The sequence below is a fragment of the Sodalis sp. RH22 genome (assembly GCF_047324165.1).
GTDB lineage: Bacteria > Pseudomonadota > Gammaproteobacteria > Enterobacterales > Enterobacteriaceae > Acerihabitans.
This window is the reverse complement of the sequence record NZ_CP178731.1, coordinates 5,005,053-5,464,810: the sequence shown is the minus strand read 5'-3', so window position 1 is coordinate 5,464,810 and position 459,758 is coordinate 5,005,053. Positions and strand designations below refer to the sequence as shown.

The 459,758-nt window shown below is 58.3% G+C and carries 419 protein-coding genes, 1 tRNA gene, 3 rRNA genes, 1 other RNA gene, 6 pseudogenes and 1 riboswitch (1 of these 431 only partly in view); of the genes and pseudogenes, 218 read left to right on the top strand and 212 right to left on the bottom strand.

The window, feature by feature from the left end; translation table 11 throughout:
- From ACL2XN_RS24890 to dapA, 5 genes are all read right to left on the bottom strand, one after another.
- Positions 1-113 carry the start of a DUF441 domain-containing protein gene (locus tag ACL2XN_RS24890; protein ID WP_331117787.1) on the bottom strand. 340 nt of this gene lie to the left of the window's left edge, so only the first 113 of its 453 coding nucleotides appear in the window; its start codon is at positions 111-113; the stop codon falls past the left edge of the window.
- A gap of 22 nt (positions 114-135) precedes the next feature.
- Positions 136-993, bottom strand: a complete 858-nt coding sequence (locus ACL2XN_RS24885) for a neutral zinc metallopeptidase (RefSeq protein WP_410014091.1) — start codon at positions 991-993, stop codon at positions 136-138.
- Between the two features lie 159 nt (positions 994-1,152).
- On the bottom strand, positions 1,153-1,866 hold the full coding sequence (gene purC / locus ACL2XN_RS24880) for a phosphoribosylaminoimidazolesuccinocarboxamide synthase (protein ID WP_410014090.1): 714 nt from the start codon (positions 1,864-1,866) through the stop codon (positions 1,153-1,155).
- Positions 1,867-2,111: 245 nt separating this feature from the next.
- Entirely contained in the window at positions 2,112-3,161 is a 1,050-nt protein-coding gene (gene bamC / locus ACL2XN_RS24875; RefSeq protein ID WP_413729680.1) for an outer membrane protein assembly factor BamC, read from the bottom strand.
- A gap of 18 nt (positions 3,162-3,179) precedes the next feature.
- Positions 3,180-4,070 carry a 4-hydroxy-tetrahydrodipicolinate synthase gene (dapA, locus tag ACL2XN_RS24870; RefSeq protein WP_410014088.1) on the bottom strand — a complete coding sequence of 297 codons (891 nt, stop codon included), beginning with the start codon at positions 4,068-4,070 and terminating at the stop codon, positions 3,180-3,182.
- A 128-nt stretch (positions 4,071-4,198) separates the two neighbouring features.
- On the opposite strand from dapA, the gene ACL2XN_RS24865 reads away from it, so the two are divergent.
- From ACL2XN_RS24865 to ACL2XN_RS24855, 3 genes are all read left to right on the top strand, one after another.
- The gene (locus ACL2XN_RS24865) at positions 4,199-4,789 is read left to right on the top strand and encodes a glycine cleavage system transcriptional repressor (protein ID WP_413723395.1); all 591 of its coding nucleotides are present in this window, start codon (positions 4,199-4,201) and stop codon (positions 4,787-4,789) included.
- Positions 4,789-5,256, top strand: a complete 468-nt coding sequence (gene bcp / locus ACL2XN_RS24860; protein WP_410014086.1) for a thioredoxin-dependent thiol peroxidase — start codon at positions 4,789-4,791, stop codon at positions 5,254-5,256. The genes ACL2XN_RS24865 and bcp overlap by 1 nt, the downstream gene beginning before the upstream one ends.
- Before the next feature lie 105 nt (positions 5,257-5,361).
- Positions 5,362-6,834, top strand: a complete 1,473-nt coding sequence (locus ACL2XN_RS24855; RefSeq protein ID WP_413729679.1) for a M48 family metalloprotease — start codon at positions 5,362-5,364, stop codon at positions 6,832-6,834.
- A gap of 49 nt (positions 6,835-6,883) precedes the next feature.
- Here the strand turns inward: ACL2XN_RS24855 and hda are convergent, their stop codons facing one another.
- The 3 genes from hda to upp form a co-directional block, all read right to left on the bottom strand.
- On the bottom strand, positions 6,884-7,597 hold the full coding sequence (hda, locus tag ACL2XN_RS24850) for a DnaA inactivator Hda (protein WP_410016754.1): 714 nt from the start codon (positions 7,595-7,597) through the stop codon (positions 6,884-6,886).
- A gap of 107 nt (positions 7,598-7,704) precedes the next feature.
- The gene (gene uraA / locus ACL2XN_RS24845) at positions 7,705-9,003 is read right to left on the bottom strand and encodes a uracil permease (RefSeq protein WP_410014084.1); all 1,299 of its coding nucleotides are present in this window, start codon (positions 9,001-9,003) and stop codon (positions 7,705-7,707) included.
- 57 nt (positions 9,004-9,060) lie between these two features.
- Positions 9,061-9,687, bottom strand: a complete 627-nt coding sequence (gene upp, locus ACL2XN_RS24840; RefSeq protein WP_162368174.1) for a uracil phosphoribosyltransferase — start codon at positions 9,685-9,687, stop codon at positions 9,061-9,063.
- A gap of 235 nt (positions 9,688-9,922) precedes the next feature.
- On the opposite strand from upp, the gene purM reads away from it, so the two are divergent.
- Together purM and purN are read left to right on the top strand one after the other, a co-directional pair.
- Positions 9,923-10,960 (top strand): phosphoribosylformylglycinamidine cyclo-ligase, encoded by a 1,038-nt coding sequence (gene purM, locus ACL2XN_RS24835; protein WP_413727894.1) that lies wholly within the window; start codon positions 9,923-9,925, stop codon positions 10,958-10,960.
- Complete coding sequence (purN, locus tag ACL2XN_RS24830) at positions 10,960-11,598, top strand: phosphoribosylglycinamide formyltransferase (RefSeq protein ID WP_410014082.1); 639 nt, start codon at positions 10,960-10,962, stop codon at positions 11,596-11,598. The genes purM and purN overlap by 1 nt, the downstream gene beginning before the upstream one ends.
- 104 nt (positions 11,599-11,702) lie before the next feature.
- On the opposite strand, the gene pstB is transcribed toward purN, so the two are convergent.
- From pstB to ACL2XN_RS24815, 3 genes are read right to left on the bottom strand one after another with little or no spacing between them, the layout of a single operon-like run.
- A complete protein-coding gene (gene pstB / locus ACL2XN_RS24825) occupies positions 11,703-12,518 on the bottom strand; it encodes a phosphate ABC transporter ATP-binding protein PstB (protein WP_413727893.1) in 816 nt (271 codons plus the stop codon).
- A 13-nt stretch (positions 12,519-12,531) separates the two neighbouring features.
- Positions 12,532-14,145, bottom strand: a complete 1,614-nt coding sequence (pstA, locus tag ACL2XN_RS24820; RefSeq protein ID WP_413727892.1) for a phosphate ABC transporter permease PstA — start codon at positions 14,143-14,145, stop codon at positions 12,532-12,534.
- Entirely contained in the window at positions 14,142-16,376 is a 2,235-nt protein-coding gene (locus ACL2XN_RS24815) for a phosphate ABC transporter permease (RefSeq protein ID WP_413729678.1), read from the bottom strand. The genes pstA and ACL2XN_RS24815 overlap by 4 nt, the downstream gene beginning before the upstream one ends.
- Positions 16,377-16,554: 178 nt before the next feature.
- Between ACL2XN_RS24815 and ppk1 the strand changes: the two genes are divergently transcribed.
- The 6 genes and pseudogenes from ppk1 (at position 16,555) to yegD (ending at position 27,146) form a co-directional block, all read left to right on the top strand.
- Positions 16,555-18,624, top strand: a complete 2,070-nt coding sequence (ppk1, locus tag ACL2XN_RS24810; protein WP_410014078.1) for a polyphosphate kinase 1 — start codon at positions 16,555-16,557, stop codon at positions 18,622-18,624.
- A 3-nt stretch (positions 18,625-18,627) separates the two neighbouring features.
- Positions 18,628-20,163 (top strand): exopolyphosphatase, encoded by a 1,536-nt coding sequence (ppx, locus tag ACL2XN_RS24805; RefSeq protein ID WP_413729677.1) that lies wholly within the window; start codon positions 18,628-18,630, stop codon positions 20,161-20,163.
- 260 nt (positions 20,164-20,423) lie between these two features.
- Positions 20,424-20,570 carry a YfgG family protein gene (locus ACL2XN_RS24800; protein WP_410014076.1) on the top strand — a complete coding sequence of 49 codons (147 nt, stop codon included), beginning with the start codon at positions 20,424-20,426 and terminating at the stop codon, positions 20,568-20,570.
- A 380-nt stretch (positions 20,571-20,950) separates the two neighbouring features.
- Positions 20,951-22,210: pseudogene (locus tag ACL2XN_RS24795) on the top strand (magnesium transporter); the annotation flags it as partial.
- Between the two features lie 142 nt (positions 22,211-22,352).
- Complete coding sequence (locus tag ACL2XN_RS24790; protein WP_413729676.1) at positions 22,353-25,715, top strand: diguanylate cyclase; 3,363 nt, start codon at positions 22,353-22,355, stop codon at positions 25,713-25,715.
- 72 nt (positions 25,716-25,787) lie between these two features.
- Positions 25,788-27,146: a molecular chaperone gene (gene yegD / locus ACL2XN_RS24785; RefSeq protein WP_413729674.1), complete on the top strand. Its 1,359-nt coding sequence runs from the start codon at positions 25,788-25,790 to the stop codon at positions 27,144-27,146.
- A 34-nt stretch (positions 27,147-27,180) separates the two neighbouring features.
- On the opposite strand, the gene ureG is transcribed toward yegD, so the two are convergent.
- The 8 genes from ureG to ACL2XN_RS24745 form a co-directional block, all read right to left on the bottom strand.
- Positions 27,181-27,816, bottom strand: coding sequence for an urease accessory protein UreG (ureG, locus tag ACL2XN_RS24780; RefSeq protein WP_413723401.1), 636 nt, complete (start codon positions 27,814-27,816; stop codon positions 27,181-27,183).
- 105 nt (positions 27,817-27,921) lie between these two features.
- Entirely contained in the window at positions 27,922-28,599 is a 678-nt protein-coding gene (locus ACL2XN_RS24775; protein WP_413723478.1) for an urease accessory protein UreF, read from the bottom strand.
- A 1-nt stretch (position 28,600) separates the two neighbouring features.
- Complete coding sequence (gene ureE, locus ACL2XN_RS24770) at positions 28,601-29,053, bottom strand: urease accessory protein UreE (RefSeq protein ID WP_413723402.1); 453 nt, start codon at positions 29,051-29,053, stop codon at positions 28,601-28,603.
- 17 nt (positions 29,054-29,070) lie between these two features.
- Positions 29,071-30,774, bottom strand: coding sequence for an urease subunit alpha (gene ureC / locus ACL2XN_RS24765; RefSeq protein ID WP_413729673.1), 1,704 nt, complete (start codon positions 30,772-30,774; stop codon positions 29,071-29,073).
- Positions 30,771-31,088, bottom strand: a complete 318-nt coding sequence (locus ACL2XN_RS24760; RefSeq protein ID WP_410014070.1) for an urease subunit beta — start codon at positions 31,086-31,088, stop codon at positions 30,771-30,773. Before ACL2XN_RS24760 ends, ureC begins: the two co-directional genes overlap by 4 nt.
- Positions 31,089-31,104: 16 nt before the next feature.
- Positions 31,105-31,407: an urease subunit gamma gene (locus ACL2XN_RS24755; RefSeq protein WP_323476240.1), complete on the bottom strand. Its 303-nt coding sequence runs from the start codon at positions 31,405-31,407 to the stop codon at positions 31,105-31,107.
- Positions 31,408-31,418: 11 nt separating this feature from the next.
- Complete coding sequence (locus tag ACL2XN_RS24750) at positions 31,419-32,252, bottom strand: urease accessory protein UreD (protein ID WP_410014069.1); 834 nt, start codon at positions 32,250-32,252, stop codon at positions 31,419-31,421.
- Between the two features lie 341 nt (positions 32,253-32,593).
- Positions 32,594-33,106, bottom strand: a complete 513-nt coding sequence (locus ACL2XN_RS24745; RefSeq protein ID WP_413723403.1) for a GNAT family N-acetyltransferase — start codon at positions 33,104-33,106, stop codon at positions 32,594-32,596.
- A gap of 147 nt (positions 33,107-33,253) precedes the next feature.
- On the opposite strand from ACL2XN_RS24745, the gene ACL2XN_RS24740 reads away from it, so the two are divergent.
- Both ACL2XN_RS24740 and ACL2XN_RS24735 read left to right on the top strand, forming a co-directional pair.
- Entirely contained in the window at positions 33,254-33,484 is a 231-nt protein-coding gene (locus ACL2XN_RS24740) for a DUF1272 domain-containing protein (protein ID WP_410014067.1), read from the top strand.
- A 177-nt stretch (positions 33,485-33,661) separates the two neighbouring features.
- Positions 33,662-33,844 carry a hypothetical protein gene (locus tag ACL2XN_RS24735; protein ID WP_410014066.1) on the top strand — a complete coding sequence of 61 codons (183 nt, stop codon included), beginning with the start codon at positions 33,662-33,664 and terminating at the stop codon, positions 33,842-33,844.
- Positions 33,845-33,940: 96 nt separating this feature from the next.
- On the opposite strand, the gene ACL2XN_RS24730 is transcribed toward ACL2XN_RS24735, so the two are convergent.
- Both ACL2XN_RS24730 and ACL2XN_RS24725 read right to left on the bottom strand, forming a co-directional pair.
- Positions 33,941-34,897 carry an aldo/keto reductase gene (locus ACL2XN_RS24730; RefSeq protein WP_413729671.1) on the bottom strand — a complete coding sequence of 319 codons (957 nt, stop codon included), beginning with the start codon at positions 34,895-34,897 and terminating at the stop codon, positions 33,941-33,943.
- 31 nt (positions 34,898-34,928) lie between these two features.
- Complete coding sequence (locus tag ACL2XN_RS24725; RefSeq protein WP_410014064.1) at positions 34,929-35,858, bottom strand: LysR substrate-binding domain-containing protein; 930 nt, start codon at positions 35,856-35,858, stop codon at positions 34,929-34,931.
- A 248-nt stretch (positions 35,859-36,106) separates the two neighbouring features.
- Here ACL2XN_RS24725 and ACL2XN_RS24720 point away from each other — a divergent pair, with 248 nt between their 5' ends.
- The 12 genes from ACL2XN_RS24720 to ACL2XN_RS24665 all read left to right on the top strand — a co-directional run bounded on the left by ACL2XN_RS24720 (position 36,107) and on the right by ACL2XN_RS24665 (position 53,493).
- The gene (locus tag ACL2XN_RS24720) at positions 36,107-37,270 is read left to right on the top strand and encodes a methionine aminotransferase (RefSeq protein WP_410014063.1); all 1,164 of its coding nucleotides are present in this window, start codon (positions 36,107-36,109) and stop codon (positions 37,268-37,270) included.
- Between the two features lie 59 nt (positions 37,271-37,329).
- Positions 37,330-38,112 (top strand): ABC transporter substrate-binding protein, encoded by a 783-nt coding sequence (locus ACL2XN_RS24715; RefSeq protein ID WP_413721144.1) that lies wholly within the window; start codon positions 37,330-37,332, stop codon positions 38,110-38,112.
- A 190-nt stretch (positions 38,113-38,302) separates the two neighbouring features.
- Complete coding sequence (locus tag ACL2XN_RS24710; RefSeq protein ID WP_410014061.1) at positions 38,303-39,559, top strand: MdtA/MuxA family multidrug efflux RND transporter periplasmic adaptor subunit; 1,257 nt, start codon at positions 38,303-38,305, stop codon at positions 39,557-39,559.
- On the top strand, positions 39,559-42,678 hold the full coding sequence (locus tag ACL2XN_RS24705) for an MdtB/MuxB family multidrug efflux RND transporter permease subunit (protein ID WP_413727886.1): 3,120 nt from the start codon (positions 39,559-39,561) through the stop codon (positions 42,676-42,678). The genes ACL2XN_RS24710 and ACL2XN_RS24705 overlap by 1 nt, the downstream gene beginning before the upstream one ends.
- On the top strand, positions 42,675-45,761 hold the full coding sequence (mdtC, locus tag ACL2XN_RS24700) for a multidrug efflux RND transporter permease subunit MdtC (protein WP_413721145.1): 3,087 nt from the start codon (positions 42,675-42,677) through the stop codon (positions 45,759-45,761). Before ACL2XN_RS24705 ends, mdtC begins: the two co-directional genes overlap by 4 nt.
- 106 nt (positions 45,762-45,867) lie before the next feature.
- A complete protein-coding gene (mdtD, locus tag ACL2XN_RS24695; RefSeq protein WP_413731023.1) occupies positions 45,868-47,223 on the top strand; it encodes a multidrug transporter subunit MdtD in 1,356 nt (451 codons plus the stop codon).
- An 11-nt stretch (positions 47,224-47,234) separates the two neighbouring features.
- On the top strand, positions 47,235-48,620 hold the full coding sequence (gene baeS / locus ACL2XN_RS24690; protein ID WP_410014057.1) for a two-component system sensor histidine kinase BaeS: 1,386 nt from the start codon (positions 47,235-47,237) through the stop codon (positions 48,618-48,620).
- Positions 48,617-49,327 (top strand): two-component system response regulator BaeR, encoded by a 711-nt coding sequence (gene baeR / locus ACL2XN_RS24685; protein ID WP_410014056.1) that lies wholly within the window; start codon positions 48,617-48,619, stop codon positions 49,325-49,327. Before baeS ends, baeR begins: the two co-directional genes overlap by 4 nt.
- Positions 49,328-49,412: 85 nt before the next feature.
- Positions 49,413-49,751 (top strand): YegP family protein, encoded by a 339-nt coding sequence (locus tag ACL2XN_RS24680; RefSeq protein WP_410014055.1) that lies wholly within the window; start codon positions 49,413-49,415, stop codon positions 49,749-49,751.
- A gap of 155 nt (positions 49,752-49,906) precedes the next feature.
- Complete coding sequence (gene yegQ / locus ACL2XN_RS24675) at positions 49,907-51,295, top strand: tRNA 5-hydroxyuridine modification protein YegQ (RefSeq protein WP_410014054.1); 1,389 nt, start codon at positions 49,907-49,909, stop codon at positions 51,293-51,295.
- A 252-nt stretch (positions 51,296-51,547) separates the two neighbouring features.
- Positions 51,548-52,447, top strand: coding sequence for a lipid kinase YegS (yegS, locus tag ACL2XN_RS24670; protein ID WP_410016752.1), 900 nt, complete (start codon positions 51,548-51,550; stop codon positions 52,445-52,447).
- Between the two features lie 131 nt (positions 52,448-52,578).
- Positions 52,579-53,493, top strand: coding sequence for a hypothetical protein (locus ACL2XN_RS24665; protein WP_410014053.1), 915 nt, complete (start codon positions 52,579-52,581; stop codon positions 53,491-53,493).
- Here the strand turns inward: ACL2XN_RS24665 and thiD are convergent.
- The 3 genes from thiD to ACL2XN_RS24650 all read right to left on the bottom strand — a co-directional run bounded on the left by thiD (position 53,440) and on the right by ACL2XN_RS24650 (position 56,551).
- Entirely contained in the window at positions 53,440-54,243 is an 804-nt protein-coding gene (gene thiD, locus ACL2XN_RS24660) for a bifunctional hydroxymethylpyrimidine kinase/phosphomethylpyrimidine kinase (protein ID WP_410014052.1), read from the bottom strand. The genes ACL2XN_RS24665 and thiD overlap by 54 nt on opposite strands.
- Entirely contained in the window at positions 54,240-55,034 is a 795-nt protein-coding gene (gene thiM, locus ACL2XN_RS24655) for a hydroxyethylthiazole kinase (protein ID WP_413729670.1), read from the bottom strand. Before thiM ends, thiD begins: the two co-directional genes overlap by 4 nt.
- 39 nt (positions 55,035-55,073) lie before the next feature.
- Positions 55,074-55,174, bottom strand: a riboswitch (TPP riboswitch).
- Positions 55,175-55,819: 645 nt separating this feature from the next.
- The gene (locus ACL2XN_RS24650) at positions 55,820-56,551 is read right to left on the bottom strand and encodes a helix-turn-helix transcriptional regulator (RefSeq protein ID WP_410014049.1); all 732 of its coding nucleotides are present in this window, start codon (positions 56,549-56,551) and stop codon (positions 55,820-55,822) included.
- Between the two features lie 424 nt (positions 56,552-56,975).
- On the opposite strand from ACL2XN_RS24650, the gene ACL2XN_RS24645 reads away from it, so the two are divergent.
- The 3 genes from ACL2XN_RS24645 (at position 56,976) to ACL2XN_RS24635 (ending at position 59,591) form a co-directional block, all read left to right on the top strand.
- Complete coding sequence (locus tag ACL2XN_RS24645; RefSeq protein ID WP_410014048.1) at positions 56,976-57,422, top strand: N-acetyltransferase family protein; 447 nt, start codon at positions 56,976-56,978, stop codon at positions 57,420-57,422.
- Positions 57,423-57,624: 202 nt separating this feature from the next.
- The gene (locus tag ACL2XN_RS24640) at positions 57,625-58,578 is read left to right on the top strand and encodes a zinc-binding alcohol dehydrogenase family protein (protein WP_410014047.1); all 954 of its coding nucleotides are present in this window, start codon (positions 57,625-57,627) and stop codon (positions 58,576-58,578) included.
- Positions 58,579-58,697: 119 nt separating this feature from the next.
- Positions 58,698-59,591, top strand: coding sequence for an SDR family oxidoreductase (locus ACL2XN_RS24635; protein WP_410014046.1), 894 nt, complete (start codon positions 58,698-58,700; stop codon positions 59,589-59,591).
- A 26-nt stretch (positions 59,592-59,617) separates the two neighbouring features.
- Here the strand turns inward: ACL2XN_RS24635 and ACL2XN_RS24630 are convergent, their stop codons facing one another.
- A complete protein-coding gene (locus ACL2XN_RS24630) occupies positions 59,618-60,226 on the bottom strand; it encodes a TetR/AcrR family transcriptional regulator (RefSeq protein ID WP_410014045.1) in 609 nt (202 codons plus the stop codon).
- 115 nt (positions 60,227-60,341) lie between these two features.
- Between ACL2XN_RS24630 and ACL2XN_RS24625 the strand changes: the two genes are divergently transcribed.
- Positions 60,342-60,737, top strand: a complete 396-nt coding sequence (locus ACL2XN_RS24625; protein WP_410014044.1) for a tautomerase family protein — start codon at positions 60,342-60,344, stop codon at positions 60,735-60,737.
- A 111-nt stretch (positions 60,738-60,848) separates the two neighbouring features.
- On the opposite strand, the gene ACL2XN_RS24620 is transcribed toward ACL2XN_RS24625, so the two are convergent.
- Positions 60,849-61,868, bottom strand: a complete 1,020-nt coding sequence (locus ACL2XN_RS24620; protein ID WP_410014043.1) for a zinc-dependent alcohol dehydrogenase family protein — start codon at positions 61,866-61,868, stop codon at positions 60,849-60,851.
- A 154-nt stretch (positions 61,869-62,022) separates the two neighbouring features.
- On the opposite strand from ACL2XN_RS24620, the gene ACL2XN_RS24615 reads away from it, so the two are divergent.
- Positions 62,023-62,937 (top strand): LysR family transcriptional regulator, encoded by a 915-nt coding sequence (locus ACL2XN_RS24615; protein ID WP_410014042.1) that lies wholly within the window; start codon positions 62,023-62,025, stop codon positions 62,935-62,937.
- Here the strand turns inward: ACL2XN_RS24615 and ampC are convergent.
- Both ampC and ACL2XN_RS24605 read right to left on the bottom strand, forming a co-directional pair.
- Positions 62,934-64,109 (bottom strand): class C beta-lactamase, encoded by a 1,176-nt coding sequence (gene ampC / locus ACL2XN_RS24610; RefSeq protein WP_413729667.1) that lies wholly within the window; start codon positions 64,107-64,109, stop codon positions 62,934-62,936. The genes ACL2XN_RS24615 and ampC overlap by 4 nt on opposite strands.
- Positions 64,110-64,394: 285 nt before the next feature.
- A complete protein-coding gene (locus ACL2XN_RS24605) occupies positions 64,395-64,892 on the bottom strand; it encodes a MarR family winged helix-turn-helix transcriptional regulator (protein WP_413728751.1) in 498 nt (165 codons plus the stop codon).
- Between the two features lie 156 nt (positions 64,893-65,048).
- Between ACL2XN_RS24605 and ACL2XN_RS24600 the strand changes: the two genes are divergently transcribed.
- Complete coding sequence (locus tag ACL2XN_RS24600; protein ID WP_410014040.1) at positions 65,049-65,987, top strand: AraC family transcriptional regulator N-terminal domain-containing protein; 939 nt, start codon at positions 65,049-65,051, stop codon at positions 65,985-65,987.
- Positions 65,988-66,033: 46 nt separating this feature from the next.
- On the opposite strand, the gene ACL2XN_RS24595 is transcribed toward ACL2XN_RS24600, so the two are convergent.
- Entirely contained in the window at positions 66,034-66,465 is a 432-nt protein-coding gene (locus tag ACL2XN_RS24595; protein WP_413729665.1) for a helix-turn-helix domain-containing protein, read from the bottom strand.
- A gap of 488 nt (positions 66,466-66,953) precedes the next feature.
- On the opposite strand from ACL2XN_RS24595, the gene ACL2XN_RS24590 reads away from it, so the two are divergent.
- The gene (locus ACL2XN_RS24590; RefSeq protein ID WP_413729663.1) at positions 66,954-67,565 is read left to right on the top strand and encodes a glutathione S-transferase family protein; all 612 of its coding nucleotides are present in this window, start codon (positions 66,954-66,956) and stop codon (positions 67,563-67,565) included.
- On the opposite strand, the gene ACL2XN_RS24585 is transcribed toward ACL2XN_RS24590, so the two are convergent.
- On the bottom strand, positions 67,562-68,470 hold the full coding sequence (locus tag ACL2XN_RS24585; RefSeq protein WP_413729662.1) for a LysR family transcriptional regulator: 909 nt from the start codon (positions 68,468-68,470) through the stop codon (positions 67,562-67,564). The genes ACL2XN_RS24590 and ACL2XN_RS24585 overlap by 4 nt on opposite strands.
- Before the next feature lie 107 nt (positions 68,471-68,577).
- Here ACL2XN_RS24585 and ACL2XN_RS24580 point away from each other — a divergent pair, with 107 nt between their 5' ends.
- From ACL2XN_RS24580 to ACL2XN_RS24560, 5 genes and pseudogenes are all read left to right on the top strand, one after another.
- Positions 68,578-69,510 carry an NADP-dependent oxidoreductase gene (locus ACL2XN_RS24580; protein ID WP_413729661.1) on the top strand — a complete coding sequence of 311 codons (933 nt, stop codon included), beginning with the start codon at positions 68,578-68,580 and terminating at the stop codon, positions 69,508-69,510.
- Between the two features lie 55 nt (positions 69,511-69,565).
- Positions 69,566-70,435, top strand: a complete 870-nt coding sequence (locus ACL2XN_RS24575; protein WP_413729660.1) for an SDR family oxidoreductase — start codon at positions 69,566-69,568, stop codon at positions 70,433-70,435.
- Positions 70,344-70,694 (top strand): annotated as a pseudogene (locus ACL2XN_RS24570) (hypothetical protein); the annotation flags it as partial. The gene ACL2XN_RS24575 and the pseudogene ACL2XN_RS24570, both read left to right, overlap by 92 nt.
- Before the next feature lie 195 nt (positions 70,695-70,889).
- Positions 70,890-71,090 (top strand): hypothetical protein, encoded by a 201-nt coding sequence (locus tag ACL2XN_RS24565; protein ID WP_410014028.1) that lies wholly within the window; start codon positions 70,890-70,892, stop codon positions 71,088-71,090.
- Between the two features lie 211 nt (positions 71,091-71,301).
- Entirely contained in the window at positions 71,302-71,547 is a 246-nt protein-coding gene (locus ACL2XN_RS24560) for a hypothetical protein (RefSeq protein WP_413729659.1), read from the top strand.
- A gap of 481 nt (positions 71,548-72,028) precedes the next feature.
- Here ACL2XN_RS24560 and ACL2XN_RS24555 read toward each other — a convergent pair whose 3' ends face one another.
- Positions 72,029-72,163 (bottom strand): hypothetical protein, encoded by a 135-nt coding sequence (locus tag ACL2XN_RS24555; protein ID WP_410014026.1) that lies wholly within the window; start codon positions 72,161-72,163, stop codon positions 72,029-72,031.
- A 347-nt stretch (positions 72,164-72,510) separates the two neighbouring features.
- Positions 72,511-73,065 (bottom strand): TetR/AcrR family transcriptional regulator, encoded by a 555-nt coding sequence (locus tag ACL2XN_RS24550; RefSeq protein ID WP_413729658.1) that lies wholly within the window; start codon positions 73,063-73,065, stop codon positions 72,511-72,513.
- A 92-nt stretch (positions 73,066-73,157) separates the two neighbouring features.
- On the opposite strand from ACL2XN_RS24550, the gene ACL2XN_RS24545 reads away from it, so the two are divergent.
- Positions 73,158-73,901 (top strand): SDR family NAD(P)-dependent oxidoreductase, encoded by a 744-nt coding sequence (locus ACL2XN_RS24545; protein ID WP_413729657.1) that lies wholly within the window; start codon positions 73,158-73,160, stop codon positions 73,899-73,901.
- Between the two features lie 448 nt (positions 73,902-74,349).
- Here ACL2XN_RS24545 and ACL2XN_RS24540 read toward each other — a convergent pair whose 3' ends face one another.
- From ACL2XN_RS24540 to guaB, 3 genes are all read right to left on the bottom strand, one after another.
- Positions 74,350-75,174, bottom strand: a complete 825-nt coding sequence (locus ACL2XN_RS24540; protein WP_413727867.1) for an isocitrate lyase/PEP mutase family protein — start codon at positions 75,172-75,174, stop codon at positions 74,350-74,352.
- Positions 75,175-75,450: 276 nt separating this feature from the next.
- Positions 75,451-77,028, bottom strand: a complete 1,578-nt coding sequence (gene guaA / locus ACL2XN_RS24535; RefSeq protein WP_413729656.1) for a glutamine-hydrolyzing GMP synthase — start codon at positions 77,026-77,028, stop codon at positions 75,451-75,453.
- Positions 77,029-77,178: 150 nt separating this feature from the next.
- Positions 77,179-78,642 (bottom strand): IMP dehydrogenase, encoded by a 1,464-nt coding sequence (gene guaB, locus ACL2XN_RS24530; RefSeq protein ID WP_410014021.1) that lies wholly within the window; start codon positions 78,640-78,642, stop codon positions 77,179-77,181.
- 161 nt (positions 78,643-78,803) lie between these two features.
- Here guaB and xseA point away from each other — a divergent pair, with 161 nt between their 5' ends.
- Positions 78,804-80,249: an exodeoxyribonuclease VII large subunit gene (gene xseA, locus ACL2XN_RS24525; protein WP_413729655.1), complete on the top strand. Its 1,446-nt coding sequence runs from the start codon at positions 78,804-78,806 to the stop codon at positions 80,247-80,249.
- Between the two features lie 28 nt (positions 80,250-80,277).
- Here xseA and ACL2XN_RS24520 read toward each other — a convergent pair whose 3' ends face one another.
- Complete coding sequence (locus ACL2XN_RS24520) at positions 80,278-81,501, bottom strand: MFS transporter (RefSeq protein WP_413729654.1); 1,224 nt, start codon at positions 81,499-81,501, stop codon at positions 80,278-80,280.
- 487 nt (positions 81,502-81,988) lie between these two features.
- Between ACL2XN_RS24520 and mqo the strand changes: the two genes are divergently transcribed.
- From mqo to ACL2XN_RS24495, 5 genes are all read left to right on the top strand, one after another.
- A complete protein-coding gene (gene mqo / locus ACL2XN_RS24515) occupies positions 81,989-83,608 on the top strand; it encodes a malate dehydrogenase (quinone) (protein WP_410014018.1) in 1,620 nt (539 codons plus the stop codon).
- 263 nt (positions 83,609-83,871) lie between these two features.
- Positions 83,872-87,087, top strand: coding sequence for a beta-galactosidase (locus ACL2XN_RS24510; RefSeq protein ID WP_413729653.1), 3,216 nt, complete (start codon positions 83,872-83,874; stop codon positions 87,085-87,087).
- The gene (locus ACL2XN_RS24505) at positions 87,080-87,532 is read left to right on the top strand and encodes an N-acetyltransferase family protein (RefSeq protein ID WP_413721171.1); all 453 of its coding nucleotides are present in this window, start codon (positions 87,080-87,082) and stop codon (positions 87,530-87,532) included. Before ACL2XN_RS24510 ends, ACL2XN_RS24505 begins: the two co-directional genes overlap by 8 nt.
- A 145-nt stretch (positions 87,533-87,677) precedes the next feature.
- Positions 87,678-88,712 carry a M4 family metallopeptidase gene (locus tag ACL2XN_RS24500; protein ID WP_413729652.1) on the top strand — a complete coding sequence of 345 codons (1,035 nt, stop codon included), beginning with the start codon at positions 87,678-87,680 and terminating at the stop codon, positions 88,710-88,712.
- Positions 88,713-88,792: 80 nt separating this feature from the next.
- Entirely contained in the window at positions 88,793-89,134 is a 342-nt protein-coding gene (locus ACL2XN_RS24495) for a protealysin inhibitor emfourin (RefSeq protein WP_410014014.1), read from the top strand.
- On the opposite strand, the gene ACL2XN_RS24490 is transcribed toward ACL2XN_RS24495, so the two are convergent.
- The 10 genes from ACL2XN_RS24490 to ndk all read right to left on the bottom strand — a co-directional run bounded on the left by ACL2XN_RS24490 (position 89,131) and on the right by ndk (position 98,956).
- Positions 89,131-89,352 (bottom strand): zinc ribbon domain-containing protein, encoded by a 222-nt coding sequence (locus tag ACL2XN_RS24490; protein ID WP_410014013.1) that lies wholly within the window; start codon positions 89,350-89,352, stop codon positions 89,131-89,133. The genes ACL2XN_RS24495 and ACL2XN_RS24490 overlap by 4 nt on opposite strands.
- A gap of 81 nt (positions 89,353-89,433) precedes the next feature.
- Positions 89,434-90,915, bottom strand: coding sequence for a ribosome biogenesis GTPase Der (gene der, locus ACL2XN_RS24485; protein WP_410014012.1), 1,482 nt, complete (start codon positions 90,913-90,915; stop codon positions 89,434-89,436).
- A gap of 137 nt (positions 90,916-91,052) precedes the next feature.
- Positions 91,053-92,234: an outer membrane protein assembly factor BamB gene (gene bamB, locus ACL2XN_RS24480; protein ID WP_410014011.1), complete on the bottom strand. Its 1,182-nt coding sequence runs from the start codon at positions 92,232-92,234 to the stop codon at positions 91,053-91,055.
- Positions 92,235-92,244: 10 nt separating this feature from the next.
- Positions 92,245-92,868, bottom strand: a complete 624-nt coding sequence (locus ACL2XN_RS24475) for a YfgM family protein (RefSeq protein WP_410014010.1) — start codon at positions 92,866-92,868, stop codon at positions 92,245-92,247.
- A 13-nt stretch (positions 92,869-92,881) separates the two neighbouring features.
- On the bottom strand, positions 92,882-94,156 hold the full coding sequence (gene hisS, locus ACL2XN_RS24470) for a histidine--tRNA ligase (RefSeq protein WP_410014009.1): 1,275 nt from the start codon (positions 94,154-94,156) through the stop codon (positions 92,882-92,884).
- Between the two features lie 23 nt (positions 94,157-94,179).
- A complete protein-coding gene (ispG, locus tag ACL2XN_RS24465) occupies positions 94,180-95,301 on the bottom strand; it encodes a flavodoxin-dependent (E)-4-hydroxy-3-methylbut-2-enyl-diphosphate synthase (RefSeq protein ID WP_413721174.1) in 1,122 nt (373 codons plus the stop codon).
- A 31-nt stretch (positions 95,302-95,332) separates the two neighbouring features.
- Positions 95,333-96,319 carry a cytoskeleton protein RodZ gene (gene rodZ / locus ACL2XN_RS24460; protein ID WP_413721175.1) on the bottom strand — a complete coding sequence of 329 codons (987 nt, stop codon included), beginning with the start codon at positions 96,317-96,319 and terminating at the stop codon, positions 95,333-95,335.
- A complete protein-coding gene (gene pilW, locus ACL2XN_RS24455) occupies positions 96,309-97,064 on the bottom strand; it encodes a type IV pilus biogenesis/stability protein PilW (RefSeq protein WP_410014006.1) in 756 nt (251 codons plus the stop codon). The genes rodZ and pilW overlap by 11 nt, the downstream gene beginning before the upstream one ends.
- Positions 97,065-97,147: 83 nt before the next feature.
- Positions 97,148-98,344 carry a bifunctional tRNA (adenosine(37)-C2)-methyltransferase TrmG/ribosomal RNA large subunit methyltransferase RlmN gene (locus ACL2XN_RS24450; protein ID WP_410014005.1) on the bottom strand — a complete coding sequence of 399 codons (1,197 nt, stop codon included), beginning with the start codon at positions 98,342-98,344 and terminating at the stop codon, positions 97,148-97,150.
- A gap of 180 nt (positions 98,345-98,524) precedes the next feature.
- Positions 98,525-98,956, bottom strand: a complete 432-nt coding sequence (gene ndk, locus ACL2XN_RS24445) for a nucleoside-diphosphate kinase (RefSeq protein WP_331122459.1) — start codon at positions 98,954-98,956, stop codon at positions 98,525-98,527.
- A 498-nt stretch (positions 98,957-99,454) separates the two neighbouring features.
- Here ndk and sseA point away from each other — a divergent pair, with 498 nt between their 5' ends.
- Complete coding sequence (gene sseA / locus ACL2XN_RS24440; RefSeq protein ID WP_413721176.1) at positions 99,455-100,297, top strand: 3-mercaptopyruvate sulfurtransferase; 843 nt, start codon at positions 99,455-99,457, stop codon at positions 100,295-100,297.
- A gap of 112 nt (positions 100,298-100,409) precedes the next feature.
- Here sseA and sseB read toward each other — a convergent pair whose 3' ends face one another.
- The 5 genes from sseB to trmJ form a co-directional block, all read right to left on the bottom strand.
- Complete coding sequence (gene sseB, locus ACL2XN_RS24435; protein ID WP_413721177.1) at positions 100,410-101,204, bottom strand: enhanced serine sensitivity protein SseB; 795 nt, start codon at positions 101,202-101,204, stop codon at positions 100,410-100,412.
- Between the two features lie 118 nt (positions 101,205-101,322).
- Positions 101,323-102,621: an aminopeptidase PepB gene (gene pepB / locus ACL2XN_RS24430; protein ID WP_413721178.1), complete on the bottom strand. Its 1,299-nt coding sequence runs from the start codon at positions 102,619-102,621 to the stop codon at positions 101,323-101,325.
- 155 nt (positions 102,622-102,776) lie between these two features.
- Positions 102,777-103,991 (bottom strand): IscS subfamily cysteine desulfurase, encoded by a 1,215-nt coding sequence (locus ACL2XN_RS24425; RefSeq protein WP_413721179.1) that lies wholly within the window; start codon positions 103,989-103,991, stop codon positions 102,777-102,779.
- Between the two features lie 51 nt (positions 103,992-104,042).
- Entirely contained in the window at positions 104,043-104,543 is a 501-nt protein-coding gene (gene iscR, locus ACL2XN_RS24420) for a Fe-S cluster assembly transcriptional regulator IscR (protein ID WP_413721180.1), read from the bottom strand.
- Positions 104,544-104,645: 102 nt separating this feature from the next.
- Positions 104,646-105,389 carry a tRNA (cytosine(32)/uridine(32)-2'-O)-methyltransferase TrmJ gene (trmJ, locus tag ACL2XN_RS24415; protein ID WP_410013999.1) on the bottom strand — a complete coding sequence of 248 codons (744 nt, stop codon included), beginning with the start codon at positions 105,387-105,389 and terminating at the stop codon, positions 104,646-104,648.
- Positions 105,390-105,506: 117 nt separating this feature from the next.
- Between trmJ and suhB the strand changes: the two genes are divergently transcribed.
- The gene (gene suhB / locus ACL2XN_RS24410) at positions 105,507-106,310 is read left to right on the top strand and encodes an inositol-1-monophosphatase (protein ID WP_331122451.1); all 804 of its coding nucleotides are present in this window, start codon (positions 105,507-105,509) and stop codon (positions 106,308-106,310) included.
- 12 nt (positions 106,311-106,322) lie between these two features.
- On the opposite strand, the gene ACL2XN_RS24405 is transcribed toward suhB, so the two are convergent.
- A complete protein-coding gene (locus tag ACL2XN_RS24405; RefSeq protein ID WP_413729651.1) occupies positions 106,323-107,378 on the bottom strand; it encodes a nickel/cobalt transporter in 1,056 nt (351 codons plus the stop codon).
- Positions 107,369-108,034 carry a DUF1007 family protein gene (locus tag ACL2XN_RS24400; protein ID WP_413723481.1) on the bottom strand — a complete coding sequence of 222 codons (666 nt, stop codon included), beginning with the start codon at positions 108,032-108,034 and terminating at the stop codon, positions 107,369-107,371. Before ACL2XN_RS24400 ends, ACL2XN_RS24405 begins: the two co-directional genes overlap by 10 nt.
- A gap of 228 nt (positions 108,035-108,262) precedes the next feature.
- On the opposite strand from ACL2XN_RS24400, the gene csiE reads away from it, so the two are divergent.
- Positions 108,263-109,540: a stationary phase inducible protein CsiE gene (gene csiE, locus ACL2XN_RS24395; protein WP_410013995.1), complete on the top strand. Its 1,278-nt coding sequence runs from the start codon at positions 108,263-108,265 to the stop codon at positions 109,538-109,540.
- Between the two features lie 169 nt (positions 109,541-109,709).
- On the opposite strand, the gene glyA is transcribed toward csiE, so the two are convergent.
- From glyA to purL, 6 genes are all read right to left on the bottom strand, one after another.
- The gene (glyA, locus tag ACL2XN_RS24390; protein ID WP_413729650.1) at positions 109,710-110,963 is read right to left on the bottom strand and encodes a serine hydroxymethyltransferase; all 1,254 of its coding nucleotides are present in this window, start codon (positions 110,961-110,963) and stop codon (positions 109,710-109,712) included.
- Between the two features lie 280 nt (positions 110,964-111,243).
- Positions 111,244-111,582: a nitrogen regulatory protein P-II gene (glnB, locus tag ACL2XN_RS24385; RefSeq protein ID WP_331122444.1), complete on the bottom strand. Its 339-nt coding sequence runs from the start codon at positions 111,580-111,582 to the stop codon at positions 111,244-111,246.
- A 65-nt stretch (positions 111,583-111,647) separates the two neighbouring features.
- Entirely contained in the window at positions 111,648-112,985 is a 1,338-nt protein-coding gene (gene glrR, locus ACL2XN_RS24380) for a two-component system response regulator GlrR (protein WP_410013993.1), read from the bottom strand.
- Positions 112,985-113,770, bottom strand: a complete 786-nt coding sequence (locus tag ACL2XN_RS24375; protein ID WP_413727853.1) for a two-component system QseEF-associated lipoprotein QseG — start codon at positions 113,768-113,770, stop codon at positions 112,985-112,987. Before ACL2XN_RS24375 ends, glrR begins: the two co-directional genes overlap by 1 nt.
- A gap of 2 nt (positions 113,771-113,772) precedes the next feature.
- Positions 113,773-115,209 carry a sensor histidine kinase gene (locus ACL2XN_RS24370; RefSeq protein ID WP_410013991.1) on the bottom strand — a complete coding sequence of 479 codons (1,437 nt, stop codon included), beginning with the start codon at positions 115,207-115,209 and terminating at the stop codon, positions 113,773-113,775.
- A 648-nt stretch (positions 115,210-115,857) separates the two neighbouring features.
- Entirely contained in the window at positions 115,858-119,745 is a 3,888-nt protein-coding gene (purL, locus tag ACL2XN_RS24365; protein ID WP_413729649.1) for a phosphoribosylformylglycinamidine synthase, read from the bottom strand.
- A 223-nt stretch (positions 119,746-119,968) separates the two neighbouring features.
- Between purL and mltF the strand changes: the two genes are divergently transcribed.
- Positions 119,969-121,600, top strand: a complete 1,632-nt coding sequence (gene mltF / locus ACL2XN_RS24360) for a membrane-bound lytic murein transglycosylase MltF (protein ID WP_413729648.1) — start codon at positions 119,969-119,971, stop codon at positions 121,598-121,600.
- Here the strand turns inward: mltF and tadA are convergent.
- The 3 genes from tadA to murQ form a co-directional block, all read right to left on the bottom strand.
- Positions 121,590-122,105 (bottom strand): tRNA adenosine(34) deaminase TadA, encoded by a 516-nt coding sequence (tadA, locus tag ACL2XN_RS24355; protein ID WP_413721184.1) that lies wholly within the window; start codon positions 122,103-122,105, stop codon positions 121,590-121,592. The genes mltF and tadA overlap by 11 nt on opposite strands.
- A gap of 55 nt (positions 122,106-122,160) precedes the next feature.
- The gene (yfhb, locus tag ACL2XN_RS24350) at positions 122,161-122,799 is read right to left on the bottom strand and encodes a phosphatidylglycerophosphatase C (RefSeq protein WP_410013987.1); all 639 of its coding nucleotides are present in this window, start codon (positions 122,797-122,799) and stop codon (positions 122,161-122,163) included.
- A gap of 192 nt (positions 122,800-122,991) precedes the next feature.
- Complete coding sequence (murQ, locus tag ACL2XN_RS24345) at positions 122,992-123,933, bottom strand: N-acetylmuramic acid 6-phosphate etherase (RefSeq protein ID WP_413729647.1); 942 nt, start codon at positions 123,931-123,933, stop codon at positions 122,992-122,994.
- A gap of 180 nt (positions 123,934-124,113) precedes the next feature.
- Here murQ and ACL2XN_RS24340 point away from each other — a divergent pair, with 180 nt between their 5' ends.
- Positions 124,114-124,962, top strand: coding sequence for a MurR/RpiR family transcriptional regulator (locus ACL2XN_RS24340; RefSeq protein ID WP_410013985.1), 849 nt, complete (start codon positions 124,114-124,116; stop codon positions 124,960-124,962).
- Positions 124,963-125,062: 100 nt separating this feature from the next.
- Here the strand turns inward: ACL2XN_RS24340 and ACL2XN_RS24335 are convergent, their stop codons facing one another.
- The gene (locus tag ACL2XN_RS24335) at positions 125,063-125,497 is read right to left on the bottom strand and encodes a GtrA family protein (protein ID WP_410013984.1); all 435 of its coding nucleotides are present in this window, start codon (positions 125,495-125,497) and stop codon (positions 125,063-125,065) included.
- 605 nt (positions 125,498-126,102) lie between these two features.
- Between ACL2XN_RS24335 and ACL2XN_RS24330 the strand changes: the two genes are divergently transcribed.
- The gene (locus tag ACL2XN_RS24330) at positions 126,103-126,411 is read left to right on the top strand and encodes a hypothetical protein (protein ID WP_410013983.1); all 309 of its coding nucleotides are present in this window, start codon (positions 126,103-126,105) and stop codon (positions 126,409-126,411) included.
- 423 nt (positions 126,412-126,834) lie between these two features.
- Positions 126,835-127,095 carry a YfhL family 4Fe-4S dicluster ferredoxin gene (locus tag ACL2XN_RS24325; RefSeq protein WP_410013982.1) on the top strand — a complete coding sequence of 87 codons (261 nt, stop codon included), beginning with the start codon at positions 126,835-126,837 and terminating at the stop codon, positions 127,093-127,095.
- Positions 127,096-127,234: 139 nt separating this feature from the next.
- Here ACL2XN_RS24325 and acpS read toward each other — a convergent pair whose 3' ends face one another.
- From acpS to rpoE, 11 genes are all read right to left on the bottom strand, one after another.
- Positions 127,235-127,621: a holo-ACP synthase gene (gene acpS / locus ACL2XN_RS24320; RefSeq protein WP_410013981.1), complete on the bottom strand. Its 387-nt coding sequence runs from the start codon at positions 127,619-127,621 to the stop codon at positions 127,235-127,237.
- Positions 127,621-128,352 carry a pyridoxine 5'-phosphate synthase gene (gene pdxJ / locus ACL2XN_RS24315; RefSeq protein WP_413729646.1) on the bottom strand — a complete coding sequence of 244 codons (732 nt, stop codon included), beginning with the start codon at positions 128,350-128,352 and terminating at the stop codon, positions 127,621-127,623. Before pdxJ ends, acpS begins: the two co-directional genes overlap by 1 nt.
- Positions 128,353-128,395: 43 nt before the next feature.
- Complete coding sequence (recO, locus tag ACL2XN_RS24310) at positions 128,396-129,142, bottom strand: DNA repair protein RecO (RefSeq protein ID WP_410013979.1); 747 nt, start codon at positions 129,140-129,142, stop codon at positions 128,396-128,398.
- Between the two features lie 11 nt (positions 129,143-129,153).
- Complete coding sequence (gene era, locus ACL2XN_RS24305; RefSeq protein ID WP_410013978.1) at positions 129,154-130,059, bottom strand: GTPase Era; 906 nt, start codon at positions 130,057-130,059, stop codon at positions 129,154-129,156.
- Positions 130,056-130,736: a ribonuclease III gene (gene rnc / locus ACL2XN_RS24300; protein WP_162368421.1), complete on the bottom strand. Its 681-nt coding sequence runs from the start codon at positions 130,734-130,736 to the stop codon at positions 130,056-130,058. Before rnc ends, era begins: the two co-directional genes overlap by 4 nt.
- Before the next feature lie 185 nt (positions 130,737-130,921).
- Positions 130,922-131,899 carry a signal peptidase I gene (lepB, locus tag ACL2XN_RS24295; RefSeq protein ID WP_410013977.1) on the bottom strand — a complete coding sequence of 326 codons (978 nt, stop codon included), beginning with the start codon at positions 131,897-131,899 and terminating at the stop codon, positions 130,922-130,924.
- Positions 131,900-131,914: 15 nt separating this feature from the next.
- A complete protein-coding gene (gene lepA, locus ACL2XN_RS24290; protein WP_413727848.1) occupies positions 131,915-133,714 on the bottom strand; it encodes a translation elongation factor 4 in 1,800 nt (599 codons plus the stop codon).
- Positions 133,715-134,012: 298 nt separating this feature from the next.
- Positions 134,013-134,489, bottom strand: coding sequence for a SoxR-reducing system protein RseC (gene rseC, locus ACL2XN_RS24285; protein WP_413729645.1), 477 nt, complete (start codon positions 134,487-134,489; stop codon positions 134,013-134,015).
- Positions 134,486-135,451, bottom strand: a complete 966-nt coding sequence (rseB, locus tag ACL2XN_RS24280; RefSeq protein ID WP_410013974.1) for a sigma-E factor regulatory protein RseB — start codon at positions 135,449-135,451, stop codon at positions 134,486-134,488. The genes rseC and rseB overlap by 4 nt, the downstream gene beginning before the upstream one ends.
- On the bottom strand, positions 135,451-136,104 hold the full coding sequence (rseA, locus tag ACL2XN_RS24275) for an anti-sigma-E factor RseA (protein ID WP_410013973.1): 654 nt from the start codon (positions 136,102-136,104) through the stop codon (positions 135,451-135,453). Before rseA ends, rseB begins: the two co-directional genes overlap by 1 nt.
- A gap of 28 nt (positions 136,105-136,132) precedes the next feature.
- Positions 136,133-136,708, bottom strand: a complete 576-nt coding sequence (rpoE, locus tag ACL2XN_RS24270) for an RNA polymerase sigma factor RpoE (protein ID WP_162368415.1) — start codon at positions 136,706-136,708, stop codon at positions 136,133-136,135.
- Between the two features lie 422 nt (positions 136,709-137,130).
- On the opposite strand from rpoE, the gene nadB reads away from it, so the two are divergent.
- A complete protein-coding gene (nadB, locus tag ACL2XN_RS24265) occupies positions 137,131-138,771 on the top strand; it encodes an L-aspartate oxidase (RefSeq protein WP_410013972.1) in 1,641 nt (546 codons plus the stop codon).
- 32 nt (positions 138,772-138,803) lie between these two features.
- Here nadB and ACL2XN_RS24260 read toward each other — a convergent pair whose 3' ends face one another.
- On the bottom strand, positions 138,804-139,601 hold the full coding sequence (locus tag ACL2XN_RS24260) for a tRNA1(Val) (adenine(37)-N6)-methyltransferase (RefSeq protein WP_413729644.1): 798 nt from the start codon (positions 139,599-139,601) through the stop codon (positions 138,804-138,806).
- A gap of 132 nt (positions 139,602-139,733) precedes the next feature.
- Here ACL2XN_RS24260 and srmB point away from each other — a divergent pair, with 132 nt between their 5' ends.
- Positions 139,734-141,089, top strand: coding sequence for an ATP-dependent RNA helicase SrmB (srmB, locus tag ACL2XN_RS24255; protein WP_413721190.1), 1,356 nt, complete (start codon positions 139,734-139,736; stop codon positions 141,087-141,089).
- Between the two features lie 366 nt (positions 141,090-141,455).
- Here srmB and grcA read toward each other — a convergent pair whose 3' ends face one another.
- Positions 141,456-141,839 (bottom strand): autonomous glycyl radical cofactor GrcA, encoded by a 384-nt coding sequence (gene grcA, locus ACL2XN_RS24250; protein WP_410013969.1) that lies wholly within the window; start codon positions 141,837-141,839, stop codon positions 141,456-141,458.
- 339 nt (positions 141,840-142,178) lie between these two features.
- Here grcA and ung point away from each other — a divergent pair, with 339 nt between their 5' ends.
- Positions 142,179-142,862 carry a uracil-DNA glycosylase gene (ung, locus tag ACL2XN_RS24245; RefSeq protein ID WP_410013968.1) on the top strand — a complete coding sequence of 228 codons (684 nt, stop codon included), beginning with the start codon at positions 142,179-142,181 and terminating at the stop codon, positions 142,860-142,862.
- A 62-nt stretch (positions 142,863-142,924) separates the two neighbouring features.
- Here the strand turns inward: ung and grpE are convergent, their stop codons facing one another.
- Positions 142,925-143,521, bottom strand: coding sequence for a nucleotide exchange factor GrpE (grpE, locus tag ACL2XN_RS24240; RefSeq protein ID WP_410016750.1), 597 nt, complete (start codon positions 143,519-143,521; stop codon positions 142,925-142,927).
- Positions 143,522-143,644: 123 nt separating this feature from the next.
- Between grpE and nadK the strand changes: the two genes are divergently transcribed.
- From nadK to bamE, 3 genes are all read left to right on the top strand, one after another.
- Entirely contained in the window at positions 143,645-144,523 is an 879-nt protein-coding gene (nadK, locus tag ACL2XN_RS24235) for an NAD(+) kinase (protein WP_413721191.1), read from the top strand.
- A gap of 87 nt (positions 144,524-144,610) precedes the next feature.
- A complete protein-coding gene (gene recN / locus ACL2XN_RS24230; RefSeq protein ID WP_410013966.1) occupies positions 144,611-146,272 on the top strand; it encodes a DNA repair protein RecN in 1,662 nt (553 codons plus the stop codon).
- Positions 146,273-146,385: 113 nt separating this feature from the next.
- Positions 146,386-146,733 carry an outer membrane protein assembly factor BamE gene (bamE, locus tag ACL2XN_RS24225; RefSeq protein WP_410013965.1) on the top strand — a complete coding sequence of 116 codons (348 nt, stop codon included), beginning with the start codon at positions 146,386-146,388 and terminating at the stop codon, positions 146,731-146,733.
- 177 nt (positions 146,734-146,910) lie between these two features.
- Here bamE and ACL2XN_RS24220 read toward each other — a convergent pair whose 3' ends face one another.
- Together ACL2XN_RS24220 and ACL2XN_RS24215 are read right to left on the bottom strand one after the other, a co-directional pair.
- Complete coding sequence (locus ACL2XN_RS24220; protein WP_413729642.1) at positions 146,911-147,207, bottom strand: RnfH family protein; 297 nt, start codon at positions 147,205-147,207, stop codon at positions 146,911-146,913.
- The gene (locus tag ACL2XN_RS24215; RefSeq protein ID WP_413721195.1) at positions 147,197-147,634 is read right to left on the bottom strand and encodes an SRPBCC family protein; all 438 of its coding nucleotides are present in this window, start codon (positions 147,632-147,634) and stop codon (positions 147,197-147,199) included. Before ACL2XN_RS24215 ends, ACL2XN_RS24220 begins: the two co-directional genes overlap by 11 nt.
- A gap of 159 nt (positions 147,635-147,793) precedes the next feature.
- Between ACL2XN_RS24215 and smpB the strand changes: the two genes are divergently transcribed.
- From smpB to ACL2XN_RS24190, 5 genes are all read left to right on the top strand, one after another.
- A complete protein-coding gene (gene smpB / locus ACL2XN_RS24210; protein ID WP_410013963.1) occupies positions 147,794-148,276 on the top strand; it encodes an SsrA-binding protein SmpB in 483 nt (160 codons plus the stop codon).
- Positions 148,277-148,322: 46 nt separating this feature from the next.
- Positions 148,323-148,705, top strand: a transfer-messenger RNA (tmRNA) gene (gene ssrA / locus ACL2XN_RS24205).
- 542 nt (positions 148,706-149,247) lie between these two features.
- Complete coding sequence (locus ACL2XN_RS24200; protein WP_410013962.1) at positions 149,248-149,499, top strand: prevent-host-death protein; 252 nt, start codon at positions 149,248-149,250, stop codon at positions 149,497-149,499.
- The gene (locus tag ACL2XN_RS24195; protein ID WP_413729641.1) at positions 149,489-149,773 is read left to right on the top strand and encodes a type II toxin-antitoxin system RelE family toxin; all 285 of its coding nucleotides are present in this window, start codon (positions 149,489-149,491) and stop codon (positions 149,771-149,773) included. The genes ACL2XN_RS24200 and ACL2XN_RS24195 overlap by 11 nt, the downstream gene beginning before the upstream one ends.
- 184 nt (positions 149,774-149,957) lie before the next feature.
- Complete coding sequence (locus ACL2XN_RS24190; protein WP_410016824.1) at positions 149,958-150,140, top strand: hypothetical protein; 183 nt, start codon at positions 149,958-149,960, stop codon at positions 150,138-150,140.
- Between the two features lie 47 nt (positions 150,141-150,187).
- On the opposite strand, the pseudogene tnpB reads toward ACL2XN_RS24190, so the two are convergent.
- Positions 150,188-150,295 (bottom strand): annotated as a pseudogene (gene tnpB / locus ACL2XN_RS24185) (IS66 family insertion sequence element accessory protein TnpB); the annotation flags it as partial.
- A gap of 108 nt (positions 150,296-150,403) precedes the next feature.
- Here tnpB and ACL2XN_RS24180 point away from each other — a divergent pair.
- From ACL2XN_RS24180 to ACL2XN_RS24165, 4 genes and pseudogenes are all read left to right on the top strand, one after another.
- Positions 150,404-150,662, top strand: a pseudogene (locus ACL2XN_RS24180) (transposase); the annotation flags it as partial.
- Between the two features lie 109 nt (positions 150,663-150,771).
- Positions 150,772-151,146: pseudogene (locus tag ACL2XN_RS24175) on the top strand (integrase core domain-containing protein); the annotation flags it as partial.
- 294 nt (positions 151,147-151,440) lie between these two features.
- Positions 151,441-151,632 carry a type II toxin-antitoxin system HicA family toxin gene (locus ACL2XN_RS24170; RefSeq protein WP_413729639.1) on the top strand — a complete coding sequence of 64 codons (192 nt, stop codon included), beginning with the start codon at positions 151,441-151,443 and terminating at the stop codon, positions 151,630-151,632.
- Positions 151,633-151,703: 71 nt separating this feature from the next.
- The gene (locus ACL2XN_RS24165) at positions 151,704-152,114 is read left to right on the top strand and encodes a type II toxin-antitoxin system HicB family antitoxin (protein WP_410013959.1); all 411 of its coding nucleotides are present in this window, start codon (positions 151,704-151,706) and stop codon (positions 152,112-152,114) included.
- 288 nt (positions 152,115-152,402) lie between these two features.
- Here the strand turns inward: ACL2XN_RS24165 and ACL2XN_RS24160 are convergent, their stop codons facing one another.
- Entirely contained in the window at positions 152,403-153,419 is a 1,017-nt protein-coding gene (locus ACL2XN_RS24160; protein ID WP_413729638.1) for an NADP-dependent oxidoreductase, read from the bottom strand.
- Positions 153,420-153,510: 91 nt separating this feature from the next.
- Between ACL2XN_RS24160 and ACL2XN_RS24155 the strand changes: the two genes are divergently transcribed.
- The gene (locus tag ACL2XN_RS24155) at positions 153,511-154,413 is read left to right on the top strand and encodes a LysR family transcriptional regulator (protein ID WP_413731022.1); all 903 of its coding nucleotides are present in this window, start codon (positions 153,511-153,513) and stop codon (positions 154,411-154,413) included.
- 279 nt (positions 154,414-154,692) lie between these two features.
- Positions 154,693-155,499 carry an SDR family NAD(P)-dependent oxidoreductase gene (locus tag ACL2XN_RS24150; RefSeq protein ID WP_413721208.1) on the top strand — a complete coding sequence of 269 codons (807 nt, stop codon included), beginning with the start codon at positions 154,693-154,695 and terminating at the stop codon, positions 155,497-155,499.
- A 352-nt stretch (positions 155,500-155,851) separates the two neighbouring features.
- Here ACL2XN_RS24150 and ACL2XN_RS24145 read toward each other — a convergent pair whose 3' ends face one another.
- The 7 genes from ACL2XN_RS24145 to ACL2XN_RS24115 form a co-directional block, all read right to left on the bottom strand.
- Positions 155,852-156,328, bottom strand: a complete 477-nt coding sequence (locus tag ACL2XN_RS24145; RefSeq protein ID WP_413729637.1) for a cold-shock protein — start codon at positions 156,326-156,328, stop codon at positions 155,852-155,854.
- A gap of 218 nt (positions 156,329-156,546) precedes the next feature.
- Positions 156,547-156,816: a hypothetical protein gene (locus ACL2XN_RS24140; protein WP_413729636.1), complete on the bottom strand. Its 270-nt coding sequence runs from the start codon at positions 156,814-156,816 to the stop codon at positions 156,547-156,549.
- 145 nt (positions 156,817-156,961) lie between these two features.
- Positions 156,962-157,555: a TetR/AcrR family transcriptional regulator gene (locus ACL2XN_RS24135; protein ID WP_410013954.1), complete on the bottom strand. Its 594-nt coding sequence runs from the start codon at positions 157,553-157,555 to the stop codon at positions 156,962-156,964.
- Positions 157,555-157,896 carry a DMT family transporter gene (locus ACL2XN_RS24130; protein WP_410013953.1) on the bottom strand — a complete coding sequence of 114 codons (342 nt, stop codon included), beginning with the start codon at positions 157,894-157,896 and terminating at the stop codon, positions 157,555-157,557. The genes ACL2XN_RS24135 and ACL2XN_RS24130 overlap by 1 nt, the downstream gene beginning before the upstream one ends.
- A 377-nt stretch (positions 157,897-158,273) precedes the next feature.
- Positions 158,274-158,813, bottom strand: coding sequence for a DUF2058 domain-containing protein (locus ACL2XN_RS24125; RefSeq protein ID WP_413727840.1), 540 nt, complete (start codon positions 158,811-158,813; stop codon positions 158,274-158,276).
- Positions 158,814-158,951: 138 nt separating this feature from the next.
- Positions 158,952-159,842, bottom strand: a complete 891-nt coding sequence (locus ACL2XN_RS24120; protein WP_413729635.1) for an oxidoreductase — start codon at positions 159,840-159,842, stop codon at positions 158,952-158,954.
- A 324-nt stretch (positions 159,843-160,166) separates the two neighbouring features.
- Positions 160,167-161,057 (bottom strand): LysR substrate-binding domain-containing protein, encoded by an 891-nt coding sequence (locus tag ACL2XN_RS24115; RefSeq protein ID WP_413729633.1) that lies wholly within the window; start codon positions 161,055-161,057, stop codon positions 160,167-160,169.
- Positions 161,058-161,221: 164 nt separating this feature from the next.
- On the opposite strand from ACL2XN_RS24115, the gene ACL2XN_RS24110 reads away from it, so the two are divergent.
- From ACL2XN_RS24110 to ACL2XN_RS24100, 3 genes are read left to right on the top strand one after another with little or no spacing between them, the layout of a single operon-like run.
- Entirely contained in the window at positions 161,222-161,767 is a 546-nt protein-coding gene (locus ACL2XN_RS24110; RefSeq protein ID WP_413729632.1) for a sugar ABC transporter, read from the top strand.
- A 4-nt stretch (positions 161,768-161,771) separates the two neighbouring features.
- The gene (locus ACL2XN_RS24105) at positions 161,772-162,098 is read left to right on the top strand and encodes a hypothetical protein (protein ID WP_410013948.1); all 327 of its coding nucleotides are present in this window, start codon (positions 161,772-161,774) and stop codon (positions 162,096-162,098) included.
- 13 nt (positions 162,099-162,111) lie between these two features.
- The gene (locus tag ACL2XN_RS24100) at positions 162,112-162,954 is read left to right on the top strand and encodes an MBL fold metallo-hydrolase (protein WP_413729631.1); all 843 of its coding nucleotides are present in this window, start codon (positions 162,112-162,114) and stop codon (positions 162,952-162,954) included.
- A gap of 239 nt (positions 162,955-163,193) precedes the next feature.
- Here ACL2XN_RS24100 and ACL2XN_RS24095 read toward each other — a convergent pair whose 3' ends face one another.
- Entirely contained in the window at positions 163,194-163,799 is a 606-nt protein-coding gene (locus ACL2XN_RS24095; protein WP_413729630.1) for a TetR/AcrR family transcriptional regulator, read from the bottom strand.
- A 144-nt stretch (positions 163,800-163,943) separates the two neighbouring features.
- On the opposite strand from ACL2XN_RS24095, the gene ACL2XN_RS24090 reads away from it, so the two are divergent.
- Positions 163,944-164,351 (top strand): RidA family protein, encoded by a 408-nt coding sequence (locus ACL2XN_RS24090; protein WP_261106733.1) that lies wholly within the window; start codon positions 163,944-163,946, stop codon positions 164,349-164,351.
- A 197-nt stretch (positions 164,352-164,548) separates the two neighbouring features.
- Here the strand turns inward: ACL2XN_RS24090 and ACL2XN_RS24085 are convergent, their stop codons facing one another.
- Both ACL2XN_RS24085 and ACL2XN_RS24080 read right to left on the bottom strand, forming a co-directional pair.
- Positions 164,549-165,508, bottom strand: a complete 960-nt coding sequence (locus ACL2XN_RS24085) for a quinone oxidoreductase family protein (RefSeq protein WP_413729629.1) — start codon at positions 165,506-165,508, stop codon at positions 164,549-164,551.
- A gap of 149 nt (positions 165,509-165,657) precedes the next feature.
- Complete coding sequence (locus ACL2XN_RS24080; protein ID WP_413721223.1) at positions 165,658-166,047, bottom strand: RidA family protein; 390 nt, start codon at positions 166,045-166,047, stop codon at positions 165,658-165,660.
- Between the two features lie 141 nt (positions 166,048-166,188).
- Here ACL2XN_RS24080 and ACL2XN_RS24075 point away from each other — a divergent pair, with 141 nt between their 5' ends.
- Positions 166,189-167,109 (top strand): LysR substrate-binding domain-containing protein, encoded by a 921-nt coding sequence (locus tag ACL2XN_RS24075; protein WP_413721224.1) that lies wholly within the window; start codon positions 166,189-166,191, stop codon positions 167,107-167,109.
- 224 nt (positions 167,110-167,333) lie between these two features.
- On the opposite strand, the gene ACL2XN_RS24070 is transcribed toward ACL2XN_RS24075, so the two are convergent.
- The 4 genes from ACL2XN_RS24070 to ACL2XN_RS24055 all read right to left on the bottom strand — a co-directional run bounded on the left by ACL2XN_RS24070 (position 167,334) and on the right by ACL2XN_RS24055 (position 170,910).
- Positions 167,334-167,816, bottom strand: coding sequence for a glutathione peroxidase (locus ACL2XN_RS24070; protein ID WP_410013943.1), 483 nt, complete (start codon positions 167,814-167,816; stop codon positions 167,334-167,336).
- Positions 167,817-168,069: 253 nt separating this feature from the next.
- The gene (locus ACL2XN_RS24065) at positions 168,070-168,732 is read right to left on the bottom strand and encodes a dTMP kinase (protein ID WP_413731021.1); all 663 of its coding nucleotides are present in this window, start codon (positions 168,730-168,732) and stop codon (positions 168,070-168,072) included.
- A 200-nt stretch (positions 168,733-168,932) separates the two neighbouring features.
- Positions 168,933-169,673, bottom strand: a complete 741-nt coding sequence (locus tag ACL2XN_RS24060) for an SDR family oxidoreductase (RefSeq protein WP_413731020.1) — start codon at positions 169,671-169,673, stop codon at positions 168,933-168,935.
- A 295-nt stretch (positions 169,674-169,968) separates the two neighbouring features.
- Positions 169,969-170,910 carry an alpha/beta fold hydrolase gene (locus ACL2XN_RS24055; protein WP_413729628.1) on the bottom strand — a complete coding sequence of 314 codons (942 nt, stop codon included), beginning with the start codon at positions 170,908-170,910 and terminating at the stop codon, positions 169,969-169,971.
- A gap of 93 nt (positions 170,911-171,003) precedes the next feature.
- Here ACL2XN_RS24055 and ACL2XN_RS24050 point away from each other — a divergent pair, with 93 nt between their 5' ends.
- Positions 171,004-171,618, top strand: a complete 615-nt coding sequence (locus tag ACL2XN_RS24050) for a CGNR zinc finger domain-containing protein (RefSeq protein WP_413729627.1) — start codon at positions 171,004-171,006, stop codon at positions 171,616-171,618.
- A gap of 145 nt (positions 171,619-171,763) precedes the next feature.
- Here ACL2XN_RS24050 and ACL2XN_RS24045 read toward each other — a convergent pair whose 3' ends face one another.
- Together ACL2XN_RS24045 and ACL2XN_RS24040 are read right to left on the bottom strand one after the other, a co-directional pair.
- Positions 171,764-173,722 carry a glycoside hydrolase family 127 protein gene (locus ACL2XN_RS24045; protein ID WP_413729626.1) on the bottom strand — a complete coding sequence of 653 codons (1,959 nt, stop codon included), beginning with the start codon at positions 173,720-173,722 and terminating at the stop codon, positions 171,764-171,766.
- Between the two features lie 32 nt (positions 173,723-173,754).
- Positions 173,755-175,152: an MFS transporter gene (locus tag ACL2XN_RS24040; protein ID WP_413729625.1), complete on the bottom strand. Its 1,398-nt coding sequence runs from the start codon at positions 175,150-175,152 to the stop codon at positions 173,755-173,757.
- 264 nt (positions 175,153-175,416) lie between these two features.
- Between ACL2XN_RS24040 and ACL2XN_RS24035 the strand changes: the two genes are divergently transcribed.
- The 14 genes from ACL2XN_RS24035 to ACL2XN_RS23970 all read left to right on the top strand — a co-directional run bounded on the left by ACL2XN_RS24035 (position 175,417) and on the right by ACL2XN_RS23970 (position 188,241).
- The gene (locus ACL2XN_RS24035; protein ID WP_410013938.1) at positions 175,417-176,238 is read left to right on the top strand and encodes an AraC family transcriptional regulator; all 822 of its coding nucleotides are present in this window, start codon (positions 175,417-175,419) and stop codon (positions 176,236-176,238) included.
- 879 nt (positions 176,239-177,117) lie between these two features.
- Positions 177,118-177,468, top strand: coding sequence for a flagellar transcriptional regulator FlhD (gene flhD, locus ACL2XN_RS24030; RefSeq protein WP_413729624.1), 351 nt, complete (start codon positions 177,118-177,120; stop codon positions 177,466-177,468).
- A gap of 2 nt (positions 177,469-177,470) precedes the next feature.
- The gene (gene flhC / locus ACL2XN_RS24025) at positions 177,471-178,037 is read left to right on the top strand and encodes a flagellar transcriptional regulator FlhC (RefSeq protein WP_413721230.1); all 567 of its coding nucleotides are present in this window, start codon (positions 177,471-177,473) and stop codon (positions 178,035-178,037) included.
- Between the two features lie 324 nt (positions 178,038-178,361).
- The gene (locus ACL2XN_RS24020; protein ID WP_410013935.1) at positions 178,362-178,508 is read left to right on the top strand and encodes a hypothetical protein; all 147 of its coding nucleotides are present in this window, start codon (positions 178,362-178,364) and stop codon (positions 178,506-178,508) included.
- Between the two features lie 397 nt (positions 178,509-178,905).
- Entirely contained in the window at positions 178,906-179,748 is an 843-nt protein-coding gene (locus tag ACL2XN_RS24015; protein WP_413729623.1) for an alpha/beta hydrolase, read from the top strand.
- Between the two features lie 115 nt (positions 179,749-179,863).
- Positions 179,864-180,010, top strand: a complete 147-nt coding sequence (locus tag ACL2XN_RS24010) for a hypothetical protein (RefSeq protein ID WP_410013933.1) — start codon at positions 179,864-179,866, stop codon at positions 180,008-180,010.
- Between the two features lie 380 nt (positions 180,011-180,390).
- Positions 180,391-181,500, top strand: coding sequence for an ABC transporter ATP-binding protein (locus ACL2XN_RS24005; protein ID WP_410013932.1), 1,110 nt, complete (start codon positions 180,391-180,393; stop codon positions 181,498-181,500).
- On the top strand, positions 181,490-182,140 hold the full coding sequence (locus tag ACL2XN_RS24000; RefSeq protein ID WP_410013931.1) for an ABC transporter permease: 651 nt from the start codon (positions 181,490-181,492) through the stop codon (positions 182,138-182,140). The genes ACL2XN_RS24005 and ACL2XN_RS24000 overlap by 11 nt, the downstream gene beginning before the upstream one ends.
- Positions 182,137-182,862: an ABC transporter permease gene (locus ACL2XN_RS23995; RefSeq protein ID WP_410013930.1), complete on the top strand. Its 726-nt coding sequence runs from the start codon at positions 182,137-182,139 to the stop codon at positions 182,860-182,862. Before ACL2XN_RS24000 ends, ACL2XN_RS23995 begins: the two co-directional genes overlap by 4 nt.
- Positions 182,863-182,877: 15 nt before the next feature.
- Positions 182,878-183,780 carry an ABC transporter substrate-binding protein gene (locus ACL2XN_RS23990; protein ID WP_410013929.1) on the top strand — a complete coding sequence of 301 codons (903 nt, stop codon included), beginning with the start codon at positions 182,878-182,880 and terminating at the stop codon, positions 183,778-183,780.
- Positions 183,781-183,817: 37 nt separating this feature from the next.
- The gene (locus ACL2XN_RS23985) at positions 183,818-185,365 is read left to right on the top strand and encodes a histidine ammonia-lyase (protein ID WP_410013928.1); all 1,548 of its coding nucleotides are present in this window, start codon (positions 183,818-183,820) and stop codon (positions 185,363-185,365) included.
- Entirely contained in the window at positions 185,362-186,564 is a 1,203-nt protein-coding gene (locus ACL2XN_RS23980; protein ID WP_413729622.1) for a CaiB/BaiF CoA transferase family protein, read from the top strand. The genes ACL2XN_RS23985 and ACL2XN_RS23980 overlap by 4 nt, the downstream gene beginning before the upstream one ends.
- A 22-nt stretch (positions 186,565-186,586) precedes the next feature.
- Entirely contained in the window at positions 186,587-187,477 is an 891-nt protein-coding gene (locus tag ACL2XN_RS23975; protein ID WP_413729621.1) for a 3-hydroxyacyl-CoA dehydrogenase family protein, read from the top strand.
- Positions 187,474-188,241: an enoyl-CoA hydratase-related protein gene (locus ACL2XN_RS23970; RefSeq protein ID WP_410013925.1), complete on the top strand. Its 768-nt coding sequence runs from the start codon at positions 187,474-187,476 to the stop codon at positions 188,239-188,241. Before ACL2XN_RS23975 ends, ACL2XN_RS23970 begins: the two co-directional genes overlap by 4 nt.
- A 116-nt stretch (positions 188,242-188,357) precedes the next feature.
- Here ACL2XN_RS23970 and ACL2XN_RS23965 read toward each other — a convergent pair whose 3' ends face one another.
- Positions 188,358-188,519, bottom strand: a complete 162-nt coding sequence (locus ACL2XN_RS23965; RefSeq protein ID WP_413721233.1) for a hypothetical protein — start codon at positions 188,517-188,519, stop codon at positions 188,358-188,360.
- 1,312 nt (positions 188,520-189,831) lie between these two features.
- Here ACL2XN_RS23965 and ACL2XN_RS23960 point away from each other — a divergent pair.
- Positions 189,832-190,743, top strand: a complete 912-nt coding sequence (locus ACL2XN_RS23960; RefSeq protein WP_413729620.1) for a GlxA family transcriptional regulator — start codon at positions 189,832-189,834, stop codon at positions 190,741-190,743.
- Between the two features lie 8 nt (positions 190,744-190,751).
- Here the strand turns inward: ACL2XN_RS23960 and ACL2XN_RS23955 are convergent, their stop codons facing one another.
- Together ACL2XN_RS23955 and ACL2XN_RS23950 are read right to left on the bottom strand one after the other, a co-directional pair.
- Positions 190,752-191,429, bottom strand: coding sequence for a trypsin-like peptidase domain-containing protein (locus tag ACL2XN_RS23955; protein WP_410013922.1), 678 nt, complete (start codon positions 191,427-191,429; stop codon positions 190,752-190,754).
- A 773-nt stretch (positions 191,430-192,202) separates the two neighbouring features.
- Positions 192,203-192,424 (bottom strand): hypothetical protein, encoded by a 222-nt coding sequence (locus ACL2XN_RS23950; RefSeq protein ID WP_410013921.1) that lies wholly within the window; start codon positions 192,422-192,424, stop codon positions 192,203-192,205.
- Between the two features lie 140 nt (positions 192,425-192,564).
- Between ACL2XN_RS23950 and ACL2XN_RS23945 the strand changes: the two genes are divergently transcribed.
- Together ACL2XN_RS23945 and ACL2XN_RS23940 are read left to right on the top strand one after the other, a co-directional pair.
- Positions 192,565-193,437, top strand: coding sequence for a LysR family transcriptional regulator (locus ACL2XN_RS23945; protein WP_410013920.1), 873 nt, complete (start codon positions 192,565-192,567; stop codon positions 193,435-193,437).
- A 17-nt stretch (positions 193,438-193,454) separates the two neighbouring features.
- Positions 193,455-194,009, top strand: a complete 555-nt coding sequence (locus tag ACL2XN_RS23940) for a sugar O-acetyltransferase (protein ID WP_413729619.1) — start codon at positions 193,455-193,457, stop codon at positions 194,007-194,009.
- A gap of 5 nt (positions 194,010-194,014) precedes the next feature.
- Here the strand turns inward: ACL2XN_RS23940 and ACL2XN_RS23935 are convergent, their stop codons facing one another.
- From ACL2XN_RS23935 to ACL2XN_RS23920, 4 genes are all read right to left on the bottom strand, one after another.
- A complete protein-coding gene (locus tag ACL2XN_RS23935; protein WP_410013918.1) occupies positions 194,015-194,506 on the bottom strand; it encodes a CinA family protein in 492 nt (163 codons plus the stop codon).
- 190 nt (positions 194,507-194,696) lie between these two features.
- On the bottom strand, positions 194,697-194,861 hold the full coding sequence (locus ACL2XN_RS23930) for a hypothetical protein (protein WP_410013917.1): 165 nt from the start codon (positions 194,859-194,861) through the stop codon (positions 194,697-194,699).
- A 338-nt stretch (positions 194,862-195,199) separates the two neighbouring features.
- The gene (locus tag ACL2XN_RS23925) at positions 195,200-196,492 is read right to left on the bottom strand and encodes an MFS transporter (RefSeq protein WP_410016744.1); all 1,293 of its coding nucleotides are present in this window, start codon (positions 196,490-196,492) and stop codon (positions 195,200-195,202) included.
- A gap of 96 nt (positions 196,493-196,588) precedes the next feature.
- Positions 196,589-198,049 (bottom strand): diguanylate cyclase, encoded by a 1,461-nt coding sequence (locus tag ACL2XN_RS23920; protein ID WP_413729618.1) that lies wholly within the window; start codon positions 198,047-198,049, stop codon positions 196,589-196,591.
- Between the two features lie 155 nt (positions 198,050-198,204).
- Here ACL2XN_RS23920 and ACL2XN_RS23915 point away from each other — a divergent pair, with 155 nt between their 5' ends.
- The 3 genes from ACL2XN_RS23915 to ACL2XN_RS23905 all read left to right on the top strand — a co-directional run bounded on the left by ACL2XN_RS23915 (position 198,205) and on the right by ACL2XN_RS23905 (position 201,400).
- Complete coding sequence (locus tag ACL2XN_RS23915) at positions 198,205-198,489, top strand: YciI family protein (RefSeq protein WP_410013915.1); 285 nt, start codon at positions 198,205-198,207, stop codon at positions 198,487-198,489.
- 327 nt (positions 198,490-198,816) lie between these two features.
- Complete coding sequence (gene aldA / locus ACL2XN_RS23910; protein WP_410013914.1) at positions 198,817-200,259, top strand: aldehyde dehydrogenase; 1,443 nt, start codon at positions 198,817-198,819, stop codon at positions 200,257-200,259.
- Positions 200,260-200,434: 175 nt separating this feature from the next.
- Positions 200,435-201,400 (top strand): 2-hydroxyacid dehydrogenase, encoded by a 966-nt coding sequence (locus ACL2XN_RS23905; RefSeq protein ID WP_410013913.1) that lies wholly within the window; start codon positions 200,435-200,437, stop codon positions 201,398-201,400.
- Between the two features lie 33 nt (positions 201,401-201,433).
- On the opposite strand, the gene ACL2XN_RS23900 is transcribed toward ACL2XN_RS23905, so the two are convergent.
- From ACL2XN_RS23900 to ACL2XN_RS23890, 3 genes are all read right to left on the bottom strand, one after another.
- The gene (locus ACL2XN_RS23900; RefSeq protein WP_410013912.1) at positions 201,434-201,994 is read right to left on the bottom strand and encodes a DUF1003 domain-containing protein; all 561 of its coding nucleotides are present in this window, start codon (positions 201,992-201,994) and stop codon (positions 201,434-201,436) included.
- 166 nt (positions 201,995-202,160) lie between these two features.
- Positions 202,161-202,913, bottom strand: a complete 753-nt coding sequence (locus ACL2XN_RS23895) for a hypothetical protein (RefSeq protein ID WP_410013911.1) — start codon at positions 202,911-202,913, stop codon at positions 202,161-202,163.
- Positions 202,914-203,252: 339 nt separating this feature from the next.
- Positions 203,253-203,597: an ArsR/SmtB family transcription factor gene (locus ACL2XN_RS23890; protein ID WP_410013910.1), complete on the bottom strand. Its 345-nt coding sequence runs from the start codon at positions 203,595-203,597 to the stop codon at positions 203,253-203,255.
- 129 nt (positions 203,598-203,726) lie between these two features.
- Here ACL2XN_RS23890 and ACL2XN_RS23885 point away from each other — a divergent pair, with 129 nt between their 5' ends.
- From ACL2XN_RS23885 to ACL2XN_RS23860, 6 genes are all read left to right on the top strand, one after another.
- Positions 203,727-204,476 carry an SDR family NAD(P)-dependent oxidoreductase gene (locus ACL2XN_RS23885; protein WP_410013909.1) on the top strand — a complete coding sequence of 250 codons (750 nt, stop codon included), beginning with the start codon at positions 203,727-203,729 and terminating at the stop codon, positions 204,474-204,476.
- Positions 204,477-204,588: 112 nt separating this feature from the next.
- Positions 204,589-204,885 (top strand): DUF1330 domain-containing protein, encoded by a 297-nt coding sequence (locus tag ACL2XN_RS23880; protein ID WP_410013908.1) that lies wholly within the window; start codon positions 204,589-204,591, stop codon positions 204,883-204,885.
- A 26-nt stretch (positions 204,886-204,911) separates the two neighbouring features.
- Positions 204,912-205,070 carry a hypothetical protein gene (locus ACL2XN_RS23875; RefSeq protein WP_413729617.1) on the top strand — a complete coding sequence of 53 codons (159 nt, stop codon included), beginning with the start codon at positions 204,912-204,914 and terminating at the stop codon, positions 205,068-205,070.
- Positions 205,043-205,609, top strand: a complete 567-nt coding sequence (locus ACL2XN_RS23870; RefSeq protein ID WP_413729616.1) for an epimerase — start codon at positions 205,043-205,045, stop codon at positions 205,607-205,609. The genes ACL2XN_RS23875 and ACL2XN_RS23870 overlap by 28 nt, the downstream gene beginning before the upstream one ends.
- 42 nt (positions 205,610-205,651) lie before the next feature.
- Positions 205,652-206,593, top strand: coding sequence for an AEC family transporter (locus ACL2XN_RS23865; RefSeq protein ID WP_410013906.1), 942 nt, complete (start codon positions 205,652-205,654; stop codon positions 206,591-206,593).
- A 17-nt stretch (positions 206,594-206,610) separates the two neighbouring features.
- A complete protein-coding gene (locus tag ACL2XN_RS23860) occupies positions 206,611-207,339 on the top strand; it encodes an SDR family oxidoreductase (RefSeq protein WP_413729613.1) in 729 nt (242 codons plus the stop codon).
- Here the strand turns inward: ACL2XN_RS23860 and ACL2XN_RS23855 are convergent.
- The gene (locus tag ACL2XN_RS23855) at positions 207,334-208,347 is read right to left on the bottom strand and encodes an AMP-binding protein (RefSeq protein ID WP_413729612.1); all 1,014 of its coding nucleotides are present in this window, start codon (positions 208,345-208,347) and stop codon (positions 207,334-207,336) included. The two genes, ACL2XN_RS23860 and ACL2XN_RS23855, sit on opposite strands and share 6 nt — an antisense overlap.
- Positions 208,348-208,689: 342 nt before the next feature.
- On the opposite strand from ACL2XN_RS23855, the gene metQ reads away from it, so the two are divergent.
- On the top strand, positions 208,690-209,505 hold the full coding sequence (gene metQ / locus ACL2XN_RS23850) for a methionine ABC transporter substrate-binding lipoprotein MetQ (RefSeq protein ID WP_410013903.1): 816 nt from the start codon (positions 208,690-208,692) through the stop codon (positions 209,503-209,505).
- Between the two features lie 38 nt (positions 209,506-209,543).
- Here the strand turns inward: metQ and ACL2XN_RS23845 are convergent, their stop codons facing one another.
- Genes ACL2XN_RS23845 through ACL2XN_RS23835 form a run of 3 tightly spaced genes read right to left on the bottom strand, consistent with a single transcriptional unit; the run spans position 209,544 to position 212,069 of the window.
- Positions 209,544-210,362 carry a MetQ/NlpA family ABC transporter substrate-binding protein gene (locus ACL2XN_RS23845; protein ID WP_410013902.1) on the bottom strand — a complete coding sequence of 273 codons (819 nt, stop codon included), beginning with the start codon at positions 210,360-210,362 and terminating at the stop codon, positions 209,544-209,546.
- Between the two features lie 20 nt (positions 210,363-210,382).
- Entirely contained in the window at positions 210,383-211,051 is a 669-nt protein-coding gene (locus tag ACL2XN_RS23840) for a methionine ABC transporter permease (RefSeq protein ID WP_413721242.1), read from the bottom strand.
- Positions 211,044-212,069, bottom strand: coding sequence for a methionine ABC transporter ATP-binding protein (locus tag ACL2XN_RS23835; RefSeq protein WP_413729610.1), 1,026 nt, complete (start codon positions 212,067-212,069; stop codon positions 211,044-211,046). Before ACL2XN_RS23835 ends, ACL2XN_RS23840 begins: the two co-directional genes overlap by 8 nt.
- 357 nt (positions 212,070-212,426) lie before the next feature.
- Here ACL2XN_RS23835 and ACL2XN_RS23830 point away from each other — a divergent pair, with 357 nt between their 5' ends.
- From ACL2XN_RS23830 to ACL2XN_RS23805, 6 genes are read left to right on the top strand one after another with little or no spacing between them, the layout of a single operon-like run.
- Positions 212,427-214,106, top strand: a complete 1,680-nt coding sequence (locus ACL2XN_RS23830) for a TIGR04028 family ABC transporter substrate-binding protein (RefSeq protein WP_413729608.1) — start codon at positions 212,427-212,429, stop codon at positions 214,104-214,106.
- Positions 214,107-214,141: 35 nt separating this feature from the next.
- The gene (locus tag ACL2XN_RS23825; RefSeq protein WP_410013898.1) at positions 214,142-215,086 is read left to right on the top strand and encodes an ABC transporter permease; all 945 of its coding nucleotides are present in this window, start codon (positions 214,142-214,144) and stop codon (positions 215,084-215,086) included.
- Positions 215,083-215,973: an ABC transporter permease gene (locus ACL2XN_RS23820; protein ID WP_413729606.1), complete on the top strand. Its 891-nt coding sequence runs from the start codon at positions 215,083-215,085 to the stop codon at positions 215,971-215,973. Before ACL2XN_RS23825 ends, ACL2XN_RS23820 begins: the two co-directional genes overlap by 4 nt.
- On the top strand, positions 215,973-217,673 hold the full coding sequence (locus tag ACL2XN_RS23815) for a dipeptide ABC transporter ATP-binding protein (protein WP_413729605.1): 1,701 nt from the start codon (positions 215,973-215,975) through the stop codon (positions 217,671-217,673). Before ACL2XN_RS23820 ends, ACL2XN_RS23815 begins: the two co-directional genes overlap by 1 nt.
- 11 nt (positions 217,674-217,684) lie before the next feature.
- Positions 217,685-218,749: a putative FMN-dependent luciferase-like monooxygenase gene (locus ACL2XN_RS23810; protein WP_413731019.1), complete on the top strand. Its 1,065-nt coding sequence runs from the start codon at positions 217,685-217,687 to the stop codon at positions 218,747-218,749.
- Entirely contained in the window at positions 218,746-219,855 is a 1,110-nt protein-coding gene (locus ACL2XN_RS23805) for an alkylhydroperoxidase domain protein (protein ID WP_410013895.1), read from the top strand. The genes ACL2XN_RS23810 and ACL2XN_RS23805 overlap by 4 nt, the downstream gene beginning before the upstream one ends.
- A 57-nt stretch (positions 219,856-219,912) precedes the next feature.
- On the opposite strand, the gene choX is transcribed toward ACL2XN_RS23805, so the two are convergent.
- Complete coding sequence (choX, locus tag ACL2XN_RS23800) at positions 219,913-220,860, bottom strand: choline ABC transporter substrate-binding protein (RefSeq protein WP_410013894.1); 948 nt, start codon at positions 220,858-220,860, stop codon at positions 219,913-219,915.
- A gap of 23 nt (positions 220,861-220,883) precedes the next feature.
- Entirely contained in the window at positions 220,884-222,419 is a 1,536-nt protein-coding gene (gene betC, locus ACL2XN_RS23795; RefSeq protein WP_413729604.1) for a choline-sulfatase, read from the bottom strand.
- Positions 222,420-222,525: 106 nt separating this feature from the next.
- On the opposite strand from betC, the gene ACL2XN_RS23790 reads away from it, so the two are divergent.
- The 4 genes from ACL2XN_RS23790 (at position 222,526) to ACL2XN_RS23775 (ending at position 227,244) form a co-directional block, all read left to right on the top strand.
- Positions 222,526-223,473 carry a choline sulfate utilization transcriptional regulator gene (locus ACL2XN_RS23790; protein WP_410013892.1) on the top strand — a complete coding sequence of 316 codons (948 nt, stop codon included), beginning with the start codon at positions 222,526-222,528 and terminating at the stop codon, positions 223,471-223,473.
- A 100-nt stretch (positions 223,474-223,573) separates the two neighbouring features.
- On the top strand, positions 223,574-224,464 hold the full coding sequence (locus ACL2XN_RS23785; protein WP_413729603.1) for a quaternary amine ABC transporter ATP-binding protein: 891 nt from the start codon (positions 223,574-223,576) through the stop codon (positions 224,462-224,464).
- Positions 224,461-225,294, top strand: a complete 834-nt coding sequence (locus ACL2XN_RS23780) for an ABC transporter permease (RefSeq protein ID WP_413729601.1) — start codon at positions 224,461-224,463, stop codon at positions 225,292-225,294. Before ACL2XN_RS23785 ends, ACL2XN_RS23780 begins: the two co-directional genes overlap by 4 nt.
- A gap of 879 nt (positions 225,295-226,173) precedes the next feature.
- Entirely contained in the window at positions 226,174-227,244 is a 1,071-nt protein-coding gene (locus tag ACL2XN_RS23775; RefSeq protein ID WP_410013889.1) for a porin, read from the top strand.
- A gap of 68 nt (positions 227,245-227,312) precedes the next feature.
- Here ACL2XN_RS23775 and bhsA read toward each other — a convergent pair whose 3' ends face one another.
- Positions 227,313-227,570 carry a multiple stress resistance protein BhsA gene (gene bhsA, locus ACL2XN_RS23770; RefSeq protein WP_410013888.1) on the bottom strand — a complete coding sequence of 86 codons (258 nt, stop codon included), beginning with the start codon at positions 227,568-227,570 and terminating at the stop codon, positions 227,313-227,315.
- A gap of 304 nt (positions 227,571-227,874) precedes the next feature.
- On the opposite strand from bhsA, the gene cecR reads away from it, so the two are divergent.
- The 5 genes from cecR to ACL2XN_RS23745 are packed head-to-tail and all read left to right on the top strand — an operon-like array spanning position 227,875 to position 233,581.
- The gene (gene cecR / locus ACL2XN_RS23765) at positions 227,875-228,573 is read left to right on the top strand and encodes a transcriptional regulator CecR (RefSeq protein ID WP_410013887.1); all 699 of its coding nucleotides are present in this window, start codon (positions 227,875-227,877) and stop codon (positions 228,571-228,573) included.
- A complete protein-coding gene (gene hlyD, locus ACL2XN_RS23760; RefSeq protein ID WP_413729600.1) occupies positions 228,570-229,604 on the top strand; it encodes a secretion protein HlyD in 1,035 nt (344 codons plus the stop codon). Before cecR ends, hlyD begins: the two co-directional genes overlap by 4 nt.
- Entirely contained in the window at positions 229,594-231,336 is a 1,743-nt protein-coding gene (locus tag ACL2XN_RS23755; protein WP_413729599.1) for an ATP-binding cassette domain-containing protein, read from the top strand. Before hlyD ends, ACL2XN_RS23755 begins: the two co-directional genes overlap by 11 nt.
- The gene (locus ACL2XN_RS23750) at positions 231,323-232,465 is read left to right on the top strand and encodes an ABC transporter permease (protein WP_413721249.1); all 1,143 of its coding nucleotides are present in this window, start codon (positions 231,323-231,325) and stop codon (positions 232,463-232,465) included. The genes ACL2XN_RS23755 and ACL2XN_RS23750 overlap by 14 nt, the downstream gene beginning before the upstream one ends.
- Positions 232,466-232,474: 9 nt before the next feature.
- Positions 232,475-233,581, top strand: a complete 1,107-nt coding sequence (locus ACL2XN_RS23745) for an ABC transporter permease (protein WP_410013883.1) — start codon at positions 232,475-232,477, stop codon at positions 233,579-233,581.
- 140 nt (positions 233,582-233,721) lie between these two features.
- On the opposite strand, the gene ACL2XN_RS23740 is transcribed toward ACL2XN_RS23745, so the two are convergent.
- Positions 233,722-234,975, bottom strand: a complete 1,254-nt coding sequence (locus tag ACL2XN_RS23740) for an MFS transporter (protein WP_413729598.1) — start codon at positions 234,973-234,975, stop codon at positions 233,722-233,724.
- A 372-nt stretch (positions 234,976-235,347) separates the two neighbouring features.
- Between ACL2XN_RS23740 and ACL2XN_RS23735 the strand changes: the two genes are divergently transcribed.
- Entirely contained in the window at positions 235,348-236,355 is a 1,008-nt protein-coding gene (locus ACL2XN_RS23735; protein ID WP_413729597.1) for a LysR family transcriptional regulator, read from the top strand.
- Here the strand turns inward: ACL2XN_RS23735 and ACL2XN_RS23730 are convergent.
- The 6 genes from ACL2XN_RS23730 to hypA are packed head-to-tail and all read right to left on the bottom strand — an operon-like array spanning position 236,347 to position 242,806.
- Positions 236,347-238,854 (bottom strand): carbamoyltransferase HypF, encoded by a 2,508-nt coding sequence (locus tag ACL2XN_RS23730; protein ID WP_413729596.1) that lies wholly within the window; start codon positions 238,852-238,854, stop codon positions 236,347-236,349. The two genes, ACL2XN_RS23735 and ACL2XN_RS23730, sit on opposite strands and share 9 nt — an antisense overlap.
- Positions 238,855-238,865: 11 nt before the next feature.
- Positions 238,866-239,879 (bottom strand): hydrogenase expression/formation protein HypE, encoded by a 1,014-nt coding sequence (gene hypE, locus ACL2XN_RS23725; protein WP_410013877.1) that lies wholly within the window; start codon positions 239,877-239,879, stop codon positions 238,866-238,868.
- Positions 239,876-240,991 (bottom strand): hydrogenase formation protein HypD, encoded by a 1,116-nt coding sequence (hypD, locus tag ACL2XN_RS23720; protein WP_413721255.1) that lies wholly within the window; start codon positions 240,989-240,991, stop codon positions 239,876-239,878. The genes hypE and hypD overlap by 4 nt, the downstream gene beginning before the upstream one ends.
- A complete protein-coding gene (gene hypC, locus ACL2XN_RS23715) occupies positions 240,978-241,271 on the bottom strand; it encodes a HypC/HybG/HupF family hydrogenase formation chaperone (RefSeq protein ID WP_413721256.1) in 294 nt (97 codons plus the stop codon). Before hypC ends, hypD begins: the two co-directional genes overlap by 14 nt.
- Complete coding sequence (hypB, locus tag ACL2XN_RS23710) at positions 241,262-242,422, bottom strand: hydrogenase nickel incorporation protein HypB (RefSeq protein ID WP_413729594.1); 1,161 nt, start codon at positions 242,420-242,422, stop codon at positions 241,262-241,264. Before hypB ends, hypC begins: the two co-directional genes overlap by 10 nt.
- A gap of 39 nt (positions 242,423-242,461) precedes the next feature.
- Positions 242,462-242,806: a hydrogenase maturation nickel metallochaperone HypA gene (gene hypA, locus ACL2XN_RS23705; RefSeq protein ID WP_410013873.1), complete on the bottom strand. Its 345-nt coding sequence runs from the start codon at positions 242,804-242,806 to the stop codon at positions 242,462-242,464.
- Between the two features lie 292 nt (positions 242,807-243,098).
- Between hypA and ACL2XN_RS23700 the strand changes: the two genes are divergently transcribed.
- The 15 genes from ACL2XN_RS23700 to ACL2XN_RS23630 all read left to right on the top strand — a co-directional run bounded on the left by ACL2XN_RS23700 (position 243,099) and on the right by ACL2XN_RS23630 (position 259,674).
- Positions 243,099-243,227 (top strand): hypothetical protein, encoded by a 129-nt coding sequence (locus ACL2XN_RS23700; protein ID WP_410013872.1) that lies wholly within the window; start codon positions 243,099-243,101, stop codon positions 243,225-243,227.
- 44 nt (positions 243,228-243,271) lie between these two features.
- Complete coding sequence (locus ACL2XN_RS23695; protein ID WP_413729593.1) at positions 243,272-243,892, top strand: 4Fe-4S dicluster domain-containing protein; 621 nt, start codon at positions 243,272-243,274, stop codon at positions 243,890-243,892.
- A 2-nt stretch (positions 243,893-243,894) separates the two neighbouring features.
- Positions 243,895-245,910: a hydrogenase 4 subunit B gene (gene hyfB / locus ACL2XN_RS23690; protein WP_413729591.1), complete on the top strand. Its 2,016-nt coding sequence runs from the start codon at positions 243,895-243,897 to the stop codon at positions 245,908-245,910.
- An 11-nt stretch (positions 245,911-245,921) separates the two neighbouring features.
- The gene (locus tag ACL2XN_RS23685) at positions 245,922-246,872 is read left to right on the top strand and encodes a respiratory chain complex I subunit 1 family protein (protein ID WP_410013869.1); all 951 of its coding nucleotides are present in this window, start codon (positions 245,922-245,924) and stop codon (positions 246,870-246,872) included.
- An 18-nt stretch (positions 246,873-246,890) separates the two neighbouring features.
- Entirely contained in the window at positions 246,891-248,330 is a 1,440-nt protein-coding gene (locus ACL2XN_RS23680) for a hydrogenase 4 subunit D (protein ID WP_413721259.1), read from the top strand.
- 11 nt (positions 248,331-248,341) lie between these two features.
- Entirely contained in the window at positions 248,342-248,992 is a 651-nt protein-coding gene (gene hyfE / locus ACL2XN_RS23675; RefSeq protein ID WP_413721260.1) for a hydrogenase 4 membrane subunit, read from the top strand.
- Positions 248,993-248,996: 4 nt separating this feature from the next.
- Entirely contained in the window at positions 248,997-250,574 is a 1,578-nt protein-coding gene (locus ACL2XN_RS23670) for a hydrogenase 4 subunit F (RefSeq protein WP_410013866.1), read from the top strand.
- Positions 250,571-252,286, top strand: coding sequence for an NADH-quinone oxidoreductase subunit C (locus tag ACL2XN_RS23665; RefSeq protein ID WP_410013865.1), 1,716 nt, complete (start codon positions 250,571-250,573; stop codon positions 252,284-252,286). Before ACL2XN_RS23670 ends, ACL2XN_RS23665 begins: the two co-directional genes overlap by 4 nt.
- An 11-nt stretch (positions 252,287-252,297) precedes the next feature.
- On the top strand, positions 252,298-252,849 hold the full coding sequence (gene hyfH, locus ACL2XN_RS23660) for a hydrogenase 4 subunit H (protein WP_413721261.1): 552 nt from the start codon (positions 252,298-252,300) through the stop codon (positions 252,847-252,849).
- The gene (locus tag ACL2XN_RS23655; RefSeq protein WP_410013863.1) at positions 252,846-253,628 is read left to right on the top strand and encodes an NADH-quinone oxidoreductase subunit B family protein; all 783 of its coding nucleotides are present in this window, start codon (positions 252,846-252,848) and stop codon (positions 253,626-253,628) included. The genes hyfH and ACL2XN_RS23655 overlap by 4 nt, the downstream gene beginning before the upstream one ends.
- On the top strand, positions 253,621-254,022 hold the full coding sequence (locus ACL2XN_RS23650; RefSeq protein ID WP_413729589.1) for a formate hydrogenlyase maturation HycH family protein: 402 nt from the start codon (positions 253,621-253,623) through the stop codon (positions 254,020-254,022). The genes ACL2XN_RS23655 and ACL2XN_RS23650 overlap by 8 nt, the downstream gene beginning before the upstream one ends.
- A gap of 98 nt (positions 254,023-254,120) precedes the next feature.
- On the top strand, positions 254,121-254,564 hold the full coding sequence (hycI, locus tag ACL2XN_RS23645; protein WP_410016742.1) for a hydrogenase maturation peptidase HycI: 444 nt from the start codon (positions 254,121-254,123) through the stop codon (positions 254,562-254,564).
- A gap of 276 nt (positions 254,565-254,840) precedes the next feature.
- Positions 254,841-255,380 carry a 4Fe-4S dicluster domain-containing protein gene (locus ACL2XN_RS23640; RefSeq protein ID WP_410013861.1) on the top strand — a complete coding sequence of 180 codons (540 nt, stop codon included), beginning with the start codon at positions 254,841-254,843 and terminating at the stop codon, positions 255,378-255,380.
- Between the two features lie 61 nt (positions 255,381-255,441).
- Positions 255,442-257,601 (top strand): formate dehydrogenase subunit alpha, encoded by a 2,160-nt coding sequence (fdhF, locus tag ACL2XN_RS23635; RefSeq protein WP_410013860.1) that lies wholly within the window; start codon positions 255,442-255,444, stop codon positions 257,599-257,601.
- An 864-nt stretch (positions 257,602-258,465) separates the two neighbouring features.
- Positions 258,466-259,674, top strand: a complete 1,209-nt coding sequence (locus tag ACL2XN_RS23630) for an IS256 family transposase (protein ID WP_413729587.1) — start codon at positions 258,466-258,468, stop codon at positions 259,672-259,674.
- A gap of 866 nt (positions 259,675-260,540) precedes the next feature.
- Here the strand turns inward: ACL2XN_RS23630 and ACL2XN_RS23625 are convergent.
- Positions 260,541-262,544 (bottom strand): sigma 54-interacting transcriptional regulator, encoded by a 2,004-nt coding sequence (locus tag ACL2XN_RS23625; RefSeq protein ID WP_413727803.1) that lies wholly within the window; start codon positions 262,542-262,544, stop codon positions 260,541-260,543.
- 408 nt (positions 262,545-262,952) lie between these two features.
- Between ACL2XN_RS23625 and focA the strand changes: the two genes are divergently transcribed.
- On the top strand, positions 262,953-263,810 hold the full coding sequence (focA, locus tag ACL2XN_RS23620; protein WP_413727802.1) for a formate transporter FocA: 858 nt from the start codon (positions 262,953-262,955) through the stop codon (positions 263,808-263,810).
- A gap of 156 nt (positions 263,811-263,966) precedes the next feature.
- Here the strand turns inward: focA and ACL2XN_RS23615 are convergent, their stop codons facing one another.
- The 11 genes from ACL2XN_RS23615 to ACL2XN_RS23565 form a co-directional block, all read right to left on the bottom strand.
- Positions 263,967-265,241: a type II restriction endonuclease gene (locus ACL2XN_RS23615; RefSeq protein ID WP_413727801.1), complete on the bottom strand. Its 1,275-nt coding sequence runs from the start codon at positions 265,239-265,241 to the stop codon at positions 263,967-263,969.
- Between the two features lie 307 nt (positions 265,242-265,548).
- Positions 265,549-266,835: an MFS transporter gene (locus ACL2XN_RS23610; protein ID WP_413729586.1), complete on the bottom strand. Its 1,287-nt coding sequence runs from the start codon at positions 266,833-266,835 to the stop codon at positions 265,549-265,551.
- Positions 266,835-267,989, bottom strand: a complete 1,155-nt coding sequence (locus tag ACL2XN_RS23605) for a mandelate racemase/muconate lactonizing enzyme family protein (protein WP_413721265.1) — start codon at positions 267,987-267,989, stop codon at positions 266,835-266,837. The genes ACL2XN_RS23610 and ACL2XN_RS23605 overlap by 1 nt, the downstream gene beginning before the upstream one ends.
- Before the next feature lie 242 nt (positions 267,990-268,231).
- Positions 268,232-268,465 (bottom strand): hypothetical protein, encoded by a 234-nt coding sequence (locus ACL2XN_RS23600; RefSeq protein ID WP_410013852.1) that lies wholly within the window; start codon positions 268,463-268,465, stop codon positions 268,232-268,234.
- Positions 268,466-268,570: 105 nt separating this feature from the next.
- Entirely contained in the window at positions 268,571-269,479 is a 909-nt protein-coding gene (gene mak, locus ACL2XN_RS23595) for a fructokinase (RefSeq protein ID WP_413729585.1), read from the bottom strand.
- 28 nt (positions 269,480-269,507) lie between these two features.
- Positions 269,508-270,542, bottom strand: a complete 1,035-nt coding sequence (locus tag ACL2XN_RS23590) for an ABC transporter permease (protein ID WP_413721266.1) — start codon at positions 270,540-270,542, stop codon at positions 269,508-269,510.
- Entirely contained in the window at positions 270,539-271,558 is a 1,020-nt protein-coding gene (locus ACL2XN_RS23585) for an ABC transporter permease (protein WP_413729584.1), read from the bottom strand. The genes ACL2XN_RS23590 and ACL2XN_RS23585 overlap by 4 nt, the downstream gene beginning before the upstream one ends.
- A 20-nt stretch (positions 271,559-271,578) precedes the next feature.
- A complete protein-coding gene (locus tag ACL2XN_RS23580; RefSeq protein WP_413729583.1) occupies positions 271,579-273,060 on the bottom strand; it encodes a sugar ABC transporter ATP-binding protein in 1,482 nt (493 codons plus the stop codon).
- A 65-nt stretch (positions 273,061-273,125) separates the two neighbouring features.
- Positions 273,126-274,115, bottom strand: coding sequence for an autoinducer 2 ABC transporter substrate-binding protein (locus ACL2XN_RS23575; RefSeq protein ID WP_410013847.1), 990 nt, complete (start codon positions 274,113-274,115; stop codon positions 273,126-273,128).
- Between the two features lie 29 nt (positions 274,116-274,144).
- Entirely contained in the window at positions 274,145-274,618 is a 474-nt protein-coding gene (locus tag ACL2XN_RS23570) for a VOC family protein (RefSeq protein WP_410013846.1), read from the bottom strand.
- 31 nt (positions 274,619-274,649) lie between these two features.
- A complete protein-coding gene (locus ACL2XN_RS23565) occupies positions 274,650-275,222 on the bottom strand; it encodes a sugar isomerase (RefSeq protein WP_410013845.1) in 573 nt (190 codons plus the stop codon).
- A 627-nt stretch (positions 275,223-275,849) separates the two neighbouring features.
- Here ACL2XN_RS23565 and ACL2XN_RS23560 point away from each other — a divergent pair.
- On the top strand, positions 275,850-276,974 hold the full coding sequence (locus tag ACL2XN_RS23560) for a GntR family transcriptional regulator (RefSeq protein WP_410013844.1): 1,125 nt from the start codon (positions 275,850-275,852) through the stop codon (positions 276,972-276,974).
- Between the two features lie 108 nt (positions 276,975-277,082).
- A complete protein-coding gene (locus ACL2XN_RS23555) occupies positions 277,083-279,482 on the top strand; it encodes a phosphoketolase (RefSeq protein WP_413729582.1) in 2,400 nt (799 codons plus the stop codon).
- Between the two features lie 649 nt (positions 279,483-280,131).
- On the opposite strand, the gene ACL2XN_RS23550 is transcribed toward ACL2XN_RS23555, so the two are convergent.
- From ACL2XN_RS23550 to ACL2XN_RS23530, 5 genes are all read right to left on the bottom strand, one after another.
- Positions 280,132-280,308 carry a general stress protein gene (locus ACL2XN_RS23550; protein WP_410013842.1) on the bottom strand — a complete coding sequence of 59 codons (177 nt, stop codon included), beginning with the start codon at positions 280,306-280,308 and terminating at the stop codon, positions 280,132-280,134.
- 537 nt (positions 280,309-280,845) lie between these two features.
- On the bottom strand, positions 280,846-281,898 hold the full coding sequence (locus ACL2XN_RS23545; RefSeq protein WP_413721269.1) for a LacI family DNA-binding transcriptional regulator: 1,053 nt from the start codon (positions 281,896-281,898) through the stop codon (positions 280,846-280,848).
- Between the two features lie 23 nt (positions 281,899-281,921).
- Positions 281,922-282,725: an ABC transporter permease gene (locus ACL2XN_RS23540; protein ID WP_410013840.1), complete on the bottom strand. Its 804-nt coding sequence runs from the start codon at positions 282,723-282,725 to the stop codon at positions 281,922-281,924.
- A complete protein-coding gene (locus ACL2XN_RS23535; RefSeq protein ID WP_413729581.1) occupies positions 282,709-283,497 on the bottom strand; it encodes an ABC transporter ATP-binding protein in 789 nt (262 codons plus the stop codon). Before ACL2XN_RS23535 ends, ACL2XN_RS23540 begins: the two co-directional genes overlap by 17 nt.
- Positions 283,498-283,557: 60 nt before the next feature.
- Entirely contained in the window at positions 283,558-284,268 is a 711-nt protein-coding gene (locus ACL2XN_RS23530) for a M24 family metallopeptidase (RefSeq protein WP_410013838.1), read from the bottom strand.
- 339 nt (positions 284,269-284,607) lie between these two features.
- Here ACL2XN_RS23530 and ACL2XN_RS23525 point away from each other — a divergent pair, with 339 nt between their 5' ends.
- The 7 genes from ACL2XN_RS23525 (at position 284,608) to ACL2XN_RS23495 (ending at position 293,270) form a co-directional block, all read left to right on the top strand.
- A complete protein-coding gene (locus tag ACL2XN_RS23525) occupies positions 284,608-285,378 on the top strand; it encodes a glutamine amidotransferase (protein ID WP_410013837.1) in 771 nt (256 codons plus the stop codon).
- 52 nt (positions 285,379-285,430) lie between these two features.
- Positions 285,431-286,309, top strand: a complete 879-nt coding sequence (locus ACL2XN_RS23520; protein WP_413729580.1) for a nitrilase family protein — start codon at positions 285,431-285,433, stop codon at positions 286,307-286,309.
- Positions 286,310-286,558: 249 nt separating this feature from the next.
- On the top strand, positions 286,559-288,088 hold the full coding sequence (locus tag ACL2XN_RS23515; RefSeq protein WP_410013835.1) for a sodium:solute symporter family protein: 1,530 nt from the start codon (positions 286,559-286,561) through the stop codon (positions 288,086-288,088).
- Between the two features lie 10 nt (positions 288,089-288,098).
- A complete protein-coding gene (locus ACL2XN_RS23510) occupies positions 288,099-288,872 on the top strand; it encodes a glucosamine-6-phosphate deaminase (protein ID WP_413729579.1) in 774 nt (257 codons plus the stop codon).
- Positions 288,865-290,022 carry an N-acetylglucosamine-6-phosphate deacetylase gene (locus tag ACL2XN_RS23505; protein ID WP_410013833.1) on the top strand — a complete coding sequence of 386 codons (1,158 nt, stop codon included), beginning with the start codon at positions 288,865-288,867 and terminating at the stop codon, positions 290,020-290,022. Before ACL2XN_RS23510 ends, ACL2XN_RS23505 begins: the two co-directional genes overlap by 8 nt.
- Positions 290,023-290,094: 72 nt before the next feature.
- Complete coding sequence (locus tag ACL2XN_RS23500) at positions 290,095-291,231, top strand: ROK family protein (RefSeq protein ID WP_413729578.1); 1,137 nt, start codon at positions 290,095-290,097, stop codon at positions 291,229-291,231.
- Positions 291,232-291,473: 242 nt separating this feature from the next.
- The gene (locus ACL2XN_RS23495; protein ID WP_413729577.1) at positions 291,474-293,270 is read left to right on the top strand and encodes a hypothetical protein; all 1,797 of its coding nucleotides are present in this window, start codon (positions 291,474-291,476) and stop codon (positions 293,268-293,270) included.
- A gap of 47 nt (positions 293,271-293,317) precedes the next feature.
- Here ACL2XN_RS23495 and ACL2XN_RS23490 read toward each other — a convergent pair whose 3' ends face one another.
- On the bottom strand, positions 293,318-295,474 hold the full coding sequence (locus ACL2XN_RS23490) for a putative bifunctional diguanylate cyclase/phosphodiesterase (protein WP_413729576.1): 2,157 nt from the start codon (positions 295,472-295,474) through the stop codon (positions 293,318-293,320).
- A gap of 374 nt (positions 295,475-295,848) precedes the next feature.
- Here ACL2XN_RS23490 and ACL2XN_RS23485 point away from each other — a divergent pair, with 374 nt between their 5' ends.
- From ACL2XN_RS23485 to ACL2XN_RS23475, 3 genes are read left to right on the top strand one after another with little or no spacing between them, the layout of a single operon-like run.
- A complete protein-coding gene (locus ACL2XN_RS23485; protein WP_413729575.1) occupies positions 295,849-297,480 on the top strand; it encodes an MFS transporter in 1,632 nt (543 codons plus the stop codon).
- A gap of 10 nt (positions 297,481-297,490) precedes the next feature.
- Positions 297,491-298,600, top strand: a complete 1,110-nt coding sequence (locus tag ACL2XN_RS23480) for an HlyD family secretion protein (RefSeq protein ID WP_410013828.1) — start codon at positions 297,491-297,493, stop codon at positions 298,598-298,600.
- A complete protein-coding gene (locus ACL2XN_RS23475) occupies positions 298,600-300,012 on the top strand; it encodes an efflux transporter outer membrane subunit (RefSeq protein WP_410013827.1) in 1,413 nt (470 codons plus the stop codon). Before ACL2XN_RS23480 ends, ACL2XN_RS23475 begins: the two co-directional genes overlap by 1 nt.
- A gap of 91 nt (positions 300,013-300,103) precedes the next feature.
- Here ACL2XN_RS23475 and ompC read toward each other — a convergent pair whose 3' ends face one another.
- From ompC to ACL2XN_RS23460, 3 genes are all read right to left on the bottom strand, one after another.
- Positions 300,104-301,192: a porin OmpC gene (ompC, locus tag ACL2XN_RS23470; RefSeq protein ID WP_410013826.1), complete on the bottom strand. Its 1,089-nt coding sequence runs from the start codon at positions 301,190-301,192 to the stop codon at positions 300,104-300,106.
- Between the two features lie 124 nt (positions 301,193-301,316).
- Positions 301,317-302,882 (bottom strand): MFS transporter, encoded by a 1,566-nt coding sequence (locus tag ACL2XN_RS23465; protein ID WP_410013825.1) that lies wholly within the window; start codon positions 302,880-302,882, stop codon positions 301,317-301,319.
- 326 nt (positions 302,883-303,208) lie between these two features.
- The gene (locus tag ACL2XN_RS23460) at positions 303,209-303,859 is read right to left on the bottom strand and encodes a TetR/AcrR family transcriptional regulator (RefSeq protein ID WP_413721275.1); all 651 of its coding nucleotides are present in this window, start codon (positions 303,857-303,859) and stop codon (positions 303,209-303,211) included.
- A gap of 127 nt (positions 303,860-303,986) precedes the next feature.
- Between ACL2XN_RS23460 and ACL2XN_RS23455 the strand changes: the two genes are divergently transcribed.
- Together ACL2XN_RS23455 and ACL2XN_RS23450 are read left to right on the top strand one after the other, a co-directional pair.
- On the top strand, positions 303,987-304,808 hold the full coding sequence (locus ACL2XN_RS23455) for an alpha/beta fold hydrolase (RefSeq protein WP_413729574.1): 822 nt from the start codon (positions 303,987-303,989) through the stop codon (positions 304,806-304,808).
- Between the two features lie 27 nt (positions 304,809-304,835).
- Positions 304,836-305,639, top strand: a complete 804-nt coding sequence (locus ACL2XN_RS23450) for an SDR family oxidoreductase (protein WP_413721277.1) — start codon at positions 304,836-304,838, stop codon at positions 305,637-305,639.
- 66 nt (positions 305,640-305,705) lie between these two features.
- Here the strand turns inward: ACL2XN_RS23450 and treA are convergent, their stop codons facing one another.
- The gene (treA, locus tag ACL2XN_RS23445) at positions 305,706-307,358 is read right to left on the bottom strand and encodes an alpha,alpha-trehalase TreA (protein WP_410013824.1); all 1,653 of its coding nucleotides are present in this window, start codon (positions 307,356-307,358) and stop codon (positions 305,706-305,708) included.
- Between the two features lie 187 nt (positions 307,359-307,545).
- On the bottom strand, positions 307,546-307,785 hold the full coding sequence (locus ACL2XN_RS23440) for a hypothetical protein (RefSeq protein WP_413729572.1): 240 nt from the start codon (positions 307,783-307,785) through the stop codon (positions 307,546-307,548).
- 64 nt (positions 307,786-307,849) lie between these two features.
- Between ACL2XN_RS23440 and fucO the strand changes: the two genes are divergently transcribed.
- Positions 307,850-309,001 carry a lactaldehyde reductase gene (fucO, locus tag ACL2XN_RS23435; RefSeq protein WP_413721278.1) on the top strand — a complete coding sequence of 384 codons (1,152 nt, stop codon included), beginning with the start codon at positions 307,850-307,852 and terminating at the stop codon, positions 308,999-309,001.
- 1,027 nt (positions 309,002-310,028) lie between these two features.
- On the opposite strand, the gene ACL2XN_RS23430 is transcribed toward fucO, so the two are convergent.
- Complete coding sequence (locus tag ACL2XN_RS23430; RefSeq protein ID WP_410013822.1) at positions 310,029-310,229, bottom strand: hypothetical protein; 201 nt, start codon at positions 310,227-310,229, stop codon at positions 310,029-310,031.
- Positions 310,230-310,729: 500 nt separating this feature from the next.
- Here ACL2XN_RS23430 and ACL2XN_RS23425 point away from each other — a divergent pair, with 500 nt between their 5' ends.
- Positions 310,730-311,305: a S1 family peptidase gene (locus ACL2XN_RS23425; RefSeq protein ID WP_413729571.1), complete on the top strand. Its 576-nt coding sequence runs from the start codon at positions 310,730-310,732 to the stop codon at positions 311,303-311,305.
- An 81-nt stretch (positions 311,306-311,386) separates the two neighbouring features.
- The gene (locus tag ACL2XN_RS23420) at positions 311,387-312,481 is read left to right on the top strand and encodes a LacI family DNA-binding transcriptional regulator (protein WP_410013820.1); all 1,095 of its coding nucleotides are present in this window, start codon (positions 311,387-311,389) and stop codon (positions 312,479-312,481) included.
- 14 nt (positions 312,482-312,495) lie between these two features.
- Here ACL2XN_RS23420 and ACL2XN_RS23415 read toward each other — a convergent pair whose 3' ends face one another.
- Both ACL2XN_RS23415 and ACL2XN_RS23410 read right to left on the bottom strand, forming a co-directional pair.
- Entirely contained in the window at positions 312,496-312,825 is a 330-nt protein-coding gene (locus ACL2XN_RS23415; RefSeq protein ID WP_410013819.1) for a DHCW motif cupin fold protein, read from the bottom strand.
- Between the two features lie 77 nt (positions 312,826-312,902).
- The gene (locus ACL2XN_RS23410) at positions 312,903-313,541 is read right to left on the bottom strand and encodes an RpiB/LacA/LacB family sugar-phosphate isomerase (protein WP_410013818.1); all 639 of its coding nucleotides are present in this window, start codon (positions 313,539-313,541) and stop codon (positions 312,903-312,905) included.
- A gap of 613 nt (positions 313,542-314,154) precedes the next feature.
- Here ACL2XN_RS23410 and ACL2XN_RS23405 point away from each other — a divergent pair.
- Entirely contained in the window at positions 314,155-314,502 is a 348-nt protein-coding gene (locus ACL2XN_RS23405; protein WP_413727788.1) for a helix-turn-helix domain-containing protein, read from the top strand.
- 306 nt (positions 314,503-314,808) lie between these two features.
- On the opposite strand, the gene ACL2XN_RS23400 is transcribed toward ACL2XN_RS23405, so the two are convergent.
- Complete coding sequence (locus tag ACL2XN_RS23400; RefSeq protein ID WP_410013816.1) at positions 314,809-316,377, bottom strand: hypothetical protein; 1,569 nt, start codon at positions 316,375-316,377, stop codon at positions 314,809-314,811.
- Positions 316,378-316,535: 158 nt separating this feature from the next.
- Here ACL2XN_RS23400 and ACL2XN_RS23395 point away from each other — a divergent pair, with 158 nt between their 5' ends.
- From ACL2XN_RS23395 to ACL2XN_RS23380, 4 genes are all read left to right on the top strand, one after another.
- Positions 316,536-317,816 (top strand): Gfo/Idh/MocA family protein, encoded by a 1,281-nt coding sequence (locus ACL2XN_RS23395; protein WP_413729569.1) that lies wholly within the window; start codon positions 316,536-316,538, stop codon positions 317,814-317,816.
- Between the two features lie 297 nt (positions 317,817-318,113).
- Entirely contained in the window at positions 318,114-318,806 is a 693-nt protein-coding gene (locus tag ACL2XN_RS23390; RefSeq protein WP_413729568.1) for an ABC transporter ATP-binding protein, read from the top strand.
- Positions 318,807-318,877: 71 nt separating this feature from the next.
- Entirely contained in the window at positions 318,878-319,810 is a 933-nt protein-coding gene (locus ACL2XN_RS23385; protein WP_410016741.1) for an ABC transporter substrate-binding protein, read from the top strand.
- Positions 319,811-319,818: 8 nt separating this feature from the next.
- Positions 319,819-321,471: an ABC transporter permease gene (locus ACL2XN_RS23380; protein WP_413729567.1), complete on the top strand. Its 1,653-nt coding sequence runs from the start codon at positions 319,819-319,821 to the stop codon at positions 321,469-321,471.
- A 62-nt stretch (positions 321,472-321,533) separates the two neighbouring features.
- Here the strand turns inward: ACL2XN_RS23380 and ACL2XN_RS23375 are convergent, their stop codons facing one another.
- Entirely contained in the window at positions 321,534-321,860 is a 327-nt protein-coding gene (locus ACL2XN_RS23375) for a glucose PTS transporter subunit EIIB (protein ID WP_413721287.1), read from the bottom strand.
- 355 nt (positions 321,861-322,215) lie between these two features.
- Between ACL2XN_RS23375 and ACL2XN_RS23370 the strand changes: the two genes are divergently transcribed.
- From ACL2XN_RS23370 to epmB, 4 genes are all read left to right on the top strand, one after another.
- Positions 322,216-322,737 (top strand): hypothetical protein, encoded by a 522-nt coding sequence (locus ACL2XN_RS23370; protein ID WP_410013811.1) that lies wholly within the window; start codon positions 322,216-322,218, stop codon positions 322,735-322,737.
- A gap of 10 nt (positions 322,738-322,747) precedes the next feature.
- Entirely contained in the window at positions 322,748-323,197 is a 450-nt protein-coding gene (locus ACL2XN_RS23365; protein WP_410013810.1) for a DUF421 domain-containing protein, read from the top strand.
- Positions 323,198-323,642: 445 nt separating this feature from the next.
- Positions 323,643-324,431 (top strand): fatty acid desaturase family protein, encoded by a 789-nt coding sequence (locus ACL2XN_RS23360; protein WP_410013809.1) that lies wholly within the window; start codon positions 323,643-323,645, stop codon positions 324,429-324,431.
- Between the two features lie 366 nt (positions 324,432-324,797).
- Positions 324,798-325,820 carry an EF-P beta-lysylation protein EpmB gene (gene epmB, locus ACL2XN_RS23355; RefSeq protein WP_410013808.1) on the top strand — a complete coding sequence of 341 codons (1,023 nt, stop codon included), beginning with the start codon at positions 324,798-324,800 and terminating at the stop codon, positions 325,818-325,820.
- Between the two features lie 49 nt (positions 325,821-325,869).
- Here the strand turns inward: epmB and ACL2XN_RS23350 are convergent, their stop codons facing one another.
- On the bottom strand, positions 325,870-326,286 hold the full coding sequence (locus ACL2XN_RS23350; RefSeq protein ID WP_413729566.1) for a winged helix-turn-helix transcriptional regulator: 417 nt from the start codon (positions 326,284-326,286) through the stop codon (positions 325,870-325,872).
- 102 nt (positions 326,287-326,388) lie between these two features.
- On the opposite strand from ACL2XN_RS23350, the gene ACL2XN_RS23345 reads away from it, so the two are divergent.
- Entirely contained in the window at positions 326,389-327,510 is a 1,122-nt protein-coding gene (locus tag ACL2XN_RS23345) for an NADH:flavin oxidoreductase (protein WP_410013806.1), read from the top strand.
- Between the two features lie 393 nt (positions 327,511-327,903).
- Positions 327,904-328,401, top strand: a complete 498-nt coding sequence (locus ACL2XN_RS23340) for a ferritin-like domain-containing protein (protein ID WP_410013805.1) — start codon at positions 327,904-327,906, stop codon at positions 328,399-328,401.
- A gap of 318 nt (positions 328,402-328,719) precedes the next feature.
- Here ACL2XN_RS23340 and ACL2XN_RS23335 read toward each other — a convergent pair whose 3' ends face one another.
- Entirely contained in the window at positions 328,720-329,229 is a 510-nt protein-coding gene (locus tag ACL2XN_RS23335; RefSeq protein ID WP_410013804.1) for a ferritin-like domain-containing protein, read from the bottom strand.
- 437 nt (positions 329,230-329,666) lie between these two features.
- Here ACL2XN_RS23335 and urtA point away from each other — a divergent pair, with 437 nt between their 5' ends.
- The 10 genes and pseudogenes from urtA to cho all read left to right on the top strand — a co-directional run bounded on the left by urtA (position 329,667) and on the right by cho (position 339,854).
- The gene (urtA, locus tag ACL2XN_RS23330; RefSeq protein ID WP_413729564.1) at positions 329,667-330,935 is read left to right on the top strand and encodes an urea ABC transporter substrate-binding protein; all 1,269 of its coding nucleotides are present in this window, start codon (positions 329,667-329,669) and stop codon (positions 330,933-330,935) included.
- Positions 330,936-331,080: 145 nt separating this feature from the next.
- On the top strand, positions 331,081-332,667 hold the full coding sequence (gene urtB, locus ACL2XN_RS23325) for an urea ABC transporter permease subunit UrtB (RefSeq protein WP_413729562.1): 1,587 nt from the start codon (positions 331,081-331,083) through the stop codon (positions 332,665-332,667).
- Positions 332,667-333,743, top strand: a complete 1,077-nt coding sequence (gene urtC, locus ACL2XN_RS23320) for an urea ABC transporter permease subunit UrtC (RefSeq protein WP_410013801.1) — start codon at positions 332,667-332,669, stop codon at positions 333,741-333,743. Before urtB ends, urtC begins: the two co-directional genes overlap by 1 nt.
- The gene (urtD, locus tag ACL2XN_RS23315; RefSeq protein WP_413729560.1) at positions 333,740-334,537 is read left to right on the top strand and encodes an urea ABC transporter ATP-binding protein UrtD; all 798 of its coding nucleotides are present in this window, start codon (positions 333,740-333,742) and stop codon (positions 334,535-334,537) included. The genes urtC and urtD overlap by 4 nt, the downstream gene beginning before the upstream one ends.
- Before the next feature lie 85 nt (positions 334,538-334,622).
- Positions 334,623-335,321, top strand: a complete 699-nt coding sequence (urtE, locus tag ACL2XN_RS23310; RefSeq protein ID WP_413731018.1) for an urea ABC transporter ATP-binding subunit UrtE — start codon at positions 334,623-334,625, stop codon at positions 335,319-335,321.
- Positions 335,322-335,399: 78 nt separating this feature from the next.
- A pseudogene (gene nikR / locus ACL2XN_RS23305) lies at positions 335,400-335,798 on the top strand (nickel-responsive transcriptional regulator NikR); the annotation flags it as partial.
- 325 nt (positions 335,799-336,123) lie between these two features.
- On the top strand, positions 336,124-337,203 hold the full coding sequence (gene cbiM / locus ACL2XN_RS23300) for a cobalt transporter CbiM (RefSeq protein ID WP_413721291.1): 1,080 nt from the start codon (positions 336,124-336,126) through the stop codon (positions 337,201-337,203).
- Between the two features lie 3 nt (positions 337,204-337,206).
- Positions 337,207-338,070 (top strand): cobalt ECF transporter T component CbiQ, encoded by an 864-nt coding sequence (gene cbiQ, locus ACL2XN_RS23295; protein ID WP_413721292.1) that lies wholly within the window; start codon positions 337,207-337,209, stop codon positions 338,068-338,070.
- A 29-nt stretch (positions 338,071-338,099) separates the two neighbouring features.
- On the top strand, positions 338,100-338,885 hold the full coding sequence (locus ACL2XN_RS23290; RefSeq protein ID WP_413727782.1) for an energy-coupling factor ABC transporter ATP-binding protein: 786 nt from the start codon (positions 338,100-338,102) through the stop codon (positions 338,883-338,885).
- Between the two features lie 105 nt (positions 338,886-338,990).
- The gene (gene cho, locus ACL2XN_RS23285; RefSeq protein WP_413729559.1) at positions 338,991-339,854 is read left to right on the top strand and encodes an excinuclease Cho; all 864 of its coding nucleotides are present in this window, start codon (positions 338,991-338,993) and stop codon (positions 339,852-339,854) included.
- On the opposite strand, the gene ACL2XN_RS23280 is transcribed toward cho, so the two are convergent.
- Together ACL2XN_RS23280 and ACL2XN_RS23275 are read right to left on the bottom strand one after the other, a co-directional pair.
- Positions 339,851-340,366: a DUF1097 domain-containing protein gene (locus ACL2XN_RS23280; RefSeq protein ID WP_410013795.1), complete on the bottom strand. Its 516-nt coding sequence runs from the start codon at positions 340,364-340,366 to the stop codon at positions 339,851-339,853. The two genes, cho and ACL2XN_RS23280, sit on opposite strands and share 4 nt — an antisense overlap.
- A gap of 433 nt (positions 340,367-340,799) precedes the next feature.
- The gene (locus tag ACL2XN_RS23275; protein ID WP_410013794.1) at positions 340,800-341,261 is read right to left on the bottom strand and encodes an Lrp/AsnC family transcriptional regulator; all 462 of its coding nucleotides are present in this window, start codon (positions 341,259-341,261) and stop codon (positions 340,800-340,802) included.
- A 150-nt stretch (positions 341,262-341,411) separates the two neighbouring features.
- On the opposite strand from ACL2XN_RS23275, the gene yedA reads away from it, so the two are divergent.
- The gene (gene yedA, locus ACL2XN_RS23270; RefSeq protein ID WP_410013793.1) at positions 341,412-342,359 is read left to right on the top strand and encodes a drug/metabolite exporter YedA; all 948 of its coding nucleotides are present in this window, start codon (positions 341,412-341,414) and stop codon (positions 342,357-342,359) included.
- A 143-nt stretch (positions 342,360-342,502) separates the two neighbouring features.
- Here the strand turns inward: yedA and ACL2XN_RS23265 are convergent, their stop codons facing one another.
- On the bottom strand, positions 342,503-344,059 hold the full coding sequence (locus ACL2XN_RS23265) for a methyl-accepting chemotaxis protein (protein ID WP_410013792.1): 1,557 nt from the start codon (positions 344,057-344,059) through the stop codon (positions 342,503-342,505).
- Between the two features lie 256 nt (positions 344,060-344,315).
- On the opposite strand from ACL2XN_RS23265, the gene ACL2XN_RS23260 reads away from it, so the two are divergent.
- Positions 344,316-345,077, top strand: coding sequence for a GntR family transcriptional regulator (locus ACL2XN_RS23260; RefSeq protein WP_410013791.1), 762 nt, complete (start codon positions 344,316-344,318; stop codon positions 345,075-345,077).
- A 33-nt stretch (positions 345,078-345,110) separates the two neighbouring features.
- On the opposite strand, the gene ACL2XN_RS23255 is transcribed toward ACL2XN_RS23260, so the two are convergent.
- Together ACL2XN_RS23255 and ACL2XN_RS23250 are read right to left on the bottom strand one after the other, a co-directional pair.
- A complete protein-coding gene (locus ACL2XN_RS23255; protein ID WP_413729557.1) occupies positions 345,111-345,998 on the bottom strand; it encodes an ROK family protein in 888 nt (295 codons plus the stop codon).
- A 2-nt stretch (positions 345,999-346,000) separates the two neighbouring features.
- Positions 346,001-346,684 (bottom strand): N-acetylmannosamine-6-phosphate 2-epimerase, encoded by a 684-nt coding sequence (locus tag ACL2XN_RS23250; RefSeq protein ID WP_413721298.1) that lies wholly within the window; start codon positions 346,682-346,684, stop codon positions 346,001-346,003.
- A 372-nt stretch (positions 346,685-347,056) separates the two neighbouring features.
- Here ACL2XN_RS23250 and ACL2XN_RS23245 point away from each other — a divergent pair, with 372 nt between their 5' ends.
- The 7 genes from ACL2XN_RS23245 (at position 347,057) to speG (ending at position 353,351) form a co-directional block, all read left to right on the top strand.
- Complete coding sequence (locus ACL2XN_RS23245; RefSeq protein WP_410013788.1) at positions 347,057-348,070, top strand: Gfo/Idh/MocA family protein; 1,014 nt, start codon at positions 347,057-347,059, stop codon at positions 348,068-348,070.
- 34 nt (positions 348,071-348,104) lie between these two features.
- Positions 348,105-349,370: an ABC transporter substrate-binding protein gene (locus tag ACL2XN_RS23240; RefSeq protein ID WP_413721299.1), complete on the top strand. Its 1,266-nt coding sequence runs from the start codon at positions 348,105-348,107 to the stop codon at positions 349,368-349,370.
- 19 nt (positions 349,371-349,389) lie between these two features.
- On the top strand, positions 349,390-350,250 hold the full coding sequence (locus tag ACL2XN_RS23235; RefSeq protein ID WP_410013786.1) for a carbohydrate ABC transporter permease: 861 nt from the start codon (positions 349,390-349,392) through the stop codon (positions 350,248-350,250).
- Positions 350,243-351,070: a carbohydrate ABC transporter permease gene (locus tag ACL2XN_RS23230; RefSeq protein ID WP_413721300.1), complete on the top strand. Its 828-nt coding sequence runs from the start codon at positions 350,243-350,245 to the stop codon at positions 351,068-351,070. The genes ACL2XN_RS23235 and ACL2XN_RS23230 overlap by 8 nt, the downstream gene beginning before the upstream one ends.
- Positions 351,071-351,103: 33 nt before the next feature.
- Entirely contained in the window at positions 351,104-352,219 is a 1,116-nt protein-coding gene (locus tag ACL2XN_RS23225) for an ABC transporter ATP-binding protein (RefSeq protein ID WP_410013784.1), read from the top strand.
- Positions 352,220-352,413: 194 nt separating this feature from the next.
- Complete coding sequence (locus ACL2XN_RS23220) at positions 352,414-352,743, top strand: DMT family transporter (RefSeq protein ID WP_410013783.1); 330 nt, start codon at positions 352,414-352,416, stop codon at positions 352,741-352,743.
- 62 nt (positions 352,744-352,805) lie between these two features.
- Complete coding sequence (speG, locus tag ACL2XN_RS23215; protein ID WP_410013782.1) at positions 352,806-353,351, top strand: spermidine N1-acetyltransferase; 546 nt, start codon at positions 352,806-352,808, stop codon at positions 353,349-353,351.
- 92 nt (positions 353,352-353,443) lie between these two features.
- On the opposite strand, the gene ACL2XN_RS23210 is transcribed toward speG, so the two are convergent.
- From ACL2XN_RS23210 to glgX, 3 genes are all read right to left on the bottom strand, one after another.
- Entirely contained in the window at positions 353,444-353,914 is a 471-nt protein-coding gene (locus tag ACL2XN_RS23210) for a GNAT family N-acetyltransferase (protein ID WP_413721301.1), read from the bottom strand.
- A 20-nt stretch (positions 353,915-353,934) separates the two neighbouring features.
- Positions 353,935-354,768 (bottom strand): hypothetical protein, encoded by an 834-nt coding sequence (locus ACL2XN_RS23205; protein ID WP_413721302.1) that lies wholly within the window; start codon positions 354,766-354,768, stop codon positions 353,935-353,937.
- 274 nt (positions 354,769-355,042) lie between these two features.
- Positions 355,043-357,340 (bottom strand): glycogen debranching protein GlgX, encoded by a 2,298-nt coding sequence (glgX, locus tag ACL2XN_RS23200; protein WP_413729556.1) that lies wholly within the window; start codon positions 357,338-357,340, stop codon positions 355,043-355,045.
- Positions 357,341-357,672: 332 nt separating this feature from the next.
- Between glgX and ACL2XN_RS23195 the strand changes: the two genes are divergently transcribed.
- The 3 genes from ACL2XN_RS23195 (at position 357,673) to ACL2XN_RS23185 (ending at position 359,628) form a co-directional block, all read left to right on the top strand.
- A complete protein-coding gene (locus ACL2XN_RS23195) occupies positions 357,673-358,488 on the top strand; it encodes a shikimate 5-dehydrogenase (RefSeq protein ID WP_410013778.1) in 816 nt (271 codons plus the stop codon).
- 193 nt (positions 358,489-358,681) lie between these two features.
- Positions 358,682-359,158 (top strand): hypothetical protein, encoded by a 477-nt coding sequence (locus ACL2XN_RS23190; RefSeq protein ID WP_410013777.1) that lies wholly within the window; start codon positions 358,682-358,684, stop codon positions 359,156-359,158.
- A gap of 44 nt (positions 359,159-359,202) precedes the next feature.
- Entirely contained in the window at positions 359,203-359,628 is a 426-nt protein-coding gene (locus tag ACL2XN_RS23185; RefSeq protein WP_162366696.1) for a hypothetical protein, read from the top strand.
- Here the strand turns inward: ACL2XN_RS23185 and ACL2XN_RS23180 are convergent.
- Positions 359,618-360,625 (bottom strand): alpha/beta fold hydrolase, encoded by a 1,008-nt coding sequence (locus ACL2XN_RS23180; protein WP_410013776.1) that lies wholly within the window; start codon positions 360,623-360,625, stop codon positions 359,618-359,620. The two genes, ACL2XN_RS23185 and ACL2XN_RS23180, sit on opposite strands and share 11 nt — an antisense overlap.
- A 159-nt stretch (positions 360,626-360,784) precedes the next feature.
- Between ACL2XN_RS23180 and ACL2XN_RS23175 the strand changes: the two genes are divergently transcribed.
- A complete protein-coding gene (locus tag ACL2XN_RS23175; RefSeq protein WP_410013775.1) occupies positions 360,785-361,420 on the top strand; it encodes a TetR/AcrR family transcriptional regulator in 636 nt (211 codons plus the stop codon).
- 73 nt (positions 361,421-361,493) lie between these two features.
- Here ACL2XN_RS23175 and ACL2XN_RS23170 read toward each other — a convergent pair whose 3' ends face one another.
- From ACL2XN_RS23170 to ACL2XN_RS23115, 12 genes are all read right to left on the bottom strand, one after another.
- Positions 361,494-361,919: a VOC family protein gene (locus ACL2XN_RS23170; protein ID WP_413721306.1), complete on the bottom strand. Its 426-nt coding sequence runs from the start codon at positions 361,917-361,919 to the stop codon at positions 361,494-361,496.
- A gap of 21 nt (positions 361,920-361,940) precedes the next feature.
- Complete coding sequence (locus ACL2XN_RS23165; RefSeq protein ID WP_413721307.1) at positions 361,941-362,927, bottom strand: PDR/VanB family oxidoreductase; 987 nt, start codon at positions 362,925-362,927, stop codon at positions 361,941-361,943.
- 91 nt (positions 362,928-363,018) lie between these two features.
- Positions 363,019-364,377: a type III glutamate--ammonia ligase gene (glnT, locus tag ACL2XN_RS23160; RefSeq protein ID WP_410013772.1), complete on the bottom strand. Its 1,359-nt coding sequence runs from the start codon at positions 364,375-364,377 to the stop codon at positions 363,019-363,021.
- Between the two features lie 38 nt (positions 364,378-364,415).
- Positions 364,416-365,402 carry an aldo/keto reductase gene (locus ACL2XN_RS23155; protein ID WP_413727774.1) on the bottom strand — a complete coding sequence of 329 codons (987 nt, stop codon included), beginning with the start codon at positions 365,400-365,402 and terminating at the stop codon, positions 364,416-364,418.
- A 43-nt stretch (positions 365,403-365,445) separates the two neighbouring features.
- On the bottom strand, positions 365,446-366,609 hold the full coding sequence (locus tag ACL2XN_RS23150; RefSeq protein ID WP_410013770.1) for an aromatic ring-hydroxylating oxygenase subunit alpha: 1,164 nt from the start codon (positions 366,607-366,609) through the stop codon (positions 365,446-365,448).
- 55 nt (positions 366,610-366,664) lie between these two features.
- A complete protein-coding gene (locus ACL2XN_RS23145) occupies positions 366,665-367,723 on the bottom strand; it encodes an LLM class flavin-dependent oxidoreductase (protein WP_413729553.1) in 1,059 nt (352 codons plus the stop codon).
- A gap of 47 nt (positions 367,724-367,770) precedes the next feature.
- On the bottom strand, positions 367,771-368,679 hold the full coding sequence (locus ACL2XN_RS23140; protein ID WP_410013768.1) for an amino acid ABC transporter permease: 909 nt from the start codon (positions 368,677-368,679) through the stop codon (positions 367,771-367,773).
- A 184-nt stretch (positions 368,680-368,863) separates the two neighbouring features.
- Positions 368,864-369,646 (bottom strand): amino acid ABC transporter ATP-binding protein, encoded by a 783-nt coding sequence (locus tag ACL2XN_RS23135; RefSeq protein WP_410013767.1) that lies wholly within the window; start codon positions 369,644-369,646, stop codon positions 368,864-368,866.
- Positions 369,647-369,659: 13 nt separating this feature from the next.
- On the bottom strand, positions 369,660-370,433 hold the full coding sequence (locus tag ACL2XN_RS23130; protein WP_413729552.1) for an SDR family NAD(P)-dependent oxidoreductase: 774 nt from the start codon (positions 370,431-370,433) through the stop codon (positions 369,660-369,662).
- Positions 370,430-372,160 (bottom strand): FAD-dependent oxidoreductase, encoded by a 1,731-nt coding sequence (locus tag ACL2XN_RS23125; RefSeq protein ID WP_413729550.1) that lies wholly within the window; start codon positions 372,158-372,160, stop codon positions 370,430-370,432. The genes ACL2XN_RS23130 and ACL2XN_RS23125 overlap by 4 nt, the downstream gene beginning before the upstream one ends.
- Before the next feature lie 11 nt (positions 372,161-372,171).
- A complete protein-coding gene (locus ACL2XN_RS23120; protein ID WP_410013764.1) occupies positions 372,172-373,068 on the bottom strand; it encodes an ABC transporter substrate-binding protein in 897 nt (298 codons plus the stop codon).
- 344 nt (positions 373,069-373,412) lie between these two features.
- Positions 373,413-373,748 (bottom strand): DUF2002 family protein, encoded by a 336-nt coding sequence (locus ACL2XN_RS23115; RefSeq protein ID WP_410013763.1) that lies wholly within the window; start codon positions 373,746-373,748, stop codon positions 373,413-373,415.
- A 272-nt stretch (positions 373,749-374,020) separates the two neighbouring features.
- On the opposite strand from ACL2XN_RS23115, the gene ACL2XN_RS23110 reads away from it, so the two are divergent.
- From ACL2XN_RS23110 to mprA, 12 genes are all read left to right on the top strand, one after another.
- Positions 374,021-374,335, top strand: a complete 315-nt coding sequence (locus tag ACL2XN_RS23110; protein WP_410013762.1) for a YqjD family protein — start codon at positions 374,021-374,023, stop codon at positions 374,333-374,335.
- Between the two features lie 325 nt (positions 374,336-374,660).
- Positions 374,661-374,900, top strand: a complete 240-nt coding sequence (nrdH, locus tag ACL2XN_RS23105; protein ID WP_410013761.1) for a glutaredoxin-like protein NrdH — start codon at positions 374,661-374,663, stop codon at positions 374,898-374,900.
- Positions 374,901-374,907: 7 nt separating this feature from the next.
- A complete protein-coding gene (nrdI, locus tag ACL2XN_RS23100; RefSeq protein ID WP_413729549.1) occupies positions 374,908-375,321 on the top strand; it encodes a class Ib ribonucleoside-diphosphate reductase assembly flavoprotein NrdI in 414 nt (137 codons plus the stop codon).
- Positions 375,303-377,453: a class 1b ribonucleoside-diphosphate reductase subunit alpha gene (gene nrdE, locus ACL2XN_RS23095; protein ID WP_413729548.1), complete on the top strand. Its 2,151-nt coding sequence runs from the start codon at positions 375,303-375,305 to the stop codon at positions 377,451-377,453. The genes nrdI and nrdE overlap by 19 nt, the downstream gene beginning before the upstream one ends.
- Before the next feature lie 20 nt (positions 377,454-377,473).
- The gene (nrdF, locus tag ACL2XN_RS23090) at positions 377,474-378,445 is read left to right on the top strand and encodes a class 1b ribonucleoside-diphosphate reductase subunit beta (protein WP_413729546.1); all 972 of its coding nucleotides are present in this window, start codon (positions 377,474-377,476) and stop codon (positions 378,443-378,445) included.
- 477 nt (positions 378,446-378,922) lie between these two features.
- A complete protein-coding gene (proV, locus tag ACL2XN_RS23085) occupies positions 378,923-380,125 on the top strand; it encodes a glycine betaine/L-proline ABC transporter ATP-binding protein ProV (protein ID WP_410013757.1) in 1,203 nt (400 codons plus the stop codon).
- Positions 380,118-381,320, top strand: coding sequence for a glycine betaine/L-proline ABC transporter permease ProW (proW, locus tag ACL2XN_RS23080; protein WP_413729545.1), 1,203 nt, complete (start codon positions 380,118-380,120; stop codon positions 381,318-381,320). Before proV ends, proW begins: the two co-directional genes overlap by 8 nt.
- An 80-nt stretch (positions 381,321-381,400) precedes the next feature.
- A complete protein-coding gene (proX, locus tag ACL2XN_RS23075) occupies positions 381,401-382,402 on the top strand; it encodes a glycine betaine/L-proline ABC transporter substrate-binding protein ProX (RefSeq protein ID WP_413729544.1) in 1,002 nt (333 codons plus the stop codon).
- A gap of 126 nt (positions 382,403-382,528) precedes the next feature.
- The gene (locus ACL2XN_RS23070) at positions 382,529-383,728 is read left to right on the top strand and encodes an MFS transporter (RefSeq protein WP_410013754.1); all 1,200 of its coding nucleotides are present in this window, start codon (positions 382,529-382,531) and stop codon (positions 383,726-383,728) included.
- 80 nt (positions 383,729-383,808) lie between these two features.
- Complete coding sequence (locus tag ACL2XN_RS23065; protein WP_413731017.1) at positions 383,809-384,549, top strand: AzlC family ABC transporter permease; 741 nt, start codon at positions 383,809-383,811, stop codon at positions 384,547-384,549.
- Between the two features lie 3 nt (positions 384,550-384,552).
- Entirely contained in the window at positions 384,553-384,888 is a 336-nt protein-coding gene (gene ygaH / locus ACL2XN_RS23060) for an L-valine transporter subunit YgaH (RefSeq protein WP_410013753.1), read from the top strand.
- 94 nt (positions 384,889-384,982) lie between these two features.
- Positions 384,983-385,501, top strand: a complete 519-nt coding sequence (gene mprA, locus ACL2XN_RS23055) for a transcriptional repressor MprA (RefSeq protein WP_413727767.1) — start codon at positions 384,983-384,985, stop codon at positions 385,499-385,501.
- A 118-nt stretch (positions 385,502-385,619) separates the two neighbouring features.
- Here the strand turns inward: mprA and ACL2XN_RS23050 are convergent, their stop codons facing one another.
- Entirely contained in the window at positions 385,620-386,780 is a 1,161-nt protein-coding gene (locus ACL2XN_RS23050; protein ID WP_413729543.1) for a tRNA/rRNA methyltransferase, read from the bottom strand.
- Positions 386,781-387,002: 222 nt separating this feature from the next.
- On the opposite strand from ACL2XN_RS23050, the gene trxC reads away from it, so the two are divergent.
- From trxC to ACL2XN_RS23020, 6 genes are all read left to right on the top strand, one after another.
- A complete protein-coding gene (gene trxC, locus ACL2XN_RS23045; protein ID WP_410013750.1) occupies positions 387,003-387,440 on the top strand; it encodes a thioredoxin TrxC in 438 nt (145 codons plus the stop codon).
- A gap of 148 nt (positions 387,441-387,588) precedes the next feature.
- Positions 387,589-388,296, top strand: coding sequence for a tRNA-uridine aminocarboxypropyltransferase (locus tag ACL2XN_RS23040; protein WP_410013749.1), 708 nt, complete (start codon positions 387,589-387,591; stop codon positions 388,294-388,296).
- A gap of 42 nt (positions 388,297-388,338) precedes the next feature.
- Positions 388,339-391,011, top strand: a complete 2,673-nt coding sequence (locus ACL2XN_RS23035) for a bifunctional acetate--CoA ligase family protein/GNAT family N-acetyltransferase (protein ID WP_410013748.1) — start codon at positions 388,339-388,341, stop codon at positions 391,009-391,011.
- Positions 391,012-391,147: 136 nt separating this feature from the next.
- Positions 391,148-392,503 carry a CDP-diacylglycerol--serine O-phosphatidyltransferase gene (gene pssA / locus ACL2XN_RS23030; protein ID WP_413727764.1) on the top strand — a complete coding sequence of 452 codons (1,356 nt, stop codon included), beginning with the start codon at positions 391,148-391,150 and terminating at the stop codon, positions 392,501-392,503.
- A gap of 158 nt (positions 392,504-392,661) precedes the next feature.
- Positions 392,662-393,030 (top strand): YfiM family lipoprotein, encoded by a 369-nt coding sequence (locus ACL2XN_RS23025; RefSeq protein WP_410013746.1) that lies wholly within the window; start codon positions 392,662-392,664, stop codon positions 393,028-393,030.
- Between the two features lie 166 nt (positions 393,031-393,196).
- The gene (locus tag ACL2XN_RS23020) at positions 393,197-393,676 is read left to right on the top strand and encodes an N-acetyltransferase family protein (protein WP_413721319.1); all 480 of its coding nucleotides are present in this window, start codon (positions 393,197-393,199) and stop codon (positions 393,674-393,676) included.
- 353 nt (positions 393,677-394,029) lie between these two features.
- On the opposite strand, the gene rrf is transcribed toward ACL2XN_RS23020, so the two are convergent.
- From rrf to gmhB, 5 genes are all read right to left on the bottom strand, one after another.
- Positions 394,030-394,145: ribosomal RNA gene (gene rrf / locus ACL2XN_RS23015) — 5S ribosomal RNA — on the bottom strand.
- Positions 394,146-394,272: 127 nt separating this feature from the next.
- Positions 394,273-397,186, bottom strand: a 23S ribosomal RNA gene (locus tag ACL2XN_RS23010).
- Positions 397,187-397,585: 399 nt separating this feature from the next.
- Positions 397,586-397,661 (bottom strand) — tRNA-Glu (locus tag ACL2XN_RS23005).
- A 179-nt stretch (positions 397,662-397,840) separates the two neighbouring features.
- Positions 397,841-399,383 (bottom strand): 16S ribosomal RNA (locus tag ACL2XN_RS23000).
- The 16S, 23S and 5S rRNA genes sit together here with 1 tRNA gene alongside, the layout of an rRNA operon.
- Positions 399,384-399,732: 349 nt before the next feature.
- On the bottom strand, positions 399,733-400,305 hold the full coding sequence (gmhB, locus tag ACL2XN_RS22995; protein WP_413729542.1) for a D-glycero-beta-D-manno-heptose 1,7-bisphosphate 7-phosphatase: 573 nt from the start codon (positions 400,303-400,305) through the stop codon (positions 399,733-399,735).
- A 188-nt stretch (positions 400,306-400,493) separates the two neighbouring features.
- On the opposite strand from gmhB, the gene metN reads away from it, so the two are divergent.
- The 6 genes from metN to proS all read left to right on the top strand — a co-directional run bounded on the left by metN (position 400,494) and on the right by proS (position 406,206).
- Positions 400,494-401,525 carry a methionine ABC transporter ATP-binding protein MetN gene (gene metN / locus ACL2XN_RS22990; protein ID WP_410013743.1) on the top strand — a complete coding sequence of 344 codons (1,032 nt, stop codon included), beginning with the start codon at positions 400,494-400,496 and terminating at the stop codon, positions 401,523-401,525.
- Positions 401,518-402,171 carry a methionine ABC transporter permease MetI gene (locus ACL2XN_RS22985; protein ID WP_410013742.1) on the top strand — a complete coding sequence of 218 codons (654 nt, stop codon included), beginning with the start codon at positions 401,518-401,520 and terminating at the stop codon, positions 402,169-402,171. The genes metN and ACL2XN_RS22985 overlap by 8 nt, the downstream gene beginning before the upstream one ends.
- A 64-nt stretch (positions 402,172-402,235) precedes the next feature.
- Positions 402,236-403,051, top strand: coding sequence for a MetQ/NlpA family lipoprotein (locus ACL2XN_RS22980; RefSeq protein ID WP_410013741.1), 816 nt, complete (start codon positions 402,236-402,238; stop codon positions 403,049-403,051).
- A gap of 116 nt (positions 403,052-403,167) precedes the next feature.
- The gene (gene rcsF / locus ACL2XN_RS22975; RefSeq protein ID WP_410013740.1) at positions 403,168-403,578 is read left to right on the top strand and encodes an Rcs stress response system protein RcsF; all 411 of its coding nucleotides are present in this window, start codon (positions 403,168-403,170) and stop codon (positions 403,576-403,578) included.
- Positions 403,575-404,309 (top strand): tRNA (N6-threonylcarbamoyladenosine(37)-N6)-methyltransferase TrmO, encoded by a 735-nt coding sequence (gene tsaA, locus ACL2XN_RS22970; protein WP_413721320.1) that lies wholly within the window; start codon positions 403,575-403,577, stop codon positions 404,307-404,309. Before rcsF ends, tsaA begins: the two co-directional genes overlap by 4 nt.
- 169 nt (positions 404,310-404,478) lie before the next feature.
- Entirely contained in the window at positions 404,479-406,206 is a 1,728-nt protein-coding gene (proS, locus tag ACL2XN_RS22965; RefSeq protein WP_413727761.1) for a proline--tRNA ligase, read from the top strand.
- A gap of 76 nt (positions 406,207-406,282) precedes the next feature.
- On the opposite strand, the gene ACL2XN_RS22960 is transcribed toward proS, so the two are convergent.
- From ACL2XN_RS22960 to ACL2XN_RS22950, 3 genes are all read right to left on the bottom strand, one after another.
- Positions 406,283-411,325: a hypothetical protein gene (locus tag ACL2XN_RS22960; RefSeq protein WP_413729540.1), complete on the bottom strand. Its 5,043-nt coding sequence runs from the start codon at positions 411,323-411,325 to the stop codon at positions 406,283-406,285.
- A 77-nt stretch (positions 411,326-411,402) separates the two neighbouring features.
- Positions 411,403-412,011 carry a hypothetical protein gene (locus tag ACL2XN_RS22955; protein ID WP_413727758.1) on the bottom strand — a complete coding sequence of 203 codons (609 nt, stop codon included), beginning with the start codon at positions 412,009-412,011 and terminating at the stop codon, positions 411,403-411,405.
- A 265-nt stretch (positions 412,012-412,276) separates the two neighbouring features.
- On the bottom strand, positions 412,277-412,825 hold the full coding sequence (locus tag ACL2XN_RS22950; protein ID WP_413721324.1) for a YaeQ family protein: 549 nt from the start codon (positions 412,823-412,825) through the stop codon (positions 412,277-412,279).
- A gap of 258 nt (positions 412,826-413,083) precedes the next feature.
- Here ACL2XN_RS22950 and rof point away from each other — a divergent pair, with 258 nt between their 5' ends.
- Positions 413,084-413,341 carry a Rho-binding antiterminator gene (gene rof, locus ACL2XN_RS22945; protein WP_410013735.1) on the top strand — a complete coding sequence of 86 codons (258 nt, stop codon included), beginning with the start codon at positions 413,084-413,086 and terminating at the stop codon, positions 413,339-413,341.
- Between the two features lie 56 nt (positions 413,342-413,397).
- Here rof and tilS read toward each other — a convergent pair whose 3' ends face one another.
- Both tilS and ACL2XN_RS22935 read right to left on the bottom strand, forming a co-directional pair.
- A complete protein-coding gene (gene tilS, locus ACL2XN_RS22940; protein WP_413727757.1) occupies positions 413,398-414,720 on the bottom strand; it encodes a tRNA lysidine(34) synthetase TilS in 1,323 nt (440 codons plus the stop codon).
- Entirely contained in the window at positions 414,710-415,099 is a 390-nt protein-coding gene (locus ACL2XN_RS22935) for a VOC family protein (protein WP_413727756.1), read from the bottom strand. Before ACL2XN_RS22935 ends, tilS begins: the two co-directional genes overlap by 11 nt.
- Positions 415,100-415,329: 230 nt before the next feature.
- On the opposite strand from ACL2XN_RS22935, the gene ACL2XN_RS22930 reads away from it, so the two are divergent.
- Both ACL2XN_RS22930 and ACL2XN_RS22925 read left to right on the top strand, forming a co-directional pair.
- Positions 415,330-416,985 (top strand): inositol phosphate phosphatase SopB, encoded by a 1,656-nt coding sequence (locus ACL2XN_RS22930; protein ID WP_413729538.1) that lies wholly within the window; start codon positions 415,330-415,332, stop codon positions 416,983-416,985.
- Positions 416,986-416,993: 8 nt separating this feature from the next.
- A complete protein-coding gene (locus tag ACL2XN_RS22925) occupies positions 416,994-417,362 on the top strand; it encodes a hypothetical protein (RefSeq protein ID WP_413729536.1) in 369 nt (122 codons plus the stop codon).
- Positions 417,363-417,460: 98 nt separating this feature from the next.
- Here ACL2XN_RS22925 and ACL2XN_RS22920 read toward each other — a convergent pair whose 3' ends face one another.
- From ACL2XN_RS22920 to rpsB, 18 genes are all read right to left on the bottom strand, one after another.
- Positions 417,461-419,608, bottom strand: a complete 2,148-nt coding sequence (locus tag ACL2XN_RS22920; protein WP_410013730.1) for a lysine decarboxylase LdcC — start codon at positions 419,606-419,608, stop codon at positions 417,461-417,463.
- Positions 419,609-419,855: 247 nt separating this feature from the next.
- Positions 419,856-420,815, bottom strand: a complete 960-nt coding sequence (gene accA / locus ACL2XN_RS22915; protein WP_410013729.1) for an acetyl-CoA carboxylase carboxyl transferase subunit alpha — start codon at positions 420,813-420,815, stop codon at positions 419,856-419,858.
- A gap of 12 nt (positions 420,816-420,827) precedes the next feature.
- The gene (dnaE, locus tag ACL2XN_RS22910) at positions 420,828-424,310 is read right to left on the bottom strand and encodes a DNA polymerase III subunit alpha (protein ID WP_413727753.1); all 3,483 of its coding nucleotides are present in this window, start codon (positions 424,308-424,310) and stop codon (positions 420,828-420,830) included.
- Positions 424,311-424,374: 64 nt separating this feature from the next.
- A complete protein-coding gene (gene rnhB / locus ACL2XN_RS22905) occupies positions 424,375-424,971 on the bottom strand; it encodes a ribonuclease HII (RefSeq protein ID WP_410013727.1) in 597 nt (198 codons plus the stop codon).
- A 5-nt stretch (positions 424,972-424,976) separates the two neighbouring features.
- Complete coding sequence (gene lpxB, locus ACL2XN_RS22900; RefSeq protein ID WP_413729534.1) at positions 424,977-426,140, bottom strand: lipid-A-disaccharide synthase; 1,164 nt, start codon at positions 426,138-426,140, stop codon at positions 424,977-424,979.
- Positions 426,141-426,142: 2 nt separating this feature from the next.
- Entirely contained in the window at positions 426,143-426,931 is a 789-nt protein-coding gene (gene lpxA, locus ACL2XN_RS22895) for an acyl-ACP--UDP-N-acetylglucosamine O-acyltransferase (RefSeq protein ID WP_410013725.1), read from the bottom strand.
- A gap of 4 nt (positions 426,932-426,935) precedes the next feature.
- The gene (fabZ, locus tag ACL2XN_RS22890; protein ID WP_331119968.1) at positions 426,936-427,397 is read right to left on the bottom strand and encodes a 3-hydroxyacyl-ACP dehydratase FabZ; all 462 of its coding nucleotides are present in this window, start codon (positions 427,395-427,397) and stop codon (positions 426,936-426,938) included.
- Positions 427,398-427,547: 150 nt separating this feature from the next.
- Positions 427,548-428,570 (bottom strand): UDP-3-O-(3-hydroxymyristoyl)glucosamine N-acyltransferase, encoded by a 1,023-nt coding sequence (lpxD, locus tag ACL2XN_RS22885; protein ID WP_410013724.1) that lies wholly within the window; start codon positions 428,568-428,570, stop codon positions 427,548-427,550.
- Between the two features lie 3 nt (positions 428,571-428,573).
- Entirely contained in the window at positions 428,574-429,071 is a 498-nt protein-coding gene (gene skp, locus ACL2XN_RS22880; protein ID WP_410013723.1) for a molecular chaperone Skp, read from the bottom strand.
- Between the two features lie 147 nt (positions 429,072-429,218).
- On the bottom strand, positions 429,219-431,645 hold the full coding sequence (gene bamA, locus ACL2XN_RS22875) for an outer membrane protein assembly factor BamA (RefSeq protein WP_410013722.1): 2,427 nt from the start codon (positions 431,643-431,645) through the stop codon (positions 429,219-429,221).
- 36 nt (positions 431,646-431,681) lie between these two features.
- Positions 431,682-433,037, bottom strand: coding sequence for a sigma E protease regulator RseP (rseP, locus tag ACL2XN_RS22870; RefSeq protein ID WP_410013721.1), 1,356 nt, complete (start codon positions 433,035-433,037; stop codon positions 431,682-431,684).
- A 20-nt stretch (positions 433,038-433,057) separates the two neighbouring features.
- Positions 433,058-433,915: a phosphatidate cytidylyltransferase gene (gene cdsA / locus ACL2XN_RS22865; RefSeq protein ID WP_410013720.1), complete on the bottom strand. Its 858-nt coding sequence runs from the start codon at positions 433,913-433,915 to the stop codon at positions 433,058-433,060.
- Positions 433,916-433,924: 9 nt separating this feature from the next.
- Entirely contained in the window at positions 433,925-434,686 is a 762-nt protein-coding gene (gene ispU, locus ACL2XN_RS22860) for a (2E,6E)-farnesyl-diphosphate-specific ditrans,polycis-undecaprenyl-diphosphate synthase (protein ID WP_410013719.1), read from the bottom strand.
- Positions 434,687-434,895: 209 nt separating this feature from the next.
- The gene (gene ispC, locus ACL2XN_RS22855) at positions 434,896-436,092 is read right to left on the bottom strand and encodes a 1-deoxy-D-xylulose-5-phosphate reductoisomerase (RefSeq protein ID WP_410013718.1); all 1,197 of its coding nucleotides are present in this window, start codon (positions 436,090-436,092) and stop codon (positions 434,896-434,898) included.
- A 202-nt stretch (positions 436,093-436,294) separates the two neighbouring features.
- Positions 436,295-436,852: a ribosome recycling factor gene (gene frr, locus ACL2XN_RS22850; protein ID WP_410013717.1), complete on the bottom strand. Its 558-nt coding sequence runs from the start codon at positions 436,850-436,852 to the stop codon at positions 436,295-436,297.
- 136 nt (positions 436,853-436,988) lie between these two features.
- The gene (pyrH, locus tag ACL2XN_RS22845; protein WP_410013716.1) at positions 436,989-437,714 is read right to left on the bottom strand and encodes a UMP kinase; all 726 of its coding nucleotides are present in this window, start codon (positions 437,712-437,714) and stop codon (positions 436,989-436,991) included.
- Positions 437,715-437,857: 143 nt separating this feature from the next.
- Positions 437,858-438,715, bottom strand: a complete 858-nt coding sequence (gene tsf / locus ACL2XN_RS22840) for a translation elongation factor Ts (RefSeq protein WP_410013715.1) — start codon at positions 438,713-438,715, stop codon at positions 437,858-437,860.
- Positions 438,716-438,832: 117 nt separating this feature from the next.
- On the bottom strand, positions 438,833-439,558 hold the full coding sequence (gene rpsB, locus ACL2XN_RS22835; RefSeq protein ID WP_410013714.1) for a 30S ribosomal protein S2: 726 nt from the start codon (positions 439,556-439,558) through the stop codon (positions 438,833-438,835).
- A gap of 337 nt (positions 439,559-439,895) precedes the next feature.
- On the opposite strand from rpsB, the gene map reads away from it, so the two are divergent.
- The 4 genes from map (at position 439,896) to ACL2XN_RS22815 (ending at position 444,914) form a co-directional block, all read left to right on the top strand.
- Positions 439,896-440,690, top strand: coding sequence for a type I methionyl aminopeptidase (map, locus tag ACL2XN_RS22830; RefSeq protein WP_410013713.1), 795 nt, complete (start codon positions 439,896-439,898; stop codon positions 440,688-440,690).
- A 121-nt stretch (positions 440,691-440,811) separates the two neighbouring features.
- Complete coding sequence (gene glnD, locus ACL2XN_RS22825) at positions 440,812-443,490, top strand: bifunctional uridylyltransferase/uridylyl-removing protein GlnD (protein ID WP_410013712.1); 2,679 nt, start codon at positions 440,812-440,814, stop codon at positions 443,488-443,490.
- Between the two features lie 76 nt (positions 443,491-443,566).
- Positions 443,567-444,391 carry a 2,3,4,5-tetrahydropyridine-2,6-dicarboxylate N-succinyltransferase gene (gene dapD, locus ACL2XN_RS22820; protein WP_410013711.1) on the top strand — a complete coding sequence of 275 codons (825 nt, stop codon included), beginning with the start codon at positions 443,567-443,569 and terminating at the stop codon, positions 444,389-444,391.
- A 130-nt stretch (positions 444,392-444,521) separates the two neighbouring features.
- On the top strand, positions 444,522-444,914 hold the full coding sequence (locus ACL2XN_RS22815) for a DUF3461 family protein (protein WP_410013710.1): 393 nt from the start codon (positions 444,522-444,524) through the stop codon (positions 444,912-444,914).
- An 822-nt stretch (positions 444,915-445,736) separates the two neighbouring features.
- On the opposite strand, the gene ACL2XN_RS22810 is transcribed toward ACL2XN_RS22815, so the two are convergent.
- From ACL2XN_RS22810 to syd, 8 genes are all read right to left on the bottom strand, one after another.
- Entirely contained in the window at positions 445,737-446,189 is a 453-nt protein-coding gene (locus tag ACL2XN_RS22810; protein WP_410013709.1) for a flavodoxin, read from the bottom strand.
- Positions 446,190-446,203: 14 nt separating this feature from the next.
- Entirely contained in the window at positions 446,204-446,995 is a 792-nt protein-coding gene (truC, locus tag ACL2XN_RS22805) for a tRNA pseudouridine(65) synthase TruC (RefSeq protein WP_413729533.1), read from the bottom strand.
- Positions 446,988-447,344, bottom strand: a complete 357-nt coding sequence (locus tag ACL2XN_RS22800; RefSeq protein WP_410013707.1) for a YqcC family protein — start codon at positions 447,342-447,344, stop codon at positions 446,988-446,990. Before ACL2XN_RS22800 ends, truC begins: the two co-directional genes overlap by 8 nt.
- Positions 447,345-447,702: 358 nt before the next feature.
- The gene (locus tag ACL2XN_RS22795) at positions 447,703-450,363 is read right to left on the bottom strand and encodes an ankyrin repeat domain-containing protein (protein ID WP_413729532.1); all 2,661 of its coding nucleotides are present in this window, start codon (positions 450,361-450,363) and stop codon (positions 447,703-447,705) included.
- Positions 450,364-450,885: 522 nt separating this feature from the next.
- The gene (locus ACL2XN_RS22790) at positions 450,886-451,083 is read right to left on the bottom strand and encodes a group II intron maturase-specific domain-containing protein (protein WP_410013705.1); all 198 of its coding nucleotides are present in this window, start codon (positions 451,081-451,083) and stop codon (positions 450,886-450,888) included.
- A 123-nt stretch (positions 451,084-451,206) separates the two neighbouring features.
- Positions 451,207-451,566 carry a hypothetical protein gene (locus ACL2XN_RS22785; RefSeq protein WP_413729531.1) on the bottom strand — a complete coding sequence of 120 codons (360 nt, stop codon included), beginning with the start codon at positions 451,564-451,566 and terminating at the stop codon, positions 451,207-451,209.
- Between the two features lie 99 nt (positions 451,567-451,665).
- Entirely contained in the window at positions 451,666-452,010 is a 345-nt protein-coding gene (locus ACL2XN_RS22780) for a hypothetical protein (protein ID WP_410013704.1), read from the bottom strand.
- Positions 452,011-453,107: 1,097 nt separating this feature from the next.
- The gene (syd, locus tag ACL2XN_RS22775; protein ID WP_410013703.1) at positions 453,108-453,656 is read right to left on the bottom strand and encodes a SecY-interacting protein; all 549 of its coding nucleotides are present in this window, start codon (positions 453,654-453,656) and stop codon (positions 453,108-453,110) included.
- Positions 453,657-453,729: 73 nt separating this feature from the next.
- Between syd and queF the strand changes: the two genes are divergently transcribed.
- The 3 genes from queF to xni all read left to right on the top strand — a co-directional run bounded on the left by queF (position 453,730) and on the right by xni (position 456,969).
- Positions 453,730-454,578, top strand: a complete 849-nt coding sequence (gene queF / locus ACL2XN_RS22770; RefSeq protein ID WP_410013702.1) for an NADPH-dependent 7-cyano-7-deazaguanine reductase QueF — start codon at positions 453,730-453,732, stop codon at positions 454,576-454,578.
- Positions 454,579-454,752: 174 nt separating this feature from the next.
- Complete coding sequence (gene ppnN, locus ACL2XN_RS22765) at positions 454,753-456,117, top strand: nucleotide 5'-monophosphate nucleosidase PpnN (protein ID WP_410013701.1); 1,365 nt, start codon at positions 454,753-454,755, stop codon at positions 456,115-456,117.
- Between the two features lie 87 nt (positions 456,118-456,204).
- The gene (xni, locus tag ACL2XN_RS22760; protein WP_410013700.1) at positions 456,205-456,969 is read left to right on the top strand and encodes a flap endonuclease Xni; all 765 of its coding nucleotides are present in this window, start codon (positions 456,205-456,207) and stop codon (positions 456,967-456,969) included.
- Positions 456,970-457,077: 108 nt separating this feature from the next.
- Here the strand turns inward: xni and rlmM are convergent, their stop codons facing one another.
- Genes rlmM through ACL2XN_RS22745 form a run of 3 tightly spaced genes read right to left on the bottom strand, consistent with a single transcriptional unit; the run spans position 457,078 to position 459,542 of the window.
- Positions 457,078-458,178: a 23S rRNA (cytidine(2498)-2'-O)-methyltransferase RlmM gene (rlmM, locus tag ACL2XN_RS22755; RefSeq protein WP_410013699.1), complete on the bottom strand. Its 1,101-nt coding sequence runs from the start codon at positions 458,176-458,178 to the stop codon at positions 457,078-457,080.
- Positions 458,171-458,566 carry a DUF423 domain-containing protein gene (locus ACL2XN_RS22750; protein ID WP_410013698.1) on the bottom strand — a complete coding sequence of 132 codons (396 nt, stop codon included), beginning with the start codon at positions 458,564-458,566 and terminating at the stop codon, positions 458,171-458,173. The genes rlmM and ACL2XN_RS22750 overlap by 8 nt, the downstream gene beginning before the upstream one ends.
- 37 nt (positions 458,567-458,603) lie before the next feature.
- Positions 458,604-459,542 carry a transcriptional regulator GcvA gene (locus ACL2XN_RS22745; RefSeq protein WP_410013697.1) on the bottom strand — a complete coding sequence of 313 codons (939 nt, stop codon included), beginning with the start codon at positions 459,540-459,542 and terminating at the stop codon, positions 458,604-458,606.
- Between the last annotated feature and the right edge of the window lie 216 nt (positions 459,543-459,758).

Genomic DNA, 459,758 nt, shown 5'->3' with positions numbered 1-459,758 from the left:
ATGCGGATAATCAGTAATACCAGGATCGCCACCGTAACGGTGTTGTTGTGGCTGATAATGCCCAGCGCCGCCAGCGCCAGCAAAATCAGCAGCGTAGGATCCAGAAATGTCATGGTGTAGTCCCTGCTGAGTCCTTTAGCGACCGGCAAAGGTATCGCATTGATTCATATCGCCGGTGTCAAAACCGCGTTTAAACCAGGTATAACGCTGCTGCGACGTGCCGTGGGTAAAGCTGTCCGGCACCACCCTGCCCTGTCCGCGCTGCTGCAGGCGGTCGTCGCCGATCGCCGTGGCCGCGTTCAGCGCCTCCTGCAGATCGCCGGTCTCGAGGATCTGCTGTTTTTGCATGGCGTTGCCCCACACGCCGGCATAGCAGTCCGCCTGCAGCTCCATTTTTACCGAAAGCTGGTTGATCTGTTGCTGCGTGGCGCCCTGCTGCATTTGCCTGACCTTTTGCTCGGTGCCCAGCAGATGCTGGACATGATGCCCCACTTCATGGGCAATCACATATCCTTGGGCAAAATCGCCGCCGGCCCCGAGTTTATTTTTCATTTCATCATAAAACGACAGATCGATATAGACCGTGCTGTCGGCGGGACAATAAAAGGGCCCCATCACCGACTGGCCGGTGCCGCAACCGGTTTGCGTGGCGCCGCGGTACATGACGAGCTTAGGCGGCGCATAGGTGTTGCCGGTGCGCTGGAAAATCTCTTTCCAGGTATCTTCGGTGGTGGCCAGCATCACCGAGGTAAATTTGGCCGCCTCGTCGTCATTGGGACTGGCGCGCTGCGGTGACGACTGCTGCACGGACTGGCCGCCGCCGGTAAGCAAAGGCGTCAAATCGATGCCGTAATAACCGGCCACCACCACCACGATCAGCACCACCACGCCCGTCTTGCCGCGCAGCGGGATGCGCATGCCGCCACCGCCGCCGGAAGATGAATTACGCCTGTCTTCAACATTATCGCTTTCGCGACGTCCTTGCCAACGCATACGCTTACCTACGGCTGTTTAGTTATACCGTGGAGGATAGCACAAAATGCCGTTTTGGACGGCGCCGTCCGCAGGCGCGCGCGGGAAAAACGGCATGACGCGGCATGCCTGTCGCCTCGGTCGGCAGGCCGCGACGACGGCAGGGAAACGATTGCGTCGTTAGTCCAGCGTTACGCCAATACGGTGGGCAACTTCCTCGTAGGCTTCGATAACCCCGCCCAGGCTCTGGCGAAAACGGTCTTTATCCATCTTATTGAGGGTGGCTTTGTCCCACAGGCGGCTGCCGTCCGGCGAAAATTCATCCCCCAGCACCACCTCGCCATTAAACAGGCCGAACTCAAGTTTGAAATCCACCAGGATCAGGCCGGCATCGTCAAATATTTTACTCAGCACGTCATTGGCCCGGTAGGTCAGTTCTTTCATGCGCGCCAGATGCGGTGCGCTGGCCCAGCCGAAGGTCTCGCAGTAGGACTCGTTGATCATCGGGTCGTGTTTGGCGTCGTTCTTCAAAAACATATCGAACAACGGCGGATTGAGCACCAGCCCTTCCTCTATCCCCAAGCGTTTCACCAGGGAGCCCGCCGCACGGTTGCGCACGACGCACTCGACCGGCACCATGGCGAGTTTTTTCACCAGCACTTCGGTATCCGAAAGCAGACGCACGATTTGCGTCGGGATCCCGGCCTCGGCGAGTTTGGTCATGATAAAATAGTTGAATTTATTGTTAACCATGCCTTTGCGCTCGAACTGCTCAATGCGCTGACCGTCTAACGCTGACGTATCGTTGCGGAATTCCAGAATCAGCAAATCCGGATCGGCGGTGGTATAGACCGTTTTCGCCTTTCCGCGATACAACTCAGCTAACTTTTGCATCTTTTTTACTCCAGTGGCAGATAACGCAGACTAAAAATAAAAAAGGGCGTAGGCCCTCTGTTTGCTAACGAACCGCTGCCCGCGGGTAGAAGTTCATCAAGCCGCCGTCAATACGTCCATGCCGGCTCGGGCGCGCCATCCCTGGCGCGCCACCTTTATTTACCTTTATACACCTTGCCCATCCTGGCGGTACAAACGCCTACGAAGGCTGGTCAGCAAATACAGCGGGGCGTTAGCCCCTGATATTACTTACTCGATGTCTTACTGAACGCCGCCTGGAACACCGCCACCAGCGCGTCATTTTTCGCCTGGGCGAGGGTATGGCCCTTCGGATCGGTAAACTGCAAGGTGCTGCGGTTGCCGAGATCGCCGACCTGCAGCTTGTAGTCGCCGTTAAGAAGATCCGGATCCTTGACGCCCAGATCGTCCCAGGTGCCGCTGCCCGGCGCATCATAGGTCACGGAAATAGTGCCCAGCGGACGGCTGGTATCCTTGACCTTCATCCCGATTTTTTCAAGCGCCGCCGGCAGGTGTTGCCATACCACGGCATAAGGGGAACGCACCACCAGCAACGGCAGGCCGGAATCGTCGGCGCCGCTGATAACGCTCAGATCCGCCGTCTGGCCCGAGGCGATTTTACTTGCCTGGTCGCTGTCGAGCTGTTCAATCCCCTGCGCCACGCTGTTCAGCATGGCGACGGTATAGCGCTGTACGATAGCCGGGGCGCTGACCGGATTGCCCTGCTGCTCAAGCCCTAAGGATTTAACCATCAGCGAGGTTTGGTAGCCCTCGGTGCGCAGGCTGACCTGGTAACGGCCGCGGTATTGCACGTCCTCGTCGGCCCGCGTCCACTGCACCCAATCGGTATTGAGCGTCTGGCTGCCGTCCTGGCGGGAGGCGATGGTGTAACCTTTGCTTTGCACCACAGCGACCACCTTGGACCAGAGGTCGCGGGTTTGCGCGCTGTTTTCAAGCTGGATGACCGCGGTATCGCCCGTATATTGCGAGCGGGAACCATCAAGCAAAGCCAAAGGCTGCGCCGGAGGACGAATATCCAGTCCCTTGCCCACGTTCCCGCGGGCGTTCGCGACGGGCACTTCGTAATCCCCGGTCTGCACCGGCAGGATCATCCCTGATGGACTGTTGAGCGGGCGCAGCGCCGGCGCTTTCAGGTATTCTTCGTTGCCGTTGACCTGCCGTTTGTAACGTTGATCGCTGGAACAGGCCGCAAGCAGCATGAACAACGACGCGCCCACCACTTTTGCCACCATCGACTTTTGCAATAAATAAGCCATCAATTCTCCCTAACAGAGTTATAGCAAACCGGCATCCGTTAAAGCTTGCTCAACAACACGGCTATCATTCTCGGTCAGCGGCGTCATCGGCAAACGTAACGTATCGGTTGCCATTAATCCCAATGCTTTACAGGCCCATTTAACGGGAATTGGGTTGGATTCAATAAATAATTTCTGATGTAGCGGCATCAGGCGTTGGTTCAGGCGGCGCGCTTCGGCAAAATTGCCCTGCAGCGCCAGAGCGCAAAGCTCCGCCATTTCCCGCGCGGCGATATTGGCCGTGACGGAAATCACGCCTTTGCCGCCCAGTTGCATGAAGTCCAGACCCGTGGAATCGTCGCCGCTCAACAGGATAAAGTCCTCATCAACCAGCTCTTGGATCTGGCTGACGCGGTTTAAGTTCCCCGTCGCTTCCTTAACAGCCACGATATTCTTGATTTTCGATAAACGCCCGATGGTCGGCGGCAGCATATCGCACCCGGTACGCGCCGGCACATTATACAGGATTTGCGGCAGATCGGTGTGTTCGGCAATCGCCTTGAAGTGCTGGAACAACCCTTCCTGGGTCGGTTTATTGTAATAAGGCGTCACCGTCAGGCATCCGACCACGCCGCTATCGTTAAAGCGCTGTGTCAGGCTGACCGCCTCGGCGGTGGAATTGGCGCCGGTGCCGGCGATAACCGGAATGCGCCCGTCGCTTAACTCCAGGGTGCGCATCACCACTTCGCCGTGTTCGTCATGGCTCAGCGTCGCCGATTCCCCTGTCGTCCCGACGGAGACGATAGCCGACGTCCCGCTGGCCACATGATAATCGATTAATTTTTTTAGACTTACCCAATCGACGGCACCCTTGTCATCCATTGGTGTAACCAGCGCAACTATGCTGCCAATAAAGCTTCCCGTAAACATTGACCATCCCCTCCACAAACAGGTTATTCATGGTACTTTTGTCACCTATCCAAAAGCAAGCAAACATCGGCCATGTAAGCCCTTGGCAGCAGGTTTTTTTTAGGGTTACCATGTAAATCACATCAGCCATGACAGGAAGCACCATTTTGCCACAGTCACAACAACACTATCTGGTCATTACTGCGCTTGGCACCGACCGTCCCGGTATCGTCAATACCATTACCCGTCACGTCAGCAGCTGTGGATGCAATATTGAAGATAGCCGTCTTGCCATGCTGGGTGAAGAGTTTACGCTTATCATGCTGTTGTCGGGCAGTTGGAATGCGATTACCCTGATCGAATCCACCCTGCCGCTCAAGGGCGCCGAGCTGGACCTGCTGATTGTCATGAAACGCACCAACGCCGGCGAGCAGCAGGCGACGCCGAATACCGTCTGGGTCAAGGTCGATGTGCAGGACTCGCCGCATTTAATCGAGCGTTTTACCGATCTGTTCGACAGCCAGCACATGAATATCGCGGAGCTGGCCTCCAAGACCCAGCCGGCGCGGGGCGACGCGCCGCCGCGCCTGAATATCCAGATTACCGCGCACGGTCCCTCCGGCTGGCCGGTGGAACAGATCGAAGATAGGTTTCATCAGCTCTGTACAGAACTGAATGCGCAAGGCAGTATTAGCATTGTGAATCATCCACAGAATCAAGAGAAAGATGGAGTATGTTAATGATGCCACTGAAAGCCGGAGATACCGCACCGAAATTTAGTTTGCCCGATCAGGACGGCGAACAGGTCAGTCTGACCGACTTCCAGGGACAAAAAGTGTTGGTCTACTTTTATCCCAAGGCCATGACGCCCGGTTGTACCGTCCAGGCATGCGGACTGCGCGACAATATGGACCAGCTGAAAAAAGCGGGTGTGGAAGTGCTGGGCATCAGCACCGACAAACCGGAGAAACTCTCGCGCTTCGCCGAAAAAGAGCTGCTGAATTTCACCTTATTGTCCGATGCGGATCATCAGGTGGCCGAGGAATTCGGCGTCTGGGGCGAAAAATCGTTTATGGGCAAAACCTACGACGGCATCCATCGCATCAGTTTCCTGGTGGGACTGGACGGCAGGATTGAAAAAGTCTTCGACGACTTCAAGACCAGCAACCACCATGACATCGTGCTGGCTTATCTGCAGGAGGCGTAGCCCCGCCGGGTCCGCTGTGCCCGTACACCGGGCGCGCCAGCGGTGAGAACACTTTCCGGCCCTGGCTGTCCAAGTGATATCACCCAGGTTAAGGTTGGATAGTTTATGTACACATGGATGAAAAAAAGTCTTGTCGCCGGCCTGTTGACCGCCATGGTCGCGGGCGGGCAGCCCGTGCTGGCCGACGAATTGCAGGACCAGCTGCCGGATATGGGCACCACCGCCGGCAGCACGCTCAGCATCGACCAGGAAATGCAGATGGGGGATTTTTATGTCCGCCAGATGCGGGGCGGCGCGCCGCTGATTAACGATCCCCTCCTCAACGCCTACATCAATCATCTGGGCGGCGTGCTGGTGGCGCATGCCAATTCGGTGCGTACGCCGTTCCATTTTTTCCTGATCCACAGCGATGAGCTGAACGCCTTCGCCTTTTTCGGCGGCAATGTGGTGATGCATTCCGCCCTGTTCTACTATACCGCCAATGAAAGCGAGCTGGCCTCGGTGCTGGCCCATGAACTTTCCCATGTCACCCAGCGCCATCTGGCGCGGGCGATGGAAGACCAGAAGCGCAACGCTCCCCTGACCTGGGCCGGCGCCCTGGGGTCGATATTACTGACCATGGCCAATCCGCAAATGGGCATGGCGGCCCTGAGCGGCACCATCGCCGGCACCCAGCAGGGCATGATCAGCTTCACCCAGGCGAACGAACAGGAAGCGGATCGTATCGGCATCCAGGTGCTGCAACGATCCGGGTTTGATCCCCAGGCCATGCCGGACTTTCTGCAAAAGCTTTCCGATCGGGTGCGCTACTCCACCGCGCCGCCTGAAATGCTGCTCACCCATCCCCTGCCGATGAGCCGCCTGTCGGACATCCGCAACCGGGCGAACCAGATGAAGCATCTGGTCATCGATTCGTCGCAGGATTTTTATCTGGCCAAGGCGCGTATCCTCGGCATGTACGGCTCGGGCGGCATCGTGCTGGACGACGATCTGATCGCCGCCTGGAAAAAAGGCAACGCGCGCCAGCAGCTTGCCGCCGAGTACGGCCAGGCCATCCTGTTCTACCAGGCGAAAAAATACGACGACGCCCGCAGGGCGCTGCAACCCCTGCTGGCCAAACAGCCGGCCAATGTCTGGTTCGTGGATTTGATGACCGATATCGATCTGGCGCAACAGCAGGCTCCCCGGGCCATTACCCGCCTGGAGGCGCTGGTGAAGGTCCAGGACAACAACGCGAATCCGGTGCTGCTGCTTAACCTGGCGAACGCCTATGTGGAGGGGAAACGTTTTGCCGATGCCAGCCGTTTGCTTAACCGCTACACCTTTAATCATCCCGACGACACCAACGGCTGGGACCTGCTGGCGCAGGCCAACGCCGGCCAGGGACTGCGCGATCAGGAACTGGCGGCGCGCGCCGAAAGCCTGGCGCTGAACGGCGAGCTGGATCAGGCGGTACGGGCGTTAAGCAGCGCCAGCTCGCAGGTTAAGCTCGGCAGCCTGCAGCAGGCGCGCTATGACGCGCGCATCGACCAGCTGCGCCAGATGCAAAAACGCTTTAAACCCTTCCAGAAGTCATAAGCATTGCGCCGGGCCGGGCACGGTGCATTGCTTATCCGGCGCGCGGCCGTTACAGATTAAGGATATCTTTGACGAAGGGAATGGTCAGCTTGCGCTGTGCGCGAATGGAGGCGTGATCGAGCTGATCGAGCGTATGCGACAGCGTGCGCATATCCCGCTCCAGCCGTTTGAGCAAAAAACGGCTGACATCTTCCGGCAGCTCAAAACCGCGCAGCCGGGCCCGCAGCTGCAGCGCGGCCCCTTTTTCCTCATCGGAGAGGGCCTGCAGGCGGTAAATCTGCCCCCAGTCCAGGCGCGAGGCCAGATCGGGCAAATTCAGGTTCAGCTGGCGCGGCGGACAGTTGCCGCTGATGATAAGCCGGGTGCGGCCCGTTTCCTGGATGCGGTTGTACAGGTTGAAAATGGCCATTTCCCAGGGTTCGTCGCCGACGATGCATTCGATGTTGTCGATGGTGACCAGCGCCAGTTGCTCCATGCCGTCCATCACCTCCGGCACAAACCAGGTGCGCTTATCCAGCGGCACATACCCCACCGCCTCCCCCCGTTGGGAAAGTTCGGCGCAGGCGGCGTGCATCAGATGGCTGCGGCCTCCCCCCTTGCGTGACCAAAAGTAAAGGTAGCTGCCGTGTTCCTGCGCCAGCATGCTGTGCAGCGCCGCCAGCAACGACCTGTTTTCGCCCGGATAAAAGCTGGCGAAAGTTTCATCGTCGGGGAGATAAAGCGGTAAGGAAAGCTGTGCCGGCGTGTTCAGAAAGACCTCTATGCATACGGGCGGGAACCGATCTAGTTTATCATAGAATGGCCGCGGCGGCGTATTGCTTCACCGCCGGGCACCGGCCGCGGGTTATCCGTACACCCGTGGGCGCGAGGTTATTTTTCGGCGGATTCGGGAGCCGGGAGTTCGGTCGCCTCGATAATCACTTCTTCGCCGCGCACCAGGGTAATGACCCGGAACAGCAGGCTCAGGCCGATGCCCACCACGGTGGCCAGCGCCATGCCTTTCAGTTCGGCGGCGCCCAGATGGATTTTGGCGCCGCTGACGCCGATGATAAGGATAACCGAGGTCAGGATCAGATTTTGCGGTTTATTATAATCCACCTTCGATTCGATCAGCACCCGGATGCCCGAGGCGGCAATCACCCCGTAGAGCAGCAGGGAAACGCCGCCCATTACCGGCACCGGCACCGCCTGGATGGCCGCCGCCAGCTTGCCGACGCAGGAAAGCAGGATGGCGAGGATAGCCGCGCCGCCGATAACCCAGGTACTGTAGACCTTGGTAATGGCCATCACGCCGATATTCTCGCCGTAGGTGGTATTGGGCGTCGATCCAAAAAATCCGGACAGCATGGTGGAAAAACCGTTGGCGAACAGCGAGCGATGCAGGCCGGGATCGCGCAACAGATCTTTTTTGACGATATTGGCCGTCACCACCAGGTGGCCGACGTGTTCGGCTATCACCACCAGCGCCGCCGGCAGGATGGTCAGGATGCCGATCCACTCAAAGCGCGGCGTATAAAAGGTCGGCAGCGCGAACCAATGGGCGGCGGCGACCGGGGATAAATCCACCACGCCCATCGCCCAGGCCAGCGCGTAGCCCACCAGCACCCCGATCAGGATCGGGATAATGGCCAGGAAGCCGCGAAACAGCACCGATCCCAGCACGGTAACACCCAGGGTCACCAGGGAAATAATAATGGTGGAACTCGCCACCGGCGCGCCTTCCGTCGGCAGCAGCCCCGCCATATTGGCCGCGACGCCGGCCAGTTCCAGGCCGATTACCGAGACGATGGCGCCCATGGCGGCCGGCGGAAACACCACGTCAATCCAGCCGATACCGGCGACCTTGACGATCAGCGCCACCACGCAAAACAGCGCGCCGCAGGCGATAAAACCGCCCAGCGCCGCTTCATAGCCCAGCGGCAGCAACAACAGCACCGGCGATATAAAGGCAAAACTGGAACCCAGGTACGCCGGGATCTTGCCCTTGCAGATAAACAGGTACAGCAAGGTGCCGATACCGTTAAACAGCAGGACGGTGGCCGGATTGATTTTAAATAAAATCGGCACCAGCACCGTGGCGCCGAACATGGCGAACAGATGCTGAAAGCTGAGCGGGATGGTTTGCAGTAGCGGCGGGCGTTCATCAACACCGATGGCGCGACGGGTCATGTTGAGTTTCCTTAAAGTGAGAAGCAAAAAAAAGCCGGCCTGCCGGCCGGCTTGATTTTATTTGGTGCCAAAGAGTTTATCGCCCGCATCGCCGAGGCCCGGCATAATGTAGCCGTGCTCGTTAAGCCCCTTGTCGATGGCCGCGGTATACAGCTCGACATCGGGATGGGCTTTTTCCAGCGCCGCGATACCTTCGGGCGCCGCCACCAGGACCAATATCTTGATACTCTTGCAGCCGGCCTTCTTCAGTAGGTCGATGGTGGCGATCATCGAGCCGCCGGTGGCCAGCATCGGGTCGACCACCAGCGCCATGCGCTCGTCGATGCTCGAGGCCAGCTTCTGGAAATAAGGCACCGGCTCCAGGGTGGTTTCATCGCGATACATGCCGACCACGCTGATACGCGCGCTGGGCACGTTCTCCAGCACGCCGTCCATCATGCCCAGGCCCGCGCGCAGGATAGGCACCACGGTAATTTTCTTACCCTTGATTTGTTCAATTTCCACCGGACCGCACCATCCCTCGATGGTGACCTTTTCAGTTTCCAGATCGGCGGTTGCTACGTAGGTCAGTAAACTTCCCACTTCAGAGGCCAATTCACGAAAACGCTTGGTGCTGATATCATTTTCACGCATCAAACCTAATTTATGTTTCACAAGCGGGTGCTTTACCTCAACGATCTTCATCATTATTCTCCCCAAGTAGCATTAATTGCGCAAAAAAATCGCGAGATTATAACCCCTTTTATTTACTGCGCCATACGAAAATAGCTGATCCTGATCAACCGTTAAGCGAAATAAAGGCTGGACAACAAAAGCCGGGAGGGCGTTTGACATCACCACTCGCAAACGATTGCCCACGCTGTTAGAATTGCCTGCGCCAGAATACAAGCCAACATACCATCTCCGTGGGGATCTTGCAGTGACCGATAAAACCTCTCTCAGCTATAAAGACGCAGGCGTGGATATTGATGCCGGCAACGCCTTGGTAGACCGCATCAAAGGTGTGGTGAAACAGACAAAACGTCCGGAAGTCATGGGCGGGCTGGGTGGGTTCGGCGCGCTATGCGCCCTGCCGCAGAAATACCGCGAACCCATCCTGGTATCCGGCACCGACGGCGTCGGCACCAAGCTGCGTCTGGCGATGGATTTAAAACGTCACGATACCATCGGCATCGATCTGGTGGCGATGTGTGTCAACGATCTGGTGGTGCAGGGCGCCGAGCCGCTGTTCTTCCTGGACTATTTCGCCACCGGCAAACTGGATGTGGATACCGCGGCGGCGGTGATTACCGGCATTGCCGAAGGCTGTAAACAGTCCGGCTGCGCCCTGGTCGGCGGCGAAACGGCGGAAATGCCCGGCATGTATCATGGCGAGGATTATGACGTGGCGGGTTTTTGCGTCGGCGTGGTGGAAAAATCGGAAATCATCGACGGCAGCAAGGTACAGGCCGGTGATACTCTGCTGGCCCTGGCCTCAAGCGGCCCGCACTCCAACGGGTATTCCCTGGTGCGTAAGATCCTTGAGTTCAGCCAAACCGACCCGCTCACCACCCAACTGGACGGCAAGCCCCTGGCCGATCACCTGCTTGAGCCGACGCGCATTTATGTTAAGGCGCTGCTGGAGCTTATCGCGCAAACCGAGATCCACGCCATCGCCCACCTCACCGGCGGCGGTTTTTGGGAAAACATCCCCCGGGTATTGCCGGCGGACACGCAGGCGGTCATCGACGAGGGCAGTTGGCAATGGCCGGCGGTATTCGGCTGGCTGCAGCAGGCCGGCAACGTCAGCCGCCATGAAATGTACCGCACCTTTAACTGCGGCGTCGGCATGATTGTCGTGGTGCCTGCGCACAGCGCCGATCGGGCGCTGTCGTTGCTGGCCGGCCTGGGCGAGACCGCCTGGAAGCTGGGCGAGATCCAGGCGCTGGCCGGCGGCGAACGGGTCATTATCCGTTAATGAAAAAGCTGGTGGTGCTGATCTCGGGCGAGGGCAGCAATCTGCAGGCGGTGATCGACGCCTGCCGGCAGGAAAGAATGCCGGCACGGGTCGCGGCGGTCTTCAGCAACCGGGCCGACGCGTTAGGACTCAGGCGCGCCGCCCGCGCCGATGTGCCCGCCCGCGCGCTGCTGCCCGGCGACTATCCCGACCGCGCGTCCTTCGACCGCGCCCTATGCGAGGCCATCGACCGCTATCAGCCGGACGCGGTGATCCTGGCCGGTTATATGCGCATCCTGTCGCCGGACTTTGTCAGCCATTACGCGGGACGGATGCTGAATATCCACCCTTCCCTGCTTCCCTTGTATCCGGGCCTGCATACCCATCGCCAGGCGTTGGCCAACGGCGATCGCGAACACGGCACCTCGGTGCATTTCGTGACGGAACAGCTGGACGGCGGCCCGGTCATCCTGCAGGCGAAAGTGCCGGTCTTCCCCGGCGACACCGAGGCCGACCTGATCGCCCGGATTAAAACCCAGGAGCATGACATCTACCCACTGGTGATAAGCTGGCTGCTGGATGGCCGGCTTACGCTGCGGGAAGGCGCCGCCTGGCTGGACGGCGCGCCCCTGCCGCCGGCGGGATACGCGGCGGAATAAACGCCGCCGCGCCGCGCCATAACGCCGGCGGCAGCCACGGCGCCCGGCCGGTAAGGACGTTCACTGGGCGCCGACGCCCTTCGCCGGTAACATCGCCAGGCGAATTAGCGCAGGCGGCCGGTAATATATTCTTCGGTCTTACGCTGCGCGGGCGAGGTGAACAGCCGATCGGTGCCGGCGTATTCCACCAGCCTGCCCTGATGGATAAAGGCGGTATAATCCGATACCCGCGCGGCCTGCTGCATATTGTGGGTCACCAGCACCAGGGTGAAATGCGCTTTCAGCGAAATCATCAGTTCCTCGATGGTCAGCGTGGTGATGGGATCAAGCGCCGAGGTCGGTTCATCCAGCAGCAATACTTCCGGTTCAATGGCTATCGCCCTGGCGATGACCAGCCGCTGCTGCTGGCCGTTGGACAAGCGGAACGCATTCTCCTTCAGCCGATCTTTTACTTCATGCCATAGCGCCGCCGCGCGCAGCGCCTGCTCGGCCGCGTCGTCCAGCACCCGCCGGTCGCGAATGCCCAGCAGGCGCAGGCCGTATACCACGTTATCGTAGATGGATTTCGGAAAGGGATTGGGCCGCTGGAACACCATTCCCACCCGCCGCCGGAGCGCCACCACATCCTGCCGCGCGTCGTTGACATCCCGCCCCGACAGGCGCACCGCGCCTTCGACGCGGCAATCATCGTTCAAATCGTTCATGCGGTTAAAACAGCGCAGCAAGGTCGATTTGCCGCAGCCGGAGGGACCGATCAGCGCGGTAATACGCTGCCGCGGGATGCGCAGGGTGATATCCTCAAGCACCGTGCGTCCGCCGTAGGAGACGCTAAGATGCTCGGTCTCCAGGACAGTCTGCTGCGGGGTAAAGCGCTGGACATCCGGCATCTGCGCAAAGAGATCGGGGGTTAGCAGGGACATAAATCACACTCCATTAAAGCGCCAGCGCGCGGTATTTTTCCCGCAGGCGGTGACGCAGGCCGATGGCCGCCAGGTTCAGCCCCACCACGATCACCACCAGCAACAGCGCCGTGGCGAAGACCAAAGGACCCGCCGCGTCGCTATCGGGACTTTGCAGCGCCATATCGTAAATCTGGAAGCCCAGATGCATAAATTTCCGCTCGGCGTGCAGATAGGGAAACACCCCGTCCAGCGGCAGCAGCGGCGCGGATTTAATGACCCCGACCAGCATCAACGGCGCGGTCTCGCCCGCCGCCCGCGCCACCGCCAGGATAAGCCCGGTGATCATCGCCGGGGCCGCGCCCGGCAGCACGACGCGCCACAGCGTTTCCGCCCGGGTGGCCCCCAGCGCCAGCGACCCATGGCGCAGCGACGGCGGAATGCGCGCCAGGCCTTCCTCGGTGGCGACGATCACCACCGGCAACGTCAGCAGGGCCAGCGTCAGCGCGGCCCACAGCAGCCCGGGGGTGCCGAAGGTCGGATTGGGCAACGCATCGGCATAAAACAGTTGGTCCAGCGTACCGCCAAGCACATAGACAAAAAAGCCCAGGCCGAACACGCCATACACAATAGAGGGCACCCCCGCCAGGTTGCCCACCGCAATACGGATTAGCCGGGTCAGCCAGCCGGACTTGGCATATTCATGCAGATACACCGCCGCCATCACCCCGAGCGGCATCACCATCACCGACATCAGCATCACCAGCAGCAGCGTGCCGACAATGGCCGGGAAAACCCCGGCCTGCGCCGGATAGTCATTGGCGTCGCGGGCGACAAAATGACCGATTTGCGTGGCCCAAAGCCTGACTTTTGCCATAAATCCCATTGCGTTGGGATACCAGGCGCGCTCGATTTCCCGCAGCGGTATCTCGCGGGTGGCGCCCCGGGCGTCACGCAGCAGCACCCGATCGCGGTCCATCTCTTTATCAATATCCGCCGCCTGGCGGGAGAGACTCTGCGCCTGGTGTTCGAGCTCACCCTGGCCGGCGCGGTACAGCGCCTGGTTGAGCGGCGTCCATAGCCCGTCTTTTTCCCATTGCTGCCGCCGGGCGGCTAACCGTTCGGCGCGCTGGCCAAGGTCGGCCTGCATCCTGGCGCGCAGTCCCGCGGCCAGCCGGCGCTGCGTGGCCATTGACGCCAGCCGCTGTTGCAGCGCCCGCGGCATATCGTCGGCGGTCAGGGGTTGCCCGTCCTCGGTCATGCCCTGCAGGAAACCATACTCCCTGCCATAGCCGCTGCGTTCCAGCACCACCAGATCCGGCGGGCGGGAGCGCGCCACCACCCGATCCGCCCGCACCCGATAAAAATCCCGGGCGGCTGAGGCGCCGCCGGTGCGGATAATATAAAATTTATCCCCCTCGCCGCCGGGCGGCGCGGCGCGTTTTTCGGCGTAGATTTCGCCGATCCACGTGTCCGGCTGGCCGGACGCCGTCTCCAATTGCAATTGATATACCGGCTGCGGCCAGAACAGGCGCATGCCCTGCAGGCTGAGCAACGCCACCAGCATCAGCATGGCCAGCAGGCTGACGCTGACCGAACCGGCCGTCAGCCAGACCCATGGGCGGCCGGATTGGAACCAGTGCTTCATCCCGTCTCCCCGTCCTGTTGGCGGTAATGGGCGCGCAGGCGCAGGCGCAGCGCTTCGGCCAGGGTGTTTATCAGGAACGTAAAGATAAACAGCACCAGGGCTGTCAGCAGCAATAACCGATAGTGCCCGCTGTTAAGCGACGCCTCGGGTATCTCGATGGCGATATTGGCCGCCAGCGCGCGCAGCCCCTGGAACAGGTTGCCGTCCACGCGCGCCATGTTGCCGCTGGCCATCAGCACGATCATCGTCTCGCCGGTGGCGCGTCCGAGTCCCAGGATAAACGCCGAAAACAGGCCGGCGCCGGCGGACGGCAGGGTGACCCCCAGCAGCGTTTGCCAGGGGGTTGCGCCCAGCGCCAGCGATCCCTGGATCAACCGCGCCGGCACGTTGAACAGCGCGTCCTCCGCCAGAGAAAACATCACCGGCACCAGGGCGAAACCCATGGCGGTGCCGACCACCAGCGCGTTCAGCGGGTTAAAATCGTCTCCCAGCCAACCCGACAGGGGCTGGCCGAACAACGCCGCATCGATCCAGGGCGAAAGGCGGCACGCCAGCCAAACCACCAGCGCCACCACGGGCAGCAGCAGCAGACAGTCCCAGCCCGCGGAAAACCGGGCGCCGAGGCGGGCGGGCAACCGGCTGCCCCCCCAGCCGGTCGCCAGTATCGCCAGCGGCAGCAAGAGCGGCAGCAGCAAAATGCCGCTCAGCACCCGGCTATAGTAGGGCGCCAGCCACAGAGCGGCGATCAGGCCGATAACGACGCTTGGCACCGCCCCCATGATTTCCATGGCCGGCTTGATCCACCGCCGCAGCGCCGGCGCCATAAACCAGGCGGTATACATTGCCGCCGCCAGCGCCAGCGGGGTGGCGAACAGCATGGCGTAACCGGCGGCCTTCAGGGTGCCGGCCAGCAGCGGCACCAGGCTGAATTTGCCGCCGTCCAGGCCGCCGGCGGCGGTGGATTGCCAAACCCAGGCCGGCGCGGGATAGTGGTGATAGGCTATTTTTTGCGTCAGCGTGCGCCAGCTGATATCAGGGAAGGCGGTATCGAGCCGCCAGATGCGCCAGCCGCCGGCATCCAGGGTGACGATGGCCTCATCCGCCCCGCCGCCGGGGCCGGGGCCGGGCTCACCGATTATCGGACTGAATACCGCGCGCAGGGCGGGCGCCAAACGGGTCTGCAGCAGGGGGGCCTCCTGGCGGGCGCTGAACAGGGAGAACGTACCGTCCGGGGCCAGCACGCCGAACACCGCGCGCTGCGCCGACGCCAGGATCTGCGCGCCGGGCGGCAGCGGGGCGGCAAATTCCCGAATGCGTGCCAAATGATGTCCGTTATCATCGCTAACATCGAACCAAAGGGCGAGCCGCTGGCCGGCGGCGCGCACCAGCAGGGAGCCGTCCGCGGGCAGCAGGGTCACCTGCGCCGGGCCCGCTGGCGCCAGCGCCTGCCGCTGGCGCAGCTGGATTTGACCGTCATCGCTGAGCCGGTAGATGCTCAGCAGGTTTCCGGCCCGCAGATACAGCAGGCGGCCGTCCGGCGACAGCAGTACCTCATCGACGTCGCCGTCATCCGGGGTCAGTTCGCTACGCGTCAAGCCGTCTGGCCCCAGGCGGGCGACCAGAATCCGGCCGGATGCCAGCTGCGCCGCCATGACCGCCTGCTTTTCCGCCGGCTGCGCCAGCGCCGCATGACGCAGCGGCTGGCCGTCGCCGCTTAACGGCAGCGGGTTTTCCCCGAACGGAAATACCCAGGAGAGCGCGGCGGCGCGGCCGTGCGGCTGCGCCAGACGGGCGTTTCCGCGGCGGTCAAGCAGCAGGTACAGCGGCTGGCCGCCGCTGGCGGCCGCCAGTCCGGCAAAATCCGCCATCAGGCCGGCCGCGGACGGCGCCGCGCCGCGCCGCGGCAGCAGATGTCCCTGCCCGCGCCCATCAATAACATAAGCGCTGGACAGGGAGGCGTCGATACCCATGGCCTGAATGGCGGCCACGCCAGCGCCGTCCGGCGGCGCGGCCGCCTGATCCCTTACCGCCTGACTCCAGGGGACGGCGCCAAGCGGCGTGACCGAGGGGGAACGAAACAGCGGCAATACCGCGTACAGCAGATAAAAAAACATGACCAACAGCGTTAACAGCACCAATGCCCCGCCGCCGCTGACGAGGCCGCGCGTCACGCGGTCGCTCCATCGACGGTAGGCGGCGGTTTTCGTATTGGATAGCCGTTTTATTGTCATATTCCTCTGTTATATAGAGTCAACCCTATGGTCGGTACTGATTAAGGAAGCCTATGTTGCCTGTAAGATATTAAGATGACAATCTTAAGAAGGTTGTTCTGATGGACTTTGCTCCCGTGGGGGCGATAATACTCTTAATACAGGATCCCCCCTTCCTGAACAAATTAACGGAGTGGCAATGGGTCAGGAAAAGCTTTACAGCGAAAAAGAACTGAGTTGGTTATCGTTTAATGAACGTGTTTTGCAGGAAGCCGCGGACAAATCCAATCCTCTCATTGAGCGTATGCGGTTTTTAGGCATTTATTCCAACAACCTGGACGAGTTTTATAAAGTCAGGTTCGCGGAATTAAAACGGCGCATCCTGATAAGCGAAGAACAAGGATCCAAGGTAACATCGCGCCATCTGCTCAATAAAATCCAGGCCAAGGTGCTCAATGCCGAGCAGGAGTTCGATAATCTCTATAACGATCTGCTGCTGGAAATGGCGCGCAACCAGATATTCCTGATTAACGAACGGCAATTATCCCCCAATCAGCAGGAGTGGCTGCGCGTATATTTCAAACAGCAGCTGCGCCAGCATATTACGCCGATCCTCATCCAGCATGACACGAATCTGGTGCAATTCCTGAAGGATGACTATACCTATCTGGCGGTGGAGATTATCCGCGGCCAGGAGACCAACTACGCCCTGCTGGAAATTCCGGCCGATAAAGTGCCGCGTTTTATCAATCTGCCCGCCGAGCCGCCACGCCGTCGTAAGCCTATGATTTTGCTTGATAATATCCTGCGCTATTGCCTTGACGATATTTTTATCGGCTTTTTTGACTACGATACCCTGAACGCCTACTCCATGAAAATGACCCGTGACGCGGAGTATGACCTGGTCACGGAAATGGAGTCGAGCCTGCTGGAGCTGATGTCGTCAAGCCTTAAGCAGCGCCTGACCGCGGAGCCGGTACGGTTTGTCTACCAGCGCGATATGCCCAACAGCATGGTGGAAATGCTCAAGGATAAGCTGGGTATTTCATCCTATGACTCGGTCATCCCGGGCGGCCGTTACCATAATTTCAAGGATTTTATTACCTTCCCCAACGTCGGCAAGGCCAACCTGGTGAATAAACCGTTGCCGCGCCTGCGCCATACGTGGTTCGAACACTTCCGCAACGGATTCGACGCCATCCGGGAACGGGATATATTGCTGTATTACCCTTATCATACCTTCGAGCACGTCCTGGAATTATTGCGCCAGGCGTCCTTCGACCCCAACGTGCTGTCGATTAAAATCAATATTTACCGGGTGGCGAAAGATTCGCGCATTATCGACGCCATGATCCATGCCGCCCATAACGGCAAAAAAGTCACCGTGGTGGTGGAGTTGCAGGCGCGCTTTGATGAAGAAGCCAATATCCACTGGGCAAAACGGCTGACCGAGGCCGGCGTCCATGTGATTTTCTCCGCCCCGGGGCTTAAGATCCACGCCAAGCTGTTCCTGATATCGCGCATGGAAGGCGAGGAGATCATGCGCTATGCGCATATCGGCACCGGCAACTTCAATGAAAAAACCGCTCGCCTCTACACCGATTATTCTCTGATTACCGCCGACCCGCGCATTACCAACGAAGTGCGGCGGGTGTTTAATTTTATCGAAAATCCTTATCGTCCGGTCAGCTTCGATTATCTGATGGTATCGCCCCAGAATTCGCGCCATATGCTGTACCAGATGATCGATCAGGAAATCGCCAATGCCCAGGCCGGGCTTGCCTCGGGCATTACGCTTAAGATTAACAACCTGGTGGATCAGGGGCTTATCGACCGGCTGTACGCGGCCTCCGGCGTGGGGGTGCGCATCCGTATCCTGGTGCGCAGCATGTGCTCGCTGATCCCCAACCTGCCGGGCATCAGCGACAATATCCAGGTAACCAGCATCGTCGACCGGTACCTGGAGCACGATCGGGTCTATGTCTTTGAAAACGGCGGTGATAAAAAGGTATTCCTCTCCTCCGCCGACTGGATGACCCGCAATATCGATTACCGTATCGAAGTGGCGGTGGCGCTGCTGGACCCGCGCCTCAAGCAGCAGGTTCTGGATATTCTGGCATTACTGTTCAGCGATACGGTAAAAGCGCGCTATATTGATGCCGCCCTCAGTAATCGCTATGTCCCGCGCGGCAATCGTCGTAAGGTACGTGCGCAGATAGCCATCTATGATTATATTAAGCGACTTGAGCAATCCGGAGATCAGGCCTGACGTATGCCATTAAATAACTTAACCACGCCCAAACCCGAAGAATTCGCGGCCATCGATCTGGGATCGAACAGCTTCCATATGGTGGTCGCCCGGGTCGTCAACGGCGCGTTGCAAGTGCTGAGCCGGCTAAAGCAGCGGGTGCACCTGGCCGACGGGCTGGATGCCAATAATGTGTTAAGCGACGAGGCCATAGAGCGCGGGATAAACTGCCTGGCGCTGTTTGCCGAGCGCCTGCAGGGGTTTTCCCCGCTGCGGGTGACCATTGTCGGCACCCATGCCCTGCGCGAGGCGGTGAATGCCGAAAAGTTTCTCACCCTGGCGGCGCAGGTGATCCCCTACCCGATTGAAATTATTTCCGGCCATGAGGAAGCGCGGCTGATTTTTATGGGCGTGGAGCATACTCAATCCGAAAAAGGCCGCAAGCTGGTGATTGATATCGGCGGCGGCTCGACGGAGCTGGTGATTGGCGAAAATTTCGAGCCTATCCTGGTGGAAAGCCGCAGGATGGGGTGCGTGAGTTTCGGCAATTTGTTTTTCCCCGGCGGCGTCATCAGCCCGGCGCATTTCCGACGGGCCCGCCTCGCGGCGGCGCAAAAAGTGGAAACCCTGGCCTGGCAATACCGTATTCTCGGCTGGCAGGTGGCCCTGGGCGCGTCCGGCACCATCAAGGCGGCCTGTGAAGTGCTGCTGGCGCTGGGCGAAAAAGACGGCGCCATTACGCCTGAGCGTTTGCAACTGCTGCATGACAAAATCATGAAGTTTAAAAATTTCAGCGCCCTGAACCTGCCGGGACTGTCCGAGGAGCGAAAGAGCGTGTTCGTGCCCGGCCTGGCGATTCTGTGCGGCGTGGTGGATGCCCTGGCCATCAGTGAATTACAGCTTTCCGACTGCGCCCTGCGCGAAGGGGTGCTGTATGAGATGGAAGGCCGCTTCCGGCATCAGGATATTCGCTCGCGCACCGCCAGAAGCCTGGCGGAACACTACAATATCGACAGCGATCAGGCCAAACGCGTCTGCGACACCACCGACCATCTGTATCAGCAATGGTGCCGGCAGAACGAGGATTTGCAAAACCCGCAGCTGGAAGCGCTGTTGGTCTGGGCCGCGCAGTTGCATGAAGTGGGCCTGGGTATTAACCATAGCGGTTTGCAGCGTCATTCGGCCTATATATTGCAGCAGACCAATATGCCGGGATTTAACCAGGAACAGCAGCTGTTGCTGGCGACATTGGTGCGTTTTCACCGCAAGGGCATCAAGCTCGACGACATGCCGCGCCTGACGCTGTTCAAGAAAAAGCATTTTCTGCCCTGCCTGCAGTTACTGCGGCTGGCCGTATTGCTGAATAACCAGCGCCAGGCCACCTCGCCGACGCAGCTGCGGCTGCTGACCCACGAGCATCATTGGACGCTGGTGTTCCCGGCCGGTTTTTTCGCCCAGAACAATCTGGTGCAGCTGGATTTGGAACGGGAGCAAGCATACTGGGCGGAAGTTCCCGGCTGGCGCCTTGATATCACCGAGGAAGCCGAGGCGGTGAGTTAACCGCGGCGCGCAGAGGCTCCCGGCGTAGGGGGCCATGGCGCGCTATGGCTTACGCCCCCAGGCCATTGTTACCGCCCCAGGCTTGTGTGCGGTTTGACATGGATGTATAACATTCTTATGACTGAAAAGCGTCCGGAGATCATACAATCGCTTCCCCAATGCGGTTATACTGACAACCGATGCCGTTATCCCATAACCTTGAAAGGACCCCTTTAGTGAAGTTGGCCTATCCTATGCGCAGACGACGAACCTCGGTGCGAATGACTCGCTGGATCCTGTTTATCAGCTTTATTTTTTTATTCGCCCGTCTGATCTTCGCCACACTTGGCGCCTGGGACCATCACCAGGATACCCTGTCGGAACCGGCCGGCCAGATTATCAATGTCGACAATAGCCACGACGATTAATCCCGCCCACGCCGCCGCCCGCGTGTAGCCGGCTGTAACCTGTTCCGGCACAGGCCCGCGCAATCCGCTGCGCCGCGACCGTTTTCCCCGTCGCTTTTATCGCGTCCGATCCTTCCCGCGCCCCGTTGTGCTATCTATACTGCTTGCGACGGTAACCGATTTATCCGCCCGCAGCCCATAGTCAAACACGGGGAACGCACGCTATGCCCGCCATCAAACAACACTCCCTGGAACTGACCGGCCTGCGCCGTCAGGTGCTGGGTTTACTGCTGTCCAACCGGGCGCTGGTCGACAGCATCCTGGGAAGGCCGGCGCGCGATACCTCGGTCGCTCCCCAGCTCATTTCCGACCAGACCGGCCGGCTGGTGGCGATTCAACGGCACCTGCACGCGGCGGATCTGGCGGATTTGCTGGAAAGCCTGCCCCATGATGAGCGGCTGGCGCTCTGGCGGCTGGTGGGCAACGATAAGCGCGGCAAAACGCTGGTGGAAGCCTCCGAAAGCGTCTGGGAAAGCCTGATCGCCGGAATGAGCAACCGCGATATCCTCAATGCCATCAGGCCGCTGGATGTCGACGAGCAGGCCTACCTGGCCCGCTATCTGCCGCGGGATCTGGTCGGCCGCATGCTGACGTCCCTGGAACCGCACCAGCGCGCCCAGGTACGGGCAATGATGAATTTTGACCGGGATAGCGTTGGCCATCATATGGATTTCGAACTGGCGGCGATACGTCCCGACGTGACGCTCGCCACGGTGCAACGCTACCTGCGCTTACGCAAAACGCTGCCGGCCAATACCGATAAACTCTTTGTCGTCGATCGCCACAATCTGCTGGTGGGGGAACTGGCCCTGTCCACGCTGCTGCTTAAGCCGCTGCATAAAAAGGTCCTTGAGGTCATGGATCCCAATCCCACCACCTTCCATCCGGAAGATCGGGCGGAGGACGCGGCCGGCGCGTTTGAACGTTACGATTTGATTACCGCGCCGGTGGTCGATGTCAAAGGCAAGCTGATGGGCAGGCTGAGCATCGAACATATGGTCGATCTGTTTTTTGAGGAAAACGACAGCAACCTGCGTAACCTGGGCGGTTTAAGCCCCGCCGAGGATATTTTCGCCCCGGTGCGCAAAACGGTGCGCACCCGCTGGGCGTGGCTGGCGGTCAACCTGTGCACCGCGTTTATCGCCTCCAGGGTGATCGGACTGTTTGAAGGCACGATATCGCAACTGGTGTCGCTGGCGGCCCTGATGCCCATCGTCGCCGGCATCGGCGGCAATACCGGTAATCAAACCATCACCATGATTGTCCGCGCGCTGGCGCTGCATCAGCTGGAAAAAGGCAACGCGGTGTTTTTACTGCTGCGGGAATTGGGCGTGGCGTTGATCAACGGCCTGGTCTGGGGCGGCATCATGGGCATCGTCACCTGGCTGCTCTATCGCGACGCGGGCCTTGGCGGCGTCATGATGCTGGCCATGCTGCTTAACCTGGTGCTGGCGTCATTGATGGGAGTGCTGATTCCGCTCACCATGGTACGCTTCGGCCAGGATCCGGCGGTGGGATCAAGCGTGATGATTACCGCCGTGACCGATACCGGCGGTTTTTTTATTTTTCTCGGGCTGGCGACGCTGTTTTTAATGCATTAATACGCCCTTTTTCTGACCTCGGCGCGGCGCAAGGCGCAGACCACCAGACCTATTATGTCCTTTGCTTATGTATAAACGGCCAAAACACACTTTTATGCGGTTTCTGGACTATTCTAACTATAAGAAAGCCTAGGATTCTATTATGCATGCCAACGACGCAGCTTCCGCTTATAAGGTTAAAAAAACAGGGATATTTATTGCGGCGGTAGCGTTGCTGGTTTTCATCTTGTCCATGGCTTGCCTGCGCCTCAATCATTACGCCGAACCCTTGTCCCCCTTATGGCTTGTCACCGCCGTTATGCTGTCGGTGCTGTTTTCCTGTCCGTGGCGCCGCTGGCCGGCGATGATACTGTGCTGCGCACTGGCGGTCATTGCCGCCCATAGGCTGATGGCGGAGGATATGCCGGCCGCATTGCCCCTGATCGGCATTTCCTTTGCCGAGGCCGCCTGCGGCGCCTGGCTGCTGAAATGGACGTTAGATCCCCTCGATCCGCTGGACGGCATCGTGCCCTGGATGAAGTTTTTCCTGATTGCGGTGCTCCTGATCCCCTTTCTCGGCGCGCTGGCCGCGGGTTTCCTGGCCGCGCCCGCCCATATCGGTTTCATGGCGTTCGCGCCGCAGTGGTTTACCGCCGAGGCCACCGGCGTCCTGGCGCTGACGCCGGTGGGCATGCTCTGCCGGCACCTGACGCTGCCGCTGATGCTAAAACAGCGATCCTGGCTGGAACTGCTGCTGATGATCCTGCTGACGCTGGTTATCAGCTATTTTGCCCTGCGGTTTTTCCCCTTCCCCTTTACCATTATTATTCTGCCGCTGCTGATGGGCGCCATACGCTTGCCGCGCTTTGAAGCCTTCGGCCTGTTTTTAGTCGCCACCCTGGCATTATTCATTACGCTGAGTACCGGGTTTATCAAGGTGGGTTCACCCACCAGCAATCACCTCGCCATTTTATTGCATATACCGCTGTTGATGATCCTGATCCCCGCCAATGCGATGGCCATGGTCATGTACGCCTTTCGCCTGGAACGCGGCCATATCATGCAAAGCGAGACCCGTTTTCGCAACGCCATGGAGTATTCCGCCATCGGCATGGCCTTGGTCTCGCTGGAAGGCACCTGGATGCAGGTGAATAAAGCGCTGTGCCGGTTCCTCGGCTATGAGGCCGCCGAACTGAAGAAGCTCAGTTTCCAGGAGATCACCTATCCGGCCGATCTCAGCTCCGATCTTATCCAACTCAACGATCTGGTTAACGGCCATATTGATAGCTATACGCTGGAAAAACGCTATATCCGCGGCGATGGGGAAATTGTCTGGGCGCTGCTGGCGGTATCCGTGGTGCGCGACCAGAAGAGCAAGCCGCTCTATTTTATTTCCCAAATAGAAGATATCAGCGAAATCAAACACAACAATATTATCAACCAGCGCCTGATGGAGCGGATTACCCTGGCCAACGAGGCGGGCGGCGTCGGTATCTGGGAGTGGGATGTCGAGGCGAAAATCATGAGCTGGGATAAGCGCATGATGGAAATTTACGCCATGCAATCCGGCGAAACCGTCAGCTATGACTATTGGCTGGCGCGCATTATCGATGAAGACCGGCCTTTGGCCCTGCAAACCCTGAACGAATCCCTGGAGGAAAATAAGCCGTTCCTGCTGGCATTCCGCATTCGCCATCCCGGCGGGGAAATCCGCCATATCCGCGCCTACGCCAATATGCTGATGGATGAGAACGACCGGGTGGTGCGCATGCTGGGCGTCAATCTGGATATGACCAGCGAGGTCCGCCTCCGGGAGGCCCTGCACGAGGAAAAGGAACGGCTGCATATTACCCTTGATTCCATCGGCGACGCGGTGATTTCCGTGGATCAGGCGATGCGCGTCAATTTCATGAACCCGGTGGCGGAAAAGATGACCGGCTGGCGCCAGGAGAACGCCCATGGCCGGCATATCGACAGCATTATGCATATCAGCCTCGGCGTCGATGGCCCGCGGGTGGGCATGTCGATGGACGATGTCAATGCCGGGCCCCAGGAGGCGTTGACCCTGCGCCAGGATCTGGTGCTCAACAACCGCAAAGGCACGCTGTTCGATATTCATTACAGCGCCACGCCGCTTAAGAACCTGAAGGGGGAAATCCTGGGCGCGGTGCTGGTTATCAAGGATGTCAGCGAGTCGCGCCAGTTGCTGTTGCAGCTCAGTTACAATGCGTCCCATGATGTCTTGACCGGCCTGCCGAACCGGGCCAGTTTCAAACAGCATCTTGACGCCGCGCTCCTGACGGCAACGCGCGAAAAACGCCGTCACGCCCTGGTCTGTATCGATCTGGACCGGTTCAAGCAGATTAACGACACGGCCGGACACGCGGCGGGCGACGCCTTGCTGCTGGAGCTCGGCCTGCTGATGCAGGACAATATCCGGCAGTATGATTGCCTGGCGCGGCTCGGCGGCGACGAGTTTGGCCTGCTCCTCACCGATTGTCCCTTACCCGAGGCACAGGGTCTGGCCCAGCGCGTCATCGATGCGGTTAACGCCTACCGCTTTTATTGGCAGGAGCATTTATTCCGTATCGGCGGCAGCGCCGGCGTCACGCTGATATCGGCGGATAATTGCGATGCCAAGGAAGTCATGGCCCAGGCCGACAGCGCCTGCTATGCGGCAAAACATAGCGGCCGCGGCCAGGTATTGTTATACGAGGCGCGGCAGGATCCCGCCGGCCCCGCGTCGGTAACACAGGATATCCTGAGCCGCGAGCGGCTGCTTGATATGATGGATAACGAGGGTCTCCACGTGCAGATCGAGGCGGTCGCGCCGCCCGATGCCAGGCTTGAAGTGGGTTTCTACCTGATAAGTTTCGTCATCCAGGGCCGGGACGCATTACTGGTCAGCCAGGAAGATTTTATGCGCGCGGCGCGGGCGCGTCATTTGTCGCTGGCGGTGGATCGCTGGCTGCTAGGTCAGATCTTCACCGTCCATGGCGCCGCCATCGCCGCCCAGGGGATTTGCCTGGTACTCCCCCTTTCCATGGCAGGGCTGGCCGACGCAGACGTGATGGATGAGCTGCTGTCTCTCGGCGAGCGCCATCCTTTACTGAACGCGCGCCGGCTGATTATCAGTCTCGACGGCGAGGATTTCATGGCCGCTTATCCCGCCGCCGGGCTGGCCGCGGACCGGTTGCGCCAGTACGGCTACCACATCATGCTTAATCAGTTCGGCGCCGATTTAGGCGCGTTTAACAAGCTGAAAGCGGGGCATATCGATTATATCAGGCTGCCTGACCCGTTTATCGCCAATGTTCATTGCAGCCAGATGGACGATATTATGGTCAGGGTGATCCACGGCCATATCCATCGCCTGCGGGCGCGCTCCCTGGCCGGTCCCGCCGACCTGCCCGCCACGCTCGCCGCCCTTGCCGCCATCGGCGTCGATTTCGCCGCCGGCGAAACCGTAGGCCAGAGCCTGCCGCTGTCCACCCTATTGAATAAAGGCTATTTCACTGTTCAATAATCGTCGCGCGCCGTTGCCTGCTCCCCGACATTGCTGTAAAGTTCCCCGCCTCATCGGCATGGGGAGGCAGCGATGTTTATTGGTTTTGACTACGGTACCGCGAACTGCTCGGTCGCGGTGATGGACGGCGACCGGCCGCGCTTATTGCCGCTGGACGGCGCATCGCCCTATATGGCCTCTATGCTTTGCGCGCCGACGCGCGAGGCTGTCAGCGAATACCTGCATCAGTTCTGGCAGGTGCCCACCGGCAGTGATGAAAATCAACGGCTGCTGCGCCGGGCGATTAACGCCAACAGGGAAGAAGATATCGTCCTGACGGAGCAAAGCCTGCAGTTCGGCGGGCAGGCGCTGGCAAATTATATTGCCGATCCCGAAGAGGTTTATTTCGTTAAATCGCCTAAATCCTTCCTGGGCGCCAACGGTCTCAAGCCGCAGCAGATTGCGCTGTTCGAGGATCTGGTCTGCGCCATGATGCGTTATATCAAACGCCAGGCCGAGGCGGCCTTGTCCACGCCCATTACCCAGGCCATGATTGGCCGGCCGGTCAATTTCCAGGGCACCGGCGGCGAGGAAGCCAACCGTCAGGCCCAGGCTATTTTGCAGCGGGCCGCCTCACGCGCCGGGTTTACCGATATCGACTTCCAGTTCGAGCCGGTGGCCGCGGGGCTGGATTTCGAAGCCACCCTCGATCGGGAAAAAATTGTCCTGGTGGTGGATATCGGCGGCGGCACCACCGACTGCTCGCTGCTGCTGATGGGGCCGGAATGGCTGAAGCAGCGGGATCGCCGGCAAAGCCTGCTGGGGCACAGCGGCTGCCGCGTCGGCGGCAACGATCTGGATATCATGCTCGCGTTTAAATCGCTGATGCCGGAGCTGGGCCTGGGCGGCATGACGGAAAAAGGCCTGGCGCTGCCCGCCCTGCCGTTCTGGCAGGCGGTGGCGATTAACGATATCCCGGCGCAGGGTGATTTTTACAGCAGCAATAACGGCCGGTTCCTGCGTGAACTGATCCGCGACGCCGCCGATCCCGAACGCGTCGGCGCCTTACTGCAGGTCTACCGGCAGCGGTTAAGCTATCGCCTGGTGAAGAGCGCGGAAGAGAGCAAAATCGCCCTGTCCAGCGAACCGGCGACCCGGGCGGGCCTGGAGTTTATCCGCCCCGGCATGCAGGTGCCCATCTGCCAGGCGGAACTGGAGGAGGCCATCAGGGCGCCGCTGGGCCGGATCCGGCAACAGGTGGACGACGTGCTGGCGCAGGGCGCCGCGCCGCGGCCGGATGTGGTCTATCTCACCGGCGGCAGCGCCCGCTCGCCGCTGTTGCGCCAGGCGCTTGAGCGCAGCCTGCCGGACATTCCGATCGCCGGCGGCGATGATTTCGGTTCGGTCACCGCCGGACTGGCGCGCTGGGCGCAGCGCCAGTTCATCGCCTGAAGCCGGGCGGCGGCCGTAGCGCTTGGCCGGCGGCTTAGCGCGGCAACCCGCCGTCGGTTTCCAGCAGGCCCTGGCGGATGATAAAGGCGATCAGCGTATCCAGGCCGTCGCCGGTTTTCAGGTTGGTGAACGCCCAGGGGCGCGCTGGCCGCATCCGGTTGGTATCGCGCTCCATCACCTCCAGCGATGCGCCGACGTAGGGCGCCAGATCGATTTTATTGATCACCAGGAAATCGGATTTGGTAATGCCCGGCCCGCCTTTGCGCGGGATCTTCTCCCCTTCCGCCACGTCAATCACGTAAACGGTCAGATCGGCCAGCTCCGGACTGAAGGTCGCGCTCAGGTTATCGCCGCCGCTTTCGATGAAAATAATGTCCAGATTGCCGAATTTGCGCGCCAGATCCTCCACCGCCGCCAGGTTCATGGACGCGTCCTCGCGAATGGCGGTATGCGGGCAGCCGCCGGTTTCCACACCGACGATGCGATCGGCCGCCAGCGCGCCCGCCTCGGTGAGGATGCGCTGATCCTCCCTGGTATAAATATCGTTGGTCACCACCGCCAGCTGGTAGCGATCGCGCAGCGATTTACACAGCACCTCCAGCAGCGCGGTCTTGCCGGAACCCACCGGACCGCCGACGCCGACGCGTAAGGGTTGTTTATATTCTTGCATCTTGACTCCCGAATAACATCGCAAAATAGCGCATCGTCCCATGGCCCGTCCCGTGCCCAGGCCAGGGGGCGAAGCGTCCGCCGCTTGCGCCCGATAATGACATCATCAGGAACGAAACAGGCGTGAATACTGGGTTTCATGGCGGGACGACGCAATGGCCTGCAGCGGAAAACTGCCGCCCAGCGCATCGTCATCCAGCCGCCCGGCGCGGGCGAATGCCGCCGGCAGCAGCGCGGACAGCTCACGCAACAGGCTTTGCGCCTTCTGCTGGCCGAACGGCACCAGCTTCAGCCCCGCCATGACGCCGCTTTCCAGCACGCTGTAGCCGTAGCCCATGGCCAGCGCCTCCAGAGGAATCGCCCATTGCCAGCCCAGCCAGGCCATACCCGCCAATTGGCTCTGGCGCAGCGCCGGCAGCCATGCGCCGTCCAGCGGCAGGTCCGGCCATTCCAGGATCAGCCGGCTTAACGCCTGGCCCCGCTGCTGTTCTTCGCGCCTGAGCTCGCAGGTCTCGCGCGCGGCCAGCAGAAAATCGCTCCAGCGGGCAAACTGCCCGCTGTCATCCGCCGCGCAGGCCCGGTACAGGCGGATCAATACCGGCCAGTCCAGGCCGCCTAAGGTGTCGGCGATAATCTGCCGCTGCCAGTCGGCAAAGGCGTCGCCTGACATAACCCAGCCCGCCTCCACCGCCCATTCCAGCCCCTGCGAATAGGTAAAGCCGCCCACCGGCAGGCTGGGGCTGATAAGCTGCATCAGGCGCAGCAGCGCGGTTTGCTCCAGCATATCAGTGCGGATGATGATGGCCATGGGGCGCGCTCTGGTACGCCCCGGCCTCGGGTTCGAACGCCGCCTGCTCGGTCCTGACCGCCGCGCCCAATCCCATCACCATGGCGTCCAGCACATGATCGTGCTGATAGCGCACCCAATCGCGCTCGATCTGCAACGGCACATGGCGGTTGCCCAGGTGATAGCAGACCCGCGCCAGCAGCAGCGTATCGCGCGCATACACCGTGGAGACGGTTTCAGGCGCGGCAATCACCCGCACGACTTCGCCGCCGTCTTCGGTGGCAAGCACGTCCCCGCCGCGGATCACCTGCCCGCGCGGCAACAGCAGGCCGGCCTCGCGGCCGTCGTCCAGCCGCACCTGGGCCCGGCTCTTGATGCGTGTATCCAGATCCAGCGTCACGGTGGCGGTAGCCGCCAAAGCCTTATCAAGGTGTTTCGTTAAAACAATCATCCTGATTCCCGACTCGGTTAAAAAAGAAAATAGCGCTGCGCCATCGGTAAGATATCGGCGGGCTCGCAGGTCAGGAGTTCGCCGTCGGCCCGGACCTGATAGGTCTGCGCGTCCACCTCGATGGTGGGCTGCCAATGATTATGGATCATATCGGCCTTCCTGACGTGGCGGCAGTGCCTGACCTCGCCCAGCAGGCTTTGCAGGCCCAGCCGGCCGGCCAGGCCGTTGCCGTACGCCGCCTGGGACAAAAACGTCATGCGCGTGGCGTGGCGCGCGCCGCCGAGCGCGCCGAACATCGGGCGGTAGTGGACCGGCTGCGGCGTGGGAATCGACGCGTTGGCATCGCCCATCGGCGCCATGGCGATCATGCCGCCCTTAATGATAAGCGCCGGCTTGACGCCGAAAAACGCCGGCGACCACAGTACCAGATCCGCCAGCTTGCCGCGCTCGATGGAGCCGACCTCATGGGATATGCCGTGGGTGATGGCCGGGTTGATGGTGTATTTGGCGATATAGCGCTTTACCCGGAAATTGTCGTTGCGCTCACCGTCCGGCGCCAGCGGGCCGCGCTGCACCTTCATTTTATGCGCCGCCTGCCAGGTGCGCAGGATCACCTCGCCCACCCGGCCCATCGCCTGCGAGTCGGACGACAGCATGGAAAACGCGCCCAAATCGTGCAGGATATCCTCGGCGGCGATGGTTTCACGCCGGATGCGCGATTCGGCGAACGCCACGTCCTCGGCGATGCCGGCGTCAAGATGGTGGCAAACCATCAGCATATCCAGATGCTCGTCGATGGTGTTCACCGTATAAGGCATGGTGGGGTTGGTGGATGAGGGCAGGATGTTCGCGTGGCCGCACACCTTGATGATATCCGGCGCATGGCCGCCCCCCGCGCCCTCGGTATGATAGGTATGGATGGTGCGATCGCCGATGGCGGCCAGCGTATCCTCGACAAATCCCGCTTCGTTCAGGGTGTCGGTATGGATAGCCACCTGCACATCATAATTATCCGCCACGCCCAGGCAGCAATCGATGGCCGCCGGCGTGGTTCCCCAGTCCTCATGCAGCTTCAGGCCGATGGCCCCGGCTTCCACCTGTTCGGCCAGCGCTGCCGGCTGCGACGCGTTGCCCTTACCGGTAAAACCGATATTGACCGGCAGGGTTTCCGCCGCCTGCAGCATGCGCGCCAGATACCAGGGACCGGGGGTGCAGGTGGTGGCGTTGGTGCCCGCCGCGGGCCCGGTGCCGCCGCCGATCATGGTCGTTACGCCGGCGCAGATGGCTTCTTCCACCTGCTGCGGGCAGATAAAATGAATATGCGCGTCGATACCGCCGGCGGTGACGATTTTGCCCTCTGCCGCCACCACTTCAGTGCCGGGACCGATGGGGATGGTCACCCCGGGCTGGATGTCCGGGTTGCCTGCCTTGCCGATGCCGACGATCCGTCCGTCCTTGACGCCGATATCCGCTTTAACGATACCCCAGTGATCGATAATCAGGGCGTTGGTCAGCACCAGATCGACACAAAACGCCGACGTCATCTGCCCCTGCCCCATGCCGTCGCGGATCACTTTGCCGCCGCCGAACTTTACCTCTTCGCCATACAGGGTAAAGTCCTTTTCCACTTCGATCCACAGCTCGGTATCCGCCAGCCGCAGCCGGTCGCCCACCGTGGGGCCGAACATTTCCGCATAGGCGCGGCGGGAAATTCTGCTCATGACGATGACTCCAGCTTACCCATGATTTCCCCGCGAAAGCCGTAGACTTCGCGTTTGCCCGCATAGGCCACCAGGGTAACGTCCCGGGATTGTCCCGGCTCGAAGCGCACCGCCGTGCCGGCGGCGATATCCAGCCTGAACCCGCGCGCCGCCGCGCGATCGAACTTCAGCGCCGGATTAACTTCGAAAAAATGGTAATGCGATCCCACCTGTACCGGCCGGTCGCCATGGTTGGCGACGGTAACCGTCACGCGATCGCGGTCGGTGTTAAGCTCGATATCGCCCTCGGCGATACACATTTCACCAGGTATCATAACGCCTCGCTGCTTGTCAGATTATCGGATCGTGGACCGTCACCAGTTTGGTGCCGTCGGGGAAGGTCGCTTCCACCTGCACGTCGGGGATCATTTCCGGCACCCCTTCCATCACGTCATCGCGGGTTAATACCTCGCGGCCCAGGCTCATCAGTTCGGCCACCGTCAGCCCGTCGCGCGCGCCCTCCAGGATCGCGGCGCTTATCAGCGCCACCGCCTCCGGATAATTCAGCTTCAGCCCACGGGCCTGCCGCCGTTCCGCCAGAAGGGCGGCGGTAAACAGCAACAGCTTGTCTTTTTCTCTTGGCGACAATTCCATTCTTCAACTCCTCAGGTTGCCCAGATACGCGGGGGCGACGCTTCCAGCCCCAGCATCCCGGGCCGTAAACAGGCCCAGATCCGGTGCAGCAGATGCTGCAGCCGCTGGTTATCATTATCCAGCACCCGTACGACCAGCAATGAATCCAGCAGGCTGGCGCCGGCCGCCGGCGCATGGGCGGCGTCGAGCAGCAGACGCACCTCGGCCAGCATCTTCTCGGTGACGGGGGTGGCATAAAAGGTCGCGCTTAGCGGATGGCCGCCCAGTTTTTCCAGCCGGCCCGCGCTGATGCGCAACCGCTCGAACAGGCCCGGCGATCCCGGCAGGATAATGCGCAGGGACGCATCCAGGCTACCGGAGGTAAAGGCTTCGCCGGCCGCCGGCCGGCCAAGGCACAGGGTTTCAAAGCCCAGCAGGCGCGCGCCTGGGGCCAGCCGGAACTCGGTATCGATAGCCACCCTGGCGGCCGGGAACAGGATATTATCCTGCGGCAGCCATTCAAGTATGCTGTCCTCGCCGAGCGAAAATCGCTGCGACACCCGGGCCAGCTGGCCCGCGCTGCGGTAAAATTTGGTGGCGCCCGGCATGGTCAGCAGCGCATGACTCTGCGCCGCCATGGCGACCGATAATTCAAGCCGGTCACCGCCGACCACGCCGCCCGGCGGATGCAGCAAATAGACGTGGGGGTGATCGGCCTGGGGATAAAACGCCCGCTGCACCCGGTAGGGTCCGCTATGCCGCCGGGTCGTCAGCAACGTCCGGCCGTGGCGCCGCTCGAATCCCAGCGCGAGCTTACCCAGCCAGCCCGCGGGCGGCGGCACGGGTAGAACAGTGTCGTTTGTCATAGCACCCTACTGCACGGCATACCATGGCCTTGTAGTGACAGGCCATGAGATAACAAGTCCAAAGCCTTTCCGTAGCAATATTTAAGCCAATTCTCAACCGGGGATCACCTGTGCTCACGCCCTCATGGCGCACCATATTAGTGCCATGCCTGCACCCCAAGCGGTAACAGCGATAAAAATGCGCCATGCCGGTGCGCAAGGGTGAACGCGCTATAACGCCAACACCGCCTTCCCCGGCGGGAAAAACAGGGTTACCCGCCGACCCGGGTTCAGCTATAGGGCGAGATAAAATTAACCGTTGGGCGCGTTAAGGCACCGGGGATTAGGGGGCTAAAATGGCGTTAAGCCAAGGCGCCAGAACCGCGCAACATGGCGTACAGGGCGGTATCCCAGCGCTCCCGGCCCACTTTGGCCGAGCTGCGGCGCACGCCTTCGCGGATAAAACCCAGTTTTTCATAGGTGTGGATTGCCGCCTGGTTAAAGGTGTAGACATTCAGTTCCAGACGCTCAATCAGCGGCTCGGCAAACACCCGCTGCACAATGGCGCTCAGGAAGGGGATGGCGATGCCCTGCCCCCGGTTGGCGGGGTTCACGGCCACCCGCCCCAGCAGGGCGACGCCGTTGCGCCAGTCAAAAGTCACCTGGGCGGTAGCGGTGGCCGCGCCGGGCTCCCCGGCGCAAAACAGCCATCTCCGGGGAGGCGTGCCGGCCGATTCGCCGAGCATTTCAGCTAATTGCGGCGGATCCAGGGGAAAACGCGGCAGGGGACCGCCCCATTGCGCCAGCTCTTTTTCGGTGTTAAACCAGCGGCAGATGCCGGGAAAATCAGCTTCCGCCATATGACGTATATTCATTCTACCCCGCCGTGTAAGGACATTAACCCGACCCTGGGATATCTGTCCCGAAATGGACCTCATCCCGGCCGCTTTTGGCCTGTACTATATCAATATATTTTGTTAAAAATCACAAGTTGCCGTCAAACTTTATCACGTGGGGACAAGATGCTTGAATTACGCCCGAACTGCGAACGCTGTGATTGCGATTTACCCCCCGCAAGCCATCAGGCGCGCATCTGTTCTTATGAATGCACCTTCTGCGCCGACTGTGCCGCCAATGAACTTAATAATACCTGCCCCAACTGCGGCGGAGAATTAACTGCCAGGCCCATCCGTCCACCCCACCGGCTTAAACTGCATCCGGCCTCGACACGGCGTATTATTGCAAAACGTTAACTTTCAGCTATCGAATCCATCTATGAAAGCAGCTATCAAAGATAAGGCATTAACGTAATATGCTTTCATCGGCGACAAAGGAATGATGACCATTCGGTGCTGGCCGATAGATAAAGGATTAATACCCTTATCCGGCCCACTTTTTGTGCATAAAATTAACGTTATCCGAGGCAAAAAATGTATAATTTTTCACGTTTTCAGGCAAAAGAATTGGCATTGGCCTATATGAGCGGCAAGGCCACCGGCCTGACGCCGGAAGAATTTTTTCAACAGGTGATGAAAGCGGAAAAATCCTTTGATTCCCTGATCAGAACAGGAACCGCGCAGCCCGCCAAGGGTGTGCTGGTCAAATCCTTTTAACGCCCGCGGGCGGGAAAGTGAAGCCGCCCGCCCGGTATGATGCCCTACCCGGCGCGTGGCTCCTCCCGGCATGGCTGCGCGCCGCGGCCGCGAGGTTTATTTCCAGGCGCTGGCTTCATCCAGCACGCGGACATCCTCGGCGCTGAGCCGCAGTTCAAGCGCTTGCGCCAGTTCGTCAAGCTGTTCCACCGACGTTGCGCTGGCAATAGGCGCCGTGATGCCGGGCTGCTTGAGATTCCAGGCCAGCGCCACCTGGGTCGGCGTGACCTGGTGCTGCTCGCTGACGGCATCCAGCGCCTTCAGGATGCGCAGGCCGCGCGGGTTTAAGTATCCCTCGACCACGCTTTGCCCGCGCGGGCTTTTGGCGGCATCTTCGGCGGCGCGGTATTTACCGGTCAGGAAGCCGCTTGCCAGCGCGTAAAAGTTGATTACGCCAACGCCATGCGCGGTCACCACCGGCGCCAGGTTTTGCTCGTATTCCTGGCGATCGTAGAGATTAAACTTGGGCTGCAGCGTTTCATAACGCGCCAGGCCATTCTGTTCGCTGATGCGCAGCGCCTGCGCCAGGCGTGGACCTTCATAATTCGACGCCCCGATGGCCCGCACCTTGCCTGCTTTAATCAAGGCGTCGAACGCGGCCAGGGTCTCCTCCAGCGGTACGGACTTGTCGTCGTCGTGGGATTGATACAGATCGATATAATCGGTTTGCAGGCGCTTAAGCGACTCTTCCACCGCGCGTTTGATATACCCCGCCGACAGCCCCTTTTTATCGCCGCCCATGGGCTTGCCCACCTTGGTGGCGATAATCATCCCGTCCCGCCTGCCGCTTTTTTTCAGCCACTCGCCGATAATGGTTTCGGATTCGCCGCCCTGGTTGCCGTCAACCCAGGCCGAGTAGACGTCGGCCGTATCGATGAAATTCAGCCCGCGCTCCGCCAGGGCGTCAAGCAGGCGAAAAGACATCTGCCGGTCGATGGTCCAGCCAAATACATTGCCGCCGAATGCCAGCGGCGGCACGGTAATCCCGGAACGGCCCAGTGTTCTTGTTTCCATGGTGATACCCCCTTATTGCTGTTGAGCGTTACTATTTTGCCATGCTGACTACCTTAGCACTCCCCAGGTTACGCGCCAGCCTTTGCCGGCTCTCCCGCGCCTCCCGCTCCAGCCAGTGCTTGAACAGCGTAAGCGAAGGCGACAGGACCTTTTGCTCAGGATGAATCAGATAATAAGAGGCGCCGCTTTGTATGCACAGCGGAAACGGCGCCGTCAGGCGCCGGGCCTCAAGATCGAACTCCAGCAGGCAGAGATCGCCCATGGCGATGCCATATCCCTGCAGGGCCGCGGTCATGGCCAGATCCAGCGTGTCAAAATGCTGCGCCTTGGTCAGCGGCGCTACGTCGCAGCCCGCCGTCTTTAACCATAATAGCCAATCGCGGCGATCGCGGGTGGGATGAAGCAGGGTTTTATCCGCCAGCCGGGCGACGTCGGCGTCAGGCGCGGTCCACAGTGCCGGGATGCACACCGGAGTGAGTATTTCATCAAACAGCGGGGTGGCCTGGATGCGTTTATTCTCCGGCCGGCCGAAGATCACCGCCGCGTCAAAATGTTCGCTGGCGAAATTAACGCCGTGCGAGAATGAGGTGGTCAGGGCGATATCGATTTCCGGATGCTGGTTTTGCAGTTGCATAATGCGCGGCAGCAGCCAGCGCATGGCGCAAGTGGGGCATTTTACCCGCAGCGTGCCCGTGCGCCTGGCGGCAAGGGCGAGCGTGGCGTCGATTTGCCCCAGCGCCTGCTGCAGCGGCGCCAGCAGGGCGGCGCCCTGCTCGGTCAGTTCCAGTCCCCGCGCCTGGCGAATAAACAGCGCGCAGCCCAGGTGCCGTTCCAGGCCGGCTATCTGGCGGCTGACGGCGCCCTGGGTGAGATGCATATGTCGCGCGGCATGAGTGAAATTTAGCCGCTCAGCGACTACGATAAAGGTTTTCAGCACGTCCAGCGAGGGCAGCGGATTCATGATTCGGCTCCGGATAACAGCAGGATTGATGAAACATCCACGGGCATGGCTCCAGTGGTAATAGGGCCGGCGAAGGCGGCTGCGCCGCGCTGATGAGATTATCGCCGCGCTCCAGGCATGTTCCCGGCGCATGGCATGCATGATAAAGGATCGGTTGTCGCGCGGCCGGATATGTTGCTTAATCATGATTCATCCAGCCTTACGTGTCACGGCTTTTGCGGTTTTAACCCTACCAGGAGGTTGTTCCCATGCAGAGCGTTATTCCCCCCAGGTCTAAGTTGCCCGATGTCGGCACCACGATCTTCACCACCATCGGACAGCTGAGCGCCGAGCACCAGGCCCTGAATCTGTCCTCGGGGGCGCCAAGCTTTGACTGCGATCCGCTGTTGATAGACGGCGTGGCGAAAGCCATGCGTGCCGGACATAACCAGTATGCGGCCATGCCGGGACTGATGGCCCTGCGCGAGGCGCTGGCGGATAAAGTCGAGCGCCTGTACGGCTGCCGGTATGATCCTGAAAGCGAAATCACCATACTCGCCAGCGCCAGCCAGGGGCTTTACAGCGCCATCAGCGCCCTGGTGCATCCGGGCGACGAGGTGATCTATTTTGAACCGGCGTTTGACAGCTATTCCCCCATCGCCCGCTTGCAGGGGGCGGTGCCGGTGCCGGTGAAAATCCCGCTGGAGCAGCACGCTATCGATTGGGACGCGGTGGCCGCGGCCGTGACGCCGCGCACGCGCATGATTATCGTCAACAGCCCGCATAACCCTACCGGCATGGTGTTCAGCGAAGAAGATATCCAGCGGCTGACCGCCCTGACCGCCGGCACCGATATCCTGATCCTCTCCGACGAAGTGTATGAGCATATGGTGTTCGACGGCGCGCCTCACCGCAGCATGGCGGCGTATCCCGCCCTGGCCGAGCGCAGCGTGGTGGTTTCGTCCTTCGGTAAAACCTACAGCGTCACCGGCTGGCGCGTGGGGTATTGCCTGGCGCCGGCCGAATTGATGCTGGAAATCCGCAAGGTGCATCAGTTTATGGTTTTTGCCGCCGATACGCCGATGCAGTATGCGTTTGCCGAAGCGTTGGGCAAGCCGGAAAGTTATCTCGGCCTGGCGGCTTTTTACCAGCAAAAGCGCGATATACTGACCCGCGCCCTGCGCGATTCGCCGTTTAAACTGCTGCCCAGCGCGGGCGGTTTTTTCCTGTTGGCGCAGTTCAGCCATTTCTCGGCGGACAGCGATAACGATATGGTTATAAAATTAATCCGCGATGCCAAAGTCTCGTCGATACCCCTGTCGGCGTTTTACAGCGACGGCACCGAAACCGGCATGATCAGGCTCAGTTTCGCCAAAGATGAAGCCACGCTGCGCGAAGGCGCGCGCCGGCTTTGCGCATGGCGCCAGGCGTAAGTGGCCGGGATGGCCGTATTTTTTTGACGTTCACACACTACCTATGACGGGACACGACAATGAAAAAAATAGCGACACTGTTGATATTGGCCTGCGGCATGGCCGCGCTGCCGGCCATGGCGGCCGAGGGCAAAATCCGTTTTGGCCTGGAAGCGCTTTACCCGCCGTTTGAATCCAAATCGCCGAGCGGTGAATTGCAGGGGTTCGATATCGATTTGGGCAACGCCGTGTGCCAGGCCGCCGGCGTCAAATGCGAATGGCTGGATACCTCATTCGATGGTTTAATCCCGGCGCTGCAGGGGCGCAAATTCGACGCCATCAACTCGGCGATGAATGTCACCGAGAAGCGCCGCCAGGCCATCGATTTTACCCAGGTGATCTATCGGGTGCCCACCAAACTTATCGCCCGCGCCGACGCGGGGCTGCAGCCGACCCCGGACGCGCTGAAAGGTAAAAGCATCGGCGTGCTGCAAGGCTCCATCCAGGAATCCTACGCCAACGCCCACTGGGCCGGCCAGGGCGTGAATGTGGTGGCCTACCAGGATCAAAACCAGATCTATATGGATTTGACCTCCGGCCGCCTCGATGGCACGCTGGTGCTGGCGCCGGCCGGGCAGTCCGGTTTCCTGTCCCAGCCCCAGGGCAAGGGTTTTGCGTTTAGCGGACCCGCGGTCAGCGATGACGCCATCCTCGGCAGCGGCATCGCCTTCGGCATTCGCAAAGGCGACGACGCCCTGAAAAAACAGCTGGACGACGCCATCGCCAAGGTGAAGGCCCAGGGAACCATCGGCACCCTGGCGAAAAAATATTTCGGCGATATCGACGTGTCCGCCCCCGACTGATGCGTCCGCAGGCCCCGGAAAGCACTTTTCGGGGCAATATTCATACCAGAACGACAAACCCTGACAATACCTCCACACTTCCTCCATTTTTACCCGCGTTTTTTTGGCTAAACTGGGTATATCATTCTTATTTTATGCGGGAACGTGCGATTCTGATGCCTTGTCCGCATGATTACAGGTATAGCGATACATGAAGGGTAAACGCAATGGACGCTTATTGCTCCTGATAACGACACTGCTGATCCTCCTTATCGGCGCGTTTTTCATATGGCGGCATGTCCGGGAACAGCCCGCCGCCGAACCCACCGCCGCCGCCCGGCCGGGCGCGGCCCGCCCCGAGACCGGGCGGCGTGGCGGCCGCGCCGGGCGCCACGCGCAAACGCTGTCGCCGGTGCAGGCGGCCACCGCGCAGTCCCGATCGGTGCCGCGGTTTCTCACGGGCCTGGGCACGGTGACCGCCGCCGGCACCGTCACCGTAAGGAGCCGGGTGGACGGCCAGCTGATGGCGCTGCATTTCGCCGAGGGCCAATGGGTCAAGGCGGGGACGTTATTGGCGCAAATCGATCCGCGGCCGTTTGAGGTGGCGCTGCTGCAGGCCAAGGGGCAGTTGGCGAAGGACCAGGCGACGCTCGCCAACGCCCGGCAGGATATGGCGCGCTACCAGCAGTTGGTCAAAACCAGCCTGGTCTCCCGTCAGCAGCTCGACACCCAGCAATCATTGGTGCGCGAGGCCGAGGGCACTTTGCTGGTGGACCAGGCGGCGGTGGCCAGCGCCGAGCTGCAGCTGGCCTACAGCCGCATTACCGCGCCGATGGACGGCCGGGTCGGCCTGCGCCAGGTGGATGTGGGTAATTTTATCACCAGCGGCGATACCACGGGCATCGTGGTGCTGACCCAGACGCGGCCGATCGATGTGCTCTTTACGCTGCCGGAAAGCGATATTCCAAGCGTTATCGCCGCGCAGAAAACCGGCAACGCGCCCCTGATTGAAGTATGGGATCGCACCAATAAAACCAAGCTGACCGAGGGCGCGCTGCTCAGCCTGGACAATCAAATCGACGCCACCACCGGCACGGTAAGGCTTAAGGGCCGCTTTGCCAATGCCGACGACAGCCTGTTTCCCAATCAGTTCGTCAATATCCGCATGAAGGTGGACACCTTGCAAAACGCGGTGGTGATCCCCCCCGCCGCGGTACAGATGAGCAACGACGGCCATTTTGTCTGGGTCCTGAACGATGACGACCAGGTGAGCCAGCACCGGGTCACCACCGGCATGGAAGACAGCCAGCAGGTGGTGATCACCGCCGGCCTGCAGGCGGGGCAGCGGGTGGTTACCGACGGTCTTGACCGGCTGACCGAAGGGGTCAAGGTCGAGGTTATCGCCCCCGCCAGCACGCAGCCCGCCGCAGGCCCCCGCGCCCCCGCGCGCCGCGGGGAAAAATCCTGATGGAGTTGCTGCCGTCCAGCCATAGCGGCGGCCCCTCGCGCCTGTTTATCCTGCGGCCGGTCGCCACGACGCTGCTGATGATCGCCATCCTGCTGGCCGGTATCCTCGGCTACCGGACGCTGCCGGTGTCGGCGCTGCCCGAGGTGGATTATCCCACGATCCAGGTGGTGACGCTGTATCCCGGCGCCAGCCCGGACGTGGTCACCTCCGCCATCACCGCGCCGCTGGAGCGGCAGTTCGGCCAGATGTCGGGATTAAAGCAAATGGCGTCGCAAAGCTCGGGCGGCGCGTCGGTGGTTACGCTGCAGTTCCAGCTGTCGCTGCCGCTTGACGTGGCGGAACAGGAAGTGCAGGCGGCCATCAATAACGCCACCAACCTGCTGCCGGACGATCTGCCCAATCCGCCGGTATACAGCAAGGTCAATCCCGCCGATCCGCCCATTATGACGCTTGCGGTCACGTCGACATCCATGTCGATGATCCAGGTGGAAGATATGGTGGAAACACGGGTGGCGCAGAAAATTTCCCAGGTCAGCGGCGTGGGGCTGGTCTCGATTTCCGGCGGCCAGCGCCCGGCGGTGCGGGTCAAGCTTAACGCCCCCGCCCTGGCGGCCTACGGCCTTGACAGTGAAAGCGTGCGCACCGCCATCGACGCCGCCAACGTCAATTCCGCCAAGGGCAGCCTGGATGGCCCGCAGCGTTCGGTAACCCTGTCGGCCAACGATCAGATGAAATCCGCCGAGGATTACCGCCGGCTAATCGTCACCTGGCAAAACGGCGCGCCGGTGCGGCTGCGCGATGTGGCGACCATTGAACAGGGCGCCGAGAACAACCGCCTGGGCGCCTGGGCCAACCGTCAGCCGGCCATTGTCATGAATATCCAGCGCCAGCCCGGCGCCAATGTCATTACCACCGCCGACAGCATCCGCGCCCTGTTGCCGTCGTTGACCGCCAGCCTGCCGAAATCGGTCACCGTCTCGCTGCTGGCCGACCGTACCGACAATATCCGCGCCTCGGTCAGCGATGTGCAGTTTGAACTGTTGCTGTCCATTGCGCTGGTGGTGATGGTGATTTACCTGTTCCTGCGCAATGCCGCCGCCACCATTATCCCCGCCGTGGCCGTGCCGCTGTCGCTGGTGGGCACCTTCGGGGTGATGTATCTGCTCGGATTTTCCGTCAATAACCTGACCCTGATGGCGCTGACCATCGCCACCGGTTTTGTGGTGGACGACGCCATCGTGGTGATCGAGAACATCTCCCGTTATATCGAACAGGGGGAAAAACCCCTGGCGGCGGCGCTGAAGGGCGCCGGCGAGATAGGCTTTACCATTATTTCCCTCACCGTGTCGTTGATCGCGGTGTTAATCCCGCTGCTGTTCATGGGCGATATCGTCGGGCGGCTGTTCCGGGAATTTGCGGTGACCCTGGCGATAGCCATCCTGATTTCGGCGGTGGTGTCCCTGACCCTGACGCCGATGATGTGCGCGCGCATGCTGAGCTACGAATCCCTGCGCCGGCAGAACCGCTTTACCCGCGCCAGCGAAAGGCTGTTCGAACAACTGGTGGCCGGCTACGGCCGCTGGCTGCGCAAAGTGCTGTTTCATCCCTGGCTGACGCTGTCGGTGGCGATTGCCATGCTGGCGCTGACCATTGTCCTGTACCTGGTTATCCCGAAAGGATTTTTCCCCACCCAGGACAACAGCGTGATCCAGGGCACGGTGCAGGCGGCGCAAAGCGTGTCGTTCAGCAATATGGCCCAGCGCCAGCAGGAGGTGCTGTCGGTCGTCATGCGCGATCCGGCGGTACAAAGCGTATCCTCGCTGATTGGCGTGGACGGCGCCAACGCCACGCTGAACAGCGGACGGCTGCAGATCAACCTCAAGCCGCTGGATAAGCGCCAGGACAGGATCGGCGTGGTGATCGAACGCCTGCAGCGGGCCACCGCCGGCCTGACCGGCATCCAGCTTTACCTGCAGCCGGTGCAGGACCTGACCATCGATACCCAGCTCAGCCATACCCAGTATCAGTTTACCCTGCAGTCCTTGTCCCTGACCGATTTGGGTAAATGGATACCGCCGCTGCTCACCCGGTTGCAAAGCCTGCCTCAGCTGCGGGATGTCAGCAGCGATTTGCAGGATCGCGGCCTGGAAGCCTATATCAAGGTGGACCGGGACAGCGCCAGCCGCCTGGGCGTCAGCATGGCCGATGTGGCGAACGCGCTGTATAACGCCTTTGGCCAGCGCTTGGTTTCCACCATCTATACCCAGGCCAACCAATACCGCGTGGTGCTGGAGCAGGATACCGACACCCTTTCCGGGCTCGCGGCGCTCGACGATATCCGCATCAGGGGCGCCGACGGCAATATGGTGCCGCTCAGCGCCATCAGCAGCGTACAGCAGCGCCTGGGCGCCTTGTCCATCAACCATCTCGAGCAATTCCCCGCCGCCACCGTTTCGTTCAATCTCGCCCCCGGGTATTCGCTGGGCCAAGCGGTGCAGGCCATTACCCAGGCGGAACAGGATCTGGATGTGCCCGACTCCGTGGCCACCCGGTTCCAGGGCAGTACGCTGGCGTTCCAATCGGCGCTGGAGAGCACCGTATGGCTTATCGTGGCGGCCATCGTGGCGGTGTATATCGTGCTGGGCGTGCTGTATGAAAGCTTTATCCATCCGGTCACCATCCTGTCCACCCTGCCCACCGCCGGGGTGGGCGCGCTGCTGGCGCTGATCCTGTCCGGCCACGAGCTGGACGTGATAGCCATAATCGGCATTATCCTGCTGATCGGCATCGTCAAGAAAAACGCCATCATGATGATCGACTTTGCCCTGGCCGCCGAACGGGAAAAAGGCATGACGCCCTATGACGCCATTTTCCAGGCGTGCCTGCTGCGCTTTCGCCCGATCCTGATGACCACCCTTGCCGCGCTGTTCGGCGCCCTGCCGCTGATGTTCAGCACCGGGGTCGGGGCGGAGCTGCGCCGGCCGCTGGGAATTTGCATGGTGGGCGGGCTGGTGGTGAGCCAGGTGCTGACATTGTTCACCACCCCGGTGATCTATCTGCTGTTCGACCGCCTGTCGCGCCGCGGCCGGGCCGTTGTCGATAAGCCGGAAACGACATGAAATTCTTCGCCCTGTTTATCTACCGCCCGGTGGCCACGCTGCTGCTGACGCTGGCGATTGCCCTGTGCGGGGTGATAGGCTTTCGCCTGCTGCCGGTGGCGCCGCTGCCGCAGGTGGATTTTCCGGTGCTGCTGGTCACGGCGTCCCTGCCCGGCGCCTCCCCCGAGACCATGGCCTCGTCGGTGGCCACGCCGCTTGAGCGGGCGCTGGGCCATGTGGCCGGCGTCAACGAGATGACGTCCACCAGCGCCCTGGGCACCACGCGCATTATCCTGCAGTTTGATTTTGACCGCGATATCAACGGCGCCGCGCGCGATGTCCAGGCGGCGCTGAACGCGGCGCAAAGCCTGCTGCCCAGCGGCATGCCCAACCGGCCGCAGTACCGCAAGGTGAATCCGTCCGACGCGCCGATCGTGATCCTGACCCTGACCTCGGACACCTACAGCCAGGGCCAGCTTTACGATATCGCGTCCACCCAGCTGGCGCAGAATATTTCCCAGATGGACGGCGTCGGCAATGTCACGGTCGGCGGCGGCTCGCTGCCGGCGGTGCGGGTCGAGCTCAATCCCCAGGCGTTGTTCAACCAGGGCGTGTCGCTTGACGAAGTGCGCGAGGCCATCAGCCAGGCGAACGTGCGCCGTCCGCAGGGGGCGCTGGAGGACAATCAGTCCCGCTGGCAAATCCGCACCAACGACGCCCTGTCTACTGCGCGGGAATACCAGCCGCTGATTGTGCACTACCAAAACGGCGGCGTGGTGCGGCTGCAGGACGTGGCCGACGTGCGCGATGCGGTACAGGATGTGCGCAACGCCGGCATGGTCAACAGCAAGCCGGCCATTTTGATCGTGATTTTCCGCTCCCCCGACGCCAATATCATTTCCACGGTGCAAAGCATCCGGGCGGCCATCCCCGCCCTGCGCGCCTCGATACCGGCCGGCATCGAGATGAACGTGGCGCAGGATCGCTCGCCGACTATCCGCGCCTCCCTCGACGAAGTGGAACAGTCGCTGGTGATAGCGGTGGCGCTGGTGATCCTGGTGGTCCTGCTGTTCCTGCGCTCCTGGCGCGCGACGCTGATTCCGGCGCTGGCCGTGCCGGTGTCGCTGATCGGCACCTTCGCCGCCATGTATCTGTGCGGGTTCAGCCTGAATAATATCTCGCTGATGGCGCTGACCATCGCCACCGGTTTCGTGGTGGATGACGCCATCGTGGTGGTGGAGAATATCGCCCGTCACGTGGAATCCGGTATGAATCCCCTGGCGGCGTCCCTGCTGGGGGTGCGTGAAGTGGGTTTTACCGTACTGTCGATGAGCCTGTCCCTGGTGGCGGTATTTATTCCGCTGCTGCTGATGAGCGGCCTGCCGGGCCGGCTGTTCCGCGAGTTCGCCGTGACGCTGTCGGTGGCTATCATGATTTCCCTGGTGGTGTCGCTGACGCTCACGCCCATGCTTTGCGCCCGCCTGCTGGGCAGGGATACCGCGCGCGCCGCTAAAAAAACCGATCGGTTTACCGCCCTGCTGCTGCGGCTGCAGGGCGGCTACGCCCGTTCGCTGCGCTGGGTGCTTAATCATGCCGGCTGGGTGCTGGTGCTGTTTTTGGCCACCCTGGCGCTGAATGTATGGCTGTATATCGCCATACCCAAAACCCTGATGCCGGAGCAGGATACCGGGCGGATACAGGGGTTTATCCAGGCCGATCAGAGTATTTCCTTCCAGGCGATGCGCGGCAAGCTGCAGGACTTTATGAAAATCGTGGCGGCCGATCCGGCGGTGGACAATGTCACCGGGTATACCGGCGGCTCGCGCACCAATGCCGGCTCGATGTACATCTCCCTGAAGCCGTTATCCGAACGCCGGGAAAACTCGCAGGAAATTATCGCCCGCCTGCGCGCCAAGCTTGCCCGGGAGCCGGGCGCCGATCTGTATTTGTCGGCGGTGCAGGATATCCGCGTCGGCGGGCGGGAGTCCAACGCCGCCTACCAGTACACGCTGCTGGCGGACGATCTGGCGGATCTGCGCGCCTGGGAACCCAAGGTGCGCCTGGCGCTGGCGGCGCTGCCCGAACTGGCCGATGTGAACTCCGACCAGCAGGATAAAGGGGCGGAGCTGGGATTGATCTATAATCGCGACGTGCTGTCCAGCCTGGGTCTGGCGGTCTCGGACGTCAATAATCTGCTTAACAATGCGTTCGGCCAGCGCCAGATATCCACCATCTACCAGCCCCTGAATCAATATAAAGTAGTGATGGAAGTGGCGCCGGCCTATACCCAGGACCCCAGCGCGCTGGACCACATGTTTTTGATCAACAGCGCCGGCCAGCCGATCCCGCTGTCGGCGTTTGCCCAATGGCAACCGGCCAACGCCCCGCTGTCGGTTAACCACCAGGGACTGTCCGCTGCCTCGACCATCTCCTTTAACCTGCCGGAAGGCGTGGCGCTGTCCACCGCCTCCGGCGCCATCGAACGCGCCATGACGGAATTGGGCGTGCCCGCCAGCGTGCGCGGCACCTTCGCCGGCACGGCCAAGGTCTTCCAGCAGACCCAGCAATCCCAACTGTGGCTTATCATCGCCGCCATCGCCACGGTGTATATCGTGCTGGGGATCCTCTATGAAAGCTATGTTCATCCGCTGACCATCCTGTCCACCCTGCCCTCGGCGGGCATCGGCGCGCTGCTGGCCCTGGAGGCGTTCAGCGCCCCGTTCAGCCTGATTGCCATGATAGGCATCCTGCTGCTGATAGGCATCGTCAAAAAGAACGCCATTATGATGGTGGACTTCGCCCTGACCGCCCAGCGGCAAAGCGGCATCAGCGCGGCGGATGCCATTTTTCAGGCCTGCCAGTTGCGCTTTAGGCCCATTCTCATGACCACCCTGGCCGCGCTGTTCGGCGCGCTGCCGCTGGTGATCGGCAGCGGCGACGGCGCCGAGCTGCGCCAGCCCCTGGGCATTACCATCGTCGGCGGGCTGGTGGTCAGCCAGTTGATGACCCTGTACACCACGCCGGTGATTTATCTGTTTTTTGATAAATTGCGTCTGAAAGGGCGTCCGTCCCGCGCCGGCATCGTTATCCCCGAGCAAGAGTAACCGCGATATGCAATGGCATCCCTTTCATCATAACACCGCCCCCGCCGACCCCCGGCCCTCCGCTTCTGTGCACTGGCAGCTGTGGACGGTGGCCTTTGGCTTTTTTATGCAAACGCTGGACACCACCATCGTCAATACCGCCTTGCCCTCGATGGCCCATAGCCTGAAGGAAAACCCGCTGCATATGCATTCGGTTATCGTCTCCTATGTGCTGACGGTGGCGGTGATGCTGCCGGCCAGCGGCTGGCTGGCGGACCGGTTCGGGGTGAAAAAGGTTTTTTTCAGCGCCATCGTGCTGTTTACCCTGGGTTCCCTGCTGTGCGCGCGGGCCGGGTCGCTGCAGGAACTGGTGCTGTCACGGGTGGTGCAGGGCATCGGCGGCGCGATGATGGTGCCGGTGGGCCGCCTGACGGTGATGAAAATCGTGCCGCGTTCGCAGTATATGGCGGCGATGGCGTTTGTCACCATGCCGGGGCAGATCGGGCCGCTGATCGGTCCCGCCCTGGGCGGCTTCCTGGTGCAATACGCCAGCTGGCACTGGATCTTCCTGATTAACCTGCCGGTGGGGATTGTCGGCGCCCTGATCACCTGGCTGCTGATGCCGAACTACAAAATGGAAACCCGCGGCTTTGATATCGGCGGATTTTTCCTGCTGGCGGTGGGCATGGCCACCATGACCCTGGGGCTGGAAGGCCATAAAGGGCTGAATATCCCCGCGGCGTATATCGTCGGCCTGATGCTGACCGGCCTGCTGGCGCTGTTTGGCTACTGGCTGCACGCCAGGCGCAATGAAAACGCGTTGTTCAACCTGCGGCTGTTTGAAACGCCCACCTTCGCCATCGGCCTGCTCGGCAGCCTGCTGGGCCGCATCGGCAGCGGCATGCTGCCATTTATGACGCCGCTGTTTTTACAGCTCGGCATGGGCTACACCCCTTTCCACGCCGGGCTGATGATGATCCCGATGGTGATAGGCAGCATGGGCACCAAACGCATTATCGTGCAGTTGGTCAACCGCGCCGGTTATCGGAACGTCCTGACCGGCGCCACGCTCGGGCTGGCGGCGGTGAGCCTGGTGTTTCCGCTGGTGGCGCTGGCGGGCTGGACTTACGCCATTCCGGTGGTACTGTTTTTCCAGGGCGTGGTTAACGCCATGCGTTTCACCTCGATGAACACCCTGACGCTCAAGGATCTGCCCGATCCTCTGGCCAGCGGCGGCAACAGCCTGTTATCGATGGTGATGCAGCTGTCCATGAGCCTGGGCGTGACCACGGTGGGCATCCTGCTGGGCTTGTTTGCCGGCGGCCAGGCGCCGCTGGCGACAGGGGATATCCACGGCGTGTTTATCGCCACCTATTTATGCATGGCGGTGGTGATTGCCCTGCCGGCGCTGGTATTTATGCGCGTACCGCCGGACACCTCGCCCAATGGGCTATTATCCCAAAGCGACCCGAAGGGCCAATAAGGCGTAAGAAGATGAAATTCGGCATTACCGCAAAGCTGTTCCTCGCCATTTTCGCCACCTGCATGCTGGTGGTGATTACCATGCACTGGGGCGTGCGCGTCAGCTTTGAGCGCGGTTTTATCGATTATATTAAACGTAGCAATAACCAGCGCATCGAGCTGTTAAGCACCGCGCTGGCCGAACAGTACCAGCTGCACGGCGACTGGCGTTTCCTGCGCAATAACGATCGTTTTGTCTATCAGCTGCTGCGTTCCTTTGAACAAAACCTGGACGAGGGCAAGAACCTGCCGCCCCACGGCCTGCGCACCCAGATCTGGGTGGTGGACGCGCAGCGGCAAAAGCTGGTCGGGCCGGGCGGCCCCCTGCCGGATGAAGGCCCGCGCCGTGCGATCAACGTGAACGGCACCCTGGTCGGCTGGGTGATGTCGACGCCGGTCGAGCGCCTGACACGCGATGCGGATATCAATTTCGACGCCCAGCAGCGGCGCACCAGCTGGCTGATTGTCGCGCTGGCGGGACTGCTGGCGGCGGCGGTTACCTGGCTGACCGCGCGCGGCCTGCTGGCGCCGGTCAAACGGCTGGTGAGCGGGACCCATCAGCTGGCCGCCGGCAACTTTTCAACCCGGGTGGAGACCGGCACCCAGGATGAGCTGGGGCGGCTGGCCAATGACTTTAACCAACTGGCCATGTCGCTGGAAAAAAACGACGCCATGCGCCGCGCGTTCATGGCCGATATTTCCCACGAGCTGCGCACGCCGCTGTCGATACTGCGCGGCGAGCTGGAAGCGCTGCAGGACGGGGTGCGCCAGCCCACCGGCGAATCCCTCGCGTCCCTGCAGGCAGAGGTCGCCATCCTGACCAAGCTCGTGGATGATTTACATCAGCTTTCCCTCTCCGACTCAGGCGCGCTGGCCTATCGCAAGGACCGGGTGGACACCATCCATATCCTGGCTATCGCCGCGGCCTCGTTTCGGGAACGTTTTGTGCTCAAAGGGCTGGACCTGACCCTGGCGCTGCCCGACAAGGCATGGATATTCGGCGATGCGGATCGCCTGACGCAGCTGTTCCTCAACCTGCTGGAAAACAGTTTGCGTTATACCGACGCCCCGGGCAGCGTGGCCGTCGAGGGATGGATACGGGAAGACAGCCTGACGCTGCGCTGGCGGGACAGCACGCCCGGGGTCGAGGATGACCAGCTTACGCAGATTTTTGAACGGTTCTACCGTACCGAGGGCTCACGCAATCGCGCCAGCGGCGGCTCGGGGCTCGGGCTGCCTATTTGCCAGAATATCGTCGAGGCGCACGGGGGACGCATATCGGCCGCGCATTCGGCTTCTGGCGGCCTGCAAATCACGGTACAATTACCCCTCGATCAACGGGCACCCAGGACTCTATGAGCGAACTCGACAGCGCGCCGCTAACCATCCTTATCGTCGAGGATGAGCCCAAGCTTGGGCAATTACTGGTGGATTACCTCCAGGCGGCGGATTATCGCACCCATTGGCTGACGCGGGGCGACGAAGTGGCCGACTATCTGCTGAAGACGCCGGCCGCGCTGGTGCTGCTGGATTTGATGCTGCCGGGCCGCGACGGCTTGTCGGTGTGCCGCGATATCCGGCGCTTTTCCGATGTGCCGATTATCATGATGACCGCCAAGACCGATGAGATCGACCGCCTGCTGGGCCTTGAAATCGGCGCGGATGATTATATCTGCAAACCTTACAGCCCGCGGGAAGTGGTGGCCCGGGTCAAGGCCATCATGCGCCGCTGCTATCGTCCGCAGGCCTGCGCGCCGCAGCCCAGTCCGTTAAAAATCGACGAGAACAGGTTCAAGGCCAGCTACCGCGATCTGGCGCTGGATTTAACCCCGGCTGAATTCCGCCTGCTGAAAATACTGGCCGGCGCGCCCGGCCAGGTCTTCTCGCGCGAAGCCCTGCTCAACCAGCTGTATGACGATTACCGCGTGGTGACCGACCGCACCATAGACAGCCATATCAAGAATTTACGCCGCAAGCTGGAAGCACTGGCCGACGATGTGGTGTTTATCCGCGCCGTCTACGGCATGGGCTATCGCTGGGAAGCGGAGCCCGGAGATTTAATTTAACCGATTCAGCCACGGTGACAGCCGCGATCGTCTCCTATACTTCATTTAGCGCGAAGGCGCCGTGCAACGTTGAGGAGGAGCCGACATGGCAACCGTACATTATGAGCTGGAAAAAGTGAAGAACGGGCATTTCATATTTAAATTAAAGGGTAATAACGACGAAATCATTTTATCCAGCGCCACCTTTTGCAGCAAGGCGTCAGCGGAAAATGCCATTCGTTTCGCCCGTTACAATGCCCCCGACGAGAATAACTACGAGCTGAAAAGCAGCCGGGACCGGCATGCGTATTTTATTCTGCGGGGCGGCAATTATCAAATCCTCGGCCAAAGCGGTCCTTACAATTCCGAAACCGCCGCCCGACGAGGCATCAAAGCCGCGATGGAATGCGCCGCCACGAAAGAGATCATGGATTTGACGGCCTGATCCGTTCCGCCGGGGGCGCATCCGGTGTCCCCGTTGCGATGAATTAACCCTGCCTGTTAGCGGTTTTTGCTGATCTTTTCCCCGCCAGGGGCTAAAATCCCGTGCTGCACTGCCCCCGCAGGGGCAGCCTGACTTGACATCAGACGAGATTTATCATGTTTACTCCGGAATTACTCTCACCCGCCGGTTCGTTAAAAAATATGCGTTACGCTTTTGCCTACGGCGCCGACGCGGTCTATGCCGGCCAGCCGCGCTATAGCCTGCGGGTACGCAATAACGAATTCAATCACGAAAACCTGTCCGCGGGCATTCAGGAAGCCCATAGCCTGGGTAAGAAATTCTATGTGGTGGTGAATATCGCCCCGCACAACGCCAAGCTGAAAACCTTTATCCGCGATCTCACGCCGGTGGTCGAGATGGGTCCCGACGCGCTGATCATGTCCGATCCCGGCCTGATTATGCTGGTGCGCCAGGCGTTTCCGGCCATGCCCATCCATCTGTCGGTCCAGGCCAACGCGGTAAACTGGGCAACGGTAAAATTCTGGCAGCAGGCCGGACTGACCCGGGTGATCCTTTCCCGGGAACTGTCGCTGGAGGAGATTGCGGAAATCCGGGCGCAGGTACCGGAAATCGAGCTGGAAGTGTTTGTCCACGGCGCCCTGTGCATGGCCTATTCCGGCCGCTGCCTGCTGTCGGGATACCTCAATAAGCGCGACCCCAACCAGGGCGCCTGCACCAATGCCTGTCGCTGGGAATATAACGTGCAGGAGGGCAAGGAAGACGATGTAGGCAATATCGTTCATCAGCATGAGCCGATCGCCGTTACCCAGGTTGAGCCGACGCTCGGCATCGGCGCGCCGACCGGCAAGGTGTTCATGCTGGAAGAGGCCCAGCGCCCCGGCGAATATATGAGCGCGTTCGAGGATGAACACGGCACCTATATCATGAATTCAAAGGATCTGCGCGCCGTCGCGCACGTGGAACGCCTGACGGCGATGGGCGTGCATTCCCTGAAAATAGAAGGCCGCACCAAATCTTTTTATTATTGCGCGCGCACCGCCCAGGTCTATCGCCGGGCGATTGACGACGCCGTAGCCGGCAAGCCGTTTGACGTCTCCCTGCTCAAAACGCTTGAGGGCCTGGCGCACCGGGGTTATACCGAAGGCTTCCTGCGCCGCCATGTCCATGAGGATCAGCAGAATTACGATTACGGTTATTCTGTTTCAGACCGCCAGCAGTTCGTCGGCGAATTTACCGGCGCCCGGCGCGACGGGCTGGCCGAAGTGGACGTGAAAAACAAATTCTCCCGCGGCGACAGCGTGGAACTGATGACCCCACAAGGCAATATCAGCTTTACCCTGGAACGCATCGTCACCGGCAAAGGCGCCGACGCCGACGTGGCGCCGGGCAACGGCCATAGGGTCTACCTGCCGATCCCGGAGGCTATCGACGTGCGCTTCGCCATATTGTTGCGAAACCTGCCGGGCACCACCACGCGTAATCCGCACGGCAGCGTCGCGGCGGCGGACACCACCGCGGGCTGATCGTTCAGAGAAATTCAGCATTGGTCATCCGGAAATTAGAATTGGGTCACAATACGTACCGGAGGCAAAGCGTATAATGCGCTTGCTGAATCAAAATGCAAAACAATGACCCAGCCTCACCAGGAACCACCTCTTTCGCCAGCTCATCCTCCCTTGAGCTGGCTTTTTATTTGGCGAAAAGCCCCTTCATGACGCATTATCATTTCTGTATGAAAACCCCTACTTCAAGGAAAGGCATTGATGCAATCAGCCATGGCAACCACTCCCGCCTCACTGCTTATCGTGAACGGCAAAAGCGCGGGTAACGAAGAGCTCAGACTGGCGGTGGAGCAGCAACGCGAAGCCGGTTTTCCGCTGCACGTGCGCGTTACCTGGGAGCATGGAGACGCGCAGCGCTACGTCGAGGAAGCCGTTCGCCTGCGGGTGGACACGGTCATCGCCGGCGGCGGCGATGGCACCATTAACGAAATCGCCAGCGCCCTGGCGCTGCTGCCGGCGGCGCGCCGCCCTTGCCTGGGTATCCTGCCGCTGGGCACCGCCAACGATTTTGCCCTCAGCTGCGCCATTCCCCAGGAGCTGGATAAAGCGCTGATGCTGGCCATTAACGGCAAGGCGGTGGATATCGACATCGCCCAGGTTAATCACGATCGTTATTTCATCAATATGGCCACCGGCGGCTTCGGCACCCGCATCACCGCCGAGACGCCGGCCAAGCTGAAATCCGCCCTGGGCGGCGCATCCTATTTTATCCATGGCCTGCTGCGCATGGATACCCTGAAAGCCGACAGCTGCGCAATCCGCGGCCCGGGCTTTAACTGGGCGGGCGAGGCGCTGGTTATCGGTATCGGCAACGGCCGCCAGGCCGGCGGCGGGCAGGCGCTTTGCCCGGACGCGCTGATCAACGACGGCCTGCTGCAGCTGCGCGTTTTCGCCTCGGAGGCACTGCTGCCGATCCTCCTCAACAGCCTGACCAGCGATGAGCAAAACCCCCATGTCATCGCCGCTTCTCTGCCCTGGCTTGAAATCGAGGCGCCGCATGAGGTCACCTTCAACCTCGACGGTGAGCCGCTGAAGGGAAAAAAATTCCTGATTACCATCTTGCCGGCGGCGCTGGCATGCCGTCTGCCGCCCCTTTGTCCGCTGCTGGCCTAGGGGAACCGGCCATGTCGCCGCCAGTGATTTGATCTTACGCACATTTTCGACAGTCCGGGACGACACGCGCAAGAATTTGTATAACAACTTAGGGTAATCTATAGGCTATGTAGCTGTTTCAGGAAGTTATCATGCAAGCATTTTCACCCGCCCTGCCCGCGCCGCAAACGCTTTACTACAGCGCCGGGGAAGCCCATCCCCTGGAGACGCTGACGGAAAAAAGCCTGTGCGGCATGGTCGAGGATATGAAAGTCACCCAGAGTGACAAAGAACATTATATTACCGGCTGGATGGGGCCCCACAGCGTGGTGGTTATCCATAACTACCGCGAAAAGCGCGGCACCTCCAACGGTTTTGTGTTGACCAAAGAGAACCAGTACCGGCTCAGCGTGCAATCCATTGAGTTCCGCATCCCGAAATTAATCCTTTGGCTGTCGCTGCGCCGCAATCCGCGCACCATGACGCTGATTACCTACAATACGCTGGGCGATATGGTCAGCCCGCTGATGCAGTTTCGCAATATGACCGATAAGCCGGTCAAGCGCATGCTGGAGCAGGACTGGCAGGCGCTTAACGACTATATCGGCATGGCCTGCTGGCAGTTGGAAAACGGCAATCCGCTGTGGCATCAGCTGCTGCAGACGTTAACGCCCGACACGCTATCAGGCTTGATCAACGCGCCGGTGTTCAGCGAAAAACGACTGCAAAAAGACGGCGAGTACGAAGGTTTCTGGGCCGGGAATGTCTTTATCGGCCGCTGTCTCGGCCCTTATCCGGCGCTGCAATTATTATGGCGCGATGAAGACAACCAGATGCAGCCGGGGTATATCTATACGGCGGTACCGGAATACCGGGGCGGCACTCCCCTGCCGTCATTGCGCATCCGCCCGCACCGCGGCGAGAACAGTTATTTGCTCAACGCCTTCGACGCCCGGCATCTGCACGACGCCCGCTCGCTGCTTAACTTTGCCCAGGGCATTCTCACCGGAATGTCACCACCACTGGTGGAAATGATGGACCGGCCCGATCCCCTGCCCGACCTGTAGATCATCCGCATGCAGCAGCGCCTGCTGCAGCCAGGCTTTGGCCGCCGCGAGCGTTTGCGCCCAGTCGTCATGCAGCGGACGCAGGGCCGCCAGCGCGGCGGAGAGCGTGCAACCGGTGCCATGGGTATGCCGGGTGTTCACCCTGACGGCGTCGAAACGCCGTTCGTCCGTGGCGGTGATAAGCCAGTCGGGACTGGAGTCGCCATGCAGGTGGCCGCCCTTCATCACCACCGCCTGGCAGCCGTAGGCCAGGAGTTCCCGGCCCTGCCGGCGCATTTCCTCCTCGCTGGCGGCGGCGCGGCAGCCCAGCAGCGCCGCCGCTTCCGGCAAATTAGGGGTGATGATGGACGCCAGCGGCAATAAGACATCCCGCACGGCGCTCACGGCATCCGGCGACAGCAGGAAATCGCCGCTTTTCGCCACCATCACGGTATCGAGCACCACATAGGGTATGGGATATTGCCGCAGTTTTGCCGCCACCGTCCGCACGATGTCCGCCTGCCCGAGCATGCCGATTTTAGCGCTGTCGATACGCAGGTCACCGAGCACGGAATCCAGCTGGGCGGCGACGAATTCAGCGCTGATAGGATAGATGGACTGCACGCCGCGGGTATTTTGCGCCACCAGCGCGGTGATGACCGTGGCGCCATAGGCGCCAAGCGCCGAGAAGGTTTTTAAATCAGCCTGGATACCGGCGCCGCCGCTGGGATCGGTGCCGGCGATACTGAGCAGGTTATGGCAGCGCTTCATTGTATATCCTCCTCCTGCAGGCCGTACAGCCGGTCGAGGAAGCCGACGGCAAAGCTGCCCGGACCCGCCGCGTCCCGGGCGGTTAACCGCCCGGCCCGCGCCATGATCCTGCAGGCGGCGGCCAGATGCTGCAACCGATCGCCCGGCAGGGCGCAAAACGCCGCCGCCACGGCCGATAAGGCGCAGCCGGTACCGGTGACGCGCGTCATCATGGCGTCGCCGTCGGTTACGGACCAGACCCGATCGCCGTCGGTGATAAAATCCACCCGGCCGGTAACCGCGACCAGGGTGCCATAGTCCGCGGCCAGCTGGCGGGCAAAAGGCAGGGCGTGGCGGGAGTCGTCGGCGCTGTCCACGCCGCGGCCCAGGGCCGGCTGCCCGGCCAGCGCCAAGATTTCCGAGGCATTGGCGCGAATGGCGGCGGGTTTTAACGTCAATATGCCCCGGGCAAATTCAGTACGGAAGGTTAATGCGCCCACGGCCACCGGATCCAGCACCCATGGCGTGCCGGCCTGATTGGCCGACGTAATGGCGGCCATCATCGCCTCGGCCCGCGGCGCGGTCAGCGTGCCGATATTCACCAGCAGCGCATCGGCCATGGCGGCGAACTGAACCGCCTCACGGGGTTCGATCACCATGGCCGGGGCGGCGCCGACGGCCAGGAGCGCATTGGCGGTAAACGCCTGTACCACGTCATTGGTCATACAATGGACTAATGGCTTGCGCTGGCGCAGCAGGGTAAGGGAAGACGCGGCGGCTAAGCCGGGCAGTTCGGCAGGTTCGGTAATCATAGCGCTCCCAGCCGGCGCTGAGGAAGACGGACCCGGCGGGACAACAGGCCGTGACTTCCCTACGCTGGCATTATCCAGATCAGGTCATACGGGTAAAATCTCAGTCCGGCGCACAGCGGCGGACACCCCGAGTCAAGTGGCATGATTATCCGGCGGGCGGGAGAAAAGATCAATGGTGAGTTTGCCGGCGGAGCCTGGTCCCTCCGCCGGCGTCGATCTCATAAACACAATTATCAGCAGACTTAATAATAAGGCTATGAGCAGGGCCGCTGGGGACTGACCAACATCCGGCCGTAACAAACGTCCCCGCAGAATTGCGCACCCGTGGCACCGGTGGGCGTCAACCACCACTGCGCACTGTCCCCGGCCCCCTCCAGGCGGGCAAATCCCGCCTCGGCCAGCGCGCTTAACCGCCCGGCCAGCCAGGGATCGTCTTTTATCGGCGGGGAAAAGCGCCAACGGGGCTCAGCATGACAAAACATTGGCTTATTATTCATGAGATCGATTAAAATTATTTTATGGAGATGCTCAGAGGAATATGCCGTTAATGAAAACAAAGCTAATAAATTAAAAAGACAGAATCTAATCATGCCTACCTTCAACAGCCAGAAGAATCACCGGGCAATGATAGCATCAAATTTCTCGCGGCAACGCCTGCATCTTAAACACTATATAAATGATTGCAAATATATTGGCAACGCTGTCCATTTTAAGCCGACAGCATAATAAAACTCCCACAGATGGACAGGGTTGTGATCACGTTGCGCGAAATGATAAATGGATAGTTAACCAAATAATTTAAGTTCCGTGGCCCGGCTGATGGCATGTTTTGCATTCGTAACGCCTAGCTTATCAATAATATTTCTGATATGAAATTTTACCGTTCCCTCGCGTATTGCCAGGATGGTCGCGACCTCGCCATAGGTTTTTCCGACACTGGCCCAGAATAATACTTCTTTTTCCCGGGGAGACAGCGCCTGGACGTGTGATCTCTCGCCATGGGACGTGGCGTTGGGCAACGTATTTTGCATAAAGTTCAATACCTTATCATGAGTGCTAATCAGCAGCATCTGCAGTCTTTCTTTGTTTTGCTCAATAAAATGATAAAAGTCCTCCTTTCCCTGGCGGTTGCTGATGCTTAATGTAGCCAGGTTGTTATCGCAATCATGCAACGTAAAAGTGTAGCCGCTGTCAAGCCGGTAATATTTTGACAGCCTGAAAAAGCTATGCTCTTGTATTATCGACGGATTATCAGGCCAAAAAAAAGGGGTGAATTTCCGGCAGGCGATGAGCATCACCGGGTCGATTTTTTGATAACCGTAACTGCGGTATTGATTCAGCCAGCCGCTGGGGTAGTCGGATATTATATAGGCTGGGAAGTTATCGCTTTTATTCATCATAAAGTAGGCAAAACAGAACGCGTTGGCGTTCTTGAATATCTGCTGAAGATAAAGTTTGATTTCTATTTTCATCGTTTGGATAAAGAAATCTTGATTATTCTCTAAGGGTTTTTCCATAAAATATGCCTGCCATATTAACTAACACTCATCATTTATTATCCATAAGGGGTAATAAAGAGCAGTTTCAACATGTAATACCGGTGGGATTTTGGATAATATAAGAGGCAGGCTATGGATGCAACCTCTAACAGTTTTATCAATCATTGCGGCGCTAATGACTGCCGCCCAGGGCTTGCGCTACCCTCATACCGGTGTTTAAGACGGTTTATCCTCAGCGGCATCCCGCGTTTATATTAATCTAGTTTAAGCTTCAGCTAGATGCGACCGGATAATAATCGCGATCGCCTGCCGGCGGACCGCACCGCGCCGGCACCGCATCCTATACCGCCTGGAAATAATAAGCACAATATTATTTATTCCATCTATAAGTTAAACTTGATACTGAGAAGGTAACAAATCAATAAGTTAACTAAGGTTTCAGATGAAAAAAGAGGATGTGGTTGTCAGGGATTACCGGGAAGCGGATCGTCCTTTTCTGCGTACTCTCTATCTGTCGGCACGCAAGGCCGGCTGGACCTGGCTTGATAACCGGCAGTGGCGGCTGGAGGATTTTGACGGCGCCACGTTCGATGAAAAGATCATCGTCGCCGAAATACAGGGCCATATTGCCGGTTTTGCCTCGCTTTGGCTGCCGGACAGCTTTTTGCATAATTTGTTTGTCGATCCTGCCTGGCAGCGCCGCGGGGTAGCCACCGCGCTGCTGACGGCGTGCTATCCGCTCTGCCGCGGCACCATGGCGCTTAAATGCCTGCAGGAGAATGTGGGCGCGCAGCAATTCTATCTGCGTCACGGCTGGACGATTATCTCATCCGGTGTTTCCGAGCACGGCAAATATTATCTGATGCACCGCAGGATCCGGCAGCAGTAGCCAGGCGCGCCCGCGCCGCGTTTTCGTGGCCGCTGCCCCCGTCTTGGGGTTACAGGACGATGCGCGGGCGTCTGTTGCCGTGACGATTTATTCTTCTGTGCGGCTTTTCCTGGCGGCCATGTATGTGCATAATACACATATTATCCATTTGAACCCGGTTGCCATCGGGGATGGCCGGATTCGCGCCCAGGGGTGAAACGGAATGAAAGCAGCGATCGTAACAACGGCGGGCCAGCCCCCCGTCTACGGAGACTTCAGTGAACCAGCGCCCGCGCCGGGCAAAAGCCTGATCCGCGTCAGCGCGTCGTCGCTGAGCCACATCACCAGGAATCGCGCGTCGGGCGCGCATTACAGCGCCGACAGCGCGCTGCCGTTTATTCCCGGCATCGATGGCACCGGCATCACGCAAGACGGCCGGCGCGTCTATTTTCTGTTGCCGGAGCAGCCTTACGGCGCCATGGCCGAGCAATGCCTGGTGGACGCGGGCCATTGCATCGCCCTGCCGGACGACCTGGACGAGGTTTCCGCCGCCGCCATGGCCATACCGGGCATGTCGTCATGGGCGGCCCTGGTGGAACGCGCCCGGCTGCGCGGGGGTGAAACGGTGCTGATTAACGGCGCCGCCGGCACGTCCGGCCGCCTGGCAATCCAGATTGCCCGGCATCTCGGCGCCGGGAAAATCATTGCGACGGGACGCCGGACCGCATCGTTCGGCGATCTCCGCCGTCTTGGCGCCGACGTGACGATTCCGCTGGTCCAGGATTTGAACGCCCAGGAGCAGGCCTTTACGCACGAATTTCGCCAGGGCGTCGATATCGTGCTGGATTATTTATGGGGGGTTAGCGCGCAAACGCTGGCTATAGCCGCCGCCAAGGCCGGTCCGGAGGGCGTGCCGATTCGTTTTGTGCAAATCGGCTCGTTAAGCGGGGCCGATATCACCCTGCCTGGGGCGGCGCTGCGGTCGTCCGCGTTGCAGTTGATGGGCAGCGGCATCGGCAGCGTGCCGTTTCCGCGCATGCTGGCGGCCATCCAGGGCGTGCTGGCGGCGGCCCCGGGGGCCGGTTTTACCATCGCGGCGCAATCCATGCCGCTGGCGGAGGTCGCGCGGGCCTGGGCCGCTGATAACGACGGCGCGCGCATCGTATTGCGGCCCTGAAAGCCCGTTCAGGGTCATTGAACCTGTTAGTCGATATACCCGTATAACGTCACTACTTTACCCCTACGGCCGGTAAGCCGATAGTAGCTCTTCGCCCATACCTTTCTGGAGAAGCTATCATGCGTGTCTTTGTTACCGGCGCTACGGGGTTTATCGGCTCCGCCATTGTCAGGGAACTGATCGCCGCCGGCCATCAGGTGCTCGGTCTCGCCCGTTCGGAGGCCTCCGCCGGGTCGCTTATCGCCGCCGGCGCCCAGGCGCATCGCGGCAGCCTGGAAGATCTGGACAGCCTGCGCGCCGGGGCGTCCCTGTCCGACGGCGTCATTCATACCGCCTTTATCCACGACTTCACCAAAATGAAGGAAAATTGCGCGATAGACCGGCGCGCCATCGAGGCGCTCGGCGCCGCGGTCTCCGGCAGCGGCCGCCCCCTGGTGGTCACCTCCGCCACCGGGCTGATGTCGCTCGGCCGTAGCGCCACCGAGGACGATGTCCCGGCGGCCGGCCCCGACGCGATACCCAGGGTCGCCTCGGATGATGCGGTGGCCGCGCTGGCGGCGCAGGGCGTGCGCGTCTCGCTGGTACGCCTGCCGCCTTCGGTCCATGGTGAGGGCGATCATGGCTTTGTGCCGCTGCTGATCGGCATCGCGCGCGAACGGGGCGTTTCAGCGTATGTGGACGAGGGCCTTAACCTTTGGCCCGCCGTGCACCGGCTCGACGCGGCGCGTTTGTTCCGGCTGGTGCTTGAACAAGGCGCTGCGGGCGCCCGCTATCATGCCGTCGCAGAAGAAGGGGTGCCGTTTCGCGCGATCGCCGAGGTTATCGGCCGCCGCCTGGGCCTGCCGGTCGTCGCCAAGACCGCCGGTGAAGCCGCCGCACACTTCGGTTGGTTCGCGCACTTCGCCGCGCTTAACAGCCCGGCCCTGAGCCGGCAGACCCGCGAACAGCTGGGCTGGCGGCCGGAGCAGCCTGGACTGATTGCCGATCTCGACCACCCACGCTATTTTTCCTGACCGGCACGGCGGTTTTCGGCCGGTGATCAGGAAGAAGCCGGTATGTTTTGGGCTTCGCCGGCGAGCAGATGGCGCCTGGCGCTCGCCATAATCTCATCCGAGAGCGCCTGCCCTTTTGTGGCCCGGGCCAGCACCAGCGCCCCGACCAGGGTGGCCATCTCAGCCAGTGCGGCTTCCCGCGCAGCGCCGGCATCGCCCTCTTCCCTCCCATCGGCAAGCAGGGCAATCAGTTTTTCCAGCCCCTGGAGAAACGCCAGGCGCACGGGCTTGTCTTGCGGCTCACGGGCGACGTCGGTGGCCAAGGCGGCCAGCGGACACCCCGTTGCCACCGCCGTCAGGTTCTGCGGCGCGAGATATGCCTCAATCAGCGCGGCGTGCGCCGCGGCGGGGTCCCCAGTCCCGTCCATGCGCGCATGCCAGCGCTCAACCGAATCCCCGAAGGCCTTGGCGCAGGCAATGGCGGCCAGTTCATCCTTCGACGCAAAATGCCCGTAGAACCCGCCATGCGTCAAGCCCACCGCGCCCATCAGATCGGCGACGCTGACGCGCAGGCCCTGTTCACGGAACAAACGTGACGAGGCGTCTACAATGGCGACGCGGTTGCGTTCGGTTTCGGCTCTTGATACCCGCGGCATGGCAACTCCCACTATGGCATATACATTATCAGCATCATCTATTATAGCCCTGGCAGCTATCCGGCGCTACACTGTTTGCCCCTGCCCGCGTGTTTCACTGTGAAGGAGAGAGCCCATGCCTTATCTGCAACTTGATGTAAACGGCCATTATGCCACGCCGGATAAGCAGCGCCTGGCCGCCAAACTCAGCGCCACCTATGCCGAGATGATGTCCGTCGATATCCGGCGTATCAGCATCGCCATCCGGGAATTGGGCGCAGGCGGCGTCTGGCGTATTACGGCGGCCGATAGCGCGCCGGAGCCGGTTTCGGTGCTGATGCTGGACATCCGCAAAGGCCGGTCGGCCGACCAGCGCATGGCGGTGGCCAAGGCGCTTTGCGCGCACTGTGTCGAAATACTGGGACTGCGCGCGGATCGGCTCAACGTCGAGTTTACCCAGCATGACGGCGACGAGATGTATCACCCGCAGCTGGGCGGCTACAGCCCGGATTGGGAGCCAGGCCAACGCTAGGCGGCAGACAATTTGTCGGCGCTATTGCGCAGCGCCCGCGCAAAGACGCGCCAGCACGCCTGGGGATATTGCGGCGAAGGCTTTCCGCAAGCTGGCGCCGTTGGCCGGGCGCTACATTTCCATAACGATCTTGCCGAAAGCGCCGCGGTCGAGATGATCGAGCGCCGCGGCAAGATCAGCCAGCGGATAGCGGGTATCGATCACCGGTTTCAGGCCCGTCCGGTCGACGGCCCGGACCAGATCCTCCAGCGCGCGGCGATGGCCGGTGCCTATACCCTGGATGCTGACATCCTTAAGCATCAGCGGCATGGCCTGAGCCGACACCTCGAACCCCTCCAGCGCGCCAATCTGATAGATGCGCCCGCCGACAGCCGCCGTCTGCACGGCCTTGCCGAGGTGCGGTCCGCCGACCAGCTCGAGAATATGATCGGCGCCGCGGTCGCCGGTGATGCGCAGTACCGCGTCCACCCAATCTGCGTGCCGGCGATCGATGCCATGATCCGCGCCCAGCGCCATGGCGCGCCCCAGCTTGTCGGCACTGGCGGAGACAATGGCTTCGGCCCCATGCGCCTTGGCGATCTGCAGGCCGAACAGCGCAACGCCGCCCGTTCCCTCTATCAGCACCGTCTCGCCGGCGCGCAGGCGGCCGCGCTCGACAAGCGCGAACCAGGCGGTAAGCCCGGCGCAGGGCAATGTACTGGCTTGCGCATCATCCAGCGTATGCGGCGCCCGCACGAACCAGTCTTCCGGGAACGCCACATAGTCCGCCAGCACGCCGGGATAAAAACCGCCCAGGGTACGATAGGACGGCGTACGGGCGTCACCGCGCCGGACGCCGTCGATCCAGCCGGGCGTGAAGGTCGAGATGACGCGCTCGCCGGTGCTGAAGCGGGCGGCATCCGCGCCCGCGGCGATCACCGTTCCCGCGAGATCGGAACCGGGGGTGAAGGGAAACGCGATGGGTAAACCCCGGCCGCTTTCGGTTACCATCTTGTCGCGATAATTGAGCGAGACGGCGGCCACCTTCACCAGGACTTCGCCCCGCCCCGGCGCCGGAATCGGCACCTCACGCAGCGCCAGCCGGTCCCGGCCTATGGCGTCCATCTCCCAACGTCTCATGGTTTTTGTCATCACGTACTCCGTTGCATCTTGGCGGAAAGGGCGTCCCGCGCGATCATCCGCCCGGCAGAGGCCCTTGAGGTTAGGGTCCGCACAGTATCGCATCCTGGATAGTGCATGATAATGCGCTATAATCGGCACAATCTGTTGAATGTGAGGCAACTGTATGAAAGGCGCGGAATTCGCCGAGCTGCTGGCTTTTATGGCCGTCGCGGAAGAAAGAAGCTTCCGTCGCGCCGCCCGGCGGCTGGGCCTGTCGCCCTCCGCCCTCAGCCACACCATCCGCTCGCTTGAGGAGCGCCTGGGCGCCAGGTTGCTTAACCGCACTACCCGCAGCGTGGCGCCAACCCAAGCCGGCAGCGACCTGGCCAATCGCCTGCGCCCCGCGGTCGCCGATATGGAGGGGGCCGTCAGGGACGTCGGCGCCTGCCAGCTACAGCCGCGCGGCGTGGTGCGCGTGAACCTGCCGCGTATTGCCGCCCGCCTGGTGGTGACGCCTGTCCTGGCGGCGTTCCAGGCGCTTTATCCTGACGTATGGCTTGACCTGGTGATTGATGACAGCCTTACCGATGTCGTGGCCAGGGGGTTTGACGCGGGGATCCGTTCGGGGGAGCTGGTGCAGCAGGATATGGTGGCGGTCAGGCTGACGCCGGACCTGAAGATGGCGGTCGTCGGGTCACCCGCCTATTTCGCTGGCCGAACGGCGCCCCTGGCGCCACGGGAGCTGCGCGATCACCGGTGCGTCACCTACCGCTGGCACGAGACCGGCGCGCTGTACCGCTGGAGCTTCCAGGGTCCGGACGGCTCCCTGGCCGTCGACGTCGACAGCGCCATTACCGCCAACGACACGGATCTGCTCCTTGCGGCGGCGCTGCAAGGCGCCGGCCTCGCGTTCCTGCCCGAAAGCTTTGTTGCGCCCTATATTGACCGCGGGGAGCTGATCCATGTATTGGAAGAATGGTGCAAACCCTTTCCGGGCTTTTATCTCTATTATCCCAACAAGCCCCATATGCCGGCGGCGCTCAGGGCGTTCGTCGACTTTATCAAGCTGCCGATCCCCTCGCTTGGCGCGCGGGTTTAGCGCGCCAGGGCGTCCTGCCCGGCTATGTCGTTAAAGATCCGCCATGCCGCCTGGGCGCGCTCAACATTCGGATAGTTGCGGTTGGCCAGCATCACGATGCCCATTTTTTTCACCGGGATAAAGGCCACATAGGCGCCAAAGCCGTTGGTGGCGCCGGTTTTATTCAGGAAAACGGCCTGATTGGGCGGCGTGGGAGGGGTATGGATTGTTACCGGCTGGATAGCATACGTCATATCATCCGCATTCCCGTCGATAACCGTCTGCAGCGCCACCGGCCAGGGGTATTGCTCCCAAATCATATCCTGGGTGTATTTCGTGGTTGAGAAATAGCCGCGATGGGTTGCGGTCACGGCTTGCTGCACAGGCGATCCCTCGCCATTGCCCAGCATATTGGCGTCGACAAAGCGGATCATATCGGCGGCGGTGGATTTTACGCCATAGGCCTCTTCGCCCAGCAGGCCGGGAGTGACGCGTACCGGCTTATTCTGCTTATCATACCCCCAGGCATAGTTTTTCATCTCCTGTTCCGGCACGGTAATCCAGGTATGGCGCATGTCCAGCCCCGGCAGGATGACGTCCCGCAGCAGATTAACATAGGTTCCTCCCATCGCCCGGGCGGAAATAAGTCCCAGGACGCCGATACTGATATTGGAATAAGAGCGCCCCTGCCCGGCGCCCTGCGCGGAACGCCAGGCGCGCAGGTAGTCCATCAGCTGCGCCTCGCTGGTTACGGCATCGGGAACCTGCAGCGGCAGCCCGCCGCTGGTATGGGTGGCCAAATTGATAAGCGTCAGGTTGCCGAAAGGGGTATCCCGCAAGACGGGCAGGTATTGCCCGACCTTGTCGGATAAGGCCAATTTATTGTGCTGTGCGGCATAGGCGGCCAGCGCCACGTTAAACGTTTTACTCACCGACCCGAGCTCAAACAGGGTATCGGACGTCACTTTTTTTGCCGGTGCCCGTTGCGCCAGCCCGTAGTTATAGAAATAGTGCCTGCCGTCCACCGTAAGGGCCACGGCCATGCCGGGAATCTGGTGCTTTTTCATCATCGGCAGGATGGCGCGATCGACGTCGGCGCGATAGGCATCCGGCGCTGCGTCGGCAGCCCGGGCGCTTAGGGTGATGGCAAGCAGGGACAGGGCGATAAAGGGAAATGGCTTTGTTTTATACATAAAACGCTCATTACGATGGATGATAGGCACTGGTGCAGTCATTAACCTGTATGACGGTTAAAACAGCGTGGGTGCATGCGATGTTGTCTTCGCCAACGGATAACATGATCATCTCCACTGATTCAATATCTGATAAACCGGCCATGATTAGGTCGTATTTGCCCGCCGCGAATCCGCTGCTTAATGTCAAAAATACCCCCGCCGGGTACCGCCGCTCAGCGGCAAAATACGATGCCTACCCTTTATTGCCCGGTAATGCCGATGCCTTAGAAGATAACCCGCGCGCTATGCATCGGCCTGATTGTCGGACGCAGAGCGTTCAAGATCGTGCGCAAACCGGCACGCCAGCCGCACCAGTTCGTCAAATTCCGCCGGGTCCCAATGCGAAAAAATCGCCCGTCCCCTCCGCTCCCGCGCGGCATCCACGGCATCGGTCATTAATTTTCCCTTCGGCGTTACCTCCGCTTCCCGCAGGCGGCGATCGATCATCCCGGGCCGACGCGTCACCAAACCCAGGCTCTCAAGCTTGGCAACCTGGCGGCTGACCGTGGTGTGGTCGCGCCCGACGCGATCGGCAAGGCCCACCACGCCGATGGGCCCGAGACGCTCTATCAATACGAGCAGTGGAAACAAGGCCCGATCGAGCGCAATGCCGGCCTCCCGTACCATGGCTTCATCGTTCTGCGGACGGTTCATCACGCTCACGATCCCCAGCAGCGCCCCGTGCAACGCCCGGAGCTGTTCAGAAATTTGTTTATCCCGCACTCTTTTTCCCGTTGATATAGCCCGATGCCTATTCTGTGCATATTACACAGACAGGATCGGATCGCGATAGCGAATTCAGCGGCTGAGCCATTCCCTTGCCGGAAATTAATCAATCAATCAACCACCACGATTGAGTATACTGACGTCCTACACCATCGCATCAGGAAGGCCGCCATGATTTTTGAACCTGACGAAGCGGATCGCCGCCTGCGCAATGAAACCGAACACATCCGTGCCGGGCTTGCACGCCGGATCACGGCCTTTGTCGGGGACGGCGAGGAACGCGCCACGACTCTGCCCGGCCTGAGCTTTGCACAGGTCAGGGAGCCGAGACCGCCGACGTCCTATCTCTATGAGCCGAGCCTTTCCATGATTATTCGCGGCAGGAAGCGCGTTCAGCTCGGCAATACCACCTACCTCTATGACGAGTCCCGCTTCCTGCTGACCGCGGTCAATCTTCCTACCGTGACCGAGGTGCTGGAGGCCAGCCCCGCGGTCCCCTATGTCTCGTTGCTGATGAGGCTGGATCTTCAGGCGGCGCGGCAAATCATCGCCGACGTGGATACGCACGCATCGAACGCGCCTGTGGCGGGAACGGCCATGGCAACCGGTCCCGCCACCCCTGAGCTTTTCAATGCCGTGACGCGTCTGGTCGATCTGCTCGACAAGCCTCGGGATCTTCCCCATCTGGGTGCGCTTATCCAGCGGGAGATCATCTATCGCATCCTCACCAGTTCGGCGGGGACGCGTTTTCGGGAAACCGTCTTACTCGGTACGCAAAGTCAACGAACCGCCAAGGCGATCGCCTGGCTGCGGGAAAACTATACGCAACCACTGCGCGTCGAGAACCTGGCGGAACTGGCCGCCATGGGCGTCTCCACGCTGCACCATCACTTCCGGGCCATGACCGCGATGAGTCCCTTGCAATATCAAAAGCATCTGCGGCTGCATGAAGCCCGGCGCATTCTCCTGGGAGAAAATATCGATGCCGGCACCGCGGCGATCCGGGTCGGCTACGAAAGCGTCACGCAGTTCAACCGCGAGTACCGGCGCATGTTCGGCGCGCCGCCCATTCGCGACGTCACGTCATTACGGACGGCCAGGGCGAGATGAACCGCGCAGGGCCCGCCCTCCCGTTACTGGCGGGCCAATAGGTAATTTAAAGGCGATAACCGGGGCCTGGGCGCGGGCTGTTTTTTAATGTGAGGACCGGCTGTAAACCATAATCCGTGCGCACGGGTAAACGCCGGTACGCCGAAGGCGTGATATGGAAATTTTTTTTAAACGCCCGGGTCAGGGCCGAATGATCGTCGAATTGGTATTTATGGGCGATGTCCTTGATGGTGATTGCCGACTGGCGCAACTCCTCGGCCGCACGGGTCAACCTTCTTTTGCGGGTGTAGGCGGCAAGGGAATACCCGGTGAGCTTTTTGAACAATCGCTGTAAATACCATTTGCTGTAGCCGGACTTGGCGGAGAGTATCCCCACATTCAGCGGCGCCTCAAGATTGCTTTCAATCCATATCAACAAATCATCCAAAATATTCTCATGGTACATAATGACTCCCAGGTTAAGATCGTTCTTTTCCACCCGGTTCCCTTTACAGGCACGGTAAGGCGGCAAGGTATGTTATGGCTTACCGGCTTACCACCCACTTACTGTCGCGCACCAGAACTCGGGGCGGCGAACGGATGGCACTGAAATACTTGCGGCCATTTCCCCTTTGATTTGCGCCGCGACCGCCTCTGGTGGATGAGCTGAGGCAACGCTTATGCTGCCTGGCCTCAAGTGGCGCGTCGCAATGAATCAGGCGGCAGGCCGCCGAAGCGTAACCGGCCCTTTGGCACCTTTGGCGACGACGAGATGCGGCTGGCCCTGTCATGCTGGATCCATTGCCGCCCCCGTTGTGCCAATCAGCGGACAACCCTACCGGCTAAGCGGCACGTTAAACATGATCCCGTTACCGCGGATAATCCCGGGCAACAACGCGCGATACGTTGGGAGGCCGTGTTACGTTGCCGTAAAGGATCGCAATTCTGTCGGCGTTGACATCAAGCTACAAACAAGAGGTTGGAACAATGTTGCTGTATCAATTTCGCATGGGCACAAACCCGCGGCGCGTCATCATCTATCTCGCGGAGAAAGGGATCGACATCCCACGCTACGAACTCGATTACGCGAACGGCGAGCATCGCTCCGTTCGCTACCTGGGCATCAATCCGTCGGGCAGGGCCCCGACCCTGGTAACCGATACCGGCCTTGCGATCACTGATTCGGCGGCGATCGTCGAATACCTGGAGGAACGCTTTCCGGACAGGCCGATGATAGGTTCCGACCCCCTGTCACGGGCACGCGTGCGCTCGCTTGAAAGGTTGGGCAGCGATCTGGTCGCCCGGGGCCAGTTGTGGCTCTGGAACCAGACCAACGCCTTCCCGGCAAAGGAGCCGGCCCCGTCGCAGGAGACGGCCGATCGCATCTCCCGCTACTTATCGGAACTTCTCGATATCCTGGAGAAAGAAATTGGCGGGAACGCGTTCCTCGCCGGCGATGAACCGACGATTGCCGACTTCACCGTCTTCCCGATTTTTCAAACGGCGCGCGAGAGGTTCAGCCTTCCCTTCGGCGAAGATCATCCGCGGTTGGATGCCTGGTACAGGCGCTTTCGGTTACGCCCGAGCGCAGACTATTAGAGCGGTTGGCGCAAACCATTATCCCCCATGGGCAGGGTAAAGGATCCATGGGGATACTGGTTGCACATGAACTCCACGAAGGCCCGGACTTTGGCGCTCTGCAAACGGCGCGACGTGTGCAGAACCCATAGCTCGACTTCGTCGCCGGCAATCCCCCACATCACCAGTTCGCCCTTTTCCAGCAGGCTCCCGATAATGGACTGCGGCAGCATCGCCGCCCCGGCGCCGGCGGCAATGGCATCCCGCACCATCAGGAGCGAAGACAAACGCAGAACAGGTTGTGGTTCGACGGTGAACTGATCGTTGCGGACCGACCAAATATCGCCGTCGCGATAGGAAGGCATGACGACCGCCGGAACCTGGAAAGGCTTGTCGCGTCGCCCCGTCGGCATCTGAACGGATGGCGCGGCGGCAAGGACCAGCCTGTCCCTGGCAAAGCACCTGCCGACCAATGTGCTGTCCTTGCCCGGATTGATGCGGATGGCGACATCGAAATGTTCTTCCACGAGATTGACGAGACGATCCTCCGCCACGGCGTCGATCTGGACGTCGGGATAGAGCACCAGGAACTCAGCGGCAAGCCGCCCCAGCGCCAACTGCGAAAACAGGAGCGGTGCCGCGAGGCGCAGACGGCCCCGCGGCGTCCCGAGGCCGTCCCGTGCCGCCGCCACCGCTTCAACAACCTCGCGCATCGGCCCCTCCGTTCTGCTCAGCAACAGGTGGCCGGCTTCGGTCAACTCCAGGCGCTGCGTACCCCGCTCGATAAGCCTAATGCCCAGCGCTTCTTCGAGATCGGCGACACGGCGCGACAGGGTTGCCTTAGACCGGCCGCTGGCGCGGCTGGCTTTGCCGAAGCCGCCGTGAGCCGCCACCAGCTGAAAATCCTCTAGGGCGTTTAAATTCATGATGTCTCATTTTCAATACAAGTTGTCTATATTTTAGAGTCTTTGTTTTGAATATGAAACCCTTTATTGTTGGGTCATACGCAACCCACACCCTAAAGGAGTTTCTTATGAACCACATTCGTGCACTGGTGCTCAACGAGTACGGCGGCACCGCCGCCGTCGGGATTTCGTCAGTGGTGGCGCCGACGGCAGGCGCAGGCCAGGTGCTGGTCCGCGTCCAGGCCGCCGGCGTCAATGGCCTGGACTGGAAGGTCCGGGAAGGCTATGTCCGGGACGCTTTCCCGCTGCAGTTGCCGACCGTCCTGGGCATCGAACTCGCCGGCGTCGTCGAAGCGGCAGGCCCGGGCGTCACCCGGTTGCGCAAAGGCGATCGCGTCATGGGACCGCTCGGCGGGCTGGGCGCCTACGCCGACCTGGTGGCGGTGAGCGAAGCCAATCTCAGCCCGGTGCCGGACTCGCTGAGCTTCGTCGAAGCGGCGGCGTTGCCCGTCGCGTCGGTGGCGGCGTGGCAAAGCCTGAACTTCGCCGGCCCCATCGGTTCCGGGCAGCGCATCCTGATCCAGGGCGCGGCCGGCGGTCTGGGCGGCTTCGCGGTGCAATACGCACATCAAGCCGGCGCCGTGGTGTACGCCACCGCCTTGGGCAGCCACGCCGACTATGTCCGCGGCCTGGGCGCGAACCAGGTTATTGCCTACGATAAAGAGCAGTTCGAAGCCACGGCAAGCGATATCGACTTGGTGCTCGACTACATCGGAGGCGAGGTGCTGAACCGCTCGTGGTCCGTCCTCGCCGAAGATGGCGTCATCGTCAGCACCGCATCGCCGGCCATACTGGCGAGCACCCCGGCAGGGCGCCGCGGCCTTTGGTTCATGAACACGCCGGATGCCGCACGGCTGCAAGCGATCGCCGAAGATGTGGCGCGTGGACGCTTGCAGTCCAGGATTGGCGCCGTCGTGTCCTTCGGCGAACTGCCCGCGGCTATCGAGCGTAATCGGACGCAGCCACAGGTGGGCAAGACCGTGGTGGATTTCTCCCTGTGAATCCACTGCGCCACGTTGAAATAAACCAACCAACCTAAACCATGGAGACATCATCATGACCATTCTCGTTACCGGCGCTACCGGCACTGTCGGCCGCCAAGTCGTCGAACAGCTCGTGAAGCGCGGCGCCGATGTCCGCGCGTTCGTGCGCGATCCCGCAAAAGCCAACTTCCCGGCCGGCGTCGGCATTGTCCAGGGCGACCTGCTCGACGTCGACGCGCTGCGCGCCGCGTTATCAGGCGTCTCGACGCTGTTCCTGCTCAACGCCGTCGTTGCCGACGAATTCACGCAGGCGCTGATCGCGCTCAACCTCGCCCGCGACGCAGGCATCGAGCGGATCGTCTACCTTTCGGTGATCCACAGCGACCGCTACGCGAACGTGCCGCACTTTGCGGGCAAGTTCGCCGTCGAGCGGATGATCGAGCAGCTTGGCCTGAACGCGACCATCCTGCGCCCCGCCTACTTCATCAACAACGACGTCACCATCAAGGACGTGGTGACCCGCCACGGTATCTACCCGATGCCGATCGGCAGCAAGGGGCTCGCCATGATCGACGCGCGCGACGTCGGCGAGATCGCGGCCATCGAACTCTTGCGCCGCGAGAAGTCCGCCGCGGCGCTCCCGCTTGAGCGGATCAACCTGGTCGGCCCCGAGACGCTGACCGGCCCTGACGTCGCCGCCATCTGGACCGACGTCCTCGGGCGTCCGATCGCCTTCCCCGGCAACGACACCGCGGGGTTCGAGCACAGCCTGCGGCAATTCATGCCGGGCTGGATGGCCTACGACATGCGCCTGATGGGAGAGCGTTTCCTCACCGAAGGCATGCTCCCGGATGCCGGCGACGTCGAACGCCTCACCACGCTGTTGGGACGCCCGCTGCGCTCTTATCGCGCCTTTGCATCCGAAATCGCCGCTGCAGTTTGACAGCGCGATCCGCCTGGCGCTTGGCCGGGAAACACTTAGCCAGCTTGCGCCGCACGCCTGGCCACCCGGGATATGTCCGGGCTGGCCAACCGCACCGACGCCCTGCCGATACTTACCATTCACCTCCAAGCGCCAGTTCGACGTGTGGCCCGGACAGTTTGTTGAATTTGCCGCCGATTGGCGCCTGAGCCGGCTCAGCGGCGATCGGCGCATCGGGCTTACCTGCCACAGCCAATTCACTGAGCTTGCACTGGGCGAAGATGCGACTATGCTAGCGTCGCAACGCCAGGTGATAACGCGGCTGGCGGCGCAGATTGCCACCCAGGCCAGGAACTGGGTTCGTGACAATCGCGACGTTTGCGCCGCGCCATAACCCACGCCTGCGGGCCGCCGCGCAACGTGGCGCCCTGGGGTTATCTGATGATTAAACTGCATAGAGGCAGGAACCCACACTATGAAAAAAATACTATTGCCAGTTTACATCGCGCTGGCTTTTTTACTCAACGGCTGCCTGATGGTGGGCGGACACGACCGGCACCCGGACCGGCGCTATGACGATCGCTACAACCACCACCAAGGCCGGTTAAGCGACCGGGATCGTGAGCATATCCAGGGGCGTGATCGCGATCGCGACAATAGCCCGCGTTATAGATAAAACTTATCCGGCTACCATTGCTAACATCACGTCTATATACACTGACCCTTACCGGATTATCGTGGTCAGCGCAGCGATGCGGGCGCGCTGACCGGGGTAATGCCTGCACGACCAGAGCTTGGGAATCGGGGCGATCGGTGAAGGGAAGCCAGTCCCGCGAGGACCCTGCCCAATCGATTGACCATTGCGACAAGATGACGAGGCTAACCTTATGGCAATGTACGTTTTTTATACCAACGACACGGCATTAAACGTTTACGAAAGTAAGCAGCTGCACGACGCCGAGATAGCAAAAATCACCGCCGACGGGTTTTATAAACTGGACCAGGAAGTTGAAGCATCAACACAAATTGAGGCGATAAAAAAATTGGCCGCGCGACGCAGGGAAGATGCGCAATCCCTGGGTGAATTCACCAAAAATATGTTATTTTCCTCGGTGATAGGATCATTAATCTGATAAAGCAATTGTCACGTTAGTCTCCCCCTCCCGCCTATCCTTTGGTGCGTGCTGTGCCAGTGACATGCGGCTATTATTATAGTAGCCGCATTGCGGTTTTCCTCCCGCGGCTAACCCGACAATCAAAGTGTTCCGCCACGCCGCCGGACTGCGTTGCCGGCAGGCGTTGGTTACAGATGCGTGCCCAAGGAAATACAGCCGGATAACATCAACACTAATGGCGTACAGCTTAGCCAAATGATTCTTTTCATATTCACCCCCCGAGATCGCGATGCTCAATAAACTCGCGCCCGTCCATAGATTAAAATAACGAAACACAGCCGGTTAGGACGAATATCGACAGCATGCATAAAGGTAAAATCAGTCGGTTCATAAAGACTCCAAATGGGTAAACAACTGGGATTATTTAAGGTACGGCTGTAGGTCACGGCTTTTACTGCAAGGCGTTGAGCGGAAACCCTACTAAACCGTACCGTACTGTTTAGTTTTGCATGATCTTTATTTGCCTGTCAATAGAACGATGCGCTATTTTTAATCCACCGCTGCCTGTTTGCTCGTAAGCGTAAGCGATGAGATGATCTTCCCCCTTCTTCACGACAGCATCCATTTCCGCCATGATGGATAAACTTTAATCAGAAGAAAAAGTAAGAGGGATACCCTGTTTGAAATGAAAATTACCGGCATCGATCTGGCTAAAACGACCTTTTATCTCTTCAGTACCCATGCTTATGGAAAACCGGCTGGCAAGATAAAACTTCCGCGTAGCCGTTTACGCTCAGCAACCGCCTATGACTGTTGCTATGGAAGCTTGTGGAGCATCACATCACTGGGCAAGAGAGATACAAAAGCTCGGCCATAAGCGATCTTGCCTCCGGCCCAATATGTCAGGGCTTATCAGCGGCGCCAGAAAAATGTGTCTTGCCGTGTCGCAAAAATCCTAAAATCAGCGACCCAAATGTGGCTTCAACGCACGCCCACCCCATTCAAAAACAGGCTCACCAGATGCGCGATCCGTGCTTTTGGAGAGCTGTCTTTCTCGACAGCGAGTGAGATTGCCGTTGCGATGCACACCAAGTCGTTGAAAGTGACATCAGGCCGAATAGCTCCGCCCCTCTGCGCCAGGTCCAAAAGACGGACCCCTTCCCCACTGGTTGCCAGGCATCCCGGCGTTCCAATCTGGAGAACCGTTCCGAGCAAGGCCGCGAGGCCGCGATAGACCGTAGTGTATTGAACCAGCTCTTCGAGATAGGCCCGCAAGCCGCCCAGTGGGGCAAGCTCTGCGTTTCTGGCACGGCTGGTTTCTGCTAATGCCAGGAAACGAGCGCTGTAGGCCGCCGCCAAAAGATCTTCGCGTGTCGGAAAGCGCCGGTATAGCGTGCCGATTCCTACGCCCGCTCGTTTCGCTACGTCCTCTAATGAGGCGCTCGCGCCTTTCTCAAGAAACACTTCCTCGGCGGCTGCAAGAATACGCTCTCTGTTTCGCTGCGCATCGGCTCTCAATGTGGGTTCATCGGTCAAAGGAATAGTCTCGCTGCTACTTGTTAAGTGGAGGATACCTCCATATAATAAATGGAGCAATCCTCCACTTGATACGAAAGCGAGCTTACGACATGGCGAAACGATTTGAAAATAAGGTTGTGGTGGTTACGGGCGGCACGGACGGCATCGGTTTGACCACGGCGGCGTCCTTCGCGGAACAGGGCGCTCATGTGTACATCACTGGCCGCCGCCAAGAGCGCCTAAATGAGGTTCTGAAGGAAATCGGGCACGGTGCCATTGGGGTGCAAGGCGATGTCAGCAATCTTGCCGACCTTGATCGTCTGTACGCACAGATCCAGCGAGAGAAAGGTCGCGTGGATGTGGTCTTCGCCAATGCTGGCGTATCGGAATCCGCACCCATCGGTGGCATCGAGGAAGACCATTTCGATCGCGTGTTCGGCATCAATGTGAAGGGCACGGTCTTCACGGTGCAAAAAGCCCTGCCGCTGATGTCTGCTGGCGGCGCGGTTGTGCTGGCTGGATCAGGAGCAGGCAGCAAGGGCTTTGCAAATCTATCTGTCTACAGCGCGACGAAGGCGGCGATCCGCTCGCTCGCCCGCACCTGGACGACCGACCTGAAAAATCAGGGCATTCGGGTGAATGTCGTTTCGCCGGGCATGGTACTGACCCCGGCAATGCAGACCTATCTGCAAAACAACGCCGGCGCTGAAGAATGGATGCAGCAAACCATCCCGTTCGGCAGGCTCGCCACGACTGAAGAAATCGCCAAAGCCGTGCTATTTCTGGCGTCGGACGAAAGCAGCTTCATCGGTGGTGAGGAACTGTTCGTTGATGGTGGCTTCGTGGCCGTCTGATATGCGGTGCGACCCTTCAGTTTTGCGGCCTGTGGTAAGGCCGTCTAGCCGACTGGCGACGACAGGTTAATTCGCTCTTCGGGGCGACAATAAGGCCACTGGGTCTACCGCGCATTTTCGCCAGTCCGAGGGGGGTGAAAAGAAAGATTCCCTTTTTATCTTTGTCATTTGTCGCCTAAGTCCAACGTTTTGCGACAACACCTCGCCGTCGGTTTTTCCTGGCGCTCAGACGTTGCAAAAGTCAGTCGCAAATTCCCTATAATATGCGGCAATATTTGCAACACAATGGGGGCGCCATGAGAGACAAACACAGCCCCTGTACGCTCGACCTGGAAAGCGGCCACCTGCGGATCGGTTACGCCAGGGTATTGACCGATGATCGGGGCTTGAGGGATCAGCGCGACGAATTGCATACGGCAGGCAGAAATGCAAACCTGAGCTTAGAAGGCTAAGCACCTTCAGACTTTCTAAAAAATGCCTCCAGTTCGGAGAAACCAATAGCCTTCTTTGAATAACCGAAAGTACCTTCAGCGCATATCTCGCGGGCTGCCTGAACAAAAGAACCGTATGCCAGTCTGGCCATTGATGCACCAACGCTGATACGTTTCACTCCCGCTTCGGCCAGTTGCACAACACTGAACGTCTCACCCGGCAATCCCATAACAACGTTAACTGGCCTTGTCACTGATTCACAAACGGTCTTGATCATTGAAAGATCGTGAAGGCCGGGAGCATAAAGTACATCAGCTCCCGCCTTTTCAAAAGCTTGTAATCTCAGGATCGTATCATCCAAATCAGGACGTCCCCACATAAAATTCTCGGCGCGAGCCGTGATCACAAAATCATGATCCAGCGCTTCTCGTGCTTTTACTGCGGCTTCAATACGATCGACTGCGAGGCTTAAATCATAGACCGGGGCATCGGGCAGACCGGTATGATCTTCGAGGGAGCAACCTGCCAGACCAATATTGACCGCAATTTTTATGGTTTCCGCGGCACTGTCCGGATCATCACCAATTCCTTTTTCAAGATCCGCTGATACTGGCAGAGACGTTGATTCAACAATGGCCTGACAATGATCAATAGTCTGCTTCCACGAAACCCGCCCTTCAGGTACACCTAAGGAGAATGCAAGACCGGCGCTGGTCGTAGCAAGTGCCTTGAATCCCATACTTTCAAGTATTCTGGCCGTCCCAATGTCCCAGGGATTAGGAATAATAAAAGTATCCGGCATTTCATGAAGGAGCCGAAAAGCCTTGCTTTTATCTCCCATAAATGTCCCCTTGAGTGGTATTAATTTGTTTTAAATGGCTGGGAATCACTTGGAGCCATCCGTTGATTATCAAACTAAATACACAGCTGTTTTCGCCGTGGAGAGTTTCATCACCCTATATCAAAGAACTCATTCGAGGCAACCGACCTTATGCTGGAGTTCTATTCCATATAAAGCCAGATGGATCCCCATGGCCCACAAAAAAAAATCGCCAATAAATCCTATGATTTCACTGGCGATTTTAGACGTTAGCGGAACTCAGTGGATGCTAAAAACTTATTCCCACTCAATCGTCGCCGGCGGTTTCCCCGATATATCGTAAACCACCCTTGAAATCCCATCGACTTCATTGATGATTCTGTTAGACACCCGGCCCAGGAACTCATAGGGCAAATGCGCCCAGTGAGCGGTCATAAAGTCGACGGTTTCCACCGCGCGCAGCGAGACCACCCAGTCGTATTTGCGGCCGTCGCCCATGACGCCCACCGAGCGTACCGGCAGGAATACGGTAAATGCCTGGCTGACCTTATGGTAGAGTTCGGCCCGGTGCAGTTCCTCGATAAAAATCGCGTCGGCGCGGCGCAGCAGGTCGCAATATTCTTTCTTCACTTCGCCCAGCACGCGCACGCCAAGACCCGGTCCCGGGAAGGGGTGACGATAAAGCATATCGTAGGGCAGGCCCAGCTCCAGGCCGATTTTGCGCACTTCATCCTTGAACAATTCTTTCAGCGGCTCCACCAGGCCCAGTTTCATCTCTTTCGGCAGGCCGCCGACGTTGTGATGGGACTTGATGACATGGGCCTTGCCGGTGGCGGAGGCGGCGGATTCGATCACATCCGGGTAGATGGTGCCCTGCGCCAGCCATTTGACCAGGGATTGTTTGCTGGCTTCCTGATCGAAAACCTCGACAAATACCCGGCCGATGATTTTGCGTTTGGCCTCCGGCTCGTCCACGCCGGCCAGCGCACTGAGAAAACGCTCTTCGGCGGCGACATGGACGATATTCAGGCCGTATTTCTGGCCGAACATTTCCAGCACCTGGTCGGCTTCGTGCAGGCGCAGCAGGCCGTTATCGACAAACACGCAGGTTAAACGCTTGCCGATGGCGCGGTGCAGCAGCATGGCGGTAACCGAGGAGTCCACCCCGCCCGACAGGCCGAGGATCACGTGATCGTCGCCGATCTGCGCGCGCAGCCGGCTGACCGCGTCCTCGATGATCTTATCCGGCGTCCACAGGGCCTCGCACTGGCAGATATCAAGGACAAAGCGTTGCAGAATGCGCTGTCCCTGGCGGGTATGGGTCACTTCCGGGTGGAATTGCACGCCGTAAAAACGCCGTTCTTCGTCGGCCATAATGGCGAACCGGCAGCTTTCGGTGCTGGCGACGGTAACAAACCCCGCCGGAATGCCGGTGACCTTATCGCCGTGGCTCATCCACACATCAAGCAGCGGCCGGGTGTTGACGCTTAAGGAATCCTGGATATCGCGCACCAGCTGGCTGTCGGCCACCACCTCGACCTGGGCGTAGCCGAACTCGCGCTGGCTGGAGCCTTCCACCCGGCCACCCAGCTGCATGGCCATGGTCTGCATGCCGTAGCAAACGCCCAAGACCGGCACGCCGGCCCGGTACACATAGTCCGGGGCGATGGGGCTGTTCAGTTCGGTGGTGCTTTCCGGGCCGCCGGAAAGGATGATGCCGCTGGGGGCGAAGGCGTGGATCTGCGCCTCCGTCACGTCCCAGGCCCAGAGTTCGCAATAGACGCCGAGCTCACGGACGCGGCGGGCGATCAGCTGCGTATATTGCGAGCCGAAGTCCAGGATCAGGATGCGGTGTTGATGAATATTGTCTGTCATAGAAGGCATATTCCAGGAGCGGATAGCAAATAAAATACGTCCCGGCCGCGGCCGGGAAGAATAACAGCTGGGAGGGCCGTTACTCGGCCATCCGAAGCGTAATTAACTGCGGGCCGCCGACGCGGGTCAACGCCGCGCCGTGCGCAGCGCTTAGCCCATGCGGTAATTCGGGGATTCTTTGGTGATGGCGACGTCATGGACGTGGCTTTCCTGAATACCCGCGCCGCTGATACGCACAAATTCAGCCTTGGTGCGCAGCTCGTCGATAGTAGCACAGCCGGTCAGGCCCATACAGGAGCGCAGCCCGCCCATTTGCTGGTGGACGATTTCCTTCAGGCGGCCTTTATACGCCACCCGGCCTTCGATACCTTCCGGCACCAGCTTGTCGGCGGCGTTGTCGGTCTGGAAATAGCGATCGGAGGAGCCCTTGGACATGGCGCCGAGCGACCCCATACCGCGGTAGGATTTAAACGAACGGCCCTGGTAGAGCTCGATTTCACCGGGGGATTCCTCGGTGCCGGCCAGGAGCGACCCGACCATGACGCAGGAGGCGCCGGCGGCGATGGCCTTGGCGATATCGCCTGAGAAGCGGATACCGCCGTCGGCGATAACCGGGATGCCGGTGCCTTCCAGCGCTTCCACCGCATCGGAAATGGCTGTGATTTGCGGCACGCCCACGCCGGTGACGATACGGGTGGTGCAGATGGAGCCGGGACCGATGCCCACTTTAACCGCGCTGACGCCGGCCTCGACCAGCGCGATGGCGCCGGCGCCGGTGGCGATATTGCCGCCGATAATCTGCAGGTCGGGATATTTGGCGCGGGTGGCGCGGATACGTTCCAATACGCCCTCGGAATGGCCGTGGGAGGAATCGATCAGCAGTACGTCGACGCCGGCGGCGACCAGCGCGTCGATACGCTCTTCGTTACCGGCGCCGGCGCCTACCGCCGCGCCTACCCGCAGGCGGCCGTGCTCGTCCTTGCAGGCGTTGGGCTTGCGCTCCGCTTTCTGGAAATCCTTGACCGTAATCATGCCGAGCAGATGGAAATGCGCATCCACCACCAGCGCCTTTTCCACGCGCTTTTCATGCATTTTCTGCAGCACGACTTCGCGTGCCTCGCCTTCTTTTACCGTGACCAGGCGCTCTTTCGGCGTCATGACCGCGGTAACCGGCTGGGACAGGTCGGTAACAAAACGCACGTCGCGGCCGGTGATAATGCCCACCAACTCGTTGTCGTCGGTGACGACCGGGTAGCCGGCAAAACCGTTACGGGCGGTCAGTTCCTTTACCTGGGATAAGGTGGTGGCGGGGGTGACGGTCTTGGGATCGGTGACCACGCCGCTTTCGTGTTTTTTCACCCGGCTGACTTCTTCGGCCTGGCGTTCGATGGACATATTTTTATGGATAAAACCAATGCCGCCTTCCTGGGCCAGGGCGATAGCCAGGGGCGCTTCAGTCACGGTATCCATGGCGGCGGAGAGCAGCGGAATATTCAGGCGTATTTTTTTAGTCAGTTGCGTGCCGAGTTCGGCCGTGTTGGGTAACACCGTGGAATGTGCAGGTAACAGGAGGAGATCGTCGAACGTTAGAGCTTCTTTTGCGATACGTAACATAGCAATATCTCACCAGGATGAATGTATAAAATATTGCCGTGGCATTATACAGAACGTAACCGGTTGCCTCCAGAACTTTTTAAAAAAAATGCTTGATCTGCGCTGAGCGATAAGTAATATCAATCGATTAACCCTTATTTATAGAAGTTGATCTGGCTCACATGTCTTCACCGCCCACCGCCTTGATTTTTACCGTCTCCCGTCTTAACCAGACGGTGCGCGAACTGCTGGAAGGCGAAATGGGCCAGGTCTGGCTGACCGGCGAAATCTCCAACTTCTCGCAGCCCGCCTCCGGCCACTGGTATTTTACGCTGAAGGACGATCGCGCCCAGGTGCGTTGCGCGATGTTTCGCAACAGCAACCGGCGGGTAACCTTCCTGCCGCGCAACGGCCAGCAGGTGCTGGTGCGGGCGGCGCTGACGCTGTACGAACCGCGCGGCGAATACCAGTTGGTAACCGAAAGCATGCAGCCCGCCGGCGACGGCCTGCTGCAACAGCAATTCGAGCAGCTTAAGCAGCGCCTGTCCGCCGAAGGTCTTTTTGACAGCATCCATAAGCAGCCTTTGCCCAGCCCGGCCCGCCGGGTCGGCGTGATCACCTCCGCCAGCGGCGCGGCGCTGCATGATATCCTCAATATTCTGCGGCGCCGGGATCCCTCGTTGCCGGTGGTGATTTATCCCACCCAGGTGCAGGGCCAGGACGCGCCGGCGCAGATCGTGCGCGCCATCGAGGCCGCCAACCGGCGCGGCGAGTGCGACGTGCTGATCGTGGGCCGCGGCGGCGGTTCGCTTGAAGATCTCTGGGGCTTTAACGATGAGCGGGTGGCGCGGGCGATTTTTGCCAGCCGCCTGCCGGTGGTGAGCGCGGTCGGCCATGAAACCGATGTCACCATCGCCGATTTTGTCGCCGACCTGCGCGCCCCTACCCCTTCGGCGGCGGCGGAGCTGGTCAGCCGCAACCAGCTGGAGCTGGCGCGGCAATTACAATCCCAGCAGCAGCGCCTGGAAATGGCGATGGACTATTTTATGGCGCAGCGCCAGCAGGTCCTGACCCGGATGCAGCACCGCCTGCAGCAACAGCATCCGCACCTGCGCCTGGCGCGCCAGCAAACGGCGCTGATAAAACTGCGCCGCCGGCTGGACGACAGCCTGCAGGGGCAGCTGCGCCAGGCGCGCTTACGCCATGAGCGTTTGCTCCAGCGCCTGGGCCAGCGGGCGCCGCTGCCGCGCATTAATCACGCGCAGCAGCGCTTACAGTCTTTAGGCTACCGGCTACGGCAGGCGATCGGCGGCCGCTTGAACCAGCAGGGACAAATACAGGCGCTGCGCTACCGGCTGGCGCAGGGCATCACCCGGCAGTTAAGCGGGGAGCAGCGGACCTTCGGCATGCTGTGCTCCCAGCTGGAAGCGGTCAGTCCGCTGAAAACGCTGGCGCGCGGGTTCAGCGTTACCACCGATACCAAGGGGGCGCTGGTCAAACGGGCCCGGCAGGTGAAGGCGGGGGATATCCTGTCAACACGTCTGGAAGACGGGCGGGTGGAAAGCCAGGTGCTGAGCGTCACGCCCGCCGCGGCGAAACCCGCGCGGCGCGCCAAGGACGCCAATTAACGCCCGGGGCCGGCCCCCGGACGCCTGATTATTTCTGATTACCGCGCGCAGAGGCCAGGCGGGCAAAAGCGTTATAGCCCGCGCCAATCACCAGCAATGCGCAGGTGCCGAAAAACACCGGCCGCATACCAAAATGCCCGCCGATAACCCCGCCCAGCAGCGGTCCCGCCACCTGGCCGACATATTGCGCCGAGGTGGAATAACCCAGCATCCTGCCGGCAATCTTGTCCGGCACGTTATGGCGGATAACGCTGGCGATACAGGGCAGCAGCCCGCCCAGCGCCACGCCCATAAAAAAGCGCAATACCACCAGTTGCCAGCCGCGGGTGACCATCGCCTGCGGGATCAGCAATAACCCCGCGACCAGCAGGCAGCCGATTATCACCGTCCACGGCCCGTTGCGATCGGCCAGCCTGCCGAGCCAGGACGCGGAGACAATGCTGCCCAGCGCCGCGCTGGCCATCACCAGTCCGGCGACAAACGTGACCTGCGTGGACGCCACCAGTTGCGCCACGTACAGGGTGATAATCGGCTCGATGGACATATTGGCCACCATCAGCAGCGCGCCGGTAATCAGCATCGCCAGCACCGGCCGGGTAAACCCGGCGGCCTCCTCCGGCACGCTCTCTTTTTTGCGCCTGATGGTGGCGCCCGGTTCTTCCCGCAACAAAAACGTCGTCGCCAGGAAGGAGATAAAAATCGTCGCGCCGGCCACCATAAACGTGGCGCGGATGCCGATAAGCGGCGGCAGGGTGCCGCCTATCAGCGGACCGATGAAATTACCGGCCATGATGCCGGAAGACAGGACGCCCAGCGCCCAGCCGGTGCGCGCTTTGGGGGTTTGAGTCGCCACCAGGATCATGGACCCCGACGCATAGCCCCCCAGCAGACCGGCCAGCAGGCGCAGCGCCACCAGTTGCCAGACGCTGTGCGCCATGCCCAGCAGCGTCATGGCGACCGCCATGCCGAGGCTGGCGCGGATCAGCATCAGCTTGCGGCCATAGCGATCGCCCAGGCGTCCCCACAGCGGCGCGGTCAGCGCCGCGCTGAAAAAGGTGGCGCCATAGGCCAGGCCCGACCAGAGGCTGATGGCGGCGTGGGTCGTTGCGCCCAGCTGTTCTACATACAGGGGCAGGAACGGCAGCAGCAGGGTCATGGCGATAATGGTGGTGAACGAACCAAAGACGCAGACAAACAAATTTTGTTGCCAGTAGCGGCTGCCGTCAGCCGAATCCGTCGGGGTGCTTGTCATATCCTTCCTGAGATCTGTGATGGCCATGGATTGGCGGAAATAATTAACCGCGCGTCGCCGTAGTGCTCCCGAGTAGCAAAAATAATATCAATCCAGCCGCCATGAAAACAACTTCTGCGCTACGGAAAAAAAGGGTGAAATGACGAGCTGCTAATTATTCCCGTAATAAAGAGGATCCGGCTGCCTAATGGGTCAACCATCGCAGATTACACTTAAAATGCCTTTTTTGTCCTGATAAAAAGAGAGTAAGCATTTGTTAATGAATGGTAAAAATTAATCAGCACCTTTGGACAAACAGCTGTTTATCAACCATTTACAACCTATAAGCTTTATGTATCTTAACCAGGTGATAACATCACTTTTTAGTTTACTTAGCCGTTGACGGCTAATAGAATCAAAAACGCTAAGCAGACAGTATTGGGCTCAAAGCAACCTCAATAATATTGCCCTGCGGTATACTTAATTTTCTTAAATAGAGACACTGCGCATGAAAGAGCATTTCATCGCACCCCTTTGCATGAATTTGTTGGCATCGTCCCAACGGCAAACGGCTGCGAATAACGCCCCGGTGGATGTTGTCCTGATCGGCGGTGGAGTCATGAGCGCTACGCTTGGAACCTACCTTAAGGAACTTGAGCCAGACTGGACCATCAATATGTATGAGCGTCTGGATAAGACCGCGGAAGAGAGCTCCAATGGCTGGAATAACGCCGGCACCGGCCATGCGGCGTACTGCGAGTTAAATTACACCCCGGAAATGGCCGACGGCTCGATTGATATCACCAAAGCGGTGGCGGTCAACGAGGCGTATGAAATTTCCCGCCAATTCTGGGCCTATCTGGTAAAAAATAATATTCTCGGCGCCCCCAAATCCTTTATTAATAACGTTCCCCATATGAGTTTTGTCTGGGGGGAGGAAAACGTTAATTTCCTGCGCAAGCGTTATGCCGCGTTGCAGGGCAGCACGTTATTCCAGGGCATGGAATATACCGAGGACAGCCACGTCATCAGGCAGTGGGCGCCGATGATCATGGCGGGCCGCGACACGTTCCAAAAGGTGGCGGCCACGCGCATGGCCATGGGCACCGACGTCAACTTCGGCGAACTGACGCGGCAGATGCTCGCCGCGCTGGAACGGCGGCCGAACGTTAACCTGCACCTGCGCCACGACGTGCTGGATATCAGCCGCAACGACGACAGTACCTGGACGGTAAAAGTCGCCGACCTGAACAACAACGGCCGGCAAAGCTCGGTGCGCGCACGCCATATTTTTATCGGCGCCGGCGGCGCGTCGCTGACGCTGCTGCAGAAATCCGGCATTCCCGAAGCCCGGGGTTATGCCGGCTTTCCGGTGGGCGGCAAGTTCCTGGTGACCACCCGGCCCGAGGTGGTTAACGGCCATCTGGCGAAAGTTTACGGCAAGGCGTCGGTCGGCGCGCCGCCGATGTCGGTGCCGCATATCGATACCCGCATGCTGGACGGCGAACGCACCCTGCTGTTCGGCCCCTACGCCACGTTCAGCAGTAAATTCCTTAAACGCGGCTCCTGGTTTGATTTGTTCGGTTCGCTGACGTGGCAGAACCTGATGCCGATGATCCGTGTCGGCCTGGATAATTTCGGCCTGCTGGGATACCTGGTGAGTCAATCGTTTATGTCGGATAAAAAACGGCTGGCGGCGCTGAAGGAATATTATCCCGAGGCCAGGCTGGAGGATTGGGAACTGACCGACGCGGGCCAGCGGGTGCAAATCATTAAAAAAGACGCCAGGAAAGGCGGCATCCTGCAGTTCGGCACCGAGGTGGTCAGCTCGGCGGACGGCAGTCTGTCGGCGCTGCTTGGCGCGTCGCCCGGCGCCTCGACCGCCGCGCCGATTATGCTGCAACTGCTTGAGAGCATGTTCAAAGAGCAGGCGGCCTCCCCCGCCTGGCGCGCCAAGCTCCAGGAAATCATCCCCTCCTACGGCCGCCCGCTCGACGGCAGCGTTGAAATGACCAATAAAATACGCGCCTATACCAGCGGGATCCTGCAGCTGGCCTGCGTCGAGGCTACCCAGGGCAGCGCCGCCGGGTCCGCCGGCCTGTGGGATACCTTGCCCAAAGCCATCTAGCGCGCACAGCGGCCGGCTATGCGCCGGCCGCCCGCCGCGGCAAGCAAGCGCCCAGCGGTCATCGCGTTTTTTTCCCCCGCCATGCCGCCTTGCCCCGGCGGCCGGGTGCACGGACCCTGAACGCCCCTGTCCGCCGTTTGGCGATGGCGTATACATTGGCATTTAACTGAAATACTATGTGAACAAAGTACATGCTTTCCCTGCCGGCCATGGCATCACCGCCAAAGACGCCCGGGCAATCACCACCCTAAAGAAGGTATGCCATGCCGCTATCCCCGACACAAGAAAACAGCCCGGCATCGTCGTTATCCTCGCTGGCGGCGGTGCTGGCGCGCGGGGATTGGCAAAATCCCGGCGCGACCCATTACCGCAGGCTGCCCGCCCATCCGCCCTTCCATAGCTGGCGCGACGAGGAGCTGGCGCGTCTGGACACCGAAAGCGAACAACGCCGTTCCCTGGACGGCGAATGGCGTTTCAGCTATTTCCCACGCCCCCAGGCGGTACCGGAAAGCTGGCTGGAGGACGATCTGCCTGGCGCGCAGGCCATGGCCGTGCCGTCAAACTGGCAAACCGCCGGTTATGACCGGCCCATTTATACCAATGTCAAATACCCTATCCCGGTCAATCCGCCCTATGTGCCCGAGGATAATCCCACCGGCTGCTATTCGCGGGATATTCTGCTGCCCGACGGCTGGGCCGGCCAGGGCCGGACGCGGATTATTTTCAACGGCGTTAATTCGGCGTTTTATTTGTGGTGCAACGGACACTGGGTGGGGTATTCGCAGGATAGCCGCCTGCCGGCGGAATTTGACCTGAGCGATTATGTGCATCAGGGCCGCAACCGGCTTTGTGTTTTAGTGTTGCGCTGGAGCGACGGCAGCTATCTGGAAGATCAGGATATGTGGCGTATGAGCGGCATTTTCCGCCCGGTGTCCCTGCTGCATAAACCGCCGGTCGGTTTTACGGATATCCGTATTCACACCCGGCTGGATGCCCTGTTGCATGACGCCGTGCTGGACGTGGACATCGCGATTACCCCTCAGGCCGCCGGCGCCGCCTCGGACTATAGCGTCGAGGTCGCCCTCTGGCGGGGTGACCTGCGCGTGGCCGCTCAATGTTCTGCGCTCGGCAGCGCGATAATCGACGAGCGCGGCCGCTATCCGGAGCGGGTTACCCTGGCGCTGCCGGTGGCCGCGCCGCGCCTGTGGAGCGCCGAAACGCCGGATTTATACCGGGCGGTGGTGGCGCTGCGCGACGGCCGGGGCGCGCTGGTGGAAGCCGAGGCATATGACGTAGGCTTTCGCCGGGTGGAGATACGCGACGACCTGTTGCGCCTTAACGGCCAGCCGCTGCTGATCCGCGGCGTTAACCGTCACGAGCATCACCCGGCCCATGGCCAGGTCATGGACGAGGAAACGATGCGCCAGGATATCCTGTTGCTGAAACAGAATAATTTCAACGCGGTGCGCTGTTCGCATTATCCCAACCATCCGCTGTGGTATCGGTTATGCGATCGGTATGGCCTGTACGTGGTGGATGAAGCCAATATCGAAACGCACGGCATGGAACCCATGAGCCGGCTGGCCGACGACCCGGCCTGGTTTGCAGCATTCAGCGAACGGGTTACGCGCATGGTGCAATGCAACGGCAATCATGCCAGCATTATCATCTGGTCGCTGGGCAACGAGTCCGGCCACGGCGCCACCCATGACGCCTTGTATCAATGGGTGAAAGCCCATGATCCCAGCCGGCCGGTGCAGTATGAAGGGGGCGGCGCCGATACCCGCGCCACCGATATCCTCTGCCCGATGTATGCGCGCGTCGATGAAGATCAGCCGTTCCCGGCGGTGCCGAAATGGTCGATAAAAAAATGGATCGGCCTGCCCGATGAACAGCGTCCGCTGATTTTATGCGAGTATGCCCACGCCATGGGCAACAGCCTGGGCGGTTTTGCCGCGTATTGGCGCGCCTTCCGCCAGCATCCGCGCCTGCAGGGCGGCTTTATCTGGGACTGGGCGGATCAGGCGCTCGAGCGCCAGGACGGCGAAGGCCGGATGTTCTGGGCCTACGGCGGCGATTTCGGCGATACCCCAAACGATCGCCAGTTCTGCCTTAACGGCCTGGTGTTTCCCGACCGCACCCCTCATCCGGCCCTGGTGGAGGCAAAGCACCAGCAGCAGTTTTTCCAGTTCCGCCTGCTGGACACCCGGCCGCTGAAAATAGACGTCGCCAGCGAATATCTGTTTCGCGCCAGCGATAACGAGCTGCTGCGCTGGAGCATTGAATGCGACGGCGATCCGCTGTTAAGCGGCGCGACGCCGCTGCGGCTGGCGCCGGGACATCACGCCGCGCTGACGTTATGCGACCTACCGCCGCAGGCGGAAAAGGCGGGCGAATGGTATCTGCGCGTCAGCGTCGAGCAGCCTGCCGCCACCCCCTGGTCCCCCGCCGGACATCAGGCGGCCTGGGCGCAGTGGAAACTGGCCCGCGGATTTATGGCGCCCATCGTCCCCGGCCCCTCCCGCCCGACGGACGAAACGCCCAGTCTGACTGAGAATGCCGGCGAGTTTATCGTCCGCCATCACGATCAGCGCTGGGTGGTGGATAAACAGCGCGGCCAGTTAACCCAGTGGTATCGCGGCGACGCGCCGGGTCTGCTCAGTCCCTTGACCGATCAGTTTATCCGCGCGCCGCTGGATAACGATATCGGCATCAGCGAAGCGGACTGCGTCGACCCCAACGCCTGGGTGGAGCGCTGGCGCGCCGCCGGCCTGTATGACCTTGAGCACCGCTGCCTGCGGCTTTGCGCCGATCAATTGGCGGATCGGGTTGTGTTCGAGGCGGTACACGGCTATTTCCACCAGGATCGCCTGCTGCTGCAAAGCCACTGGCACACGACCATCGACCATGCCGGCCAGATGGAAAACCGGGTCCGGGTGGTGGTGTCGCCGTCCCTGCCGCCCCTGGCGCGCGTCGGCGCGGCATGCCAGCTCGCCCCCGGCGCGCAGGAGGTGTCCTGGCTGGGGCTGGGGCCGCACGAAAACTATCCCGATCGCCTCGCCTCGGCGCAATTCTCCCGCTGGCGCCTGCCGCTGGATAAGATGTATACGCCTTATATTTTCCCGGTGGAAAACGGCCTGCGCTGTTTTACCCGTGAAGTGGCCTTCGGCGACTGGCGGATCGACGGCAATTTTCATTTTTCCCTTAGCCCCTACGGCACCGGGCAGCTCACCCGCGCCACCCACTGGCATTTGCTGCGACCGGAACCGGGCCTGTGGCTGCATCTGGACGCCCGCCATATGGGCGTGGGCGGCGATGACTCCTGGAGCCCGAGCGTGCATCAGGATTATCTGCTCTGTGAGCGGGAATATGATTACAGGTTACGTTGGCGGCGGGTATCCCTTGACAGCGCGGCCATTTTATCGCCAACACCGGTATCAACCTCGACCATACCGGACCGGGGAGGCGCCCATGACTGATGATACCAGGATAGTTATCCGTCCCATGACGCTTGCAGATAAAGAGGAATGGAAATTCCTCTGGCGCCGTTATTTAAGTTTTTACTCCACCATCCGCGACGATGCGCTGTATGAGCATACCTTCGCGCGCCTGCTCGACCCGGCCTGCCCCGGCATGTTTGCCTATGTGGCGCTGTTGCAGGGGCATCTTATCGGCCTGGTCAATTGTATCGTGCACGATCACGGCTGGTATCATGAAAAAGTCGTGTACCTGCAGGACCTGTATGTGGAGGAATCGGCGCGCGGCAAAGGCGCGGGCCGGCAGCTGATCGAACGGGTTTACGCCCATGCGGACAGCCACGGCATGGCCAATGTGTACTGGACGACGCGCACCACGAACCATTCCGCCATGAAACTGTATGACAAGGTGGCCCATAAGACCGATTTTATCAAATACCAACGCTAGCCCCGCGGCGGGTGAGCCCGGTTTCTGGCGCGCCGCCCGCCACCGGCAACGACCTGCCGGCAGCCAAGGCTTAGCGATCCGCTTTGGTCGCGATGATAAAAACCCCTATACTTTAATAAAATGCTAATTATTGATAGGGGGTAAAATGGAAAACCTATACCGGCGGCACCTGAGCGTTATTCCACCCTATATACTGCGGCGCATTATCGAAAAAGGCAGCGAACACCAGCGCCAGTATGCCCGGCATACCCTGAACCATGTCTATAGCCTGATGGGACAGAACCCGGTGGCGGCCCGTTACCAGCCGACGGCGCAAGCCGGCACGGTGGAACGCGCCATTTATGACGCGCATAACACCACTAACCTGCCCGGCAAGGCGGTGCGGCGGGAAGGCCAGGCGGCGGGGAACGACGTTGCGGTCAATGAAGCCTACGATTACCTGGGCGTCACCTACGATTTTTATTGGCAGGTGTTCCAGCGCAACTCGCTGGACGCCAAAGGGTTGCCGCTGACCGGCACCGTGCATTACGGTACCGATTACCAAAATGCCTTCTGGAACGGTGAACAAATGATATTTGGCGATGGCGACGGTGAAATATTTAACCGATTTACCATCGCTATCGACGTGGTGGCCCATGAATTAACCCACGGCGTCACGGAATCCGAGGCGAATTTAATCTACTTTGAACAGGCGGGCGCGCTTAACGAGTCGCTGTCGGACGTCTTCGGTTCGCTGGTGAAACAATATCACCTGGGACAAACCGCCAAACAGGCCGACTGGATCATTGGCGCCGGTTTGCTGGCCGCCACCATCAAGGGCAAAGGGCTGCGCTCGATGGCCAAGCCCGGCAGCGCCTACGACGACCCGGTGCTCGGCAAGGATCCCCAGCCCGCCGACATGGCCGGTTTTGTGCACACCCGCGAGGACAATGGTGGCGTGCATCTCAACTCCGGCATTCCCAACCGGGCGTTTTACCTGGCGGCCATAGCCCTGGGCGGCCATGCCTGGGAAAAAGCGGGTGCTATCTGGTACGCCACGCTGTGCGATAGCCAGTTAAAACAAAACGCCGACTTCGCCGCTTTCGCCAGACTGACCGTGAAACACGCCGGCGAGCATTTTGCCGCTAAAGAGGCCAAGGCGGTGGAGCAGGCCTGGCGCGAGGTGGGCGTATTGTCTTAAGGCCCGTGCCGTTCGCCCCGGCAAGGGCCGGCATGCGGCCCGGAGTGGGTGTTGCGTTGACATAATGCCGGGAGAGCCTGATGGACCTGTTATCTTTATTAAACGAGCATGCGGTGATTGAACTGTCGCGCGAGGGGGGCTTTGCCTATATTCCCAAGCTTGCCGCCCAACAGCGTTTTGCCCTGTGCGACCTGTCGTCGGCGCAGCGGGAGCAGTTGTGCCATCTGGTCAGCCGCGTGGCGCTGCTGGCCCAGCACAGCGGGCAGAACCGCGCGCCCGGCAGCGGCGATCAGCGGTTTTACCGCATCCTGATCGTCGGCCAACCGCCGGGAGAGGCGCAGCCGGCACAGGCCGAAATCGTGGTGCCGGAGAGCAGCGCGCCGCCGGAATTGGAAATTTTATGGCAAAAGGGGACGTTTTAAAGCGCGGCGTAATGCCAGTCCACCCTTTTCCTGGAAATCAGGCCGTCGCCGCGCGGACAGAAATAATCCACCGCGCCGCAGGCCTTAAGCACGTCCAAGGGCTGCCCGCAGTCGGGACAGATAGCCTGCGCCTGAAAGCGGCGACGGCAATGCTCGCAAACCTGGTCTTCGCCGTCGGCCTGCATCGGACCGGCGCATACCGGACACCGTGGCGTCATGATCGCCTCCCCCTTTCCCACGTGTAGCCGCACCCGGCCGCAATTCACCCGCTTAGCGCGGACCCGGTGGGCATCGCGTGCTTATTTACTTTTTTTAATGTGACTAATCAAACGCTTGCGTTTACGCATCTGGTTCGGCGTCAGCTTGTTATGCTTGCCGGCGAACGGGTTTTCCCCTTCATTGAACTGGATACGGATCGGCGTGCCCATGATTTCCAGCGAGCGGCGGAAATAATTCATCAGGTAGCGTTTATAGGAGTCCGGCAGGTTTTTGACCTGGGTGCCGTGGATCACCACAATCGGCGGATTATAACCGCCGGCATGGGCATATTTCGGTTTTACCCGGCGCCCGCGCACCAACGGCGGCTGATGCTCTTCCACCGCCATTTGCATGATTTTGGTCAGCATCGCGGTGCTGATGCGCTTGGTGGAGCAACGATAGGCTTCATTCACCGATTCGAACAGGTTGCCCACGCCGCTGCCGTGCAGGGCGGAAATAAAGTGCACCCGGGCAAAGTCGATAAAGCCCAGACGCATATCCAGGGTTTCCTTGACCTCGTCCTTGATCTCCTGCGTCAGGCCGTCCCATTTGTTCACCGCGATCACCAGCGATCGCCCGCTGTTAAGGATAAAGCCCAGCAGCGACAGGTCCTGATCCGAAATCCCCTCGCGGGCATCAATAATCAGCAGCACCACGTTGGCGTCTTCGATGGCCTGCAGGGTCTTGATCACCGAGAATTTCTCCACCGTCTCGGTAATCTTGCCGCGCTTGCGCACCCCGGCGGTATCGATAAGGATATATTCCCGCTCGTCGCGCACCATGGGGATATAGATACTGTCGCGGGTTGTGCCCGGCATATCGTAGACCACCACGCGATCCTCGCCCAGGATACGGTTGGTCAGGGTGGATTTGCCGACATTGGGACGCCCGACGATGGCCAGCTTGATCGGCAGGGACTGCGGATCGAACGCTTCTTCCTCGTCCTGCGGGATTTCGTAATCGTCCTCGTCTTCTTCGGTCCAGGGTTCCATGCCGGGATACTCGATAGGCTCCTCGACCGCGCCGCCATCGCCTACCAGCGGCAGCAAGACTTCTTCCATCAGGGCATTAACGCCGCGGCCATGGGAGGCGGCAATGGCGAAGACTTCACCCAGCCCGAGGGAATAAAAATCGCCCACCGCGCTCTCGGCATCAATGCCGTCGGTTTTGTTGGCTACCACCACCGTGGTTTTCTGCCTGCTGCGCAGGTGTTTGGCAATGCCCTGATCCGCCGCCATCAGCCCGGCGCGGCCGTCGACCAGGAACAGCACGATATCCGCTTCCTCGATCGCCACCAGCGACTGCCCGGCCATACGGGTTTCGACGCCATCCTCGGTGCCGTCGATACCGCCGGTGTCAACGACGATATACTCATGGCCTTCCCATTCTGCACGACCATACTTGCGGTCACGCGTCAGCCCCGGAAAATCCGCCACCAACGCATCGCGGGTATGCGTTAACCGATTAAACAGGGTGGATTTTCCTACATTCGGGCGCCCGACCAGCGCGACGACAGGTATCATTGTTACAACCTCATCAGGTAATTTTTCTGTTTCAGCACTTAATCAGGCTGATTATATAAGACAAAACGGCTCCTGAACATGTCAGGAGCCGTTAATGACCCGCGCGCCCAGACGTCAGCGGCGGATAAGCACAGGCATTAGCGGGTAAAGGCGTACACCTCGCCGCCGTTGGCCTGCAACAGCAGCTTGCCGCCGGCAACCACCGGATTGCTTTGCAAGCCGGAGCTGTCCACCTTAACCTGCGCGACAAAACGTCCGTCGTCGGTATTGATCCAGTGCATATAGCCCTCCGAGTCGCCAACGACGATATACCCGTCGAACAGCACCGGCGACGTCAGGTTGCGGTGCAGCAGCTCGCTTTGGCGCCACAGGGTAACGCCGCCCTGGGTATCCAGCGCAATCAGGCGATCGTCCTGATCGACCAGGTAAATGCGGCCGCCTTCGACGATAAGATCGTTGACCGAACCGATTTCACGGCGCCAGATAATTTGCCCGGAACGCAGATCCAGCGCCGCCAGGTTGCCGTTATAGGCCAACGCGTAGACCACGTTATTGACCACCACCGGCGTCATGTTGACATCACCGAGACGCGCGATTTCCGTCGCGCCGCTCGGCTGGGAAATACGCTGCTGCCAGATCAGCTGGCCCTGGGTCATCATCACCGCGCTGACCCGGCCGTTATCGCCGCCGACGATGGCCGCGCCAAACGCCGGCGTAGGCGCCGATTCGCCGCGCAGGGTCAGCGGCGGCATATCGAGGTTAACCGTCCACTTCACGGCGCCGTCGGTTTCGTTAAGACCCTGCAGCATGCCGTTGCTGGTATGGACCAGCACCAGGCCGTCGCTGACCACCGGCGTCGACAAGGCTTCGCCCGCCACCTTGGCCTGCCAGGCGATGGTGCCGTCCTCGGCGTTCAGCGCATAGACCTGGGCCTTTTCGCTGCCGACGAAAACATGCCCGTTGGCCACGGCCAGGCCGCCGGATAACAGCGCGGGAAGATTACGCGACAGGAAGCCGGTCTTTTCCGACAGGTCCACCGACCAGATTTCCTTGCCGGTATCAATATCCATCGCGGTTACGGTACCGCGGCGGTCCGCGGCGAACACGCGGTTATCCTGCCAGGCGGGACGCAGGTTGGAGTAAAACTCGCCGGTACCATTACCGACCGAGCGGCTCCATACCTGGGTAGGCTGAAACTGATTGTCCACTTTCGGCAGCGGGGACATGGTCACCACATCTTCTTCACCGCTAAACCAGGAACAGCCGCTGAGCAAGGCAACGGAAATCAGACCTACGAAAAATGTTTTACGCAATTGCATGGGGTCCCTCTTAGCTGGACAGGTTATTCAGTTTCATGCGCAACAAGGCTTGTAATGCCTGAGGCGGGTTCGCTTTAAGCGCTTTATCGTACGCTTCACGCGCCGCTTGATTATTGCCTTTGATGACCTGCGCGTCGCCACGGGCATCTTCCACTAATGCCGACCAGCCGGCATGCGTTTCTTTTTCCAGGGTCTTCAGCGCGCCATCGACGTTTTTCGCCTCGATCTGGACACGCGCCAGACGAATGTTTATCAGCGCCTGCAGGTTTTCTTCATTGGTCTGGGTCAGCGCTTTTTGCAGCTGCTTTTCGGCGGCGGCGAAATTACCGTTATCCACATAAAAACGCGCCAGATCCATGGAGGTCAGGGCGCCATAATTATTGTTGTTGGCGTCGGCGAATTTCTGCGCTGCGTCGACGGCGGGCGGGGCGGCGTCGTGGGTCAGCGCCGTGTTCACCTGCTGCCATGACGCAGACGACGCCATCATGGCGTCATTTTGATGGTTATGCCAATAACGCCAGCCCACCAACGCGGCGATACCGATGACCACGCCGATAACCAGCGCTTTACCGTTATCCGCAAAGAACCGACTGAGCGCTTCGCGCTGTTCGTTTTCCGAGCTGTAGACTTCCACGTGGTCCTTCTCCTTAACCTAATATCGATGCCAGGCGCGCCGCGACATCGCTTTGCGCCAGCGTTTCCTGGTCGCCCGTGGCCAAATTCTTCATCACCACCTGTTGGGCGGCGACTTCGTCCTCACCGAGCACCAGGGCCAGGCGCGCGCCCCATTTGTCGGCCCGGCCGAACTGCTTCTTAAAATTACCGCCGCCGTAATTGGTCATTAACCGCAGGTCGGGCAAGGCGTCGCGGATTTGCTCCGCCAGCGCCATTGCCGCGCCCTGGGTCTCATTGCCGGAGGAAATGAGGTAGACATCCACCACCGCCCTGGGCTTGAACTGCGGGTTCGCTTCCCGCACCAGCAGCACCAGGCGCTCCAGCCCCATGGCAAACCCTACCGCCGGCGTGGCGCGCCCGCCCAGTTGCTCGACCAGCCCGTCGTAACGGCCGCCGGCGCAGACGGTGCCCTGCGCGCCAAGGCTGGTGGTGACCCATTCAAAAACGGTACGGTTATAATAATCCAGGCCGCGCACTAAACGCGGATTAACCGTATATGGGATACCGGCCCGCGCTAAAAGTTCACACAGGCCGTCAAAGTGTTCGCGCGACTCGTCGTCAAGGTAGTCGGTCAAGACCGGCGCATCGTTCAGCAAGGCCTGGATGCCGGCATTTTTGGAGTCAAGTACGCGCAGCGGATTGGTATGCATGCGCCGGCGGCAATCATCGTCCAGCGCCTCCTCATGCTGCTCGAGGAAAGCCACCAGCGCCTCGCGATACCGCGCGCGCGCGTCCAGCGAGCCGATGGAATTCAGTTCCAGCGCCACATGTCCGTCGATGCCCAGCGCCCGCCACCAGCGCGCGGTCAGCAAAATCAGCTCCGCATCGACATCCGGCCCCGCCAGGCCGAACACCTCGACGCCCAGCTGATGGAACTGGCGATAGCGGCCTTTTTGCGGGCGCTCATAGCGGAACATCGGGCCAATATACCACAACCGCTGTTCCTGGTTGTACAGCAAGCCGTGTTCAATCCCCGCGCGCACGCAGCCCGCCGTGCCTTCCGGGCGCAGCGTCAGGCTTTCGCCGTTGCGATCCTCGAAGGTGTACATCTCTTTTTCCACGACATCGGTTACCTCGCCGATGGCGCGCTTGAACAAGGGCGTCTGCTCAACGATGGGCAGGCGAATTTCGCTATAACCGTAACCGGCCAGGACGTTCTTAAGCGTGCCTTCAATGCGCTGCCAGACAGCCGTATCTTCCGGCAAATAGTCGTTCATGCCGCGAATGGCCTGGATGTTCTTTGCCATGTCGATTCTCTTCGGGTTTTGAGTTACTTATCAATCAAATTAACGGTAATGCGATTGCTTTCATCAAGCATTGCCGCCTTAGCGCGAATTTTAGCCTCGAGCTGATCTATCATCTGCTCGTTATCAAAACGATCCCGCTGGCGCACGCCGTCTTCATAGAAACCGCTTTTATTATGGCCGCCGGTAACGCCGATGGTCGAGACCAGGGCTTCGCCCGGACCGTTGACCACGCAGCCGATAATCGAGATGTCCATCGGCGTGACAATGTCCTCCAGGCGCTGTTCGAGGGCGTTGACGGTGCCGATGACATCAAACTCCTGCCGCGAGCAGGTCGGGCAGGCGATAAAATTGATGCCGCGCGCGCGGATGCGCAGGGACTTGAGGATATCGAATCCCACCTTCACTTCCTCAACCGGGTCGGCCGCCAGCGAGATACGCAGGGTGTCGCCGATGCCCTCGCTCAGCAGCATCCCCAGGCCGATGGCGGATTTCACCGAGCCGCTGCGCATGCCGCCCGCTTCGGTAATGCCCAGATGCAGGGGCTGCTCGATGCGCGCGGCCAGCAGGCGGTAGGACTGCACCGCCAGGAAAACGTCGGACGCCTTGACGCTGACCTTAAACTGGTCGAAATTCAGTTTTTCCAGGATATCCACATGGCGCATGGCCGATTCCAGCAGGGCCTCGGGCGTGGGTTCGCCATACTTTTCCTGGATATCCCGCTCCAGCGAGCCGGCGTTGACGCCGATGCGGATCGGGATGTTTTTATCGCGGGCGCAGTCCACCACCGAGCGGATGCGCGCCTCGCTGCCGATATTGCCGGGATTGATGCGCAGGCAATCGACGCCGTACTCCGCCACTTTCAGCGCGATGCGGTAATCAAAATGGATATCGGCCACCAGGGGAACATTGACCTGCTGCTTGATAAGCCGGAAAGCCTCCGCCGCATCCATGGTGGGTACGGAAACGCGCACGATATCGACGCCCACGCGCTCAAGCGCCTGGATTTGCTTCACCGTCGCCGCCACGTCGGTGGTGCGGGTATTGGTCATCGACTGCACGGCAATAGGCGCGCCGTCGCCGATGGGCACGTTGCCTACGTTAATCCGGGTCGATTTGCGGCGGTTAATGGGTGCTTTATTATGCATTATGTTCTCTCCATAATTGCCGAACAGAAGCTTAGTTAGCCGCTATTGTAAATCGGGCAACCTGGTTTGACCTGACATAACGGCTAAGATCAACCGGCTTGCCCTGGAACTCAATCTGTACCGCGGCCGGCGCGCCGATTTTCAATTTATAGGGGGCCTGACCCGCCAGGTTAAGCTTGCCGCCGCTGCGCTGGGTGCCGCTGAACAGCTTCTTGCCGCTGGCATCCGAGACTTCGAGCCAGCAATCCGCGGTAAAATTCATCACCAGTCCGCCGCCGGCGGTGGTGTCGGACGGCGCCGGCGCGGGCTGTGATTCAGCCGGGGCGGGCGTGGGGGCGGAGCTTGCCGCGCTGTTGGGGGCCGGCACGGCCGCGCCCTGGGGCGTGGCGGGCTGGGGCGTTGCTGGCTGCGCCGCGGCGGGCGACTGGGCTAGCGGCACCGAATGCGCTTCGCTCTCCGCAGGCTGGTCGGCGGGGGGTTGCCCCACCTCGTCGGTGGACGTATTGTCGCCGCCGTTCTGGGCGGCGGCGGTATTATCGCTATCCGCCCCCGTCGCAAGCCGGTTGGAGGACTGATCGGCCATATCGGTAATATCCTGCTGCTGCGCCTGGTGATTTTGCCACCACCACGCGCCGGTCAGGCCGATGACCACGAATAAAATCAGCCAGGTGAACCCCATCAGCCAGCCGTCCCGTTTTTTGCGGGTTTTCCCGAGGGAAAAACTCTGCATCGGAGCAACCTTCGAGGCCCGGATCGGCGCCTGTTTCGCCATCATCGGCAGGAGTTCTTCCTCAGAGACATGGACCAATCGGGCATAGGAGCGGATGTAGCCGCGTAAAAAGGTCGAGGCCAGGTTGGGGTTGGCTTTATCCTCTTCTATTTCCCTGACGGTAGTGACCTTCAGGCACAGGCGTTCCGCCACGGCCTGCTGGCTCAAACCCATTTGTTCACGGGCCTGACGCAGGCGTCCGCCTGTCGTCGTCGGTACTGCTTGATCTTGGAGGGCTTCAGTATTCATTAGCTAGGAACTGCTGGTACTGTTTAGATTGTGGAAAACTTCGCGCAAGCCGTGCGCCATAACGTTGTACGTCATTCTGGCGTCCCGCTAACGCAGCGAAACGAATCTGTAACCATAAACTTTCAGCGCTTGCCGGAAGAATATGCTGATAAACATCCAATAATAGTTGTGCTTTGTCGCCTTTCCCTTCACTGAATTGCCGGTCTGCTTCCGCCAGCAAAGGCACGCCTTTCTCCGGATCGTATTTTAGCGCGCGGCTGAGCAACGTCCGCGCCTCTTCTTTTTGGCCGGCCTTATAAAAGCAATAACCGGCGTTTTCCAGGCTGTCGGCAACCAGACCATAATCCGCCGCTTGCGCCGCGGCGGCAAACTGTTGTTGCGCCGGTACATACTGCCCTAAACTACATAAAAACGCACCGTAATTATTCAGAACAGTGGCGTTTTGCGGCGCCAGTTTCAGCGCCAGCCGGTAACGGCTGTCAGCGGCGTCGTTTTCACCGACCCGCTGCTCATAAAGCGCCATGCCCAGCTGCGTACGGTAATCGTCCGGCGCCGCTTTGACCGCCTTGGCGAGATTTTGCCGCGCCGCGTCAAGGTTATTGGCGGCCAGGTACTCCATGCCCAGCTGCAAACGCGTTTGCGCGGACTGGGCGGAAACATCGGTCGGCGGTTTTTCGCCGGCGCATCCATTCAATAAGGCAATAACCACTACTGCTGCTATCCCACTTAACCGCGTCAGCGTCATGCTTGTTCCCTTTATCCTGTTCTGTGAGCGTCCATGCCGTTAATCAAGGCGCGCGGACTCAATCCCGATGCCGTTTCCCGGCGTCAAACCGCCTTGACGTCGATCGGCTGGCCCGCCATACGCTTGCGCAGCGTTCTTTTGGTGCGATCGATGACGTCGCCGGCCAGCTGGCCGCAGGCGGCGTCGATATCGTCGCCCCGGGTCTTACGCACGATCGTGGTAAAACCATATTCCATTAATACTTTTGAAAACCGATCGATGCGGCTGTTGGAACTACGGCCGTAGGGCGCCCCGGGGAAGGGATTCCAGGGGATCAGGTTGATCTTGCACGGCGTGTCTTTCAGGCATTCCGCCAGTTGGTGGGCATGTTCAGTGCCGTCGTTGATATGATCCAGCATGACGTATTCCACCGTGACCCGTCCCTGGTTGGCATTGGATTTATCCAGGTAACGCCGCACCGAGCCGAGGAACGTTTCGATATTGTACTTTTTATTAATCGGCACGATTTCATCACGGATGGCATCGGTGGGCGCGTGCAGGGAAATAGCCAGCGCCACGTCAATCATTTCACCGAGCTTATCCAACGCCGGCACCACGCCCGAGGTCGACAGCGTCACCCGGCGCTTGGACAGGCCGAAGCCAAAATCGTCCATCATGATTTCCATTGCCGGCACCACATTGTTGAGGTTCAGCAGCGGTTCGCCCATGCCCATCATCACCACGTTGGTGATCGGACGCTGGCCGGTGACGCCGACGGCGCCGATAATCCTGGCGGCGCGCCATACCTGGCCGATAATTTCCGATACGCGCAGGTTGCGGTTGAACCCCTGCTGGCCCGTGGAGCAGAAAGTGCATTGCAGCGCGCAGCCCACCTGCGACGACACGCACAGGGTGGCGCGATCGTCTTCCGGGATATAGACCGTTTCCACCTGCTGGTCGCCGACCTTGATGGCCCATTTGATGGTGCCGTCGGTGGAGCGCTGCTCGGTCGCCACTTCGGGCGCGCGGATTTCGGTCAGCTCTTTTAACCTGGCGCGCAGATGTTTGTTGATGTCGGTCATCTGGTCGAAATCATCGCAGCAATAGTGATACATCCACTTCATCACCTGATCGGCGCGAAAGGGTTTTTCACCCAGGCCGGCGAAGAATTCCCGCATCTGCTGGCGGTTCATGTCCAGCAGGTTCAGTTTTTGATGGGCGGACGCGCCAGCCGGTGGCGCCGATGCGGGCGCGTCGGACAAGGCGTCCGAGACTGCCGCGGTGATAAGTTGTTCTGACATAATGTAGAAATGCCTCGTTATTACACGTTATGGCGTGGAAAAGATAAAAAAAGCCCCGGAGAGAGTGCGGACTAACTCCTCGTCAACTCCTGATCCGGGGCGCATTGGAAATAGATTTTAGCGCAGAGCCGCGCGGCTTAAAAGCATAAGCCCGGCTTTTTTATCGATAATGCGCGACGCTTAGCGTGTGCGCGGGCAGATTTCGTCATCACTGAAGAAATAAGCAATTTCCCGCGCGGCGGATTCCGCCGAGTCGGAACCATGCACCGCGTTTTCGGTAAAGCTGTCTGCGTAGTCGGCGCGCAGGGTGCCGGCCAGGGCGTTGGCCGGGTTGGTGGCGCCCATGATGTCGCGGTGACGGTGCACGGCGTTTTCACTTTCCAGTACCTGGACCATAACCGGTCCGGAGATCATAAAACCCACCAGTCCATCAAAGAAGGGTTTGCCCTGGTGCTCGGCGTAAAAACCTTCAGCCTGTTCGCGGGTAAGGTGCAACATTTTTGCTGCAACCAGAGTAAAACCGGCGCTTTCATAACGGTTAAAAATCGCGCCAATGGCATTCTTTGCCACCGCATTGGGTTTTAAGATGGATAAAGTACGTTCTATCGACATTATGACCTCTATGTTACACAGCAATGGAAGACCGGGTTAATCAGTTGTTATGCCGGCCTGTTTAAGTGGCGCAGATTATAGGGATCGGACAGCCGCTTGCCTACCAGAAATGCAACATTCCATTAAAAAAAATGCAGCTTATTCCCTACTTTTCAAGGGGCTATTCTATTTTCCATAAATAAAAAATAAATTCTAGCGTAATTTTCATCCAACCGGCGAGATTGTCCCGCCGGGACGCCGACGTGGGCTAAGTGCTTGAGGCCGACGCAATTTATGCGCAGGACGTTAACATTATCATCGGGACGAAAACGCGTCCTATCCGTCATTTTCCGCGTTTAGGCCGTGCAAAGCCGGTTTCGGCGCCGGCATGCGGATAACGGCGGCGGCCAGCGCCGTCTTCCTCTTGTCCGGCGCGGAAAAATCGCTGACAATGCCGGTTATCTTACCGCTGCGCGGCGGGCGCCTCTGCGCCCGCCGGGCCGTTACCGGAGAGCCCGCATGAATTCATCCCTGTTTGTTGCCCCAGACTGGCTGGCCGAGCGCCTGGACGATCCCGAGGTAAGGGTTATCGATGCCCGTATGCTGCCGCCAGGCTACCAGGGGCCGCGCGACCTTTATCAGGAGTATCTCGACGGACATTTGCCGGGGGCGGTTTTTTTTGATGTGGAAGCCCTCTCGGACAACGCCAGCCCCCTGCCCCATATGCTGCCGCGCCCGGAGGATTTTGCCCGCGACATGGCGCAGTTGGGCATCAGCGATGACCAGCACCTGGTGATTTACGACGACGGCTCGCTGTTTTCCGCGCCCAGGGTATGGTGGATGCTGCGTATTGCCGGCGTCGGACAGGTGTCGTTGCTGGCGGGCGGACTGGCGGGGTGGCGGCAGGCCGGCCTGCCGCTGGCGCAGGGTCCGGTGCCCGCGGCGCCGGGCGTCTTTACGGGCCGGTTTGCCGCGGACAAAGTCCGGGATATAGCCCAGATGCGGCGCCTCATCGCCGGACGGTCGGCGCAGATTGTCGATGCCCGCCCCGCCGCCCGCTTCAGCGGACAGGCGCCTGAACCGCGTCCCGGCCTGCGCATGGGCCATATCCCCGGCAGCGTCAATGTGCCCTGGAACACGCTGGTGGCGGACGGGCGGTTAAAATCCGCTGACGCGCTGCGGGCGCTGTTCGCCGATGCGGGGGTGGATTTGCGCCGGCCGCTGGTGGCCAGCTGCGGGTCCGGTGTTACCGCCGCGGTGGTGGTGCTGGCGCTGACGGCCCTGGGGGTGGAGGATGTGGCGCTGTACGACGGGTCCTGGAGCGAATGGGGCGGTCGGGACGATGTCCCCGTCGCCGACTGAGTTGGCGTGACGTCCGAAACGGGCATGGCGGGCAGGAAGAATAACGCGTAGCGCGCCGGCAGTGTTTTGCCGTCACAGGCGGCGCCCCCGGCGCGGGCGCGGGGACGCGATGTCAATGTTTGCCGCTGTCGCGCACGGTGCGCAGCCAACTGCCCCATTTGCGCTCGTAAAACGGCGTAATATGATGGATAAAGTAGTGGCTGATGCCCGGTTCCTCCTGTCCGACCAGGCAGATATCCACCGGCTCCTCGTCCGGCGCGGTATCGGTGGCAACCCGCCCCACCGCCTGGATGGTCGCTTCCTCATCGCCCTCGCACTCCAGCCCAATCAGCCAGTGCGGCTTCTCCTGCGGGGAGTCCTGCACCTGGACGACAAACGCCCGGCGCACCTGCTTGATATCCGCGAATAGCCGGGTGAGCGAGTCGATCATCTGCGCGGGTTTTTCCGCCGGATCGCTTAGCGTAATACGCATTTCGCCCTCCAGGATCTCCCGCTCGGTCAAGGCGTCGCCTTCATTCATCATAAGGGCGGTAATTTCATCCGGCCCGAAGGCTTTGCCGTACGGCAGCTTAGGGTTCAGGAACAGCTCCGCGCCGGCGGTCATGGCAAACAGGGTGCGGGCGGGCAGCGCCAGGAACGGCTGGGTCTGGCTCACGGCCTGTTGCAGTGCGTCAAGTGAGGTAAAAAAAGGAATGGCGGTGGTGCCGTCCGGTTTTTCCCAGTGCTGCAAATTGACCGGCTGTTCCCCGTCGTGGCGGGCGGCGCCGGCAATCCAGCCGTCCCCCGCGTCGCCGAGGACATACACCGTGGATTCCAGCAACAGGCTGAAAAAGGCCGGACGATGGGCCGGCTCGTTGGCCGCCAGCGCCAGCGCCTGTTCCAGCGCATTATCGAGGGATGCTTTCATGACGTATTTCCTGCAATCACGTCCCGGCCGCCGGCAGGGTCACCGCACGGCGGCCAGGGAAAACCAAAGCGACAGCATAACCGGCCTCAGGGCCGCCGGTGTGCCGCCAAATGCCCTATTATTCCGCCGCCTGGGCCAGCAACAGGTTGGCCAGGGTGCGGACGCCCAGTCCGGTGGCGCCGGCCGACCACTGGTCCACGGCGCTCTTGCGATAGGTCGCGGAACAGTCGATATGCAGCCAGCCCTGACGGTAGTTTTCGACAAAGTGCGACAGGAACGCCGCGGCGGTGCTGGCGCCGGCGCTATGCGCCGCGCCCGCCACGTTGCTCAGGTCGGCGAAATTGGACGGCAGCTGCGCGCGATGGAACTCCGCCAGCGGCAGGCGCCAGAACGGTTCGTTTTCCGCCGCCGCGCTCTCCAGCAACGATTGGGCCAGGACATCGTCAAAGCTGAATAAGGCGTGGAAATCATTGCCCAGCGCGGTCTTGGCGGCGCCGGTCAGCGTGGCGCAGTCGATGATAATGCGCGGTTTTTTCGCCGACGCGTCGATCAGGCCGTCCGCCAGCACCAGCCGCCCCTCGGCGTCGGTATTCATCACCTCGACGCTCTTACCGTTACGATAGCGGATGATATCGCCTAACTTGAAGGCGTTGCCGCTGACCATATTATCGGCGCAGCACAGATAAAGACGCACGCGCTGTTTCAGGCCGCGGGCGATGGCCAGCGCCAGCGCGCCGGTCACCGTGGCCGCGCCGCCCATATCGGACTTCATCGAATCCATAAAGCTGCTGCCTTTCAGGCTATAGCCGCCGGTATCGAAGGTAATGCCTTTCCCCACCAGGCAGGCCAGCACCGGCGCGTCGGGATTGCCGCCCGGGTTATAGTCCAGCGACAGCAGCACCGGCTGGCGATCGGAACCACGGCCGACGGTGTGCAAGCCCATATAGTTTTTGTCGCGCAAATCCTCGGCCTTGGTGATCTTATAGCTGATGTCGTCGCAGGCGACGGAGCACATGATATCCACCGCGCGCTGCGCCAGCTGTTCCGGCCCCAGCTCTTCCGCCGGGGTATTAATGGTGTGGCGTACCCAGTCGATGATCTTCAGCCGGTTATCCAGCTCCAGCCTGGCCGCGGCGTCAAGCTCGGGCCAGGATACCTCGCGCTGTCCCTTCGGCCCGCGATAGCCTTGCCAAAAGGACCAGCAGCCCTCGAGGTCCCAGAGTTCGCCGTCGAGGCGCACATGCCTGACGCCCTGCCCGTCGATTTTGCGCGCCGCGCGCTGGATCGCCGCCAGACGGTTTTCACCCGTCAGGTGGATGGTCATGCCGCGATCGTTCACGCTCAGCAGCGCTTTTTCGCCCCAGCGGGCGTCGGCGGGGGTGGTTGCCAGCATCACCGGCATCGCTTCGGTTGTCATAACCAGGCTCCTAGAGTTTTTATGTTTAATCCCATGCCGTGCGTATCCCGCGCGGTGACGGTTAATCGTGATTTGACAGGATATTACCTGAAAGGGCGGACGTTATCACCGGCCAGGATGACCAGCCGGGATGACAAGGAGATGACAGGAGCCGCTTAGCGGCGGACCCAGTCGGCGCCGCTGCGCTGCGCGCCCTGTTTGTACATGCCCCACTGCGGCGAAAGCTCACGCAGGCGGCCGATGGCCTGATGCACCACCTGGATGGCGTAGTCGATCTCTTCCGCGGTGGTATAACGCCCGAGCGAAAAACGAATGGAGCTGTGGGCCAGCTCGTCTTCCACGCCCAGGGCGCGTAGCACGTAGGACGGCTCCAGGCTGGCGGACGTGCAGGCGGACCCGGACGACACCGCCAGATCCTTTAACGCCATGATAAGCGATTCGCCATCCACGTAGTTAAAACCGACGTTAAGAATATTTGGCGCGCCCTGCGCCAGGTCGCCATTGAGATAGATTTCCTCGATATCCTTCAGCCCCTGCCACAAGCGGTCGCGCAGAGCCCGCAGGCGAGGCGTTTCGGTAGCCATTTCTTCTTTGGCGATGCGGTAGGCCTCGCCCATGCCGACAATCTGGTGCACCGGCAACGTGCCGGAACGCATGCCGCGCTCATGGCCGCCGCCATGCATCTGGGCGTCAATGCGTACCCGCGGCTTACGGCAAACATACAGCGCGCCGATGCCTTTCGGCCCATAAATTTTATGGCCGGAAAAAGACATCAGATCAACGTGCAGTTGGCTGAGATCGATAGGCAGCTTGCCGACGCTCTGGGTGGCGTCCACATGCAGCAGTATGCCGCGGCTGCGGCACAACTCGCCGAGCGCGGCGATATCCTGTATCACGCCGATTTCGTTGTTGACGTGCATGATGGACACCAGGATGGTGTCGGCGCGCATGGCGTCCTGCACCTGTTGCAGCAGAATAATACCGTTGCGCTGCGGCGCCAGGTAAGTGACCTCGAAACCCTCGCGCTCAAGCTCGGCGCAGGTATCAAGCACGGCTTTGTGTTCGGTTTGACTGGTGATGATATGGCGGCCTTTCCCTTGGTGAAAGGTGGCCGCGCCTTTGATCGCCAGGTTATCGGATTCTGTCGCGCCGGAGGTAAACACGATTTCGCGCGGGTCGGCGCCCACCAGCTCGGCTATCTGGTTGCGCGCAATGTCCACCGCTTCTTCGGCCTGCCAGCCAAAACGGTGCGAGCGGGAAGCGGGATTGCCGAAAGTACCGTCCATGGTGAGATACTGCATCATTTTTTCAGCCACACGCGGATCGGCTGGCGTGGTGGCGGAATAATCCAGGTAGATCGGTAGTTTCATTGCTCATATGCCCCTGAAACACTGCGTATATCGCAGCCGTCGTATTTCTGCTTATGCGCGCAGATTAACGTTAATGGTTTCCTGTATACGTCCGTTGGCGGTAGCGGTGCGGCGGATATCGTTGTTTTGCCGATCGGCCACGTCCAGGACTTCTTCGTTATTGACCAGTTCGGCCAGAGAGATATTATTGAGGAAATCACTGATGCGCACGCTGAGATCGCGCCACAGGGTGTGGGTCAGGCAGCGTTCGCCGTTTTGACAGGCTTCTTTTCCCTGGCAACGGGTGGCGTCGACGGATTCATCGACCGCGGTGATAATGGCGCCGACGGCAATCTGATCCGCCGCCTTGCCCAACAGATAACCGCCGCCCGGTCCGCGCACGCTGGCCACCAGGTCATGCTTGCGCAAGCGGGAAAACAGCTGTTCGAGATAAGAGAGGGAAATGCCCTGGCGTTCGGAAATTTCAGCGAGGGGAACTGGCCCCTCGTTGGAATGCAGCGCAACGTCGAGCATGGCGGTAACCGCATAACGGCCTTTGGATGTCAGTCTCATAATGGTGGTCCCGGTGGGTGAAATATCGTAAAAGTCTGCCATTCCTGACTAATTTAGTCAACTATTTAACCAACCGTTTTACTCAAGTATTCCCGTCCGATATCACAGTGTCCCGTCATGAGACCTATGCTGTTGCTCGATGGAGGTCAGGATGCCGCGCAATATATGCAGCTCCTGGCTTTCCGGCCGGGCGCGGGCAAACAGGCGGCGCAGCTTGTTCATCACCTGCCCCGGATGCGCCTTGCGGATAAAACCGGTCTGGTCCAGCACCTGCTCCAGATGCTGGTAAAACCGTTCCAGCTCATCCACCAGCGGGTAAGGCGACGGTTCGTGGTTTTCCGGCACGCCGGCCTGCTGGCGCTCGAGAAAGGCAATGCGCACCTCATAGGCCAGGATCTGCACCGCCATCGCCAGGTTTAAGGAACTGTACTCCGGATTGGCCGGGATCTGCACATGAAAATGGCATTTTTGCAGTTCGTCGTTGGTCAGGCCGACGCGTTCGCGGCCAAACAGCAGCGCCACGGGCGCATGCTCGCCTTCCTGCACGCATTTCACGCCGCATTCGCGCGGCTCCAGCATCGGCCAGGGCAAGGTGCGCGAGCGGGCGCTGGTGCCGACTACCAGGCTGCAGCCGGCCAGGGCCTCGTCCAGGGTATCGACGAGGGTGGCGTTGCCGATGATGTCGCTGGCGCCGGCCGACAGGGCAATGGCCTGCGAATCGGGTTTCGTCAGCGGATTGACCAGATACAGGTTGCTTAATCCCATGGTTTTCATGGCCCGGGCGGCGGAACCGATATTGCCGGTGTGGGAAGTTTCAACCAGGACGACGCGGATATTGTGCAGCATAGACTTTCAAGGCAAAGGAATTATGGTCAATAGTTTATCACAGCCGTAGGCATATTGCTGGCGCTCTGCTATAATCTGCGCCGTTTTAGTTCTTTAACATCTTAGTGGACGATATCCATGCATCCGATGCTCAACATCGCCATTCGCGCTGCGCGAAAGGCGGGTAATTTAATTGCCAAACATTATGAAACCCCCGATGCCGTCGAAGCCAGCCAGAAAGGCGATAATGACTTCGTGACCAACGTCGATCGCGAGGCGGAACGTTTAATCATCGAAGTTATCCGCAAATCTTATCCCCAGCACACCATCATCAGTGAAGAATGCGGCGAACTGGCAGGCGAAGACCCCGATGTACAATGGATTATCGACCCACTGGATGGCACCACCAATTTCATCAAGCACCTCCCGCATTTCGCCGTGTCCATCGCCGTGCGCATTAAAGGCCGCACCGAAGTGGCCGTGGTCTACGATCCCATGCGCAACGAACTGTTCACCTCCACTCGCGGCCAGGGCACCCAGCTGAACGGCTATCGCCTGCGCGGCAGCACCTCCCGCGATTTGGAAGGGGCGATCATCGCCACCGGTTTCCCGTTTAAGCTAAAACAGCACTCCGCCACCTATATGAACCTTGTCGGCAAGCTGTTCAAGCAATGCGCCGATTTCCGTCGCAGCGGTTCCGCCGCGCTGGATCTGGCCTATGTGGCGGCCGGCCGGGTAGACGGTTTTTTTGAAATCGGCCTGAAACCCTGGGACTACGCCGGCGGCGAGCTGCTGGTGCGTGAAGCCGGCGGCCTGGTCACCGATTTTGTCGGCGGCCATAACCATCTGGTCTCCGGTAACCTGGTGGCGGGCAACCCGCGCGTGGTCAAGGCCATGCTGGGCGCGATGCGCGAAGAACTGAGCGATGCGTTAAGGCGTTAAGCGCCATCAGCTTCACTGGCTGAAAGGCCGGATGCCGATCGTTGGCGCATAGTGCGCGCCGGCGAAGAGTACCGCGCCGGCAACGATCAGCGCCATGCCGCCGGCGAGGGATAATGCCGCCCAGGCGGCAGCGCGCGCAGCGCCGCCTGCGTGCCTGCGAGTCAGGTGTTCGGCATAACGGCGCCCGAAAAATACCAGCAGCGATACCAGCAACAACGTCAGCGACGTCCCCGCCGCCATCACCAGCGCCGACAGCACACCCCACAGATAAACCCCCAGCACCTTGGCAAACAGCAGCACCATTACCGCCCCGGAACAGGGACGCACGCCCATGGCCAGCACCACCGCCAGCCGGGTACGCCAGCCCTCCGCAGAGACCAGCTCCTCATCGCCGGGCAGATGGCGGTGGCAGCAGCCGCCATGATGGTGATGATCGCCCGGCCCGCCGCTCCCGGAAGGCAAATAAGTCAGCCGGGGATAACACGCCAGCGGCAGGGCCCGCCCGCGGGTAGCGTAGCGCCGGCTCAGCGTCCGCCATAGCCGCAGGGCCGCCCGGCGGCACAGCAGTACGCCCGCCAGGATCATCAGCAGATAACCGGCCCGCTCCAGCCACGCTTCGCTCAGATGCAGAATCCCGGAAGAGAGCCGCAGCGCCACCAGCACCAGCGTCACCAGCGCAATCGCCATGGCGCCCTGCAGCAGCGAGGCCGCAAGCGTCATCGTCAGGCTGAGTTTTAAGCGCGCGGGATGGGTGGAAAGATACGTGGTGATAACCACCTTGCCATGTCCCGGGCCGACCGCGTGCAGTATGCCGTAGGTTAGGCTGAACAGCAGCAGGGCGCCGCCGTATCGCCCGGGATCACGCTGCACCTGCTGCATCAGCTGGGCCAGCTGCTGATGCAACTGACGCTGCCACTCGATGCTTAGCGTCATGATGTTGGCCCAGTGCAACGATATCCAGCCCAGCGCGCCCAGCAACGCCAGCAAAAACAACCAGAACGGCCACAGGCTGAACCAGGGATTGGCCGCGGGCCCCGGCGCTTGGCCGGTTCGCATCCTTAATGACATTGCAGCGTCACCCGCTGGGCAAACTGTTTGCCCAGCGCCATATCGACGTCCGGCGCCGCCGCTTTATCCAGCGACAGCGCATAGCGCTGCAGCGCCGCGTTGGGGGCGGGGGTCATCAGGTCGATGGCGCACCGCGCGGCCAAGTCCGGCGGCAGGCTGACGGCGTGTTTATCCGCATAGGTCATATCGACAAAATAGGTAGGATCAAAGGTGGAAAACACGATGGGCGCCCCTTTCAGCTCCGGCGGATGCGCCAGCGGCAGCACAAATACCAGCCGCGCCTTGAGTCCATTGCGCTCCAGATGATATTCCGTGGGCAGGTTTTCAAATTTCACCGCCTTGCCGTCCCGGTACACTTCCGTGAAATAGTGCTGGCCCAGCACATTGGCCATAATCTGCGCCGCCAGCTTTTTCCAGATCACCGAATCCGGTTTGGCGTCGCCGGCGTCATAAAATACATCGGCTGAGGTGATCTCATCCATGGTCCAGGTCATCTTCAGCCCGGTAAGCCGCTCGTCTTGCGCCAGGATGTCTGTTTTCATATCGATAAAACTATGTGGATGAGCATATACCGGCCGGCAAAAACCACCGGCGACGGCCAGAAACAATCCGAGGGGCAATCGCCGGCATGGCGTATTACCCCTGTCTTTACCCATGTTGCCACATAACATTTTGCCGTCCTGTTATTCCCCGGGAAGATGCTAGCGGAAATCCGGAACGCGCCGCAAGACATTTTCGGTCAACTTTGCATAACCGGCGGAACGATTAGGAAGGCTAAAGTGTGACCGGGCTTAAAGCCCGCAAACAAAATAGGCTGTAATCTCACTTAGGGAAATTGTTTCGCTATTATTAGCTGTATTCCTTAACGTAAGGGCATCACATCTATGAGCCTGAACACCCCAGAGGTGCCAGCGCTTTCAGGTCCACAACGCCGTAGCCATTTGCTTTTGATGCTTTTTGCGCCCGTGCCGTCATTGTCATTGGCCGCCCTGGCCCGTTATAACGGCGAGGATTTGCCCACGACACGGCGCGATCTGGCTCATATAGAGAGCGAGATCCGACGCATATACCATCTTCAGCTGATTGCGCATCATGACGGCAGCTACCGGATCGAAGGCACAATCCTGAACCAGCGCCTATGCCTGATAGAAGGCATGCGCCGGGCCTTACGCCTGTGCGCGGACAAAGTAACCCGCTATTTCCTGCCGTTGCAGGAACAGCTCTGGTCCCAGGCTCCCGCCGCTTTTCAGGCAAGCGCGCTACAAATAGACGAACTGGTTGAGCGGTTCACGGTGCTTATCGATCGCCCCGCCGCCCCGTATGACCGGGCTTTTCTCGCGATTTATCTGCGCTATATCCTTTGTCAGTGCCCGTTGGCCGATCATCCTGAATTCAACCAGCATCAGCAGCAGTGGCTGCGGCAAAAAGCCGAGTATGCCGCCGTGACGGACATGTTCCGCCATTGGCCGGTCCCTCCCGCCGAACTATTGTGCCTGACGCTCCTGTCGCGGATGCTGAAAACCCCGCACCGCGCCCGTTCGCCTTCCGGCGAGGACCGGCAGTTACTGCACGAGGTGGAGGAACTGGTCAAACGCTTCGAGCAACTGGCCGGCATGAGTTTCAATGAGCCGGAAATGCTGGCTGGCCAGCTGTTTTCACATCTCAGCGCGGCCCTGGAACGCTGTCATTTTCACGTGGGCATCGACAACAGCCTGCAAATGGAGGTGGAGGAGAAATACCCGCGGCTGCTGCGCACCGCCAAGACGGCGGTTATGCCGTTTGAGGCCGCCTATCGCATTCGTTTTTCACGCGAAGAGATGGGATTGATTGCGGTCATTTTTGGCGCCTGGCTGATGCAGGACAATGATTTGCAGGAAAAACAGGTGGTGATCCTGACCAAAAGCGGCGGCGAGCAGGAGAAGTTGCTGGAGCTGCAGATTCGCGAGTTAACCCTGCTGCCCCTGAATATTAAATTCCAGGCGCTGGCGGAATTCCAGGCGCAAGGCGCGCCGAAAAACACCGTTCTGGTGGTGACCTCGTTCGCCATGCCGCTGCCGCTGTTTTCCCCGCCGTTGATGCTGGTGCGCCTGCCGCTGGCGCAAAGCCAGCAAGAGCGCATCCGCCAGCTTTTGGAAACCCCGGGCACGGCCGGCAACTGCTGAGACAGATTCACACCGAACGCAAAGCAGACGCGTTAAAGGGAATGCGTGCCGATGGGGGGCCGAATCGGGCGTGGTTTTCACGCCCGCCCGGGCGCCCCATGGCACGATAGGCCCGCCAACACGATATTCAAACCAGACGTATCAACGTGAGCGCGGGCCTGGGGGGCTATCAGGCATAAACCGGATAGCGCGCGCAGATATCCAGCACTTTCTTTTTAGTGCGCTCGATAACCGCTTCGTCATGGATGCTGTCCAGAATATCGCAAATCCAGCCGGCCAGCTCGCGCACCTCCTGCTCGCCGAAACCGCGCCGGGTGACCGCCGGCGTGCCGATACGGATACCGGAGGTGACAAACGGACTTTTAGGATCGTTTGGCACGGCGTTCTTGTTCACGGTGATATTCGCCCGTCCGAGCGCGGCATCGGCTTCTTTACCGGTCAGGTTTTTGTCCACCAGGTCCAGCAGGAACAGATGGTTATCGGTACCGCCGGAAACAATGTTGTAGCCGCGTTCCAGGAACACCGCCACCATGGCCTTGGCGTTCTTCGCCACCTGCTGCTGGTAAATACGGAACGCCGGCTCCATCGCTTCTTTCAGCGCCACCGCCTTGCCGGCGATCACATGCATCAACGGCCCGCCCTGCCCGCCCGGGAAAACGGCGGAATTGAGCTTCTTATACAGTTCTTCGCTGCCGCCCTTGGCCAGGATCAGGCCGCCGCGCGGACCGGCCAGGGTTTTATGGGTCGTGGTGGTCACCACATGCGCGTGAGGCACCGGGTTCGGATAGACATCGGCGGCGACCAGGCCGGCCACATGGGCCATGTCGACAAACAGGTAAGCGCCCACTTTATCGGCGATTTCACGCATCTTAGCCCAATCGACAATACCGGAATAGGCGGAAAAACCGCCGATAATCATCTTCGGCTTATGCGTTTCGGCCAATTGCGCCAGCTCCGCGTAATCGATATGGCCGCTCTCATCAATGCCGTAAGGAATGATGTTATACAGTTTGCCGGAAAAGTTAACCGGCGAACCATGGGTCAGGTGACCGCCGTGGGCCAGGTTCATGCCCAGCACCGTATCGCCGGGCTGCAACAGCGCGGTATAGACGGCAAAGTTGGCCTGCGAGCCGGAATGCGGCTGCACGTTGGCATAATCGGCGCCGAACAGCTCCTTGGCGCGATCGATGGCCAACTGCTCGACGATATCGACAAATTCGCAGCCGCCGTAATAACGCTTGCCCGGATAACCTTCGGCATATTTATTGGTCAACTGGGAGCCTTGAGCCTGCATGACGCGCGGACTGGTGTAGTTTTCCGAGGCAATCAGTTCAATGTGCTCTTCCTGGCGCACCACTTCCTGCTCCATTGCCTGCCATAATTCGGCATCATAATCTGCAATGTTCATATCACGCTTTAACATCCGCTTCTCCTGGCTCAGCTGGCATCGCTGTGGGGTGAAAAAAAAGATTGTAAGAATCCGTTGACGCTATGGCGATAGTGTAAACTTTTTTGCCCCTGCTCCGATAGGGCCCGCGCTGGTTTTTAAGCAAACGATTCCGTCGCCGCGCGCCCATAAGGGCGGGCACGCGCGGGTCGCAAGGGGATTGGGATTTTTTTTCATGCCGGCGGGGAATTTTTTCATGACCACGGGACTCCCCGCCCAGCGGTATATGCCGCGGGCGCGGGAATAACGGCGGGCGTCAGATCGCTTCTTCGTCCTGCTCGCCGGTGCGGATACGCACAACGCGCGCAACGTCGAAAACAAAGATTTTACCGTCGCCGATTTTACCGGTCTGGGCGGTATGCATGATGGTATCGACGCAGCTGTCGACGATATCATCGGCCACCACCAGCTCGATTTTTACCTTGGGCAAAAAATCCACCATATATTCCGCGCCGCGATAAAGCTCGGTATGGCCTTTCTGGCGCCCGAAACCTTTCACCTCGGTGACGGTCATGCCGGTGATGCCGACTTCCGCCAACGCCTCGCGCACATCGTCCAGTTTGAACGGTTTGATAATTGCATCGATTTTTTTCATCGTAAAACCTTTTTCAGGCAGCCCGGCGACGCCGGCCGCGCAGCATGGATAAAAAGAGAGCCAACTTAGGCTTTAAAGTCGTTAGCGTCCAGCTCGTGACGAGACAAAAGCTTATAAAATTCAGTGCGGTTACGTCCGGCCATACGCGCCGCCTGAGTAACGTTACCTTTGGTGATCTGCAATAATTTACGCAGATAATGTAATTCAAATTGCAATCTGGCCTCAACAAACGTCGGCAAGACGGTATTTTCCCCCTCCAGCGCCTGCTCCACCAGCGCTTCGCTGATGACCGGGGCCGACGTCAGGGCCACACACTGTTCTATCACGTTAACCAGCTGACGTACATTGCCAGGCCAACTGGCCGCCATCAGCCGTTTCATGGCATCGGTGGAAAAGCTGCGTACAAACGGCTTATGGCGCAGCGCCGCCGCCCGCAGCAAATGATTGGCCAGCACCGGGATATCCTCGGCACGCTCATGCAGCGCCGGCAATTTCAGGCTGACCACATTCAGGCGGTAATACAAATCTTCGCGAAACCCGCCTGCGGCCATCACCTTGGGCAGATCGCGGTGGGTGGCGGAAATGATCCTGACGTCGATATCCACATCCCAATTGCTGCCCAGCGGGCGAACTTTGCGCTCCTGCAGGACGCGCAACAGCTTGACCTGCAAGGATAGCGGCATATCGCCAATCTCGTCCAGGAACAGCGTCCCGCCCGCGGCCGCCTGGAACAAACCCTCCCGGCTGCTCACCGCGCCGGTAAACGCCCCTTTGGCATGCCCGAACAGCTCCGACTCCAGCAACTGCTCCGGCAACGCGCCGCAGTTAATGGCGATAAAAGGATGTTTGGCGCGGGGGCTGGCGGCATGGATCGCCTGCGCCAGGATCTCCTTGCCGGTGCCGCTCTGGCCGTTAATCAGCACGCTGACATCCGACTGCGCCACCATTTTAGCCTGCTCCAGCAGCCGCAGCATGAGGGGACTGCGGGTGACGATTGACTCGCGCCAGCTGTCGTCGCCCGCCGGCATCGACAGTTGCAGGGCATGATCGATAGCCTGGTATAAGGCATCCCTGTCGACGGGTTTGGTCAGGAAACTGAACACGCCTTTTTGCGTGGCGGCTACCGCATCGGGTATGGAACCATGGGCGGTCAGGATGATCACCGGCATGCCGGGCTGATGGCGCTGGATCTCGCCGAACAGCGCCAGCCCGTCCATTTCGTCCATGCGCAGATCGCTTATCACCAGATCGATTTTTTCCCGCGCCAGCACGCGCAGGGCGTCCTGGCCGCTTTCGGCGGTGGTGACGGTAAATCCTTCGCTGGTCAGGCGCATGCCCAGCAGTTTCAGCAGGCTGGTATCATCGTCGACCAATAATAAATGGGCGGTTTGATGTTGGCTCATTATTTACCGGTTCCCTGTTGTGGTCCGGCGGCGCCATGGCCCGCGGCGGCGTCCGGCGCGTCGTTATCGTCGTTGTCGGGCATATCCGGCGACAGCTGCTTGCGGGAGGATAACCGCTGCTCGATTTCCGTCAGGTTTTGCAGTTTGCGGGTGGTCACGTCCAGCTTACGCTGCAGCTCCATCTGCTGGATGCGCAGCATGTCTATCTGGCTGGCGCTGGTTTCCTGCTGCCGCTGGCTGCGGCTGCGCTCCTCCGCCAGCATCAGGCGCAGCGCCTGTTGCTGGCGCCACATTTTAAACAGCGGATAGATCGTCGCGGGAAATTGGGAACGGAATTCCAACAGGTGCTGATAAGACTCGCGCCGTTCAATCACGCTGATGCCGGCTGAATTGAGCAAAATACTCTGCCTGAAGGCGTCATGCCAGGTCTCGCCCGACTGATGCCCGGCTTCGGCGCGCGCCTGGGTGGGCGTTATGCGTTCGGCGCACTGCATGGCGCGCAGCCAGTACCCGGGGTCGGCCAGGGTGGATTCTGCGTCGGTTTGCCAGAGTTCGTTGCATTCGGCGGCGAAACGGTTCGGCGGCGAGACCTGCTGCACCTGGGCCGTGGAAGAGCCGGCCACATCGCGGTGAGCGGGATAACCATGGCATCCCGCCAGCAGCACGGGCAGCAGGCATACCGGCCTGAACAGCCCGCGTATTGATGCCGGCGGCAAGGAAAAGCGAATCAGGCGATTAAAGCTTAGCGTCAATCTGCCCATCGCCGGTGCGGTACGTAACATCATTATTATTCATTCTCGGCGGTTAAGGGTAATTCTATCCGAAAGCAGACCCCGGCATACTCCACCGTCACCAGGTTAAGCTCGCCGTTCATCCTGCGGATACAATCACGCGCGATGCTTAATCCCAGGCCGCTGCCTTTAACCGCGCCCTTGCGTTGAACGCGGCCCTGGTAAAACGGCTCGAAAATCATGGTTTGCTCCGCCGGCATGATCGGCTCTCCGCTGTTGGCGATGTCCAGGATAAGGCGACCGGACGAAGTGCGGCTGCGGATCCAAATGTTACCGGATTCCGGGCCATAGTGCACCGCATTGGAGTAGAGATTGTCCAGCACGCGCATTAACAGCACCGGCTGCGCCCTGACGCGTTCGCACTCCAGCGCCACCAGGGTATGGATGTCCTTGGCGCGGGCCGGCAGGCTATGGGCGGTAATAACCCGCTCGATCATGGCGCCGAGAGCGATATCTTCATAGTCCGCCGGACTGTCGGCCAGTTTGCGATTGTAGTCGAGCAGCTGTTCGATCAGTAGTTGCAAGTGACGGCTGCTGCTGTCCAGGATGGCCACCACGTCCTGCTGATCCGGCGTCAGCGGACCGGCCACCTCGTCCGCCAGCAGCGCCGTGCCCTCGCGCAGGCTGGCCAGGGGCGTTTTCAGTTCATGGGAGATATGGCGTAAAAACTCATGGCGCTGGGATTCCAGCCAGGACAATCGTTCGTTAAGCCATAAAATGCGCTGCGCCAGCGACTGGATTTCACGCGGGCCGGTAAAAGAGACCCAATCGTCCAGGGGCCGTCCCTGCCCAAGCCGGTTAATCATTTTTTCGACCCTTTTCACCGGACCGATAATCATGCGGGTAAAGAGGATCACCAGCACCAGGCTAAACATAAACAGCAGCAGTGCCTGCCAGCCGAAAAAACGGCCGCGCTCGGCGATGGCCCGCTGCAATTGCTGGCCGCGGGTAAAAATATCATTGCGCGTGGCCTGCACCATATCATTGTTGGCATGGGAAAAATCCCTCAGCAAGGCGGACGCCTGCGCATTCGGTCCGCTGTTTTCGCATTGAATGGCGGCGAGCTGGTCCAGTAGCTGGGTAAGCCGCTGATAATAGCGTTGATCGGGCAGCATGCCGGCGCGGACGTTGAGGATTTGGGTATATTGCCGTCGCTGGTTTTGGTAAAGGGTGACCAGGGTTTCATCGTCGAGCACGCAATACTGGCGATAGCTGCGCTCCATCTCCAGCGCCACGCTGCCCATGGACTCGATGCGCCGGGCGTCCGAGAGCGTGGTACGGTTGATATCCGCCGCCTGCTCGCTAAGATTATCCAGGCTTTGCCAGGCCTGGTAAGCCAGTAACAGCAGGGGCAGCAGCACCAGCGTAAAGGCCAGGATCACCAGTTGCCGCAGGGATCGGGGAAAGGGACGCCACGTCTTCAAAAAAATCATCCTGTGATTGCCGACAAAGTCTTTGCCGATGCTATCCGGTTCGGTGGCTTGAAGAAAGCATAAAAAAAGCACTTGGCCCGCGGGCAAGTGCTTTTTTATCGGAATAGGGGGTGCCTCACTCAACGTGTCGTCCTGTGGGTGATAAAGCCGTAAGGCAATTATCGGTATGTTGGACGATAGGCACCGTTCTTTGGCGTCATTCGGTAGTTATGAAGCAAAAGCCGTTGGTTAAGCGTAAACGGCGCTGTCATATCGGGGTGAATGAGCAACTGGGCTATAGTATGCAGCATTCATGCCATAAATAAAATAATTTTATAATACGTTGAAAATAAATAACATTTTCAGGTACCGCTCCCTATACCGCATTGTACTGCCCGGGCCGGCGCCGCCGTTTGTCTCCCGAAAGAGACATAAATCGCAGTAAAATAAAATATCATTAAAAAACAATTAATTAAGTGTCTCTAAAAAGAGACAGAATTATCTTAAGAAATGAATTAAAGCGACACTTTGCTTTCGGCTGCCCCACCGGCGGAGTACGTGAAAAAAAAGCGCCGGCAACGAGCCGACAGCCGCTGATTAGCCTCTGACGGGACGGCGCCACGGCACGCACAGGATGCCGCCGCGCGCGCCGTAAGCGCCACGGCCGGCTTAGCCCAGCTGTTTGCGCGCGTTGCGGAACATGCGCATCCAGGGACCGTCTTCGCCCCACTCGCCGGGATGCCAGGAATTGCTCACCGTCCTGAATACCCGCTCAGGATGCGGCATGGTCAGAGTGACCCGCCCGTTGGCGCTGGTCACGGCGGTGATGCCGTTCGGGGACCCGTTCGGATTGGCCGGATAGGTTTCGGTAACCTTGCCGGTGTTATCCACGAACCGCAACGCCACCAGGCCCGCATGTTCCAGCGCCGCCAGATGCGCGGCATCGCGCACCTCCACCAGCCCTTCGCCGTGGGATACGGCGATGGGCAGGCGGGAACCGACCATGCCCTGCAACAATAACGAGGGGCTTTGCGTCACCTCCACCAGGCTGAAGCGGGCTTCAAAGCGTTCCGACTTGTTGCGCACGAAGCGCGGCCACAGTTCGGCCCCCGGGATAAGCTCGCGCAGGTTGGACATCATCTGGCAACCGTTGCACACCCCCAGCGCCAGGGTTTGCGGACGGTTGAAAAACGCCTCGAACTCGTCGCGCACGCGCGGATTGAACAGGATGGATTTGGCCCAGCCCTCCCCCGCGCCCAGCACATCGCCGTAGGAGAAGCCGCCGCAGGCCACCAGCGCCTGGAACTCCTGCAAATCACGGCGCCCGGACAGCAGGTCGCTCATATGCACGTCGATGGCGTCAAAGCCGGCGCGATGGAACGCCGCGCCCATCTCCACATGGGAATTCACCCCCTGCTCGCGCAGGATAGCCACCCGGGGCTTCGCCTGCCTGGCGATATAAGGCGCGGCGATATCCTCGGCCGGGTCAAAGCTCAGCGCGACATTCAGGCCCGGATCGCTATCATCCTGCTTGGCGGCGTGCTCCTCGTCGGCGCAGCCGGGGTTATCACGCAGACGCTGCATCTGCCAGGTGGTTTCCGCCCACCAGGTGCGCAGCAGGGTGCGGCTTTCGCTATAGACCGCGCGGTCGGCGCGGCGGATAACCACCCGGTCGCCCGCTTCGGCCCGGCCGAGATAACGCAGGCAATCCGCCAGGCCATGGTCGGCGAACAGTTGTTCGACGCGATCCCGATCGCCGGCGGCGATCTGGATCACCGCGCCAAGCTCTTCATTAAATAACGCCGCCAGCGTATCCTCGCCAAGGGCCGCGATATCGATATCCAGGCCGCAATGGCCGGCAAAGGCCATTTCCAATAGCGTCACCAGCAGGCCGCCGTCGGAACGGTCGTGGTACGCCAGCAGAACGCGGTCCGCCACCAGTTGCTGCAGCGCGCGATAAAAGCCGCCCAACTGCGCCACGTCGCGCACGTCCGCCGTATCGTCGCCCAGCTGGCGATAGACCTGCGCCAGGGCGGTGGCGCCCAGCGCCTGATGCCCGGCGCCCAGATCGATAAGCAACAGGGCGTTATCCTGCCCGGCGCGCAGCTGCGGGGTTACCGTGCCGCGCACGTCTTCCACCCGGGCGAAGGCGGTAATCACCAGCGACATGGGCGACGTCATTTCACGCTGCTCAGCACCCTGCGGCCAGCGGGTTTTCATCGACATCGAATCCTTGCCCACCGGAATGGTCAGGCCCAGCGCCGGGCAAAGCTCCTCGCCCACCGCCCTGACCGCGTCATACAGGCCGGCATCCTCGCCGGGATGGCCGGCGGCGGCCATCCAGTTGGCGGAAAGCTTGATGCGTTTAATATCGCCAATCTGGGTCGCCGCCAGATTGGTAAGCGCTTCGCCCACCGCCAGACGGGCCGAGGCGGCAAAATTCAGCAGCGCCACCGGCGCGCGTTCGCCAATGGCCATCGCTTCGCCGTAATAGCTGTCCAGGCTGGCGGTGGTAACCGCGCAGTCCGCCACCGGCACCTGCCACGGCCCGACCATTTGATCGCGCGCTACCATGCCGGTGACCGTGCGATCGCCGATGGTAATCAGGAAGGTTTTTTCCGCCACCACCGGCAGATGCAGCACCCGTTTTACCGCCTCGGCCATCTCGATGCCGCCGCGGTTAAGCGGCGTGCCCGCCACCGGCAGCCGGACAACGTCGCGCGTCATTTTCGGGGTTTTGCCGAGCAGCACGTCCAGCGGCAGATCGATGGGACGGTTGTTGAAATGGCTGTCGTCCAGGCTGAGATGCAGTTCTTCCGTCGCCTCGCCAATCACCGCGAAGGGCGCGCGCTCGCGGCGGCAGATGGCCTCGAAGGCCGCCAGCTGTTCAGGCGCCACCGCCATCACATAACGTTCCTGCGATTCATTGCACCAGACTTCCAGCGGGCTCATGCCGGGCTCGTCGTTGGGAATATCCCGCAGCTGGAAACGCCCGCCGCGATTGCCGTCGCTGACCAGCTCCGGCATGGCGTTGGACAGCCCGCCGGCGCCGACGTCATGGATAAACAAAATAGGATTGTCGTCGCCCATCTGCCAGCAGCGGTCGATCACCTCCTGGCAGCGGCGCTCCATTTCCGGGTTGTCGCGCTGCACCGAGGCGAAGTCGAGATCGGCGTCCGACTGGCCGGACGCCATCGAGGACGCCGCGCCGCCGCCGAGACCGATATTCATCGCCGGGCCGCCCAGCACGATAAGCTTGGCGCCGGGGGTGATCTCTCCTTTCTGCACATGGCCGTCGCGAATATTGCCGAGGCCGCCCGCCAGCATAATGGGCTTATGGTAGCCGCGCAGCTCAACGCCGTTATGGCTGTCGACCCGCTCCTCATAAGTGCGGAAATACCCGGTCAGCGCGGGACGGCCGAACTCATTGTTAAACGCCGCGCCGCCCAGCGGACCGTCGGTCATGATATCCAGCGCGCTGACAATGCGATCCGGCTTGCCGAAATCCTCTTCCCACGGCTGGCCGAAACCGGGAATGCGCAGGTTGGAGACGGAAAAGCCCACCAGGCCGGCCTTGGGCTTGGACCCGCGGCCGGTGGCGCCCTCATCGCGTATCTCGCCGCCGGAGCCGGTGGCGGCGCCGGGCCAGGGTGAAATAGCCGTGGGATGATTATGGGTTTCCACCTTCATCAGGATATGCGCCGCTTCCTGGTGATAATCGTAACGGGCGCTGCCGGGTGCGGCGAAGAAACGTCCCACCGCCGGTCCCTCCATGACCGCGGCATTGTCCTTATAGGCGGACAGGACAAACTCCGGCGTCTGTTCAAAGGTGTTCTTGATCATTTTAAACAGCGACTTCGGCTGTTCCTGGCCGTCGATAATCCAGTCGGCGTTGAAGATTTTATGGCGACAATGCTCGGAGTTGGCCTGGGCGAACATATACAGCTCAACGTCGGTAGGATCGCGGCCCAGGCGGGTAAACGCCTCGAGCAGGTAGTCGATTTCATCCGGCGCCAGCGCCAGCCCCAGCGTCTGGTTGGCCTGCTCCAGGGCGTCGCGGCCGTCCGCGAGCATAGCCACGGTGCGCACCGGCGCGGGCTCGTGATGGGCAAACAGCGCCTGGGCCTGCTCCAGCTCGCTGAAGACGGTTTCCATCATCCGGTCATGCAGCAACGTCCCCAGTTGCCGCCACTGGTCACCGGTCATCGACGCGCCCTGGAAATAAAACGCCAGCCCGCGTTCCAGGCGCTTAACCTGCGCCAGGCCGCAGTTATGGGCGATATCGGTGGCCTTCGACGACCAGGGGGATAATGTGCCGGGACGCGGCGTAACCAGCAGCAGCCGGCCCTGGGGCGCATGTTCGGCGAGAGAGGGGCCATACTTCAGCAGCCGTTGGAGCCGGGCAAGCTCGTCGGCGGAAAGCGGCGCGCTCAGGTCGGCAAAGTGGACATATTCAGCATAGACATCGCTGACCGGAAGCCGGGCATCCTGGCAGCGGGACAATAGCTTGTTGATACGAAATGCCGACAGAGCGGGCGAACCACGCAGTATTTCCATAATAAAAGATCTCTCGTCTTTGAACCGGCGACCAAAGGTGCTCGGGTACGGCTTGCCATGGGGCGCATCTTTAGCGCAGCTTCAGGGGGGAAACGCGCGCCATTATAGAGAATCCCGGCGGCGGACGAAACCGTTTGCGCGGTTATTGTTGCGATTCTTCTTGTTAAAACGTCCCCGCGGCGGGAATGCAATAAATTTGCACCTTGGCGTTTTGTTAAGCAAAATGCTCCGACCCCAGGGAAAAAAAGATAATAACACCGCGATCACAGACCGCGATAAAATCGCCCCGGCGAGAGATAACTATTTGAAGCGTTTTAAATTAAATTATGTCGTGACCGGCGTTATCGCCGTCATGCTGACCTGGGCATTGTGGTTAAACGTCCCCTGGCACAGCATGCAGGACGATAAACTCAGCCAGATAAAAGCCAGGGGAACGCTGCGCGTCAGCACCATCGACGCTCCGCTGAGCTTTTATACCGCCAACAACCAGCAAACCGGTTTCGATTACGAACTGGCGAAGCGTTTCGCCGATTATCTGGGGGTCAGGCTGGTCATCCGCCAGCGCCATACCCTCAATGAACTGTTCGACGATCTGGACAACGACGATGCCGATCTGCTCGCCGCCGGATTGCTCTACAATAACGACCGCCTGCAGCGTTTTACCACCGGCCCCGCCTATTATTACGTTTCCCAGCAACTGGTGTACCGCCTGGGCCAGCCGCGGCCGAAAAACCTCGGCGCCCTGCAGGGCCGGCTGGCCGTCTCCTCCGGGTCGGCGCATATCTCGCTGCTGCGCGGCCTGAAGGAAACAAAATATCCGCAATTGCAATGGGAGGTGTCCTCCGATCTCAGCAGCAAGGCGCTGCTGGAGCAGGTGGCCGAAGGCAAGCTCGACTATACGCTGGTGGATTCGGCGACCGTCGGCCTGCTGCAACGGGTGCATCCGCAGCTGGCCGTGGCCTTCGACGTCAGCGACGAGGAGCCGGTCACCTGGTATCTGCCGCGGCGCAATAGCGACAACCTTTCCGCCGCCCTGCTGGATTTTTTCAGCGGCCAGGAAGCGGACGGCACCATGGCGCGGCTGGAGGAAAAATATCTCGGCCACGTGGGCAGTTTTGATTACGTGGACACCAAGACCTTTTTGACCTCCATCGACGCCACGCTGCCGACGCTGCAAGGGCTGTTCCAGCAATATGCCAAGGAAATCGACTGGAAACTGCTGGCGGCCATCTCCTATCAGGAATCCCATTGGAATCCCCAGGCCGTCTCCCCCACCGGCGTGCGCGGCCTGATGATGTTGACCCGCGCCACCGCCGATAGCCTGGGCATTACCGATCGGCTGGACATTGAACAAAGCATCCGGGGCGGGGCGCTGTATCTGGAACGCATGATGCAAAAAGTGCCCGATACCATTCCCGAGGATGAAAAAATCTGGTTTGCGCTGACCGCCTATAATATGGGTTATGCGCATATGCTGGACGCGCGCGCCCTGACGGCAAAGCAGCAGGGCAATCCCGACAGCTGGGTGGACGTCAAGCTGCGCCTGCCGATGCTCAGCCAGCCGCGCTACTATCAGCAAACCACTTACGGCTATGCGCGCGGCCAGCAAGCCTACAATTACGTGGAAAATATCCGGCGCTATGAAATGAGCCTGAACGGCTACCTGGAAGAGAAAGAGAAAAAGGCGGCGCAGCTGGCGGCGACCGGGGCTGAACCGCTAGCCCCGTCCCCGGCCGCGACGCCCGGCCCGGCGCCGGCGAAAATCCCGCCGCAGATCACCGGACTGTTCCCGCCCAATGCGACCGGCGCCGTGGCCGCGCCGCCCTGGATCCGGCCCGGCGGCGTTATTCCGTAATCGTCGGGTCCTGGGACTTCAGCGCCAGGCGGCGCGCTTTATGCGCCTCGCGGCGGGCACGGAAAAACGCGCTCAGCTGGGCGGAGCACGCCCCGGCCAGTACGCCCTCGGTAATAGCCACGCAATGATTAATGCCCGGCTGGCGCAGCACATCGCACAACGAACCCGCCGCGCCGGTTTTCTCATCCCTGGCGCCGAAGACCAGCCGGCCGACGCGCGCATGGATAATCGCGCCGGCGCACATTACGCAGGGTTCAAGCGTGACGTATAGCGTGGTATTCACCAACCGGTAGTTGCCAAGCACCGCCCCGCCCTGGCGCAGCGCCATGATTTCCGCATGGGCGGTGGGATCGTGACGCCCGATGGAACGATTCCAGCCTTCGCCGATGACCCGGCCGTCCAGCACCAGCACCGCGCCCACCGGCACCTCGCCCTCGCCTTCGGCCCGGCCGGCCAGGGAGAGGGCATGGCGCATCCAGATTTCGTCGCCCTGTTCGCCGTGCATATCTGTTCTCCCGGATGATTCGCAGCCGGTGATTATACAGGGATAAAGGGATTTTTTAATCCAGCTGTTTTAACTCGCCCTCGCGGGTGACGCGCCAGCGATGTTCGCAAAAATAGAGCAGCGGGCTGTCGTGCTGGCTATCGCTATAGCCGCTGAACAGCTTAAGCGGCGTGCCCAGTTCGCGCTCGAGCTGGGCCACTTTTTCATGCCCCAGGCAGCGCAGGGTCAATACCCAGCCGCCGTGCCGGCGGGTCATCCTGCTGCCGATAAGCTTAACCCGCGGCAAAAACAGCGCGTCGGCGTACACTCCTTGCACCAAGGGTTCCGGCGAGCCGGTGATCAGCCACACCTGCGCATCCTGGCTGGCCAAATAGTCGTTCAGGCGCTGCAGCACGATGGGAAAGCCGGTGACCCGCTGGCGGAACCAGACGACAAAACGTTGCTGCAACTTGATAAGCCGGGCTTCGCTGTGGCCGAAGGTAATTGCCCATAACAACAGGCTCATCGGCCAACGCGCCGAGCGCCCCTTCACCAATAGCCCGATGCCGACGACCGGCAATACCGGCAGGACCAGGATGGCGTTCAGCGGCAGGTGGCGCAGCAGATAACGCAGAAAACAACCGAACATATCCTGTTGATGCAGCGTGCCGTCCAAATCGAAAAAAACTATGCGCGAGGCTGCTGTGCGACTCAAAACAACTCCTCCGGTTAAAATATCTTATGATCCCGGGCGTCCGTCCCCGTCGCCAGGGTAACGATCATGCCGGCCCACGGAAAACATGTCCGGCGCCGGAAGGGGAAAAATACGCGCATGCGCATACGGTTGTTATCAGTGTAGACAGTACTGGTGGATGTAGCCTATTTACCGCGCCCTGAAAACGGTGTTTTATTTCCCGGCATCAAGGGCATGGCGCAAATAGCCCCGGTGCTCCGACAGCAGGCGCGCCGCCTCGTCGGCGTCAGCGCCGGTGAGGATCATCAAAATCGCCGGTTTCACCGCATAGCCGGTCAACGCGAGGATTTCACCGGCCCGCGCCGTATCGCAGCCGGTCGCCTCGGCCACAATACGGCAGGCGCGATCCGCCAGTTTAATGTTGGTGGCCTTCACATCCACCATCAGATTTTGATAGACCTTACCGAGTTTCACCATGGCGCCGGTGGAAATCATATTCAGCACCAGCTTTTGCGCGGTGCCGGACTTCATCCGGGTGGAGCCGGTCAGCACCTCGGGGCCCACCACGGGCGAAATGGCGATACGCGCCTCACGGGCCAGCGGCGAACCGGGATTGCAGGAAATGGCCGCCGTGGGACACCCCAGCCCCGCAGCATAGCGCAAACCGCCGATCGCGTACGGGGTACGGCCCGATGCCGCCAGCCCGACCACCATATCCACGGCGCGCAGTCCGATGGCCTGCAAATCATCCCGGGCCAGGGTCAGGCTATCCTCGGCCCCCTCCACCGCTTTCAGCAAGGCGCCCGGCCCGCCGGCGATCAGCCCCACCACTATGCCTTCGGGCACGCCGAAGGTGGGCGGACATTCAGCCGCGTCCAGCACGCCCAGCCGGCCGCTGGTGCCGGCGCCCAGATAGATCAGGCGACCGCCGGCGGCAAGCGCCGCCGCCGCCAGATCCACCGCCCCGGCGATGGCGGGTAATTCGCGGCCGATGGCCTCCGGCACCAGGCGATCCTGTTGATTAAACAACGTCACCATCTGCAGGGTGGAGAGCATATCCAGGTTCATCGAGGCCGGATTACGGGTCTCCGATACCAACGCGCCCAGGGTTGCCACATCATTGTTCATCTCGTCACCATTGAATTTTTTATTCATTTAATTGAATCTATTATTGAATATTAAATTCCGGCAGGCGAGAAAATTCTGTACTCTGTCGTCTCCGGAGCGGAATGGCCATGGCAGGGTTCGACATGCATATTCACCCTGGGCGCTTTATTTATAATCCCTTGTTAATGGGCCGTTGTTTTATGAGTTTTTCGTTATGAGTCTTTTGTTATGAGCAGTGTGCTTCGTATTCGTCAGCTATATCGCTCGCTATCGCTCAACGACCGCAAGCTGGCCGATTATCTTTTAACGCAAACCGACCAGGCAAGGCATCTCAGCTCGCAAAAAGTCGCCGAACAGGCAGGCGTCAGCCAGTCAAGCGTGGTGAAGTTCGCGCAAAAGCTGGGTTACAAAGGCTTTACGGCGTTAAAACTGGCGCTCAGCGAAACCTTGGCCGGCGCCTATGAGCTGCCGTCCATCAGGGTGCATAACCATATCTTAAGCGACGATCCGCTGAAAGCGGTGGGCGAAAAGCTGCTGACGGAAAAAGTGGCCGCGCTGCGGGCGACGCTTGATATCAATAGCGAGGAAAAACTCCGCCAGGCGGCGGCCATGTTGCAGGAGGCCCGCCGGGTGATTATCGTCGGCATCGGCGCATCCGGCCTGGTGGCCAAGGATTTCTCCTATAAGCTGATGAAAATCGGCATGTCGGCGGTGGCGGAAACCGACATGCACGTACTGTTGGCCACCATCCAGGCGGTCAGCCCCCATGACCTGCTGCTGGCCATCTCCTTTAGCGGCGCGCGCCGCGAGATTAACCTGGCGGCGCAGGAGGCGCACCGGGTAGGGGCGCGGGTGATGGCAATCACTCACTTCTCGCCTAATGCGCTGCAACAGCACGCCGATATCGCCCTCTACACGGTGGCGGAAGAACAGGCGCAGCGCAGCGGCGCCATTTCCTCCACCATCGCTCAGCAATCGCTGACCGATCTGCTGTTTATGGCGCTGGTGCAGCGCGACCTGGAAAATGCGCCGCAGCGCATCCGCCATAGCGAAGAACTGCTCAAAAAATTAGTATAATCCCCATCCTGACGAGAGATGCGCCGGCGCGGCCCCGGCCGCATCCCCAGCCGGTTTCAGCATTCAATGCGCCCGTGCCAAAGGCGTAGCCCCGTCGCGGTCAGCGCGGGTTCGGCTTGCCGTCAGGGGACGCCGGCAGGCGGGTTTTCTGATTAAAGATAAAAAACCGGGCGGTGGAATAGTTAAATACCATCCCGGTCAGGCTACCCGCCGCCACCCCCAAAATCGGGTACTGCTGTACCAAGGCATAACAGGACACCAGAAACCAATAGGTCAGGTAATTGACCGCCCCGCCGCTAAGCATACATATACCGTACCTGATGGCCTCGGACAGGGCCGAGCGACCGCTGCGGCTTTGGCGAAAGGTAATCATTTTATTCAGGATCCACGTGGTCAGCACCGCGCAGACAAAAGACACCCCGCGTCCGGCATACAGGCCTAACGCATCCTTTAATAGATACAGCACTCCCGAGTCGACGATAAAACCGACACCACCAATCATACCGAAGAAGAACAGTTCTTTAATTTTTTGCATATTTTCCACTCAACGTGTGCTGCTGCCCATAAGGCATCAGGGCCGGCCATGTTGATTTTTTGTCTGGGCGCCGCGAAGCGCAGGAGCATTGCCGATACTGTATCTCAAATTCACGCCAGCGGCCTCCTTTCCTGAGCGTAAAACCGTTTTGCCAAAAGCCGCGTCAGTAAATGATAACCACGTTTGGCCCGTGAGATAAAGCACCGTCGGAAGTGTGCAACCCCCGGGCGCCGCCGCCAGGCGGATAATGCTGATGTAAACGTCAAGCGCACCGCCAGAGGTCATAATAAGAAAGGGAGTTAATGCAAGGGGACATTGATAAAAATCGTCGCAATATTGATTATAAAAACGTCACTTTATCCTGATAAGCGTTATAGGACATTCATTTCACATCATTATTTTACTTATAAAATTTCATATGCATTTAAATTTCACTCACTTTTCATCCCCTCTTTATTGAATATCACTGGGCTCACATGCAAACTGACGCCGTTATATTTTTTAACAGAAAAGCATCAAAGTTTAAAAAATAAAATAACCATTTTGCGACCAGGAACCCTTTCCAGGGTTTCGGGTAGAACAAACATACCCAGGAATAAATAACAATGAATAAATCTATTTTTTTAATACCCTTGTCTTTTTTAATCCTTATGTCTTCAGGATGCAGCTATTTAAGCGGGACGCCGGGAGAACAGCCTTCCAACGTTTCACCAAAAATCGTCACGGCCGCCGGTCAAAAACAATTTTGGAACGATCCGGGATTATTCGGAGCCGTACCAAAGAACCAGCAGCAGGAAGGTGATAACGCCTGTGCCCGCGATGGCAACGGTAAAGCCATCGGCTACCACCCGCACCCGAAGAAATACGATGGCACCTATTTCCCAGGCGGCGGCTATTTATGCCGGATGATATAAAAAAGGCCGCCTGTGCGTGAAAACGGCAGGTATGCTATTAAAAATCTATTGTAGCGTTGAGCAAAGTACCTTGAAGCCATGGCCGGATAATGAGATGCGGGGGGGTGCTCTTTTCGTCCTTGGGCCACAGGTACTTATTCAGCGCGGGGGCAAAAATGATTTTTAGCCGCCGCAACACCGGCTTCACCGCGCGCCTGCGTCAGGCGGTTTACCGCCGTGCCTGAACGCGGTTGCGGCTAAAAATCCCGTATTATTGGCCTTTAACGTACTTTGTGGTACTGTGCCCGTCATTAAAAATCCTTTGCTGCTTTGGTTTTTAATGTGATTTGAACTGTATTAATACACATGCTTTTCACAATGGCGTGCTGATAAGCAACCCGTCCTCTTGATGATTTATAATAAGATATTACCTAAGTTATTGATATGGCTTTATTCATTACCAAGAAGTGCATTAATTGCGATATGTGCGAGCCGGAATGCCCGAACCAGGCCATTACCATGGGCGCGCAGATATACGAGATCGACCCCAACCGCTGCACCGAGTGCGTCGGCCATTACGACACGCCCACCTGTCAGAAAGTGTGCCCGATCGATAATACCATCCTGCCGGATCCCGCGCGTAGCGAGAGCAGCGAACAGCTATGGGAAAAATTTGTCGTCATGTACCACGGCGATCGACTCTGACGGCCACGTGCCGGACCTTCTCTGCCAGCCAGATAAAGCGCCATCCCCTACACCTCGTCATTGCCGCCCGCGCGTCGATAATCGCCCTCATGCCGGCCTGAGTTATCCCCTGCCGTGCCGGTTCCCTATCGCCCTGATTTCAGCCCTGGCCCTCGATAATCACCGTCGCGCAGGCGTAGCGCCGTTCGTCGGCAAGCGTAACGTGGACGCTGGTGACCCCGAGGCTAATCGCCAGCGCGGCGGCCTGTAAATAGAGTTTGAGGCCGGGTTTACCCAGTACATCATTGACCACCTCAAATTGCGCAAACGCCAGCCCGTTGCGGATGCCGGTGCCGAAAGCCTTGGCCGCCGCCTCTTTTACCGCAAAACGTTTCGCCAGGAAGCGTATCGGCTGCCGATGGGCCTGGTACTGCGCCCACTCCGCGTCGCTGAGAATGCGGCGCGCGAAGCGGTCGCCGCTGCGCTCCACCACGGCCTCGATTCGCTCAATCTCAACGATATCGGTGCCGATGCCGAGGATAGCCATCAGGCGCGCGCCGCGAGCATCAGCCGTTTCATTTCCGCCACCGCGCCGGCCAGGCCGCTCATGACCGCGCGGCCGATAATGGCATGGCCGATATTAAGCTCATGCATCTGCGGCAGCGCCGCGATCGGCTGGACATTATGATAGGTCAGGCCATGGCCGGCATTGACTTTTAAGCCCAGGCCGGCGGCATAGACCGCGGCCTGCCGGATACGTTCGTATTCAACCTGGCGCGCGTGGTCATTCGCGGCGTCGGCATAGGCGCCGGTATGGATTTCAATATAAGGAGCGCCAACGGCGGCGGCGGCGGCGATTTGTGCCTCGTCGGCGTCGATAAATAATGAAACCTGGATGCCGGCCGCCGCAAGGCGCGCCACGGCATCGGCCATTTTCGCCCGCTGTCCGGCCACGTCCAGCCCGCCTTCGGTGGTGACTTCCTGGCGTTTTTCCGGCACCAGGCAGCAGAAGTCGGGACGCGTGGCGCAGGCGATGGCGACCATCTCGTCCGTTACCGCCATTTCCAGGTTCATGCGGGTATGCAGCGTTTCACGCAACAGGCGCACGTCACGATCGGTGATATGGCGGCGATCTTCGCGCAAATGCACGGTGATGCCGTCGGCCCCGGCCTGCTCGGCGATAAACGCCGCCTGCACCGGATCGGGATAAGCCGTGCCGCGCGCGTTGCGCAGGGTGGCGATATGATCGATATTGACGCCTAACAACAGTGCTGACATACCATCCTCGGTTACTGTGACGCGTGGATCCAAAGATCTCAGTTTAACTGGAGGGGCCGCCGTTGGGCAACGTTTTCAGCGGGGGTTTCCGGGCCATGAACTGACGAAACAGCTCGGCGCTTTTCAGCGGCTTGCCGCCCAGGTAGGGTTTGAGGGCCATGCGGGTAAAGCGTTTGGCGGCGCGCAGGGTGGCGATATCGGCGAATTCACGCGCGGCCAGCGAGCGCAGCTCGCGGCCGGTAAAGCTGTAATGATCGATGATAACGCTGGCGATAAACCCTTTTTCCTCGCGGTAGCGATAGGTCATCTCATCGCTGACCGGTTCGCCGCTGCCGGCGCAGTGCAGGAAATCCACGCCGTAGCCGAGGTGCCCGAGCAGGGCCAGCTCAAAGCGCCGGAGCGCGGGTTCAGGCGAGCCGCTGGCGCCGGCCAGGGTTTGCAGGCAGTGCAGGTAATCAAAAAACAGCGAGGAGTAATCGGTTTCGTGCGCCAGCACGCGGGAAAGCAGTTCGTTGGTGTAAAGGCCGCTGTAGAGCATCAGGCCGGTAAGAGGCAGTCCCATGGAGACCGGTTCGGCGCTGCGCAGGGTTTTCACCTCGCCGCGTCCGCTCCAGCGGATCAGCAACGGCGTAAACGGCTGCAGCACGCCTTTAAGGGCGGAACGCCGGGAGCGCGCCCCTTTGGCCAGGATACGCACCCGTCCGTCGTTTTCGGTAAAAAAATCCAACAGCAGGCTGGTTTCGCTATAGTGGCGTCCATGCAGGACGAATGCGCGCTGCCAGCCTTCCATCGGCGGATTCCTCAGACGTCGTCGCCGTAACCCAGGCTTTTCAAGGCGCGTTCATCATCGGCCCAGCCGGATTTAACCTTGACCCACAGTTCAAGATGCACCTTGTTCTCGAACATGGTTTCCATATCCTGACGGGCTTCGATACCGATGGTCTTGATCTTGGCGCCGCCGTTGCCGATAACCATTTTCTTCTGGCCTTCGCGCTCCACCAGAATCAGGCCGTGGATATCATAACCGCCGCGCTCGTTGGTGATAAAACGCTCAATCTCGACCGTCACCGAATACGGCAGCTCTTCGCCCAGGAAACGCATCAGCTTTTCGCGAATGATTTCCGAGGCCATAAACCGCTGCGAGCGGTCGGTGACATATTCTTCCGGGAACTGATGTTCGCCCTCGGGCATATGCTTACGCACTATGCCCGCGAGAGTATCGACATTCATCCCGGTTTCGGCGCAAATAGGCACCACATCAAGAAAATCCATCTGCTGGCTGAGGAACGTGATATGCGGCAGCAGCTTGCTTTTGTCGGTGACGTTGTCCACTTTATTGATGGCCAGCACCACCGGGCAGTTTACGCCGCGCAGCTTGTTGACCACCATTTCATCGTCCGGCGTCCAATGGGTGCCTTCCACGACAAAAATCACCAGTTCCACATCGCCCATGGAGCTGCTGGCGGCGCGGTTCATTAACCGGTTAATGGCGCGTTTTTCTTCAATATGCAGCCCGGGGGTGTCGACGTAGACGGCCTGGTAAGGCCCCTCGGTATGAATGCCCATAATGCGGTGGCGCGTGGTTTGCGGCTTGCGCGAGGTAATGGAGATCTTCTGCCCCAGGAACTGGTTCAGCAGGGTGGACTTGCCCACGTTAGGCCGTCCGACAATCGCCACGAATCCACAATAGGTTTTATCTTCGTTCATTCAAGCTCCAGCTCTTTCAGCGCCTGCTCGGCGGCTGACTGTTCGGCTTTACGGCGGCTTGAGCCATTGCCCACGACGGGTTCCGGCAAGCCACTGACATGGCAGTGAATAGTAAATTCCTGGTCATGCGCCTCGCCACGCACCTGAACCACCAGATAAGTCGGTAACGGCAAATGGCGCCCCTGCAAATATTCCTGCAGCCGGGTCTTCGGATCCTTTTGTTTGTCGCCGGGGCTGATTTCGTCCAGGCGGCTTTGATACCAATTGAGGATCAGGCGTTCGATATTTTCAATATCGCTATCAAGAAAAATACCGCCAATAAGCGCTTCCACCGTATCGGCTAGAATGGATTCGCGGCGAAATCCGCCGCTTTTCAATTCGCCCGGCCCCAGGCGCAGGCACTCGCCGAGTTCAAACTCGCGCGCCATCTCGGCCAGGGTATTGCCACGCACCAGCGTAGCGCGCATCCGGCTCATATCGCCTTCGTCCACCCGCGGAAAACGCAGGTACAGCGCATTGGCGATAACAAAACTCAATATGGAATCCCCCAGGAATTCCAGCCGTTCGTTATGTTTGCTGCTGGCGCTTCGGTGTGTCAGGGCCTGTAACAAAAGCTCATGCTGTTGAAAAGTGTAGCCCAGTTTTTTCTGGAGCCTGTTTATTAAGATGGGATTCATGCGTTACCAATAACTCAACCATGCGTCAAATAACTACAGCAGACGGAACAGGCCTGTCGGGACAATACCGGATCAAAGCTGTTTCGTGTGCAGTGGCCCCCGAATCGGGGGCCAGTCTTTATTGCCAGAAGGGGGTATTCTACAACGGGAAGCATAATAATGCTTCGCTTAAAAAACGTATTTGATTAATGTATTGCACCAATCCGCCGTAAACGCACGCCGGTGGGCCATTGACCTTCTTGTTTTTCAAAACTCATCCAAATCGCGGTCGCTTTGCCAACCAGGTTTTTTTCCGGAACAAATCCCCAGAAACGGCTGTCGGCGCTGTCGTCGCGATTATCGCCCATCATAAAATACTGCCCGTCCGGTACCGACCATTCCGCCAGTTGCTGATTGCGCTGGTGGTAATACATTCCCACCTGATCCTGCTGGCCCGGCACCGTCAGGATATGGTGCGTCACGTTGCCCAGGGTCTCGGTGCGCTCCGCCAGGCGGATGCCGCCGTCCACCTGCTGATCGGGCGGGACCTGCAGGAAGCCGGTGGCGGACTCGCCGCTGCCGGTGGAATCAAAGGTCTGGACAAAATCGCTCGGCGCCATGTCGCTATAAGTCACCGCTAATGCGCTGGAACAGGACGAATTATTGGCGCAGCCCGGCTGTACCGTCACGCTTTTGTTCAGGGGATCGTAAATAATCCGATCGCCCGGTAAACCAATCACCCGTTTAATATAATCCAGCTTGGGATCGGGCGGATATTTAAATACCACGATGTCCCCGCGCTGCGGATGACCGGTCGGTATCAGCGTCGTCTGGGTAATGGGATTCTTGATGCCATAGGCAAATTTTTCCACCAGGATAAAATCCCCCACCAGCAGCGTCGGCATCATGGAACCGGAAGGAATTTGAAACGGCTCGTAAATAAATGATCGTACAATAAATACCACCAATAATACCGGGAATATGGAACCGCAGGTTTCAACCCAGCCCGGCTGTTTGGCCTTTTTCAGCAAGGCCTTGTTCTGCGCCGCGTCACCTTCCGCGGCCGTGCTTAACTGCGCCTGCCTGATGCGGCGCGCCGGTGCCAGTTTAAATCGATCCACGCACCAGATAATGCCGGTTATCAAGGTGGCTATTGCCAGGATCAGGGCAAACATATTTGCCATGCCAACTCCTTTGGGTTATTTACTGTCTTTGCCAACATGCAGGATCGCCAGGAACGCTTCCTGCGGGAGCTCGACGTTCCCCACCTGCTTCATGCGCTTCTTGCCTTCTTTCTGTTTTTGCAGCAATTTCTTTTTACGGCTGACATCGCCGCCGTAACATTTCGCCAGGACATTCTTACGTAATTGCTTAATGGTGGAACGGGCAATAATGTGATTGCCGATGGCGGCCTGAATGGCGATATCGAACTGTTGGCGCGGGATCAGCTCCTGCATCTTTTCCACGATATCGCGGCCGCGGCGCTGGGAATTGTCGCGGTGGGTGATCAGGGCCAGGGCATCCACCCGTTCGCCGTTGATAAGGATATCCACCCGCACCATGTCCGAGGTCTGGAACCGCTTAAAACCGTAGTCCAGCGAGGCGTAGCCGCGCGAAGTGGATTTCAGCCGGTCGAAAAAGTCCAGCACCACCTCCGACATGGGAATGTCATAGGTCAACGCCACCTGGTTGCCGTGATAGACCATATTGGTCTGCATACCGCGTTTCTCGATGCACAAGGTGATCACATTGCCCAGGAACTCCTGCGGCAACAGCATGTGGCATTCGGCGATAGGCTCGCGCAGCTCAAGGATATTATTCAGCGGCGGCAGCTTGGACGGGCTGTCGACGTAAATGGTCTGGTTATCGGTGGTCACGACTTCGTAGATTACCGTGGGCGCGGTGGTGATAAGCTCCAGGTCGTATTCGCGTTCCAGCCGTTCCTGGATGATCTCCATATGCAGCAAGCCGAGGAAGCCGCAGCGAAAACCAAAACCCAGGGCGGTGGAGCTTTCCGGCTCGTAGAATAACGAGGCATCGTTGAGGCTGAGTTTGCCCAGCGCGTCGCGGAACGCCTCATAGTCGTCGGAGCTGATGGTGAACATGCCCGCATACACCTGCGGTTTGACCTTTTTAAAGCCCGGCAGCGCCTTATCGGCGGGCTGGCGGGCCAGGGTCAGGGTATCGCCCACCGGCGCGCCCAGGATATCCTTGATGGCGCACACCAGCCAGCCCACCTCGCCGCACCTGAGAATATCGCGATCGATGCGTTTGGGGGTGAATATGCCCACCCGGTCGGCGTTATAAGTCAGGCCGGTGCTCATCACCTTGATTTTGTCGCCCTTGCGCAGGGTGCCGTTTTTCACCCGCACCAGCGACACCACGCCCAGATAGTTATCAAACCAGGAATCGATAATCAGCGCCTGCAGGGGCGCTTCCGGGTCGCCCTGCGGGGGCGGGATATCGCGCACCAGCCGCTCCAGCAGCTCGGGGATGCCCACGCCGGTCTTGGCCGAACAGCGCACCGCGTCGGTGGCGTCGATGCCGACGATATCCTCGATTTCCTGTGCTACCCGGTCGGGATCGGCGGCGGGTAAATCGATTTTGTTCAGAACCGGCACCACCTCCAGATTCATTTCCATGGCGGTATAGCAGTTGGCCAGGGTCTGCGCTTCCACGCCCTGCCCCGCGTCCACCACCAGCAGCGCGCCTTCGCAGGCGGCCAGGGAACGGGAAACCTCATAGGAAAAATCCACATGGCCCGGCGTGTCGATAAAATTAAGATGATAAATCTGGCCGTCGTTGGCTTTGTAGTCGAGCGTTACGCTCTGGGCCTTGATGGTAATGCCGCGTTCACGCTCCAGGTCCATGGAATCCAGGACCTGGGCTTCCATTTCACGTTCCGCCAGGCCGCCGCAGGTCTGGATCAGCCGGTCGGATAGGGTCGACTTACCATGGTCGATATGGGCAATAATGGAGAAATTACGAATGTTCTTCATTTATAAGGAATTTTCTCGGGTATTTTTGATAAAAAATAGGACAATGGGCACGGACGTGGGCACAAGTACAAACCACCCGTGAAAATATGGAGGCATCTTACACTGAAAGGACAAATCATTAAAGGTGGGCGCTGTTAGCATCGATGACAGCCCCCTTCCCGCATCGCCGAGCCATGCCCGCGATCCCTCGCGCTACTCAAGATTGCCATCGGCGAAGATCATCAGGCGCAATGACGTCGGCTTTAATCATGGTATGGAGTGGCATAAGTCGTAATGGGGGCCGCAAGGCCAGACGGCCTTAGTCCCTGGATGGGGTTTCACGGCGGAGATAAAACGAGGACGGCGGCAGCGCGACTTGCAAAATCACCGGCTGGTATTCGCGATCGTTGCCGATGCGCCGGGCAAAAAACCGCGCCAGCATAAACCCGCCGACACCGCCCATAAGCCCGCCGCAGGCCGCGGCGAGGTCGGTATTAAACCAGCCTTGCATAATGGCCGCGCAGCCGATCAGGCCCACCAGCGGCAGCATATAGACCAGCAGCGCAGAACGGATCAGGCTGGCCTCGGTGATGCCGACTTCCACCCGCTGCCCCGGTACCAGCGGATGCTTGCTTTCCACCTTTAGCTGATGCGCTGAGTCAGCCCCCATTTTATTGAGGATGCTGGTGCCGCAACTGCTGCTGGAGTGGCAGCTGCCGCAGCCGGAACGCTGTTCGCAGCGCAGTTGCGCCACACCCTGCTGCCAGGAGATAACCGTCGCCCATTCTTTGATCATGGTTGCGCCTTAAATAAAACGCCGTCGGCAATGCGTTTGGCGGTAGCCGGAGGCAATTCGCCGACAACGGTAATGTCTTTATTGTCGCGGACCTCGGTGTGTATGGTGCGCCGGCCGGTGCGGATAAACCGCTCCGCGTCGCCCTGCTGCGCCTGCGAGACATTTACCGAGAAACTGAACAATCCGTCGGTAAACAGCCTGGTCTCGATAGGCACGTTAATGCCGGGCAATGTACGGCGGCTGCGCGAGACTTCACTCACGCCCGCCGGCAGCCAGTTGGTCGTCCAGTCAAACTCCGCTTTCTCCGAGGCGGGCATAGCCAGCAGCGGCGGCAGGTTGACCGTTTCCAGACCCTGCATCAGGGACTGCACCTGCGGATCCACGATAAACGAGATCACGCGAAACTGTTCAAGCGCCTCGCCGTCGCGATCGAGCAGATCGGCGCGCAGCGGCAATTTGGTGGCGGCGTCAATCCACAGCACATAACCAAATCGCGTGCCGTCCCGCGCCACAACCCGTACCACGTCGCACAGACGATCGGTAACCCGGGTGCGGCCGACAGGAATAAAATCGTAGAATTGGGCCAGGCGTTCAAAATCAGCGTAAACGATAGAAGGGAGAGAATCAACGATATGATCGCCGGCCAGCGTAAAAGGCTCCAGACCAGGCTCGAAAAAGCTGATCTCGTTATCACGCTGTAAGATTTCGCGGCGGGGACCGTCCATTTGCAGCAGCTGGGCCAGGCGATGTTTTTGATACACCGCGTGACGAAAGCGTAAGGAGTCGACACCCTGCTTGCTGACGCTGACAAAAGCAAACTCATAATTCAATGACTGGCTGGCCTGGCTCATCTGCTGCAACAACGCCCCGGGCGCCATGGCCGGCGTATCGGCGGCGGTCGCGCTGGAGGAAAAGAGCAGGCTGCCTGTCATTAAACACACAGCACACCAAAATGGCTTCATTACTGCGGTTGCATTCCTAAAGACTGGGTACCAGGCACCTGTACCGCGGCCTGCTGGGTTTCATGCTGGTCGAATTGCAGCTGCGTGGAGTGAACCCGACGCTGCAGTTCATAATCCTGCAATATGGCGTTGATACGCTTGCGCTGTTCCTGCACCTGCTGCTGGGAACCGTTATCAGCGGTGTTGGTCGCCGAAGGCACACCCAGGCTGACCGGAGACGCCTGGCCCATCATCGGCAGCGTATTGAACACCGGCGCTTCCGGCTGGGTATCGTTGTTGACCGGCTGGTTATAGTGTTGCACGCCCACAATCACCGCCAGCGACACGCACGCGGCCAGGCCGATTTGCGTAATCTGCGCGGCCCAGGGACGGGCTTTATGCCAGAACGGCAGCTTGTGCCAGGTCTCGGGCTGCGGCTGCGATTCCTTGACCGCATCGGGCACCAGGCGGACCGGCTCACGGGCGATAGCCTGCGCGACGCGGTCGGCGATATCGAGATGCAGCGTCGCGCCGATGTCCCCGCGCAGGGTATCGCGAATCAGATGATACCGTTGCCAGCTTTGTTGTAACTTATCATCCCTGGATAATTCGTTGAGCAGTTCGTTATCGAACGACTCCCCATCCATAAGAGCGGAAAGCTTTTCGTTATGCATGCGTGGGTACCTTCTCCTGCCGCCATCGTTATCGCTGAATCAGCGGTTGAATTTTGTTGTCAATAGCTTCGCGCGCACGGAAGATTCGCGATCTTACCGTTCCCACCGGGCAATCCATGATGGACGCTATCTCTTCATAGCTCAGGCCATCCAGTTCCCGAAGCGTGATTGCCATACGCAAATCTTCGGGAAGCCCTTCGATAGTGCGAAACACTATCTGTCGCAACTCTTCAGACAACATTAAATTCTCAGGGTTCGATATTTCTTTCAACGCGCCGGCACTTTCATAATTTTCGGCGTCGTTGGCGTCCACATCGCTTGACGGTGGGCGCCGGCCCTGAGCAACCAGATAATTTTTAGCCGTGTTAACAGCGATACGATACAACCATGTATAAAAAGCGCTATCCCCCCGAAATGACTCGAGGGCGCGATAAGCTTTGATAAACGATTCCTGGGCCACATCCGGCACATCCCCCTGGGGAACATATCGGGATACCAGGCTCGCCACTTTGTGCTGGTAACGAACGACCAGTAAATTGAACGCTTTTTGGTCGCCTTTTTGTACCCGTTCAACCAGCACCTGATCCGTTAACTGCTCGCTCATCCGAGGTAAATTCTCCTCAAATTTATCTCCACGCGAAAAATAGTACCGCCAGCCTCTAAACCCATAACACGAGCAAGCTCCCGTTTGGAGTTTACGCTATACATAAAGTTCCGTCCCGCCTGTCTTTTTTGTTAAATGTAATCGGGGACGGATCTCGGCGCGCCAGCACGTTGGCCGGGAAGCAGTCAGACTATCATGAAATAAAGTTTTATAGTGTCAGAATCCTGAAATCACTCTGCCGAAGCGGCACGTTTACGCCCGGCACCCTATTGAAAGCGCAGGGTACCGTGAAATCCTCCGGATGTCAGTAAACATGCGTAAATACCCCCACGTGTAAAATATCAGCAATTAGCGGTTCAGCCCTAAATCATACAGTGCTAACATCGGAAAACTATTATTTCTGGCAGGGTAACCACCCCATTATGCAACCTTTAACTGAACATGTAACCGACGTGCTGGTCATTGGCAGCGGCGCCGCCGGTCTTTCACTGGCGCTGCGTCTCGCGGGACATTGTAAGGTCATGGTTTTAAGCAAGGGTCCGCTTAACGAAGGATCAACCTATTATGCCCAGGGCGGGATCGCGGCGGTGTTCGATGAAACCGATACTATCGCCTCCCACGTCGAGGATACGCTGATCGCCGGCGCCGGCCTGTGCGATCGCGAGGCGGTGGAATTCATCGCCGGCAACGCCCGTCATTGCGTACAGTGGCTGATAGACCAGGGCGTGTTGTTCGATACGGAATCCGGCACTGGCACCGGCGGCGTGGAAACGGAACACCATGCCGGCACGTCTCCCGATGAGCGCTATCACCTGACCCGCGAGGGCGGCCATAGCCACCGGCGCATCCTGCACGCCGCGGACGCCACCGGCAAAGAGGTGGAAACCACCCTGGTTTCCCAGGCGGCCAATCATCCCAATATCCATATTATGGAACGCTGCAACGCGGTGGATGTGATCAGTTCCAATAAAATCGGCCTGCCCGGCACCCGGCGCGTGGTCGGCGCCTATATCTGGAACCGCGAAAAGGAACGCGTGGAAACCTGCCGGGCCAAAGCCGTGGTGCTGGCTACCGGCGGCACCTCGAAGGTTTATCAGTACACCACCAATCCCGATATTTCGTCTGGCGACGGCATCGCCATGGCCTGGCGCGCCGGTTGCCGGGTGGCCAATCTGGAATTCAACCAATTCCACCCCACCTGCCTGTTCCATCCCCAGGCGCGTAATTTCCTGCTTACCGAGGCGCTGCGCGGCGAGGGCGCCTACCTGAAACGTCCGGACGGCTCGCGCTTTATGCCCGATTTCGACGAGCGCGCCGAGCTGGCGCCGCGCGATATCGTGGCCCGCGCCATCGACCATGAAATGAAGCGCCTGGGCGCCGACTGCATGTACCTGGATATCAGCCATAAGCCCGCGGACTTTATCCGCCAGCATTTCCCGATGATTTACCAAAAATTGCTGACGCTGGATATCGATCTGACCAAAGAGCCGATTCCCATCGTGCCGGCGGCACACTATACCTGCGGCGGCGTAATGGTGGATCAGCACGGGCGCACCGATCTCGACGGGCTCTACGCCATCGGCGAAGTGAGTTATACCGGCCTGCACGGCGCCAATCGCCTGGCGTCCAATTCCTTGCTGGAATGCCTGGTCTACGGCTGGTCGGCCTCGGAGGATATCCGCACGCGCCTGCCGGCCATCAAGCTGGCCAAACAGCTGCCGGCCTGGGATGAGAGCCGGGTGGACAACTCCGACGAGGAGGTGGTGCTACAGCATAACTGGCACGAGCTGCGGCTGTTTATGTGGGATTACGTGGGCATCGTGCGCACCACTAAACGCCTGGAGCGCGCCCTGCATCGCATCAACCTGCTGCAGCGGGAAATCGACGAGTACTATTCCAACTTCCGTATCTCCAATAACCTGCTGGAAGTGCGCAACCTGACCCAGGTGGCCGAGCTTATCGTCAAGAGCGCCATGCTGCGTAAAGAAAGCCGGGGCCTGCATTACACCCTGGATTATCCGGAAATGGCCGCCAACCCGCAGCCGACCATCCTGCATCCCTGATCCATGGCAAACCGGCGGCCCGGCCGCCGGTCCTACCCTGCCGGCCGGGATAAATAAAACCCGTCGGTCAGTGCGCGATAGGCGGCGGAATAAGCGCCGTCGCCAGCGCGCAGCGCCAATGTCGTATACGTCAGTTCTCCCGCCTGCGGCGAAAAGCCCAGCAGCACCCGATGACAGGGTTTTCCCGCGCGATCGGCCACGTCGGTGCGATAATGCAAATGCCAGCCCCCGCGCTGCGCCATGGCGATGACCTCTTCGCCGGTAGCGGTCGGCAATACCAGCGTCAACAGGCCGTCGCGGGCCACCAGCCGCCGCGCGGCATCCAGCAGGCGCCGGTGGGTCAGGGTCGCCGTGTAACGCGCCTTATCGCGCTCAGCGCTTCTGGTGGCCAAACCGACCGGGAAATAAGGCGGATTGCTGACGATCAGCCCATATCCCGCCCCGGGATCCTCTTTCCCGCCGCGTTGCGCGGCCCCCCCCGGCGTCGCCTGCGGCGCATAGTCCAGTATATCGCCGTTAAAAATGCGCAAGCGGGACGACCACGGGCTGGCGGCGAAATTTTCCCCCGCCTGTCCGGCGGCGGCGGGGTCCAGCTCGACGGCGTCAATGCGCACGCCAGGGTCCGCGCGCTGCGCCACCATCAGAGCGATCAGGCCGCAGCCGGCGCCGATATCCAGCACCCGCCGCGCCGTGCCCAGGGGCGTCCAGGCCCCCAGCAGCACGCCGTCGGTCCCCACTTTCATTGCGCAACGGTCGTGGGCGACAAAAAATTGCCTGAAGGTAAAACCGTCCCGGCGCAGCGGCATAGTCTGTTTTAACGATTCGATCATTATTAGGCTCTTTGGGACATATCGGGGTACTTTATGGCAAACCGGCCGCGGATGAAATCATCCGTTTGCGCGGAAACAGATGAAGATTATCCGCGATCCGTCTATAATCTGCGCCCCAACCAGAGGTAGACCATGACTGTAACCCAATTTTCCGAACTCGACCTGCATGAAAGCCTGATCGCCGCACTGCGCGATAAAGGTTACGAGCGCCCCACCGCCATTCAGTCCGAAGCGATCCCGCCGGCGATGGACGGGCGCGACGTATTGGGTTCGGCGCCTACCGGTACCGGCAAGACCGCCGCCTATCTGTTACCGGTATTGCAGCACCTGCTTGATTTCCCCCGCCGGAAATCCGGCCCGCCGCGGGTACTGATTATCACCCCTACCCGCGAGCTGGCCATGCAGGTGGCGGAACAGGCCAAGGAACTCGCCGCGCATACGCACCTGGACATCGCCACCATCACCGGCGGCGTGGCGTTTATGAATCATGCCATCGTGTTCAGCGACAACCAGGATATCGTGGTGGCCACCACCGGCCGGCTGCTGCAATATATCAAGGAAGAAAATTTTGACTGCCGCGCGGTGGAAACGCTGATCCTGGATGAAGCGGATCGCATGCTGGAAATGGGTTTTGCGCAGGATGTGGAGCTGATCGCCGCCGAAACCCGCTGGCGCAAGCAGACCCTGTTGTTTTCCGCCACCCTGGAGGGCAACGCGGTCAAGGATTTCGCCGAGCGGCTGCTAAACGATCCGGTGGAAATCGACGCATCGCCCTCACGGCGCGAGCGTAAAAAGATCACCCAATGGTATTATCGCGCCGACGATATCAAGCATAAAACCGCCCTGCTGGCCCATCTGCTCAAACTGCCGGACGTGACCAAGGCTATCGTTTTCGTACGCAAACGCGAGCGGGTGCATGAACTGGTCGGCTGGCTGCACGCGGCCGGCATCGCCACATGCTATCTGGAAGGCGAAATGGTGCAGGCCAAACGCAATGAAGCCATCAACCGCATGACCGACGGGCGGATGAACGTGCTGGTGGCGACGGACGTGGCGGCGCGCGGCCTGGATATCGACGATATCAGCCATGTCATCAACTTCGATTTGCCGACCACCGCCGACGTCTACCTGCACCGTATCGGCCGTACCGCCCGCGCCGGACGCAAAGGCTCGGCCATTTCTCTGGTGGAGGCGCACGATCATCTGCTGTTGGGTAAAATCAGCCGCTACCTGAACGAGCCGCTGAAAGCGCGGGTGGTGGATGAACTGCGTCCGGTCACCCGTGCGCCGGCCGAAAAAACCACCGGTAAACCTTCGAAAAAAGTGCTGGCCAAACGCAAAGAGAAAAAAGAGCTGAGCCAGATGAAGGACAAGGTTAAGGTCAAGGTGCGTTTACGCGATAAGCGCAATATCGGCAAACGCCGGGCGCCAAAATCGGCCGCGGAGGATGCGGCGGCGGCCGTTACGCCAAAACCGCATGATGAATAAACCATCACGCGCCCTGAAAAGCCGCCCGCACGGGCGGCTTTTTTGTCGCCTTAGGGGTAAGTTTCAACGCCTTAAGCCATTTTTCGCCTAAATCAGCTAATTTCCGGCTGAAAGCTGCGCGCGCCACAAACAAGCGCGGCGTAAATGAATGAAAAAAACAATTTATTTCATCAGGTTAAAGATAGTTTTGCCATAAAATGGCATTGGTCAAAATAGGCGCAGGGGGTGAATATTCATATTTTGATCCAGACGGGAATTCAGCATTTCTAAACGCAACATATTGATTTTAATACAGGGTTTTTGCCGTGCGGAAATAGCGGAAATCAAAAAGGGAGCCTAGGCTCCCTTTTATACACCGCGACGCCGTTAAAGGGCGGCGGTAAAGGTACGGGTAATGACATCGCGCTGCTGTTCAGGCGTCAGCGAGTTAAAACGCACGGCATAGCCCGAGACACGGATGGTCAGCTGCGGATATTTGTCCGGGTTGGCCACGGCGTCTTCCAGGGTTTCACGGGTCAGCACGTTGACATTCAGATGCTGGCCGCCTTCCACGCGTACGGTTTCCTTGGCTTCTAGCGGAATTTGACGGTATTCGATATTGCCCAGTTCGCTTAAGGCAACGACCTGATCGTCGGCGTAGCCGGCAACGGCACACAGGCAACGGGCCTGTTCAATGCTGTTATCCAGCAGCCAGAAAGAGTTAACCAATGCTTTGTTGTCGGCCTTGGTGATTTGAGTTCCGATAATCATAGAATGTCTCCATGGTGTGGCTACAAAATCTGCCCGTCGTCGTCCGGTAGGCTACCGGCTGCTTGGGTATTTGGTAAAACCAATTTGTCTAACTGACTGTATACCAGCCAATCGGCATCGTTTCCTTGATTTAAATCAATTTATCCGTAGTAAAGAAACGCATCAAAAAGTCATGTTTTTGTTTTATATCAATTTTTGAGTTATTTATCACTTTCATTAATTTAACTTTTTTTTAAGCTTTATTTATTTTGTTGGCGTGCCCCTGGCGGCGGAAAAGATTCCGCCTGCGGACATAAGCCGGTAAGCTAACGCCAGTCGCCAATCCACATGGAGCGTACCATGACACAAAGTCCAACCTGGCGGGATGCGCTCGCCGAAGAGAAGACCAAGCCCTATTTCCAGCAAACGCTGAACTTCGTCGCCAGCGAGCGGGCGGCGGGCAAGATTATCTATCCCCCGCAAAAAGACGTATTCAACGCGTTCCGCTTCACCGAACTTGCCGCGGTAAAGGTGGTGATACTGGGGCAAGATCCCTACCACGGCCCCAACCAGGCGCACGGCCTGTCCTTTTCCGTCCGGCCGGGCGTGCCCGCCCCGCCCTCGCTGGTCAATATCTACAAAGAGCTGGCCAATGATATTCCGGGTTTTACCAAACCGGAGCACGGCTGCCTGCAAAGCTGGGCCGGGCAAGGCGTGATGCTGCTCAATACCGTGCTTACCGTCGAGGCGGGCAAGGCCCATTCCCACGCCAGCCTGGGCTGGGAAACCTTTACCGATAAAGTGATTGCCGTGCTGAACGAGCAGCGCGAGGGGATCGTCTTTATGCTGTGGGGATCGCACGCGCAAAAAAAAGGCACGATTATCGACCCGCAACGCCATCATATTCTGAAAGCGCCGCATCCGTCGCCGCTGTCGGCGCACCGGGGTTTCTTAGGCTGCGGGCATTTCTCCAGGGCCAACGCCCTGTTGGCACAGCAGGGAAAACCGGAGATTGACTGGCAACCGCGGTTGCCGTCGGAATAACTGGGGGAACAGGGAATGGGCCGGTTATCGGGCTCGACGACCGGCTCGCGGGCGCGGAAATCCTACGCCTTGGCTTTCGATACCGCCACCATGGCGGGACGCAGCAGGCGGCCGTTCAGGGTGTAGCCTTTTTGCATAATCATCATGACATGGTTTGGCTCGTGCTCATCGGATTCCAGCATGGTCATGGCCTGGTGCACCGCGGGATCGAACGGCACATGGGTCTGGTCGACCACGGCGATGCCGTACTTGCGCACCACGTCCAGCAGCGACTTCAGGGTCAGTTCGATGCCTTCGATAAGCGGGGTCAGCTCGCTATTGTTTTTATCGGCCATATCCAGGCCGCGTTCCAGATTGTCAATCACCGGCAGCAGTTCGCCGGCAAATTTTTCCAGGGCGAATTTATGGGCTTTTTCCACATCCAGCTCGGTGCGGCGACGAAGATTTTCCATTTCCGCCTTGGCGCGCAGCAGGCTGTCGCGCTCGCGCTGCTGCAATTCTTCCAGCTTGGCTTCCAGACTGGCGATACGCTCATCGCGCGGATCCACGACGTTCTCCGTCTCGGGCGCCGCGTCCATCCGCTGCCCGGCATCCATCTCATCCGTGGTAATGTCTTGTGAGACTTGCTCGTCAGGTATCTTCTGTTCTTTACTACTCATCATGAGTTCTCCGCGTTTTAGCCTTTTAGTCTTGCTACTCCGCTTATTATGGGGATGAATAGCAGGTATTCAAGGGATGTCGCATAATGTAGTCAGCAAAACACGGCGAGGAAAAGCAAATACATGAACACCCCTTTCAAAAGCATCGGCATTGTCGGCCATCCGCGTCATCCCAACGCCCTGGCCACGCACGAGATGTTGTACCACTGGCTGATCGGGCAGGGACATGAGGTGATCATGGAGCAGCACATCGCCCGCGACCTTGATCTTACCGGCGCTATTACCGGCAGCCTGGCGGATATCGGCCAGCGGGCCGATCTGGCGGTGGTGGTGGGCGGCGACGGCAATATGCTGGGCTCGGCGCGCATCCTGGCGCGGTACGATATTAAAGTCATCGGCATCAACCGCGGCAATCTGGGCTTTCTTACCGATCTCGATCCCGATTCCGCGCTGCAGCAGCTTACGGACGTGCTGGCGGGCAATTACCGCTGCGAACAGCGTTTTTTACTGGAGGCCCAGGTCTGCCGGGGCAATGAATGCGGACGGCTCAGCACCGCCATCAACGAAGTCGTGCTCCATCCTGGAAAGGTGGCGCATATGATTGAATTTGAAGTGTATATCGACGATAGCTTCGCCTTTTCGCAGCGTTCCGACGGCCTGATCATCGCCACGCCGACCGGTTCCACCGCCTATTCCCTCTCCGCCGGCGGCCCGATCCTGACCCCGCCCCTGGATGCGATCGTCCTGGTGCCGATGTTTCCGCATACCCTGTCCTCCCGGCCGCTGGTTATCAACGGCAGCAGCACCATCCGGCTGAAATTTTCCCAGGCCAGCAGCGAACTGGAGATCAGCTGCGACAGCCAGATCGCGCTGCCTATACAGGAGGGCGAGGAAATTTTTATCCGGCGCAGCGAATATCACCTGGATCTGGTCCATCCCCATGATTACAACTATTTCAATACGCTCAGCACCAAGCTCGGCTGGTCGAAAAAATTATTCTGAAAATCAGCATTCGTTTCTTTACTGTATATAAAACCAGTTTATACTGTGTTTAACCACAGCTGTGTTTTTATATACAGGAAACGTATCATGCTGGCTCAACTGACCATTGCTAACTTTGCGATCGTGCGCGAGTTGACGATTGATTTTCAATCGGGAATGAGCGTTATCACCGGCGAAACCGGGGCGGGCAAATCCATTGCCATCGATGCCCTCGGTTTGTGCCTCGGCAGCCGTTCCGACGCAGGCATGGTGCGCCCCGGCGCCCCCAGGGCGGATATCTGCGCGCGTTTCGCCCTCGGCGACGCCCCGCTGGCAGCGCGGTGGCTGGCGGACAATGAGCTGGATAACGGCAATGAATGCCTGCTGCGGCGCGTGGTCGGCCATGACGGGCGCTCGCGGGGGTTTATCAACGGCATGCCGGCGCCCTTATCGCAGTTGCGCGAGCTGGGCCATCACCTGATCCAGATCCACGGCCAGCATGCCCACCAGTTGCTGCTGCGTCCCGACTATCAAAAACAGCTGCTCGACGCCTATGCGGATGAACAAGCGCTGCGGCAATCCATGGCCGGCGCTTATCGGCAATGGCACCAGAGCTGCCTGGATCTGGCCGCGTTCCGCCAGCACGCCTCGGAGCGCGAGGCCAGGCGCGAATTATTGCAGTACCAGTTAAAGGAGCTGAACGATTTTATCCCGGCGGACGGCGAATTCGAGCAAATCGATCAGGAATACAAGCGGCTGGCCAACAGCGGCCAGTTGATCACCACCACCCGCCAGGCACTTGAGATGCTCAGCGAGGGCGAGGACCAGACCCTGCTTGGCCAGCTGTACGCCGTCCAGCAGCGGGTAGGCGAACTGGTGGGCATGGACGGCGCGCTTTCCCCGGTAATGGATCTGCTGGAAGAAGCCTCAATCCAGCTGACCGAGGCCGCGGAGGAGCTGCGCCATTACGGCGATCGGCTCGACCTGGACCCGGCGCGGCTGTATGAGCTGGAACAGCGGCTGTCCCGCCAGATCTCCCTGGCGCGCAAGCATCATGTGAAACCGGAAGACCTGCCGCTGTTTTATCAGCAGTTGCTGCAAGAACAACAGTTGCTGGAGCAGCACGACACCGACGCCCAGGCGCTGGTCGAGACCGTGGCGCAGCACCACCTCCAGGCGGTGCAAACCGCGCGGCGGCTGCATGAAAAACGCGTGCATCATGCCACTGAACTTTCCGCCCTGATTACCCGCAGTATCCGCGAGCTGTCCCTGCCGCACGGCAGGTTGGAAATCACGACGCATTTCGATGCCGAACAGCTGAGCGCCGAAGGGGCGGATCGTATCGAATTCCTGGTCACCACCAACCCCGGCCAGCCCTTGCAGCCGTTGGCGAAAGTGGCCTCCGGCGGCGAATTATCGCGCATCGGCCTGGCGATACAGGTGATTACCGCCCGCAAGATGGATACCCCGGCGCTGATTTTTGATGAAGTGGATGTGGGCATTAGTGGCCCCACCGCCGCAATTGTGGGTAAAATGCTGCGTCGGCTGGGGGAATCCACCCAGGTGATGTGCGTAACCCACTTGCCCCAGGTTGCGGGCTCCGGTCACCATCACTTTTTTGTCAGCAAAAATACCGACGGTAACGAGACCGAAACCCAAATGATCGCCCTGGACAAAAAAGCCCGCCTGCAAGAGCTGGCGCGCCTGTTGGGCGGGAGCGAGGTCACCAAAAATACGCTGGCAAACGCTAAAGAACTGCTCGCAGCTTAGAAAAGGCTAACTTTTTTACGTTCCCGTGGTCATAGATGGGCCTTGTAGAGGTTCCCAATGTCGGCAAGGTCTATTATCATCGGCATCCTATGCCTAAAAGGAATGTGATTATTATGAGCTGTAAGACGTTGACCGCTGCTGCCGTCGTTCTCCTGATGTTAACCGCCGGTTGCTCCACGCTTGAAAGATTGGTCTACCGCCCGGACATTAACCAGGGAAACTATCTGACAGCAACTGACGTAGCTAAAATTCATACCGGCATGACCAAGCAGCAGGTGGCGTATATCCTGGGCACGCCAATGATGCAGGATCCGTTCGGCAGCAGTACCTGGTTTTATGTGTTCCGCCGCCAGCCCGGTCATCAGCCTGTCACGCAACAAACGCTTACCCTGACCTTTAACAACACCGGCACCCTGACCAATATCGATAACCGGCCGTCATTGGATACCCCGCGCGGGTAAATCAGCGGTAAAAAGCCGAACTGAAGCGAAGCGGCAACGCCTGGCGAAGTAATCCCAGCGCAGGCGGCACAGCGGTAAAACGGGGCAATGCGAAGTTAACACGCTTGAGAGGGCAACGGGCCGGACGCCTGGGGTATATGACCTACCCTGCCGGCCCCCGGCGTCCCGCGCACTCGTCTACTTTTTCGTGCGTTCCGCGCGCTGGCGGCGCAACTCCTTGGGATCAATCAGCAGCGGGCGGTAAATTTCCACGCGATCGCCGTCGGTGAGCCGATCGCTTAATTTGGCCGGGCGACTAAAGATACCGACCTTATTCTTGTCCAGATCGATATCGTGCCGTATTGCCAGAAGGCCCGAGGCCTGTATCGCCTGCTCAAGCGTACTGCCCGCAGCCAGCACCAACTGCCGCAGGTATTGCCGCTCAGGCAGCGCATACACCACTTCCACGCGGATATCCGCAGCTTCAGGCGGCACGGTAAACCTCTTTTGCCCGCTGGGTGAATGCCTGGACCATGTTATTCGCCATCTCTTTAAAAATTGGCCCGAACGCCAGCTCGATTAGCCGGTTCTTAAACTCAAAGCTCATTTCGAATTCGACCTTGCACGCCTCGGGACTCAGCGTGGTAAAACGCCAGTCCCCGGCAAACGAGCGGAATGGCCCTTCTACCAGGCGCATTACGATGCTTTCGTTATCGGTGATGACATTACGGGTCCTGAATGTTTTGCTGATGCCCGCTTTGGAAACATCCATCTCGGCGGTCAGTTCGTTTCCTTCCTTGGCCAGCACGCGGCTGCCGGTGCATCCGGGAATAAACTCCGGATAAGCGCGAATATCATTGACCAAGGCAAACATTTGCTCCGCGCTGTAGGGCACTAACGCGGAACGACTGATATGAGGCATAAGGGTTCCTGTCTTGACGATCATTGCTTAATATTATCATTTATCTGTCTTGAGACAAAAAGTGTTGGCGCCCGTTTGTCTTAAAAAGCATCAATACCGCAAGGTAACGTAAGGAAAGCATTTTATTCCCGCCCATAAAACTGTATAATATTTAGTATCATGACAAAGAAAAAAGCTTACAAACCCGGTTCAGCCACCATTGCGCAAAACAAGCGCGCCCGACATGAATATTTCATCGAGGAAGAGTTCGAAGCCGGACTCGCGTTGCAGGGATGGGAAGTCAAATCGCTCCGTGCCGGCAAGGCCAACATCAGCGATAGCTATGTGCTGCTTAAAGATGGCGAAGCCTTCTTATTTGGCGCCACCTTCCAGCCGCTTATGGCCGCCTCGTCGCATGTGGTATGCGACCCTATGCGCACGCGTAAACTTCTGCTCAACAAGCGTGAGTTAAGCTCGCTGTTCGGCCGGGTGAACCGCGAGGGCTACACCGTGGTCGCCCTGTCGCTGTACTGGAAAAACGCCTGGACCAAGGTCAAGATTGGCGTCGCCAAGGGTAAAAAAGATTTCGATAAGCGTGAGGATGTCAAATCACGCGAATGGCAAGTCGATAAAGCACGCATTATGAAGAACGCCAACCGTTAAGATTTGCCGCGCTATTGAATTTTTGCTATAATGAAATTAACAACTTGGGGCTGATTCTGGATTCGACGGGATTTGTGAAACCCAAGGTGCATGCCGAGGTGAGGTAGGCCTCGTTAAACAGCCTCAAAAAAAATAATTGCAAACGACTCGCAATACGAACCCGCTGCTTTAGCAGCTTAATCAGTCTAAACCACTGATGGTTCCCTCTCTCCCTAGCCTCCGCTCTTAGGACGGGGATCAAGAGAGGTCAAACCCAAAAGAGCTCGCGTAGAGATCCTGCCTGGGGTCAAAGCGTCAAATCTAATCAGGCTAGTTTGTTAGTAGCGTGTCCATCCGCAGCTAACTGGCGAATGTAATGATTGGACTAAGCATGTAGTACCGAGGATGTAATAATTCCGGACGGGGGTTCAAATCCCCCCAGCTCCACCAATAAAAACAAAGGGTTGCGCGCAAGCGCGACCCTTTCTCTTTTGGATTGGCGGCAAAATGGCGACAGGCTAGTAACGGATGTAAAGCAAACCAGCTGATAAGGCCACACCTTGGCATGCAGCCAATCTTGTTCCGGCAGAGATGCCCCTTACCATTGCCCGGTTGCCCCATAGAGGGACAATTTCTTGCCGTGTAATCACCCGCAAGAAACAATAAAACCCAAAGTTTTAGTTATTCCTATTCATGATTCACACCCGTTGTGTGACCCATGCCAGGGCTATTTTATTTCGTCGTTTTGTGGCTTTCTCATGAGCATCAAATATTTTTTGAACGGTTTAGCATCACCTTTCAGATAGGCCTCCCCGCCCGCAAATACATCCATCACCCCTGATTACTTAACACTATGTTATATATTAATAAAAAATGAAAAGACTGAACAGTATTACGTCAATCTTTCCGCGTGGGACCCACGTAACACTGTTGCTACCCTTTTAACTTAGTGCTAAATTTAGTATCAAATATCATACTAAAAAGGACTCGTTATGTCGGTACAACCTATCCTTGCCAATGTGTCGGTGAGTATCAGCGATTTTAAAAAGTCACCTAATGGCGCCCTGAAAGAGGCCCACGGCCAACCGGTGGCGGTGTTGACCAACGGCCATATCTCCGGTTACTACATTTCACCGGAAACATGGGAAGCCATGGTGGATTATCAGGAAGATATCGAGCTTGGCAAGATCGCCCGTTCACGGATGAAAGGTAAGCGCGTTAAGGTCAAGCTGGATGAGCTATGAGTTGGAGTTTGAAGAGCATGCTCTTAAGGAGTTTAAAAAACTGGGCGCGCCGTTACGGGAGCAGTTCAAAAAGAAGTTAAAAGAGATTTTGGTCAATCCCCATATTCCCGCCAATCGGCTCAGCGGCATGCCTGATTGTTATAAAATCAAGCTCAGGTCTGCCGGGTATCGGTTGGTTTACCAGGCGATCGATGAACAGGTGATTGTGCTGGTGCTGGCCGTGGGCAAACGCGACCGCTCGGAAGTTTATAACGCCGCTAAAGCCTGGCTATAACCGGGTGGCATGTGCTGGAACAACGGTTCAAAATCTGACCACATAATCCCATCACTTTTCCGCATTGGTATACGTTTAGGTATATCCTAAAATCTGAATTGCAACTTAATCCATTTATACCAATGCATTACGTTGAAAATGCAGATTCCCCCGGCCGCTGAAGCCAGATTGAAAGAGATAACATATGAACGCTAAACGCCTGCCGCCAACCAAAACCCATGACGAAATGGTCACTGAGTGGATGGGGCAACCGGAATTCAAGGCTGAATACGAAAAACCGGATCGGGAATGCGCCCTACTTGATGAGCGGTTGGCCGCACGCAAAAAAGCCGGCCTCGCCCAAGCGCAAATCGCTGAGCGAATGTGAACCAAAACAACGGCTATTACACGGTTGGAACGCGGTTTAGCCTCCGGTACCCAATTGCCGCGTTTGCCCCGGAAGACGAAGACATGGCCGGACAACGGATCTTCCCGGAGGGCGGATACGACTTTGGCGGCGAGGCCCTGGAATCCCTTTCTCATATCAGTGTGGCCGGCGACCAGCCAGATACTGTAAGTATCTCTGCCAAACGGACCATTCACATTTAGAGATCTTCCGGCATATTGATTATGTCCCGATAGGAGATCGCCATGCGCAAAGCCCGATTCACCAAACACCAGATCATCGCCGTTCTGAAGTCAGTCGAAGCCAGACGCAGCGTTAAAGATGTCTGCCGCGAAGCCGGTATCGCTGAAGCCAGCTACTACAATTGGAAAGCGAAATTTGGCGCCATGGAAGCCTCTAATATCAAAAAGATGAAAGATCTTGAGGATGAAAACCGTAGCCTGAAACAGATGTTTGCCGATCTCAGTCTGGAAAACCGGGCGTTGAAAGATGTCATCGAAAAAATGTTTGGTTCGCCCCCGTTTTGCAAGCATACGATGATAAAAGCTGTTTGCGTTAATGTATCCGGCCTCTCGCAAGTCAGCTGCTTTTGGCAGCAAGGCCATGATGGGATAAGCGCGTCGTTAGAGTGCTGGATCGGATAGTGGCAAATCGCGGATATCCGCTGAAACTGCGGATGGATAACGGTCCGGAACTGATATCGCTCACGCTGGCGCAATGGGCGGAAGAACATGGCGTGATACTGGAATTTATCAGGCCGGGCAAGCGGACACAGAATGCGTTTATCGAACGGTCGAACCGGACGTACCGGACAGAAATACTGGATTTTTATCTGTTCAGGACACTGAATGAAGTACGGGAAATCACAGAGTGCTGGCTGACTGAATATAACAGCGAGCGGCCTCATGAATCGCTGAATAACCTGACGCCGGAAGAGTACCGGCTGATGGCTGAAAATCCGGAAATCTCAAAAAGTGTGTGGGACTAAAACCGGTGTGCTTACAGTTTCAGCCCTATCTCAGAAATGAGCCGCAATCGCCTAACCACCTGACTGACCCTGATCCCGGATTAGTGACCCGAACCCCAGAAGAAATTTCAAGCCACAATATTGTCGAGGTAGGTGCGGGACTATGGTGGCTGATTGTTAGATTTAACAGATAGGCCAACAAGGAATGGCCACCCGGAGGCAGTATTGTTAAAAGTGGTTATTATACCCACTATCATATTGACTCATATTTTTTCTGTGGGTACTATACCCACAGAGGGACAAAATGGAGTCAGGATGGAAAGCGCTAAATTAATCAAGCTATTGATAAATGATGGATGGATAGCAAGGAAACAAAAAGCAAGCAGTCATATCACGCTTGAAAAGGAGGGAGTAAGGGAAATCATCACCCTTCCCCACCCAAGGAAAGAAATCTCAAAAGGAGTTCTAAGACAAGTAAAGAAGATTTCGGGGCTAAAGGTCATTTAACAGAAAGGACGGTGCAAGCTGCCTTTAATAGCGCTTTCACCCTTAGTATAGTAAGTCATGCGAGGTACTTAATGATCTATCCAGTTTTCATTTTCGGAACTAAAAGCGGTGAATATGACGGTTATTTCCCCGATATTCCCGGTTGTTTTTTTGCCGGGGATACATTGGAAGAAGCCGTTCGCGACGCAGAAAAAGCATTCGGTATACATGCTGAAGCCCTAACAGAGCGCGGCGAGCACGTTCCCGCTCCTACTGATCCCTCAGCCTATATTCACGATGATCGCCTGTCAGAGGATGACGGCTTCCTAGGCTTTGTTGAGCTCGATCCGACAAAGTACGAAACCAAAGCCGTTAAATTTAATCTCACTATGCCCGGCAATCTCATTACGGCCATCGACCGTTATATTGAGACAAACGGGCATTACAAAAACCGTTCGGCGTTTCTTGCGGAGTTGGCCCGCAAGGAAATTGCGAGAAACTGATTGATATGGCCTCTAGCGGGGCCAATCTTGTTTACACCTACAGAGATTTTCGCTGAAGCCCCCTTATTCCCATGAAAGCACGTTTAACCGGGAACGGACGACGTTGACGTCGCCTTTGGCCTTGTTCCTTCGCGCCGTCGCACAGCATTAGCCAATCATGTAAGTTCGGCCATAACCTGCCCCAGAACCGAAGGCTCAAGGTAAAAATAACCGGAAATAATGAGCATTTTACTTTTCTTATCCTGCAGTCCAGCCGGCCTCAACACATGGCGAAGTGGGATAAGATAATCAAAAGTGTGTAAGCACAATTTTGCCCTGGATACTGCCTGATAAAGCACGCTGATGTGCAGCTGAAGCCATTTGTAAAGGGTAGGTGCTATCAATGACGACCCTGATAATTCCTGTTTCCAGAAGGCTACCCGCCGCTGAGAGTTGCGCGCCACTGGAACGCACTTGCGTTGTTGACACCGTAATTCCTCTTTCGGCGGCCTCCTTCTGCCCGGAAAAATGCAAAGGATTAACAAGAAACATTGCCCCGCCTTGCTTGATGCTGCTCAAAAAGCGCTCAACGTGCGTTCCACCTGAAGTATCAATGACAAGATCGGCATTTTTTACTACGGTCTCGGGAGCTATTTTGGTGTAGTCGATAAACTCATCCGCACCGAGATCGCGTAAAAGCGCCTCATTGCGGGAAGAAGCGACTGCAATCACTCGCGCACCTTTCCACTTGGCAATCTGCACCGCAAGGTGTCCTACGCCTCCTCCGGCGCCGTTGACCACTACTGTCCGGCCTTTTAGAGGAACAGGTGTATGTTTGAATGGTTGAAACGGATTTGGCGCGTCATGCCCCAGTTCGACAAGGAACTGCCAGGCCGTCAGCAGTGACATCGGCGCACCCGCGGCCTGGACATGTTCGATGCTCTGAGGTTTTAACGCCAGCTCTGATGCAGGAACGCTCACGTAGTCGGCATAGGCACCGCTGCCTTCCATGGCTCTTTCAGGAAAACGCACCATGGAATAGACTTCATCGCCAATGCTGAATCCGGAAACATTTTTGCCGACCGCTACGACTACACCGGATATATCCGTGCCCAGGATGAGCGGAAAGTGGGGATGGGGCCACCATTCAGGCGGCAACGCCCGATAACCGTCACGCAGATACCAGTCTGGCGGGTTGAGACTGACCGCATACACCCGAACAAGCACTTCCGTACATCCCATCGTTGGCCGGGGTGCATCTTCATATTTAAGGTTCTCTGGACCACCAAACGCGTGCAGTCGTACTGCTTTCATCATTTCAGTCATCACAAGCTCACTCTAATGGGGATTCAGTTGCCAGATAATATGACTAATAATGATGATTGATAATGGGGCTGGATTTCGCTTTAATGTTGCCATGAAGGAACAAATAGGTTTTGAAAGACTCACCGGTCTCATCGCATTCGCTCGCGCGGGAGCGCTTGGCAGCTATACCGCCGCTGCCCGCTCGCTATCCGTTTCACCTTCAGCGATAAGTAAGAGCATCCAGCGACTGGAACAGCGTCTTGGCGTCACTTTATTCACCCGCACCACACGCTCGCTGGTTTTGACTGCTGAAGGCCGCAAACTGCACGAGAGGGCTTTACGGTTGTTGCGCGATGCCGAGGAGCTCGAGCAGGTAGCCATGCGTACGCGGGCAGAGCCCGCGGGAACATTACGCATTGCGGCATCGTTGCCGATAGGCCTCCATATGATCGCCCCTGCGCTTGCGCCATTCTGCGCCCTGCATCCAAAAGTGACGATTGACTTACGGTTAAGCGATCGCGTGATAAGTATCGTTGACGAAAGTATTGATATTGCCATCCGGCTCGGCGACCTCGCGGATTCAAATCTCCTGTCGCGTCGCCTTTCGCCCTATCAGATGGGTTGTTATGCTTCGCCTGATTATTTGGCCAAATGCGCCCCGCCAAAACACCCTAATGATCTTATAGGGCATAAAACGGTCAATCTGCGCTACCAAAATACGGGGCGGATTTTTCGCTGGCCGTTCCGGGTTGGCGAGCGGGAGATCGAAATCGTGCCGTCATCTGCTGTCATCGTCGATGCAAGCGAAGCCGTTATAGCGGCAGTCGCTGCCGGTGCCGGAATAGGAATGGCGACAAGTTTTATGGCGGCTTCTTTGGTAAGGCGCCGGGAGTTAATTCCCGTTCTGACGGATTTTTCTGTAGAACGGCATAATATTTCGGCAGTCTGGCATGAAAGTCGTCGTTCAAACCCTGCCGTACGTGCGTTTCTGGAATTTATGCTGGCACAGTTTTAAATTCTCTTAACTGGCCGCCCGCAAAACGGCGGACATGTCCCGTCACCACGCGGCAACAGGTGACAGCCGGTAGCAGCGCACAACCGGAGGAAAGCGCGTCGGGTATAGAATGCATTGCCCCCTCCTGCCACAGTGATCCTGAAAACCCGCGGCATAGCAGCGCAGCCGGAATACGCGCTATGGCCGTTTATTTCAGACGTCTGGATTTCAGTGAGCAAGCATCCGGGCATGAAATGCGTTATACCTGATGACCCCCTAATTAAACAGCAGGAGCCCGTAATGGATTTGGATCTCAAAGACAAAGTGGCGCTGGTGACAGGCGCCAGCACCGGTATCGGTTTCAGCATTTGTGAAGAGCTGGCGGCAAACGGTGTGCATCTGGTGATGGTGGCCAGGACCCAGTCGCGGCTGGACGACGCCGCCGACAGGCTGGCGCGGCGTTATGGCGTCTCCACGCTGCCGCTGGCGGGCGACGTGACCGATGCCGCGTTTCCCCGTGAGGCAGTCCGCCTGGCGGAGCAGCGGTTTGCCGGCATTGATTTACTGGTCAATAATGCGGGCCGGGCCCATGCCGGCACGCTGCTGACCACCACGGAGGAAGACTGGGAGGCGATGACCGCCACCAAATTTACCGCCATGCGCCGTTTTTGCCGCGAGGTGATCCCGGGTATGCAACGGCGGCGGTGGGGGCGTATCGTGAACATCTCCTCCATCGGAGGGCTGTATCCCAACCCGCCGCTAACCGTTTCCCATGCCCTGAGTGCGGCCATTAATAATTTGACCCGCAGTTTGGCGCTGGATGTCGCGCCGATGGGTATTCTGGTCAATGCCATTGGCGTTGGCGCGGTCGCGACGGAAAACTGGGCAAACAACATGCTGCCCAACGTTCGCGAGCGCCGCCCGGAACTGGCGGGTAAAACCGATGAGGACATCATGGACATTCTCGGTAAGGAAAGAACCCCCGTCGGGCGTTTCGGACGCCCGGAGGATATCGCCGTTATCGCCGCGTTTTTGCTTTCCGCACGCAATCAGTTCGTTACCGGGCACACCGTGGAAGCGTCCGGCGGCGCGGACCGGTTTATGTAATGCTGATCACACCCGCTGCTATGGCCAGGTATACAGCGGGTTGACATGGGTAAGGAGGCGCCGCCGCATTTTCTCCCCAGACAAATGTTCCCTTTCAGGATAGCGGCCTGCGCGCCGCTTAGCGGCACAGGCATCAGAAGAAACGCAACCCAGGTTGCATCCTTCGGGATCAGCGCGAGCCGCTAAATGGTCTGGATATATTGTGAAGCGTTTTCTCTTCTGCCGCCAATGGCATAGGTCTTTGCCTCCCGCGGCAGGAGATGGAAATGTTCCGGGGGGAAAGGCGGCGGTACGGACACACGCCAGGCGTTATCCGCCGGCTCGTCGAGGCATGGGGTCGGTCCGAATTATTTCAGACCTTGAGCAATTTTACCGTGGCATCCACGTCTATCTCATCTTCCGAGAAGATTAACGTCGTTCCCTGGAAGGTGGTGATCGCCAGTTTTTTCAGCGAGCGCATGTCGCCAGGCTTCGTGGCTGATTTCGGCCGGATGCTACTCATCAGCACCCCTACGGACAGCACCGCATTTTCTTTATCAATGCGGGTATCGGCCGGCACTTCTTCGCTGTAAACCAGGTAAGACTTGATCGACGTAAGCTTAAGACGCTCGCCTGCGATATAGATGTATTTGCTTTCCGGTGCGACTTTCACGGCATAAGCCGACAACCCCTTGTTATTCGTGGTGGGTTCGAAGGTCACCGCCGCATCTTTCTTAATCAGCTCAGGGTTGGCGACCTTAATCACATGAAAATAACGGTTATCGCCGTTTTCATCTTTGATAAATCCAAAACCTTTATCTTTAAACCAGGTTGTGATCGTTCCATTCATCGCCGTTACCGCCTGCTTAATCGTTTATCTAATCAGTTTTTGCAGCGCGCAGTGTAAAACACAATGCCTGCGCAGACTACGTCTTTGGTTTAAGTCTGGACGATAAATGTAGGGTATGCGAACGGGACGGCCAGGTAAAGGCGTCAGCGACGCAGAGTGAAACGCTGCGGCCAGACGTGGCGGAAGAGTTAATGTGGCGGCGGCAGTATCAGGTCTGGCTACTTTTTGCGCAAAAGAAAAACAGCCGCTGCCGTCATAACGCCTATGAGGGGCATGGCTCCGGCGCCGGCTATGAAGTTATGCTGATCTATTCGTTTTTCCCGGCGGATATCAGCAAAGCGGGCGAGCGCGTGGTTTTCATCAGTGGCGCTGACCTCTTCAAATTGTTTTTTATAACCCTGATGGGTCAGCCGAGAGGCCAGGTCCGTGTCTGATCTTTCCAGCACGACGGTTTGCTTCCCCTTTTTGAAAAAAAGGTATTCCGGCATTGGGTGCTCCACCTGGAAGAGGATTTGATATAAATAATATATCCGGTCTCACTTCATGTTGTACACATCTGCCTGTATATTCGCCGCCGCCAGATCAATCACGCGTATTTTATTCGCTCATTTACAGTAAGGAATGTTTTTGGCCCTATTCATCTGCCACTCCCGGGCTGATATGGTCTGGATGATTGTTCAGTGTCAGCGCAAGCAGCCTCTGCTGAAGGCTGAGCAGGCTTTCCCTGTTTCCCGGCGTTCCGCCTTTAAGCAGACTCGTGAACCAGATGCCGTCTGCCGCAAGTCTGGCAATCTCCAGATCCGGTGCACTGTCAGTCTCCTGATGCTGTTTCAGGCGCTGAGCGAGCCAGCTTTCCCAGCGTGTTATCAGTTCAGGTTCAGCACAGAGAGAAAACGTCAGAGCTGACATCTTTTCCGTGCAGGCGACAATTGTCGTCCTGATATAAGCCCGTGTAAAGCGACCGTAGCCGCCGGGGTCACGCGCCATGAAGTCCTCAAGGAGTACATTGAACTGCTCTAGCTCATCATCAAATACCGCAGTGATAAGATCCTGCTTGCTGGAAAAATGGTGAAACAGGCCGCCTTTGGTCACACCCGCGTCAGAGGCGATGTCGCTGACGCTGACACCGGCAAAGCCACGGGCCGCCATCAGACTTGCCGTACTATTGAGCAAACGGCGGCGCACATTGACAGGGTCTTTTTTTGGTCTGCCGGACGCTGTCATCATCAGTGGGCGCTCATCTTGGAAAAGCCGTTAATCACCACCACGCCGACAACAATCAGCGCGATACCCGCGATGGCCGCCGCATCAGGTTTTTGCCTGAAAACGACCACGCCGATAAGGGTCGTCAGAATAATGCCCAGCCCTCCCCAGGAGGCATAAGCAATCCCTAGCGGAAGCGTACGCAGCACCTGAGCCAGCAGATAAAAGGAACAGGCATAAAGAACAGCGCAAATTAGCGAGGGCATAAGGCGGGTAAAATGTTCAGACTTGCCCAGAAACAGGGTGCCCACCACTTCCAGAACGATGGCGAGTGCGAGTGCTGCGTAAGCGAGTAGTGAAGACATGGTTTTCTCCTGAAATAAAAACCAATACTAGATACCTACCGGCCGGTATGCAAGTTAAGCGTCAGCGGTTTTTTTCTGCTGCGTAACCTCGGATTAACATAAGACGTGCTGTGACAGGCAGGAGCCCCCCGCGGCCATCCTCATGGCACCACGTTGCCGGTCACGCCTGTTGGCACCCATAACAGCAAAAAGGGACTAGCCCTAGCCTGGATACGATAAAAAGCGGGAACGCCAAAAGACGTCATCCCGTCGGGCCGGCAGCGCGGGCGTTGGCGACTGTCGAGAATAACCCTGCGTTTTCCGGTACTGGCTGAACATCCGATGTTAATGAAAAGCCCGGAAGGACTTTTCATACATCAGCATCCGCAAGGCGTTGATTACCACATCAAATCATCCGGCACTTTAAAATCGGCATACGGATCTTCTTCATCTTGTTCTTCCTGACTTAGCGCACTATTTAATACAATACTGTTCGCATCTCGCTGCGCAATTTTATCGGCTACGCTCGCCGGGATAATAGCGTATTTACTCACGCCGCTGTTATCATCAACCAACCGGGCAATGGCGAGACGGCCACTGATCAGCTGAGATTGAGTCAGCTTGTCCACAGCTATCTTTTTAATGAGATTATTATCTGTGAAGTTAAAATCAATATCGCCTCTGGCAATATTGATTCGATTCATTTCAATTAACTGCTTTACCTGGGCTTTATATTCTTTCGATAAAGCAGCGTGTTTTTGTTGCTCGCTGAGCTGTTTATCACGTTCAAGCTGTGCTTTTTTATTTTCTTCCACAGCCTCTCTTGCCTCACGGGCCTGCGCCCGTGATTTTTTAGCCGTTTTTTGGACTTTGGCTATTTTTTTGCTGGTTACTAATCCAGCTTTTAGCATCTGCTCTTGTAAGGTGAGTTTTGTCATCTTCGTTTCTCAAACAGTCGAATAATTTGTGTGATTATACCCGTAATGTATGAGGCTGTACCAGATTGAGCACCTGATCACCGTGCGGCATGAGTTTGGCGGGTCTATCATAGGCTGGCGTGACCTGCCCTTAGGATTTCAGCCCGGCCCCTCGCTCCCTGCCGCCAGCAATGGCACCAGCACGTCGCTGATGGGCGTGGGAATACCCTGTGAGCGACCATAACGCTGTATCACACCGTTGCGGATATCCCATTCCAGTGGGCGGTTGGCCTGACGATCGGCGAGAATGGAGGTGCCCAGATCCGCAGGCGCATGATGAAAGCCGTTAACGATCTCCTGCGGAACGTTATCATCCAGTACGGCGCCTTCCTCTCGCGCAACCGTCAGACATTCACGCAGATAAGCCAGTGCCAGTTCAGTGATATCCTCGCGTGAGAACATTCCGGCACGGCGATTCGCCAGTACCATCAGACCAGCGACCGCGTTCTGCAGCAGTTTGCGCCAGGCGATGGAGATAAAATCGGCTGACAGCTCAACCGCGCAGCGTGTGCCGCTAAGCGCATTCGCTACCCGTTTTGCCGGCGCCACATCCGGCAGCGTCAGGCGCGGTTTGGCGCGCAGCCAGACGGAGGCATCCGGCTCGCGCTGTGCCGGGAACCACACTACCGAAGGCAGCACCGTTGCGCCGTTGACCAAGGGTTCCAGTTGGGTTTTCTGCTCGACGCCATTTTGCAGTGCGCATACCACCGTGTTTTCATCGCACAGTGCGGCCAGCCAGTGGGCGCTGTCAGCTACCTGGGTGGTTTTCACCGCGATAAACACCAGATCGAACGGGTGGCTGATAGTCACCGGACGAGTCAATACCGGACCGGGCACCACAATTTCACCCTCATCGTGACGCAGAATTAACCGCGGATGCGCGGTGCGCCCGCAAAGGACCGGCGTGCGGTCAACTTCATGCAGTACAGCGGCGATGGTGGTACCGATAGCACCCGGACCAATAAGAGCAATTGTGGGATGATCAGACATCTTGTGTTCTCCTGATGTGAGTACCGCCGCGTAATAAGGCGTTCCAGCTGGCATGTTGCAGGGCGGCGAATAACGTAAGCAAAATAATGTGTCCAGGCATAGGCTCATGCTAAACAGCGCGCGCCCGGATGAAAAGTGAAGTGTCGTCATCGAGGCATGAGTAAATACTCATGTAGTAATGGTAACTGAGCTGCGCCTGTTGTGATTCTGCCAGTAACCAGCGACGGAATTTCATGATGGTTCCGATGACGCTTAGCAGTCCGGTCCTCATTTTGGCAGGGACGGTTGGCATACACCAGCCCACACTATGTCACCCCAATTCTGTCATGTCCCGCCATTAATTTCAGCCAGTAGCCAGCGTTCAAAATCCTGCAGTGCAGGTTCATTTATTCCTGTTTCCACCGGTTTTACCAAACAGAATTTTTTGCTCAGGTTTTCTGATTCTGGCCAGGGTGCGACAAGCGCTCCGCTACGCAGTTCTTTTTCGACGTACATACGCGGCACCATTGCCACGCCTTGTCCCGCCAAAGCGGCAGCTATTGCCATTTCATGAAGGTCATACCGGACACCTTGCGCCGGATTATCAAAGATTATTCCGTTTTCTTGGGCATAGTGATGCCATGCTTCCGGATTCTGCCGCCGGTGAATACGCGGTAGTTCGTTCAACCTCTCATAGACGTTCTTGTCCGTTAACAGTGCAGGATGGCATACAGGCACCAGTTTTTCCTGAAAGAGAAAATGCAAACGCATCCCTGCCCATGCGGGATGTTCAAAATGAACTGCGGCATCAAAGCCACTCCCGGTGAGAATGAATGGGTCGGTTCTGGCCGCAATATGTAATGTGATATCCGGATGCATAGATCTAAAGCCGTTCAGGCGGGGAATCAGCCAACGACTGGAAAACGTCGGCAGGACGGCAATTTCCAGACTTTTGCTACCTTCAGGCATCCCCATTATGTATTGAGTATCCCTGTCGAGTCGTTCGAGCGTTTCGCGTATGTGATGTGCATAGCGTGCCCCTACAGGATTAAGCTTGACGCGGCTTCCGGTACGGTCAAACAGTTTGCAGTTCAGCAAAGATTCAAGGCGCGCAATCTGCCGGCTGATGGCGCCTTCCGTCAGCGATAACTCCTCTGCGGCCCGGGCAAAATTACCGTGCCTTGCGGCAGCCTCAAAAGCCTGCAGGGAAGTGCTGCTGGGAATTTTTCTGCGCATAAAACCGCCCCTGTTGTGTGTATAGGGTGACCCATCAGTGACTGAATATCACTAAACCATGAAATAATATCGATTTATAGCCAAAAAAACAGCATGTAGCATGATGAAAAATCATTAAACGGGCTCATTAGATTCCTGCCGTTTATTCATGCAGAGGTTAGTCAATGTTGTATATCGTGGAATGCACCTATGCCAATCCCGGAAGCGAGGAAGACTGGAATGAATTTTACAGCCGGGAAAAACTGCCGGCGCTGGTCTCCGTCACCGGATTCAGCACTTCCCAGCGCTTCCGGGCCCTGAAACCTGGCTGCCCTGTTTATCTCGCCCTTCATACCATTAAGGATGCGGATGTTATCACCAGTGACGAATACCGGCTGAAAGGCGGCGGTAATTTCTCGCGCTGGCAGGAGCACATCACTGACTGGCACCGTAATCTGTATGAGTGTGAAGGCCCGGCTCCGGCCGTATCCTCGGATGAATTGCTGCTGCTCAGCGCCCGGCCGATCGGCTTTATCGAGACCGGGCTGGGATACCGGGTACTGGCAATGCAGGCGTCAGGGCTGGATAAATCCCCGGAGCGGCGCGTTGCATACGTTCTTGCACGTGAAAATGCCGCGCAGTTAGCAGAAGTTCCCGGAGCCTACCTCTACGAAACGCTTACACCGCAATTGCAGAACCCGGCTAAGGGTCACCAGAGAGGAAAACAATAAAATCATGCCAAATCTGACTTTTTACATTTCTGAAGATCAGTCTGACAGGTTCACCGCTCTCCCCGCTTTCACCCATATCTGCCGCGCACTGTGCAGTGAGATTCTCGGCGCAGAAGCAGAAAAAGTTCACATCATATATGTCGATGTCAGGCCGGGATGCGGGCATCCGGTGTATGCCGAACTCTGTTATCGCCTGACAAAATCGCGTGTGCCGGACGTGATGGAAAAGTTTATGCGTGAACTGGATCTGGCCATTCGGCAGGCTTCGGGGCTAATGGCGCGTATCCGCTGTTTTGGCTCGAGCGCACCACAAATATTCGCTCGAAACTGACCATGAGGAATTTATGAACCATCCGCCTTTCACATCCCGTCAGATTGGGGATTTTCTGGTTACCGCCCTGAGTGATGGCAATATGTCAGCCAGCCTGGATTTACTTTCAGGCATTGAGACAGCGGATGCTGGGTTAATTCAGCACAGCGCCGGGATCGCTGAACCCGGTAATATCCATATCAACTGTTATCTGATCCGCGGTCAGGGACGCACCATTCTGGTTGACGCCGGCGCGGGAGGCCTGAACAACGTCGGAGGGCTGCTCAAAAGAAACCTCGGTGCCGCGGGGGTAAGCCCTGCTGACGTAGACACCGTCTTATTGACGCACGGCCATCCTGACCATATTGGCGGCCTGCTGGATGCTGAAGGAAGGCCAGTCTATAAACATGCTGAACTCTATCTTCATCCTCTTGAAGCGGAATACTGGCGGGATGATGAAAGATTAAAAATGGCCAGCGAGCGTGGGCAGCGTAATTTTAAGCTGGTCCGCCGAACGTTAGAAGCGTATGCGCAGAACTTGCGCTTTCTGGACGGGAAGGACATAACAGGGGGCATTCTCCCGGTATGGCTGCCGGGTCACACGCCAGGCCATACCGGATTCCGCATCGATTCAGGTGATAAATGCTTATTGATATGGGGAGACATCGTCCACTTCCCGCATATCCAGTCAGCACACCCGGCCGTTTCCATTGTATTTGACTGCAATCCCGCTCAGGCCGAAGACACACGGAAAAAACTCCTGGAACAGGCAGTCAGGGAAAAACTGCTCGTTGCAGGCATGCACTTAGAGCGTCGGGGGTTTGCCAGCGTTCTCATGGCTGATGGCGGATATCGAATTTCCTACCCGGAAGAATGAATGGCTATTCGCCTCTCATGAAATACCTGTTCGCAAATCACTTAACCGCTGCCAAAAAAACAGAAGTGGTAGAGGAGTAAGCCAGGAGCGGGCGATCTGCTCTCCATTGATTAACGCGCCGCGATGTTAGTCGTGTTTGCTCGTGGCGCAGGGCTGACTGTCAGATCAAATGTAATTACCCAAACTAAGTTGTTTGGTGCGCACTGTAAGGTCGTCGCTCACCCCACCCTATAAGCGTCTCATCGTAGTTTATTGGAACTATTCCGTAAGCCGCTTGCCAGTTGAGTAAACACCTCAATAATTTTTGGCAGCGCCCGCTGAGGATTGTCGCTCGCAGCAATCCAAAGTGCGGAATTCAGCGCGGCACTGTTTAACAGATGTGCAGCGGCATCCGCGTCAACCGATTTAAGTACGCCGCGTTCGATCAGCTTTATAACGGTCTGGCGGGTGGATTCGAGGCAGCTATTCTGGCTGGGCCATTGTGTAGGATCCCCAAGGAAAGCCGGACCATCAAGCAGAACGATGCGCCTTACTTCTGTGTCCAGCGCCATCTTAATGTAGGCAATCCCTTCAGCCAGCAGCCTTTCCCAGTCGTCACCGGCAGTCGCGGCGGCGGCTTTGGCTCGTTGTGCCATTTCACCATCTACTTGAGCAATAACAGCGGCAAGCAGCCCCTTTTTATCACCAAAGTTGTGGTATAGCGCCCCACGTGTCAGGCCAACGCTGGCGGTTAATTCATCCATTGATACGGCAGCAAAACCTCTTTCGGCAAAGGATTTCCGCGCTGCCGTAATCAATTTGGCGCGGTTCTCTTCCATTGTTTCAGCGCGGCATTTGGCGGCCATACGATCTCCTTTTTGACATACGTAACGGATGTTATTTGACATACGCGGCGTATGTGTGATTAATTCAACATACGCCGCGTATATTAAATCAATTTTACATACCGCGCATCCCGCATCACACATTGACTCAAGAAAGGACATGCCATGATCCAGCGTGAACCTATTTTTCCTGCTAACCGCCATGCTCTCTATGAAGAACATGGTTATTCCGCCGCGATCCGCTCTGGCGATATGTTGTTCGTTTCCGGCCAGGTTGGCAGCCGCGCCGACGGTACGCCGGAGCCGGATTTTGCCGCGCAGGTGCAACTTGCGTTTGATAACCTGGCAGCGACTCTTGCAGCAGCTGGTTGTACGTTTGACGACCTGCTTGATGTCACCACCTTTCATACTGACCCGGAAAATCAGTTTCCGACGATTATGCAGGTGAAACAGTCAATTTTCCCGCAGCCCCCTTACCCGAACTGGACAGCCGTTGGAGTGACCTGGCTTGCAGGATTCGATTTTGAAATTAAGGTCATTGCCCGAATTCCAGCTTCAACCTCCGCAGGTTGACAGACAGTAATGTTAGTGACGTCTTCATCAATGGGATGAGGACGTCACTATGAAAAGCGTTGTTTCAGAACCGACATAACGTCCACTCTTGGCACAGAGCGGACATTTCAGCTTTTCCCTACCCTTGACATCTGAACTTAGCCTTGACACCAGAACACAGTAATTAGCCCAGCGCGCTCATACGGGTCAAACACACCTCATGGCTTCATAACGATGCGCCCAAGCGGTTTCGCTGTCTCGGCGAATTCGTGGGCCGCAGCAGCGCTGGCCAGGGGGAAGATGCGGTCAATGACAATCCTGATGCGCCCTGCTGCTAAAGCCTGCAACATGTCGTCCACACTTGCCCGAACTCCGGGCCTTTCAAAAAGGGGTCCCATGAATACCCCCATGAGTGTCTGGTTAGACTGCATTGGCGGCCACAAGTCGACAGTCAGGCCTCCACCGCCCGCATTACCGACGAAGATGAGACGTCCTTCCGGAGCGAGTGCAGAAAGCGAAGCAGGCAACGTCGTCCCCACCGGATCGATGACGAGGTCAACACCGCTGCCATGGGTGTACTGTCTGACACTGTCCACGACGTTATTCTCTGCACGATCCACGACATGATCGGCACCAAGTTCCAGCAACCGGCTTCTTCGCTGCGTTCCGCTTGCCACGGCGATGACCGTTGCGCCTGCTTGTGAGGCAAGCTGGACGACCGCGAGCCCCACGCCACCAGCTGCTGCCTGAATAAGGACGGTTTCTCCGTGCCGGAGCATGCCTCGAGTGAAAAGGCAATGGTGCGCGGTTCCAAAAGAAATCGGTAAAACCGCCGCTTCTGCCATATCCACCGCATCGGGTATAAGCCAGGTTCGTTCCGCGGGCACAGACCAACGTTCCGCATGTGATCCCTGCATGTGAAAAGCCGCGACTCTGTCCCCAACCGTACGGCTACGGACGTTCGATCCTACTGCAACAACTGTGCCCGCGGCAGCGTAGCCGACGATCCATGAAGGAAGAGGCGGCGGAGTTAAACGGCGGTTGATCAGATCTCCACCTTCTATCGAGATAGCCTCGACAGAAATCAGAACGTCGTCAGGTCCTGCGACCGGATCGGGGATATCGACATATTTCAGGACGCCGGGAGCGCCTTCCACGTCATAAACCGCTGCTTTCATAAATTTTCCTCTGTCTCATCAGTAAATCCTGACCAGCCTGGCAAACCATCCCGATGCGGCATATAGCAATTCAGAAATCTCTCTGCTGCCTCTACAGGCAGCGCGGTCTGCCCTGTTGAATTTTCGACTGGCGGAAAGACCCGTAACGCTTAGGGCAGCCTGGCAATCACCTTAATCTCAAACTGGAATCCGTAAAGCCACGTCACGCCGATCCCGGTCAACGTAGGGTAAGGCGCCTCCCCCCAATATTCTGGCAGGATACTCCAGATAGCGTCGAGGTTTGACTCGGGATCGACGACAAAGAGGGTAACGTCAACCACATCACCGAACGTGCAGCCCGCAGCCGCGAGAACAGCATTAAGGTTATCGAATGCCAGCCTGATCTGCTCTTTAAGATCCTGTTCAGGCAAACCATCCTCCCGGCTACCCACCTGCCCCGAAACGAACAAGAAACCGTTGGATTTGATGGCCGGTGAATAGCGATTGCGCTCATAGAGCGCCTGCCGACCGAAGGGAAAAACTGCTTCGCGTGTTGTCATGTTTGTACCTTTGCAATGGGCGAAATCTGCCCGGTGAACATAAAGACACTTTACAGGTACTGGATCGGGCGGATAAACAGGCGACTTTGTCCATCATTGTTTGTAAAATCCAAACAATCGGTGAGAAAGAGAGGATAAGGAATGGATCGTTTCGATGCGATGCGCGCCTTTGCTCGCGTGGTGGAGGCAGGTAGCTTCACAAAGGCTGCCCAGACGCTTCATATGAGCAAAACCACGGTGACGCAACTTATTCAGCAGTTGGAAGCGCGCCTGCGCGTCAAGTTACTCCATCGCACCACCCGCAAGCTCGGTGTCACTCCCGACGGCGCGGTCTACTACGAGCACGTCATCCGCCTGCTGGCGGACATGGAGGATGCTGAAAACAGCCTCTCCAGTGCGGCGATTACGCCCGGAGGACGATTACGGGTGGATGTGCCCAGTCCGCTGGCCCGCCTTGTGCTGGTGCCAGCGCTACCGGCTTTCCACGCACGCTACCCTGATATCCAGTTCGACATGGGCGTGAGCGACCGGGTGGTGGATCTGATCGGCGACAATGTGGATTGCGTCTTGCGCGGTGGCGAAATCACCGACCAGTCCCTGATCGCACGCCATGTCGGCGATTTGCAAATCGGCGTCTACGCCGCCCCCAGCTATGTGGAACGCCTTGGCGCTCCTGCGCACCCGCGCGATCTGGAAAACACCGACCATCGCATAGTGGGATTCTTGTCTTCACGCACCGGTAAGATTGATCCTCTGGTGCTGCACTGTGAGAGTGAACATATTGAAATCAAAAGCAGCTATGTGCTTGCAGTGGATGATGGCAATGCTTACCTCGAAGCTGGGCTAGCCGGGTTAGGCGTGATTGCGCTGCCAGTCTATATGGCGGCAGCACATCAGGCTTGTGGCTCCTTGACTCCGCTATTTGAACACTGGCGTATTAATCCAATGCCTCTGTACCTGGCGTTTCCGCCGAACCGCCATGTCAACGCCAAACTGCGAGTTTTTATTGATTGGATCGTTGAATTGATGCAGCACCATGTCCCCAATTCTAACAATAAGTAACTACGTCCCAGCCCCCTGATTCGCTCATCAGCGTCGATTGGTGGTCATTCTGGTGGTCTTGACTGAAAGGGAATTCAGATGTCGACGTCCGCTCCTGGCACGAAGCTGACGAGCTAATTGAGCCGAAGGTCCGCTGTGAGCGAAGAACGGACGTTAATCCCACTCGGGCATAATCAGTTTATCGGAAGCTCTCTAAATGTGGACGATTCGAATTACACGCACACTTAGATTTCAAGTGCAGCAAGAATTACGGTTTCCATTTTCTCTGGGGTGGTGAACGGTGCAAAACGCTTGACCGGTTTGCCGTCGCGTCCGATCAGGAACTTAGTGAAGTTCCACTTGATCCGCCCCCCCAGCACACCGGGCAATTCGTCTTTCAGGTAACGAAACACCGGGTGCGTAGCAGCGCCGTTGACCTCCACTTTTTCGAATATCGGGAAGCTCACACCATAGTTGATGTGGCAGGTCTGCGCGATTTCATCGGCACCGCCGGGTTCCTGATTACCGAACTGGTTACAGGGGAAACCAAGCACCACCAGACCCTGCGCGGCGAACTTCTTGTAGAGCGATTCAAGGCCTGCGTATTGTGGCGTGAAGCCACAATGGCTGGCGGTATTAACCACCAGAACCAGCTTACCCGCATAGTCGGCCATAGAGATGAGCTGGCCACCCAGACTGGTGGCGGTGAGTTGATGAAAGGTGATCATGTCGGGCTCCTCAGAGAAGATTTGCAAAGTCGAACGAAAAGAACAACAAACAGGCGTGCTAAAGGCCTCGTGTCGCTATGAGTAAGATAGAGTCAGTAGCAGCGCCGATTCAATGAGTATTCACGACCGTGGCTGGCAGCCAGCCCGGTAAATCATACCAAGACTGAAAATACTGAGTGGTTCCGATTCTGTAGACGCAACACAAATCTGAGGATCACACTGGGGTGGAGGGTGACGGAATAGGTCGCTGTAATTACTGGCGACATGCGGCAGAAGCCCTGCCCGCAAAACCGATGCCTATAGGGCATCCAAGCACTCTGTAGATCTCAGAAATAACCTGCATCGTTGCGTCTTCGATGATTCCTTCATTACGGCATAAAACCCAGCCGTGATCTGCAACTTCTCGCTCAAACGCCTTGGTACAGGCGACATGCTCTTCCAGCTTATGAATTACCGTACTACTTAGCCCACGCGTTCTGGCCGCGGCCCTTGTCCATGAAATGTCAGGCGCAGTAACAACCCCGACATGCAGGTCTGGCGTTCGCACGTTTCGTTCAATGTTAAGCTGTAAGATCTCTGCAAATGGAACCATCCGGCGAAACGCGGCTTCCGACGGGTACCAACGATCCATTAAGATAATGCTGCCCGGTGGCTGTTTAGTCAGCACATGCTCGGAAATCCAGGCACGGCTATCGGCAAAGCGTTCACAAACTTCCAATTCCAAATCCAGGGTGGGATTTCTAGCGAGCCTGTTCACGAGGGCCATTGTTTCCCTCCTGGAGGGATCGCTTTTTTTCTCGCAAAGTCGGATCACCGTCTTGTTATCTGCCCTGAGTACTTTCGTAATGGCCTCCAACAGTGTGGTTTTGCCGACTCCCTTGGGCCCATCCAGAGAAATAAACAGCGGACGACTCATACTTGAAATGACGATTGACATAGGGTTTGCTTAAAACTCAAATCTGGCAAAAGCATCTTATTACCTTCTTATTCACAGCTGACCACCCTTTCGTTCGTAGCAGCTGCCTGTAGCATCAGCGTGAACCCAATACCCAAAACAGGCAAATGAATCGATTACCAAATTATATAGTAAGATAATGATCTAAATTGGGTTTCACATTAATAGTGAACCAGCCCGCCGTCCACAGCATACTGGCTTCCGGTTACGTAGGACGCATCCTCTGAGAGCAGAAAAAGTGCGACAGCGGCAGCTTCATCAGCTGTACCGGCTCGCCTGAGAGGCACCTGGCTTACCACAAAATCTTCAAACTTTTGCCGCGACTCCCCGGACATGAAGTGTCTAAAATTAGTCTCGATAGGTCCTGGCACCAGCGTGTTGGCGCGAATATTGCGCGCGGCCAGTGAGGCGGCCCAGCTTTTTACCATGGCGACAACGGCGCCTTTTGTTGCACCATATAAGCTCGTCATGGGCGCACCTTCATAGACTGAAGACGATGCGGTGACCAACACTGATGCACCTGGGTTCAACGTGTTGGAAAGTGATGCAAGCTGCAGCATGGGCCCGCGAACATTGGCATTCATCATGCGATTAAAGGCGTCGGCCGTAACGGATTCCGGTGCGCCAATTTCTGCGTAACCCGCATTCAGCCACAATCCGTCGAGGTGCCCCCAGCCGCTGACTGCCGTTGCGAGCGCATCAATATCAGCCTCACTTGCAGCATCACTTTTCAGGATCAGTGCAGTGTCCGGCAACAGTTTGCGGGTTTGGGCCAGACGTTCTTCACTCAGCCCCGTGATGGCAACTTGTCCTCCCTCTTTCACAATTCGCAGCGCGCCTGCCAGCCCAATGCCGCTGGTGCCACCCGTTATAAGTACACGCTTACCGTGAAATCTTCCCATAATTACGCCCTTTTGATCCTTATAATCGCCATTTACCTTACGAAAGATAAACATAGTCGTCATCTGTTTAATTGTGTAGAAGTGGCATGAATGGATGACCTATCCAGAGCAGATGCACTTTTGGTTAGTCATTTCGTTGTCAGGCGTTTTTAGAATTGTTTCAAAGTCTGCTCTGGCACAAAGCAGACAATACTTTGATAGCAAGGGCATTCCCGGCAGATCCCTTGGCCAGGAGCGCTGTGGATAAGCCTGTTGAATTGAGCGGTTGCCTTGGCCAACATATCAAACCGACCCGCTACCCTATATTCTTGTCCAGGAACGCACGAATCACAGGAATGATTTGCCTGGCGTGGGTTTCAAGCGCGAAGTGCCCGGTGTCATAGAAGCGAATATCCGCCTTGGGCAGATCGCGTTTCCAGGCTTCGGCTCCGTCTGGAAGGAAAAACGGATCGTTCTTTCCCCAAACCGCCAGCAATGGTGGCTGGTACTTGCGGAAGTACGCCTGGAAGGCAGGGTACATTGCTACGTTGGAGGCGTAATCCAAAAGCAGGTCGAGCTGAATGTCCGCATTGCCAGGCCGCGATATCTGGAGCCCTTCCAACGTATAGCCATCTGGCGAAACCGAATCCTTGTCGGTAACCCCTTCCAGGTATTGCCACTTAATCGAGGCCGGTGTCGGAAAGTCATGCAGGGCGTTCCGGTTCTGCTGCGTCGGTTCGCGCCAGTACTTTTGAATAGGTGCCCAGCTATCGCCCAATCCTTCCTCATAGGCGTTGCCGTTCTGAGAAATAATGGCGGTCACCCGCTCAGGATGGGCGACAGCCAGGCGCCATCCCACCGGGGCGCCGTAGTCGTGAACCATAAGCGCGTATGTAGCGAGCTTAAGCTGTTCGGTAAACTGGCCGATGGTCTGCGCCAGCTGGCTGAAGGTGTAGGCGTACTCGCCCCGCGCCGGGGCCGCGGTAAAACCAAAGGCCGGTAAGTCCGGCGCGATCACATGATAGCGTTCGGCCAGTTCGGGAATAAGGTCGCGAAACATAAACGATGAGGCTGCGAAGCCGTGAAGCAGCAATAGCGTGGGTGCGCTGGGGTTGCCTGCCTCGCGGTAGAAAACCTTCACATCACCCACCTGCTCGTAGCGGTAACGAATGGGGCCGATAGCATTGGCGGAATGCGCACCGTCAACAAGCAGAGAAGTCGCGGGTCCGGTAGCTGCAATCGATTTGGAAGAGGTCATGATAATTCCTTTTGTAACCGTTAAATTTGTAATTTGAAGGTTACGTGGTTTTTTGGTAACCTGTCAAATATATTTTATTAGTTACAGGTCACTATGAATCCGACCAGCACGTCTTCCGGCCCGCTCTTTCTGGCGGACAATCTTGCCCTCGATTTCATTAACAGTGAGTACGGTGTGGGCGACCAACATCATGACTGCCTAACCGACGATCAAAGCGTCGCGAGCTGGCTGAAGCTGGCGGGCCTTTGGCCCGATGGCGCTAACCAGCAGATCCCCTGTGGCCTGCTGGCTGAAGCCCGCGGGCTTCGCGACTGTGCGCGGGCAGTGGTGAACGCGGCAATGAAAGGCGTTCTAGCCGATTTCACCGCCATCAATCAGGTGCTTGCGGCGGGTTGTCCGGTGAAGAGGCTGGAATGGGATGGCGAAGCGCAGGAATTGCGCATCGGTGTTCACCACCGGGATAGCACCCCGGCAAGCCTGCTTTGGCCTGTGGCCGATGCTTTGGTAAGTCTGGTTACGGGCGATAAATTCGAATTCGTACGCCAATGCGAAGCCCATGACTGCATTCTGCTCTTCCATGACCTGAGCAAATCGCACCGCCGCCGCTGGTGCAGCATGGCCACTTGCGGCAATAGGATGAAAGTGGCAGCGTTTCGTTCCAGGAAAACATCCCAATTGCGTTCCGCCGCCATACGCAATCCGCGGTGATGTCCGGCACGATAGCCGGCCGGCATAGACAATCTGTTTCGCCCGGGCCGGCGAAGCTGCCGCCATCGCTGCGCTGACGATTCAGGCAGGCTGCCACCCCGGGGCGCTCCCTGCCCCGCGTCTCCTTTTATACGGCGATATCGGGTCAGTCCTCTGCGACCCATACCCGCATCTCCCCTTCGCCGCGGTTGGCCCAGCAAAAATAAGGAATAAACAACAGGGATTGCTGCCGGCGCCGCGGAGGTTCTCCGTCATAATCATAAAGCGGCTGTTGCGAAACATCCGCAGGCGACAGGCCCTCCCCCGGCGCCTGGATCAGGGTTTTCCCCGCCAGCACGCCTTCACCGGGCACTAAGCGAAAATCATTTCCGGCGGACAAACGCAGCTGATGCAGATTATCACCGTTATCGGCCTGTTCCAGGCAATACACCAGCGGTCCACGCTGCAAAGCAACCTTTCCCAGGTTTTGGCGCACCAGCGGATTGCTGCGGACCCGGCGCACCGGCATCGGCAAAGTCAGTTGAATACTGTCGCCTTCAGACCAGGTACGCGTGAAATAGGCATATCCCCGCCGGGGCGCCATAGCCACCGGTTCGCCGTTCAGCATCGCCTGCGGCGACGGACACCAGCCCGGCAAACGCAGCGCCAGCGTAAAGGATGTCGGCGCCGCACAGGTGACGGTGAGAGTAACGGTTTCGTCCCAAGGGTAATTACCGGTTTGCCGCACCGTCAGGGCACGATCGCCCGCCGGCAGGGTCACCTCGCTGCCGATATAGAGATTTACAAACAGGGTCTCGTCGTTGCGGGTGTAAATGTAATTGCCGAGCGAGCCCAGCAACCGGGCGATATTGGGCGGACAGCAGGCGCAGCCGAACCATTGCTGGCGCACCGGTTTAACGTGATCGTAAATATGGTTGCATTTAATGGCGCCAGGATGGACTTCCAGCGGATTGACGTAGAAAAAATGTTTTCCGTCAAGAGCCATGCCCGCCAGCACGGTATTATACAGCGCTCGCTCCATCACGTCGGCATACTGCCCGTCGGCCTCCATTTGCAGCATGCGCCTGGCAAACATCATCAGGCCGATGGACGCGCAGCTTTCCGTATAAGCAGTGTCGTTGGGCAGATCGTAACCGGAAGTAAACGCCTCGCCATGGCTTTGGGCGCCGATTCCGCCGGTAATGTACATCTGGCGCCGGGTCATGTCGTCCCATAAGCGACGGCAGGCGCGGCGCTTCTCATCATCGCCGCTGACACGCGCCAGATGGGCGACGCCCGCCAGCAGATAAACGAACCTGACCGCATGGCCTACCGCCGTTTCCTGCAGCGCAATGGGTTTATGCGCCTGGCTATACGCCTTGTCTTTCACCATCCAGGCCGTGCCGTAGTTGTGCCAGTGGGAAGTGCGGCCGCGGCGCTCGTATTCAAGGTCATAGAAATGAGGTTCGGTACCGCGCTGCTCAACAAAATAGCGCGCCAGGGCGAGATAGCGCTGATTGGCGGTCACGTCATACAATTCCATCAACGCCAGCTCGATTTCCGGGTGGCCCGGATACCCATGCAACTGCCGGGGACCCGGGCCGAAAACCCCGTCAATATGATCGGCCAGGGCGCACACGACCTCGAGCAGGCGGGTTTTGCCGGTGGCGCGGTAGTAAGCCACGCCGGCTTCAATCATATGTCCGGCGCAATACAGCTCATGGCATTCCGCCAGGTTGGTCCAGCGTTTTTCCGGCGCCTTCACGGTAAAATAGGTATTCAGGTAGCCGTCCGGCTGCTGGGCGGCGGCGATCAGTTCAATGGTTTCATCGGCGGTACGCTCCAGCTGCGGATCCCGCTGCCGGCACAGCATCCAGGCCACCGCCTCCAGCCATTTCGCGACATCGCTGTCCTGGAATACCATTCCGTAAAATTCTCCCTGGCTGCGTCCGGCCGCGAGGCGGAAATTTTCTATGGCATGACTGGGTTCCGCGTCGGCGATACGATCGTTTAGCGCCTCCCACTGGTACGGCAAGACCACATCCCTGACCAGTCGCTGATAATCCAGCCAGAAGGAATCGGTCAGCTTGATATGATGCAGGTCGATTTCGGATGTTTTTTCCATTTTTGATTACCTAATCAATGTTTAATCAATGTTTATGCCAACCGACGGTCCTGAAGATCGCGGGATATACGGGCCATACTGGTATTGTCCAGCCGGCAAAAACGCAACACCACAGCCAGCAATAAATGAAATATCGTCGGTATCAGGGTTTCCATCATCTGGATACCGTGGAGCGACGCGGGGGTTTGGCGATCGATGCCGGGAGCATAGGCCACCAGAACGAACACCAGGCTGATAATACCGGCGCTGGATGCCCAGGCCAGTTTGATAAAAAACAGATTAAAGGCAAAGCTCATGCCGGATGAGCGGATACGCGTTTTCCAGAAGCCATAATCATCGGCAAACGCCATGAGGGAGAAATGCAGCGTCAGGGTAAAACCGAGGATAATGCTGTTGATGAAAATCAGCGCCAGCCATAGGGTGCGGTACGCCTCGCCAATGGGGATAAACCACATCAGGATGCCCAGGACCGCCAGGGTAATATTGGTGTAATAATAGAGTTTTACCGTATCGATGCGCCGTGACAGGCCATTGACGATCATGGCACCAAGAATGGACGCCACGGTGACGGCGGTAAAAAACAGCGAAGCGTAGCCGGCGCTGCCGTGCAGCGCATAGGTAATAAAATACATATAGCCGCCGCCGCGAATATTAAAGACATTTATCAGCAAAAATGACATCAGCAACATCAGCAGCAACTGATCGTTTTGCCGCAGACCCCGCAAATGGTCCCGTAGTGAAAACTTACCCATCACCGCCAGGGGCACCCGTTCACGCACCCAGAAAAAACAGCACAAAAACATCGCCACCGCGATAACGCACAGCACGGCGACGCCGCGTTGATAGCCTTGGGCCGCATGGCCGCGTCCCAGCGCCTCCACCAGCCAGGGCAATCCCACCGAGACCAGGAAACCGGCGACGCCGCACAGCACAAAACGCCAGGCCTGACAGGAAATCACCTCCCGGTGGACACCGGTCATGGTGTTTATCAGCGCGCAATAGGGCACATTGATGGCGGTATAACTCAGGGAGAGCATCAGGTAGGTGACAAAGGCCCAGAGGATTTTTGCATGGATGCCCACATCGGGCACGGTGAACGTCAGGATACCGATAATACCGATGGGCAGCGCGGCCCATAGCTGCCAGGGGCGAAACCGTCCCCAGCGGCTTACGGTCCGGTCAGCCACCACGCCCATCAGGGGATCGGAAACGGCATCCACGACGCGCAGCACGATAAACATAATGCCTACCAGCGCCGGGGTGAGTCCGAATATATCCGTATAAAAGAAGGTGAGGAAATTCATCATCAGGCAGGTAATAACGGTACCGCCCGCATCGCCTAAACCGTAACCGATTTTTTCACGCATGGATAAATAGCTGCCGGCGGTTATTGCCGGGGCAACCGTATGGGGAATGGAGGTGGTTGACATTATTTTCTCCTCGCCGATAACGCGTTATTGGCATGCGGAAGGGTTAAGAAGTTAACGCTTCAATGTAATAAGCATTTTTAGGGTTCCACCGGTTAAACGTCGCACACTACCGGGGGCGCAACAAGGTGAGGAAAAGGCAGATAAAGGGTACAATTCCGACATGGATTTAAAATTGTGAAGCAGATCAATAGTGCGGTCATATTACCTGACATGCCCAGTCAGGTTTGCTAAGGTGAGGAAAAACGGCAGACAAGGTAATTGATTATGCTAGAAATATCAGTTAATTACCCCATTAGAATTGAAAATGGCGGCCTTTTTATTTCGCGCGGCCTGGGCCACCACCCCACCCGCGTCCTGGGATCCTATGAATTAATTTTTGTTGAACAGGGGATATTAGCGATTCGAGAGAACCAGCATGATTTTTATGTCAAAGCCGGGGAATCGCTTTTATTATGGCCAGGCCGGGAACATACGGGCATAGGTAATTTTCCCGCGGATTTAAAATTTTACTGGCTGCACTTCGGCATGACGGCCAGTAATGCCGCCAAAGAACAGGCGATTAAATTACCTATACCGCAATACAGTAAAATACGCGATCCACGCCGGTTTGTTACGCTGTTTAGACTGTTTCTCAGCGAGCAGGAAAACCGATCGCCCCCTTCCTCGCTGGAATTAATTCTGCTGCTGCTGTTGCAACAGGTGGCGGACGGCTGGACCGAAAGCACTGAACCGGCGGAACCGGGCATAGCCTTGGCATGGAAAGCGCAACAGCTGATCGGCACCCAGTTCCATCTGCCCCTTACCGCATCCGGGTTGGCGTCTCAACTCTTCTGCAATGCCGACTATCTGGGCCGGGTCTATAAAATGACGTTCCGTATGACCCTTACCGAGGCCATTCACCGGCGGCGCATCGGCAACGCAGAAAAACTGCTGGTTGCGGACTGCGGCATCATTGCCGATATCGCAAAACGCTGTGGTTTCCAGGATGTGGGATATTTCAGGCGGCTGTTTCGCCGGCTAACCGGTTTGACGCCGCTGGAATATAAAAAGCGTTACTGTAAAGAGCATATTAATTCGGATATCTAGGCACGCTGGGGAACAACAGGGGAAGACCCAAAAAAAACACCGGCCGGGAGAGGCGCCCGGATTGACGCACCCTCTGCCGCACGCAAGCCGCCCCTGCTTCCTCACCCGTCGCTGAGCGATACAACCTTTACACACTGTGGAAAGCCGTTGCCGGGTATGTTATGCGCAGTAGGGTATTAATTATCATTACGGCATACGCTGGCTTAATAGGTAATTGTTAAAATACCGCAACACTTTTACCTTATTACGCTCGGCTGAGCGCGAATGGATTCACTTACTGCATATAATTTTGATTAAGTCACAATTTTGCCACTAAAAATTCATGTTAAATGCACTTTAAGCAAAATAAAGAGCTTAAATATTTAACACTTCAATTTAATTACCATGCTAATATTTTTAATATCAGCTATTACTAAAAAATATCTAAAAGTCAATAAATTATTAGTGGTTGATTTTTATAGGTATTTATTTAATATGTCGATCGCTGTAACATTTGCTTAATTAAACGCGTTGTCTTAATATAAAATTAATACTTTGTTACTATTATCCTCGCAGCAATTAAGTCAAATATTGATGGCTTCACACTTAATTCTTGGTTGCGAGAAAGTATCAGTTGTTAACTTTCATGAAAATAAATGGCATCTCATCTATTTGGTTGGTCATACAACTAATGTATGACAGACGAGCTCTCCGGCTAGTTAATAGTGAATAATTGCCCGGTGATACCAGGCTATTTTTAGCAGCAATCAGGAAAAGAGAGACGAATATGACCGAATGTGTGATGTTATGCGTTGGATTGTTATTCTTTAGTGCTTGTTTTATATAAATAATAATATCAATACTCTAATTATAGTTAACGGTGATTGTCAGGATGAAAAAATGAACGCCAAAGAAATTCGCCAATATATCTTCGATCTTAATTTTTCCTATTTACTTCTGGCGCAACGCTTGATTAATCAGGATAAAGCCGCCGCAATGTTTCGCCTGGGTATTGATGAAGACATGGCCGATACGCTGAAAAAGCTGATGCCATCACAAATGACGAAACTGTCGGAAGCCAGTCAACTCTTATGCCTGTTTCGCTTTGATGACCATCAGACCATTAGATTGCTGACCCAAGAGTCGCGGATTGACGAATTGCAGCAACTTCATACGGGTATTGTTTTGTCGACTGTGTTAGCAAAACGTACAAGCGCAAAAATAGTGCCTTTACCTAACCCAAGGGGGTGACCATGACCTATAAAAGCATCATTCAGGAAGCAAAAGATATCCAAATGGCCATGGAACTGATCACCCTGGGGGCGCGTCTCCAGATGCTGGAATGTGAAACACAGATCAGCCGCCCCAAATTAATCAAACTCTATAAGGAATTGCGCGGCAGCCCTCCACCGAAAGGGATGCTGCCGTTCTCTACCGACTGGTATATGATATGGGAGCAGAATATCCACTCCTCTATGTTTTATAATATCTTCCGGGCATTAAAGAAAAACGGCGAATCCAGCGATATAGCGATAATTATCCAGGCTTATCACCTCTATCTGGAGCAGTGCCCGCCGCAGGTGGACGAGTTACCGCTGCTGACCATGACCCGCGCCTGGACCCTGGTACGCTTTGTCAATAGCGGCATGCTGCAATTAACGCCCTGTAGCCATTGTCAGGGCCATTTTGTCACTTATGCCCATCATCCGGTTTATGGGTTTGTCTGCAGCTTATGCCAGCCGCCGTCGCGGGCCATAAAAAGACGTAAAATTATGCCCGAATCAGAAATGCCAGCGATAACGCCACAATATGCGTACTAATTAATGCCCCCCCTGTTTATCACGCTGGCTGAAAGGCATGAAACGGACTGTTGAAATCGGCATATTATGAGTGGCATACGCGCCCAGGCTAAGAGCGCCGGACAGGTTTTTTTTTCGCCAGGACATCCGTCTCGCCACATTGCCGTTATGACGCCACCGCGGCTAACCGCCTGAGGTTACCCGTGGCGTATATCACCCGCTCCATAAATCAGTTAATTTGAACAACACCAGCGAATTTATTCGATATCCCATTATGTTAATGAGCGTTATATTTATTCCATCGAAAGCAAAACGCTTTCACTCATACCACACAGGATATCAATCATGAAAAAGACCATCGCAGCCCTCGCCCTTATCGCAGCCGTTCTTGCTCCAGCAGTTTCCATGGCGGCAGGCGGTGATTACCAAAGCTACACCAACACGTATCCGGTGACGCAAAGCAGTAATCATCACGTCAATACCGCCGAATAAGGGCGTCATGTAGTAAAAGACAAAAAAATTGATTAAATCGCAAAACCATGGCGCAAAAGTCGTGGTTTTGCGATTTTTTTTGCCCGCCTTGAGTGGCCTTGCCAGCATGATTTGCCATCAGCGCCGCCTGGGCCACGCCAGCCGGCGCAACGTGACCCGTATGCCCGCAAAATAAGAGACAACATGGCCGTTGGGCTATAAGATTCAGTGTCAGTAAACGTTGCCTGCGAGATCCCAGTGTATTTGTATTTATTGAATTCAGCTGATTTGCCGGGGTTTTCCCCGGTTATGTTAACTTTATCGGCGCGGGTTAACTCCGATGAGCACTATTGACGCGTTAGGTCCAATGGGGCCGCTTAAGGGAACCCTTAGTGGAGTGCCAGATAAGTGTTCGCCAGTGGTCCTTATCATCCCGGGGTCCGGCCCAACGGATCGCGACGGCAATAGCGTACTGGGAATAAAAGCCGCGCCCTATAAATTATTGGCGGAAGGACTGGCCGCCAAGGGGATAGTCAGCGCACGCATCGATAAGCGCGGCATGTTTGCCAGCGCGGCAGCCGTACCGGACCCGGATGCGGTGACCGTCGCTGATTATGTCGATGACATTCACAACTGGATTAACACCCTGCGCCGGCGTACCGGCACAAACGCGGTATGGTTGCTTGGCCATAGTGAAGGCGGTTTAGTGGCGCTTAGCGCACTAACACGAGCGTCGGAACATATAGCCGGGCTGATATTGGTCGCATGCCCCGGCCGGCCGGCCGGCGAAGTGCTGATGTCCCAGTTGCGCGCCAACCCCGCCAACGCGCCGTTGCTTGACGCGGCCGCCAAGGCGATCGCCGCGCTTTCGTCCGGCCAGCTCATAGATGCCAGAGCAGTGCCGCCGGCCCTGGAGGCGTTATTCCGGCCGGCGGTGCAATCCTTCCTGATCAGCCTCTTTGCCTTAGATCCCGCGCAACTCATCAAGCAGGTTAACAAGCCGGTGCTGATACTGCAGGGAAAACGCGATCTCCAGGTCGGTATTGCGGATGCCAAACGTCTCCATCAGTTCGCGCCGGCCTCTACCCTTCTCCTGATCCCCGACACCAATCATGTGCTTAAACGGGTCGCTGTTGATGAACCCAGCATCAATCTGGCCGCCTATGCCGATGCGAACCTTCCCCTGGCTCCGGGCGTTATTGAAGCCATTGCGCTTTTTGTCAGGTCGAATAGCGGACAAACCCCACATCAAATCAAATAATTTGAACAATAAAAACAAATTTATTCACTAGACTATTTAATTAATGAGCGTTATATTAATCACATCGAAAGCGAAAGGCTTTCACCTGTACAAACAGAACGAGAGGATATCAATCATGAAAAAGACCATCGCAGCTTTAGCCCTTATTTCCGCCATGCTCGCCCCCGCAGTTTCCATGGCCGCCGGCGGTGACTACCAGAGCTATGCCAATACCTATCCGGTAACGCAAAGTTCTAACCAGCATGTCAATACCGCGGAATAATAGCGCGGTAAAAGTAAGACAAAATTTTTCATCAAGGCGCAAATCCATATCAAGATATGATCATGGATTTGCGTTTTTTTTTGCGCTTATGGCGGTCGCATAGCCGCGCCAACGCCAAGCCCCTCCCCTCTTTATCCATACCCCCTTACCCATTAGGCAAACTCTGTTGATGGCGGTGCCTCATTACAGTGCGCCGCGCTACATGATGGAACATCCAGGCTCCCGCCCTAACTCATCATCGCGCAGGCAACGGGGCGTCCCGCCACCGCTGTGGGCGGGCGGACATCCGACTGGAGTTGGCATCTAAATTGCTTGGTTGTACATACAAGAATATACATGCCTGATTTTACAGCGCGGATTATAAATTTGATGGATAAGCCATGATCGCATTCGACAATGTCACCAAATTTTACCCCGATGGCACCGTTGCCGTGGACAGATTGTCTTTTGTCGCGCCTACGGCAAAAATCACCATTCTGGTCGGCCCCTCCGGTTGCGGCAAAACCACCTCGCTGCGCATGATCAACCGGCTGATTGAGCCGAGTTCGGGCGTGATTACGCTCAATGGGCAATCCACGCAGGATATGGATGTGGTGCGGCTGCGGCGCAAGATAGGCTATGTCATCCAGAATGCCGGCTTATTCCCGCATAAAACCGTACAGGATAATGTCGCCGTTACCGCGCGCCTTAACGGCGCGACGCGGCATGCCGCCCGGAAAACCGCGCTGGATTTACTGGCGCGGGTGGGCCTGTCGCCGGAGATGGGCCAGCGTTATCCCTGGCAATTGTCCGGCGGGCAGCAGCAGCGGGTAGGTGTTGCCCGGGCGCTGGCCTCGGATCCGGAATTCATGCTGATGGACGAGCCCTTCAGCGCGGTGGATCCGGTGGTGCGCGAGCAGTTGCAGGATGAATTCCTGCGCCTGCAAAGCGATATCGGTAAAACCATTATTATGGTCACGCACGATATTGATGAAGCCATGAAGCTGGGCGATCGGGTGGCGGTGTTCAGGCCCGGCGGCAGGCTGGCGCAGATCGACGCGCCGTCTAGGCTGCTTAACCATCCCGGCGATGCGTTTGTCGCCGATTTTATCGGCCGGGACCGTGGCTACCGTAAGCTGGCCTTTAGCGCCATCCCCTCCGGCCTGGCCTTGTCCAGCGAACCCTGCGCCGCCGTGGGGATGCCGGTCGCCGAGGCCCGTGAGCGGGCGCAGGGCCGGTGGATACTGGTGACCGCTGACAACCAGCCCCTGGGCTGGTTTGATGTCGCCCAGCCAAAAAGCCATATCCTGGCCGGCGACATTAACCTGAGCGGTACGTTTGCGCCGCTGAGCGGCTCGCTGCGGCAACTGATGGACGCGGTGCTGAGCTCGCCTTCCGGCCGGGGGATCGTCGTTGACGATAACCGGCAATTACTCGGTTCGGTGAATATCGAGCAGGCGTTCGGCGCCGCGCGTCAACCGATGGACGTGGAGCAACGCCATGCGGTTTGACTGGCTCTGGGCGCAAAAAGACACCATTTTCAACCTGCTGTGCTGGCACCTGTATTTGTCCGTGGTGCCGGTATTGATTGGGTTAATCCTGGCCATCCCGGCCGGGATCGTTATCTATCGCAGCGCGCATATCAAGAACCTGCTGCTCAATATGCTGGGACTGCTCTATACCATTCCCTCCCTGGCGTTGTTTGTGCTGCTCCCGGGGATCCTTGGCACCCGAATTCTCGACACGCTTAACGTGGTGGTTGCGCTGACGCTGTACGCGTTTTCATTATTGGTGCGCACGGTATGCGACGGGCTGGATTCCGTGCCGGAAGACACCCGCCAGGCCGCCGTGGCCCTGGGATACCGGCCGCTGCAGCGGTTCTTGCTGGTGGAGCTCCCCCTGGCGGTTCCCGTTATCGCCGCCGGGATGCGGGTGGTCCTGGTATCCAATGTCAGTATCGTGTCCATCGCCGCGGTGGTGGGCATGCCGCAGCTCGGAGCGCTGTTTACCCAGGGGTTCCAGCTGCATTTCCTGACGCCGATTATCGCCGGTATCGTCTTATGTATCGCGCTGGCCCTGGTTCTCGATAATTTACTGCTGCTGGGCGCGAATAAGATTACGGCCTGGAAACCTAAACGGAGCGGACGATGATAGCGTGGTTTATGGACAGCGCCCATTGGCTGGGCGATGACGGCCTGCTGGTATTAATCACCCAGCATGTTATTTACAGCGCCGAAGCGTTGCTTATCGCGTTGATTATCGCTTTTCCCATTGGCTGTTATGTCGGCCATACCGGCAAAGGCACACGCACGCTTATCGGTATCGCCAACGCCATGCGGGCCTTGCCCACGTTTGGCCTGATTATTTTACTGGTCATTATTTTCGGCCCGGTGTTCGAATCGGATCTGGCGTTTATCGTCCCCTGTCTGATTGTGCTGATTATACTGGCGCTGCCGCCGATTATGATGGGGATCTATTCCGGCATGACCGCCATTGATCCCAGCGTTATCGACGCCGCCGTCGGCATGGGGTATTCACCCTGGCGCCTGCTGCTGACCGTGGAAATTCCCTGCGCGCTGGCGCTGATCCTGTCCGGCATTCGCAGCGCGGCGCTGCAGATTGTCTCCACCGCCACCATTGCCGCCTATGTGTCGCTGGGCGGCCTGGGCCGGTTGATTATCGACGGCCGCGCGCAAAACGATTATCCGCAGATGGTCGCCGGCGCCATTACGGTGGGCGCGCTGGCCCTGGCGGTGGATTTTATCTTCTCGTTGTTCATTCGTTTCATGGTCTCATCCGGCATACAGCGGCGCGAGCGCCGGCGTAAGCCTTTTATTCTATTAACCCACTATATCAATCGCCTATATCATTAACCGGAGCCCGTCAAAATGAAAATGAATCAATTGCTCGCAGCAACGTTGTTTTCCGCCGTTTTATTGCAGACCGCCCCGGCATCGGCTGATGATAAAACGTCCGCGACCGGCGATATCGGGACCATTATCGTGGGATCGGCGGATTTTCCGGAAAGCCAGTTGCTGGCCACGATCTATGCCGACGCGCTGGCCGCGAAAAATATCAAAGTGGAAAAGAAATTAAACATCGGCAGCCGGGAAGTGTATATGCCCGCCTTGCTGGACGGTTCCATTAATTTAATCCCGGAATACAGCGGCGCGACACTGAGCTATCTGGACGAGAAAACCCAGGCCCATAGCGTGGAAGATGTCGAGGCCGCGCTGGGTAAAGCCCTGCCCGCCAAGATCAAGATGCTGTCCATCTCCCGGGCGCAGGATAGCGACGTGCTGGCGGTTACCGACAAAACCGCCAAAAAATATAACCTGAAGACCATCAGCGACCTGCAGCCCGTCGCCGGCAAACTGGTGTTGGGCGGACCGGCGGAATGGAAAAGCCGGCGCGAGGGGGTGAAGGGTTTAAAAGACATTTACGGCCTGACCTTTAAAAACTTCAAGGTACTGGATGTGGCGGGACCGCTGACTTTGTCGGCGCTGGTCAATAATCAAATCCAGGTGGCGGATATGACCTCGACCGACCCGGCGATGAAAAAAAATAACCTGGTGGCCCTGGAGGATCCCAAGCATCTGTTCCCGGCGCAAAATATCGTGCCCCTGATTGCCGCCGACAAACTCAGCGCCCCGGTCGGTGACACGCTGAATAAGATTTCCGCCCAGCTTACCACCGATGATCTGATTGTCATGAACGGCAAACTGGCCAATTTTGACAGTATCGATGCGGTGGCAAAGGAATGGCTGACCCAGCACGGCCTGGATAAATAATGCCGGTGAATGAAAACCATCCGGTCGGGAGCATGATATGGCTTTAGTGGATAGCATTCTGTTAGGCAAAACCGCGACCACCACCGGCGATATCGCCGCGATTGCCGCAGGCGCCGAGGTACGGCTCGATCCGCCGGCGCTGGCGGGCATGGCGGCGGTGCACCAGGAAATCAACCGGGCGCTGGCCGCGGATAAAGTGATTTACGGCCTGACCACCGGCGTGGGCGATCTGGTTACCCAGCGCCTGTCCTCGCCGCAAATCGCCGCCGTGCAGTTGAACATGCTGAAAAGCCATGCCTGTGGCACCGGCGCGGATCTGGCGCCCCGGGAAGTGCGCGCCATGATGGCGGTAATGATCAAATCGCTGTTGCAGGGTTATAGCGGCGTCAGTCCGTCTCTTGTGACCAGCATGGCGATGATGCTGAACCGGGGTGTTATTCCCTGGGCGCCCGCCAAAGGGTCGGTGGGGTATTTGATAGCCACCGCGCATATCGGCCTGGCGGTTTTCGGCCACGGCAAAGCCTGGTACCAGGGGGAACTGCTGCCCGGCGGGGAAGCGCTGCGCCGGGCGGGTATCGAGATGCGCACGCCGGGACCGCGCGAGGGACATGCCCTGGTCAGCGGCACATACGAAATCACCGCCCTGGGATGCCTGGCGGTGGAGGAATTTACCGCGCTGCTGCCGGTCGCCGACGCGGCCGGCGCAATAAGCCTGGAGGCGTTGAAAGGCAATATCCGTGGTTACGATGCCCGTCTGCACGCGCTGCGTCCGCATCCCGGCCAGCTGGAGACGGCGCGCATCCTGCGCTGCCTGCTCCAGGACAGTGAAATACTGGACCGCTATCGTGATTTTCGCGTGCAGGATGCGCTGAGCCTGCGCTGCATTCCGCAAATTCACGGCGCGGTACGCGACGTGCTGGCCTGGTGCCGGCAGGTATTGACCACCGAGATCAATTCCGTCACCGATAATCCGGTATTTCTGGTGGAGGACGGCGAGCTGCAGGTTCTGCCGGGCGGCAACGGCCATGGCGCGCCCACCGCCCTGTGTCTTGACGCGCTGGCGATCGCCGTTGCGCAGCTCAGCACGGCGTCGCAGGCGCGTTCCGACCGGTTGACCAACAGCCACCTCAGCGGTCTGCCGGCATTTTTGATCCAGGAAGGCGAGGCGTATTCCGGCATGATGATCCCGCCTTATGTCGCTGCGGCGCTGGCTGGCGAAAACCGCGCCCTGGCCTCTCCCGCCAGCGTTCACACGGTGTCGACCTGCGCGGGCCAGGAAGATCATGTCAGCATGGGTGTGACGGCGGCGCGTAAAGCGCTGGATGCCCTGCAAAACGCCGTCGATATCGTGGCCATCGAACTTCTCTGCGCCACCCAGGCCATTGATTTCCATCGGCCGCTGCGCCCTGCGCGGGGAACCCGGGCGGTGCTGGCGGTAATACGCCGGGAAGTGCCGTTCCGCCAGCGGGACGACGAGATGTATCCGGATATGTTGGCCATCCGGCGGCTGATCGCCGACGGCCGGTTATCGCAAGCCCTGGAACCCGTGCTGGCCGATGGCGCCGCTACGGGAGCGCGCCTATGACGATCCCCGTTTCACCGCGGCCGCTGGAAGGCATCCGGGTGCTCGATCTCTCGCGCGTACTGGCGGGTCCTTATTGCGCATCCCTGCTAAATGATTTGGGCGCGGAGGTGATTAAAATAGAAATGCCGGGCAAAGGCGATGATTCCCGTGATTTCGGGCCGCATATCGGCGGCGAAAGCAGTTATTTCATGCTGCTCAACCACGGCAAAAAAAGCCTGACCCTGAATCTTAAAACCCCCGAGGGCCGGCGGCTGCTGGAGCAATTGATCGCAACGGCCGATGTGCTGGTGGAAAACTTCCGCCCCGGGGTGACCCGGCGTCTGGGCATTGATTACGGCGCGGTAAGTGAAATCAATCCCAGGCTTATCTACGCCAGCATTTCCGGTTTCGGACAGGAGGGCCCCCTGGCGCATAAGGCCGCGTATGATCACGTCATCCAGGCCATGGGCGGCATTATGCAGGCGACCGGCTGGCCGGACGGCGAGCCGACCCGCGTCGGCGACGCCATCGGCGATGTCGTCGCCGGGCTTTATTGTTCATGGGGCGTGCTGGCCGCGCTGCTGCAACGGGGCATCACCGGCCGCGGCCAGCAGGTGGACATGGCGATGCTCGACGCCATGGTCTCGTTGCAAATGGTCTCGCTCACCCAGTTGCTGGGCGGCAAACCCTCCGCCGGGCGCCTGGGCAATGCGCATCCCATCAGCGCGCCGATGGACAGTTACCGGGCCGCCGACGGCCACGTGGTCATCGCGGTCGCCAACGACAGCCTGTTCGCCCGTCTGGCGGCGGCCATTGACCAGCCTGGGCTGGATAAGGACGCGCGCTTCGCCACCGATCCGCAGCGGCTGCGACATCAGTCCGAGCTGCGCGGTTATATCGAGGCGTGGCTGCGGGATAAAAACGTGGCGCAGGCGGTGACGCTGCTCGACCAGGCGGGTATTCCCGCCGCGCCGGTTTGGGGGCTGGACGAGGTATTGCAAAGCCCGCATGCCTTATCGCGGGGATTACTGCAAAAAGTCGTTCATCCCACCGCCGGCGAAATCAGCCTGCTCCCCCAGCCGGTCAAGCTGAGCGGCATGGCGCAGCCGCCTGAACTGATGCCGCCGCGGCTGGGCGAGCATACCCGCGGCATCCTGGGCGACATCCTGGACCTGAGCGAGCGCGAGCTGGATGAACTCCAGCAACGCGGTGTTATTTAACCCGGCAACGGAGCAAAACGCTATGCAGCCAAATAAAATCGCCGTAATCGGCGCCGGCACCATGGGAACACGCATCGCGGCGGTATTCGCGGCGCGGGGCTTTGCCGTTTCGCTCTATTCGCGCACTGCCGCCTCGCTGGAGAAAGCGGAGCCGGTGATCCGGACCCTCGCCGGGGGGGACGCGCCGGTGACCTTCACCACCGTATTAGCGGATTGCCTGTCCGGTGCGGGGTTTGTGTCGGAAAACATCGCGGAAAACCTGGCGCTGAAACAGGAGGTTTTCCGGCAGATTGAGCAGCATGTCGGCGATGACTGCCTGCTGACCACCAATACGTCCAGCGTGCCGATCGGCGCTATCGCCACCGTTCTGCGGCGGCCGCAGCGGTTTATCGGCCTGCACTGGTTTAACCCGGCGGACGTGATGCCGATGCTTGAGATCGTGCGGGGACCGCTGACCGGCGAGCCCGCCTTTCAGCAGACAACGGCGCTGTGCCGCGCGCTGGGAAAGACGACCATCGCCGTCGACAAAGACGTGCCGGGATTTATCGTCAACCGTTTGCAATACGCCTTGCTGCGCGAGGCTTTGCATTTGGTATCGGCGGGCATAGGCACCGTCGAGGACGTGGATTTCGCGGTACAAAGCACCCTTGCGCCCCGCTGGTCTGCCATGGGGCCGATGAAATTAATGGATTTCGCCGGGCTGGATACCGTGCGCAACGTGGCGGCTATCCTGTTGCCGGAGCTGGCCAACGATACCCATTTGCCCGCGTGGGTGCTGGATCGGGTGGAGCAAGGCCATCTCGGCGTAAAAAGCGGCCGGGGCTTTTATGTCTGGAGCGAGGAAGAAATCAAAACCGGCATGGAACACCGCAACGACATCATTAGCCTGCTGACCGCGAAGAGGTCGTCATGAGCTTTATTTCCTGTCGCCGCGACGGGGCCGTGGCGCATATCCAGCTGGACCGGCCGGAAAAACTGAATGCCCTGAGCGCCGGCATGCTGGACGAACTCTACGCCGAACTCTCGTCGCTTGATGCCGATGCGGATATCCGCGCGGTGGTTATCTCCGGCGGTCCCCGGGCTTTCGCCGCCGGCGCCGATACCGGCGAACTGGCCGGCGCATCCGCCGTTGCGCTTTATGTCAGCGGCTTCAGCGAAAAATGGGATCGCATCGCCGCCATCGACACCCCCCTGATTGCGGCGTTATCCGGCCACACGCTGGGCGGCGGGCTGGAACTGGCGCTGTTATGCGATATTGTTATTGCCGATGATACCGCGCGGCTGGGGCTGCCCGAGACGCATATTGGCATCATTCCCGGCGCGGGCGGCACGCAGCGGCTGGTCAAAGCGGCCGGTAAAGCCATGGCGATGGACATGATCCTGACAGGGCGCCGGCTGTGCGCCGCCGAAGCGCTGGCGGCGGGCTTGATAAGCCGCATTGCCGCGCCCGGGCAATTGATTGCCGTTGCGATGGAGATTGCCCATAGCGTGGCGGCGGCGGCCCCGCTGGCGGTTAAAATGGCCAAACGCGCCGTGCTGGCGAGTTTTGATATGCCGTTGACGGCGGGCATCGGCTATGAGCGTTCGCTGTCGGCGCTGATTGCCGCCAGCGACGATCGCGACGAAGGCATGCGCGCGCTGGCGGCAAGGCGCCCGCCGCAATTCAGCGGGCGCTAATCAGTTATCGCGACGGCCGCAAGCCTGTGGGTTCGCCGGTAAACAAAAACCGCGCCTTGGCCAGCCGGGAAGCCGGCATTGGGGGCGCGGCGCTCACAACAGGCGGGGATGCAGGATCAGCGCGGCGTTTGGTGCCATCGCCTGGCCTCACCTAAGACAATCTCGCGGTACGCCGTGGCGCGGATGCCTTGATTGGTACCGCCGGAGACCATTTCGTATTTGAGCTTTTCATCTGCCTCCGTTCCCACATTCAAGGTTTTTTTAACCGTTAAAGTCACCAGTGATGACTCCTGTAAAAAATTTGACCTGGAATCTTGTCACATGCCAGCGGCGCACAAGCAGATCCGCATGACATTTTTTGTTTAATTTTTGCTCGTGGCCGGGGGTAAGATTTCTTAAGTTAACCTTAAGAAGGAGGTGAATCATGGCAACCGTTGCGGCGTTTATCATCTATGCCATCGTCATGACAGTTATTGCGGTGAAAGTGCGCGAGTAGCGGCGACGATCTCCCCGCCCGTCCCGGGACGCGCACCGCGCCCCGGGAACACCATCCGCGAAGACGGCAAAGGGGCGACGTGAATTCGGCGCAGGCCTGAGCGGGAATTTCTTTAAAACTGAACGGCGGTTATTTGCCGGATTTATATTTCCAGTTCCATTTAATGGAACCCATTAGGTAAATACGCCAGCGGGTTTCCCTGGCGACGTTAACCCTTTGCCGCCTGGAAAGTGAGGACTGTTTCGGCCGGGACATATTCTCGCTTGCCGTAATAATGCATTATCACAGAACAATTGTTACGCATTTAACATTCATGTAACGCCAAAGCCAATATTGTCTTGCGCCGCCACGTCGGGATGACTATTCGGTAAAACACCATCCCGGATTGATATTTACCCGGCATGCTCCGCCATACTTTAAAAGGCGTTAATGCCGTCATCGCTTGCCCGATCCGGCCCATTGCGCAGGATTACGTAATGAATGATTAATGAATATAAAAATGGAATGTCATCCCAGTTACGATAATAACCCTGCCTTGCACAGTACGTCTTCGCGGAAAACGCTGTTTAATTATATCTCAGTAAAATCTGATAAACCATCATAAACCTCAGTGGATCTTAATAATAAAAACGTTTAATTTCATAAAGATACTTAATTTTCAGATCTGCTGGCGCCGGGCTTTCCGGCACTGCTGTAAAAATGAATATATCCTAAAGTAATTAATAATATATGTTTTAAGTGTTTTTTCTTGCCATACTGTCCATTTTTTGCTGACCGCTTAAACAGCGGAAATAAATATTACTTATATATTAAAATGTATCTAATCATTTCAAATCCTTGCCAAGGCGCTTTACATTATCTTACTATCCGGCTATTAATATTCACAACTTTTCCACCTTGCAGATGATTATAAAAATTAAGGCCAATGGTAGCAAATTTCCAATTTACCGACGATTTGCGTCAGATGTTAACCACTACTATTGCAACACCTGTTTATCCGCACAAGGTCATTAAGCATGCCAAATCGCATACCCACAAAAAAAATAGTGATTCTGGGTATTCCACCGATCGATCTTTTAAATGTCGCCGGTCCAATGGAAGCGTTTCGTCTGGCGAATACGCTGGCGGAAAATAAATCCCCTTACCAGGTGGAACTGGTCTCCGCCGGACCGGATAAAACCATCGAAACTGAAGCGGGAATAAGCCTGCTGGGCCATTCCGCCCTGACTGATAAAAAATGGGATACGTTCGTTATCGATACGTTGATCATCACCACCACTATTGCATCATTCGGCCTGTATCCGGCGCATACCATTGAATGGATCAGCAGCCAGGAAAGCCGGGCCCGCCGCATTTGCACCGTCTCCGGCGGTATCTTCGCCCTGGCCCAGACGGGCATGCTGGAAGGAAAACACGTGACGACCCACTGGCGCGTATTGGATGAATTCGCTAAACATCATCCCGGAGTTCATGTGGAGGAGCAGCCCATTTGGGTCAAGGATGGCAAAATATATTCCTCCGCGGGCATGTCTTCCGGCATTGATCTGGCGCTTAACCTTATCGCCGACGATCATGGCGACCGGCTGGCGGGGGAAGTGACCAAGGAGCTGGTGATGTTCCTGCGCCGGCCCGCCGATCAGGCCCAGCTCAGTTTTTCACTGTTGGCGCAATACTCCAGCCACCGCAGCCTGAAAACGCTGCAACCCTGGATACATGAGCATTTAGCCCAGGAACTTACCGTTGATGTGCTGGCGGATAAGCTGGCCATGAGCCGGAGCACCCTGATCAGAATATTTAAACATGAGCTAAACACGACGCCGGCGAAATATATCGAGAACATCCGCCTGGAAACCGCGCAGCGCTACCTGCAAATGACCACCATGAACCTGGATAAGATTGCGGCCAAATGCGGCTTTACCAGCGCGGATGTGCTCAGGCGGGTATTTCAGCGCAATATCGGCATCAGCCCCCAGGCCTATCGGCAACAGTTGGCCAAAGAGGACTGAACGTCCCGTCAGTGTAGCCCGCCGACAGCGACTCTGGCCACGGGGAGCGCGGCCGCCGGCGTCGGCAAGTCGGGCATTGCCGTTGATTTTCTCACGCTGGCCAAGTCCTTGCCGTCCATTTCGGTGGCCACCCAAGCCGCGATATTTTGATACGGGACAAAGATGCTTTGCCTGCGTTTCGGGTGCGTGGCGGTAAAGATGCCGACGATAGCGCCGTCGGCCACATATACCGGCCCGCCGCTCATGCCCTGGATGCCCCCGGCGTCGGTCAGCCCCATCCGGCAACTGGTGCCGGGCTTATCCCACCAGCCGAAGGCCTGTAACGTGCCGGATGACGATGTGGGCAGCGTCGTATAGGCGTTGTAGCCATAAAGATTGACGCGTTCGCCTTTAACCGCTGATTCCAGCCTGGGCAACGCCCGTCCCTTATTATTATGGTAGATTATGGCCACATCGCAGACGGGATTATAGGCTTTTACCCGGACCATCATTAATTTAGCCACATGCCCGGCGGTAAGACTGTAATTTTCCGTCAGCGGGAAACTGGAGCCGACAGCGCCCGCCAATACAGGAATACCGATAAAATGAAAATCTGCTTTGTTACTGGCGGTCTTGTCGACATTATAATGACCTACCGCGCTGCAACCCGTCAATAATGACGCCAGGATAAAGATAATTACTTTCACTGTTGTGCCTGCTGATAACATGCATTGCAAAGAAGAGCCTTGCGACTGCTAATGAAAATGATGCCCTGTAATATACAAATAGCGTCAATCAATTTTTCATTGAGATATTCTATATTTCGGGCATGCCATGACATCCTTATCCACGCGAGTTTAAGGGAATGTTCGCTATGACGTCATTATAATGACCCATGAAATAACCATTGATTTACATCAATTTTATGCCGCCTTGTTCATCATCGACTCCTGGCGGCCATGGGTTGCCACCCTATTGTCCACAGCATAGAAAGCCTGATGTCGTATTACGGGTGGTAACGGTAATTTTATATAGCTATATAATCTTATTTCTTTTTTATGCCGTTTTTTAGGCAAGCTTCTGCTGGCAATAAATTGCGCATGCCGGTGAAAACTATACAGCATAGTTAAAACAAGAATCACACATATAATTAACAAATTCATTGATAGTAAACCGGTTCGGATTTTTGATAAATATGACCCGTCCTGACCACATTCGGGGGCCATCGCGTTACGCTTTTATCGGTACAGTTATTTCATACAGATCGCCAAAAACTGGGGATATTAATTCTCCCGCGTTTTCATCAGCGCGCGAGTATATTAAGACTATAGGAAAATTCCTAGGTGTCATTGTTACGACGATATGCTTCTTTTTTCAACAGCGGGGATACGTGGTTTTGCCGGACGGGGATATTGCCGGATCTTGCGTCCGGCCGGGGGAATGGAACCTACCGGCGGCCCCTTACGGCCGCCGGCGGGATTTACTCCAGCAGCCGCGTCGGGACAAAATCGCCCGCCTCCGCCGCGTCCCGGCGGAATTTGTCCAGCGCTTCGCGACTGTCCGCCGCGCGTACCTGGAGCGGGGAGATGCTGAACCCCTGCAAAAGTACCGCGCGGATAATAATGCCCGCCGCCGGATCGTCCAGGGACTGGGGGGTGATGACGTCGGCCTTGCGCAAAAAGATAAAATGCTGTTGTTTCATGCCATTCTCCTTTATCTACCGGATAACCGGAACGCTATGTGAGCGGGATCACAAGAGCATTCATTAGGTCCGAAAACAGTAGAGCGCAAAAAATGATTGAAATATAATCACTTAAATTTCGCCATTGATAACCGTTTGGAATGGATAATCGATTATTGCGCGCCTTTGTCATCCTGGCGGCTACCAGGAACTACCGCGAGGCGGCACAACAGCTGTGTATTACCCAGCCGGCGTTGTCAAAACAGATTAAAGCCCTGGAACATGCGCTGGGCATCACGCTGTTTGTCAGGGGAAGACGGGGCGCCCTGCTGACGCATCCGGGAGAATTGCTGTTGCCGAAAGCCGCCGAACTGGTGGAGCTGGCAGGGACATTCAGGCACTATGCCCTTGGGGTGGCGAAAGGGACCACCGGCAACCTGGCGATCGGTTTTGGCATCTCCGCCTTAAAAACGGTGCCGGAATTGATTGCCCGCTTCCGGCGCGCGTATCCGGACGTGACCGTCAGTTTGGAGGACCTGTCCTCGGCGCAACAGCATGCCCGCTTATTATCCGGCCAGCTGCAGCTGGCTTTTATGCGCCTGCCGGTGGATCCGCCGCTGCAGGGGCGACGGTTTATGTCGGAAAGCCTGGTGCTGGCGGCCAATAAATCCGCCTTGCCGGCCAGAGACCCCGACATGCGGATGTGGCGGCATTTCCTGCTGGCGCAGCCCTGGGTCCAGCTTTTGCCGGATAAAGGGCCGGGGCTGTATCAGCAGATAGAACAGTATTTGCGCTTTAACCAGATTAGCCCGCGGGTGGTCCAGCAGACCCGGGATATGCAAACCCTGATGGCGCTGGTCGCGGCGGGCGTGGGAATCGCCATCGTGCCGGAAAGCGCCGCGCACATCGCTCCCAGGAATATAGCGATGATCCCGCTGCAGGGAGCCTATGCCCGCTGGGAGGTGGGCATGATTTGGAACCCCACGCTGGCGGACCCGGTGCGGGATGGGTTTATCGGCATGGTTAACGCTTAACAAAAGGCGGCAATACAATGAGCGAATTGGAGAAAATGCGCCGGGGCGAGCATTATTTTATCAACGATCCCGAACTGGTCGAAATACGGCACGCCGTCAGGGATAATATCGATCGCTATAATGCCCTCGGGCATCGTGAAACGGCACGGCAGCAGCAGTTGCTGGCGGAAATCTTCGGCCAGGTCGGCGATGATGTGCATATCGAGAAAAACCTGCGGGTCGATTACGGCATGAACACCCGGCTCGGGAGCCATGTGTTTATCAATTTTAATTTTGTCCTGCTCGACTGCGCGCCGGTAAACATCGGCAACCATGTGTTTATCGGCCCGGACGTGCAGCTCTACACCGCCCATCATCCGCTCGACCCCGGGGAACGCGGCCGGCATATCGGCTGGGCCGAACCGGTTACGCTAAGCGATAATGTCTGGATTGCCGGCGGCTGCATTATCCTGCCAGGCGTGACGATTGGTGAAAATACCACCATCGGCGCGGGCAGCGTGGTGACGCGCTCGATTCCCGCCAATGTCGTGGCCTGCGGTAATCCGTGCCGGGTATTACGCGCCCTGCCATGAAGACGCTATTTATTTTGCAGTAATTCGCGCATCCTGACCAACGCGAAAACAGCCGCCTGTTCAATAACGGCTTCGCAATCGCCGCTGAACCGTTTTACCTGCGCATGGACCTTGTTATCCGGCGTAACCCATCCGAACCAGATGGTGCCCGCGGGGGTGCCGTCAGGTCCGTCCTCGGGTCCGGCGTAGCCGCTGACCGACAGGGCGATATCTTCACCTGCGACCTGCAGCGCGCCCGCGGCCATCTCTTTCACGACCTGTTCGCTCACGGCGGTATAGGTTTCCAGGGCGTGCCATCCGACGCGCAATACTTCATGTTTGGCGCGATCCGTATAAGTGATGAAGCCGCGGGTGAAAAAATCACCGCTGCCGCCCACGGCGCACAGCGCCATGGCCACCAGGCCCGCCGTGCAGGATTCCGCGGTGGTCAATATGAGCCTATCCCGGCGTAATGTTTCGGCAAGAGCACCGGCGGCGGCGTTGAGTTGTGAATTCATCAGTCGAGTTTCCATAAACCTGTGGTGTTGTTCTTTTATATTATAATATCGAGGCAACACGGAAAGTGCCGGTGTTCTGAATTATAGCATTGCGCTTTTTAGCTGGATTATAAAAAATTCATGGGCTGCTGATAGTTAACATCAGCAGCCCATGGGCTTAGGCTAACAGTGCGCCCTGCCGGCGGCATCATTATTTTTTGGTGCTGCTTTTCCCCTTGGCCTTATCGTCTTTTTTATCTTTGTCGTCACTTTTGGCTTTTGCCGGCGACTTCGCTTTTTCAGAAGGTTTGTCCTTGACGGGCGCTTTATCTTTGGAGGGGGCAAACGTTCTCTTACCTTCATGATATAGGGTCATTTTAACTCCAATGCATTAGGTGATGATTTGGTAAGAAATATACAAAGTGCCGATGACCGCAAAATAACAACAGACACTTTTATTGCACTAGCATTATTAGTTTAGACCGGGCACGGGTTAACACAACTTTATTTTATCCGTGGAACCGGGACGTCCGGATTGAACGAAATGATGTTATGTTTAATAATAGACCGGGGCCACCGGCGCGCCGGCATACCCCCTGTCACCGCTGCCCAGAGGATAATGCCATGCTGCCGACATTACAGTTTATCAGTGAGCTTCTCAAGCTGATCCACAGCCTGTTCAGCTAAGGACGGACGCGGCCCTTAGCTGAAGCGTTAACGCAAATGATCGTCGCCGCGCAGGGTTATCAGCGCCAATAGACTGATTGCTGAAATTATAACGACATAATAAGCCGGTATATCAATGTTACCCGTTTGTTTTATCAATCCGGTAATGATGAGCCCCGCGCAGCCGGAAAATACCGCGTTGGAAAGCGAATAAGAAAGACCGAGACCGGTATAACGCACCCGGGTCGGGAACATTTCGGCCAGCATCGCCGGCCCGGGACCGGCCAGCAGCCCCACCACCGCGCCGGCGACCAGCACCGCAAGCGCCTTCATCGCCAGGGGGCTAGACGGATCCTGCAGCAGATGCAGCAGCGGGAACGTAAACAGGATGGTGGCCAATATCGCCGCCACCATCACCCGCTTGCGCCCAATCCGATCGCTCAGCATACCCGCCGGCAGAATGGTCAGGGCGAAACCCACATTGCCAAGCACGGTGGCGACCAGCGCCTGTAAAAAACTGGCGTGCAGCGTCGTTTGCAAATACGCGGGCATGACCACCAGAAAGGTGTAGCCCGCGGCGGACCAGCCCATCATGCGGCCGATGCCGAGCATGATGGCCTTGACGACGGCCAGCGCCGGCGCCGAGGGCGCTGCCGGCGCGGCATCGTGATGGATGGCGCGAAAGGTGGGCGTTTCCTCCAGGCGCAGGCGCAGGCCCAGCGCGACGACGCCCATCGGCAACGCCAGCAGGAACGGAATGCGCCAGCCCCAAACATGCAGCTGATCGGGAGTAAGGCAGGCGCCCAGCAGCGCCACCATGCCCACGCTCGCCAGCAATCCCAGGGCCACAGTGAATGATTGCCAGGCGCCGAACAGGCCGCGCCTGCCCGGCGGAGCGAACTCGGTCATCAGCGCCACCGCGCCGCCGAACTCACCGCCGGCGGAAATCCCCTGCACCATACGCAGTAGGGTCAGCAGCAGCGGCGCGGCCACGCCCAGGGTGGCGTAGGTCGGCATTACGCCGATAAGCGCGGTGGACAGCGTCATCATGATGATAACGGTAATCAGCGTCGGCTTACGGCCAAGGCGATCGCCGATACGGCCAAAAATTATCGCCCCCAGCGGGCGGCAGAAAAAAGCCAGGGCGAAGGCGGCGTAGGTCAGCACCAGGCTGGCCGCGGCGCTTTCGCCCTGCAGGGTAAAAAAATTGGCGGCGATGAGGGTGGCGAGAAAACCATAAACGCCGAATTCGTACCATTCAATAAAATTGCCCACTGAGCCGGCAATCAGCGCTTTGCGTTGCGCGGGCGTTACCGCAATGGCGGTGCGGGAGAAAGTCATACGGTCACGGTCGCTGTCGATAAATAGGAACATGCACTATAAATCATTTGCCCGCGCTGGCAACAATACCGGCGGCGCGCGGCGTCTTGCCCGATGCTAATCGCGTTTTTCAGCGCGATTGCGTCCCGCCTTTTTCGCCTGGTATAAGGCAATATCGGCGCGATCGATTAGGGCGTCCAGGTTTTCCATTGGCCGGTGTTCCGCCACGCCGCAACTGACCGTGGCGCTTATCACCGCCCGGTCGGTAACCACCTCCGACTGCCCGATATCGTGGGAAAGAGTATTCATGCGCCGCAGCGCCTCGTCGCCATTGCATTCGGTAAGCAGCACCAAAAATTCATCGCCGCCCCAGCGGCAGACGAAATCCGTGCGGCGCAGGGACGTCCGGATTAAGCGGGCGATATGCTGGATGACCCGATCGCCCGCGCCGTGGCCATAACGATCGTTGATTTGCTTAAAATAATCGATATCAATGATCGCCATGGCCAGCGGGGCGTTTTCTGCCGCCCTGGCCCCCCGCAAACGCTGGAAGCGATACTCAAACGCCTGACGGTTCATGATGCCGGTCAGTTTATCGGTGGTGGCCATGGTTTCCAGGCGGCGCTGGTAGCCGCCGATGGTCAACCATAAAAACAGGATAAACAGTACGCTGACGCCGGCCCCGATGCCGAGGTTCTTAAGCAGCGTCATAAACAGGACCCGCTCCAGGGGATGCTCGCTTTGCTCCACCATCAAATACCAGTCGAATTCCGGAATGAGGCGCGTATGGAGCAGCACCTGCCTGCCCTGGTAATCATATTGATAGCTGCCGCCCGGCACGGTCAGAATCGATGTCGCGAGCGGGCCCAGTCCCGGTTGCAAGCGGATTTGCAGCGGCCGTTTGAAGGTGGTGCCGTGCAATATGACCGCCCCGGTTTTATCAACGAAATAAATGGTGCGGTTATAGCGGCGTTCATATTTTTCAATCAGGTATTTGACTTTTTCGACGGAAAGGCCGATGCCGGTAATCCCGATAAAATTGCCCTGGTAATCCATAACCTTATGATTAACGAAGATATCCAGGTGAGTATGGTCCTCGGGATCGGGGCGCGCGTCGATAAAATACGGCTTGTCGCCGGCCGTGGCTTTTATCTGGAAATACCACCGATCCTCATCCTCCTGCTCGGAGACGGTTTCCAAAACCCGTTTGGGATCATAATAGCGCCGGGTTTTGTCGGAGACAAAAAAGGAAAAAATAGTGTCGAAACGCCGATCGATCTCGCTCAGATAGCGAATCATCGCCTTCGGATCCTGCTCGCCATCCACCAGCACCCAGTCGCGGACAAAGGTGTCATGGGCCATCAGGGAAGAAATAAATATCGGTTTTAACAGATCTTGCTGGATCTCGGAATAGACATTGTCGCTGGTCAGCGGTAGCGTGTTTTCTTCGATTTCGTCGTTGAGCGATTGCCTGGCCACCTCATAGCTGCTCCAGCTGATGATTAAAAAAGCAGTGAGCAACATCAGGGTAAATAAAATAATGGCCCGTGTTTTATTCAACCAATGCAGGTTGTTCATCAAGTTCACCTGGTACGTCATCTTCTTGCCATAAAGAGTGCGTTAATAGTGCGTCCCTGTCACGCGACAAATCCCGGTCGGGTTTCATCGGCAGGTGGAGGTTGCCACTGTTAAGGTTTATCCTGACGGCATCATAAATCACGCAGGAGCCGCAGATGTTTATCGTTGATTTAACGTATGAAGAGCCCATGGAAAAAGTTGAGGCGCTGCTGGAAGCGCACCTCGCCTGGTTGCGTAACTATTTCGCCACCGGCGATTTTGTGGCCTCCGGAAGGAAAGTGCCGCGCATCGGCGGCATCATCCTGACGCGGACCCTGCCGCGTCCCGATCTGGATGCGATCCTGGCGCAGGACCCCTTTAAGGAAGTGGCCAACTACAGCATAACCGAATTTGTCCCTTCCACCACCAGCGAACTGCTCAGCGCCCTGCGTACGCTCTGATAATGAGCAGGGCGTCACGCTCAACGCGTTGGCGCCCCCTCCTGCGGCCAATGGATTTCTGTGATATTGCTCAAAATTACACATTAATATTGCCTGTCTGCCGGACAAGGTATTTTTGAGATATTAATCACAGCGTTCTTGAAATGGTTGCCAGACTATTTTTCCTCGTGGCAATAAGACAAAGATACTGCGCGCAAAATGCGGCAAAAGCCAGGGATGCGGGGACCCATGCCGCCGCCGGGGCCATTGCATTATTACGACGGCCGGAGTAAAACTTTTATCCAATGTGCAACAATAACCCTACAATTTCTTAATGGAGTTGCAGCAATGGCAATAATACAGCAACAGATGTATATCGACGGCGAGTTTGTTTCCAACCGCAGCGATAAATGGATTGATGTCCTCAACCCCGCCACCGAGGAAGTCATATCCCAGATACCGGACGCCGATGCGGACGATGTGCGCAACGCCATCGACGCCGCCGCGCGGGCGCAGCATGATTGGGAAGATTTGCCGGCTCAGGAACGGGGCGTGTGGCTGCATAAAATTGCCCAGGGCATCCGCGCCAGGGAACAGGAGCTAACCGATATTATCGTGGCCGAAGGGGGCAAGACCCAGGGCCTGGCCAGGACCGAGGTCTTGTTTACCGCCGATTATCTCGACTATATGGCCGAATGGGCGCGGCGCTATGAGGGCGAGATCATACAAAGCGACCGGCGCAACGAGAATATTTTTGTGTTTAAAAAAGCCATCGGCGTGACCACCGGCATCCTCCCCTGGAACTTTCCCTTTTTCCTGGTGGCGCGCAAAGCGGCGCCCGCGCTTATCACCGGCAATACCATCGTCGTAAAACCCAGCCAGCTGACGCCGAACAACGCCATTGCCTTTGCCGGCATCGTGCACGAGGCCGGCTTGCCCCGCGGCGTGTTTAATCTGGTGACCGGCCGGGGTTCGGTGGTGGGCCAGGAGCTGGCGGCCAACGCAAAAGTCGGTATGGTAAGCCTGACCGGCAGCGTGGCGGCGGGAGAGCAGACCATGGCGGCGGCGGCGAAAAACATTACCAAGGTCTCGCTGGAGCTCGGCGGCAAGGCGCCGGCCATCGTCATGAACGATGCCGATCTGGATCTGGCGGTCAAGGCGATAGTCGCCTCCCGCGTCATCAATACCGGGCAGGTCTGCAACTGCGCCGAACGCGTGTATGTGCAGGAAGATATTCAGGATGACTTTATCGCCCGGCTCACCGCGGCGTTTAACCAGGTGACTTTTGGCGATCCTGCCCGGGAAGAAAACCTGGATATGGGGCCGTTGATTGACGCGGCCGCGCTGAAAAGCGTGCAGGACAAAGTGGATAACGCCGTGGCGCAAGGCGCCAGGGTGGTCACCGGCGGGCGGCGGGCGGGCGATAAGGGCTATTTTTTCCAGCCTACCCTACTGGTGGATGTAAAGCATGAGATGGATATCATGCATGAGGAAACCTTTGGCCCGGTGCTGCCGGTCACGACCTTCCGCACCCTTGACGAAGCGGTGCAAATGGCCAATGACTGCGAATTCGGCCTGACCTCCTCGATTTATACCACCAACCTCAATACCGCCATGGCGGCGATAAAAAAACTGAAGTTCGGCGAAACCTATATTAACCGGGAAAATTTCGAGGCCATGCAGGGCTTCCACGCGGGATGGCGCAAGTCGGGCATCGGCGGCGCCGACGGACGCCACGGGCTGGAAGAGTATTTGCAAACCCATGTGGTGTACCTGCAATACCAGGCCTGATGGCGGCCAGCGCCGCCGGCGGAGCGGGTTGCCGGGCGCCGGGCGCGGGTTCCAGCCGGCCTGGCGCCCGGCGGCGATTGGCCCGCCGCCGCGCCTGCGCTAGAATAACCCTCGTCCGCGGCATGCCCGCGCGGGGTCCTGCACCGCCGGACCGGAGATAAGCGACGAGGTAACCATGTCTGATAAACCGGTGCTATTTATGGCCTGCCCGCTATTTACGCAGGCCCATACCTTATTAAGCGCGCATTTCACCCTGCGCCATACCACGGAAAGCACGCTGGCAGGCACCCTGGCGTCGCTGTCCGCCATGACCGACGTGCAGGCGTTATTGGTTTCCCTGGCCATGCCGCTGGACAGCCAGGCCATCGAACAATTGCCGCGCTCCATCAAGGCTATCTGCACCTATTCGGTGGGGACCAACCATATCGATTTGGCGGCAGCCAAGGCGCGCGGCATCAAGGTGTTGTTTACGCCGGATGTGCTGAGCGAATCCTGCGCCGACACCGCCCTGCTGCTGATGTTGGGCGCGGGCCGCCGCGCGCTGGAAGGGCTGCGTCTGTTAAAAGGCGGTGATTGGCCGGGCTGGGCGCCGGACCAGCTGTTGGGCAAGGATGTCTGGAACCAGCGCCTGGGGATCTTCGGCATGGGCCGCATCGGCCAGGCCATTGCCCGGCGCGCGCGCGGTTTTGATATGGAAATTCATTACCATAACCGGCACCGGTTGCCGCCCGCGGCCGAACAACACGCCGTGTATCACGATTCCCTCGCCGACCTCGCCGCGCACAGTGATTACTTTTGCATAGCCTGTCCGCCCGCCCCGGAAACCCGGGGCGTGGTGGATGCCCCCTTGCTGGCGCAGCTGCCCAAGGGCGCGGTGGTGGTGAATATTTCGCGCGGCGACATTATCAACGATAACGCGCTGATCGCCGCGCTCAACGCGGGCCACGTGGCCGCCGCCGGGCTGGACGTTTTCGCCGGCGAGCCCGATATCCATCCCGCCTACCGGCAGATGGACAACGTATTCGGCCTGCCGCATCTGGGCAGCGCCACGCTTGCCACGCGCCTGCGCATGGCGTCGCTGCTGCGCGACGGACTGGTGGGTATTCTGGCGGGCAGGATGCCGGCCAATGCGGCCAACTGATCGCAGCCGTCGTTAACCACGGGCGGCGATCCGTCACCCCTGGGGTGTTGGCGCATCCAGCAACAGTTTTTTGTGCAATTCCGCGGCCAGCATCTCAATGCGCTCGCTCAGGTTTTTGGTCAGAGTGGTCAGCTCGGTATTTTGCTGCAGCAGCACCATGATTTGCGCCGAGGTTTGCGCCGCCCGCTCCTGGCGTTCGGCATTGGCGACGGCCAGCGCCTCGCGATGCTGGGCATCCGCGTCGGCATGCGCCTTGTCCCGCTCCGCCTGGCGCGTCTGGGCCAACAGGATCAGCGGCGCGGCATAGGCCGACTGCAGACTGAACGCCAGATTAAGCAGGATAAACGGATAGATATCGAATTTGGCGAAACCAAAGGTATTGATGCATACCCAGGCGATAACGATCAGCGTCTGCGCCCCTAAAAACATCGGCGTGCCGAAGAATCGGGCGAAACCTTCCGCCTTACGCGCAAACCAGCCGTTGCCGAACGGCGCGGACAAATGGGCGTGACGGCGGTGGAAACGCAGATGATCAATCTTTGCGGGCGCGGCGTCCGCGGCGTCGGGCGTGGCGGCTGAAGTCGGTTTTTCCATGGTTTTTCTCATCCGGGGCAATGATGTTTATCTTGCTGATAATACCGGTTATGCCAAAGGCCGAGCTCGGCCGTTGACGCATGCGCCCATTATAGTTGCCGGCGCGCGGAAACCGGCACATATAATATGTAACCGGGCGATCGCCCGGTTTCCCCATGACCTACCCTCACATCCGCAGGATCGGCGTGGTGTCGGCGTAAGCGCTGGGCACGATTCGGATACTCACGTGATCATGCAATTGCCGCTGGCAATAGCGATAGGCGGAATACGTCAGCGGCCAATACGGCTCATCCTGACGGCCTTCAATTTTCATGGCGGTTTGGTGCCGGAAATTCACATCGAAATTAACCATAATCTTATAATAATTGCTCCACTCCAGCCCCAGCTTGATGATACGTCTTAATAGCATCGTTTTTATCGCCCCCGCCAGATGAGGCCTGTTTTTATCGCCGCGCCTGCGCAAGGCTTTAAAACCCGCCACATCGCCCCGCCGTATAAATTTTCTCGCCAGCGCTCTGGTATCCCGCCATAACCCGTCATCAAAGCGCGGCCTGGAAGGGCTGTTTTTAAGCAATATGTTTTTTGCGCACTCGCAATTCCTCCCTAAGATCCGGCATTTTTCTATTTTCTCAAGCAACCGAGATTTTACGGATATAAAATCATAATTATCCCGTAAAAAGTCACGCCATGACATCAGCAACATTTTGGCGGTCGCGCCGTCGATACCCGTTAATACGGTAAAACGCCTCACCCTGCGGCGGCTAATGGCAACCCCCAGGCGTAGTTGCCTGATTTTACGATAATCCAGTTGCTCGGTAGTGATACCCAGCGCCTGGTTAAGCTGATCAAGGGTAAATTGAGTCACGCCGTCCCCGCTGTCAAGATTACGGACATTAGCAAAACCATAGACTAAAGCCACCCGTCTATTCATCGGGCGTTGATTTGTGATCACAGGGACGAATACGCTATTATCATTGGCGGCGAAAACGATATTATTTAATTTTTTATTGCAAGCGCCCTTATGATTTGCATTCATTCCAGTGATGTCATCAGTCGGAATTTTATTTAATAAGCACGCGATACTTGACGGTATAAAATTCACCATAAAACTCCTTCGTATTTAATAATATTTATCTATAACGATAACATAAATATCCATTACCCGGATTTACTAGCGCGGACGTGCCGGCGAGAAGAGTTACGATTGTATATTACTTATATTATCGGCGGGATATATTCATATACTGCAATAAAATTATTAAACAGAAGTCGTATTGTCGCGCTCTCTGGCGCACTGCGCGGCGTAGGACGTGAGGATGGCCTGGATCAGGGGGCCGAAGCGTTCCTGCAGATCGTCAAGCCGGGACGTATTGCGCACTTCCACCCCTTTGCGTTCACTGCGGATCAGGCCGGCTTCCCGTAATATCTTGAAGTGCTGGGACAAGGTGGATTTCGGCACGGCGCGATCGCTGAACGCAAGAAACGCCGAACAGGGCCGGGCGCACCCGGCCCGGGCGATCTCGGCGAAGATATGAACGCGCAGGGGATCGGACAGGGCATGCAAAATCCCCTCTACGGTAATGTCTTCAGGCGCGGGGTGCATTATCGGTCTCATAAAAAATTTATAGCAGATTGTTGACAAGGTGTCCAATAGTTCATACTTTACGAACTAAGATAGTTCATAAATTCCGAACTAACGTACTTCATCCTATCCACCCTCCGGAGTCTGCTTATGAGTCAGTTGCAAGGTAAAGTCGCCGTCGTCACCGGCGCATCCAAGGGCATTGGCGCCGCTATCGCCAAAAGCTTTGCCGCCGCCGGCGCGTCGGTTGTGGTTAATTATGCCGCCAGCCGCGAGGATGCGGATAAAGTGGTCGCCGGGATCGTCGCCGACGGCGGCAAGGCGATTGCCGTACAGGGCGACGTGGGCAACGCGGCGGATGTCGAGCGCGTGTTCAGCGCCGCCAGGGACGCCTACGGCGCGCTGGACGTGCTGGTAAACAACGCCGGGGTCTTCGCCTTCGGACCGCTTGAAGAGGTGACCGAGGCGGAGTTCCACCGCCAGTTTAATATCAATGTGCTCGGCACTATCCTGTCGACGCGGGAAGCGCTAAAGTATTTTAATCCCCAGGGCGGCAGTGTTATCAACATTACCTCGGCGATCAGCACCCACCCCACCCCCGGCTCGGCTATTTATGCCGCGACCAAAGGGGCGATTGATACCCTGACGGTCGGCCTGTCGCGGGAACTGGGCGCACGCGGCATCCGGGTCAATGCCATCGCGCCGGGCGGCGTGGCAACCGAAGGCGCCGCCCGGTTAGGCATAGTGGGCAGCGACTTTGAAAAAGAATTGATTGCGCAGACGCCGCTGGGCCGGTTCGGCCTGCCGGGGGATATTGCCGCCGTCGCGCTGTTCCTGGTGTCTGACGCCGCCGCCTGGCTGACCGGCGAACGCATCAGCGCCTCCGGCGGCTGGCGCTGACGGCCGGCGAGCACCTTACCGATAAGCCCGGCCCGGACGCCTGTCCGGCCGGGATACCCCTTTATCCGGCGGCGGCGGCGACGCCCCTGCCCCTCACACCCCGGGAGCGACTATGCCGGCCTATTTTGTTGCGGTACGTGAAGCGGTAAATGATCCAGAGCAAATGAAAATCTACGGCGAGAAGGCGGGGAAAAGCACCGCTATCCATCAGCCCGTTCCCCTGGCGCTGTACGGGCGTTTGCGCCATACCGACGGCGGCGCGGTGGAAGGCGCGGTGATCCTGGAATTTCCCACCTTCGAGGCGGCCGAAGCCTGGTATGATAGTCCCGAGTATCAGGAGGCGGTGGCGCACCGGTTTCGCGGCGCGACCTACCGGACGTTTATCATCCAGGGCGTGGAAGGCGAATAACGCGGCCGCGCCCGCGGAGAGAAACCATGAAAGTGATGATCTGGGGCGCCACCGGCATGGTGGGCCAGGGCGTACTGCGGGAATGCCTGCTGGCTGAAGACGTGACGGCGGTCGTCGCCGTGGGGCGGTCGTCGCCGTGGGGCGCTCGGCGCCGCGCGTGGAACATCCCAAACTGCAAACCCTGATCCACACCGAGCTGCTGCAGTATGACGCGATTGCGCACCGGCTCGGCGGTATCGACGCCGCATTTTTTTGCCTGGGGGTCAGCTCGGTGGGCATGGACGAACCACGCTACACCACCATTACCCATGATATGACCCTTGCCGCCGCGCAGGCGCTGGCGCGGATAAGCCCGGCGGCGACCTTTGTCTATCTCTCGGGCACGGGGGCCGACAGTGCGGAAAAAAGCCGCACCATGTGGCAGCGGGTACGCGGCGGCACCGAAAACGCCCTGCAACGCCTGCCGCTGAAAGCGGTGTATATTGTTCGCCCCGGCATCATCCTGCCTAAACACGGCGCGCGGTCGAAAACGCCGCTGTACCGCGTGCTTTACCTGCTGCTGACGCCGGTGATGTCTTTGTTTAGGCCTTTGTTTCCCCGCCGTATCCTGACCACGCAAACCCTGGGCCTGGCCATGCTTAACCTTGCCCGGCGCGGTTTCTCCCGTCCGGTGCTGGAAACCGGGGATATATACGCTGTTTCCCATACGGCAAAAACAAAATAGCGTCCGGTCATAAAACGGTGTAATGGCTATAGCCGGTAATGTATGATGAATACATTATGTCGCCTGGGCCATGATATGCTTGACGTCCTCATTAAAGCCTTCTCGTTCTTTTTTATTATCGTGGTCGGTTATCTGTTAAAAAAATACGGCGTGCTGCAGCGATCCGATAGCATCGCCTTATCGAAAATAATGATGAACCTCACGCTGCCCGCGGCGGTCATTACCGGCTTTGCCAGCTTTGAAGTGGACCCTTCCCTGCTGGTTCTGGTGCTGATTGGATTTCTCTGTAATATCCTGCTGCTGGCGGCGGGCTATCTTCTTGCCCGCAAACGCGACAATGACACCAAAGTATTTTATATGATCAATTCGCCCGGCTACAATATCGGGTGTTTTACCCTGCCTTACGTGCAAAGCTTCCTCGGTCCGGTGGGCATCGTCGCCACCTGCCTGTTTGACGCGGGTAATTCGGTTATCTGCACCGGCGGCAGTTATGTCGCCGCGTCCAATGTCATCGGTATTAATACCGGCCTGAAAAATACCTTCAAGCGCTTATTTTCCTCTATTCCGTTCGACGTCTATATGCTATTGCTGGTAGCGGCCCTGTGCGGCTACCATCTGCCAAGCCAGGTCACCATACTGACGTCTATCGTCGGCAACGCCAATCCTTTTATCGCCATGCTGATAATCGGCATGATGCTTGAAATCAATATTGACCGGTCGCAGCTGAAAAACGTCTCTAAGGTGCTGGCGCTGCGTTATGGCGCCGGCGCCCTCCTGGCCGCGCTGTTTTATTATGGCACCCCGCTGCCGCTTGAAATCCGCCAGGTGCTGGCGGTGGCGGTATTTGCCCCGGTATCCGCGCTGTCGCCGATGTTTACCGCCCGGTGCAGTTCCCTGGGCTCGGTATCCAGTTTTACCGGTTCCCTGTCGATATTTATCAGCATTATCATCATCACCACCCTGCTGACGCTGATGCAGGGATAAACGCGGAGGAAGACATTATGCAGATAGAAGGCAGTATCGCACTGGTGACCGGCGCGAACCGCGGGCTTGGCAAGGCCTATGCCGAGGCGCTGCTCAACGCGGGCGCGGCCAAGGTTTACGCGGCGGCGCGCAATCCAGCCGCCATTACCGATCCGCGTCTCACACCGGTGAAGCTGGACGTGACCTCGCCGGCCGATGTTGCCGCGGCGGCGCTTGCGTGCGCGGATGTGACCCTCCTGGTCAACAACGCCGGCATCCTGCTGCAAAGCCCGATACTGGCCGCGGGTGCCGGCGACGCCATGCGCCGGGAAATGGACGTGAATGTCTTCGGGCTGCTGGCGATGATGACCGCCTTTGCGCCGGTGCTGGCGAAAAACGGCGGCGGCGCCCTGGTCAATATGCTGTCCGTGGTGAGCTGGTTCACCTCGCCGTTTAACGCCACCTACGGCGCGTCGAAACATGCGGCGCTGTCGATCACGGATGCGGCGCGCATCCAGCTGCGGGCGCAGGGAACGCGCGTTATCGGCGTCTACGCCGGGTTTATCGATACCGATATGACCGCGGGCATCGACGCCGCCAAGGTATCGCCCGCGCAGGTGGCGGAACAAACCCTGGAGGGCATCCGCCACGATCGGGAGCATGTGCTGGCCGATAAGCGCGCCCGGGATGTGTGGGATAGCCTCAGGCGTGATCCCGCGGCGATAGAAGCGCAAATGCAGCAGCTGTGGGATCAGCGTTCATCATAATGGGCGCGCGGTATGCGCCGCCGCGCCGGCGGAGGGGATCTCGTGATATAAGGAGCGCGCCGCGTTGCCGGCAGCCGGCCGGCCGTTTAATACATGGCGCGGCGCCCCGTGCTGCATGACCCGGGTAAGGCTGGCGTCATCCAGGCCGTCGCCTTCCACCAGCAGGTACTGCAAGCCGCGAAAAGCATCCGGATACCTGCGCGCCACCTGGTTAAACAGGGCGGCGGGAATAAACAGGATACTGATGGCGAACTGCGCCAGCGCCGCCGTTAAGCGGGAAGCATCGCGCACGATATCCTGCGGCAGCACCACCGCCGCCGCGCCGTTAAGCAACGCCCCCCAGACCTCGAGCTGATAGGCACAACCGGTGGCAGCGGCGATGCAGCCTACCCGATCGTCGGGATTAACCCGCACGTGCCGGCGATTGATGACCTGGCCGACAAGGCTGTGCGCGTCCAGCTCACGGCTGGCGGGCCGCCCGGTTTGCGCCGTCACCAGCAGGTGGGTGCGCTGCGGCAGGGACGTGGGCTGCGGCATAAAATCGCTATCGTTACCGTCGCCCACCGCGATATCCTCAAGAATGATCAAACGGGTGTCCAGCGCCCGCTCCCGGCAAGGCGCATCGGTCAGGGTAAAAAGCACCCGCCACTGGCGCAGCATGGCGGCCAGCCGTTCGTCCGGCAGCGACACGTCCAGCGGCACCACGCTGCCGCCGGCCAGGATAACGGCCGCCTGGGCGGTGATATGCTCGATACCCGGCGCCAATAATACCCCCACCGGCGTTTCATGTCCTACCCCCAGCCGGCGCAGATGCGCGGCCAGGGAGCGCGCATCGCGGGCCAGTTCGCCATAGCTCAGGATGCGGTCCAGCGTAATAATCGCCGGTTTGCTTTTGTTCAGCACGGTCTGGCGCAAAAAGCGCTCGCTTAACACACCGTCCGGCGCCGGGGCGCCGGCAAGGCGCTGCGGGTAAAAACGAACGGCGGAATGAACCGGTAACTGAACCATGGGGGCACCTGAGCGCGGGGAGTCGTGTTAACATTATGGGCCAAATACTGTTGCAGTTTTATTAATTAAAGTAAAAATTATAGTTCTGTGAGTATTATCTCACTTAACGTCAGGAAAAATAGTTACTTATTGATTATATACGATTTTCTTATTTCTTAATCGACAATAATGCTCAGAACAATTCATCATTTATTAATGCACTTTCAGCAATATATTACCCCTGTCATTTGCTGTAACCTTTAATAAAAGCGCATGCCCCAGGGCTGACCGCCGGATTTGCCCACACCTTCAACCCAGCCGGATAATTCTCCGGCCATTGACCTATTCTGGAGTCGCGGTAACATGACACTCACCTATAAAACCATCGCCCTTGCCGGCATGATGGCCATCCCCCTATTGTTAAGCGCATGCGATAATGCGGATAAAAACCCCGGCCATATCAAGGTAGGCATCAGCGCGGGCATCGACCAGCCGCTGTGGGACGCGGTAAAAAAAGTGGCGAAGGATAAGTACAACCTGGACGTGGAGGTGGTGACATTCACCGATTATGTGCTGCCGAACGAAGCGTTGAACACCAAGGATATCGACGCCAATGCCTTCCAGCACGGCCCTTACCTGGATCAGCAAATCAAGGAGCGCGGCTATAAGCTGGCGGCGGTCGGCAAAACGTTTGTCTACCCCATCGCCGGCTATTCGCGCAAAATCCATGCCATCGGCCAGTTGCCGGACGGCGCGCAAATCGCCATCCCCAACGATCCGACCAATTTGGGACGATCGCTGCTGCTGCTGCAGAAAAACGGGCTGATCACACTCAGGGAAGGCACCGGACTGCTGCCGACCTCGCTTGATATTACCGCCAACCCGAAGCACCTGAAAATTGTCGAAATCGAGGCGGCGCAGCTGCCGCGCACGCTTGACGACGGCAAGGTCGACGCGGCCATCATCAATACCAACTATTCCACGCAAATCGGCCTGTCCCCGCATAAGGACGGCCTGTTCATTGAAGATAAGGATTCTCCCTACGTCAACCTGATCGTGGCCCGGGAAGACAATAAGGATAGCGATAAGATAAAAAACCTGGTGAAAGCGTATCAAACCGATGAAGTGGCCGCGGCGGCGGATAAAATCTATCACGGCGACGCGGTAAAGGGCTGGTAACGCCACAGGGCCGGTTTGCCGGCCCTGTACAGGGATTATTAATTATTAACCGGGATTACCGCGCCTTTATATTTTTCGCGGATCCAATCCTGAATGGCCTTGGAATGCAGTACCTTGACCAGGGCTTTTATATCCGGCTTATTTTCATCGCCGCGATGGACGGTGATAATATTGGCATAGGGGTTATTTTCGCCGCTTTCCACCGCGATGGGATCTTTAACCGGGTTAAGCCCGGCGTCGATGGCGTAGTTGGCGTTGATGACCACCGCGTCGCCCTCGTTATTGTTATACATCTGCGGCAGCAGGGATCCTTCGATATTCGGCAGAAACTGGAGATGTTTCGGATTGTCGGTGATATCGGTAATGCGCGCGTCCACCTTGCTGACGCCGGGTTTCAGTTTAATCACGCCCTCGCGTTCAAAAATCGACAGGATGCGGCCTTCTTCCGCCACCGAATCGCGCATGATCACCTTGCCGTTTTGCGGCAGCGCCTTCAGGCTTTTATATTTCTTCGAGTAAATGCCGATGGGCTCGATATGGATGGCCCCCGCGCTGACGAAATCATAGGTCTTGTCGCCGGCGTGATCCTTGAGCACGCTGTTCAGGTACGGCACATGCTGGAAGTAGTTGGCGTCGATATCGCCGCTCGCAAGCGCGGTGTTGGGCAGGATGTAGTCCTGGAAGGGTTTGATTTCAAGGTCGATGCCCTGTTTGGCCAGGATGGGTTTGGCCTGCTCAAGGATCTCGGCGTGCGGCACGTTGGAAGCGCCGACGGTGAGGGTATCCGCCCGGGCCTGAGCCGACAGGCTAAGGACGGTCAGGGTGGCGGCGGCTATAAGTGTCAGGCTTTTTTTCATAATGTGGTATCCCGGTCTGTTTAACGTTTATCAAGCAGTGAGGTAATGACGTCGCCAAGCAGCTGGATAACAAACACGATGATAAGAATCATCACGGTCGCCACCAGCGTGACATCGTTATGGTTGCGTTGGAATCCTTCCAGATAGGCCAGGTTGCCCAGCCCGCCGGCGCCGATCACCCCGGCCATGGCGCTGTAGCTGACCAGCGCTATCAGGGTGACGGTGATGCCCGACACCAGGGCGGGCGAGGACTCCGGCAATAACACGCGAAAGATCAGGGTGGCGGGGCGCGCGCCCATGGCGCGGGACGCCTCGATCACGCCTTTATCCACTTCGCGCAGTCCGATCTCCACCAGGCGGGCGTAAAACGGCGCGGCGCCGACGATCAGGGCCGGCAGCGCCGCGTTGGCGCCCAGGATGGTGCCGATCAGGATTTTGGTAAACGGGATCAGCAGCACGATTAATATAATGAAGGGAATGGAACGGAACACATTCACCAGCACCGAGATCGCGCCATACACAATGCGATGGGCAAACAGGCCGCCGCGGGCGGTGAGGAACAGCGCCAGCCCAAGGGCGATGCCCAGAGCAAAGGTCGCCAGGCCGGCCAATGCGGTCATATAGAGCGTATCCGCGGTTGCCGCCCAAAGCTGGTCAATGCGCAGATGGGGAAACAGGGACTCAAGCATGTTTTACCACCTCGGTGGCGATGCCGTGGCGGGCCAAATCGGCCAGGATAGCGTCCAGCAGCGTCTCATCGGCCGCCACATGCAGCCACAGCTCGCCGAACACGCCGTTGGCGGTATGCGTCATCTTGCCGTGCAGGATATTAAACGGCAGCTGATAACGCAGCGTCAGCTCCGCCACCACCGGCTGATGGGTGCTCAGACCGACAAAGGTCAGCTTTAGGATGGCGCCGGGCAGGTTTTGCACCAGCAGCGGGTTAAAGCCCTGTTCAATCTCCTGATACTGGCTGACCTGCCTGACAAATTGCCGGGTGATCTCCTGCCGGGGATGGGTAAACACTTCTAGCACCTCCCCTTCCTCCACCACGCGCCCCGCCTCCATCACCGCCACCCGCCCGCAGATTTTGCGCACGACATGCATCTCATGGGTAATCAATACGATGGTGAGATTAAGCTTGCGGTTAATGTCGAGCAGCAAATCCAGAATGCTGTCGGTGGTCTGCGGATCCAGCGCCGAAGTGGCCTCGTCGCACAGCAGCACCTCGGGGTTGTTGGCCAGCGCCCGGGCGATGCCCACCCGTTGTTTTTGCCCGCCGCTGAGCTGCGAGGGATAGGCGTTTTCCCGGCCCTCTAGCCCCACCAGCGCCACCAGTTCCGCCACCCGCGCGGTGATGGCGGCTTTGGACGCGCCGGCTATCTGCATGGAAAAAGCGATATTGTCCCTGACCGTGCGCGACCACAGCAGGTTAAAATGCTGGAAAATCATGCTGATTTTCAGCCGCGCCTGGCGCAGCTGTTCACCGCCGGCGCGGGCGATATCCTGGCCGGCCACCCATACCTCGCCGGCGCTGGGTTTTTCCAGCCCGTTCAGCAGGCGCACCAGCGTGCTTTTGCCCGCGCCGCTGTAGCCGACAATACCGTAAATCTGGCCGCGCCCTACGCGCAGACTGACATTATCCACCGCCACGATCGGCGTTTTATCACCGTCGAATATCTTGCTCACGTTCGTCAGCACGATCATAACCCGTCGATCCTTATTACCCCTGCCGGGACTGCGTTAAGCTGATAATTAATTTCACTGATTATTTTTTAATCATTATTTGAGATGCTAATAATGTTCGGGATAGTAGGGGAAGCTTCGTCGCGGCAGAAGAAACAATAAAATATGAGATATATTTTATTCTTCTATCTATTTGGCGAACGCCGGTTTATAACGCGTTTATTAAAGGCCAGGGATCGCTTAGCTGTATTTATTATAAAGTTAGCCAGGATTGTTATTTGGTTATGCTTTTTCCGGCAATGGATATTTGAATATATCTGTTCTGCTGGCGCGGTATTTACCCGATATTGGCTCCCATGTTTCGCCTGAGGGTTCGTCATGCAGAAAAAAAACCGTTCCAACAACAAGCATCCTGGTTTTAATGGCTTCAAACATTTCCGCGTCACGGGCCTGACGCTGGCGCTGCTCAGCCTCGCCGCCGCGGCGGCCGCAGAGACAACCAGCGCCGCCACCCCGGTACAGGGCGGCACGCTGATTTATCTGGAGCAGCAGGCGCACACCAATCTTTACCCGCCGGCCGGCGGTTTTTATCCCAACGGCGGCATTTTGAACCAGATTACCGATAAGCTGACCTATCAAAATCCGCAAACGCTGGCCATTGAGCCCTGGATCGCCGAATCCTGGACCACCAACGACGATAAAACGCAGTACACCTTTAAAATCCGCCCCGGCGTCACCTTCTCGGACGGCACGCCTCTTGACGCCAACGCGGTAGCGAAAAACTTCGATACCTTTGGCCTGGGCAATAAAGAACATCACTTGCCGGTGTCGGAAGTTATCAACAACTACGATCACAGCGAAGTGATTGACCCGCTGACGGTGAAATTCATCTTTAAAAAATCATCGCCCGGTTTCCTGCAGGGCACCGCCACCATCGGATCGGGGCTGGTATCGCTCGGCACGCTGGCGCAAAACTTCGATGCCCTGGGCGACGCCCGCCATATCATCGGCTCCGGGCCGTTTGTGGTCAGCGGGGAAACCCTGGGCCGCGAGGTGGATCTGGCCGCGCGGCCGGATTACCGCTGGGGACCAAAAAATCTGCCGCAGCAGGGGCGGGCCAATCTTGACGGCATCAAATACCTGATAACGCCGGAAGACAGCGTGCGCATCGGCGCGCTGCTGGCCGGCCAGGCGGATTTTATCCGCCAGGTCCAGGCCTACGACGAGAAACAGGTCGCCGAACAGCAGTTTAACCTGTACGCCGCGCCGACGCGCGGCGTCAACGACGGCATTTCCTTCCGGCCGGATAACCCCCTGGTGGCCGATGTGCGGGTCCGCCAGGCTCTGCTGCGCGCCACCAACAGCAAACAGATCGTCGAAACCCTGTTTTCGCCGCACTATCCCCAGGCGACGTCGGTGATAGCCGCCACGGCGGCCGGCTACGTTAACCTGGCGGACCAACTGGCCTTTGACCCGCAGCAGGCGAAAAAACTGCTTGATGAGGCCGGCTGGGCGCCGGGCGCGGACGGCGTGCGCCAGAAAGACGGCCGGCCGCTGGCGCTGACCATCTATGAATCGCCGCCGCAGCCGCAAAATAAAGAAGTCCTGCAACTGGTGGCGCAGCAGTGGAAACAGGTGGGGGCGCGGCTGAATATCCTGGCCGGCGATGCCGGCAGCAAGACGGCGGACAGTCTGGACCCGCTGAAAACCCCGGTCAACGTGGTGGAAGTCGGCCGCGCCGATCCGGATGTGATTAAAAGCGAGTTTTACCCCACCAACCGTGACGCCCTGCTGCAAAAAGGCGGTCTGAGCAGCAAGGTGAACACCTTTAGCGACGATAAGCTTAACGCGCTGCTGGTGGCCATCTCAGCGGAAGTGGACGGGCAAAAACGGCTGCGTCTGGCGGGCGATGCCCAACGTTATCTGCTCGAACAGGCCTATGTTATCCCGATTTTTGAAGAGCCGCAGGTCTTTGCCGGCGCGCCCTATCTGAAAGGCGTCAGCTTCGAGGCGGTGGGACGGCCGTCGTTTTACGGCGCTTGGCTGGAAAAACACTAAACCGCGCCGGCGGCCCTAACGCCCAGGAGGCCAGAATGAACCGTTATTTTTCCGCACGTATCGGACAGGCGCTGCTGGTGCTTTGGGCGGCCTTCACCGTTTCTTTTATCTTATTGCAGGTGCTGCCGGGGGATGCCGTCCTGATAAAATTCCAGGATCCGGATATGGGCCTGAGCGCGGCGCAAATCGCGGATATGCGCGCCGCGTACGGCGCCGATGTGTCCTTATGGCAACAGTATCTGCACGCGGCGGGCAATGTGCTGCGCGGCGATCTGGGGTACTCGGTGCAGGCCGGCGTGCCGGTAACGCAGTTGCTGGCCGCCAATCTGCCCCCCACGCTGCGCCTGGCGACCGCCGGTTTCCTGGTGGCGGCGACCCTGGCGCTCGGCATAGCGTTTCTGTCGAGCCTGACGACGTTCCCCTGGCTGCGATCGCTGCTGCACGCCCTGCCCTCGCTGTTTATCTCCGTGCCCACTTTTTGGCTGGGCATCGCCCTGATCCAGCTGTTTTCCTTCCGGCTCAGGCTTATCCCGGTCGTCAATCCCGGCGAGTGGCAGGGGCTGATCCTGCCGGTTATCACCCTGGCTCTGCCGATTGCCGCCCCGCTGGCGCAGATCCTTTCCCGCAACATCGACGAGGTGCAAACACTGCCCTTCGTGGCGGTGGCGCGGGCCAAGGGCGGCAGCCGCGGCGGCGTGCTGTGGCGCCATGTGGCGCGCAACGCCGCCCTGCCGGCCCTGACCATGGCCGGCCTATTGCTGGGCGAACTGATTGCCGGCGCCCTGATAACCGAAACGGTATTCGGCCGCGGCGGCCTGGGCCAGCTTACCCTGCAGGCGGTCAATAACCAGGATGTGGCGGTGTTGCAGGCGCTGGTGCTGATTTCCAGCGCGGCCTTTGTCGCCATTAACCTGGCGGTGGATTTAGTCTATCCGCTGCTCGATCCCCGCGTGAACACCAAGACGGAGGCCGCGCCATGAGCAGCTTGCCCTTAAATACCCCCGCGCCGGCCCCCGCCGCGCCGCCGCCATCGGCCGGCGCCGGCGCCACGGCGCGCCGTGGCCGGCGGCCTTTGCCCGCAGTGCGCCCCGGCCTGCTGCTGTCCTGGCTGGTGATTGCCGTCGTGCTCTGCTGGGCGATAGCGCCGGGGCTGTTTACCTCCTATAGCGGTACCGAAGGCATAACCGGCGCCCAGCGGCTGGCGCCGGGCGCCGATCATTGGCTCGGCACCGACCAGTTGGGACGCGATCTCTATGCCCGCATCGTCTACGGCGCGGCGTTTTCGCTGTCGGGCGCCCTGGTGGCGGTGACGGTGGGACTGGTGCTGGGCACGCTGCTTGGCGTCGTGGCCGGCGCCACCGGCGGCATCGCCGAAAGCCTGATCATGCGTTTTATCGATGTCCTGCTGTCGATACCGGGGCTGCTGTTATCGTTGAGTATTATTATTCTGCTGGGTTTCGGCACCGTGCATGCCGCGATCGCCGTGGGCGTCACCTCGGTGGCGAACTTTACCCGGCTCGCCCGCTCGGAGGTGGTGCGGGTGCGCCACAGCGATTACGTCGAGGCGGCCTACGGCAGCGGCGGCACCTTTGGCGCCGTCCTGTGGCGGCATATCCTGCCCAATTCCCTGACCTCGGTTATCGCGTTTTCCGCCCTGCAGTTCGGCAGCGCCATCCTGGCTATTTCCACGCTGAGCTTCCTGGGGTACGGAACGCCGCCGCCGACGCCGGAATGGGGCCTGCTGATTGCCGAAGGACGTAACTATATTTCCACCGCCTGGTGGCTGACCACTTTCCCCGGCGTGGTGGTGGTGCTGGTGGTGCTGTCCGCCAACCGTATCAGTCAGTCTTTTGCCAGGAGCCGCTGATGAGCCTGCTGCACGCTTTACCCGGATTGGGCGGCAAGCCCGCCGCCGCGCGCGATAGCGCAGAGCCGGCGCTGGAGCTGGATGAGGTCTGCATCGCCTACGAGGCGGGGGGGCAACGTCGGCGCGTGGTGCATGACGTCTCGTTTTGCATCCGCGCCGGCGAAGTGGTGGCCCTGGTAGGCGAGTCCGGCTCGGGCAAAACCACCATCGCCCAGGCGATTATCGGCCTGCTGGCGGACAACGGCCGGCTGGAACAAGGCGGCATCCGCCTTAACGGCGTTGACATCGCCCGCTGGCCGCAGCGTCGCCTCGACGCCCTGCGCGGGGCGCGCATCAGCCTGATCCCGCAGGACCCGACCAGTTCCCTTAATCCGGTCAAGACCATCGGCAGCCAGGTGGCGGAAATCCTCGCCATCCACGGCCGTATGCCACGCAAGGCGCGCGATGCCCGGGTCATCGCGCTGTTAACCCGCGTCGGGCTGGCGCATCCCGAGCTGCGCGTTCATCAGTATCCTCACGAACTGTCCGGCGGCATGAAACAACGGGTGTTGATCGCCATCGCCATAGCGCTGCGCCCGGCGCTGATTATCGCCGACGAACCCACCAGCGCCCTGGACGTCACGGTGCAAAAACGTATCCTGGACCTGATCGATGAGCTCAGGCGCGAATTCGGCACCGCGGTGCTGCTGGTGACCCACGATCTGGCGGTGGCGGCCGAGCGCGCCGATCGCCTGCTGGTGTTCCGCCATGGGCGGATACAAGAGCAGGGGCCGGCCGCGGAGGTGCTGCGCGCGCCCAAAAACGACTATACCCGCCAGCTGTTTAACGATGCCCCGGCGCTGTCGGCGCGCGCCCGTCCCCCCCTGCCCCGGCAGGACGCCGCGCCGATGGCGATCGTGGTCGAGAATATCGGCAAAACCTTTGCGCTGGGCGGCAAGAACGCGGCGCCCCTGCGCGCGGTGGACCAGGTGTCGTTTACCGTGGCGCAGGGCACCACCCACGCGCTGGTGGGTGAATCGGGTTCGGGCAAGACCACGCTGGCGCGTATCCTGCTGGGTTTCCAGCGGCCGGACGCCGGGCGGGCGTTTGTCGACGGCACCGAGATTACCGGACTGCGGGGAGAGGCGCTGCGCCGGTTACGCCAGAAAATCCAGCTGGTCTACCAGAACCCCTTCGGTTCCCTTGATCCGTCGCAGCGTCTGTTTAACGTTATAGAAGAACCGCTGCGCAATTTCGACCCGCTGAGCACAAGCGAACGCCGCCGGCGGGTGGAGGAGATGGCCGAACGCGTCGCCCTGCCGCCGGCGCTGCTGGATCGTAAAGCGCGCGAACTGTCCGGCGGCCAGCGCCAGCGCGTGGCCATTGCCCGCGCGCTGATCCTGCGGCCGCGCATCCTGGTCCTCGACGAGGCCACCTCGGCGCTGGATGTGACGGTACAGGCGCAGATCCTGGCGCTGCTGCAGGAATTGCAGCAGCAGTTGGGCCTGACGTATTTATTCATCTCCCACGATCTCGCCATCGTGCGCCAGATTTCCCATAGCGTTTCCGTGCTGTACAAAGGCCGCCAGGTGGATGCCGGCGCCGTCGGGCGCATCTTCAGCCAGCCCGGCGACGCGTACACCCGGGAATTGATCAATGCCATACCCGGCCGGCGACCTGATCATGACGTCGTACGGCTGCAACCAGGGGACACCTTATGAGCAATAACACTATCGGCGGTAAACGATTAGGTTTTTTTACCCGGCTGCTGGATGAGGTTAATCCACGGCAACGGTATCGTCTGGCGACCGAGCAGATTGCGCATGCCGAAACCCTTGGTTTCGACACCGCCTGGGTGGCCCAACATCACTTTCATGAAGCCGAGGGCGGCCTGCCCGCGCCGCTGGTATTTCTGGCGCACGTGGCGGCGTTAACGCGCCGTATCCGCCTGGGCACCGGCGTCATCACCCTGCCGATGGAGCTGGCGCTGCGGGTGGCGGAGGATACCGCGGTGCTGGATCTCCTGGCGGACGGACGCCTGGAGATCGGCCTGGGCTCCGGCGGCACGCCGTCTTCTTTTCCGCCGTTCGGCCTGCAAAGCAGCGAGCGCGGCGCCGCTTTCGGCGCCAACCTGGCCATCCTGCTGGCGGCCTGGCGCGGGGAGGAGATCGGCGCCGGCGGCAACCGGCTGTATCCGGCCGCCCCGCACCTGGCGGGAAGGGTATGGCAGGCGACGTTTTCGGTTGACGGCGGCGCCCGCGCCGGCGCCGCCGGCGACGGCCTGATGCTCTCGCGCACCCAGCCCCGTCCCGAACATACGCCCGACATGCCGCTGGATGCCATCCAGAATCCCATTATCGACGCTTATCTGGACGCCTTGCCCGACGGCGTCGCGCCGCGCATCCTTGGTTCCCGCACCGCGTTTGCCGCCGACGACGGCGACCTGGCGCGCCGGTTGGCGGAAAAAGGGCTGCGCCGCCAGGCGGAAAACGCCCGCGCCGCCGGACAGTCCCCGCGGGGCGATCGCCTGGATGATCTTATCGCCGCCTTTGACGTCCATCTCGGCACCCCCGATCGGGTATTGGCGACGCTGCGGCAGGATACCGCCCTGGCGCGGGTGACCGATTTGGCTTTCCAGGTCCACTCCATCGACCCGCCCCATGCTGACATTTTGCGCTCGCTGGAGCTTATCGCCCAGGAGGTGGCGCCCGGTCTGGGCTGGACACCCGCGGCGCAACGCAGCGCCGAGGCGCCGGATTACCGCACCCCCACATGTTCTTCACAGGAGAGGCTATGACCGATACCCTGGCAAACGAGGATATACTCGACCACCTGGCGGAGATTGCGCCGGATTCCCCCCTGGCGGCGGCGCGTATTACCCGCGACGCGGCGACCCGTCATATTCAGGGCAGTTACCAGGCGCTGTTCACCGCCGGCGACGGCATTGATTTTTCCCTGCCGGAGCGGCTGGAGGTCGCGCGGCAGGTCGCGTTATGGCATGGCGACAGCCGCCTGGCCGACTTTTATGCGCTCCGGCAGGCCGCGCCGGCCGCCGGCAGCGCCAGGCTTGAGGCGGCGCTGGTCCATGCCCAGTTGCTCAGCCATCGTCCCGCCGCCGCCGCCGCGGAACATCTGGCGGATTTGCGCCGGGCGGGGTGGTCCCTTGACGCCATCGTGACATTGTCGCAGCTGGTCGCGTTTGTCAGTTTCCAAAGCCGTCTGCTGCGCGGCTACCGGCTGATAAACCAGCGGCCGGTGGATACGCCGTCGGATCAGGCGGCGCCGGCGGGACGCTGGCGTACCGGGGGCACCACCCGCGGCGGGCGTACCGCTCCCCTGGCGTTTACCCAGCGGGAACTGGGCTGGGAGCCCTGGCTCGCCGCCAAAAAATTAACCGAATTCACCCCCCAGCAGCAAAGTGTGCTGGTGAACAACGGCCATGCCGACTCCGACTATTTCCGGCTGCTGGGGCGCAACCTGCCGGTGCTTGAACAGCGAACGCTGACCGACAAAGGCATTTTTTATACTTCCGGCGGCCTGGCGCGTAAAGAGCGGGAGCTGGCCGCGGCGGTGGCCAGCAAAGTCAACGGCTGCATCTATTGCGCCTCGGTACACGCCCGCAAGGCCGGGCAGCTGTCCAAGCAGCCGGACGACATACAGCGGCTGCTGGACACCCCGCCGGGTTCGGTGCTCAGCAGCGGCCAGTCGCCGCGCTGGCAGGCAATAATTGATTTCGCCGCCGCCCTGTCCGCCACCCCGGCCGTGGCGGGGGAGCAACAGCTGGCGCGGCTGCGCGAATTGGGATTAAGCGATTTGGCGCTGCTGGATCTGGTGCAGGCCACCGCGTTTTTCGCCTGGGCCAACCGGCTGATGCTGACGCTGGGGGAACCCTTCGACGAATAACCGCGGTAAGCACAACCGCCCGCGCACTGGGGCGCGGGCGGTCCTGAGCGCCGCCGGCTAGAGCTGCAGCGCTTGGCGTACCGCGGCGAGCCCCGGCTGACCCTGGCGTGTGGTAACGCCGTCCAGCCAGCGTTCCAGCAGTTCGGGATGCTGCTTAAGCTCCGCCGCGGCCGCCTCATTGGCGGTCTGCTTATCATCCAGCACCCGTTTGATTATCCGGTTTTCTAAGTCGACGTTAAACGTCAATTGAGTAAACAGCCGGCCGGTATTGGGGCATTGGGCGGCAAAATCCTTACGCGTGACGGTATTCACGGTGGCGCTGCCGTAATTCGGCCCGAAATAACGATCGCCGCCGCTCAGATAGGTCAGCTTATAGTGGGTATTCATGGCATGCGGCTCCCAGCCGAGGAACACTATCCACTGCTGCTTGCCCACCGCGCGCCCGACCTGGGCCAGCATGCCGCTTTCGCTTGATTCCACCAGCGTCCAGCCGGTCAGGTTGAAATCATGCTTATCCAGCATGTTCTTAATGTTCTGGTTGGCGGGCGCGCCGGGGGCAATACCATAAATTTTATGATCGAACCGGTCGGCATATTTTTCCAGGTCGGCAAAATCCTTTACCCCGGCCTGCGCCACATAGTCCGGCACCGCCAGGGTAAATTTAGCGCTGGCCAGGTTGGCGCCCACCACCTTGACCGCGCCGTCGCGGGTGTATTTTTCAATCACCGGCTGCTGCGCCGGCATCCAGTTGCCGAGGAACACGTCCAGTTGCCCGGTCTTCAAGCCCTGGTAAGCCAGGGCCACCGAGAGATTCTGCACCTGCTGGCGATAGCCCAGGCCCTGCAGCAGGACCCCGGCGACCGCGTTGGTGGCGGCGATATCGGACCAGCCGGGATCGGACATATTCACCGTTTGACAATCGGCCTCCCCGGCGGCGCGGGTTGGGATCGGCAGGCCCATCGCAAGCGATAGCCCCAAGGCAACAACAGCGGCGTGCACGCGCATAATCTTCCTCACAGGTAACAGTATCAGAGCGTTGAAGGCGGGCGCGGATAGCGCGCCAGCGCCTCCTGCTCGTCCAGGGATTGGTGGTTACGGATAAACCGGTGGCTGGCGTCCTGCCAGGGCTGATAATCCCAGTCGGGCGCGCCGTCCCGCCCCAGCGCCCCGGTCAGGAACAGCCTGGCGCGCTGGCTGCTTAAGATCCGCTGGTTCAGATCGGGAAGGTTCCAGCGCGCCTGTGCTTCCTGCTGAAACTGCCGCAGCTGCGGCGCAAACGCCGGCGATAACGCCAGATTGGCCAGTTCCAGGGGATCCTGGCGCAAATTGTAGAGCTGATCGGGTTCCCCCAGGGAGGCGATGAATTTCCACGGTCCGCGCCGGATCATCACCATCGGCGCCAGCGCGCCCTCCGCCAGATATTCGCCGTAAACCCCGTCCGGTCCCGCTTCGCCGCGCAGATGCGGCGCCAAGCTGCGGCCGTCCAGGGGCGCGGCCTGCTCCTCTTCCGTCAGCGGCCGGCCATGGGCCAGCTCGCGCAATGTCGGAAGCAGGTCGGCCAGCGACACATTCTGCTCAACGCGCCGGGGCGCAAAGCGGCCGGGGGCGTGGATGATCATCGGCACGCGCGACGCGCCTTCAAAAAAACTCATTTTGTACCACAGGCCGCGCTCGCCGAGCATTTCGCCATGATCGGAGATAAGGATGATAATGGTGTCGTCGGCCAGGCCGGTGGCATCCAGGGTGTCGCGCACCTCGCCGAAGCGATCGTCGACATAGGACAGGGCGCCGTAATAGGCATGGCGCGCCCGGCGGATGTGGTCATCATCCAGCAGCCCGTCGGTCAGCTGATACATGGCGCGCAGCCGCTGCGAATGCGCGTCCGGCGGCGCGTCCCCCGCCGCCACCCTGGGCAGGTCGATATCCTGGGGGCGATAGCGATCCAGGTAACGGCGCGGGATGGCGAAGGGATCGTGGGGATGCGTGAGCGACATCATCAGCAGGAAGGGCCGCCCGTCGTCCCGCCTGGCCAAATCAAACAGCTTTTGCCGGGTGTGGAACAGGGCCTCGTCGTCAAAATCCAGCTGGTTGGTGCGGATACATTCTCCCGCGTCCAGTACCGAACTCATATTGTGATACCAGTCCAGCCGGCGTTCAGGATGACGCCAGTCCGGCGTCCAGCCGAAATCCGCCGGGTAGATATCGGTGGTCAGCCGTTCGTCAAACCCGTGCAACTGATCCGGCCCGCAAAAATGCATTTTGCCGGCCAGGTAGGTGCGATAGCCTTCCTGCCGCAGATAATGGCAGAATGTCGGACTCTCGGCGCGAAATTCCGCCGCATTATCGTATACGCCGTTACGGGAAATTAACTGGCCGGTCATCAGCGACGCGCGCGATGGCGCGCATAATGGACTATTGCAATACGCGGAGGTAAATACCACGCCTTCGCGCGCCAGTCTGTCTATATTCGGGGTTTTGCTGACATTATTTCCATAAGCGGAAAGCGCGCCGGCGGCAAGCTGATCGGCCATAAGAATAACAATATTCGGTTTTTTGCTAAGCATAGTTAAATTTCGCTTTAAATAAATTTACAGCTCAATGTTATTTTTATCGCACAAATATATTTTGCTGTGAACCGGTTAATTTCTTATCGGTCTATAAGGGGACGTTATGGCAAACAATTTCCGGCTGCCGCCGTTACAGGCGCTGACTGTTTTTGAAGCGGCGGCGCGTCATCTTAATTTTACCGCCGCCTCGAAGGAATTAGGTTCGTCACAGCCGGCGGTAAGCCAGCGCATCAATTTATTGGAAAATCAATTAGGCGCCACGCTGTTCGAACGGCGCCACCGCGGCGTGGCCCTGACCGACACCGGGGAGCAGCTTTACCAGATCGTACGCGCCAGCCTGCAGGAGATCAGTCAGCAAATAGAAAAAATACAGCTGAAAAAACAACGGGATGTGCTGCGCATCGATACGGATATGGGTTTTGCCAGCTACTGGCTGCTGCCGCGCCTGGACCAGTTGCAACAGCTGATCCCCAATGTCGATGTGCAGATATCCACCTCGCCCAACGAGTTCTCCCTGCGCGACAGCAGCGCCCATCTGGGCATCTCGTTTGGCGACGGCCAGATCCCCGGCTGCCACAGCGATATGCTGTTTCCCGAACTGGTGGTGCCGGTATGCAGCCCACTGTTTTTCCAGCAGTTCGGCAGGCCGACTGCGGCCCGGGACCTGCTGGCGCTGGCGCTGCTCAACCTGCCCGATACCCTGCCCCGGCGCTGGCTGAGCTGGCAGGATTGGTTTCGCGGCCAGGGCGTGGAGCCTGACGACGGCGTGACCTCCCTGACCTTCAACGCCTATTCGCTGGTCATCCAGGCGGCGCTGAAAAGCCAGGGCGTGGCGCTGGGCTGGAAGCCGCTGGTGGATCAATTCCTGGATAGCGGCGAACTGATCGTCTGCGGGCCGCAATTAAAAACCGGGCGCGGTTATTATTTAATTCAGCCGGAGAGGGGAAATAATCGCCTGCTTTACCAGAAAGTTAAAAAATGGTTAATCCGTGAATCGTTCAGTTTTAAACAGCATGAGGAAAATAACGCCCATTACGGTCAATTGGTTTAAACCATTTAGTTATAACTCAGACGATAATATTTTATTGCGCCGTTCTTTTTTCTTATAGCCTGTGCTTATGGTTGGGACATGGCAAAAAAAATAAAACCCGATGAATGAAACGCTGATAAAAATTGACGGGCTGTATAAAATATTCGGCGACGGCGAACGGCATGCCCTGTCGCGTTTGCAACAGGGCATGGACCCTGCCGACATATTTACCCAATTGGGCTGCTCGGTGGCGTTAAACAATATTTCGCTGGATATTTATCGCGGCGAGATCTTTGTCATCGTCGGCTTATCCGGCTCCGGCAAATCCACCCTACTGCGTACCCTCAATCGCCTGATAACACCCAGCGCCGGCGAGGTGTTTTTCAGCGGACAACCGCTATCGGGGCTATCGGCAACCGCGCTTATCCAGCTGCGCCGGCATGAAATGGGCATGGTGTTCCAGTCTTTCGCCCTGCTGCCGAGACGCAGCGTATTGGATAACGCCGCCTTCGGGCTGGAGCTGGCCGGTGTCGGCACGGCGCAGCGCCATAAGCAGGCGCTGGCGGTATTGGCGCAGGTGGGGCTGGCGCAGGTGGCGGGACAACTGCCGCATCAGCTGTCCGGCGGCATGCAGCAGCGGGTCGGCCTGGCGCGCGCGCTGGTGGTCAATCCCACGCTGCTGTTGATGGACGAGGCGTTTTCCGCGCTCGATCCCATCAACCGCCGTGAAATGCAGGAACTGCTGCTGCGCCTGCAGGCGGGCCAGCGGCGAACGGTCATTTTTGTCACTCACGATATCGAGGAGGCGCTGCGTATCGGCAGCCGCATTGCCATTATGCAGCAGGGCCGGGTCATCCAGATCGGCACCGCCGAGCAAATCGTCAATGCGCCGGCAAACGCCTACGTGCGGCGTTTTTTCTCCGGGGTCGATACGTCGCGTTTCGTCCTGGCCGAAAATTATGCCGGCGCGTTCAGCGGCCAATCACCCGCGCACCGGGAGCCCCGCCCATGAGCGGAACGGTTGATTTCAGCGCGCAGATCGACGCGGGCGTGCGTTACCTGCTGGAACACTGCGGCGGATTTTTTGACGCGGTGGCCAAGGTGATCGACACGGTTGCCGGCGCCCTTGAGCTGGGCCTGGGCTGGCTTTCGCCCTGGGGGCTGGCCGTGATTGCGGTGGGATTGAGCCTGTGGCGCGTCGGCAAGGGGTTCGCCGTGTTCAGCGCCCTGGCGATGCTGTATATCATTTATAGCGGCTACAGCGAACATGCCGTGGTCACGCTTGCGCTCACCCTGGCGTCAACGTTATTCAGCCTGCTGGCCGGCATTCCCCTGGGGATTATGATAGCCCGGCGGCACCGGGCGGGCCAGCTTGTCAGGCCGATGCTGGACTTTATGCAAACCATGCCCGCCTTCGTCTACCTGATCCCCGCCACGATCCTGTTTGGCCTCGGCCGTCCGCCGGGCATTTTCGCCACCGTACTGTTCGCCATGCCGCCGGTGGTCCGCTTAACCGATTTGGGCATCCGTCAGGTGGATAAAAGCCTGGTGGAAGCCGGCCTGGCGTTTGGCTGCACCCGCCGGCAGCTATTATGGAAGGTACAGCTGCCCAACGCGCTGCCGGCCATTATGGCCGGGGTAAACCAAACCATCATGATGGCGATGTCGATGGTGATTATCGCCTCCATGGTCGGCGCCGGCGGTCTTGGCAACGATATATTGACCAGCATCCAGCAGCTGGACATCGGCCAAGGTCTGCAAAGCGGCATGGCGGTGGTGCTGATGGCCATGCTGCTGGACCGGCTCTCGGCGAGCCTGGTGCGACATCCTGTAGCTAAATAATAATCATATTATTAATCATGGTTACTATTAGCTAAATAACGATATGCTTTTTTTACTTAATCAACGTTGGGCAAATTGACAATGTTTTATGGTGGTTATGCCCAGGCTGTGCGGCGGGTAAAGGGTTATTATGCTGTGATAGGTAATATCTATATCAAAAAAAACACTTTGTTTATTTTGTCATGATAATGCAAAGTAAGCGGCGTACGGGCACAGGCAAAAACGGATTGTCCGGTTAATTTAAGATAAGTTAACTTTAAGGCGGCGGTATTCGGATAAGTTTTGCTACTGCCGTATTGCCATGACAATTGTTATACAAATGATAAATATTATCTTGACAAGTGTTATTTACAGCGAGGCAATAACGGCACGGAAAATGACTCCTTGTCGCGCGCGGTGCTGGCCCGGGTAAAATGTATTATACCAATTTCGATCTGGCTGGCTGCCACGCGGGGCATCAGAGACGAGCAGTACTGATGCTGGCCAGGCTCTTTTTGACCGCGGATTTGACTTAAGCAGCGCTCATCACCGGCCGGAAGGTAGCTTGATACGGCCATTGGTTTAAACCCTTAAATAAAAAAAGGGTTTTGTGATGGCTCTCAACTTTTAAATCTGTATGACAAGTTAAGGTAGCGTACCGCGCGGCATAGCGCTCTATGATAGGTAGATTCCTACTTTAATGAAAAGTTCACAATCTTCGTGACGATTTTGCTGCTACTATCCTGCGAAATCGGTCCACAGGGTGATATTTAAATTAGCATTGCGCGTTCTCTGAGCTTTTATTTTTAAATTATAAATGCTGGTTAGCTCAGGACATCAGCCATCAAAAGGTTGAGTCCTTTTTATAAACTCGAGAGTATTTGGTAAGGAAAAACAGGAATGAAGAAGATAGCATTGGCCGTTTTAGCGACATTGATTGCCCCAGCTCTGCACGCCGCGGAAATTTATAACAAAGACGGCAACAAGCTGGATCTGTACGGCAGCGTGCGCGCCCGCCACTATTTTAGTGACAATAAGACCATTGACGGCGACCAAAGTTACATGCGTTTTGGCTTCAAAGGCCAGACCCAGATTAACGACACCCTGACCGGTTACGGCCAATGGGAATACAATGTTCAGGCCAACCATACTGAAGGCGGCACCGACGCGCTGACCGGCACCAAAACCCGTTTGGGCTTTGCCGGCTTGAAACTGAAAGACTACGGCTCAATCGACTACGGCCGCAACTGGGGCATCGCTTATGATGTCGCGGCGATAACCGATACCGCGCCAATCTTCGATGACCTGACCTACAGCGCCGCCGACGTGTTTATGGGCGGCCGTACCACCGGCGTGGCCACTTATCGCAACAACAACTTCTTCGGCCTGGTCGACGGTCTGAAATTTGGCTTGCAATACCAGGGCGCCAACGACGAAAATTCCGGTAACGCCCGTGCCGCCAACAAATCCAACGGCGACGGTTACGGCGCATCGGCGTCTTATACCTTTGATTTCGGCCTGTCGGTACTCGGCACCTATGCCTCGTCCAACCGCACCCAGCCGCAAAACAGCCTGGCTCTCGGTAACGGCGACAAAGCCGACGTCTGGGCGGGCGGCTTGAAATATGACAATTCCGGCGTCTATGCCGCCGCGTTGTACGGCGAAACGCATAACTACACCCCGATCACCGGCGGCTACGCCAATAAAACCAAGAACTTCGAAGCCATCGCTTCTTATCTGTTCGATTTTGGCCTGAAACCAATGTTCGGTTACTTCCAGTCCAAGGCCAGCGATGTTGAAGGCATCGGCGATGTCGATCTGGTGAAATACTATGACGCGTCCCTGACCTATTTCTTCAACAAGAATATCAATGCGTATGTTGATTATAAAATCAACCGTCTCAGCGAAGACAATAAGCTGGGCATCGCCGACGATGACCAGGTCGGCCTGGGCTTGACCTATCAGTTCTAAGGTTTATCAAACGCAAAAAAAAAGCGGCCCTGCGGCCGCTTTTTTTATGCTGTTTTTTTACGTTGAGCTTATTTATACAGCTCGGCGCTGCCGCGCAGGGTGTCATTACCGCCGGCACCGATAATACGATACGAGGTGGCGTTGGCGGCATCGGCCTTGGCGGCCAGCTGGGATTCCAGATCGGACAGGTTACTGGTGGTGGATGACGATACCACGCCGATGGAATGTTCGCCGGCGGGACGGCTGGTGACTTCCTGGGCGGCGAAGGCGCCGGCGGAAACGGTGCTGAATACGATGGCTGCGATGGCAAGTGTCAGGTTTTTCATAATGTCTGTTCTCATGGTATGAAGCATTAATGGACTGGACGTTAATTTGTTAACGTTCGATAAGTAAATAATAGACATCTTGGCGCCGCAGATCAAGTAATATTTTATCAATCATTAACTAATTACCTAAAGTACTGTAAAGACCGGTGAATATGTTGGCATCGCCGTGTCTGTTTGTTTCCCCGGTCAGGAAACGTCATCCTTGACGCGGCCAGCCGCCTAAATAAATCACGGTGGTCCTTTACAGCGAACCGGGCGGGGGTTAAAGTTAATCAAACGTTTGACTTATTTTATTGGAGCCACCATGCCCCCTTCTCCGGCCCCCACCGCGCGCGGCGAACAGGCGAAAGCCCAGCTGATCGCCGCCGGCATTACCTTATTTGGCGAAAAAGGCCCGCAGACCGCCACCACGCGCGAAATCGCCCAGTTGTCCGGGCAAAATATCGCGGCGATTTTTTATTATTTCGGCTCCAAGGAAGGGCTGTACCTGGCGGTCGCGCAATGGATTGCGGATTTTATCGCCCAGTCCCTGCATTCACAGGCGCAACAAATTGATGCGCTGCTGGCGCAGCCGGAGGTGGATGCCGGGCAGTGCCGGCGTTATCTGCATGAGTCCCTGCTGACCATGACCGGGCTGCTGGCCCGCAGCGAAACGCTGAATCTGAGTAAAATCATCTCGCGGGAGCAGCTCTCCCCCACCGGGGCCTACGCCATTATCCACCAGCAGGCGATTGCGCCGATGCATCAGCGCATCACCCGGCTGGTGGCAGGTTTTACCGGCTGCGATCCGCTGTCGGTCGCCACCATTGTCCACACGCATGCCCTGCTGGGGGAAGTGCTGGCGTTCCGGCTGGCGCGGGAAACCATCCTGCTGCGCACCGGATGGAGCGACCTGGGCCCGGCGCAGGTTACCCAGATCAACCAGGTGCTGACACAGCATATCGATTGGTTCCTTCATGGATTGCGGGCCGAACAGGCCGGCCACACAGGCAAAAAATCATGAATAAAAAAAGTATCGCCGCGGCCGTCATCGTTATCGCGCTGCTGGGCGCGGCGATCTATGGCGTCATGTACTACCACCGCCAGCAAAACCGGCCGTTGACCCTTTACGGCAATGTGGATATCCGCACCGTTAACCTTGGTTTCCGCGTCGGCGGCCGTCTGGCTCAGTTGGCGGTGGATGAAGGCGATGTGGTGCATCCCGGCCAGGTGCTGGCGAAACTGGACGATGCGCCGTATCGTAACGCCCTCGCGCAGGCCCAGGCCAATGTGGACAGCGCCAGGGCCAAACTGGATTTATCCCGCTCCGGGTATCGCAACGAAGAAATCGCCCAGGTGCGCTCGCAGATGGCGCAGTTGCAGGCCGCCTTCAATTATGCCGACAGTTTTTACCATCGCCAGCAGGGCGCCTGGGCCAAACGGGCCATTTCCGCCGACCAGCTGGAGGACGCGCTGACCGCCAGCAACCAGGCCAAGGCCAACCTGCAGGCGGCCAGGGATAAGCTGCAACAGTACCTGGCCGGCAACCGGCCACAGGAGATCGCCTCCGCCGACGCGGATCTCGCCCAGGCGCAGGCGGCGCGGGACCAGGCCGCCCTGGATGCAACCGATACCATGCTGGCGGCGCCCTCGGGCGGCACTATCCTGACCCGGGCGCAGGAGGTCGGCAGCATGCTTGGCGCCGGCGACACCGTATTTACCCTTTCCCTGACGCGGCCGGTGTGGGTGCGCGCCTATATCGATGAACGCAACCTCAACCAGGCGGTACCCGGCACCCGGATTATCATTCGCGCCGACGGCCTGCCGGACAAGGCCTATCACGGTAAAATCGGCTTTGTCTCGCCGACGGCGGAGTTCACGCCTAAAAACGTGGAAACGCCGGAACTGCGCACCGATTTGGTGTATCGCCTGCGGATTATCGTCACCGATGCCGACGACCGGCTGCGCCAGGGCATGCCGGTGACCCTGGATTTCGCCGACGGCCAGGAGCCAACCGCGGCACAGCCCGCCGGCGGGAATGTTTATGCCCGCTAACCAGATTGTGCTGGATGCGCTGGAGAAACGCTTTGCGTCCCTGGCGAAACCGGCGGTGGCCAGCCTGACCATCACCCTGCAAAGCGGCGGGGTCACCGGGCTGGTCGGCCCGGACGGCGCGGGCAAGACCACGCTGCTGCGCATGCTGGCCGGCCTGCTGACGCCAAGCCAGGGCACCCTGCGCGTGGCCGGATTGGATCCGGTGGGCGACGACGCCGGCCTGCACGCCATCCTTGGCTATATGCCGCAGAAGTTCGGGCTGTATGAAGACCTGACGGTGATGGAAAACCTGACGCTGTACGCCAGCCTGCGCGGCATTACCGGCGAACAGCGCCGGCACACCTTCGAGCGCCTGCTGGCTTTTACCGCGCTGGCGCCCTTTACCACCCGGCTGGCGGGCAAGCTGTCGGGGGGAATGAAACAAAAACTCGGCCTGGCATGCACGCTGATAGGCCAGCCCAAGGTGCTGTTGCTCGACGAGCCGGGGGTCGGGGTGGATCCCATTTCCCGCCGCGAGCTGTGGCGCATGGTGCATGAACTGGCCGACGACGGCATGCTGATCCTGTGGAGCACCTCATACCTGGACGAAGCGGAACAGTGCCGCGAGGTGCTGCTGATGAACCAAGGGGAACTGATCTATAGCGGCGCGCCCAAAGCGTTGACGGCGACCATGGCGGGCCGCACGTGGCTGGCCCATGACGCCGCCGGCACCAACCGCCAGTTGCTGCGGCGCGCGCTGCGGCTGGAACAAATAGGCGACGGCGTCATCCAGGGCAAAGCCGTGCGCCTGATCCTGAAAAAAGACGCCGACCGGTCGGGCCTGGGCCGGGCGCTCGGCTTGTCCGATGCAAATATCGAGGAAACGGCGCCGCGTTTCGAGGATGCCTTTATCGATCTGCTGGGCGGCGGCCCGGCCACCCAACAGGCGCTGGCGGATATTATGCCGCAGGTAACCGGCGACCGGCATGAAACGGTGATCGAGGCCCGGGGGCTAACCAAGAAGTTCGGTGATTTTGCCGCGACCGATAACGTGGATTTCACGGTGACCCGGGGGGAAATTTTCGGCCTGCTGGGCCCGAACGGCGCCGGTAAATCCACCACTTTTAAAATGATGTGCGGCCTGCTGATCCCCACCGCGGGCCAGGCGCTGGTGCTGGGAATGGACTTGAAGACCAGCTCCGGCAAAGCCCGCCAGCGCCTGGGATATATGGCGCAAAAATTTTCGCTCTACGGTAATCTGACGGTGTCGCAGAACCTGCGGTTTTTCTCGGGCGTGTATGGACTGCACGGTAAGCGCCAGCGCCAGAAAATCGCGCAGATGAGCAAGGCGTTCGATTTCGGCCCCATTTTCAACCAGACGCCCGACGCGCTGCCGCTGGGATTTAAGCAACGCCTCGCCCTGGCATGCTCGCTGATGCACGAGCCGGATATCCTGTTCCTTGATGAGCCCACCTCCGGCGTCGACCCCCTCACCCGGCGCGAGTTCTGGCTGCATATCAACGGCATGGTGGAAAAAGGCGTCACCGTGATGGTAACCACCCATTTTATGGACGAGGCGGAATATTGCGACAGGATCGGCCTGGTGTATCACGGCAAGCTGATTGCCAGCGGCACGCCGGACGAGCTGAAACAGCAAACGGCAGACCAGGAGACGCCGAATCCCACCATGGAACAGGCGTTTATCACGCTGGTGCAGAACGTTGACAAGGACGGCGGCAATGACGCGGCATAACGCTACGCGGTTCTCCTGGCGGCGGCTGCTCGCCCTGTGCGACAAGGAAACGCGCCAGATCCTGCGCGATCCCAGCAGCGGCCTGATCGCCTTTGTCATTCCCCTGATGCTGCTGTTTATCTTCGGCTACGGTATCAACCTGGATTCCAGCCGCCTGCACGTGGGCATCCTGATGGAACAGCAGAGCGAGGATGCCCGCGACCTGGCCATGGCTTTTGCCGGCTCCCCCTATATCGCCCCGACCATCAGCGATAACCGCCGCGCGCTGGTGGCGCTGATGCAGGCGGGAAAAATCCGCGGGCTGATCGTGATCCCGGTTGATTTCGACATCAATATGGACCGGACCGGCAACAGCGCGCCCATCCAGGTGATTACCGACGGCAGCGAACCCAATACCGCCAATTTCGTGCAGGGGTATGCCCAGGGGATCTGGCAAATATGGCAACAGCAGCGCGCCGAGGATCGGGGCCGCGCCTTTCATCAGCTGATCGACGTCAAGGTGCGCTATTGGTTCAATCCGGCGGCGGTCAGCCGGCATTTTATCATTCCCGGCGCCATCACCATTATCATGACGGTGATCGGGGCCATCCTGACCTCCCTGGTGATAGCGCGCGAGTGGGAGCGCGGCACCATGGAGGCGCTGCTCTCCACCCAGGTGACGCGAAGCGAACTGCTGCTGTCCAAGCTGCTGCCCTATTACGTGCTGGGAATGGTGGCGATGGCGCTGTGCATGGCGGTGGCGGTGTTTGTCATGGACGTGCCGTTCCGCGGTTCGCTGGCGGTGCTGTTCGGCATCAGCAGCCTGTTTCTCGCCAGCACCCTGGGGATGGGGCTGCTGATTTCCACCCTGACGCGCAACCAGTTCAACGCCGCGATGGTGGCGCTAAACGCGGCGTTCCTGCCCGCCGTGATGTTGTCGGGTTTTATTTTCCAGATAGACAGCATGCCCGCCGTGGTGCGCGCGGTGACCTATATCATCCCGGCGCGCTATTTTGTCAGCACGCTGCAAAGCCTGTTCCTGGCGGGTAATGTCGCCGGGATTTTAGTCGTGAATACCTTGTTCCTGGTGGCGTCCGCCGTGGGATTTATCGGCCTGACGGCCTGGAAAACCAAACGCAGGCTGGATTGAGGAAGGGTTATGTTCTATCGCTTATGGACGCTTATCGTCAAAGAACTGCAGTCGCTGCTGCGCGAGCCGCAAACGCGGGCGATCCTGATCATGCCGGTTATTCTGCAGGTGCTGCTGTTCCCGTTTGCCGCCACGCTTGAGGTGACCCATGCCACCATCGCCGTTTACAGCGAGGACAGCGGCCAGGCCTCGGTGGAGCTGACCCAGCGCTTCGCCAAGGCCAAAGCCTTTACCGCGGTGGTATGGCTGCGCAGCCCGCAGCAGATCCAAAGCACCCTGGATAACCAGCGCGCCCTGCTGGTGGTGCGTTTCCCGGCGCAATTCTCACGCGACCTGGCCGCCGGCATTCCAGCGCCGCTGCAGTTGCTGCTGGACGGGCGCAACTCCAACAGCGCGCAGATAGCGGCCAACTATATCCAGCAGATTATCCGCGATTACCAACTGGAGCTGACGGCGCGGCAGGTTAAACCCAATAACAGCGAACTGGTGATACGCAACTGGTATAACCCCAACCTGGATTATAAATGGTTTGTGGTGCCGTCATTGATTGCCCTGATCACCACCATCGGCGTACTGATCGTCACCTCGCTGTCGGTGGCGCGCGAGCGGGAGCAAGGGACCCTGGATCAACTGCTGGTTTCGCCGCTGACCACCTGGCAGATTTTTGTCGGCAAAGCGGTGCCGGCGCTGGTGGTGGCCAGTATCCAGGCGTCCATCGTGCTGATTATCGGCATTTTGGGGTACCGCATTCCCTTTGCCGGCTCGCTGCTGCTGTTTTACGGCACCATGCTGATCTACGGCCTGTCGCTGGTGGGGTTCGGCCTGCTGATCTCCTCGCTTTGCTCGACGCAGCAGCAGGCGTTTATCGGCGTGTTTGTGTTTATCATGCCGGCCATCCTGCTGTCGGGTTATGTCGCGCCGGTGGAGAATATGCCGTCGTGGCTGCAAACGCTGACCTGGGTAAACCCGGTGCGGCATTTTACCGATATCATTAAAGAGATTTACCTCAAGGATGCGGATTTCGCCATTATCTGGCACAGCCTGTGGCCGTTGCTGGCGATCACCGCCACCACCGGCAGCGCGGCCTACTGGATGTTCCGCCGCAAGATTGCCTGAGCGGAGCGGTAACCGGCGGCCGACGTCACCTGCGTCAGTCCTCTTCCCCAAGCAGCACAATCTTGCCGGCAAAATGGCGGTCTTCCAGACGCCGGTGCGCCCCGGCTATCCCTAAGACCGCCATCGACGCCCCCTGGCCCTTATTTGCCCGTGCCGGCGGCGGATTCCACCTTCGGGCGGCCGCCGCCGTTATCATAGCCGGAAATGGTTTTGCCCTGCGTTTCGCGCCCGAAGCTGACCAGAATACTGATCAGAATAGCCACGGTGCCCGCCACCATGGCCATGGCCAGGCCGTAGTTATTGCCGTGCGCTTCGGCGATACGGGACTGCAGCGTGGCGTTCACCGAGGCAATCAGGTTGCCCAGCTGGTACACAAAGCCCGGCAGCACCGCCCGCGAATTGGCGGGCACCAGCTCCGTCAGGTAGGTAGGCACCACGCCCCAGGCGCCCTGCACCATAAACTGCATCAGAAACGCGCCCAGGCCTATCAGCACCGACCCGCTGGCGAACGCCCACAGCGGCAGCACCGGCAGGGCCAGCAGGGAGGCGATGATCATCGCTTTTTTACGCCCTATTTTTTCCGACAGGGAGCCGAAACAGATGCCGCCCAGCATGGCGGCGATATTGTAGCCGATGGCGATGATGCTGACGGTATGGGGAGCAAAGCCGTGCTGCACTTTCAGAAAGGTGGGATAAAGATCCTGGGTGCCGTGGCTGAAAAAGTTAAAGCAGGCCATCAGCACCACCATATAGAGGCAGAGCTTCCAATGGGCGCGGATAATGGGCAGCAGCGCCACGCTCTCCTTGCGTTCCCTGGCCGCCAGCCATACCGGCGATTCCGGCACCTTGAAGTAAATATAGGGCAGCAACAGCACCGGCAGCGCCCCGATCAGGAACATGCCGCGCCAGCCGACGCTCTCGAAAAACAGGCCGAAAATAATCGCCGCCAGCAGGTAACCGGCGGGATATCCCGCCTGGAAGATGCCCGACATCAGGCCGCGGGACCTGTCGGGGATGGTTTCCATCGCCAGTGACGAGGCCACGCCCCAGATGCCCCCCATCGCCACGCCGTATACCACCCGGAAGGCAATAAAAAGCGCCAGCGTCGGCGACCAGGCCGACAGCAATTCAAACAGCGAGAACATCAGCACGTTGATCATGAGAATCGGCCGGCGGCCATACTTCTCGGCCAGGCGGCCAAACAGCAACGCCCCCAACGGACGCACCGCCAGGGTCAGCATAATCGAGATGGAAACGCTGGCGATATCGGTTTTAAACCACGCGGCCAGATCGCTTAGCACAAATACCAGGATAAAAAAGTCGAAGGCGTCCAGCATCCAGCAGGCAAAACAGGCGAATGCCACGTTGCGCTGTGTAGGGGTCCAGTTAAACATAAGTTAGTGTCCTATCTTTGAATCGGTCACCTTTACGGTGGCACCGGAAAAAATAAGCCAGGCCTGGGTATGCCGCCGGGGGGTTCCCCGCTACCCGGATGAGAACAGAGCGGAATAATATGTTTTTAAATTGTTAACTATTTGTTTATAGCACGTAATACTCTTACTTTTATTGTGGATTTGTATCATTTATCAAGATTATGTAAACAGTCATTGCCTCGGGCGCCCCGCGCCATTCTCCATTGGCGCCTGCCCGCCGGCGGCCGCATTTTGTCCACCGTCCCGCCCCTTATTCAGCGTTATACTGCCGGTATGGCTTATTTCCGGCGCACGCTTGGCATGGCGCGGCCGGCCCGGTGATGGTAAAGAAACATGGTAAGGATTGACGATTTGGCGTTGTTTGTCCGCTCGGCGGCGCTCGGCAGCTTTTCGAACGCGGCGCGGGAGGCGGATCTGTTGCCGGCCCAGGTCAGTGCGGCGATCAAGCGCCTGGAGCGGGAGCTGAACATCCGTTTGTTTGCCCGTTCCACCCGCAGCCTGCGCCTGACGGCCGAAGGGGAGCAGTATCTGCCTTATGCCCGCGCAGCGCTGCGCAGCCTGCGCGAGGGGCAGGACCTGCTGCATCAGGAGCCGGCCGGCCTGCACGGTATGCTGCAAATCGCCGCCCCGTCCGATTTGGGACGTAACGTGCTGCTGCCCTGGATCACCCAATTTCGTCATGATCATCCCAACCTGCAGGTGCGGCTTTATTTATCCGATCAGGTGACCGATATCTTCAAGGATCCGGTGGATGTGGCCTTCCGCTACGGCATTATGGACGACGCCAGCTACGTCGCCCTGCCGCTCGCGGCGGAAAATCGGCGGGTGGTGGTGGCGTCGCCGGCGTATCTGGCGCGCCGCGGCCGGCCTTCGACCCCGGCCGATCTGGCCGGACATGATTGCCTGACGTTTGTGCTGCACGGCCGTGTGTATGATAAGTGGCGTTTTTATCCGCACGGCCAGCCGCAGGCGGTGGGCGTAAGCGGCACCCTGACCAGCGACGACGCGGAAGTGGTGCGCCGCCTGGCCATTGCCGGCGAGGGGATCGCCTATAAGTCCTGGCTGGAGGTATGCCATGACGTGCGCGCGGGCAGGCTTGAGGTGGTGCTGAAAAGCTATGGCGGCGATCGCGTGCCGTTGCATCTTATCTGCCCGCACCGTCGGCAATTTTCGCCGGCGGTACGCCAGCTGTACGAGCGGCTGAAGCTCGGCTGCGGGGAACTGCAGCGGGAGTATGCCGCCCTGCTTGACGGCGCGGCGCGGGAAAATCCGGCCGCGGCCGATCCCAAAGGCCGGGAAGACGCAGCGGACGTAGCCCCGTGCCGGGACAGCTCAGCCTAGCAGGCGCGCGGCGGCGATCAGCGCCTGTCCCAGCGCCAGTCCGCCGTCGCCGGCCGGCAGCCGGGAGGGAACCAGTACCCGCAGGCCCTGCAGTTCCCGCACCAGCAGTTCGCGAAACAGCCGGTTATGCAGCACGCCGCCGGACAGGACCACCGTGTCGATGCCATGGCGCGCCGCCGCCTGCCGGGCCAGCGCGGCGAATCCCCGCGCCAGGGCCAGGTGGAAGCCATAGGCCCGTTCGGCCGGGCCGGCGCGCCAGGCCAGCCATTGACGCCAGAAGGTCGCCATATCCAGCCGGTTATCCAGCAAGGGTAGCGATACGGGCAAAGTCACCGCCGGCTCCCCTCCCTGCCCGGCGCCGCGCCACGCCAGCGCCTCCAGCCGGCAGGCCGCCTCCCCTTCCCAGCTGGTTTCGCCGGCACACACCCCGAGCGCCGCGGCCACCGCGTCAAATAACCGGCCGGTGGAAGACGCCGGCGGCGCGTTGATCCCGCGCGCCACCGCCCTGGCCAGCAGCTCGCCCGCGCCCGCGGGAATATGCCCGGCTTCCGGCAGGCCGCGCCAGTCGGGCACAAAGCGCAGCCACTGCGCCAGCAGGTTGCGCCAGGGCTGACGCGCCGCCAGATCGCCGCCGGGCAGGGCGACGGCGGGCAGGCCGCCCAGCCACCGGGATTCGCGGTAGTCCACGAGAAGGCATTCTCCCCCCCACAGGGCGCCGCCCTCATGCCCGCTGTCCGCCAGGCCGTCCCCGCGCCTGTCGTCATCCGGCGGTATGTCCCGCGTCGGAATGTCGTGCCGGCGCGCGCCGCCGTAGCCCAGTCCGTCCATGGCCAGGCCGATTACCGGCCCGCCGTCGAGCGGCCAGCCGTGTTCACCCAGGCAGGCCGCCAGATGGGCGTGATGATGCAGGATGGTTAGGCAGGGTAAGCCGCATTCGGTCGCCAGCGCCGCGCCCCAGCGCCGGCTGAGGTAGCCGGGATGGGCGTCCACCGCCACCGCCCGCGGCGTAAAATCCCAGATGGCGTGAAACAGCGCCAGCGCCTGCTGCCGCTGACGCTGGATGCCTTCATCCGCCAGATCGCCCAGATGCTGGCTGAGCACCGCCTGTCCGTCGCGCAGCAGGCAGAAGGTGTTTTTTAAATCCGCCCCCATGGCCAGTATGGCCGGCGCCAGGGCAAATCCGGGAGGCAGCGCGATGGCGTCGGGCACATAGCCGCGGGAACGGCGCAGCATCTCCACCCCCCCGGCGCTGAGGCGCACCAGGGAATCATCGGCGCGCTGGACGATATCGCGATCGTGTAATAGCCAGGCGTCGGCGATGGCGGCCAGCTCATCCAGCGCCTGGCGGTTATCCAGCGCCGGCGGCCGGCCGTTAAGATTGCCGGAGGTCATGACCAGCGGCCGTCCGGCGCGACGCAGCAACAGATGTTGCAGCGGACTGGCCGGCAGCATCACGCCGATTTCATGCAAGCCGGGCGCAATACCGGCGCACAGCGCCAGCGGCGCCTGCGCGCCTATCGCACCGGGCGCCGGGGCGCCGCCGTCACCGGACGCCCGATCGGCCGGCGCGCCGGCAGCGGAGGCGGCAAGCCCGGGGGCAACGTCCGCGCCGTAGGCGACCGCCGTCGCACAGGGCGGCAACGGCACCAGCACAATGGGCGCGGCGGCGGATTGCAGCAACGCCACCAGCGCCGGGTCGGCATGCCCGAGGCAGCGGCGCAGCCAGTCGCTGTCCGGCATCATTACCGCCAGCGGTTTGGACGGCCGCCGTTTACGCGCGCGCAGCCGCGCCACCGCCGCCGGGTTGGTGGCGTCGCAGGCCAGGTGAAAACCGCCCAAGCCTTTCACCGCCACGATTTCCCCGGCCAGCAGCCTGCGCGCCGCCTCGGTAATGGCGTCATCGGCAGCGGCCAGCCGCCCGCCGTGGCGGTCCGCCAGCCAGGCCTGCGGCCCGCAGGTGGGACAGGCGTTCGGCTGGGCATGAAAACGCCGGTCGGCGGGGTTGTGGTATTCAGCCAGGCAATCAGGGCATTGGGGAAACGCAGCCATGGCGGTATTGGGCCGATCGTAGGGCATGCGGCGGATCAGGGTAAAACGCGGCCCGCAGTGGGTGCAGTTGATAAAAGGATAGCCGAAACGGCGATTGGCGGGATCAAACAGCTCGGCCAGGCAGTCGCCGCAGGTGGCCGCGTCCGGCACTACCTGGGTTTTCATCGCGCCGCCGCGGCTTTCGATAATGGTAAACGACGACGGCGGGCGCGCCCACTGCCAGGGCAGGATATCGATTTCGTCGATGGTCGCAAGCGTAGGGCAGTCCCGGCGCAGCTGGGCGATAAACCGCCCGGCATCGTGGCCCCACAGGCGCACCTCTACGCCGTCGGCGTTATTGCCGACGTCGCCGGTCAATCCCAGGCGGTGGGCCACCTGCCAGACCGTGGGCCGAAACCCCACCCCCTGGACCTTGCCGGTGATGCGTAACAATACGCCGTTGTGCGCCATCGTCTTCTCCGCTAGCAAATCCTCGGCAGGGGTTCGTCATGGGGCAGATCGAGCAAACGGCTAACGCCGTACAGCCCGCGCAGCCGGACCTGTTTATCCCCGGTCACCTCGCCGATGACCGCGGCGTCGCGTCCCAGCGGGTGCGCGCGCAGCGCCCGCAGCACCTGCTGCTCCGCCGCCGCGTCCACTATCAGCACCAGCTTGCCTTCATTGGCGAAATTCAGCGGCTCCAGCCCCAGCAGTTCGCACAGTCCGCGCACCGTGGTTTTTACCGGCAGCGCCGCCTCGTTAATGCTCATGCCGCACAGGCTGCCGCGGGCGAACTCATGCAGGATGGCGGTCACGCCGCCGCGCGTGGCGTCGCGCAGGGTACGCACGCCGCCGATATCGCGCAGGGCGGCGATAAGCGGCGCCAGCACCGCGCAGTCGCTGACCAGATCCGCCTCCATGCCGAGGTGCTCGCGCAGGTTAAGGATCGTGGCGCCGTGATCCCCCAGCGTACCGCTGACCAGGATGCGATCGCCGGCGCGGATACGGGACGCGCCCCAGTCGATGCCGGTCGGGATCACGCCCAGCCCGGCGGTATTGATAAACAATTTATCCACCGCGCCGCGCGGCACCACTTTGGTGTCGCCGGTCACAATCTGGATGCCGGCGTCGCGGGCGGTGGCGGCCATCGACCGCACCACCCGTTCCAGGATCTCCAGCGGCAGTCCTTCCTCAAGGATAAAACCGCAGGAAAGCCAGCGCGGGGTGGCGCCGCTGACCGCCAGATCGTTGGCGGTGCCGCACACCGCCAGCTTGCCGATATCGCCGCCGGGGAAAAACAGCGGGTCGACCACATAGCTGTCGGTGGTAAAGGCCAGCCGGTCGCCCAGGGCGGTCATTTCGCTCAGCTGCAAGCGGGCCTGGTCTTCCCCGGTGCACAGCAGCGGGTTGTCGAAGGCGCTGAGGAATACTCCGCTTATCAGCGCCTGCATGGCGCCGCCGCCGTTGCCGTGCGCCAGCGTAATCTGTTTGTTCATGCCTCACTCCGACGATATTGATACCAGGCGGCGCAAGCCCCCTCCGATGAAACCATCAGCGCGCCGAAGGCGTTTTCCGGCGTGCAGACGCCGCCGAACAGCGGGCAGTCCGCCGGCTTGCAGCGCCCGGTCAGCACCGCGCCGCAGCGGGCGCGCGGGTCATCCGCCACGGGTTGCTGGGCGGGATGGAACCGCAGCTCCGCGTCAAACGCCATCCAGTCCGGACGCAGGCTGACGCGGGAATCGTCGATAACCCCCAGGCCGCGCCATTCGCTGGCGCCCGCGGTAATGAACACCTCGTCCATGGCGCGCTGCGCCAGGCCGTTACCCTGCCCCGGCACCACGCGCCGGTATTGGTTTTCCACCGTGCAGCGCCCCGCGGCGTACTGTTCGATCAGCATCAGCAGGCCCTGCAGGATGTCCCCCGGTTCGAAGCCGGTGACCACCACCGGCTTATGGCAAACATCGCTGATATAAGCAAAAGGCTGTTCGCCTATCACCATGCTGACATGGCCGGGGGCGATAAAACCGTCGATGCGCACATCCGGCTGCGCCAGCAGGCTTTTCAGCGTCGGCATCAGGGTGATGTGCTGGCAGAACAGGAAAAAGTTCTCCACGCCGTCGGCGCGCGCCTGCTGCAGGGTGACGGCGCTGGCGGGCATGGTGGTTTCAAACCCGATGCCGAAAAACACCACCTGCCGGTCGGGGTTCGCCCGGGCAATGTCCAGCGCGTCAAGAGGCGACCAGACCATACGCACGTCGGCGCCCCGCTGGCGGGCGGTCAGCAGCGACCCGTTGCGGCCGGGCACGCGCATGGCGTCGCCGAAGGTGCAAAAAATCACCCCGGGCCGCTGGGCGATTTCCAGGCAGGCGTCGATGCGCCCCGCCGGCAGCACACAAACCGGACAGCCCGGACCGTGAATAAATTCCAGCGACGGCGGCAGTAATTTATCGAGACCAAATTTAAAAATGGCATGGGTATGGCCGCCGCACACTTCCATGATCTGCAGGGGGCGCGCCGGCGTATAGCCGGTAAAAGGCATGCGCTCGGCGATGCGGGTGACCAGGCCGCGCACCAGCTCGGGCTGGCGGTATTCGTCAACGAACCGCATCGGGCTCACCTCCGCGCAGGAAATAACCGACGTCGGGCTCCACCTCGCCCATGGCCTGAAGCGCCTCCAGGGTTTCCCGCGCCTCATGCTCGTCGAGCAGGCTCATGGCAAACCCGACATGCACCAGGATCCATTGACCCGGCAACGCGGCCATGGCGGCCTCGTCGGCGCAAACCAGCCGCACGTTAACCCGGCGTCTAACACCGCACACATCGACCCAGGCGTTGCCCGGGCTGTCGTTATCCAGCGCCATCACCTGGCCGGGAATGCCTATGCACATGACTGTGCCTCCGCGTCCGCCGCTGTCCGGCCGCCGGCCAGCTGATCCGTCAGCCAGCCCAGCCAGGCGTCCATGCCCGCGCCGGTGGTGGCCGACACCATCAGCACCGCAATCGCCGGATTCACCCGGCGGGCATTGGCGATACAGATATCGACGTCAAACGTCACCCAGGGCAGCAAATCGGTTTTATTGAGGATCATTAGCCCGGCGGCGGCGAACATATGGGGATATTTCAGCGGCTTGTCCTCTCCTTCGGTGACCGACAGCACCACCACTTTCAACCGCTCGCCCAGATCAAAACCGGCCGGGCACACCAGGTTGCCGACGTTTTCGATAAACAGCAGGCTGCTCTGCGGCGGCGCCAGCCGTTGGGCGGCGTCATGGATCATTTGCGCGTCGAGATGACAGCCTTTGCCGGTATTGACCTGAATGGCCGGGACGCCGGTGGCGCGGATGCGGTCGGCGTCATTGGTGGTTTGCTGATCGCCTTCGATCACCGCGCAGCTGACCCGGTCCCGCAGCCGCAGCAGCGTTTCGGTCAGCAGGGTGGTCTTACCCGATCCGGGGCTGGAAACCAGGTTCAGCGCCAGGATATTCATCGCCTGGAAATGCGCCCGGTTGCGTGCCGCCAGCCGGTTGTTTTTATCCAGCACGTCAATCTCGATTTCCACCATGCGGCGCTGGCTAAGGCCTGTCGCATGGGTACCCGCCGGGCCCTGGCCGTAATCAAGATCCCCCTGGGGGCCTGACTGCGGAATAAACGCCGAACCGCCGGTATCCCCGGCGGGATAAGCGGCACGTCCGGCGCCGCTGCCGGCATTTCCGTCGCGATCCATAACGCGCCCGGCGGCCGGCGGCGGCATGTGCCCCGGCGCCACGCTGTAGTAATGATTATGCACGTCGCCGTGATAGTGATGATGGATTATCGTCGCAGGCGCGGCGGCGGTCAGGCTGATGCGGCGCGGCGAAGCGGCGTGGGCGGCGTCATGATGGCTGTGGCCATGGTCATGATGAGGGTGATCGTGATCGGCATGGCTATGGTCATGATGAGCGTGGTCGTGATCGGCATGGCTGTGGTGATGATGAGAGTGGCGATCATCATCACCCTCGATATGACGTTCGCCTTCGGCACAACCGCAGGTACTGCACATGGCAAGTCTCCTAACATCGTGAATAGGCCCAGTATAACGTTACGCCACTTCCAGTCGTTTGATCTGGATGTGGTCATGGGCGTCTGTTTGCAGCTGATGCCCGCCGCACAGCGGACAGACCAGCAGCGGCGCGTCGGGCAGCATGACGTGGCGCAGGCAGCGCCCGCACCAGGCCTCGGCCGGCTGCTGCTCAAGATGCAGCACGCATCCCTCGGCCGCGGTGCCCCGGCACACCATATCGAAACAAAAATGCAGGGATTCCGCCTCCACGCAGGAGAAGGCGCCGATGGACAGCCAAACGCCGGTTACGCGCCGCGCGCCGTTTAACCGCGCCTGCTGCTCCAGGATTTCCAGCGTGTTCTGCGCCAGTGTTAATTCATGCATTAATGGCTCCGCTTAAGGTCGGGTGAGCGCCCGGTCAAGACTTCGCGCGCGACGCTGGCCGCGGCCAGGCCGGAGCGGCGGTCCCGCGGGCGTTTCCGGACGCGGGGACCGTAGCAGTGCTTATCATGCGCATGCAAGGGGGATGCCAGGTCTGGCGCGCCGGCACGAATAATTTAAACTTAAAAATCAAAGGACTGACGCCAGCCCCGGCGGCGCTGTTCCCTTCACGGCCCCCGGCGCCGGCACGTCGTCACTTATGACGACACTCCCGCGGCCGCCGGGGTCGACACTTATGACGATATTACCCTCGCCCGCGCCTTTTTTCCTTGATCACCCTCCCACCGATGCCCGCGCCACGGGCCTTGCCGGCTATAACCCTACTGCTGGCATGGAATATGCTTTAGTCGCGGGCATCGATTAAGCATGCAGCCTGACTGTCATCCGTTTCTCCTGGAGGAGAGGGTTATGAACCGCTTTGTTATCGCGGAACCACAGCTTTGCATTGGCTGTAACACCTGTATGGCCGCTTGTACCCAGGTGCATAAGGCCGTGGGGTTGCAGTCGCACCCCCGGCTTTACGTAACCCGTACCGGCGAGCATACCGCGCCGTTGCTGTGCCGCCATTGTGAAGACGCGCCCTGCGCCCGCGTCTGCCCCGTCAACGCCATAACCCATGGTCCTGACGCCATCGAGCTCAATGAAAGCCTGTGCATCGGCTGCAAACTGTGCGGACTGGCCTGTCCCTTCGGCGCCATCACGCCCTCCGGCAGTACGCCGGTGAATATCCCCACGTTGTTCGAGAATTTTATTCCCTCGCGGCAACTGGCCGATGTGCCGGAAAGCCCGCAGAACATGAATCCGTTCCTGGCCTGGAACGCCGGGGTCCGGAGCGTGGCGGTGAAATGCGACCTGTGTGACTTCCATCCCAACGGCCCGCAGTGTGTCAAGGTCTGCCCGACCGACGCGCTGGTGCTGGTGGATGACGGCGCGGTGGAACAGGCCAGCCGGCGCAGGCGCAACTATGCGGCGCGCTGGCTGTCGTCGGATCTGGATTTTCTTTCCCCCCCTACACCGGAGCAGGAATAAACATGGGCCCCTTTCAATTACTCAGCGGTTCGCTCGGGTTGTACGTTATCGGCGGCATCCTGTCGCTGTTGCTGGCGCGCCGGGAAGCGCTGGCGATATGGGTCGCCGGTCTGACGGCGATGGCCGGCGGGGTGCTGGGCGGACTTGCCGCCGTCCCGGTATTGCTGAGCGGCGAGACGCTGACCTGGGCCGCCGCCGGCCCCTTTCCCTTTGCCGCCTTCAGCGTGCGCCTGGACGGGCTGGCGGCCTTTATGCTGCTGGTGATTTCGCTGCTGGTGACGGTGTGCGCCCTCTACTCCATCGCTTATGTACGCGAATATATCGGCCGCGGCGCGGCGGCGATGGGCTTCTTTATGAACCTGTTTATCGCCTCGATGGCCACGCTTGTGGTGATGGACAACGCCTTCTGGTTCATCATCTTCTTCGAAATGATGTCGCTGGCGTCCTGGTTCCTGGTGATTGCCGATCAGGACGAAGAATCCGTTAACGCCGGGCTGCTGTACTTCTTTATCGCCCACGCCGGGTCGGTACTGATCATGGTGTCGTTCTTCCTGATGTGGCGCCAGAGCGGCAGCCTGGAGTTTGCGTCGTTCCGCGGGCTGTCGCTGTCGCCCGCCGGCGCCTCGGCGGTGTTCCTGCTGGCGTTTTTCGGTTTCGGCGCCAAGGCCGGCATGCTGCCGCTGCACAGCTGGCTGCCGCGCGCGCATCCCGCCGCGCCGTCGCACGCCTCGGCGCTGATGTCCGGCGTCATGGTGAAAATCGGCATTTTCGGCATTATCAAGGTCGGCATCGACCTGCTGGGCGCCAGCCAGCTGTGGTGGGGCATCCTGGTATTGGCCTTCGGCGCGGTGTCCTCGGTGCTCGGGGTGCTGTACGCGCTGGCGGAGCATGATATCAAGCGCCTGCTGGCGTGGCATACGGTGGAAAACATCGGCATCATCCTGATGGGGGTGGGCGTCGGCATGGTGGGCATTGCCGCCCATCATCCGGTGCTGGCCGCGCTCGGGCTGCTCGGCGCGCTGTATCATTTGCTTAACCACGCGGTCTTCAAAGGACTGCTGTTCCTCGGCGCCGGCGCCATTATCTGGCGCGTGCACAGCCGCGATATGGAAAAAATGGGGGGCCTTGGCCGCCTGATGCCCCTTACCGCGATGGCGTTTCTTATCGGCTGTATGGCCATCTCCGCGCTGCCGCCGCTCAACGGTTTTGTCAGCGAGTGGTACACCTATCAAGCCCTGTTCACCATGAGCCATGACGGCGGTTTTATCATGCGCCTGAGCGGTCCCGTGGCGATGGTGATGCTGGCCATTACCGGCGCGCTGGCGGCGATGTGCTTTGTCAAGGTCTACGGCATCAGCTTTTGCGGCGCGGCCAGGAGCGATAAAGCCGCCCAGGCCCGCGAGGTGCCCTGGCAGATGACCACGGCCATGCTGCTGCTGGCGCTGTCGTGCGTACTGCTTGGCGCCGGCGCGTCCCTGGTGGCCCCGGTGCTGGCGAACGTCGCCGCCGGGCTGAGCCATACCCATGATTTTACCGTGGTCCAGGGGACGCTGCTGGTGCCGCAGCAGGCCGGCCAGGCCATGATGTCGCCGCTGATGATGTTTATCCTGCTGCTGGCCCTGCCGCTGATCCCGCTGGCGATTTACCTGCTGCGCAAAGGCGCCCAGCCGGGCTATCGCCGCGGCGGCGATCCCTGGGCCTGCGGTTATGCCTGGGAACCGCTGATGGCCATGTCGGCCGGCAGCTTTACCCAGCCGCTGCGCGTGATGTTCGCCACCCTTTACGGGCTCAGGCGCCGGCTCGACCCGTCGCCCCGGCTTAAACAGGCGCTGGAGTACGCCACGCTCGGCGCGGGCCGCGTCGAACCCTTCTGGGATGAGGATATCATCAACCCCTTGGTACGTATCACCCAGCGCCTGGGCGCGCGGGTCCAGGTCTTGCAGGGCGGGGATTTCCGCATTTACTGCCTGTACGTGGTCGCCGCGCTGGTCATCCTGCTGCTTGTCACCGCCCTCTGAGGAGAGAGACCATGTTGATACAACCGTTGCCGTCGCTGACCATGGGGCTGTTCGCCCTGGTCCAGGCGCTGCTGCTGCTGGCGTTGACGCCGCTGCTGACCGGCCTGTCACGGCAAATCCGCGCCCGTATGCATTCCCGGCGCGGACCCGGGCTGTGGCAGGATTACCGCGATATCGCCAAGCTGCTCAAACGCCAGGACGTGGCGCCGGAACAGGCGGGGCCGGTATTTCGCGTCATGCCCTATGTGCTGCTGGGCAGTATGCTGCTGGTGTCCATGACCCTGCCGGTGCTGACCCGCTTTTCACCGTTCGGCGCGGCGGGGGATCTGATCGCCCTGCTGTATCTGTTCGCGCTGTTCCGGTTCTTCTTTTCGCTGTCGGGGCTGGATACCGGCAGCACCTTCGCCGGCATCGGCGCCAGCCGCGAGCTGACGCTGGGCGTGCTGGTGGAGCCTACCCTGATCCTGGCGCTGCTGGTGGTGGCGCTGATTACCGGCTCCACCAATATCGGCGCCATCAGCGCCACGCTTTCCGCCGGCTGGATTTCCCCCACCGCCACTTTCCTGGCCCTGCTGGCCTGCGGCTTCGCCACCTTTATCGAGATGGGCAAGATTCCGTTCGACGTGGCGGAGGCGGAACAGGAACTGCAGGAAGGGCCGCTGACCGAGTATAGCGGTTCCGGCCTGGCGCTGGTGAAGTGGGGCATCGGCCTGAAACAGGTGGTGATGGCCGAACTGTTCCTGGCGGTATTTATTCCCTTCGGCAAGGTCACGGAACTGACCGCGCCGTCGCTGCTCTGGGCGCTGGTCGCCACGGTTATCAAGCTTGTCGTGGTGTTTACCCTCGCTTCCCTATTGGAAAACAGCCTGGCGCGCGGGCGCTTTTTATTGATTCCGCGCGTGACCTGGCTGGGGTTCGGCGTCGCCGCGCTGTCCTTTGTTTTTTACCTCACCGGACTTTAAGGAGCCAGGAAATTTATTATGGAGAATATAGCCCTTGCGACTGTTCTGGTCCCATTTGCCGGCGCGCTGCTGACCGCCTGCCTGCCCCAACGCCTGGCGAAATGGCTCTGCACCCTGTTTGCGCTGCTGGCGACGCTCGGCACGCTTTGGCTGGCGCAGGCGTTTTTCAGCGGCGGCAAGCTCGACGCCACCTATACCCTGCTGTCGTATGGCGACACGGCGCTGATAGGCGTCACCGTCGATCGCATCAGCACCCTGATCCTGTTCGCGGTGGTGTTTCTCGGCCTGCTGGTGAGTCTGTATTCCACCGGTTACCTTACCAACGGCAACCGTGAGCATCCCCATGAGGGCACCAATCGTTATTATGCCTTCCTGCTGGTGTTTATCGGCGCCATGGCGGGGCTGGTGCTGTCGTCCACCCTGCTCGGCCAGTTGCTGTTTTTTGAAATCACCGGCGGCTGCTCCTGGGGATTGATCGGCTACTACCAGACGCCGAAAGCCCAGCGTTCCGCCATGAAAGCCCTGCTGATAACCCACTTCGCCTCCATCGGCCTGTACCTGGCGGCGGCGACGCTGTTTATCACCACCGGCACCTTCGCCCTCAGCGCCCTGGGCCAGCTGCACGGCACCCCCGCGCTGGTGGTGTTCGGCGGCATCCTGTTCGCCGCCTGGGGCAAGTCCGCCCAGTTGCCGCTGCAAGCCTGGCTGCCGGACGCCATGGAGGCGCCGACCCCGGTCAGCGCCTATCTGCACGCCGCGTCCATGGTCAAGGTCGGGGTGTATATCTTCGCCCGCGCCATCCTGTCCGCCGGCGACGTACCGCATATCATCGGCTGGGTCGGCATGGTAATGGCGGTGGCGACCATGATCTACGGCTTTATGATGTACCTGCCGCAAAAGGATATGAAACGGCTGCTGGCCTGGTCCACCATCACCCAGCTGGCGTATATCTTTTTCGCCCTGTCGCTGGCGATATTCGGGTCGAAGGAGGCCTTCAACGGCGGCATCGCCTACATCTTTAACCACGCCTTCGCCAAGAGCCTGTTCTTCCTGGTGGCCGGCGCCTTCAGCTACAGCTGCGGCACCCGCATGCTGCCCAGGCTTAAGGGCGTCATCGGCAAGATGCCGCTGCTGGGCATCGGTTTTTGCGTGGCGGCGCTGGCCATTACCGGCGTGCCGCCGTTCAACGGCTTTTTCAGCAAGTTCCCGATTTTCGCCGCCGGCTTCGCCCTGTCAAGCCAGTACTGGGTGCTGACGCCGCTGATGATCCTGGTGTTGATTGAGTCTGTCGCCAGCTTCGCCTGGCTGCTTTTTTGGTTCGGACGGGTGGTTCCCGGCAAGCCCAGCGAGGCGGTGGCGCAGGCCGCGCCGCTGCCGCTGGCCATGCGCGCGGTGCTGGTGGTTCTGATCGTGATGTCGCTGTGCTCCAGCTTTATTGCCGTCGCCTGGCTTGGATAAGGAACAAATTTATGACCGGATCTCTGATAGTCAATAACCTCGCGGGCCTGATGATGCTCACCTCGCTGTTGGTCATCGGCGCCAAACGCCCCATGGTCTCCTGCTGTTTGTATGCCCTGCAATCGCTGGTGCTGGTGCTGATTTTCTTCACCCTGGCGCAAACGCTCCAGGCCCACCAGCTGATGCTCTGGTCCCTGAGCGCGCTGATCACCAAGGTGGTGCTGGTGCCGCTGATCATGGCCAGGGCATTTAGCAAACTGTCCGATCCCGGGGCGGATGGCGGCATTATCAGCCCGACCCTGCTGATGCTGGCGGCGGCGATTATCGTGCTGCTGTGCTGGTTTGTCGTCGCGCCGGTAAACCTGCCGATGGTGGCCGCGCTGAAACCGGCGCTGGCGGTGTCGCTGGGCCATTTCCTGCTCGGGCTGCTGTGTATCGTCACCCAGCGCAATATCCTCAAGCAGGTATTCGGATACTGCCTGATGGAAAACGGCTCGCACCTGACGCTGGCGCTGCTGGCCAACCGGGCGCCGGAGCTGGTGGAAATCGGTATTGCCACCGACGCTATCTTCGCCGTGCTTATCATGGCGTTCATGGCACGCAAAATCTACCGTACGCTCAACACGCTGAATGTTAATCAACTGACGGCGCTGAAGGGGTAATGAGATGAGCAATACCGCTATGTTATTGATATTACTGGTTACACCACTGGCGATATCGCTGCTGGCCTTTGCCTGCCGGTTCGCCGGTGGCGCGGCGCGCGGCCTGGTCACCGCCCTGCACACCCTGGGCATCATCGCCTTGCTGGCGGAAGCGCTGTGGGTGGTAGGCCAGGTCATGGCGCAAGGAGCGCTGCTGGCCGCGCACCGCTGGCTGTATATCGACAGCCTGGGCGCGCTGTTCCTGGCCATCCTCGGCATTATCGGTTTCATCACCGGCCTGTACTCCATGGGTTACATGCGCCATGAAGTCGACACCGGTGAAATTTCCGTCACCACCTTGTGTCACTACTACGGCTTTTTTCATCTGTTTTTATTCACCATGCTGCTGGTGGTGAGCAGCAACAACCTGATCCTGATGTGGGCGGCGGTGGAAGCCACCACCCTCAGTTCGGCGTTCCTGGTGGGCCTTTACGGCCAGCGCTCCTCGCTGGAGGCGGCCTGGAAATACATCATTATCTGTACCGTCGGCGTCGCATTCGGCCTGTACGGCACCATTCTGGTCTACGCCAACGCCGCCAGTGTCCTGCCCGATCCGGGCCAGGCGATTTTCTGGACCGAAGTGCTCAAGCACACCAGCCTGCTGGATCCGACGCTGATGCATCTGGCGTTTGTGTTCGTGCTGATTGGTTTCGGCACCAAGACCGGCCTGTTTCCGATGCACGCCTGGCTGCCCGACGCCCACAGCGAAGCGCCCAGCCCCACCAGCGCCCTGCTGTCGGCGGTGCTGCTCAACTGCGCCCTGCTGGTTATCCTGCGCTATTACATCATTATCAGCGCCGCCATCGGCCCGGTGTTCCCCAGCCGCCTGTTGATCGTATTCGGCATGCTGTCTGTGGCGGTAGCCGCGTTTTTCATTCTGGTGCAGCGCGATATCAAACGGCTGCTGGCCTATTCCAGCGTGGAGAACATGGGACTTATCGTGGTGGCGATTGGCATCGGCGGCCCCCTGGGCGTGCTGGCGGCGCTGCTGCATACCCTCAACCACAGCCTGACGAAGACCTTATTATTCTGCGGGTCCGGCAATGTGCTGCTGAAATACGGCACCCGCGATATGGGCGCGGTAAAAGGCATGATGCGCGTCGCGCCCTTTACCGCCGTTATGATGGCGGCGGGCGCGCTGGCGCTGGGCGGCATGCCGCCGTTTAACATTTTCCTCAGCGAATTTATGACGGTGGCGGCGGGACTTGCCGGCGGCCATCTTATTCTTACCCTGGTGCTGTTGCTGCTGCTGACCGTGGTGCTCGGCGGGCTGGTGCGCATGATTGCCATGACCGTGTTCGGCGACCGGCCGGAGGCGACGAGCAAAGGCGAACTGGGCTGGCTGACCACGCTGCCGATGGCCGTGCTGCTGGTGCTGATGCTGGTGATGGGCACCTGTATTCCCCGGCCGGTGATCGGGCTGTTGGAAAACGCCGCCACCATCGTGCTTAACCACGATGTGGCATCGTTCAGCTGGCCCTGGGCCGCGCTGGATACCGGGACGGCAACGCCCATTCATTCCCCGTCAGGAGAAGTAAAGTGACAGACATCATTTCCGACAAACTCGGCCTGGGTTACCTGGCGCAGGTAAACGAAAAATTCCCCGCGGCGGTCCTGGCCCACGAATGGCAAACGGCCAATCAGTTAACCATCACGGTGAAGGTTAACGCCCTGCCGGAGGTGGTGGAGTTTCTCTACTATAACCAGGGCGGCTGGCTGTCGGTGCTGTTCGGCAACGATGAGCGTACCCTGTGCGGCGATTTTGCCGTCTATTATGTGCTGTCGATGGAACAGGGCGAGAAGTGCTGGATCATTGTCAAGGCGCTGGTGAGCGCCACGACCCTTGAATTCCCGTCGGTGACGCCGCGCGTCCCGGCGGCGGTGTGGGGCGAACGCGAAATCCGCGATATGTACGGCTTGATCCCGGTGGGCCTGCCGGACGAACGGCGCCTGGTGCTGCCCGACGATTGGCCGGAGGATCTCTATCCGCTGCGCAAGGACAGCATGGACTATCGCCAGCGCCCGACGCCGACCACTGAGACCGAAACCTATCCCTTCGAGAACGACGCCGCCGGCGAGACCCGGGTGGTGCCCATCGGCCCGCTGCATATCACCTCCGACGAACCGGGCCACTTCCGGCTGTTTGTCGACGGCGAGCAGATTGTCGACGCCGACTACCGGCTATTCTACGTCCATCGCGGCATGGAAAAGCTGGCGGAAACCCGCATGGGGTATAACGAGGTCACCTTCCTGTCGGACCGGGTGTGCGGCATCTGCGGTTTTACCCACAGCGTGGCCTATACCAACTCGGTGGAAAACGCGCTGGGCATCGTGGTGCCGCCGCGCGCCCACGCCATCCGCAGCATCCTGCTGGAAGTGGAACGCCTGCACAGCCATCTGCTGAATATCGGCCTGTCCAGCCACTTTGTCGGTTTTGACACCGGCTTTATGCAGTTCTTCCGCGTGCGCGAAAAAGCCATGACCATGGCGGAACTGCTGACCGGCGCCCGCAAGACCTACGGCATGAACCTGATCGGCGGCATCCGGCGCGATATCCTCAAGGAGCAGCGGCTGAAAACGCTGCTGCTGGTGGCCGAAATGCGCGCCGACTTCGTCCAGTTGGTGGATATGCTGCTCAGCACGCCGAACATGGCGCAGCGCACCCAGGGCATCGGCCGGCTGGACCCGAAAATCGCCCGCGATTTCAGCCCGGTGGGGCCGATGATCCGCGCCAGCGGCTTTAAGCGCGACCTGCGCTTCGATCACCCCTACGCCAACTACGCCAACCTGCCGAAAACGCTGTTTACCCTTGACGGCTGCGACGTCTATTCCCGTGTCATGGTACGGGTAAAAGAGGTGTTGGACTCGCTGGCGATGATTGAATACGGACTGGACAACCTGCCCGGCGGCCCGCTGCTCACCGAGGGCTTTACGTATCAGCCGCATAAATTCGCGCTCGGCTTTTCCGAGGCGCCGCGCGGCGAGGATGTGCACTGGAGCATGCTCGGCGATAACCAGAAGCTGTTCCGCTGGCGCTGCCGCGCCGCCACCTACGCCAACTGGCCGGTGCTGCGGTATATGCTGCGCGGCAACAATATCTCCGATGCGCCGCTGATCATCGGCAGCCTCGATCCCTGCTATTCCTGCACCGATCGCGTGACGCTGGTGGATATCAACAAGCGCAGGGCGAAAACCGTGCCTTATCAGGAGCTGGAACGCTATGGCATTGAACGCACCCATTCGCCGCTTAAGTAGAGGGTTGAACGATGTTCAAACTGTTTAAAACCATCCTGAAAGCCGGCGAGCCGACGGTAAAATATCCGTTCAAGCCCCTTGAGGTGATGCCGGGATTTCGCGGCAAGCCGCAGTATGACCCCACGCAGTGTATTGCCTGCGCCGCCTGCACCAGCGTCTGCCCGGCCAACGCCCTGACCATGGAAACGGACCTGGCGTCGGGCGAGCGGCGCTGGCAGCTGTTTCTCGGCCGCTGCATTTTCTGCGGCCGCTGCGAGGAAGTCTGCCCGACCCGCGCCATCGTGCTGTCTGAGGAGTTTGAAATGGCGGTGACGCAAAAGGCGGATTTGTATGTGAACGCCACCTTTACCCTGCAGAAATGCCGGGTATGCCATCAACCCTTTACCGCCAAAAAATCCATCGATTATACCCTGGCGCTGCTGGCGCATTCCGGCCTGGACGCAGCCGCGCTGGACGCGCTGCGCCCGCAGTTCGAAACCTGCCCGGACTGTAAGCGTCACCAGAACCTGCAAAGCAACCGCGATCTGCGCCTGCCGCACGACGCGGGGAGAGAAAGCCAATGAGCCAGCAAGACATCCCGCTGCAACACCATGTCAGCATCCCCGTGGCGCCCGACCCGCATACCCTGGCGCTCAAAAAAACGCTGCTGCAGAATATCAAGCGCTCGGCCTATGTCTACCGGGTGGACTGCGGCGGCTGCAACGGGTGTGAAATCGAGATCTTCGCCGCCATTACCCCGTTGTTCGACGCCGAACGCTTCGGCATCAAGGTGGTGGCCTCGCCACGCCACGCGGATATCCTGCTGTTTACCGGCGCGGTAACCCGGGCGATGCGGGTGCCGGCGCTGCGCGCCTATGCCGCGGCGCCGGATCCGAAAATCTGCATTTCCTACGGCGCCTGCGGCTGCGGCGGCGGCATTTTCCACGATCTTTACTGCGTCTGGAGCGGCAGCGAAAGCATCGTGCCCATCGATGTCTGGATCCCCGGCTGCCCGCCCACGCCCGCCGCCACCATCTACGGTTTTGCCGTGGCGCTCGGCCTGCTGGAACAAAAGCTGAAAGGCGAATCGCACCAGGAGCAGCCGGACGAGAAAGCGGCGCTGCTGCTGCCGGACGTGCCGCTGCATACCCGGGTGCTGGTCGAGCGCGATGCGCGGCGCATGGCGGGCTATCGCGCGGGACGCGAAATCAGCGACACCCTGCTGTCGCTGCTGCCCGGCGCCACGCCCGCGGTCTTGGCGCAGCGGGTGGACGACTGGCTGCGCCAAGCCGACGATCCGCGTTTGCAGGATATCGTCGCGCAGCTGATGCTGACCCTGAACAGCGAGGCCCATCATGGCTGAGGTCTATTTCTGGTCGCTGCGCCAAAAGTTTCTGGACAGCGACGACGACATGCCCGCCCAGGCCAAACAGGTGATGTATTACTCCCTGGCCATCGGCCACCATGTGGGGGTCATTGACTGCCTGAACAAGGAATTCATCTGCCCGCTGGAACAATACGAGCAGTGGATCGCCCTGCTGCCGGAAGGCGAGGCGCGGCGCAAAATGCGCGGCCTGCTGACCTTTGGCGAAATCGTCATCGACAGCACCCATACCGACCTGCTGGCCAACGCCTTTGCGCCGCTGCGCGCAAACCAGCCCGCGCCCTTCGGGACATGGAGCGCCCGGTTGATCGGCCTGCTGGCTGAAATCGCCGCCGAGCCGGCCATTTACCTGATTGTGCGGAGAGTATTATGACCGTTGACGACCACGCTGGCGACGGCAAGACGGTGCCGGCCGGCCGCGGCCACGCCGGTGACGTGTCCGACAGCGTCGTGCTGACCGTCGGCAACAGCATGATGGGCGACGACGGCGCCGGGCCGTGGCTTGCGGAGCTGATGGCGCGCGCGCCGGTGGCCGGCTGGACCGTGGTCAACGGCGGATCCGCGCCGGAAAACGTGGTCCACCGGGTGCGCGCCCTGCGCCCCAAACGGGTAGTGGTGGTGGATGCCGCCGATATGTCGCTGAAGCCCGGAGAGCTGCGGCTGGTGGACCCCGCCATCATCGCCGACATGTTTATCATGAGTACCCATAATCTTCCGCTGAGCTTTGTGATCGATCAATTAAAGGAAGATGTGGAAGAGGTATGGTTTATCGGTATCCAGCCCGATGTGGTGGCATTTTATTTCCCCATGACCGCGCCGGTCAGGGAGGCGGTCGAAACCCTGTATGCGCAATTGGCGCACTGGCGGGGCGACGGCGGTTTCACCTGGCTGACGCCCGCCGGGCAGGATGACTGAGGACGGCGCATGCCGCCCCGTCACGTGTTATCGACACCTGGTCCGGTCGACACTTTTGTCGACCGGTTCGCCAGCGGATCTGACGAGATGGGCGCCTGCGGGCCCATCATCAGCCGGCGGTCAAAAAATGCCGGATTTTATTCTTTGTTTTTCATAGCCTTAAAAAAACAGCACGGCGCGTGCAAACTGGCATAAACCATGCTTTATATAGGGATATAATCTCGCCCATGCCACCGGGCCGAGAACCACGACAGATGGAACCGCGAGGAGAAATGAATGAACCGGTTCGTTATTGCCGATCCACAAAAATGCATTGGCTGCTTCACTTGTGAAGTCGCCTGCGTCATGGCGCACAACGGCGACCACCCCGGCGCGCTCAATCACGACAATTTTTTGCCGCGCCTGAAAGTGATGAAAGAGTGGAATATCAGCACTCCGGTGCTGTGCCGCCAGTGCGAGGACGCCCCGTGCGCCAATGCCTGCCCGAACGGCGCCATTATCCACGCCGAGGATTCCATCCAGGTATTGCAGGAAAAATGCATCGGCTGCAAAACCTGCGCCGTCGCCTGTCCCTATGGCGCCATGGACATCGTCACGCGCCATGTGTATGACGATCGTAATCCACTAGCCGGCCATAGCATCAAGGCGGAAGCGCAGAAATGCGATCTGTGCGTAGGCCATGCCGGGGGCCAGGCCTGCGTGAATGTGTGTCCCACCGACGCGCTGGTGCTGATGACCCACGAAACCGTCGAAATGATGAAACTGAAAAAACGGCAGCGGGCCGCGTTGGAAGGCTTCAGCGCCGTCCTGTCATGACCGCTTCTTTTATTAACCGCTGGAAGATAGGTAAAAAATCCTCCACAAGGGGTATGGCATAATGCATAAAGCACTCACCGTATGTCCGTACTGCGGCTCCGGCTGCAAGATCAACCTGTTGGTTGAAAACGGTAATGTCGTCGGCGCGGAAGCGGCGGACGGCGTCACCAACCAGGGCCAGTTATGCCTTAAGGGGTATTATGGCTGGGATTTCCTCAATGACACCCGCTTGCTGACCCCCCGCTTGCGCAGCCCGATGATCCGCCGCGAAAAAGGCGGCAACCTGGAGGAAGTGTCCTGGGACGAGGCGATCGAATATACCAGTTCCCGCCTGCGCGACATCAAGCAGAAATATGGCGCCAAGGCCATTATGCAGACCGGCTCCTCACGCGGCACCGGCAATGAAACCAATTACGTGATGCAAAAATTCGCCCGCGCGGTCATCGGCAACAACAACGTCGACTGCTGCGCCCGTGTCTGCCACGGCCCCTCGGTTTCCGGCCTGCAGGTGACGCTGGGCAACGGCGCCATGAGCAACTCCATTTGCGAAATCGAAGACACCAAGTGCCTGCTGGTATTCGGCTATAACGCGGCTGACTCGCACCCTATCGTGGCGCGGCGCATCCTGAAGGCCAAGCAGAAAGGCGCCAAGGTGATCGTCTGCGATCCCCGGCGTATCGAAACCGCGCGTCTGGCCGACCTGTGGCTGCCGCTGAAAAACGGCTCCAATATGGCGCTGGTGAACGCATTCGCCCACGTATTGATCAACGAAGGGCTGTATGACGCCGATTACGTCGCGCGCCATACCGAAGGGTTCGACGAATACCGCGCTATCGTGGCCAAATATACGCCGGAATATGCCGAGGAAATTACCGGCCTGCCGGCGCAGCAAATCAGGGAAGCCATGCGCATGTACGCCGCCGCGCCCACCGCCACCATTTTATGGGGCATGGGCGTGACCCAATGGGGCCAGGCGGTGGATGTGGTGAAAGGGCTTTCCGGCCTGGCGCTGCTGACCGGCAATCTGGGCAAGCCGAACGTCGGCGTCGGCCCGGTGCGCGGGCAGAATAATGTGCAGGGCGCCTGCGATATGGGCGCGCTGCCGAATATGTTCCCCGGCTACCAGCCGGTGACCGATCCGGCGGCGCGGGAAAAATTCGCCCGCGCCTGGGGCGTGGAAACGCTTGATCCGGAGCCGGGTTTTACCCTGACCGACGTGCCGCATAAGATCCTAAGCGGCGAAATCAGGGCCAACTATGTGATGGGTGAGGATCCGTTGCAGACCGAGCCGGATCTGTCGGTGATGCGTCAGGCGTTCAAACAGCTGGACCTGCTGATCGTGCAGGATATCTTTATGACCAAGACGGCGTCGGAAGCCGACGTGATTCTGCCCGCCACGTCCTGGGGCGAGCATGAGGGGGTCTATACCGCGGCGGATCGGGGTTTCCAGCATTTTGAAAAAGCCATCGAGCCGAAGTTTAACGTTAAGCCGGACTGGGAAATCATCAGCCTGCTGGCCACCGCGTTGGGCTATCCGATGCATTACAACAACACCAAGGAAATCTGGGACGAGCTGCGCGGCCTGTGTCCGCTGTATGTGGGCGCCACCTATGAGAAGCTGGCCGGGTACGGGTATATTCCCTGGCCGTGCACCGAGGAAAGCAGTCCGGGCACGCCGTGGCTGTATGCGGGCAATAAGTTTGACCGTCCGGGCGGCAAGGGACTGTTGTTCGCCGCCGAGTGGCGCGCGCCGATGGATCTGGTGGACGGCGACTTCCCGCTGGTGCTCTGTACCGTGCGCGAAGTGGGGCATTATTCCTGCCGTTCGATGACCGGCAACTGCACCGCGCTGGCCACCCTGGCCGACGAACCGGGTTATGTGCAGATTAACCCGCAGGACGCCGAACGGCTGGGTATCCGCGATCAGCAGCTGGTGTGGGTGACCTCGCGCCGCGGCAAGGTGATTACCCGGGCATCGGTAAGCGAGCGCATCAACCTCGGGGCGGTGTACATGACCTATCAGTGGTGGATTGGCGCCTGTAACGAGCTGACGATCGATCATCTCGATCCTATCTCGAAAACGCCGGAATATAAGTACTGCGCGGTGAAACTGGAGGCCATCGCCGATCAGCGCTGGGCGGAAAGTTACGTACAGACGGAATATAGCCAGCTGAAGGCGCGGCTGCGCAATGCGGTGGATGACGCGATTATTCCCGCCTGATAGCAGTGTTAAACCGGTGCCGGCTTAGCCTGTATGCTAGGCTGGCACCGGTTTTTTTTATGTTGGGTCGGTGACGGTTTCGCGTTTATGTTGGGTCGGTGACGGGTTCGCGTTTATGTTGGGTCGGTGGCGGGTTCGCGTTTGTGTTGGATCGGTGGCGGGTTCGCGTTTGTGTTGGATCGGTGACGGGTTCGCGTTTATGTTGGGTCGGTGGCGGGTTCGCGTTTGTGTTGGATCGGTGGCGGGTTCGCGTTTGTGTTGGATCGATGACGGGTTCGCGTTTATGTGGGATCGGAGACGGGTTCGCGTTTATGTGGGATCGGTGACGGGTTCGCGTTTATGTGGGATCGGTGACGGTCTCGCGTTTATGTTGGGTCGGTGACGGGTTCGCGTTTATGTGGGATCGGAGACGGTTTCGCTTGCCTTGCGTTCGGTGGTTATATGGAATGCCGGGCGCCGGCAAGCGACAAAGAGGCCGTACCGCGACGGCCTCCTTGACCTCCGCGCGCCCGGCAGGTCGCGCGTCGCTGCGCGATGCCTTCCGCCGCCCATGCCCCCGTTATGCACCGGCCCGGTTAGCGCTCCCGGCGCCACCGGGCCTTTCGCCGCTCCCGGCGGCTCATGCCGGGGTCACAGGCAACGTCAGCGCGCTCTATGCCGGGACCTATGTCGCGGTCAGTGAGGTTTTATTGGGAACAATATAGTCGCTGTTGTTTATTGGGAGCCGGCATGCAATTGAGATGCGGCTAATCACAATGGCAGGCAATGGCACAGCGAAGTATCAGGTCATACGAGCCTGTACATAAGATTGTGTAATCGCCTGATTTTGATATGTTCAATCCATCATTAGAATTAGGTGAATTTATGGACGAAAAATTGCTACAGGCTCTCGCAACTGAGCTGGCTAAAAGTCTCAAAACCTCTGAGGATCTGAGCCAATTTGATCGGTTTTTAAAAAAATTAAGTGTTGAGGCTGCCCTTAAAGCTGAACTGACTCACCATTTGGGGTATGAAAAAAATCAGCTCAAATCGGGTCCCAACGCCCGTAACGGTTATTCCTCTAAAACGGTTACCACAGGTGATGGCCCGCTGGAGCTGAGGACACCTCGTGATCGCGAAGGGACCTTCGAGCCCCAACTAGTGAAGAAAAATCAGACCCGTATTACCGGAATGGATGACCAGATCCTGGCGCTTTATGCCAAAGGCATGACCACCCGTGAGATATCGGCGATGTTTAAGGAAATGTACGATGCGGATGTCTCGCCAGCACTGATATCGAAAGTCACTGAGGCGGTTCTGGAGCAGGTCACTGAATGGCAGAATCGCCCACTCGATACGCTCTATCCCATCATTTACCTGGACTGCATCGTGGTAAAAGTTCGCCACGACGGTCGCGTCATCAATAAATCCGTGTATCTGGCGTTGGGAATTAACATTGAAGGCCAAAAGGAACTGCTGGGCATGTGGATGGCAGAGAACGAAGGCGCGAAGTTCTGGCTAAGCGTGTTGACCGAGCTTAAAAACCGGGGATTACAGGATATTTTTATCGCCTGCGTCGATGGCCTGAAAGGCTTTCCTGACGCTATCAATACGGTCTACCCGAGGACCTGCATTCAGCTTTGTATCGTACACATGGTGCGTAACAGCCTGCGCTTTGTCTCCTGGAAAGACGCCAGAGCCGTCATGCGAGACTTGAAGGCAGTGTACCAGGCACCGACGGAGGAAGCGGGACAGCGGGCGCTGGAGACGTTCGCCAGCGTATGGAACTCCCGTTATCCGCAAGTAAGCCGGAGCTGGCAGGCTAACTGGACTAACCTTGCGACATTCTTCGCCTATCCGGAAGACATTCGCAAAGCGATCTACACCACAAACGCCATCGAGTCGCTAAACAGCGTGATCCGACACGCTATTAAAAAACGCAAGGTATTCCCGTCAGACGAATCGGTAAAAAAAGTGGTGTGGCTGGCCATCCAGGCGGCGTCAAAAAAATGGTCGATGCCGGTGAGGGAGTGGAAGATGGCATTGAATCGTTTTAGTATAGAATTTGGAGATCGTTTAGGTGGTCATTTATAAAAAGGCGTTTACACAGATTCCTAAACAGGCTCGGTCATACCGGAAAGTATCAATCTTCAATCTTCAATCTTCAGCATCCAACATCCAAACATTCAACAGCATCAGCATCAGCATCAGCATCAGCATCAGCATCAGCATCAGCATCAGCATCAGCATCAGCATTCGACATTAGCATTTAGCATTTAGCATTTAGCATTTAGCATTTAGCATTTAGCATTTAGCATTTAGCATTTAGCATTTAGCATTTAGCATTTAGCATTTAGCATTTAGCCAGTAGAATTCGGCCATAGACCGTAAGTCCCCGATCATTTGCCCGGAAAGTGCATGCGCCTGAAATCTGGCAAAAACGCATCATCCAACAGACGTTGGTGTTGACCTTGTTGCCGGCATAGAGTGCGCCGGCGGCGCGTAGCACGGCTGGATGAGCCGCCGGGAGCGGCGAAAGCTAAGGGCCGCGCCGGGAGCGCGTCCCGTGCGGTCCAAAAGCCGGGATGCGTGATGCCGGGCACCGCGCAGCGGCGCACGATCTGCCGGACGCCCGGAGGTCAAGGAGGTTCGGGCGCAGCGAACCTCCTTGTCGCTTGCCGGCACACGGCATTCCATATAACCACCGAACGCAAGGCAAGCGAAACCGTCTCCGACCCAACATAAACGCGAAACCGTCTCCGATCCCACATAAACGCGAAACCGTCACCGACTTAACATAAACGCAAAACCGTCTCCAACCTAACCCTCACCGGCTTCCCCTAAAACCAACCTGTGCCGGCAGATATTCACCCGATAGCCAATAATCGCATTATCAACAACAGCCAGGCGCAAACCAGCTTTTTACCCTCCCGGCATGGCGAATCCGGCAACGAGGCGGGCTACCATTCCTGAGGTGAAATCCCGAGGCGCTGCATGCGCGACAGCAGCGTGGTGCGCTTGACGCCCAGCTTGAAGGCCGCGCCGCGCGGCCCGGCCACGATGCCGTTGGCCTCGCGCAGCGCCTGGATAATCCGCACCCGCTCCGCCTCGTCGTTTTCCGGCGGGGCGGTATCGGGCCTTGGCCTGGGCGCCGCATGGGTCGCGGGCGCGTCGGCCACCGGCGCGGCGCGCTGCAGTTCATCGAGGCGCAGGTTCAACGTATTGCCGCGCGTGAGGATCACCGCCCGCTCAATCACATTCTCCAGCTCGCGCACGTTGCCCGGCCACGGATACTGACTGAGCTGGCGCAGGGTCTCGCCGGGAATGCTGTCGATGGCGCGGTTCATGCGCCGGGAGATTTTCTGGGTGAAAAACTTGGCCAGCAGCGGAATATCCTCCGGCCTGTCGCGCAGCGGCGGGATGGTGATGGGAAAGACGTTCAGCCGGTAGTACAGGTCGCTGCGGTATTCCCGATCCGCCACCATTTGCTTCAGATCGCGGTTAGTGGCGGCAATCAGCCGCGCGTTCACCGGAATCACTTTACTGCCGCCGAGCCGTTCGATTTCACGCTCCTGCAATACCCGCAGCAGCTTGGGCTGCAATTCCAGCGGCATGTCCCCCACTTCGTCGAGAAACAGCGTACCGCCTTCAGCCAGCTCAAAACGCCCCTGGCGGGTCGTAATGGCGCCGGTAAAGGCGCCCTTTTCGTGGCCGAACAAATCGCTTTCCATCAAGCCGGACGGCACGGCGGCGCAGTTCATTTTCACCATGCGTTTGCCGCTGCGCGCGCTGTGGTTGTGAATGGCGCGGGCAATCAGCTCCTTGCCGGTGCCGGTTTCGCCTAAAATCAGCACCGTGCTGTCGCTGTCCGCCACCATTTCCACCTGCTCCAGCAGCGCGCTCATCGCCGCGCTTTGCCAGATAATTTCACCGAAGCTGCCGCTGTCGTGCATCTGCTCGTTGAGCCAGATGTTTTCATGTTCCAGGTTATCCTTTAACCGGGAAATCTCATCATAGGAACGGGCATTGTCCACCGCGATGGCGATACGAGCACTGACCTGGCTGAGCAGGCGCAGGTTGTCCTCGCTAAACGTGTCGCTGCTGCACAGCGCCAGTTTCAGGATGCCCAGCGGCTTGTGCCCGAACACCAGCGGCAGCAGGCATAAGGTCTGCAGCCCGTCATCCAGCATGGCCGCCAAATGGGGATCTTCGTCGCCAAGCTGCGGCGCGTCGCGCAAATCCACCAGCAGCGGCCGGCACTCCGTCAACACCCGCGCCGCCAGGCGGCTGCCCGCCATGGGCACGCGCTTTTGCTCGCGGCGCATCGGCGTGCCCGCCGTATAGCGGGTCAGGTAAACATTAAGCGAGGCGTTGTCGCCTCCGCCCTCGCACAGCGCCAGGCTGATATAGTCGATGCCGAAAAACCGGTGTATCTCCTTTGATACTTCCGCGGCCAGCGCATCCATATCCAGGCAGGAAAGGACCGAATTGGTGACATCCACCAGGATGCGGTGATGGTCGCGCTCATGGCGCAACTGGTCGTTTTCCTGGCGCAGGGTCTCATGGACGCCAAGATTTTCCAGCGCCAGCGCCAGCAGCTGCGCCAGGCGGCGCAAAAAAGCCCGTTCGTCCCGGCTGTAATGGTAGCCGTCGGCGCGGGTAAATATCACCTCGCCAAACTGCCTGCGGGGAGAGGCGACCGGCAACGCGCACCGGCTAAGAGGTTCCGCCAGTTCGTCGTCGGGAAGCGGCGCCGGCGCGGCGCGCGCGCCGTTCTTATCGCAAATCAGGTGGCGTTTGGGCAGCGAAAGCATCAGGTCAATACACTGACAGGGGATCGGCAGCGGCAACAGCGCGGCCAGCAGGGATTCGGCGTCGCGCTGGAAAAAAAGCCGTTGCGAGAGCTCGATGATCGCATCCTGCCATAACCCGCTATGTTCAGTATCATTCGACGTCTTGAGCATCAGGATAGTTTCGCAATATTCACATTTATTCCTTCGCTGTATTTTAAAGGAGAGTGGAGGGAAAAAATATTCACGCGGGTCATTAATTTGATCTGATGCGGCATTTCATTTTGCGGCCGCGCCGTAACGGGCAAAAACGGCGCAATCGATATATATTTAATTATATTACGATTTATATTTCTCACGGCGGATAATTATTTTGCACCGTGATGAAAATAATTCTCTTTTACATTTTTCCTTGCCGCTCAATGCCCTAGATTTACCCTACCCCGCCCCCGGCATCTTATCATTAATCAACACTGGTATGGGAAATGCATTAATCCTCGCGTCTCACGCTTTTTATCTCTGTAAGCACATGTTCTGAAGGTAAATAACAAGTAGTTATTGCAAAAATAACCGGGAGTCATTATGAATAGCGAAAATTATTTTGATCTGCGCCTGCCTGCGGAAATGGCCAAAATGGCCGAGCAGGCGGGGGTATACAAGACCATGAAAAAACCGGAGATGACCTTTTTCCTGGCCATGACCGCCGGCATGTTCATCTCCATTGCCTTTGCTTTTTATATTACCGTGACCGCCGGTCCCGGCCCCGCCGGCGGCCTGACCAAACTGGTGGGCGGGCTGTGTTTTTCGCTGGGCCTGATCCTGGTGGTGGTGTGCGGCGCCGATCTGTTTACCTCAACGGTACTGACGGTGGTGGCCAAGGCCAGCGGCAAAATCACCTGGCGGCAATTGACCCTGAACTGGATAAACGTTTATATCGGCAACCTGGCGGGGGCGCTGTTTTTCGTGGCGCTGATCTGGTTTGCCGGCCAGTATATGGCGGGCAACGGCGGCTGGGGCCTGAACGTGCTGCAAACCGCCGATCACAAGATGCACCATACCTTTATCGAGGCGGTCTGCCTGGGGATCCTGGCCAACCTGATGGTCTGCCTGGCGGTGTGGCTGAGCTATTCGGGCCATTCGCTCAGCGATAAAATCTTCGCCATGCTGCTGCCCATCGGTATGTTTGTCGCCAGCGGTTTTGAGCACAGCATCGCCAATATGTTCCTGATTCCCCTGGCTATTCTTATCCGTGATTTTGCCCCGCCGGACTTCTGGCAGGCCATCCACGCCTCGCCGGATCAGTACGCCTCGCTGACGGTGGGCCAGTTTATCGTCGATAATCTGATACCGGTGACCATCGGCAATATTATCGGCGGCGGCCTGCTGGTGGGATTAACCTATTGGGTGATTTACCTGCGCCCGGGCAATGCCCACAGCTAAGCTGCCGGCGCAACCTAACCGGCGGCGGGAAGACGCACAACCCGCGTCGGTTTCTCACCGTCACGGGTGACGAATCGCCGCCGCCGATGGCACTTTTGACGAACAAAAAATCGACAGCCGCCGCCCGTGCCGGCCACCATCAAGCAGCCCCCGCGATCAGGCCAGGTCTTTGGAGATGGCGTACATGCCTTTGATGCCGTTGCCGAAGCGCGCCAGCGCTGCGCGATGATTCGCCAATTCGCTGTAGGGCAGGTAACGCACTTTCATATCGGCCACGCGGCTGAAGGCCGGACGGCGCAGCTGGGCCTGCACCTCCGTCTCACGGTTGTCCGGCGCCACCAGGAACAGCCCTTCGCTGGCCTGGGTATCGCCGCTCAGGGCCAGATCCAGCATGCGCACGATGCCGGAGTAGATCGAGGTGGTATGCTCCACCTCAAACGCCGCCATCACCCGATCGCGCTGCGCGTTCAGCCATAGCACGTCAATCAGCCGGATGGCGTCGGCGGCGGGCGAGGCGACAATATCCGCCGGCAACTGCTCCAGGCAGCCGGACCCGAGCACGCCGTTGCCATAAGGACGCCGGCGATCGTTGGACGCAATCCACACGCTGTAGCCCAGGGCCAGGCCCAGATCGCGCAGCCAGCCCTGGATCTCGGTATGGGTGCGCTCGTTTTCGCCCGCCAGCTGCTGCGCCTTGGCCGCGCCGACGCCGTCGGCACGCACCTGCGCCAGATCCGCTTCCCAGATCCGGCGCCCCTCGCGGTCATCGGCGCGGGGCGGAACCGGGTAACGCCCGCTGCCCAGATCGAACAATAATCCCGCTATCGCGCCAAAATCGTTCGACAGCAACGGGCGCCAGGTCTCGTTCAGCGCGATAATGCCGCGCCGCATGGCCAGGTACTCCTGCCATTTGCCCAGTTTAACGTTGGCGCCGGTGAGGGCATTGTAGCCTTTGACGATAGCGGTATTGCACGGCGGCATCAGCGTTGGATGGAGAAAATAAAGCAAATTGGCCACCGCCGGCCCCAATCCCTTAATCGCCAGGCGATCGATGTGGTGGATGGCGCTGATAATCGGGTCGGCGCCGGTGCAGCCGGCACAGGTAAACAGCAAATGGCCGAAGGCGCGCTGATGGTCCGCGTTTTCATAAATATCGGGAATACGCAGCTTGGGCTTCCATAAAAAGGCGTGATCGGCGCCCTTGAATATCTGCCGCTGTTCCGCAATCGAATGGACGATGGTTTCCAATGACGAGCCGCGATACTGATTGCCGAAGACCCCGCGCTCGATTTCATCCACCACCTGCGTGATGCCCCGGCGGATCGACCGGAAATTCTTGATGCGCTGATCCCATAAAAACCAGCTTTGATAGGTGCCGGCCGGATCGTTGCGCCACCGCTCGATTAACAGACCCACCGCGTCTTCATTCATCGCTTTCCCACCCTGACATACCCGCCGGCATCATTACCGGAAAACGAAAGCGCAACCGGCCTCTTTTTCAGCGCCGCGCCGCTTTCTGGTTATCGTCATGGCAAAGCGGGGCGCGCGCTTTATTTTAGCCGCCGGGCGCCGGGGGTTATTGTCGTGGATCATCAATTGAGGGACGAAAACCGGCGCGGCGGCAAACGGCGGGCAAGGAGGCGCTCCTTTTTGGCATCGCCTATCGCCGCCTGGCGGCTTAGCAATGGCCCGCGCGCGACGGCCAGGCATGGCATCGCGCGCGTAAGGGGAGTGAAGCCTAAGCGGCCTGCAGGCGAATGCTATCCACCTTGCGCTGGCGCACAAACAGCAGCATCACCACGATACCGGCCACCGCCAGGATACTGGCGAGGATAAACGCCGAATGGTAGCCGCCGCCGTACTGGATCAAAAAGCCGGTGATGCCGGGGGACAGGATACCGGCCAAATTGGCCAGCAGGTGGACAAACCCTCCGGCGGAACCGATGCGCTGCGCCGGCACGATATCCTGCAACAGTGACCAGCACGCCTGCGGCGTCATATAGGCGAAAACGCTGGCGACGGTTATCAGGGTGACCGCCGCCCCTAAGCTGGACGCATAGGCGGTCATCAGCACGCACAGCGCGGCGATGGCCAGGCCGCATACGATAACCAGCTTGCGCGACAGCAGGAAGTTGCCGGTTTTGCGGAACAGGGCGTCGCAGACGAGCCCGCCGCCGATAAAGCCGACCGTCGCGCCGAGCCAGGGCAGGATGCCGACAATACTCATGCTCTTGATATCCAGATGCTGGAAATCCGTCAGGTAGCTGGGCAGCCATGACAGGAAAAAGAACTGGATATAGTTAAAACAAAAGAACGCCGCCGCCACGCCCAAAACCGGCATCGACAGCACAAAAAAGAACACGCCGTGTTTCTGCGCGCCGGCGGCCGCAGCCGCGGGTTTGGCCGGGCGATCGGCGGTGATCAGCGCCACCTCCTGCGGGGAGACGCGGCGGTGCTGCTCCGGACGGTCGCGAAAAAATACCAGCCACAGCGCCAGCCAGACAAAGCCCAGGCAGGCAATCACCACAAAAGAGACGCGCCAGCCGAAGTTAAGCCCCACCAGGCCGACAATCGGCGCGGCGACGGCCGCGCCCAGCGGCTGGCCGGCGTTGGTAAAGCCCACCGCCCTGCCCACTTCCCGGCGCGGAAACCAATTGGAAATGGATTTATTGGTGGTGGTGCCCATCGGCCCTTCGCCGATGCCGAACAGGATGCGCACGATAAGCAGATGGCCAAAACCGGTGGCCAGGGCGGTGGCGCCGCAAAAGAACGACCAGAAGCCGGCGGCCCAGGCATACACCCTGCGCGGGCCGAACCTGTCCGCCCCCCAGCCGCCGATAAAGCAGAACAGGCAATAGCCGACAAAAAAGAAGCTGAATAAAATGCCCATCTGCGCATCGCCGATATGCAAATCCTGTTTAATCAGCGGCGCCATCACCGAGAGCGCCGCGCGATCGAGATAGTTGAGCATGCCGGCGGCGAACAGCAGCAACGCCACGATAAAACGATAGTTATGCTTAAACATCAGGCTTTCTCCCGGGTCAGGCTGCTATGGGCAACGCGGTAGCGTGCGAGAAGGTCTTCATCCGGGGCGAATCCCAGCCCCGGGGTGGTGGGCAGCCGCAGGCGCGGCTGGAAATCCAGTTCGGCATATAAGGGTTCGGGCCACTGCAAATAGGGCACCTCGAGCGCGATATCCTCCGGCAACGTGGCCACCAGATGCGCCGTGGCCAATAGCGCCGCGCCATAATAAAAGCAATGCGGCACCACTTTTACCCCGTAATGGCGCGCCAGCCGGTAAACGTCAAGGGCGGCGCTGATGCCGCCGATTTTGGCCACGCTCGGCTGGGCGACGCTGACGGCCCCCGCCGCGAAATGCTGTAGAAATCCCTGCACGCCCTGGGCATTTTCGCCGGCGGCGATGGGCGTGCCGCAGGCCCGCACCCGGGCCAGTCCGGCCAGATCGTCCGGCGGCCAGACCGGTTCCTCCAGCCAGGCCAGGCCCAGTTCATTGAGGGCCTGCGCCCGCCGGCAGGCTTCGTCCACCGGCCACGGGCAGTTTACGTCCACCATCAGCTGCGCGTCGTCCGGCAAGGCGTCGCGCGCCGCCGCGATGGCGGCATACTCGGTTTCATGCAGCTTGATGGCGCGAAAGCCGGCGCGGTAGGCGCGCAGGGCATGGGCGGCCACCTGCGACGGGTCGTTGTCATAGCTTACCAGGCTGGCGTACACGCCAATTTCCCCGCGTGCGGCGCCCAATAGCTGCCACAACGGTTTACCGGCCTGTTTGGCGCACAGATCCCATAAGGCGATATCCATCGCCGACAGCGCGAACTGGACCGGCCCGCTGCGGCCAAAGGCATGAAAAGCCCGCTGCGCGTGATCCATCAGTTGTCCTAAGCCCGCGGTCGTGCCGTCGAAGGACCGGCCGAGGAAAAATCGTCCCACCGGGCCGTCCAGCGCGGCGTAGGTCACGGGATTGGACAAATGACCAAACCCCTCGCCCCATCCCTGCAGACCGTCGTCCGTGGTCACACGCACCAATAATGTTTCCATGCGGGTCAGCTCGCGCGAGGCGGCATTATAGGCGTCATCCCCGCCGCCGCCCGTCTGGTCGCTGCTTCTGCCGGACGTGAACGGCATCGCCACGCGCATCACTTCAATCGCGGTAATCTTCATAACCTGTGCCTCTACGCGGTCGGTTTATTTGCCGGATATCGGCGTTAAGTTATTGGGATATAAGTCATTATAGTTAGCGGTTTTTGCGCCAACATTGGAAAACGGCACAGTGTTGCGCGTGGGGAAATGAAATTATTTGTGCAAATGAATAAGATGGTGAGAGGCCGGTCACGAAATTTCAATGCGGGATGCGCGGCGTGCCGGCGCGGGCGCGCCGGCGGCAATAAGCCCCGGGGGGGCGATTATTTATCGTTGCCCGAGGCTATCTGGGCGTTCTTGTTATCGCGTTCGGCCCGGCTGTCTTTGGCCGCCGCCCGGGCCTTTTCGGCCATGGCGTCCGTCTGCTCATCGGTCAATTCTTCTTCCGCCTCGAAAAGCTTACCCAGCCCCTGGCTGATGGTCACATCCTCGGGTTTCTGTCCTTCGCCGGCATTGGATTCGCCGGTTTTTACCGCATCGGTTTTAGGGTCGGTCATGGCGTTGTGCTCCATTCAAGAGATAAAAAGGTCTATACCGCTAAGCATAGACCTTTAATGGCGTTACCGACCCTTTCTATTACGCCGATAGACAGACACGGCGTGCTAATCGATGCGCGGCAGCCAGGCCGCGCCGCGAACCCCGCTGGAATCACCATGGCGGGCTTTGCGCACCGGCGTATCGCACTCGCCGCCGAATACCCATTGCGGCAATAGCGCCGGCAGCGTGGTATACAGCCGATCCACGTTGCTCATGCCGCCCCCCAGCACAATCACCCGCGGGTCCAGGGTATTAATCACGCCGGCCAGCGCCTTGGCCAGGCGGCGCTCATACTGCTGCAGCGCCAGTTCGGCGTCGCCGTCGCCGTCCCCGGCGCGCCGGGCGATTTCCGCGCCGCTCAGGGTCGCCCCGGCGGCGCGCCGGTAGGCGGTGGCAAAACCGGTGCCGGAGATAAAGGTTTCATTGCAGCCGGTTTTGCCGCAGTAACAGGGCACCTCGCGCTGGTATACCAATTCGGTCGCGTCGGGCCAGGGCAGCGGATTATGGCCCCACTCGCCGGCGATGCCGTTATGGCCGGCATATACCCGGCCGTTGACCGCCAGGCCCCCGCCGCAGCCGGTGCCGATGATCACCGCGAACACCATTTCCTCGCCGGCGCCGGCGCCGTCGGTGGCCTCGGATATCGCCAGGCAGTTGGCGTCGTTGGCAACCGTAATGGGACGCCCCAGCAGCGCGCCCAAATCCTCCTTGAACGGCCGGCCGTTAAGCCATACCGAATTGGCGTTCTTGACCTTGCCGGTCAGCCGGGACAGGGTGCCGGGAATGCCGATGCCGACGGAGCCCTGTTCGCCCACCGCCCGCTCCGCCCCCAGGATCAGATCGCGGATGGTGGCAAGCGTCGCCGCATAATCGTCGCGCGGCGTCGGCACCCGGTAACGGTACAGTTCGCCGCCCGCCGGATCCAGCGCGATAACCTCGGTCTTGGTGCCGCCTAAATCAATGCCAATATACATACGGATACCTTTGTTATGCCGATGTCTGTCACGGGTTGCGCTGCTTTAGCCGCTTGCCGAGCCAGGCAAACAGGCCGCGGCACACCACGATGACGATGATAATGCCGCCCCAGGTGGCGGTGATCATAAACGGATCCAGCCGCAGCAGGTTCAGGCCGCTGGAGATAAGCTGCAGGATAATCACCGCCAGCACCACGCCGGATACCCGGCCGAAACCGCCGAACGGACTGACTTTGCCCAGGAACGCCGCCAGCACCGCCACCAGCAGGTACGAATCCGCATAGCTGGCCTTGACCGAGTTCAGCTGGCCTATCATCACCAGCGCGGTCAGGGCGGCGAAACACGACGACAGCACATACTGGATCACCGTCACCTTGACGGTATTGACGTTGGAAAAGCGCGCGGCCACCGGATTGGAACCCATCATGTACAGGTTAAAACCAAACCGGGTCTTATTGAGGATCACCGAGGCGACGATGGCGGCGGCGGCAAACAGATACAGCGAGTTGGGCACGCCGAAACTCTGGCCATTGCCGATATTCACCAGCGCCGGCGGAAATCCGGTAATGGTATACCCCTTGGTAAAGACCACATTCAGGCCGGAAATCAAGGTCATGGTGCCCAGGGTCACCAGGATGTCCGGAATTTTCAGCAGGGCTATCAGCAAACCATTGACTACGCCCACCAGAATGCAGGCCAGCAGCCCCAGGAAAATGGCCAGCGCCACCATCTCGCCCGAGGCCAGCTTCATGCCGTTAACCGACACGGATTGCAAAAACAGGGCGATGACGATGCCGTTCAGGTTGGTGGTGGCGATAATCGACAGGTTAATGCCGCCGGACAACATGGAAATCATCATGCCCAGCGACAGAAATCCGACGATGGGCAGCTGATACGCCATGGAGCTGAAGTTCTGCAGGCTGAGGAATTTGTCGCCGTTCAAGGCATACATCACCATAAAGACCGCCGCCAGCACCACATACAGCGAGGCGTTTTCTTTCAGCGCCGGCGGCAGGCCCGCCGCCGCGCCCGGTAGTGTATTACTGTTGCCGACCGCTTTCATGATGGCTCCTTAAGTTCAACCAAAACCCGCACCCGCGAACGCCGTTGTTTGATGACCTGCAGCGCGTTAGCCGCTACGCTTACCAGGATCACCAGGCCGGTGAATACGTTGTAATAATAGGGAGAGACTTTCAGCAGGGTGAGGCTATTGCTGAGAATGGCGAACAACAGCACCCCGAGCAGCGTGCCCGGCACGGTGCCGCGCCCGCCGGTGACCGATGCCCCGCCCAATACCACGGCGGCGATGACCTGCAGTTCCGACCCGACGATGGAGTTGGGGATCACCGTTTGCACAATCGACACCTGGACGATACTGGCAAAACCGGAAATGGCCCCCACCAGGGTATAGATAAACAAGGTGGTTTTTTTCAGGTTGAATCCCACCCGTTCGGCGGAGAGCGCATTGCCGCCCACCGCGTACAGGCTGCGCCCCAGGATGGTATGGCGCAGGAAAAAATGCAGGGCGATCGCCAGCAAGAACCACAGGCAGGTGACAAAGCTGATGCCGTAAAGCGAGCCGTTGGCGGCATGCAGCGGGAAAATCTTTAATTCCGCCAGCCCAAGGAACGACGGCGGAATATCGTAAATCAGGTCGCCCTGGGTCACGACATACAATAAGCCGTAGAACAGGCTGTTGGTGGCGATGGTGACGATAATGGCGGTAATCTTGAAATAATAAATTATGACGCCGTTTAATAAACCCATGGCCGCGCCGATAATCATGCTGCAAAAAATCGCCAGGTAAATATTGTCCAGATTGGCCTGCAAAAACCAATACACCACGGCGTACTGCGCCACCTGGGCGATGGCGGTAAACGACACGTCGAAACCGCCGGAGAGCAGCACCAGCAGCACCCCGAGGGCGAAGATCCCCAGCACCGTATAGGATTTAAGCAGGCTGGCGATATTGTCCAATGACAGGAAGGCCGGATTGATCAGGGCGATGGCGATGGAAAATACGATAATCAGTATTAACAGCACTGCTTCACGCGCTTTAAAAAGTTTAACAAAAGCCATAATAAGACCACCTCTTGATATCAGGCACTTTCCATCTCCTGCTGCAACGCCTCGTTGTCGACGGCATCGGTCGCGTATTCCTTACCGAAACGCCCCCGGGTCATCATGATGATGCGATCGCAATTCGCCAGCAGCTCCGGCAGTTCGTCGGAAATAAACACGATGCCCATACCCGCCGCCGCTTTTTCTTTTACCGTCTGGTAGATATAACTTTTAGCGCCGACGTCGATGCCCACCGTCGGGCTGTCGAGGATAAAGATGCGCGGATTGGTCGCCAGCCATTTGGCCAGCACCACTTTTTGCTGATTGCCGCCCGACAGCATGCGGATCTCTTTATCCATGCCGCCGTATTTCACCTGCATGCCCTGGAGCAATCCCCTTACCGCGGCGCGCATTTTGCGGCTGTTAATCAGTTTCAGCGGATTAAGGTAATCCTTCAGCGAGCAGATGGCGGTATTGGCGGCAATGCTTTGCTCCATGATAAGCCCCTGCGCGAGCCGGTCCTCCGGCACATAGGCAATGCCGTTGGCCACGGCGGCGCTGATGTCGCCGATGCGCACCGGACGGTTATCAATCAGTATTTGCCCCTCCTGGGCCGGCTCCACGCCGAACAGCGCCAGCGCCAGCTCGGTGCGCCCCGCGCCCAGCAGGCCGGCGATACCCAGCACCTCGCCCTGGTGTAAATCGAAACTGATATCCTGGAAACTGTTTTTCTTGCTGAGCCCGCGCACGCTCAGCAGCACGTTCTGCGTGGCATGGGAGACGCGCGGCGGATAGGTCAGTTCATACCCCAGCATCAGCTCTTCAATCCGCGCGGTGGTCAGCGCGTGGGCGGCGACGGTATCGATCAGCCGCCCGTCGCGCATGACGGTAATGCGATCGCAGATTTCCAGCAGTTCGTTCAGCTTATGGCTGATAAAAATAAACGAGATGCCCCGGGAGCGCAGGCGGTTGAGAAGGGTAAACAGATGTTTGATTTCGGTGCGCGTCAGGGCGGTGGTCGGCTCATCAAGGATAATCAGCCGCGAGTCGTTGATCAGCGCCCGGGCGATGGCCACCAATTGCTGTTTGGCAATGGGCAAATCCTCCACCAGGGCATCCAGGTCCAGGCTGACGCCCAACTGCCCGATAATGGCCTTCACCTGCTCCTGATAGGCGCTGGAAAACACCCAGGGTTTCTGGTCGTTGATCATCTGGCTGATGTAGATATTTTCCATTACCGTCAGGTTGGGAAATAACGACAGATCCTGGTAGATAATGCCGATACCCTGTTTTACCGCCTCGATGGCGGAATATTTTTCGATGCGCCGGCCGTTGATGCGCAGCAAACCGCGATCGTAGGCCAGGACCCCGGCGACAATCTTCATCAGGGTCGACTTACCGCAGCCGTTCTCCCCCACTAAACCGTGAATTTCCCCGACGTTAATGTCAAAACTGACATCATTGAGGGCGGTGACCCCGTCAAATGTCTTGGTAACATGTTCAACGGCAAGAAATTCCATGTCGTATTCCTCAGGCGTAACGGCGTGGTTCCCGGTCAGGGGCGCCACGCCTGGAGTGGCTATGATTAGAAATCGTACTGGCTGTAGTTTTCCTTGGTGACCGTCAGCGGCTTATCAAAAATGATATTTTTGCCGTCGACAACCGGCTTGCCGATGCCGGGGATTTCCAGGCCGTTCTTGATTTGATCGCGTTTGCCGTCAAGGATCATCTTGGCGATATAGGTCATGGAATAGGCGGCATCGCCCGGGCTCCAGAGCACGGAGGTGGTAATGGAACCGTCCTTGAGGAACGAGGCGCTTTCCTTGGGCGAAGTGGTGCCCATCACGGTCAGCTTGCCTACCAGTCCCTTTTCGCGCAGCGCCTGGGCGGCACCCGGCGCGCCCTGGCTGCCGAAGGAGATCACGCCTTTTAAATCCGGATAGGTCGACAGCAGTTCCAGCGTTTTTTGGCGCGAGGCGTTACGGTCCTCGCTGACCGGGAAACGGTCGGCAATAAGCTTCAGGTTCGGGTATTTTTCCTTGGCCTCCTTGATGGCGGCGTCCGCCCAGATATTATGGGCCGGCACGGTAAGCGAGCCGACAAAAATGGCATATTCCCCGCCGTCTTTAGCGTGCTGGGCAAATTGATCCATCATATATTTGCCGAACTTTTCATTTTCAATCATTTCCACATCGTAATCGGCATTGGGCTGATTCACCGATTCATGGGTAATCACCACGATGCCCTTTTCATGGGCGCGGGCAAATACCGGCTCGCAGGAGCTGGCGTTGTTCGGCACCACCAGCAGCGCATTAACGCCCTGGCTTATCGAATCCTCGATAATACGCACCTGCTGCGCCTCATCCGGCGACGCGGGCGCCTGCTGATAGACCTTGACATCAAAATCCTTACCGGCTTTTTTCAGCCCTTTTTCATAATCGTTAAACCAGGCGGAGCGTAATTTCGGGATGCCCACCATGGTTAATTCCTTGTCGGCGGCGCCGCTGATGCTGGGCAACAGGCTGACGGACGCGCCCAACAGCATGCAGAGCGCCATTGCATTGATCTTTTTCATGGTTTTTCCTTATCGCTGACTAAGCTTTATCAGGCGGGATAACGGCTTTCGGGTTGCGGGATAGCGCCGGCATTGCCTAATTCGATCACCGCGCCCTGAAACCGTTCTTCGGTATCAAGATAATAAAAAACATCGTCACCTATATTGCCGCTTTGCACCACCTGGTAGCCGCGCGCCGCATAACGCGCAATCGCCTGGTCGCAATCCTGGAAATACAGCTTCATGTGGTGCAGGCCGTAGCCGTGCTTTTCAATATATTCGTCATAGATGCTATAACCGCTGACCGGCTGCATTAATTCCATTTGAATTCCATTAACCCAGCACACGGCTATTTTATAAATATGCTCCGCCGGTTTGCCGCGATAGAGGGAATGGCGAATATTGTGCGGACCATAGGTATACACATCCCAGGGGCCGATATCGCATACTTGATAATAATGCGCCATGGCGTCATCCAGGTTTTCCACCAGATGCGCTATTTGAATAATGTCACCGTCTTTCATCGTGGAACCTTTTTGAATAAGGGTAAGGGTCTCAGGCAAATTTTTGCGGCAAGCCTTCCAGATTGGTATGGCGTGTTTTCATCTCGTCGAGGGAAATACCGGTTTTTTCAATCAACAGCATGGTAATGATATCGACAAACAGAAACAGCGATTGCTCCAGCAGCGAGGACATCGGCTGGATTGACGGCACTTCCTGGTCGCCGCCGAAAATCTGCCCCGGCACGCGCACGGTCAGATCGGCATAGCCGCCGTGTTCGTTTTCCGGATGGGCGGTAAGCAGCGCCACCCGGGCGCCGGCCTCCTTGGCCAGTTTTATCACGTTCAGCTCGACATTGGTGACCGCGCAATGGCCGATCAGCAAGTCGCCCGCGCCAAGACAGGGCGTGGTGGTGTCGTAGACCACATAGCTGTCGAACCCCATATGTTTCAGGCGCATGGCGAACGCGCGCACCGAGAGTTGCATTCGCCCCATGGCATAGAGTTGAATGGTCTTTGCTTTACAAATTTCATCCATCAATTGGCTTATTTCAGCTTCATCCACGGCCAGCAGGGTGGCTTTGTTTTCCGCTATCACCTGTTCTACCAGGCCTTTGTAGGTATACATCGGCAATTCCTCACTTTTATCATCGTCGGCGGGAGGCACAATATAATTTACATGTTAGCTGATATGTAAAATTAATTAGCCAACATATGCATACAACATACGATAAATTTTTGGCATATCTATCGATATTGATCACATTTTTTACGCCTAAATGTTAAATATTATGATGAAATGTGCAGTTAAGTGATAAGGATCACATTACTATTGCGCGATATTCCGTTACCTGCCTGTTGACATCCTGTCCCCCAGCAGGAGCGCTATGACGCCGGCAGCAAACCGCGACCTGGCGCGGCGCGCTTCGCATCCGCGCCGGCTACGGCATTGGCGGCGACATAAAGATTGAACAAAAATGCCGCCCGGCCGGGGCGGCGAAAAAAACCGGAAAAAAATCTCGATTTAGCGCGCTGCTCGTGGGTTTATTTATCGCTGAAACAGGATAATCGGCCGCTAAACATAGGCGCTATCGCCGTATTTATCAGCCGAATAACCCGCTTGATTTTACAACTTTTATCATTTATGGTGTTTTGCAACATTACGCGACGCATGTTGTACAGTAGCTGTAATAATCCAGCGGTCCTCACTCATTTCTTTTGGATAATTAATTTCAGCATGGGCAAAAGAATCATCATGGCGAAAAGAGGTAAACTGGATAGCGTTTTTTTGAATATCGAACAGCGCATTCGCGACAATATTTACCAGGAAGGCCAGCGTCTGCCGTCGGAATCGGTATTATGCGATGAATTCTCGGTATCGCGCCCCACCGTCTCCAAGGCGCTGTCCAAACTGCGGGAACTGGGGCTTATCAGCAGCACCCAGGGGTCCGGCCATTATGTCTGCGCGCGGCAGCAGCCGGCGGCGGCGGCGCAGGGAGAACTGACCCTCGGCATCCTCTCGCCGCGCATGGAAGCCAATGAAAGCGGCTTCCTGTTCGAGCAGATCTTTAAGTCCATTGCATCGCTCTCCCAGCAGTTCAATTTCTCCCTGGTCTGGAACGGCATCGTCACCATGGGCATCGACGCCAGCAAGCAGAAAATAATCCAGACCATTGAAAACATCATCGATCGCTACATTAAAAATAATGTTCATGGGATATTTTTTATACCGATAGAGTTCCATCCCTTCGCCGATGAAATTAACCAGATGATCCTGCAAAAACTTTCTTTGTTCAATATCAGAGTCATCCTGGTTGACAGCGATTTCAAAGCCTATCCCAATAAGTGCGCCTACGATCTGGTGGGCATTGATAATATTGCCGCCGGTTTTGAAGTCACCCGCCATTTATTAAAAAACGCGACCCGTCGCGTTGATTTTTTATGTGAAAACTATTCGGCGCATACCGTTTCAATGCGCATCATGGGCTATAAGCTGGCGCTGCTGGACGCCGGCATCCAGGCGCAGGAAGGCTGGGTGCACAAGGGTCTGGCGGGGGATAAGGACTTTATTAACGGCGTTCTCGACGGCGGCGCCACGAATATTGTCTGCGCCAATGATTTTACCGCCATGAAATTATTATCCACCTGCGGCCAGATAGGTCGCCAGGTTAATGTCGTCGGCTTTGACGATAATGAATACTCCGCCCTGCTCGGTATTCCGCTGACCACCTATAAACAGCCCTTTGGCGATATTGCCAGGAACGCCATATTCCTAATGCTTAACCGGCTGCAGTTTCCCCAGGACGCGCCGCGCCATCTGCAGCTGCGCGGCGAGATGATCATCCGCTCGTCCTGCGGCACGCGCCGCGACCCCGCTTGAGATACATTTCTTCATAGTTCCACGGGCCGTGCGCCGGGCATGGCCGCCATCCCACGCTAGACTTGAGGTAGAGCCATTCCGTAGAACCTACTCCGAAGGAGCAATGACATGGAAAATACGACCTCGCAGGTTTCCGCCCCCGACGCCGCCGAACTGGCGCTGATCGACCGCTACTGGCGGGCGGCGAATTACCTGTCGGTGGGCCAGATCTACCTGATGGATAACCCCCTGCTGCGCCGGCCGCTGTTGCCGGACCATATCAAGCCGCGCCTGCTCGGCCACTGGGGCACCACTCCCGGCCTTAATTTCATCTATGCACACCTGAACCGGGTTATCCGCGCCCGCGACCTGGATATGATTTATATCTGCGGGCCGGGGCACGGCGGCCCCGGCATGGTGGCCAATACCTGGCTGGAAGGCACCTACAGCGAGATTTATCCGGATATTTCCGACGATGCCGAAGGCATGCGCAAACTGTTTCGCCAGTTTTCCTTTCCCGGCGGCATTCCGAGCCATGCGGCGGCGGAAACGCCGGGTTCCATTAACGAAGGCGGCGAGCTGGGCTATGCCCTGGTCCATGCCTACGGCGCCGTGTTCGATAATCCCGATCTGATCGCCGCCTGCGTTATCGGCGACGGCGAGGCCGAAACCGGGCCGATGGCCGCCAGCTGGCATTCCAATAAATTTATCAACCCCGCCCGCGACGGCGCGGTGCTGCCTATCCTGCATCTTAATGGCTATAAAATCGCCAATCCTACCCTGCTCGGGCGCAGCAGCGATGACGATTTGCGTCAGCTGTTCCAGGGCTACGGCTACCGGCCGATTTTTGTCGCAGGCCATGAGCCGGCCAAAATGCATCAGCTGATGGCCGCCGCGTTCGACCAGGCGTTCGATGAGATCCGCGCCATCCAAAACGACGCGCTCACCGGCAACGCCGCGCCGCAATCGCTCCCCCGCTGGCCGATGATTATCCTGCGCAGCCCCAAGGGCTGGACCGGGCCGAGAGAGGTGGACGGCAAAAAGGTCGAGGGCTTCTGGCGCGCCCATCAGGTGCCGGTGGCGGGCTGTCGCGAGGACGAGGGCCACCGGCAGATCCTGGAACACTGGCTGCGCAGCTATAACCCGGACGATTTGTTCGACGGCAACGGCCGTTTGCTGCCGGAACTGCGCAAACTGGCGCCGGAGGGCGGCAGGCGCATGGGCGCCAATCCCAATGCCAACGGCGGTCTGCTGCGTAAGGCGCTGAAGGCGCCGGCAATCCAGGATTATGCGGTGGCCAGCAAGAAACGGGGGGATATCCAGGCCGAAGCCACCAAAATATTCGGCGAGTACCTGCGCGATATCTTCCGGCTCAATGCGGATAATGCCAACTTTCGCCTGTTCGGCCCCGACGAAACCGCCTCCAATCGTTTAAGCAGCGTGTTCGAGGCCACTAACCGGGTCTGGATGGAGGAAACCAAAGCTTACGACGAGCAGCTGTCCCAGGACGGTCGGGTGATGGAGGTGCTGAGCGAGCATCTGTGCCAGGGCTGGCTGGAAGGCTACCTGCTCACCGGCCGCCACGGGCTGTTTTCCTGTTATGAAGCCTTTATCCATATTGTCGATTCCATGTTCAATCAGCACGCCAAATGGCTCAAGGTGTCGCGCGCCCTGCCCTGGCGCAAGCCCGTTTCCTCGCTCAATTACCTGCTGTCTTCGCACGTCTGGCGCCAGGATCATAACGGCTATAGCCATCAGGATCCGGGTTTTGTCGATCTGGTCGCCAATAAAAAGGCTGATATCGTGCGCATCTATTTCCCGCCGGACGCCAATACGCTGCTGTGGGTCGGCGATCATTGCCTGAAAACCTACGATCGCATTAATGTGATCGTGGCCGGCAAGCAGCCCGCGCCGCAGTGGCTGTCTATGGACGAGGCGGTGACACACTGCGAGGCCGGTCTGGGCATCTGGGACTGGGCCGGCAACGAGGACGGCACCACCGCCCCCGATGTGGTGATGGCCTGCGCCGGCGACGTGCCCACCATGGAAACGCTGGCCGCCGTCGAGCTGTTGCGCCGGCACGTGCCGGAGCTGCGCATCCGGGTCGTCAACGTGGTGGATCTGCTGGCGCTGGAGTCCGAGACACAGCATCCGCACGGCCACAGCGATGAATTTTTCGATAGGCTTTTTACCCCCGACCGGCCGGTGATTTTTGCCTATCACGGTTATCCGTTCCTGATCCACCGCCTCACCTATAAGCGGAAAAATCACGCCAATATCCATGTGCACGGCTTTATGGAGGAAGGCACCACCACCACGCCGTTCGATATGACCGTGCTGAATAAACTTGATCGTTTCCATCTGGCCATGGCGGCGATCAAACGCATTCCCGGACTGAAGGATTCCGCCAAGGCCGCCGCCGCCATCGATTTTTTCAAGGCCAGGCTGGATGAACATTATCATTATGTGCGCGAGCACGGCGACGATCTGCCCGACGTCAAGGAGTGGAAGTGGCAAAAAATCAGCTAAGGCGCACGTCCAGATGACGCTGGGTGCGCAGACCCGGCTAAAGGACGCTATCCCGCGCTATCTTTCAGCGAGCAATCACCCTGCATCAAGGTGATAGGGGTTTTCCCGCGGGATACCTATCCGGTGACATGGACGTTAACCACCCGTGGATGTAAAAAGCCTGAAGGGGCACAGAGAGGATGCGGAAGATAAGAGTATGGGCGATGGGAAAATGATACTGATGAACCCTGATCGCTGATTTGTTGGCTTGGCGTCTACAAATGCCCGCCCAGGCGCCTGAAGAAAGGGCGATTTGCTCTTTTAATCCTTTTTTTTGTGCGTCATTTATTGATTCCCATAATTTAATTGTTCTCCGGTATCATAGGCACAAAAAAATTTAAATAAATCAACAGCCGCTCAGAACAGAAACTTTCCGGTGAAGATGCGGCTATCACCTTAATAGCACGACGATAATAGCCACGCTGCGCACCCGGCAAATTCAGCGCCCCCAAAACCCGTTTTGGAGGCGCAATGACTACCTTAACCCTGTCATCACTTAATCAATCCGCCCTATTACGACACGACGGTCATTTAGAGGGTATCAGCAGTTTTTACCAAAGTGCTTTTCATCTCATCGGTGCGGGTAACGCGTTGTTTTCCCCGATGCTAACTAAGAGCTGCGGCCGCCGCCATGGCTGTGTTGACCGCCTTTCTTGCCTGCTTCCGAGGCTTTTTCAGGATCGTTCTTAAAGTTGCCGCCACTCTGCTGACCGCCTTTTTTACCCGCGTCGGACGCTTTCTGTTTATCTTCGGCGAAGTTGCCGGAACCGCCACGATGTTCAGCCATGTTAACCTCCAATTGCAGATGATATCATCAAGCCGTTAGATATTACCCATCTTATTAATACTACTCATTTAACGGGCTTGAACTGTTTATTGATGACTATTTATTACACGTGACTCATCATCAATGGAATTAATGTTAGGCAAGGTTCTCTAAAAGAGCAAATACGGCATTTAGGTGAAAATGACCCTCATAATGAATTTCAACATACTGAAAAAGATGTATTTTTTGCATTTATGTTTTATGGGATTATTTATTAACATAATAGAAATGGTGATTTTTATTAATTAAATCAACAACAAATTACCACTCAAAAATTTATAAAAATATTTATACACACCTGATAAAAATAATAAACGAGGCGGTATAACATATTGATTTTTTGGTCGGTATATCCGTTCTACGCCGTAATAAGCATTATTACCGGAAATATAACAAGGTACGCAAAGGAACATTCCCGCCGCTAAGGGACAATCCCATGCGCAATTAACCGCAGCCGCCGTCCCGCCCGCCATGGTATGCGCGGCCGACCCGCGCGGCTCAGGCCGACGGTCCCTGCCCCACCGAATGGCGGATGCGCAGCTCGGTGGAGAATTCACTTGGGCAGGGCGCGTCCGGGAGGGCACCGATGCGCTGCAACAGCAGGGTGGCGGCGGCGCGGCCCATGGCATTTCCCGGCTGGCGTACCGTGGTAAGTGCGGGACTGAGCAGCCGCGCCGCGGGGATATCATCAAAGCCGGTGACGCTGATGTGTTCCGGCACGGCGATACCACGCTCACGGCAACGGCGTATAAAGCCTATGGCTATCAGATCGTTGGCGCACAGCACCGCCGTAGGGCGCTCCGTCGCCGGCAGATTGATAATCGTATCCGCCGCCCGGCTGCCGGACGCCTCGGTATAGTCGCCGCTTAATACCGGCACCGAGTCCGGCATAATATCGGCGGCGGCAAATGCCTCGCGAAATCCGGCCAGGCGCTGTTCGCTGGTCCACAATCCGCGCGGCCCGCCGAGGACGGCCAGCCGCCGATGCCCGCGCCCCAGGACATATTGCGCCATGGCGCGCGCGCCCAGCAGGTTTTGCGCACTGATAAAAGGCGCGTCGATCCCCGGCAGGCATTCATCGACAAATACCACCGCGCCTTGCTGCGCCAGCCTCATCAGCGAGGGGCTGGGCAGACCGGTGCCGGACAGGTAGATCACCCCGTTCAGGCGCTGGGTACGCAACACCTGTGCGTAATACTCCTCGCGCTGCGTATCAGCCCAGGTCATGCACAGCACCAGCAGGCAATCAAGGTGGTCAAGCACGCCCTGGATGCCTTCGGCCACGTCGGCGAAAAACGCATTGCCCAGATCCGGCACGATAAAACCAATGGAGGAAATACGCTGGTGTTTCAGGCTGCGCGCGGCGTTGTTGGGTTCAAAATTCAGCTCGGCAATGCAGCGCAGCACGTGCGCGCGCGTATCCGCGGCCACCGGCCGCGCGCTGTTGTTAAGCACCGCGCTGACGGTACCGATGGAAACATTGGCTAAACGCGCCACGTCGCGAATCGTAGGCCGTACCGGCCTGCCAGGCTTTACGCTATCATCGGTCATCAGGCGTCCTGTGCGGGATTAAACTAACGGCGCCAGTAGCGCCGCGACCAGCGCCTGGCGGTCGACGAGGAGCGCCACGGCGTAACCAGATATTCCAGCAGGATAACCAGCAGAAAGCTCAAGACCCCCAGCAAGGCCAGAAAACCGATGGCGGAAAACGTGCCGGCGGTATTAAGCCTTGAGTTAGCCTGCAGCAGATAAGCGCCCAGGCCGCCGCTGGTGGACGCGGTCCACTCGCCGATAACCGCCCCGGTGACGCTGAAGGTGGCGGACAGCTTCAGGGCGGAAAACAGCGGCGTATAGGTGGCCGGCAGCTTAACGTAGCGGAAGATGCTCAGGCGGGAACCGCCCATGGACCGTACCAGATTAAGCATATCCTTATCCACGGAGTTCAGCCCGTCGAGCACGTTGACCACCACCGGAAAAAAAACCACCAGCGCCACAATCACCAGTTTCGGCGCCAGGCCGAAGCCCAGCCAGATCGTCAGCGCGGCGGAAATCGCGATAACCGGCACCGCCTGGCTGGCGATCAAAATTGGATACAGCACGCTTTTCACGCCGGGGATCGCATCCATCAGCACGGCAAAGACGAATCCGGCGCCGGCGCCCAGGACAAACCCCAGCAAAAAGGTGGTGAAGGTGGCCTGGAACCCGATCCAGAGCACCGACCAGTCCGATAAGGCGTGCTGCCAGGTGAGCTGCGGCGAGGGCAGGACATACGCGGGAATCTGATAATAACGCACCGCCGTGTCCCAGACCGCCAGCACCAGCAGCAGTGCCACGAGCGGGCCGCCCAGCGGCAATAACAGCTTACGGATGTTGATCATGGATAAGCGCTTCCTGTGCCGGTTGTTCAGTGTAAATCAGATCCAGGATGTGTTGTTTCAACTGGGTGAATGCGGGGCTGGTAAGGCAGGACAGCGGACGCGGACGCGGGATATCCACGCTGAAAATCTGCTGGACACGGCCGGGACGGGGCGTCATCACCACGACCCGGTCCGCCATAAAAATCGCCTCGTCGATATCATGGGTAACAAACACCACGGTGCGGTGCTGCTCCGCCCAGACCGTCAGCAGCCATTGCTGCATCGCCAGGCGGGTCTGGGAATCCAGCGCGCCGAACGGCTCGTCGAGCAGCATCACGTCATGCCGCATCGCCAGGGTGCGCATCAGCGCCACCCGCTGGCGCATGCCGCCGGACAACGCCGCCGGATAGTGATTGATGAATTCGCCCAGGCCATAGCGCTCCGCCAGGGCCACCCCCGCCGCGCGCTGCTCCCGCGTCGCGCCTCCTTTAAGGATGGCGCCCAAGACGATATTGTCGATAACCGTCATCCAGGGCAGCAGCAGGTCTTTTTGCAGCATATAGCCGACATGGCCGCTGCGGCCGGTAACATCGTCGCCGTCTATCAGGATCTTACCGCTGTCAGGTGTCAGTACGCCGGACACCAGATTGAACAACGTGCTTTTACCGCAGCCGGACGGGCCGACCACGCAGACAAACTCGCCCGCGCGTACGTCCAGATCGGTGGGCGCCAGGGCGGTCATCGCGCCGAAGCGCCGCGTAACCTGTTGAATCGATAACTTGGGAACTGTCATGACGTTGCCTCTGGGCTATCCCTTCGCGGATAGCGCACTATAGAATCTGTTCGGTTTCCGTTACAAAACCTCGCATCGCTCACGGCCGAACCAGACCACGTCCTCGACCTTGACCGCTACGTCGCCGCGCCGGGCAAAGGGTTCCACAGCCCAGGCTCCCCACATGGGCGTGTCGTTGCCGGCATCGATAAAACCCAGGGTATAGGCGGCGCCGGCCGTCAGGGAATGGCCAATATTACCCAGCAAATCCAGCAGGATAAAGCCTTCCCGCGTCAGGCGTTGGTGACTCAGGCCGAACAGCTCTGCGGCCGGCATGCCGGGCCGGCATAACGCCAGGGTATCGCGGTGGATATGTTCCAGCGCCCGCAGCGCGTCCACCGCCTCGGGATAATCGCCTACGACGCGACAGCGGGTGCAGTCGCCCCAGAAGCCCTCGGCGGTAATGGGATGCACATCCACCATCAGTACGTCGCGCGCCGCCGCGGCCTGCGCGCCCGGTCCCTGGGTCGGGAAACAGACTTTGGCGTTCTCGCCCAGGCCGACGTTGGTAATGGTCCAGATGCCCGCCGCGCCCTGATCGCGCAGATAGGCATGTATGGTTTCCTCCACGGCGGACTCCGATACGCCCGGCCGGACCGCGGCCAGGCCCGCCTGGGCGGCCGCTTTCGCCAAAAGTTGCGCCTGGCGCAGCCCGGCCGGGGCCTCAAGGGCGATATCCGGCCCGGGACGATAGGTCCAGAGGGGTTTCATCGGCGGTGGCGATAAAGGCATGATAGCGGCATCCTGTTAGCAAACATGACCGGCATGGAAATATGGCGGCGTCGGGGGAACATGGCAATATCCGGGCGTGGATCCCCGGTGCACTGATTATAGCCTCCCGTGTTCATCATCAATACACCGGCGGGAGAATGATCAATGTTTAGCGATTCAATCCATATTGAAACGGTTCAATCTTTATATGTCAATATCGTTTTATAAATAAATTTATGCTTGATATAACATGATAAAAATGACAATTTTATTAATTGAAACGGTTCAACTTCTCTTAAATGCTGCGCTAAAAAGGGGCGGGCCGCACAAAAATGATCCATGCCTGTGGAGGGTAATAACATGAGTCGGAAACAGATATTATTAGTGGGAGAGACATGGGTGTCGTCAGCGACCCATTTCAAGGGATTTGATCAGTTCGGCAGCGTCACCTTTCATTCGGGCGCCAAGGCGATCATCGCGGCGCTGGCCGGTACGGAATTTGCCCTGACCCATATGCCGGCGCACGTGGCGGTGGAGGAATTCCCTTTTACCGGGCAAGAGCTTAGCCGTTATGACGCCATCCTGCTGTCGGATATCGGCGCCAACTCGCTGCTGCTGCATCCGGATGTCTGGCTGCACGGTAAAACGGTGGCCAATCGTCTTGACGTACTGCGCGACTGGACTGCCGCCGGCGGTGCCCTGGCCATGTTCGGCGGCTACCTGAGCTTCCAGGGCATCGACGGCAAGGCGCGCTGGCACCGCACCGCCGTGGAGCAGGCGCTGCCGGTGGAATGCCTGCCTTATGACGACCGCATCGAGGTGCCGCAGGGGTTCCGTCCGGTTATCGACCCGCGAAAGCAGGGACATGCGCTATTTAACAATATTACCGGCGATTGGCCGCTGCTGCTGGGCGCCAACGAGGTGGTGCCCAAGGACGGCAGCGATGTGTTGGCGCGCCTGCCGGATGAGCTGGGCGGACACCCGCTGCTGGTGACCGGTGCCCACGGGCGCGGGCGCACGCTGGTCTGGACCTCGGATATCAGCCCCCATTGGCTGCCGCAGAATTTTATCGACTGGCCCGGTTATAAACAGCTGTTGCTCAACATGCTGGGCTGGCTGACCACCCGTTAATCCGCCGATTAGCAGGGATCCTCGTTACCGACATTATCCTCCGGAGGCCGCCATGGCGCCTAAACCGAATGAAGCCTTAGTCACCGTAGCCTGCTTGCAAATGGAGCCGGTTTTTGGCGAGACCGCGCGCAACGTCAACACCTCCATCGCCATGATCGAACAGGCGGCGGCGCGGGGGGCGAATCTGATGGTGTTGCCCGAGCTGTGCAATACCGGCTATGTGTTCGCCACCCGCGACGAAGCCTTCGCGCTGGGAGAAGCGCTGCCAGACGGCCCTTCCTGCCGCGCCTGGATCGACTGCGCCCGCAGGCTGGGGGTGTATATTGTCGCCGGCATCACCGAGCGCGAGGGCGAACTGCTGTATAACGCCGCCGCTATCATCGGGCCGGAAGGGTTTATCGGCCGCTACCGCAAAGTGCATCTGTGGGGGGATGAAGCTATTTATTTCGCGCCGGGCAACCTAGGTTTCCCGGTATTCAAAACCCGCATCGGCACCCTGGGGTGCCATATCTGTTATGACTGCTGGTTTCCGGAAAGCTTCCGCCTGGCGGCATTGCAGGGTGCCGAGATTGTCTGCGTCCCCACCAATTGGGTGCCGATCCCGGGCCAGGATCCCAACCGCGAGGCCATGGCCAATATCATCTGCATGGCGGCGGCGCATACCAATTCGGTATTTGTAGCGGCGGCGGATCGGGTAGGCGTGGAACGCCATCAGCCTTTTATCGGCCAGAGCCTGATTGTCGGCTATACCGGCTGGCCGGTGGCGGGACCGGCCAGCGCCACGGATACCGATATCATCATGGCGACCATTAACCTGGCCGATGCCAAACGTCATCGCAACTGGAACGCCTTTAACCAGGTGCTGCGCGACCGCCGCACCGATGTGTATGATCAGATGCTCGGAACGTCCCATCAACCGGGCAATTTTTAGCCGCGGCGGCGGGTCATATCAAAGTCCTATGGCCCGCCTCCTACGCCGGCAGATAAATGTGATATAACTCTCTTTCGGGCTTCTCAAGCTATGCTAACGTCAATTAGTCATTATTTAGGATTAATTTAGCTATCAATGAGAAGATTCCAAATAAAAATTTAATCAATTAGTCCTAATTAAGGATTATATGTCGCGCTGGGCGGTCACGCTGCCTCGTTGCGCTAACCCCACCCGCTACCGGAGTGAGCTATGAACGGAACAGATTATGTGGTCATGGCGCTGTATGCGCTGATGATTGTGGCGATCACGCTTTGGGCCATGCGCAAAGTGGGCAGCACCAAGGACTTTTTTGCCGCCGGCGGTAAAATGCCCTGGTGGCTTTCCGGCATTTCACATCATATGTCGGGTTATAGCGCGGCGGTGTTCGTGGCTTACGCCGCGGTGGCCTACAGCTATGGCATCACCATTTATTTCTGGTGGGCGCTGCCCATTTCCATTGCGGTGTTTATCGGCTCGTTTATTTTCGCCCCGCGCTGGGCGCGGCTGCGCATCCATATGCATATCGAATCGCCGATGGAATATCTCGCCACGCGCTACAATGTGCCGACGCAACAGCTGCTGGCCTGGAGCGGCGTGCTGCTGAAAACCTTTGATGTCGGCGCCAAGTGGGCGGCCATCGCCATTATCATTAATGTCTTCACCGGGCTCGCGCCGGTATACGGCATCGCGATATCCGGCGCATTATGCCTGTTTTATACCGTGATGGGCGGGTTATGGGCCGATGCCTGCAACGACTTCGGCCAGTTTATCGTGCAGTTTATCGCGGCCATCGTGATGGTGGTGGCGGTGGCGGCCCATCTGGGCGGCGCGCACGAACTGCTCACCGTCTGGAACCAATTGCCGCCGGCCCATACCGATATTATCCGCGAGCCCTACACGCTCGGCTTTATGCTGGCCTATTTTGTCATCTATACCCTCAGCTACAACGGCGGCACCTGGAACCTGGCGCAGCGGTTTATCGCCTCGCCGCGCGGGCGGGACGCGCACAAGGCCGCCCTGCTGTCCTCGGTGTTGTACCTGGTATGGCCGCTGGTGCTGTTTTATCCCATGTGGGCGGCGCCGGTACTGTTCCCCCATATCGCCGATCCGACGCAATCCTACTCCATCATGGCGATGCAGCTCTTACCCAACGGCCTGATAGGTCTGGTGCTGGTGGCGATGTTTACCCATACCCTGTCGATGACCTCATCGGACTCCAACGCCATTACCGCCGTGGTCACGCGCGATATCCTGCCGGTTTTGTTTCCGCGCCGGTTCGGCAACGGCCAATCTTCCCTGGTGGTGGCGCGGGTAACCGTGGTGCTGTTTATCCTGACCACCCTGCTTATCGCGGTTAACGCCAGCCGGTTCGGCGGCGTGCTGACCCTGCTTATCGTCTGGTTCGGCGGCCTGGTCGGCCCCATCTCGATCCCCATGCTGCTCGGCCTGCTGCCCTGGTTCAGAAAATGCGGCCCGACGGCGGCCATCGCCTCATGGGCGGCCGGGGTGGCGGCATTTTTCGCGGTAAAATTCGTCGTGCCGGGCATGAGCACCACGCAAATCGTCGCCATCCCGGTCTTCACCTCGTTGATTGTCTATACGCTGGCGGGGATGTTGCGGCGTAGTCCGGTCAGCCCGCAGGTGGACATTCTGCTGGCCGCGTTAAACCAGGATCAGGGCACGGCGCAGGCTGCCGAACCCATCCACAACCTGCGTAAACCCGAATCCGGCCAAAACTAAGGAGCTTGGTATGTCATTGCCGCTACTGAACCGTCGGTGCGAGAATTTATCCGTCCAGGTGTTTGCCGATCGCCGGCAAATGGGACGCCACGCCGGCGAGGCCGCCGCCGCCTGCCTGCGTAACCGCCTGAGCGCCCAGGATAACGTCAGGATTATTTTTGCCGCCGCCCCTTCGCAAAATGAGTTCCTGGCCACCCTGGCGGCGGCCGGGGATATAGACTGGTCGCGGGTGACGGCGTTTCATATGGATGAATATATCGGCCTGCCCGCCGATTCACCGCAGCGCTTTAGCCACTATCTTAAGCGGCATCTGTTCGATATCGTCCGCCCCGGGCAAGTCCATCTGATCCCGACGGGCGACGCAGGCCGCGTGTGCCGCGAATATGCCGCGCTGATTAGCCGCGCGCCGGTGGATATGGTTTGCCTGGGGGTGGGAGAAAACGGCCATCTGGCGTTTAACGATCCGCCGGTGGCGGATTTTCACGATCCCGCCGTCATGAAAGTGGTGGCGCTGGACCCGGTCTGCCGCCAGCAGCAGGTCAACGACGGCTGCTTCGGCGAGATAAACGCGGTTCCCACCCACGCGCTGACCCTGACCATTCCCACCCTGATGGCGGCATCGCGCCTGTTTTGCATGGTGCCGGGCAGCAGCAAACGCGCGGCGGTGCGCGCCATGCTGGCGTTGCCGGTAACCACCGCCTGCCCCGCCACCGTTCTGCGTACCCACCCCGCTTGTTCACTGTTTACCGACGTAGACGCGTATGGAGAGCTAACGCATGGATAAGGTTTGTATCCGCGGCAGGGATTACCGGGAGTTAACCAGCATCGAGATCCACGCCGCCGGCGGGCTGATCCGTGAAATACGGCCGCTGCCGCAGGATGATAGCCTGCCCATCCTGGCGCCCGGTTTGGTGGATTTGCAGGTCAACGGTTATGCGGGGGTTGATTTTAACCGTTGCCCGATTGATGAACAGGCGGTACTGGAGGTCACCCGGGAATTATGGCGACAGGGCGTCACCACCTTCCTGCCCACGGTCATCACCAACGGCGATGAACAGATCGCCGGGATGGCGGCGGCGATTGCCAATGCCCGCCGGCGCTTTGCCCCGGTCGGGCAAAGCGTGGCCGGAATCCATCTGGAGGGGCCGTTTCTTTCTCCCGAGGACGGACCACGCGGCGCGCATGACAAACGTTTTGTCAAAGCACCGGACTGGACGCTGTTTCAACGCTTCCAGCGCGCGGCGCAGGGCGATATACGCCTGCTGACCCTGTCGCCCGAATGGCCGCAGGCCCCGGCATTTATCCGCCGCTGCGCGCAAGCCGGGGTGGTGGTCGCCTTAGGTCATACCGCCGCCGACGCGTTACAGATAGACGCGGCGGTCGAGGCCGGCGCCACGCTGTCCACCCATTTGGGCAACGGGGCGCATTTGCTGCTGCCGCGCCACCCCAACTATATCTGGGAGCAACTGGCGCAGGACCGGCTGTGGTGCGCCATGATTGGCGACGGCGAACATTTGCCGGCGTCGGTCATGAAGGTTTTTATGCGCGTCAAAGGTGAACGCGGCATCCTGGTGAGCGACGCCACCAGCCTGGCCGGCATGCCGCCCGGACGCTACCGGCTGCATATCGGCGGCGAGGTGATCCTGAGCGACACGGGGCGCCTGGCGATGGCCGATAACCCGCGGTTGCTGGCGGGATCGGCGCGCTCATTACTGTACGGGGTGAATAATCTGCTCCGCCTGGGCCTGGCCACGCGCCGCGAGGCGTGGGAGATGGCGTCGGTACGTCCCTCGGCGCTGCTTAACCTGCCGACGCGGCATGGTCTGGCGGTTGGCGCCCCGCTGGACGCAGTGGCGCTTGACGAAGACCGGCGCGGCGGATTGTCCGTGCTGGCCGTTTATCAGCGGGGAGAATGCGTCTGGCGGGATGAATAGGTTTTTCCGGGCATCAATGGTTATGCCATAATGCCCGCTGATATTCAGCCGGAGGTTAGGGTAAGCCAGCCTATGAAAGAGCCAGGAAAAGGACCCGCGCTGCTGCGCCAGTACAATGAAAAGCATGTCCTGTCTTTCTTGCGGCAACAGCGCGTCAGCTCGCGCCTGGATATTGCCCGCGCGCTGTCATTAAGCAAAAATACCATTTCGCTGATCGTGGATGATTTTATCGCCCGGGGCTACGTTGCCGAACTGGGCGTGGCCCAATCCAACGCCATCGGCCGCCCCAAAATCCATATTGCGCTGCTGCCGGATAAAATGAAGGCGGCGGGCATTATGGTCGAGCGCCAGCAATTGCACTGGGCGGTCTATGACTATTTTTCCGAGGTCATCGAGCAGCAAACGCTGGCTATCGATACCGTCGCCCCCGGCCCGGTATTGGCGGAAATCACGCGCGTCGTCCAATGGATGCACCGGCGTTATCCCGAACTTATCGGCATCGGCGTGGGCTTTCCCGGTATTATCGATCCGCTTGCCGGCGTGATGCACGTATCGTCGCATCTGGGCTGGCAACAGGTCGACCTCCTGGCGACCCTGGGCGAAACCGTGCCGATACCGGTCGGCGTGATGAATATCGTCAAGGCGGCGGCGCTGGTATCGCGCCAGCAAGGCACCCGGCAGCCGGGAGCCGAACCCAGTTTTTACCTGCGGATCGCCGAGGGCATCGGCGGCGCGCTGCTGACCGAACAGGGCGTTTATTATGGCGGCAGCTGGACCGCGGGCGAAGTCGGGCACCTGAACGTCGCCGCCGACGGGCCGCTTTGCACCTGCGGACAACGCGGCTGCCTGGAATCGTTAATCGCACTCAGGGCCATCAACGCGCAGCTGGATCAGCTGCAGCCGGGGCTGCAGTGGGCCAATCGCGCGGCGGCGCCGCAGATAGTGGAACAGGTTATCGGCCGGGCGGGCGAATTGCTCGGCAAGGCGCTCAGCCAGATTATCCATCTGGTCAACCCGCGCACCCTGCTTATCGACTGCGCCTATAATGCCTCGTCGCTGTTTACCGAACAGGTATTGGCCACGGCGCGCCGTACCACCCTCTCTTTTGCCTACGGCCATACGCAAATCCGCTTTCTCTCCCATAGCTATGACCCGGCCCAGGGACTGGCGCTGGCCATGATCCAACGCTTCGAGCGCATTAATTTGTAGCGGCGGTACGCGCCGCCGCAAAGCAACACCGGATTAACCGCCGGTGCGGCAAGGCAACGGGTTTAATGTTCATTGTTAATTGGTATAGCTTCAGTTATTTAAGATGCGGCAGTCAATATAATGGGGATGTATCAATTTTGTGATAGACCGGTACTTTAATAATCCCCAAAAATAATTAGCATATACTATTTATCAAATAAATAGCTGATGCGTTTTAATCGCTACAAAAGGTGGGATTCTTGATGAATGAAATACCCTCGTCCATTGGTTTTATTGGTGTCGTTAAACATCAGGATATCGAAGTATATAATAAAGCCAACGCCGGGCGGTCATTACTTAAAAAAAAGACGCCATGGAAAATACACTATTCACGCAAAGAGCTGCCAGCCCTTATCCCTATCCGTAAAAACGGCAGGCCGGCCACAGCCAGAGCGGAAAACGATTCTCAAGTCAATCGCCCCCCCGTCAAAAGGCATAGGATTAAAGGCAATACCTTCTCTGGCGGACTGGTGGCGATTAACAATCGCCAACCGCCAGATTCAGGCGCTCCGCCTCGCTATTGTCCTGCCGATAGCGCTCTGCGCGCAGGGCGTACCCTCCCTATAACTCCGCTGCAAACAAAAAACCAGGAGGATATCTGGCCGGTTAAGCAGGAATTAGAAACGATAAAAGAAAAATTAGCCAAGGAGATTTTACGCAATGGCCAATTACGCAGACTGATTCAGCTAGCAGATGAGGCGCAGGCACACAGACAAGAACATCATCTGCACGCCAGTGAGATTACGTCAGCACATTCCGCCACGCCTCATCAATGCCAGATATGCGCGCTTTGGGCTACCTACCATCAATTACTGACCGCAATGGAAACCGCAAAGGCGCAATCGGGCGTGCTTAACCTAGATCAGGACGGCCAACGCCAAAATAGCGACACCGTTCTTTTAACACTCGCATCCGTACTGCATCACCTCATCAGAGAAGACAGCGATAAACTGCTCGACGTTATCCGTTCCCTTGCCGGGGTTCGCATTGCGGGCCTACCTGACTCGCAGGAAACGGCAAACAAAACTGCAACCCGCCCCAGTCCGGATGTTGCAGCGCATCTCTATGAGGTCCTCACCATTAGCCCGTCATATCTGGAAAAAACATGGCAGATAAAAGACCATATCATTAAGCTGCTCGAAGAATTAAATAAGACGCTGGCGCAAAATACCGGTCTTCGCCGGCTAATGGGGAAGTCCCCGTTGACCGCCCACGCTGATGGCCACGTGCATACATTCACTCTCCAGGATGCCGATATGCAACATCCCGACAAATGCAATATTTGCGTGTTCTGGACGCATTACAATAATTTTTTCCAAGGATTGAAGCGCAATCCACAGCCTTGCACTTCCGCGACAGAATATCATGACCGCCATCGCGATTTAAACTCTGGGGTTTTTAAATTAACCCATACCCTGTTATCAATGCTGAAAAAGGATAATGATACCCTGCTCGACAGTCTGGCGCATCATGCGATAACCGCCGACAACCCAGGTGACCCGCCCATGAAAAACATTTCATGGGAGGACATTACAGCAGCCTTAACTATCGACCCGAAAGTGGTGATGGCCGGAAGCGACATGCCGCGCATTAACCCTGCTTTAGGCAAAATGCTGAATATAGAATCACAGATAAACCGTATAAAATCCGAATTCGCCGATATGCTGTCGCTCGATTTCCGGCTGCGCCAGCAGTTGGCGCAACATTCAGGTCCTGGAACACCCGCCATGCATTTTCATGTCAACGCATCAGAGACAATAGACTACAACACCGCTCATCAATGCTATTTTTGCCGGCTTTGCACGCTTTACAACCGTGAACTGTACCCTCCATCCCGGCCGGACACGCGGTTACATGCGCATAGCAGCGGAAATCCCCCCACCGGTCTCGACAATCATTGGCGGATTTTCAGCTTAACGCACTTACTGCTGACGCATCTGAAAAACGATACCCAGACCCTGCAAGACAGCCTGCCTTATTATCGAGATATAAAGGCTTAACGTCCTTATGCCCTGCGCCAGCAAACACGCGCGCTTTTGACGTCACCTCAGCGCACCAGTCCCAGGCGTTCGGCGAAATCATCGGCCGGCATCGGTTTGCCGAACAGAAAACCCTGCGCTTCCAGGCAGCCTTTTTTCTTCAGGCGTTCGCATTGTTCAAGCGTTTCCACGCCCTCGGCGATCACCTCCAGCTTAAAGCTGCTGCCCAGGTACAGGATAGCGCGGACGATGGCGGCGTCGGGGGGAGAATCCACCATGGCGCGCACAAAGGTTTGGTCCACCTTCAGGCGGGTCACCGGGTAATGTTTCAGCATGCTCAGAGAAGCATAGCCGGTGCCGTAGTCGTCAAAAGCGATGCCGACGCCGTACGCGCGCAGTTCCCTTAGCGGCTTCAGCATATGTTCATCGTGGCGCAGGATGATATTTTCCGTAATTTCCAATTCCAGCGCCTGCGGGGGTAAGCCGGTTTCCTGCAGGATGGCGCGTACCTGTTGCGCCAGCGTGCCGGTCCTGAACTGGGCGCTGAACAGATTCACGCCCATGCGAAACTCGGTTACGCCCCGATCGCGCCAGGCCGCCGCCTGGCGGCAGGCGGTCCTGATCACCCATTCTCCGACGCGCTCGGCCCAGGGACCGGACTCCAGCGCCGGAATAAATACCGCCGGACCCAGCAACCCCTTCTCCGGATGGCGCCAGCGCAGCAGGGCTTCCGCGCCGACGATGGCGTTATCGGCCAGCCTCACCTGCGGCTGGTAAAACAGTTCGAATTCATCCCGATCGTATGCCCTGCCCAGTTCCCCCTGGTAAGAGCGCTTGGCCTGTGATAATTCACGCAGCTCCCGGGTAAAAAAACGGCGGCAGTGGCGGCCGTCGGCCTTGGCCTGGTAAAGCGCCAAATCGGCGCTGGTCAGCAGTTCCTGGATGGTCAGACCGTGGACGGGATACAGCACAATGCCGACGCTGGCGCCGATATTGACCGGCTGGCCGTCGATGGTGACAATCTTGTTGATTTCATCAATGATATGATCGGCGATTTCCGCCGCCCTCTTGGCATCGGACAGTCCGGGAAGCAACAGGGCGAATTCGTCGCCGCCCATACGCGCGACCACGTCGCCCGAGCGCACGCAGTTTTGCAGCTTGAAACCCACGTCCACCAGCACCGCGTCCCCGCCCGCATGGCCCAGGTTATCGTTAACGTCCTTAAAGCCGTCCAGGTCCACCAGCATGATGATGGCGGCGTCCTCGTCCCTAAGGGTTTGCTCAAGACATAAGCCCAGCAGGGTACGGTTGGCCAGCCCGGTAAGGTGATCCATATGCGCCAGTTGGAACAAGCGCTCTTCGTTGCGGCGCCGTTCGGTGATATCGCGCAGGATGGCGCCAAAGGTGACGCGATCGTGGTCCACCCACGAAGACGCGGACAGTTCCACCGGGATCCAGACGCCGTCGGCGGAGCGCACTTTCAGTTCCAGGGTGCTGCCGCGCTGTGTGCCGTCGCCGGCGCCGGCCAGGCGCTGCAGACGGCCGACCAGGCCGTCCGGCACCAGCACGCTGACGTTGCATCCGATAATCTGTTCGCTGCTATACCCCAACAGTTTGCCCGCCGCCGCGTTCCAAAAGGTGATGATGCCTTTATCGTCGGCGCAGACAATGGCGTCGGGGGACGTATGGGCAATATTTTCGAAACGAAACTGGCTGGCGTTGCGCGCGCGTTCCAGACGGCGCATTTCCAGCCGGTCCATAACCAGCGCGGCCAGGTCGTGCATATTTTGCCTATCGCCCGCGCTCAGCCCCGGCCGGGGCACGCGGTCGATAATACACAGCGTGCCGAGGGCGACCCCATCCTGATTGCGTAACGGAATACCGGCGTAAAAACGGATAAAAGGCTCCCCGGTCACCAGAGGATTATCCCGGAACTGCGGATCCTTATGGGTATCCGGAATCACCATGATATCGTGCCGGCGAATGACGTGGGCGCAAAACGAGATATCGCGCGGCGTTTCGCAGGAGGCGATGCCGATACTGGCGGCAAACAGCTGGCGTTCGGCTTCGATCAGCGAAATGAGCACAACAGGCACTTTAAAAATATTGGCGGTAAGGTGTACTAACCGGTTAAAGCCTATTTCCGATAATGTGGAATGGATGCCATATTCTTCCAGCACGGCAAGACGCTTTTCCTCTTCCCTATCCGACGGCGAATCATTCATGTGTGCCTCTGCGAATCACGTCAAAAATAATAATTAAAAAATAAATTATTTCATGCATCAGGGTTATATCGGCATGATGAAGGCAACGCTTGAGTCATTGTCGCGTAAGCGTTGTGACGGCTCGCTCCGATTCGTCAGATACCACACCATTTCGCGCCTATTTTTCTTGTTAAGTATAGACAGCGCCGGCGGAATGCGGCGCAAATGACTCAATGCCGCGGTATTAGACGGCTTCACGAAAAACACCCCGAAATGAAGAAAATCATGCCAGCCCGCTAGGAACCGCCAATATGTCATGCTAGGTTTAATTTGCTATCTAATGATAAGAAATTTTGTTGTTTACTCTCAATCATTCACAACGCGGCCGGAGGACCATGGCAAAAAAAGATCCCTACGCCCCGCGCGAATGGCTGCCGCATGAGAAGCCCGCGCTTCCCGGTTCGCCCTCGACCCCGCTGCACCCCGTGCCAAAACGCATTGCGTACGGCATCGTCGGCGTGCTGGTTTCAATTACCGGCGGGCTGGGCAATGCGTTGGTGACGGCCAACCTGAGCAACCTGCAAGGCACTTTTGGCGCTTACTCCAACGAGATTGCCTGGCTGCCGGCGGTTTATCTGATGACCAATGTGTCGATAAACCTGCTCTTGGTGAAATTTCGCCAGCAGTATGGCCTGCGGGTATTTACCGAAGCCTTTTTGGTGCTGTATGTCTTAGTGGCGTTTTTTCACCTGTTTGTGAACGATCTTAATTCCGCCATCATGGTGCGCGCCGCGCACGGCATGGTGGGCGCGGCGCTGAGTTCGCTGTCGATTTACTACCAAATTCAGGCTTTTCCGGCCAGGCACCGCCTGAAGGGCCTGACCATCGGCATCGGGGCGTCGCAGGTGGCGATTCCGCTGGCGCGGCTGTTCTCCTCGGAACTGCTGGCCCTTAATGAATGGCGTGGCCTTTATCTGTTCGAGCTGGGGCTGGCCCTGCTGTCGCTCGGCGGCGTGCTGTTGCTTAAGCTGCCGCCCAGCGATCGCATCAAGGTGTTTGAGAAAAAAGACTTTCTGACGTTTATACTGCTGGCGCCCGGCATGGGGCTTATCTGCGCGGTGCTTTCCCTTGGCCGCATCGACTGGTGGTTATCCGCGCCCTGGATTGGCGTTTCGCTGGCGCTGGCCGTAGCGCTGATTACCGGCGCCATCCTGGTGGAACGCAACCGCCGCAATCCGTTGCTGAATATCCGCTGGCTCAGCAGCGGCAGTATCGTGCGCCTTGGGCTTATCATGTTGCTGATCCGTATCGTGCTGGCCGAGCAAAACACCGGCGCCATCGGCTACCTGCAGCAAATCGGCCTGCTCAACGATCAGATGCGCGGTTTGTCCCTGGCGATCCTGGCGGGTATTGTGGCCGGCATCGTCATCAGCGCCCTGACGATTAATCCCAAAAATCTCAGCCGCCCTATTATTATCGCTCTCGTGTTGATGACCTTCGCCTCGCTGATGGACGCGCAGTCCAACAGCCTGACGCGACCGGATAATCTGTATATCAGCCAGTTTTTACTCGGTTTCAGCAGCGCCTTTTTCCTGGCCCCGGCGCTGCTGGCCGGCATCGGCGGCGTGGTGGCCGAGCCGCGCAACCTGGTGAGCTTTTCAGTGCTGTTCGGCATGAGCCAGAACCTGGGCGGGCTGCTGGGATCAGCACTGCTCGGCACATTCCAGGTCATACGCGAAAAGTTTCATTCCAGCCAGATAGCAGAGCAGCTAAGCCTGCAAAATCCCCTGGTGGCCGAGCGGGTCGGCAGCTATAGCGCCGCCTATGGCGGCGTGCTTAACGACAGCGATTTGTTAAACGCGCAGGGACTGGCGCAATTACAGGCCGTCGCCACCCGGGAAGCCAATACGCTGGCCTATAACGATGTGTATATGCTGACCGCGGCCATTGCGCTGGCAACGCTGGTCTGGATTTTATGGCGACTGTTCCGGCTGCGGATGCAGGCCCGGCGCCAGGTTAACCATTAATGGAGCAACAATGAGTCAGCAACCCGACGGCCCGGCCACGGCGCCGGAAAAGGAAAAAAGCAGCTATGCCCGTATCCTGACCACCCTGGTGGCGGTGGCGATCGCCATTGTCGGCGTGCTGGTCATCCTCTACGCCTGGCAGTTGCCGCCGTTTACCCGCCAGGTGCAGACCACGGACAATGCGTATGTCCGCGGCCAGGTTACCGTCATCAGCCCGCAGCTCAGCGGCTATATCACCCAGGTCGCGGTACAGGATTTTGCCTGGGTGCGCAAAGGCGATCTCCTGATGACCATTGACGAGCGCATTTACCGGCAACGGGTGCATCAGGCCATGGCGCAGCGGGATATGAAACGGGCCGCGCTGGCCAATAATATTCAGCAACGGCGCAGCAGCGAGGCGGCGATTGCGCGCAACCAGGCGGCGGTGGTCAACGCCCAGGCGCAGGCGGAAAAAGCGCGCCTGGATTTAAAGCGCGTCGAGGACCTGATGTCCGACGGCTCGTTATCCGTGCGCGAGCGCGACGCCTCGCGCGCCAGCTACAGCCAGGCCAGGGCGGATATCGCCCAGGCCACGGCGGCGCTGGAGATGTCCCGGCAGGATTTGCAGACGGTCATCGTCAACCGCGCGTCGCTGGAGGCCGATGTCGCCAGCTCGCAGGCGGCGCTGGAACTGGCGCAGATTGATTTGGCCAATACCCGCATTGTCGCGCCGCGCGATGGGCAATTGGGCCAGATCTCGGTCAGGCAGGGCGCGTATGTCAGCGCCGGCACCCACCTGACGTCGCTGGTGCCCGAGCAGATGTGGGTGATCGCCAATATGAAGGAAACGCAAATGGCCGCCATCCGGCTGGGACAACCGGTCAGTATCCGGGTGGATGCGCTGGACTACGCCAGCCTTAGCGGCGAGGTGGAAAATATTTCGCCCGCCGCCGGGTCGGAATTCAGCGCCATTACGGCGGATAACGCCACCGGCAACTTTGTCAAAATCGCCCAGCGCATCCCGGTGCGGATAAAAATCCACGATGATGGCCCTCTTTACCGGCGGTTGCGTCCAGGCATGTCGGTGGAAGTCAGCATCAATACCCTGAATGCCGAAAACCAGCAAGGCGAGGTACGCTGATGCCGGCGAAGCCCCTCCTGCTGCGTTTATCCGCGCCCGGCCTGCTCCTGCTGCTGTGCGCCTGCCACCCTGGGCGCGAGCCGGCGGCGCAGTCCAGCCTGCTTATCCCGGCGCAGTGGCGCGAAAAGGTGGGCCCGGCGGCGCCGGTGGAGGCGCGCTGGTGGCGGGAATTTAACGATCCGGTATTAAGCCGGCTGGTTGAACAGGCTCTGCGCAATAATACCGATATCCTCACCGCCCGCGCCCGGGTTGACGAATATCGCGCCCGGCTGCGCGCGGCCAACGGCGATCGCCTGCCGTCGCTGGACGCCGGCGTCGACGGCACCCGCGCCCGGGTGCTGTCGTCGGCCACCGGCCTGCCGGTCTATAGCACGGTTTACCAGGGCACGCTGCAGGCGGGTTATGACGTGGATCTCTGGGGACGGCGGTCCGCTACCGCCGCCGCCGCGCGCGCAAGCCTGGAAGCGCAGCAGGCGGCCGCGGCGGCGGCCATGCTGACGGTGGCATCGTCCGTCGCCTCGGGATACCTGACGCTGTACGCGCTGGACCGGCAACTGGCGTTAACCCGCGCCACCCTGGAATCACGGCGCAATTCGCTGAAACTGGCGCGCAGGCAGTTTGAAACCGGCTATTCATCGCGGCTGGAATACGTGCAGGCGCAGGCGGAATACCAGGCCGCCAGCGCCCAGATACCGCAGCTGTCGCATCAGATAACGGAACAGGAAAACGCGCTGAGCATTCTCTTGGGCGCTAATCCCGGCGCCATCCCGCGCGGCGACGATGCCGGCCGGCTGCGCCCCCTGCCCTTGCCCACCCTGCTGCCCTCGGAGCTGATGCGACGGCGTCCCGATATCATCCAGGCCGAACGGCAGCTGATTGCCGCCGACGCGACGCTAAGCTCCGCCCGCGCCGCTTTGCTGCCCTCGCTTAATCTGACCGCCTCCGGCACCCTGCAGGACAATGCCCTGGAAAAGCTTATCGATAATCCTTTCCGGCTGTGGAGCATCGGCGGCAGCGTACTGGCGCCGCTGCTCAACCGCGAGGCCCTGAACGCCCAGGTGGATATCAGCGCCGCCACCCGCAACCAGGCCCTCTACAATTACGAAAAAGTGGTGCGATCGGCGTTCAGCGAAGTGAACAATAGTCTGGACGCCATCACGCGGCTAGAGGAACAGCTGACGGAAACCCGGCGGCAGGAGGACGTGGTAAGCGAGGCGTTGCGCATCGCCCATAATCGCTACCGCAACGGCTACGCGTCTTACCTGGAAGAACTGGATGCCCAGCGTACCCTGTTCGCTACCCAGGTCAGCGTAATACAGTTGCGCAACAACGTGCTGCTGGCGCAAATTGATCTTTACCGTTCCCTTGGGGGCGGCTGGCGGGTGGACGGCGATAACCTGGAGCCGCGCTAGGGCAGAAGTGAATGCGGTTCGCCGCCTGAGGAAAGACTCGCGGCGCGCGCGGCGTTGGCCCATCGCTTTGGGCCAACGCCTAACTGATTAATCAGAAATAATAAATCAGCGCCACCGCCAGCACATCGTCGGTATTGATACCGCTGTTTTTGGTGAAGTCGTTATTTTTCAGTAAATTGACTTTGTAGATAACGTCCGTGGACATGCGTTTATTGAAGAAATAAGCGCCGCCGACGGCCAGGTATTTCAGCGTATCCTGATTACCATAGCCTTCGATATCCTTACTGCGGGTTTGCAAATAACTGACGATCGGCGCCAGGCCGTTGGTGAATTGATATTGCGCCAACAGTTCCACCACCTGGGCCCGGTTGGCAAAACCATACACGCTGTGGCTGCTGCTGCCGAACGGCGTCGCGTTATAGGTTTCGGTATAGGTGGCCGCCAGGTAGATCTGGTGGGCGTCATATTTCAGGGCACCGCGATAGGCGTCGGCTTTATCGCCATGGCCGTAGGCCAGGTTATTTTGTCCCTCGGTTCGATCGGACGTGGCAAACGTAGCGCCGGCGCTGATACCCGCGCCAAAGTCATAAATCAGCGCCGCGCCGTAGCCTTCGCCGTTCTGGCGCAGGGCATCGCGGCCGTTATTGGTTTCGGTGGCGCTGCCGTTCTTGCCCTGGTACTGGGCGGTGAGCTTCAGGCCGTCGATCAGGACGTTATTGCGATAGGTCAGCAGGTTGCTTGTACGTTTAAACATAAAATTGTCAATGCCGTAAGCGTCGCCGCCAAATTCGGGGATCACATCGGTCCAGGCGCCCAGATCGTACAGTACCCCGAAGTTACGCCCGTAATCCACCGACCCGTACTGCTGGGTGCGCAGGCCGGCGAACCCGAGGCGGGTGACGCTGGTGCTGGTGCTGCTTTCCGCCTGGTTGGCGTTGACCTGGTATTCCCACTGGCCGTAACCCGTCAGGGACGAATTAATCTCGGTCTGGCCGCGAAAGCCAAAACGGAAATAGGTTTGATCGCCATCGATGCCCGGATTATCGCTAAACATATGCAGCGTATCGACCTTGCCATACAGATCGAGCTTGTTGCCGTCTTTATTGACAATCTCGGCCGCGTTGCCGTTGCCGGCAATAAAAACCAACGGTAAAACCCACCACAGAACAGAAGATTTCATTTTATTCCAACCCTCAATTAATTAATTTAAAATAAAATTCAAATAGTGAATTGCTGTGTTACGTCCATATTTATCCCTTGGCCGGTGCGGCCAATTATTGTTTATGGCTTTTCTTTTTCAGCGTTTAAACGGCATGCTCCTGCGGTACGGCTTTTTCCGGCGCGCCTTTATGGCGGTTAAGGTAGCCGATGTTGTTATTGCCCCACAGCGATTCGTATTTCATGCCGGTCAGCGTCTCCACGGTGGCCCGTGCCTCCGGCGTGATCTGCTGCGGCAGCGGATGATTGGCCGCGCGCATTTTTTGCGTTTCCAGCTGCAGGATGCGGTGGGTTTTCAGGTTCAGCTTAAAGCGCAGGGAAATAATGAAACCCGCGGTCAGCACCAGCACCGTGCCGATGCACAGGATGGCCAGGATGGCGTGGCTTACCTGCGGCAACTGCACTTTCTGCCCGGAAACGAACCCCGACAGCTGCAGGAACACCCCCACCAGCATTACCGCCCCGGCCTGGGACGCCTTGCGCGTCAGCGTCATGATGCCGGCGAAGATGCCCTCGCGCCGCTGGGCGGTGATCGCCTCGTCCACATCGGCGATATAGGTGTAGATATTCCAGGGCACATAGTTGATGCCGCCCCGGCCAAGGCCGGCCACGGCCGATACCAGCAGCAGCAGCGAGAACGTGTCGCTCAGGCCGGCGTAGTACAGCACGCCGTAGGAGAGCGCGCTCAGGCCGAACAGGGTGACCACCAGCCGGTAGGACGGCGCCGGTCCGAAGCGGATGCACAGCGGGATCATGCCGATCACCGCCACGAACTGCAGGATCGCCATCACCCCCATCAGGTTGGAGGCCACGGTGGCGCTTTGCATCAGCACGAACACCACATAATAGGTAAACACCGCGTTGAACACGTCCTGGGCGATGTAGCCGCCGAGGTACAGGCCCAGATGCTGGCGAAAGATGCGCACGCGCAGCGTGGAGGACAGTTCGATATGCAGGCGCCGCAGGCTTTGTCCCAGGGTCAGCTGCTGTTTTTCACGCTCAAGCTTTAATACCGCCTCCGATTTCAGCGCCGCCGGCCGCTCCCAGGTAAACAGGTAGACCAGGGTCAGCACCAGCGCGCAGATCACCGCGAACACCACGCTGGCGTAGAAAAAGGAAATGGCGTTGTCCTTGCCGAAATGCGACAGCAGGATGCCGGGCAAAAAGGCGGCCAGGATGGCGGACAGCTGCGCCAGGGCGATGCGCGCGCCGGAGAACTTGGATTTTTGTTTAAAATCGTCGGTCATTTCCGGCACCAGGGTTTCGTAGGGCACCAGGATCATGGTGTAGACCACGTCGAACAGCAGATAGGTCAGCAGGTAATAACCGTAGCCCATGCCGCCGACCCACATCAGGCAGTAGCTGAACACGCAGGGAATGCCGAGCAGGATAAAAAACTTACGGCGGCCGAAGCGCTTACCCAGCCAGGTGCCGCCGAAGTTATCGGTCAGGTAGCCCATCAGCGGGCTGACCACGGCGTCCAGCACCCGGGCGCAGGCAAAGATAAAGGTGGCCTCGATGGGCGAGAGGCCGCAAAACGTGGTGTAGAAATAAAGCAGCCAGGCGGCGGTCAGGGCGGTGGTGCCCGCGCCCAGGAAATCGCCGGAGCCATAAGCCAGGTATTGCGGTAAACCTATGGAACGTATTTTCATTGCTGTGATGTCCAGGATTGTATCTGGTTAGACAAAGGTTGAAGAACACTTGAATCTGCCGGTTATAACGCGGTTCAAGATAGAACCAACCAACAATGAAAACCTTTCTGCGGTTGCCAGAACGTTGCGTCCAGTGGCAGAAAAACGAAGAGAATAACGATCGAGGTCAAAGATATAAAAAAATAGTTTATTTTTAATAAAACATCATTTTATTTAACGGCAATGGGAATAACGGCGGCGCGGCGCCCTTTATTCCGCGGGCATCCAGGCCGCCGGGTTCCTGCCCGCCGCCTGGATGTGGCGGCGAACCGCCGCCGCCCTGCCCGTCAGTTCCCCGTGGACTTAACGTCGTCCCGCCAGCGGTCCAGATAGGCCATGACCGCCCGCAGGGCTTCGTTTCGCACCGCGTTATTGATGCGGCCGTCTTGGACATAGCCGAACTTCAGGCAAGCGAAGCCAATTTCAACGGCGAGGGTCGCAACGTCGGGCGACGCCGGCAATGCCGGCAGTTCGCCCAAGCGCGCGGCCGTGTCGCGCAACAAGCGTCCGATTGATGCGTTCTTGACGGCATGGGCGGCACGGTCGGTATCGCTAAAAGAACCATTCAGCAACAGCACGCTCGCCACCGGATGGGCGTTGTAATACTCCACGCAAATATCTATCACTCTGCGCACCCACGCGCTAAGCGTACGGGCGCGGGCGGCGTCCGAATCCGCGATGGCGTCGGCAAGGCGGCGCATATGGATCTGCGAGATATGCGCGAACAGTGCGTACTTATCAGGAAAGAAGGGATAGATGCTGGCCCTAGGTACTTCCGCCAGGGCAGCAAGGGCGGGGATCGAGGTTTTTTCCGGGCCCAGTTGCTCGAGCATGCGCTCCGCCGCCTCGATGACCCGGGTCATGCGTTCCAGCGACCGTTCCTGCACGGGACGGCGCGTTCGTTTTTCCTTGGGGGGACTTGCATCAAAATCAGACATATGTTAGATTTACAAAAAGTGACAGATGTTGGATATTAGCAGATTTCACTAAGGATGACCACGCCCTACGTCAAACCGGTACGTATGCGGGCAAAACGCTTTCTTGAACATCCAGACGGGAGAGGCCATGACAGCCGTAAACGGGGAGATCTATATCCATGTCGAGGAACAGGGCAAAAGCGACCCGACGCTTATCTTCCTGCATTATTGGGGCGGGTCGTCCCGAACCTGGCGCCACGTCATCGCCGCCCTGGCAAACGCCTGGCGCACTCTCGCCGTCGATTTGCGCGGTTGGGGTTTGTCGGATGCGCCGCGGGAGGATTATGCGCTGGCCGATTTCGCCGATGACGTTGAACGGGTGATCAGGGCGCGTGGTTTGTCGGATTTCGTGCTGGTTGGGCACTCCATGGGCGGTAAGATCGCTCAATTGATCGCGTCGCGCCAGCCGGAGGGACTGGCCGGGCTGGTGCTGGTCGCTCCTTCGCCACCCACGCCGCTCGGGTTGCCGCCCGAGATGCTCGTCGGCATGGAGGCGGCGTACGCGTCCGCGGCCTCGGTTGCCGCCACCATCGACCAGGTGCTTACGGCAAAGCCTCTCACCGAAGGCCAGCGGCGTCAGGTTATCGAAGACAGTCTGCGCGGCGGCGCGGCGGCAAAAATCGCCTGGCCGCGCCACTCCAGCCAAGAGGACATTTCGGCCGCGGTAAGCGCGATTACGGTGCCGGTCCTGGTCATTGCGGGTGAATGCGATCGGGTCGACAGCGTCTCCACGCTCGAGACGGAACTGCTACCGCGTATCCCCCAGGCCAGGATGCGCGTGCTGGCGGGCACCGGACATCTATCCCCCCTGGAATCGCCCGGGGAAATCGCCGCATTGATCAGAACCTTTATTTCAGCATTGCCCAAAAACGCCATCTCGGCGCGCGTCAGACAAGCGTCACAACCCTAACCACCTGCAAAGTAAGGACCTCATAATATGTACAAGACCATTCTTATTACCGGCGCCGGCTCCGGTTTCGGCGAAGCGGCCGCCATCGGCTTGGCGCGCAACGGCCACCAGGTTATCGCCACCGTGCAATGCTCGCCGCAGGTAACGCCGTTGCGCGAAAAAGCCAAGGCTCTGGGACTAGCCAATCTGCGGGTGGAAAAGCTTGATCTCCTCGACGCGCATGACATGGCCTACGCCCAAAGCTTCGACATCGACGTGCTTTGGAATAATGCAGGCATGGGCGAGGGCGGTCCGGTTTTCGAAATTCCGCTCGATCTCGTTCGCCATAACTACGAGGTCAACGTTTTTCTTCCGCTCGCGCTGACGCAAAGCTTCGTCAAAAAGTGGATCAGGCAGAACAAGCACGCAAAGGTTGTCTTCACCTCATCGATGAGCGGGCTGTTCTCACCCGCCAATTGGGGCGTTTACGCTTCGACCAAGCATGCGCTGGAATCCATTGCCGAGGCGATGCAGCAGGAATTGGCCGGGCACGGCATCAAAGTCCAGACCATCAATCCAGGCGCCTATTATACCGGTTTTAACGAGACCATGGCCGATACGGCCTTCCGCTGGCTCGACGACACAAACAATATTACCCGGCGAGCCGACCTGCGCGCGCAGTTCGACGAGGCGCTGGCATCGCCATTTGGCCATCTCGATGCGCGGGAAATGATTGATCGCATGATTGAAATCGTCCCCGCCGACAACGGAAAATTCCGTAACGTGGTGCCCCAGGCGGTGGAGGATATGCTGAAAGCTCAACAACTGGCGGCCTGGGACAATCAGATCTGAAAAAACCCCAAGGCGGCGCTTCGGTCGCGCCACCTTCCCCGCCGGCTTGCAGGGAACCGGGCGTTATCAGGCGCCGACGGCGGCGGCCGGTTCCAGCGTGGCCTCAGCCTGGCTGGCGGTATCCGTATAGTCCGGCATCTTGTCGTTATACATATCCAGCAGCTTAAGGGTGACGCCGTTGGTCCAGCCAAAACCGTCCTGCAGCGGATACTCGCCGCCCCCGCCTCCGCCGAGGCCGCTGCCTTCCACCACGTATTTCTCCACCAGCTTATGCTGATTGTTGAACAGCCGCTGCACGTTGCCCAGGAAACGGGTGGCAATATCTTCCGCCAGCTCGTCAAGACCATAATTGCGCAACCCCTCCACCGCGACCCATTGCAGCGGCGCCCAGCCGTTCGGCGCGTCCCATTGCTGGCCGGAAACATTGGTGGTGGTAATCAGCCCGCCCTGTTTGAGCAGCTGATCGCGTATCGTCTGGGCGGTGCGGGTGGCGCGCTCCAGCGGCGCTACCTTGTTATACAAGGGGAAAACCATGGCGGCGGTCAGCTGATCGCGCAGCTTATCCTGGCGCCAGTCGAAGTCGGCGTAATACCCGCCCTCCTCGTTCCACAGGTGCAGGTTAATCGCCTGCTTACGGCGCTCCGCCCGCTGGCTGTAATAGCTGGCGGCATCATGGTTGCCGCTCAGCAGGCTGGCCTTGGCGAGCGTCTGCTCCAGATGGAAGAGCAGCGCGTTCAGATCCACCGGCAGGATGGACGTCGTGCGGATAGACGACAGCGCCAGCGGATCATCGAACCAGCGCGAGCTGAAATCCCACCCCGATGCCGCCCCAGCCCGCAGGTCCCGGTATACTTCCCCCGCCGGGCGATCCGTGGCCTCGCTGGCGGTCACGATATCGTCCATATAGGACTCGGTGCGCGGCGTATCCAGATCGTCCCAATAACGATTTAGCAGCGCGCCGTCTTTCATGCGCACCACCCGTTCGGCGGCGGCGCCGTTCTCCAGCGCGTCGCCTCCCTCCATCCAGTACTGGTATTCTTTTTTCAGCTGCGGCAAATAGTTTTGATAGATGCCGTCCCCTTCCCTGCTCGCCAGCAAATCCACCATCAGGGCAAAAAACGGCGGCTGCGAGCGGCTCAGGTAATAACTGCGGTTACCGTTGGGAATGCGCCCATAGGTATCGATTTCATGGGAGAAATTATCGGTCATATCCACCACCAGCTCCCACTTATCGCATTCGGCCAGGCCGAGCATGGTAAAATAACTGTCCCAATAATAGACTTCGCGAAAGCGTCCGCCCGGCACGACGTAGTCCTTCGGCAGCGGCAGCAGCGAATCATAGGGCCTCACGGTGGAGGTATTGCGGGTCAGCACCGGCCACAGGGTGGTGATATGCTCGCGCAGGGTTTGCCCGTTAGGCGGCACATATTTCACCCGGTCGGTGGGGAATATAAAATTTTTCTCGACAAACGTCCGCAATTTGAAGTTCTTGCGCCGCTTTTTCGCCTGATAATCGGATAATATGGCCGCCGGGGTACGGCGCGGCACCGCATCGGCAAAGGTCTTCTGATCGGAAAATAATTTTGCCGTCTGCACATCGATGTACAACTGCCCCAGTAAGGCATCCGGTCCCTGGCGTACGTTGATATTATATTTATTTTTTTTTGCCAGCGCCGTTGAAAAAACCCGGCCTGACGCGGTACCCAGCGACATGCCCATGGTTAGAAATCTTCTCCAGGCCCACCTGAAAGAGCGTGTAATCATAGGTTAACTCTCCATTTTTATACGCCATCCGGCTAAACTGGCCACGGTCAGCCTTAGCATAACCCGTAGCTGATTTATAACTATAGCCACTCACGCCATAAGCTGGGGCCGGGGAGGCAAATTAGCCGGTGAAATTAGCTGGTTAGCCCGTTTCACGGCCATATTCGGAATTATCGTAACGCCCAGGCGTCCACCGCCGCTTAAACCGGCCGCCGCGCGCGCGCGGGAACACCCCCACCCCGCCAATAACAGGATAATTACATTCGCTCCCGGCATTTAGCATTAATAACAAAGCCAATATATTTCCAGGTGAAAAATATTTCATTATTCCTGATGCTTTTTTTAATTCACCGTTAATGTGAAGTGAAGCATTTAATAACACTTGTCGTCCACGACCGCAGGTGAAAATATTAACTTACCCTCCGCTATAACAAAGGTTATTTATTATGGCTAATAGAATGATCCTTAATCAAACCTCTTATTTCGGTAAAGGCGCCATCACCCATATCATTGACGAAGCGCGCACCCGCGGCTACCACAAAGCCCTGGTGGTTACCGACAAAGATCTCATCCGCTTTGAAGTGGCCACCCGCGTAACCGATCTCCTTAAACATGCCGGACTGCCCTTCCAGATTTATGATGAGGTGGTGGCGAACCCCACCATAGAGATAGTCCATAAAGGCGTTGCCGCTTTTAAGGCCGCCGGGGCGGATTATCTGATAGCCATTGGCGGCGGGTCGCCGCAGGATACCTGCAAGGCCATCGGCATTATCATCAATAATCCCGAATTTGCCGATGTCCGCAGCCTGGAAGGCGTCGCGGCCACCAAAAAACCCTGTGTGCCGATCCTGGCGGTGCCCACCACCGCCGGCACCGCTGCCGAGGTCACCATCAATTATGTTATCACCGATCGGGAAAACCGGCGCAAATTTGTCTGTGTTGATCCGCATGATATTCCGCTGGTGGCGATTATCGACCCCGATATGATGGCCAGCATGCCCGCCAGCCTGAAAGCCGCCACCGGCATTGACGCCCTGACCCATGCCATAGAAGGCTATACCACCCTCGCGGCGTGGGAACTCACCGATATGTTCCATCTCAAGGCCATAGAAATCATTGCGCGGTCCCTGCGTGATTCCGTACAAGGCAACGCGCGTGGCGTAGAGGATATGGCGCTGGGTCAATATGTCGCCGGCATGGGATTTTCCAATGTCGGCCTTGGGCTGGTGCATGGCATGGCACATCCGCTGGGCGCGTTTTATGATACGCCGCATGGGGTGGCGAACGCGGTACTGCTGCCCACCATCATGGCCTATAACGCGGCGCACACCGGGGAAAAATTCCGCCATATCGCCGTGGCGATGGGCGTTGAAGCGGCGAAGACCATGGATATCGCCCAGGCGCGCGCCGCCGCCATCAATGCGGTCAAACAGCTGTGTCATGATGTGGGCATTCCCGCGTCGCTGCGGGATCTGGGCGTGAAAAAAGAAGATATCGCGCAACTGGCCAAAGCGGCCTTCGCGGATGTTTGCACCGGCGGCAATCCCCGCGCCGCCTCGATTGCCGATATTGAACAACTGTATCAAGCGATTTTCTAACCGCGCCTGAAACCGCCTCCCGCCAACACTTATCTCAAAGCAGACGTGTTCAAGGGCGAGCGTGCCAATGGGGTTGAATCGGGCGTGCTTTTCCGCCCGACCGAGGCCCCATGGCACGGTATGCCCGCCAACGCCGAACTCAACGCAGACGTGTTCAAGGGAGAGCGTGCCGATGGGGTCGAATCGGGCGTGGTTTCCCCGCCCGACCGAGGCCCCATGGCGCGGTATGCCCGCCAACGCCGAACTCAACGCAGACGTGTTCAAGGGAGAGCGTGCCGATGGGGTCGAATCGGGCGTGCTTTTCCCGCCCGACCGAGCGCCCCATGGCACGGTATGCCCGCCAACACCGAACTCAATGCAGACGTGTTAAAGGGAGACCGTGCCAATGGGGTTGAATCGGGCGTGCTTTTCCCGCCCGACCGAGCGCCCCATGGCACGGTAGGCCCGCCAACACCGAACTCAACGCAGACGTGTTAAAGGGAGACCGTGCCAATGGGGTCGAATCGGGCGTGCTTTTCCCGCCCGACCGAGCGCCCCATGGCACGGTATGCCCGCCAACACCGAACTCAATGCAGACGTGTTAAAGGGAGACCGTGCCAATGGGGTTGAATCGGGCGTGCTTTTCCCGCCCGACCGAGCGCCCCATGGCACGGTAGGCCCGCCAACACCGAACTCAACGCAGACGTGTTAAAGGGAGACCGTGCCAATGGGGTTGAATCGGGCGTGCTTTTCCCGCCCGACCGAGGCCCCATGGCGCGGTATGCCCGCCAACACCCATCTCAAAGCAGACATGTTCAAGGGAGAGCGTGCCGATGGGGTCGAATCGGGCGTGCTTTTCCCGCCCGACCGAGCGCCCCATGGCACGGTAGGCCCGCCAACACCGAACTCAATGCAGACGAGTTAAAGGGAGAGCGTGCCAATGGGGTCGAATCGGGCGTGGTGTTCCCGCCCGACCGAGGCCCCATGGCGCGGTATGCCCGCCAACACTGAACTCAACGCAGACGTGTGCAAGGGAAAATACGGCAGGCTAGATCCGCTGCGCGTGATCAGAATGGATCCGGTATTCCATATCGCTCACCCGCTGCCAAACGTCGGCCGGGATATACACCGGCATATTCTCGCAGCCCATGGCGCTAAACAGGGCGTCCGTCTCGGATCCGGTAAACATATCGCTGACCGGCTCTTCAGGCTGGGTGACAAACAGACGCTTTAAACGATCGACAATCATCTCGATTCTCCTGGCTGTGGACAAGAAGCCTGACCTTCCAGGGCCGGTTAACCCTGAAACGCTACCCTACCGACTGTATATGACAGTTGTACTGTTATAACCATAAATCACCACCGCGTGAAAGCACTTTTTCACCTAATCTTATACCCCATAAGGCAATACCGCTCCCCCAGACGCCGCCGCTCGCGCCTCTGCGGATAAACCCGCTCGCCGCGCGCGAATGTAACACATCCCATTTGATGAAGGAGGATATAGGAAAAGTGATCAAAGCATAATAAATAATCGTCAAAAAAAAACCATACTCCTATTACATCCACGCCCTTAACAATGTATTATAACGATAATTATTTTATAGTGATTTAATTACCCATCACCCTGATGTGATTCGGTATCCTTCCCCGCCAGAAATAGAGTTACTTCACCTGTAAAATAGAAGCACCATATCAATTATTAAGCAAATTTAATTATTTATATCAATATATATTGCAACAGGATTAATTATGATAAAACACCCCATTCTGCTATTAGCGGCGTTATTTTTATTGACCGGCTGCTCGTACGGAAAATATAGCTTTGATAAAGACACCCGCGCTAAAGCCGATATGCGTTTTATCGGCATCCCGGCGCTGGCCGGAGCGGTCGGCACCAGCTTTCCCATCGGCGACGGCTACAGCCTCACCGCCAGGCATGTGGCCAAAATCATGATAATGGACGTGGTGGCCTACCACGAGGTCTGTGATATCGCCCTGATCCGCGCCGGCAAGGGCCGGGTGGATTTTCGCCCGGCGGTGGCCGGTGAAAATGTACGCATGTACGGTTATTCGGCGCTGAGCACGCTGCCGGTATCATCGCGCGGCATTGCCTCCTACCAGGATCATTACGACGGCTGTCCCGCCTTCGCCTCCACCTCCGGCGTGGTCCAGGGCATGAGCGGCGGGCCGGTATACGGCGATGACGACGCGGTGGTGGGCGTGGTGATAGCCTATAATAAACGCCTGGGCGTATCGGTGTTTTTCCCCTGGCAGTCCATCGGCACCTGGGTGGAAGAAAAGCGCGCGACACACCGCACGGCATAATCGCCCCGGCGGGTCGCTTTGATTTGCTCGTATCCCCGCGCCGTTGTAGCATTGTCGGCGTTCTCCTTGCCGAGCCATATCATGCCCAAGCCTAAAAACCCCCGCCCCGTCACCGCGCGCTCCACCCACGGCGTAACCCTCTTTGATGTGGCTAAACTCGCCGGCGTGGCGCCAATTACCGTCTCCCGAGTGATGAACCAGCCCAATCAGGTCAAGGACGCCACCCGGCTCAAGGTACTGCGGGTGATCGAAGAAACCGGCTACGTACGCAACCAGATCGCTGGTTCGCTGGCGTCCAATCGCACGCGCCTGGTGGCGGTGGTCGTGCCCATGCTCACCAACCCGATATTCGCCGACACCTTCCAGGCCATCGCCGCCAGGCTGGCGCAGGCAAATTACCAGGTATTGCTGGGCATTTCCGGCTATCAGGCCGCCCAGGAGCAGGAACTGCTGGAAGTGGTGCTCAGCCGCCGCCCCGACGGCATTATCCTCACCGGCACCATCCATACCGAGGTCAGCCGCAAACGCCTGCGCGCCACCGGCATCCCGGTGGTGGAAACCTGGGACATGACCGACGATCCCATTGATATGCTGGTGGGGTTTTCCCATGAGACCATAGGCCAGCGTGAAGCGCAGCACCTGCTGGCGCAGGGCTACCGCGATTTTGCCCTGATTGAGGTAGACGACCCGCGCGGCATGCGGCGCAGCAACAGTTTTATCCGCCAGCTGGCCCAGCAGGGCATCGCCCCGCTCGACCGCCAGACGTTCCACGGTTTGCCCACTCTGGAACAGGGGCGGCAAGGCCTGGTAAACCTACTGCATCTGCTGCAACGCCCGGCGGCGGCCCAGGCCGCATCCGCCGGGATACGACGGCCGCTTATCCTGGTGTGCACCTCGGATACCCTGGCGCACGGCGTCTTGACCGAGGCCGCCAGCCGGGGGATCGCCATACCCGGCCACATCGCGGTCATGGGGTTCGGCGATATGAATTTTGCCGCCCATACCTTTCCGGCGCTGTCGACGGTTAAAATCGACGGCGCGTATATCGGCCAGCGCGCGGCGGCGGCCTTGCTCGAGCGGTTAAAAGACCCCAACGGCGCACCGCCCGTGGCTATGGATGTCGGTTTTACGCTGGTGGATCGGGATAGCACCGGTCCGCTGATTGACGCGCGATAACGCGGCCCGCGCCGTCAGTCGACGATAAACAGGGTGGCGCCCCGGTCGGTATAGGACCGGTGCGCTTCCGCATTATCCGCCACCTGGTAACTGCTGCCCGGCGTCAGCGTAAAAATACGCCCGTCCGCCAGTTCGGTATGCAACTCGCCGGTGAGGCATAACAGGATATGCCCTTTGACACACCAGTGATCGGCCAGGTAACCGGCGGAATATTCCACCATACGCACGCGGATATCGCCGAAATGACAGGTACGCCAGAGGGCTTCCCCGCGCGCGCCGGCATGGCGCGTGGGGTCCACGCGCGACCAATCCGTGGTGCCGAAGGGAATCTCTTTTATCTGCATGTCGTCAAGTCCCGGGCCTGGATAAGCGTTTTCAGGCGGATTTCGCCCGCGGCCCGCCCCGGATGGGCGGGCTGTCGTTACGCTACCAGTGTTTCGATATAGCCGGCAATGGCTTTATCCCGGCAGTTGGCAAAGAAATATTCCTTGAATTTGGCCCCGGCGACGGCGCCCTTCAGCAAATCCTGATCGAGATCGGCCAGGATGGACAGCAAATCGCGATAGCTCACCGCTTTCACCGCATCCAGGATCTTTTTATTCCGCTGTTCCGGCACCACGCGCTCCTTGGGATACCCCTGGCCGCCGGCGGTTTCAAACAATTTTTCGAAAATATACTGCAGGTTCAGCTCCGCGCCCCAGCCGAATCCCTTGGCAAACGGCAGGGAGATGGCATTGCCGTCGTTAATCTGGGCAAACATATAGCCGTCGGCGGGATCAATGGCCAGGCCGCAGATCACGCCCGGGAAGGAATTGCAGGCCAGCATGGCGCCGGCGCCGGTTCCGCAGCCCGTCACGACATAATCCGCCGCGCCGGAGTTCAGCAATATCGCGGCCAGGATGCCGTTCTGAACGTAGGTCAGCGTCGCCTTATCGTCGGCGGAATACATGCCGTAGTTAAACACCTGGTGACCCAGCGGCTCGACCACCTTGGTCAGGGTGGCGGCGATAAGCTCATTTTTAGCAGCCTGGCTGTTTTCGTTAATCAGTGCGATTTTCATAAAAGCGTTATCCGTAGTCAGTGAAAAGGATGAGGCGAGAATGCCTTGATGTCCTGCGGTCTTCGCTTGGCGGCCAGCCGGGCGACCTGACCGCCTGGCGTTATGATAAAGAAACCGGCATCACTATTCAATAAAATGAAATGCCGTTTTATTTTAGATTATGGCATCCCGGCGCCGGCAAAAACCTCGTTGCCGTCACGCAAAGCGCCGGTCATCGCGCGGCGTCCGGCCCGGCACAAATTAGCTTATGAGGTAATTATAATTTAATTAATGAAAATAATTACAATACCCTCCCATTGGCAACAACCGCGACCGCCGTTTTTGGGTTCTTTATCCCCTTTAATGACAATACTTCCCCAGCGCTCACTGAATTTAAAAAATTATTTTTATATCATCCCTTTTCTATTAAATGCCATGTATCAATGAATTATCCGGGTATTGCCAAGAGAACTATCTTTGTTTATAAGTCATAAGTAACCAGGATGCTCTATTACAAGGAAAATTTATGTTTCGATATATAGATTGTGGACTATCAAATGTCTGGCTAACTAACGGTTATAAGCATAAAGATACTGGAACAAGAACATCTACCGCCATTCAGGATGGGGCGGATTTGCATCGTTTAATCGCCCTGGAGTTAATTAACCGCCGCGGTCCCCTGGTGTCGTCTGAAATGCGTTTCCTGCGTCATGAGATGAATTTATCCCGCCAGTCGCTCGGCCATGAACTGGGCGTGGAAATAGCCTTTATTACCCAGTGGGAACGCAACGATCGCCGCCTGCCCCGCGACGCCGATGTCAATCTGCGCATCCTGTATGCCACCAACCGGTTAACGGATCGCGACACGACGCTCTCGGTACATTTGCTTGCCGATGACGACTACCCGCCTTCGCCGGTGCCGATGGTATTTACCTGGGCGGATAGCGGCTGGCGGCTTAGTCCCCCTGCGGCGCGGCCCTGAGGACGCGCGACCTTTCTTGCCGCCGCCGGCGCGGCGCGCAACGACGGGGAGCTACCGCCTCTGCCGGCACGGACCGGGTTTCCGCGCCGTTAGCGTGGTTGTGATCCAGCGCACGCTTTATCCCCTGTTAACGGGCCGACATCACCTTGCTGCCGCCGCCGCGCGTGATTGTCGTCACATTTACGCACAACACTTTATGAACTCCCTCACATTTTTCCCATTTATCCTGGCGCACGGGCCGGCGGCGACATTATGCCGGTAGGTTTTATCCCGCCAGGCGTTTAGCCTCTTCACGTCGGGGCAATATCAACGCCCCGGATGCGCCAGGGCATACAGCCGGGCCGGATTCATCATCATGCGGAGGTAAAAGGGATGGGCATCGGCGCTCTCGTCAAGCCAGCGATCGGTTTTTTCCGCGCAGCGCTCCGCGGCGGCGACGGCATCATCCAGCTCGGCGCGCAGCGCGCGGCTGCAGCCGTATTGATGGATAAACCAGTGCAGCTCGATCAGTTGCCGGACGTGGCCGAACAGGCGCGAATACCAGTCCGCCCGTTCCCAGGCCGCCGCCAGGTCACGTGTCCAGGCGGCCGGCAAAGCGGCTTCCTGCAAAAGCGCCTGTGCCATATGCCGCAGATGACGGGCCAGGAACTCCGCCTGCTGCCGTTCAAGACGGCTAAGCTCCCGCTGCGCCAGGCCCGCGGCGTTATCGTCAGCCGGAAACAGCGGCTGGAAAGACTGGCTCCAGTTGGCGCCGCGGGCGTCGGAGTGGATCAGCCGCAGCGCGTCATCCATATCCTGCGGGATCTGGCTGTGGCGATGCATTATCCGCCCCAGCAGATAAGGCGCCTTGCACATCCAGTCATAGCTGGTAAAAAACAGCTGCCGCAGTTTCTGGCGCTGGAGGCTGTCCGGCGGGCGCACCCCGCGGGTCTCGAGCCAGTCGTCGAACAACGTGGCCGCGGCGACCGGCGGCGCGCCGCTTATCATGCGCGCCAGGCCATAAAGATTGCTTTCATTGACCGAGTCCAGGAGCGAGCCGTTGTTGACCCATTCCCAGCTGATACGCACGCTAACGGCCTCCAGCCGCTCGCCAACCACCGCTTGCACCCATCCCAGCCGGCCCTGGATTTCATCAATCAGCAGGCAGGGCAGCAGGGTCCAGCCGTAATCAATGCCCCACAAATCAATATCAAGCCATATTTTGCGCTGTTCAAAAGCGCCGATGGCCGGATTATTGGCAAAGCCGGGGCGATAGTCCACCGCCGTGGCCTTCAGCGAAGCGCGCACATCGGGCGGCAGCCGCGCCAGCGTTTGCTGCAGTTGCCGGCGGGGCCAGCTGTCATCGGTGTAATCACGCAGCACCAGTTTTTTATTTTGCCGCCGCAGCTGCAGGTGAAGGGATTGCAGCGGCGCGTGCCACTGCGTTTCATTAAACGCCGGCGTTTGCAGGCTGAGGATCAGTCCGTCAAACAGCGGCAGTTGCGCAAGCGACGCGCTGACCACGTCGGTATAAAAATAATACAGGAATTTTTCCCCCTGGCCGGCGTCGTCCGCCAGGGACAGTTCGGGAAATTTATGCTCGATGCGGCCGTCCTGCGGAAAGGCCTCGCCCTGCAGCCACACCGTCAGCCGCCGCGCCCGGCAATAGGCGCTCACGCGCCGCAGGTAGAGCAACGCGCCTTCCCATTCGTGCTGCAGATTGGCTTTATCCGCGCCCTGGTAATGGGCCGGGGGCGGGGCCAGCAGCGCCAGGATATTTTGCTGGTGAATCACCAGGCCGGTGAAGCGGTATTTTTCCATCACCGCCGCCATTTCCAGGAAATGCGGCCAGTGCCAGATAAGCGGGGAGTTAATTTCCAGCAGACGTTGCGGCACGGTATTTTCCCTAATCAAGCGGCGCGAAGACAGCAAGGCCGGTCCAGCGGGTATAAAGCATCCGCTTTAGCCTGTCAACAGGCCGGACTTCCAGCGTTGAATCACCAGAAGACAAGACCTCATGTACTGTAATACCAGGAATACGGGAGAACGATAACATGAAAAAATATGCATTGGTCGGCACCGGCGGCCGGGCTGGGCTTTATCTGCAGGCTATCGCCGGGGAATACCGCACCCGGGGCGCGTTTGTCGCCTTTTGCGATACCAACCGCACGCGAATGGAATACGCCAACCGGTTAATCGGCGCCGCTGGCCACGACGGCGTGCCGATGTATACCGCGCTGGAGTTTGATCGCATGATAACCGAAACCCGGCCGGATACCGTCATCGTCACCTCTATCGACCGCACCCACCATCGTTATATCGTGCGCGCCATGGAATTGGGGTGCGATGTTATCAGCGAAAAACCGATGACCATCGACGAGGAAAAATGCCAGGCGATTATCGACGCCATTAACCGTACCGGCAAGAGCCTGCGCGTGACCTTTAACTACCGCTATGCCCCGCATCACAGCAAAATCCGCGAACTGCTTGCCGGCGGCGCTATCGGCGAGGTGTTTTCGGTGCATTTCGAGTGGCTGCTGAATACCCGGCACGGCGCCGATTATTTCCGCCGCTGGCACCGTGATAAACGCAACAGCGGCGGCTTGCTGGTGCATAAATCCACCCACCATTTCGACCTGGTCAACTTTTGGCTGAACAGCGAGCCGGAAACGGTGTATGCCCAGGGAGATCTGCGTTTTTACGGCAAGGATAACGCCGAAAGCCGGGGGGTGGCGCAATTTTATTCCCGCGCCTTCGGCAGCGAGGCGGCGGCCGAAGATCCCTTCGCCCTGCACATGGATCAAAGCGAACCGCTGCGCGAGCTTTACCTCAACGCCGAACATGAGGACGGTTATTATCGCGACAAAAGCGTTTTCGACGACGGCATCAGTATCGAGGATGTCATGGGCGTGATGGTGCGCTATAAAAACAAGGCCATCATGACCTATTCCCTGAACGCCTACCTGCCGTGGGAAGGGCTGAACGTGGTGTTCAACGGCAGCCGGGGCCGGCTGGAGATGAAACTGGTGGAAACGTCTTATGTGAACAGCGGCGGCGAAAAAGAGCTGGAAGGCGCTATTGAGAGCTGCTCTATACGGGTATTTCCGTTGTTCGCCGCGCCTTATGACGTCCCGGTGGATTTCCTGGCCGGCGGCCACGGCGGCGGCGATAAGGTTATGCTGGCGGATGTGTTCGGCGCGCCGGCGCCGGACCCGCTGAAACGCGCGGCCAGCTACCGCGACGGCGCCATGTCCATCCTGACCGGCATTGCCGCCAACCGCTCGCTGCGCACTGAACTGCCGGTGCACATTCGCGATCTGGCGGTAAAACTGTAGCCCGGCCGGACCCTGCCGTTTATCGGCCGCAACGATAAAGCCTGGATGGCGTTTTTACCGTTGCGGCAATAAAACCGTCATATTCCCTCTCTATACTCCAGCGAAGATAAAGTCCCAAAGAGGATAATACTATGTACGCCCGCCTGTCCTTAGCGCAGGGGCGAACTTCCGGTCGACGGTCAGCGCCGGAAGGTTTGTCCCGCGCCCTATTTTCCCCCAAGCGCCATTGCCGTAGCATCCCCGCCGCCAGCCGCCGCGCGCCGGCCGTTTGCCTGACGTTTCGCCCGGGGGCCCGACATGCGCAACCTCGGCGCTAACGACGGCACGCCAATCGTCATCAGCGGACTCAGCCATCAGTTTGGCGGCAAGCGCGTATTAGAGGATATCCATCTGCATGTGCCCGCGGGCACGACCCTGGCCCTGCTCGGACCCTCGGGATGCGGTAAAAGCACTCTGCTGAAATTACTGGCCGGCCTGCTGCAGCCCGCGCGCGGCGAGATCCATTTCGGCGCGCGGCTGATGGCGAGCCACAGCGTCTGTATTCTTCCCGAACAACGCGATATCGGCATGGTGTTTCAGGACTATGCCCTGTGGCCGCATATGAGCGTGGCGCAAAATGTCGCTTTCCCGCTGCGCATGCGCCGGGTGGCCCGCGCCGAACGCCGGCTGCGGGTCGACACCGCGCTGGAGCGGGTCGGCCTGGCCGCCTTCGCCGGACGCAAGCCGTCGGAGCTGTCCGGCGGCCAGCAGCAGCGGGTGGCCCTGGCCCGGGCCATCGTGGCCGAGCCCCGGGTCCTGCTGTTCGACGAACCGCTATCGAATCTCGACCGCGAATTGCGCGAAACGTTATGCGGCGAAATGGCCCGTCTGCTCCGGCAGCTCAGCATTACCGCCGTTTACGTCACCCACGATCGCGGTGAAGCGCAACAGCTTGCCCAGCATATCGCGCATATGGCGCAGGGGCGCATCGTCAATTATCACGCCACTTGAACCGGGGAAAACACATGCAGCAGACCACCCACCGTTTATTAAGCCGTATCAGCACAGGAGCTTTATCCATCATGATTGCCGCCGCCACCCTTATGGCCGCCGACGCCCGGGCGCTGACCCTCTATACCGCCGGTCCCGGCTCCCTGGCCAAAAAGCTGGCGGCCGGCTATGAGCGGCAATCGGGGACCAAGGTCGATGTTTTTCAGGCCACCACCGGTAAAGTCATGGCCCGCCTGGAGGCCGAACAGGCCAACCCGCGCGCCGATGTCCTGATTTCCGCTTCATGGGATACCGCGGAAGAACTGCAACAACGGGGATGGCTGCTGGCCTACGGCAGCCCGAACGCCGCCAGCGTGCCGGCGCAGTTTAAAACCGGCTATTATGTGGCGCAGGGCATCTCCGCCCTCGGTATCGTCTGGAACAGCGCCAGCGGTACGCCGGAGCCGCATGACTGGCAGGACCTGGCGCAGCCGGCATTCAGGGATAAGGTGACCACCCCCGATCCGGCGCTGTCCGGCGCCTCGCTGGATTTGCTGATGGGCCTGCAAAATGCCCTGGGCGAGAAAGCCTGGACATTGTTCGGACAGTTAAAGGACAACGGAATGATTATCGCCGGTCCCAATGCCCAGGCGCTGACGCCGGTACTGCAGGGCGCCAGGGCGGCGGTGTTCGGCGCGGTGGACTATGTCGCCTATAACAGCGTGCAGGAAGGCGAGTCGGTGAAAGTGATTTTCCCCTCCAGCGGCACGGTGATCGCCCCGCGTCCGATGATGATCCTGAAAACCAGCACGCAGCCCGATCAGGCCAGGGCTTTTATCGATTATGCGCTCTCCCCGGAGGGGCAACAGCTGGTGGCAGAAGCCTGGCTGATGCCCGCGCGCAGCGATATCAGCGCCAAACGCCCGCTGTTCAGCGATTTGCGGCTGCTGCCGGCGCAGGGCGCCCAGCCCGCCACGCGTGACAAGGTGCTCGACCGGTTCGCCAAACTCTTCGGCCAGCGCTAGGCTTTGCGATGCGCGCTTTTTTCCTGCCGCTGCTGACCCTGGCGGCATTACTGGTGCTGGTGGCGCTGCCGGCGCTGTTTGTGCTGCTGCAGGCCATTTTTCCCCAGCTGGCCGCCGGCTCGCTGGCGCATGCGTTTGGCGCGGTCCCGGCCCTGTGGCGGGACCCGCAGGTGCCCGCGCTGCTCGGCGGCACGCTGCAAACCGGCCTGGGCGTGGCGCTGGCCTGCGCCCTGCTGGGCATTCCCCTGGGCGCGCTGCGCGGGTTGTTTGCCGTGCCGCTGGCGCGGGTCTGGGATGTGCTGATCCTGGTGCCGTTCCTGACGCCGCCCTATATCGCCGGCTTATCCTGGATGCTGGCGTTGCAGCGGCGCGGTTACCTTGAGCAACTGACCGGCCTGCAATTAGATCGGCTCCTGTTCAGCCGCGCCGGCATGGTGCTGGTCATGACGCTGACGATTTTCCCGGTGGTCTATTTTGCGGTGTCGCGCGCCATGGCCGCGGGCGGCCACCGTCTGGCGGACGTGGCGCGGGTACACGGCGCGGGGCCGTGGCGGGCGTTTTGCCTGGTCACCCTGCCGCTGGCGCTGCCGGCCATTTTCGCCGGCCTGCTGCTGGCGTTTACCCTGGCCATCGAGGAATACGGCGTGCCCGCCGCCCTGGGCATGCGCGCCGGTGCGCCGGTGCTGACCGTCGGCATTGAGCGGCGCCTGGCGGACTGGCCCATTGATTTAACCTCGGCATCGCTGCTTTCGTTATTACTGGTGGCGCTGGCGCTGGCGGCGTACGGCATCCAGCGCACCCTGTCCGGCGGCCGTGACGTGGCCATCACCGGCGGAAAACCGGCGGCTATCGCCTCGCGGCCGCTCGGCGTATGGCGCTGGCCGGTGGTGGTGCTGTTCAGCCTGATCGCCGGCCTGGCGGTGGCGGCCCCGGTGGCCGCCATGCTGGCCACCGCGTTTTCCGCCACGGTATCCGGCGGACTGACGCCGGCCAACCTGACGCTGCGCCATTTCGGCAATCTCTTCGCGCAGCACGGCGAGGCGGCCGACGCACTGGCCACCAGCCTGGGCCTGGCGCTCGGCACCGCGCTGTTTACCGGTCTGGTGGGATTGATGGTGGCCTGGCTTATCAACAGCACCCGAGGCCGCTCCACGGCCTGTATCGACGCGCTGTCGCTGCTGCCGGCCGCGCTGCCGGGCGTGGTGGTGGGCGTCGGCCTGATCCTGGCCTGGAACCGGCGTTTCTGGCCGGTAACGCCTTATGATAGTTGGGTTATCCTGCTGCTGGCCTACAGTTGCCTGTTGTTGCCTTACCCGGTGCGCTATACGGGAGCCGCGCTGCGCCAGCTCGGATCCAGCCTGGAGCCGGCGGCCAGGGTGCACGGCGCCAGCGCCGCGCGGGCATTGCGCTATATCGTGCTGCCGCTGGTATTTCCCGCGCTGCTGGCCGCGATGCTGATGGTATTTGCCGTCGCGTCCAGGGAACTGGTGACCTCGTTGTTGCTGGCGCCGCCCGGGGTGCAAACGGTATCGGTATTTATCTGGCGCCAGTTCGAGCAAGGTTCGGTAGGCGACGGCATGGCCATGGCCAGTATCGCCATGCTGTTAAGCATGGTGGTCATGCTGACGGCGCTGGCGCTGTTACAGCGTCCGCGCCGCTAGGCCTGCGTGGGGCAACGTCCCGCCCGCCGCCGCGCGGGAACATGCAGAGGTGAAAGTGGGGCTTACTTTTCCTGGCTGCTTTCCAGGCCGAAGCGTTCCGCCAGCTCACGGCGCAGGTTATCGGACTGGCGGCCGAAGATAGCCTGCACCTCCTGGCCGATAACCACGACGCCGAGCGCGCCCAGATGCTGGATCTGGCCGGTATTGACCTTGCCCAGATCCTTGACCTTAACCCGCAGCCGGGTAATACAGGCATCGACATCCACAATGTTTTCCTGCTCGCCCAAGGCGCTAATCAAAGAGGCAATATCCGGATCACGCGGGGCAACGTTATGCTGGTGCGTCAATTTTTCTTTAAAAACACGCATAAACTCTTTGATATTGACCATTCTGGTATCCTTATAAAAGATATCGACAGGCACGCGGCGGACGTGAATCCGTAACCCGCCGCACATACCCGGAAAAACCACTGCTGCACCGGCATATCCTACCGCGATGCCGGGTTGGCGCAAAGCGTGATTCATATCCCATTCCTCTTTTATCGCCACCGGCTTGGAAAAATGTGATCCCCATACGTTTTCCCCCGTCTGGCGCCGGCCGACGGGCCCTGCCGCGCCGCGCGCGTCTCGCCCGCATGCGTTATTTTCAGCCGCCGTTATTTTTTTACGCCTATACTTTTCAGAAGGTTAAACGAGCAGGTAACCTGGCTATCTTCTTTATCTATCGGCTTTCGAGGTAACGGAAATGGATAACGACCACTTACCCGACGACTATCGCAGCAGGCATTATCCGGTCAAGGAAAATATGCGCTTCCAGCTTTTCGCCTGGAGAATGCAGAATCTCGGCTTTGTGCTGCTGTTTATTTTTATTGCCGCGGCCTGCCTGGGACTGTTTTCCCAAGGCGTACTCAGCAATGCATCCGCGCAATCAGCCGGGGGCAATATGATCCTTGAATATGACCGCTTCGCCCGTAACAGCACGGAGACTCATTTTATAATCCGCATAAAAATCAATAAAGAAAACCAGCTTACCGCCGTCCTGCGCGGCGATATCCTCGATAATTACGATATCGAGTTTATCCAACCCACCCCCGATGTTTCGATTATCAACGATAACGCCCTGACATTAACCCAGCCGATCGCCAAAAAAGACGGCTGGCACAGTATTTACGTCACCCTAAAACCAAATAAAATGGGCTACTTCACCAATACCATCGCACTTTCCGATAATGAAAAAATAACGTTTAACCAATTAGTTTATCCTTAGGGAGAACATCATGGATATGGTATTAAGAGCGGCCTTTATTTACCTGATCCTGATCGTGGTCTTTCGCATATCGGGCAGACGCACGTTGCTTGAAATGAACAGTTTCGATTTTATTTTGCTGCTGATTATCAGCGAAGCCTGCCAACAGGCGATCCTGGGCGAGGATTTTTCGGTGATCGGCGCCACGATTTCCATCGTTACCCTGATAAGCCTTGATTTGGTGCTTTCCTGGCTGAAGGATAAATACCATATTGTCTGGCTGGCCGCCGACGGGCCGCCGCTGCTGCTGGTGGATGACGGCAAGGTGCTGGAGCTGCGCCTCAAGCGGACCAAGATTTCCCATGACGATCTGCTGACCAGCGCGCGCAAATCGGACGGCATCCTGGACCTGGACCAGATTCGTTATGCCATTTTGGAGCAAAACGGCAAAATCACCATTATTCCGAAAAAAGAGTCATAAATCCGTGGCCGCCGGCTAATATCCCTCTCCCGCCGCGTTTATCTCACCCCGCCGTGACTCACGGCGGCATAGCCACGTATAAATATTATTTTTATAATTTTATTATATTTAAATAAAATTAACTTTTTATCAATCAGTCATGCTAAATCATTTTCATCATAGCGTATTGACAGCCGGCGAATATATATTGTTATATAACTTCTGGCAACCGTATTCTCGTCCTCATATCGCTGCCTGTTTAATATTTTAAATTATTTCTGATGTTATTTTGTCATTTAATAACATCCGTGATCGCCGGGGGAAATGTTTTATGGATAAAAACGCAATATCGCATGCAATATTAAGAGAGTATAAAAGCAAGCCTATTAAATGGTTTGTTATTTATTCAGCGAAGTTCTCATTATGGGCCTGCTGGTTAGGCTTATGCGTTTACGGCATTGTGTCCGTGGACCGCTGGCCCATCCGGCTGCTCCTGCAATTGCTGCTGGGGATGGGATTTGCCCATGGCGTGGAATTGCAGCATCAGGCGCTGCACCATACCGGTTTCCGCTCCAGAAAAGCCAATCATGGCGCCGGATTTCTGCTGGGATTGCCGATGCTGGTCTCATATTCAGCCTATCGCGACAGTCATCTGTTTCATCACCGGGCGCTCGGCCGGGCGGATGACGAGGAATTTTTTAAACACGATCTACGCTCCCCACCGCGGCTGTGGGATAGGATTAGCATTTTTTTTATGTTAAATCATTTTTATTCACAATTAATGAAGTTTATCCACGCCGTAAAAAGACGTCCCTTTCCGGTAAAAATCGCGACCAGTAACCCCCACATCCTGCGCAACGAATATCTTCTGATGGGCGGGATTTTTTTTACCGCCGCCGGCGCATCGCTGGCGGCCGGCAGTGATATTTTTATCCAGTGCTGGCTGCTTCCTCTGCTGTTTTTCGCCGCCCCCATCCATAGCTTAATAGAATTACCCGAACATTACGGCTGCGATAAGTCCAGCGTGCGGGTTTGCGACAATACCCGCACCATCCAGGCCCATCCGCTGATCAGCTGGTATACCAACGGCAATAATTATCACGTTGAACACCACCGCTTCCCCTCATTACCCATGGAACAACTGGCGCGGGTGCACCGGCAAATTAAGGGGGACCTGCGTTATTACAGCGATTCCTACCCGGCGTTTTACCGGCATATCATCAGGCAGGCCTGGCCACGCCCGCGTCGCCGATAAGCCGTATACGCGCGGCGATGTCGCCGGCGCCCATAAAGCCCAGTCGTAAATAAATAGGAATTTATATTGCTGCATATTTTGAACCAAATTCCTATAGTTTGGCGTGGGTTCATCTCATCCGCTAATAAAGACGACTTTCCATCGTTAAAAAAACACGTTAATCTAAAAGAAAATTAAGATGGCCGGCCATGACTTATCCCCACGCTGAAAAACGCGGTCACCGCCGTAGTGGCCGGGCCATCTTGAACCGTTATGGCGCGGTGATATAACCCATGCGGGGATTTTTTTCGCGGCCATCCGTTAATTAACCCAATTCATTAATTACAATAACTAATAAATCGTTAGCTTACATATAAAGAAAAAACAGTGAATAGACCTTTTAAGGCCATATCTTCCGCGGACGACTGGCAAAAACAATTATCCGAGGTTATTTCGGATCCTGATGAATTATTATCATTACTGGGGCTAAGCGATAATCCCCGTCTGCGGCAAGGCCGGCCGGCGCGCCGTCTTTTCCCGCTGCGGGTGCCACGCGGTTTTGTCAACCGCATGGAAAAGGGTAATGAACACGACCCCTTGCTGCGGCAGGTTATCACCGCGGCGGACGAATTTATCGTCACGCCGGGCTATGTCGCCGACCCGCTCGGCGAGCATGACTGCGTGATGCCTGGGCTGTTGCATAAATACCGCAACCGGGCGCTGTTGCTGGTGAAAGGCGGCTGCGCCATCAACTGCCGGTATTGCTTTCGCCGCCATTTCCCCTACCCGGAAAACAGCGGTAACAAGGCTAACTGGCGTAACGCCTTAGCCTATATCCGGGCGCATCCGCAGATCGATGAAATTATCTTTTCCGGCGGCGATCCGCTGATGGCCAGGGATCATGAACTGGCCTGGCTGGCTGACGAACTCCAGGCCATTCCCCATATCCGGCGCCTGCGCATCCACAGCAGGCTGGCGGTGGTGATACCGGCGCGCATTACGGAGCAATTATGCCGGATGCTGGCCGCTTCGCGGCTGCAGGCGATTATGGTGACGCATATCAACCATGCCAATGAGATCGACGCCGACGTTGACGGCGCCATGGGCAGGCTGCGCAACGCCGGGGTGACACTGCTTAACCAGAGCGTCCTGCTGCGCGGCGTCAATGACAGCGCCGATATCCTGGCGGCGTTAAGCAACCGGCTGTTTAACGCCGGTATCCTGCCCTACTATCTTTTTGCGCTGGATAAGGTCGCGGGCGCGGCGCATTTTATGGTGGGCGACGACGAAGCCAGGCGCATTGTCAGTACGCTATCCACCAAGGTTTCCGGCTATCTGGTGCCCCGGCTGACGCGCGAAATCAGCGGAATGCCCAGCAAGATACCGCTGTCTCTCACGCCGCCGTCCTGAACAGACGCGCGCATGAAGATGTTATCAATCCGCCCTGCGGCGGCGCGTATTAGCTATTGTGGTCGAACGTGGCCCGCGCGCGCTCCACTTCGGGCAGGTACTCCACCGTCCATTGGTGCAGCGCCTGGAAAGGCTGTTTTAGCGTATGACCCAGGGGCGTGATTTGATACTCCACCGCGATGGGCGAGGCGGTAATAACGCGCCGCGCCACGATGCCGTTGCGCTCCAGACGCCGCAAACTCTGGGTCAGCGCCTTTTGCGTAATACCATCAAGACGGCGTTTGATAACGTTGAAACGCAACGGCCCGGCGCACAGGGCGGCCAGGATCAGCACCGACCACTTATCCGCAATCTGGTCGAGCAGCATGCGGCTTGGGCAATGCGCCGCGGAAAAAACCGGACAGTGCTCTCCCGGCACGGCGCTGTCCGCGGCATAGCGGATGGCGGTGTCTTCAACTTCCGACATGGTGGTTTCCTTTTGGCTACCTGGTAGCGTCAAAGTGCCTGATTGACTCGCAGTATACATAATATACCATCAAAAGCTTCACGTTAACCGGAGATGATCTGTATGCGCGCACCGCAAGTCGATATCCTGTTCCAGCCTTTGCGAATAAAATCGCTGGTATTGAAAAACCGTATCGTCATGGCCCCCATGACCCGCTCGTTTTCACCTGACGGAGTGCCGGGGGATAACGTAGCCGCCTACTACCGCCGCCGCGCCGAAGCCGATGTGGGGCTGATCCTGTCGGAAGGTACGGCAATCGACCGGCCGGCGGCCAGGAACGATCCGAACGTGCCGTTTTTCCATGGCCAGGACGCGCTGGCCGGCTGGCAACGGGTAATCGATGAAGTCCACGCCGCCGGCGGTAAAATGGGACCGCAGCTGTGGCATGTGGGCGCGGTGGCCAGTTTCCAGACCGAATGGGTGCCCGATGTGCCGGTGGAGAGTCCTTCAGGCCTGGCGGCGCCGGATATGCCCCGCGGCGAGATCATGAGCGACGAGGCCATTGCCGATACCCTTGCCGCCTATGCCCGGGCGGCTGCCGATGCCAAGCGGCTGGGTTTCGATACTTTTGAGATCCACGGCGCCCATGGCTATCTCATCGATCAGTTCTTCTGGTCCGGCACCAACCGGCGTACGGATCGTTTCGGCGGTGCCACCATTAAAGAGCGCGCCCGTTTTGCCGCCGAGGTATTAAAGGAAATGCGCGCGGCGGTCGGGCCTGAATATCCGATTATCCTGCGCGTCAGCCAGTGGAAACAGCAGGATTATGCCGCCAGGCTGGCGACCACCCCGGACGCGATGGCCGATTGGCTGGTACCGCTGGTGGAAGCGGGCGCCGACGTGCTGCACTGCTCGCAACGGCGTTTCTGGCAACCTGAATTCCCGGAGCAGGATGGGGAAAACGGGCTTAACTTCGCCGGCTGGGCGAAAAAATTGACCGGCGCCGCCACCATCAGCGTGGGTTCCGTGGGTTTGTCCGGGGATTTTATCGGCAGCTTTAGCGGGGAAAACGCCAGCCCGGTCGGATTGGATAATCTCATCGGGCGGCTGGAGCGCAATGAGTTTGACCTGATAGCGGTCGGGCGTGCGTTGATAAGCGACCCGCACTGGGCGGCCAAGGTGCGCGCCGGCGATACGGGGAATATGGCGGATTTCACCCCCGCGGCATTGGGCGAATTATTTTAGCGGGCGGCCCCGCGGTTGCGCGGGGACCGACCAGTTGTTTCCGGTCCCCGCGCGGCAAAGATGCCTGCGCTATGCCTTTATTGTTGTCGTTTATAACACCCGCGCCGCATTAATACCCCGGCATATCGGGTAGAACATTTCTGTATTTTATCCAGGGAATTTAATCTGATAAATGCCGCCCATTTTTACCGCCGCACAAGCCCTATAATATGCGGCTGTTCCCGCCAACCTTTTGATATTAATCGCAACAATAAACTTTTATATAAAATATCGCCATGGCCGCCGCTCATGGTTTGTCTAATTCGCAACGGTATACTAGGCTTATTATTATCAGCCGACTAAGTTAACATCGCTGATTATACCTATAATCCTAACAACGTGATGGTGAGCCCGATGAATATCAAGACTCTTGAAGACCTCTTTATCCATGCCCTTTCAGATGTATACAGCGCTGAAAAGCAAATCACCCGCGCTTTGCCGAAAATGGCCCGGGCCGCTACCGATCCTCAGCTGATTGATGGCTTTAAGCTTCATCTGGAACAAACGCATGGGCAAATCGAGCGTATTGATAAACTGGTGGAAGTCACACCGAATATCAAGATTAAGCGTATGAAATGCATGGCAATGGAAGGATTAGTGGAAGAAGGCCAGGAAATTATAGACGAGGTTGAAAAAGGCCCGGTACGTGATGCCGGTCTTATTGCCGCGGCGCAAAAAGTTGAACATTATGAAATCGCCACCTACGGCACGTTAGCTACCCTGGCGGGGCTGCTGGGGTATACCGAGGCTAAAACCCTGCTGGCCGAAACGCTGCAGGAAGAAAAAGATACCGACATCAAATTATCCAAGCTGGCCAGTGTTAAAGTAAATACGGATGCCGGTAAAAAATAACCCATATCAGCATGTTAACAAGGTAAGTATTTTTATAATACATTTCACCCTGTATGGTCATAGCATTAATATGCTCGTTTAACGTTGAGTAAATATCATCAGCGCAAAAAACCCGGTATTCATTGCCGGGTTTTTTGCATTTTAACCAACATAAAGAGAGTATTTAACGGCGCGATGCCTGGAATATTCAGGCTTGGTTGTCCCGATGAGTAGCGAAAAAAATTCTCCGGGACCCGATGCGCCGCGCCGTAAGCGCAGTATGGGTTACGCCGGCAATAATTGCCCGCGCCTAAGGCCGTTATCGTGCCGGATAAGCCATTATTTTTTAGCTTCCGTATGCGGCGCCTGCGAACGCGCCAGGAATTGCCGGGTGGTTTCCGGCAGATGTTCCAGCAGCCAGGCGGCCATCGCTTTCTCCTGTTCCAGGATCTGCGTGAAGATACGTTGCCCTTCGGTATCGCCCACCGCCTGCGCCGCGGCGATAAGCGCGGTATAGGAGGCAATTTCAAAATTTTCGAAGGTATAGCCGCTAATGCCGCCTTTGATCACTTCATCGCTGGCAAACATGCCGCCCATCGCCTGGCCCATGGCCGCCACTTTGCCCGCCATATCCTTAAATGTCGAACTGGATGAATCATAACGTTTAATAACGCTTTCCACCAGACGCTGCTGCTCGATGGTTTCATCAATATGCTGTTTAATGCGGGCCTCCAGCGCCGGGTAGTGCTCAAGACGCCCCGCCATGCGTTTCAGCATGCTTTCGGCCTGTTCTTCCATGGCATGGGCATCACGCAGCCAGTCCAGATAATTGTCATGTAAATCGGCCATTTTTCACCTCTCAATCAATAACGGCATTGCGGAAATAAGAAAATTATCGGTTATCGAATAGCCTTTTCAGTTTAGCTTCCCTTATGAAACGCGCCAGTGACATGGCTATAAATTGAGCGAAGCGCGCAAACCCCGCGCACGTCTTGCCTTCGCTCCGCGGCATGCGCGCGCAAGGTCGCTAAGAAAGGACTCTGCACGGTTTTGGCGATCCCTGCCGTCCTGAAATAATCCTGAACGTGCGTGATCCGCCTGAAAAGGCGCCAGGCGCCCCGCCATGCCGCACGCGCGCCCGTATTTGGTGCAAGGCGCCGCCGCCGGCGCGGGAAAAGCCGGGCAAACGCCGCCGGCCCGCGGCGCCGCAACTGGCACGGGGATTGCTTGGAACCATTCTGTCCCGCCGGCCATTGTTAATCCTCATAAATTCAGGAGTGAATTGCATGCAACGACGTAAATTACTGAAAGCCTTCGCCCTCTCCGCCACGGTTATCGGCATGGGGATCAGCTGGGGGGCGCTGGCTGCCGACACGATTAAAGTCGGCGTGATGCATTCCTTATCCGGCACCATGGCTATCTCGGAAACGCCGTTAAAAGACGTGGCGCTGATGACCATTGACGAAATCAATGCCCAGGGTGGGGTGCTGGGTAAAAAGCTGGAGCCGGTCGTGGTTGATCCGGCGTCGAACTGGCCCTTGTTCGCGGAAAAGGCCCGGCAGTTGCTGACCCAGGACAAGGTGGCGGTGGTGTTCGGCTGCTGGACCTCGGTCTCGCGCAAATCGGTGTTGCCGGTATTTGAGGAGCTGAACGGCCTGCTGTTTTACCCGGTGCAATATGAAGGCGAGGAAATGTCGCCCAACGTGTTTTATACCGGCGCGGCCCCCAACCAACAGGCTATCCCGGCGGTGGAATACCTGATGAGCGATGACGGCGGCGACGCCAAGCGCTTCTTCCTGCTCGGCACCGATTATGTTTATCCGCGTACGACCAATAAAATTCTGCGGGCCTTCCTGCATTCTAAGGGCGTGGCGGATAAAGATATCGAGGAAGTCTATACCCCGTTCGGATATAGCGATTACCAGACCATCGTGGCCAATATCAAGAAATTCTCCGCCGGCGGTAAAACCGCGGTGATTTCCACCATCAACGGCGATTCCAACGTTCCTTTTTATAAAGAGCTGGCCAACCAGGGCATCAAGGCGACCGATGTGCCGGTAATAGCCTTTTCGGTGGGCGAGGAGGAACTGCGCGGCATCGACACCAAACCGCTGGTCGGCAACCTGGCGGCCTGGAACTATTTCCAGTCGGTGGATAATCCCACCAATAAGAAATTCGTCGCGCAATGGAAAGCCTACGCCAAGTCCCACCATCTGCCCAACGCCGATACCGTGGTCACCAACGACCCGATGGAAGCCACCTATGTCGGCATCCATATGTGGGCGCAGGCGGTGGAGAAGGCCAAGTCCACCGATGTGGATAAGGTGCGCGCGGCGATGGCCGGGCAAACCTTCGCCGCACCGTCCGGCTTTACCCTGACCATGGATCAGACCAATCACCATCTGCATAAACCGGTGATGATTGGCGAGATCGAGTCCGACGGCCAGTTTAACGTGGTATGGCAAACCGAAGGGCCGGTGCGCGCGCAGCCCTGGAGTCCCTTTATCGCCGGCAACGATAAAAAACCCGATCATCCGGTCAAAAGCACCCAGTAAAAGGGCTTACGGATAGGGCGGGCCAGGTGTAAACACGGAAACCGGGGCCGGGCCGCGCTCTACTCTTCGCGCCCGCCCTACCCGCTTCAAACGCCTGAGGCGGCAGAGGCGCCCTCTGTTTTTGACGCAGCACGGGACGAAAAATATGCGCTATCTATCATTATTATTGCGAAGGTTCGGCCTCGGCGCGGCCTTATGCCTATGCCTGCCGGCCTGGGCTCTGGCCGGCCCCGCCGCCGATTTTGCGGCGGCCAGCCGCGCCGATCAGGCGAAATTACTCCAGGCGTGGTCAAGCGCGCCGGATGCATCCCGGCTGCCGCTGCTGCAGGCATTGCGCCGGGAGACCATGGTGATCGACGCCGCCGGCAAACCCTTTATCCAGCAGGGCGCCGCGCTGACGCCGATGGAAGGCGACGCGGCGCCCACCGGCGGCGTCAAGAAAGTCTGGCTGAATAACCGCCTGCGCAATCTTATCGCCACCGCCTTGTCCGTTCACCAGTTGGTCAGCGACGATGCCAGCATACGGCTACAGGCCGCCATTGCGCTCCAGCGCGAAGCGCAGGCCGACCAGTTGCCGCTGCTGCAGGCCCGTTTACCGCTGGAAAAAGACCCGCGGGTGCATGACGCGCTGCAGATTGCCCTGGCCAATTTGCAATTGGCCGATCCCCGGCCCGAGGTGCGGCTGCAGGCGGTCACGCTGCTCGGCGAATCGGGCGATCCCGATGTCCAGGTACGTCTGCAGGCGCTGACGCAGGAGAGCGCCGAACCCGAGGCCCAAGTGCGCGCGGCGGCGCTGAAAAGCCTCAAGCAGGTTCAGCGCCGGCTGATGATAGGCGACCTGCTCGGTCAGGCGTTTACCGGCTTGTCCCTGGGCTCGATACTGCTGCTGGCGGCGCTGGGCCTGGCCATTACCTACGGCCTGCTGGGGGTGATTAACATGGCGCACGGCGAGATGCTGATGCTGGGCGCCTACGCCACTTATCTGGTGCAGCAGCTTATGGAGCACTACGCGCCGGGACTGCTGCCGCTCTACCCGCTGGCGGCCCTGCCGGCGGCCTTCGCCGTTACCGGCGTTATCGGCATGCTGCTTGAACGCACCGTAATCCGTCATTTATACGGCCGCCCCCTGGAAACGCTGCTGGCGACCTGGGGCATCAGCCTGGTGCTGATCCAGGGGGTGCGCATGCTGTTCGGCGCGCAAAACGTCAGCGTCGCCAACCCCGGCTGGCTCTCCGGCGGCATCCAACTGCTGCCTAACCTGGTGCTGCCCTACAACCGCCTGGCGGTCATCTTGTTCGTGCTGTGCGTGCTGGCGCTGTGCTGGCTGCTGCTGAACACAACCCGGCTGGGCATGCATATCCGCGCGGTAACCCAGAACCGGGCCATGGCCGCCTGCTGCGGCGTGCCGACCGGCCGGGTGGATATGCTGGCCTTCGGCCTGGGTTCCGGCATTGCCGGCCTGGGCGGCGTGGCGTTGTCCCAGCTTGGCAACGTCGGCCCCGAGCTGGGCCAGGGATATATTATCGATTCGTTCCTGGTGGTGGTGCTGGGCGGGGTCGGCCAGTTGGCGGGCACCGTGGCGGCGGCGTTCGGGCTGGGCATCGTCAACAAAATCCTCGAACCCGAAATCGGCGCCGTGCTGGGCAAGATCCTGATCCTGGCGCTTATCGTGCTGTTTATCCAAAAACGTCCCCAGGGACTCTTCGCCGTCAAAGGCAGGGTCATTGACTGATGAGCCAACCCTTAACCCTCACCGGCCTGCAAAAGGCGCCCCGCACCGCCATGATCCTGGGCGCGCTGGTTTTTATCGCGCTGGTTATCCTGCCGCTGCTGGCCCTGCTGCCCGCGGCGCATCCGCTGAATATCTCCACCTATACCCTGACCCTGGTGGGCAAAATCCTGTGCTACGCCGTGGTGGCCATCGCGCTGGATCTGGTCTGGGGTTATGCCGGGCTGCTGTCCCTCGGGCATGGGCTGTTTTTTGCCCTCGGCGGTTACGCCATGGGCATGTACCTGATGCGCCAGGCCGCGGGAGACGGCCTGCCGGCGTTTATGTCCTTTTTATCGTGGAGCGAGCTGCCCTGGTTCTGGGCCGGCACCCAGCACTTTGCCTGGGCGTTGTGCCTGATTATGCTGGCCCCCGGCCTGCTGGCGTTGGTGTTCGGCTACTTTTCCTTTCGCTCCAAAATCAAAGGGGTCTATTTTTCCATTATGACCCAGGCGCTGACCTATGCCGCGATGCTGCTGTTTTTTCGCAACGAAACCGGCTTCGGCGGCAATAACGGTTTTACCGGTTTTACCACCTTATTGGGATTCCAGGTAACCGCCACCACCACCCGGGTGGGACTGTTCCTGGTCACCGTGCTGCTACTGGCGGCGAGCCTGCTGCTGGGATTCGCCCTGGCGCGCAGTAAATTCGGCCGGGTGCTGACGGCGGTGCGCGATGCGGAAAACCGGCTGATATTCTGCGGCTACGACCCGAAGGGGTTCAAGCTGTTCGTCTGGACGCTGTCGGCGGTGCTGTGCGGCCTGGCGGGCGCCCTGTACGTGCCGCAGGTGGGTATCATCAACCCGGGTGAAATGTCGCCAACCAACTCCATCGAGGCGGCCATATGGGTGGCGCTGGGCGGCCGCGGCACGCTGGTGGGGCCGCTGCTCGGCGCCGGCATCGTCAACGGCGCCAAGAGCTGGTTTACCATGGCCATGCCGGAGTACTGGCAATTGTTCCTGGGGCTGATGTTTATCCTGGTGACGCTGCTGTTGCCGCAGGGCGTTATCGGCCTGCTGCGCAAAAGGCGGCCCGAATGAACGCGCCGGACGACCTGCTGACGCAGGCCTATCCCGCCGATATCCATCGCCTGCGGCGCGATCCGGTGTTGACGCTGGACAATATCAACGTCAGCTTCGACGGTTTCCACGCCCTTACCGACCTGTCGCTGCAGATAGGCGTGGGCGAATTGCGCTGCATTATCGGCCCCAACGGCGCGGGAAAAACCACCCTGATGGATGTGATTACCGGTAAAACCCGTCCGCAGAGCGGCAGCGCCATTTACGATCAGCATATCGACCTGGCGCGGCTTAGCCCGGTGCAAATCGCCCAGGCCGGCATCGGCCGTAAATTCCAGAAGCCGACGGTATTCGAGGCGCTGACGGTATTTGAAAACCTGGAGCTGGCGCTGAAAACCGATAAATCGGTTTGGGCCTGCCTGCGCCATAAGCTGAGCGATGAACAGCGCGATCGCATCGACGCCATGCTCGCCACGCTGCGTCTCGCACCGCTGCGCCGGCGCCCGGCGGGCCTGCTGTCCCACGGCCAAAAACAGTTTCTTGAAATCGGCATGCTCTTGGTGCAAGACCCGCACCTGCTGCTGCTTGACGAGCCGGCCGCCGGCATGACCGATGCTGAAACCGCCTATACCGCCGAGCTGTTCCGCTCGCTTGCCGGTAAACATTCGCTCATGGTGGTGGAGCATGATATGGGTTTTGTGGAAACCATCGCCGATCATGTCACCGTGCTGCACCAGGGGCAGGTGCTGGCCGAGGGGTCGCTGCGCGAAGTGCAGGCCAACGAGCAGGTGATTGAAGTCTACCTGGGGCGGTGAGCTGATGAGCGTGATGATGCGCGGGAGGATATCGCGCATCGGCGCCGGTTATCAGGCCAGGGTTACTCATACGCAGGGGAACATAATGCTACAGGTGGAAGAGTTAAATCAGTTTTACGGCGGCAGCCATATCCTGCGCGGCCTGTCGTTCGAGGCGCAAATCGGTCAGGTAACCTGCCTGCTCGGGCGCAACGGCGTCGGCAAGACGACCCTGCTCAAATGCCTGATGGGCCTGCTGCCGGCCAAAACCGGCCGCATTCGCTGGCAGGGAGAGATTATCAACCAGCGCCGCCCCCACCAGCGGGTGCAGGCCGGTATTGCCTATGTGCCGCAGGGACGGGAAATATTTCCGCGCATGACGGTGGAGGAAAATATCCTGCTCGGCCTGTCGCGTTTTTCCGGCGCGCGCGCCAAAGCGCCACCGGCCTCGGTCTACGAGCTGTTCCCGGTGCTGGCGCAGATGAAAAACCGGCGCGGCGGCGATTTGTCCGGCGGCCAGCAGCAGCAGTTGGCGATTGCGCGCGCGCTGGCCTGCCAGCCGCAGTTGCTGATCCTCGACGAACCTACCGAAGGCATCCAGCCGTCGGTGATCAAGGAGATCGGCGTGGTGATCAAAACCCTTGCGGCGCGCGGCGATATGGCGATCCTGCTGGTGGAGCAGTTTTATGATTTCGCCGCCGCCCTGGCGGACAGCTACCTGGTGATGTCGCGTGGGCAGATCGTGCAGCGTGGCCTGGGCGCGGATATGGAAACCGACGGGGTGCGCGGTCTGGTGACTATCTGAGGCTAAACCTGCCGATATCCTTTGCCTGGCGGTAAAAATGTTCCACACTGTGGTTTTCCCCGATACCCGGAATGCCCTATGCAGCGATTAACCATTTCCCTCGACGACCGGCTGGCGGCCGAGCTGGACGAACTGATGCGGCTGCGCGGCTACAGCAGCCGCTCGGAGGCGTTCCGCGATATGCTGCGGCGCGACCTGGGCCAGCAGGCGGCCACCGCCAACCCCGGGGCGGCCTTTATCGCGGTGCTCAGTTACGTTTACGATCACCATGAGCGGCAACTGGCCACCCGCCTGACCGAACTGCAGCACGATCATCACGAACTGACCGTATCCACCATGCATGCCCATCTCAGCCACGACGAGTGCGTGGAGACCGCCATCCTGCGCGGGCCGCTGGGGGTATTAACCGATTTTGCCCAATCGGTGATCGCCCAGACCGGGGTGCGCCACGGCAGCATTAACCTGATCCCGCTGGACGCCGCCGCCACGCAAAACGCCGCAATGATCCCGGCCGATGCCGTGACAACCGCCGATCACCGTCATGCAAGCGGCCATGATCATGATAAAGATCACCGGCATCCCCATAAACACGTTTAGGACAGCCTTCCGGTTTAGGGTAGGGAACCGTGGCGGGCGCTTAGCGGCCGGCGGGAAAGTTGACGGTTAATTGTGCTCGATCAATGAACCCGGTATGATTTTTTATGGAAAAGTATGAACGGCGGAGGCATACTGATTTCCACGAAAGTTTTGCCCCCCGGCCGCCCTGTTCGCTATGCGCGCGGCCTGAACACAGGGTTATCCGATGCATATTCCCGATGGTTATCTCAGCCCGTCCACCTGCGCCGTTGCCTTCCTGATCGCCGCCCCTTTCTGGTGGGTGGCGCAAAAACGCGTGCAACGCCTGCTGCATACCCGCCTGGTGCCATTGCTGGCGGTGGTATCGGCGTTTTGTTTTGTCATCATGATGTTTAACCTGCCGCTGCCGGGCGGCACCACCGGGCACGCGGTGGGCATGGCGGTGGCGGCCATCGTGCTGGGTCCGTGGGCGGCGGTACTGGCCGTCTCGATGGCGTTGTTTATCCAGGCGGTATTTTTCGGCGACGGCGGCATTACCGCGCTCGGCGCCAATTGCCTGAATATGGCCATCGTCGGTCCGCTGGCGGCCTACGGCCTTTACCGCCTGATTGCCGCCGGGTCGGCCATTACCGCCCGGCGGCGGGTGGTGGCGGCCACGGTGGCCGGCTACTGCGCCATTAATATCGCCGCGCTGCTGGCGGCGGTGGAGTTCGGCATCCAGCCCCTGCTGTTTACCGACGCCGCCGGAGCGCCGCTGTATGCGCCCTATCCGCTGTCGGTGGCGGTGCCGGCCATGCTGCTGGGTCACCTGACCTTTGCCGGTCTGGCGGAAGCCGTGGTGACCGGCGGTATTGTCGCTTATCTGCAAAAAGCCAACCCCGACCTGCTGCGCGCCACCGCCGGCGGCGCGTGCGTGCCCGCGCGCCTTTCCGGCTGGCGGCCGGTGCGCGCGCTGTGGCTGGGCATGGCGGTGGTGATGATCATCAGCCCGCTCGGCCTGCTGGCCGCCGGCACCGCCTGGGGGGAATGGGGCGCCGCCGACTTCCAGGATGCCGGCGCCAGGGCTGAAATTACCCGCGCCTCGGGCAATATCGCCCCGCCGCAGGGCGCGCCGGCCGGCATGCAGCGCCTGGAGGCGCTCTGGTCAGCGCCGATGCCGGACTATGCCCCGGCATTTATGCAAAACGCCCGCGTCGGGTATGTGCTGTCGGCCATTATGGGCAGCGGGCTTATCCTGCTGGCGTTTTATCTGCTGGCGCGCCTGACGCGCGCCGCGGCCTGGCGGCCGTCCTCGGGTCACCGTTAAACGGTGCGCGAACCCTCCTTCAGCCACCGGCGCGCGCCGGGAAGCCGGCATTTTATCGCGCGCCTGCTGGCGGGCCTGCTGGCGGCCATGGCGCATGCCGATGACGCCCAGACAATGGCCGACCGGCCGGGCTGGCTGCAACGGCTGGACCCGCGCGTGAAGCTGATGGGCCTTGGCGCGCTGATTATCACCGCCGTCGCCGTGCATTCGCTGCTGGCCCTGGCCGGCCTGCTGCTGGCGGCGACGATCATGGCGCGGCTTTCGGCGCTATCGCTGGCCAGGCTGCTGCGCCAGGTATGGCTCGGCGTTTTGCTGTTTACCGGCGTGCTGGCGCTGCCGGCGCTGTTTATGGTACCCGGCGCGCCGCTCTTCGCCCTGCCCTTCACGTCGCTTACCGTCACCGCGCAAGGGCTGCGCGTGGCCCTGCTGCTGATCGGCAGGGCGGAAACGTCGGCCACCCTGGCGCTGCTGCTGGTATTGACCACCCCCTGGCCCCGCCTGCTCAAGGCCTTGCGATCGCTGCGGGTGCCAAAAGTGGCGGTGATGATCCTCGGCATGACCCATCGCTATATTTTTGTGCTGCTCAGCGGCGCGGTCGCCCTGTTTGAAGCGCGCGCCAGCCGGATGGTCGGCCCCCTGCCCGCCGGCGAGCGCCGCCGGCTGGCGGTCAATGCGGCCGGCAGCCTGCTGGAGCGCTCGTTGTATCTCAGCCAGGAGGTTCATCTGGCCATGCTGTCGCGCGGCTTTCGCGGTGAAATCAGGCTAATGGACGATTTGTGTCTGCAAAAACAGGACTGGCGCGCGGTGCCGGTGTTTATGCTGCTGGCGCTGGCCGGATTTAGCTGCCAGTGGCTGCGGCTACCCTGAATGACGCCCCGGGAACAGGAGCAATACGCATGAACCAGGCCCCATCGTTAACCACGCCGCCGGTCTATGATTTACAGCAGGTCAGCTATGCCTACCAGTCGCTGCCCGCGCTACGGGAGATCACGCTTCAGATCCGGGCGGGCCAGCGTATCGCCCTGCTCGGCGCCAACGGCTCGGGCAAGTCCACCCTGCTGCGCCTGCTGGACGGGCTTTATTTCCCCAACGCGGGCAGCGTGCGCGCGTTCGGCCGGGCGCTCGATGAACCCGCCCTGCGCGGGGACGAGGAGGCTTACGCCTTCAGGCGCCGGGTGGGACTGGTGTTCCAGAATTCCGATGTGCAATTGTTTAACCCGACGGTCTATGACGAGCTGGCCTTCGGCCCGTTGCAACTGGGGTGGGATAAACCGCGCATCGCCGGGCGTATCGACGCCATGCTGGAGCAATTCGGCATCACGCATCTGCGCCACCGTTCGCCCCATCGGTTGTCCGGCGGCGAAAAAAAACGCGTCGCCCTGGCGTCGGTATTGATTATCGAACCCGAGGTGTTATTGCTCGACGAACCCTGCAGCGGCCTGGACCCGGCAAGCCAGGGCAATATGGTGCAATTCCTGCGCGAGAGCCGCGGGCGTACGCTTATCACCGCCACCCACGATCTGGCCATTGTCCCGGACATCGCCGATCGGTGTTTTGTGCTGCGCGAAGGGCGTCTTGCGGCCCAGGGGCCGACCGCGGACATTTTAGCCGACCGGCAACTGCTGCGGGAATGTCATTTGCTCCGTCACCGGCAGGAGGATGATCACCTTCACCGGTTATAACCCGCATAATGCCGCATAAAATAACGATCAGACGTTATTTTGCGCTGTCGTGTTAAAAAATAACCTGTTATGCTGTATAAAACAACAGTAATAAGAGTTCAGTCAGTGTATAAGCGTCTGTCCGCCACCCGCAGGGAGTTCGACCCCGCCGAGGCCTATCAGTATCCCGAACATTTGCGCCCGTATATCGACGGCCTGCCCGCCGCGCCCGGCGTGTATGTCTTTCATAGCGACAGCGACGTGATGCCGCTGTATATCGGCAAAAGCGTCAATATCCGCAGCCGGGTCATGTCGCATCTGCGCACCGCCGAAGAAGCGCGCATGCTGCGGCAATCGCGGCGCATCAGCTACCACCTCACCGCCGGGGAAATCGGCGCCCTGCTGCTTGAGGCCCAGATGATCAAGGCGCTCCAGCCGCTGCACAATAAACGGCTGCGGCGCAGTCGCCAGCTGTGCTCGATTCACCTGGCGCGCGGCATGCCCGTCATCGTCTCGGCCAAGGAGATCGATTTTGCCCGCACGCCGGATTTGTACGGCCTGTTTTCCAGCCGCCGCGCCGCCCAGCAAACCCTGCTGGATATCGGCGACAGCGAATTATTATGTTACAGCCTGCTCGGCCTGGAAAAACTCAGCCACGGACGCGCCTGCTTCCGGTTCCATCTCGGGCGCTGCGCGGGCGCCTGCTGCGGTAAAGAAAGCCCGGAGGAACACCAGCTGCGCCTGATGGACGCGCTGCAGCAGATGCGCATCGTGGCATGGCCTTACGCCGGCGCCATCGGCCTGGTGGAACACAGCGGCGATCGGCGGCAAATCCACGTGGTCAACAATTGGTTCTATCTCGGTTCGGTGGCAAGCCTTGGCGAAGCGGCGGGCCTGAGCACCGTGGCGCAGGGGTTCGACCGCGACGGCTATAAAATTCTCAGCGGGCCGATATTAAGCGGCCGCCATGAGATTATCGAACTGGGCTAAGGGATAAACCAGGCCGTGTTCCAACGCCGGTGCAGCGCCTGGCAAGCCCAACCGGCGAACCCGCCGATGGCGGATGCGCCGCACAGATCCCTAAACATGCCGGGCGCCGGTTCCAGCCCGGAGGCATAGAACGTGACCATGCCGAGGAACCAGGCCAGCGTGTTATCGACGATACGGGTCGCGCGCAGGCTTACGATAAGGATGGCCACCCAAAATACCACCAGCGGCAACGCCAGCGGATCCAGAGCCGGCGACAACGCCGGCAGTATTATCTGGGTAACGGCCCCCAGCCCAATTCCCAGCCACAGGCAGATCATGGCGCACAGCCCGGCGCGCCAGGACGTCGGGCGCGTGAACCAGGTGATAAGGCCCGCGAACATCACCCAGACCTCCAGCGCAAGCGTCGCGCTGCCCCAGGCGGCCAGGGACGCGCTCGAGGCGGCGATGACGGTGTAAAGAATAAACTGCCCGGGGGTTTGACGTTGGACAGGTTGCGTGCGGCGGGTGTTCACGGCCGGTCTCCTTACGCGCGATGACTCTTGCTTTCAAGATAGGCGCTGGGGGAGAGGCGGTCGATGTCGTAAAATCTATAGTATCTTTGCCTGCGTCGCCGGGCCGGTATGGCGGCAGGCGAAAGCGGCTATCTCAGGCGGGCGCTTGTCTGCCTGCAACGGCAGACGGCCCTGAAAAGGGCCGTCTGGGATAAAGAGGGCGGGCGGCGCATCGGCAACACCGGATGAGGCCCCCGGGGCATGCGCCACGCTTAATACAGGCTATATTTAGCCGCCTGTGCGTGGATATTGCCTTGTTCTTTCAAAAATTTGTTAAGTTTACGTATAATTTTCATTGCTGATTCCTCACATTGATCCGACATTAATGTGATGTTCATCACACTTTTCGCAGTTTAGCAAAATGAGCCGCCGTGTCAATTTTTTGTGAAGCTTATCACGCTTTTCTTAACGTCTCCGCAACCATCAGCGCCGGCGGCGCGATACGCTCCACCGGCGCCGAGAGAATGATCGACGTTTTGGTGGCGCCGAATTGGCTTACCCGCTCGATAAAGGCTTCCATCGCCGCCATATCCCCGACCGCGCCGCGGACAATCACACAGGCTTCGCCGGTTACCCGGTAGCATTGCAGGATTTCGGGGATCTGCGTCAGCATTTTCAGCGTATTTTGCCAGTGGTTATGGTTAAGGCGCAGCTCGACGATAAAGGTGATCGGCAAGCCGAGTTTTTCCAGGTTGACGTGGGCGTGGTAGCCGGTAATGACTTTTTTGGTCTCGAGCTTCGCCACCCGCTCCGCCACCGCCGGCGGCGAGAGATTAACCCGGCGCGCCAGCTCGGCATAGGTTAGCCTGCCGTTTTCCACCAGCGCCTGCAGTATCAGTTCATCATATTTATCCATAGCTTTCCCCGTTGCGCCCGCTGTTGAATCGAAGGTGTTATACGGCTATTTTCGTTGTTTAACTGGAGGATTACGACAAAAAGAATATATTAACAGCCATAAAAAAAGGTTTACTAATCATCCGAACGTTTAGGCTTAAAAGGCAGCTACATGCAATTACGCGATTCAAACGGACTGAAGCTGGTCCTGGCGCTGTTTACACTCTACATCATATGGGGTTCGACCTATTTTGTTATCCGCGTCGGGGTGGACAGCTGGCCGCCGCTGTTGATGGCCGGCGTACGGTTTTTAACGGCCGGCATTATCCTGTTCGCCGTGCTGCGCCTGAAAGGCGAGTCCCTGCCCTCGCCGCGCCAGGCGCTGAACGCGGGCATGATCGGCATCCTGCTGCTGGCGATTGGCAATGGCCTGGTGACGGTGGCCGAACATAGGCAGGTGCCGTCCGGCATTACCGCGGTGATTGTCGCCACGGTACCGCTGTTCGCCGCCTGTTTCGGCAGTATCTGGGGACTGCGCGCCACGCGCCTGGAGTGGTTCGGCATTGTTCTCGGCCTGGCCGGCATTATTTTACTCAATACCGGCGGTAACCTGACCGGCAACCCGCTCGGCGCCCTGCTGGTGATCGTGGCCTCCGTCAGTTGGGCGTTCGGCTCCATCTGGAGCTCAAGGCTTGATCTGCCCAAGGGCATGATGGTCGGGGCGGTGGAAATGATCGTGGCGGGTGCGGTGCTGCTTGTCGCCAGCCTGCTTACCGGCGAGCGCCTGACGCGGATGCCGGATACCGCGGGGCTGCTGGCCATCGGCTATCTGATCGTGTTTGGCTCGATTATCGCCATCAACGCCTATATGTTCCTGCTCTCCCACGCCCGTCCGGCACTGGCCACCAGCTATGCCTATGTCAATCCGGTGGTGGCGGTGCTGCTCGGCATGGGGTTTGCCGGCGAGCGCCTTAATCCGATCGAGTGGCTGGCATTGGGCATCATTATCCTGGCGGTGGTGATCGTCATGGTCGGCAAAACCTTCAGCGGTTCCGGCAAAGCCGGCGCGGCCGGCGCCGTTAAATCGCCCGCCGGGGCGGCCCGCTCCTCCGATGGATAAAGACGGGCGGTTTTATCCCATGACGATGTCTTACGCCAAAGCCGGCGAAAATAGGGAAAGCATGCCCAAGCGCCATAAAAAAACTCCCGCCGGCTAAAACCCTCTCCAGGTCTTAGCCGCGGGAGCGTGTTACGCCGACGGCATCAGGCGGTTTGGAAGAAACTCACCGCCCGGCGCAGCTCCTGGCCCTGTTCGGTCAGCGAACGGGCGGCGGCGGCGGCCTGCTCCACCAGCGCCGCATTTTGCTGCGTAACCTGGTCCATCTGGGCCACCGCCTGTCCCACTTCCTGGATGCCCATATGCTGTTCGTTACTGGCGGTGGCGATTTCGTGGATGATGGCGGCCACCTTGTCCACCGAGTCGACGATTTCGGTCATCGCCTTGCTGGCGTTATCCGCCCGTTCAGATCCGGCGGTGATTTTGTCCACCGTGCCCTCGATCAACGATTTGATTTCCTTGGCCGCGTCGGCGCTCTTCTGCGCCAGCGTGCGTACTTCGCTTGCCACCACGGCGAAGCCCTTGCCCTGGGTGCCGGCCCGCGCCGCCTCGACGGCGGCGTTAAGCGCCAGCAGGTTGGTCTGGAAAGCAATGCCCTCGATAACGGCAATGATATTGACGATTTTTTTCGAGCTTTGGGAAATATCGCGCATATGCGTCAGCATTTCCGCCACGATTTTACCGCCCTGGGTGGCGGTGCGCGAGGTAGCGACCGCCAGTTCGCTGGCTTCCTTGGCGTTATCGGCGTTGTGGTGTACGGTCTGCGTGAGTTGCTGCATATTGGCCGAGGTCTGGATTAACGACGCCGCCTGCTCTTCGGTGCGCTGCGACAGGTCGGTATTGCCCTGGGCGATTTGACCGGAGGCCACCGAAATGGATTCGCTGCCGCTGATGATGCCGCTGATGGTATCGCGCAACTGTTGGCTCATGGCGTTGAGCGCGGCCAGCAGGCTGCTGCTGTCCTTGGCGCTCAGCTTAATGCCGGTGGTCAGGTTGCCGGCGGCGATTTTACGCATAATCGACGTGGCATAGGCCGGCTCGCCGCCCAGCTGGCGCCACAGATTACGGGAAATCACCGTGGCCAGCAGTCCGGAGATCAGCAGGGCGAACAGCGACAGGCCCATCAGGCTGTATTTGGCTATATCATAGCCCCGGGCCGCCTGTCTCGCCGCCTCCTGGCTACCGCCCACTTCCCGGTCGACCATGGTGGCCAGGTCGGCCATCAGCTGGGTGCGGTATTTGCGCGAGGTATCGCCGCTGATGCGGATGGCCCCGGTGACATCATTTTCCGACATGGCCGCGATCATCTTATCGTTCGCCAGGCTGAACTGATTGAAGTTGGCCATGATCTGACTGAATAACGGCGTGGAGCTTAAGGGCGTATTCAGCGCCAGGTAGGCATTCTGGGCGCGGAGGAAGTTCGCCACCGCCTGCATCAGTTCCAGCCGGTGTGACTCCCGATCCTGGTCCGTCGGAGAAGAAATATATTGTACCTGCTGCAAACGCAGTTCGGCTAGCGTACCGCGCATCTCCAGGGTATAGCGCACCCCGGGCAGCCAGTTATTGCGATAGGCGTCGATATGGTCATTATTGGCGCTGAGCTGGTAGAGGGACACGCCGCCCAGGCAAAGCATCAACGCGATAATAATAGCGAAGCCGCTGAATAGCTGCACCATAAAGGGTAAATGGAGTAATTTTTTCATGACCTTAGCCATCTAAAAAGAGAAGTAAGGGTTTATCGGCACGCAGAGGACGATAATGAGACTGCGCAGCGGGTTTAGTTGCGTTTCGTGATCAACCTGTCATTTTTGAACGCAAAGCTATCGTACCAATTCGCCCCGGCCTTTCACCCCAGGGGATATTCGCCGGACAGGACAATGCCGGGTAAGGGTATGCGCCCGCGGCGGCTTCGATTACAATCAGTGAACATCGTTAAACACGCACCAGCGGCCCGCCCTTATGGATGATAAGTTAATCGAGTTACTGAAGACCTATTGCAACGAGCGCAACCAGAGCGGCGGAGCCTTGTACCAGCGGCTGGAAAAAGGTTTCAGGGAACTGGTGGCCGGCGGCCTGATCAAAGGCGGCTATACCATCCCCAGCGAACGCGAGCTGTCGGAATACCTGGCGGTATCCAGGGTGACGGTGCGGCGGGCGTTAAGCCAGCTGGCCCAAGACGGGGTGATTATCCAGCGGCGCGGCGCCCGCAGCCAGGTTGCCGGCCGGCTGGAAAAACCCTTATCGTCGTTAACCAGCTTCAGCGAGGACATGCTGTCGCGCGGCCATCAGCCGGGAGCCATCTGGCTGGAGCGCGAGCTGATCCAGTCCTCGCCGTCGGAAACCATTGCGCTGAATCTCTCTCCCGGCGCGCTGGTCTACCGCCTTAAACGGCTGCGCACCGTGGACGGACGGCCGATGGCGGTGGAAATCGCCGTCATCCCCCAGGGTTTCCTGCCGTCGCTCGACGGGCTTGGCGACTCGCTGTACGCGGTGTTGCAACGCAGCGGCCATATGCCGAAACGGGCGTTGCAACGAATGCGCGCGGAACCGTTATCGGCCGAAAATGCGCTGCTGTTGGAGCTGCCGCCGCAAAGCGCGGCGCTGCATGTGGAACGCCACTGTTATCTTGAGGACGGACGCCCGATTGAATATACCCATACCTGGTATCGGGGCGACAGTTATGATTTTGTGGTGGAACTGCAGCGCGACGGCCTGTACTGACGGGCGGCAGACGCCGGGAACAGCCGGCGGGCATTAACCGGCGCCGCGCCGCGCCCAGCCGGCGGCGCCCATAAGCCCCGCGTCCGCGCCCAGCGCGGCGCCTGATACCGCGACCCGGCCCAGCGGCGGCAACGCGTCCTGCGCCTGGCGGATCCTGTCCAGCATGCCCGCCGCCAGCCCGACGCTGCCGCCAATCACCACCTCATCAATATCCAGCAGCATATGCGTATTGGCGATGGCCTCGGCCACCGCCGCCGCCGCGTTGTCGATGATATCGTTTGCCCGCGCGCTCGTGGCAGCCAGCGCAAACAGCGCGCGACTGTCGATGGCCCGCCCGAACAGCGCCCCGGCCTGGCGCGCCAGCGCGGTGCCCGAGGCAACGGATTCCAGGCAACCGTAACGGCCGCATCCGCACGGCCCCCCGCGGCCGGGCATCACATCGGCCGGCGGGCGGCTCACCGTGGCATGGCCGAGATGTCCGGCCAATCCGTGCCCGCCGGTGCGCAGTTCGCCGTCAAGCACCAGGCCGCCGCCGACGCCGGTGGACAACGTCATAAACAGCAGGTTGCGCACCCGTCCCTGCCGGACGCTATACTCGCCCCAGGCGGCGGCCTGGGCATCGTTCATCAACACTACCGGACAGGAATACAGTTGGCGCAGCGCCGTTTCCAGCGGGAATCCGCGCCAAAAGGGGATGGTGTCCAGATTGACCGAATAAACCCGCCCGGCGCGCACGAAACCGGTGGCGGCTACCGCGATCATGCCGGGCGTGACGCCAAACGCGGTCACCTCGCGCAGGGCGGTGATAAACCCGGCCTCGTCAAAACGCATCGGCGTTTGCCGCCGTTCCACGCAGCGCCCCTGCTCCACCCTGGCGGCGGAGATTTTGGTGCCGCCGATATCCAGCGCGATAGTCGCCATAATCAGCTCCGGGTTGCGGCCTGTGCCAGCGCCTCGATAAACCATTGGGTAATATGCTCAACGCGCGTAACGGCCGAGCCGACGGTTACGGCGAACGCGCCCTGCGCCAGGGCGGCGGCGGCATGATCCTGCGTGCGGATGCGCCCTTCCGCCATCACGTTATAACCCCGCGCCGCCAGGGCGGCAATCAGTGCCAAATCGGGGCGCGCCATCGGCTGATCGGCGGTGCCGGCCGTATAGCCGGACAGCGTGGTGCCAATCAGATCGCAGCCCAGACCTGCCGCCGCCACGCCGTCCGCCAGGCAGGCGCAATCCGCCATGATAAGGCGTTGACACGCCCGCGCCGCCCGGTAGAGTTCCGCCACCGGCACGGGCCTGACCCGGTCGGTGGCGTCAAAGGCGATAATCGACGCGCCCGCCCGCGCCAGATCCTCCACATCCGCTATAAAAGGTGTGATACGCACCGGTGAATCGATTAAATCACGTTTTACGATGCCTATCACCGGGATGGTCAACGCGGCGGCCACCCGACGCACATTCTCCACGCCCTCGATCCTTACCGCGGCCGCGCCGGCCGACTGCGCGCTTTGCGCCATGGCGACGATAATCTCCGGCCGGTCCATCGGTCCGCCGGTCACCGGCTGGCAGGATACCACCAGGCGGTGCTTAAGTTCATTCAGGGTCATCTGCGTCGTTTTCCTTAAAAAATAACCTCGGCACCGCCAGCTAACCACAACAATACCAAATATGTAAACTGGTATTTTATTTTATCGAGCAACGCACAAAAAAGGTGCTTAAAGCTATTCAAATGCACAATAATTGTGCTAATAGTTATGCGTAGCGTGAGATTAACAGCCTGATACTCAGGAATAAAAACGCAACAGTTTCGTTAAGTTAATAATATAGAACCCTTTTAAGCATCTGGCTCTAATCTGGACTTAAACTGGCATGCTTATTGTATTGCTTATCCTATAAAAACCAATAGCGACAGCGGCGGACCGCGGCCCCGAAGCCACCCGGCCGGGCCGCCGCCCAACAAAAAACCAAGAGGCCAGTCGATGAAAGACGGAACACTGAAAGTCGCCGTGGTGGGCGCGGGATTTATGGGCACCATGCATGCCAGGGTGTTCAGCCAGCTCTACGGCGTGGAAGTGATCGCCATCGCCGATCCGGATCCGGCGCGCTGCGAGGCGGTAAAGGCGTTTATTCCCGGCATCCAATGTTTTAGCGATTATCAGGACATGCTGACGCTTGAGGGATTGGATATCGTCAGCATCTGCACCAAGGATGATTTCCATCTGGCGCCGGCCCTGGCCGCCGCCCGGGCCGGCAAGCATATCTTCCTGGAAAAACCCATCGCCGCCGCCCTGGCCGACGGCGAGGAGATTGTCGGCGCGGCCCATGCCGCCGGCGTCAAGCTCGGCATCGGCTTTTTGCTGCGTTTCGACCCGCGCTATTCACGGGCGCGGGACATCATTGAAGCCGGCGAGGCGGGAGAGATCAGCCATATCGCGGCGCGGCGCAATAGCCCGGCCATTGAGGGACCGGCGCGCTACGGCGGCAGCCTGCCGCTGCCGCTGCATGTCACCGTGCACGACGTGGATATGGTCCTCTGGCTGTTGCACCGCACCAAACCGGTGAGCGTTTACGCCCAGACCACCAATAAGCGCCTCGGGCATTTGGGGACCGAGGACGCGGTTTTCGCCATTATCCGCTTTGCCGACGGCGCGGTGGTCAATCTGGAAAGCGCCTGGGCGCTGCCGGCGGGTTCACGGACCCTGCTGGACGCCAAGATGGAAATATTGACCACCGCCGGCCTGTTTGAAATCGAGTGCGGCGAGTCCGGCCTTTATCATGCATCCGAAACCGCCAACCGCTATATCGATACCCAGCACTGGCCGCTGAGCCAGGGCGAAATCAAAGGCGACCTGCGCGAGGAACTGATGGCCTTTATCAGCGATATCCGCAGCAACCGTACCACGGTCGCCACGGGAGAAGAGGCCAACGAGGCGTTACGGATTACGCTTGCGATCATGGCATCCGCCCGTACCGGTCAGGTCGTTGCCGTCTGATCGCCTCATTTATCCACTGAATAAGGATTTACGCATGAAAACGACGCTCTCCCGGTTTACCGCGCTCGTCTGCGCCTGGCTGTTCTGCGCCGGCGGCGCCCACGCGCAGGATACCCTGCGCGTATTGCTGGAAGGCCATAGCACCAGCGACTCCATCAAGGCCATGCTGCCGGAATTTGAAAAGGCGACCGGCATCAAGGTACAGGCGGAAATCGTCCCCTACGCCGATCTGACGTCCAAGGCGCTGCTGGCCTTTTCCTCCAAAAGCGGCCGCTATGACGTCGTCATGGACGACTGGGTGCATGGGGTGGGCTACGCCTCGGCGGGTTACATCGCCCCGCTCGACCCGCTGATGAAAGCCGACGCGGGTTTTGATCGCGCGGACTTCGTCAAAAGCTATGCCGATACGCTGCGCTATAAAGACCGTTATTACGGCGTGCCGGTGTACGGCGAAAGCACGTTTCTGATGTACCGCAAGGACCTGTTCGCCCAATACGGCATCGCGGTGCCGACCACCTTTGACCAACTGCTGGCGGCGGCCAAAACCCTCAAGGAAAAAAGCGGCGGCCACATGGCCGGCATCACGCTGCGCGGCGGCCAGGGCATCCATAACACCTTCTCCTGGGCGGCATTCCTGTGGGGCTATGGCGGGCAATGGATCAAGGACGGCAAATCCGCCGTCGACAGTCCCGAAGCCATCGAGGCCACCAAGGCCTACGTTAATATCCTGAAGAATTACGGCCCCATCGGCGCGGCCAATTTCGGCTGGCAGGAAAACCGCCTGGTGTTCCAGCAGGGCAAAGCGGGCATGATTATCGATTCCACGGTCAACGGCGGCTATAACGAGGACGCCCGGGAATCGACGGTGGTCGGCAAGGTCGGCTACGCCCCGGTTCCGGCGCAGCCGGGCAGTCATCCCGGCGGCAGCTCGGCGCTGCAGGTGCATGGCCTGTACCTGGCCAGCGCCAGCAAGCACCAGCAGGCGGCATGGCAATTCATCAGTTGGGCCACCAACAAGCAAACGCAGATGAAATCGGTGGAGCTTAATCCCAACGCGGGCGTCAGCTCCCTGAGCGCCATTAACAGCGAGGCCTTCGTGCGTAAGTACGGCGCGTTTAAGGACGGCATGCTGGCGGCGCTGAAAAACGGCAATCCCAACTACCTGCCCACGGTGCCGCAGGCCACCATTCTGATCAATAACACCGGCATCGCGCTGTCCCAGGCCCTGGCCGGCACCCTGTCCGCCGAGGACGCCATGGCGGCGGCAAACCGCCAGAACGATAAAGCCCTCGCGCGGTGAAACCGGGACCGGAGTCAACATGAAAGCAACGTTTACACGTTGGGCGTTTACGGTGCCGCTGCTGGCGGCACTGATGGCGGTGTCGGTCTACACGCTGGGCTATTCGCTGTACCTGGCGCTGCACGATATCGACATGATGGCGCCGCCGCCGTTTGGGTTTGTCGGGCTGGCCAATTTTATCGACGTGCTGCAGCAGCCGCGCCTGTGGTTTTCGCTGTGGCATACGCTGGTGTACGTGGCGGCGGCAACGCTTATCGAGCTGGCGCTGGGATGCGCCGTCGCCCTGTTTATCAGCCGCGATTTTCCCGGCCGCAAACTGACGCGGGCGCTGCTGCTGCTGCCGATGATCGTCACGCCCATCGTCGGCGGCCTTATCTGGCGCATTTTTTACGATCCCAACGCCGGCTTGTTTAATTACCTGGCCGGCCTGCTGGGCATCGCCCCCGTCGACTGGCTCGGCAATCCGTCCTATGCCATGGCGTCGCTTATCGTCGCCGACGTCTGGCAATGGACGCCGTTTATCATCCTGCTGGTATCGGCCGGCCTGGACTCGTTGCCGCAAGAGCCGCTGGAGGCGGCGGAACTGGACGGCGCGCGCGGCTGGCGCCTGCTGGCCTATATCAAACTGCCGATGCTCAAGCCGATTATCCTCATCGCCCTGTTCCTGCGCATGATTGACGCCTTTAAGTCGTTCGATCTGATTTATGTCATGACGCGCGGCGGGCCGGCGCTGGCCACCGAAACCACCAACATGTTCGCCTACCTGACCGGCTTTCAGGATTTTCGCATCAGCGAAGCGGTGGTGATCGCCATCATCAACACGCTGCTGGTTATCCTGGTGCTCTCCATGGCAAGCAACCGGATTATGAAAGATGCCTGATTCTCTGAAACGCACCGGCCGCTGGGCGGGGTTTTATGCTCTATTAGTGCTTATCCTGGCATTTTTCCTGCTGCCGATTTTCTGGCTGGTGTCGATGTCGTTCAAAACCTATATCGACGCGTTCGCCATGCCGCCCAGGCTGTTTTTTACGCCCATCCTGGACAACTACGCCACCGTACTCGGTAACAGTGATTTTATCCGCGCCTTCTTTAACAGCGTGGTGATCTCCCTGGCCGCCACCCTGCTGTGCCTGCTGCTGGGGGCCTTGTTCTCCTACGGGCTGGTGTTTTTTGTCATCAAGAAGGCGCGCGCCAAGCAATTTATCATGAGCCTGCGTTTTGCCCCGGTGATCATGCTGGTGCTGCCGGCCTACTACCTGGTGACGTCCCTCGGCCTGACCGACAGCTACCTGGTGCTGATTGCGGTCTATACCCTCGCCAACGTGCCCTTCACCATCCTGATGATCACCACGTTTTTCGAGGATATTCCGCCGGAATTACGCGAGGCGGCGCTGGTGGACGGGGCCAGCGAATGGCAGGTCTTCGCCCGGATCATTCTTCCCCTGGCCCGTACCGGGCTGGCCGCGTCCGGGGTGCTGACGCTGTTTTTTATCTGGAATGAGTTCCAGATCGTGCTCACCCTGTCCGGCGAATCCACCCAGACCCTGCCGGTGGCCATCACCTCGTTCCTCACCTTCCAGGGCACCGAATGGGGGCCGCTCACCGCTGCCGGCACGCTGGTTATGCTGCCGATGCTGGTGCTGGGACTGCTGGTGCAAAAACATCTGGTCCGGGGTTTAACCATGGGCGGCGTGAAATAACGCCCGACCACCCTACAACAGGAGAGCCGGACGATGGCTGCCATACGCTTACGCAATGTCTTTAAAAGTTATCACAACACCCAGGTCATCAACGGGGTCAACCTGGATATCGAGCATGGGGAGTTCTGTGTGTTTGTCGGCCCCTCGGGCTGCGGCAAATCCACCTTGCTGCGCATGATAGCCGGGCTGGAAACCATCAGTTCGGGAGATATTATTATCGGCGACCGGGTAGTCAACCGCCTGCCGGCTTCGGAGCGCGGCGTGGCCATGGTGTTCCAGAGCTATGCCCTGTACCCCCATATGTCCATTTTCGACAATATGGCCTTCAGCCTGAAGCTGGCCAAGGTCGACAAGCGGGAGATAGCGCGGCGGGTGCACGACGCCGCCGGCATCCTTCAGCTTGACCCGCTGCTCGACCGCCTGCCGAAGGCCCTGTCCGGCGGCCAGCGCCAACGCGTGGCCATTGGCCGCGCCATCGTGCGCGACCCGGAGGTCTTTTTATTCGACGAGCCGTTATCCAACCTGGACGCGTCGCTGCGCGTCGCCACCCGGGTCCAGATTGCCAAACTGCATCATGAGCTGGGCAACAGCATGATTTATGTCACCCATGATCAGGTGGAGGCCATGACGCTGGCTGATAAAATCGTATTGCTCAACAGTGGCGCCGCCATGCTCAGCCAGGGTTCCATTGCCCAGGTCGGCCATCCGCTGGCGCTGTATCACCACCCGGTCAATCGCTTTGTCGCCGGTTTTATCGGGTCGCCCCAAATGAATTTCCTGGCGGCGAGGTTAACCGGCGCCGGGGCCGACCGGGCGACGGTCACCCTGGACGGAACCGACGCCGTCGAGCTTTGCGTCGACGCCAGGCTCGCCGACGGCGACGACGTCTGTGTGGGCATCCGTCCCGAGCACCTGCGACTGTGCGCGCCGCAGGACCGGCAGCTGTCGGGGCGTATCCAGCACATTGAACATCTGGGCGAAGCGGCTTATTTATACATTGCACTGCCGGACCGCGAGCCGGTGATACTCCGGCACGGGGAAGACCGGCGCCTGGCATTGGGCGATACGGTGGATCTCGCCATCCCCGCCGACAAGGCGCACCTGTTTGACGGCGCGGGCAACGCTTTCCGGCGCACCGTGGATATTTAGCCTGCGGCGGCGTGGGCGGCGGCGTGGGTGGCGGCTTCCCCCGCGCCCATCCGTTACCGTTGCCCGTAACACGTCCGCGTTAGAGCAATGATTACAGAGATTATTCACTGAATTTGTCATAATATTGCCAATTTTCTTCTGCAGGCGGGCTATGATAATATCAGTAGCCATTTAGAAACCGAAAGAATAATCTTATGACCTATCTGTACCTGTTAATAGCAATAATTTCTGAAGTCATAGCCACAAGTTCGTTAAAAGCCTCCGCGGGTTTTACCAAAATGTACCCTTCCATTATCGTTATTGTCGGGTATTGTATTTCTTTTATATTGCTTTCCCAAGTACTCAAAACCATGCCCGTGGGCGTCGCTTATGCGGCATGGGCAAGCTTAGGCATTGTATTTGTTGCCGTTTCAGGTTATTTCTTTTTTGACCAAAAGCTCGATATCTATGCCATACTCGGTATGTTCATGATCATTGGTGGTGTTTTGGTCATGAATGTTATTTCTAAAACCACTAATCATTAATTAGCTTATAATATCATTCTTTTTATTATGGGGAATATAATCAAGCATGCCTGGCAGCCATCATGATTGTGGAAAATGAAATATCGCATAGTTATAATATTAAGCTTCGTCCATTAGAACGGGAAGATCTGCATTTCGTTCATCAGCTGGATAATAATGAAACTGTCATGCGTTATTGGTTCGAGGAACCTTACGAGGCTTTTGTCGAACTTAACGACCTTTATGACAAGCATATCCATGACCAAAGCGAACGGCGGTTTATCATTGATAAAGAAGGTGTGGGCATCGGCCTGGTGGAACTGGTTGAAATCAATCATATCCATCGCCGCGCCGAGTTCCAGATCCTGGTCGACCCGGCCCATCAGGGGCACGGCTATGCCAGCATTGCCGCGCAGCTGGCCATGAACTATGGATTTATGGTGCTTAACCTGCATAAGCTGTATCTGATTGTCGATCAGGAAAACGAGAAGGCCATCCATATCTACGGCAAGCTGGGTTTCAAGGTCGAAGGCGTATTGCTGAAAGAATATTTTGTCAACGGCGAATACCGCAACACCATCCGGATGTGTATTTTCCAGAACGAATATCTGGCGAGTAAGAAAAGATAACAGGATGCTACCCGGCTGGCGCCGCCCGCGCCATGGGGAGCCGCCTGTCGCGGCAAGCGAACCCAAAATGCGGCGCCTGGCGCGAAGGGCGCTTAAAAGACATCATCCGCAATGGGCTTATGCATATAGAGGCTCAGGGGATCATCCGGGTAAGCGCCAAAACGGCCGACGCGGCTGAAGCCCTGTTTTTCATACAGCGCCACGGCATCCATCTGGTAAATGCCCGTTTCCAGATACAGGTCGCGAAATCCCTGGCCGCGCGCCCAACCCTCCAGCCGCGTCAGTAATGCCGAGGCAATACCGCAGCCGCGAAAAGCCGGATCGACATACAGGCGTTTGATCTCCGGCAGCTTATCCTCGCCCACAAACAGGCAGACGCAGCCGGCGGCCCGCATGCCCGCCCGCGCCAGCCAAACCCGCACCCCGGCTGCGCGCAGCGCGCCGATCGGCAGGCCATGATTGCTTTGCGCCGGGTACAGCGGTATTAAATACGCGTCGAGCGCGGCGACCAGGCGGGCAAACTCCGGGTCGCTGGCCTCAACCGGCATGATGCGCACGTCCATACCCTTCCTTGCGGTGACTTTTATATATTTATATTATAAAATTCCCTGGTATTGAACACCTCAGAACTGCAGTTAACGTAAAAATCATCCACCAAAGACATCGCGTTATCCAGATAAACTGAAATATCGCAACCGTAGTTAATTTTGCTTTTTTGCAGGGTATTGGTCGGCAGGGTCTTATTGATACAGGTGATCGCCGCCTTACAGCCGCATTTATCGGCGATAATCACCCGTTCCGGCGTAATAAGGTTTACATTCCAGCCCGCCTTGATCACCGTGGTCCGGATATCAACATCCTGGCCGGACACCGCCGCCACATCGCGCATGATGTCGACCTGCTCAAGAATAAAGGCCTTGACTGAATCGGCATCTAAAATAACCTTTTGATAAGGTTCAAGAATTTTACTCAGCACCCCTTTAACCATCAACGTGATTTCAGTATCTTTATTGAACTGGAAATAGGACCCGTAACCGTCGGTAAAGACCAGTTCCTGCCGTTTATCAAAAAAAATCGGCGCCAGGTCAATTAATTTATCATGGATCTGCGCATCAAGCTTCAACGCCGCGCCCTGATCCGAGCGGTGATGGTTAGACCAAAGCTTAACGGCATCGGCGATTCTGTTATTGGCAACATAAGACATGGCATAATAATTAGTCTTTAGGAACTTATTAACTTCAATCAATTTTTTGAATAAGACATCCGATTGGATAAAACTCAGATGGAATTCGCGCGCTAATGTCGCCTGCGTCAGAAAAGGATTGCGCAGCATCAAATAGACCGCGTCCAGCAGCAGATCGTCGCCAAAGTCAAACTGGCGGATAAATCTTAAGGCGCTGTGGGGGAACGTATTCATCTCATCTCAAGTCCCATGGCATGTTGCCGTTGTTCGGTAGCCACAACAGGGCAACGGTTATCCTTCCGATTAACTCGTTCCAAAGGGTTTGCGTTTAAGGAGTATCGGCAGCGGGGCGTGAATATTTAGCAAAAAAACGTGAAAAGAGTGCGCAGGGTTTACCGCAGAGGTCGTGATGGGGAAACGTGGCCAGGGGGTCGGGCGGGTTTCCCCCGCCCGACCGGGGCCCCGCGACGTGGCAGGCCCGCTAACACCTTACTTGCTTAAGGCCGGCTTAAGCCACCACCATCGTGGTCTTGGTATTCACCAGCTCAAACAGCACCACCGTCCGCGACGGACAGGTATAGGCATGGCCGAAACCAAAGCTATGCTCATTGATATCATCCGGCTGAAAGGTATCAAATATATGCCGCCAGCCGTACCCGTGCGCCACCTCCGGCAGGGTAAAGACCAGATTCTCGTGGGAGGCGCTGAACAACAACAGCACGGTACTCTGCGCTCCCACCCGCAGCAGCCCGGTAGGCTGCGCGCGACCGTCCAGCAGCATGCCGATGCTCTTCAGATTGGCGTCGCCCCAGGCCTCCTCCGTCATTTCCTCGCCGTTGGGCTGCACCCAGGTCACATCCTTAATATTGAGCTTCTCATTGAGCTTGCCGCTGAGAAAACGCCCGCGATGCAAAATCGGAAAACGGTTGCGCAGGGCAATCAGCCGGTAAGTAAATAAAATCAGCGATTCGCCCTTATCGTTGATCTCCCAGTTTACCCAGCTGATATCGCTATCCTGGCAATAGCCATTGTTATTACCCTGTTGGGTACGGGCAAACTCATCTCCCGCCAGCAGCATCGGCGTACCCTGCGAGAACATCAGCGTCGCCAGCATATTGCGCATCTGGCGCAGCCGCAGCTCGTTAATCGCCGGGTCGTCGGTGGGGCCTTCGACGCCATAGTTGGCTGAAATATTATCACTGTGGCCGTCGCGGTTATCCTCGCCGTTGGCGTCGTTATGCTTATGCTCGTAGGACACCAAATCGTTAAGCGTAAAACCATCGTGGGCGGTGATAAAGTTTACCGACGCATGGGGTTTACGGCCGCGATGATTGAAGATATCGGCGGATCCGGCCAAACGGGTGGTAAAGTCCGCCAGTTGCCCTTCGTCGCCGCGCCAGAATTTACGTACCGAATCGCGATATCTGTCGTTCCATTCCGACCAGCCCGGCGGAAAACCACCCACCTGGTAGCCGCCCGGGCCGCAGTCCCAGGGTTCGGCAATCAGCTTGCACTGGCTCAGGATGGGGTCCTGGCGGCAGGTGTCCAGAAAGCCGCAACCCTCGTCAAAGCCGTACGCCTCGCGCCCAAGGATAGTCGCCAAATCGAAACGGAAGCCATCCACCTGCATCTCGGTGGCCCAGTAGCGCAAGGAATCCGTCACCATCTGCAGTACCCGCGGGTGGCTTAGGTTAATGGTGTTGCCGGTGCCGGTATCGTTAATGTAATAACGCTTCTCCTCGGGGAACAGGCGATAGTAGCTGGCATTATCGATACCTTTGAGCGACAGCGTAGGCCCAAGCTCGTTGCCTTCGGCGGTGTGGTTGTACACCACATCCAGGATCACCTCGATACCCGCGGCGTGCAGCGTGGCGATCATCTGTTTAAATTCATTGACCGTCGAGGTGGCCATATATTGCGGATGGGGCGCAAAAAAGCACAGGGTATTGTAGCCCCAGAAATTATGCAGCCCGTTTTCCTGCAAATGACGATCGTCGGCGAAGGCGTGGATCGGCATCAGTTCAATGGCGGTCACGCCGAGTGATTTAATGTAATCGACAATCTGCGGCGTGCTCAGGCCGGAGAAGGTGCCGCGCTGATGCTCCGGCACCGCCGGGTGGCGCATGGTATAGCCGCGCACATGGGTTTCATAAATGAGCGTTTTTTCCCAGGGGATAAAACTTTTGCCGTTGGACGGCCAGGAAAACGCCGGATCGATCACCCGGCATTTCGGCATAAAAGGCGCGCTGTCGCGCTCATCCAGGCTCAGATCCTTATCTTCCGCCTCGAAGTCGTAGGAAAACAGCGCGTCATCCCACTTCAGCTCGCCCCAGATCTGTTTGGCATAGGGATCGAGCAGCAGTTTGGCGGGGTTGAAACGATGTCCTTCCTCGGGGGCATAAGGACCGTGCACCCTATAGCCATACAGCAGGCCGGGACGCGCGTCGGGCAGGTAGCCATGCCAGACCTCGTCGGTATATTCCGGCAGCTCTATCCGGTCATACTCCTCCCCCTCCTCGGTGAACAGGCACAGCTCCACCTTGGTGGCGTGGGCGGAGAAAATGGCGAAATTGACGCCCAGTCCGTCCCAGGTTGCTCCCAGCGGTACCGGCATGCCTTCTCTGACGCGCGTTTTGCGATCCGCGTCCAGGCGGCTGATAATGTCATGATCGCTATTGGGATGGGCAATGCGCACCCCTTTATTATCAATGGTCACCACCACCTGATTATCCACTTTGCTCGCCATGGTGGTGGTAGTGGTCGGAATAACAATTTCGTTAACCTTCTTCGACGATCCCTTAGCCATCAAACTCGTCTCCTGCGCATAATTTTTAGTATATCCAGTCACAATGCCGACCGCCGCCCGCAAGGTCTGCCAGCATGCGATGGACAGTCAGATAATCAATATAGTTCCTGCCGGTGAAGGCATGAGGTAAACGGCACGACGGCCGGGGAAATTGGAGTGGTAAGACACGCCTTATTGGAGTGTAGTACCGGTTCGCGGTTATGCCAGAAGCGCACGGCAATGTTTCAGCCCGGCCATCCGCGCCGGTAACCACCGGATGACGGCGCCATGATGTGATATCCTTTTATCCACAGCGTAACGGCATTTGTTTACGACTCAGGCAATAGGACCCTATGATGAATATCAATAAAGATACCCTGTTATGCATGTCTCTGGCCGCCCGCCCCGGCAATTTCGGCACGCGTTTTCATAATTATCTCTATGAAAAGCTCGGTCTGAACTATATCTATAAAGCCTTTACCACCCGCGATCTTGCCGCCGCCATCGGCGGCGTCAGGGCGCTGGGCATCCGCGGCTGCGCGGTGTCGATGCCGTTTAAAGAGGACTGCATCCCCTACCTGGACGAGCTTGACTCCTCGGCGCGCGCCATCGAGTCGGTGAATACTATCGTTAACACCGACGGCTATCTGAAAGCCTATAACACCGACTTCATCGCCATTGAGCGCCTGCTGGCAAAGCATCAGGTCAGCCCGGACAGCGCCTTTGCCCTACGCGGCAGCGGCGGCATGGCGAAAGCCGTGGCCGGCGCGCTGCATAATGCCGGGTTCCGCCAGGGGGTGATTATCGCCCGCAATGAAAAAACCGGCCGTCATCTGGCGGAACTCTACGGCTACCGCTGGCAGGCCGATGAAACCGGGCTGGACGCCGCGCTGCTGATCAACGTCACGCCGGTGGGCATGGCGGGCGGCGCCGGGGCCGAAGAGCTGTCCTTCAGCGAGCCGTATATCGCCCGGGCCGGGCGGGTGTTCGACGTGGTGGCGCTGCCGGCGGAAACCCCGCTGATTCAATATGCGCGCCTGCATGACAAAGCCGTGATTACCGGCGCCGAGGTGATTGCCATCCAGGCGCTGGAACAGTTTGTGCTGTATACCGGCGTGCGTCCCGACGACGCGTTGGTGGAACGCGCGGCCGCCTACGCCCGCGGCTAACGTGGTGCAACCCATGCACCACTATCGTTCGCGCTGAACGGCGGGGAAAGACGGTCAGCGCGGATCCTTTGCAACACATTGATTATTCAAGAGCTCATCGCTGTTTCTCTGTTGGCATATTACTTGCTTATTAATTAGTTAATTAATTAATAAGCTTTAGATAGCTTTATCAAGCCAACCGGAGAGTATCAGAATGACCGTCGACGAAGTAATCGCGCGTTTCGAGCAGGAGCGCGAAAAAATATGGTTCGAGCAGCCGGACGAAGTGCGGGATCTGGGCAAGGGTATCGTGCCGCGCGGTACCGGCGCGCGCGGGCAATACCTGAGCACTATTATTTTCGCCGAGGGGGAAGCGCGCACCATGGCCGACGAAATGCTGTGGGGCCTGATCCGCGTGGCGGAGGATACCGACGCCGATTTGGCGACGCTGCAAGCCATTATTAAGGAAATCATCGGCTATAAAGCGGACTTTTTTGATTTTGTCAGCCTGCCCCACGCGGCCGCCATGATCCATCTGTATGTGGATACCGCCTGCCAATGCACCACCCTGCATGACCTGTGCCGGTTGTCGCATGCGGCGCTGTCCTACGCCAACCGCCTGCATATGTGGGTTGATTTTATTCTGCCATGGGGCCTTGGCGACGGCTTCCGCCGGGTTAAACCGGCCTGACCTCCCTTATCTTATTTCCTTTTACGTTATCATCAGGTGCCAGAATGAAACTCAGAATGAACGTTGCGGACGAACCTATTTGCATTATCGAGGTATGGGAAGATAAAGTGCCCAACCTGGTTAAAGAACTGCGGGCCAAATTGCCGATGAAAAGCGTCTTGCAGCACGGCAAGCTTATCGGCGATATGGTGTTTTTCACCATGCCCATCGTCGCCCCGTGGGAAAATAAATTCAAAACCGAAGAAGTGGGCAAAATGCGCCGGGAAAAATACGGCAAGGTTACCGGGTCGGTGTGTTTTTACAGCCCGCGCCAGCAATTTTGCGTCGTGTACGGCGATGATACCGCCGAAGAGCCTTTGCCTATTTCGTATATCGGCGAAGTTATCGAAGGCGACCTGCAGTTGCGCGTCACCGGCCTGGAAACCTGGTTTGACCAGGGCCGGGTGGTGGAACTGGAGATTATTGAGTAAGCAGTTCGCGTATCGCCTGCTCGATAACGGCGGTTTCCGCGGCAAAACGTCCGGGCGCGCCGGCGCAGTGGCCGTAGTCGGACGTAAGCGGCCGCCATTTCCCCTGTTTAAGCCATGAAAACTCCTTAAACGCCTCCTCCTGGGTGAAATACTGGTCGGTATTGCACGGCATCACAATGGTCCTGGCGGTAACCGCCGCCAGCGCCGCCTGAAGGCTGCCGCCATATCCCGGCGCCCGCCCCGCGTCGGCATCCTGCCAGGTGCGCAGCATGCACAGCAAGTCGTTGGCATCCCACGCCTGATGATCGCGCTCCCAGTCCCGCAGCAGATCCTCGCGCGTGGCGAAGTGGAGTCCCTGATACAGCGCGTCACGGTAAAAGGCCGCGCTATAGGCCCATCCGGCATAGACCCGGCCGAATGCCGCCAGCCCGGCCAGCGGCGGGGAGGCATAATGGCCGTCATTGAACGCCGGATCCGCGCGCAGCGCCGCCTTCACTCCTTCCAGAAACACATGATTCAGCGGCCAGCAGCGCGCGCTGCCGCAAATGGGCAATAGCGCCCGCACCGCCGCCGGATAGGCCGCGGCCCAGTGCCAGGCCTGCATCGCCCCCATCGACCAGCCGCATACCAGCGCCAGTTGCTCAATACCCAGAGAGTCGGTAATCAGCCGGTGCTGCGCCCGCACGTTATCCCCTACCGTCACCGCCGGAAACAGCGGTCCGCCCTGGCGCGGGGAGTTGCTGGGCGAGGTGGAAACGCCGTTGCCGAACATATTGACGGCGATAATGCAATGGCGCGCCGGGTCCAATGCCCGCCCCGCGCCGATAATCGCGCGGTAGGATCGGTGCGTGCCGGTGTACCACGACGGCAACAGCACGGCATTGTCGCGCCGCCGGTTAAGCCGGCCGTGGATTTCATAGGTCAATGTGGCGTCATAAAGCGTTGCGCCGCCTTCCAGCGCAAACGCGCCCAGGTCGCAGACGTGGTAATCCGGCATGATGCCTCCCTCCGGCGTAGCCGGTATGATAGATGTTAATTAATCAGCTAGTTAACTTGTTGCTGATTTCCCGCCTGTGGTAGTATTCACCTAATAAAACTGATTATCCCCATGCTGCAATAACGCCATTCAAAGAATTGGGCTGCCCGGACGCAATGTATGAAAACCAATGACATAAAAGAAAAAGTCGCGGCTAAAAATGGTAAGAATTTGCAAAACGATGTCGCTCATGCCCTGCAGGACTCCGCGCTGGAATTGTTTGCCAAACAAAATTACTCCTCGGTCCGCATCAAGGATATCGCCGAAGCGACCGGGCTTAATTCCGCATTGATTTATTATTATTTTGGCTCCAAGGAAAACCTATTTCTTAAGGTCATCGAATCCACGGTGGAAAAGGCCTTCGAGCAATTTGATTCCATCAAAATGAATGCGGATAATCCCAAGGACGTACTGTTCCTGTGGATCCAAATCCACATTTTGCAATTCTACCTGCTGCAGAAATTAGCCAAGATTAGCCTTGATTACGCCGGCACCAACGGGCGTACGCCCGATATCGACAAAGCCGTGAAGAAATTTTATGAAAAAGAGTCGGTGATCCTGAAAAACACCATTAAGGACGGCATCGCCGCCGGCGTTTTCCGCGAGGTCAATCCGGTGGATATGGCGATGTTTATCTCCACCTTTCTCGATGGGGTGTTATTTCGCACCGTCATGTTCCCTACATTCAAATATAAACACGCCATTAACTGTATGCGGGACTTTGTCTTCGAGCATCTGGACGTCAAGACGAAATAAATCCGGCGCGCCGCCGGCCACGCGGCGGCGCGGGGATAATCGGGTTATTAAAGAACGCCGGCGGCGCCGGACCTCAGTGCGCGAACAGCTGGCCGATATCCTTGAACGCCTTGAACTCCAGGGCATTCTGGCAGGGGTCGAGCAAAAACATCGTCGCCTGCTCGCCGATTTGCCCTTTGAAACGAATATAGGGTTCAATCACAAAGGCGGTGCCGTGGGCGGTCAGCCTGGCCGCCAGCGCTTCCCAGTCGTCCCAGGCCAGTACCACGCCAAAATGCGGCACCGGCACATCGTGGCCGTCCACCGGATTGGTATGCGCGTGCTCCTGGCTCGGGGTTTTCGGGTGCTCGTGGATAACCAGTTGGTGGCCGAAAAAGTTAAAATCCACCCACTGCTCGCTGCTGCGTCCTTCTTCAAGGCCAAAAATTTCACCATAAAAATGGCGCGCGGCGTTCAGGTCGTAAACAGGAATTGCCAGGTGAAAGGGTGCAACGGACATAGCTAGACTCCTCTGATGGTATTAAAGATCGATCACTAAACGTGTAGAGCGCGCCCGTGAGCAGCACAGCATGATTTTGTTGTTCGCGTCCTTCTGTGCGGCGCTAAGGTACTCATCCCGGTGATCCGGTATGCCCGCCTTGACCCCGGCCAGACAGGTGCCGCAAACCCCCAGTCCGCACGATACTTCCACCGCCACCCCCGCCTGGTTAAGCGCCTCGGCAATACTCAGATCGGCGGGTATCGGGATAACCGCGCCGGTGCTGAAAATCTCGACGTCAAACGTGGTCTCGCCGCGCACCTCCGGCGGGGTAAAGGACTCATAAAAACACGCCTCGGCGGGAATTTCCGCCGCGGCGCATTGATCGCGCACGCTTTGCATAAACGGCAGCGAGCCGCAGAAGTACAGACTGAACCGGCCGTGCCGCCGTTGCCAGTCGCGGATCACCACCGCCAGGGACTGCTGATAATCCGCGTCGGCAGGGGCTGCGCCGTCCCGGCAATGGGGGACGATATGCCGCGCAAGCCGCGTATAATCCGGCTGTTCCATAAAGGCGCCGAGGGTGTCGGGCCTGCCGTAATAGTGCAACCCGAACTCCCGCCCCTGCGCCCTAAGCGTCAGCGCCATCGCCAGCAGCGGTGTAATGCCGATACCGCCCGCCAGCAGCAGCGCCGGCTCCCGCCGCTCCGCCAGCGGGAAATCATTGCGCGGCGCGGATATCCAAAGGCTATCCCCCCGCTGCAGGCTATCGCGGATATAGCTGCCGCCGCCACGGGAGCGGCGGGCGGCCAGGATCGCCAGCCGGTAGCTATCGCGCCGCGCCGGATCGCCGCATAACGAGTACTGCCGCAGCAGTCCGTCCGCCAGGCGCAGCTGGATATGCGCCCCGGCGGAAAACGGCGGCAGCGGCGCGCCGTCGGAACGGGCCAGGGTGAGAAACACCACCCCGTCGCCCCGGTGGCTTTTCGCCACCACCATGACCTCAAAAAAATGCTGTGATACGTTCATAAATCGCCGCCCTGCCGGCATCGCGACGGTGGAACGCATCCGCCGCCGCGTGGTTTAACGGTATCGCGTAACGGGCAATACAGGCCCCGCCTCAGAATATCGTGCTGTATTGATCGATTTCCCACTGGCTGACGTGCAGATGGTAGTTGTTCCATTCCTGGGTTTTATATTTCACGAACTCATCGCGCAGCGCGGTGCCGAGCGTGGCTTCGATAAAGGGATCGGCGGCGAACGCCTCCACCGCTTCCTGCAGGTTTTGCGGCAGGAAATCGATGCCGCGGGCGCGGCGCTCCTGTTCGCTGATGGCATACAGGTTGTCCTCGTTCGGCTCGCGCGGGTCGATTTTTTCGCGGATGCCTTCCAGGCCCGCCGCCAGCGCCAGGGTGGCCGCCAGATAAGGATTGACCGCGCCGTCCGCGTTGCGCGATTCGCAGCGGCCGCCGCCGGCGGGCACCCGTACCGAGTTGGTGCGGTTGTTGGATCCATAGGAGTTAAACACCGGCGCCCAGGAGAAATAGTTCATCGCGCCCTGGCGCACCAGGCGTTTATAGCTGTTGACGGTGGGGGCGAACGCCGCGCACAACGCCCGGCCGTGCTTGAGCAGGCCGCCGATAAAATAATAGCCGGTATCGGACAGGCCCAGGCCGCGCGGGTCGTCTTTGCTGGCAAAGATATTGGCGCCGCTGCCGATATCGTATAACGACATATTGAAATGGGCGCCGGTGCCGGTTTTATTGGCAAAGGGCTTGGGCATCATGGTCGCCACCAGGCCCAATTCCTTGGCGTAATGTTTGGCCATAAAGCGGAAAAAGATAAACCGGTCGCAGCTGGTCAGCGCATCGGCATAGTTGAAATCAAATTCGTATTGCGAATTTCCGTCCTCGTGATCCAGGGAATAGAGGTCCCAGCCCAGATCGTTGATGGTGGTGGAGACCTTATCCAGCCAGGCGAACTGATCGACAAAGCCGCGCAGGTCATAACAGGGCTTATTCAGCTTATTGTCTTTTTCCGGCACCGACAGTCCGCCGTCCTCGCCGCGTTTGAGCAGATAGATTTCGCATTCGATGCCCAGGTTAAAACCAAATCCCATTTCTTTCGCCTGCGCCAGCACGTTTTTCAGCGCCACGCGGGTATTAAGGGCGTAGGGTTCGCCCTTAAAGGCGTTGTCCGCCGGCATCCAGGCGATTTTCGGCTCCCAGGGCAGCTGGATGATATGATCCAAATCCGGTATCGAGGTCAGCTCATCCTCATTGGGCAATTGGCCCAGTCCGTCCAGCGCATAGCCGGTGTAGCGCTCCGATCCGGCCGCCATCTGGCTGAAATGGCCGATGGGCACCACCTTGCCTTTGGGCACGCCGTGGATATCCACATAGGCGCCCATGCAATATTCCACCCCTTTCTGCTTTAACTGCTGGGCAATTTCCGCTATCTGCTGCTGACTTTTTTTCATAATAGGCTCTGCTCTGTAGGTAAATATCGCGTATCGGATCAGGTGTGCTCGACGATCGCATGGGGAATATAAGGGGCCTCGAGCGCCGCGATTTCATCAGGCGTCAGGGTCATTTCCGTGGCGCCGGCCGCGTCCTCAAGGTGACGGAAAGACGTGGCGCCGATAATGGGCGCCGCCACCTCGGGTTTGGTAAACAGCCATGCCAGCGCCACCTGGGCCTGGGGTACGCCGCGCGCGGCGGCCACCTGGGTGACCGCTTCAATCACCGCCCGGTCGGCCTGTTCGGTGGCCGAGTATAAAAAGCCGGCATACGCATCGTTGGCGCCGCGTCCGGTGGCGGCCGCCTGCTGCCATGGGCGGGTCAGGCGTCCGCGCGCCAGCGGGCTCCACGGCGTTACCCCGATGCCCTGCGCCCGGCACAGCCCCATCATTTCCCGCTCTTCCTCGCGATAGAGCAGGTTGAGATGGTTCTGCATGGCGATAAACGGCGTCCAGCCGTTTTCCCGCGCCACGTGCAGCGCCGTGCAAAATTGCCAGGCATACATGGAGGACGCGCCCAGATAACGCACCTTGCCCATCTTCACCAGGTCGTGCAGCGCCTCCAGCGTCTCCTCCAGCGGGGTGTCATAATCCCAACGGTGGATCTGGTAGAGATCGATATAATCCGTTCCCAGGCGTTTCAGGCTGGCATCGATTTCGGTCATGATGCATTTGCGCGACAGTCCTTTACTGTTCGGTCCCTGGCGCATGGGGTTGAACACCTTGCTGGTGATCACCACATCCTCGCGCCGGGCGAGATCCCGCAGCGCGCGGCCGAGGATTTCCTCGCTGTCGCCTTTGGCATAGGCGTTGGCGGTGTCGAAAAAATTAATCCCCAGCTCCAGCGCCTTTTGGATAAACGGCCTGCTTTGCCGCTCATCCAGCGTCCAGGCGTAACCGCTTTTTTCCGGGCGGGCATAGGTCATGCAGCCCAGGCACAGTGCGGAGACCTCAAGCCCCGACCGGCCGAGTTTTACCATTTTCATGCAACGTCCTTTCGTTATCGTGCGGCGCCACGCGCCGTCCGCCCTAGATGCGGGTGCGGATATAATTGGCCAGATGCCAGACCGTGGTTTCCAAATGTCCCAGTCGTCCCGGCCGCGCCAGCGAAGACAGGCTGCCGCGCTGCTGGGCGGCGTTGATGGCCAGATCCTCATCGATAATCGACAGGCTGGACGCCTTCATGGCGGCGGCGGTGTCGGCAAAGCCGGGTTGGCTGCTTGACGCCTTCGACACCAGCACCAGGCGGTGCCAAACGGTCATATGCTTATTGATGGGCAGCAGCTGGCTGATGCTCAGCCGGTCGGGATTGAGGCCGATAAGGCAGCTGGGGTAGATCAGCATCAGGTCGATTTGGCGCATATCCTGCTCGCTGAACCCCGACAGCGGGATCAGTCCCTCGGTCAGCACCTCCGAGAGTTCGCCATTCTTGCGCAGCGGCTGGTGGCACAAGGTCCAGCCGGGACCGTCCTCGCCGATATAACTCAGGCGTCCGGGAAAGCTGTCTTCCAGGGTGGTGCGGTGAACGGCGGAATGGTGGTAGCACTCCATAAAAGTTTCCACCGCCATTTTCCAGTTGAACGGACAGTCGTAATCCAGGGTATAAGCGGTATCCAGCTCCGCCACCTGGTACTTGTCGAACATGGCGTTGAGCGGCTTGAGCCGTTGCGCTATCGATTCCACCTGATCCGAAAAGGTGATAAAAATCAGGCCGTGGAAAATCTCGTGCCTGATCCGCGGCAGCTTGCATTGCTTACGGTCGAATTCCGCCGCCTGGTTCATATAAGGCGCGCCGATCAGGTTGCCGGTCAGATCATAAGTCCAGTTATGGAACGGGCACACCAGGGCCTTGGCGTTGCCGCTGCCCGAGACGATAGGCGCCCAGCGGTGCAGGCAGACGGCGGACATCACGTTTATCCCTTCCGCGTCGCGCGTCACCACCAGCGGTTCGTTAACGATATCCAGGGTAAAATAATCTCCGGCATGGGGTATTTGCGATATATGGCCGGCAAAAATCCAATCCCCCCGATATATTTTTTCCATTTCATGGGAAAAGAACGCATCGCTATTATAGGCTTCCGGCGGCAGCGTCGATGATAAGGCGGCATCATCGGAACGCTGCTGTTTAATTTTTTCCACGATAGTGGCGCTGTCGTCAATTGCGCAGTCAATCCGCCGTGAATAGTCAGGCATGATTTATCCCCTCGATTAACAAATATTGTGGGTAAGAGGTTATACGGGATAGTCTTTAATGAATATCCACCGTGATCTTACCCAGCGCTTTTTCCAATAGCGGAATCACCTCACGCCCGAATTTCTCCAAAGATTGCCTGGCGGCCTCGATCGGCATATCGCCAAATTGGAAAAAACAGTTATAGTGCGAAGGATTAATATCCGTTACTTCGTTAATAATCCGCTCGGCGACATAATGCGCGTCGCCAATAATCAAATTATCACGCACCACCGATGCGTCCGGTTCATCGGGGAATTTAGGCGCGGTGATAAACGCGCCCTGGGTCTCCAGCGTCTTACCGTGCAGGGCGCTTATCATCCTGGCGACGAATAATGCGCGTTCCGCCGCGTCCAGCGCCGCTTTTTTACTGTCGGTGACGTGGATATACTGCTGCACCGCCAGCGGCGTGGACGCCATCAGGCCGGCCTCGCGCCATTGCCGCCTGGCGTCCAGGGCCATCTCCTTCAGGCGCGGCGAACCGCGCCAGCCGGCGGTGATAAACGCGGTGGCGCCCCAGCGTGTAAACCGCTGCAACAACGCCGGATTGGTGGTGGTGATAAACAGCGGCGGCAGCGGCTGCTGGAGAGGCGTCAGTAAAAAGTCCGTTTCCACCCGCTCGCCGTTATGGGATAAGGATGCCGCCTTGCCGCCGGTCAGCGCCGTCTCGATAAATTGCCAGTTATCCAGCAGGACGCGATTGCGCTGTTCAACATCAATATTGTAGCGTTCGAATTCATAGGCCTGGTAGCCGCTGCCGATGCCCAGCACCAGCCGCCCTTCGGTCAGGCGATCCACCAGGGCGATTTCCTGCGCCAGGCGCATCGGCTGGTATAACGGCAGGACGATAACCGCGGTGCCGAGCTTGATGCGCCGGCTATATCCCGCCATATGGGCCGCCATTAATAACGGCGAGACGCTGATGGAATAATTGGTAAAATGATGTTCGGCAAACCAGGCGGTTTCAAAACCCATTTCTTCAGCCAGCGCCACCATCACGCGCGTATCTTTAATCACCCCTTGTATTCCCTGGGGATTATCCTGGTAAGACATTAAATTAAACAGGCCTAATTTCATCACAATCCCCTGAAGGTAATATCAACCGATGTCAACGCTATTTATGATCATGCCGGCGCGCCCTGGCCCTTGCGGAAATATTTTTCAATCCGCCCCTGGAGCCAGCTCAGCACGGTGGTGGCGATCAGGTACCAAATACAGGCCACGATCAATAGCGGAATATTTTCAAACGTCCGCGAATAAATCGACTGCGCTGAATACAATAAATCCGATAATGAAATCACGCTCACCAGCGACGTGGTTTTCAGCATGCCGATCACCTGGTTGCCGGTGGGCGGAATAATAAAAGGTATCGCCTGGGGCAGAATAACCCGCCGCAGCCATTGCGCTTTATTCATGCCCAGGGCGCGGGCCGCTTCCTGCTGGCCGTTATCCACCGAGGACATGCCCGCGCGGATAATCTCCGCCATATACGCCGCTTCATTCAGCCCCAGCCCCAGGATGGCGGCGGTATAGGGGGTAATGATATCGTTCATGCTGCCCTGGTAGAGGGTAAACACATGAGGTATCCCGATATAAGCCTCTGGATACAGCGCCGCCAGGTTGTACCAGAAAATCAACTGCACCAGCACCGGCGTGCCGCGGAAAAACCAGATATAACCGGAGCTGAAGTGCGCCAGCAATGGGTTGGCGGACAGGCGCAGGGTAGCTATCACCACGCTCAGCACAATCGCCAGCAGCATAATCGTCAACGTCAGCCACAGGGTGACCCATAAGCCGGTCAGGATGGTCGGCGAAAACAGATAATGTCCGACGGTCGGCCAGCCGAAGTTCTCATTCATTACCATCGAATGCACCAGCATGATCAGCAGCAGCGTGCAGACGGCCACTGAAATCCAGCGCCCCGGATAGCGGGTCGGCACCACGGTCAGGGCGTCGTGGGGAAAGGCCGGCGCGTCATGGCCCTTATCGCGCGGGTGTTGCCCCACGGCCTGATATTGCTGGTTATCTGTCATGTTATCTCTCATTCATGCTCGCTGACTTCTGTTAACACAGGCAGGATACGGCGCCGGCAACGGTATTAATTAATCAGTTAATTAATAATATGCACCTGCATTCTGATACTGTCAATAAAAAAACCGACGCAATTTAATTTTTTAATTAAAATTAAATCCATATAAAACAATTCGTTAGTTAAATTCATTTGCCGGCAAGATGTTTAGCCAGGAAAGCACGCGTCCGGGAGTGCTGTGGGCGCTGAAACATTTCCGCCGGCGGGCTTTTTTCGATGATCGCCCCGTTATCCATAAACGCCACGCTATCCCCGACTTCGCGGGCAAAGGCCATTTCGTGGGTCACCACCACCATGGTCATGCCCTCCTCGGCCAGGCCGCGCATGACATCCAGCACTTCGCCGACCAGCTCCGGATCCAGGGCGCTGGTCGGTTCGTCGAACAACATCAGCGCGGGTTTCATCGCCAATGCCCGTGCGATGGCGACGCGCTGCTGCTGGCCGCCGGAAAGCTGCGCGGGATAAGCATTCAGCCGATGCGACAATCCCACCCGCGCAAGCAGGCTCCTGCCCTGCTCCAGCGCCTCGGCGCGCGGCACTTTACGCACCCGCATCGGCGCTTCGATCACATTTTCCAGCGCGGTCATATGGCCGAACAGGTTAAAGCGCTGGAACACCATGCCGATGCCGGCGCGCTTGCGGGCGATTTCCGCCTCTTTCAGTTCATAGAGCTTATCGCCCACCCGGCGATAGCCCATCAATTCCCCGCCGACGTACAGCGCGCCGCCGTCAATTTTTTCCAGGTGATTGATACAGCGCAGAAAGGTCGATTTGCCGGAACCGGAAGGTCCGATCAGGCAGACCACTTCCCCCTGCCGTATTTGCAGATCCACGCCCTTGAGGATCTCCTGGCCGTGAAATCGTTTTACCACCTGATAAGCGGCCACCGCCGGCGTATCGTGTTCTGACATCGTTACCGCCTCTCTATCTCGTCATATACCAGGTACACAGCCCGCCGCCGTCCACCACCAGCATCTGGCCGGTGGTATAGGCGGCGCCGGGGGACAGCAGGTACCCCACCGCCGCGGCCACCTCCTCCGGCAAGCCGGCGCGCCGCAGCGGCAGGCGCGCCACCTCGGCGGCCAGCTGCGGTTCACGCCGTTGCCAGTCGCCCGCCGCGGATCGTATCGGCCCGGGACTGACGCCATTGACCCGGATGCCATAGTCCGCCCATTCCACGGCCATCTGCCGGGTCAGATTGACCACCGCCGCCTTGCTCGGGCCGAAGGCCCCGGCGCCGGGATAGCAGCGATGGGCCGACGCCCCGGCAATATTCACGATGCCGCCCCCGCCCCGGGCGCGCATGATCTTCGCCACTTCGGTGCCCACCACAAAACACCCGGTCAGGTTGATATTCACCACCTGCAGCCAGGCGTCATCGTCCAGGCTGAGCAACTCGCCGGCGGCGGTGGCGCCGGCGTTATTCACCAGCATATCGATCCCGCCGAACTCGGCGGCGATCGCGGCCACCTGAGAACCAACCGCGCCGCGATCGGTGATATCGCCATAATAGGCGCGCGCCTGGCGCCCGGTTTGGCGAATCTCCGCCACCAGCCGATCGGCTGAATCCCGATCCCGCCTGAGCAGCAATGCAATATTGGCGCCAGATCGGGCGAGCGCCAGGGAAACGGCGCGGCCGATGCCTTTGGATCCGCCGGTTATCAGGGCGGTTGGCGCGGGTTTGATATCAGGTATCATGACAACTCCGTGGTGATGGCCGGGGAAGCGACGCCCGCGGCCGGTAAAACATCATCCCCGCCTCCCGACGCCGGACCGGCGGCCAGGGTCCGCCCGCAGATATAGCCCCAGGTCAGGTTAGGTCCAAGCATGGTGCCGGCGCCGACGCCGCGGGTGCCGATGGGATTGGCCATGGCCACGCCGGCGCAGAACAGCCCGGGGATCACATGGCCGTCAAGGTGGATCACGCGGCCGAACTCATCGGTGCGCGGGCCGCCTTTGGTGGCGGTGAAGCTGCGGTTAAACGGCACGGCGATAAACGGCGCCCGCTGGATAGGCAGCAGGCCGCCGTGAAAACGCCGATCGCCCCGCCCATGGCCCGCGGCCAGATGCCGCTGGAAATCCTCATCCACGCCGCGGGCGCAAAAATCGTTAAATCGCGCAACGGTTTCCTCCAGGGATGCCCGCGGCAAACCAAGCTGGTCCGCCAGGGCGCCGATGCTGCCGGCCCTGCGCATCCATCCCCGGCTGCGCAGGGCGCAGGCCAGCAAAAACGGCGCGCGCCACAGCAGGCGGGCATCGGCAATCAGCCAGGCGGGAAGATGCCGCGGTAATCCACCCTGCCCATCGCGCGCATCCAGCGCTTCGCCGAGGTTAAAGGCAAACTCGTTGGTAAAACGCCGGCCCTCCCGGTTAACCAGGATGGCGTTGGGTTCGTATTGAAAAAACACCGACAGGCCATAGGGACGCCCTTCGTAGCGGGTCGGCAGCGATCCGCTCATATTCGCCTGATCCATGTGCGCCAGCCGCGCGCCCACGGCCTGGGCCATGCGGTGGCCGTCGCCCTCGTTGGTGCGCGGGCTGGAAATGGCGTCAAACGGCCCGGGAAAATGCGCCGCGCGCCGCAGCGCATCCCATTCAAAACCACCGCTGGCCAGCACCACGCCGCGCCGGGCCGTAATCCGGGTCAGACGGCCGTCGCGGCTGAACCAGGCGCCCGTGACCGCCCCCGCGGCGTCGGTGATGAGATCAACGACCCTGGCCGACATTTCGATCCGGCAGCCATGGGCCAGGCAGCCGGCCAGCAGCCCGGTAATCAGCGCCGCGCCCTTGGTGCGGGTGCGGGTGATGGCGCGCCATAGCAGCCGTGGCGCCAGCTTGAGCGCTACCCTGACCGGATGATGATAGATATCCTCGCCGATGACTTCCTGGTAGGTATAGACCTGAGGCAGGGGGGAACGCCTGACCGGACAGCGTCTTTTGCCCAGCACCCCGGCCCGCAGCGGATCGGGCGTCAGCATACGGCCGAAGGCCTTGGCGCCGGCGCAGTCCATCAGCGGATCGGCCTCCGGCGTCAGGCTGAAACGCAATGGCGTATGGGTTTCCAGAAAACGCAGCATCTCGGGCGCGGAACGCGCAAACTGTGCCCACAGCCGGTCTTCGCCGGCGCGCCAACCCGCGGGCGCGGCGGCGCGCAGGTATTCCAGCGCCTGCGCGGGGCTATCCTCGACCCCGCGGGCCAGGGCGTGATGATTGGCGGGCACCCATACCGCGCCGCCCGACATGGCCGAGGTGCCACCCAGGACAGCGGCTTTTTCCACGATCAGCACCGCCAGTCCCGCCGCCGCCGCGCTCAGCGCCGCGCTTAACGCGGCGCTGCCCGACCCCACCACCAGCACATCGCACCGCAGCTGGCTGTCGGCAATCGGGACAGGGGCTGTCCCGGTCTGTTTATCCGCCCGCATCATCGGTTGCGCGCTTATTGCATCGGGCGGGTGGTGAACAGATTAATACCCGGCTGTTCCAGCATCACGGGTTCCAAATCCCATTTTTTCATGATGCGGGCGTATTCGCCGTTGGACCACAGTACCTTCAGCGCGCCAAGCAGGGCCTGGGCCAGTTGCTGGTTATCGGGCTTGACCACGATGCCAAGATAATATTTCGGCATCAGCGGCATGGTCACGGTGCGAATCGGCCGGGGCGCCACTTTTTTGATTTCGGCGGCGGCGGCGGCGTCGTTGAGCACAAAATCGATACGTCCCGCGTACAGCGCCAGCAGCACGGCGTCCGCCGACGGCAGGGTGGTCACCTTAATGGCCGGTTTATTATTCTTCGTGCAGTTAGGTGAAAAAATTTCGCTGATGGCATGTTCAAAATCGGTGCCTGACTGCACGCCGACCTTCAGGCCGCACAGCGATAACGGATCGTTGACGATGCTTTTATTACTGGCCAGGGTATAAACTTCATTGGTGGCATAGGCATAGTTCACGAAGGTCACCTGCTTTTCACGCTCCAGGCTGTCGGAAATGCATTCCATCGCCATATCGTAACGTCCGCTTTTCACGCCGGGGATCAGGCCGGCGAAATCGATGGAGACCGGATTGATGCCCACCCCCAGCACTTTGCCGATGGCGTTCCACAGATCCGGCTCAAACCCCACCATGGTTTTATTATCATCGGCGAACACCTCGCACGGCGGGTAATGGGCATCGGTCACCAGATTGATAACGCCCTGGGTTTTGATCTTGTCCGGCAATAGCGCGTGCAGGGCGTTGTCCATGGCGATCGGCGCCGGGTCCTCGGCGCTCGCCGCGCCGCACAGAGTCAGGCCGGCGCACAACAACACAGCGTGGAGCAGGGATGGTGTCATTCTCATGCTTGCAATACTCCCGAAAGGTCTTTATCTGGTTTACCCGATGATCTGGGCGTAAACACCGGCAGACACGTCATGACGCCTGCGGCGATGGCCGGCCGTGGTAGCGTACCGATAAAGGGGAAGTAGCAACTAGCGTGCCATCAGTTAACTAATCAATTAATTAACTGATTAATGGCTCAATCCCGCCGTGCGAATCGATCCGCCCGCCGGGATCATGCTGGAAAAATGACCTATGAAAGTGCAGATGTTGCAATTTTTCATCATAGTAGTGCGCGTCCACCGGCGATTGATGGCATGACCAAACGCCGGTATAGCATGATGAATCCACCGTGGAGGGGATCGGGTTAATTGAACATTTTCTGCAAATAGCGGGTTAACGAGGCGCGGGAAGAAAAACCATGGGGGATGCCGTAATGGCTGTCGGGCTTGCCGTCCGGATCGGAAGGAAAGACTTGATAGTTGTCGCTGGAGCGTACCGGCGACGTCGGGGCGGCAAACAGGCTGCTTTTATCGCGCAGCGAAGGATGAACGACCAGGGCGGTTCGGCCCAGTTTAGCCTCCCGATTCACATAGACATAGTGGTGACCTTTACGGTAACCGTAACATTGTCGGGTGATATAATCTCTTTCGAATCCGGAGTTTTCCAGTTCGCGAGCGACTTCATCGGGTCTTAAATACATTATTTGTCCTCTCTTCAGTCACAGTGAAGTGATCCCAGCTAATGTAATCAGTTAAGCGTCCGGTCAGTAGACGCAGCGCGTGATTTCGGATTAATCCAAAAACCGGCTCCGGCCGGGTTCCGGCAACGCGCCAGACCGCGCCAAGCCGCCCGTCGCGCTTGTTCCGGCCCCGCCGACGCCTGTCCCGACGACGGCAGGCGGCCTTACCGCCGCGGCAGGAATGGCGTGGATAGTCTACAGTTAAACTATCATTAGCCAAAAGGGAGAAACAAATGTTTACGAAAGCTGAAAAAAATGATCTGCAAAGAGATATTAAAGACGATGTTTCTCTGTTAGCCGATACACTGGATGAATTGCTTAGTACGTCTGAAAAAACCACCAAAGAACAGCTGGACGCGCTGCGCAGTAAAGCTAAAGACGTTTTGAAAGACGCGCGCGCGCGCGCCGGCGGCACCAGCCGTATTGGACAGTATGCCCGCGACACCGCGGTCCAGACCAAAAATTACGTGGTCGAGAAACCGTGGCAGAGCCTTGGCATCACTACCGCGGTCGGTATCGTGCTCGGCGTGTTGCTCTCGCGCCGTTAAGGCCGATGGGCAATAAGAGACGCGGGGGTGATGCAGGACCTCCTACCTGGTAACCGTGCCGGGTGATTTTCAAGACATCACTATTTTCTTGCACCGCCAGCCGTATCCTTTGCAGTACCGCAGCCCGCGCTCCCCAAGGAGCGCGGGCTTTTTTGTCGCCTGTTCCCCGCCCTCAGTAAAAAAATGTCGCATCATCCCATATATTGTGTGGTTGATAAAAATAATATCTACATATAGTATTAGTTCCAGGCAAGCCACCCTACCGGCCAGCACCGCCTGGGCGATATTACCACTATAATGTTAACGCGTAAGGGGAATGCGAATCATGACTATTACTATTTACACTAAACCGGATTGCGTCCAATGTCACGCCACCTGCCGCGCGCTGGACAGAAAAGGCATCAGCTATCGGTTAGTGGATCTGGTGGCAGACGGCCAGGCGCTGGCCCATGTGAAATCGTTGGGGTATCAGCAGGTTCCGGTAGTGCAGACGCCCAGCGAGCACTGGAGCGGCTTCAGGCCGGATAAAATCAACCTGCTTGCCGCCACCGCCCTGGCGTCGTGAGCCGATCATGTTATCTGCGCAACCGCTGCTGGTGTACTTTTCCAGCAGCTCGGAAAATACGCATCGGTTTGTCGGCAAGTTAACGCTGCCGGCGCTGCGCATTCCCCTGGCGACCAGCCAGAAACTGCAGGTGGACCGGCCCTATATTCTGATAGTGCCGAGCTATGGCGGCGGCAGCCAGCACGGCGCCGTGCCGCCCCAGGCCGTCCGCTTTCTTAACGATGCAACTAACCGTTCCTGGCTCCGCGGCGTCATCGGTGCCGGTAACCGTAACTTTGGCGCAGCCTTCTGTCTGGCGGGCGATATTATCGCCAGGAAATGCCAGGTGCCGTTCCTTGATCGCGTTGAGCTATTGGGTACGGCGGAAGACGTGGCGCGGGTACGTATGGGAGTAACCACATTTTGGCAACAGCAGAACTGAACATCACTCAACCCGGTCCGGCGCTGGCGGATTATCATGCCCTGAACGCCATGCTCAATCTCTATGACGAGCACGGCAATATTCAGTTCGATAAGGACCGGCAGGCCGTCGAGCGCTATTTCGAGCAGCACGTGGCGCCCAACACCCGGCGGTTTCCCTCCCTGGCCGCCCGGCTGCGCTATCTGGTGGATGAGGGTTACTACGAGGCGCAGGTACTGGCCCCCTACTCCCAGGACACCCTGGAGGCCTTGTTCCGGCAGGCCGACGCGCGCCAGTTCCGTTTCCAGACGTTTATGGGCGCGCTGAAATTCTATACCAGCTATACCCTGAAATCATTTGACGGCAAACAGTATCTGGAGCGCTTCGAGGACCGGGTATGCATGGTGGCGCTGACGCTTGCCGCCGGCGACGGCGCCCTGGCGTCCAGGCTGGTGGATGAAATGCTGTCGGGACGTTTCCAGCCCGCGACCCCCACCTTTCTCAACTGCGGCAAACAGCAACGCGGGGAGTATGTCTCCTGTTTCCTGCTGCGCATCGAGGATAATATGGAATCCATCGGCCGCTCGGTCAACGCGGCGCTGCAGTTGTCCAAACGCGGCGGCGGCGTAGCCTTTATGCTCACCAACCTGCGCGAGGCCGGGGCGCCGATCAAGCGTATCGAAAACCAGTCGTCCGGCGTTATTCCGGTGATGAAAATGCTGGAGGACGCCTTTTCCTACGCCAACCAGCTTGGCGCGCGCCAGGGCGCCGGCGCCGTCTACCTGCATGCCCATCATCCGGACATCATGCGTTTCCTCGACACCAAACGGGAAAACGCCGATGAAAAAATCCGTATCAAAACCCTGTCGCTGGGCGTGGTCATTCCGGATGTCACCTTCGAGCTGGCGCGCGACAATAAGCCGATGTACCTGTTCTCGCCCTACGACGTCGAGCGGATTTACGGCCAGCCTTTTTCGCAGCTCAGCATCAGTGAAAAATACCATGAGATGGCGGCCGACCCCCGCATCCGCAAGACCAGCATCGACGCCCGGCAGTTTTTCCAGACGCTGGCGGAAATCCAGTTTGAGTCGGGTTATCCCTATATGGTGTTCGAGGATACGGTAAACCGCGCCAATCCCATCAAAGGCCGCATCAATATGAGCAATCTGTGCTCGGAGATCCTGCAGGTCAACAGCGCGACTGAATATAACGAGGATCTCAGCTACCGGCAGGTCGGCCATGATATCTCCTGCAACCTGGGCTCGCTGAATATCGCCCGCGCCATGGACGAACCGGATCTGGGCAATACGGTGGAAACCGCCGTGCGCGCCCTGACCGCCGTATCCGACATGAGCCGGATAAATTCTGTGCCCTCCATCGTCAAAGGCAACGACGCGTCCCATGCCATCGGCCTTGGGCAAATGAACCTGCACGGCTTTCTGGCGCGCGAGCATATTTACTACGGCTCGGAGGAAGGCGTGGATTTTACCGATATGTACTTTTACGCCGTCACCTACCATGCGGTGCGGGCGTCAAACCGCCTGGCCATCGAACGGGGTGTGACCTTCGCGGGTTTTGCCGACTCCCGTTATGCCAGCGGAGACTACTTTACGCCCTATGTCGAACGGCAATGGCGGCCTAAAACCGAACGGGTGCGGGCGCTGTTCGCCCAGGCCGGCATCGCCCTGCCCACCCGCGAGGATTGGCTGGCGCTGCGCGCGTCGGTGATGGCGCATGGACTCTACAACCAGAACCTGCAGGCGGTGCCGCCGACCGGCTCCATTTCCTATATCAATCATTCCACGTCCAGCATCCATCCGATTGTCTCGCGCATCGAGATCCGCAAAGAGGGTAAAACCGGCCGGGTCTATTATCCGGCGCCCTTTATGGACAACGATAACCTGCACTATTACCAGGACGCGTATGAAATCGGGCCGGAAAAAATCATCGATACCTACGCCGCCGCCACGCGCCATGTCGATCAGGGCCTGTCGCTGACGCTGTTTTTCCGGGATACCGCCACTACCCGCGATATCAACAAGGCGCAAATCTACGCCTGGAAAAAAGGCATCAAGACGCTGTACTACATCCGTATCCGCCAGTTGGCGCTGGAAGGCACTGAAGTCGCCGGCTGCGTCTCGTGCGCGCTGTAACGGTAAAGGAGACTATCACCATGACCACCGCTCAACCGATCTCCCGCGTCCAGGCGGTAAACTGGAACCGGATTGAAGACGATAAGGATCTGGAGGTGTGGAACCGCCTGACCGCGAATTTCTGGCTGCCGGAAAAATTACCGCTGTCCAATGATATCCCCTCGTGGTCGACATTATCCGCGCAGGAACAGGAACTGACCATCCGGGTATTTACCGGGCTGACATTGCTGGATACGGTGCAAAATACCGTCGGCGCGCCGGCATTAATGGCCGATGCGGTAACGCCGCACGAGGAAGCGGTATTCTCCAATATCAGCTTTATGGAGGCGGTGCATGCGCGCTCCTACAGTTCGATATTTTCCACGCTGTGCGCCATGCCGGAGGTGGATGCGGCATACCGCTGGAGCGAGCAGAACGAAGCCTTACAAAATAAAGCGGCCATTATTCTGCGTCATTACCGCCATGACGATCCGCTGAAGAAAAAAGTCGCCAGCGTATTTCTGGAGTCCTTTCTATTTTATTCCGGTTTTTACCTGCCGATGTATTATTCCAGCCGGGCAAAACTCACTAATACCGCCGACCTGATCCGGTTAATTATCCGTGATGAAGCGGTGCACGGTTATTATATCGGCTATAAATTCCAGCGTGCGCTGGAACGGGCCACGCCCGAGCGGCGCGAGCAGATCAAGACCTTTACCTACGACCTGCTGCAGGACCTGTATGAGAACGAACTGCTTTACAGCGCGCAGCTGTATGACGGGGTCGGCTGGACAGCGGACGTTACGGCATTTTTGCATTACAATGCCAATAAAGCCTTGATGAACCTGGGTTATGAAGCATTATTTCCGGCATCGATGACCAACGTCAATCCGGAAATCCTATCCGCGCTGTCGCCCAACGCCGACGAAAACCACGATTTTTTCTCCGGTTCCGGGTCGTCTTATGTGATGGGCCGCGCGGTCAATACCGAGGACGAGGACTGGGCCTTTTAATCTCCCCGGCGCGCAGGCGCTATTTTTCCGCGCCCGGTGAGAGACTATTTCCGCTGATAACGGCTTACCCATGCCGTTATTTATTATAAATTCCGCCATCCCGATTTAATTGTTTCCCTCCCATGGGAGGGAATTATATATCCAGGGTTCATCCCCGCGTTTCACGGCGTATCACCTTCCCCGCACGACATATCGTCTTTTCTGCCGTAAAATTATTCTCTCTTAGCCCTTGACGCATGAAATTCACGCCAAAACCGTGCCTGTGCATTAAAAAAATTCGCAAGACTGTTTATTTCCCTAAGCCCTTGTCACGTTTAGCCGAAATGGCTGAAACGATAGCGGCTCAAGGACGGGATATTCAACTGGATTAGGCCTTGGGGGTTGTCTCAAATGCTCAGTATGTTAGGGTATACAGCGTTTTTATTTTGGCAGGACCCTTAAATATATTAGAAAACCATACGGGAATTTGATAATTGCATGGCTGTTAAACTTGAAGTAAAAAACCTCTATAAAATATTCGGCGAACATCCCGAACGGGCATTTAAGCTAATTCAGGCAGGGCACGATAAGGATACCCTATTCGCCAAGACCGGTCTGACGGTGGGCGTAAAAGATGCCAGTCTGGCCATTGAAGAAGGCGAGATATTCGTCATCATGGGATTATCCGGTTCCGGTAAATCCACCATGGTACGCCTTCTCAATCGTCTGATAGAACCGACCCGCGGCGAGGTGCTGATCGACGGCGTCGATATCGCCCGGATATCCGACAACGCCCTGCGCGAGGTGCGGCGAAAAAAAATCAGCATGGTGTTCCAGTCCTTTGCGCTGATGCCGCATCTGAACGTGCTGGACAATACCGCGTTCGGCATGATGCTGGCCGGCATACCGGCGCAGGAACGCCACGCCAAGGCGCTGGAAGCCTTGACGCAGGTGGGGCTGGATAAGCATGCGTTGTCCTGGCCCGACGAGCTGTCGGGCGGCATGCGCCAACGCGTCGGCCTGGCGCGGGCGCTGGCGAACGACCCCGATATCCTGCTGATGGATGAGGCTTTTTCGGCGCTCGACCCGTTAATCCGCGCCGAAATGCAGGACGAATTGGTGAAGCTGCAATCCCGCCATCAGCGCACCATCGTATTTATCTCCCATGATCTCGACGAAGCGATGCGCATCGGCGACCGCATCGCCATCATGCAGGGCGGCGTGGTGGTGCAGGTGGGCACGCCGGATGAAATTCTCAACAATCCGGCCAACGACTATGTGCGCACGTTCTTTCGCGGCGTAGACGTCAGCCATGTTTTCAGCGCCAAGGATATCGCGCGCCGTCGTCCGGTAACGCTTATCCGCAAGACGCCGGGGTTCGGCCCCCGCTCCGCCCTTAAGCTGCTGCAGGATGAAGACCGCGATTTCGGTTATGTCCTGGAGCGCGGCCAGAAATTTATCGGCGTGGTGTCCATCGATTCGCTGAAAGCCGCCCTTGCGGCCAATCTTCCCCTGGAACAGGCGCTGCTCGAGAGCCCCGTGCCCGTGCCGGGAGATATGCCGCTCAGCGAGCTGATCTCCACCGTCGCCCAGGCGCCTTGCGCCGTACCGGTGGTCGGCGAGGAGAATCAATATATCGGCATTATTTCCAAGGGCATGTTGCTACAGGCATTAGACAAAGAAGGGGCGACCAATGAGTAAGCCAACCAACGATCCATGGGGCGGCGCGCAGGCCGCGCCCGCAGCCGACGCCAGCCAGGCCCAGTCCGCCGCGCCGCAGTCCGCCGATCCCTGGGGCGGGGCCGCCGCGCAGCAGCATGACGCCGTCGCGCAGACCGCCCCCGCCAACGGAGCGGGCAGCGCCGCCGACGCCTGGGGCAATACCGCCACGCCTCCCGCCGACGGCGCCGGGGCGCACACCGCCCAGCAGGGCGCCGACTGGCTCAACAGCGGGCCGGCTCCCGCGCCTGAGCATTTTAATCTGCTGGATCCGTTTCACACTACCCTGATCCCGCTCGATACCTGGGTCACCCACGGCATCGATTGGGTGGTGCTGCATTTCCGGCCGTTGTTCCAGGGTATCCGCGTGCCGGTGGATATCATCCTCGGCGGCTTCCAGCATCTGTTGCTGGGCATGCCCGCCCCGGTGGCCATCCTGGTGTTCGCCCTGCTGGCCTGGCAGATGTCGAGCCTGGGCATGGGCATCGCCACCCTGGTCTCGCTGGCGATTATCGGCGCCATCGGCGCCTGGGCGCAGGCCATGGTCACGCTGGCGCTGGTGCTCACCTCGCTGTTTTTCTGCGTGGTGATAGGCCTGCCGCTGGGCATTTGGCTGGCGCGCAGCGATGGCGCGGCCAAAATCATCCGCCCATTGCTGGACGCCATGCAGACCACGCCGGCGTTCGTCTACCTGGTGCCCATCGTCATGCTGTTCGGCATCGGCAATGTGCCGGGGGTGGTGGTGACCATTATCTTCGCCCTGCCGCCGGTGGTGCGCCTGACCATCCTGGGTATCAAACAGGTGCCGGAAGACCTGATAGAAGCCGCCGAATCGTTCGGCGCCAGCCCCGGCCAGCTGCTGTTCAAAGTGCAGTTGCCGCTGGCGATGCCGACCATCATGGCCGGGATTAACCAGACGCTGATGCTGGCGCTCTCGATGGTGGTCATCGCCTCGATGATTGCCGTCGGCGGCCTGGGCCAGATGGTCCTGCGCGGCATCGGCCGCCTGGATATGGGGCTTGCCACCATCGGCGGGGTCGGCATCGTGATACTGGCCATAATCCTCGATCGTCTGACGCAATCCCTGGGACGCGACAGCCGCAGCCGCGGCAACCGCCGCTGGTACGCCGCCGGTCCCCTGGGCCTGTTCACCCGCCCGTTTGCCAAAAAAGCCTGACCCTTTGCCGGGCGCGGGCTCCCCGCCCCCGGCGTCTGAAAGTTAAAATACATGATGAAAATCAACGAGAAGGATATTCCATGCATCACACCGGAATCTGGGCGCTAGCGCTCACCGCGGCGCTTGCCGCGCCACTCTCTTTTGCCGCCGATCTGCCGGGCAAGGGCGTGCAGGTGCAGCCCCTGCAAAGCACGATATCCGAAGAGACGTTCCAGACGCTGCTGGTCAACAAAGCGCTGGAAAAGCTGGGCTACGATGTCAAATCGAGCCGTGAGGTGGATTATAACGTCGCCTATACTTCCATCGCCTCCGGCGACGCTACCTTTATGGCGGTTAACTGGGATCCCCTGCACGCGGACCAGTATCAGGCGGCCGGCGGCGACGCCAGGTTCTATCGCCAGGGCAACTATGTCGAGGGCGCGGCCCAGGGCTACCTGATCGATAAAAAGACCGCCGATCAATACCATATCAAAACCATCGATCAGCTTAAGGATCCCAAGCTGGCTAAACTGTTCGACGCCAACGGCGACGGCAAGGCCGATTTGACCGGCTGCACCCCAGGCTGGGGCTGCGAGGCGGTGATCAACCACCAGATCCAGGCCTACGGCCTGGCCGATACCGTGGAGCACAACCAGGGCAACTACGCGGCCATCATTGCCGACACCATGGCGCGCTTCAAGGAAGGCAAGCCGATCCTGTATTATACCTGGACGCCCTATTGGGTCAGCGACGTGCTGGTTCCGGGCCGGGACGTGGTATGGCTGCAGGTGCCGTTCTCTTCCCTGCCCGGCAAGCAGAAGGACATCAGTACCAAACTGCCCAACGGCGCCGACTATGGCTTCCCGGTAAACACCATGCGTATCGTCGCCAATAAAGAGTGGGCCAAGGCCAATCCCGCGGCAGCGAAACTGTTCGCCATCATGCGTCTGCCCATTAGCGATGTGAACGCGCAGAACCTGCGTATGCATGAGGGCCAGGCCTCGGAGGCGGATATCGAACGCCACGCCAACGGCTGGATTGCCGCGCACCAGGCGCTATTCGACGGCTGGATAAGCGCCGCCACGGCCGCCGCCGCTAAATGATACGGCGTCTTCGCGCCCGTTTATGGCGCGAAAACAGGTCACGTTAACCGACGGGGGGCATTCGCCCCTCGTTTTTTTGGCGCTTATGGGGAATAATAGCCCCCCGATTGGTAAACAGACTCACCAATGAAAACAAAAACAGATCACCCAAGTTTAAGTCCGGCGCTGATTATTATCATGGCTATCGCCACCGGATTGTCGGTCGCGAGTAATTATTACGCGCAACCCCTGCTGGACACCATTGCCCAGTCGTATCACCTGTCGGTGAACCAGGCCGGGTTTATCGTCACCGCCGCCCAGCTGGGTTATGCCTGCGGCCTGATGTTTATCGTGCCGCTGGGGGATAAGTTCGAACGGCGCGGCATGATAGTGGTCATGACGCTGCTGGCCGCCGCCGGTATGCTGGTCACCGCCTCGGCCGGCAGCCTGTGGCTGATGATAGCCGGCACGGCGCTGACCGGTCTATTCTCGGTAGTGGCGCAGATCCTGGTGCCGCTGGCGGCGACGCTTGCCGATCCTGCGAAGCGGGGCAAAGTGGTCGGTATGATCATGACCGGTCTGCTGCTGGGCATCCTGCTGGCGCGCACCGTCGCCGGCGCCCTGGCAAGCTTCGGCGGCTGGCGCACCGTGTACTGGTTCGCCAGCGCCCTGATGGTGGTCATGGCGCTGATACTGTGGTTCGCCCTGCCGCGCTATAAACAGTATTCCGATCTGAATTACCCGCAGCTGCTGGCCTCCATCCTGCGCATGTATGTCACCACGCCGGTGCTGCGCACCCGCGCGCTGATAGGCTGCGTGACCTTTGCCAGCTTCAGCAACCTGTGGACTTCCATGGCGTTCCTGCTGGCCGCGCCGCCGTTTTTTTACTCCGAGGCTAAAATCGGCCTGTTCGGCCTGGCGGGCGCCGCCGGCGCCCTGGCCGCATCCAGGGCCGGGCATCTGGCCGACCGGGGCAAGGCAAAAATCACCACCCGCTATGGCCTGCTGCTGCTCCTGGTCTCCTGGGCCTTTATCTGGTACGGCCAGCATCAGGTGATGGCGCTTATCGCCGGCATCGTCGTGCTGGATCTGGCGGTGCAGGGCGTGCATATCACCAACCAGAGCGTCATTTACCGCCGCATGCCGCAAGCGCGTAACCGTCTCACCTCCGGCTATATGACCAGCTATTTTATCGGCGGCGCCCTGGGCTCGCTGATTTCCGCCTCGGCCTACCAGATGGCCGGCTGGACCGGCGTATGCGCCGCCGGCGGGGCGCTGGGCGTGCTCAACCTGCTGTTATGGTGGCGTGGCCAGCATCATGAGGACAGCGGCGTAGCGGCCGCCTGAGGGCGTCGCACGGCGGGATGACTGTCGCGGCGTTCCGGCGGGCGATAGTCGCCGGAAGTGTCGCCATGGGAGATACGCACATGGATGCAAGCCAGGATCACCTACCGGCGGCCCCAGGGACGCCGGCCACCTTTCGCGAGGGCATCAAGGACAGCCTGCCCATCGTCATCGGCTACCTGCCGGTGGCGTTCGCTTTTGGCCTGAACGCGGTTAAGCTGGGCTTTACGCCGCTCGAAAGCCTCTTCATTTCCTGCGTTATCTATGCCGGCGCCAGCCAGTTCGTGATAACCACCCTGCTCAGCGCCGGGATATCGCTGTGGGTCGCGGCGTTGACCGTCATGGCCATGGATGTGCGCCATCTGCTGTACGGCCCGGCGCTGCGTCACCGTATTCCCGGCGCCCTGTCGCGGCACGCCACGGCGCTATGGGCCTTCGGCCTGACCGATGAGGTGTTTGCCGCGGCCATCGCCAAACTGATTAAGGATAACCGCCGCTGGTCGGAACGCTGGATGATAAGCGTCGCGGTCTGTTCGTGGCTATCCTGGGTCGTCGGCACCGCCGTCGGCGCGCTGTCGGGCAACGGCCCGCTGAACGACTATCCGGCGGTTGAGGCCGCGCTGTCCTTCATGCTGCCGGCGCTGTTCCTCAGTTTCCTGTTGGCGTCATTTCAGCGCCGGCAAAGCCTGGTATTGGCCGCGGCGCTGGCCGGCGCGCTGGCCGGGCTGCTGCTGCTGTCGATTCCGATGGCGATCCTGGCCGGCATCGGCGGCGGGTGCCTGGGTGCCTTGCTGGGCCCGGCGCGCGCCGCCAGGGAGGAATAATAAATGCATACCAGCGTGATTATCATCGGTTTGGTGGTCGGCGCGGCGAATTATCTGTTCCGTTACCTGCCGCTGCGTTTTGGCGGCGGGCGTAAATCAGCCGGCCCCGCCGGCGCCTGGGCCGGACGTCTTTTGGACGGCATAGGTTTGGCCTCCATCTGCGCGCTACTGGTGGTCTCCAGTGTGCCGGAGGTGCTGCGCGCGCCGGCGAAACTACTGCCTACCCTGGCGGGTTTCGCGGTATTGGCGGCCTGTTTTTACCGCACCCGCAGCATCGTCATCGCCACCCTGGCCGGGGCGCTGTGCTTTGGCTTGGTATATAAATTAGTCATGCCCTAATCTATAGCTCTCTAAACTTTTCAGGACGACAATATTTACTTGAGTGATTACATTAGTTATTATATCCATAGAAACTAATGAGGCATAAATCATCATGGACAGTTCCTTCACCCCCATTGAGCAAATGTTGGCGCAACGCGCTAAGCAGCGTCCCGAGTTTCCCTACCAGGAAATCCTGCTGACCCGGCTATGCATGCATATGCAGGGTAAATTGCTGGAAAACAGAAACCGCATGCTGAAAGCCCAGGGCATCAATGAAACGTTGTTTATGGCCCTGCTGACCCTGGAGTCCCAGGAAAATCACAGTATCCAGCCCTCTGAACTCAGTTCCGCCCTGGGATCGTCGCGCACCAACGCCACCCGCATCGCGGATGAGCTGGAAAAACGGGGCTGGATTGTGCGTAAAGAGAGTGAGAACGATCGCCGCTGCCTGCATTTGCAGCTGACCGACGCCGGCGAAAACTTTCTTAATAATCTCTTGCCGCCGCAGCATAAGTGCCTGGTAACGCTCTGGTCTACCCTCAATACCGACGAGCAGAAGCAGCTTGAAACGCTCACGCGCAAGCTGCTGGCCAAACTGGACGAATTAATTGTCGAAGACGAAATAGCCTGACCTGCGCGCGCGATTATGGCTCACCTCCCTGTGAGCCTCCCTGCGCGTCAATGAGTGCGGCGTTTTTGTCCCTGCGCGCTTCGCGTTATTCTTTTTGCCCGGCAAACCCGCCGCACACTCAAGCGTGGTTTTGCCGCCACCACTCCGCCAGCAGTATGCCGGTAGCCACCGACACGTTCAGGCTTTCCACCCGCCCGGTACCGCCGATGGAAATCGCCAGATCCGCCTGTTCCACGATGGCGTCGGACAACCCTGCCCGCTCCTGGCCTATCACCAGCACCATCTTCGCCGGCATATTGACCCGGCCAAGCGACGCGCCTTTGTGGCTCGAGGTGGTGACGATGGTATAACCCGCCTGGCGGAAACGGTCCAAATCGCCGAATAAATCATCGGTATGTATGGCGCTGATATGCTCCGCGCCACCTTCGGCGGTACGTACCGCGGCGCCGGACTCCAGCGCCGCGCTGTCGCTGGTCATGACGCCTTTCACGCCAAAATGCGCGCAGCTGCGCAACATTGCGCCGAGGTTATGGGGATTGGAGACATCCTCAAGCGCCAGCACGCAATCTTTATCCAGGGCTTTATCAAGATAGGTAACGGCATCCAGGCCGATGCGCTTTTTAATCAGGAAACAGACGCCGCCGTGATGATCGGTGCCGGATGCCAGCGCCAGCTCGTCCTCTTCCACCACATGGTAGGCTTTGCGATTGGCGGCCATCCAGCGCAGGGCGTCGCGAAAGCGCGGCGTAACGGATTGCACGAACCAGGCGCGCACGATGGAATCGGGACGGCTTTTGAATAAGGCCTGGCAGGCATTTTCGCCGTAAACCCGGGTTTCTTCCGCCCGCTGGCGCCGCAGCTGTTCGGGGTCGATCAGGCTTTTACCGCTGATGCCGCCGTGATCGGCCACCGCGGGGGTCTCATCGTTTTGGTACAGGGTCTTCCAGGGGGAGTCCGGCGCGGTGGACGGTCTGTCCCTGCGGGGCGCGTCGCCGCGACGGGCATCACCGCGGGGCGCGTCACCACGACGGGCGTCACCCCGGGGCGCGTCGCCGCGACGGGCATCACCGCGGGGCGCGTCGCCGCGGCGGGCATCACCGCGGGGCGCGTCACCACGGCGGGCATCACCGCGGGGTGCGTCGCCGCGGCGGGCATCGCCCCGGGGCGCATCGCGGCCCGGCTGGGGTGGACGAGAAGGACGACGAGGCTGCTCTTCTTCTTCTTTGCGCACGTACATAACACGGACCTTGCCGTTTTTACCCTTTAATGAATCGCTCATTTGTCTCTCCACCCATATGCTGGGCGCGAAGATTACCTGATCTTGTCTTTTTTAGCTACCGGGTAGAGGTAAAAGCCAGCAACTATCGAAGCCATCGGATAAATCATTTTGTACCTTCACATTTCTTTCACCATACTTCAGAACATCATTTCGATAAAGCGTGGATCTCATCGCCCGGCCGCCCTGTTGCCGGTTTAACCTCCACCCATAAGAGGCAATTGTATGAATACAGTATGTGCATCCTGTCTGGCCACCAACCGGCTGCCGGAACAGAAGGTCAACGACGGCGCGAAATGCGGCCGTTGCGGCGAGGCGCTGCTGGACGGCAAAGTGGTGCATGCCACCACCGACTCCCTCGATAAGCTGCTGCAAGACGATCTGCCGGTGGTGGTCGACTTCTGGGCGCCCTGGTGCGGCCCCTGCGTCGGCTTCGCGCCGATTTTCGAGGCGGTTGCCGCGGAGCGCCGCGGCTCGGTACGTTTCCTGAAGGTGAATACCGAAGCGGAGCCCCAGTTAAGCACCCGTTTCGGCATCCGCAGCATTCCCACCATCATGGTGTTCAGGCACGGTAAAATGGTGGATTCGCTGCACGGCGCTATGCCCAAAGGGCCGTTTGAAGAGTGGCTGGACGAAGGCCTGTCCATTCCGAGCCCGTCTTAAGCGGCCGCCGCCGGGCCACCCGCACATGCTGTGGCGGCGGGTGGCCCGGCGCGCCGCGACACTGCGTTTCCCGACAGCTCCGTCGGTAAATAGTTGTCCGCTTTCCCCGCCTGCTCCGGTAAACTCTCTCTTTTCTTGCGGGCTTCCCATGACAAACAACGCCGTGCTGGCGCTACGCCAATATCGTCTCGATCGCGCCACCCGGCCGTACCGCGCGCGCGGTTGCCGGGTCGTGCGCTGCGAACACTGCCTGCTGCCGCAGCCCGTTTGCCTGTGCGATCGCATTATCCCCATGACGTCGGTCAGCCGTTTCTGCCTGATCATGTTTGACTCCGAGCCCCTGAAACCCAGCAATACCGGACGCCTGATCGCCGATATCTTGCCGGATACCCAGGCTTTTCTCTGGTCGCGCACCGAGCCGGATACGGCACTGCTATCGGCTATTGCCGACCCCGCCCGCCAGCCTTATGTGGTATTCCCGGCGCACAACGTCGCCCCGGACCGGCGCGTGGTGCCGCAAATCGATGCCTGCGGCAAGCCGCCGTTGTTTATTCTGCTTGACGGCACCTGGTCCGAGGCCGGCAAGATGTTTCGCAAAAGCCCCTATTTGGCGGATTTTCCGATATTATCCCTTAACCTGGCTACCGTCTCCGCCTATCGTCTGCGGGAAGCGCACGGCGAAGGCCACCACTGCACCGCCGAGGTGGCCGCCACCCTGCTGCGCCAGACGGGGGACGCGGCGGCGGCGGATCGCCTGGGCGCGCATTTTGCGCTGTTTCGCAGCCGCTACCTATTGGGTAAATCGCACCATAACACCGCGCAAATATCTTCCGCCATCACAACACCCCGGCCTTAATGCGCTTACACTTGTCGGATGCGGCTGGATAGGAGACCACCGATGAGTCAACGAGGTTTGGAAGCGCTGCTAAGACCAAAATCCATCGCCGTGCTGGGGGCGTCCGACAAACCGGGCCGGGCCGGGAACCTGATGATGCGTAATCTGCTGAACGGCGGGTTCGGCGGCCCGATATTGCCGGTAACGCCGCGCTATCCCGCGGTTTGCGGCGTTTTAAGCTATCCGGACGTGGCGAGCCTGCCCCTGGCGCCGGACCTGGCGATCCTGTGCACCCGCGCCAGCCGCAATCCCGGTTTGCTCGACGACCTCGGCAGGCTGGGTTGCAAAACGGCGATTATCCTCTCCGCGCCACCGGCCCAGTTTACCGAGCTGAAAGCCTGCGCCGCCCGTCACGGCATGCGTCTGCTCGGGCCGAACAGCCTGGGGGTACTGGCGCCGTGGCAAGGATTGAACGCCAGTTTTTCCCCGGTGCCCATCCATAAAGGCAAGCTGGCATTTATCTCCCAGTCCGCCGCGGTATCCAATACCGTGCTGGACTGGGCGCAGCAGCGCGAAATCGGGTTTTCCTATTTTATCGCGCTCGGCGACAGTATCGATATCGATGTGGACGATGTGCTTGATTTCCTGGCGCGCGACGGCAAAACCAGCGCCATTTTACTGCACCTGGAGCACCTCAGCGACGCCAGGCGCTTTCTGTCGGCCGCCCGGGGCGCCGCGCGCAACAAGCCTATACTGGTCATCAAAAGCGGGCGCAGCCCGCAGGCGCAGCGCCTGTTGAACTATCCCCAGGGAAGGGATGCCGCCTACGACGCCGCAATCCAGCGTGCCGGGCTGCTGCGGGTGCGCGATACCCACGAATTATTTTCAGCGGTGGAAACCCTAAGCCATATGCGCCCGTTGCGCGGTGAACGGCTGATGATCGTCAGCAACGGCATTGCCCCGGCCGCCCTGGCGCTGGATGAGCTGCTCAGCCGTCATGGCAAGCTGGCGACGTTGAGCACCGCGACCCGTCAGGCCCTGCAGGCGGTATTGCCGGAGGGCCTGCCCGCCGCCAACCCGCTTGATTTGGCGGACGACGCCACTCCGGCCCGCTATCGCGCCGCCCTGACGGCGCTGCTTGACAGCACCGACTACGACGCGCTGCTGATTATCCACGCCCCCAGCGCCGCCGCCCCCAGCAGCGAGACGGCGCAGCAGGTTATCGAGCTGGCCAAGCTTCACCCCCGCGGCCGGCAGGTCACCCTGCTGACCAACTGGAGCGGCGAATTTTCCTCCCGGGAGGCCAGACGCCTGTTCACGGAGGCGGGGCTACCCACCTATCGCACCCCTGAAGGCGTGGTCACCGCTTTTATGCATATGGCGGAATACCGGCGCAATCAAAAGCAATTGATGGAAACACCGGCCCTGCCGGTCGGCCTGACGGTGGATACCGCCCAGGCGCACGCCCTGATCCGCCAGGCGTTGGAACAGGGCATTACCCGGCTGGCGACCCACGAGGTGCGCCCCATTATCGAGGCTTATGGCTTAACCACCCTGCCCACCTGGATCGCCGGCGACACCGCCGAGGCCGTCGCCGTTGCCGACCGTATTGGTTACCCTGTGGCGCTGAAGCTGCGCTCGCCGGACATCCCCCATAAATCCGAGGTCCAGGGCGTGATGCTGTCGCTGCGCAATGCGCAGGAAGTGGCCCAGGCGGCCAACGCCATGGCGGAACGCGTGGCGCAAACCTTTCCCCAGGCGCGCATCGAGGGCATGTTGGTACAAAGCATGGCCAGCCGGGCCGGCACCCAGGAACTGCGCATCCTGGTCGAACAGGATCCGGTGTTCGGCCCGCTAATCCTGCTGGGTGAAAGCGGGCATGAATGGCGACAGGCCGACCAAACGGCGGTAGCCCTGCCGCCGCTTAATATGACGCTGGCGCAGAATATGGTGCGCCAGGGCCTGAAAAAAGGCGCTATCCGCACCCATAGTCCGCTCTATTCGCTGGATATTGTCGCGTTAAGCCGCCTGTTGGTGCAGGTCTCCAACCTGCTGCTCGACTGCCCGGAAATCGTCCATCTGGATATCCATCCGCTGCTGGCCTGCGGCGGCGATATGACAGTGCTGGATGTCAGCCTTGAACTGGCCGAACGCCCGGGCGACCCCGAGGCACGCCTGGCGATCCGTCCTTATCCGCAGGCGCTGGAATCGGTGGTCACGCTGAAAAACGGCGAGCAATGCCTGTTCAGGCCCATCCTGCCCGAAGACGAACCGCTGCTAAAGCAGTTTATCGGCGCGGTCACGCCGGAAGATCTTTATTATCGTTACTTCAGTGAGATCACAGAATTTACCCATGAAGATTTGGCTTATATGACCCAAATCGACTACGATCGAGAAATGGCGTTTGTCGCGATCAGACAAAACGACGCGGGAAACACCATTATCGGCGTCACGCGCGTTTTTTCCGACCCGGACAATACCGAGGCCGAATTTTCGGTACTGGTCAGGTCCGATCTCAAAAAAATGGGCTTAGGCCGCCTGCTGCTGCAAAAAATGATTGCCTACGCCCGCGATCACGGGCTCAGACGCTTGAACGCCATCACCATGCCCAGCAACCACGGCATGATTTCACTGGCAAAAAAACTGGGATTTACCGTCGATCTGCAGTTGGAAGACGGCATTGTCGCGCTATCGCTGTCGCTTGCGGGCGAAACCCGGCAACCACCCCCGGTCTAACATCAAGCGCGCATCAACCTGCGGCGAAACATAGCCACAATGGAGAAAAGTAATGTTATTATGGCCGATTCCACACATTTGTGTTTTTGCATATGGTCATTCCACCATACGATGACAAGAGAAGAAGCGCACTGTGATGTTGTCAAACTTTAGACGTACCAAACACCAACAACACCTTGCACAACTGCCCAAAATTCCCCAGACGGTTGCTGACGTACAAACGCTGTACAGTCCTGAAGATTTCCGTATCGCCTTGCTTAACGCCATTGCGGGTGCCAAGAAGCGTATTTATCTGGTGGCGCTGTATCTTGAGCAGGATGAAGGTGGCGAGGCTGTGCTCTCGGCCCTCTACCAGGCCCGCGAGCTGCGGCCGGAGCTTGAGATCTGTGTGCTGGTCGACTGGCATCGCGCGCAGCGTGGGCGCATAGGCGCGGCGGCGGTAAACACCAACGCCGACTGGTATTGCCGCATGGCGCAGGATCATCCCGGCACGTCGGTACCGGTGTACGGCGTACCGGTCAATACCCGCGAAGCCCTGGGCGTATTGCATCTCAAAGGCTTCATTATCGACGATACCGTTATTTACAGCGGCGCCAGCCTGAACGATGTCTACCTGCATCAGTTGGATAAATACCGCTACGATCGTTATCAACTGATCCACAACCCTCAGCTTGCCGAGTGCATGCTGGGTTATATTAAGCGGCACCTGCTGACGGCGCCCGCGGTCAACCGGCTGGATAATCCAAATCGTCCCAAAAGTATTGAAATCAAAAACGATACGCGCATGTTCCGCCAGTCTTTGCGCGATGCCGATTATGCCTGCAACGGCTCGGCCGGCGATGACGAACTGACCATCACGCCCCTGGTGGGATTAGGCAAGCAAAGTCCGCTGAATAAAACCATTCATCACTTGATGTCGTGCGCCGACAGTAAACTGACCCTGTGCACCCCCTATTTTAATATGCCGGCGCTGCTGGTGCGCAATATCATTTCTCTGCTGCGCCAGAACAGGCAGGTGGAAATCATCGTCGGCGACAAAACGGCCAATGATTTTTATATTCCCGAAGATCAGCCGTTTAAGATTATCGGCGCCTTGCCTTATTTATATGAAATCAACCTGCGCCGTTTTCTCGGACGGTTGCAGCGTTATGTGGACAACGGGCAACTGGTGGTCAGGTTATGGAAAGACGGTGATAATACCTATCATCTCAAAGGCATGTGGGTGGACGACGAATGGCAGTTATTGACCGGCAATAACCTTAATCCCCGCGCATGGCGCCTGGATCTGGAAAACGCGCTGTTGATCCACGACCCGAAGGGCGAACTGCGCGCGCAGCGCGAGCATGAACTCGAACTTATCCGTACCCATACCATTTCGGTCACGCATTATACCGAGTTGCAAGGTATCGGCGACTATCCGGTCAAAGTACGCAAGCTGATCCGCCGGCTGCGGCGTATCCGTATCGATCGCCTTATCAGCCGTATTTTATAGATTCGCCCTTGGGCACACAGTAATGTCATTCCGGCATCATAGCGGTTTGTCCCCGGCGGCCGCCTTACAATGACCCGCCGTGGACCCAATCGGCGCCGTCAGTTCAGGGATGCCGTAGTGTCCGCCAGGCCGACGGTTTGAACCAGCGGAACGCAACCATGTCAAAAAGCCCCAGGCAGCCATTTCATCACGTCAGTCATCTCGCTTGTCGCACGGTTATTATTCTTCCGCTGATTTTTTGCAGCGCCTGCGCCCATATGGCGCAGGACAACTGGACAGGGCGCGATAAAACAGCGCATTTTATCTCTTCCGCCACACTGGCCTATGCGGGTAGCGCGGTGGCGGAACACCAAAATGCCTCCCCGGCCCGCAGCCGCAATATCGGGTTTGCCTTCGCCCTTTCGCTGGGCGCGCTGAAGGAAACGTTCGACAGCCGCGCCGCCGGCAGCGGCTGGAGCTGGAAGGACTTCGCCTGGGATGTGGCGGGGGCTTCGGCGGGTTATAGTCTGTATTATCTCAATAAATGATTAACTAAAATAACTGTATACTCAATAACCGAGGATATTGCCGTATGCTAACAGGCCAAGACGTTGCATCTGGACCTGTTCCCAGCAATTTTCGTCTGCGCGGAGCGCAAATTAAGACTTCTATTATGATAAGTTCATATTTGGATTAATCCGCAGGGAGGCATTGATGTCGCGACATGAAACGCCAGACAATTTACCTGGCGAAAATCATGATAAAATACGTGTCCGGTTGGCCAAGATCACGGATATCGATACTATTTTTGCTATTCGCTTAAGCGTAAGAGAGAACCAGATCTCACGCGCTCGGCTTACGGAAATGGGAATTACTGCTGTTGCCATCAGGGACGCGATTCTTGCCTCCCCCTGCGTCTGGATTGCCGAGATAGGGCAAATTCCTGCTGGTTTTTCTATGGCCTGCACCGCTGAAGCAAGCGTATTTGCCCTGTTCATACGCCCTGAATTTGAAGGGCTTGGACTAGGCCGCGTTCTGCTGGCCAACGCCGAATCCTATCTTTTCAAGCACCATCAAAAAATATGGCTGGTAACAGACGGCAACAGCCGCGCCAGCGGTTTTTATCGCCAGCTCGGGTGGCACCCTAAGGAATACTTAGCGGATGGTGATATTCGATTTGAGAAGTCAGTTTAATGTCTGTTATACATTCAAATTACCTCGCCACGGTAAACTAAGCGCTTTCCAGATCACCGTGGGCCGTCGCCTGCGGCTCCGTTCCACCGGCGTTGCCGGGGGTCCTACTCTCTTACTCGAGTAGCGAACCGCCAGGGTTACGGACATGAAAAAGCCCTCTGTTTTCACAGAGGGCTTCGTCAATTGGATGCCTGGCAGTTGATGTCCGCCTGCGGCGGCCACCCTGCGGGCCGCCGCAAGCGGCGTTCAACAGGCTCCGCCTGTTGTCCTACTCTCTTACTCGAGTAGCGAACCGCCAGGGTTACGCACATGAAAAAGCCCTCTGTTTTCACAGAGGGCTTCGTCAATTGAATGCCTGGCAGTTCCCTACTCTCGCATGGGGAGACCCCACACTACCATCGGCGCTACGGCGTTTCACTGCTGAGTTCGGCATGGGGTCAGGTGGGACCACCGCGCTAGTGCCGCCAGGCAAATTCGTTTACCAACCGTCATCCTGTTACTGATGACCATCGGCCTTTATCCGGAACAATCGCTGAAAATTCTCTCGCCACCCCTGGGGGCAACGCTCTCTTCGCGTCAAACACTTTAGGTGTTGTAAGGTTAAGCCTCACGGGTCATTAGTATCGGTTAGCTCAACGCATCGCTGCGCTTACACACCCGACCTATCAACGTCATCGTCTTTAACGTCCCTTCAGGTGGCTTAAAGCCACAGGGAAGACTCATCTCGAGGCAAGTTTCCCGCTTAGATGCTTTCAGCGGTTATCTCTTCCGCACGTAGCTACCGGGCAATGCCATTGGCATGACAACCCGAACACCAGTGGTGCGTCCACTCCGGTCCTCTCGTACTAGGAGCAGCCCCTCTCAATCTTCCAACGCCCACGGCAGATAGGGACCGAACTGTCTCACGACGTTCTAAACCCAGCTCGCGTACCACTTTAAATGGCGAACAGCCATACCCTTGGGACCTACTTCAGCCCCAGGATGTGATGAGCCGACATCGAGGTGCCAAACACCGCCGTCGATATGAACTCTTGGGCGGTATCAGCCTGTTATCCCCGGAGTACCTTTTATCCGTTGAGCGATGGCCCTTCCATTCAGAACCACCGGATCACTAAGACCTGCTTTCGCACCTGCTCGAGCCGTCACTCTCGCAGTCAAGCTAGCTTATGCCTTTGCACTAACCTCACGATGTCCGACCGTGATTAGCTAACCTTCGTGCTCCTCCGTTACTCTTTAGGAGGAGACCGCCCCAGTCAAACTACCCACCAGACACTGTCCTCGACCCGGATTACGGGCCGGAGTTAGAACATCAAACATTAAAGGGTGGTATTTCAAGGTTGGCTCCATGCAGACTGGCGTCCACACTTCAAAGCCTCCCACCTATCCTACACATCAAGGCTCAATGTTCAGTGTCAAGCTATAGTAAAGGTTCACGGGGTCTTTCCGTCTTGCCGCGGGTACACTGCATCTTCACAGCGAGTTCAATTTCACTGAGTCTCGGGTGGAGACAGCCTGGCCATCATTACGCCATTCGTGCAGGTCGGAACTTACCCGACAAGGAATTTCGCTACCTTAGGACCGTTATAGTTACGGCCGCCGTTTACCGGGGCTTCGATCAAGAGCTTCTCCTTGCGGATAACCCCATCAATTAACCTTCCGGCACCGGGCAGGCGTCACACCGTATACGTCCACTTTCGTGTTTGCACAGTGCTGTGTTTTTAATAAACAGTTGCAGCCAGCTGGTATCTGCGACTGGCTTCAGCTCGGGGAGCAAGTCCCTCCACCTAATGCCAGCGTGCCTTCTCCCGAAGTTACGGCACCATTTTGCCTAGTTCCTTCACCCGAGTTCTCTCAAGCGCCTTGGTATTCTCTACCTGACCACCTGTGTCGGTTTGGGGTACGATTCGATGTGACCTGGAGCTTAGAGGCTTTTCCTGGAAGCGTAGCATCAATTCCTTCACCACCGTAGTGGCTCGTTATCACGCCTCAGTGTTGAATGAAAAAGCGGATTTACCTGCTCTTTCCACCTTCACGCTTAAACCGGGACAACCGTCGCCCGGCGAACCTAGCTTTCTCCGTCCCCCCTTCGCAGTCACACCCAGTACAGGAATATTAACCTGTTTCCCATCGACTACGCCTTTCGGCCTCGCCTTAGGGGTCGACTCACCCTGCCCCGATTAACGTTGGACAGGAACCCTTGGTCTTCCGGCGAGCGGGCTTTTCACCCGCTTTATCGTTACTTATGTCAGCATTCGCACTTCTGATACCTCCAGCAGCCCTCACAGGCCACCTTCGCAGGCTTACAGAACGCTCCCCTACCCAACAATACCCGAAGGTATCGCTGCCGCAGCTTCGGTGCATGGTTTAGCCCCGTTACATCTTCCGCGCAGGCCGACTCGACCAGTGAGCTATTACGCTTTCTTTAAATGATGGCTGCTTCTAAGCCAACATCCTGGCTGTCTGTGCCTTCCCACATCGTTTCCCACTTAACCATGACTTTGGGACCTTAGCTGGCGGTCTGGGTTGTTTCCCTCTTCACGACGGACGTTAGCACCCGCCGTGTGTCTCCCGTGGTAACATTCTTCGGTATTCGCAGTTTGCATCGGGTTGGTAATCCGGGGTGGACCCCTAGCCGAAACAGTGCTCTACCCCCGAAGATGAATTCACGAGGCGCTACCTAAATAGCTTTCGGGGAGAACCAGCTATCTCCCGGTTTGATTGGCCTTTCACCCCCAGCCACAAGTCATCCGCTAATTTTTCAACATTAGTCGGTTCGGTCCTCCAGTTAGTGTTACCCAACCTTCAACCTGCCCATGGCTAGATCACCGGGTTTCGGGTCTATACCCTGCAACTTAACGCCCAGTTAAGACTCGGTTTCCCTACGGCTCCCCTATTCGGTTAACCTTGCTACAGAATATAAGTCGCTGACCCATTATACAAAAGGTACGCAGTCACCCTGATAAATCAAGGCTCCCACTGCTTGTACGTACACGGTTTCAGGTTCTATTTCACTCCCCTCGCCGGGGTTCTTTTCGCCTTTCCCTCACGGTACTGGTTCACTATCGGTCAGTCAGGAGTATTTAGCCTTGGAGGATGGTCCCCCCATCTTCAGACAGGATATCACGTGTCCCGCCCTACTCATCGAGCTCACAGCACTTGCACCTTCGGATACGGGGCTATCACCCTGTGTTGCCGGACTTTCCAGACCGTTCTCCTGATGCAAACGCTGATGGTGACTCTGGGCTGTTCCCCGTTCGCTCGCCGCTACTAGGGGAATCTCGGTTGATTTCTTTTCCTCGGGGTACTGAGATGTTTCAGTTCCCCCGGTTCGCCTCAATACGCTATGGATTCACGTAATGATAGTGCAACGAATTGCACTGGGTTTCCCCATTCGGACATCGCCGGCTGATAGCGCTTCATATCAGCTCACCGGCGCATTTCGCGGATTAGCACGTCCTTCATCGCCTCTGACTGCCTAGGCATCCACCGTGTACGCTTATTCACTTAACCTCACAACCCTAAAGTGTCTGTGTTGCGACTGGCTGCACACTGCCATGGCATCGTTGCGCGGTGCTCGCCATGCTCATGGACATTGAGTCCACTCCGCTGGCTGCGCGCCGTGCGCCTTGCCCTGACACTGTTCGCACAGTCTCACCCTGGTGAGAGTAAACCCTCGCCTGAGCTACAGAGATTGCCATCGACACGGCAATCATTAGGTTTGCTTGCTTTGAGAGAATCGCATACTGATTTTGCTCAGCATGTTTTTTTCAAATTTTCAGCTTGTTCCGGATTGTTAAAGAGCATGTATTTCGCAGCATACTGATACGCGGTTGCGTAACAATGTGCTCTGAAATCATCAGACAATAAAGGCGGGTCTGGTTTGGTTAACAGGTCGTATGAAAAAGAGTTTGGCGTCCCCTAGGGGGTTCGAACCCCTGTTACCGCCGTGAAAGGGCAGTGTCCTAGGCCACTAGACGAAGGGGACAGGAGTGCGTTTGTGAGATAAGTTGTCGTCAATAGGCAACGAATTCTTATGCCACCGTTTTTTATCAACCCTGCCTTAACATTCAGGAAGAGGGCATGACAAAAAACCATACGAGCTGTTTGCTCATTACAGTTATCAGACAATCTGTGTGGACACTACACAATTAGTATCTATTTCGGTAAGGAGGTGATCCAACCGCAGGTTCCCCTACGGTTACCTTGTTACGACTTCACCCCAGTCATGAATCACAAAGTGGTAAGCGCCCTCCCGAAGGTTAAGCTACCTACTTCTTTTGCAACCCACTCCCATGGTGTGACGGGCGGTGTGTACAAGGCCCGGGAACGTATTCACCGTGGCATTCTGATCCACGATTACTAGCGATTCCGACTTCATGGAGTCGAGTTGCAGACTCCAATCCGGACTACGACGCACTTTGTGAGGTCCGCTTACTCTCGCGAGTTCGCTTCTCTTTGTATGCGCCATTGTAGCACGTGTGTAGCCCTACTCGTAAGGGCCATGATGACTTGACGTCATCCCCACCTTCCTCCGGTTTGTCACCGGCAGTCTCCTTTGAGTTCCCACCATTACGTGCTGGCAACAAAGGATAAGGGTTGCGCTCGTTGCGGGACTTAACCCAACATTTCACAACACGAGCTGACGACAGCCATGCAGCACCTGTCTCAGAGTTCCCGAAGGCACGTTCGCATCTCTGCAAACTTCTCTGGATGTCAAGAGTAGGTAAGGTTCTTCGCGTTGCATCGAATTAAACCACATGCTCCACCGCTTGTGCGGGCCCCCGTCAATTCATTTGAGTTTTAACCTTGCGGCCGTACTCCCCAGGCGGTCGATTTAACGCGTTAGCTCCGAAAGCCACGGCTCAAGGCCACAACCTTCAAATCGACATCGTTTACAGCGTGGACTACCAGGGTATCTAATCCTGTTTGCTCCCCACGCTTTCGTACCTGAGCGTCAGTCTTCGTCCAGGGGGCCGCCTTCGCCACCGGTATTCCTCCAGATCTCTACGCATTTCACCGCTACACCTGGAATTCTACCCCCCTCTACGAGACTCTAGCCTGCCAGTTTCAAATGCAGTTCCCGGGTTAAGCCCGGGGATTTCACATCTGACTTAACAGACCGCCTGCGTACGCTTTACGCCCAGTAATTCCGATTAACGCTCGCACCCTCCGTATTACCGCGGCTGCTGGCACGGAGTTAGCCGGTGCTTCTTCTGCGGGTAACGTCAATCAACAAGGTTATTAACCTTATCGCCTTCCTCCCCGCTGAAAGTGCTTTACAACCCGAAGGCCTTCTTCACACACGCGGCATGGCTGCATCAGGCTTGCGCCCATTGTGCAATATTCCCCACTGCTGCCTCCCGTAGGAGTCTGGACCGTGTCTCAGTTCCAGTGTGGCTGGTCATCCTCTCAGACCAGCTAGGGATCGTCGCCTAGGTGAGCCATTACCTCACCTACTAGCTAATCCCATCTGGGTTCATCCGATGGCGTGAGGCCCGAAGGTCCCCCACTTTGGTCTTGCGACGTTATGCGGTATTAGCTACCGTTTCCAGTAGTTATCCCCCACCATCAGGCAGATCCCCAGACATTACTCACCCGTCCGCCGCTCGCCGGCAAAGTAGCAAGCTACTTCCCGCTGCCGCTCGACTTGCATGTGTTAGGCCTGCCGCCAGCGTTCAATCTGAGCCATGATCAAACTCTTCAATTAAAAGCTTGATGCTCAAAGATTGTCATACTGTTAATCTTATGAATTAACTGTTTGTTCACTCTTCAAGACTTGGTATTTTTGTGTTTCGATACGGTCTTGTGAGTGCCCACACAGATTGTCTGATAAATTGTTAAAGAGCAGTGCGCCGCTGTAATCAGTCTGGCGCGAGGTGGCGTATATTACGCTTTCCTCTTTCAGTGTCAAGCCCGTTCGACCTGTCTTCTGACTCGTTTCCGGTAGACTGTGATACTGCTCACGTTACCGGTCGATGGAGGCGCATTATAGGGGGGTACGGAAAAATGGCAAGTAAAAAAAACGTCATTTTAACCGACCGGTTAAAATCTAACCGTTATGCACTTTTTGCATGCTGTTTAATGGCAGCCGGTAGTTGCGCAAGACTGTCTATCACCCAATCCGCCAGGGCCTGGGCCTTTTCGTCCAGCGGCTTGCCGCTGCGCACCAGCACTTTGGCGCCGACGCCCGCGGCTTGCCCCGCCAGCATGTCTTCGGCCTTATCACCTACTATATAGGAGGCCGCCATATCGATATTCAGGAACTGCTGCGCATCGAGCAGCATGCCAGGTTTGGGTTTGCGGCAGTCGCAATCCTGGCGGTATTCCCCTTCCACGCCGTCGGGATGATGCGGGCAGAAATAGATGCCGTCCAATTCCACGTCGCGATCGGCCAGCGACCAATCCATCCACTCGGTTAGGCGCATAAACTGATCTTCGGTAAATTTACCCCGTGCAATACCGGACTGGTTCGTCACCACCACCAGGGCGAATCCCATGGTTTTCAATTCCCGCATGGCATCGATAACACCGTCGATAAATTGAAATTCATCGATCTCATGTACATAACCGTGATCGACATTAATGGTACCATCGCGGTCTAAAAATATAGCTGGGACAGGCTGTGTCACTGATTGGCTCCTGACAACATAAACGGCGCCCAGTATCGCATGTTTTATCGGGCGAAGAGAAACGGAGAAAATGAAACCCAGTTGACTTAGCCGTCTAGACGCCCTAACATCCACGCACGCTGATATCTGCGGATATCGTAAAGGTGCCATTTATTCTCGCAACAGGTAACCAGTAACCCTAAAAAAGCATGATCACACTCTCTCATATTACCAAGCAATATTCGCAGGGCGCCCTGACTATTAATGCCCTGTCGGATGTTTCCCTGCACGTTGCGCCAGGTCAGATTTATGGCGTTATCGGCGCTTCCGGCGCCGGTAAAAGCACGCTTATCCGTTGCGTAAATTTATTGGAACGTCCCACCAGGGGTACGGTGCTGGTCGATGGTAAAGATCTTACCAACCTGCCTGAGCGTCAGCTTATTGCCGCCCGCCGGCAAATCGGCATGATATTTCAGCATTTTAATTTGCTGTCCTCGCGCACCGTGTCCGGCAATATCGCCCTGCCGCTGGAATTGGATAAATTATCCAGGCGCGATATCACTGCGCGGGTCAATGAGCTGCTGACCCTGGTCGGGCTTGAGGATAAGGCCGACGCCTATCCGGCCAACCTGTCCGGCGGCCAGAAACAGCGGGTCGCCATTGCCCGGGCGCTGGCCAGCAACCCCAAGGTGCTGCTGTGCGATGAAGCCACCAGCGCCCTGGATCCGGCCACCACCCGTTCTATTTTGGCTTTGCTGAAGGATATCAATCGCCGCCTCGGCCTGACCATTTTGTTAATTACGCATGAAATGGACGTGGTGAAGCGCATCTGCGATCAGGTGGCGGTAATAAGCCAGGGTGAATTGATCGAACAGGACACCGTGAGCGAAATGTTTTCGCATCCCAAAACGCCGCTGGCCCAGCAATTCATCAAGTCCACCCTGCATCTGGATATACCGGACGACTATCGCGAGCGCATGACCGACGCGCCGTCGGCGGGTAAAATCCCCATTCTGCAGCTGGAGTTTACCGGCCAGTCGGTGGATGCGCCGTTATTATCCGAGGCCGCCCGGCGTTTTAACGTCAACAATAATATAATCAGCGCGCAGATGGATTATGCCGGTGGGGTTAAGTTCGGCATTATGCTGACGGAAATGGCCGGGGATGAACAAAATTCCCGTGACGCCATCGCCTTTTTGCAGCAGCAGCACGTTAAAGTAGAGGTACTGGGTTATGTCTGAAGCCATGGTGGCGTTATTCGCCAAGGGAATCTGGGAAACACTGATGATGACATTTGTCTCCGGTTTCCTGGGGTTCGTCGTGGGACTGCCCATCGGCGTATTGCTGTATATCAGCCGGCCCGGGCAGATTATCGAAAACGGCAAGGTCTATCGCACAACCTCGGCGCTGGTGAATATCTTTCGCTCCATTCCTTTTATTATCCTGCTGGTGTGGATGATCCCCTTTACCCGCATGATTGTCGGCACGTCAATCGGCCTGCAGGCGGCGATTGTCCCATTGACCGTCGGCGCCGCTCCGTTTATCGCCCGCATGGTGGAGAACGCCCTGCTGGAGATCCCGGCCGGCCTGATTGAAGCCTCGCGCGCCATGGGCGCCACGCCGCTGCAGATTATCCGCAAGGTTCTGTTGCCGGAAGCGCTGCCTGGCCTGGTGAACGCCGCCACCATCACGCTTATCACCCTGGTGGGCTATTCCGCCATGGGGGGGGCGGTGGGCGCCGGCGGCCTGGGTCAAATCGGTATCCAGTACGGGTATATCGGTTATAACGCGACCATCATGAATATTGTCTTGGCGTTATTAGTTATCCTGGTGTTTTTAATACAAATCGGCGGCGATAGAATCGTCAAAGCCGTTACCCATAAATAGTCAATAATGAAACTGCCATTCCGGCGTTTCATTGCGGCAACTTTATCCACAAGAGGAAAGGGATATGTTTTCTAAAATAAAAACTCTGGCTACCGTCAGCGCGTTGATCGGTTCCCTGGCATTGGCAGGCTGCGGGCAGGAAGAAAAAGATCCAAACCATATCAAGGTCGGCGTGATTGTCGGCGCGGAACAGCAGGTTGCCGAAGTGGCGCAAAAAGTGGCGAAGGAAAAATATGGTCTGGATGTCGAGCTGGTCACCTTCAACGATTACGTGCTGCCTAACGAAGCGTTGAGCAAAGGCGATATCGACGCCAATGCCTTCCAGCACAAACCTTATCTTGATCAGCAAATCAAGGATCGCGGTTATAAGCTAACGCCCGTGGGCAATACCTTTGTGTATCCGATTGCCGGTTATTCAAAACAAATCAAATCCCTGGATGAACTGAAGCCAGGCTCACAGGTAGCCCTGCCCAATGACCCGACCAATCTGGGCCGTTCCTTGCTGCTGCTGCAGAAAGTGGGCCTGATCACCCTTAAGGACGGCGTCGGCCTGCAGCCAACCGCGCTGGATGTGGTCGGCAACCCGAAAAACCTGAAACTGGTTGAACTGGAAGCGCCGCAATTGCCGCGCTCCCTGGACGATCAGCAAATTGCCCTGGCGATTATCAACACCACCTATGCCAGCCAGATTGGCTTGACCCCGGCGAAAGACGGCCTGTTCGTGGAAGATAAGGAATCTCCCTACGTCAATCTGATCGTGGCCCGCGAAGATAATAAAAATGCCGAAAATGTAAAAAAATTCGTGCAGGCATATGAATCCGATGAAGTTAACGATGCCGCCAATAAAGTCTTCAATGGCGGCGCCGTTAAAGGCTGGTAATCTTTATACATTAATAACGTGCGTTTTTGACCAGACGGGCTACGGCCCGTCTTGTTATTTATGCCGTAGATTGATTCAATAGCGCCGTTGAAATAAAAATAATCAGAGGAAAATGTATGCGTGCTTTACCTGGATGTATTTTGGTGCTCTCGTTGACGGGGTGTGCATGGGTCCATACGCCCCCTTCGTCCACGACGACCCAGGCCGCACCCGTCTCTCCGTTCAAGAGCGCGCCGCCCGCCCACAAGGCCCCCGCGCGCCCGCAGCCGGCCAAACTGTATAAATCCGCCGAAGAGCTGGTCGGTAAACCGTTCCGCGATCTGGGCGAAGTGTATGGCTCCACCTGCCAGGTGAGCTTGCAGGATCCACCGCCAAGCCTGCCCGCGGCGCGCAAGGAAATGCAGATGCGCGCGGCGTATATGAAGGGCAACGCGGTATTGCTGCACCAGTGTGAAACGGTGCGGGCGGTGGCGGGATGCTATCAGCAGGCCGTTTGCCAGGGCACGGCGTTGAAAGTTTCGCAATGAGCGCCTACCCCCTGCGGCAAATCGGCGTAATCCATTCGCCCTATAAAGAAAAATTTGCCGTTCCCCGCCAGCCGGGACTGGTGCCGGACGGTACCGGCGAACTGCGGCTGCTGGCGCCCTATAACCAGCCGGACGCCGTGCGCGGGCTGGAGGCGTTCAGCCATATCTGGCTGCTGTTTATCTTTCACCAAACGATGGAACAGGGCTGGCATCCTACGGTGCGCCCCCCGCGCTTGGGCGGCAATAGCCGTATCGGCGTGTTTGCCACTCGTTCAACGTTTCGCCCCAACCCCATAGGTATGTCCCTGGTGGCGCTGCGCGGTATCCGCCTTCAGGGCGCGGAAGTGATACTGGAACTGGGCAGCCTGGATTTGGTGGACGGCACGCCGGTGGTGGACATCAAACCCTATCTGCCCTATGCCGAAAGCATCCCCGCGGCGCGGGCCGGTTTCGCCCTGCATCCTCCCGCGGCTTCGATGGCGGTAACCTTTACCACAGCGGCGGAGCATCGTCTGGCCGCGCTGGCGGGCCGTTATCCCCACTTGCGCCGGTTCCTCACCGATGTGCTGGCGCAGGATCCGCGCCCAGCCTATCGCCGGGATCGCGACGGCGAGCGCACCTACGCGGCGCTATTGCTGACCTTTAATGTCAGCTGGCGTGTCTTGGGCGAGGTGACCGAAGTGCTGTCGATCGAGGATTATCCCGGCGCCGCGGCAGGCGAGAGCCGGTAATCAGCGGCCGTCGCCGGCGAACGCATACCGGCCGCGGACAGGTTTTTGCGATTTTTCCATTTGCTCTCTTTTGGCCGCCCGCCTGCACTGGTAAACTGATTCACTTTTGATACTTTGCTGCCGATAAGCAGCCTGTGGCATTAAGCCGTTCTTGTGGAACCCAACTATCATGCGTACTACTCAATATCTGCTCTCCACCCTTAAGGAGACCCCCGCCGACGCCGAGGTTATCAGCCATCAGCTGATGCTGCGCGCCGGAATGATCCGCAAGCTGGCATCCGGCCTGTATACCTGGCTGCCCACCGGCCTGCGGGTACTGCGAAAAGTCGAAGCCATCGTGCGTGAAGAGATGAACAACGCCGGCGCCATTGAGGTTTCCATGCCGGTGGTGCAACCGGCGGATCTATGGCAGGAGAGCGGACGCTGGGAACAGTACGGGCCGGAATTGCTGCGTTTTGTCGATCGCGGGGATCGTCCGTTCGTGCTCGGCCCCACCCATGAGGAAGTGATTACCGATCTGGTGCGCAATGAAATCAGTTCGTACAAACAGCTGCCGCTGAATTTTTTCCAGATCCAGACCAAATTCCGCGACGAAGTACGCCCGCGTTTTGGCGTGATGCGCGCGCGCGAATTTTTGATGAAGGACGCCTACTCGTTCCATACCAGCCAGGAATCCCTGCAGGCGACTTACGACGCCATGTACCAGGCCTACAGCGCCATTTTCAATCGTATCGGCCTGAACTTCCGCGCCGTACAGGCGGATACCGGTTCCATCGGCGGCAACGCCTCCCATGAGTTCCAGGTGCTGGCCGACAGCGGCGAGGATGATATTGTTTTCGCCAGCGGTTCGGACTACGCCGCCAATATCGAACTGGCCGAAGCGGTTGCCCCGTCCCATCCGCGCGCGCAGCCGGCTGAAGAGCTGCGCCTGGTGGACACGCCCAACGCCAAGACCATTAATGAACTGGTGGAACAATTCAACCTGCCGGTGAGCAAAACCGTCAAGACGCTGATCGTTCACGGCGATAACGAGGCGGGCCACGCGCTGGTCGCACTGCTGATACGCGGCGATCATCAGCTTAATGAAATCAAGGCGGAGAAACTGCCGCAGGTGGCAAGCCCTCTTGAGTTCGCCAGCGAAGAAGAAATTCGCGCGGCCGTCGGCGCCGGCCCCGGTTCTCTCGGGCCGGTCAACCTGCCGATTCCGCTGGTGATTGACCGCAGCGTGGCGGCGATGAGCGATTTCAGCGCCGGCGCCAATACCGACGGCAAGCATTATTTCGGCATTAACTGGGAACGGGATCTGCCGCTGGCGGAAACCGCCGATCTGCGCAAAGTCGTGGAAGGCGATGCCAGCCCGGACGGCAAGGGCACGCTGCAGATTAAGCGCGGCATTGAAGTCGGCCATATTTTTCAACTGGGCGCCAAATATTCCCAGGCGATGAATGCCACCGTTCAGGGCGAGGACGGCCGTAACCAAACCTTGACCATGGGCTGCTACGGTATCGGCATTTCCCGGGTGGTCGCGGCGGCGATTGAGCAAAACCACGATGAGCGCGGCATCCTCTGGCCAGAAGCCATTGCTCCGTTCCAGGTCGCCATCCTGCCGATGAACATGCATAAATCCTTCCGGGTCAAGGATGCGGCGGAAGGCATCTATAACGCGTTGCGCGCCAAAGGCATCGACGTATTGCTCGACGATCGCAAGGAGCGCCCGGGCGTCATGTTCGCCGATATGGAGCTGATTGGCATACCGCACACCATTGTTATCGGCGACCGCAATCTCGACAGCGAAGAGATTGAATATAAACACCGCCGGATTGGCGAAAAGCAGATGATGAAAATCAGCGCTATCGTCGACTATCTGGTGGCTGAAATCAGCAACGCCGGCCGTTAAGCCGGTAATCCGCCCACTATCCGGCCGGCAATATGCCGGCCGTTTTTTCCGATCGCCGGATTAAACCCGCCATCTGTTAATCATTGTGAATGAGATTGATCAATATCCAGCTTTTTTGCAGGATGCCCGGGTCACCATAGATAAAGTTGCGGCTGTTCGATTTTACCGGTCTAATATCCAGATGATCCTTGGCGCCAAGCTTAATGGTTTCGGTATATTTATTAACTTCGGTGGCAATAAAAAAAGCGATCTCTCCCTGGTCGGAAAATATTTCGCTTGGTATATTCCTTTGCAACATCACCAGCCTTTCCCTGTTTTCCAGCAGTGTGATGACCACCCTTGGCGTTGACGGCAAAGGGGACATTGTCGAACCGTTATTTTCACCATCATCGGGCCCGCCGGGGCGGTCAACGATTAACGTCTCATTCATTTGCAAAGCGAGCCGCCCTACTTGTTCCACCAACAGGGAATGCCCTAATCCGATATCATCGCGCGTATCGGTACGCCTTCCGCCTGTTTCGCTAAAATGAACATAGTGCGCGGGCTGAATGGGATCAAGCCTGGGTTCGTCGGTGGTCATATCGATTTGCAGGCTGAAATCAGACCTTAACCAGGAATTAAGATAAAAATGAAAATGCGAGAAATCAAATCCCATGCTTAAAATATCCTGATCTCTGACGCCCGCCATAATGGGAAAGAAAGCAGATTTTTCCTTGAAAAAATTAGCCAGTAAAAGTGGCCATAATGTCTTGCGATGGCATTCACTACCCAGGCGGATGAGATATTCTCTCAAATGATCTTTATCGTCCGTTAAAGAGATATAAATATTGCTCTTGCTCAGCAGATTCCTGGAAACAACGATCGAGGGGAGCTGCCGGAAGGTGTCCAGCGACGGCAGGACATCCCGCCAATGCAGCGGATGGCGTAAATCTTGTCCGTCCACGACGAGAGTCCCCGCCGGCATCTCCTTATATTCCCGCGACAAAATATAGGCATCCAGGGCGTTGCTCATAGTCCGGCTGCCATAAAAAATGGTCAGCATGGCGGCGATAAGCGTTTCCTCATCCCCGGTGGGGTTTGCCAGCAAGCTGGCCTGATAAAGGGATTCCGCCGTCATCAGGCCGGGATAATAAGCCATCAGCGTTTGCGCGCCGATTTCTTTCCTGAGAAAATGCAGCACATCAATTACCACCATGCCGAAGGGAATGTTTTCACTAACCGCCCTGCTGTGGCGCTGGAATGGCAAATTTCCAATGAGGCTAAGAGCGTCCTCGATGAAATCATGGATACGCCGGTGCCAGCGCTCGTTATCCCGCCGCCGTTCAATACCGCAGCCACGCTGCGGCTTAAACATAACTCCCGTCCCCCGATTACGCGATTTACTGTCGGTAATCACCCCGCGATAACTTTCTACCGTGGCACCCAGCCTGTCGGCCATAATCTGCGCGGAAGAGCGCCGTCCCCCTAACGCGCCAAAGCACGAGATCAGCTCGATATGGCTAATAGGCTGATCCGGGTGCAGCGAGCGATGTAACCCAAGAATAATATTTGATAGTTCAACGGCGTCGTAATGATTGATGGAAGCCAGGGCGCCATGGGCCTTTATTTCCATTTGCAGGCTATTTAGCCCGTTGCGAACGTAGTCAATACGACCATCAGGCCCTAATAATGCTGAAATCCGGTTTTTTTCTAAATTACCCTCTCCGACCACAACCTTAAAGGATTTTTGATCATTGATCCTTCTGCCGTTAGTGATATCCCCTATCTCTTGCGAAGAAACTATCCTCTGATCACTCCTCAGCATATTATTGATATAATCATTGTTAAGTCCCGCAAAACGATCGTCCCCCAAGCTGACCATCATATGAAAATCTTTATCATCGGTATAAAAAACCAACAACTTTCCGGCAGCCACATTGGCAAGCTGAGCGTTATTGTCAATATACTTATCTATAACCATAAATTTATTGAGCTTTATTATTGATATCCTATTACCATCCATTTTTCCGATCATTAGCCTTGCCAAACGTTCCAGCGCATCGGCTTGCTGAGGTACGAGATGTTTAGCGGCAATTAAAATTTCCAGTGCAAAACGGATGCTGGTTTTTTCGTTGGAACTTTTAGCGCTAAGTTCTTTGGCAATATCCATGATACTTTTGCTTGTCGGGCTTGAGTGCGGAAAATCCCCTTTTTCAACCATAAAGCTTTTACATTGGTTATAAGTAACTAACACATCGTCCTTGAAATGTCCCAATTGCTCAGTAATCAAAATGCATTTTTCATCACTGAGTTCCGCATCCAGCAGGCTATTATTCATCCCGGTAAACCTGCCGTTACCCACGCTGAGCATCAGATGTGAGATTGAACTGTCTTGAAGATTAGTAAAACGAACCAGTTTTCCCGGTTCAATACGCAGCATGTCGCTATAAGTCCTGATCTGAAAGGGATGTGGTATAATCTCAAGCATCGCTTCTGAGGAGTTTTTTTTATATGCTGCCAATAAATTATCCTTCTGATTAAGCGTGAGCTGTCCGGCTTTTTGCATAACCGATATAATAAATTCATAACTGTTTTTGGACGTTTGATCTTTGATAATGGATTTACGTATTTTTTTTTGCAGCAATAACTGTTGTTCCACGCCATCATAATGCGATAAAAAAGTTGAAAACGTTATCGGCGTAGCCGGCTGCAGCAATTCACTGAAACCCGGCGGCGACAATAATAATTGTTCATTGTCGCGGCTAATCATAAAACTTTCCTGATAATCTTGAGCCAGTTGTTCCGTAGCGAAGTCTTTATAAGTGATCAAAGCGGCGGAACCGGAATTTTTAAAGCTCAGGGTCCATTTATCCTCAGTTAAAATCGCCACATCTTCGATGTCAGGCAGTTTTATAGACCGTAAATTTTCAGCATTAGGCTCAAGTAGATAATCTATATTTTTATATTTAGCGGCCAACAAGTAATGGCGAATAACTTCACTATTTATAATTGGGTCGAAAATAAATAGTGCGCGATAACGGACATTATAAAATCCATGATTAATGGCAAAGCGTTCCACTCCTTTTAATGCTTGTTTTAAATTCCCTTCAAATTTGAATCGATTGCAATAACGACGAAACCTTAAGGCTAAATTATCATCATAACTGAAAATTTCCTTGTCTAACGTCGATGTTGATACCACATTATAATCCTCAACATACAAGGTGGCGGACCTGCCATTCTTTAATATCAGTTGCTGGTTATTCATTATGAAGGCGTCGCCGCCAACTTCTTGCCACTGCGAGGCGGAAAGAGAGTGATCCAATTTTTGCAGTCCAAAGCCGGCAAATCTGTCGTTACCTAGACTAAGCAATAATAGCGTCAATTTATTGGTTAAATTATCCACTACCGCAACTTTATAGCCAGGGGGAATGAAACGCAATGACTCCCTTTCGCGTAAAATTATTTTTGGACTAGAACTTTCATCCCAAAAATAAAGTTCATTGGCAAATTGATAGGTTTCATCATCTATCCGGCGACATAGCTGAAACACTTGCAGCATCGCCTTAATGTTGTTATTTCCCAGGATATTTAAACGACCTTTTTCTTCATTTACCAGCGCTTTAACCAACATGACCATACGATCGCGTGTTTCCCCTTTGGTAAAAGTCTCGGCCACCTGTGTGGCGGTGGTGGCGGACTTTAACAATTCACCGATCCTGCCCGCCTGCTCGTGCAGTAATGCGTATCCCTGGCTACCATAGGATTTTATCACGCCATAGATATCCGCCGCGCCGGTTATGCCGGTAATCACTATACTTAACAAGGCTGATTCCCAGCCCTTCTGGCGCCTTTGCGCGTCCTGTTCGCGGGCGGCGCTTTGCAGTTGCAGAACACTACCGGCACCCGCCAGCATATCGCCCAGTATCATGGCGGCACAGCCCGCAGGTGAACCGCCGCTGAAAAACAGCGCCAGCAGAGAAATGGCATTGCTTGCAGCCAGTAAACGCTGTTGTGTCACGTCATCAGGGCCGGCATCGTTTGGATTGGTTGAAACCAGAGCATTATAACCAATATGCTCGTCCAGTTTTTCCATATCCAGATGTCTTAAACGTTCCCAAATATTGACCTGATTGATCAACACGATAGTGGATTCTAAAATACAGGCAGGCTTATTCAACCTTGGTGTCAGACTGGTTGATTCTAGCCATGCTTTATGTTGAATCGAGAGGTGCCCGGCGATAAAGTGCTTTAATGCGGTGGATGCGTCGTCAGGAGTCCAAAGATAAATTCTGCCCGTTGCCAGGGAGATAAATAACCCGCCTGTTGGCTCGGCGATAGCGACAATGCCCGGAACAGTGAACCGGCCTTCAGGGGTAGCCACACTGATCAGCCGCTCGCCTATCAGTCCATCCATCCAGCGATCAATCATATTTCGTAAATCACGATCCGCGTCGCTGGCCATAAATGGGAACAACGCCGCGACCATCCGGTTTTTAGCCATAGTAATATAAGCGGCGCTGATATCCGTACTAGCACCAAAGTATTCAAGCAACCGTTCTAGCTCAGCCGTCAGGGTGATGGCGTCACCATTAATAATAAATTCCAGATAGGAGAGAAAATTTTCCTTATCAGATCCCAAAATGGTAGTTTTAATAATGATATAATCATTATCTTCTTTTGCATTATTACCTATATTTAATATGGCATTAGAGAATTCCTTTAGCAACAGTTGCCGGACGCTATAGATCCCTTCTTTTATATGCGTTGTCGGCTGCATGCCTTTGCGGTCGTGTTTCATAAAAAGAATAAGCAGGGAGATTTTTCTGGAAAGTTGATGCGCCGTCAGGGACAGGCCGTATTTTCTCTGTACCAGGTCACTTAACATCATATCAACAAAATTCAGGGTCACGTTATCACGTGCCGCCGGAAACTCTTGGGAAACACCGAATGTATGCAGCCATTGATTACGTTCCAGCATCATGTGGTGTCGGGACATGTTATTTCGGTTGGGATTCGGGTTAACAGGCGCCAAATCGGGTAGAGAAGGATAATGTCCATCTGCTGTCGGTTTATCCATGGCCGCGTTCATCTGAGAATATGTATTTATTTTTTCACGCAACGTCCGCCAATACGCCATGTGCTCTTCCTGGCTTGCACAAGCGGGTGATTGAGCTTCATCAGTTATTTGCCTTCTGCCACGTAAGATTTTATCGCTTATCTGCTCTGCTTTTTTTTTATTTTGCCTTGCGATATTCTTTCCGCGGGAACCACGCAGCGGGTAATAATGGCGGGGTATGGCGATCCATCCCGGGCTGGCTGCGCCTTTAGCGGGGCGATAGCCTCGCTATCGTCCCATCCTGGATATATTTTTGATGGCATAAGAGAGAAACCGGGCAGTCTGATCGAGGCGAACGCCTCAAGCAGCGCCGCGGTAAATCGAATCTTTTGCCGGGATAGCGGATGAACGCGTTCAGCGGCATCTCTGACTGCGCAAAGTACTCCTCTCGCCTCCCGTTGTTCCTCAGGCGGTAATTCCTCCAGCCATTTATTGCCGGAGATAGCCTCACTGCCATAGCGCAAATAGTACAGCAACGTATCATTGATTACTGGATGCGAAGCCTTTAATATATCTTTATTGCCATAAAATTTATTTTCATCATTCTTAAACTGACGTATTGTGACGCCCTCCCCATGTTGTTCTCTATTTGAAACGTTGGTTAGACTATGCGCTCCCCAGGTGACTTGCGGCGAATTATTTATTTTCGTTTTATTATTAAAGAAAGAAATAATAGAAAAAAGTTGAGTTGCATTCGCTATTAGCATAGATATTATATCCTTTTTTATTCACGGTGATCAGGTTGATGATTGGAAGAGGCTATAATCAATGGCGAACATTATCTTTTGCGGCGGCTAAGCGTCAACCGCGGATCAGGTTAATCAATATTTAATCATTACGCTGCGCCGGTGCCGGGGGGATATTAAATAGCGTTTATTACGCGGGCCATTCGCCATGAACCGCGCAACTTTTTCTGGGGATGCATCGTCGACGCCGCTGCGCGGCCCGGGCTTATCGGCGCAGCCAAAGTCCTTAGCCAGCCGCGTTTTTCCAGGTCGCCAGGGTAATTTCCAGCTGAGTTTGCTGATCCGACAGCCACATCAATCCGTCCTGCAGTGTTGCCTGCAAAGACATATTACGCGCCGCCAGCGCGGCCAGCTGCGCCATTTGCGCATCGTCGACAAAATAAACGCTCAGATTGTCGTGCTGGGATAATATTGGCTCGACCTGTCGCCACCAAATCCGCGCCGCGCGCTCGTTATAGGCATAGAGCACCACATTGCGCGCCAGGTGGCAGGCTTTACGCAGCCGTTTTTCCTCCGGCAGCCCCAGCTCAATCCACCACTCCGGTTCACCGTGATCGTTGCGCAGCCATAATGCAGGCTCATCTTCGGCGCTGAGGCCGCGGGTAAACTCCAGGCGATCGTCGGCATGATAAATCCATGCCAGCAGCCGCAGCATCATGCGCTGCGGTGTTTCCGAGGGATGCTGGGCCAGTACCAGATTAACATCGGAAAAATAATTCCGGTCCATATCGGCGATGTTGACCGCCGCTTTATGTACAGTCGCTTTTAACGCCATGGTGATTCCGTAAGATATGCTTTGCCCGGCAGTGTACCTGACATCGCCCGTCGGCCGCCAGAAAAGCGGTAAATGCATAGTGCTGGCTCTATTAATTCCTAAACCATTTATTCCAGGGATAGGGGCGCTCTGTGCTATAGTCTGATAAGGAAATACTGTTGAAAGATGTAGGCGGGATGAGCGGCGGATGAAAATCGCACTTCATCCTCCCTCAGGGAACAGGCGGTATTTACCGCCGTAACAAGTAGGTGAGCTATTATGTCAACGAATGAAGAATATCAACCCATTAATTGTGATGATTACGATAATCTTGAGCTCGCCTGTCAGCGCCACTGGGTCCTCACTCTGACGCTTAAGAATGGAGATACCGTTGCCGGCACGGCGCGCGATATGATCTCAAGAAAACATGTCGAGTATCTGGTTATCGATGACGCTGGCGGCAGCCATGAAATACGGCTGGACCATATTGCCAGTTTCACCCATCCTGAACTCGGTACAGTGGTGGTTAGCGAATAACCCCCGCGCCCCTTCCTTCCTGACGGGCAGTAGGATTGCTACCCGTTAGCGTAACTCTATCGTATCCATTCCACATTCAGGCCTGTTTCCTCCTCCCCGGCCTGTCCTTCGCGAGTAATAAAGATGCCGGGTGCGGTTATCAGTTGCTCATTGTAATACACCAGAGGTGTGCGCTCGCGTTGCCAGGGCGCGATACCCAGCTCCTGCCATAATTTTTTTACCGATCGTCCATGGCGCCGGCCCAGGATATGCAGGGTACCGGTCGCCGAAAACTGCACGCTTACCCGCTCGTCCATCCGCGGCCGGCGCACCGCCCCGCCGCTGGAACCCAGGCGCAGTAGACCGAGATCCTCCGGCAGCGGCAGCGGTTGTCCGGTGTCCTCCCATAATAGCACCCGCCCCCTGAGCGGGGGCCACAGCGGCAGGATAAACAAGCGTTGGCGAAAGCGCCTGATCTGCCGGTCACCCAGCCGCATCATGGGCTCGGCGTCCTGGCGGCTTAACGCAACCTCCTGCCAGATCCTGGCCAGTTGTTCCTGCGCGGGCATGGCCATGCCAAACGACGCCAGCCAGCGGCGCAATACGGCCGCGCGCCGGATAGCGCTCATGCCCATCATCGGCGCCAGTTCGAGTGAGCCGTCATCGCGGGTTAATTGTTGCAGCGTCTCGGCGAGCAGCTCGTCGAGCAGGGTTTCCTGTTCGGCGCAAAGCGTAGCGCTGCGCGCCGCCGCCCGGCTGAAATGGGGCCAGCGCTCCTTAAGCACAGGGAGAATGCGCAGGCGCAGAAAATTACGATCGAAGCGTTGATCCTGGTTACTCTCATCCTCAATCCAGCGTAAGCGCCGGCTTTCGGCATAGTCGCGCAGCTGCGCCCGGCTGATATCGAGTAAAGGACGCAGCAGCTCGTGCCCGTGGAAAGGCGACGCGGCGGCCATGGCCGACAATCCGGCCGGTCCGCTGCCGCGTTTTAGCGCCAGCAGCAGCGTTTCGCTTTGGTCGTCCTGATGCTGGGCGGTCAGCAATGTCTCTCCGGGCAGCAGCGCCTGGGCCAGCGCTTGGTAACGCGCGGAGCGCGCCGCCGCTTCAATACCGCCGTCGGCGGGATCCACGCTCACCCTGACCTGCTGGAACGGAATCGCCAGATGGCGGCACAGCGCCTGGCAATGCTGCGCCCAATCATCGGCATGGGCGCTCAAGCCATGATGAACATAGACCGCGCGCGGGGCGAGATCGGGCAGTTGCCGCCCGCGCAGGCATGCCAGCGCATCCAACAGCACCGTGGAGTCCAGTCCGCCGCTCAGGGCCACCAGCACCGTTCTGCGCCGCTCAAGCCTGGCGGCGATATGGCGGCAGAGCGCCTCACCGTCATCAGGCTTCATAGAGTTCCAGGGGCAGATCGTCGGGATCGGCGAAAAAGGTAAAGCGCCTGCCGGTCAGGGGATCGATGCGGATCGGCTCGCAGTCGACGCCGTCGATATGAAGCGCGCTGACGGCCGCGGCGACGTCCGCCACGCTGAACGCCAGGTGGCGCAAACCGCGGGCCTCCGGGCGGCTGACCCTGGCCGGCGCGTTGGGAAAACTGAACAGCTCGATAATATAGGCGCCATTGAGCGCCAAATCGCCTTTCCAGGAATCGCGTTCGGCGCGATATACCTCGCTTAACAACGTGAACCCCAGGATGTCGCAATAAAATTGCTTACTGCGCGGGTAATCCGACGCGATGATGGCGATATGGTGCACCTGCTGTAGTTTTAGCATCGGCATAGTCCTTTTTATTCCGTTAATGCGCGTTGCCCGGGTTTGCCGCCCGGCGTTCAAAGGCAATTTACCACACTCTCTCCGCCCTCGCCCGCCTGTCATGCGCGCGGCAAGATGCATAAAACGCTCACGCCCGGAGTAATGCCTGGAATTATCCATTTCATTGATTTAGCATCTGATTAAATTATATACACCTTCCATTAAATTGATGCATAGCAACAGGTAACGCCATGAGCAGTTCCTCCCACATCCTTATTAATCGTCCAGCCGACCCCAGCCGGTTCGCTACCGGTCAAGTGGCGGGTATTAGCCCTTGCGAGGCGGTTACCGGAACATTTGCGCATTTGAAAGCGCCGCGTATCAGTCATCCGGTCAATATCATGGGCAGGCCTTCAGCCGCCGGTTTCCCACGCTCCCCGATTGCGGCGCGGCGCAGGCTGGCGCTGGCGACAGGGCTCGGCGCCGCGGAGAAATTGGGCGACGACGAAGGCGTAAATTATTTTGCCGTCATGCTGGATAATGAAAAAGACGATGATGATACGCCCAGGGAAAATAAGGATTACAAGGCCGTACTGGCGCTGGAAAAAGGGATTATAAAATTGTTAGCCAATTTTATAAAGAAACACAGCGGATGCAGTTCCCGCAAAGCCAGCAGCGAGGCCAAAGCGCTTTTTAATACGTCCAGTAAAGATGTATTGAACAATCTGGATTGGAATACCGTTGAAGACAGTTTTCGTTTTCGCGGTACTCACTTTAACAGTACATTAATACCCGCGGGTCAAATAAAACTGGGTGATCAGGATATTTTTGCCGCGGGCTACGCTAACAAAGGGATCAGCAGTAAATCCAATGAGGAAACCACCCATGCGATGAATATGTGGATCTCGACGTTTTACGCGGGAGACGATAACCGGGATCCGCTGTTTTCCGGCATCCGCCACGGCGTACTGAGTCCCTTCGGCCTGAAAGCGGGCAGCGCGGAACGTCAACAAGGCGCGTTGAATCGGGCCAGGGAAGTGGCCGCCGCCGCGTTGTTCCTGCATCCGGAAAAACTGGCCGCGGCGTTGGCGGGCCAGACGGTAGTATTGCCGCTTACGTCGACGAGCCTGCTGACACCGGTGGATATCGGGCCGTCAACGGAGGAATCACAATTCAGGGATCAGATGGAAGCCTGGGAGAAACTGGGCGCCGGCCCGGTAGAAATACCTATCAGGAACGAGAAAGGCGAAATGGTGCGGGTCACCCTGCGCCTTAACATCGCCGCCTTTAATTTCGGGGTCAATGAGCTGGCGTTGAAACGGTTGCATCTGGGACATCGCACAGCCGACGCCTATAATCGCTCCGCCCTGGTCAAGCTGCTCGGCAAGGATCTTTCCCCCGGCTCGGCGCACGGAGGCTGGGTGGGGGAATATCTCGCTTCCCGGCCGGATAATGCCGACAGGGTTTCTTCGCTTGCCAGCGAACTGAAACAAATTTGGGCCAAGAAGACGTACCGTGCCGATAAAGGCGAGCCGTACAAGGCGGCCGTGCGGGTGGCGTTATTATCCCATGAAATAGGCATTACCCCCTGCTGGAACTGCAAGAGCGGAAAAGACCGCACCGGTATAATGGATGCGGTCATTAAGCATCAGGCCGTAAGTCAATACCTGCGTAAAACCGGTGCAGACAATGTATTGCCTGATGCAGAGAACAAAGCGCTGATGCAGAAAGTGATGCTCAACAGCGGAAATTTGCAAATCCAGCAGCATAACACCGGCGTTCCCGGCAACAAATGTATGAAGAACAATAAAATACTTAATTTTTTATTCGGCAAATTATCATTGCGCCGCAGCATTGGCGACAAAAAAATAGCCGACCAGGCAGAAGGCTTTTCTAAATACGTATAGGAGAGAGTATGGAAACCTTTTTGCAGGGTTTATACGACCGTTATAATATTATCCCCCATGAAGAAAACACATTATATATTAATGAAGATGTGGTTATTTATTTTGATGAAACAGATAAGGATATCTTCTTGCTTTGTCCTTGTTTTCCCGTGCCGGCGCAGCAGACGCAATTGCTAGAGCTGTTAGCGCTAAATGGCAAAAGCGATATGAGCTTCTGCGCCGCCGATAATCTGATCCTGGCCAGATTAACCCTAAGGCAGCACGATGATTTCGACGACATGATGGAGAGATTCAGTGTATATATTGCGGAAATCGCGTGCGCCATTGAACGCGTTGATCAGGGCCCATGGTATCAGGCCGCCGGCCGCTTTGCCTGAAAATGGGCTGACACGACCGCCGCCTTTGCCGGCCCGGGGAATGGCCGCACCGGTTCGCCGCCGGCCGGCCCGGATGCCGCATGCTTATCACCGCGGCCTCAGGCCGGGCTATCGGTTTTCAGCACCCGCACCAGGTAACGACCGTCCTCGGTCAACTGGGCGCCGTGGATATCGGTTTCAAATCCCGGATAATGTATCCCGATGGTGCACAGCATAATCAGGAAATCCAGCACGCCGCGGCTTTGCTCGGTGATCATTTCACCCGGCATCACCACCGGCACTCCCGGCGGATACGGCAACAGCATATTGGCGGAAATACGTCCCAGCAGGTCAGGCAACTCCACCGTCTCCACATTGCCCCGCACCTGTTGCTGGAAAGCGGCATGGGGCGTCATTTTCATCTCGGGCAGCACGTCGAAGGCGCTTAACATCAGATGCGGCAGCCGGTGTTGCCGGATCAAGCGGTGAATGCCCTGGGCCAGATCCTGGATACGCATATTGCGATAGAAATCAGGATCCTCGGCGAACAGATCCGGCAGCATATTCCTCACCCGCAAATTCAGATCATAGGAACGTTTAAATTCCGTCAGCCCGCGCAGCAGGCTCATGGCCTTGGTTTTATCAATGCCGATGCTGAACAGGAACAGCAGGTTGTAGGGGCCGGTTTTTTCCACCACCACGCCGCGCTCGTCGAGGAATTTGGCCACCAGCGCCGCCGGTATGCCTTCCTCGGCCATGTTGCCGAACTCATCCATGCCTGGCGTCAGGATGGTGACCTTGATCGGGTCGAGATACATATGGTCGGCGTCGGCATGGTTAAATCCGTGCCAGGGCGCGCCCGGCTCGATGGGCCAGCACACCGCCTCCTCGATAATCTCCGGTTGCCAGATATCGAAAAACCAGCCCTCGGACTCCTCACGCAGACGCTGCACCTCTTTGCGAAAATGCAGCGCCCGCTCGATGGAGCGCAGGATCAGCCGCCGCCCGGGCTTGCCGCGCACCATGGCCGCCGCGGTCTCAATCGACGCCACGATGCCGTAATTCGGCGACGTCGTGGTATGCATCATATAGGCTTCGTTAAAGGTGCGTTCGTCATAATCACCTTTAATATGAATCAACGAGGCCTGGGAAAACGCCGCCAGCAGTTTATGAGTGGACTGGGTTTCAAAAATCACCTTGCCGGGAATACGGTCGCCGCTCATGCCGCTTTTGCCGCGGTAAATCGGATGAAAATTGGTATAAGGCACCCAGGCGGAGTCAAAATGGATCGAGGCCACCTCCAGGGTTTCTTTAATATACTGTGTATTATACAGCAAGCCGTCATAGGTTGAATTGGTGATCACCGCATGCACGGGCCAGGAGGCGTGGGGGGTTTGCGCTACTTTCAGCGCAATGCTTTCCCGGCTGAACTCACGTTTGGGAATGCCGCCCAGGATCCCGTAGGCATTGCGGATAGGACACAGGTAGATCGGCACAATGTCGCTCATCATCAGCAAATGCGTCAGCGACTTGTGGCAGTTGCGATCGATAAGCACCGTGCTGCCCGACGGCGCGGCATACATCCCCACCATTTTATTGGCGGTGGATGTACCGTTGGTCACCATATAGCTTTGCTCCGCGCCGAAGATGCGGGCGATAAACTCTTCCGCCTCCAGGTGCGGGCCGGAGTGATCGAGCAGCGATCCCAGTTCGGTTACCGAGATCGAGACATCCGCCTTCAGGGTGTTGGCGCCGAAAAAATCATAAAACAGGCTGCCCACCGGGCTTTTTTGATAGGCGGTGCCGGCCATGTGTCCGGGGGTGCAAAAAGTATATTTACCCTCCTTCACGTAGTTGAACAGCGCCTTGGTAAAGGGGGGAATAATGGCGTCGATATATTCGTCGGTATACTGACGGATGCGCACGCTGATATCGTCGGCCACGCCCAGGCCGTACTCAAAAAAGTACAGCACCATACGCATTTCGTTCAGGCTGACGTCCAGTGACGAATGGGTGTTGATAAACGCGTAGAGCGGCAGGTATTCGTTCAGTTCATTGATCTCGATGCAGAGATCCATACTGTACTGATCCCAGTCGAAAATCACGCCGCAGATGCGCGGATTCTGCTCGATAAGCTTGACCAGATCGCCGCTCGAGGTGGGATAGACTAATTGAAAACCCTGCGTTTTCAACGCCTCGTCCAGCTCACGGATGGGTTCATTTTTATAAAATACCCGCTCCGGACTTAGTATTGCAATGATGTTCATTCAGCCGGTCCTTTTAGCCTGGGTCTATTTTACCTGAAGATGTCGCTTAAAAAGTTCCCTTGAAAACTTCCCTGGCAATACTACGCCGCCCAATAAGCATAGATGACTTCGTCACGGCCATGGCCGCAAACGCCGGCGGTTGCGCGCGGCCCATGAAAAAACACCCCGCGAGCGCACGCTGGCGGGGTGTTTGGCCGTGATCGACCGCGCGGTGCCGGCAGCGCATGCCGGCGCGGCCGGGTGGGTATCAGCAGTAGCCGTAATTCATCAGCCGCTGATAACGGCGGTTCAGCAGCTCTTCTTCGCTCATTCTGTCCAGCTCGTCCAGGTCGGAGAGCAACTGCGCTTTTAATGACGCCGCAATAGCCAGCACATCGCGATGCGCGCCGCCCAGCGGCTCGGGAACTATGCTGTCGATAAGCTCCAGTTCCTTCAGACGCGGCGCGACGATGCCCATCGCCTCGGCGGCAATCGGCGCCTTGTCGGCGCTTTTCCACAGGATGGACGCGCAGCCTTCCGGTGAAATCACCGAGTAGGTGCTGTACTGCAGCATATTGACCTTATCGCCCACGCCGATGGCGAGTGCGCCGCCGGAGCCGCCCTCGCCGATAACGGTGCAGACCACCGGTACCCGCAGCCCCGGCATTTCGCGCAGGTTGTGGGCAATGGCCTCGGACTGGCCACGCTCCTCGGCGCCGACGCCCGGATAGGCGCCTGGGGTATCGATAAAGGTCAGCAGCGGCAGGTTAAAACGATCGGCCATTTCCATCAGCCGCAGGGCCTTGCGATAGCCTTCCGGCGCGGGCATGCCGAAGTTGCGGCGGATTTTTTCTTTGGTTTCCCGGCCCTTTTGATGGCCGATGATCATCACCGGCCGGCCGTCGAGGCGGGCCATGCCGCCGACAATCGCTTTATCGTCGGCATAGGCGCGATCGCCCGCCAGCTCATCAAAGTCGGTGAAAATATGCTGGACGTAATCCAGCGTATAAGGCCTGCGGGGATGACGGGCCAGCTGGGCTATTTGCCAGGCCCCCAGATCGGAGAAAATTTTACGGGTCAGCTCTACGCTTTTTTCACGCAGCCGCTGCACCTCTTCATCCAGATTAATATCTAATTTTTCGTCTTGACGGCTGACTGCGGTCAGCGAGTCAATTTTCGCTTCCAGCTCTGCAATCGGCTGTTCAAAATCAAGAAAATTCAGACTCATAGTATTCCTATATTAGTCAAATTCCAGTTCTACCTGTTCGTTGCCTACCAGGGTACGCAAATCATTCAGCAACCGGTCGGTCGGCGTGACACGCCATGTCGCGCCAAATCGCAACCTGGCGCGAGCATCTTCGCGTTGATAATAAAGATGCACTGGAATCGTCCCGGATCGGTGTGGTTCCAACGATTGGCGGAGACGGTTTAAAAGCTGGTCATCAATTTGCCTGTCAGTCAGCGAGATAGCAAGACCCCGGGCATATTTTTCACGTGCTTCGCTGATATCCATCAGTTCACGGGCGGTCATTTTAAGACCCCCGTTGAAGTCATCAAAGCTGACCTGTCCAGATGCGATCAGGATACGGTCTTTTTCCAGCAAATGCTGGTATTTTTCCAACGCATCCGTGAACAACATCACGTCGAGGCGACCGGACCTGTCGTCGAGGGTCAAGACCCCGATGCGGTTACCCCGTTTGGTCACCATAATGCGGGCGGAAAGCACCAGGCCCACCGCGGTAATCATCTTGCCGCGATCGGTGGGATGCATGTCCTTCAGGCGCAGGCCGCCGGCATAACGCTCGATTTCGCGCAGATAACGCGTAATGGGATGGCCGGTCAGGTACAGCCCCAGGGTTTCGCGCTCGCCGTCCAGCACCACATGTTCCGGCCAGGGCGGCACGGTGCTATAGGATGCCTCCACCGCCTCGGGCGCGTCGGCCAGCACGCCGAACATATCGCCCTGGCCGATGGCTTCCGCCTTGGCGTGCTGGTCCGCCGCCTTAAGCGCATCGTTAAGGGAATTCATTAACGCGGCGCGGTGCGGCCCAAGGCGGTCGAACGCCCCGGACATAATCAGTTTTTCCAGCATGCGGCGATTAAGCTTTTTGATATCGGTGCGGGCGCAAAGATCAAACAGCTCTTTAAAATGGCCGTCCTGGTTGCGGGCATCGATAATCGCTTCGATCGGGCCCTCGCCCACGCCTTTGATAGCCCCGATGCCGTAAACGATTTCGCCTTCGTCATTGACATGGAAATGATACTGCCCGCTGTTGATATCCGGCGGCAAGACCTTCAGGCCCATGCGCCAGCACTCGTCCACCAGGCCGACCACTTTTTCGGTATTGTCCATATCGGCGGTCATCACCGCCGCCATGAACTCGGCCGGATAGTGCGCCTTCAGCCACAGGGTCTGATACGAGACCAGGGCATACGCGGCGGAGTGGGATTTATTAAACCCATAACCGGCGAATTTCTCCACCAGATCGAAGATTTTCATCGACAGTTCGCCGTCGATACCGTTTTTTTCCGCCCCTTCCTTGAAGATGGAACGCTGCTTTTCCATCTCCTCGAGTTTCTTTTTGCCCATGGCGCGGCGCAACATATCCGCGCCGCCCAGGGTATAGCCCGAAAGCACCTGGGCTATCTGCATCACCTGTTCCTGGTAGAGGATAATGCCGTAGGTCGGCTCCAGTACCGTGCTCAGGGATTCATGCTGCCATTGGATATCCGGATATGAAATAGCCTCGCGCCCGTGTTTACGGTCGATAAAGTTATCCACCATGCCGGATTGCAGCGGACCGGGACGGAACAGCGCCACCAGGGCGATCATATCTTCGAAGCAGTCGGGCTGCAGGCGCTTGATCAGATCCTTCATGCCGCGGGATTCTAGCTGGAATACCGCGGTGGTTTCCGAACGCTGCAGCATATCGAAGCTTTTTTTATCCTCGAGCGGGATCGCCGCGATATCCACCGGCGCCAGGCCGTGCCTGGCGCGGCGGGCGTTAATCATCTCCAGCGCCCAGTTGATGATGGTCAGGGTACGCAGCCCCAGGAAGTCGAACTTCACCAGCCCGGTATATTCCACATCGTTTTTATCAAATTGCGTGACCGGGTGATTACCCTCGGCGTCGCAATAGAGCGGGGCGAAGTCGGTTATCCGGGTGGGGGCGATAACCACCCCGCCCGCATGTTTGCCGGCGTTGCGGGTGACGCCTTCGAGCTTGCGCGCCATGTCGATAAGCGCCCGGACTTCTTCATCGGCGTCGTAGATCGCCTGCAGCTGCGGCTCGGCGGCAAAGGCCTTTTCCAGCGTCATGCCCGGGTCGGGCGGCACCAGCTTGGAGATGCGATCGACAAAACCATAAGGATGGCCCAGTACCCGGCCGACGTCGCGGATCACCGCCTTCGCCGCCATGGTACCAAAGGTGATGATCTGCGATACCGCCTCGCGGCCGTAGGTCTCGGCCACGTGGTCGATAACCAGGTCGCGCTTCTCCATGCAGAAATCCACGTCGAAGTCGGGCATCGAGACGCGTTCCGGGTTGAGGAACCGTTCAAACAGCAGATCGAACGCCAGCGGATCGAGATCGGTGATTTTTAATGAGTAGGCCACCAGCGAACCCGCGCCCGACCCGCGCCCAGGCCCCACCGGCACGCCGTTATCCTTCGACCACTGAATAAATTCCATCACGATCAGAAAGTAGCCGGGAAATCCCATCTGGTTGATCACCTTCAGCTCGATTTCCAGGCGTTCATCATAAGGCGCACGCTTGACGCTGCGTTCCTGCTCGTCCGGGAACAGGAAGGCCAGCCGTTCCTCCAGCCCCTCGCGGGAGCGGGCCACCAGGAAATCCTCGGTGGTCATGTCGCCGGTGGGGAACTGCGGCAGGAAATATTCCCCCAGCCGGATGGTGACGTTGCAGCGCTTGGCAATCTCAACGCTGTTTTGCAGCGCTTCCGGCAAATCGGCGAACAGCTCGCACATTTGTTCTTCGCTGCGCATAAACTGCTGCGGGCTGTAATTGCGCGGCCGTTTCGGATCGTCCAGGGTAAAGCCGTCATGGATCGCCACGCGGATTTCGTGGGCGTCAAAATCGCCTTCGCCGATAAAACGCACATCGTTGGTGGCCACCACCGGCAGCCCGCGCTCGATGGCGATGGCGACCGCGGCATGCAGGTAGCTTTCTTCATCCGCGCGGCCGGTACGGGTCAGTTCAAGATAATAACGATCGGGAAAATACCGTTGATAAAACGCCAGGCATTGGTCAACCTGCGGCATATTGCCGCGCATCAGGAACTTGCCGACGTCGCCTTTGCGACCGCCGGAGAGCAGCAGCAGCCCTTCGTTATGCTTTATCAGCCAGTCCCGATCGATTATCGGACCCGCCGCGCCGTAGCCGCGCTGGTAGGCCTCGGAAATCAGCAGCGTGAGGTGTTGATAACCGACGTTATCGGCCGCCAGAATAGTCAGTTCCGCCATTTCCTCGCCGAGCATATCGCTCTGCACCAGGACATCCGCCCCGACGATAGGCTTGATCCCGGCCCCGTGCGCGCTGCCGTAGAATTTCACCAGGCCGCACAGGTTCATGAAATCGGTAATGGCCAGGGCGGGCATATTCAGCGCCGCCGTTTTTTTAACCAGCGGGCCGATTTTAGCCAACCCGTCGATCATCGAGTAGTCGCTATGAACGCGAAGGTGAATAAAACGTGGTTCGGCCATTATCCTGCTACCAAAAGTTGATTTTTTGTGGTGAAGACCCGAAATCCACCGGGATACCGGCCTTTTAGACCAGCCCCAGTACCCGTTTTACCGGCGCGAAGCTGCGGCGATGATGCACCGTGGCGCCCAGCAGCGCCAGTTTTTCCAAATGGAACGCCGTCGGATAGCCTTTATGCTGCGCAAAACCATATTCGGGAAACTCCAGATCCAGCACCGCCATCTCCCGGTCCCGCGACACTTTTGCCACGATGGAGGCCGCGCTGATTTCCGCCACCCGGCTATCGCCTTTGACCACCGCCAGCGACGGCATGGACAACAGCGGGCAGCGATTGCCGTCTATTAAAACAAAGTCCGGCGGGATATGCAGCCCCTGGACCGCGCGCTGCATCGCCAGCAAGGTGGCATGGAAGATATTCAACCGGTCGATTTCCTCGGCTTCGGCGCGTCCCAGGCACCAGGCCAGGGCCTTATCGGTGATTTCGTCATACAGCGATTCGCGGCGTTTGGCGCTGAGTTTTTTGGAATCCGCCAGGCCGGCTATCGGCCGCCGGGGATCGAGGATCACCGCCGCGGTCACCACCGCGCCGACCAGCGGCCCGCGGCCGACTTCGTCAACGCCTGCGATACAGGCGGCCTGCGGATAAACAAACAATTCCATCATGATAGCTACCGTGAACGCGCAGGCTGCGCGATGAGTTGCAGCACCGCCTGGGCGGCCTGCTCGTCGGCGTTACAGCGAATTTGCTGGTGCAAATCGCGAAAAGTCTCTTTAAGCACCTGGCTATCGACACTCTTTTTTAACAAGGGCGCCAGCGCCGAGGCCAATTTTTCCGGCACGCAGTCTTCCTGCAGCAGTTCCTGCACCAGCTCGCGCCCGGCCAGCAGGTTGGGCAGCGAGACATAGGGCGTCTTCACCAGGCGCCGCGCCAGCCAGTAGGTGAAAGGTTTCATGCGGTAGCCCACCACCATGGGGCATTTGGCCAGCATGCATTCAAGGGCGGCGGTGCCGGAGGCCAGCAGGGCCGCGTCGCTGGCCACCATCGCCTCGCGCGCCTGCCCGTCGAGCAGATGCACCTGAAGATCCGGCGCTACCCGCGCTTTAATGGCGTCGAACTGCGCGCGGCGGCGGGCATTGACCAGCGGCACCAGGATATCGAGTCCGGGATATTGGGTGCTAAGCAGCTGGGCGGCATGGAGGAAATCGGCGCTGAGCATCTCGACTTCCGCGCCGCGGCTGCCGGGCAGCAGGGCCAGGCAGCGGGCATCCTGGGCAATGCCCAAATGTTGCCGGGCGGCCGCTTTATCCGGATCGAGGGGCATGGCGTCGGCCAGGGTGTGGCCGATAAACTGGCAGGGAACGTTATACCGGTCGTAAAAGGCTTTCTCAAACGGCAGGAATGCCAGTACGTTGTCGGTGGCCCTGCCGATTTTAAATACCCGCTTCTGGCGCCAGGCCCATACCGACGGACTCACGTAATGAATGGTGCGGATACCGCGCCGCTTGAGCCGGCCTTCGAGGGTGATATTAAAATCCGGCGCGTCGATGCCGACAAACACCGCCGGGCGCAGCGCGGTGAAACGCCGGGTCAGGTCGCGACGGATGTGCAGCAGCCGCGGCAGCCGCCCTATCACCTCGACGATGCCCATCACCGCCAGCTCTTCCATCTCGTACCACGCTTCGCAGCCTTCGGCCTGCATACGCGGGCCGGCGACGCCGACAAAACGGGCGTCGGGCAGATGCCGGCGCAGCGCGCGGATCAAGCCGGCGCCAAGGACATCCCCCGATGCTTCGCCGGCTACCAAGCCGATTACCACCGCGCAAGCCTGCATGTTCAGCGGATAATACCCCGTTGCGAACGGGCCAGGAAATCGGTAAAGGCGGAAATCACCGGATGCTGGACCGCCATGGCGTCGAGTTCGGGTTTTACTTCATCCAGGGTCTTGCCGCTGCGATAGATAAGCTTATACGCGGCGCGAATGGCGTGTTGGGCTTCCTTATCGAAACCGCGGCGCTTAAGCCCTTCGATATTAATGCCGAACGGCGTGGCGTGATTGCCCTGGGCGATGACAAACGGCGGCACGTCCTGGGCCACGCCCGAGCAGCCGCCGACCATAACATGGGCGCCGATGCTGCAAAACTGATGCACAGCGGTCAGGCCGCCGATAATGGCGTAATCGCCCACCGAGACATGGCCGCCCAGGGTGGCGTTATTGGCCAGGATACAGCGATCGCCGATAACGCAATCGTGAGCGATATGGGTATTGATCATCAGTAGATTATCGCTGCCGATGCGGGTCACTTCCCCGCCCTGGGCGGTGCCGCGATGCACGGTCACGCTTTCGCGGATGCTGTTGCGATCGCCGATTTCAACACGGGTGGGTTCGCCGGCGTACTTCAGATCCTGGTTCACTTCGCCGATGGAGGCGAACTGGTAGATCAGGTTATCTTCACCGATCTTGGTAATGCCGTTGATGACGATATGGGATTTCAGCACCGTGCGGGCGCCAATCTCGACCTGCGGGCCGATAAAGCAAAACGGCCCGATCTGTACACCGGCATGAATGATGGCGCCGTCTTCAACTATGGCACTGGGATGGATAAAGGCGGATTGATCAATCACGTTTTCAGGACTCCCGACGACGGGCGCACATCATTGACGCTTCGCAAGCGATCTCGCCGTCCACCTTGGCAACCCCCTGGAAACGAGCAACTCCGCGGCGCTCTTTAATGAATTCGACTTCAAGGATCATTTGGTCGCCTGGTTGCACCGGGCGTTTAAAGCGCGCGTGATCCACCGCTGCAAAATAGTATAGCTCACCCGGCTCCAGCTTACCGACGCTCTTAAAAGCCAGGATACCCGTTGCCTGCGCCATCGCTTCCAGGATTAGCACACCGGGGAAGATGGGTTTGCCGGGGAAATGTCCCTGAAAAAACGGCTCGTTAAAAGAAACATTTTTCACCGCACGCAGGAATTTCCCTTTTTCAAAATCCAGCACCCGGTCCACCAGCAAAAAAGGGAAACGGTGCGGCAATAGTTCTAATATCTCTTCTATCTGCAGAGTATGAGCATGAGTGTCATTAGTCAAAATACTCTTCCTGTCTGAAAAAACGATGGCATTAACAACACGGCCTGCAACAATCCCACACAGGACAATTTAGCAGGCCGCAAATAAAAAATGTCTTGCCAGGCTTTAAGTGCCTGAACGCGCATAATTATCACTATCTGGCGAAGGCGATTAGTTTTTTGCCAGGTTTCGCTCGATAGCTTTCAACCGCTTGCTGATCTCGTTGATATTCATTACTAACGCTGCGGTCTTGCGCCACACTTTATTGGGTTGCAGCGGAATACCCGAGGAGTATACGCCAGGTTCAGTGATAGGTCTCATCACCATTCCCATGCCGGTGATGGTCACTTTGTCGCATATTTCCATATGGCCGTTGATGACGCTGGCGCCGCCAATCATGCAATAGCGGCCTATTCGCAGGCTGCCGGCCATAATAACGCCGCCCGCAACCGCGGTATTGTCGCCAATTATGACGTTATGTGCAATCTGGCACTGGTTATCAATGATGACGCCATTGCCGATAATAGTGTTATCCAGCGCGCCGCGATCGATGGTGGTGCAGGCGCCAATTTCAACCCGATCGCCAATTTCAACCGTGCCCAGTTGGGGAATCTTAATCCAGTTGCCGCGATCGTTGGCATAACCGAAACCATCGGCGCCGATAACGGTGCCCGACTGGATCAGGCATTTTTCGCCGATGCGCACTTCATGATAAACGGTGACGTTGGCCCACAGCTGGGTGCCCGCGCCGATGACCGTATTTTTACCGATAAAGCAGCCCGGACCGATAACCACGTTATCGCCCAGGATCACGCCGGATTCAATGACCGCGTTGGCCCCGACGGCCACCTGGCTGCCAAGCTGCGCGTCGGCTGCAATGACCGCGCTGGGGGCGATATCCTGTGCGGCGGCGGGCGTGGTATTTAGCAATTGCGCCATATGCGCATAGGTCAGGTAGGGATTTTTAACCACCAGCGCGGCGCTGTGGCAAAAGGGCAGGTCGGCTTCGGTAAGAACGATCGCGCCGGCCTGGCAGGAAGCAAGTTTTTCACGAAAACGGCTATCAGCCAGAAACGTAATCTGGTCCGCCTTGGCGGAGCCCATGGAAGCAATGCCGGTGATGACAAGAGAGCCATCACCGTGCAATTGTGCATCCAACTGCTGCGCTAAATCAGCAAGTCGAATTGATGGCATGACTTATTTAACCTGTTTTAACACATCAGCCGTAATGTCATTGGCAGAACCGGCATACGCCACGGCGTTGGCATCGATAACGATGTCATAACCTTGTTTGCTGGCGACGGCTTTCACCGCATCCTGAATACGGCTCAGGATTTTATTGCGTTCTTCACCCTGACGGCGACGATTGTCCTGTTCAAAGGCCTGCGCCTTGCCGGAGAAGTCTTCACGTTGCGCCATGACTTCCTTCTCCAGACGGCTGCGATCGGCGGCTTTCATGGTAGAGCCGTCACGTTGCAGGCGCTGCATTTTGGTCTGCAGATCACGTTCCTGCGCTTGCAGGTCGGTTGCCCGGCCCTTGAACTCATTTTCGAGTTGTTTAGCGACAACAGCGCGCTGAGGAGACTGCTGAAAGATATTGGCAATATTGACAACAGCAATTTTATCAGCAGCTTGCACGCTGGCTGAGGCAGCCAATGCTAATCCGAGGCCCGCGGCATACAACCACTTTTTCACTATAAACTCCTTAACACTACATTTAAGTTTGAAAACATTTCAACGCGGCAGGAACTAACACCCAAACCGGCGGCATGGCCGCCGGTCATGTCATTCAGGCTCCGTTCGCTGCCTTGCATGGTGCCTGCGCTGTGAATCGACGCAATGTTACCACGTTTTACCGATATTAAACTGGAACTGCTCCGCCTTATCGCCATCGTACTTCTTGACCGGCTGGGCATAAGAGAATACCAACGGCCCGAGCGGAGACATCCACTGCAGGGCAAAACCGCTGGAAATGCGGATATTACCCGGATTACTGTAGTCAGGTACGTTGTATTGCCGGGTCTGCGCGGTGTTTTCCCACGCGGTGTCCCAGACGGTGCCGCTGTCCACGAACAGCGAGGTACGTACCGAGTTGGCGTATTTCGGGCTGATAAACGGCGTCGGCACGATAAGCTCGGCGCTCAACAGCGCCATGGCGTTGCCGCCCACCGCATCGCTGGATTTATCCAGCGGGCAATCGCCAAGCGACGACTCGCCGCCGCCGCACTTATAATACGCCGCTTTCGGCCCGATGGTATTGGACCGGAAACCACGCACGGTGCTAGAACCGCCGGCGTAGAAGTTATCGTAGAACGGCATTTCCTTGCTGCCGATGCCATCGGCGTAACCCGCGCGCCCACGGCCCATCAGCACCCAGCTGCCGGAGTCGGTCAGCGGCACATAGCTGGTGGTATCGAAAGTCACCTTGTAGTATTCGTTATCCGAACCCGGCACGGTGACCTTGCCGGTCAGGCTGGCGCTGGTACCCGATGTAGGGAAATAGCCCCGATCCAGGTTGCTGTAATTCCAGCCGGTGGTCAGGAAGAAATCATTGGCGCTGAAATCAGCGTCGTTGTCTTTCTTCTCGCCCGCCACGACCTTGGGTTGGAAACCGGTGGATTCCAGGTAACGCCACATGGCAATCTGCGGATACATATTCGACAGATCGTTATGGACATAATCCACGCCCAGGCGCAGCGCACTGGTTTCACTGATCGGGAAACCGAGCGTGGTGCCTAAGCCATAGCTCCTGTTGGTGTAATCCGACAGGTCGGCGTTATCGGCGTCGAAGTTATTGTAGAAAATGCGCCCGCCGAGACTGACGCCGTCCACCGTAAAGTACGGGTCGGTCAGCGAAAGTTCGGCATAGGTCTGGTAATCGTTCTTGGTGCCGCTGAAACCAACGGAATTACCGGTGCCCAGCCAGTTGTCCTGCTGGATGCCGAACTGGAAGCTGACGCCGCTCTCGGTGCCGAAGCCCACGCCGAAGTTGATGCTGCCGGTGTTGCGCTCCTTCACCTTGTACGTCACGTCCACCATATCATCGGTGCCGGGAACACGCTGCGTGTCCACGTCAACCGTTTCAAAGTAGCCCAGGCGGTTCAGGCGCTCCTTGCCCTGATCCACCAAGTTGCTGCCAAGCCAGGCGCCTTCCATCTGGCGCATTTCGCGCCGCAACACCACGTCTTTGGTGATATCGTTGCCTTCGAACTTCACGTGCCTGACGTAAAAACGGTTGCCCGCGTCCACATTGACATGGAGTTTGACGGTTTTGTCGGCGTCGTTGATTTCCGGTTGCGTCACCACGCGCGGATAGGCATAACCATAACGGCCCAGCAGCTGCTTGATGTCGTTTTCCATCTTGGTGACTTTCGCGCCGCTGTACAGCTCGCCCGGCTTAACGCGCGACAGGGCGTCGATCTCGGCGGAGTGGCCGGCCAGGTTGCCGTTGACCACGGTGCCCGACAGGGTGTACTGCGCGCCTTCGGTGATATTCAGGGTGATATAGATACCCTTTTTGTCCGGCGTCAGGCTCACCTGGGTCGAGTCGATATTAAAGCGGGCATAGCCCCGGTCAAGGTAGAAGCTGCGCAGGGTCTCGAGATCGCCCGCCAGTTTCTGCTTCTGGTATTTACGATCGCCGACCACGTTCCACCACGGCACTTCATCGCGCAGCTGGAAGCGCGAAACCAGTTCGTCGGTGGTGAAGGCATGATTGCCGACAATGTTGATTTGCTGGATCTTGGCGGAAACGCCCTCGGTAAAGACCAGTTTTAAATCTACCCGGTTACGCGGCAGCGGCGTGACCACGGCTTTCACCGACGCGCTGTATTTACCGACGCTGTAGTAGAAATCCTCCAGCCCTTTCTCGATGTTGGAAATCGTGGTGCGGTCCAACGCCTCGCCGACGCGCACGCCGGAAGCCTCGAGATTCTGCTTGAGCATATCCTCCTTCACCGCCTTGTTGCCGGAGAAGGTGATACTGGCAATAGTGGGACGTTCCTTGACCTGAACGAGCAGTGTGTCTCCATCACGCAGCACCCGGACATCCTCGAAGTTCCCGGTGGCAAATAAGGCGCGGATAGTATTGCCGATATCTTCATCACTGGCCGTGTCTCCGACACGTACCGGCATACTGAGTAACGCCGCACCGACGGCGACCCGTTGCAGTCCTTCGAAATGAATGTCCTTCACTACGAACCCGTCTGCACCGTATACGGTGGCGCTGCTAAGAAGCAGCGACGCTATGAGCAACTTTTTCATCGCCATCGTGGTTATGCGTTCTTCCTAACATAATCCCCGGCGCTAGAGCCGGGAGAAATCATTGAAAAGAGCAAGGCCCATTAACAGCACCAGCAAAATCGAGCCGATACGATAACTGAAATCCTGCACTCGTTCGGAAACCGGCCCCCCCTTAAGCTTTTCTATCGCCAGGAAGAGCAAGTGACCACCATCTAACACCGGTAACGGGAACAGGTTGATGATACCCAGGTTGACGCTGATAAGCGCCAGGAACATCAGGTAGTAGATCAAACCATATTCCGCTGACATCCCCGCGCCTTGGGCTATTGATATCGGCCCGCTCAGGTTGTTCAGCTTAACATCTCCCGTGACCAGTTTGCCTAGCATACTGACCGTCAATTTCATCAGTTGCCAGGTTTTTTCGCCAGCCTGATAAAACGCGGGAAACAGGCCGTACTGGCGTATCGTTTTGTATTCCTCGGGCAGGGGCGTCACTTTCGGCACCACGCCCGCGAAGCCTTCCACTTCGCCTTTACCTACCGACTTCTCGTCGGGCACCAACGTCACCGGCAGGCTTTCACCCTGTCGGTCGATTTCCAGGGCCAGCGGCTTGCCGGGATTATCCCGCACCCGCATGACGAAATTCTGCCAGCGGCCGATAGGCTGACCATCGACTTTAACGATCCTGTCGCCCGCTTGCAAACCGGCTTTTGCCGCCGCCGATGCATTTTGCACCTCGGCGAGCACCGGTTCTATCTGCGGACCCCGGGGAATAATCCCCAACGCGATGATAGGATCCTGCTTATCCGGTTCAAAATCCCACCCGCGCAGATCGAGTATCTTCCGTTCGATATGGGAAGACCCGAAAGGCGCCACCCCGACGCTGGTCTGGCCGTCGCCAATCTTGCCGATAAGCTCCAGCCGCACCGAATCCCAGTCAGGCGTTTCGATACCGTCAACCGACTTTAGTTCCATGCCGGGCGAAATATCGGCCTGCGCGACGATAGAATTGGGGGTAACCTCACCGATTACCGGACGAAAACTCGGCACGCCGATCAAAAATACCAGCCAGTAGGCAAACACCGCAAAAATAAAGTTGGCGATGGGGCCGGCGCTGATAATGGCGGCGCGCTGCCAAACCTTCTTGTGGTTAAACGCTTCATGCCGGCGTTCGGGGGCGACGGTATCCACCCGTTCGTCCAGCATTTTCACATAGCCCCCCAAGGGGATGGCCGCGATAACATACTCGGTGCCGCGCTTATCCCGATGACGCCACAGCGCGCGGCCGAATCCGATGGAGAATCGCTCCACCGTAACACCGCACCGGCGGGCCACCCAGAAGTGACCGAACTCGTGCACGGTGATCAATATACCCAACGCAACGATAAATGCGGCGAGACTCCAGAGAAAGTGCAACATGATAACTCCTGGCCCCTCGATTAAATAGCTCTAAAAATCAGCAGCATTAAACAGGCGAAAACCGGCACCGCGGCGGTCAGGCTATCGATGCGGTCCAAGATGCCGCCGTGCCCCGGAATCAGGTGCCCGCTGTCCTTGATACCGGCCTCGCGTTTAAACATGCTTTCCGTTAAATCGCCCAGCACCGACGCCAGGGCGGCAATCACCGAGCACAGCAGCAGGCTGAGCGGCAGCGCGTCCAGCGGGGCGTATTTGCCGAACAGCCAGGAAATGACGGCCGAGGTCACCAGCCCGCCCGCCAGGCCTTCCCAGGTCTTGCCGGGAGAGACCTTCGGCGCCAGCTTATGCTTGCCCAGCGCGCGCCCGAAAATATAGGCGCCCGAGTCGGCCCCCCACACCAGCAGCATCACATACAGCAGCCACCAGGCGCCGGTAAAATGATTCACCGCGTAGTGGTACTGGCGCAGGGTGAGCATGCCCCAAAAAAAAGGCATGATGGTCAGGACGCCGAACACGAGCCGCAGCGCGCATGAATGGCGCCAGAACGCGGCGGAGCGCGGATAGAACAGCACCAGCACCAAGGCCGCGGCCCACCACGCCAGAGAGGCTCCCAGCGCGTATTTCACCATGGTGGCGGTGACGAACGGATGGTAATCCGGAATAGTGAACATCATTAACGCCAGCAGCAGCCCGCACAGAATAGCCAGCCAGATGCGCTGGCTTCGGGTCGCCAGGCCGGCAAGCTGCCCCCATTCCCACGCCGCCAGCATGCAGACAACGAGCGTAACCAGCGCAAACCCCAGCGGGGGCAGTAAAAAGATCGCGGCGATAACAACAGGTATCAGAATAAAGGCAGTGATCAAGCGAGACTTCAGCAAAAATCCCCCCTAGGACGCGTTGGCATCATTAGGCGTAGTTCCTCCGAAGCGCCGCTCACGTTGAGCAAAAGCATTCAGCGCACCTTCAAAAACGTCTTCGTCAAAATCCGGCCACAGCACATCGGTAAAATAGAGTTCGGCATAGGCTATCTGCCATAATAAAAAATTACTGATGCGATGTTCTCCGCCGGTGCGAATTACCAAATCCACCGGCGCGAGTTCATTGAGGCAGACATGCCGGCACAGGGCGTCCTCATCTATCTGGTCGGGACGCAATATCCCTTCCTGCACTTCTTCGGCCAGTCGCTTCACGCCCTGAATAATATCCCAACGGCCGCCATAATTCGCGGCAATATTGAGGGTTAAGCCAGTGTTATTTTGCGTCAGGGCCTCTGAGCGGCGGATTCGCTCCTGCAAACGCAGGCCGAAACGGCTAGTATCGCCGATAATACGTAAACGAACGTTATGTTTATGCAGGCTTTTTACTTCGCTGTCCAATGCCCTGACGAATAATTCCATCAATGCGGACACCTCCTGCGTCGGCCGGTTCCAATTTTCGCTGCTGAAGGCATAGAGCGTCAGAGCATCAAAATGATGGCTGACGGCAAAACTGACCGCGCGACGGACTGACTTCACCCCCGCTTTATGCCCGAAGATGCGTAATCTTCCCCGGCTTTTCGCCCAACGTCCGTTGCCATCCATGATGATGGCCACGTGACGGGGAGTGGATGATGACAGAATAGTAGCCTCGTGCTGATTTTCGGACGACATAACGCTTACGTATTTCCTCAATAAGAATACAACCGTCTTTCCGGAACAGTAGGCCCCGAATGCGCAAAAAAGCCGTGTACTCACACGGCTCACTCCGGATTTCTTATGGCCAGCCATCATCCTGGAGACAATTGGCGCTGACTATATCATTTCAGCAGCGGCGGAACAAATCAGGCCGCGACCGACGCAACGACCCGCGCCGGCTGATTTTACTGCATAAAAGCGGCCATTTCGCGCTCCGCCACGCTTCTGGCCTCGGCGTCAATCGCCACGACGTCGTCCACGCTCTCCGGTTCCGGCAATACCATCCGTTCAAGCGTAGCGCGCACCAGGGGGGCGATGGCGGTAAAGCGCACCCGCCCCTGCAAAAACGCCGCCACGGCTATTTCGTTGGCGGCATTCAGCGTCGTGGTGGCCGCCTGGCCGCGTTCGCAGGCGTCTATCGCCAATTGCAGGCACGGGTAGCGCGCTTCATCGGCCCGCTCGAAGGTCAGCCCGCCGATGCGGTAGAAATCGAGCGCCTCGACCCCGGCCGCCACCCGCTCGGGATAGGCCATCGCGTGGGCGATGGGGGTGCGCATATCCGGCGAACCCAACTGCGCCAGCACGCTGCCGTCGCGATAACGCACCATGGAATGAATCACCGACTGCGGATGCACAATCACTTCCATTTGCGCCGCCGAGGCGTTGAATAACCACCGCGCCTCGATATACTCCAGTCCTTTGTTCATCATCGTCGCCGAATCAACGGAGATTTTGCGCCCCATCGACCAATTGGGGTGGGCGCAGGCCTGATCCGGCGTCATGGCGTCCAGTTCAGACAGGGCCGTGGTGCGAAACGGGCCGCCGGAACCGGTGAGGATGATGCTCGACACGCCATGCGCCTCCAGGGAAGCGTACCCTAACTGACGCTGAAATGGTTCGGGTAAACTCTGAAAAATCGCATTATGTTCGCTGTCCACCGGTAATAGTTGCGCTTTGCTCTGGCGAACCTCGTTTATAAACAGCCTGCCGCAGGTCACCAGCGCCTCTTTATTGGCCAGCAGCACGGATTTACCGGCGCGGATTGCCGCCAGGGTCGACGGCAGCCCCGCGGCGCCCACGATGGCGGCCATCACCAGATCGACCCCGTCGAGAGCCGCCAGTTCGCAGGCGGCCCGCGGCCCCGCCATGACCTCGGTGGCGCTCCCCGCCTCATGCAGGAGGCGTTTGAGCTCACGCGCCGACGCCTCGTCGGCCATACAGGCATACGCGGGACGAAAAGCCAGGCATTGTCGGGCCATGACGGCGCTGTTTCGTCCGGCCACCAGGGCGCGCACGGCGAACTTTTCCGGATTTTGCTGAACAACGGCCAGTGTGCTGGTTCCAACCGAACCAGTGGAGCCGAGAATCGTCAAATTTCTCATGAGGTACTCTGGACAACCGCGTGTTAAAAATAAAGAAGGCACAGTAGTCTGGAACGTTGCGCAACATTTGTCTATGACGTTGCCGACAAAAAAAACCGCGGCGGACAAACAATATAATTGATTGGCCGCCGCGGCGTGTTTGACGGGCCGGCGCGCTGCCGGCCCCTGCAGGCCGGCATGACGTCAGCGTAGCGCCGTTAGCTTAGATTTCCATTAACTCGGCTTCTTTGTCGGCCAGGGCGCTGTCGACCTTCTTGATAAAGGCATCGGTCAGCTTCTGGATATCATCCTGCGAACGGCGATCCTCGTCTTCGCTGATTTCTTTATCCTTGAGCATGGCTTTGACTTTATCGTTGGCGTCGCGGCGCACGTTGCGCACCGATACCCTGCCCTGCTCGGCCTCGGCGCGCACGATCTTGATCAGATCACGGCGGCGTTCCTCGGTCAGCGGCGGCAGCGGAACGCGGATCACGGTGCCGGCGGACGAGGGATTCAGGCCCAGGTCGGAGGCCATGATGGCTTTTTCCACCGCGGCGCTCAGGGAGCGATCGAATACGGTAATGGCCAAAGTGCGTGAATCTTCGGCCACCACGTTCGCCAGCTGGCGCAGCGGCGTGGACGTACCGTAATATTCGATCTGAATACCATCAAGCAGGCTCGGAGACGCTCGGCCGGTACGGATTTTGCCGATGTGGTTTTTGAATGCTTCTACGCATTTTTCCATGCGTTGCTCTGCATCTTTGCGGATTTCATTAATCACGTTGCGAACCCTTGGAAACTGGTTATCCGGGCGGGCTTAAGCTTACGTCAAGCCCGTGATAGTCTGACCAGCCGCAGCCAGTCGTGTCTATTATTGCCGTAAAATCGGCATGATACTGTAACCTGGCGAACAAATGCTACTTGGTAATGAGCGTGCCTTCCTTCTCGCCCATCACCACCCGCCGCAGCGCGCCGGGTTTGTTCATATTGAATACCCTGATGGGAATATTATGATCCCGCGCCAGGGTAAACGCCGCCAAATCCATCACTTTCAGCTCCTGCTCCAGGACGTCCTGGTAGCTGAGCTGTTCATACAGTGTAGCATCAGGGTTTTTCACCGGATCGGCGGAAAATACGCCGTCCACCTTGGTGGCTTTCAGCACCACGTCGGCTTCGATCTCAATGCCGCGCAGGCAGGCGGCGGAGTCGGTGGTGAAGAAAGGATTGCCGGTACCGGCGGAGAAGATGACCACGCGGTTGTTGCGCAGCAGGCTGATGGCCTCGGCCCAGCTGTAGTTATCGCACACGCCGTTAAGCGGAATGGCCGACATCAGCCTGGCGTTGACATAGGCGCGATGCAGCGCGTCGCGCATCGCCAGCCCGTTCATTACCGTCGCCAGCATGCCCATATGATCGCCGACCACGCGATTCATCCCCGCCTGGGCCAGTCCCGCGCCGCGAAACAGATTGCCGCCGCCTATCACCACGCCGACCTGGATGCCCAGCTCGACCAGCTCCTTCACTTCCTGGGCCATGCGATCCAGGACGCTAGCGTCGATACCAAAACCTTCTGCGCCTTGCAGGGCTTCACCGCTCAATTTAAGCAGGATACGCTGGTATACGGGTTTTGCATTGGTTGCCATTTGTTCTGTTCCTAAGCAGCGATAACGAGATGGGCGGATCCGACTGCTGGACCGCGCGTTGCAGTTTTTATGCGGCAAAAGTCCCCTGACTTTATTTCAGCTCATAAAAAGGAACCGCCTGATGGCGGTTCCGGAGTTCTAATTTAAGACTGTTTGCTCATGGCGGCAACTTCGGCGGCGAAGTCGACTTCCGCTTTTTCGATGCCTTCACCCACTTCAAAACGGATGAAGTCGGCAACAGTGGCTTTATGCTCTTCGAGCAACTGGCCCACGGTCTTGCTCGGATCCATCACGAAATGCTGGCCGGTCAGGGAGATTTCGCCGGTAAACTTACGCATGCGGCCTTCAACCATTTTCTCGGCGATTTCACGCGGCTTGCCGGACTGCATGGCGATATCCAGCTGGATCTGGTGCTCACGGGCCACCACGTCCGCCGGTACGTCTTCGGCATGGACATATTCAGGCTTGCTGGCGGCGATATGCATGGCAATATGCTTGACCAGTTCTTCGTCGGCGCCGGTAGCGGCCACCATAACGCCGATACGCGCGCCGTGCAGGTAAGAACCCAGCACGTCGCCCGCCAATGCGGCTACGCGGCGGATATTGATGTTTTCGCCGATCTTGGCAACCATCGCGGCGCGCTGATCTTCAAATTTGGCTTTCAGCGTCTCGATATCCGTGATGCGTTCGGCCAGGGCCGCGCTGATCACTTCGTCGCCGAAGGCTTTGAATCCGCCGTCTTTGGCCACGAAATCGGTTTCACAGTTCAGCTCGACGATAACGCCGTATTTGCCGTCGGCGGCGATTTTAGTCAGGATGATGCCTTCGGCGGCAACGCGGCCCGCTTTCTTGGCGGCCTTGGCCTGACCGGATTTACGCATATTGTCGATAGCCAGCTCGATATCGCCTTGAGCTTCAACCAGCGCTTTTTTACATTCCATCATGCCTGCGCCAGTGCGTTCACGCAGTTCTTTCACCAGGGCGGCGGTAATATCAGCCATTATTTTTTCCTCGTTATCCCATGAGGGGGATAGGTAAAAAAGAGGGCCTGAAGCCAGGCCCTCTAACCAACATAGTTAAAACTTGGTTAATAAGGGCTCAATGAAGAGCATGCCTTATTACTCAGTTTCTACAAAGCTTTCTTCGGCCTGTTCAACCAGGTCCTGAGAGCGGCCTTCGCGAACGGCGGTGGCAACGGCGGTCAGGTACAGGTTGATGGCGCGGATGGCGTCATCGTTACCCGGAATGATGAAGTCCACGCCGTCCGGATCGGAGTTGGTATCAACGATAGAGAACACCGGGATGCCCAGGTTGTTCGCTTCTTTGATAGCGATGTGCTCGTGCTCGGCATCGATAACAAACAGCGCGTCAGGCAGGCCGCCCATATCCTTGATCCCGCCCAGGCTGTTTTCCAGCTTGGCCAGTTCGCGAGTGCGCATCAGCGCCTCTTTTTTGGTCAGCTTTTCGAACGTGCCGTCCTGGGACTGGGTTTCCAGATCCTTCAAACGCTTGATGGACTGACGAACCGTTTTCCAGTTGGTCAACATCCCGCCTAACCAGCGATGATTCACGAAGAACTGATCGCAGCTGTTGGCAGCTTCTTTTACCGCTTCACTTGCCGCGCGCTTGGTGCCGACAAACAGAATTTTACCCTTGCGGGAGGCAATTTTGTTCAATTCGGCCAGGGCGTCGTTGAACATCGGTACCGTCTGCTCAAGGTTGATGATGTGTACTTTATTACGCGCACCGAAGATGAAAGGCTTCATTTTCGGATTCCAGTAACGGGTCTGGTGACCGAAATGTACACCCGCTTTGAGCATGTCACGCATGGAAACAGTAGCCATGATTAAACCTCTTGTTAAAGTTTGGGGTTATGCCTCCACGTGTCCCATACGACCGACCCCGCCTTACTGGCCAAGGCACCCCGGCGCATGTGCCGACACGTGTGTGTAATTACACAATTGAGTTTAGTTGATCTGAACGGCGCATAGGACCAAAATACTCTACGCCGATCGTCGGCGCGCTTTATACCATAATCCGCGCCCGGACTCCACTCTTTGTTCAGTCACGGCACCGGCACCAAATGATAATTTGGCAGTCTTATGGCTGGACTGGTAACATTATCCTCTACTTAAGCTTAATCATAATTTGTCGACTTTCACGCCGACTGTGGATCTATTCATGGCCATTCCAATTAAAAATTCCGATGATATCGCCAAAATGCGCGTTGCCGGCCGGCTTGCCGCTGAAGTGCTGGAAATAATCGAGCCCTATGTTGTCCCGGGCGTCAGCACCGGCGAGCTCGATCGCCTGTGCCATGAGCATATCACCGTTCATCAGCACGCCATTTCCGCCAGCCTCGGCTATCACGGTTACCCGAAGTCGGTCTGCATTTCGGTTAACGAAGTCGTGTGCCACGGCATTCCCTCGGATGAAAAAATACTTAAGGACGGCGATATCATCAATATCGACGTGACGGTCATTAAAGATGGCTTCCACGGCGACACATCGAAAATGTTTATCGTCGGCAAGCCGACCATCCTCGGCGAGCGCCTGTGCCGCATCACCAAGGAGAGCCTGTACCTGGCCATCAATATGGTGAAGCCCGGCATTCGCCTGCGCACGCTGGGCAAGGCCATCCAGCAGTTTGTCGAGGCGGAAAATTTTTCCGTGGTGCGCGAATATTGCGGGCACGGCATCGGCGAGGGTTTTCACGAAGAGCCGCAGGTCCTGCACTACGATGCCGATGACGGCGGCGTGATACTGCAGCCGGGCATGGCGTTTACCATCGAACCCATGGTCAACGCCGGCGACTACCGCATCCGCACCATGAAGGACGGCTGGACGGTAAAGACCAAGGATCGCAGCTTGTCGGCGCAATACGAACATACTATTGTGGTCACCGATAGCGGTTGTGAAATCATGACCCTGCGCAGCGACGATACGCTGCCGACGGTCATTACGCACGCGGCCTGATTGTTAACCGCGCGGCGCCCGCCCGCCGGCGGCGTCCCGCGCGCCATGTCTTCTCCTCCCGCGGGTAGTCCGGGGCCGATGTGCCCCGCCCCGGACCTACCGGCTTTACCATGGGTCTCCTATGCCGGATAAAATCCTGCTGTACGCCGACAAGCCCGCCGCCACCGCCGTCCTGCCGGCCAAGCCCGCCTCGCCGCTGACCTGGCCGGACGACGCCTTGAACCGCACTTTTCTCAAAAGCCGGCTGGATGATTTCCAGACCTGGCTGGCCGAGGCGTTTAACGCCGGGGTGTCGGCGGAGACGCTGATCGACGCGCGGGCGCTGTATATCGATCAGCTGCTGCGCCAGCTGTGGCGGTTGTACGGCTTCGGCGCGGCGCCGGAAACGGCGCTGGTGGCGGTAGGCGGCTATGGCCGCGCGGAGCTGCATCCCTTATCGGATATCGACGTGCTGGTGCTGAGCCAGGATCCGCTTTCGGCCACGCAGGCCCATGCCGTCAGCGAGTTGCTGACGCTGCTGTGGGATTTAAAACTGGAAGTCGGCCATAGCGTGCGCACCCTGGAGCAATGCCTGCAGGAAGGGCTGGCGGACCTGACCGTCGCCACCAATTTGATCGAGTCGCGGCTGATCTGCGGCGATGTGGCGTTATTCCTGAAATTGCAAAAGAGCATTTTCAGCGAGGAATTCTGGCCTTCCCGTGAATTTTTCCCGGCCAAGCTGGCGGAGCAGGAAGAGCGGCACCAGCGCTACCACGGCACCAGCTATAACCTGGAGCCGGATATCAAAAGCAGCCCGGGCGGCCTGCGGGATATCCATACCCTGCTTTGGGTGGCCCATCGTCATTTCGGCGCCACGTCGCTGGATGAAATGGTCGGCTTCGGTTTTCTTACCCAGGCCGAGCGCGATGAACTTATCGAATGCCAGAGTTTTCTCTGGCGCATCCGTTTCGCGCTGCACCTGGTGCTGAACCGGTACGATAACCGGCTGCTGTTCGACCGCCAGCAAAGCGTGGCGCAAATCCTGCACTACGGCGGCGAGGGCAATCTGCCGGTCGAACGGATGATGAAGGATTTTTTCCGCGTCACCCGCCGCATCGGCGAGCTGAACCAGATGCTGCTGCAGCTGTTCGACGAGGCCATCCTGGCCCTGGGGCCGGACGATAAACCCCAGCCGCTGGACGCCGACTTCCAGCTGCGCGGCAGCCTTATCGACCTGCGCGACGAAACGCTGTTCGCGCGCGAGCCGGAAGCCATACTGCGCATGTTCTACCAGATGGTGGTGCACCAGAAGATCACCGGCATCTATTCCGCCACGCTGCGCCAGCTGCGCTACGCCCGCCGTCATCTGGCCGAACCCTTGTGCAACAACCCCAAGGCGCGGCAGTTGTTCCTGGCCATCCTGCGCCATCCCGGCGCGGTGCGGCACGCCTTGCTGCCCATGCACCGTCATAGCGTGCTTTGGGCTTATATGCCGCAGTGGAGCAATATCGTCGGGCAGATGCAGTTCGACCTGTTCCATGCCTATACGGTGGATGAGCACACCATCCGCGTCTTGATGAAGCTTGAAAGTTTCGCCGACGAAAAAGTGCGTCCGCAGCATCCGTTATGCGTCGAGCTGTTCCCGCGCCTGGCGCACCAGCATCTGCTGCTGCTGGCGGCGCTGTTCCATGATATCGCCAAGGGGCGCGGCGGCGATCATTCCCAGTTGGGGGCGAAAGACGCGCTGGAATTTGCCGAGCTGCACGGCCTGCACGCCCGCGAAGCCCAACTGGTCTCCTGGCTGGTGCGTTATCATCTGGTCATGTCGGTCACGGCGCAACGGCGGGATATCCAGGATCCGGACGTACTGCGGGAATTCGCCGCCGAGGTGCAAACCGAAAACCGGCTGCATTACCTGCTGTGCCTGACGGTGGCGGATATCTGCGCCACCAATGAAACCCTCTGGAACAGCTGGAAGCAGAGCCTGCTGCGCGAGCTGTTTTTCGCCACCGAAAAACTCCTGCGCCGCGGTATGCAAAGCGCGCCGGATATGCGCGCCCGGATCCGCCACCACCGGATGCAGGCGCTGTCGCTGCTGCGAATGGAGAACATCGACGAAGAAGCGCTGCACGCCATTTGGAGCCGTTGCCGCGCGGATTATTTTCTGCGCCACTCGCCGAATCAGCTGGCGTGGCACGCCCGCCATCTGCTGCGCCACCGGTCCAATGAGCCGCTGGTACTGATAAGCCCGCAGGCCACCCGCGGCGGCACCGAAATTTTCATCTGGAACCAGGACCGTCCCTATTTGTTCGCCGCCGTGACCGGCGAGCTGGACCGGCGCAACCTGAGCGTGCATGACGCGCAGATCTTTACCAACCGCGACGGCATGGCCATGGATACCTTTGTGGTATTGGAGCCGGACGGCAGCCCCCTGGCGCCGGATCGCCATCAGGTTATCGGCCAGGCGCTGCTGCAAACGCTGCAGCCGGGCAAGTATCAGCATCCGCGCGTGCGCCGTCCTTCGCCGAAGCTGCGGCATTTTAATGTCGCCACCTCGGTGGTGTTCCTGCCGACCCATTCCGACAGGCGCAGCTATCTGGAACTGACGGCATTGGATCAGCCGGGCCTGCTGGCCCGCGTCAGCGAGGTGTTCGTCGATATGGGCGTGTCGCTGCACGGCGCCAGGATTTCCACCATCGGCGAACGGGTTGAGGACTTATTTATCCTGGCGGGCAGCGATCGGCGCGCATTAAGTCCGGAAATACAGCAGGAACTGGAACGGCGCTTGACAGAGGCGCTCAATCCAAACGATAAAATATGATACAACGGGTGCGTGCGCGGACGGCAGGTCCGCTGCGCCCATTTATCCATTTGACAAGAGACGGGACTGAGACAGGATGCAGCAATTACAACAGATCATTGAAAACGCCTTCGAGCGCCGCGCGGACATTACGCCGGCCACGGCCGACAGCGTCACCATCGACGCCGTCCAGCGCGTTATCAGCCAATTGGACAGCGGCGCACTGCGCGTGGCGGAAAAAATCAACGGCGAATGGATCACTCATCAATGGCTGAAAAAAGCGGTATTGCTGTCTTTTCGCATCAGCGATAACCAGGTTATGGAAGGGGCGGAAACGCGCTACTTCGATAAAGTGCCGATGAAATTCGCCCAATACGACGCCGCCCGTTTCCAGCGCGAAGGTTTTCGCGTCGTGCCCCCCGCCAGCGTGCGCCAGGGCGCGTTTATCGCCCGCAATACCGTGCTGATGCCTTCGTATGTGAATATCGGCGCCTACGTGGATGAAGGCACCATGGTGGATACCTGGGCGACGGTGGGGTCGTGCGCGCAGATTGGCAAGAACGTTCATCTCTCGGGTGGCGTCGGTATCGGCGGCGTGCTGGAGCCGCTACAGGCCAATCCCACTATTATCGAGGATAACTGTTTTATCGGCGCCCGTTCGGAAGTGGTGGAAGGCGTGATAGTCGAGGAGGGTTCGGTGATCTCCATGGGCGTGTTTATCGGCCAGAGCACCAAGATTTATGACCGTGAGACCGGCGAGGTGCACTATGGTCGCGTGCCGGCCGGTTCGGTGGTGGTTTCCGGCAATTTGCCCTCAAAGGACGGGAGTTATAGTTTGTATTGCGCGGTTATCGTCAAGAAAGTCGACGCCAAGACCCGCGGCAAGGTCGGTATCAATGAGCTGTTGCGTACGATAGACTAATATCTTTAGTGGCGAAAGCGTTAACCGCCCGGATATCTGGCTGCAATCTTAGCCGTTAATCACATTTTATGGCGCCCGCGGGCGTCATAATCATCCCGGAACCCCGGCATTACATACCAGAGGTAGCGCTATGTACGATAATCTTAAAAGCCTTGGCGTTAATCATCCGGACGATATCGACAGATACAGCCTGCGTCAGGAAGCCAATAACGATATTTTGAAAATTTATTTTCGGCGGGATAAAGGCGAATTTTTTGCCAAGAGCGTTAAATTTAAATATCCGCGCCAGCGTAAAACCGTGGTTTCCGATAACGTCGCCGAGGGCTATCGCGAAATTAACGAAATCAGCCCTAACCTGCGTTATGTGATTGACGAGCTGGATCAGCTTTGTCTGCGCGATCAGACCGAGGTGGATTTGAAACATAAGATTTTGGAAGATCTGCGCCATCTGGACAGCGTGGTGTCCAATAAGATCGCCGAGATCGAGGCCGATCTGGAAAAGCTGACCCGCAATAAGCCATAATCCCGCCGGCACGTCCGCCCTTCAACACGTTTGTGTTGAGTTCGGCGTTGGCGGGCCTAGCATGCCATGGGGCCTCGGTCGGGCGGGAAAAGCACGCCCGATTCGACCCCATTGGCACGCTCTCCCTTGAACACGTCTGCGTTAAGTTCGGCGTTGGCGGGCATACCGCGCCATGGGGCCTCGGTCGGGCGGGAACACCACGCCCGATTCGACCCCATCGGCACGCTCTCCCTTGAACACGTTTGCGTTGAGTTCGGCGTTGGCGGGCATACCGTGCCATGGGGCCTCGGTCGGGCGGGAACACCACGCCCGATTCGACCCCATCGGCACGCTCTCCCTTGAACACGTCTGCGTTGAGTTCGGCGTTGGCGGGCATACCGTGCCATGGGGCGCTCGGTCGGGCGGGAACACCACGCCCGATTCGACCCCATCGGCACGCTCTCCCTTGAACACGTCTGCGTTGAGTTCGGCGTTGGCGGGCATACCGTGCCATGGGGCGCTCGGTCGGGCGGGAACACCACGCCCGATTCGACCCCATTGGCACTCCCTCCCTTGAACACGGCTGCGTTGAGATCAGTGTTGGCGGGCCTGGCATGCCATGGGGCGCTCGGTCGGGCGGGAACACCACGCCCGATTCGACCCCATTGGCACGCTTTCCCTTGAACACGACTGCGTTGAGATCAGTGTTGGCGGGCCTGGCATGCCATGGGGCCTCGGTCGGGCGGGAAAAGCACGCCCGATTCGACCCCATTGGCACGCTCTCCCTTGAACACGTCTGCGTTGAGTTCGGCGTTGGCGGGTATAGCGCGCCGGGGCTTGACGTTAACTTTTGATCAGTTCGGCCCATTTTTTGACCCAGGGGCCGGAGATCACCTCCGGTTCAGGGTGCGCCAGCGCATCGATTTCCAACAGCTCACCCACCCTGACCGCGCCCTGCTCCTGCAACAGCGCGTCAAAGGTATGCCCGGCGCCGCAGAAATTGTCATAGCTGCTGTCGCCCAGGGCAATCAGGCCATACCGCAGTTCCGGCTGGTAGCCGACATGATCCTTTACCGCCTGGAACAGCGGCGCGATGGAGTCCGGGAAATTGCCCTGCCCGGTGGTGGAGGTCACGATCAGCACATGATGTTGCCGATAATATTGCCAGGACTCCAGCGTGCCCTCGTCAAATAATTTTACCTCGTGGCCCGCCTCGGCCAGGAGGGTTTCCGCTTCTTCGGCGACCAATAAGGCATTACCGTAGACTGTCCCGACAAAAATACCCACTTGGGCCATGCTTTGACTCCCTTTCATTCCGTCAGCGTAGAAGATGCCATATCCTGACCCGATGCCCCGGGAAACTCAACCCTTTCATAGTCAGGGATAATACCGGTCCAGCCGAACCGTACCATCAGATCCTGCCAGGTCTGGTCCCAGCCGGCGTTGATTTTTAACGGTTTCCCGGTGACCGGATGGGTTAACTCCAGGCAGCTGGCGTGCAGCATTAACCGCGCGCAGTCAAAGGTGCGGGCAAATCCGCGATTCTGGCGTAAATCACCGTGGGTGGAATCGCCGATCAAGGGATGGTGCAAATGGGACATATGGCGGCGCAGCTGATGTTTGCGCCCGGTTTGCGGCAGCAGTTCCATCAGGCTGTAGCGGGACGTGGGATAGCGGCCGATAGCCACCGGCATTTCTACCTGCGCCAGCGTCCGGTAATGGCTTATCGCCTGCTGCGGCGCCTTGTCCGGCTGGGCGAATTTGTCGGCTATCTTGTCCAGTTCCTGGGTCAGGGCATAATCGATCACGCCGTCGCCTTCCATATAACCGCGCGCCACCGCATGGTAGGTTTTCCTGATCCCGTGCTGTTCGAACTGTTCGGATAAGCTGCGCGCCACGTCACTGGACAGCGCCAGCAACAGCACGCCGGACGTGGGGCGGTCCAGGCGATGGACGGTAAAGACATGCTGTCCCAGCATGTCGCGCACCGTTTGCATCACGACTATTTTTTCCTTGCGGTCCAGCCAGCTGCGGTGTACCAACCACCCTGCCGGCTTATTGACCGCCACGATATATTCGTCCTGGTAACAGATCTCAATCATGCTGAATTTTCGGCGCCTGCGTAGGGGGATCCTGGGGGGAATCGATATTAAGTAAGTCGTCCAGCCGCTGTAGCTGGGTAAGCAATCCGGCGGCGTGCGCAAACGCTTCCTCAAAATAGGGCGTGATGGCGAAGCGCCGCGGTAGTGCCGCCTGCTGATCGAGCAAGGCGTGCATACGCGGCAGCAGGATCCACTGCAGCCACTCTTCGGGGCGCATGGTATCGATACAAAACGGCTCCCGGCTTTCAAACGCCTCGCGCGCCGGCGGCTGCGGCTGCCATATTGACAATGAACGCATCGCCTGCTCAACGGCAAACAGCCGCTGGCGAACCTGTTGGTGGAAATCCATCGTATGCTCCCCGTAAAGGACTGCTGCGCCTGATCTGACAAAGCGGCAAAGCATAGCACTTAACTTTGTCCGGTACTAATTATGACATATAAAGTTAGCCTGATAATTACAGCTGCTGGCACCGGCGACCGCGACCGTCTGTAACAATGCGTGGAATAGCCCGAACGCTAAGCGAGGAGATAATCCTGAAAGGCGATACCAGGCGCCATTCAGGATTTTTAAGCATCTTACCCCTCTTAACTTGCGCCCAGCGGGCACGGTTTGATTACCTGCATCCGCTTTTAACCGTCTCGGCTTTGCCCGTATCGCAACCCTATCCTTCTCTATCGGGCTACATATTCATTTGGCAATATTATTGTCAAAATCCAGCTTCATTACATTTTTTGTGCAAAAAATCAATCATTTGCGTATCACCCGTCAGACTGGCGATATACAGAGCCGTTTTCCCGGTTAATTGTGTCGAATCAATTAAAGAGTGATCTTGTTTAACGTAGTTTTCAACCTGATCGAACCGTCCACTTTCCACTGCCAGGAAAAAAGCCGTTTTCAAAGGTAAAGCAGTTTCATCGGTATTGGACTTAATCTTCTCGAACAATTTAACAACGATACTACCCAAATCATTACTAGCAGCCATCATTAACGCATTTACGCCTGATGCATCTTCTAAATTGAAATTGATTTTTTTCTCATTTAACAAAAGTTCTATTATCTCGGTTGCTCCCACTTCAATTGCATATAATAACGATGTTTTGCCGGTATCTGTTTGCATATTCAAATTTAGCTTACCGCTATCAATAAACATCTTGAAAATTTTAATGTCATTCGCTTCGATCGCTATGAATTGAGCTGGAAATGAAGGTCTTTCGGCGCCCAAACTTATCATTTCATTCACATCAAAATTGTTTTTTAAAAGAAATTCAATTATATCGTAACGTTTTTGGGTTAGAGCCATCAAAATACCCATTGGAACTCCATCTTGATCTTTTGAATAAAAATCTGGTTTGTAATCAACAATCAACTTCACTAAATCTAAATCGTCCATATAAATTGAATTTACCAAAGCATCCCACCCATCTCTATCCTTAAAATGAACAGAGGCGTTATTCTCAAGTAAAATTTTAGCCATGTCATAATATTTAGCTGCAATGGCAATTAATAAAGCGGTTTTTCCATTTAGATCGGCATGATTGATATTAGCGCCATGGCTGAGTAATAATTTAACCATTTCTAAATTATTGCTGGCGACCGCGAAGGTCAACGGAGCATTTCCCTTCATGTTGACATGCTCGACGTCCGCGCTCGCGCTATGTTCCAGTAAAAGTTTAGCCATATTTATATCTTCGTTCTTTATAGCTATAAACAGCGCAGTTTCCCCATTATGCTTCTGAGGCATGAGTTTGGCGCCATATTTCAGTAAAACCTGCACCACTTCGAGGCGCTTCTTATTAACGGACGCAATTAAGGCTTGATCGAGGGCAAGAACTTCATTACCTTGATCGAGATTATTTGCCAATAAAAATTCAAATATCTCAACAGAGATATTATTTTCCAGAGCGTAAAACAAGGTTGTCTTACCATGAAGATCTTTGTAATTTATGTTATAAGTTTTCTTATTATTAGTTATTAATTTCTTAACCATCTCGGTATCATTATATGTCAAGGCATACATCACGAATTTGTTCATTGACTCGGCATAATCTTTTTCATTAAAAATATTATTATTTATACAAAACAATAAAGCCTTGTAACGTTTTTCGTTATCAATATTATTGGAAAAATCCTTAATATCTATTAACCATTCGGTGTCAAAAAAATAAGAAACTTTTTCCGTTAATGTATTATCAATAGCGAAATACAAAAGTTCAGAACTTTGCTTGCCACTTATTTTATTTTGTTGTAATAATTCAAGAGTAACAAGGCTACGAATATCTGAATTTTTATCTAAAAACCAAAATATATTGGCCGCTGACATTAAACTGAAGTCGGGAGTGCTAATTTCATTTTTTAATGTAGCTTGTCCAGAATCCACAAGCGCCGTGGCCAAGGCAATATAAATACCTTCAGCATTCGGCAACAAGTGATATTGGCCGGCTATATCACCTTCCTCTACAATCGCCCAATCATTTATTTTAAGGGAAATAACCTCTGGGCTGCCAAAGATGGCGCGATATCCTTCTACAGTCAAATAACATTGAGTACCGTCGATAACATGGTTAGCTTTTTTATTACTAATATTTACAAGCTGCTCATAAATACAATCACCATATTTTTTTATTAGCGCGGGCATCTGACAGTTATTATTAATCTCTATCAATAAACGTGGAAATAGTTCACTGATTTCTTCTTTCATATGCACGCCATGGAAAGGATCGCTGTCAGAGCTTGCCAGATTCCAGTTATGTTCTTTGTTTAGCATCAATTTATAAGCATTGACATAATGTATTTCCATAGCTACGGATATAGATTGGTGATTATTACTCACAAACCAGGAAATCACATCATTCGCTATCGTGTTTTTTTCATTTTCAAGTTTTTCAACCAACCCTGCACTTTTGATTAGATTAATTTTATGGCACGTCTGTTGGATTCTAATCAGTGAACCGGAAACACAATATTCAAGATCGCTGAGCGTATTTCTAACTTCATCTACTATCGTCTCGCATATTGGTTTCTTAAGGGATTTTAATTGCAGAAGCCAATTACTAAGCTCATGATATATATTATATTTAATCGAGGGATGTATCTCACTTGGGTCTGCCAATTTTTGAATGAATATATTTATAGACTTGCTTAAATGCTTATCAAATCCCATTATATCAATTATATCATCGAAATCATTCTTCACTTGAAGAATATATTTTGTTAAAAACATTTTTTCAAAAGACTCAATTTCCCCATGGACCTCTTTTGTATAAATAATTCTTATTTCTTTCTTGAGAAAATGATTATTATTTTTACCTTCTTCCATCAGTGAAGAAAGGGTATGATTTAAATTTTGTTGTACATTATTTATGGGCATAATCAGTTCTCATTATTATAAGATGAGCGAATCAGGTTGCCAGCGTACTGTTTTTTCTAGAAAAAACACAATTATAATGGCGGGCTTTATAAACAAAACATTCACTTGTTGATGTTTGGTTGATGCCGGCGGGTAAATTCAAATAAATAGATATCTAATAGATTTAATTATATTTAATTTCTTTTAACCGGCAGGAAAATCCAGGGGGCAACGCACGGCAAAATACTTTGCGTAATAGGCGGCGCGCCATCGAGTAGGCGGCGGGATTGCTCCTACCGTCCTCTCACGGCACCGTACTCACGGTTCCGTATACGGCGCTTCATTTACAGCGCTGGAACTCACTATACAACTCCAGCAGTGTTCACAGTCCTAAGCGCTCGAACACTTTCTTCGCTAACGCGTGGTTCATATGACTGGCCCCCGCGTTCTACCAGAGACCCCGTCGGATCGACGCCGATATTCACGCCCTTTCTTCACCTAGGCCTATTTTCATCAGCATCCTTGCCCGCTTGCTCGTCCTTTTCAAGTGCCGCCACAGCAGTAACGCAGTTTACGGCGAACCCAGCCATCCATTTCGTCCAGTATCCCTTTGACTTTGGTCAGCCGGCAGTAACTTATCCACCTTCGTAGCACCGGCGCAAGCCCGCCGATCACCGTTTTCAGCGCTTTTGAACAGTCGCCTGTCGTCAGGCTGCGGATTTTATCCTTCAGCCTTGCCACGCTGCTCGCGGCTATCTTCAGTTTTACCCGTTTGTGCCACGTCAGGCTATATCCCTGGAACTTGCGCTCTCAGGGCCCGGCCATCGCGCTTTTGTTTGGAATTACCGACAGATGGAGATGCTTTTACAGGTACCGGCTTATCGAGTTCATCGCCTTTTCCCCGCTTTGCGACTGCTCACGTATTATTACAGTCATCTGCGTAACGGCGGAACCGGCGCCCCTGCGCTCCAGCTCAAGGTCAAGGCCGGTCAATCGCAGGTTGCAGAGTAACGGCGATAACGGACTGCGCTGCGACATTCCCTCCCGTCGCTTTGTCGCCACCTTACCATTGACCAGGTCCGCTTCCAGGTACCGCCTGATGGGCTTGAGCAATCTGGCATCTTTGATTTTGCGGCTTCGTCTCGACATCATGATATTGTGGTTAACCCGGTCAAAGAATTTTTCCAGATCCCTATCCACCACGCAGCGCCGACCACTTCGCACTTAGGCCTGTGCTTGACGCACTGCCTGCCATGCGTTGAGTCCCGGCCTAAAGCCGTAGCTAAACTCGGAAAACGTAGGCTCATAGTAAGGGGTAAGGTGCTATTGGATGGCCTGCTGGATCAATCGGTCCACGGCCGTGGGGATACCCAGGACTCTGACTACGCCATTAGGTTTGGGGAGCTCGACCCGACGTATCGCCCGCGGTATAAAGCTACCGTCCAGCGGGGCCGCTTTGACCGTCGGCCAAAGCCGTTTCAGCCAGTCTTTGAGTTCCCCGAGGCCCAGGGTATTTACACCCGGCGCGCATTTGTTCTCAATCACCCGCTGACGGGCCAGCACCCGGTTGCTGCGGGTTATCACCGCTTCGATTGACAACGGTTGTTCCGCTTTCGTTTGCTCAGGTTGCGCCGTGCGCATTTCAGCATCCGCGTCAGGCTCTTGCAAATACTATGCGCTTCCTCCTGTCCGGGCCGCGGTATTCTGCGCTTGTGCCTCATCAATACGCATCGAAATAACCTGTCCTGATCACGGTTGTAAATGTTCAGCCCTTCACCATGCCGGTTTTGCACCGCTACTACGGGCCTCGGCTGACTTCTGTACGTTCATTCCGTCGCCTCTCAGCGCTCGGTAGTACCATGGCAAACGTATAGCTCTCCCCGGATGATGCGCGTGACCGCCCTGCTTATACCTCTCCACTGTATGTCACAGCGTTCTGTGCAAGTATTGGGGCTTTGATGATATTTGCCTCCTTATCCCGCTGTCTCGCCTAAACCGATCCCTGTTCGTTAGGCCAGCATGTTGCCTTCAGCTGCCTTCAGATCCCACCTCGCGGTGGGCACCCTTGCCGTTCAGCTAGCACGTCCCCCTCGCCGGGTGTGCAGAGGGCTTTCACCGCCAAGTCGCCCCTTAACCACCACGGTCAAGGGACAGCGCCTGTCAAGACGCTACGCGCCATGCCCGGCGCGCCAAAGAAAAGGGGGTACTGTATCGCTACAGTACCCCCGGTTCGTTTATAGCAATCCCGCTATTGTTGTGCTCCCTGCCTTCATCCATGATAAGCGTTATATTCACGATAACTTGGCAACACTCCTTGTCGGCAATCTCCATCCGTGAAAGCCGCCTACGTTCTCCAACGTATTTCCTGCAGGCATTCCCGCCCCGCCGGTACTCCCTGACCCGCGCACATTCTCCATCCTGGAGGTGTCCCGCTCATCATCCTGAATCGTCCGGGCCTCTTCATGAAGCCATCCCTGTTGCAGCCCGTCCTGGGCCCTTCCCTAATAGGCTGGCCCAATACCAACGGCGTTTGCCGCGTCCTGAACCGAATGGTAAGATCGCTTAATCGAACCGCTTATACAAGACGATCACTGTTAATAGCGAACATTGTTTACCACCGCACTGTTAATTCTGCTAATTAATTTATTGATTAATAGCGTTTAATTCCGCTTTCCAGTGATTAAAAAAACCTGAATTAATAGCTTTGTCTTACATGAAATGTAAGAGATCTCTCACATGCATTGTTGCAAAACCCGCTCGGTTTTTCATGTAACACAGGGATCGAGGCGGGATAAAAAGTCCTGCAGCGTCGGCGCCAGCACCGTATTTTTTTTCCGGCCGACTTCTTCGAGCAGGACTTCGCCGGTCAGGTTGGATAAAGACACCAGGCTGAGCTCGGAGTCGGTGGTGGCGATAAATACGCTGGGAGGGAGCTTAAGCCGCTTTTGCATCAGCAGGTGGCCGATGAGGTTTTCCTGGATGCGCACCCCGTCCGCCGCGCTCCAGACTTGCAGCAGCTCCAGGGGTTGGCCCTGGAAAGAGGCGGCCATATCGCCGGCAAGCTGGGTGCAATAAAAATCCCAGGCCGCCGGACGCAGCTGCATGTCCATCGCCCGCTCGACGCCGGCGAGGGTCAACGCCTCTTCCGGCTGGCGCGGTTGCCAGACTACCCGGCCGTCGTCCTCGCTTACCACGCAGGGAGAAGGAACGCCATACAGCGCCTGGCTGGCGGGCCCATGGCCGGTGAGAGACTGCCAGTGGCGCAGATAACGGCGGGTGAAATCCTGTAATGACTGTGACACTTGGTAATCCATATTCTCTCTCATCTTACGACTCTCTACGTTACACTAAGCGCATTGCACTACGGAACATGCCGGATACTCTATTATGTCCTTGAATGAAGAACGCCACACCCTGGATCATTTGACGCTGGGTAAACCCACCGCCTATCGCGACCGGTACGACGCCACGCTGCTGCAGGCGGTGCCGCGCGCGCTCAATCGCGAGCCGCTGGGCATCGACGCGCGGGCGCTGCCGTTTCACGGCGCCGATATCTGGACGCTTTATGAACTGTCGTGGCTCAACGATAAGGGCCTGCCCCAGGTCGCAATGGGTGAAGTCATCCTGAACGCGCAAAGCCTTAACCTGATTGAATCCAAAAGCTTTAAGCTCTATCTTAACAGTTTCAATCAAACCCGGTTTGCCGACTGGGCCACGGTGCGGGAAATATTAACCCGCGATCTCGCCCGGTGCGCCGTGGGCGAAGTGGGCGTTACGCTGTTCAGGCTCGGCGAGCTGACAAATCAGCCGGTTGCCGATTTTACCGGCGAGTGCATCGACGAGCAGGACATCGCCATCGATGACTACGCCTTCAACGCCGATTGGCTGAAGAATGCCGCCGCGGGCGCCCAGCCGGTCAGCGAAACCCTGGTCAGCCACGTGCTGAAATCCAACTGCCTGATTACCCACCAGCCCGACTGGGGGTCCGTCCAAATCAGCTACCGGGGCCCGCGTATCGATCGCGAAGCCCTGCTGCGTTATCTGGTATCGTTTCGCCAGCATAATGAATTTCACGAGCAATGCGTGGAGCGGATTTATACCGATCTGATGCGTTTTTGCCGGCCGGAGCGCTTAGCGGTGTACGCGCGCTATACCCGGCGCGGCGGCCTGGACATCAATCCCTGGCGGAGCAATACGGATTTTGTCCCGTCAAAAAGCCGCCTGGCGCGGCAATAATGCGCGCAAGCGCGCAACTCAGAGGCATTTTGGCGCGGACCGTTGGTAAAACCGCGCCGATATTATTATGGTTAACCTGACTAGAAAACAGCGAACGCGCCGCCATCGTGCGCTCCAGCGGCCGCGTCGACTGTCTGTTTGCATTTTGTGCCGAGTCGCACACAAGGAGTTATATTGATTACGCATATCAGCCCCCTTGGCTCAATGGATTTATTGTCACAACTCGAAGTCGATATGCTCAAGCGTACCGCCAGCAGCGATCTTTACCGCTTATTCCGCAACTGTTCGCTGGCGGTGCTCAATTCCGGCAGCCAGACTGACAGCAGCAAGGAATTGCTGGCCCGCTATCAGGATTTCGATATCAACGTGCTGCGCCGCGAGCGCGGCGTCAAGCTCGAGCTGGTCAACCCGCCCGAGGAAGCCTTTGTCGACGGCCGGATTATCCGCTCGCTGCAGGCGAACCTGTTCGCGGTGCTGCGCGATATCCTGTTCGTCAACGGCCAGATTGTCAGTGCCGGCCATCATCAGCACCTGGACATGACAAACTCCGTCCATATCACCAACCTGGTGTTTTCCATCATGCGCAACGCCCGCGGCCTGCACGTGGGCGAGGCGCCGAACATGATCGTCTGCTGGGGCGGGCATTCCATCAATGAAACCGAATATCTTTATGCGCGCAATGTCGGCAGCCAACTGGGCCTGCGCGAGCTGAATATCTGCACCGGCTGCGGTCCGGGCGCCATGGAGGCGCCCATGAAAGGCGCGGCCGTGGGCCATGCCCAGCAGCGCTACAAGGAAGGGCGGTTTATCGGCATGACCGAACCCTCTATTATCGCCGCCGAGCCGCCTAACCCGCTGGTCAACGAGCTGATTATCATGCCGGATATCGAAAAACGCCTCGAAGCCTTCGTGCGTATCGGCCATGGGATCATTATCTTCCCCGGCGGCGTGGGCACTGCCGAAGAGCTGCTTTACCTGCTCGGCATCATGATGAACCCGGAGAATAAACACCAGGTGCTGCCGCTGATCCTGACCGGTCCCGGCATCAGCGCCGATTATTTCCGGGTCCTGGACGAGTTTATTGTCAGCACCCTGGGCGAGCAGGCCCGCCGGTATTACACCATCATTATCGACGATGCCGCCGAAGTGGCCCGGCGCATGAAAAAAGCGATGCCGGAAGTGAAGGAAAACCGTCGCAACACCGGCGACGCCTACAGCTTTAACTGGTCGCTGCGCATCGCGCCGGACCTGCAGCATCCGTTCGACCCGACCCATGAAAATATGGCCAACCTGAACCTGCATCGCGACCAGCCGGCCGAACAGCTGGCCTCCGCGCTGCGCCGGGCCTTTTCGGGCATCGTGTCCGGCAACGTCAAGGAAACCGGCATCCGCCTGATTGAGCAGTACGGTCCCTATAAGCTGCATGGCGACCCGGCCATCATGAAACGCATGGACGCCCTGTTGCAGGGTTTTGTCGCCCAGCACCGGATGAAGCTGCCCGGCAGCGCTTATATCCCCTGCTACGAGATTTGTATTTAATCCCGCGCCTCGCGGCCCGGCAGGGCGGCACCACGGCTTACCGGCCCGGCTTGCCGCCGCGCCGGTAAATAATCAGGACGGTATGCCATGTCGGTTCACTTATTGATTGTCGATGCGTTAAACCTGATACGCCGCATCCACGCGGTGCAGGGAGCGTCCTGCGCGGCCTCCTGTCTGCATGCGCTGCAGCAGTTAATCCTGCACAGCGCGCCGACTCACGCGGTGGCGGTATTCGACGATGAGGAACGTCATGAGAGCTGGCGGCACCAGCGGTTGCCAGGCTATAAGGGCGGCCGCTCGCCGATGCCTGAGGATTTGCGGCTTCTGCTGCCGGACATCAAACTGTCTTTTGCCCGAACGGGCGTATCCAGCTGGCAGATGACTGGCTTTGAAGCGGATGATATTGCCGCGACGCTGGCATGCAAAGTGGCCGCGGCGGGCCACCGCGTGACGCTGGTTTCCACCGACAAGGGATATTGCCAACTGCTGTCGCCGTCGATTCAAATCCGTGATTATTTCCAGAAACGCTGGCTGGATATGCCGTTCGTCACCCATACCTTTGGCGTACAGCCGCGGCAGCTTACCGATTACTGGGGCCTGGCCGGCATCAGCGGCAGCAAAATCCCGGGCGTCACCGGCATCGGTCCCAAAACCGCCGCCCTGCTAATCGGCCAGGCCGGATCCTTAGCCGCGCTGTATCAGCAATTGGATCAACTGGGCGGCAAGTGGCGCGCCAGGCTCGAACAGCAGCGGGAAATAGCCTTTACCTGCCAACAGGTGGCGACGCTTGATACCGGCATCCATCTGGATGGCAATCTGCAGCAATTAAGATTGGGTACAAGGCCGTTATAACCGACGCCGCCTGGGTTTAATCCACCACCCTCGCCTGCGTTGGGAAGACCGGGGCCGGCCTGACGACGCCATGGTGAGCGAGAATAATGATTAACTTGACCCCGGGCTTCAGCGTTCGTCCCGCCGTCCCGGCACCGCGCTCCAGAACCGGCGGATATGCACCGTCACCTCTTCGCGATCGTGGTAAAGCTGCTTGGCGTGGACCTCGGAATGAATATCATTTTCCTTCAGGGCCGCGCGCAGCAGCGCCAGGTTCTGGCTCACTTCCTCGTAGCGCTTTTTCATCGGCAGCTTAAGATTGATGATAGCCTCGCGGCACCACCCCTTGACCAACCAATCGGCGGCCAACTGCGCCACCCGCGCCGGTTTTTCCACCATATCGCAGACCAGCCAGTACACATTATTGCGCGGCGGCTCGAACCTGAATCCATCCTCGCGGTGGTGGATGACCTGCCCGGTCGCCATCAGGCTCTCGGCCATGTCGCCGTTATCCACCGCATGCACCATCATGCTGCGCTGGACCAGCTGATAGGTCCAGCCGCCGGGGCAGGCGCCCAGATCCACCGCGTACATGCCGCTGCCCAGCCGTTCATCCCATTCATCACGTGGAATAAAAACATGAAATGCCTCTTCCAGCTTCAGCGTGGAACGGCTCGGCGCCTCGGACGGGAATTTCAGGCGCGGGATGCCCATATAAAACGGCGAGTTGTTATTGCTATAGGAATACCCGACATAACAGCAGCCCGGGGCAATAAAAAACACGTGGATCACCGGACGGAACGGCTCTTCCCGCACGGCCAGTATTTTCTGCGCGCGCAGGACCCCGCGCAGCGGCACGGTAAATTTGCGGCAGAACTTCATCAGTTCCTTGCTTTCATTGGTATCCGGCACTTCCACCCGCAAATCGCCGGCGCCCTTCACCGCGCCGGTCAGCATGCCGACTATCGGCGTGATGCGGTCGTCCACCGGCAAATCGCGCAGCAGTTCCCCGGTGAGCAGCATTTGCCGGGCAAAGATCAACTCGCGAAACGGCAGCTCGCGGATCAGCCGGTCTGCTTCTTCATGCTGATAGCATTCAAAGATCACGTAGCCGCTGTTGTCCTTAACCCGCGCAAAACCATAGATTTCCAGGGCGCCGGCTTTTTCGGTAATCTCCGAGGCGCACTCTTTTTCAAATCCGGGTCGGCAATATAAAATAACTTTATTCACGGCGATCGGCCTTTTTCTTCAGACGCAGCGCGCCAATTAACATTAACGTCCAACCCGCCACAAAGCAGGCCCCGCCTATCGGCGTAACATAAACCCACAGACGCAGATGCGACAGCGACAGGCAATAGAGGCTGCCGCTAAACAGGACAATACCGATGGCCAGCAGCGCACCGCTCCAGTAAAACCACACGCTGGCGTTACGCTGCATGGCAACCCCCAGCGCCATCACGGCCAGGGTGTGAAATCCTTGATACTCCAGGCCGGTTTTCAGCCAGGCCAATTCCAGCTCGCCCAGCGTCTGGCTAAGGATATGGGCGCCGAAAGCGCCAAGGGCGACATAGATTAGACCACTGACGGCGGCAAATACCAACATAGCGCGACTACGCATCGTATTAATCCTGATTAGGGTGTTATTTTTGTGATATTTATTCGGATTCAACCGTATGACCGTTATTATAACGGAAACGGAATTTTTCCTGTTCGCTCGCCGCGCGCCCGATGATCCATTGGCGAAAGGCGGCTATTTTACCCACTTCCGCCTGGCTGTCATGACAAACCAGATAAAAAGCGTTTTTACTGACCAATACGTCGTTAAACGGACAGGTCAGCCTGCCCGCCTCGATTTCCGTCTGCGCCATGACATTATTGGCCAGCGCCACCCCCTGACCATGGATGGCGGCCTGCAGTACCATGGCGCTGTGACTGAAAATCGGCCCCTGCTGCACGTTAAGATGAGTGAGCCCCAACTGACGGGTATAGGCCTGCCAGTCCCGGCGCGACGCATCATGCAGCAGGGTATGATAGGCTAAATCCCCGGGCGTTTTCAGCGGGTGCGCCCCACTCAGCAGGGCGGGCGCACAGACCGGCAGCAAATATTCGGCATACAGTTTTTCCACCCGCAGCCCGGGCCAGTTGCCGCGGCCGTAAAAGATGCCGACGTCTACGTCATCGGCCAGTTTGTCCTCTTCGCGATCCACCGCCTGGATCAGGACATCAATCCCCGGCCAGGCGCTATTGAAGCTGGATAAACGCGGCACCAGCCACTGAATGGCGAAACTGGGCAACAGGCTGACCGTTAACGCGCCTTTGGCGCTGCGCGATTGCAGCCGGCGCGTGGCGTCGATGAGCGCCGAGAAAATTTCCTTGATATCCAGGTAGTAGCTTTGTCCTTCCTCGGTGAGCAACAGCGATCGGTTACGGCGGCGAAACAGCTTCAACCCAAGGAAATCTTCCAGGGACTTGATCTGGTGACTGACGGCCGCCTGGGTGACGAACAGCTCCTCGGCCGCTTTGGTAAAGCTTAAATGACGGGCGGCGGCATCAAATACCCGCAAGGCATTTAGCGGCGGTAAGCGTTTAGACATGGGCGAGACGCTTTTCTGCGCCGGTGGCAAGTAAGATGGGCACGAAGAATTGACCTATTAGTTTTTTTTATCCGAGACATTATAATTTGTCCGTTGTGGATGCACCAGCAAATACCTATAGTATCGCTCTACCACGCGGGCCGGAACGAAAGGTAAGTCTGGATTTTCCCATTCAGGCGAGCTTTTGGCCTGCGGTGTGGTGTTGTGTTTGCCCTT

Bases quoted from the DNA above. Each gene is read 5' to 3' on its own strand.
- ACL2XN_RS24885 (WP_410014091.1), bottom strand. From the start codon at position 993: ATGCGTTGGCAAGGACGTCGCGAAAGCGATAATGTTGAAGACAGGCGT.
- purC (WP_410014090.1), bottom strand. From the start codon at position 1,866: ATGCAAAAGTTAGCTGAGTTGTATCGCGGAAAGGCGAAAACGGTCTAT.
- bamC (WP_413729680.1), bottom strand. From the start codon at position 3,161: ATGGCTTATTTATTGCAAAAGTCGATGGTGGCAAAAGTGGTGGGCGCG.
- dapA (WP_410014088.1), bottom strand. From the start codon at position 4,070: ATGTTTACGGGAAGCTTTATTGGCAGCATAGTTGCGCTGGTTACACCA.
- ACL2XN_RS24865 (WP_413723395.1), top strand. From the start codon at position 4,199: ATGACAGGAAGCACCATTTTGCCACAGTCACAACAACACTATCTGGTC.
- bcp (WP_410014086.1), top strand. From the start codon at position 4,789: ATGATGCCACTGAAAGCCGGAGATACCGCACCGAAATTTAGTTTGCCC.
- ACL2XN_RS24855 (WP_413729679.1), top strand. From the start codon at position 5,362: ATGTACACATGGATGAAAAAAAGTCTTGTCGCCGGCCTGTTGACCGCC.
- uraA (WP_410014084.1), bottom strand. From the start codon at position 9,003: ATGACCCGTCGCGCCATCGGTGTTGATGAACGCCCGCCGCTACTGCAA.
- upp (WP_162368174.1), bottom strand. From the start codon at position 9,687: ATGAAGATCGTTGAGGTAAAGCACCCGCTTGTGAAACATAAATTAGGT.
- purN (WP_410014082.1), top strand. From the start codon at position 10,960: ATGAAAAAGCTGGTGGTGCTGATCTCGGGCGAGGGCAGCAATCTGCAG.
- pstB (WP_413727893.1), bottom strand. From the start codon at position 12,518: ATGTCCCTGCTAACCCCCGATCTCTTTGCGCAGATGCCGGATGTCCAG.
- pstA (WP_413727892.1), bottom strand. From the start codon at position 14,145: ATGAAGCACTGGTTCCAATCCGGCCGCCCATGGGTCTGGCTGACGGCC.
- ACL2XN_RS24815 (WP_413729678.1), bottom strand. From the start codon at position 16,376: ATGACAATAAAACGGCTATCCAATACGAAAACCGCCGCCTACCGTCGA.
- ppk1 (WP_410014078.1), top strand. From the start codon at position 16,555: ATGGGTCAGGAAAAGCTTTACAGCGAAAAAGAACTGAGTTGGTTATCG.
- ppx (WP_413729677.1), top strand. From the start codon at position 18,628: ATGCCATTAAATAACTTAACCACGCCCAAACCCGAAGAATTCGCGGCC.
- ACL2XN_RS24800 (WP_410014076.1), top strand. From the start codon at position 20,424: ATGACTCGCTGGATCCTGTTTATCAGCTTTATTTTTTTATTCGCCCGT.
- ACL2XN_RS24790 (WP_413729676.1), top strand. From the start codon at position 22,353: ATGCATGCCAACGACGCAGCTTCCGCTTATAAGGTTAAAAAAACAGGG.
- yegD (WP_413729674.1), top strand. From the start codon at position 25,788: ATGTTTATTGGTTTTGACTACGGTACCGCGAACTGCTCGGTCGCGGTG.
- ureG (WP_413723401.1), bottom strand. From the start codon at position 27,816: ATGCAAGAATATAAACAACCCTTACGCGTCGGCGTCGGCGGTCCGGTG.
- ACL2XN_RS24775 (WP_413723478.1), bottom strand. From the start codon at position 28,599: ATGCTGGAGCAAACCGCGCTGCTGCGCCTGATGCAGCTTATCAGCCCC.
- ureE (WP_413723402.1), bottom strand. From the start codon at position 29,053: ATGATTGTTTTAACGAAACACCTTGATAAGGCTTTGGCGGCTACCGCC.
- ureC (WP_413729673.1), bottom strand. From the start codon at position 30,774: ATGAGCAGAATTTCCCGCCGCGCCTATGCGGAAATGTTCGGCCCCACG.
- ACL2XN_RS24760 (WP_410014070.1), bottom strand. From the start codon at position 31,088: ATGATACCTGGTGAAATGTGTATCGCCGAGGGCGATATCGAGCTTAAC.
- ACL2XN_RS24755 (WP_323476240.1), bottom strand. From the start codon at position 31,407: ATGGAATTGTCGCCAAGAGAAAAAGACAAGCTGTTGCTGTTTACCGCC.
- ACL2XN_RS24750 (WP_410014069.1), bottom strand. From the start codon at position 32,252: ATGACAAACGACACTGTTCTACCCGTGCCGCCGCCCGCGGGCTGGCTG.
- ACL2XN_RS24745 (WP_413723403.1), bottom strand. From the start codon at position 33,106: ATGAATATACGTCATATGGCGGAAGCTGATTTTCCCGGCATCTGCCGC.
- ACL2XN_RS24740 (WP_410014067.1), top strand. From the start codon at position 33,254: ATGCTTGAATTACGCCCGAACTGCGAACGCTGTGATTGCGATTTACCC.
- ACL2XN_RS24735 (WP_410014066.1), top strand. From the start codon at position 33,662: ATGTATAATTTTTCACGTTTTCAGGCAAAAGAATTGGCATTGGCCTAT.
- ACL2XN_RS24730 (WP_413729671.1), bottom strand. From the start codon at position 34,897: ATGGAAACAAGAACACTGGGCCGTTCCGGGATTACCGTGCCGCCGCTG.
- ACL2XN_RS24725 (WP_410014064.1), bottom strand. From the start codon at position 35,858: ATGAATCCGCTGCCCTCGCTGGACGTGCTGAAAACCTTTATCGTAGTC.
- ACL2XN_RS24720 (WP_410014063.1), top strand. From the start codon at position 36,107: ATGCAGAGCGTTATTCCCCCCAGGTCTAAGTTGCCCGATGTCGGCACC.
- ACL2XN_RS24715 (WP_413721144.1), top strand. From the start codon at position 37,330: ATGAAAAAAATAGCGACACTGTTGATATTGGCCTGCGGCATGGCCGCG.
- ACL2XN_RS24710 (WP_410014061.1), top strand. From the start codon at position 38,303: ATGAAGGGTAAACGCAATGGACGCTTATTGCTCCTGATAACGACACTG.
- ACL2XN_RS24705 (WP_413727886.1), top strand. From the start codon at position 39,559: ATGGAGTTGCTGCCGTCCAGCCATAGCGGCGGCCCCTCGCGCCTGTTT.
- mdtC (WP_413721145.1), top strand. From the start codon at position 42,675: ATGAAATTCTTCGCCCTGTTTATCTACCGCCCGGTGGCCACGCTGCTG.
- mdtD (WP_413731023.1), top strand. From the start codon at position 45,868: ATGCAAACGCTGGACACCACCATCGTCAATACCGCCTTGCCCTCGATG.
- baeS (WP_410014057.1), top strand. From the start codon at position 47,235: ATGAAATTCGGCATTACCGCAAAGCTGTTCCTCGCCATTTTCGCCACC.
- baeR (WP_410014056.1), top strand. From the start codon at position 48,617: ATGAGCGAACTCGACAGCGCGCCGCTAACCATCCTTATCGTCGAGGAT.
- ACL2XN_RS24680 (WP_410014055.1), top strand. From the start codon at position 49,413: ATGGCAACCGTACATTATGAGCTGGAAAAAGTGAAGAACGGGCATTTC.
- yegQ (WP_410014054.1), top strand. From the start codon at position 49,907: ATGTTTACTCCGGAATTACTCTCACCCGCCGGTTCGTTAAAAAATATG.
- yegS (WP_410016752.1), top strand. From the start codon at position 51,548: ATGGCAACCACTCCCGCCTCACTGCTTATCGTGAACGGCAAAAGCGCG.
- ACL2XN_RS24665 (WP_410014053.1), top strand. From the start codon at position 52,579: ATGCAAGCATTTTCACCCGCCCTGCCCGCGCCGCAAACGCTTTACTAC.
- thiD (WP_410014052.1), bottom strand. From the start codon at position 54,243: ATGAAGCGCTGCCATAACCTGCTCAGTATCGCCGGCACCGATCCCAGC.
- thiM (WP_413729670.1), bottom strand. From the start codon at position 55,034: ATGATTACCGAACCTGCCGAACTGCCCGGCTTAGCCGCCGCGTCTTCC.
- ACL2XN_RS24650 (WP_410014049.1), bottom strand. From the start codon at position 56,551: ATGGAAAAACCCTTAGAGAATAATCAAGATTTCTTTATCCAAACGATG.
- ACL2XN_RS24645 (WP_410014048.1), top strand. From the start codon at position 56,976: ATGAAAAAAGAGGATGTGGTTGTCAGGGATTACCGGGAAGCGGATCGT.
- ACL2XN_RS24640 (WP_410014047.1), top strand. From the start codon at position 57,625: ATGAAAGCAGCGATCGTAACAACGGCGGGCCAGCCCCCCGTCTACGGA.
- ACL2XN_RS24635 (WP_410014046.1), top strand. From the start codon at position 58,698: ATGCGTGTCTTTGTTACCGGCGCTACGGGGTTTATCGGCTCCGCCATT.
- ACL2XN_RS24630 (WP_410014045.1), bottom strand. From the start codon at position 60,226: ATGCCGCGGGTATCAAGAGCCGAAACCGAACGCAACCGCGTCGCCATT.
- ACL2XN_RS24625 (WP_410014044.1), top strand. From the start codon at position 60,342: ATGCCTTATCTGCAACTTGATGTAAACGGCCATTATGCCACGCCGGAT.
- ACL2XN_RS24620 (WP_410014043.1), bottom strand. From the start codon at position 61,868: ATGACAAAAACCATGAGACGTTGGGAGATGGACGCCATAGGCCGGGAC.
- ACL2XN_RS24615 (WP_410014042.1), top strand. From the start codon at position 62,023: ATGAAAGGCGCGGAATTCGCCGAGCTGCTGGCTTTTATGGCCGTCGCG.
- ampC (WP_413729667.1), bottom strand. From the start codon at position 64,109: ATGTATAAAACAAAGCCATTTCCCTTTATCGCCCTGTCCCTGCTTGCC.
- ACL2XN_RS24600 (WP_410014040.1), top strand. From the start codon at position 65,049: ATGATTTTTGAACCTGACGAAGCGGATCGCCGCCTGCGCAATGAAACC.
- ACL2XN_RS24590 (WP_413729663.1), top strand. From the start codon at position 66,954: ATGTTGCTGTATCAATTTCGCATGGGCACAAACCCGCGGCGCGTCATC.
- ACL2XN_RS24585 (WP_413729662.1), bottom strand. From the start codon at position 68,470: ATGAATTTAAACGCCCTAGAGGATTTTCAGCTGGTGGCGGCTCACGGC.
- ACL2XN_RS24580 (WP_413729661.1), top strand. From the start codon at position 68,578: ATGAACCACATTCGTGCACTGGTGCTCAACGAGTACGGCGGCACCGCC.
- ACL2XN_RS24575 (WP_413729660.1), top strand. From the start codon at position 69,566: ATGACCATTCTCGTTACCGGCGCTACCGGCACTGTCGGCCGCCAAGTC.
- ACL2XN_RS24565 (WP_410014028.1), top strand. From the start codon at position 70,890: ATGAAAAAAATACTATTGCCAGTTTACATCGCGCTGGCTTTTTTACTC.
- ACL2XN_RS24560 (WP_413729659.1), top strand. From the start codon at position 71,302: ATGGCAATGTACGTTTTTTATACCAACGACACGGCATTAAACGTTTAC.
- ACL2XN_RS24555 (WP_410014026.1), bottom strand. From the start codon at position 72,163: ATGGCGGAAATGGATGCTGTCGTGAAGAAGGGGGAAGATCATCTCATC.
- ACL2XN_RS24545 (WP_413729657.1), top strand. From the start codon at position 73,158: ATGGCGAAACGATTTGAAAATAAGGTTGTGGTGGTTACGGGCGGCACG.
- ACL2XN_RS24540 (WP_413727867.1), bottom strand. From the start codon at position 75,174: ATGGGAGATAAAAGCAAGGCTTTTCGGCTCCTTCATGAAATGCCGGAT.
- guaA (WP_413729656.1), bottom strand. From the start codon at position 77,028: ATGACAGACAATATTCATCAACACCGCATCCTGATCCTGGACTTCGGC.
- guaB (WP_410014021.1), bottom strand. From the start codon at position 78,642: ATGTTACGTATCGCAAAAGAAGCTCTAACGTTCGACGATCTCCTCCTG.
- xseA (WP_413729655.1), top strand. From the start codon at position 78,804: ATGTCTTCACCGCCCACCGCCTTGATTTTTACCGTCTCCCGTCTTAAC.
- ACL2XN_RS24520 (WP_413729654.1), bottom strand. From the start codon at position 81,501: ATGACAAGCACCCCGACGGATTCGGCTGACGGCAGCCGCTACTGGCAA.
- mqo (WP_410014018.1), top strand. From the start codon at position 81,989: ATGAAAGAGCATTTCATCGCACCCCTTTGCATGAATTTGTTGGCATCG.
- ACL2XN_RS24510 (WP_413729653.1), top strand. From the start codon at position 83,872: ATGCCGCTATCCCCGACACAAGAAAACAGCCCGGCATCGTCGTTATCC.
- ACL2XN_RS24505 (WP_413721171.1), top strand. From the start codon at position 87,080: ATGACTGATGATACCAGGATAGTTATCCGTCCCATGACGCTTGCAGAT.
- ACL2XN_RS24500 (WP_413729652.1), top strand. From the start codon at position 87,678: ATGGAAAACCTATACCGGCGGCACCTGAGCGTTATTCCACCCTATATA.
- ACL2XN_RS24495 (WP_410014014.1), top strand. From the start codon at position 88,793: ATGGACCTGTTATCTTTATTAAACGAGCATGCGGTGATTGAACTGTCG.
- ACL2XN_RS24490 (WP_410014013.1), bottom strand. From the start codon at position 89,352: ATGACGCCACGGTGTCCGGTATGCGCCGGTCCGATGCAGGCCGACGGC.
- der (WP_410014012.1), bottom strand. From the start codon at position 90,915: ATGATACCTGTCGTCGCGCTGGTCGGGCGCCCGAATGTAGGAAAATCC.
- bamB (WP_410014011.1), bottom strand. From the start codon at position 92,234: ATGCAATTGCGTAAAACATTTTTCGTAGGTCTGATTTCCGTTGCCTTG.
- hisS (WP_410014009.1), bottom strand. From the start codon at position 94,156: ATGGCAAAGAACATCCAGGCCATTCGCGGCATGAACGACTATTTGCCG.
- ispG (WP_413721174.1), bottom strand. From the start codon at position 95,301: ATGCATAATAAAGCACCCATTAACCGCCGCAAATCGACCCGGATTAAC.
- rodZ (WP_413721175.1), bottom strand. From the start codon at position 96,319: ATGAATACTGAAGCCCTCCAAGATCAAGCAGTACCGACGACGACAGGC.
- pilW (WP_410014006.1), bottom strand. From the start codon at position 97,064: ATGACGCTGACGCGGTTAAGTGGGATAGCAGCAGTAGTGGTTATTGCC.
- ACL2XN_RS24450 (WP_410014005.1), bottom strand. From the start codon at position 98,344: ATGTCAGAACAACTTATCACCGCGGCAGTCTCGGACGCCTTGTCCGAC.
- ndk (WP_331122459.1), bottom strand. From the start codon at position 98,956: ATGTCGATAGAACGTACTTTATCCATCTTAAAACCCAATGCGGTGGCA.
- sseA (WP_413721176.1), top strand. From the start codon at position 99,455: ATGAATTCATCCCTGTTTGTTGCCCCAGACTGGCTGGCCGAGCGCCTG.
- sseB (WP_413721177.1), bottom strand. From the start codon at position 101,204: ATGAAAGCATCCCTCGATAATGCGCTGGAACAGGCGCTGGCGCTGGCG.
- pepB (WP_413721178.1), bottom strand. From the start codon at position 102,621: ATGACAACCGAAGCGATGCCGGTGATGCTGGCAACCACCCCCGCCGAC.
- ACL2XN_RS24425 (WP_413721179.1), bottom strand. From the start codon at position 103,991: ATGAAACTACCGATCTACCTGGATTATTCCGCCACCACGCCAGCCGAT.
- iscR (WP_413721180.1), bottom strand. From the start codon at position 104,543: ATGAGACTGACATCCAAAGGCCGTTATGCGGTTACCGCCATGCTCGAC.
- trmJ (WP_410013999.1), bottom strand. From the start codon at position 105,389: ATGCTGCACAATATCCGCGTCGTCCTGGTTGAAACTTCCCACACCGGC.
- suhB (WP_331122451.1), top strand. From the start codon at position 105,507: ATGCATCCGATGCTCAACATCGCCATTCGCGCTGCGCGAAAGGCGGGT.
- ACL2XN_RS24405 (WP_413729651.1), bottom strand. From the start codon at position 107,378: ATGTCATTAAGGATGCGAACCGGCCAAGCGCCGGGGCCCGCGGCCAAT.
- ACL2XN_RS24400 (WP_413723481.1), bottom strand. From the start codon at position 108,034: ATGGGTAAAGACAGGGGTAATACGCCATGCCGGCGATTGCCCCTCGGA.
- csiE (WP_410013995.1), top strand. From the start codon at position 108,263: ATGAGCCTGAACACCCCAGAGGTGCCAGCGCTTTCAGGTCCACAACGC.
- glyA (WP_413729650.1), bottom strand. From the start codon at position 110,963: ATGTTAAAGCGTGATATGAACATTGCAGATTATGATGCCGAATTATGG.
- glnB (WP_331122444.1), bottom strand. From the start codon at position 111,582: ATGAAAAAAATCGATGCAATTATCAAACCGTTCAAACTGGACGATGTG.
- glrR (WP_410013993.1), bottom strand. From the start codon at position 112,985: ATGAGCCAACATCAAACCGCCCATTTATTATTGGTCGACGATGATACC.
- ACL2XN_RS24375 (WP_413727853.1), bottom strand. From the start codon at position 113,770: ATGATGTTACGTACCGCACCGGCGATGGGCAGATTGACGCTAAGCTTT.
- ACL2XN_RS24370 (WP_410013991.1), bottom strand. From the start codon at position 115,209: ATGATTTTTTTGAAGACGTGGCGTCCCTTTCCCCGATCCCTGCGGCAA.
- purL (WP_413729649.1), bottom strand. From the start codon at position 119,745: ATGGAAATACTGCGTGGTTCGCCCGCTCTGTCGGCATTTCGTATCAAC.
- mltF (WP_413729648.1), top strand. From the start codon at position 119,969: ATGCTCCGACCCCAGGGAAAAAAAGATAATAACACCGCGATCACAGAC.
- tadA (WP_413721184.1), bottom strand. From the start codon at position 122,105: ATGCACGGCGAACAGGGCGACGAAATCTGGATGCGCCATGCCCTCTCC.
- murQ (WP_413729647.1), bottom strand. From the start codon at position 123,933: ATGAATAAAAAATTCAATGGTGACGAGATGAACAATGATGTGGCAACC.
- ACL2XN_RS24340 (WP_410013985.1), top strand. From the start codon at position 124,114: ATGAGCAGTGTGCTTCGTATTCGTCAGCTATATCGCTCGCTATCGCTC.
- ACL2XN_RS24335 (WP_410013984.1), bottom strand. From the start codon at position 125,497: ATGCAAAAAATTAAAGAACTGTTCTTCTTCGGTATGATTGGTGGTGTC.
- ACL2XN_RS24330 (WP_410013983.1), top strand. From the start codon at position 126,103: ATGAATAAATCTATTTTTTTAATACCCTTGTCTTTTTTAATCCTTATG.
- ACL2XN_RS24325 (WP_410013982.1), top strand. From the start codon at position 126,835: ATGGCTTTATTCATTACCAAGAAGTGCATTAATTGCGATATGTGCGAG.
- acpS (WP_410013981.1), bottom strand. From the start codon at position 127,621: ATGGCTATCCTCGGCATCGGCACCGATATCGTTGAGATTGAGCGAATC.
- pdxJ (WP_413729646.1), bottom strand. From the start codon at position 128,352: ATGTCAGCACTGTTGTTAGGCGTCAATATCGATCATATCGCCACCCTG.
- recO (WP_410013979.1), bottom strand. From the start codon at position 129,142: ATGGAAGGCTGGCAGCGCGCATTCGTCCTGCATGGACGCCACTATAGC.
- era (WP_410013978.1), bottom strand. From the start codon at position 130,059: ATGAACGAAGATAAAACCTATTGTGGATTCGTGGCGATTGTCGGACGG.
- rnc (WP_162368421.1), bottom strand. From the start codon at position 130,736: ATGAATCCCATCTTAATAAACAGGCTCCAGAAAAAACTGGGCTACACT.
- lepB (WP_410013977.1), bottom strand. From the start codon at position 131,899: ATGGCAAATATGTTTGCCCTGATCCTGGCAATAGCCACCTTGATAACC.
- lepA (WP_413727848.1), bottom strand. From the start codon at position 133,714: ATGAAGAACATTCGTAATTTCTCCATTATTGCCCATATCGACCATGGT.
- rseC (WP_413729645.1), bottom strand. From the start codon at position 134,489: ATGATCAAAGAATGGGCGACGGTTATCTCCTGGCAGCAGGGTGTGGCG.
- rseB (WP_410013974.1), bottom strand. From the start codon at position 135,451: ATGAAGCCATTTTGGTGTGCTGTGTGTTTAATGACAGGCAGCCTGCTC.
- rseA (WP_410013973.1), bottom strand. From the start codon at position 136,104: ATGCATAACGAAAAGCTTTCCGCTCTTATGGATGGGGAGTCGTTCGAT.
- rpoE (WP_162368415.1), bottom strand. From the start codon at position 136,708: ATGAGCGAGCAGTTAACGGATCAGGTGCTGGTTGAACGGGTACAAAAA.
- nadB (WP_410013972.1), top strand. From the start codon at position 137,131: ATGCAACCTTTAACTGAACATGTAACCGACGTGCTGGTCATTGGCAGC.
- ACL2XN_RS24260 (WP_413729644.1), bottom strand. From the start codon at position 139,601: ATGATCGAATCGTTAAAACAGACTATGCCGCTGCGCCGGGACGGTTTT.
- srmB (WP_413721190.1), top strand. From the start codon at position 139,734: ATGACTGTAACCCAATTTTCCGAACTCGACCTGCATGAAAGCCTGATC.
- grcA (WP_410013969.1), bottom strand. From the start codon at position 141,839: ATGATTATCGGAACTCAAATCACCAAGGCCGACAACAAAGCATTGGTT.
- ung (WP_410013968.1), top strand. From the start codon at position 142,179: ATGACACAAAGTCCAACCTGGCGGGATGCGCTCGCCGAAGAGAAGACC.
- grpE (WP_410016750.1), bottom strand. From the start codon at position 143,521: ATGAGTAGTAAAGAACAGAAGATACCTGACGAGCAAGTCTCACAAGAC.
- nadK (WP_413721191.1), top strand. From the start codon at position 143,645: ATGAACACCCCTTTCAAAAGCATCGGCATTGTCGGCCATCCGCGTCAT.
- recN (WP_410013966.1), top strand. From the start codon at position 144,611: ATGCTGGCTCAACTGACCATTGCTAACTTTGCGATCGTGCGCGAGTTG.
- bamE (WP_410013965.1), top strand. From the start codon at position 146,386: ATGAGCTGTAAGACGTTGACCGCTGCTGCCGTCGTTCTCCTGATGTTA.
- ACL2XN_RS24215 (WP_413721195.1), bottom strand. From the start codon at position 147,634: ATGCCTCATATCAGTCGTTCCGCGTTAGTGCCCTACAGCGCGGAGCAA.
- smpB (WP_410013963.1), top strand. From the start codon at position 147,794: ATGACAAAGAAAAAAGCTTACAAACCCGGTTCAGCCACCATTGCGCAA.
- ACL2XN_RS24200 (WP_410013962.1), top strand. From the start codon at position 149,248: ATGTCGGTACAACCTATCCTTGCCAATGTGTCGGTGAGTATCAGCGAT.
- ACL2XN_RS24195 (WP_413729641.1), top strand. From the start codon at position 149,489: ATGAGCTATGAGTTGGAGTTTGAAGAGCATGCTCTTAAGGAGTTTAAA.
- ACL2XN_RS24190 (WP_410016824.1), top strand. From the start codon at position 149,958: ATGAACGCTAAACGCCTGCCGCCAACCAAAACCCATGACGAAATGGTC.
- ACL2XN_RS24170 (WP_413729639.1), top strand. From the start codon at position 151,441: ATGGAAAGCGCTAAATTAATCAAGCTATTGATAAATGATGGATGGATA.
- ACL2XN_RS24165 (WP_410013959.1), top strand. From the start codon at position 151,704: ATGATCTATCCAGTTTTCATTTTCGGAACTAAAAGCGGTGAATATGAC.
- ACL2XN_RS24160 (WP_413729638.1), bottom strand. From the start codon at position 153,419: ATGACTGAAATGATGAAAGCAGTACGACTGCACGCGTTTGGTGGTCCA.
- ACL2XN_RS24155 (WP_413731022.1), top strand. From the start codon at position 153,511: ATGAAGGAACAAATAGGTTTTGAAAGACTCACCGGTCTCATCGCATTC.
- ACL2XN_RS24150 (WP_413721208.1), top strand. From the start codon at position 154,693: ATGGATTTGGATCTCAAAGACAAAGTGGCGCTGGTGACAGGCGCCAGC.
- ACL2XN_RS24145 (WP_413729637.1), bottom strand. From the start codon at position 156,328: ATGAATGGAACGATCACAACCTGGTTTAAAGATAAAGGTTTTGGATTT.
- ACL2XN_RS24140 (WP_413729636.1), bottom strand. From the start codon at position 156,816: ATGCCGGAATACCTTTTTTTCAAAAAGGGGAAGCAAACCGTCGTGCTG.
- ACL2XN_RS24135 (WP_410013954.1), bottom strand. From the start codon at position 157,555: ATGATGACAGCGTCCGGCAGACCAAAAAAAGACCCTGTCAATGTGCGC.
- ACL2XN_RS24130 (WP_410013953.1), bottom strand. From the start codon at position 157,896: ATGTCTTCACTACTCGCTTACGCAGCACTCGCACTCGCCATCGTTCTG.
- ACL2XN_RS24125 (WP_413727840.1), bottom strand. From the start codon at position 158,813: ATGACAAAACTCACCTTACAAGAGCAGATGCTAAAAGCTGGATTAGTA.
- ACL2XN_RS24120 (WP_413729635.1), bottom strand. From the start codon at position 159,842: ATGTCTGATCATCCCACAATTGCTCTTATTGGTCCGGGTGCTATCGGT.
- ACL2XN_RS24115 (WP_413729633.1), bottom strand. From the start codon at position 161,057: ATGCGCAGAAAAATTCCCAGCAGCACTTCCCTGCAGGCTTTTGAGGCT.
- ACL2XN_RS24110 (WP_413729632.1), top strand. From the start codon at position 161,222: ATGTTGTATATCGTGGAATGCACCTATGCCAATCCCGGAAGCGAGGAA.
- ACL2XN_RS24105 (WP_410013948.1), top strand. From the start codon at position 161,772: ATGCCAAATCTGACTTTTTACATTTCTGAAGATCAGTCTGACAGGTTC.
- ACL2XN_RS24100 (WP_413729631.1), top strand. From the start codon at position 162,112: ATGAACCATCCGCCTTTCACATCCCGTCAGATTGGGGATTTTCTGGTT.
- ACL2XN_RS24095 (WP_413729630.1), bottom strand. From the start codon at position 163,799: ATGGCCGCCAAATGCCGCGCTGAAACAATGGAAGAGAACCGCGCCAAA.
- ACL2XN_RS24090 (WP_261106733.1), top strand. From the start codon at position 163,944: ATGATCCAGCGTGAACCTATTTTTCCTGCTAACCGCCATGCTCTCTAT.
- ACL2XN_RS24085 (WP_413729629.1), bottom strand. From the start codon at position 165,508: ATGAAAGCAGCGGTTTATGACGTGGAAGGCGCTCCCGGCGTCCTGAAA.
- ACL2XN_RS24080 (WP_413721223.1), bottom strand. From the start codon at position 166,047: ATGACAACACGCGAAGCAGTTTTTCCCTTCGGTCGGCAGGCGCTCTAT.
- ACL2XN_RS24075 (WP_413721224.1), top strand. From the start codon at position 166,189: ATGGATCGTTTCGATGCGATGCGCGCCTTTGCTCGCGTGGTGGAGGCA.
- ACL2XN_RS24070 (WP_410013943.1), bottom strand. From the start codon at position 167,816: ATGATCACCTTTCATCAACTCACCGCCACCAGTCTGGGTGGCCAGCTC.
- ACL2XN_RS24065 (WP_413731021.1), bottom strand. From the start codon at position 168,732: ATGAGTCGTCCGCTGTTTATTTCTCTGGATGGGCCCAAGGGAGTCGGC.
- ACL2XN_RS24060 (WP_413731020.1), bottom strand. From the start codon at position 169,673: ATGGGAAGATTTCACGGTAAGCGTGTACTTATAACGGGTGGCACCAGC.
- ACL2XN_RS24055 (WP_413729628.1), bottom strand. From the start codon at position 170,910: ATGACCTCTTCCAAATCGATTGCAGCTACCGGACCCGCGACTTCTCTG.
- ACL2XN_RS24050 (WP_413729627.1), top strand. From the start codon at position 171,004: ATGAATCCGACCAGCACGTCTTCCGGCCCGCTCTTTCTGGCGGACAAT.
- ACL2XN_RS24045 (WP_413729626.1), bottom strand. From the start codon at position 173,722: ATGGAAAAAACATCCGAAATCGACCTGCATCATATCAAGCTGACCGAT.
- ACL2XN_RS24040 (WP_413729625.1), bottom strand. From the start codon at position 175,152: ATGTCAACCACCTCCATTCCCCATACGGTTGCCCCGGCAATAACCGCC.
- ACL2XN_RS24035 (WP_410013938.1), top strand. From the start codon at position 175,417: ATGCTAGAAATATCAGTTAATTACCCCATTAGAATTGAAAATGGCGGC.
- flhD (WP_413729624.1), top strand. From the start codon at position 177,118: ATGAACGCCAAAGAAATTCGCCAATATATCTTCGATCTTAATTTTTCC.
- flhC (WP_413721230.1), top strand. From the start codon at position 177,471: ATGACCTATAAAAGCATCATTCAGGAAGCAAAAGATATCCAAATGGCC.
- ACL2XN_RS24020 (WP_410013935.1), top strand. From the start codon at position 178,362: ATGAAAAAGACCATCGCAGCCCTCGCCCTTATCGCAGCCGTTCTTGCT.
- ACL2XN_RS24010 (WP_410013933.1), top strand. From the start codon at position 179,864: ATGAAAAAGACCATCGCAGCTTTAGCCCTTATTTCCGCCATGCTCGCC.
- ACL2XN_RS24005 (WP_410013932.1), top strand. From the start codon at position 180,391: ATGATCGCATTCGACAATGTCACCAAATTTTACCCCGATGGCACCGTT.
- ACL2XN_RS24000 (WP_410013931.1), top strand. From the start codon at position 181,490: ATGCGGTTTGACTGGCTCTGGGCGCAAAAAGACACCATTTTCAACCTG.
- ACL2XN_RS23995 (WP_410013930.1), top strand. From the start codon at position 182,137: ATGATAGCGTGGTTTATGGACAGCGCCCATTGGCTGGGCGATGACGGC.
- ACL2XN_RS23990 (WP_410013929.1), top strand. From the start codon at position 182,878: ATGAAAATGAATCAATTGCTCGCAGCAACGTTGTTTTCCGCCGTTTTA.
- ACL2XN_RS23985 (WP_410013928.1), top strand. From the start codon at position 183,818: ATGGCTTTAGTGGATAGCATTCTGTTAGGCAAAACCGCGACCACCACC.
- ACL2XN_RS23980 (WP_413729622.1), top strand. From the start codon at position 185,362: ATGACGATCCCCGTTTCACCGCGGCCGCTGGAAGGCATCCGGGTGCTC.
- ACL2XN_RS23975 (WP_413729621.1), top strand. From the start codon at position 186,587: ATGCAGCCAAATAAAATCGCCGTAATCGGCGCCGGCACCATGGGAACA.
- ACL2XN_RS23970 (WP_410013925.1), top strand. From the start codon at position 187,474: ATGAGCTTTATTTCCTGTCGCCGCGACGGGGCCGTGGCGCATATCCAG.
- ACL2XN_RS23960 (WP_413729620.1), top strand. From the start codon at position 189,832: ATGGAAGCGTTTCGTCTGGCGAATACGCTGGCGGAAAATAAATCCCCT.
- ACL2XN_RS23950 (WP_410013921.1), bottom strand. From the start codon at position 192,424: ATGAAACAACAGCATTTTATCTTTTTGCGCAAGGCCGACGTCATCACC.
- ACL2XN_RS23945 (WP_410013920.1), top strand. From the start codon at position 192,565: ATGGATAATCGATTATTGCGCGCCTTTGTCATCCTGGCGGCTACCAGG.
- ACL2XN_RS23940 (WP_413729619.1), top strand. From the start codon at position 193,455: ATGAGCGAATTGGAGAAAATGCGCCGGGGCGAGCATTATTTTATCAAC.
- ACL2XN_RS23935 (WP_410013918.1), bottom strand. From the start codon at position 194,506: ATGAATTCACAACTCAACGCCGCCGCCGGTGCTCTTGCCGAAACATTA.
- ACL2XN_RS23930 (WP_410013917.1), bottom strand. From the start codon at position 194,861: ATGACCCTATATCATGAAGGTAAGAGAACGTTTGCCCCCTCCAAAGAT.
- ACL2XN_RS23925 (WP_410016744.1), bottom strand. From the start codon at position 196,492: ATGACTTTCTCCCGCACCGCCATTGCGGTAACGCCCGCGCAACGCAAA.
- ACL2XN_RS23920 (WP_413729618.1), bottom strand. From the start codon at position 198,049: ATGAACAACCTGCATTGGTTGAATAAAACACGGGCCATTATTTTATTT.
- ACL2XN_RS23915 (WP_410013915.1), top strand. From the start codon at position 198,205: ATGTTTATCGTTGATTTAACGTATGAAGAGCCCATGGAAAAAGTTGAG.
- aldA (WP_410013914.1), top strand. From the start codon at position 198,817: ATGGCAATAATACAGCAACAGATGTATATCGACGGCGAGTTTGTTTCC.
- ACL2XN_RS23905 (WP_410013913.1), top strand. From the start codon at position 200,435: ATGTCTGATAAACCGGTGCTATTTATGGCCTGCCCGCTATTTACGCAG.
- ACL2XN_RS23900 (WP_410013912.1), bottom strand. From the start codon at position 201,994: ATGGAAAAACCGACTTCAGCCGCCACGCCCGACGCCGCGGACGCCGCG.
- ACL2XN_RS23890 (WP_410013910.1), bottom strand. From the start codon at position 203,597: ATGCACCCCGCGCCTGAAGACATTACCGTAGAGGGGATTTTGCATGCC.
- ACL2XN_RS23885 (WP_410013909.1), top strand. From the start codon at position 203,727: ATGAGTCAGTTGCAAGGTAAAGTCGCCGTCGTCACCGGCGCATCCAAG.
- ACL2XN_RS23880 (WP_410013908.1), top strand. From the start codon at position 204,589: ATGCCGGCCTATTTTGTTGCGGTACGTGAAGCGGTAAATGATCCAGAG.
- ACL2XN_RS23875 (WP_413729617.1), top strand. From the start codon at position 204,912: ATGAAAGTGATGATCTGGGGCGCCACCGGCATGGTGGGCCAGGGCGTA.
- ACL2XN_RS23865 (WP_410013906.1), top strand. From the start codon at position 205,652: ATGATGAATACATTATGTCGCCTGGGCCATGATATGCTTGACGTCCTC.
- ACL2XN_RS23860 (WP_413729613.1), top strand. From the start codon at position 206,611: ATGCAGATAGAAGGCAGTATCGCACTGGTGACCGGCGCGAACCGCGGG.
- ACL2XN_RS23855 (WP_413729612.1), bottom strand. From the start codon at position 208,347: ATGGTTCAGTTACCGGTTCATTCCGCCGTTCGTTTTTACCCGCAGCGC.
- metQ (WP_410013903.1), top strand. From the start codon at position 208,690: ATGACACTCACCTATAAAACCATCGCCCTTGCCGGCATGATGGCCATC.
- ACL2XN_RS23845 (WP_410013902.1), bottom strand. From the start codon at position 210,362: ATGAAAAAAAGCCTGACACTTATAGCCGCCGCCACCCTGACCGTCCTT.
- ACL2XN_RS23840 (WP_413721242.1), bottom strand. From the start codon at position 211,051: ATGCTTGAGTCCCTGTTTCCCCATCTGCGCATTGACCAGCTTTGGGCG.
- ACL2XN_RS23835 (WP_413729610.1), bottom strand. From the start codon at position 212,069: ATGATCGTGCTGACGAACGTGAGCAAGATATTCGACGGTGATAAAACG.
- ACL2XN_RS23830 (WP_413729608.1), top strand. From the start codon at position 212,427: ATGCAGAAAAAAAACCGTTCCAACAACAAGCATCCTGGTTTTAATGGC.
- ACL2XN_RS23825 (WP_410013898.1), top strand. From the start codon at position 214,142: ATGAACCGTTATTTTTCCGCACGTATCGGACAGGCGCTGCTGGTGCTT.
- ACL2XN_RS23820 (WP_413729606.1), top strand. From the start codon at position 215,083: ATGAGCAGCTTGCCCTTAAATACCCCCGCGCCGGCCCCCGCCGCGCCG.
- ACL2XN_RS23815 (WP_413729605.1), top strand. From the start codon at position 215,973: ATGAGCCTGCTGCACGCTTTACCCGGATTGGGCGGCAAGCCCGCCGCC.
- ACL2XN_RS23805 (WP_410013895.1), top strand. From the start codon at position 218,746: ATGACCGATACCCTGGCAAACGAGGATATACTCGACCACCTGGCGGAG.
- choX (WP_410013894.1), bottom strand. From the start codon at position 220,860: ATGCGCGTGCACGCCGCTGTTGTTGCCTTGGGGCTATCGCTTGCGATG.
- betC (WP_413729604.1), bottom strand. From the start codon at position 222,419: ATGCTTAGCAAAAAACCGAATATTGTTATTCTTATGGCCGATCAGCTT.
- ACL2XN_RS23790 (WP_410013892.1), top strand. From the start codon at position 222,526: ATGGCAAACAATTTCCGGCTGCCGCCGTTACAGGCGCTGACTGTTTTT.
- ACL2XN_RS23785 (WP_413729603.1), top strand. From the start codon at position 223,574: ATGAATGAAACGCTGATAAAAATTGACGGGCTGTATAAAATATTCGGC.
- ACL2XN_RS23780 (WP_413729601.1), top strand. From the start codon at position 224,461: ATGAGCGGAACGGTTGATTTCAGCGCGCAGATCGACGCGGGCGTGCGT.
- ACL2XN_RS23775 (WP_410013889.1), top strand. From the start codon at position 226,174: ATGAAGAAGATAGCATTGGCCGTTTTAGCGACATTGATTGCCCCAGCT.
- bhsA (WP_410013888.1), bottom strand. From the start codon at position 227,570: ATGAAAAACCTGACACTTGCCATCGCAGCCATCGTATTCAGCACCGTT.
- cecR (WP_410013887.1), top strand. From the start codon at position 227,875: ATGCCCCCTTCTCCGGCCCCCACCGCGCGCGGCGAACAGGCGAAAGCC.
- hlyD (WP_413729600.1), top strand. From the start codon at position 228,570: ATGAATAAAAAAAGTATCGCCGCGGCCGTCATCGTTATCGCGCTGCTG.
- ACL2XN_RS23755 (WP_413729599.1), top strand. From the start codon at position 229,594: ATGCCCGCTAACCAGATTGTGCTGGATGCGCTGGAGAAACGCTTTGCG.
- ACL2XN_RS23750 (WP_413721249.1), top strand. From the start codon at position 231,323: ATGACGCGGCATAACGCTACGCGGTTCTCCTGGCGGCGGCTGCTCGCC.
- ACL2XN_RS23745 (WP_410013883.1), top strand. From the start codon at position 232,475: ATGTTCTATCGCTTATGGACGCTTATCGTCAAAGAACTGCAGTCGCTG.
- ACL2XN_RS23740 (WP_413729598.1), bottom strand. From the start codon at position 234,975: ATGTTTAACTGGACCCCTACACAGCGCAACGTGGCATTCGCCTGTTTT.
- ACL2XN_RS23735 (WP_413729597.1), top strand. From the start codon at position 235,348: ATGGTAAGGATTGACGATTTGGCGTTGTTTGTCCGCTCGGCGGCGCTC.
- ACL2XN_RS23730 (WP_413729596.1), bottom strand. From the start codon at position 238,854: ATGGCGCACAACGGCGTATTGTTACGCATCACCGGCAAGGTCCAGGGG.
- hypE (WP_410013877.1), bottom strand. From the start codon at position 239,879: ATGAACAAACAGATTACGCTGGCGCACGGCAACGGCGGCGGCGCCATG.
- hypD (WP_413721255.1), bottom strand. From the start codon at position 240,991: ATGCGGTTCGTTGACGAATACCGCCAGCCCGAGCTGGTGCGCGGCCTG.
- hypC (WP_413721256.1), bottom strand. From the start codon at position 241,271: ATGTGCATAGGCATTCCCGGCCAGGTGATGGCGCTGGATAACGACAGC.
- hypB (WP_413729594.1), bottom strand. From the start codon at position 242,422: ATGTGCAGTACCTGCGGTTGTGCCGAAGGCGAACGTCATATCGAGGGT.
- hypA (WP_410013873.1), bottom strand. From the start codon at position 242,806: ATGCATGAATTAACACTGGCGCAGAACACGCTGGAAATCCTGGAGCAG.
- ACL2XN_RS23700 (WP_410013872.1), top strand. From the start codon at position 243,099: ATGACGATATTACCCTCGCCCGCGCCTTTTTTCCTTGATCACCCTCCC.
- ACL2XN_RS23695 (WP_413729593.1), top strand. From the start codon at position 243,272: ATGAACCGCTTTGTTATCGCGGAACCACAGCTTTGCATTGGCTGTAAC.
- hyfB (WP_413729591.1), top strand. From the start codon at position 243,895: ATGGGCCCCTTTCAATTACTCAGCGGTTCGCTCGGGTTGTACGTTATC.
- ACL2XN_RS23685 (WP_410013869.1), top strand. From the start codon at position 245,922: ATGTTGATACAACCGTTGCCGTCGCTGACCATGGGGCTGTTCGCCCTG.
- ACL2XN_RS23680 (WP_413721259.1), top strand. From the start codon at position 246,891: ATGGAGAATATAGCCCTTGCGACTGTTCTGGTCCCATTTGCCGGCGCG.
- hyfE (WP_413721260.1), top strand. From the start codon at position 248,342: ATGACCGGATCTCTGATAGTCAATAACCTCGCGGGCCTGATGATGCTC.
- ACL2XN_RS23670 (WP_410013866.1), top strand. From the start codon at position 248,997: ATGAGCAATACCGCTATGTTATTGATATTACTGGTTACACCACTGGCG.
- hyfH (WP_413721261.1), top strand. From the start codon at position 252,298: ATGTTCAAACTGTTTAAAACCATCCTGAAAGCCGGCGAGCCGACGGTA.
- ACL2XN_RS23655 (WP_410013863.1), top strand. From the start codon at position 252,846: ATGAGCCAGCAAGACATCCCGCTGCAACACCATGTCAGCATCCCCGTG.
- ACL2XN_RS23650 (WP_413729589.1), top strand. From the start codon at position 253,621: ATGGCTGAGGTCTATTTCTGGTCGCTGCGCCAAAAGTTTCTGGACAGC.
- hycI (WP_410016742.1), top strand. From the start codon at position 254,121: ATGATGGGCGACGACGGCGCCGGGCCGTGGCTTGCGGAGCTGATGGCG.
- ACL2XN_RS23640 (WP_410013861.1), top strand. From the start codon at position 254,841: ATGAACCGGTTCGTTATTGCCGATCCACAAAAATGCATTGGCTGCTTC.
- fdhF (WP_410013860.1), top strand. From the start codon at position 255,442: ATGCATAAAGCACTCACCGTATGTCCGTACTGCGGCTCCGGCTGCAAG.
- ACL2XN_RS23630 (WP_413729587.1), top strand. From the start codon at position 258,466: ATGGACGAAAAATTGCTACAGGCTCTCGCAACTGAGCTGGCTAAAAGT.
- ACL2XN_RS23625 (WP_413727803.1), bottom strand. From the start codon at position 262,544: ATGCTCAAGACGTCGAATGATACTGAACATAGCGGGTTATGGCAGGAT.
- focA (WP_413727802.1), top strand. From the start codon at position 262,953: ATGAATAGCGAAAATTATTTTGATCTGCGCCTGCCTGCGGAAATGGCC.
- ACL2XN_RS23615 (WP_413727801.1), bottom strand. From the start codon at position 265,241: ATGAATGAAGACGCGGTGGGTCTGTTAATCGAGCGGTGGCGCAACGAT.
- ACL2XN_RS23610 (WP_413729586.1), bottom strand. From the start codon at position 266,835: ATGTTTAAGCATAACTATCGTTTTATCGTGGCGTTGCTGCTGTTCGCC.
- ACL2XN_RS23605 (WP_413721265.1), bottom strand. From the start codon at position 267,989: ATGAAGATTACCGCGATTGAAGTGATGCGCGTGGCGATGCCGTTCACG.
- ACL2XN_RS23600 (WP_410013852.1), bottom strand. From the start codon at position 268,465: ATGACCGACCCTAAAACCGATGCGGTAAAAACCGGCGAATCCAATGCC.
- mak (WP_413729585.1), bottom strand. From the start codon at position 269,479: ATGTATATTGGCATTGATTTAGGCGGCACCAAGACCGAGGTTATCGCG.
- ACL2XN_RS23590 (WP_413721266.1), bottom strand. From the start codon at position 270,542: ATGAAAGCGGTCGGCAACAGTAATACACTACCGGGCGCGGCGGCGGGC.
- ACL2XN_RS23585 (WP_413729584.1), bottom strand. From the start codon at position 271,558: ATGGCTTTTGTTAAACTTTTTAAAGCGCGTGAAGCAGTGCTGTTAATA.
- ACL2XN_RS23580 (WP_413729583.1), bottom strand. From the start codon at position 273,060: ATGGAATTTCTTGCCGTTGAACATGTTACCAAGACATTTGACGGGGTC.
- ACL2XN_RS23575 (WP_410013847.1), bottom strand. From the start codon at position 274,115: ATGAAAAAGATCAATGCAATGGCGCTCTGCATGCTGTTGGGCGCGTCC.
- ACL2XN_RS23570 (WP_410013846.1), bottom strand. From the start codon at position 274,618: ATGAAAGACGGTGACATTATTCAAATAGCGCATCTGGTGGAAAACCTG.
- ACL2XN_RS23565 (WP_410013845.1), bottom strand. From the start codon at position 275,222: ATGTATACCTACAAAGGCCTGGTAGAACAGGTGATAGCGGAAAACAAA.
- ACL2XN_RS23560 (WP_410013844.1), top strand. From the start codon at position 275,850: ATGGCGAAAAGAGGTAAACTGGATAGCGTTTTTTTGAATATCGAACAG.
- ACL2XN_RS23555 (WP_413729582.1), top strand. From the start codon at position 277,083: ATGGAAAATACGACCTCGCAGGTTTCCGCCCCCGACGCCGCCGAACTG.
- ACL2XN_RS23550 (WP_410013842.1), bottom strand. From the start codon at position 280,308: ATGGCTGAACATCGTGGCGGTTCCGGCAACTTCGCCGAAGATAAACAG.
- ACL2XN_RS23545 (WP_413721269.1), bottom strand. From the start codon at position 281,898: ATGACCGATGATAGCGTAAAGCCTGGCAGGCCGGTACGGCCTACGATT.
- ACL2XN_RS23540 (WP_410013840.1), bottom strand. From the start codon at position 282,725: ATGATCAACATCCGTAAGCTGTTATTGCCGCTGGGCGGCCCGCTCGTG.
- ACL2XN_RS23535 (WP_413729581.1), bottom strand. From the start codon at position 283,497: ATGACAGTTCCCAAGTTATCGATTCAACAGGTTACGCGGCGCTTCGGC.
- ACL2XN_RS23530 (WP_410013838.1), bottom strand. From the start codon at position 284,268: ATGCCTTTATCGCCACCGCCGATGAAACCCCTCTGGACCTATCGTCCC.
- ACL2XN_RS23525 (WP_410013837.1), top strand. From the start codon at position 284,608: ATGAGTCGGAAACAGATATTATTAGTGGGAGAGACATGGGTGTCGTCA.
- ACL2XN_RS23520 (WP_413729580.1), top strand. From the start codon at position 285,431: ATGGCGCCTAAACCGAATGAAGCCTTAGTCACCGTAGCCTGCTTGCAA.
- ACL2XN_RS23515 (WP_410013835.1), top strand. From the start codon at position 286,559: ATGAACGGAACAGATTATGTGGTCATGGCGCTGTATGCGCTGATGATT.
- ACL2XN_RS23510 (WP_413729579.1), top strand. From the start codon at position 288,099: ATGTCATTGCCGCTACTGAACCGTCGGTGCGAGAATTTATCCGTCCAG.
- ACL2XN_RS23505 (WP_410013833.1), top strand. From the start codon at position 288,865: ATGGATAAGGTTTGTATCCGCGGCAGGGATTACCGGGAGTTAACCAGC.
- ACL2XN_RS23500 (WP_413729578.1), top strand. From the start codon at position 290,095: ATGAAAGAGCCAGGAAAAGGACCCGCGCTGCTGCGCCAGTACAATGAA.
- ACL2XN_RS23495 (WP_413729577.1), top strand. From the start codon at position 291,474: ATGAATGAAATACCCTCGTCCATTGGTTTTATTGGTGTCGTTAAACAT.
- ACL2XN_RS23490 (WP_413729576.1), bottom strand. From the start codon at position 295,474: ATGAATGATTCGCCGTCGGATAGGGAAGAGGAAAAGCGTCTTGCCGTG.
- ACL2XN_RS23485 (WP_413729575.1), top strand. From the start codon at position 295,849: ATGGCAAAAAAAGATCCCTACGCCCCGCGCGAATGGCTGCCGCATGAG.
- ACL2XN_RS23480 (WP_410013828.1), top strand. From the start codon at position 297,491: ATGAGTCAGCAACCCGACGGCCCGGCCACGGCGCCGGAAAAGGAAAAA.
- ACL2XN_RS23475 (WP_410013827.1), top strand. From the start codon at position 298,600: ATGCCGGCGAAGCCCCTCCTGCTGCGTTTATCCGCGCCCGGCCTGCTC.
- ompC (WP_410013826.1), bottom strand. From the start codon at position 301,192: ATGAAATCTTCTGTTCTGTGGTGGGTTTTACCGTTGGTTTTTATTGCC.
- ACL2XN_RS23465 (WP_410013825.1), bottom strand. From the start codon at position 302,882: ATGAAAATACGTTCCATAGGTTTACCGCAATACCTGGCTTATGGCTCC.
- ACL2XN_RS23460 (WP_413721275.1), bottom strand. From the start codon at position 303,859: ATGTCTGATTTTGATGCAAGTCCCCCCAAGGAAAAACGAACGCGCCGT.
- ACL2XN_RS23455 (WP_413729574.1), top strand. From the start codon at position 303,987: ATGACAGCCGTAAACGGGGAGATCTATATCCATGTCGAGGAACAGGGC.
- ACL2XN_RS23450 (WP_413721277.1), top strand. From the start codon at position 304,836: ATGTACAAGACCATTCTTATTACCGGCGCCGGCTCCGGTTTCGGCGAA.
- treA (WP_410013824.1), bottom strand. From the start codon at position 307,358: ATGGGCATGTCGCTGGGTACCGCGTCAGGCCGGGTTTTTTCAACGGCG.
- fucO (WP_413721278.1), top strand. From the start codon at position 307,850: ATGGCTAATAGAATGATCCTTAATCAAACCTCTTATTTCGGTAAAGGC.
- ACL2XN_RS23430 (WP_410013822.1), bottom strand. From the start codon at position 310,229: ATGATTGTCGATCGTTTAAAGCGTCTGTTTGTCACCCAGCCTGAAGAG.
- ACL2XN_RS23425 (WP_413729571.1), top strand. From the start codon at position 310,730: ATGATAAAACACCCCATTCTGCTATTAGCGGCGTTATTTTTATTGACC.
- ACL2XN_RS23420 (WP_410013820.1), top strand. From the start codon at position 311,387: ATGCCCAAGCCTAAAAACCCCCGCCCCGTCACCGCGCGCTCCACCCAC.
- ACL2XN_RS23415 (WP_410013819.1), bottom strand. From the start codon at position 312,825: ATGCAGATAAAAGAGATTCCCTTCGGCACCACGGATTGGTCGCGCGTG.
- ACL2XN_RS23410 (WP_410013818.1), bottom strand. From the start codon at position 313,541: ATGAAAATCGCACTGATTAACGAAAACAGCCAGGCTGCTAAAAATGAG.
- ACL2XN_RS23395 (WP_413729569.1), top strand. From the start codon at position 316,536: ATGAAAAAATATGCATTGGTCGGCACCGGCGGCCGGGCTGGGCTTTAT.
- ACL2XN_RS23390 (WP_413729568.1), top strand. From the start codon at position 318,114: ATGCGCAACCTCGGCGCTAACGACGGCACGCCAATCGTCATCAGCGGA.
- ACL2XN_RS23385 (WP_410016741.1), top strand. From the start codon at position 318,878: ATGATTGCCGCCGCCACCCTTATGGCCGCCGACGCCCGGGCGCTGACC.
- ACL2XN_RS23380 (WP_413729567.1), top strand. From the start codon at position 319,819: ATGCGCGCTTTTTTCCTGCCGCTGCTGACCCTGGCGGCATTACTGGTG.
- ACL2XN_RS23375 (WP_413721287.1), bottom strand. From the start codon at position 321,860: ATGGTCAATATCAAAGAGTTTATGCGTGTTTTTAAAGAAAAATTGACG.
- ACL2XN_RS23370 (WP_410013811.1), top strand. From the start codon at position 322,216: ATGGATAACGACCACTTACCCGACGACTATCGCAGCAGGCATTATCCG.
- ACL2XN_RS23365 (WP_410013810.1), top strand. From the start codon at position 322,748: ATGGATATGGTATTAAGAGCGGCCTTTATTTACCTGATCCTGATCGTG.
- ACL2XN_RS23350 (WP_413729566.1), bottom strand. From the start codon at position 326,286: ATGTCGGAAGTTGAAGACACCGCCATCCGCTATGCCGCGGACAGCGCC.
- ACL2XN_RS23345 (WP_410013806.1), top strand. From the start codon at position 326,389: ATGCGCGCACCGCAAGTCGATATCCTGTTCCAGCCTTTGCGAATAAAA.
- ACL2XN_RS23340 (WP_410013805.1), top strand. From the start codon at position 327,904: ATGAATATCAAGACTCTTGAAGACCTCTTTATCCATGCCCTTTCAGAT.
- ACL2XN_RS23335 (WP_410013804.1), bottom strand. From the start codon at position 329,229: ATGGCCGATTTACATGACAATTATCTGGACTGGCTGCGTGATGCCCAT.
- urtA (WP_413729564.1), top strand. From the start codon at position 329,667: ATGCAACGACGTAAATTACTGAAAGCCTTCGCCCTCTCCGCCACGGTT.
- urtB (WP_413729562.1), top strand. From the start codon at position 331,081: ATGCGCTATCTATCATTATTATTGCGAAGGTTCGGCCTCGGCGCGGCC.
- urtC (WP_410013801.1), top strand. From the start codon at position 332,667: ATGAGCCAACCCTTAACCCTCACCGGCCTGCAAAAGGCGCCCCGCACC.
- urtD (WP_413729560.1), top strand. From the start codon at position 333,740: ATGAACGCGCCGGACGACCTGCTGACGCAGGCCTATCCCGCCGATATC.
- urtE (WP_413731018.1), top strand. From the start codon at position 334,623: ATGCTACAGGTGGAAGAGTTAAATCAGTTTTACGGCGGCAGCCATATC.
- cbiM (WP_413721291.1), top strand. From the start codon at position 336,124: ATGCATATTCCCGATGGTTATCTCAGCCCGTCCACCTGCGCCGTTGCC.
- ACL2XN_RS23290 (WP_413727782.1), top strand. From the start codon at position 338,100: ATGAACCAGGCCCCATCGTTAACCACGCCGCCGGTCTATGATTTACAG.
- ACL2XN_RS23275 (WP_410013794.1), bottom strand. From the start codon at position 341,261: ATGGATAAATATGATGAACTGATACTGCAGGCGCTGGTGGAAAACGGC.
- yedA (WP_410013793.1), top strand. From the start codon at position 341,412: ATGCAATTACGCGATTCAAACGGACTGAAGCTGGTCCTGGCGCTGTTT.
- ACL2XN_RS23265 (WP_410013792.1), bottom strand. From the start codon at position 344,059: ATGAAAAAATTACTCCATTTACCCTTTATGGTGCAGCTATTCAGCGGC.
- ACL2XN_RS23260 (WP_410013791.1), top strand. From the start codon at position 344,316: ATGGATGATAAGTTAATCGAGTTACTGAAGACCTATTGCAACGAGCGC.
- ACL2XN_RS23255 (WP_413729557.1), bottom strand. From the start codon at position 345,998: ATGGCGACTATCGCGCTGGATATCGGCGGCACCAAAATCTCCGCCGCC.
- ACL2XN_RS23250 (WP_413721298.1), bottom strand. From the start codon at position 346,684: ATGACCCTGAATGAACTTAAGCACCGCCTGGTGGTATCCTGCCAGCCG.
- ACL2XN_RS23245 (WP_410013788.1), top strand. From the start codon at position 347,057: ATGAAAGACGGAACACTGAAAGTCGCCGTGGTGGGCGCGGGATTTATG.
- ACL2XN_RS23240 (WP_413721299.1), top strand. From the start codon at position 348,105: ATGAAAACGACGCTCTCCCGGTTTACCGCGCTCGTCTGCGCCTGGCTG.
- ACL2XN_RS23235 (WP_410013786.1), top strand. From the start codon at position 349,390: ATGAAAGCAACGTTTACACGTTGGGCGTTTACGGTGCCGCTGCTGGCG.
- ACL2XN_RS23230 (WP_413721300.1), top strand. From the start codon at position 350,243: ATGCCTGATTCTCTGAAACGCACCGGCCGCTGGGCGGGGTTTTATGCT.
- ACL2XN_RS23225 (WP_410013784.1), top strand. From the start codon at position 351,104: ATGGCTGCCATACGCTTACGCAATGTCTTTAAAAGTTATCACAACACC.
- ACL2XN_RS23220 (WP_410013783.1), top strand. From the start codon at position 352,414: ATGACCTATCTGTACCTGTTAATAGCAATAATTTCTGAAGTCATAGCC.
- speG (WP_410013782.1), top strand. From the start codon at position 352,806: ATGATTGTGGAAAATGAAATATCGCATAGTTATAATATTAAGCTTCGT.
- ACL2XN_RS23210 (WP_413721301.1), bottom strand. From the start codon at position 353,914: ATGGACGTGCGCATCATGCCGGTTGAGGCCAGCGACCCGGAGTTTGCC.
- ACL2XN_RS23205 (WP_413721302.1), bottom strand. From the start codon at position 354,768: ATGAATACGTTCCCCCACAGCGCCTTAAGATTTATCCGCCAGTTTGAC.
- glgX (WP_413729556.1), bottom strand. From the start codon at position 357,340: ATGGCTAAGGGATCGTCGAAGAAGGTTAACGAAATTGTTATTCCGACC.
- ACL2XN_RS23195 (WP_410013778.1), top strand. From the start codon at position 357,673: ATGATGAATATCAATAAAGATACCCTGTTATGCATGTCTCTGGCCGCC.
- ACL2XN_RS23190 (WP_410013777.1), top strand. From the start codon at position 358,682: ATGACCGTCGACGAAGTAATCGCGCGTTTCGAGCAGGAGCGCGAAAAA.
- ACL2XN_RS23185 (WP_162366696.1), top strand. From the start codon at position 359,203: ATGAAACTCAGAATGAACGTTGCGGACGAACCTATTTGCATTATCGAG.
- ACL2XN_RS23180 (WP_410013776.1), bottom strand. From the start codon at position 360,625: ATGCCGGATTACCACGTCTGCGACCTGGGCGCGTTTGCGCTGGAAGGC.
- ACL2XN_RS23175 (WP_410013775.1), top strand. From the start codon at position 360,785: ATGAAAACCAATGACATAAAAGAAAAAGTCGCGGCTAAAAATGGTAAG.
- ACL2XN_RS23170 (WP_413721306.1), bottom strand. From the start codon at position 361,919: ATGTCCGTTGCACCCTTTCACCTGGCAATTCCTGTTTACGACCTGAAC.
- ACL2XN_RS23165 (WP_413721307.1), bottom strand. From the start codon at position 362,927: ATGAACGTATCACAGCATTTTTTTGAGGTCATGGTGGTGGCGAAAAGC.
- glnT (WP_410013772.1), bottom strand. From the start codon at position 364,377: ATGAAAAAAAGTCAGCAGCAGATAGCGGAAATTGCCCAGCAGTTAAAG.
- ACL2XN_RS23155 (WP_413727774.1), bottom strand. From the start codon at position 365,402: ATGAAAATGGTAAAACTCGGCCGGTCGGGGCTTGAGGTCTCCGCACTG.
- ACL2XN_RS23150 (WP_410013770.1), bottom strand. From the start codon at position 366,609: ATGCCTGACTATTCACGGCGGATTGACTGCGCAATTGACGACAGCGCC.
- ACL2XN_RS23145 (WP_413729553.1), bottom strand. From the start codon at position 367,723: ATGAAATTAGGCCTGTTTAATTTAATGTCTTACCAGGATAATCCCCAG.
- ACL2XN_RS23140 (WP_410013768.1), bottom strand. From the start codon at position 368,679: ATGACAGATAACCAGCAATATCAGGCCGTGGGGCAACACCCGCGCGAT.
- ACL2XN_RS23135 (WP_410013767.1), bottom strand. From the start codon at position 369,646: ATGTCAGAACACGATACGCCGGCGGTGGCCGCTTATCAGGTGGTAAAA.
- ACL2XN_RS23130 (WP_413729552.1), bottom strand. From the start codon at position 370,433: ATGATACCTGATATCAAACCCGCGCCAACCGCCCTGATAACCGGCGGA.
- ACL2XN_RS23125 (WP_413729550.1), bottom strand. From the start codon at position 372,160: ATGATGCGGGCGGATAAACAGACCGGGACAGCCCCTGTCCCGATTGCC.
- ACL2XN_RS23120 (WP_410013764.1), bottom strand. From the start codon at position 373,068: ATGAGAATGACACCATCCCTGCTCCACGCTGTGTTGTTGTGCGCCGGC.
- ACL2XN_RS23115 (WP_410013763.1), bottom strand. From the start codon at position 373,748: ATGTATTTAAGACCCGATGAAGTCGCTCGCGAACTGGAAAACTCCGGA.
- ACL2XN_RS23110 (WP_410013762.1), top strand. From the start codon at position 374,021: ATGTTTACGAAAGCTGAAAAAAATGATCTGCAAAGAGATATTAAAGAC.
- nrdH (WP_410013761.1), top strand. From the start codon at position 374,661: ATGACTATTACTATTTACACTAAACCGGATTGCGTCCAATGTCACGCC.
- nrdI (WP_413729549.1), top strand. From the start codon at position 374,908: ATGTTATCTGCGCAACCGCTGCTGGTGTACTTTTCCAGCAGCTCGGAA.
- nrdF (WP_413729546.1), top strand. From the start codon at position 377,474: ATGACCACCGCTCAACCGATCTCCCGCGTCCAGGCGGTAAACTGGAAC.
- proV (WP_410013757.1), top strand. From the start codon at position 378,923: ATGGCTGTTAAACTTGAAGTAAAAAACCTCTATAAAATATTCGGCGAA.
- proW (WP_413729545.1), top strand. From the start codon at position 380,118: ATGAGTAAGCCAACCAACGATCCATGGGGCGGCGCGCAGGCCGCGCCC.
- proX (WP_413729544.1), top strand. From the start codon at position 381,401: ATGCATCACACCGGAATCTGGGCGCTAGCGCTCACCGCGGCGCTTGCC.
- ACL2XN_RS23070 (WP_410013754.1), top strand. From the start codon at position 382,529: ATGAAAACAAAAACAGATCACCCAAGTTTAAGTCCGGCGCTGATTATT.
- ACL2XN_RS23065 (WP_413731017.1), top strand. From the start codon at position 383,809: ATGGATGCAAGCCAGGATCACCTACCGGCGGCCCCAGGGACGCCGGCC.
- ygaH (WP_410013753.1), top strand. From the start codon at position 384,553: ATGCATACCAGCGTGATTATCATCGGTTTGGTGGTCGGCGCGGCGAAT.
- mprA (WP_413727767.1), top strand. From the start codon at position 384,983: ATGGACAGTTCCTTCACCCCCATTGAGCAAATGTTGGCGCAACGCGCT.
- ACL2XN_RS23050 (WP_413729543.1), bottom strand. From the start codon at position 386,780: ATGAGCGATTCATTAAAGGGTAAAAACGGCAAGGTCCGTGTTATGTAC.
- trxC (WP_410013750.1), top strand. From the start codon at position 387,003: ATGAATACAGTATGTGCATCCTGTCTGGCCACCAACCGGCTGCCGGAA.
- ACL2XN_RS23040 (WP_410013749.1), top strand. From the start codon at position 387,589: ATGACAAACAACGCCGTGCTGGCGCTACGCCAATATCGTCTCGATCGC.
- ACL2XN_RS23035 (WP_410013748.1), top strand. From the start codon at position 388,339: ATGAGTCAACGAGGTTTGGAAGCGCTGCTAAGACCAAAATCCATCGCC.
- pssA (WP_413727764.1), top strand. From the start codon at position 391,148: ATGTTGTCAAACTTTAGACGTACCAAACACCAACAACACCTTGCACAA.
- ACL2XN_RS23025 (WP_410013746.1), top strand. From the start codon at position 392,662: ATGTCAAAAAGCCCCAGGCAGCCATTTCATCACGTCAGTCATCTCGCT.
- ACL2XN_RS23020 (WP_413721319.1), top strand. From the start codon at position 393,197: ATGTCGCGACATGAAACGCCAGACAATTTACCTGGCGAAAATCATGAT.
- metN (WP_410013743.1), top strand. From the start codon at position 400,494: ATGATCACACTCTCTCATATTACCAAGCAATATTCGCAGGGCGCCCTG.
- ACL2XN_RS22985 (WP_410013742.1), top strand. From the start codon at position 401,518: ATGTCTGAAGCCATGGTGGCGTTATTCGCCAAGGGAATCTGGGAAACA.
- ACL2XN_RS22980 (WP_410013741.1), top strand. From the start codon at position 402,236: ATGTTTTCTAAAATAAAAACTCTGGCTACCGTCAGCGCGTTGATCGGT.
- rcsF (WP_410013740.1), top strand. From the start codon at position 403,168: ATGCGTGCTTTACCTGGATGTATTTTGGTGCTCTCGTTGACGGGGTGT.
- tsaA (WP_413721320.1), top strand. From the start codon at position 403,575: ATGAGCGCCTACCCCCTGCGGCAAATCGGCGTAATCCATTCGCCCTAT.
- proS (WP_413727761.1), top strand. From the start codon at position 404,479: ATGCGTACTACTCAATATCTGCTCTCCACCCTTAAGGAGACCCCCGCC.
- ACL2XN_RS22960 (WP_413729540.1), bottom strand. From the start codon at position 411,325: ATGGCGTATTGGCGGACGTTGCGTGAAAAAATAAATACATATTCTCAG.
- ACL2XN_RS22955 (WP_413727758.1), bottom strand. From the start codon at position 412,011: ATGCTAATAGCGAATGCAACTCAACTTTTTTCTATTATTTCTTTCTTT.
- ACL2XN_RS22950 (WP_413721324.1), bottom strand. From the start codon at position 412,825: ATGGCGTTAAAAGCGACTGTACATAAAGCGGCGGTCAACATCGCCGAT.
- rof (WP_410013735.1), top strand. From the start codon at position 413,084: ATGTCAACGAATGAAGAATATCAACCCATTAATTGTGATGATTACGAT.
- tilS (WP_413727757.1), bottom strand. From the start codon at position 414,720: ATGAAGCCTGATGACGGTGAGGCGCTCTGCCGCCATATCGCCGCCAGG.
- ACL2XN_RS22935 (WP_413727756.1), bottom strand. From the start codon at position 415,099: ATGCTAAAACTACAGCAGGTGCACCATATCGCCATCATCGCGTCGGAT.
- ACL2XN_RS22930 (WP_413729538.1), top strand. From the start codon at position 415,330: ATGAGCAGTTCCTCCCACATCCTTATTAATCGTCCAGCCGACCCCAGC.
- ACL2XN_RS22925 (WP_413729536.1), top strand. From the start codon at position 416,994: ATGGAAACCTTTTTGCAGGGTTTATACGACCGTTATAATATTATCCCC.
- ACL2XN_RS22920 (WP_410013730.1), bottom strand. From the start codon at position 419,608: ATGAACATCATTGCAATACTAAGTCCGGAGCGGGTATTTTATAAAAAT.
- accA (WP_410013729.1), bottom strand. From the start codon at position 420,815: ATGAGTCTGAATTTTCTTGATTTTGAACAGCCGATTGCAGAGCTGGAA.
- dnaE (WP_413727753.1), bottom strand. From the start codon at position 424,310: ATGGCCGAACCACGTTTTATTCACCTTCGCGTTCATAGCGACTACTCG.
- rnhB (WP_410013727.1), bottom strand. From the start codon at position 424,971: ATGATGGAATTGTTTGTTTATCCGCAGGCCGCCTGTATCGCAGGCGTT.
- lpxB (WP_413729534.1), bottom strand. From the start codon at position 426,140: ATGCAGGCTTGCGCGGTGGTAATCGGCTTGGTAGCCGGCGAAGCATCG.
- lpxD (WP_410013724.1), bottom strand. From the start codon at position 428,570: ATGCCATCAATTCGACTTGCTGATTTAGCGCAGCAGTTGGATGCACAA.
- bamA (WP_410013722.1), bottom strand. From the start codon at position 431,645: ATGGCGATGAAAAAGTTGCTCATAGCGTCGCTGCTTCTTAGCAGCGCC.
- rseP (WP_410013721.1), bottom strand. From the start codon at position 433,037: ATGTTGCACTTTCTCTGGAGTCTCGCCGCATTTATCGTTGCGTTGGGT.
- ispU (WP_410013719.1), bottom strand. From the start codon at position 434,686: ATGTCGTCCGAAAATCAGCACGAGGCTACTATTCTGTCATCATCCACT.
- ispC (WP_410013718.1), bottom strand. From the start codon at position 436,092: ATGAGAAATTTGACGATTCTCGGCTCCACTGGTTCGGTTGGAACCAGC.
- pyrH (WP_410013716.1), bottom strand. From the start codon at position 437,714: ATGGCAACCAATGCAAAACCCGTATACCAGCGTATCCTGCTTAAATTG.
- tsf (WP_410013715.1), bottom strand. From the start codon at position 438,715: ATGGCTGATATTACCGCCGCCCTGGTGAAAGAACTGCGTGAACGCACT.
- rpsB (WP_410013714.1), bottom strand. From the start codon at position 439,558: ATGGCTACTGTTTCCATGCGTGACATGCTCAAAGCGGGTGTACATTTC.
- map (WP_410013713.1), top strand. From the start codon at position 439,896: ATGGCCATTCCAATTAAAAATTCCGATGATATCGCCAAAATGCGCGTT.
- glnD (WP_410013712.1), top strand. From the start codon at position 440,812: ATGCCGGATAAAATCCTGCTGTACGCCGACAAGCCCGCCGCCACCGCC.
- dapD (WP_410013711.1), top strand. From the start codon at position 443,567: ATGCAGCAATTACAACAGATCATTGAAAACGCCTTCGAGCGCCGCGCG.
- ACL2XN_RS22815 (WP_410013710.1), top strand. From the start codon at position 444,522: ATGTACGATAATCTTAAAAGCCTTGGCGTTAATCATCCGGACGATATC.
- ACL2XN_RS22810 (WP_410013709.1), bottom strand. From the start codon at position 446,189: ATGGCCCAAGTGGGTATTTTTGTCGGGACAGTCTACGGTAATGCCTTA.
- truC (WP_413729533.1), bottom strand. From the start codon at position 446,995: ATGATTGAGATCTGTTACCAGGACGAATATATCGTGGCGGTCAATAAG.
- ACL2XN_RS22800 (WP_410013707.1), bottom strand. From the start codon at position 447,344: ATGGATTTCCACCAACAGGTTCGCCAGCGGCTGTTTGCCGTTGAGCAG.
- ACL2XN_RS22795 (WP_413729532.1), bottom strand. From the start codon at position 450,363: ATGCCCATAAATAATGTACAACAAAATTTAAATCATACCCTTTCTTCA.
- syd (WP_410013703.1), bottom strand. From the start codon at position 453,656: ATGGATTACCAAGTGTCACAGTCATTACAGGATTTCACCCGCCGTTAT.
- queF (WP_410013702.1), top strand. From the start codon at position 453,730: ATGTCCTTGAATGAAGAACGCCACACCCTGGATCATTTGACGCTGGGT.
- xni (WP_410013700.1), top strand. From the start codon at position 456,205: ATGTCGGTTCACTTATTGATTGTCGATGCGTTAAACCTGATACGCCGC.
- ACL2XN_RS22750 (WP_410013698.1), bottom strand. From the start codon at position 458,566: ATGCGTAGTCGCGCTATGTTGGTATTTGCCGCCGTCAGTGGTCTAATC.
- ACL2XN_RS22745 (WP_410013697.1), bottom strand. From the start codon at position 459,542: ATGTCTAAACGCTTACCGCCGCTAAATGCCTTGCGGGTATTTGATGCC.